The sequence below is a fragment of the Rhodococcus sp. 05-2255-3B1 genome (assembly GCF_002258545.1).
Taxonomy (GTDB): Bacteria; Actinomycetota; Actinomycetes; order Mycobacteriales; family Mycobacteriaceae; genus Rhodococcoides.
This window is the reverse complement of the sequence record NZ_NOZC01000004.1, coordinates 1-367,423: the sequence shown is the minus strand read 5'-3', so window position 1 is coordinate 367,423 and position 367,423 is coordinate 1. Positions and strand designations below refer to the sequence as shown.

Genomic DNA, 367,423 nt, shown 5'->3' with positions numbered 1-367,423 from the left:
GGAGGTGGGATGTCGGGGGGCGGCGACGATGTGGGCGTCGTGGTCCTGGTGGCAGCGGGCGTCGTGGTCTGTGGAACCGATTCGCCGACGCTGGCGGGGGTGCTCAGTTGTTGATTCTCGTCGCTGGATCCGAGTGCGGTGAACAGTCCGATTGCGGCGATGACGCCCGCGATCGGCAGCGCGATCATGCCCAGTCGAGTCAGGGCGGGACGGTGCGAGACGACGGGCGGCACGTGGGTCGCGTCGACGTGGGTGGCGTGTACCGCGGCACCGCCGGCGATGACCAGTTCGGGCCGGTCCGGGACGACGACCGGCAGTTGCAGGAATCGTTCGAGGGTGGCCCGGACCAACGGGACGTTGGACGTGCCGCCGATGGCGATGACGGCGTCGGGATAGAACTCGGCCTCCAGGCCGAGCCTGCGCACCGTCTCGGCGGCCTGTTCGGTGGAGCGTGCGATGGACAACTCGAAGATGTGCCGTTCGAGGAGAATGTGCTCGCCATCGGGTGTGCTGGTGGTCAGGTGCGAGGACAGAGCTTCCTTGATTCCGCGGCAGAAGGCCGTCAGCGCGCTGTCCTCGTCGGGAGAGTGGGGCGGACGCACTATGCCGAGTCCGAGTATGTGTTCACGGACCACTGAGTCGAAGGAGGCACCGCTCATGGCGGTGGTCCGCGCCGAACCGTAGGAGCGGCCGGTTTCGACGTCAACGATGTCGACGTCGACTCCGGACTCGCCTGCGTCGAACAGCGCGATCGTTCTATGGTGGGAGGGAAGCCCTGGGCGCAGGTACTCCATTGCCGCGCCGGTTCTGTCGATGAGATGGACGTCGGAGACGTACTCCTCGGCCAGCGCGTCGGCGATCCCGGTACGTTCCGCGGGGGTGCGATAGGCGACGCCCAGGGATTGGGGCGCGTCCGGGCTGTCGACGATGCCGCGCACGACGCGGGCGACGTCCGCGGCGGTGGGGGAGAGCTGCCAGTCGTCGAACGGGGTGCCGTCGGTCCATGCGCCGTCTTCGGTGGTCCGAGCCGTGCGAATGCCGCACGTGCCGAGGGACACACCCACTGACGAACGCATCGCTTCTCCGGCCTCTCCATTTCGGTGACGGTGTCCAGGTCTGACGTACTCGCCCTCGTGACAGGCGACGTGGACACTGTACCGTCTCACGGTTTGGTTAGAGGCTCGAAACAATCCGAACGTCAGGTCGAAGGGGTCGCGTCATCGGCCTACGATCTGGTGGCAGTGCCCATCGATATCGCGCATCCTCGGACGAAGGACCTCACGACCGACCTCCCGGTGGTGGGGATCCTCGGCGTCGTCGCGACCCGAATCGACAGCGAACTGGTTCCGGTACCGGGTGTGCGGGCGCAGGCCCTGTTGGTGGCCTTGGCGCTGTCACCGGGGCGGATACGGTCGGCACAGGCCCTCATCGACGAGGTGTGGCCGGGCGAGCCTCCCCGTTCGCCGAAGAACGCTCTGCAGACGCAGATCTCTCGGCTGCGGTCGGTGTTGCCCGCAGGTGTTCTCGAGAGCTACCGCGGTGGCTATCGGTTGGCGCTGGGCAGCGACGACACCGACCTCGGACGCGCCCGCGTCCTCACGCGGGCCGCGGAGGGTCGACTCGCAGCTTCGCAGTGGCAGGACGCCCTCGACGGTGTGCTCGACGCCTCTGGCCTGTGGCGAGGGGAGCCGGCGGAACCGGTCCGGGCGCAGGCCGAACTGCTCGAGGTCACGCTGAGGTCCGTCCAGATCTCGGCGTTGCTCGGGTTGCGCCGTTTCGACGACGCCATTCCGTTCGCGCGGGCGCGAGTCGCCGCGGACCCGACCGACGAGCTCGCCACCGCCGACCTGATGCGTGCACTGCACGGCGCGGGCAGATCCAACGATGCCCTCTCGGTGTTCGCGGCACTGCGATCCGAACTCGCCGACCGTCTGGGAACGGACCCCTCGCCGGCCGTGACCGCGTTGAACACCGAGATTCTGGGGCACACCGCGCCGAAGATGCTGCAGACCATCGGTCTGCGCGCCGCACCGAACGCACTGATCGGACGAGGCGAGGACCTCGACGCGATCGAGGTACTGCTCGGCAGTTCTCGCGTCACCACTGTCCTCGGACCCGGCGGCGCGGGTAAGACGCGGATCGCACACGAACTCGGTCGCCGCGCCGGTGCCCACATGTCGGTGGCTTTCGTCGAACTGGCATCGCTGCGCAGCGAAGAGGACGTCGCGTCGGCGATCGGAGCGACCCTGGGGCTCACCGAGGCCGACATCAAGGTCGGTGGCCTCCCGGTCACCCGGGTCCATTCGATTCGGGAACGACTGGTCGACGTCTTCTCGTCGCGGCGGGGATTGCTGATTCTCGACAATTGCGAGCACGTGATCGACGAGGTCGCGGTGGTGGTCGACGCCCTGGTGGCGTCGTCCGACGCGGTGACGGTGCTGGCGACGTCACGTTCCCCGATGGGGATCACGGCCGAGTCGGTCTTCCCGCTACCGTCGTTGGGTGTCGTCGGCTCGAATTCGCCTGCGACGGAACTGTTCTGCGTCAGGGCCCGGGCGGTCCGGCCGTCGGCGCGCCTCGAACCCGACGCGGTGAACCGATTGTGCCGCACCTTGGACGGACTGCCGTTGGCGATCGAACTGGCTGCGGCGCGGGTCAAGTCGATGAGCGTCGAGGAGATCGACGCGAGGCTCGATCATCGCTTCACGCTTCTGAAATCGGCGGATCGAACCAGGCCGGAACGGCATCGGACGTTGCACGCCGTCATCGACTGGAGTTGGAATCTGCTCGACGCCTCCGAACAAGCGGCCTTGCGTCGATTGTGCCGGTTCCCGGCGGGATTCGATCTCGACGCGGCGAGGCAGGTGGCGCAATGGGCTGCGGTGGAGGATATTTCGGCTGCGCTCGACGGTCTGGTCGATCAGTCCATGCTCAGCGTGGTCGAATCGCCGACCGGAATTCGGTACCACATGCTCGAGACCGTCCGCGAGTACGGCGAGGAGCAGCTCGACGCCAGTGGCGAGGCCGAAACCGTCGCAGCTCGACTGCGGGAGTGGTCTGCGTCCGTCGCCGTTCGGGTGTCCGCGGGCTACTCGGGTGGGCGTCCGGCCGAGATGGTCGCCCTGATGGAGGCCGAACACGACAACCTGCTGTCGGTGATGAGACATTCTTTTGCGCAACAGTTTTCGGACCACGTGTGTACCTTGTTCTCGGTACTGGGCTACTTCTGGGCCATGCGTGGGGCGCATTCGGAGGTGCTCAACTGGGCAGACAGAGTGATGAGCAGCATGCGTGGCGGGATGGGCGGCACGCCCGACGACAATGCCGTGATGGCTCTGCTGGTGCTGGCAGCCCACTTCGCCTACGGCGGGAATCTACGTCGGGTAGCGCGCATTCGCACAGATCTCCGGCACTTGCTGAACAGTCGGTCAGCGGTGTCGCCGGGGTTGCGCTTCGACTCGGAGGTTGTGGTCCACCACGCCGGGGGTCGAGGCCTGGCCCGAAAACTGGCCCGTGCCGTCCGATCCGAGCACGACGACGTTCGCTGCAACGCGTACGTCGTTCGCTCGATGATGGCGCAGAACTCGGGTCGCCTGTACGAGTCGATCCGAGACGCGGAGCAGGCGCTCGCCATCGCGCGCCGTCGAGGCGATCTGTGGGCCGTCGGCTCGACGTCGCAGACGCTGGCGAGCTCGTACGGGCTCTCGGGTGACTACTCCCGGGCTGTGGAGTACTACCGAACCTCGGCCGACGTCATGTGGGAGCTGCACGCGTTCGAGGAGAGTATGCAGACGCGCGCTTTTCTGGCGATGGCGTTGATCGGAGCCGGTCGCGTGGACGAGGGACGCGAACTGATCGACGAGTTGGAGGCCGCGGCGCAGGGACAGGAGTTCACCCTCGATCCACCCTCGGGCGACGACGTCGGTGCCCGCTGGGATCACGCTCAGCAGCGGTCGAATTCAGCGTCGCTGACGGCGGTGCGGGCGGCGGCGGATCTCGAGGACGGTGCCGTCGAGCAGGGTCTCGGGGGTCTTCGTGCGGCGTTGGCGTTGGGCGGGTGGCCGTCCGAGGATCCGAGCGATCCGTTCATGACGATTCTGGTGTGTGCGGCTGTCGGTGCGCACGTTCTGCACGGGCGCGCCGAGGACATGGACGACGCGGTGGCTGCGTTGACACGCAAGCCGTGGAATATGTTGGTACCGGGCGGTTTCTACGACGTTCCGATGCTCGGCGCAGTGGCGTGTGCGGTGGGTTCGTTCGAGATTCACCGCGGAAACCGGGCCGTGGGGGTGGAGTTGCTGGCGGTGTCGAGCAGGGCGGTGGGTCGGCAGGACTTTCCGTCGATGCGGATCGATCGACATGTGCGTGCGGCCCGAGCGGTTGCCGGTGACCGTGCGGTCGATGCCGGGCTCGCTCGGGCCGCTGTATTCACCAGAAACGGTGCGCTGCGCGAGATTCTGCGGTTGCTTCCACTCGTCTAGGCCTTGCGCATGTACATGCGGACGGTCAGTGGGGCGAAGATCGCGACGATGACGGCACCGCCGACGAGGGAGTACACGACGTGAATTCCGAAGTGCCCGTTGTTCGCCAGCTCACGAACGGCCGTCACCAGGTGCGAGACGGGGTTGACGTCGGCGAAGGCGCGCAACCAGCTCGGCATGGTGCTGGTGTCGACGAAGGCGTTGGACAGGAACGTCAGTGGGAACAACACCAGCATCGAGATGCCCTGAACCGATGAGGCTTTGCTCATCAGGGTGCCCAGCAGTGCGAAGATCCAACTGATCGCCCATGCACAGAACATCACCAGCAGCACGGCTCCGAGGAGACCGAGTGCTCCGCCCGCCGGGTGGTAGCCCATCGCGAAGCCGGTGGCGAAGCAGACCACGGCGGCGATCAGGTAGCGGATGACATCGGCCATCAATGCTCCTGCGAGCGGGGAGATTCGAGCGATCGGGAGTGATCGGAAGCGGTCGAAGACGCCCTTGTCCATGTCTTCTCGCAGCTGGGTGCCGGTGACGACGGACCCGGTGATGACCGTCTGGACCAGGATTCCCGGCACGATCATCGGCAGGTACGAGGTGACGTCGCCCGCAACCGCACCGCCGAAGATGTAGCTGAACATCAGGGTGAAGATGACCGGCAGCAGCACCACGTCGGTGAGCTGTTCCGGATTGTGGCGGAGTTTGAGCAGCCCGCGGTATCCCATGGTGATCGACTGGGTGACGGTGCGGGCCAGACCGATGTGGCGCACGACCGGTCGGTCGGCGGGGTCGATGTATGTCGAAGACCGTCGGGTGAGTGTGGTGGTCATGCTGCGTCCTCGTCTGCGCTCTTGCCGGTGAGAGTCAGGAAGACCTCGTCCAGGCTGGGTTTGGTGACGGTGATCTCGCCGACCTCGATGCCGAAGTCGCGCAAGCGAATCAAGATGTCCGGGGTCATCGACGTGTCCGTCATCGGTGCGGTCAGTCGAGCGGACTCGGGGCTGACCGACACATCTGTGCCCAGTTGCGTCGCGACGAGCGCTCGGGCGTCGTCGATCCGGTGTCGGTCCGTGAGGGTCAGAGACAGTGCGGAGGTGCCTACCGACGACTTGAGCCCGTCGGCGGTGTTCTCGGCGATGACACGACCGTGGTCGATCACCGCGATTCGATCGCACAGTTGGTCGGCCTCGTCGAGGTACTGGGTGGTGAGCAGGACGGTCGAGCCCTCGGCGACGAGTCGACGGATGGTGTCCCACATCTGCGCTCGGGTGCGGGGGTCGAGGCCGGTGGTCGGCTCGTCGAGGAACAGCAGCGGCGGAGCCGAGATCAGGCTCGCGGCCAGATCGAGGCGTCGACGCATCCCACCGGAGAACATCTTCAACGGTCGGTGTGCCGCTTCGGTCAGCCCGAATTCCTCGAGGAGTTCGACGGCTTTGGCTTTGCTCTCGCGGCGGCCGAGTCCGAGCAGCCGGGAGAAGACGACGAGATTCTCGGTTGCGGTGAGGTCCTCGTCGACCGAGGCGTACTGGCCGGTGACACCGACGAGAGACCGGACGGCGGTGGCGTCGGCGACGACATCGTGGCCGAAGATGCGGGCCGAGCCGCCGTCGGGTCGCAGGAGGGTGGCGAGCATGCGGACCGTCGTGGTCTTGCCCGCGCCGTTGGGGCCGAGGACGCCGTAGACCGCCCCGGTGGGAACGGTCAGGCCGACGCCGTCGACGGCGCGTTGCTTACCGAATGTCTTGACGAGGTTCTGGGCCTCGATTGCTGGTGTGGTCATGGGGCCAACCATCGCCCCGGGCGCTTGCACGACGCGTACGTCGCGCTTGCGTCCGCTGTCCGGCCGGGTCAGAGCGGGAGCGAGGTCTCCGTGAGCCCGACGCCGCCGGTGCCGCGGAGCTTTCTGAACCATTCGGTGCCGAACGTGGTGGCGAGGTCTTCCGGAGACATCTGCAGAAACGGTCCGAAGTCGCCGATCTGTGTTTCGTGGGCTTCCATCGCTGCCCGTTTGGCGTCCATTGCGCCGGACACGTCGACCACCGTCGTGATCTCGGTTTCCGGCAGACCGAAGGTTTCCAGGTCCGGCGGTGACGCTTCCTCGCCCCAGTGCGGATTGGCCTCCATCAGTCTGCGCATGTGATCGCGGTTGGTGGTGGTCTCGTACACGAAGCGAGTCTCGGCGATCTCGGTGGCGCGCTTGCCGACGACGTGAACCTGGATGTGGTCCGGGTGACCGTAGCCACCGTTCGGGTCGTAGATGGTGACGACGTCGGCCTTCTCTTCGAGCAGCACCTCGGCCAATCGCTGGGCCGCGGTGTCGACATCGACGTTGCAGAACGCGTCGGGGTTCGCGTTCTCTGCAGTGCCTGCCATACCGGAATCGGCATAGTGCAGCCGCACGATGCGGGCGACACCGAGAGCGGCCGCCGAACGATCGAGCTCGATGCGCCTGCGCTCGGCCAACGTCTCGCCCTCGGCGAGGATGCCGTCGGGATATTCGCCGAGGGCACCGTCGGTGGCGGTGACCAGGACGACGCGATGGCCGGCGTCGGCGGCGAGGCGCATCACCCCGCCGGTCCCGAACACCTCGTCGTCGGGATGTGCATGGAAGCAAACCAGGACACTCATGTCCTGAATGCTTGCACGTCGAAGCAGGTGCAGCCCAGTCGGCCGAGAAATACGATCAGGACGTGACCACACGGCGGTTGGCCCGGATCGGCTCCTTCTGGCAGGACTCGCGAGCGGATCGGTACTGCCGCGCGCTCCATCCCGTCGGCCTGTTGTTCGCCGTGGTGTTCTTCGCGCTGTCGATGACGCCGTCCCTGTTGCCCCGCGTCTGGTACCTGCAGGCGGTGGCCACCGGTATCAGTGTCGCGATCGGTTACGGCGTCGGCTGCCTGATCGCGTGGGTGGTTCGAACCTGCGGGGTGTCGCCGGACTGGTCCGAGCAGTGGCGTCGACGCGGGTGGTGGGCGTTGGCTGTTGCCGCGGCGGTGGCCGTTCCGTTGTTTCTGATCCTGGGATCGTGGTGGCAGCAGATCGTTCGCAAGCTCGTCGGTGTGGAGGACCCCGGCAGGCCGCTGTACGTCGCGGTACTGGTCGTCTCCCTGGTGGTGGCCGTTGCTGTCTTGGCGTTGGGTCGTCTGCTGCGGCGGGCTTCTCAGGCCTTGACGCGGTGGGGCAAGCAATACGTGCCGAAGCCGGTCGCACGGATCGCCAGCGTGATCGTCGTGGCCCTGTTGGTGGTGTTCGCGGTCAACGGCGCACTCGTTCGCGGCATCGTTGCGGTCGCGGAGCAGTCGGCCTCGACTGCGGACCGCGGCAACCACGACGGCGTCGAGAAGCCCACCGCGGCCGAACTGTCGGGTTCGGACGACTCGAACGAGGAGTGGGAATCCCTGGGGCAGGAGGGGCGACGCTTCGTCGTGTCCGGGGTATCACCGGACGAGATCAGTGAGTTCACCGGAAGGCCTGCGGTGCAACCGATCCGTGCCTACGCGGGCGTGGAGTCCGCGGACACCGTCGAAGGCGTCGCCGATCGGGTGGTGGCCGAGCTCGAACGCACCGGCGCATTCTCCCGCGCTGTACTGGGCGTCGCGACGACGACCGGACGCGGGTGGGTGAACGAAAACGTCGCTCGCCCTCTGGAATACCTGTACGACGGCAACTCGGCTATCGCGTCGATGCAGTACTCGTTTCTGCCGAGCCCGATGGCATTTCTGGCCGATCGGCAGTCTCCGCAGGACGCCGGACGAGCCCTCTTCGAGGCGGTGTACGAGGTGTGGAGCGAACTCCCCGAGGATGCGCGACCCAAGCTGGTGTTGTTCGGTGAAAGCCTCGGTGCCTACGGCGGACAGGACGCGTTCAGCGGCGCACAGGACATGATCGCGCGCATCGACGGTGCCCTGTGGGTCGGCAACCCGAACTTCACCCCGCAATGGGCACGCATCACGGCCGGACGCGACGCCGGTTCTCGCGAGATACTGCCCGTCGTCGACGGCGGCGAACACGTGCGCTTCGCCAGTTCGTCCGGTGACCTCGACATCGACGGACCGTGGGAAGAGCCGCGAATCGTGTACTGGCAGCATGCATCCGACCCGATCGTGTGGTGGTCACCGGACCTGATCCTGAACCGGCCCGACTGGTTACGCGAACCCCGCGGCACCGACGTCGACCCAGGAGTGCAGTGGTTTCCGTTCGTGACCTTCTGGCAGTTGACGTTCGATCAGGTCTTCTCCACCGACGTCGACGACGGACACGGCCACAGTTACGGAGCCGACGCCGTGAACATGTGGGCCGACATCCTCGAGCCGCCCGGCTGGTCCGACGCCGATGTGACGCGGTTGTACGAGAAAATGGCGGGCTGAGGCGTCGGGTGATCGGTTACCGCCCACCTCTGCCGCAAACGCGCGCGCGTTCGCCGAACGCGCGCAGGTTCGCCACCTGTTCGCTCACTGTTTCGCGCACCTGGCAATTGCGCGCGCATTCGTGCGTGAGACAGTGCATCCCATGCCGCCTGCCTCCGCCGGTCGACCCAGCGCTGACAACGACGTGTCGACGGTTCTCGACCTCGAACGAGAGCTGCAGACTGCCGAATGTCGACGCGACCGCGAGCGGCTTGCCCGTCTGCTCGCCGACGACTTCACCGAGGTCGGAGCGTCGGGCACGGTGTGGGACAAGTCGTCGATACTCGACATGCTCGGTACCGAAGTCTCCGTGGAGATCGAGATGATCGAACCCGTCGGACGGGCGATCGGTCCAGATTATGTTCTGCTGCAGTGGATTTCGCGAACGTCGAAGATGCACGCCCGTAGAACCTCGCTGTGGCGGCGTACGAACACCGGATGGGAACTGGTGCACCATCAAGGCACGCCGCTCGAATGACCACCCCGGCGCAAACGCGCGCGCGTTTGCCGAACGCGCGCAAGTTCGCCGCCTGTTCGCCCACTATTGCGCGCGCACCTGACAACTGCGCGCGCGTGTGCGGTCGACCCGACGCCCCAGCGGCCGATCGAAGACCACCGCGCACAACCACTGTGCTCGACGAGAGTGCGCCGCAACCTAGAGTTTCTGCAGCACGGTGCGCAGTTCGGCCCTGTTCAGTTTTCCCGGACCTCGTGTGGGTAGTGAGTCGAGTAGATACAACTCGCGTGGTGCGGCGGTGATGTCGAGCGAGGCAGCAACGTGGGTGCGTAGGTCCGCCAATGTCACCGGAGCAGAGGCGACGACTGCGACCACCACTTTCTGGCCGAGTCGCATGTCGGGCAATCCCACGACGGCGCATTCTCGTATTGCGGGGTGTGTTGCCAGTGCAGCCTCGACGACCTGCGGCACGACGGTCAGTCCGCCGGTCGAGATCGCTTCGTCGAGTCGTCCGGAGATGCCCAGGACCCCGTCGACGATGGTTCCGGCGTCGTCGGTGCGGAACCATCCGGGTTCGGCGAACGCCGGATGATCGGGTAGCCCGCGGTAGCCCGAGGCCACGGTCTTTCCACCCAGCACGACCCTGCCGTCGTCGATGCGTACGACGGTGCTGTGCAGTGGAACTCCGTCGTACACACAGCCGCCTGCCGTTTCGCTCATTCCGTAGGTCCGCACCAATCGGATGCCCGCGTCCTGTGCCTTCTCTCGCAGCGGTGCCGGTGTCGCGGCCCCGCCGAGGAGGACTGCGTCCAGTGAGGCGAGGGCCGCGATCGCTTCGGGGATCTCGAATGCCTTCAGCAATTGTCCGGGGACCAGTGAGGTGTAGCGCAGGGGTCCCGACATCAGGCCAACCGCGTCGATCAGAGCGGAGGGATCGAAACCTCTCGACACGTCCATCACGACGGGCGAGGTTCCGGCGAGCACACTGCGGAGCAGTACCTGCATTCCGGCGATGTGGTGTGCGGGCAATGCCAGCAGCCACGACCCCGGTCCGCCGAGTCGTTCCTCGGTGGCCGTCGCCGAGGCCACCAGTGCAGAAGCGGACAACATGGCTCCCTTGGGGACACCCGTCGTTCCCGAGGTCGCGACGACCAGGGCGACGCCGTCGTCGATGGGGGTTCCCGGTGCCAGCGCGTCGTGCAGGCGCTCGGTCTCACGCAGATCGTCGGTGGGCACGGGAAGCAGGGCCGGGCCGTCGCCTGCAAGCATGCGGCTCAGCCGCGGCATGATCTCCGCCGCCGCAGGCCCCGACGGAATGGATACGCTCTCGAGCACGGACTCGAGGCTAGTCGCACGGCTCGATCGCGGACGGGAGCACCTACGGGTCCGCGGTTGTCACCCGAGATCGAGTCGCTGTGGAACAGTGGAACATCGTGAAGGGATCGGGCATGGACGACGCGGTGTGGGCAGCTCTGTCGTACTTCGATTCCGTCGATCCCGCGCTCGCCGCCGACGCGCGACTGGGCTGGGACGGTCTGGTGGACGTGTCTCCGCCCGCGGGCCCGACGCAACATTCCGTCCAGACCTACCTGTGGGTGTATCTGCGTCACGCGGCCGAGGGGCCCGATCGCGCGGTCGACATCGCACATGCCCTCGGTGACCTGCTCGACCGGCTCGGACGCGTCGGATACGCGGAGATCGCCCGAAGCGCCGTCACCGAGGAGCTGGTGCGAACACCCGACGACGCCGCGTGGTTGCAGCACTATCGCGCCGCCACCGAACAGTCGGGCATCGGTGCCGTCGATACCGAGCTCGTCACCTGGCAGGACGCCCCGACCGGTGTCGAGCGGGCCATCGTGGAAAAGATCGGCGAGACGCTGGAAGTGGCGACCATCGCCGGCGAGTTCGAGCCGTCGAAGCCCGGTGGGCGACCGCTCGGCACCAACGCTCTGGCCATGCGTCGACGCGGCGTCACCGATGCCGTGCTGACCTCCGATCGAGGCAAGGACGACTCCGAGGCAGTTCTGCTCGAACAGCTCCTCGACCACCGCATCGAGTTGTGGAGCAACTACAGCGCTCCGCGGGCCGAGCTGTATCTGGGGCTGCGCGAGGCTCTGCACGACGCCGCCGAGCCGGTGTACGGGTGTGTGCGCAGGCTCGAGAGTTTCATCGGATGCATCGGGGACGGCGTCGCGTTGACCGACGCCGGGTACCTGCCGGACGAGGTGGTGGCCGGCATCGCGAACACCATGTTTCCTCCGGCCGAACGTCCGTTGTATGTCGGCCGCGAACTCGACACGGAGAAGGTACTGATCGTCCGACGCCTCCTGATGAGGGTGCGTCTGCTGCGTCGGTCCGCCGGGCGGTTGGTACCGACGGCCCGAACTCGGCAGCTCAGCTCCGACGGGCTGTGGCGCGTGCTCACCGCAGGCATCGTCGGCATCGAATATCACCCGGACACGATTGCCGCGGAGGTCGTTCTGGCTCGCATGATCGTCGGTCACGATGTCGCCGACGTGGAAGCGACGGCAGACGACCTGGCGCGTCTGCTGCGGGCCGAGGGGTGGACGCATTCCGGCGAGGAGCCTGCTGCCGAGCATGCCGAGCCGCTCGCTCGGACCCTGGTCGCCGAGTTGAGCGCCCTCGGGGCGTTCGAGTTGCCGGAACCGGCTCACGCGTCGGGGCCGCAGCCGTCCGGCTCGGTCGCGACTGACGAAGGCAAGCGACTCGCCGCGGCGGTGCTGCGGCATCGGCTGCTCCATACGCGCTATCCGTCGTTGTGACCGCTCTCGGATGGCCTATCGGTCGAAACTGCAGATGTGGCCCGGTTAAGCTCACCTGGATCCGGTTCCAGAACGGACCCGGCGGTTCGTTGCGAGGTGATGCCGGTGGACGGTGAGGTCGCGGACACCGCGCGCTCTCGGTCTCGCCGGCAGAGCGACTCGGCTCGTCGATACCTCGATGTCGAGGCGACGACGCCCGCTCTGCGGTCGACGGTCGAATTCGCCGCACGCAGCGTCGGATTCGCCATCGCGCAGCTCAACGTGCTCGACGAAGACACTCAGTACACGCTGGTCAACGTCGGCGGACCGCCGGTGTCGACGGTCGTACGAGCCGACACCCTCTGCGACGACGTGGTGCGCTCCGGCGAACCCGCCGTCGTGGCGCACGGTCGCGTCCATGCCACCACCCGGCAGCGCGCCATCCTCGACGACAACGGCATCGCGTCCTACGCGTCGGTTCCGCTGCGCGGGCGCGAGGGCCTGGTGATCGGCACCCTCTGCCTGCTCGATCGCACGACGCGCTCGCTCTCGGGTGAGCAGATGCGCGAACTCGAACAGTTCGCGTCGGTGCTGGAGGAACAACTCGACCTGCATCGCCGCGTCGGATCGGGCGTCAGCCGGCTCGGGAGCGACAACGACATCGCCGACTCCATCGCCGACGGCCACATCGTCCCCTGGTTCCAATCGATCGTGGATCTGCGGACCGAGAAGATCGTCGGCTTCGAGGCCTTGGCGCGTTGGCATCACCCCACTCGCGGGATGGTGGTGCCTGCGGACTTCGTGCCGTTCGCCGAAGCCAGTGAACTGATCATCGACGTCGACCTCAGTGTGCTCGCGCAGGCCGCGGTCGAAATGAAGAAGTGGCACGTCCATCGTCCGGACCTGCGGCTGACCGTCAACATCTCGGGACGCCACCTGGCCCATCCCGACGGGGTCAGTCAGTTGCAGCGCGCCATCGCGTCCTCCGGTGTGTCGCCGTCGTCGATCTCGCTCGAGCTCACCGAGACCACCGCCGTGACGCCGGGGCCGTTGCTGCGCAGGCACATCGACGACGTGCATCGGCTCGGCTTCAGGGTGCTGCTCGACGATTTCGGTTCGGGCTGGTCCTCACTCGAACGGCTGGTGACCCTTCAGCCCGACGGCATCAAGATCGACGGGCACCTGACGCGATTCGTCGACACCGTGGCCGGACGGGCGATGATCAGGTCGTTGGCCGGAGTGGCGAAGGATCTCGATCTGACGATGATCGTCGAGGGCATCGAGAGTCGCGAACAGGCCGACGCTGTGCTCGAACTCGGCTGCACTCTGGCTCAGGGGTATCTGTGGTCGAGGCCGCAGTCGGCAACGGCGGTGCTGCGCGCGATCGCCGACGACGCGTCGACGGGCTAGCGGTTGTCCTTTCGCAGCGGATGATCCTGCGGGATCTGCACCAGCACGATGGGAATCGCGTCCGGATCCTCGATCCACATCTCGATCAGGCCCCACGGCTCGGTGCGTGCCTCACGCACGATCTCGATCCCGGCGGCCGTCAATTCCTCTGTAGCAGAGGCGATATCGCGTACCTGCAACCACAGCGCGCCGGAGAACGAACCCGATTCGTCGCCGCGATGATGCGCAGCGATCTCGAGCAGACCCTGACCCGCGAAGAACACCGTTCCGCCGGGGTATTCGCGACACACTGCCAACGACAGACCGTCACGGTAGAACGCGAGAGTCCTCTCGTAGTCGACGGGTCGCAGAATTGTCCGAGAAGCGAGGATGTCCACCCCGCATGGATACCACGGTCACCCGAGGTGGTTCCGCAGGCTCCACTCTCACAGTTCGGTCGTCGCGATTCGGTTACCGCCGGCAGCCTTCGCCTCGTACATCATCGAATCCGCCATCCGCGTTGCCCGTGTCACGACGTCGATGTTCTGATCCCACACCGGTGAACCCGCGTGCACGATCGCAGCCCCCACGCTGACCGTCACCGCAATCGGATCCTCGGGATCGCGCAGTGCTCGGCGCACCCCGTGGACCAGCGCGTCGATGTGGAGGCGGGACGTCGAGACGACGGCGAGGTACTCCTCCCCGCCGGTGCGTGCGACCACACCGTATTCGCCCAGATGTGCGCGTAGACGTTGGGCGACGCGCAGGATGACCGCGTCGCCTTCCTCGTGCCCGTACAGATCGTTCACCGATTTGAACCGGTCGATGTCGATCATCACTGCCGCCGAGCACTGATCCTTCTCTCGGCCGCGTGGCCACACATCGTCGATGGCAGCGTCGAGACCGCGACGATTGGCCAGGCCGGTCAACGGATCGAGCAACGAACGACGCGCATCGTCGGTCAGGATGGTGATCAACAGATGCGAGACGAGCGGAACTGCGGCGATCGTGAGCAGCACGACGTTCGTCCGGAAGATCAGTGATGCGATGTCCACCTCCCCGCGGGAGTACGTCGCTGCGGCGGCAACGAGAGTGCATGTCACCGCGAACACCAGGTGCGCCAGCAGCCAGCGGGGGCTGAGGCAGAACGTGCAGAACGTTCCGATCACGGCGAACAGCGTGCACGTCAGCAGGGCGTCCGTGAGCGGGTTGATCCACAGCGTCGACGCCGTCCCCAGATCGGCGAAGACCGCGAAGGCCACCACCCCGAGCCGGCCGGGAAACGGTCTGGTGATCCAGGCCGCGCTGACGGCCACGACCATGACGATCAGAGCCGATTTCCAGGCGATGGCGAGCGGGCTGCGTGTGGTGTCCTGGGCGAACAACGACACCACCGCCAGCACACCGAAATTGAGCGTCAGGCATGCCAACACCCACCGGATGATTCTTCCGGCGGCCCGGGAGTTCTGGAAGTCCGCCATCCAGCGATAGTCGTAGGGCTGGGTGAACCAGTCTCGCAGAGCGCCCGCAGCACTGTGGTGGTTTCGGCGGTTCGACGTCGAAATCACCGGTAGGTCAGAAGTATCGGGGGAACGGCGACCAGTCGGGCTCGCGCTTGTCGAGGAATGCGTCGCGACCCTCCACGGCCTCGTCGGTCATGTAGGCCAGGCGGGTGGCTTCACCGGCGAACAGTTGCTGACCTACCAGGCCGTCGTCCTGCAGGTTGAAGGCGTACTTCAGCATTCGTTGTGCCTGAGGTGATTTCGCGTTGATCTTGGCAGCCCACTCGATCGCGGTGTTCTCGAGCTCGTCGTGATCGACCACCTTGTTCACTGCGCCCATCCGGTGCATCTCCTCGGCCGAGTACGTCTCGCCGAGAAAGAATATCTCGCGGGCGAACTTCTGACCGACCATCTTCGCCAGATACGCACTGCCGTAACCACCGTCGAAGCTGCCGACATCGGCATCGGTCTGCTTGAACCGGGCATGCTCGCGGCTCGCGAGAGTCAGATCGCACACCACGTGCAGGCTGTGCCCGCCTCCTGCCGCCCAGCCGTTGACCAAGCAGATGACCACCTTGGGCATGAAGCGAATGAGGCGCTGCACCTCGAGGATGTGCAGGCGTCCGGCGCGGGCCTTGTCGACGGTGTCGGCCGTCTCCCCGTCGGCGTACTGGTAACCACTGCGACCGCGAATGCGCTGATCGCCACCGGAGCAGAACGCCCAGCCGCCGTCCTTGCTGCTCGGACCGTTGCCGGTGAGCAGCACCGTTCCCACGTCGGAGCTCACCCGTGCATGCTCGAGGGCGCGGTAGAGCTCGTCGACGGTGTGCGGCCGGAAAGCGTTGCGAATGTCGGGCCGATCGAACGCAACTCGCACGGTCGCGTCGGACACGTGGCGGTGATACGTGATGTCGGTCAGGTTTTCGAAGCCGGGAACGGGACGCCACAGTGCGGGAGTGAAGGTCACGGGCGCCAGCTTAACGGTGGCCGGGGTTGACTCCGTGCCGAACGGTCGGTGCAGCTAGCGTGCAGTCATGACCGACCCGATCGAGCTCGACCGAGATTCCGACCCCGAATACGACCACCACGGCGGCTTCCCGCGTTTCGTGCCGGCGAAGGTGGGCCCGGAGTACGGGCAGTTGCTCGAGGCGCTGCGCACGGTGCAGGATCTCGCGGTGTCCACCTCGTTGCCGGCCGACGTGACCGCGGCGGCAGCGGACAAGGCCAGGGAACTGACCGAGCTGTTGAGTCCGCACGTGGTGGCCGAGGGGCGACAGACCGCCGGACGAGTTCCTCGGCTGCCCGGTCGCGGTTCGCTGCTGTTGCTGCCGTGGATCATCGAGAAGATCGACGCCGAGGGCGTGCGCAGCAGAGGCATGTTCCGTCGTTTCCACCTCGGTGGTAACTCCGCCGCGCACGGCGGCACTTTGCCGCTGCTGTTCGACGACCTCTTCGGCCTGATCCAGCACGCCTACGGCAGGCCCATCAGCCGGACGGCGTACCTGCACATCAACTACCGCAAGGTGACGCCGCTGAACACCGAGCTGGTCGTCGAGGGCGCGGTGGATCGGGTCGAGGGGCGCAAGACGTTCATCAACGCTCGGCTCACCGATCTCGACGGCACCCTGTTGGCCGACTGCGAGGCGTTGATGGTGCAGTTGCTCCCGGGGCAGCAATGATCCCCCCGATCGACGACATTCTGGACGGCGCGCACGTGCTCTCGATGCCCATGCGGACCAAGTTCCGCGGCATCACCACCCGCGAGGTGATGCTCGTTCGTGGGCCGGCCGGGTGGGGTGAATTCTCACCGTTCCCCGAATACGACGACGTCGAGTCGGCACCCTGGTTGGCGTCGGCGATCGAGGCAGCGTGGGACGGCCCGCCGAGCCCACTGCGTCGACGCATCCCGGTGAATGCGACCGTCCCCGCCGTGGCGGCCTCGGAGGTGGCATCGGTGCTGAGCCGATCTCCCGGGGCCGAGACCGCCAAGGTGAAGGTGGCCGAGAAAGGGCAGACGCTCGCCGACGACGTCGCCCGGGTGCGCGCGGTGCGCGAGCTGGTCCCGCGGGTTCGCGTCGACGCCAACGGAGGCTGGACCGTCGACGAGGCGGTAGCGGCGCTGACGGCCCTGACCGCCGACGGTCCGCTCGAGTACGCCGAGCAGCCGTGCGCCACCGTTGCCGAACTCGTCGAACTTCGTCGCCGGGCTCCGGGAGTTCGCGTGGCAGCGGACGAGAGCATTCGCCGAGCCGAGGATCCGATGAAGGTCGTCCGGGCAGGCGGAGCCGACATCGCGGTGCTCAAGGTCGCCCCGCTCGGTGGGATGCGCGCGGTGCTCGAGCTGGCCGGCGAGCTGGGGGAGTACGGCGTTCCGGTGGTGGTGTCGAGTGCTCTGGATTCGGCGGTGGGAATCTCGGCCGGTCTGGCCGCTGCCGCGGCGTTGCCGCACCTCGAATTCGCCTGCGGTCTGGGAACGGGCGCACTGTTCGTTCGAGACGTCGCACCTGCGCCGGAGGTGGTCGACGGAACGTACCCCGTCGGCAGCCTCGAACCCGACGCCCAGGCGCTGATCGACCTCGATGCCGATGCCGATCGCACGCAGTGGTGGATCGAGCGAGTTCGGCGTTGCCACGCCCTTCTGCGGTAGTGTTGCGGCCGGTCCGCGACGGGGCCGCTGACACATCTGGGAGGAAGTTCGAAGTGGTTGCTGCACTCAAGGATTCGCTGCTCGACGAGTCGAAGGCCGACGCTCTGCGCGTCGACGTTCTGGCTCTGATCGATGCCGAGGTCGCGGACAAGAAGGGCGCGAGTGGCCTCGCGGTCAAGGGGGGATACGGCGCAGTGAAGAAGGTCGGGCCGTCGTACATCGACAGCGCGGTCTCGGCTCTGTGGCCCGATTTCGTCGACAAGCTCGACCCGTTCTGGCAGTCGTACAACGCTGCCCCGCAGGGCACGTTCGGTGACTATCTCGTCGCCAACGGCGACGCCGCATCGGACGCGCTGCTCTCGGTCACCGATGCACGCATCGAGGAGACCGACAAGTCCGTCGTCAAGAAGTTCTACGGCAGCCTGCGTGGCTCGGCGAAGAAGAACGTCATCGAGGCACTGCCTCGCGTGGGTGACCTGGTCGCCAAGCACGCGTAGTGCGCTCCGCGCAGTGGCGTGGTTATGTGCCCCCCACGGCACTCAACCACGCCACTGCCGTAGGCACTCCCAGTCGGCTTCCGTCTGATCCGCGTACAGCTGCGCGAAGCGGCACAACGCCACCTCGAGGGCATCGGAATCGCCGGTGTACCCCGAGATCATCGACGCGCCACTGGTGCGCGCGTGACCCTTGGCCAGCAGACGGCCCACCACCCGTGCGTAGTCGACCAGCGCGGGTGCATCGATCGACGACAGGTCGATCGTTCCCTTCATGTTGCGGAACTGCCGCACGTAGTACTGCCGTCCGGCGATGGTCGTCCAGCCCAGTAGCGGATCGCTGACGGTCTGCAGATCCTGCTGATACTCGACGACGCGTTGCCCCTGATGGTCGTGCCAGGCCGATTCGCCGTGCACGTACGGTGCCAGCACCGAGCGTCTGGCCTGCTTGAGCTGGAGAAACACCACGTCGTCCTCGCTGGTGCCCTCGAGCAGAGCCACATACGCCCGCAGGCCGACGCTGCCGACGCCCACCACGCGGTGCGCCACGTCGATCAACGTGTATCCACCGAGCACTCGACGCCAGTGCGGGGTCAGGGTGAGCAGATACTCGTCCAGTCCGACGGCGAGAAGTTCCTCGTCCTTCGCCGAGATGCGCGTGGTGATCGGCGGCTCCTCGACGATTCTGCGCTTGCCCTCGTGCTTCTCGGTGAAACGCGGCAGAACGCGGTCACTGGTGCGCCGACGCGCCTTCTTGGTGGCGCGTTTGATCTCCTTGCGCAGCGACCCTTCGGTGGCGTCACGCTGCAGCTTCTCGGCGGTCAGACGCTGGAACGAACGCGACATCAGCGGCTCGTCGGCAAGTCTGGCCACCTCGATGCGGTACGCGGACACACAGGCGGTGACGGCGTCACGGCACTGATCCTCGGTGCGGCCGTTCTGCCGCCCGGCCACCCAGATGCTCGCGGCGAGGCGTCGTAGATCCCACTCCCAGGCTCCCGGGTGGGCCTCGTCGAAGTCGTTGAGGTCGATGACGAGGTCACGTTCCGGTGAGGCGTAGAAACCGAAGTTGCCGAGGTGGGCGTCGCCGCTGATGACCGGGTTGATGCCGGTCGACGGCAGCATCGCCACGTCTCGGGCCATGACGATGGCCGTGCCGCGCAGAAAGCCGTAGGGGGACTCGACCATCCGCTCGAGGCGCGTCGGTATCAGCCACTCGATGCGGCCCTGGTGCGAGTAGTCGATCTGCTTGACCGGGTCGGGTCGATCCGGCGGTGCCGCCCAGTCACCCAGGGAGGCGATCGGAACCTTCTCGCGTAGGCGTCGACCCAGTTCGTAGCGCTCGGCGCGGGGGAGAGGACGGGCTCGCAGCGAGGCGAACGACGCGCCGTCCACCTCGACCGAGTCGGTGACGACCGTGTGACCTTTTCCCAAGCCGGACATGTGAGATGACACTAATCCAGTGCTATCCGGCGGCTTTACCGAACTTCCAGTATCCGGTGAAGCAGATGCTGGATTTCGGTACTGCGCGGTCGTTCACCAGGTATCTGCGCAGGCCCGTCGCCAGGCCCTGCTCGCCTGCCACGTAGACGTACGGGGTGCCGCCGGGAAGTTCGGCCTGCTGCACAGCGGTCAGTGCGGCCTCGCCGGGTTTGGCATGCCGGTCGGGACGGACGATCCAGTTCAGCTCGACGTCCGGCGGCACGTCCTGATGCTGGATGTCTGCCTCGGTGGGGACTTCGACGAACACCACGGCCCGCAGGTCCGCGGGCGAGGATCGCAGTATGCCGAGAATTGCCGGAGCAGCACTTTCGTCGCCGACGAGCAACTGCCACGAGGGTTCGGTGTCCGGGTTGTAGATGCGCCCCTCGTCGAGAATCGCGACGCGGTCTCCGGGTACGGCCTGCGCAGCCCACGACGACGCCGGACCTGCCTCGCCGTGTTCGCCGCCGTGTGCGACGAAGTCGACGTCGAGCTCCGCACCCTCGCTGAATCGGCCCTGGCCTGCGGGCCGGAAGTCGCGGACGGTGTAGTTGCGAACCACCGGTCTGGTGTCCTTCGAGAAGGTCAGATACTGGGCGTACCAGAGCTTGGAGGTCGTGCTGGGTATGCGGGGTTCGCTCTGCCCCGGTTGCGGCAGGAACAGTCGAAACCACTGGTCGTAGCCCATGTACCGGTAGTCCGCGAGCGACTCGCCCCCGAGGGTGATTCTGACGAAACCGGAACTGATCTTCTCGGCGGCGAGGACGTGCAGACGGTAGAACGCCGGGTGATCGGGTTTGACGTACTTGGCCATGCCGGTGAGATTAGTGGACCCTAACTCCGAATGGGGTCGCGTCGATTCACTCGGGTCGATCTCGTCGGTAGTGCTGGACGACCTTCGCTCCCATCGGCACCGCGAACAGCATCATGAACACTCGGATCACCTGCGCTGCCACGACGAACGTGACGTTCGCTCCGGTCGATGCCGCGATCGCCAGTACCGCGTACACCCCACCCGGGGTGGTGGCGAGGTAGCCCTCGTATCCGCTGGTGCCCGTCGACGAGGCCAACCACAGCCCCAGCAACGCGCACCCGACGGTGACGGCGATGATGAGCAGCAACGCGGACGGCAGCACCCGCGAGATGGACTTCAGGCTCGCGACGGTGAATCGCAGACCCGCTTGCCACCCGATCACGATGTACGCCGCCCACAGCAGCAACGTGGGAACCGATGCGTCGAACGAGAACCCGAGGACATCGGCGCACGTGGCGATGATCAGTGGGCCCAGCAGTGCGGGGGCAGGAAAGCGCAGCGCACGCGCGAGCAGTACGCCGATCGCGCCGCAGACCAGCACGAAAACCAGGTCCACGTACAGCGGAGCTCCGGAATCGGCGATCGCGGTCGAGTGCCCTGGCTGCGCCCGGAACACCAGCGTCGCCACCAGCGGCAGGGTGGTGGTGACGAGAACGACCCGCAGGTACTGCACCACCGCAACGACGCGTTCGTCGCCGCCGAGTTCCTGGGCGATGGCCACCAGGCCCGACGCGCCGCCCGCGACCAGTGCCAGCGCACCGGTCAGTGAATCGATGTCCTTGCGCAGTCCCAGCAGCGCGCCCGCGGCGATGGACAACAGGAGCGTTCCGACGCATGCCAGCAGCACCGGCAACCACGCATCGCCCAGTGAGCCGAGTGTGTCTCGTTGCACCAGCGTCCCGATCTCGACGCCCAGCACCGCCTGAGCCGCCATGCCGAGCCGTCGCGGCAGCGGAGCGCGCTCGGTGCCCGTGGTCGGTGCCCAACCTGCGAGAGCGAAGATCACCCCCACCAGCAACGCGACGAACAGGGCTGCCGATGGAACCCCGAGGGCGTCCGCACCGACCGTCAGTCCGACGGTGACGAGAACCAGCAGCGACCAGCGAATCAAGAAGGGCGCTCGATTTCGCGAACCTCGGGCGGCAAGCCCCACTCGGTACGGCCGAGGCGGCTCAGCGGGGCGATGGCGTCGAACTCGGGGAGGCCGTCCTCGGCCAGATATTCGGGACGTACCGACAGAGCGACGACGGTGCCCATGACGACGAAGCAGTTACCGACTTCGACGACGCGATGCAGCGTCGCCTCGATGGCGATCGGAGCGGCGGCCACGCGCGGTGGTGTCACGACGGTGCTGGGCTCGCTCTCGATCCCGACGGCTTCGAATTCGCTGACGCCGTGGTCGAAGCTCGCCGAACTGCTGTTGACCTGATCCACCAACGGTGCCGTCGCCAGGTTCACGACGAACTCGCCCGTGGCCTCGATGTTGCGAAGACTGTCCTTGCGGGTCACCGAGGTGAACTGCACGACGGGCGGTACCACCGAGGACACCGTGAAGAAGCTGTAGGGGGCGAGGTTCGCCACACCGTCGGCGGAGACGGTGGAGATCCACGCGATGGGCCTGGGTACCACCGAAGCGGTCAGGAGCTGGTAGAAGCGACCGGGAGCGACCTCGTCGGGCCGAAAGACTGTACGCACACCTCAATACTGTCAAAGCCCGGTTGCGGCGGCTGACCGACGCATCTGACACTCTGGAAACTGTGAATCCGTCCACCGCACAGGCCACCGCAGTCGTCGACGAATTGGCGCGCAGCGGGATCCGAGACGTCGTGCTCTGTCCCGGCTCGCGGAACGCTCCGTTGGCGTTCGCGTTGCAGGAGGCGGACGTCGCCGGTCGTCTGCGGTTGCACATGCGGATCGACGAGCGAACCGCCGGCTTTCTGGCCATCGGGCTGAGCCTGGGCAGCGGTCAGCCCGTCCCTGTGGTGATGACGTCGGGAACCGCGGTCGCGAATCTGGGGCCTGCTGTTCTCGAAGCGAACTACGCACGCATTCCGCTGATCGTCATCAGCGCCAACCGCCCGTACGAGATGCTCGGGACCGGCGCGAACCAGACCATCGAGCAGCTCGGCCTGTTCGGATCTCAGGTCCGCGCGACGATCAGCCTCGGGCTCGCCGAGGAAGGGCCCAAGCAGAACAGTCAGTGGCGCAGTGCGGTCTCACGGGTCATCGCCGCAGCGCGCGGCGCACGCTCCGGCAACGCGGGCCCGGTGCACTTCGATATCCCGCTGCGTGAGCCGTTGGTGCCTGCGATCGGAGACCCGGGTGCCCGTCCGGAGGGTCGGCCCGACGGAATGCCGTGGACCTCGACCACCCAGGCGACACTGGACGTTCCCGTCGAACTGGATCTGACGATCGACACCGTGGTCGTCTCCGGTCACGGCGGTGCCGTGCGTCCGGAGCTCGCCGGGCTGCCGACCGTCGCCGAGCCGACGGCGCCCCTGCACGGAATCCCGTTGCATCCCTTGGCTCTCGCGCAGTTGAAGCCGCGCCAGGCAGTCATCACCGGGCGGCCTACGCTGCATCGCCAGGTCTCGGCTCTGTTGGCCGACCCTGCGGTCGACGTCATCGCGCTGACCACCGGACCGCGCTGGCCCGACGTCTCCGGCAACGTCCTGGCCACCGGCACTCGGGCAGTCACCACCGGCGCGCCCGACCCTGCCTGGATCGCGCGCTGCGCCGCTCTGTCCGAGAAGGCCGAACTGGCTGTGCACGAACAACTTCGAGAGCATCCCAAGCCGGCGGGGCTGCACGTTGCCGACGTGGTGATGTCCGCGCTGCAGCCCGGAGACCAGCTGGTGCTCGGAGCGTCCAACCCCGTGCGCGACGCGGCCCTGGTGGCGACCCCGACCCCGGACGTGAAGGTTCTCTCCAACCGCGGCGTGGCCGGCATCGACGGCACGGTCTCGACGGCCATCGGTGCCGCGATGGCCGGAAAGCGCCGCACCATAGCGCTTCTCGGCGATCTGACATTTCTGCACGACGCGGCGGGCCTGCTCATCGGCACCGGTGAACCGCGTCCCGACGACCTGACGATCGTGGTCGCCAACGACGACGGCGGCGGCATCTTCGAGCTCCTCGAACAGGGCGACCCGCAGTACGCGGGGGTGTTCGAGAGAGTGTTCGGCACACCCCACGGCATGGATCTCGGCGCGCTGTGCGGTGCCTATCGTGTGGAGCATCGACTGGTCGACTTGGCCGATCTGGCAACCGAACTCACCGGCCGTGCCACGGGAATCAGAGTGCTGGAAGTGACCACCGAGCGATCGGGACTGCGGGATCTACATGCAGCGATCAGGGCGCGGCTGTAACGCGTGGTAGGTCGTCAGCCCTGTTGCGCCGCAACCCATTCGAGGGTTTCGCCGGTTTCCTGATCGATCATGTCCTTGATCATCTTGTTGATCAAGTCCTCGATCTTGCCGCCGACGAGGGGAATCTTCACCGTCGATTCGCCCTTGACGATCAACTTCGCACCGGTTCCGTCGGGTCGAAGGGACAGCGTGCCGTTCACCTTGGCCGGTAGACCGGTGGTGCCGCCGATGAGGGTTCCCTCGGCATGGTCGCCCTCGAGCGGACCCCAGTGATCGGTGCGGGAGACGATCAGCTTGCCCTTGATGACCTTCGTGACGAAGCCGGGGAGTTCGGAGGTGCCGACCTCTTCGGTGATGTCGACCGTCAGACCGCCGTCCTCGTGCTTGGTCATTTCGTACCCGTCCGTCTTCTTCGCCTTGGCGAAACGGGCTGCCCACTGGGCCTCGCTGGTGAGTGCTGCGTGCACGTCGGCGGGGGGATTGGACGATTCGACGGTGAACTCGAAGCTGCGCGACATGAGTGCAGACGCTACCCGAGCGGCGTCGCGTCGGCTGCGAAGTAACCTGATCGCTGTGACCGCTACCGACAGAGCCAGCCGAACGCTGTACCGGACCCGGCTGGTCGTGCTCGTGGTCGCCGGCGCGATTTCGGTCCTCGCCGTGCTTCTGGTGGTCGGAGCCTGGCGCAACGACGTCACCATCGATTCCGACAAGGGCACCGCCACCGCCGAGGTGCTGTCCGCGGGCAAGTTGCGCTCGGCCGTCAGCTTCATCACCCCCGACGGCGTGACACACAACCCGGCGCTCGGCGTGCTGTACCCCACCAACCTCATCGCCGGTCAACGCATCGAGGTCGAGTACTACAAGGCAGACCCGGACGTCGAACTGGTGCGCGTCGCCGGCCGCGACGCTACCGTCGCTATCGTTCCGGCCGGGTCGGTCATCGTCGTCACCTGGCTGATCGCCGGGCCGGTGCTGTTCTGGTTACGACGCAAGGAGGCCCGGAATGCGTAATGCCAAGCAGTGGATCATCGCTGCCCTCGCCGCGGTGGCCGGGTTCGCGCTGGTGAACTTCGGCAACACTGCGTCCTCGATCGTGGTCTTGGTGCTCGCCGTTGGGTTCGTTCTCGCCCTGACGACGCCGGTGCTGTACCCCCGGTCCCTGTCCGACGACGCCTCGCGCACTCTGGCGACTCGGAATTCGGTGCCGTTGGTCTACTGGCGTCCTGGATGCATCTTCTGCCTGCGGTTGCGGGTAGCGCTGCTGCTGCGCGGAAAGAAAGCCGTGTGGGTGAACATCCGCAAGGATCCGGCAGGAGTGGAGCCTGCGGAACGACCATTCAACGCTGCGGCCGCGCGGGTTTGGTCGGTCAACGACGGCAACGAGACGGTCCCGACCGTGTTCGTGGGCTCCGAACACCGCACCAACCCCGATCCGTCGTGGGTGCTCGCGCAATTCGTGTGACGTTGGCCCACACGTAACGTTGTCCATACCTGGCCGACTGCGGGGCCGCCCACACTGAGGACCGTGCGAGTAGCCATCGTTGCGGAATCGTTCTTGCCCAACATGAACGGCGTCACCCACTCGGTGATCCGTGTCCTCGAACACCTCGACAAGACGGGGCACGACGCCATCGTCATCGCCCCGGACAATCCGTCCGGCCCCAGAGCCGCGACGTGGCACGACGACGTTCCGGTGCACCGGGTGCCGTCGATCATGGTCCCCAAGGTCAGTTCGCTGCCCGTCGGAGTGCCGGGCCTCGGCATGGTCTCGGCGATGCGCGCCTTCGCCCCCGACGTCGTCCATCTCGCGTCACCGTTCCTGCTCGGAGCAGGCGGTCTCGCCGCCGCCAACCGACTGGATGTGCCTGCTGTTGCCGTCTACCAGACCGATGTCGCCGGTTTCGCCGCCAGTTACGGCCTCGGCCTGACGTCCAAGGCCGCGTGGCGCTGGACGAGGAGACTGCACCGCGGCGCGGCCCGCACCCTGGCACCGTCCACCTCCGCCGTCGACGCACTGGAGCTGCACGGAATTCCGCGCGTGCACCGATGGGCCAGGGGAGTGGACGCCGTCCGCTTCGCACCCTCGGCCACGTCGCAGACGCTCAGAACCCAGTGGGGAGCGAACGAGAAGCTGATCGTCGGATTCGTCGGCAGGCTCGCCCCGGAGAAGCACGTCGAGCGGCTCGCCGTACTGGCCACCGACCCGTCGATCCAGTTGGTGATCGTCGGCGGCGGACCCGACACAGCGGCGTTGCAGACCCTGATGCCCGGCGCGATCTTCACCGGTCAACTCGGCGGCGACGAACTCGCTCGGGCCTACGCCAGCTTCGACATCTTCGTCCACCCCGGCGAACACGAAACCTTCTGCCAGGCAGTCCAAGAGGCCCTCTCCAGCGGCGTCCCCGTCATCGGACCCGACGCCGGGGGCCCGCGCGACCTGGTCTCGCACTGCCGCAACGGATACCTGCTGCCGGTCGACAAGTTCACCGAGCTGCTGCCCAGTGCCGTAGGTGCCCTCGCCGAACCCACCACCCGCGCACGATTCGGCGACGCGGCCCGCAAATCCGTTCTGCACCGAACCTGGCCCGCCATCTGCGACGAACTGATCTCGCACTACTACGACGTGCAAGGCATCACAGCGCCGCAGGCAGTGAACGTTGCTTGAGTAGTCTGGACCCTGTGGCCCAGACATCACGCGCAACCCTGGCAAAAGAGCCCCACGAGGTGGCGTCGATGTTCGACGGCGTCGCCCGTCGATACGACATCACCAACACCGTTCTCTCGTTCGGGCAGGACCGCAGTTGGCGCAAGCTCACTCGGCGAGCGTTGGATCTGAAACCCGGCGAGCGTGTTCTCGATCTTGCTGCAGGCACCGGTGTCTCCACCGTCGAACTCGGTCGCAGCGGAGCCTGGTGCGTGGCCACCGATTTCTCCAAGGGCATGTTGCAGGCCGGATTGCAGCGAGGTGTTCCGATGGTCGCAGGCGACGCGATGGCACTGCCCTACGCCGACGCCAGCTTCGATGCCGCCACCATCTCGTTCGGCCTCCGCAACGTCTCGGACTTCGATGCCGGACTGCGCGAGATCGCCCGCGTCACCAAGCCCGGCGGCAGGCTCGTCGTCTCGGAATTCTCCACGCCGGTGTTCGGTCCGTTCCGCACCGTGTACATGGAGTACCTGATGAAGGCGTTGCCGAAAGTCGCACGCGCGGTGAGCAGTAACCCCGACGCGTACGTCTACCTCGCCGAGTCCATCCGCGCTTGGCCGACGCAGGAACAGTTGGCGCAGCGCATCGCCGACGCCGGCTGGACCGACGTGCAGTGGCGCAACCTCACCGGCGGAATCGTCGCGCTGCACAAGGCAACTCGACCGTAGCGCGGTTCACGAGAACGGCGGCCGGGAATCGACTTTCAACGATCCGCTTCCCGATGCCCGCCACGTGCGCGCTACGAGGTCGCTGTCGGCCTCGGTGATGAGGTTGCCCATGCAGCGGACGGCAACTTTCATCAGCGCCCGCGAGCGCATGCCCACCGGTCCTGCAGCCGGTAGGAATCTCGGCACGGTCAACAGTCCGGCGAGGCGTCGGGCGATGGAGAAGGCCTGCCCGTAGTGCTCGCGCAGCAGGCTCGGCCACGCGTCGGTGAGGTCGGGGTGATCGAGCAGGTCGACGACCATGCGGCCGCCTTCGAGTCCGTAGTCGATGCCCTCGCCGTTGAGTGGGTTCACGCAGGCTGCGGCGTCACCGATGATGGCCCAGTTGGTGCCTGCGATGCCCGAGACCGCTCCGCCCATCGGCAGCAGCGCCGACGCCACCGAGCGCAGTTCCCCGCCGAGGTCCCATTCGCCGCGACGCTGGTGGGTGTAGAGGTCGAGAAGCGGGCGCAGCGCTCCGGGTGCAGGCCGCTTGGCGGTGGCCAAGGTGCCGACGCCGATGTTGATGGTCCCGTCGTTCAGCGGGAAGACCCAGCCGTAACCGGGCTGCAGAGTGCCTGCGGCGTCACGTAATTCGAGGTGTGAGCTGATCCATTCGTCGTCGCTGCGGCCCGAGTCGATGTAGGCGCGAGCCGCGACGCCGAATGCGGTGTCGCGATGCCACTGTCGCCCGAGTTGCTTGCCCAGAGTGGAACGGACACCGTCGGCGACGATCAGTGTGCGACAGGAGATCTCGTGGGCTCCGGTTGCGGTCTGGAGTGTGACAGAACGGACCGAATTGCCGTCGCGGGTGACGGCGACAGCCTTGGCTCCCTCGGCCATGACGGCCCCGGATTCGACCGCGACGACGCGAATCCTGTCGTCCAATTCGGTTCTGGGGACGGCACTTCCGATGGTCGGCAGCGATCTGCTCGGCCACTCGAGTTGTAGTTCCTGGCCGAATCCGCTCAGTCGCAGTCCCCGGTTGCGCGCCTTGCCGCGCACCCACTCGCCCAGACCCAACTGATCGAGCTCGGCGACGGCACGTGGCGTCAACCCGTCACCGCACGTCTTGTCGCGGGGAAAGACTGCCGCGTCGGCCAGGACGACGTCGCGGCCGGATCGCGCGGCCCATGCCGCAGCGGACGATCCTGCGGGGCCCGCGCCCACGACCAGAACGTCGGTCGCGGTGGGTGGGACGGGGTGGGGGGTGCTCACGAGTTCCAGTATCCCGACCGGAGCGACTCGGTGCCGTGAAGGGGCTCCGGTTAACGCCGTGTGAACGCTTGTTTCATAGATTCAGAATCTATGGACGGATCGTTCATGGCGGGTCTAGCGTCTCTCACGTGCACCAACCGATCCTCCTCCTCGACTTCGACGGCACCGTCTGCCTCGGTGACGACCCGGTCTGGGCCTACGCAGACGCGGTGGCCGAATCTCTCGACCGCATCTCCGCCGCAACTCTCCGTGCCGGGTTGACGGCTTTCCTGGACCGCGGCGCGGGGGAGTACCTCGACGGCTACTCCGCCGTCCAGCAGCTGTCGGTGGGAGTGGACGCTGCTGTTCTCGCCGCCGCATACGCGCAGTCCCGCGAGCGCCTCGCCGCAGGTGAGCTCGAGGTGTGGGCACCGGCCGGGCTCGCGGATTTTCTCGATCTCGTCCGCGCCGACGTGGTTGTGGCCACCAATGCCCCGCGGCGCGGCGTGATCGAAACCCTCGACCGGCTCGGTCTGACCGCGGCTGTCGATCATGTCGTCACCGATGCAGGCAAGCCCGAGAAGATGCCCGCGCTGGTGGACTCGCTACTGGGCGCGCGATCACCCCATCTGTTGGCCAGTGTCGGCGACATCTGGCGCAACGACCTCGACGCACCGCATCGGCGCGGTGCCGTCACCGCTTACATCGACCGCCACGGTCACCCCCGCCCTGAAGCGACGTTCTCCGCCTCGTCGTTTCCGGCGTTGTACGACGAACTTCTCGAATGGTCGACCGATCCAGCAGCATTCGCACTCACCCACGAAGGACAGTCATGAGAATCCGCACTCCCTTGCTCGCGGTGGTTGCCACCGGACTGCTCGCCGCCTCGCTCACCGGATGCGGAGCCCGCGACGAGTCCACCACCGAATCCTCGGCTGCGTCGCCCTGTACCGGGTCCAGCTCGGCAGATGCAGCCGACCCGTCGGAGCTGACGCTGGCACTCGTCCCCTCGGGCGACGCCAACAAGCTCGTCGAAACCGTCAAGCCGCTGCAGGACGCGCTCACCGAGCGCCTCGGCATCCCGGTCCGCGGCGTCATCACACAGGACTACCAGGCGGCGGTGGAGGCCATCGGTGCCAACCAAGCCCAGATCGGCATGCTGCCGCCGCTGCAGATGGTGCAGGCCTGCAACAAGTACGGGGCCGAGCCGGCTCTGCAGACCGTGCGCAAGGGCAAGACCACCTACGCCGCGCAGTTCTACACCAACAACCCCGACAAGTACTGCGACGACGCTCCCGTCACCGGAGCCAACGGCCTGCTGTACTGCAACGGAACCGAAAGCGGCACGGGTCCGGCCGGATTGGACTCGCTGAGCAAGATGAACGGTGCCAAGACCGTCATGCTGCAGTCCGCGTCCTCGGCCGGATTCGTCTTCCCCTCCGCCGCATTGAAAGAGGCCGGTATCGACTCCACCACCGATCTGGACCTGACCCAGGTCACCTCGCACCCGGCGGCAGTGCTGTCGGTGAACAACGGCGACGACGAAGTGGGCGTGTCGTTCTGGGACGCCCGCGAGACCGTCGTCGCCGACACCCCCGATGTGGCGAAGAACCTGGTGGTGTTCGCACTGACCAACGAGATCCCCAACGACGGCGTCTCGATCAGCAGTTCGCTGAGCCCTGATCTGCAGCAGCGCATCTCGGACGCGATGGAGGACTACGCGTCCACCCCCGAGGGCGTCGAGGCCCTCACGGCGATCTACCAGATCACCGGTCTCGACAAGGCGGACCCTGCAGCGCTGCAGCAGGCGCAGACCGAGGCGGACACTATCGGCCTGGGGAACTGATCGAATGAGCGGCGACGGCATCGCATTCGACAACGTCTCGGTTACCTACGCGGGCGGCCACACCGCGCTCGACGGAGTGACTCTCGATATTCCGGCGGGTCAGATGGTTGCCGTCGTCGGCTTGTCCGGGGCAGGAAAGTCCACGTTGATCCGCACCATCAACGGCCTCGTGCCGGTCACCTCCGGCACCGTGACCGTCGGTGATCGCGCCGTGAACAATCTGAGCAGCAAAGGGTTACGCGATCTGCGCGGAGACGTCGGAATGATCTTCCAGGGCTTCAACCTCGCCAAGCGCACCAGCGTGCTGAACAACGTGATGATGGGCCGGCTGCACAGCTCGCCGATGTGGCGAACCCTGCTCGGTGCCTGGTCCGCGGAAGACACCGAACTGGGCATGCAGGCGCTCGAGCGAGTCGAGATAGTCGGCAAGGCCTACGCGAAGGCGTCGTCCCTCTCCGGCGGTCAGCAGCAACGGGTCGCCATCGCCCGGGCACTGGCACAACAACCGCGAGTGATCCTCGCGGACGAACCGGTGGCCTCGCTCGATCCGCCGACGTCGCACGTCGTCATGCGAGACCTGCAGCGCATCAACGCAGAACTCGGCATCACCGTGGTGGTCAACCTGCACTTCCTCGATCTCGCCCGCCGCTACGGCGACCGGCTGATCGGGTTGCGCGACGGCAAGGTGGTGTTCGACGGCCATGGCCGCGACGCCGACGAATCGGTGTTCGAGAGCATCTACGGCCGCTCGCTGACCGCCGAGGACGTGCTGGAAGCCAAGGCAGAGCTGTGAGCGCTTCTGTTTCCACTCGGCCGGTGAAGCCGCGTTCGGCATGGAAAACCGTTGTGACACTTGCCGTCATCGGACTGATCACCGTCTGGGCGGGCGTCGGTGTCGGTGCCGACCTGGGTGACATCATCGACAACTGGGGCAACGCCACCGGCAAGCTGATCCAGTTGATGCAGCCGGACTACTGGTTCTTCCCCGAGACCGTCGACGCCATCCTCGAGACCCTGCAGATGGCCGTCATCGCGACCGCCATCGGTGCCGCGATCTCCTTTCCGCTCAGCTTCGCGGCCTCACGCGTGACCAACCCGAATCGGCCGCTCCTGACGGTCGTGCGCGGAATCATGAATGTCGTTCGCGCCGTACCTGATCTGTTGTACGCAGCGGTGTTGGTCGCGGTGGTCGGGACGGGAGCGCTGTCGGGAATTCTGGCGCTGATCGTGTTCAACGTCGGCATCATCGTCAAGCTCGTCTCCGAGGCACTCGACTCCGTCGATCGCGGTCCGCAGGAAGCGGCCCTCGCTGCCGGAGGCACCTGGATTGCGGCCGATCGCAGTGCTGTTGCGCCGCAGATCTTTCCGGCGTTCGTCTCGCAGAGTCTCTACACGTTGGAGCTGAACGTCCGAGCCTCGGCGGTCATCGGACTCGTCGGCGCAGGTGGCCTCGGCATGCTCATCGACAACGTCCGCACCTTCTACAAGTATCACCAGCTCAGCCTCATCATCCTCGAGATTCTCGTCATCGTCCTGGCGCTGGAACTGATCTCGTCCTGGGCCCGTCGAAAGTTGGTCGGATGAGCGTCATCGACCGCACCACCCGTGCCACTCCGGCCCGGCCGCGCAAACCACGCAACCCCCTGCGCACCGCCGTGTGGGTAGGCATCCTCGCCGTGTTCGCACTGTCGTTGTACGGCATCGAGATTCGCTGGGACAGATTGCTCGACCTGCCACAGAACCTGGTGCGCTACGCCGGCCTGATGTTCGCGCCACCGGACGTGTCCGCACTCGGCAAGGCCGTCTCGGCCACCATCGAATCGGTGCAGATGGCCTGGTTCGGAACGGTGCTCGGCATCGTCGTGTCGTTTCCGCTGAGCTTCCTCGCAGCCGCGAACATCGGGCCGCTCTGGCTGCGATGGCCGCTGCGCATCGTGTTCGCCGTCATTCGTGCAGTCCCCGAGGTCGTCATTGCCATCCTCATTCTGTCCGTCACCGGGCTGACCGCGTTCACCGGCGCACTCGCGATCGCCATCGGCTCGGTCGGCACTCTCGGCAAGTGGGGCTACGAGGCCATCGAAGGCGCGGAGAAAGGTCCGATCGAAGCGGCCCGAGCGGCAGGCGGCTCGACGGCCCAGATCGTGCGGTGGGGACTGTGGACCGACGTCGCACCCGAGGTGTTCGCCTTCTGGCTCTATCGCTTCGAGATCAACGTCCGCGCATCGGCCATCCTCGGTCTGATCGGTGCAGGCGGCATCGGCAGCATGTTGGTGGACAACGTGCAGTACCGCCAGTGGGGCGCGGTCGGCATGCTGCTGATCGTCGTCGTGGTCATCACCGTGCTCATCGACCAGGTCTCCGGTCAGGTGCGTCGACGCATCATCGACGGGAGCTGGGGATGGCAGAGAAAAGTATGAGCAAGATATGAGCATGGATCTCGCGCCCGGTGGAGTCGTGCCGCACATCCGATCGATCATTCCGTCGTTGCTGCCGGCCGAGCGGGCCGTCGCCGAGGTGTTTCTCCGACGTCCCGCCGACATCGTCGAGATGTCCTCGCAGCAGGTCGCCGACGCGGCCGGGGCGTCACGGGCGTCGGTGGTGCGTACCTGTCAGAGTCTCGGCTTCGGTGGTTATCAGCAGCTGCGAGTCTTGCTCGCGCGCGATGCGGCCCGGGCGTTGCCCGCGCAGGAGCGGTCGGCGGACGGTCCGTTCGCGATCGTGACGGAGACCTTCGCCCATGTCGGAGATTCCATCGCGGCGATGACGGCACTGTTGACCACCGAGGATGTCACTCGCGCGGTGGCTGCGCTCGCCGGTGCCGAGTCCGTCGTGGTCATCGGCAACGGACTCTCGGCCGCGTTGGCCGCCGATACCGATGCCAGGATGCGTTCGGTCGGCCTGCGCTCGCACGCACCGACCGACTCGATCGCGCAGCAGGTCGCCGTCCGGCTTCTCACCGATCGCGATGTGGCCCTGATCATCAGCGGATCGGGTGCCACGAGTGCATCGACCAAGGCCGCTCAGGCCGCTCGGGATCGGGGAGCCACCGTGGTCTCGGTGACGTCCTTTGCTCGCTCGACCCTGGCGGCCGCGTCGGACATCGCACTGGTGGTGGGCATGCGCGACCTCAGCTTCCAGCGCGAACTCGCCGTCACCAGCCGGATTCCGCACGTGATCCTGCTCGAAGGTCTGATGGCCGCTCTGACGGACGCCTTGGGTGACAGAGCGTCGGCAGCGATGGCCGCGACGCTGGAAGTCATCTCCGGCAACCTCGGTGAGTGAAGCGTCACCTGTGGTCGGTGACACCGTCGCACCGGTGTGCACGCTAGGTTCACTACGGTAGAAGGCGAGCAGCGGCGCTGAAGTCGCTGCTGCCGGCATGTCGACGACAGGACAGGGACCAACATCGTGAGTACAGACGACGCTGCCGTAGCAACGGTCGTTGCCGGAGTCGACCTGGGTGACCCGGAGCTCGCGCGATCCGTCGCCGACGGCCTCGCACGCGTCGAAGAGCTGATGATCAGTGAGCTCTCCGACGGTGAGGAGTTTCTCACCGAGGCTGCGTTGCACCTGGCCAAGGCCGGCGGAAAACGATTCCGGCCCCTGTTCACCGTGCTCACCGGCCAGCTGGGACCGTCGCCGACCGATCCGGCGATCGTCACCGCGGCCACGGTTGTCGAACTGGTCCACCTGGCGACGCTCTATCACGACGACGTCATGGACGAGGCGTCGATGCGTCGAGGTGCCGAGAGCGCGAACTCACGCTGGGGTAACAGTGTGGCGATCCTCGCGGGCGACTACCTGTTCGCGCACGCGTCTCGTCTGGTGTCCACCCTTGGACCCGACGCCGTGCGCATCATCGCCGAGACCTTCGCAGAACTCGTCACCGGTCAGATGCGCGAGACCATCGGAGCCAAGAGCACCGACGATCCCGTCGCGCACTATCTGAAGGTCGTGTGGGAGAAGACCGGTTCGCTCATCGCATCGTGTGGACGCTTCGGCGGAACCTTCAGCGGCGGCGATGCCGAGCACGTGGGACGACTCGAGCGCCTGGGCGACGCGGTCGGTACCGCCTTCCAGATCTCCGACGACATCATCGACATCTCCTCGGCCACCGAGCAGTCCGGCAAGACTCCCGGCACCGACCTGCGGGAGGGCGTACACACTCTGCCGGTGCTCTTCGCGCTGCGCGAGGACGGTGCCGACGGCGATCGACTGCGCGAGATCCTCGCCGGTCCGGTCACCGAGGACGCTCTGGTCACCGAGGCTCTCGAGCTGCTGCAGCGGTCACCGGGAATGATCTCGGCCAAGAGGACACTCGGCGAATACGCCGCTCGGGCACACGCAGAACTCGCACTGCTGCCGCAGGGACCGGCCAACGATGCGCTCGGCCGGTTGGTGGATTACACCGTCGAACGCGTGGGCTGACGACCGGGAACTGCCGGTCGGGGTGTTTTCGTTGATCGGGTAGTAGCACCCGGTACGAGGAGGCACTTCGGACATGAACGGTTACGCGAACGGCGCAAAGACATTCGGCCTGCTGGTCGGGATGTCGGCGCTCATCGTCTTCATCGGCTCGCTGTTCGGTAACGCGACCATTCTGATCGGCTCGATCGTCCTGGCGGTTGGCGTCAACGGTTACGCGTACTTCAACAGCGCGAAGATGGCCCTGCGATCGATGCACGCGGTGCCGGTGAGCGAACTCGAGCAACCGGCGATGTATCGGATCGTGCGGGAGTTGGCGACGACGGCTCATCAGCCGATGCCTGCGCTGTACGTCAGCCCCACCAACAACCCCAACGCGTTCGCCACCGGACGCAATCCGCGCAACGCCGCGGTGTGCTGCACCGAGGGCATCCTGCGCATTCTCGACGAGCGCGAACTACGAGCGGTGCTCGGTCACGAGCTCTCGCACGTCTACAACCGCGACATTCTGATCTCGTCGGTTGCCGGGGCGATGGCTGCCGTCATTTCGGGCCTGGCCAACCTGGCCTTCTTCGCCAACGTATTCGGCGGACGCGGCAACGGAGGCGCGAACCCGATCGCGCTGCTGCTGGTGTCGATGCTGGGGCCCATTGCGGCCACCCTGGTACGGCTGGCGGTCTCTCGTTCGCGTGAGTATCAGGCAGATCAGTCGGGGGCCGAGCTGACCGGAGATCCGCTGGCGCTGGCCTCGGCGCTCCGCAAACTCGAGCGGGGCGTGCAGTTGGCACCGTTGCCGCCCGAGCCACGATTGGCAGCCGAGTCGCATCTGATGATCGCCAATCCGTTCCGCATCGGCGACAAGGCGGGTCGACTGTTCGCCACCCACCCGCCGATGGCCGACCGCATCGAGCGACTCGAGCGGATGGCAGGCCACCGGCCGTACTGACGGAGCCTGCGGGAACGACCCATGTGAGCAGAAATTCGTAGCGTGCTACGAATTTCCGCTCACGTGCGGCGAAGCCGCTCTAGCGGTAGTTGACGAACTGCAGTGCGATTCCGAAGTCCTCGTTCTTGAGCAGCTGCTGGATGGCTTGCAGGTCGTCGCGCTTCTTGCTGCTCACGCGCAGTTCGTCGCCCTGGATCTGGGCCTTGACGCCCTTGGGGCCGTCGTCGCGGATCTTCTTGGTGATCTTCTTGGCGTTCTCGGTGGTGATGCCCTGCACGAGCTTGCCGGTGACCTTGTAGACCTTGCCGGACGCGGCCGGATCGTTGGCTTCGAACGCCTTGAGGGAGACATCGCGTCGGATGAGCTTCTCCTTGAACACGTCGAGGGCGGCCTTGACCTTCTCCTCGGATTCGGAGGTGATCACGATGGTCTCGGACTCGCCGCTGCCGGACCATTCGATGCTGGTGTCCGATCCTCGGAAGTCGAAGCGGGTCGCCAGCTCCTTCGCGGCCTGTCCGAGAGCGTTGTCCACTTCCTGTCGGTCGACCTTGCTCACTACGTCGAAGGACGAATCAGCCACTTCTCACACTCTCCAGTCGAATCGAAATGTTGTTTGGCGGTGGTGTCGGTCCACATCCCGCAGGGACTTTATCGGCCCGCTACCGACCGTATCCACCCGGTTTGCGTTCCGGGGGGACGTTCGTTGTATTCTTCTCACCGCGCCGAAGAGCAGTACGGGCTTCGATCGCATCACGGCAGATTGCCCGAGCGGCCAATGGGAGCGGACTGTAAATCCGTCGGCTTATGCCTACGTAGGTTCGAATCCTACATCTGCCACACCTGGAACCCCGGCGAGGATTTTCCTCGCTGGGGTTTCCATGTGAAGAGGGACATGTTGGGCTCGCTGACCACGCAATTTGGTACTGGGCGCTCCGAATGTGTAACCTCTTGAAGGCTTCAGCGCACGGCAACATGCGTAGTTGCTCGCCCCCTTAGCTCAGTCGGTAGAGCGTTTCCATGGTAAGGAAAAGGTCAACGGTTCGATTCCGTTAGGGGGCTCGCTGGATTGGATGGCTCGACGTCGCGTTCCCCGCGTGGGATGGTGGACGGTGAGCACCTGAGGCGGTGTAGCTCAGTTGGTAGAGCAAACGACTCATAATCGTTGCGTCGCCGGTTCAAGTCCGGTCACCGCTACACAGTAGGCAAGCACGACCCGTAGCACTCATGAACAGTCCTGATTGACCCTGATCAGATTTACCCGAAAGTAGGCGTCCAGTGGCCTCCTCCACCGATGTGCGGCCCAAGATCACCTTGGCCTGCGAGGTTTGCAAGCACCGCAACTACATCACGAAGAAGAACCGTCGGAACGATCCCGACCGCATCGAGCTGAAGAAGTTCTGCTCCAACTGCGGCACGCATCGGGCTCACCGCGAATCTCGCTAGTTCCGCTCGGCTCGCTGGTTCGCAGATCCGTTCACCAGTCGGCGCCCGGCGTTAGGACACACTTCTCCCCCTAACGGCTCTTGCGTCCAGGGTAGAAAAGGTTGTCTTTCCGTGTCACAAGCTCAGCACGACGTCCCGGCCATGGATGCGTCCGCTCACGCGGCGTCCATGGTCGGTTCTCATTTCCGCGTCGACGACTTCTACGAGGTCGGCCGCGAGAAGGTTCGTGAGTATGCGCGTGCCGTCCAGGATTTTCATCCCGCGCATCACGACGAGGACGCAGCGAAGGGCCTCGGCTACTACGGTCTCATCGCGCCCTTGACCTTCGTGTCGCTGCTCGGAATCATGTCGCAGACCCGGATGTTGCAAGAGGTCATCACGGGATACGACCCGAGTCAGATTCTGCAGACCGATCAGAGGCTGGAATTCCATCGCCCGCTCCAGGTGGGCGATCGAATCTTCTGCGACGTGTATCTCGAGTCGTTCCGGCAGATGAGCGGCAGCGACATCATGACCACCAAGAACATCATCACCGATCAGAACGGCGATCTCGTTCAGACGACCTGGACGACCATCGTGGCGCGTACCGGCGGTGAGATCGACGAGAACATCGCCCATGCGGTGAAGGAAGTGATCAGGCATGGCGCTTCGTAACTTCGACGACGTGTCGGTCGGCGACGAGCTTCCCGAGCGCGTCGTTTCGCTCACCCGCGGTGACCTGGTGAACTATGCGGGCGTGTCCGGCGATCCCAACCCGATCCACTGGAGCGACGAAGTCGTCGAATTGGCCGGATTGGACGACGTCATCGCTCACGGGATGTTGACGATGGGTCTCGGTGCCGGTTTCGTCACCTCGTGGCTCGGCGACCCGGGTGCGGTCACCGAGTACAACGTGCGCTTCACCAGTGCGGTGCTCGTCCCGGTCGATTCGCCTGCGTCGGTGGAGTTCACCGGCAAGATCAAGGCAACCGACGCCGAGACGCGAACCGCGACCGTCGCCATCGTCGCCAAGTCCGCCGGCAAGAAGATCTTCGGGCGAGCCACCGCAACGGTGCGCTTGGCCTGAGCACGGGTCGGTCCGGTCGAGCTCGTTCACGGCCGGGACGACGGGATTTATCTGTTCCGAAGGGTGTGCAGTACACTGAGATTTCTGGGTAATTCGGCGCTCTGCGCTGCCCGCGTCCTCTTCCAGAGGTAGTGCGGCAGCGACCGGCCGAATGGACACCAGAGCGGCCGAGAAGTTTCGGCCGAAGGGGCGTAGCTCAATTGGTAGAGCAACGGTCTCCAAAACCGTAGGTTGCAGGTTCAAGTCCTGTCGCCCCTGCCCAAGGTGTCAGCAACTGAGAGGAACGACGTGAGCGAGGAGCGCGGTAAGCGCGACGGTCGATCGGAGGAGTTCGAGAACTCTTCGGCTTCAGACGACGTCGCACCTGGCTCCGAGGGCCGTCCTTCCGATGCTGACACCACTGCCGGTGAATCCGCTGCAGACGCCGTGGTGCCCACCGGCAAGCGATCGACCAGCAGGTCCCGCGGCAGCGCTGCGGGCGTGTCGATGTCCAAGGCTCCGGCCGCGACCACCACGCCGGCGAAGGTCAAGACCGGTAGGACGCGATCGGGCAACGTCAAAGCCGACAAGCGGCCGAACGTGTTTCTGCGTCTGTTGCAGTTCTTCCGTGAGGTCGTCGCCGAGCTTCGCAAGGTCATCTGGCCGAACAAGAAGCAGATGGTCACCTACACCACCGTCGTGCTCGTCTTCCTGACGTTCATGGTCGCGTACATCAGTGGCCTCGACGTGCTCTTCATCCAGGGCGTCGGCTGGCTGTTCGGCTGACCGATCGCAGCTGCGTGACCCATCGACGATCGAACCGAGCAGGAAACTAGAGAAAGGGTGCTGACGTGAGCACGCCGCACAACGACGCCACCGAAGTGGCCGCATTCGACGCCGATGTCGAGGCGACCAAGCAGGGCCTCGAAGCGGAGCAGGCCGCTCAGGACCGCGAGACCGACGAAGCAATCAAGGCCGATGTCGCCGCTGCCGCCGGTGAGGATGTCCCCGCCGAAGACGGCGAGACTGCCGACGCAGATGTGACAGCCGAGCCCGAGGATCCCGTTGCCGAGATGAAGGCGGCTCTGCGCCGCGCTCCCGGTGACTGGTACGTCATCCACTCGTATGCCGGATACGAGAACAAGGTCAAGGCGAACCTCGAGACCCGCGTGCAGAACCTCGACGTCGGTGACTACATCTTCCAGGTGGAAGTTCCCACCGAAGAGGTCACCGAGATCAAGAACGGTCAGCGCAAGCAGGTCAACCGCAAGGTTCTGCCCGGCTACATCCTCGTTCGCATGGAGCTCAACGACGAGTCCTGGGGAGCGGTCCGCAACACCCCGGGCGTCACCGGCTTCGTCGGTGCCACTTCGCGGCCGTCACCGTTGACCATCAACGAGGTCGTCAAGTTCTTGATGCCGCAGGAAGGTGCCAAGAAGGACGCGAAAGCGACCGCAGGCGCAACCGATCAGGGCGGCGACACCACGTCGAAGCCGGCCATCGAGGTCGACTTCGAGGTCGGCGAGTCGGTCACCGTCATGGACGGCCCGTTCGCCACCCTCCCCGCCAGCATCAGCGAGGTCAACGCCGAGCAGCAGAAGCTCAAGGTGCTGGTATCGATCTTCGGCCGTGAGACACCGGTCGAGCTCGGCTTCACGCAGGTCTCCAAGATCTAGTAGCCGAGCACACAGACTTGCAGTAGCAACCGCAAGAAACCCGAGCGAATACAAGGAAAAAGAAATGCCCCCGAAGAAGAAGAAGCTAGCCGGGATCATCAAGCTTCAGATCCAGGCCGGTGCCGCCAACCCGGCACCGCCCGTCGGCCCCGCGCTGGGCCAGCACGGCGTCAACATCATGGAGTTCTGCAAGGCGTACAACGCCGCGACCGAGTCGCAGCGCGGCAACGTCGTGCCGGTCGAGATCTCGGTCTACGAAGACCGCACGTTCGACTTCAAGCTGAAGACTCCCCCCGCTGCCAAGCTGCTGCTCAAGGCCGCAGGCGTGGCGAAGGGTTCCGGCGAGCCGCACAAGACCAAGGTCGCCAAGGTGACCATGGACCAGGTGCGCGAGATCGCCAAGACCAAGCAGGAAGACCTCAACGCCAACGACATCGATCAGGCCGCGAAGATCATCGCCGGCACTGCTCGCTCGATGGGCATCACCGTCGAAGGCTGATTCTCAGCCGTCAAGCAAGACACGTGGGAGAGCCGGCCAGGCTCGTCAACCACACTGAACTCGAACGAAGGACAGTAAGACATGGCAAAGCGCAGCAAGGCCTACCTCGAGCAGGCCGCAAAGATCGACCAGGACAACCTCTACTCGCCTCTCGAAGCCGCGAAGCTGGCCAAGGAGACCGCGTCGAGCAAGTTCGACCCCACCGTCGAGGTCGCAGTGCGTCTCGGCGTCGACCCTCGCAAGGCCGACCAGATGGTGCGCGGCACCGTCAACCTTCCCCACGGCACCGGCAAGACCGCTCGGGTTATTGTTTTCGCCGCTGGTGAGAAGGCTGCAGAGGCCGAGGCAGCAGGAGCCGACGTGGTCGGCGCAGAAGATCTGATCGAGCGCATCCAGGGCGGATTCCTGGACTTCGACGCCGCGATCGCCACCCCGGATCAGATGGCCAAGGTCGGCCGTATCGCCCGTGTCCTCGGACCGCGTGGCCTGATGCCGAACCCGAAGACGGGCACGGTCACCAACGATGTGACCAAGGCCGTCAACGACATCAAGGGCGGCAAGATCAACTTCCGCGTCGACAAGCAGGCCAACCTGCACTTCGTCATCGGCAAGGCCTCGTTCGACGAGACCAAGCTGGTGGAGAACTACGGCGCTGCGCTGGACGAGATCCTGCGTGCGAAGCCGTCGTCGGCCAAGGGTCGTTACGTCAAGAAGGTCACCGTCTCGACCACCACCGGACCCGGCGTCCAGGTCGATCCGAACCGCACGCGCAACCTCCTCGAGGACGACGCGAACGCGTAAATCAGTTCAGCATCATCACGAAGGCCGGCACCGATTCATCGGGTGCCGGCCTTCGTTGCGTGATGAGGTCCGTGGTGCTACGCAGCTCGCGCGAAATTGGCCAGGATGATCCCGGCGATGCGGTCCAGCAGTGCTGCGGGCAGGTCGTGGGCCATGCCGTCGATCAGCGTCAACTCGGCCCCGGGGACGGCACGGGCGATGGCCTTGCCTCCCGACGGTCGCACCAGTTTGTCCGCGGTGCCGTGGATGACCGTGGTGGGTGCGGTGATTTTCTTCGTGTACGGCCGCAGACTGCCGGTGCCGGTGATGGCGGCCATCTGCCGGACTACACCGGACGGGTTGTAGTTCCGCTCGTACATCACCTGTGCGATCTCGAGCTGCTCTTCCGGCGGAGTGCGGTAGCCGGGGGAGCCGATCGCGGCGAGCGTCTTCGCCGAGTGCGCGATGATCTCGTCCTTGGTGGCGTCCTTCCCGACGCCGCCGATGAGCGGCAGCAGCGCGCGTGGGTCGGGTGGCGGTAGAAACGGCTCGTTGGTGCTCGAGAAGAGGATGCCCACAGACTTCGTTCGGTCGGGATAACTTCCGGCGAACACCTGGGTGATCATTCCGCCCATGGAGGCACCGACGACGTGCGCCGAGTCGATGTCGAGATGGTCCAGCACGCCGACGGCGTCGGCCGCCATGTCCGTGATCGTGTACGGCACGTCCGAGGACATCCCGAACTCGTGCCGGATCAGCCGAAGGATCTGGGAACCTCGTACCTTCTGCCCGGTCATCTTGGTGGACAACCCGATATCGCGGTTGTCGATGCGGATCACCCGGTAGCCGGCGTCGACGAGACGGGTGCAGAAGTCCATGGGCCACAACGTCAATTGCGCGGACAGGCCCATGATGAGCAGCACTGCGGGATCGTCGGTCGACCCCATGTCCTCGTATGCGATCTCGACGGAGTTCGTCGGCGCGACACCTTGTTCGATTCTCATGGTCTCGTTCCTACCAGCCTGGCTCACCGAGTACCGGCACCACCAGGTAGCTCGGATCGTCCGGGTCGATGTCGATGTCCTGTCGGCGCAGACGCGTACGCACCAGATCCGGCAGAATCGGGATGAACCGCGGTGTGTCGGTGGCGAATACGCTCACGCGGAGGCGGTGGCCGGATGCGATGACGGCTTCGGTGGTGAGGATGTCGATGTCGAGTTCGATGGGTCTGCCGACGGGCACCGGGAGCAGCGCTGCCTCGGTGAGCGGATGGTACGGGCGGGTGTAATCGCCGTTCGGAGCGAACAGTGAGCGTTCGTCGTCGACGGCACGGCGTGAGGCGAGCAGGGCACCGTTGCTCAGCACGATCGACCGGCCGCTCGGGGAGACGTCGCAGACCATGACGGCCCACATCGCTTCCGGCGCATGGCAGACGACGCGCACATGCAGATTCATGGGGCCGGACAGCACGGTGTCCGACTCGGCAGGCGCGGTGGTGAAGGTGACTGCGCCGCCCTCGGCGAATCGATTGTCGTAGGTGAAGCCGCCGCCCAGGACTGCCGTCACACCGGCGAGAACCTGTGTGGTGTCCCGAGATACGACGGCTCGCAGCGAGGGGCGCACCGTCAGGACATCGGACTCGGCGCTCGGCAGGCCGGTGAGGCTGCCGTCGGCGACGGCGTGGGGCGCGGTGCCCGATGCCGCTGCCGACAGGTAGAGCCGGCGCGGTTGCGCCTGGGGAGCCGGAAAGCGCCCGTGCGCAGTCCAATTGCCGCCCTGCTGACGCAGGGTGACGGGGCCGTAGTTCTCGATTCCGTTGTCGACGTCGCGCAGCCACTTGTCGAACCAAGCGCGTTCGAGTACGTCCAGGCGAGGTGGAAAGCCCGGCTCGCCGAACCCGATTCCCGGGTTGCCGTGGTATCCGTCGCCGACGAGCAGCTGCTTGTATCCGCGTTCGAGAGGGAGGCGGTTGTAGATGTCGGGTGCGGACCCGCCGAAGATGTCGTGCCAGCAGCCGTACAGAAATGTCGGTGCCGCGATGTCTTCGATGACGGCATCGATGGTGTCGTAGTACTCGTTGTCGTAGATTCGCGGGTCTCCGCCCGAGACAAAGCCTTTGGCCAGGTCGAGCAGATTCGTGGCCGGGGATCGAGCGCGATCGCGGAGCCAGGCGAGCGGGTCGATTCCGCCGATCGCAGGTGCCCATTTGAGCCCGTTGACGGCCGCGAGCCACAGCGGAATGAACGCCGAGGTGGCACCTCCGGTGGCGAAGATCTCGCGCACGATGTCCACCGACCCCTCGACCGCGAACACCGCGTCGAGGCCTGCAGGCTGCTTGGCTGCGGCCTGCAGGGCGTTGATGGCGGAGTACGAGATTCCGGCCATCCCGATCCTGCCGTTGCACCACTGCCTGCGTCGGGCCCATTCGATCACCTCGAGCGAGTCGAGCTGTTCCCGGCGGCCGAGCACGTCCCAGGTGCCCGAGGAACTTCCGGTGCCGCGGACGTCGACGATCATCTGCACGTACCCGCTGCGCACGAGATGACGGTTGACCGAGAGCAGGTCGGCCGCCCCGCCCGCTACCACCCGGGTGAGCTCGGTGATGCCGTCGAACCTGGTTCCGGTCAGGTCGAACGCGGACGAGAAAGCTCGGATCGCACGACCCAGAACCGGGGTCTCGAGGATGGTGTCGATGCCCTTGATCAGCAGCTTGTTGTAGGGCGTGAGGTTCAGGACGGTGGGAAACGCGCCCTCCACCGCTCGTCCCGACGCGTCCGCGGGGCGAAAGACGTATGCGCGCAGCACAGTTCCGTCGCTCATCGGAATGCGGACGTTCGCCGCGACCGACACTCTCGGGTAGCGCGGCTCCTCGCGCACGATCGCCGCCCATGCAGCCGCAGCGTCCCCGCCGCTCGGATCGCGTACGGGTTGCAGGAGGGGGTGTGGCTCTACGGCAGTCATGAAGACCGATTAGACCTTCGAACGACCCATCTTGTCCTGCATAACGCGTTTCGGTCGTAACGCGTACCAATCAGAACGCCGACTTTCTGTGTCTTGTTGGGAATCCTCTCAACGGCAGTTGAGCGTCACTGTGGGCTATACCAGACTTTCTCGGTCATCCGGTTGTCCGGCTCCGTCATTGCTAACGTCTGCCCGTCCGAGTGATGTGGGACACCGACCGTTGCAGGGGAGCACGAATGCACGTAGAAGCACTGTTCGGAGACGGATCGTTGCGTCCGATCTGGCCGCACGCAGACGCTTTGATCACCAACGAATGCCCGGGGCTACGGTTCGCCGGGAAGTACGCCGACGTCGTTGCTCTGAGCAACGGCGATCCGACGGCGCTGCGACCGTTCGTCGACGAGGACACTCGCAGACGGGTGGCAGACATGGCAGCGCCGCGCACCGATACCGCACTCGTGTTCGGAGCCAACGGCTTTCTCGGTGCTCACCTGATCGGCCGCCTCACTCGTGATTCCGCCGTCGAGGTCGTCTACGCGATGGTTCGTTCCACCGAGGAAGAGACGGCTCTCGAGCGTCTGCAGCGCACGTTCGATCAGTACGAGATCGTGGTGGACGCCGGCAAGATCCGCATCGTCGAGGGCACGCCGACGAAGTTCCGGTTCGGTCTGGACAAGGCCGCCTACTACGACCTGGCTGCCGGAGTGGGGCAGATCTTCAACTGCGCCAGTTCGACCGACTACACCGAGAGCTACGCCGAGCTGCGCGACGACTGGTTCGTCAGCGTGCTGCGGATCCTCGAATTCAGCATCACCTCCACCCGTAAGCACCTGACGTACGTGGGAAGCATCGGTGCCCACCTGTACCAGAAGCCCGAGGACTTCCGTCGTCCCGATTCGTGGTGGTACTCCGGATACGCGCAGATGAAGTGGGTCAACGCAACGCTGCTGGGCTGGCTGTCGATGTCGGACACCTACTCCGTCACCCTGTGCGAAGCCCCCTACATCCTGGGCAGCACCGAACTCGGGCGTGATCCTGGCCGGGTCTACAGTTTCTGGCGGATCATCGAACTGGCGATCGCTGCCGGTGCCATCTGGGACGGCCCTGGCATGAACTACGTCCCCGTCGACGTGATGTGTGACGTGATGGCGAGCAACTCGCTGCGCGGTCATCCTCTGACGAGACTGTTGCCGAGCAATCCCACCGGCTACGGTCACGATCTCTATGCCGAACTGTTGGGGCTCGATCTGGTGAGTTGGGACGAGTTCAAGGAGCGCGTCAGCGTACGCATCTCACCTCGGTTCGCCGAGACGATGCTGGCCGACAACATCGACAAGCTCATGCGCCTGGTGCACAAGCCCGAGGCCATCCTGCCGGTCGACCACGACATCTCGTGGTGCGATCACCGTCGCCTCTTCGAGCTCTACTTCGACAAAGCACAGCTCAAGACGCTCACGCCCGCCGCCGTCAACTGACGTGTCGGAGGGATTCGAACCCACCTCGGTGCGCCTACGGGACGTACCCATCGGCCGTGAGGTGACCAACGGCGTTCTCTCGCTCGGGTTCTACGTGGTGTGCGGGCTGATCGGGCTGCTGCCCGCCTCGGTGCGGATCCGGGCGGCCGATGCCTTCGTGACCTGGTCGGAGAGCGTCGACGAACAGCGGCACAGCTGATGTCGTGGATTCGGTGGACACTCGGCCTCGCCGTGGTGCCGGCAGCTCCGTTCGCGCTGTTCGTGTACTGGCGAACGCGGTTCTTCTTCCGTGACCCGCACCGCGAACCGCCCGCCGATCCGCGGGCGGTGGTCGCGCCGGCCGACGGGTTCGTCACGTACGTCAAACGCGTGGAGGCGGGCAGTACCGCGTTCGCCGTCAAGAAAGGGCGGACGATCGTTCTCGACGAGATCGCCGGAGTCAGCTCGACCGACAGCGGTTACCTGATCGGGATCTACATGTCCGAATATTCGGTGCACCGCAATCGAATTCCGGTTGCGGGCACCGTCGGCATGCGTCGCCACCGGTCGGCTGCACCGTTCAACAAGTCGATGGCCAGGGTCGGCGCGAACCTGTTGACCCGACGCACTCCGTACGACGAGGGCTGCGACTACCTGCTCACCAACGAGCGGCTCACCATCTCGATCGAGCACGAGTCCGGTGCCGTGGTGACGGTGACGCAGATTGCCGATCTCTGGGTCGACCGCATCGTCGCGCACGTCGCCGTCGGTGACACCGTCGAACGCGGCGAGCAGTACGGGATGATCCGCTTCGGTTCTCAGTGCGATGTGTTCGTGCCGGACGCACTCGTCGACGAGATCACCGTCCGGCCAGGCAATTACGTGTTCGCCGGGGAGACGACGGTGGCCCGTTCACCGATCCTCGTCGACGGCAGTCAACAGAACGAAGAGGAACGATGATCACGATCGAAGAGGTCGACGGCAAAGCAGGCTGGCGCGAGTTCGAGGCCGTCTCCGACCTGGTCTACCAAGGCGATCCGCACCGCCTTCCCGACGAGTCGATAGACCTGCGTCGAGTGCTCGTCGCACCGCCGTCCTCGGTCGCCGCCACTCGCATCACGAAAGCATTCCTGGCGCGCGAGAACGGAATCGCCGTCGGTCGCGTCGTGGCCATCCACGACCTGTCGTTCACCGAGTACACGGGGGAGTCGATCGGCTTCTTCGGCTTCTACGAGGCCGTCGACGATCACGACGTTGCGAGAGCATTGCTCGACGCTGCGGCGCAATGGCTTTCGGCTCGCGGGCTCGCGACCATCTCCGGCCCCTTCGGGCCGTCGATGTTCTACAGCGCAGGCATCGTCGTCGACGAGACCCCGGCACTGCCGCTGGTGGGGATGCCGCACAATCCGCACTACTACGCCGCCCACTTCGAGAAGTGGGGTCTGATGGCGGTCAAGGACTTCTACAGCTACCTCTTCGACGACCCGTGCATCATCTACAACGACCCCAAATACGCGCGGCACATGCAGATCTTCGAGAAGATCAAGGCGCGATCCGAGGTGACGTTCCGGTCGATGAAGTACCGGACGCTGCGGCGCGACGCGCGCATCGTGCGGGACCTCTACAACAAGACGTTCGTGAACTTCTGGGGCTTTTCGCCGCTGTCCTACACCGAGCTGTTCGAGTTGCTCAAGATGATGCTTCCGGTCATCGACCGCAGGCTGACCCTGCTGGCTGAACTCGACGGCAAGCCCGTCGGCTTCCTGATGGGAATCCCGGACGTCAATCAGGCCGCCGCGAAGGCGGCGCACCTGAAGTCTCGCTGGGCGCGAGACCTGGTGACGCTGTGGCACGTCAAGCGTCCGGGTCGAACCGAGGTCATCGACGGCGTGCGGGTGGACATGCTGTTCGTCGATCCCGATTGCCCCGATCGAGCCGTGTCCTCCCTGCTGATCATGGAGATGTCGGTGCGCATGCGCGACCTCGGGTTCACTCGCGTCGAAGCGGCTCCTGTGCTCGACGACAGTCCGTGGATGAGGGGCTCGGTCCTGACCCGAACGAAGCTCGCTCCGCATCGCACCTACCGCATCTTCAGCCGGGAGTTGACGTAGATGACCGACACGATCTCGCGATTCGACCCGCAGGTGACGAGGGGAAACATCGGCGACCGGTGGGGTCGGCTCGTGGCGCGTCGGCGTTGGGTGGTGCTGGCGATCTGGACGCTGCTGGCGGTGGGATCGGCGGTTGCGTATCCGGCGCTGCAGAATTCGCTGGTCGGAGCCAACTTCTCGGTGCCGGGCACCGAATCGAGCCGGGCCGACGATCTGATCGAGCGCCACTTCGAGTCGTTCGGCTCGGAACAACTCGTCGTCACGTTCACCTCCGAATCGGTGAACACATCCGACCCGGCGTTCCGTGAGCGAGTGGGGGAGGTCGTGGGTCGGCTCCGGCAGTCCCCGGGCGTGCTGCGGGTCGTCGACCCCTACGAGACCGCGGGCTTCGTCCCGACGATTTCGCAGGACGGCACGTCGGCGCTGGCGTTCGTCGGTATCGGCGGAGAGGCGAGCGATCGGATCGCGGTCGCAGAACGCGTGCAGGAGATGATCGACGCGGCATCCGGCGACGGCGTCGAGGTGGCGGTGACGGGGTATTCCCCGATGACGGTCGATCTCACCCGCGTCGAATCCGAGGATGCCGTACGGGCCGAGAGCATCGGTCTTCCCATCGCTTTCGTGGTTTTGATCCTGGCGGTGGGGTCGATGGTCGCAGGTATCGTGCCGTTGGTCTCCACCGGCATCGGCGTGCTGGCGGCATTCGGAATGTTCGCGCTGTTGTCCAACGTGATGACGTTCGACGTTCTCGTCACCACCGTCGCGGCGATGTTCGGTCTGGGTCTGGGAATCGACTATGCGCTGTTCATCGTCAGTCGATTCCGGGAGGAGATCGGGCGAGCCGGACCCTCGGACGATCCGGACCGGACGGAGCGCGCCGTCGGGGCGGCCATGGGCACCGCCGGGCACACCATCGTCATCTCCGGACTGGTCGTGTTGATCGCACTCGGAGCCCTGGCCATCGTCGATGTCCCCGCGGTACGCAGCATCTCGCTGGTCGTCGCACTCACCATCGCCACCGTGGTCGTGGTCGCCTGGACCCTGCTGCCGGCGATTCTCGCGGTACTGGGCACACGCATCGGAGCGTGGTCGCTGCCGCGCAGATTCCAACCCCCGTCGGTCGACGAGCACGACGCCGCGGTGCCCACGTGGTGGTCGAGATGGGCGCAGCACGTCATCGAGCGCCCGTGGCGTTACACGGCCGCGTCGGCCGCGGTCCTCCTCGTCTGCCTGATTCCCATCGGTTCCATCTCGTACGGTGTCGACCTCGGTGCCGAAGCGCTGAGCGCCGAACCGTCGGGACGGGCCAACACGGTCCTGACCGAGAAGTTCGCGCCCGGGACCATCTCACCCATCACCATCGTGTTCACGGGTGAGAACGACAGTCCGTTGGAACCGCAGCAGATGGCCACCGTCAACGCCTTCGCCGACTCCGTGCGCGGGGACGATCGCGTCGCCTACGCTTTGGCGCAGCCGGAGGCCGGGCGGTCGCTGCTGATCGTGGTTCCGTCGGTGCCGATCGACTCGACTCAGGCCTCCGATCTCGTCGGATCCCTGCGTGAGCAGGCGGTCGCTGCAGGCGAGACGGACGGCACGAGCGTCTCCGTGGGTGGCACCACCGCACTGGTGGTCGACGCCTCCGACGAGATCTCGGGCAAGTTCGCCTGGGTAGTCGCCGCCGTTCTCGCCTTCTCGCTCGTGTACTTGGCAGTCGTCTTCCGCAGCGTGGTGATTCCGCTCAAGGCGGTCGCCATGAACCTGCTCGTCACCGGAGCAGCGTTGGGTGCGACCGTCGCCGTCTTCCAATGGGGTTGGGGGTCGGGCCTTCTCGGCTTCGAAAGCCCGGGCTACATCCAGGTGTATCTACCGGTGACGGTGTTCGCAGTGGTCTTCGGCCTGTCGATGGACTACGAGGTGTTTCTCATCGGCCGCATGCGTGAGGTGTTCGTGCGGGGAGCGAGCAACGACGTGGCCGTCGTCGACGGTATCGAGCACACCGCCAGACCGATCACGGCCGCCGCCGCGATCATGATCGCCGTGTTCGCCAGCTTCCTCACCGCCGACGTTCTCGAGCTCAAACAGTTCGGCTTCGCTCTCGCCATTGCAGTGCTGTTCGACGCGGTGCTGGTGCGGATGATGATGGTGCCCGCGATGATGAAGCTCTTCGGTGAGCGGAACTGGTGGCCCGGGTCGAACCGCAGGAGAGTCGACTCCGGGTGCTACGAGGCCGTCGGCAGCTGAGCGCTCGCGAGGATTTCGCCGCCGGCCGAGCGGATCTCGATGTCGGTCACATCCTGGCGCAGTACCGCGGCGTTCATGCGGCACTCGATGGTGATGTCACTACCGAGAAACGTGCCGGACGGGCGCTCGACACCCGACCGGTCGACGAGAACCACCTCGTACGGTCCACGATCGGAGATGCCCTCCATCTCCAGAACGGTCTCGGTGCCCCAGGTGTGGGCGACCAGACCTCCTTCTACGTCGACGCTCGGCGCACTCGTCGTGAACGCGATTTCCTCGTACGCGCCGAGGGTTCCGGGTGGACCGGTGATCGCGGTGGGTGGATCCGCGGGCTGGCGGTAGGCGTCCACCCCGAGCACGGCCCCACCGCCGACCACCACCCCCACGATCGCGGCCGCAGCGGCCAGACCTGCCGATCTGCGCTGCATTCCGAATCGCTGCATACCGAATCGCGGCGATCCGGATCGCTCTCGCGGGGAGCGGCCCGTCGCGACGAGGATTCGCTCGCGCAGGTCGGGTGGCGTCGCGGATTCGAGCCAGGGCTGGGTCGGTCCACGGCGGCCCAGGATGTCCGTCATCTCGCGCAATTGGGCGATCTCGGTGTCGACCGTGGGATCCGCCGCAGCGAGTTCCCGCAGTTCGGCGGCTTCGGCGTCGTCGAGATCGTCGCCGACGGCAGCGGCGATCAACTCGGCTCGGCGATCGGGTGATGCGCTCATGATTCCTCCTGTCCGTCGAGGTGGTCTCGTAGGGCCCGCAGTGCATAGAAGGTGCGGGTGCGCAGTGTTCGTACGGCAACTCCGGTCGATTCCGAGAGTTCGGCGTAGGTGCTGCCGCCGAGGTGCACTGCGACGACGACCTCCCGATGCTCGGGGGACAGCAGGGCGAGTGCGGCGATGATTCGGAGCCGCTCGTCGACGTCGGGACTGGTGTCACGCGTGACCCCACCCGACCCCCGATCGATGTCCTCGATCCGGTCCGACGCCGGCATCGGCATCCTCGTCAGCGACCGTTGAACGTCGACGATCACATTGCGTTCGATGGCGAACAACCACGTTCGCAGCGACCCGCGACTCGGCTCGAATCGGGATCGCGCTCGCCATGCCCGAAAGAAGGTCTCCTGAACGCAATCCTCGGCCAGAGTTCTGTCGCGCAGAGCGTTGACGGCGAACCCGAGCATGGCCGACGCGTGCTCGTCGTACGCGGCAGCGACGTCGAAGTCCAGTTCGATCACGCTCCCGATGCTCATGACAGTGGATACGTCGGTGGACCCTCGGACGTTCACGACGAGGGCGGAGAATATTTCTTTACCGAGCTTTGAACATTCTGGCATCGGCACTCGTACACCTTGCACGGGCTCGCTTGCCCGATACTCCCACGGAAGGCACACGAGATGACCAGACGCTCGATTCCACGCCCGGCCACGTCGATCCGATCCACCGCCACAGCGCTCGTCGGTGGTACCGCGGCCCTGATGCTGTTCGCCGCTGCCCCGGCCGGTGCCGATACGCCTGTCGCCGAACCGGATTCGTTCACCAGCGCGTTCACGGCCATGGCCACTCCCGACCAGGTGCTCAACGGTGAGGGCGTCGCCACTCCGGGGCAGCCCGGCGCGATGGGTACCTTCACGCTGCGCATCAACTCGGACCTCGACATCGTCTGCTACGACATTGCGCTCGATGGTGTCACCGGCGACTACATGAGCCCGGCCAAGACCGCCACGCACATTCACCAGGCTGCGGCGGGCGCAGCAGGACCTCCGCGTCTGGCATTCCCGAACCCGACGCCCATCGGCGACGGCCCACGCACCAGCAGCGGCTGCATGCAGGGACCGTTCACCACCGGGCTCACTCCGGCCGGTGCCACCGCCGACAGCGGTACCGGATTCACGCTCGATCGGATCGAAGCCGATCCCGCGGCCTTCGCCGCCGACACTCACACCGTCGATTTCTCGGCGGGAGCGGTGCGCGGCCAGCTCACCCAGATTCCGGTCGGGTCCGTTGCGACCGGAGGCGGTGGATCGTCGCTCGCGGCGGCCGATACGGCGTCGAGCTCGGTGCTGCCCGTCGTCGGTGCAGTGGCTCTGGGTGCGATGGTCGTCGCGGGCGTGACGTTCGCGGCTCGACGTGAGGTGCGGAGCTGAGATATTCGGTTCTGATCGCGGCGGCGGTGATGGTGGTGGTGGGTTGTTCCTCACCGTCACCGCAGCCGTCGCAGCCGTCACCACCGGCCGTCCCCGTGTCCTCGCAGCCGTTGTCGGGCACTGCCCCGACTGCGCCCGCAGTGGACTCGGTGACACCGGCCCCGACGCGGGTGAGCGCCGTGGACATCGGTCTCGACGAGCCGTTGATCGGCCTGGGGCTCACCGAGTCGGGGGAGATGCAGGTGCCCACCGACTACGACGACGTCGGGTGGTTCACCGGAGGTGGCCGACCCGGTGCGATCGGCAGTCCGACGGTGATAGCCGGGCACGTCGACTCGACGACCGGTCCTGCGGTGTTCGATCGCCTCTCGGAACTCGGAACCGGAGATGTCGTCGAGGTCGAGGACGAGGCGGGTGGCCGAACCACGTACCGAATCGATCGGATCGGTGACTACGGCAAAACCGAGTTCCCGACCGCACTGGTCTTCGGAGCGGTGCCTGCCGACGAGATTCGGCTCATCACCTGTTCGGGTGACTTCGATGCAGCGGTGGGCAGCTACGAGCGCAACCTGGTTCTCTACGGGGTGCGCATCTGACGGTGCGAACGCCGAACGTTTTGGAGTTGGCACCGAACGTGTTGTAGCCTGGTCGACGGTCCGGAACACGAATGCTCGCACTCGTGCCCTGATCGCCCAATCAAGTTCTACCCAAGACCGTTGGTCACCGCCTTCTCGAAGGATTCACTTCCGGGAGTTGCGCGGTTGAAGGTCCGAGATCGCTTCGGACGGCCCACGCAGGAGAACGAGGTAGGGAACCTGTATGCAGCCCTCGTGGCTGCCCGCTCGTTCACGCCCCGTGTGCTTCTTGCGCCGGGGCGTTCGTCGTTTTCCGGCCCTCTCGCGATCGACACAACTTCCCACGAGAGGAGGCGAAGTATGGCAAAGCCCGAAAAGGTCTCAGCAGTATCGGAGATCACCGAACAGTTCAAGGGTTCGACGGCTGCCGTCGTCACGGAATACCGTGGTCTTTCGGTGTCCGGTCTGACTCAGCTCCGGCGTGCGCTCGGCGAAGGTGCCACGTACTCCGTCGCCAAGAACACCCTGGTCAAGCGCGCAGCAGCCGAGGCCGGCATCACCGGCCTCGACGACTTGTTCGTCGGACCGACCGCCATTGCATTCATCAAGGGCGAGCCGGTCGACGCAGCGAAGGCCATCAAGGCCTTCGCCAAGGACAACAAGGCCTTGATCGTCAAGGGCGGCTACATGGACGGCGCAACGCTGTCCGTGGACGAGATCAACAAGATCGCAGACCTCGAGTCGCGCGAAATCCTGTTGGCCAAGCTTGCCGGCGCCATGAAGGGCAACTTGTCGAAGGCTGCAGGCCTGTTCAACGCTCCCGCATCGCAGTTCGCGCGTCTGGCGTTCGCGTTGCAGGAGAAGAAGGCTGCCGGCGCACCCGCCGCGGCCGAGGCACCTGCAGAAGCAGAAGCACCGGCGGAAGCTCCCGCCGAAAGCTGATCCGCTGGTATCGGCGAACAGCTCAGCTCCACACCATCACCGAACACCAGTCGCGGATCAGCGACCAGGTACTTACAGGAAGGACCCGCCACCATGGCGAAGCTCAGCACCGAAGAATTGCTCGACCAGTTCAAGGAGCTCACCCTCCTCGAGCTCAGCGAGTTCGTGAAGGCATTCGAGGAGACCTTCGAGGTCACCGCAGCCGCTCCCGTCGCCGTCGCCGCTGCCGGTGCACCGGCAGCCGGTGGCGCTGACGCTGCCGAGGAGCAGGACGAGTTCGACGTCGTCCTCGAGTCGGCCGGCGACAAGAAGATCCAGGTCATCAAGGTCGTCCGTGAGGTCGTCTCCGGCCTCGGCCTGAAGGAAGCCAAGGACCTCGTCGAGAGCGCTCCGAAGGCAATCCTGGAGAAGGTCGCCAAGGACGCAGCCGATGCTGCCAAGGAGAAGCTGGAAGCTGCCGGCGCGAAGATCTCCGTCAAGTAAGACCGCTTCGTTGCAGTCGTACTTCACGCTCTGAATTCGAGAGCGAGTCGAGGGGCCGTTCCCACTCAGGTGGGGGCGGCCCCTTTTCTGTGTTTCCGGTAGCTCCGACCGACTCGTCGTTGTGATCGGTCACGGACTCCGCCGGATCGCGTGACACCCGCTCTGCGCCGCTGTTTACTCGACCTCGCCGAAGTCCGAAGCGTTCCGAAGGGTTTTGGCCGTCATTTTTTGTGGTGTGTCACAGCTTCCTCACGCAGGGACTTGTCACAGTTCTGGCGAGTCGGCGTCCGTGTCGCGTGAGATGAGCCACACTGATGCAAGCTCTACAGCCTGACTCGGGGAAGTTCTTACTGGGCGGTAAGCTCCTGTGTCGGAGCGGACACGTGCATGGGTTACAGTGACGCAACCCACATCTGGGTCGATGTGTACGAATTGTGGAGGTCAGCGTGGGAGTCGAGGTTTCGGTCGAGGGATTGACCAAGTCTTTCGGGGTACAGAAGATCTGGCAGGACGTGACGTTGACCCTGCCGAAGGGTGAAGTCAGTGCTCTGCTCGGTCCGTCCGGTACCGGCAAGTCGGTCTTCCTGAAATCGCTGATCGGTCTCCTGCGTCCCGAGCAGGGCAAGATCTTCATCGACGGAACCGACATCCTGCAGTGCTCCTCGCGAGAGCTCTACGAGATCCGCAAGCTGTTCGGGGTGCTGTTCCAGGACGGCGCACTGTTCGGCTCGATGAACCTCTACGACAATGTCGCGTTCCCGTTGCGTGAGCACACCAAGAAGTCCGAGTCCGACATCCGCAAGATCGTGATGGAGAAGCTCGAACTGACCGGTCTGCTCGGTGCCGAGGACAAGCTGCCCGGTGAGATCTCCGGCGGTATGCGCAAGCGCGCCGGACTGGCCCGCGCCCTGGTGCTCGATCCCGAGATCATCCTGGTCGACGAGCCGGACTCGGGCCTCGATCCCGTTCGCACCACCTACATTTCGCAGACCCTGATCGACATCAACGCCGAGATCGATGCCACGATCCTGATCGTCTCGCACAACATCAACCTCGCCCGGACGGTGCCCGACAACATCGGTATGCTCTTCCGTCGCCAGCTGGTCATGTTCGGTCCGCGCGAGGTGCTGCTGACGAGCGACGAGCCGGTGGTCAAGCAGTTCCTCAACGGAACGATGATCGGCCCGATCGGTATGTCGGAGGAGAAGGACGAGGCGCAGATGGCGCAGGAGCAGGCCATGGTCGACGCCGGGCACCACGCCGGTGGCGTCGACGACGTCGAAGGCATCGTGCCGCAGATGAAGGCCACTCCCGGTACTCCGGTTCGTCAGGCCGTCGGGCGTAGGCAGGAACGGGTGCGCCAGATCATGCACACCCTGCCGCACAACGCGCAGGTCGCCATCCAGGAAAGCCTCGACACCACCGATCCGGGTCAGCAGCCGGTGTACGCAGGCCGGCAGGGCTACGACGAGCAGGGCTACGACCAGCAGGGGTACGACCAGCAGGGATATGGCCAGCAGGGCTACAACCAGCAGGGGTACAACCAGCAAGGCTACGACCAGCAGGGTTACGACCAGCAGGGTTACGACCAGCAGGGCTACCAGGCTCCGACTCAAGGTCGGGGTCAATAGCAGACATGGCGGGATCGAAGAAGTCCGCGTTCGCTCCGGCGAACGCCGCTCTGACACAAGCCGGCAATATCGTCGAACTGTTCGTCGAGGTCGTCCGAAACACCTTTCGTAGGCCGTTCCAGTTTCGAGAGTTCATCGAACAGGCCTGGTTCATCGCCAGCGTCACCATCTTGCCGACGGCGCTCGTCGCAATTCCGTTCGGCGCGGTCGTCTCGCTGCAGACCGGATCGCTGATCAAGCAACTCGGTGCCGAGTCGTTCACCGGTGCGGCCAGTGTGCTGGCGGTCATTCAGCAGGGCAGTCCGATCGTGACCGCGCTGCTGGTGGCCGGTGCCGCCGGCTCTGCAGTCACGGCCGACCTCGGCTCGCGCACCATTCGCGAGGAGATCGACGCCATGCGGGTGTTGGGCATCGACCCCGTGCATCGTCTCGTCGTTCCGCGAGTGCTCGCGATGATCCTCGTCGCACTGTTGCTCAACGGGCTGGTCTCGGTCGTCGGTATCGCAGGCGGATACTTCTTCAACGTGATCCTCCAGGGTGGTACCCCCGGTGCGTATCTGGCGTCATTCGGTGCGCTGGCGCAGCTCCCGGATCTCTATGTCGCAGAAGCCAAAGCGGCGATCTTCGGACTGATCGCGGGCATCATCGCCTCCTACAAGGGGCTCAATCCCAATCCCGGACCCAAGGGCGTCGGCGAGGCAGTGAACCAGACGGTTGTCATCACGTTCCTGCTGCTCTTCTTCGCCAACCTGATCCTGACCCTGGTGTATCTCCAGGTCGTCCCAGCAAAGGGAGCGTAACCGCGATGACGATCGCACGAGGTCGCGGTGACCGCACGCTGATGCGCGTCAAGCGCGTCGGCAATGCCCCACTGAACGTGCTCGACCGCGCCGGCGAGCAGATGTCGTTCTACCTTCGGGCCATCGGGTGGATTCCCAAGACCGCTGTGCACTACAAGAAGGAGGTGCTCCGCCTGCTGGCCGAGGTCACCTTCGGCAGTGGCGCGCTCGCGGTCATCGGCGGAACCATCGGCGTGATCGTGATGATGTCCGGCTTCACCGGCATCGTCGTCGGTCTGCAGGGTTACGCCGCACTCGAGCAGCTCGGTAGCTCCGTGCTCACCGGCTTCCTGTCCGCATACGTCAACACCCGTGAGATCGCGCCTATCGTCGCCGGACTCGCGCTGTCGGCCACTGTCGGCTGTGGCTTCACGGCCCAGCTCGGTGCCATGCGGATCTCGGAGGAGATCGATGCCCTCGAGGTGATGGCGGTTCCCAGCGTGCCGTTCCTGGTGACCACCCGCATGATCGCCGGCTTCGTGGCCGTCATCCCGCTCTACATCGTCGGACTGCTGGCGTCGTACGTCGCGTCCCGAGGGATCAGCACCATCTTCAACGGGCAGTCCACCGGGTCCTACGACCACTACTTCAACCTCTTCCTACCTCCGGAAGACGTGTTGTATTCGTTCCTGAAGGTGTTGATCTTCGCCTTCGTCCTGATCATGATCCACTGCTATTACGGCTACCACGCCTCCGGCGGACCTGCCGGTGTCGGCGTCGCAGTGGGCCGTGCCGTTCGTACCGCGATCGTCACGATCGCGGTGCTGGACTTCTTCTTGAGCCTCGCCATCTGGGGCACGACCACCACAGTGAGGGTTGCGGGATGATCGACTCGCCGTCGCGACTGAAGCGAGTACTGCTCGGTTTGGCGTTCTTCCTGGTGCTCATCCTGTTCCTGGGATGGAGCATCACGTCCTACAACAAGACGTTCAAGTCGGTGGTGAACGTCAGTCTCGAAACCGACTCCGTCGGCAATGCACTGCCGATGAACGCGGACGTCAAGGTCCGCGGAATGATCGTCGGTGAGGTGCGCTCGGCATCGACCGTCGACGGCGTGGTCACCTCGCAGCTCGCGATCGACCCGGACAAGGCTCCACTGATTCCGTCCAACGCCACGGCGCGGTTGCTTCCCAAGACGCTGTTCGGTGAGCGATACGTCTCGCTGATCGTGCCCGAGAACGACTCGGCGTCGCCGATCACCGACGGTACGGTCCTGCGTCAGGACACCAGCGGAAACGCTATCGAGGTCGGGCAGTTGCTCGACGGACTGCTCCCGCTGCTGCAGGCGATTCCGCCGCAGGATCTGGCCAACACCCTCGGGTCGTTGGCGCAGGGCCTCAGCGGACGCGGCGAGCAGCTCGGACAGACCATCGACAACCTGACCAACGTCGTCTCCGGTCTGAACACCGAGCTGCCCAACATTCAGCAGACGCTCGTCGGGCTCGCCGACTTCTCCCAGACGTACGCGGACGCTGCGCCCGAGTTGATCTCGGCACTGGACAATCTGCGTACGACGGGCAACACCGTGGTGGAGCGGCAGTCCAGCCTGGAGACGCTGTACGGTTCGCTGACCTCTGCGTCCTACACCACCGCGGACTTCCTGCAGACCAACTCCGAGAATCTGATCGGATTGGCCGCGAACTCTCGGGAAGCCCTCGAGCTGCTGGCCGAGTTCTCCCCGACGTTCGGCTGCACGTTCACCCAGTTCGCCGAAGGTGCCAGGCGCGGCAAGGTCGTGCTCGGCGAGGGCGACGAGTACCCCGGCATCAACGTGTCCGCATCGTTCGTCAACCCGAAGGGCCGTTACTTGCCGAACCAGGACGAGCCGCGCTTGTTCGACGATCGCGGAGCCACCTGCTTCGAGCCTGCTGCACCGGGTGAGTTCTTCCCGCAGTATCCGGGAGGTTCGATCAACGACGGTTCCTACCAGGTGCCGACCCGTAACCCGGGCCCGCAGGTGATCGAAGGACAGGGACCCCCGAAGTCGGCTCAGAGCTCCATCGTTCCCGCCGTTTCCGCGTCTGCGCAGCCGGCGAGTTACGAGGGCTCGGACTTCGAGCGTGACACTCTCGCCGTGATCTACGGACAGGCGAGTGGTGTTGCACCGGACAGTATTCCGTCGTGGGCGGCCGCTATCGGCGCACCGGCATTGAGGGGAGTGGAGGTGACCGTGCCATGAGAGGCCTTCTCGCGCCGATCATCAAGTTGATCGTGTTCGCCGTGATCACGATCCTTGCCACGGCCACCCTCGCCTTCACCATCGCCAATTCCAGCGGTGGCGGCGGCACCAAGTTCTCGGCGATCTTCACCGACGTCACTTCGCTCAACGAGGGCGACGAGATTCGTATCGCCGGCGTTCGCGTCGGCCAGGTCGACTCGATCGAGATCGCCAACGAGCGCGAAGCCAAAGTGGACTTCACCTTGAGCAGTCGGGATTGGCTGCCCGCCAGCTCGACGGCGACCATCCGGTTCAGGAACCTGGTCGGTCAGCGCTACATCGCCATCGAGCAGGGCTCGGGGGACCAGGGGCAGAAGATCACCGAAGGTGCGACCATTCCGTTGGAGCGGACCAAGCCTGCGGTGAATCTGACCACGCTGTTCGACGGTTTCCGGCCGTTGTTCACCACGCTCAGCTCCGACGACGTCAACAAGCTGTCGTACCAGATCATCCAGGTGTTCCAGGGGGAGTCGGGCACCATCAACGAGTTGGTGACCAACACGGCGACGCTGACGAATACCGTCGCCGACAAGGATCAGGTCATCGGCCAGGTCATCACCAATCTCAACAACGTGCTGGCGACGGTCAACCAGAACGACGGCCAGCTCGACAGCCTGATCGTCAACACCCAGCAGCTCGTCTCGGGTCTGTCGGCCGATCGTGATGTGGTCGGCTCGGCCGTCACCTCGCTCGCCGGTCTGACCAACGCGACCGCCGACCTGCTCGAGCCGACCAGGCCGTCGATCCAGGGATCGGTGACTGCGTTGAACACACTGTCCGAGACGATCAACCGCCGCAGCGACGACGTCGACGCTGTCCTCGGAAATCTGCCCGTCAAACTCGACAAGCTCATTCGCACGGCCCAGCAGGGATCCTGGTTCACGTTCTACCTCTGCGGCATCGACATCGTCGCCGGACCGGGTAACTCGCCGAACCTGAATCTGCCGACCGGGCTTCCGACCGTCAACCAGCCGCTCTACACGAACTCGGCAGAGCGTTGCAAAGCTGGGGGGATCAAACAATGACATCTCGTCGTAGTCCGGCCACCATCGGTGCACTGGGCATCGCCATCATCCTGCTCGCCACGATGTCGGTCTTCTTTCTCGACCGGCTCCCGATCATCGGTGCCGGCTCGGTGTACACCGCCGAGTTCAGCGAGGCAGCGGGTCTCAAGCCGTCGAACGAAGTGCGCATCGCGGGCGTCAAGGTCGGCAAGGTGACCGACGTGCGTCTCGAAGGCGACCGAGTACTCGTGGACTTCACGGTGCAGGACGCCTGGGTCGGTAACGAGTCACGGGCCGCTATCGCGATCAAGACCCTGCTGGGACAGAAGTACCTCGCGCTGGACCCGAGTGGGCCGGACACACTGAGCCCCAAGGACCCGATCCCGCTCGAGCGCACCACGTCCCCGTACGACGTCATCGACGCGTTCTCCGATGCGGCGTCGACCATCAACGACATCGACACCGATCAGCTCGCGACGAGTATGCGGACTCTGTCCGAGGCGTTTTCCGAGACGCCTCCGAACATCCGTGCCTCGCTCGACGGCGTCACCCGGTTGTCGCAGACCGTGGCCAGCCGCGACGAGGAGCTCAAGAAGCTGTTCGAGGCCACCGGTGAGACGTCGAAGGTGTTGGCCGACCGCAACGAGCAGTTCAACAAGCTGATCACCGATGCCGGTCCGCTTCTCGAAGAGCTCAACAACCGCCAGCAGGCGATCTCGCAGCTGCTCACCGGCACGCAGCGCGTGTCGCAGGAGCTGACCGGTCTCGTTCGCGACAACGAGGCGACCATCAACCCGATGCTGCAGCAGCTCAACGGCGTCATCGAGATCCTGCAGCGCAACAACGACAACCTCGACCGCGCGCTCGAGCTGTACGAACCGTTCATTCGGCTCTACACGAACGTCACCGGCAACGGTCGATGGCTCGACATCACGCTGGCCAACCTCACACCTCCCGGAGTTCCGTTGATACCTGGCTACCGCCAGCCCTCGCTCGACAAGTTGCCGGGGGAATGATGACAGACACGCAGGCAGCACCGAGAAACAAGAACAAGCTCGCGCTCATCGCCGTCGTCGTGATCGTGGCGCTGGTGTTGGCCGTCGCCGGCTGGTGGCTGTTCACCAGGGCCGGTACGACCAAGATCACCGCGTACTTCGACAAATCGGTCGGCATCTACTCCGGCTCCGAGGTGCGGGTGCTGGGCGTCAAGGTCGGCACGGTCGACTCCGTCACGCCGCTCGGTGACGACGTCGAGGTCGTGCTTCGTGTCGACCGCGGGATCGACATTCCGGCCGACGCCAAGGCCGTACAGGTCAGCCCGTCGCTCGTCGCCGATCGCTACGTCCAGCTCTCGCCCGTCTATACCGGCGGCGACACCATGGCCGACGGCACGACGATCGGTCGCGATCGCACCGCCACCCCCGTCGAGGTCGACGAGTTGTACAAGTCCATCAACGACCTCTCGACCGCCCTCGGTCCCGACGGTGCCAACAAGGACGGCGCGCTCACCGACCTGGTCAACACCGGCGCGGCGAACCTCGACGGCAACGGTGAAGCGTTGGGCGACAGCATCACTCAGCTCTCGGCTGCCGGCCGCACGCTGAGCGACTCGCGCACCGACGTCTTCGACACGATCAAGAACCTGCAGACGTTCGTCAGTGCCCTGGCCGTCAACGACCAGCAGGTACGCAACTTCAACACCCAGTTGGCCGACCTGACCGGTTTCCTGTCGGGCCAGCGCGAGGACCTGGGAGCTGCACTTCAACAGCTGTCGGTCTCGCTCGGCGACGTGGCGACGTTCGTCGCGGACAACCGGACCGAACTGACCGATGCCGCAAACGGTCTCGTGGTTCCGACTCAGACGCTCGCCGACAAACGTGAGCAGCTGGTGCAGACGCTCACATTGCTGCCGCTGGCCATCAGCAACCTGGTGAACGCCTACGACGCGGAGTCAGGCACGCTCGCCTCGCGCGCCAACCTCCAGAACGAGACGCAGGATCCGCTCGGCACCGTGTGCCGGCTCATCGATCTCGGCAAGCTCGTTCCCGGCGATCCGCGCTTCGAGGCCCTCGGTGCGCAGATCCAGCCGATCATCGATCAGTGCGCCAACATCACCACGATGATCCAGGCCCCGATCGCCGACCAGAACCGGATCGTGCTGCCGTTCGGTGTTCTCACCAACGACATCGAGCAGAACGTGTCCGTTCCCGGCACCGTTCCCGGCGTCGTCTCGCCGAGGCTCGGAAACAGCACGATGCCCGGACTGGAGCAGTCGTACATCGGAGGTGGGGGACAGTGAGAACCTCTGTGAAACGGAATCGAGCTCGTGTGAAGCGTTCCTTGGTCGTCGGAGCGGGCGTCTGTGTGGTCGCTCTGTCGGCCGGAGCCTGCTCGTCGGCAGGCATCTATGCCATCCCGCTTCCCGGCGGTGCCGATGTCGGTGACAACCCGTTCAACCTGACGGTGCAGTTCGACGACGTGCTCGACCTCGTCCCGCAGTCGACCGTCAAGGTCGACGGTGTGGCCGTCGGCCGGGTCGACTCCATTTCCGTCCCGAACGAGGGGTGGACGGCCGACGTCGAGGTCATCCTCAACTCAGACGTGGATCTGCCCGCCAACGCGATCGCATCGGTGCAGCAGACCAACCTGCTCGGTGAGAAGTTCGTGCAGCTCTCGGCACCTCCCGGTGACGAGTCGGCAGCGCGGCTGCAGGACGGCGACACCATTCCGCTCGATCGCACCCGTCATGCCACCGACATCGAGCAGGTACTCGGCGCGCTGTCGCTGCTGCTCAACGGTGGCGGCGTCGGGCAGCTCTCGCCGATCATCAAGGAACTGAGCACGGCTTTCGACGGTCGCGAAGGTAGGACCAAAGAGCTTCTGCAGCAGGCGAACACGCTGATCGACGGCCTCAACCAGCAGCGGGACGACATCACCCGCGCCATCGATGGTCTCGACACTCTCAGCGGCCGCGTCAACACGCAGACCGACAAGATCGACGCAGTGCTGAAGGACTTGCCGATCGCCACCGAAGTTCTCGAGCAGCAGCGTCCGCAGCTGACCGAGATGCTCGGCGCGCTCGACCGACTCGGAGCCGTGGGCACCGACGTGATCGACCGTTCCAAGGACGATCTGATCGCAGACCTGCGGGCACTGCGCCCGACGCTGCAGGCCCTGGCCGATTCGGCGGACGACGTGGTCACCTCGCTCGCGGTCATCCCCACGCTGCCGTTCGCCGACGGCACCGAGAAGATCATCGAGGGCAACTCCGCGAACCTGTTCCTCTCACTGGACCTGTCGATCGGAACTGCGCTGCGCAACTTCGGCGTCGGTGAAGGCGATCCGGTCTACATCCAGCCCAAGTACGGCAACACGCTGCCGGTGGTCGACCCGTCGAATCCGTACTACAACGGAAACGGACCTCGGCCGGGTTGGCCGACGATCTCACTGCTGCCGTTGCCGCCGATCATCCCGTCACCGGTTCCCGGCCCGGGTGCACCTGCGAACGAGCAGGCCGCTGCAGCCGCTGCGCCCGCACCTGCCGATCCGTTGGCACCGTTGAACGATCTGCTCGAGCGATTCGGAGTTGGACAGTGAGATCGAGACTGGTTCGTATTCAGTTGGTCCTATTCGTCGTCGTAGCGGTTCTGGGTCTGGTTTTCGTCGGTGCCAAGTACGTGCGGCTGGACAACATGCTCGGGTTCGGGCAATACCAGGTCGATCTGAACCTGGCCGATTCCGGTGGCATCTTCTCCAACGCCGAGGTCACCTACCGAGGTGTTCCGGTGGGGACCGTCGGAGATCTGGAACTGACACAGGACGGCGTCCGAGTCGCGCTGATGCTCGACAACGGCGGGCCCGACATCCCGGCCGACACGAAGGCCGTGGTGGCCAACCGGTCCGCGATCGGTGAGCAGTACGTCGACCTCCAGCCCGACACCGATCAGGGCCCGTTCCTGGTCGACGGTTCGCAGATCGCTCAGGCCGACACCACCACGCCCGTGCCGGTGGAGGACGTCCTCGCCAACACGAACACGTTGGTCCGCTCGGTACCTCTGGACACGCTGACGCGCGTCGTCAACGAGCTCGGTGTGGCGTTCGACGGCAAGGGCACAGATCTCGCGTCCCTCGTCGATTCGCTCGGGAACATCTCCGAGGCAGGCAACGAGGCGCTGCCGCAGACGCTCGCACTGGTGCGTGACGCGGTGCCGGTGCTCAACACGCAGTCCGAGCAGTCGGATCTGATTCGAGAGTTCAGCACCAGCCTGGATCAGGTGACGGCTCAGCTGAAGTCCAGCGATCCCGACATCCGCCGCCTGATCGATACCGGTACCGCGGCGGGCGATCAGCTCGGTGGTCTCATCACCGATGCGGGTCCGGCCTTGACCACCGATATCAACAACCTTGCGCTGGTTGCCGCTCAAGCCGAACCGCGATACGTCGCGCTTCGTCCGTTCCTGACGTTCCTGCCTGCTCTCGGTGCCGGTATCTCGACGATCGTCCCCAACGACGGCACGATCCATCAGGGTCTGTTGCTCGAGGTCAACAATCCGCCGCCGTGCACGGTCGGCTACGAGGGAAGCCAGGCGATCCTCGACGAGGAGAAGCGGAAGAACCCGAACTTCGATCCGACTCGGGAGAACTACCCGCTGAACCTCGACGCGAACTGCGCTACACCGCAGGGCAGCGTGACGGGTGTCCGTAGCGCGAACCGCATCGTGTTCGCCGATCCGGACGTACCGCAGCCGTGGGATCTCAAGCCCAAGGTCGATCCGGAGAAGCTCAACCTCAACCCCATCGCCACTCAGTTGGCACCGCTGATCGGCGTCACGCCGAAGTAGTGGAATCGGCAAAACTGCTGCTCAGCACTATCGTCGGGCCGAGGGCGGTTCGGCCGGATATTACCGAGTAGTAGGGTGGAAAGTGTGAACTCGAGCACCGAAGCCCTGGAGTCCCCAGCGACTCCAGGGCGCAACAAGACCGCGAAAATTCTGTTTGCCGTCGTCACGGTGATCGCCGTGGCCGCTCTCGCAGCGGCAGTGTTCTTCGGGTACGGCTGGGGCAACGCGCTTCTGAGCCAGAAGCCCACCGCGGACACCAGGGACGCGGCGCTCACCGGAGCGCAGCAGGCGGCAGTCAACCTCAACACGGTCGACGCGGCTCAAATCGATCAGTCGTTCGACAACATGAAGTCGTCCATCACCGGCGACTTGATGCTCAACGACCTCGAGCAGACGCGCTCGGGCATCACCGATCAGGTTCGTCAGTCCGGTGCCAAGAGCGAGGCCGAGGTGTTGCACGGCACGCTGACGGAGCTGAGCACGGACGAGAACACCGCCACCGCTCTTGTGGTCATCGCGACAACGACCACCTGGCCCGATCGCGTCGAGCGAAGCAAGCTGACGATGCGCCTGGCCATGGAAGAGGTCGACGGGGTGTGGAAGACCAACAAGGTCGACCCCATCGGTTCACGGATCTCGCTCGACAACCCGAACACCAACCCCGTCGTCCCGACCGATCCGGGCGGCCCCGCCGACCCGAACGCGGCCGATCCGAATGCGGCCGACCCGAGTGCGGAAGCGACGCCGGCTCCCCAGCCGGACACCGGCGGCAACTGAGATACGTGGCAGTGGTGTTTTCCGTCTGTACCGAAGTGAGTTTCGAAGGAGTTCTGTAGTGCCTCCCCAGCGTCGCAAGATCGTTCCACCCACCACCACCAGCAAGGTTCGCCGCAAGGTGGCCGGTACCGGGAAGCCCACTGCTGCCAGCTCCGACACGGGCTCGACCACCGAGGGATCGACGGCCGACGATACGACGGCTGTCACGTCTCCATCGGCGAGCACGCCGGTTCTCGACAAGCCCGCGGCAGACAAGCCGGTTCTCGACAAGCCCGCGACGGACGAGCCCGTGGCAGCCAAGCCGGTTCTCGACAAGCCTGCACTCGACAAGTCCGCGACCGAGGAACCTGCACTCGACGAGTCCGCAACCGACAAGCCCGCTGCCGATTCCGCGTCGACCGACTCGCCCTCCGCCTCCGCGTCGGGTATCGGCTGGAAGCACGTGATCATCGTTGCGGTCATTGCCGTCGTGCTCGGCGCGTTCGCTGCGATTGCCGCGTTCAAGCCGTTCGCGACGATCGACAATTCGGCCTGGGTGGATTCCGCGGCCACGCAGGAAGTCACCTCGGCCGCGACCGATGCGTTGCAGACTCTGTACACGTACAAGGCCGCCACGATCGATGCCGATTTCGATGCAGCCCGTGCGGTGCTCAATCAGTCGATGCTCGACGAGTTCAACTCCACCGCCGAAACCACCAAGTCTGCTGTGGTGCAGACGGATACGGGAACCGAGGCGATGGTCACCGATATCGGAGTCTCGCGGCTAGAGGACGGCATGGCCGAGTTGATCGCCAACGTGAACATCAGTGCCACCCAGAACGGCGTTGCCTCGGGCAGTGCCGAGGGGCCGTTGACGGTGAACATGGAGAAGGTCGACGGCACCTGGAAGCTGTCTGCCATCGACGATCAGTAGTAGCCCGGCCGGCATTCGACGAGGCCCCGTTCGACGCAGAAGCCCTGCTCGGACGGGGCTTTTTCGTGTGCTTTTCGGCCATCTGTCACCGGCTTTCAATCGAGTTACCATCGCGTTTGCGTCCTGGCTTGGGACGAGCCCTGGTTGTTCGGGACAACCATTCGATGCTCGACAGCCAGGGGTGGATCCGATGAAAACGGAGCATGCTGGTCATGACTGACACAACTATCGATTATTCCGTGGTGGAATCCAGGTCCGGTCGATCGGGGTTTGCCGAGCACGTCAATCCCGAACTGTATCGGCTGTTGTCTGCGCTGAATCTGGATCGCGAGTACGTGCGCGGCGACGGGACGGTTCTCTTCGACGCCTCGGGTCGTCGCTATCTCGACTTCGCCGGGGCGTACGGTGCGCTCCCGTTCGGGCACGGTCCGACTCCGATCTGGCAGGCGGTCAACGACGTTCGTTGCAGCGGGGAGGCCATTTTCGTACAGCCTTCGGTGCTGACCGCGGCCGGTGAACTGGCACATCGGTTGGGGCGCATCGCACCCGACGGATTGACGCGGACGACGTTCGTCAACAGTGGTACCGAGGCGACGGAGGTGGCGCTCAAGATCGCGCGAGCGCACACCGGTCGGCTGGGTGTACTGACCACCGGGAACAGTTTTCACGGCAAGACTCTCGGTGCTCTTTCTGCGACGGGAAACATCAAGTACCAGAGCGGTTTCGGTGCACCGGTCGAGGGCTTCGATCACATCGAATTCGGAGACTCGGACGCGCTCGACGCGGCCTTGGCGGCGGCACCCGGGCACTACGCGGTGTTTCTGGTGGAGCCGATTCAGGGTGAGGGCGGAGTGGTGTGTCCGCCCGACGGTTACCTGGGCCGCGTGCGCGAGATCTGTGATCGGCACGGGGTGCTGATGGCTCTCGACGAGGTGCAGACCGGGCTCGGCCGGACCGGCAGGATGTTCGCGGCGGAGCACGAGGGTGTGGTGCCGGACATTCTGACCGTCGCCAAGGCGCTCGGTGGCGGCATCGTGCCGGTGGGTGCGGTGTTGTGTGCGCCGAGGCTGGTGAACGAGAGTTTCGCGCTGCGCCACACGTCGACCTTCGCGGGGAACGCGTTGGCTGCGCGGGTGGGTATCGCGGTTCTCGACGAGTTGACTCGGGACGACTGCGCGGTGGTGGAGAATGTGGCCGTTCTCGGGCGGCAGTTGAAGAACGATCTGAGCGCGTTGGCCGAGAAGTATCCGTCGGTGGTCACCGAGGTGCGCGGGCGTGGGTTGTTGCTCGGCATGGAATTCACCGCGGACGTCAACATGGTCGGGCGGCAGTCGTTGTTGGGATCGATTGCCGACCAACACAATCTGGCGGTGGTGATCTGCTCGTACCTGCTCAATGTCGAGGGGATCCGAGTGGCTCCGACTCTGTTCGGTAACAGGGTGATTCGGATCGAACCGCCGCTGACGGTGTCGGCGGTGCAGTGCTCGCGTCTGGTCGCAGCACTGGATCGTGCACTGGGTTATGCGGCGGTGGGGGACATGGACGGATTGTTCGGGCATCTGCTGGGCCGTCCGACCGTCACCACTCCGCCTGCACTCGAGGCGTTGCGTCCGGGTCGGACGCCCGATATCGCTGTGCGGCCGACGGATCGACGTTTCGCGTTCATTGCACATCCCCTCGATCTCGGGTTCTTCGCGGCGTTCGATTCGGCACTCGAGGTGTTCGACCACGGCGAGCGGCAGGATCTGCTCGAGCGGTTCGCAGCGTCGACGTCCGAGCTCGAACCCGCGTCGTTCGTCATCGGCAGTGGACGGGTCGTCGGGGGAGGGGAGGCGACGGCGCACGGAGATCTGATCGGGCTGCCGTACACCTCCGCGCAGTTGCTGCATCTGCCGCCCGAGCGTGCGCTGGCGGTGGTGGGCGGGGCTGTCGAGCTGGCGATCTCGCGCGGGGCGACGGTTGTCGGGTTGGGCGGCTATTCGTCGGTGATCACCGGGAACGGGTTGGGCCTCGGCGCGACGACGCGACCGATCACCACCGGCAACACGTTCACCGCTGCGGCTAGTCTGCGAGCTGTTCGACGCGTCTGCCGCGAACGCGGTATCGATGTCGCGCGGGCTCGGGTGACGATTCTCGGTGCCGCCGGGGCGATCGGGCGAACCATCGGCAAGCAGTTGGCCGGCGAGGTCGGCGCCGTCGTGTTGGTCGGTAGGCAGGGGGAGAGTTCGGTCATCGCGCCCAAGCTGTGGGCGGCCGCGCAGGAGATGGTGGCCAGCGCTCGGGTGGGTGCGGGAGATCTGGCCGAGGCCGCGCACGCGGTCGACGGCGATCTGGACGATCTGATCAGGTCGCGTCATGTCGAGTTCTTCACCGATCCTGTTGCTGCGGTGCAGGATTCGTTGATCGTCATCGCTGCCACGTCGGCACCGCATGCACTGATCGATCCGACGGACCTGATGGAGGGTGCCATCGTCTGTGACGTGGCGCAGCCGCCGAACATCGGCCGGGACGTGCGCAGTGAGCGGCCCGACGTGACCGTGTTCGACGGCGGCATCGTGCGGGTGCCGTCGGGTTCGGATTTCGGGTTGACCTACGGGTTGGCTCCGGGGCTGACGTATGCCTGCATGGCCGAGACGATGCTGATCGCGTTGTCGGGTGAGTTCGGTCTGCGCAGCATCGGCACCACCCTCGACGGCGAGAGCGTCGAACGGTTGGGTGAACTGGCAGATGTCCACGGGTTCACGCTCGCCGAGGCCACGCGGTGGCGCGAGGCCGACCGGTAGACGGCAGGGGGCGGGGCGCGTCGGCGTCCCCGCCTCCGGCTGCGTCAATGGACCATTGCATACGTCTCGGCGGTGCAGTGGTCCATCGACGCGACCGGTTCGAGTGCGGTCTCACGGAAAACGGATCGGGCCGAACCTCTTGACGAAGGGGGCGGCACGGGTCAGTCTTGTCGTCAGGAGCACCCCCAGTGGTTTTTCGAAGCGCAGTGGTTTCGGCATCGGGCGTCCGGCAGGCGACACGCTTTCGCCGAGTCAGCGCGTGAATGGACCCCGGGTGCTACTTTTGATGCCCCCGTTGCGCTGTGCGCACATTTGGGGTACCTTTGGACGTTGCGCTGGCTGCCTCCTGTCCACCTCTCGATCGCTGTTACCCGAAAGCACGTTTTCGGGCCGCTGTGATGGGGATTCGGTCTGGTTGCACCAGCCGAAATTCGCCCCACATATAGCAAACAGATACAGCGGCGGTCGCACTGCACGAGCGACCCGCGTGAGGTGCTGGAAGGACGCATCTTGGCAGTCTCTAGCCAGACCAAGGCAGTTGTCGGAACACCGGGAGCCCCGAGGAGGGTTTCGTTCGCGAACATTCGCGAGCCGTTGGAGGTACCCGGTCTCCTCGATGTACAGACGGATTCGTTCGAATGGCTGGTAGGTGCGCAGAGTTGGCGTGACCGTGCCGCCGCCCGGGGAGACAGCAGTGTCGCCGGTGGACTCGAGGACATCCTGACCGAGCTCTCTCCGATCGAGGATTTCTCGGGCTCGATGTCTCTGTCCTTCTCCGACCCACGGTTCGACGAGGTCAAGGCCTCGACGGATGAGTGCAAGGACAAGGACATGACGTACGCGGCTCCGCTGTTCGTCACGGCCGAGTTCATCAACAACAACACCGGTGAGATCAAGAGCCAGACGGTCTTCATGGGTGATTTCCCGATGATGACCGACAAGGGCACCTTCATCATCAACGGCACCGAGCGTGTCGTGGTATCGCAGCTGGTGCGTTCTCCGGGCGTCTACTTCGATCATTCGATCGACAAGACCACCGAGAAGGACCTGCACAGCGTCAAGGTGATCCCCGGCCGCGGCGCATGGCTCGAGTTCGACGTCGACAAGCGCGACACCGTCGGTGTCCGTATCGACCGCAAGCGTCGCCAGCCCGTCACGGTGCTGCTCAAGGCTCTCGGCTGGTCCACCGAGCAGATCACGGAGCGCTTCGGCTTCTCCGAGATCCTCATGGCCACCCTGGAGAAGGACAACACCGCCGGTACCGACGAGGCACTCCTCGACATCTACCGCAAGCTGCGTCCGGGCGAGCCGCCGACCAAGGAGTCGGCGCAGACCCTGCTGGAGAACCTGTTCTTCAAGGACAAGCGCTACGACCTCGCTCGCGTGGGTCGCTACAAGATCAACAAGAAGCTCGGCCTCAACTCGGGTCAGCCCATCGTGGCGTCGACCCTCACCGAGGAAGACATCGTCGCGACCATCGAGTACCTGGTGCGTCTGCACGCAGGTGAGACCTCGATGACCGCACCCGACGGCGTCGAGGTTCCGGTCGAGGTCGACGACATCGACCACTTCGGCAACCGTCGTCTGCGTACCGTCGGCGAGCTCATCCAGAACCAGATCCGCGTGGGCCTGTCCCGCATGGAGCGCGTCGTGCGCGAACGTATGACGACTCAGGACGTCGAGGCGATCACGCCGCAGACCCTGATCAACATCCGTCCCGTCGTCGCTGCGATCAAGGAGTTCTTCGGAACGTCCCAGCTCTCGCAGTTCATGGACCAGAACAACCCGCTGTCGGGTCTGACGCACAAGCGTCGTCTGTCGGCACTGGGACCCGGCGGTCTCTCTCGTGAGCGCGCCGGCCTCGAGGTCCGCGACGTTCACCCGTCGCACTACGGCCGCATGTGCCCCATCGAGACCCCGGAAGGCCCGAACATCGGCCTGATCGGATCGCTCTCGGTGTACGCACGCGTCAACCCGTTCGGGTTCATCGAGACCCCGTACCGCAAGGTCGTCGACGGCAAGGTCACCGACGAGGTCGATTACCTGACCGCCGACGAGGAGGATCGCCACACGCTCGCGCAGGCGAACTCTCCGGTCGACGATTCGGGCCACTTCATCGAGGACAAGATTCTCGTCCGTCGTAAGGGTGGAGAGGTCGAGTTCGTCTCGTCCGACGACATCGACTACATGGACGTCTCACCGCGACAGATGGTTTCCGTCGCGACCGCGATGATTCCGTTCCTCGAGCACGACGATGCCAACCGTGCCCTGATGGGTGCCAACATGCAGCGTCAGGCCGTCCCGCTGGTTCGCAGCGAGTCGCCGATCGTCGGAACCGGCATGGAGCTGCGTGCAGCCGTCGATGCCGGTGACGTCGTCATCACCGAGAAGACCGGTGTCGTCGAAGAGGTCTCCGCCGACTACGTCACGGTCATGGCCGACGACGGATCGCGCAAGACCTACCGGATGCGCAAGTTCGCGCGCTCCAACCAGGGCACGTGCGCCAACCAGCGTCCGATCGTGGACGAGGGTCAGCGCGTCGAGTCCGGCCAGGTCCTCGCCGACGGCCCCTGCACCGAGAACGGTGAGATGGCACTCGGCAAGAACCTGCTGCTGGCGATCATGCCGTGGGAGGGCCACAACTACGAGGACGCGATCATCCTGTCGCAGCGCCTCGTGGAAGAGGACGTTCTCACCTCGATCCACATCGAGGAGCACGAGATCGATGCTCGCGACACCAAGCTCGGTGCCGAGGAGATCACTCGCGACATCCCGAACGTCTCCGACGAGGTCCTCGCAGACCTCGACGAGCGTGGCATCATCCGGATCGGTGCCGAGGTTCGTGACGGCGACGTGCTGGTCGGAAAGGTCACGCCGAAGGGCGAGACCGAGCTGACCCCCGAAGAGCGCCTGCTGCGCGCCATCTTCGGTGAGAAGGCTCGCGAAGTTCGCGACACCTCGCTCAAGGTTCCGCACGGCGAGAACGGAAAGGTCATCGGCATCCGCGTCTTCTCGCGCGACGACGACGACGATCTGCCTCCCGGCGTCAACGAGCTGGTCCGCGTCTACGTGGCTCAGAAGCGCAAGATCCAGGACGGCGACAAGCTCGCCGGCCGTCACGGCAACAAGGGCGTCATCGGCAAGATCCTCCCGCAGGAGGACATGCCGTTCCTGCCCGACGGCACCCCGATCGACATCATCCTCAACACCCACGGTGTTCCGCGTCGTATGAACATCGGTCAGGTCCTCGAGACCCACCTGGGTTGGATCGGCAAGACCGGTTGGAACGTTCAGATCGCCGCGGACGGCACGAAGCCCGATTGGGCCGAGCGTCTGCCCGAGGAGATGTTGGCGGCTCCGGCCGACAGCAACATCGCCACCCCGGTGTTCGACGGTGCCAAGGAGAATCAGCTCGCCGGCCTGCTGGAGAGCACGATCCCCAACCGCGACGGCGAGCAGATGGTCGGACCCGACGGAAAGGCCACGTTGTTCGACGGCCGCTCCGGCGAGCCGTTCCCGTACCCGGTGTCGGTGGGCTACATGTACATCATCAAGCTGCACCACTTGGTCGACGACAAGATCCACGCTCGTTCGACCGGGCCGTACTCGATGATCACGCAGCAGCCCCTCGGTGGTAAGGCACAGTTCGGTGGTCAGCGCTTCGGTGAGATGGAGTGCTGGGCCATGCAGGCCTACGGTGCCGCGTACACGCTGCAGGAGCTTCTCACCATCAAGTCGGACGACGTTGTCGGCCGCGTGAAGGTGTACGAGGCGATCGTCAAGGGCGAGAACATCCCGGAGCCCGGTATCCCCGAGTCCTTCAAGGTGCTCCTCAAGGAGCTCCAGTCGCTGTGCCTCAACGTGGAGGTGCTGTCCTCGGACGGCGCAGCCATCACGATGGCCGACGGTGACGACGAAGACCTCGAGCGTGCCGCAGCCAACCTGGGAATCAACCTCTCCCGCAACGAAGCAGCCACGGTCGACGACCTCGCTCAGTAGTTCTGTGATCCCCGTGCCTGCGTCACTGCAGGCACGGGGGTGATCACGCTTTTTCTGATTCGGTATCACAACACCCATAACGGGGAAAGGAAGTTACGTGCTCGACGTCAACTTCTTCGATGAACTTCGCATTGGCCTTGCCACTGCGGACGACATCCGTCAGTGGTCCTACGGCGAGGTCAAGAAGCCGGAGACCATCAACTACCGCACGCTCAAGCCCGAGAAGGACGGCCTCTTCTGCGAGAAGATCTTCGGCCCCACTCGGGACTGGGAGTGCTACTGCGGCAAGTACAAGCGCGTCCGCTTCAAGGGCATCATCTGTGAGCGCTGTGGCGTCGAGGTCACTCGCGCCAAGGTGCGTCGTGAGCGCATGGGCCACATCGAACTGGCGGCTCCCGTCACGCACATCTGGTACTTCAAGGGTGTGCCGTCGCGTCTGGGCTACCTGCTCGACCTGGCTCCGAAGGATCTCGAGAAGATCATCTACTTCGCTGCCTACGTCATCACCACGGTCGACGACGAGCTCCGTCACAACGAGCTCTCGACGCTCGAGGCCGAGATGGAGGTCGAGAAGAAGGCCGTCGCAGATCAGCGCGACGCCGATCTCGAGGCTCGTGCGCAGAAGCTCGAAGCCGACATCGCCGAGCTCGAAGCCGAGGGTGCCAAGTCCGACGTGCGCCGCAAGGTCAAGGACGGTGGCGAGCGTGAGATGCGTCAGCTCCGTGACCGCGCGCAGCGTGAGCTCGATCGTCTCGAAGAGATCTGGACCACGTTCACCAAGCTCGCTCCCAAGCAGCTCATCGTCGACGAGCTCATCTACCGCGAGCTCATCGACCGGTACGGCGAGTACTTCACCGGTGCCATGGGTGCCGAGTCGATCCAGAAGCTCATGCAGACCTTCGACATCGATGCCGAGGCGGAGTCTCTTCGCGAGACCATCCGCAGTGGCAAGGGTCAGAAGAAGCTGCGTGCGCTCAAGCGTCTGAAGGTCGTCGCTGCCTTCCAGGCCGGCCGCAACTCGCCGATGGGCATGGTTCTCGACGCTGTCCCGGTCATCCCGCCGGAGCTTCGTCCGATGGTGCAGCTCGACGGTGGACGGTTCGCGACGTCCGACCTCAACGACCTGTACCGCCGCGTCATCAACCGCAACAACCGCCTCAAGCGTCTGATCGATCTCGGTGCCCCCGAGATCATCGTCAACAACGAGAAGCGGATGCTGCAGGAGTCGGTCGACGCCTTGTTCGACAACGGCCGTCGTGGACGTCCGGTCACCGGACCGGGTAACCGCCCGCTCAAGTCGCTGTCCGACTTGCTCAAGGGCAAGCAGGGTCGATTCCGTCAGAACCTCCTCGGCAAGCGCGTCGACTACTCGGGCCGTTCGGTCATCGTCGTCGGCCCGCAGCTCAAGCTGCACCAGTGTGGTCTGCCGAAGCTGATGGCACTCGAGCTGTTCAAGCCGTTCGTGATGAAGCGCCTGGTGGATCTGAACCACGCGCAGAACATCAAGTCGGCCAAGCGCATGGTCGAGCGTCAGCGTCCGCAGGTGTGGGACGTTCTCGAAGAGGTCATCGCCGAGCACCCCGTGCTGCTGAACCGTGCACCCACCCTGCACCGGTTGGGCATCCAGGCGTTCGAGCCTCAGCTCGTCGAGGGCAAGGCCATCCAGCTGCACCCGCTCGTGTGTGAGGCGTTCAACGCCGACTTCGACGGTGACCAGATGGCTGTCCACCTCCCGCTGTCCGCCGAGGCTCAGGCCGAGGCACGCGTGTTGATGCTGTCCTCGAACAACATCCTCTCGCCGGCATCGGGCCGTCCGCTCGCCATGCCGCGTCTGGACATGGTGACGGGTCTGTACCACCTGACGCGTCTCGACGCCGGTGCTGTCGGCGAGCGCGTCGACGCATCGACCGATCAGGCCGAGTTCGGGGCGTACTCCTCCCCGGCCGAGGCTCAGATGGCCGTCGACCGTGGAGCGCTCACGGTGCAGTCGCAGATTCGGGTTCGTCTCACCACGCAGCGCCCGCCGCGTGACATCGAGAACGAGTTGTTCCCCGAGGGCTGGAACCGCGGCGACGCGTGGACCGCGGAGACCACTCTGGGACGCGTGCTGTTCAACGAGCTGCTTCCGGCGGACTACCCGTTCGTCAACGAGCAGATGCCGAAGAAGCGTCAGTCGACCATCATCAACGATCTCGCCGAGCGTTACCCGATGATCGTGGTCGCGCAGACCGTCGACAAGCTCAAGGATGCAGGCTTCTACTGGGCCACGCGTTCGGGTGTCACCATCTCGATCTCCGACGTCCTCGTGCCGCCGGAGAAGCCGCAGATCATGGAGACCTTCGAGGCTCAGGCCGATCAGATCGAGAAGAAGTACCAGCGTGGTGCACTCGACAAGGTCGAGCGCAACTCCGCACTGGTCAAGATCTGGCAGGACGCGACCGAGCAGGTCGGTAAGGCCATGGAGGCCCACTTCCCCGACGACAACCCGATCCCGATGATCGTGAAGTCCGGCGCAGCCGGAAACATGACTCAGGTTCGCTCGCTCGCCGGCATGAAGGGCTTGGTGACCAACCCGAAGGGTGAGTTCATCCCGCGTCCGATCAAGTCCTCCTTCAAGGAAGGCCTGACGGTTCTCGAGTACTTCATCAACACGCACGGTGCTCGTAAGGGTCTGGCCGACACGGCGCTTCGTACCGCCGACTCGGGCTACCTGACGCGTCGTCTGGTCGACGTCTCGCAGGATGTCATCGTTCGGGAAACCGACTGTGGCACCGAGCGCGGCATCGTCACGACGATCGCCGAGAAGACCGCCGACGGCAAGATGATCCGCGACGCTCACGTCGAGACCAGCACGTACGCCCGCACGTTGGCGAACGACGCTGTCGACGAGAACGGCACGGTCATCGTCGCTCGCGGACATGATCTCGGTGACCCGGCCATCGACGCGCTGCTCGCTGCGGGCATCACGTCGGTCAAGGTTCGCTCGGTGCTCACCTGCACCACGGGAACCGGCGTCTGCGCCACCTGCTACGGCCGCTCGATGGCCACCGGCAAGCTGGTCGACATCGGTGAGGCCGTCGGTATCGTTGCCGCACAGTCCATCGGTGAGCCCGGAACCCAGCTGACCATGCGTACCTTCCACCAGGGTGGTGTCGCCGGAGATGACATCACCGGTGGTCTGCCTCGCGTGCAGGAGCTGTTCGAGGCACGTGTGCCGAAGGGCAAGGCTCCGATCGCGGACGTGTCGGGACGCATCCAGCTCGAGGACGGCGATCGTTTCTACAAGATCACCATCGTCCCGGACGACGGCGGCGAAGAGGTTGTCTACGACAAGCTCTCCAAGCGTCAGCGTCTGCGCGTCTTCAAGCACGACGACGGCACCGAGCGCCTGCTGGCGGACGGTGACCACGTCGAGGTCGGCCAGCAGCTCATGGAAGGTGCTGCCGATCCGCACGAGGTGCTGCGTGTGATGGGTCCCCGTCAGGTGCAGATCCACCTCGTCAACGAGGTCCAGGAGGTGTACCGGTCGCAGGGTGTGTCGATTCACGACAAGCACATCGAGACGATCGTGCGCCAGATGCTCCGTCGCGTGACGATCATCGACAGCGGCTCCACCGAGTTCCTGCCCGGTTCACTGACCGAGCGCAGCGAGTTCGAGTCGAGCAACCGTCGCGTCGTCTCCGAGGGTGGCGAGCCCGCAGCCGGACGTCCGGTCCTGATGGGTATCACCAAGGCATCGCTGGCCACCGACTCGTGGCTGTCGGCTGCGTCCTTCCAGGAGACCACTCGTGTGCTGACCGATGCGGCGATCAACTGCCGTAGCGACAAGCTCATAGGTCTCAAGGAGAACGTCATCATCGGTAAGCTCATCCCGGCTGGTACCGGCATCAACCGGTACCGGAACATCACGGTGCAGCCGACCGAGGAGGCGCGTGCCGCGGCATACGCGGTGCCGTCGTACGACGATCAGTACTACAGCCCGGATGGCTTCGGCCAGGGAACCGGCGCTGCAGTGCCGCTCGACGACTACGGTTTCTCCAACGAATACCGCTAGAGCGACTCCGTCGCACGTGAGCAGAACTTCGTAGCCCACTACGAATTTCCGCTCACGACGACAGAGCCTGCAGACAAAGCCCCGCATCGACTTCGGTCGATGCGGGGCTTTGTCGTCGGTTGTGACCGTGATGCGTCAGGACCGGAAGAACTCCAGCATGTCGGCGTTGATCGTCGCTGCTTCCGTCGTCGGCATGCCGTGCGGGAAGCCGGGGTAGGTCTTCAGCGTGCCGTTGGGCAGTAGCTTCGCCGAGAGCACACCCGCGTTCTCGTAGGGCACCACCTGGTCGTCCTCGCCGTGTAGCACCAGCGTCGGAATGTTCACCCCACGCAGGTCGTCGGTGAAGTCGGTCTGTGAGAAGGCGACCACGCCGTCGTAGTGGGCTTTCGCACCCCCGATCATTCCCTGACGCCACCAGTTGGCGATGACGCCTTCCGACGGGGTGGCCCCGGGCCGGTTGTAGCCGTAGAAGGGGCCCTCGGCGAAGGTGCGGAAGAAGTCGGCGCGGCGCGTGGCGACCTGAACCTGGACGTCGTCGAAGAACGACTTCTCGATACCGCCGGGGTGGTCGTCGGTCTTGACCATGATCGGCGGTACCGCACTGATCAGCACCGCCTTGGCTGCGCGTTCCTCTCCGTGGCGCGCCAGGTAGCGGACTACCTCGCCGCCGCCGGTGGAGTGGCCGACGTGGATCGCGTCGGTCAGATCGAGGGCTTCGACCACGGCGGCGAGGTCGTCGGCGTAGTGGTCCATGTCGTGCCCGTCACCGACCTGTTGGGACCGCCCGTGACCGCGTCGATCGTGGGCGACGACGCGATAGCCGTGCTCGAGGAAGAACATCATCTGGGCGTCCCAGTCGTCCGACGACAGTGGCCAGCCGTGGCTGAAGACGACAGGCTGACCCGACCCCCAGTCCTTGTAGAAGATCTCGACGTTGTCCGGTGTTGTGATGGTTGGCATGAAAGCAGTCTTGCCCGGACTGCTAGCTGCGCGGTACCACCGTGTGGGTCGAGAACCGCTCGTTTTGCGACATCGGCAGTTGGGGCGCGAACCGCTGCTGATAGCTGCGCGGGGAGGTCCCGATTCGGGCGACGAACGCTCGTCGCATCACTTCGCAGCTCGAATACCCGGCTCGACGGGAGGCCTCGCCGACGGTGTAACCGGTGTGCAGGGCCTCACGAGCCAACTCGAATCTTGTCGACGCGACGAATTCGGCCGGCGAGCTGCCGAGTTCGGACTGGAACAGGCGGGTGAGCTGACGGGTGCTGAGTGCCGCGAACCGAGCCAGCTCTGCCACGGTGTGGGGTAGCCGGGGGTTGTCCCGGATGTGGTCGGCCACTCGGCGGACTGTTCCGGTACGGGGGATCGGGCCCGACAGCGACGACGAGAACTGCGATTGTCCACCGCCTCGCTGCATGTACACCAGCAGTCCCTGCGCCGCAGCCCGCGCCACTTCGGGGCCGTGGTCGTCCTCGACGAGAGCCAGTGCGAGGTCGATGCCGGCCGCAACGCCCGCCGAGCTGTACAGGCGGCCGTCTCGGACGAAGATGGCGTCCGGATCGACCGTGAGGGCGGGGTAGAGGCGTTGCAGGTCGGACGTGAACTTCCAGTGCGTCGTCGCTCGCCGGCCGTCGAGTAGTCCGGCCGCGGCGAGTACGAACGCCCCTGTGCACACCGATGCCATCCGACGGGTCCGTGCAGCGAGATCGGCTGCGGCTCCGACGAGTTCGGCCGTGACCAGGCGAATCGGATCGAATTCACTACCGGCGATGATCACGGTGTCGAATCGTCCGGATTCCGCGACCGGACGAGTGGACACCGTCGTCCCGATCGAGGTGCTGACGTCTCCGCCGCCGGGTGAGAGGATCACCACCTCGTATTCGACGGCGGGCTGCTGATTCGATTCGACGAAGACCTCGGCGGGTCCGACGAAATCGAGCATCTTCACCCCGTCGAACACCAGGAAAGCGATCCGTCGTGAGCCGACGGATCGCGAGAGCGCATCGTCCATGTACAGAAGCTACCGCCGTGGGGCGCTTAGTTTTCGGCGTGGCTCGGGTCTGTATCGCTATGACCAACCAAGAACCCAGCACCATCGTGAACATCGGCGTGGCCATGTTCACCGTCGCAGATCAGGACGCAGCTCTCGACTTCTATTCGTGCGTGCTCGGCTTCGAGATTCGCGGCGATCTGCGGTTCGGCCCCGAAAACGAATACCGGTGGGTCGAGGTGGCTCCGCCCGGTTCGACGGCGCGGCTCGCCCTGAATCCGCCGATGGGAGGAACGCCCGGCGGCGGATCCATCGGTGTCGAGACAGCCGACGTCGCGGCCGAACACAAGCGTCTGAGTGCACTCGGCGGAGTCGATCTCGACGACTTCATGGAAGAAGTCGACGGTGTTCCGCCCATGTTCGCGCTGCGTGATCCCGACGGCAATTCGGTGTGGGTCGTGCAAGCCTGACGGTTCGACCGGCTATCTCCGGTCGATGAACGTGTACAGCTCGGCGATCGTGCCGTCCTTGATGACGGCGAAGTCCTGGCCGGTGACGACGGCTGGGGCGTCGGGTGGCGAGAGTGCCCAGGAGATGCGTGCGACGTCGCCGAGCACGGCGGGTTCGACTGTGACGGAGAAGGACAGGCCGGCAGCGTCGGTGAGGAGTGCGGTGATCACTCACCGAGCGGACGGTCTCGACCACCGACGGCCGCGCCACGGATGCCGTTCCGACCGAGGCGGGTCGGGCGGCGCTGGGCGCGTCGGCACCGGGTCACGTCGAGCTGGTGCATCGATTGTTCTTCGACGGGTTGGCAACCGAGGAGGTCGACGCTCTCGGATCGATTCTCACTCGTCTGCGCGACCACGTGCGAACCAACGGGACGCTGCCTCGGCCGCAGTGACACCTTCATCAGGTGGCTACGGGGCGAATCACTCGTGATGGCAGACGGCTTCGAGGTCGATGCCGTTGAGGTCGCGCACGAAGGATCCGTAGTACGTGGCGTGGTATTCCGGCTGCAGTCCCGGCGGCCGGAGCTCGACTGCTCCTGCCGAGACTGCTGCCGCGTGGAAGGCGTCGACGGTGGCGCGATCCGGGGCGCTGAACGCGAGATGGGTATGGGGTCCGATAGCCGATCCCGGTGCGTCGACGATCCAGAAGAAGGGCTTCACGTTCGCCCAGCCGAACGCGATCATGGCGAGCTGATTGGCCTCGGGGGTGTGCGGTACCCGCATGATTTCGCTGATCCCCAGCGGTGCGAGTGCAGCACCGTAGAACTCGGCGCTGGCGGCGAGATCGGTGACGCCGATGTTGAGGTGGTCGATTTGGGAGCCGGTGCGGTCGATGTTCGTCATGCGCTCGAGTGTGGCCGAGGTCGCGGACGACTTCGGTCCTGAATCGAATGACAACGTCGTGTTCACTTTCCCGTTCGACCGATGACGGGCACAGTTCGCTCGGGCGCGAGAGCCTCGAAGGATGGTGAGACGGGGTAACGAGATACGGTTCGGGCAGGACATCTCTCTGCGTGCCGGGGCCACGCGTCGACAGTTCCTGACATGGAGTGCGCTGGTGGGGGCGCTGGCGTTCACTCCCGAACTCGCGGGAACCACGGCGACGGCAGGTGCGCAGTCCGTGGTGACCCCGGACTACCCGTTCCGCCTCGGCGTGGCATCCGGCGACCCACTGCCCGATTCGGTGGTGCTGTGGACCAGACTCGCCACCGATCCCTTCGCGCCACGTGGTGGAATGACTCCCGGCGTGGTGCCGGTGCGGTGGCAGATCTCGGCGGACGAGCGATTCGCGAGCATCACCCGCGAAGGTATCGAGCTGGCCACCGAGTTCGACGGCTGGTCGATTCACGTCGACGTCCGAGGTCTCGAGCCAGCTCGCGAGTACTTCTATCGCTTCCTCGTCGGGCCGCATGCCAGCCCGGTGGGCCGCACCAAAACTGCACCGGCACTGGGTCAACCGTTGAGCAAGCTCGACTTCGCGTGGGCGTCGTGCCAGAAGTGGGAGGACGGCTACTTCGGCGCGTACCAGGACTTGGCCGCGTCGAATCTCGATGTGGTGTTCTTTCTGGGCGACTACATCTACGAGTACGCGATCAAGGACGAGGGTGCCAGGCAGGGCGAGCCGCGCACCGAATCCGCTGCCCGAGAAACCATGGGGCTCAGCGACTATCGCGACCGATATGCGCTGTACAAGGCGGACGAGAATCTTGCTGCGGCCCACGCGTCGGCACCGTTCGTCTTGACGTTCGACGATCACGAGGTGGACAACAACTGGGCCTCGCAGATCAGCCAGGACGACGACGATCCGCGAGAGTTCCTGTTGCGCAGAGCCGATGCGTTCAAGGCGTGGTGGGAGAACACTCCGGTTCGGGCGAATCTGAAGCCCGTCGGACCGGACATGACGGTCTATCGCCGGTTCTCGTTCGGAGATCTGGTGGACTTCTCGGTACTGGACACGCGGCAGTACCGCAGCGATCAGGCGCACGGCGACGGCGAGCATGCGCAGGACGCCGAGACGGCAGATCCGTCGCGCACGATCACCGGTGCAGCGCAGGAGAAGTGGATACTGGACGGTTTCGGATCACCGTCGAGGTGGAACTTCCTGGCGCACCAGACGGTCATCTCGGACCTGGCCCGTGGGCTCGGCAGCGATCGCAAGGTCGGGATGGACCCGTGGAGCGGATACGAGGCATCGCGGCACCGAATTCTGGACGGGGCCAGGGATCGCGGCACGAAGAACGTCGCGTCGATCGTCGGCGACATTCATCGCACGATCGTCTCCGAACTGCGCCGCGACTACCAGGATCAGGCGTCGCCGATCCAAGGTGTGGAGATCGCGACCACCTCGATCGCGTCGGGTAAGGACGGTGCCGATGTCGACTCGGCCGGTGCGGCCATCGCCGAAGGTTCTCCGCATGTCAAGTACGGAAATGCTCAGCGCGGCTATCTCCGTGGCACGCTGACGAACACCGAATGGCGTTCGGAGGTCAGGGTTCTCGATCGCGTCTCCACACCGGGGGCATCGGTACGAACCGCAGCGACGGTCACCGTCCCCGAAGGCCGCCCCGAGATTCAGCTGGGCTGACGCCGGTCATTGACGGATCGCGAACATCGGCATCGCCAGACCGAGCAGCATCACGGTGAACAGCAACCATGCGGCGCCCTGCCAGATCGGCCACGTGCCACCGGCACGGTAGGACCTGTATCCCAACGTCAGAGCTCCGATGCCGCCGAGGAAGCGCACTGCGGGCACCGACGCGGCCAACACGGGATTCGTGCGGTCGACGACCAGAAACAGCGCGGTCAGTGCCGCAGCCACCGCCACCACGACCGCACAGTATCCGGCCGCTCTGCGAAAGACGACGGGGTCGTTCCAGCGCTTTTCGACGTCGCGGTCGGCGATGGTGCGTTCGGTCGGATCGTTGGCGGGCATACCGGTGGGTTACCCGCTGAGCGCGGGTCTACCCACATGTCGGCCGGTCAGCGACCGTCGGCAATGATCTGTGCGACGTTGCGTTCGGCGAGTGCGGTGATGGTCAGCGACGGGTTCGCGGCTCCGGTGCTGCCCGGGATCAACGCACCGTCGACGACGTAGAGCCCGGGGTGACCCTTCACCCGGCCGTAGCCGTCGGTGACGTCGCCCAGTACCGCGCCGCCGAGGGGGTGGGCGGTGAAGGTGTCGTCGACGTCGCGGGTGAACGGTTCGGCCGCGACGATGGTTCCGCCGGCCTGGGCCATCCGATTCTGAACTGCGCGTAGGGCTTCGACGGTGTCCCGGCTGCCGCCCTTCGGCCAATTCAGCGTCAATCGGTCTGTGGCGGAATCGAATCCGAAGTTTCCGCGCAGTGGGTCGATGGTCATGCCGAGTGAGCCGATGAATCCGAGGTTCACGGGAACGCCTGGCACGTACCAGTTTTCGACGGTCAGTGGCAGTGAGGAGTCGTCGACGATGCGGGAGGCGCAGGGCGCACCTTGCGGTCCGGCGGACATCAGCCCCAGCGACCGTGTCATCGACGCGTCGCCGTTGGTGCCCCAGCCGGTGCCGACGAATTCGTTGAGGTTCGGCAGTGCGCCGGTGGTGCGGGCGCGCATCAGCAGTTCGGTGGTGCCGATGGATCCGGCTCCGAGGACGAGCGTGTCGCAGGTGACGGTGCGTGTCTCGACGATGTTGCCGAACGGGTCGAGGCGTTCGATCTCGACGCGGTAGCGGTCGCCGGATTCGGTGCCGATCGCTGCGACGCGGTGGCTGTGGCACACCGTCGCGCGGCCGGTGGCCTCGGCCTGGGGGATGTAGTTCTGCGTCAGGTCGTGCTTGGCGCCGTTGGAGTTGCCGAAGGTGCTCGCGCCGACGGTCGCGGACGGTCGCGAGCGTCCGGCGAGCTCGTCGCGGACGACGTTCCAGTTCCAGTTGCCGTCCACTGCCTGTGGGGTGAACCCGGCCCGCCGGGCGTGGTCGTCCCAGGTGCGCGAGTGCGAGAAGTTCGGGCTGTTGTAGACGTCCTCGGGCATCGGCGACGGCCGGAGCATCGAGCGCGCCTTCGGGTACCAGGTGGCCGCCATCTCGTCGTACTTCAGGCGTCCGCCGAAGGAGGCGTCGAAGAACTTCTTGTCGGGGGCGATGGTGACGCCGGTGTAGACGATCGAGCCACCGCCGACGGCAGCGCCGCGCCAGACCGAGAGGTTTTCGTACCGGGTGGTGTCGAGTACGCCGCCGAACAGGTCGACCGGTCCGACGGGCATTCCGGTGATGTTGGTGAACGAGGTCTGCTGCCACAGTCCGCGTCCGTCGGCGGTCATGTCGGCGGTGAAGATCTCGCGCCACGGGTCACGTGGCCAGCGCAGTCCACGTTCGAGGACGGTGACCTGGGTGCCGGCCTGTGCCATACGAAGGGCGGCAGCGCTGGCACCGAATCCGGAGCCGATGACGAGGACGGGAGAGTGGTCCGGTGGGCGCGGGGGATCGGCGAACAGCTCGGGGACCAGTGATCGGATTCGTTCGGCGCCGATGGGGAGTGCGCCTGCTGTGGAAGAACCCGGTGCCCCGGCGGAGCCCAGGACCGGAGCGGCGGCAGCGCCGAGCATTCCGGCAGCGGCCAAACGCAGCAGTTGCCTTCGATTCACGGAAAACTTCCCCCTAGTACGTGCGGACAGCGCTCTCGATTGTGTCGTGTTTGCTGTAAGAAAGCGAACACTTCGGTCGGATATAGGGACGGCTCCCAGCTCGGCCTCAGGTTTGCCTGTCACACTCCGCTCATGGTTTCGGCATCGGTGGCTCTGTTACTGCTCTTGGCAGCGGTGGTGGGCATCGCAGCGCACCTTGTCGACGCCCGTGGGCAGGCGATGCTCGTCTTCGGTGCTTTGGCACATGTCCTCATGCTCGCCGCGGTGCCGGGCACTGTTCTCGCGGCCGTGGCGTTCGGTTGGTGGGGGCTGGCGGCGGGCGTAGTTGTATCGGTGGGCGCCGCCGCCACACAGATTCCTCTGTACAGGCACCGCTCCCGGACGGCGGCGGAGTCGGAGCTGACGGTGTTGCATGCCAACATCTGGTTGGGTCAGGCCGATCCCGACGCGTTGGTCGCGCTGGTCGAGCGGCACCGACCCGACGTGCTCACTCTTGTCGAACTGACGCCGGAGGCCGACGCCCGCCTTCGCCCGGTGCTGTCCGGCTCGTTGCCGTACGCGCATGTCAGCGCTGCTCCCGGCGGCGAGGGCACCGGAATCTACAGTCGCTTCCCGCTCGTCGACGAGCAGCGTCACGACGGTTTCGTGACAGAACTGCTCTCCGCGCGGGTGGAGATGCCGGGCCGGCCGCTGGTGTTCGCAGTCCATCCGGTGCCGCCGTGGCCGCGGGAGCCGTCCGAATGGGTACGTGAGCTGGGGCTGTTGCGCCAGCTGCTGGCCAAGATCCCCGTCGACGACGGTCCGGTGGTGGTGGCGGGCGACTTCAACGCGACGCAGGACCATCGGCGGTACCGAGATCTACAGGACGGCCGGTTCGTCGATGCGGCGGTGGCCACCGGGGCGGGCATGCTCAGGACGTACCCGGCGCACACGTGGTATCCGCCGGTGATCGCCATCGACCACGTTCTGGTGGCAGATCTGGCCGTTGGATCGGTGGAAGCCGTGACGATTCCCGGCTCCGACCACCGCGGCATCCTGGCTCGGCTGGCCTTCGGTCCCGGTCAGCGCTGATCAGGACTGTGCGGGCAGTTGCTGCACCGACCACTTGTTGCCGTCGGGGTCGGCGAAGTACACGAACGTGCCCCAGCCTTCGTCCTTCGGCGGGTCGATGGTCAGGCCGGCTGAGGTGAGGTGCTCGTAGGCCTGCTGGACGTTGTCGACGACCATCAGGATTCCGGCGCCCTTGCCCGGCTCGGCGTCGGTGATGTTCTCGCCGATCGCGATGGAGCACGCCGAGCCCGGGGGAGTGAGCTGGACGTACCGGATGCCGTCCCAGGGGCGGGCATCGTGGTCGGCGTTGAAACCGATCGAGACGTAGAAGTCCTTGGCGCGGTCCACGTCGGTGACGGCCAGGGTGACGAGTTCGAGCTTCATGGTGAGGTTCATGAAGCAATAGTGACGACCATTGCGGACAACTTCGGTCCGCGTCGAACGAACAGTTCGAGAAATATGCCCGACGCCTCGTCGGTTGAGATATCCGTGTTCTTCTCATTGCTCGACAGGTCCCGCACGCGATCCGGTTTCGACGACGCCTCGGCTCTGCGTCATACCGTCGAACGAGCGGTACATGCGGAGAAGATCGGGCTGCATCGGTTCTGGGTGGCCGAGCATCACGGCGTTCCCGGGATCGCGTCGGGCGCGCCTGCGGTTCTCGCGGCGGCGGTGGCGTCGCGCACCTCGCGCATTCGCGTCGGATCCGGCGGGGTGATGCTGCCCAACCATCAGCCGCTGGTCGTGGCCGAGCAATTTCTGATGTTGGAGTCGCTGTTTCCCGGCCGGATCGACCTCGGTGTCGGTCGCTCCCTCGGTTTCACCGAGCCGGTTCGGGCAGCATTGCGCAGTGAGCGGACCGACACGTTCGAGGCCGACATCGCCGAATTGCGTTCCTATCTGGACGGTTCGGGTTCGGTGACGGCCCGGCCCGCTGTCCCGTCTCCGCCGGTGTTCGTACTCGCGACGGGAGCCGGTCTCGAGGTTGCCGCTCGCGCTGGGCTTCCGGTCGTCGTCGGCGGACCGATAGTGCATCAAGACGATCCATTGGCGCTCTACCGCAAGCATTTTCGTCCCTCGCCGTCGAATCCCTCACCGTACGTGATCGTTTCGTTGGACGTGACCATCGCAGCGGACACCGCCGATGCCCGCAGGCTCGCCGTCCCGGAGGCGTGGGCGATGGCCAGATCCAGACGTGAGGGTGAGTTCCCGGCTCTGCAACCGGCGTCGGGGATCGATGAATCACAGTGGACGCCGCAGACGCGGAACCGAATCGAGGCGTCGTTGGCGTCGAGCATCCTCGGCACGGCCGGGCAGGTCCGTCCGCGGCTGGAGGAGGTGGTCGAGCGCACCCGCGCGAACGAGATCATGGCGTCGACGTCGACGTACGATCGCGCCGAACTGTTCGACGCCGATGCCGCGTTCGCTCAGCTCGCAGGGGTGGCGGGTTGAACCGGTGCCGTCGCTGCCAGGGCGGCCACCAGGTCGCGTTGAATGTCGGTGATGGGCACGGTCGCGTCGACCACTGCCGATACCGGTAGTCGCAGCCTGCGGTCGGCCTCGGTGCGGAAGACCAGGCCGGTCTTGGGGGTGCTGTCGGCGGTGCTGGCGTACAGGATGGACCAGCATTGTGGGTTCTTGAGGAGTTCGGCGCTCGCGGTGTGATCGGACGCCACGGGCGGTCCGAAGCTCAGTGGCAGTCCGCTCCGTTTCATCTCACGCTCGATCACCCGGTGCAGCAGGATCTGCTCGCTCCGTTTGGGAAGTAGCAGGGGGTAGCCGGCGAGCTGACTCAGACTCGGGTTGCTCTCACCCGCCAGAGGATGCCCCTCGGGGAGGACGACGACGAGGTCTTCGGTCCACAGCTCGGTGACGTGCAGACCGGAGCGTTCGACGCTGCCGCGGATCAACGCCACCTGGCAGTCGCCGGACGTCACCGCTTCGATCTGTTCTGCGAATCGTTTCAGGACGAAGTCGATCTCGGCGTCGGGATGGCGCTCGCGTACCGCGACGATGGCGGAGATGGCGTTGGCTGCGAAGGTCATGTTTCCGGTCAGGCGCAGCTGATTACGTTTGCGCGTCGTCAGCGCCAGGGCGGCTTGCTCGAGCTCCACCATGTGCCGGGCGATGGACACCAATTGTGCTCCGACAACGGTCAATCGGACGGTACGAGAGGTTCGCTCGAACAGGGGCTCACCGATTTCTCGTTCCAGCTTGGAGATCTGCAGGCTGATCGCCGATTGCGAGACGTAGCAGCGTTCGGCAGCGCGGGAGAAGTTCAGTTCCTCCCCGACCGCGAGGAAGTATTTCAGCTGCCGCAGTTCCATGCGGCCATTCAATCATGAGTTCTGCTCATAGATGCTATTTCAACTTCCGCGTTGATAGAGCATCGCGGTCGGAGTTTCATGGAGGTAGTTCTTCGTAGAGGAAAAGACTCGAGCCGAAAAGGAAAGTGCTGTGCAAACGTACGACGTCGTCATCGTGGGATCGGGATTCGGAGCATTGGCCGCCGCCAAGTCTCTGGGCAAGGCCGGTGTGACGTTCTCGCTGATCTCCAGCACCACCGAACACCTCTTTCAGCCGCTGCTCTACCAGGCCGCAACCGGAATGCTCTCGACGGGCGAGATCGCCCCGCCGATCAGGCGCATTCTCGCGCAGTACGAGTCGGCCGACGTGCGTCTCGGACGCGTCGTCGATGTCGATCCCGAGGCGCACCAGGTCACCTACATCGGTGCCGGGCAGAGCCACACCATCGGCTTCGGTCGTCTCATCGTCGCCACGGGAGCCACGCAGGCGTACTTCGGTCGTGACGAGTTCAAGGACCGCACGTTCGCGCTCAAGACCGTCGACGACGCGATCGCTCTGCGTGAGCAGATTCTGAGCTGCTACGAATCCGCGCACCTGACAACCGATTCGGCTGCTCGTAAGGAGCTGTTGAGCTTCGTCGTCGTCGGTGCAGGCGCGACGGGTGTCGAGCTCGCAGGTCAGATCAGGGATCTCGCGCACCGCTACTTCGCCGGCTCGTTCCCGGACATCGATCCCGACGACGTCACGGTGACCCTCGTCGACGGTGTCAAGGAAGTGCTGCCGGCGTTCGGCGGCAAGCTCAGCGCGTACGCCCGTACGAAGCTCGAGAAGTCGGGCGTCGACGTCGTCACCGGTGCCATGGTCACCGATATCGCCGACGACGTGGTGACGGTGCAGGACGTGGACACCAAGACGTCGAGGACGTTCGCCGCCAAGACGGTCATCTGGTCGGCGGGCGTGCAGGCCAGTGACCTGGCGGCCACCGTTGCCGAGCGGACCGGGTGTGAGACCGACCGTGCCGGACGGCTTCTCGTGCACGACGACCTGACGGTCGGTTCGGCGAAGGACATCTACGCGATCGGCGACGTGACGTCGCTGAACAAGTTGCCCGGTCAGTCGCCGGTGGCGATGCAGCAGGGCAGGCACGTTGCGAAGATGATCATCGGAAAGGTCGACGCGGGAACGCCGTTCGAGTACACCGACAAGGGCAGCATGTCGATCGTCGGCCGCTTCAGCGCGGTGGCACGACTGTTTGGCAAGGTCGATATGTCGGGACCGATCGCGTGGATCATGTGGCTCGTGGTGCACCTGATGTACCTGGTCGGCTTCCGGAACCGCTACGTTGCGGTGGTGTCGTGGATGACCTCGTACATCGGCGACAAGCGACCGCACTTCCAGTACACCGACCATTCCGCTTCGCTGGAGGAGCACACCAGCGACACTGCCGACGAAGACGAGCGCAGAGCGGCCTAGTTGTGGAGACTTAGGTCGCGATGCCGTTGCGGTAGGCCCAGATCACCACGTGCACTCGGGTATTGACCTCGAGTTTGCGGCAGATGTTGCCGATGTGGGTCTTGACGGTGCTCTGTTCGACCTGCAGTGAACGGGCGATCTCGTTGTTGCCCAGTCCCTCCGCAAGTAGTCGAACCACTTCCATTTCGCGCAGACTCAGGTCGTGTTGCGGTGCAACGGGAGTGGTTCGAATCGGCCTGCCCCGGCGAGCGAACTCTGTCATCAAGCGCGGGGTCAGTCGTGGAGAGAGGACCGCTCCGCCGTCGGCGACGGTGACCACCGCGTCGGCGAGTTCCTCGGGGTCGGCGTCCTTGAGCAGGAAGCCGGACGCTCCGCTGTCGAGAGCCGCGAACACGTACTCGTCGAGGTCGAACGTGGTGACGACGATGACGCGAACGCTGTCGAACTGTGCCAGTATCTCGCGCGTTGCGGTCAGTCCGTCGCCGTTCGGCATCCTGATGTCCATCAGTACGACGTCCGGTCGCAGTGCCGACACCTGCTGCACGGCATGCCTTCCCGAGCTCGCGTGCCCGACGACCTCGATGTCGGGATGGCCGGCGAGGAACAGCTCGAATCCCTGCCGAACGACGGGCTGATCGTCCGCGATGAGTACGGTGATCATGCCGGCATCTCCTGTGGTCGAGAGATCTTTCCGCCGACAGGTAGTCGAGCACGCACGGTCCACGTCGTTCGGTCGTCGGACGATCCTGCATCGAGGGTGCCGCCGAGTAGTGCGGTGCGCTCACGCATTCCGGGGATGCCGAACCCCTGACCCGAGGACTCGCGCAGCTCGGAGCTGTCCGGCGTGAGCGTGTTGGTGACGGTCACCTCGATGGCCGAGTGTAGGTCGGATACCTCGACGTAGACATCGCAGTTCGGCGCATGGCGTCGGGCGTTGGACAGCGATTCCTGAACGACGCGATAGCACGTCAACTGCACCGCGCTGTCGGTGTCGTCGCTGTCTGCGAGGATGCTCGTGTCGATGCGCCCGAACGACATTCGTGACTGCTCGATCAGTTCGGGAAGGTCGGCGATCATCGGCTGCGGAGCGCTGTTGTTCGTCTCGCTTGGGCGCAGTATGCCGACGATCTGGCGTAGGCTGTCGAGGGTCCGTTGGCCGTGTTTGATTGCGCCGGTGAGTAGTTCGCGTGCCTGCTCGGGGTTGCTCGTGATGAGTGTCTTGGTTGCCTTGGCTTGGATGAGCATGCCGGTCAGGTGGTGGGCTGCGACGTCGTGTAGTTCGCGTGCCATGGCTCTTCGTTCGTTGTCCAGGGCTGCGTTCAGCTGTTGCCGGTGTTCGAGTTCGGCTCGGCCCAGGGCGGCCTCGCTCTCGAGTTCCTGCGCGCGGTTTCGTGCGATGTACTTGCCCAGTGTGATGAGCACCGTGTAGTTGATGGCGAGGTTCGCGATCTGTTCGGCGACCACGCCGATCGTGCCTCCGGGGCCGGTCGCGGCATCCGGGTAGGACAGGCGGGTGTCGACGCTGACTGCGATTTCGAGAATCAGCCCGACGGCGATGGGGGCGAACAGGCGTGGCCCGGTCACCCGAATTGCCAAGGCGACGATGGCGAACCAGTACAGCGGGGTGAACCCGAGAGTCCGGTCCGGCAGGACGAGAATGAGCGCGACGCTGATCGCCACCACCGACAGGTATGCCGTGACGGGAAAGGATCGGCGCACGCACGTCACCGCGGTCATCGCCAGCAGGGCAACGACACTCACCGCGATCAGGGGTGGGCTGCTGACCAGTTCGTCCCGGGTGTCACCGACCGTGCCGGTGGAGAGTTGGAATCCGGCGTAGAAGAGAGTGGCCATGAGCATCTCGATCGGCAGTACCACGGGATTGCGCGGCCGCCACGCGGGTCTGAACCTGCGCAGCATCCTGGAACCAGCCGGCACCCGAGCACCACCCAGCATCAGAGTCGACTCCGTTCTCCTGCCGCATCTTTCGAGCTCGAGCTCTTCGTACCTGCAGTTTTGGAACCCAGCACCCACAGCGGTCCGGTGACGAACCAGAAGAACGTGATGACGCCCAGTGGCTGGATCACGGTCTTCAGCGCTGCTGCCTGCTCCGAGTCTGCCACGGTGTAGGCCAATGCGTAGGTGATCACCAGCGCGATGGCGGCGGCGCACAGCCATTTCACGAATCCCCGAATCTCGTTGCGGTAGGCCTGCGGGCCGGTCTTCGGGGGCTTGACCGGTGCGGGTCCACCGGCGAATCGGTGCGCGAACCGCGCATCGAGCCACGCCACGGTGGAGTGTGCAAATACGACCGTCCAGCCGAGGTAGATCCCCGCGAGGCGGTGGGCGAATTCGACCTCCCCGCCGCGGTGTAGGTCGAGTGCCACCGCGGCGACGAGGACGACATCGAGGACCGGGAGCAGAGCCAGGGTGATCGTGCTGGCGCGTCGCATGCGTGCCAGGTAGCGCAGGCACAGCCCGCCGATCACCAGAACCCAGAAGCCGACCTCACAGATCGCGATGGTGAGCAGAATCGGATTGTTCATGGACCCGATCTCACCGCAGCGGACGCCGCTGCGATACCCCCGCGGAGGCGTCGTACCTGGTGGTTCGGCCGAAGGTACGACGCGGCTCTCCACCGAAAGTCGTAGCCGAACGCGCTACTGTGGAATTACGCATACAGGACACGCAGGCGACAGGGAGTCCGTCATGGCAGGCAAGAAGATCGACAGAGTGCACGCACAGTCCGCGTTGGAGACGGTGCGCGAGAACCCCGGCATCGCATTGATCGCCGCCGTGCCAGTACTGGCGGTAGCGGGACTGGTCTGGTGGCTGCTCGGGTTCCCCGCGTTCCTGCTGCTTCTCATCGCAGCAGGCGGAGTTCGGTACCTCTACGCCGGGCGTCGCTGACTACCGACAAGCACTGATCACTGATCGGCGCGCGGGATGCAGAACTCTGTGATGGTTGCCGAGCCTGCGGCCAACTCTGCCCAGGACGCCTCGGTGGTCAGCACTGCGATGGCCGATGTGGGAAAGCGGTGTCGCACCTCGCGGGCCAGGTCGGTGTCGTCGTCGGCCGCCAGTTCGAGTGCGGTCCAGGGGATTCCGGGTTCGTGCCCGACGACCAGCAAGGTCGATACCGTCACGTCGTCGAAGTAGGTGTCGGCCAACCGGATCTCGTCGATGATCTCGTCGGCGGATCCGCCGTAGATGTCTCGCTCGAAGCGGGTGGGTAACTCGCCGAGACCGGTAGCAGCCAGGGTCTCGCGGGTGCGCAGAGCCGTCGAGCACAGCACTGCGTCGACTGTGCCGACGTGCTCGCCGATCCAGGCTCCCGCGAGCGCCGCCTCGCGTTGGCCGCGGGCGGCCAGGGGGCGTTCGTGATCCGGTACTCCGTCGGGGTAGCCGGATTTGCCGTGCCTCATCAGCACGAGGGTCCTAGTGGTCGCCATGCCGTCCACCGTAAACGGTCAGGGCGGCGGGATCGGGAAGAACGTCCACCTGCTCCGGGAAGACGAACTTGCGCATCGCCCACCATCGGAAAGCGGTTGCCAGCAACGTGCCGATGATGGACCCGCTGACGAAGTCGGCGATGTTCTCGGTGAGGAAGGACACGTTCGGCGACCGCAGATCCAGCATGTAACTCGACACCCACAGCGGTAGCTGGTTGATTGCCAGGCCGGTTCCGGCGACGGCGAAGAACAGCGCTGCCTCGTGGTGGCGACGTCGTCCGCCGCGTGCTGTGAACGACCATTCCCGGTTGAGGATGTACGACACGATCGTCGCGATCAGCACGGCCAGAACGTTCGCTGTCACCGGCTTGTCCTGCAGGATCGTCCACTTCAGGCCGAAGAACAGTACGACGGTGACGACGAAGGTGATCGCTCCGACGATGAGGAACTTGAGGGCCTCGGCGTGCTTGACGAGGGGCTCGAGCCAGCGCTGGGGAACGTGGTCGGTGAGGCGGTCGGACACATGCATCCCATCGACGTTACCTCGAGTAACGGATCGGGCCGGATTCGTCGCGGCTACGAAGAGGGCCTAGAGCCGCGTCTTCAGGTGGTCCCGCAGCATTCGACGGACCTCTTCGGTCGCGAGTTGCTCGGGATATGTCACTGCCTGCAACGTCAGTCCGTCGACGAAGGCGTGCAGTTCGGCAGCCGCGCGTTCGTCCGTGGCGGTGTCGAAGGTGAAGGCGGGGGAGTTCGGTCGATCGAGGTCGTGCAGGTGTGCCCACGCGAGTCGGCACAGATACCGGCTGCCGAACCACCCGGCCGTCTTGAGGGTGGAGAGTCGTTCGTCGACTCTGGCGCGCACGATCGCTTCGAGCCACACCGACGCCTCGGCGCGGCGGTCCTCGTCGAGTGGCAGCATTTCTTCGAGGACGCGGATAGCTCGCGCCAGGCCGTCGCCCTCGGTGGAGTGGGCCTCCAGCCGCGTTACGACGCGTTGCGTCATGGCCTCGGCCGCGAACAGGACGAGTTCTCCTTGGTCGGAGAAGTAGTACCGCAGTGATCCGGGGGACACGCCGGCTTCGGCGGCGACGCTGCGTACCGTCGCCCCGTCCATTCCTGTTCGTTCGATGACGCGCCATACGGCGGCGACTATCTCCGCCCGGCGTGCGTCGTGGTCGACGATCTTCGGCATCGGTCTGTTCTAGCACGAAGAAATCTTTTTCATACAGCTGTGCCAAAATCCTGTTACGGTACAGCTGTGTCAATTCAGCTGATCGGGCTTGCGCTGGTGGACAGCATCGGCGTCGGGACCCTTGCGGTTCCGCTCTGGATGATGCTGCGGCCGTCATTTCGAGTTCGAGTGGTACTGGTGCACCTCGGCGTGCTGGGGCTGCTGTATCTCGGGGTCGGGCTCATGCTGCTGACGCTGCTCGAAGACGTGACCCTTACGTCCATGGCCCATGCCGTGCCCGGAAATGCGTGGGTGCGGATGACAGTGGGTGTGGTCGTTCTGGTTGCGGGCCTCGTCTGCGATCGGCGACGTCGACGCCCGAGCGCTACGTGGTGGATGCGGGCACCGGCGAGCGCTCGAGGGGTGGCCCTCCTCGCTGTTGCAGTGGGCACGGTCGAGGTGGCGACGATGCTGCCTTACGTCGCCGCGATCGACGCGGTGGCCGCGTCCGGCCGGGGACGGGCGTTCTCGGTCTCGATTCTCGCGGTCTACGTACTCATCACCCTGCTGCCTGCTCTGCTTCTGCTAACCGTCAGAGTGGCTGCATCGCAACAGTTTCCGTCGCTTCAGCGGCGTCTGATGCACCGCGTCCAACGCTGGAGCCAGGACATGGTGGGAACGGTGCTGCTCGTCGTGGGTGCGCTGCTGGTCGCAGATGCGGCCATCGAGATGAACCTGGTGTGACGTCGGCCCCGGTCGACTCGAGGAAAGGATGGGTCATGAGGGCAGGAAAATTTCGGGTAACCGATGCGCGCAGCATCGTCATGATGGTCGTCGGGGCAGTCTTGGCGCTGTTCTTCTGGGACCTGCGGGTGTTCTGGTTCCAGGGCGGACCACTCGGTTGTGTCCTGATGGTCCTCGCTGTGGTGGACGTATGGGACTCGCGGCGCGCCACCGGCAGGCGAGCAATTGTCGGGGAGTTGCGCGACGACATTTTCGGACGCGAGGATTCGACCGACACACCGGACCGCGATGGTCGACGGTGACTCACATCCCCGCGACGGTACTGAATTTTCGGTCCCCCCGTGATAAACAGGTCCGGGGGTCGACAGCTGTTCGATAACAGGCGATGCGGTGCTGAGTGGATGGTGGTGACCTGGTGGCGAGCAGTCTTGATGCGAATGCCATGGCTCACTCGCGCCGGCGAGGCCTGACTGCAGCCGGTACTACGGTGATGATTCTGTGCCTGGTGGCCGGTTGGGGCGTCGTCTACTTCATCGGCCTGGTGGGTGCGCTGTGGCGTTTCCGCGAGCCGAATGCACCTGCGCCCGTACTCACGTTGTCGGATCAATGGATGGACCTTGCGGTCGGTCTGGTGCAGGTGGCGGTAGGGGCGGCGGCAATCGCTGCGGTGTATTTCGTTCGTCGTCGCACGTTGCCCGCGGTGTGGCCGATGCGTCGCGGCACTGCGCTCGAGGCCGCGCTCACCTGGTGCGCGGCGATCGGTGCCGCGTCTGCTGCGCTGCTCGTCTTGTCTCGCATGGACATCGTCCGATTCAGCTTCTCGGTTCCGGCCTCGGTCGAATCCGATTGGCTCGCAGTAGTTTCGGCTCTCACCGTGGGCCTACGCGAGGAGCCGATTCTGGTGGCGCTACCGGTGTTGCTGCTCGTGGGCCGGCTCCCGATCTGGGCGATCATGGCGTTGTCGGCGACGATGCGAGGCCTCCTCTACATGTACTTCGGTGGCGGCGGATTTCTGTGGGCACTGTGCTGGGGTGCCGCGGCGGTCTGGGTGTTCTACCGCTACCGGCGGCTGTGGGTGTTGATCGCCGTCCACGGCCTGGTGATGAACATTCAGGTGTTCGATCGAGTGATTCCATCCGAGAATTCGGCGACCGTTCTGCAGTGGATCAACATTCTGATCCTGTTCGCGGCGCTGCTGTGGTGGCTCACCCCGCGTGCGCTGGAGGCGTTCCTGCCGAACACGGTGGCCGTTCGGTACGGCGATGCGACCGTCGAGACGACTCCGGTGGTGGCCGAGGTGGTCCTGAACCCCGAGAAACTCGACCCCGACGAGTCCAGACGAGAGCCGCCCGTCAAGCCCTGACCATGCGGGCTTCGCGGCACTCCCAGATCGGGTCGAATTTCTCGGTGCCGTCCAGCTCGAATCGATGTTTGCGGTAGAACGCCACCGCACGATCGTTGGCCGCTGCCACCCACAGGTATGTCGATGCCTCCCGGTCGACGACGGTGGCCATGAGTTCTGTTGCGACTCCGGTGCCGTGGTGCTCGGGCACGACGTTCAGTGACCACAGTTCGGTCGGTGCCGGCGGATCGTCGTCGCGTGGTGGTCCGCCGGTGGCGAAACCGACGATGCGTGAACTACTGGTGTCGACGGCGCAGCGGGTCCGCACGCCGCGGCTCGACTGCTCGTCGCGGCGGGCGATGATCTGCTCCCATCGTTCGATGCGGTCGCGAGGGCGGATTGCATCGAGCTTGGCTCTGTTCATCATTCCCGCGTACGTCGCTTTCCAGATCGCCACGTGCGCTGCACCGAGCTGTTCTTCGTCGCCTGGGCGGATCTCGCGAATCGTGTAGCCGGCCACGGTTGTAGTTGTACCGCTACGGCTCGTGTTGTTCGTCGGATTTTCTTGTCGGACCCCTCTCGTACTATCGAATGTATGTTCGATAACGGTGGGTGGGGGTGGCGCAGACGCCGCCGGTCGACGACTGCATCGCGGGCTTTCTCGACGTCATTGCACTCAACCGTGTCAACGAGAACCTTGCTAAGGCGGCGACCGTGCTCGCGTACTGCGACGTGCTCGAGATGCGCCTCGAAGCAGCCGAAGCCGACGGCGGAGATCCGGGCGAGACCGTCCGCGGTGCCCTGTGCGATCTCGCCGTGACGATGACCGGAACGCGTCGCGATGCGTCCGTTGTGCACGATGTCGCGGAGCGTCTGCATCGAATGCCGTTGACCGCCTTACGATTCGTGACCGGCAGCTTCGACTGGTCGACGGTGGTCACGATCACCTCGGTGCTGCACCGCGCCGGTGACGAGGCCATTGCAGCGATCGAGTACGAGGTCTGTGCGGCGGGTGGCCGAATGCGTCCGCAGGCGTTGCGCAACCGGATCTGGCGGCTGTGGATGAAAGCCGATCCGGTGGGAGCCGCAGCTGCCCGAGAGACCGCGAAGTCCGAGGAGGTCGGTGTGCGGATCGACCGCACCGGTCCGGGCGGCATCGCATCGCTCATTGCGAAGATCACCGATCTCGAAGCAGCCGAAGCGGACGCACTCATCGTCGAGATCGTCGGGACGGTCTGCAAGCGCGACCCACGATCGACGGGCACGCTGCGGGCCGCGGGTCTGATGGCGTTGCTGCACGGCGAGCATTCACTGGTGTGTCAGTGCGATCGCGGCGACGACTGCCCGGTGGCCGGCGCTGCCGACGATATCCCTCCTCGACGCGGGCATCTCCTCCAGATCGTGGTGGCGGTGGAGACGCTGCTGGGGCTGTCCTCGGAGCCCGCAACCCTCGCCGACGGCACACCTATCGACCCCGAAGTGGTGCGCCTCGTTGCCGCCGACGCGAAATGGCAGGCGCTGCTCACCGAGCTGGTCGAGATGCTGAAACCCGGACAGAGAAATTCGGGCGACGACGGATCGAACGATGACGGCCGGGACAGCGGTGGCCCCGATGACGGCGGTCCGGACGATGATGGCCCCGATGACGGTGGTCCAGACGATGGTGGCCCGGACGGTGGTGGCAGCACGTGCAGCCCCGACGTTGGTGGCCCTCTCGCCGGTGGTGGCAGCACGTGCAGCCCCGACGGACCGGCCCCGGAACGCCCCGATGGTGGTTCGGACTCCGGCCGCGGGCAGTCGAACAGTGATGCCGGCTTCGGCCCCGGCCGTGCCGACTCCCGCAGCGGCGATGTGTCTGGTTCTGTGTCGAGTCCGTTCGGGCCGTTCTCGACGGCTCCGCCGCTTTTGCGTCGGGTCGTCGGCATGGGCCGGGTGCGTGGTGCCGCCGAGCTTCCGTCCGTGCGCCTCGTGGACGCTCACTGCCTCCCATGTGCAGTCCCGCTATTGGGGGAGGAGTCTGTCCGCGATGGGCTCGTTGCACGGTGGCTTGCATGGATTGACGAACAGCCCGAGCGTGCTCGCGGCATCTTTCCCGACGGTCATGGCGGCGAGTCGGCTCCGTCGCAGTCGGCGGTGACGTATCGGCCCGGTGCCCGCGTCGTCGCGTTCGTTAGGGCTGCGTATCGCACCTGTACGTTTCCGAATTGCGACGTGCCGTCGGCTCGGTGCCAGATCGATCATCTGGTTCCGTTCGATCACGACGATCCCGAGCGCGGCGGCTGGACGATCGTGACCAATCTTCAGCCGGTGTGCGTGTTCCATCATCAGGCGAAGACCTCGGGGGCGTGGTCGGCGGTGATGCTCGCCGGAGGGGCGATTCTGTGGTCGAACTCTGTCGGTCTACGTGCGGTCTCGTTGCCGGACTTCTCGATCGCCTCGCCTCTCCGACGCCGCCGCCGCCGAAAAAGTACATCGGCCGGGACGTCGGTGTCCCCGGCCGAACCCACCCGTTGGGAGCTCGAGTACAGCGGGTGTGCACCGCCGACACTCGAGGACTTTCGTTGTGCAGCAACGGAAAACGAGAGGCAGAAGCTCGCAGGGAAGAGGCGGGCCTACCTCGAACACTGTCGTGTCGTCCATGCGCGTGTTCGGTACGACCGCACCCGATACGACCCTCCGCCCTTCTGAAGAACACCCGCGCCGGTGTGGCACGGGCCTCTGGCCTGCTACCTTGAACGCCGTTCAAGTCTCTGGGACAGGTCACCGTCCCACTCCTCGAGGAGCCACCCGTGTCAGATGTAGACCGCAGTACTCGCCGGCCGAGCCGTAAGGTCGGGCGAATGAACGTCTCGGCCCGCGACATGGCGCAGATCGCAGTGTTCGCAGCACTCATCGCCGCGCTCGGCCTGCCGGGATCCATCACGGTCGGATTCTCGGGTGTGCCCATCACCCTGCAGACCCTCGGCATCATCCTGTCCGGTGCCATCCTCGGACCCCGCAAGGGCACGGCCGCGGTCCTGGTGTTCCTCGCCCTGGCGATGATCGGTCTGCCGCTGCTGGCCGGCGGGCGTACCGGCCTCGCAGCGGTGGCCGGGCCCACCGTCGGGTACCTCATCGGCTGGATCCCGGCCGCATTCCTGATCGGCCTGCTCACTGCGCGAATCCTGCCCAAGTACTCGATCGTGCTCGGCCTGCTGATCAACGCGGTCGGCGGAATCCTGGTCGTCTACGCATTCGGCATCATCGGGCTCGTTCTGCGCACCGATGTCGGACTCTGGGCCGCCGTCACGTCCAACGGACCGTTCCTGCCCGGTGACATCGCCAAGGTCGTCGTCGCCACCGTCGTCGCCAAGAGCGTCCACCGTGCGTACCCGGGCCTGATCAAGGCGTGACCCTCGAGCTGGGAGGTCGAGGCAACGGCACCGCGATCGTCCGGGCGGGTCGCGTGCTCACGTACACGGACCTCGACGCAGCCGTCGAGCAGTGGCCTCACCTCCCGGTGCACGATGCATCGGCGCTCGATCTGCCCGAGGCGTTGATCTGTGTGTTCGCGGCGGCCAGGCAGGGCAGCGCGGTGCGGGTCGAGGATCCGGCCATCAGGCCGGAACGTGCCGACGAGCAGAGTCCCGACGCGTTCCTGCTGGTGGCGACCTCGGGCTCCACCGGGCACCCGAAACCGCTCGCTCGCACCGTCGCGTCGTGGGTCGACAGCTTCTCGGAGTTCACCGCCATCTCCGGTATCCGACGGACCGACACCGTGCTGATCACCGGACCGCTGCACGCCACGATGCACCTGTTCGCCGCGGTGCATGCACTGTGGCTGGGGGCGTGCATCACCGACGAGCCTGCGCAGGCCACTGCCGTTCATGCGGTGCCTGCGGTACTCCGTGACGTCCTCCGCCGGATGCCTCGTGCGAGGGTTGCCGTCGCTGCCGGGGCCGGCCTCGACGGTACTGCCGCGCAGACGATCTCGGCGCAGGACATCAGGCTGGTCGAGTACTACGGCTCGGCGGAGCTGTCGCTGGTGGCGGCACGAGTCGTGGGCGAGCACTCGTCACTGAGACTGCTCCGGGACGTCGAAGCACGCACCGAGGACGGGTACCTGTTCGTTCGATCGCCGTACGCTGCACTGGGTGCGCGCGATTGGTTCGGCGTCGGTGATCTGGCCGAACTGAACGGGTCCGAACTCCTCGTCCACGGCCGCGGGGATGCAGCGATCAACGTGGGCGGAACCACCGTGATCGCCGAGGACGTGGAGAACATCCTGACCGCACTCGACGGCGTCCGAGCTGCGGCAGCGATCGGCACACCGCATGCGGTTCTCGGCGAAACAGTCTCTGCCATAGTCGAACTCGACGGAACCCGCGACCTCGACCTCGTCCGCGCCGACGCCCGCGCCATCATGGCCAAGGAAGCACTGCCGCGACGGTGGACGGTGGTGGAGCAACTGCCCCGCACCTCGAGCGGCAAGATCGCTCGAGGGGCATTGCAGGGAACGGCCCTGCAATGATGATCCCTGCTGTGCATGCGCCCGTCATCGTTGCGGCGAAACGCACGGCAATCGGTATCGCCGGGCATGGCTTCGCCGATGTCACCGCCCCCGAGTTGGCCGCTCCTGTGCTGAAAGCTGTTGCGGCAGAGATTGTCTCACTCGACATCCCGATCGACGACGTGATCCTCGGCAACTGCCTCGGTCCCGGCGGCGACGTCGCACGTGTCTCGGCGCTGCTCGCGGGTCTCGGTCTCGACGTTCCAGGTGTCACCGTCGATCGGCAGTGCGGATCCGGACTCGACGCCGTCGTGCAGGCCGCGTCGCGCATCCGCAGCGGCGACGAGACACTGATTCTGGCCGGTGGCGTCGAATCTGCCAGCACCAGCCCGTGGCGATTCTGGCCACCGGTCGACGGTGAAGCACCCGTCCGCTACACGCGAGCGCCGTTCGCGCCACCCGGCTTCGCGGACCCGGACATGGGCGTGGCGGCGGACGACCTCGCGCGAATCCGCGGTATCGGACGCGAGCGCCAAGATGCCTACGCGGCACAGTCTTTCGCGCGCGCGGCGGTCTGCGACTTCTCGGCCGAGATCGTCACCGTGAACGACGTCGCAACCGACGAGCGTATCCGCCCCAACATGACCGCTCAGCGGCTCGGGAGGCTGCGCCCCACCTTCACCTCCGACGGCACCGTCACCGCGGGCAACTCCTGCGGAATATCCGACGGCGCAGCGATTCTGGCCGTCACCACGGCCGAGCGCGCAGCCGGGATGCCGGCGTTGCGCATCCTCGGTAGCGCGGTCGCAGGGTCCGACCCGGCTCTTCCGGGACTGGGTCCGGTGCCGGCGATCGAGAAACTGCTCGCCCGCACCGGGGTGCGCATCGCCGATATCGACACCGTCGAGATCACCGAGGCGTTCGCGTCGGTCGTGCTCGCGGTCTCGGACGAATTGGGCCTCGACGAGGGTCTTATCTGTCAGGAGGGTGGGGCCATCGCCATGGGGCACCCGTGGGGAGCATCGGGCGCAATTCTACTGGTACGGTTGGCATCTCGAATGCTGCAACCCGGAGGACCGGCATTGGGCCTGGCGGCCTGCGCCATCGGCGGCGGGCAAGGGATAGCGATGCTGGTGGAGCGAGCAACATGAGCGAGGTTGTATGAGTACGGTCAGGTTCGAGAACATTTCGCACTCGTTCGGGGAACGGCAGGTGCTCTGCGGCATCGACCTCGAGTTCGACGAGCGGCGCATCGGCATCATCGGATCCAACGGCTCGGGCAAGTCGACGCTCGCCCGGATGATCAACGGTCTGATCAAGCCCGATACCGGCCGCGTCACGGTCGACGGCGTCGATGCCGCGAAGAAGGGTGCGCAGGTTCGCAAGAAGGTCGGTTTCGTGTTCACCGATCCCGATTCGCAGATCGTGATGCCCACGGTCGCAGAGGATCTCGCGTTCTCGTTGCGCAGGTCCGGCCTGAGCAAGGCCGAGGTGGCCGAGCGGGTGGACGAAATTCTGGTCCGGTTCCGTCTGGATCGGCACCGCGACCATCCGGCGCACCTGCTCTCGGGTGGACAGAAGCAGCTGCTCGCCATCGGCGCGGTCCTCATCCGACGGCCGGAGGTGGTCGTTGCGGACGAACCGACAACGCTGCTCGATCTGCGCAATGGTCGCGTCGTCGCGCAGGCTCTGGATTCGATGGATCAGCAAGTCATCGTCGTGACCCACCAACTGGCACTGTTGGACAGCTTCGAGCGCGTCATCGTCATCGACGACGGGCGTGTCGCATTCGACGGGGCTCCCGCCGCTGCCGTTCCGGCCTACCGAGAGCTGATCGGATGATCGGTCTCTACCGGCCCGGGACCTCGCTGCTGCACCGGATGAGTCCGGGATCGAAGTTGCTGGCACTGATCGTCGCGATCCTGGCGACGGTGATCTTCGCGCGCACTCCGCTCGAAGTAGGTGTGGTGGCGCTGCTGGTCGCGGCGTTGTTCGCAGTGGCTCGCATTCCGGCGAAAGTGGCTCTGGTACAACTACGTCCGGTGCTGTGGATGCTGTTGATCATCGGTGTGTTCCAGGTGATCATCACTACCTGGCAGCGCGCTGTGGTGGTGTGTGGGGTGCTGGTGATCTCCGTCGCTCTGGCGGCTCTGGTCACCCTCACCACCCGGGTGACCGACATGCTCGATACCGTCACCAGGGCGCTCGGTCCCGTCCGACGCTTCGGCGTCGATCCGGATCGCATCGGACTGCTCCTGGCCCTCGCCATTCGGTGCATCCCGCTGCTCGCGTCCATCGTTCAGGAGGTGTCGCAGGCGCGTAAGGCACGCGGACTGCAGTGGTCGATGACGGCGCTGGCAACCCCGGTCCTGGTGCGTGCTCTCCGTACCGCCGACGCCATGGGAGACGCGCTCGTCGCGCGCGGTGTGGATGACGATGACGTGAGAAGAGACGATGACGAGTGAGTTGCTCGCCGCCCGAATAGCGCGGCATTCCGACAGTCCCGAGGCGGCGGTCGTCGATGCGACCGGGGAGATCTCCTATCGTGAATTCTGGGGTCGGGTAGAGCGCACCGCGGGCTCGTTGGCGGGCACGAGTCGCATCGCGGTGCTGCCGACGTCGGATATCGGGTCCTTGGTGATCGTCGTCGCGGCGATGCGTGCCGGGGTGAGTGTCGTTCTGCTGCATCGACATCTGTTGGCTCGTGAATTCGCCGACGCCATGGCGGTGTGCCGGCCCTCGCTGATTGTCGCGCATCCGCGTCAGCACGGGCGGTTGCATGGTTGGGGTGCAGGCAACGTGGTCGCACCGGGCGATCTTGCACTCGGGCCGACAGAAATCATCGCCATGCCCACACCGAAATCGGAGTTGCTCGTGGGCGTCACCTCCGGAACCACCGGTCCGCCCAAGTTGTTCGTGCGCAACCAGGCGTCATGGGCGGCGACGCTGGATCGCTCCGATGCCCTGTTCGATCTCGGTCCGGGGGATCGGGTGTCCGCGCCCGGTACTCTCGATCACACGCACTTCCTCTACGGTGCGTTGCACGGACTGACCCGGGGGGCGACGGTCGACCTGCGGGAGCCGACAGCGGCGCTCGAAGATGCTGCGACCCATCTGTATTCGGTCCCGACCATCGCCTGGGACATCGCTCGTTCGGGAGTGCGATCGGCGAGTGTCCGTGAGGTGCTCTCGTCTGCGGCGCGGTGGGCGGAATCGGGTAGGGCAGCGCTGGCGGCGGTACTGCCGAACGCTGGGCTGACACACTTCTACGGGGCGTCCGAGCTGAGTTTCGTGTCCTACGACCGAAGTGAACGCGATGGCGCAGAAATCAGTGGGCAGGTGTTCGACGGGGTCGAGATCGAGATCAGGGACGAGCTGCTGTACGTCCGCAGCGACATGCTGTTCGACGGCTATCTGAGCCGAGTGGGAGACCACACGACCCTGACGAACGGTCCGGACAACTACGGATGGATGACGGTCGGCGATCGCGGCAGAGTCGACGACGGTCGCCTGACCTTGCGCGGCCGCGGCAGCGAGACGATCGTCCGGGCCGGTCTCACGGTGGAGTTGACTCCGATCGAGGCAGCCCTGCTCGCAGTTCCCGGTGTGCTCGAGGCCGGGGTGGTCGGGTTGCCCCACGACCGAACCGGCGAGGAACCTGCGGCCGGAGTCGTTGTTGCGCAGAACGATCCGATATCGGTGGCTCGGATTCGCCGGCACCTACGCACCGTACTGCCGGGTCCCAGCCTGCCGGTGGTGCTTGCCGTCGTGGACAGCCTGCCGCGTACGCCGCGCGGCAAGCTCGATCGTCAGGCTCTGGCGGCAACCTTGGCCACGGTGCGCACCGTCGGCTCGCCCGACGCTCCTGTGACGACGAACCAGACGGTGAGCGCCCCTCCGTCGTAGCGGTGGCGCAGAGTGACACGCTCGTTCGCCAACACCGGGCTCAGGTATTCGATGACGGCTCGGTGCGGCGCGGCAGCCAGCTCGGGCACGTCCACCAGCAACTCCTCGATCGCATGCCAGTAGACAGCGTTGTTGAGGTGGTTGAACGGATCGATATCGGTTGCGCGCAAGGGAAATTCGAGGTCGGTCGGCGATTCGGCCTGCACCGGCTCGGTCAACCACGCCTTCCATCGCAACCGGTGCTGATCGGTGGTGCGTCCCAGCATTTCCAGTGCGCCGTCACTGATGCGGGTCGGCATTCCGGTGTCCTTGCTGATGTTGATCCAGAAGCCCTCGGTCTCGATGCGCCCACCCTTCGGTGTCGTCAGTGCCACCCGCATGTTGGACCATCGCGTGGACATCGAGGAACACCAGCGCCGCATGTGGACGCGGTCCGGGAAGTGGATCGGCTCGAAGACGTCGATGACGGTGCGTCGCACGATCCACATCGGATCGGTCTTGCCCAACGGTGTGGCATCGAGGTTGTCGGTGCCGATGTCCTGCAGGTAGCGGGCAACGCCGTCGAACCGCAGTCGGTTGTTCGGATCGATGTCGCCGGTCCGCACCGGCCAGCTGGCCTCGAAACCCTCACCGGGCGGCGGCTCCGGTGCCAGTTCGTCGTCGAAGCCTGCCGGTTCCACGCGTGCATTGGTCACGATGGCACTGTACGCGGACAGGCCGAATGTGCACTGTCAGACGATGTGCCGGGCCCGCATGCCGTCGAACACCGGTGCCACACGCACCACGTCTCCGGTGGTGGGAGCGTGCACCATCTGCCCGTTGCCCATGTAGATCGCCACGTGACCCGGCCCGGCCGGGCCGAAGTTTCCGAACAGCAGGTCGCCCGGTTGCGCGAGCTCCATCGGGACCTCGGTGCCCACGTTCCACTGAGTTTCCGAGGTGCGGGGCAGTGTCACTTTCCCGCCCGAGGCCTTGTACAGGGCATACGACGTCAGGCCTGAGCAGTCGAATCCACCGCCGGACGGCCCGTTGATGTTTCCGCCGCCCCATACGTACGGCAGTCCCAGGTAGTCCATCGCCAACTGCACCGATCGGCCGCCGATTCCGGTGAGGTCGAGTCCGGCGAAGGGCGTCAGGATCGCGGCGAACTGCGCTTCGGTCGCTCGGATGCGAGAGACGTACGGCTTGGTCTGCGTCTCGTAATCGAATGTGCCCGAGGGCATGCCGCCCGATCGCGATACAGCCCCTGCGCCTGCGTTGTATCCGGCCAGGGTCAGATCCAAGGTGTCACCGGACACCTTGCCCTCCCGCTTCCACCCGTCGACCTGTCCGTAGATATCGCACAGCAGTGTGCCCGACGCCATCACCGAATCACCGATGCTGTTGACGTCGGCGACGCCGTTGCCGTCGTAGTCCTTGCCGTACGTGGCCCATGTGCCGGGCATGAACTGCCCCGGTCCCTGCGCGCCGGTGCTCGAGACCGGAGCGGTTGGGCCGTGTCGAAAGCCGTTCTCGGCGGCATACAGTGCCGCGATGGTCGTCGCCTTGACGCCGCCGCAGATGTTGCCTGCCTTCTGCAGCCACGGCACGAAGGCCGTGATGGCTCCCACTGCACCCAAACCGATCGGGCCCACGTTGATGCCGGTGAACGTGGCGGGTTGACCGGGGAACAGCGCACGCCGAATGGCCTCGGCCGACGCCATGAACGCGGTCTGGGTGGCGATGTCGGCGGCGGTGTACGTCCGGCCGGCGAATTGAACGGCACCCGCCCCGAGGGCGGCTGCGGTGGTGGACACCGCATTCGACGAGAACACACTGAACGGCAGTGGCGCAGAGGGGGAACCGGCAGTCGACGTGGTCGACAGTGCGGCGGGCAGGGCGGCAACAGCCGTCGGGTCGGTCGGTACCGCAGAACCCTCGGCTGTATCCGTGCCTGCTGCTTCTGCGCCTGCCGCCTCCGCGTCGGCTGCTTCGATGTCTTCCACCGTCGGCAGATCGGGGAGCATCGGTTCGGCGGCGGTGTGTATGCCCTCGGCGGCGTCGGAGAGGGTGCGGTCGGCGATGTCGGCGGCAGGTTCGGGCAGGGTCCCCAGGAGTTCGGTCCACTGATCACTCATCGTGTTCGCCTGATCCTCGGCATCGGCGGCAATCGCGGCCGCCTGATCCTTCACCGCCTGATCGGGAATCGGAGCCGGGGCGTCGGTTCCGGCGACAACTCCGGCGGCGGACACGATGACGGCAACGATGACTGCGAATGGATCGCCTGCCATGTATCGACTCCTGCTACTCGAACGACCTTCCCCGAGCCAGTGGCTGTGATCAGGCTCACTCGGGTGCTGCTCCCATCATGCACGGTGCAGACGTTCGACTCATGAGTTTTGCGAAACTGTCAGAACAGGGATGCCCAGTAGTCCGAGAAGCGGATTCCGATGAGCGCGACGACGATTGCGTACCACACTGCGAGCAGCGTCCACCGCCATTCGAGGAAGAGGCGGCCGACGGTGCCGCCGTTGTTCGGTCCGGAGCCGATCAGTCGGCTCAGAGCCAGCACGAACAACGGCATCGTCACCGCCCAGACCACCATGCAGTACGGGCACAGGGCGTTGATCTCGTACAGGCTCTCGAAGATCAGCCAGTGCACGAACACTTCACCGAGCAGCAGGCCGCCGCTCATGCCGAGCCAGAACCAATGCGGCAGTTCGACGCGGCCGAGCCACAGCACCCCGGCGACGAGCGCGACGGAGAACGCGACGATACCGAGGATGGGGTTCGGAAAACCGAACAGCGCAGCCTGTTTCGTCACCATCACCGACCCGCACGAGAGCACGGGATTCAGGCTGCACGACGGGACGTACGACGCGTCCTCGAGCAGTTTGAATCGCTCGATCGTCAGCGTCAGCGCTGCGAGCAAGCCGAGAGCGCTGAACAGGGTGAAGACAGCGGCACCAGCGCGGGTTCTCATGTCGGTCGTCGGATGCTGCTCAGCTACCGGCGGCGGCGGTGAGAATGTTCTCCGGCGTCGGGTTGGCGATGTCGGTGCCGTTGACCCGCACGTTCGGTGTTCCGTTGATGCCTTCGCCGAGGACCGACTGTGTCTGGGTGGTGACCCAATCGGTGTAGCTGCCGTCGGTGATGCACGACGCGACGGCGGGGGAGTCGGCACCTGCAGCGGCGGCGATCGCGACGAGTTCGTCGTCGGTCAGTCCGGTACCGCCCTCGGACGGCTGCTGCTCGAACATGGCGGTGTGCCAGTTCATCCAGTTGTCGCGGTCGTTCTCGGCGACGCAGATCGACGCACTGGCCGCGCGGGTCGAGTACATGGTTCCGTTCGAGAACCGGTCGAGAATGGAGATGGGACGGTAGTCGACGGCGACATTGCCTGCGTCGGCCAGCTGCTGCAACGTCGATCCGCTGACGGACTCGAAGTTCTTGCACGCCGGGCACTGGAAGTCCTCGACGACGCTGATGACGGTAGTGGCGTCGGGATTGCCGAAGCGGATGGCACCGTCGTCCGTGAGCGACGTGGGGGTGAGCTGGGCGCCGGTCGACCCGCTGGAGCCGGCGGCCGATGCATCCCCCGACGTCGAATCTCGGTTGACGATGAAGAGGGCAATCGCTGCCACGAGCGCGATCAGAACGACTGCGACGACGACCTGAATCAGAGTCCGACGATTCTTGTCGCCGTTCTGCATGGCCTTGATGTCTTTGGAGACGTTCTTGCTCGTGTTCACGGCGACCAGTTTAGGCAGTCGATCCTGAGTGCCGGATGAGAGCCGGCGTCAGCCCAGATGCGTCAGACCAGGGATGCGAGTCGTTGGATGGCGAACCGGTATCCGTCGATCCCGAGCCCGGCAATGACGCCGCTGGCGATGGGGGAGACGAAGGAGTGATGCCGAAATTCCTCGCGGGCATGCACGTTGGAAATGTGCACCTCGATGATCGGCACCTCCGGGATCACGAGCGCGTCGCGCAGCGCCACGGACGTATGCGTCAACCCGCCCGGATTGATGACGATGCCCGACGCCACCCCGCGGGCCTCGTGGATCCAGTCGATGATCTGACCCTCGTGGTTGGACTGCTCGGCTCGGACGGTGAGACCGTGCTCGGCACCGGTCTTCTCGCACAGGGTGACGACGTCGGCGAGGGTGGCGTGGCCGTACACCTCGGGCTGCCTGGTTCCGAGCATGTTCAGATTCGGACCGTTGAGCACCAACACCTGCTTGGCCACGACGTCACTCCTTATTCCTGCTTCGGGTACTACCGAGTCCGATCATTTCACAGCGGGTTGACACAATCGTCCGGTGAAGGCAGTGACCGCGTGAGAACAGTGTGGGTGGTGTGGGGCATCGGTGTCTTCGCCTACATCGTCGGGGTGCTGCATCGGACGTCCTTCGGCGTCGCGGGCCTGAGTGCGGCCGATCGGTTCTCGGTCTCGCCGTCTCTGCTGTCGTCGTTCGTGGTGTTGCAGGTGGTCGTGTACGCGGGGATGCAGATCCCGGCCGGGGTGCTGCTGGATCGCATCGGTTCGCGGAAGATGATCGCCGCGGGCGCGCTGATCATGGCGACGGCTCAGATCACGCTGGCGCTCACCGAATCGCTCCCCGTCGCCGTGGCCGCGCGAGCGTTCGTCGGCGTGGGCGATGCGCTCACCTTCATCTCGGTGCTGCGATTGGTGCCGCGCTGGTTCACGCCCCGGCGAGTACCGATCGTCTCGCAGCTGACGGGTCTGCTGGGCCAGCTCGGCCAGGTGCTCTCGGCGGTCCCGTTCCTGATTCTGTTGAACGGACCCGGCTGGACGTTCGCGTTCGGCAGCGCAGCGGCGCTCGGGCTGCTTGCCCTGGTGCTGGTTCTCGCCCTCGTCAGGGATCGGCCCGACGACGGAGCTGCTCCCGTGTTCGAGCCGACGACGTTGCGACAGACCCTCGCCTCCATCGCCGAGGTGTGGCGACGGCCCGGCACGCGGCTCGGCTTCTTCTCGCACATGGGCACCCAGTTCTCGATCACGGTCTTCGCGTTGCTGTGGGGTGTGCCGTATCTGACGTCGGCGCAGGGCCTGTCGGCGTCGACGGCCGGAGCGTTGCTGACGGTGTCGGTGGCGGCCGCGGTGGTGTCGGGCATCGTGGTCGGGCTCCTCACCGGGCGGTACCCGATGCGGCGGTCGTGGCTGGTGCTGGCGATCATGATCAGCAACGCCGCGATGTGGGCCATCGTGCTGTCGCTTCCCGGGCCTGCGCCACTGTGGTTGCTGGTGCTGCTCGTGGTGGTGATCTCCGTGGGTGGTCCCGGTTCGGTGATCGGTTTCGACCTCGCCCGCACGTTCAATCCGAGCGCCAACCTGGGGACGGCTCAGGGGATGGTGAACATCGGCGGCTTCCTGGCGTCACTGTTGGTGATCGCGGGGATCGGATGGATTCTCGACGCGATGGGTGGCTACACGTTCGACAGCTTCCGGGTCGCATTGCTCGTGCAGTTCCCGGTGTGGATCATCGCGATCACCGGAGTTCTGCTCACGCGCCGCAAGACCAGACGAGTGCTCGCGGCCGAGGGAATTCATCCGCACACGATGCGTGAGGTGCGCGACCGGATCCGGCGCAAATAACTCTTTGCACTGACGGCGTTCTGCGCGCATGCTGGTGTCCCAATATCGTTGTAGGACACAAGCAAATGCTACGTAAAGGTGCGTCAAAGAGATGGTAACCGAGCCTGAAGTGACCCCCGCGTCCGGCGAGTATTCGCATCGCGAGATCATGACGATTCTGTCGGGCCTGATGATGGGTATGTTCCTCGCGGCGCTCGATCAGACCATCGTCTCGACGTCCGTCCGCACCATCGCCGACGACCTCAACGGGTTCTCGGTGCTGGCCTGGGTCACCACGGCCTACCTCATCACCTCGACGGTCTCGACCCCGTTGTACGGCAAACTCTCGGACCTCTACGGGCGCAAGCCGTTCTTCATGACGGCCATCTCGATCTTCGTCGTCGGATCGATGCTGTGCGGCATCGCGACGTCGATGTACGAGCTCGCCGCCTTCCGCGCCATCCAGGGCCTCGGTGCAGGCGGTCTGATGTCGATGGCGCTGGCGATCATCGGCGATATCGTGCCTCCGCGCGAACGCGCCAAGTACCAGGGCTACTTCCTGGCCGTGTTCGGCACGTCCAGCGTGCTCGGACCGGTCATCGGTGGCCTGCTCGCCGGGCAGTCGTCGATTCTCGGAATCACCGGCTGGCGTTGGGTTTTCTACATCAACGTCCCGCTGGGCATCATCGCGCTCGTGGTGGTGTGGCGAGTGCTCAATCTGCCGGTGTACCGCCGCGAGGCGCGCGTCGACTGGTGGGGCGCAGTGCTTCTCAGCGTCGGCCTGGTCCCGCTGCTCATCATCGCCGAGCAGGGTCGCGTGTGGGGATGGAGCTCGCCGCGGGCCCTGCTGTGTTTCGGAATCGGCATCGTCGGCGTCATCGCGTTCGTGCTCGCCGAGATCAAGATGGGCGACGACGCCCTGATTCCCATGCGATTCTTCCGAAATCCGTTGTTCTCGTTGTGTATTGCCGTCAGTGTGATCGCCGGTGCGGCCATGTTCGGTGGCATCTCGCTGCTGCCTCAGTATCTGCAGGTGGTCAAGGGATCGTCGCCGACGCTGGCCGGCTATCAGACCCTGCCCCTCGTCGGTGCCCTGATGGTCGCGTCGATCGTCTCGGGTCGGATGATCTCGAAGACGGGACGCTACAAGATCTTTCCGATCGTCGGTACGGCACTGATGGCGCTCGCGATGTTCGTCTTCCATTACGTGCACGCCGATACCCCGCTGTGGCAGACGATGGTCGTCATGGGCGTGTTCGGCCTCGGGCTCGGTTCGATGATGCAGCCGCTGACCCTGGCCATCCAGAATGCGATGCCGCCCAAGGACATGGGTGTATCCACCTCTGCCGCAACGTTCTTCCGGCAGATCGGTGCGACGGTCGGCGTTGCCGTCTTCCTGTCGATGCTGTTCACCCAGCTCACCCCGAAGACGGGAGACGCGTTGATCGCCGCCAGTTCGACCCCGGCATTCCAGCAGGCAGTACAGAGCGCCGCCACGAGTTCCGATCCGCTCGAATCGGGTTTCGCTCGTGCCATCGCCTCGGGTGACGCCTCCGTCGCAGGCAGTGCACTGCAGGACAGCTCGTTCATTCAGAAGCTCGAACCGGCTCTGGCCGAGCCGTTCCGCATCGGGTTCTCCGACGCCATGGATTACGTGTTCCTGGCCGTGTCGATCCTGATGGTCCTCGGATTCGTACTGGTGCTCTTCCTGAAGGAGGTTCCGCTGCGCACGATGTCCGGCCTGGCCGCTGCGCAGCAGGAACGAGACGAAGAACGAGCGAACGAGGCAGGCACCGGACTGCTCTGATGGCGTGAAGTCCGATGCCGTGAATCCTGGGACAAGGTACGGCTCGGTCCGGTGCGGGCCCCGGGAGCGTCGATCCGCTCAGGTCGAAGGTGCGGTGATGCCTCGGAACAGCACGTCGAGACCCAACTCGAGTTCGAGGGCACCGTCGTACTCGGTGATCAGAGGTGGCAGCGTCGACAGCAGGGGAAATGTGTCGATGGGGAGTCGGCGCAGAGCGAGGCTGAGGCGGTCGCCGGTCTCGTCCGGGTTGGCGGTCGTTTCCTGGGTCTCGCTCAGTAGATGGCCGCGTAGGAAAGAGATCATCAGTCGATAGCTCGTCAGGGCCTCGGGCAGCGTGAATCCTGCGGTGGTCAGCAGAATCAGAATGTTCTCGAGTGAGGCCAGTGACCGGGGCGTGCCCAATCCCAGTGGGGTCGCCTGAGGGCAGGTGGTCAGCAGCACCGCCGCGTGTGGGTGTTGGAGGGCGAGCTCACGGTAGTGCCGCGCAAAAATTCTGAGCTGACGCTGCCAATCGGGGTCTGCGCCGTCGACGCAGACGAGTGTGCCCAGTACCGAATCTGCGATGGCGTCGAGCAACGCCTGTTTGGTGGGCAGGTATCGGTAGACGGTCATCGGATCGCGATCGATCGATGCCGCGAGGCTCCGGATCGTCAGGCTGTCGAGGCCGGTTCGATCGACGATGCTCAGGGCGGCGGATACCACGTACTCGCGGTCGATCTTGATATTGGAGTGTGGGCCCGGTCGGTTCGTCGTGGACATCGGTAGGCAACCTCTCGAAAGCAGTGAACCGACCGGTAAGTAGGGGGCAAACAAACTTGTTGTTCGACAACACTTTTCGCTTGACTCATTATCCTACACATGGTGTGCTGTAGCTCTACACCGTAGAGATACGGGGAAACTCTTAGTTGCGGAGTGGGCACGAGCCTCCGCTGATCGCATAGTTGTGTCACCTTGCCGAACTCCGTCGGCCGGTGACGTCATCGAATACGGAACCGCGATACCTCCACGCACTCGGATCGGTCCGGGGCGGCCGTTGAGCGTCGCGACATCAATTGCTGCGCAATCGAACTCGTCGGGGGATCGATTGCGCGGTTCACGAAGTCCGGCAACAAGTCCGCTTCGCCCAACCAGCAGAACGGTATGCAATCCATGCCCGCTTCACAGCACACGTGCACGTCGACCCCCATCAAGCGCAGGGGAAGAACCCTCGTTCCGCTTGCCGGTTCGGTCGCTTTGGCCACCAGCGCACTCATGCTGATCAACGTCCCCGCAGCCGAGGCTCAACCCACCACCGTCGAACTCGGCACCGCGGAGAGTTACGCCGTTCTGGCCGGCTCCAAGATCACGAACACCGGCCCGTCGAGGATCGGCGGCAACGTCGGAGTGAGCCCAGGCGTCGGTGTCGAACCGTTCATCACCGGATTCCCACCGGGAGAGCTCACCAGTGGAGTTATCGACGACCGCAATTCGGTTGCAGCGCAGGCGAAAGCGGATCTGAGTGACGGATACGACGACGCCGCCGGTCGACCGGGAGCAACCTCGACCGGAGTCGAACTCGGCGGACAGACATTGTTGGCCGGGTTGTACGGTTCGGGCACGTTCGACCTGACCGGAACCCTCACACTCGACGCACAGGGCAACTCCAACGCCGTATTCATCTTTCAAGCAGCGTCGACCCTGGTCACGGCGTCGGCAAGCAGTGTTTCTCTGATCAACGGCGCCAACGCGTGCAACGTGTTCTGGCAGATCGGAAGCTCGGCCACTCTCGGTACCGATACCGATTTCGTGGGCACGATCATGGCACGGGCGTCGATCACCGCGACCACGAATGCCGATGTGCAGGGACGGCTACTGGCTCTGGACGGAGCTGTCACCCTCGACTCGAACACGATCACCAACCCGGGTTGCGGAACCACCGAGCCGCCCGTGACCACCACGCCTCCGATTACGACCACGCCTCCGGTGACCACGACATCTCCGGAGACCACCACGCCTCCGGTGACCACGACATCTCCGGAGACCACCACGCCGCCGGTGACCACGACATCTCCGGAGACCACCACGCCGCCCGTGACCACGACATCTCCGGGTGATGGTGGCGGTACGCCGGGTGACGGTGGAGGTACGCCGCCGATCGTCATCGAGGTGCCCCCGATTCCGGGTGTGCCGCCGGTGATCACCATCCCGCCGATCCCGGGTGTCCCGAACGTGCCGAACGTGCCGAATCAGCCGAACGTGCCGAATCAGCCGAACGTGCCGAATCAGCCGAACGTGCCGAATCAGCCGAACGTGCCGAATCAGCCGAACGTGCCGAACCAGCCCAACACGCCTGATCAGCCGATCACACCGGGTGGCCCGGATCAGCCGGGCACGTACAACCCCGGTGGCCAGATCACACAGATCCCGAACGGTGGTGTCGACACCGGTGACGGCAGTACCGTGAACCGTTCGACTGCAACGTCGTTCGCTCCGATGTGGACATTGCTGGCGGTACTTGCGGTCGGTGCTTTCTCTGCCTTGGCTCTGACTCGTCGTCGGAACTGATCGGTGAGACCTACCGTCGAGGTATCGGTACCTCCGGCCGAATCCGCCCGCACCACGACCCGTCATCGGGTCGTGGTGCGGGCGGTGGCAGCGGCGTTCCTGGTGCTGCTGTCGCTGGTTGCCGGCTGCGCAACGCCCTCGGATGCCGGCCCCGCGCAGAACGAGTCGATGCCCTCGGCTTCTGCTCCCGCCGTCGTCACGCCGTCGGGTGAGGTCGGCGCCGGATCGTCGTCGGCGCCCGGGTCCCCGCCTGCGCGCCTCGAGATCGGTGCGATCGGCGTCGACTCCGATGTGATGGGTCTGGGTCTGCGTCCGGACGGATCGATGGAGGTACCCGCGGGCGGTTTCCCCGCCGGTTGGTACACCGGGTCGCCGGTTCCGGGGCAGCTGGGACCGTCGATCGTTGCGGGGCATGTGGATTGGGGCGGCAGCCCCGGTGTCTTCTACCGGCTGCGCGATCTCGAACTGGGCGACGATGTGACCGTTGTCAGCCAGGACGGCGGCACGGTCCGGTTCGTCGTCAGCGCGGTGGAGCAGTATCCGAAGGATGCGTTTCCCACCGACAAGGTCTACGGAGACATCGACCACCCAGGCTTGCGCTTGATCACCTGTGGCGGCCAATTCGACTCGGATATCTCCAGTTACGACGACAACATCGTCGTGTACGCCGATCGCGTCTGAGCGAGCTCTCTCGCTCACAGCAAGTTCGCAGGCTGCTCCCAGCCCGGCCGACGGTCCATCGCACATTCTCGTAGTCGACAACTTCGACGAACAGGATCTGCGATGACTGCCCAACTCGACCGACCGGCCGCGATGCCTCCGTCGCACGCCCGCCAGCCGTCCTGGCAGGACAGGTGGTGGTATCGCCGCCGGCACCTGCTCGGGCTGCTGGTTCTGCTCGCGGCCACGGCAACGCTGTACCTGTGGAACCTGACGGCAAGTGGCTACGCGAACACCTTCTACGCCGCTGCGGTGCAGGCAGGAACCAAGGACTGGACGGCGTGGTTCTTCGGGTCGCTCGATTCCGAGAACTTCATCACCGTGGACAAGCCGCCGGCCGCACTGTGGGTGATGGGACTGTCGGCTCGGGTCTTCGGATTCTCGAGCTTCAGCCTGCTTCTTCCCCAGGCGCTGATGGGTGTTGCCTCGGTGGCGACGGTGTATGCCGCGGTCAAACGCGTCGCGAACCCCGCGGCCGGTTTGCTCGCCGGCTTCGCCTTGGCGTCTGTTCCTGCGGCGGCGTTGATGTTCGACTTCGACAATCCCGACGCGCTGCTCGTTCTTCTCATGACACTCGGCGGCTACTTCGTCGTGCGGTCTCTGCAGACTTCGGCCGGGCGTCGGGCTGCGATGTGGCTCGCGTTGGCCGGTGTGGCTCTCGGGTTCGCGTTCCTCACCAAGATGTTGCAGGGATTGTTGGTGCTGCCCGCGTTCGGATTCACGTATCTCGTTGCGGGACACGCGCAGTTGCGGGCCCGGTTGCTGCATCTCGTCGGCGCGTTCGCAGCGCTGATCGTCGCTGCGGGGTGGTGGGTGGTGACGGTTCAGTTGTGGCCGGAGAGTGCCCGACCGTACATCGGCGGATCCACCGACAACACCGTGATGGATCTGGTGCTCGGGTACAACGGGCTGGGCCGAATTTTCGGTAACACCGGCGGTGGCGGGATGGAGGCTCCGGCCGGAATGAGTGCCGGGGCAGCCGGGTCCAGCTTCGGCGGCTCGACCGGTCTGGACCGACTGTTCGGCAGCGAGATGGGAATCCAGATCTCCTGGCTCATCCCGGCGGCCCTGGTGGCGCTGGTCTTCGGGTTGACCGCTCGTGGCCGAGCGCCACGTACCGACCTTCTCCGTGCCTCGCTGATTCTGTGGGGCGGCTGGTTCCTTGTGACAGCGCTGATCTTCAGCTACATGTCCGGAACGATTCACCCGTACTACACCGTCGCGCTCGCCCCTGCACTCGCGGGCATGATCGGAACCGGCGGCTACGCGCTGTGGCTTCGACGCGAATCGATATGGGGCAGAGCCGGTATGGCCACCATGATGGTTGCGGCCGGTGCCTGGAGCTGGGTGTTGTTGCACCGCAACGCGGACTGGCTGCCGGCACTGAAATGGATCCTGTTGGTGGGAACAATCGTCGCTGCTGTGATGATTCTGTTCGCGGGGCGGTACCGAAAGCTCACCGCCGCTGCGTTGATCCTCGGAGCCGTGGCCGGTCTCGGTGGCGGCGCGTCGTATGCCATCGCTACGACGACGAACGCGCACAGTGGTTCCATCCCCACTGCAGGTCCGACCGGTGCAGTCAGCGACGGAGGCCTGGGTGGAATGCCAGGCGGCGGTATGCCTGGTGGTGGACTGCCGAGTGGTGGAATGCCGAGTGGTGGAATGCCGACGGGAGCGATGCCGGGTGATGCTGCTCCGAATGATGCTGTGCTGGGCGGTGATGCGGCCATGCCTGCCGATGCGGCCGATCTTCCGGCAGGCTTCGCCACCGGTGACGGCGGCACAGGCGGCATGCCCAGCATGGGTGGCATGGGCGGTGAGACCGACGAGGAGTTGACGGCTCTGCTCGAATCCACGACCACGAGGTGGTCCGCTGCGGTGAACGGTTCGATGTCCGCAGCCGGATACGAGTTGTCGTCCGATACGGCCGTCATGGCCATCGGCGGGTGGAGTGGTGATCCTGCGCCGTCGCTCGACGAGTTCATCGAGTACGTCTCCAACCACGAGGTGACGTACTACGTGTCCGGAGGAATGGGTGGCGGTATGGCTCGTGGAGGAATGGGCGGCGACTCGGAGAGTACGTCCTCACAGATCCAGGAGTGGGTCGAGGCGAACTTCACGGCGACCACGGTCGGCAGCGCGACGGTGTACGACCTGAGTACCTACGCACGCTGACACCCACGAACGACCACGCACAGGTGTTCCGCCGCAGACATACTCGACTGCGGCGGAACACCTGTGTGCACTCCCGGGCCCGGTCAGAAGGGCGGTGGCTCGTCCTCGGGTGCCCAGGCGGGCACCGGGGTCGGTTGTGGATCCGCTGGCTGTTGAGTCGACGAATCGCGCCGAGGTGCCGACCCTCTCGGCTTCGAGTGGATCCTCGGTAGGTGGCTGAAGTCCGCGAGTTGTGTCGTGCCGGGAACCGTGATCGCGGTGGTGCCGGCGTTCGAGAGCCAGAACTCGACACCGTCCGCGAGCATGACGGGAGTCCACACACCCATTGTCTTGAGGCTGTGGTGATAGCGGCACAGGCAGTGCAGGTTGGTATCGATGGTCCATCCTCCCGTCGAGGGGTCGCGATGGAGATACGGCACGATGTGGTCGATCTCGCATTGCTGGGCCGGGACATCGCAGCCCGGGTGTCGACAGGTGCGGTCGCGGTACCGAATACGTTCTGCGAGTGCAATAGTGGGCCGATAGTCGAGCGCTCCGGGTGGTGGCAGCACCAGGCCGCCGTGCCCGTCCGGGTGCAGCGCGACCCCGAGGGTGGGTTCTGCTGCGATTGCCGCTTCGAGTTCGGCAACGAACGTGTAGGTGCCGCGATACGGGGTTGCGACACAGCTGTTTCGCGGTGATTGTGCGGACTTCGGGGCTTGCGGGGGCCGAGGAACAGAACCGCCGACCCGACGACGACTGCGCCCCAGGGGATGGAACACCACATGCGACCTGCTGCCCTCGGGCCTGCTGCCCTCGGACCGGCTGTTCTTACGTGCCTTCGATCCTCGTGGCTTCGCACCTCTCGATCCGCCGTGGTTCTTTCCACCGCTGCCGCTGCCGCTGTCGGTCCTGTTGTCGACAGCCTTGTCTTCCTTACCTGCGTCATTCTCGGTGTCGGTGTCGGTGTCGGTCTCGAGATCGATGAGTGATTCCAGGTCGTCGCCGTAGCCGAGTTTGTCGGCGAGGTTGCGTGCCTCGGTGAGAAGAATCTGCCAGTGCGCGTTGTCGGCGAGTTCTCGGGCGTATTCGGCATCGATGGTGCCGTGCCCGGACAGGTGAGCCGGATTGGACAGCAGACCGGCGAGCGTGGCGAGGTCGACCGTGATCACGGTCAGCGGCGCACGCCGATTCGGGCGTGAGGTATCTGCCGTGCACGGATTGTCGTCGTCGGGCTCGCACAAGCATGCTATCGACGACTCCTGATGCAGCAGAGCAACATACGCGGCTGCGCGCTTCTGCCCTCTGTTTCGCGGATCGCGTCGGCAGACGGTAGCGGCCATCTCGTTGATGAGTTGCCAGGCCGCGGCGGCGTCCGCCGCGGTGAGGTCGGCCTTCAGCGTCGACAGCACATCTTTGTCGGTGTATGTGACGTTGGTGTGCCGTTCCAAGTCCTTGCGTAGAGCGGCAGCCTGTTCGGGTGCGATTCGAAACATGATCGACCAGATTTCCGTCGCCAGAGGACCGGGTGACAGGCGTCGGGCGGCGTACAGGACCTCGCTTTGGACGGCCGTCGCCGCGTCCTGAGTCAGGTTGTGGGTGCAGCGGTATATCGCGCGGACGCGGGGTAGGTCGAGTTCGCCGGCCTCGAATGCTGCGGCGACGGCGGGAAGCCGGAGTCGAAGGTCCATTCCGACCTCGGCGTATGTGTTCGCAACGGTCTTCGAGCAACCCAGGACGTGCGCAATTTCGGAAGCCGCGTAGTTGCCCGCGTCCTGAATGACATCACCGACGAGGACGTTCTGATGAATGCATGTGTCCCAGATGGCTGCGGCCAGAGCGACCTTGCGAGCGCACGCCTGATTTTCCAGAATCGCGACATCTCGAATCTCGGCCAACGAAGCAGGCTCGATGTACGGCTTCGATTGCGGCCCGAGATAGGCCGCGAACCGACTGCGCGTCGATGTGGTCACTGTGTCATCGCCCCCGGCAAGTGTTCTCAAACAGTGTAGAACGTGTGTTCGACTGTAATGGAACGTGGCTCGTCCGTCAATGCCAATATCGTTGCAGCGAAACGGAATCGACGTATGAGTGCCCATACACCAACCCACCGACACGATGTATTGACCCGGACGCTGCGTCGAGCACGCAACGATCACCACGATCCAGGACTGATCCGCATTCCGGACTCGATTACCGAACCGCTTCTCCGGCTCCGTGCTGCCGTCGAACAGTGCGTGCGGAAGCCGACAACGTCAGAGCCGAGACATCGACCAAGATTTTGAAAGAGATTCGAGCGATCTGCGACAACTGTCTGACCATGGGGCTGGCGGCCAAGTCCGTAAGCGCGACGGTGCACTCTGCTACCCGGACGAGGACGGTCCCATCCGCTGGCGGCAAAATGTTCGATCCTCGCCTGTATCTCACGGGTGCCTTAGGTCGTCTGGACCGCTCGACAGCAAGGGCAGGGCTCTTGGCGTCCATCCCGAGGCCGCCACCCGGCCTCATTCCGACACGAGTGCGAAGCGCTCCAGGACCACCTGGGTGTCGTCGTTCACGGTGAAGTGTGGATCGCCCAGTTCCTCGCGGACCTCCGCCGACTGCCAGAACTTCTCGTGCCCGGTTCGCCACTGCGCGACGTCGATGTATCCTTCGCCCTCGTCGAGCGCGTGTTGCAGTGAAACATCGCTCAGCGCAACGATTTCGACGCCTGTCGTCTCGATGAATCCGACCACGACACCGGCGGAATCCACCACCGCGCCGCGTTCGCCGACTCTCGGCAGCTCCTCGTCGGCGTACTGCACCAACAGGCTTGCTGTACTGGTCTTCTCGCCGGAGAGAACGGCCGCGACCAGGGCATCCCGCAGGGGGCCGGGATACGCGAATTCGACAATCGGTAGATCGATCACGCACCCATCATATTTCGAGGTCGGCCCACACCAGTCGATGGTCCGAGGGATGCTCGGGCTGATTCGGCCAGTACACCTGCGAATCGATGACCGTCAGGTCGTCCGAGGGCAACACGTAGTCCACCCGCAGGTCACCCGGCGTAGGGTCAGCGAAATCTGCTGTGTCCGTGCCATGTTCGGCCGACGTGGGTGCCGGATCCTGAACCCGCGGAAGGTCGAGAACCTGCGCGATGGCACCGGCAACCGAATCACCGTCGACCGGATCGCTGTTCTGATCGCCCAGCATGACGAACGACGCACCGTCCTCGAGCCCACCGCGCACACCGTTGTCGTCGTAGAGGTAGTCCGCACCCGAGATGTAGTCGGCACTGAGCCTGATCTCGTCGTGGTTGCGCTTGCCGTTGCGGTCCTCGGGTCCGTCGAAGGACGGGGGAGTGGGGTGCGACGCCAGCACGTGCAGCGTCTTCCCGTTCACGTCGATCGGCACGTCCCAGTGCGATTTGCTGGACAGTCGAAGCCGGTCGGACACGTCCCCGTAATAGTCGCGCGGCAACAGCGAATCCGGCATGTCCTTCCACAAGAAATTCTGGAACGTGCGTACCGAATCGGTCGCGATCGGATATTTCGAGTACACGACCATCCCGTACTGGCCCGGGAACTGACCGAACCCCCATGCGTCGCCCGGTCCGCCGAGTTCGCCGTCCCGGTCGAGGTCGAGCCCCGAATCGACGCCGGTGTTCACGGGCGCAGTGAAGGAGTGCGGGTACTGCCCGTCGAGGTAGTTGTCGTTGAACAAGGCCACTGCGTCGTTGCCCGAATAGTCGAACTCGTTGACCAGCAACACATCCGGTGAGTTCGCGGCGATCACATCGGCTGCCGCGCGAGCCTGAGCGTTCTCGCCCTGCAGGTCGGTCATCAGCTGCCCGGCTGCGGATCGATTGAGGCTGGCGTTGAACGTCGCCACCCGGATGCTCGACAGTTCGTCGGTGGCGGTGTCCGCAGAGGAGCAACCGGCAGCCATGAAGGTCAGGGTAACGGCGACGGCCGTGAGTCTCGACATTTTCACGTTCCGCACCGTAGAGACGGCAAGCGAACGTAAGGTTACGAATTAACAAGCAAGCGTGCTTGCTTTTTTCAGGACCTCCTGTGAAGCTGGGCTCATGGCAGACCTCGACCCTCTCGTCGACGACCTACGCGCCGAGGGCAACGACCTCGACGCACTCGTGGCCGAACTGACCCCGGAGCAATGGGCGGCACCGACACCGGCCGCGGGCTGGACCGTCGCGCATCAGATCGCACATCTTTCCTGGACCGATCACGTCGCGGAGCGAACTACGTCCGCAGCGTCCGGCGATATCGAGGCCAAGGAGGAGTTCGCTCTCACCCTGAAGAAGGCATGGGAGAACCCCACCGGCTTCGTCGACGAGGCCGCCGAGGAAGAATCTCGTAACCCGAACCTGCTGAGCGAATGGCGAACCCGACGCCAGGCGATGACCGATGCTCTCGTGCAAGTCCCGTCCGGGACCAAGATCGACTGGTTCGGCCCCCCGATGAGCGCCGCGTCGATGGCCACAGCACGGTTGATGGAGACCTGGGCGCACGGTCAGGATGTCGCCGACGCACTGGGCGTCACCCGCGTCGCCACCGACAGAATTCGCGGCGTCGCGCACATCGGCGTCCGGACAAGGGATTTCGCCTACGCCGTCAACGATCAGGCTCCGCCCACCACCCCGTTTCGCATCGAGCTCACCGCACCGTCGGGTGAGCTCTGGACGTGGGGGCCCGAGAACGCTGCCCAACGCGTGAGCGGACCGGCCCTCGACTTCTGCCTCCTCGTCACCCAGCGCGCCCACCGCGACGACCTCGACATCCGCGCCGAGGGAACCGACGCCGCGCACTGGATCACCATCGCCCAGGCCTTCGCAGGCCCTCCCGGGGCCGGACGGCCACAGTCAGGACGAGAGACAGCATGACCGTACGAATCGGCAACTGTTCGGGCTTCTACGGAGACCGGCTGTCCGCGATGCGCGAGATGCTCGAGGGCGGCGAACTCGATTACCTCACGGGCGACTACCTCGCCGAGCTGACGATGCTCATTCTCGGCCGCGATCGGATGAAGGACGCGACCCGGGGCTACGCCAAAACCTTTCTGCGCCAGGCAGAGGACTGCCTCGGATTGGCACTGGACAAGGGTGTCAAGATCGTTGCCAACGCAGGCGGACTCAACCCCCGCGGCCTGGCCGAGGCATTGGAGAAGCTGGACTCCGGCGCGAAGATCGCCTACGTCGACGGCGACGACCTCCTCGGCAGAGCGGCCGAACTCGGCCTCGGCAGCCCGCTGACCGCAAATGCCTACCTCGGCGCGTGGGGCATCGTGGAATGCCTGAACTCCGGGGCGGACGTCGTCGTCACCGGGCGCGTCACCGACGCCAGTGTCATCGTCGGACCTGCGGCGGCTCACTTCGGATGGACTGCAACCGATTACGACGCATTGGCCGGGGCCGTCGTCGCCGGGCACGTCATCGAATGCGGAACACAGGCGACGGGCGGCAACTACTCCTTCTTCACCGAGATCGCCGACATGTCCCGTCCCGGCTTTCCCATCGCCGAGATCGAGTCCGACGGATCGTCCGTCATCACCAAGCACGAGGGCACCGGCGGTGCTGTCAGCGTCGGCACCGTGACTGCCCAGTTGCTGTACGAAATCACCGGCGGCCGCTACGCGAACCCTGACGTCACCGCGCGGATCGACTCAGCGATCCTGACGCAGGAATCCAGCGATCGGGTGTCCATCACCGGTGTGACCGGTGAAGCGCCGCCGCCCACCTACAAGGTCTCGCTCAATGCGCTCGGCGGCTTCCGCAACGAATTCACCATGGTGCTCACCGGACTGGACATCGAAGCCAAAGCCGGACTGGCACAGCGTCAGTTCGAGTCCTGGCTCCCGGCGCGGCCGACCGAGCTGGACTGGACGCTCGTCCGCACCGACAAGCCCGATGCCGAGACGGAGGAGACGGCCAGTGCTCTGCTGCGCTGCGTCGCCCGCGACAGCAACCCCGACGCCGTCGGACGTCAGTTCTCAGCGGTGGCAGTCGAACTCGCACTGGCGAGCTATCCGGGGTTCTCGGTCACCGCGCCACCCGGGAACGGAGCCCCGTACGGAGTCTTCACCGCAGGCTTCGTCGACGCAGCCGAGGTACCGCACGTCGCGCACCTGGCCGACGGCACCGAGCGCGCCGTCGCACCGTCGACCGAGACGCGGGCACTCGAGCCCCTCGCAGAACCGGCGCTACAGGCACCGCGACCGGACGAGGCGACCATCCGGCTCCCACTCGGCACCATCGCCGCGGCCCGAAGCGGAGACAAGGGCGGCAACGCCAACGTCGGAGTCTGGGTGCGCACCGACGACGAATTCGTCTGGCTCGTCCATGCATTGACGGTCGAGACCCTGAAGCAGATGCTTCCAGAGGCAGAACCGCTCACCGTCACCCGGCACGTACTGCCGAATCTGCGGGCCGTCAACTTCGTCATCGAGGGCATCCTCGGTCAGGGCGTGGCATCGCAGGCCCGATTCGATCCACAGGCCAAGGGACTGGGCGAGTGGCTGCGATCGCGGTACATCGACATCCCCGAAACCCTGGCATTCAAAGGAGACTTCACATGAGTATCTGGACGACGCCGGAGCGTCAGCAGCTTCGAAAGACCGTCCGCAGTTTCGTCGAGCAGGACATCGCTCCGCACATGAACCAGTGGGAGGCCGATGGCGAGATACCGCGTGAGCTGCACAAGAAGGCGGCCGCTCTGGGGTTGATCGGCGCAGGTTTCCCCGAGGAGGTCGGCGGCGACGGTGGAGATCTGGCCGACGCAGTCGTGATCTGCGAGGAGATGCATCAGGCCGGAGCGTCGGGTGGCCTGTTCGCGTCGTTGTTCACCAGCGGAATCGCGTTGCCGCACTTGGTTGCAGCGGGTGACGCCGACCAGATCGAGAAGTGGGTGCGGCCCACGCTGGCGGGGGAGAAGATCGGCTCGCTCGCGATCACCGAGCCGGGTGGCGGCTCCGACGTCGGCCACCTCAGGACGAGGGCGGTCAAGGACGGCGAGCACTACGTCGTCAACGGATCCAAGACGTACATCACCTCGGGGTGCCGAGCAGACTTCGTCGTCACCGCGGTCCGCACCGGAGGCGAGGGCGCAGCCGGTGTCTCGTTGCTCGTCATCGAGAAGGGCACACCCGGGTTCGAGGTCACCGGCAAGCTCGACAAGATGGGGTGGCGCGCATCGGACACCGCTGAGCTGTCGTTCGTCGACGCCCGGGTTCCCGTCGCCAACCTCGTCGGTGCAGAGAACAGTGGTTTCGCGCAGATCGCGCAGGCGTTTCTCACCGAGCGCATTGCGCTCGCGGCCCAGGCCTACGCCAGCGCGCAGCGATGCCTCGATCTGACGCTGCAGTGGGTTCGTGATCGCGAGACCTTCGGAAAGCCGCTCATCGCACGGCAATCGGTGCAGAACACCGTCACCGAGATGGCGCGCAAGATCGACATCGCACGTGTCTACACCCGATCCCTCGTCGAGCGGTCCCTGCAGGAGAACCAGGACTTCATCGCCGAGGTGTGCTTCGCGAAGAACACCGCCGTCGAGTCGGGAGAGTGGGTCGCCAATCAGGCAGTGCAGCTTTTCGGAGGGTTGGGCTACATGCGCGAGAGCGAGGTCGAGCGGCAGTATCGCGACATGCGCATCCTCGGCATCGGCGGCGGCACCACCGAGATTCTCACCGGGCTGGCAGCAAAACGATTGGGGTATCAGGCATGAGCGTGCTGAAGTCCACGCTGGACACGGCCTCGGAGCAGTTCTCCGGAAATGTCGACGCGATGAACACCAAGCTCGACGAGATCGACGTCGAGCACTCGAAGGCTCTGCTCGGCGGCGGTGAGAAGTACATCGAGCGCCACAAGAAGCGTGGCAAGCTCCTCGCCCGCGAACGCATCGAGCTGCTGATCGACGAGGACTCGGCATTTCTCGAACTGTGCCCACTCGCGGCCTGGGGCAGCGACTTTCCCGTCGGAGCCAGCACCGTCATGGGCATCGGCGTCGTATGCGGAGTCGAGTGCCTCATCGTCGCCAACGACCCGACGGTCCGCGGCGGAGCCAGCAACCCCTGGACGCTGAAAAAGGGTTTCCGCGGCAACGACATCGCCACGCAGAACCGGCTCCCGGTGATCTCGTTGGTCGAATCCGGTGGAGCCGATCTACCGACGCAGAAGGAGGTGTTCATCCCCGGCGGTCGCATGTTCCGTGATCTGACGCAGCTCTCGGCGGCGGGCATCCCCACGATCGCGTTGGTGTTCGGTAACTCCACCGCAGGCGGGGCGTACATCCCCGGCATGTCCGATCACGTCGTCATGGTCAAGGAACGTTCCAAGGTCTTCCTCGCCGGACCGCCGCTGGTGAAGATGGCCACCGGCGAGGACTCGGACGACGAGTCGCTCGGCGGGGCCGAGATGCACGCCCGAAAGTCCGGTCTCGCAGACTACTTCGCCGTCGACGAGCAGGACGCCATCCGCATCGGACGCAGCATCGTCTCCCGATTGAACTGGAAGAAGAAGGGCCCGGAGCCTCGCGCCGAGGTCATCGAGCCGTTGGCCGACCCAGAAGATCTGCTCGGCATCGTTCCCACGGATCTGAAGATCCCGTTCGACCCGCGCGAGGTCATCGCCCGCATCGTCGACGGTTCCGATTTCGACGAGTTCAAGCCCATGTACGGCGGATCGCTGGTCACCGGATGGGCCGAGCTGCACGGATATCCGATCGGCATTCTGGCCAACGCCCGCGGTGTGCTCTTCAGTGAAGAATCGCAGAAGGCGACGCAGTTCATCCAGCTCGCCAATCGGTCGAACACCCCACTGCTGTTCCTGCACAACACCACCGGCTACATGGTCGGTAAGGAGTACGAGGAGGGCGGGATGATCAAGCACGGAGCGATGATGATCAACGCCGTGTCCAACTCCACGGTGCCGCACATCTCCATTCTGCTCGGTGCGTCGTACGGAGCCGGTCACTACGGCATGTGCGGACGGGCATTCGATCCGCGGTTCCTGTTCGCCTGGCCGTCGAGCAAATCCGCCGTCATGGGCGGCGCGCAACTCGCAGGTGTCATCTCGATCGTCGGACGCGCTGCCGCCGAGGCTCGCGGACAGGCCTTCGACGCCGAAGCCGATGCCGGAATGCGCGCGATGATCGAAGGCCAGATCGAGGCCGAGTCGATGCCGATGTTCCTCTCCGGACGCCTCTACGACGACGGCGTCATCGACCCCCGTGATACCCGCACGGTGGTGGGAATGTGCCTGTCGGCCATCGCCACCGCCCCGATCGAAGGCACCGCCAACTTCGGTGTCTTCCGGATGTGAAGCCATGACCATAACGTCCGTTCTAGTAGCCAACCGCGGCGAAATCGCCCGACGCGTCTTCACCACCTGCCGCGCCGAGGGCATCGACACGGTCGCGGTCTTCTCCGACGCCGACGCGAATGCCCCGCACGTGCGGGAGGCCGATGCGGCCGTTCGTCTGCCCGGCAACAGTTCGGCCGAGACCTACCTGCGCGGCGAGCTCGTCATCGCCGCTGCGGTACACGCCGGAGCCGACGCCGTGCACCCGGGTTACGGATTCCTCTCCGAGAACGCCGATTTCGCACAGCAGGTGCAGAACGCGGGCCTGACGTGGATCGGGCCGCCCGTCAAGGCGATCGAATTGATGGGTTCGAAGGTCGAGTCCAAGAAGATGATGGCCGACGCCGGAGTACCGGTGCTGACCCAGCTCGATCCCGAGTCGGTCACCGAGAACGAACTGCCCGTGCTGATCAAGGCCTCCGCAGGCGGAGGCGGGCGCGGCATGCGCATCGTGCGCGACCTCGAGAACCTGGACTCGGAGCTCGAAGCGGCCGGGCGCGAGGCACTCTCGGCATTCGGCGACGGAACGGTGTTCGTGGAGCGGTACATCGAGACCGGCCGACACATCGAAGTGCAGGTCATGGCGGACCGATTCGGCACGGTGTGGACGGTGGGCGAGCGTGAGTGCTCGATCCAACGCAGGCATCAGAAGGTCGTCGAGGAGGCACCGTCGCCGCTCGTCGAACGTATCGACGGCATGCGCGAGAAGCTGTTCCATGCGGCGACCTTGGCCACCGAGGCCATCGGCTACGAGGGGGCAGGCACCGTCGAATTCCTCGCCGACGAGAAGGGCAACTTCTTCTTCCTGGAGATGAACACGCGCCTGCAGGTGGAGCATCCGGTCACCGAGTGCACGACCGGACTCGACCTGGTGGCCTTGCAGATCGGGGTCGCCGCGGGGGAGCGGTTGCCCGCCGAGCAGCCGGAGACCCGCGGACACTCCATCGAAGTTCGCCTCTACGCGGAGGATCCGGCTCATGACTGGCAGCCGCAGAGCGGTGCCGTGCACCGATTCGAGATCCCCGGTGCGCAGTTCGAGGTGCTGGACAAGTCCGGCATCAGAGTGGACTCCGGCGTCGAAACCGGCAGTGTGGTGGGAACTCACTACGACCCGATGCTCGCGAAGGTCATTTCGTTCGCGCCGACGCGGGATCAGGCAGCGAACTTGCTGGCGAAAGCGTTGCAGAAGGCCACCGTTCACGGTCTGAAGACCAATCGCGATCTACTGGTCAACATCCTGCGACACCCGGCGTTCCTGGCCGGGGACACCGACACCGCGTTCTTCGACACGCACGGGCTCGATGTCCTGGCTCGGCCGATCGCACAGGCCCGCGCCCAGGAGTTGTCCGCACTCGCAGCGGCATTGGCCGATGCTGCGAGCAACGTCCGGAACGCCCGCGTGAATCGCGGATTGCCAGGCGGCTGGCGCAATCTCCGGTCCCAACCGCAGCGCAAAACGTACAACGACATCACCGTCGAATATTCGATCGGACGCAGCGGACTCACCTCCTCGGTGGGAGGCGTCGAACTCGATGGCGTCGAACTGGTCGAGTACACGCCGACCTCGGTGACGCTCTTCGACAACGGAATCCGTCGCATCTTTCAGGTGAGCAGCTACGGATCGGACGTGTTCGTCGATTCCGCACTGGGCCCGGTCGGGTTGATCAAGGCCCCGCGGTTCACCGATCCGACCGACGAGGTCGCGGCCGGTTCCTTGCTCGCACCGATGCCGGGCAGTGTCATCAGAATCGCTGCTGCGCAGGGCGATACAGTCACGGTCGGGCAGCCGATCCTGTGGCTCGAGGCGATGAAGATGGAACACACGGTGACCGCACCCGCGGACGGTGTGCTCACCGAACTGAACGTCACAGAAGGTCAACAGGTCGAAGTCGGCGCAGTGCTGGCCGTGGTAACCGAAGGAGCAGAACAATCATGAGTTTCATCGAGACCGAAGAGCAGAAGGGACTGCGTAACGCAGTCTCGTCACTGGGCAAGCGCTACAACTACATCGACTACGTTCTGCCCAAGGCGCGCAAGGGTGAGCCGCTGACCGAACTGTGGAACGAGGCGGGCAAGCTCGGTTTCCTCGGCGTCAATCTGCCCGAGGAGTACGGCGGCGGTGGCGCAGGCATCTACGAACTCGCGCTCGTGCAGGAAGAACTGGCCGCGCACGGTGCCGGTCTGCTGCTGGTCGTGGTCAGCCCGGCCATCTGCGGCACCATCATCGGCAAGTACGGCACGCCCGATCAGAAGCAGGAGTGGCTCACCGCCCTCGCCGACGGGTCCAAGATCATGGTCTTCGGCATCACCGAACCCGATGCCGGATCCAACTCTCACCAGATCACCACCACGGCGCGTCGCGACGGCGACGAGTGGTTGTTGAGGGGCAACAAGATCTACATCTCCGGCGTCGATCAGGCCGACGCGGTCCTCATCGTCGCGCGCACCGAAGATTCCAAGACCGGCAAGCTCAAGCCGGCCCTGTTCATCGTGCCCACCGACGCTCCGGGTCTGCAGAAGACGCAGATGGAGATGGACATCGTCGAGCCCGATCATCAGTTCGTGCTGTTCCTCGACGACGTTCGGCTTCCCGCCGAGGCGCTCGTCGGTGAGGCCGACGCCGCCCTGATGCAGTTGTTCGCGGGACTGAACCCCGAGCGCATTCTCGGTGCCGCGATGGCTGTCGGTATGGGTCGGTACGCAATCGACGCGGCAGTCAAGTACGCCAACGAGCGCACCGTCTGGAAGACGCCGATCGGAGCGCATCAGGGTCTCGCTCATCCGTTGGCGCAGTGCAAGATCGAACTCGAACTCGCCAAGCTGATGATGCAGAAGGCCGCGGTGCTCTACGACTCCGGCGACGACTTCGGCGCTGCCGAGGCGGCGAACATGGCGAAATACGCTGCGGCCGAGGCCAGTATCAAGGCGCTCGATCAGGCGATCCAGACCCACGGTGGCGCGGGCCTGAGCAGTGAGTACGGGTTGGCTGCGATGCTCGGGGCCGCCCGCATCGCCCGTGTCGCGCCGGTGAGTCGGGAGATGATCCTCAACTTCGTGAGCCAGCACTCGCTCGGACTGCCGAGAAGCTACTGATGGCCGTTCTCGTCGAATCGAGCAAGGACACGGCGTATTTGACGTTGGATTCGCCGCAGAATCGGAACGCACTGTCGTCGGTGTTGGTACAGGAGCTGACGGCGGGACTCATCGCTGCGGCGCACGACGACGACGTCAGAACGATCGTGCTCGGCCACACCGGCACCACGTTCTGCGCCGGAGCCGACCTCCGAGAGGCCGGCTCGTCGCCGGAACTGCGCACCAGGCAGATGCTGGACCTGATGCGGTTGATCATCGACACCCCGAAACCCGTCGTCGTGCAGATCGACGGACATGTGCGGGCCGGCGGGATGGGCCTGGTCGCGGCGTGCGATATCGCGGTGGCCGGACCCCAGAGTTCGTTCGCGCTGACGGAGGTTCGCCTCGGTCTGGCCGCGTCGGTCATCTCGGTGGCCGTGCTGCCGCGACTGAGCTCCCGGGCAGCGAGTCGCTACTTTCTCACCGGGGAGACGTTCGACGGTGCCACCGCCGAGGCTATCGGTCTGGTCACCGTGGCCGACGCCGTTCCCGCGGCAGCGGTGGCCGACTACATGATCATGTTTCGCAAGTGTTCGCCGCAGGGCCTGGCCGAGTCGAAGCTCCTCACCACGGCCGCGATCCGGCGCGAGATCGACGAACGCGGGTCGGCCGTCGCCGAGCAATCGGCCAGGTTGTTTGCGTCCGACGAGGCCCGAGAGGGGATGATGTCCTTTCTGGAGAAGAGGCCACCGTCCTGGGCGGCCGAAAAGTAGAGCGGTCGAGAAGTAGGTCGGCCGAGCGTCGGTAGGAGGGAGTACGGCGATGGTGATGGCGCGCGAACCCAAGCAGGACCGCAGCAGGGTCACGCGTCAGCGACTGCTCGAGGCGACGATCGATTCGCTCGCGGAGCAGGGCTGGGGTGCAACGACGGTCGGCGTGGTCGCCGAACGTGCCGGCGTGTCCCGCGGCGCGACCCAACACCACTTCCCGACGCGTGAGGACCTGATCACCGGAGCACTCGAGTACATGTTCGACACTCGGATGGACAGTGCTCGCCGCGAGGCGCAGGAGATTCCGGCGGGCCCCGGCCGGACGAAACTGGTGGTGGAGCGGCTCGTGGAGTACTACACCGGACCGATGTTCAAAGCGGCACTTCAGGTCTGGACGGCGGCATCGGCCGACCCCGAGTTGCGCGATCGGATCGTCCCTCTCGAAGAGCGGTTCGGTCGCCGTGCCCACCAGATGGCCGTCGAGAACCTCGGTGTCGACGACAACGATCCCGTCTCGCACCGTCTCGTCCAGGCGACCCTCGACCTCGCGCGTGGACTGGGTCTGGCCGATGTCCTGACCGACGACGCACGACGACGAGCCGAGGTCGTGCGCTCGTGGGCAGAGGTATTGGATGCGTCGTTGAACGCTCGGCTGTCCGCAGCTCCGGCGGGAGCGCTCTAGACCCACACGGTCTGCAGCACTGCGCAACCTGTGCTTGAGTCTGGCGGGTGACTTCCGAAATCGCACGCGTGTACCGCGGCCACATCTTCCACGTCGCAGGCTCGCCCACGGTGACGGACGCGGCAGCCGCGTTGGTGTCGATTCCCGACGGTGCGCTCGCGGTGTCGGATGAGGGAAATGTCGAGTTCTGTGGCGAGTTCGATTCTCTCCCAACCGGATTCGCGCAGGTCCCGGTGGTCGATCACCGTCCGGGGTTTCTGCTGCCCGGTTTCGTCGACACTCACATTCACTTTCCGCAGACCTACGCCGGAGATTCCTACGGCGGCGGGCAACTGCTCGAATGGTTGAACACCTGCATCTTCCCGTCGGAGTCCCGCTTCGCCGATCCGGAGTTCGCTGCCGCTGCGGCCCGAGACTTCTGCGCCGCGCGCATCCGAGCCGGAACGACGCAGGCGATGGTGTTCGGATCGGCGTTCCCGCACGCGCAGGATTCGCTGTTCGCCGAGACGCTCGAGCACGGACTGCGGATCGTCAGTGGACGCGGGGTCCAGACCACCGGACCGGCGTCGGCGCAGGCCTTGATCACCGGCGAGGACGAGGCCATCCGGCTGGTGTCCGAGGAGATCGAGAAATGGCACGCAGCCGACACCGGCGACGTCGACACGGCGATGCTGCACGTGGCCGTCGTACCGCGGTTCTCGCTGTCGGTGACGACGGAGACGCTGAAGAACCTCGGTGAGCTCTACGATTCCGTCCGCGCGCGCGGTGTCTACTTCCACACACATCTGAACGAGAACAACCGGCCGGGAACCGGAGAGATCGACGCCACCAAGAACGCCTACGGTGTGGCCACATACCTCGATACCTACGACGGCAAGTTTCTGCCGGGCTCGCAGGTCGGCGGAAAGAGCTTCCTGGGTCGGCGCACCATCCTGGCCCACGCGGTGCACTGTCAGGACGTCGAACTCGCGCGAATGGCGGAGACAGGCACCTCCGTCGCGCACTGTCCTACCTCGCAACAGTTTCTGGGCTCGGGCACGATGCCGTGGCAGCGAACCGTCGCCGCCGGGGTGAACATCGCCATCGGTTCGGACTTCGGCGGTGGTGACGAGTGGCTGCTGCCGCAGGTTCTCGCCGATGCGTTCAAGGTGCACATCTCCGAGCCGGGCGACGCGGGTCTGTCGCTGCATCCGGCCGAACTGCTGTTCACCGGAACACTCGCCGGAGCCCGAGCGCTGGACATGGAGAACCGGATCGGCAATTTCGACGCGGGCAAGGAGGCCGACTTCGTCGTGGTCGATCCGTCCGCATGGCCGCAGCTCGCGGTGGCCGTCGACCACGGTGTCCGCGCCGACGATCCCGAGCTCGCCCGCGATCAGACCCTGTTCGCGTTGCTGATGGCGATGCGCGAACCCGCCATCGTCGGCGTCTACGTCCGGGGCCGGAAGCTCGCCGCTTCGCGGTAACGTATGGCGACTCGCGTCCACAGGATCAGGAGACACACAGGTATGGCTCGTCTGACTCGATTCGGTCTACTCGCAGCTGCATTCGCGGCTGTGAGCACCATGGCCCTCGCGCCGGTCGCACAGGCCCAACCGCCTGCCGATGCGCCGTCCGCACCCATCGAGAACGCGCCCCCGCCCGGACCGGTTTCGGTCCCCGTCCTGCAGATCCCCAACCTCGGCGTCACCGTCGGCGGACTCGTCGTTCCGGATCAGTGGATCGGCACGATCGAGGTCGCGAGCACCGACACGCCGGGACAGACCCACATCTGGGGCCGCGCCGCCGAGCCGCGGATCTGCGCGTCCTACCAGAACTTCGCCAGCCTGCAGGTGGACTTCGTCAACATCGCCAACGGACGCACCGGGTCGGTGAACGCACCGATCTGCCAGCAGGGAAACGGCGTGTTCGTGCCTTCGGGCCCGGTCGTCGCAGACACCGGTAGCGGACCGATTCTGTTCACCGCTCATGTTCTGGCCTCCGGCATTCTGTTCGACATTCCGGGCGTCGGCGGATTCTCGGCCCCGTAGATGTGAGCCACTGGATGACGAGACGGTTCGCGATGGTCGTGGCGGCAACAGCGGTGCTGATCGCCGGGTGCGGCGGGGCGGAAGACGACGCTGCGCCGCCGGAGGACACTGCCCCGACCACCGCGGCATACGAGCCCGGTCCCTTCTTCGGCGAATGCGGATCGATCACCGACGCCGAGGTGCAGTCCGCGTTCGGCGCGGGCCCGTTCGCTCAGATCACCCGTAATTCCGTCGGTTGCCAGTGGGAGACGGTCGGGTTCGGCGGACCGGGTGTCAGCTTCTCCTGGTATCGAGGCAGCCCCATCGGACGCGAACGCGCCGGTTCCGAGCTGATCGGCCGTCCGGCGAAGGACATCGAGATCGACGGCAACCCCGGCTTCGAGGCCGAGCAGGGTGCGTTGTGCGAGATCGGCGTGCAGTTCGGCGACGACTTCTTCCATTGGTCCATCACGTACTCCGACCAACCTGCGGCGCGCCCGCCGTGCGAGGTCGGAAACGAGCTGGCGACACTGACAGTGGAGCGCAAGCAATGAGAATCCGACGCGTCCTCGCCGCCGCAGCGACCCTGCTGCTCGTCGCAGGCTGTTCCCAGACCGTGCAGGGCACGCCGCGGCCGGCGAGTTTCGGTGGGTCCGGTGGCCGAGAATTCACCGACTTGTTGACCGAGTGCGACGCCGTCTCCGACGACCAGATCCGCGATACCACCGGTGCCGACGCCATCGCTCGCGGCTTCTTCGGGGCCATCTGCCGGTGGGATCTCGTCGGTTCCGCAGGCACGGTGAAGGTCACCTTCAACTGGTTCGAGTCCGGAACTCTGGCGGCCGAACGAGCCGCCGACGAGAAGATGATGTACACCGTCACCGACACAACAGTGCAGGGCCGCAAGGCAATCCAGGCCCAGCGTCCCGACGACTCCGCGTCGTGTGGCGTCTCGGCCGGGGCGGATCGGGACGGCATCTTCGGATGGTGGGTGCAGTACCGGCCGGACGCCGCCCATCCCGATCCGTGCCAGGCCGCCGCGAAGCTCGCCGATCTCACGCTGAACCTCAGTCGTTGATCGCGTACCCACGCGAGGGGTGTTTTGACCCGAGGTCACGCCGCCGGGTATCGTTATGGGTCGTGTCCGGCCTGCCCGGACCGTTTGTGTGCCTATGCGAGGTACAGCCGTGCGCACGTTCGCTCCAAGAGCGCGCAACCGGCTGGACGTGTGGGGGTATGCGACACACCCGACCGCGGGGTGCAAGAGACCCGCGGTAGCAGTACTGGAGCAGCAGCAGTACCGGGTGAGGAGCAGTGTTCTCTTGCTCCAACTGCTAGATCCCTGTTTATCGACACGAAGAAAGCCGGTTCATGCCAACGATCAACCAGCTGGTCCGTAAGGGACGCACCGACAAGGTTGCGAAACTGAAGACCGCTGCCCTCAAGGGCAGTCCCCAGCGCCGTGGTGTGTGCACTCGCGTGTACACCACCACCCCCAAGAAGCCGAACTCCGCTCTCCGTAAGGTCGCGCGTGTTCGCCTGACCTCCTCGGTCGAGGTCACCGCATACATCCCCGGTGAGGGTCACAACCTGCAGGAGCACTCGATGGTGCTCGTTCGCGGTGGTCGTGTGAAGGACCTCCCGGGTGTGCGTTACAAGATCATCCGCGGTTCGCTCGACACCCAGGGTGTCAAGAACCGCAAGCAGGCTCGCAGCCGCTACGGAGCCAAGAAGGAGAAGAGCTGATATGCCACGCAAGGGCCCAGCACCCAAGCGGCCGCTGATCAACGACCCGGTCTACGGATCGCCGTTGGTCACGCAGCTCGTCAACAAGATCCTCCTCGACGGCAAGAAGTCGACCGCAGAGCGCATCGTCTACCAGGCGCTCGAGCAGGCTCGCGAGAAGACCGGCACCGACCCCGTCGTCACGCTCAAGCGTGCACTCGACAACGTCAAGCCGGCCCTCGAGGTTCGCAGCCGTCGCGTCGGTGGTGCCACCTACCAGGTGCCCGTCGAGGTTCGTCCCGGCCGCTCCACCACGCTGGCACTGCGCTGGCTGGTCACCTTCTCGCGCGCTCGTCGCGAGAAGACCATGGTCGAGCGTCTGGCGAACGAGTTGCTCGACGCCAGCAACGGCCTCGGTGCCGCTGTGAAGCGCCGCGAAGACACTCACAAGATGGCCGAAGCCAACAAGGCGTTCGCCCACTACCGCTGGTGATCTCCTCGCTCGGGCGGCATCCGGAACTATCCGATGCCGCCGGAGCGTTGATCAGCTCAGGCAATACCTCTTCCAACACCAAGGCGGGTTAACTCGTGGCACAGGACGTGCTGACCGACCTCAACAAGGTCCGCAACATCGGCATCATGGCCCACATCGATGCCGGCAAGACCACCACTACCGAACGCATCCTCTTCTACACCGGTATCTCGTACAAGATCGGTGAAGTTCACGATGGCGCAGCCACCATGGACTGGATGGAGCAGGAGCAGGAGCGTGGCATCACGATCACCTCTGCTGCCACGACGTGCTTCTGGAACGACAACCAGATCAACATCATCGACACCCCCGGTCACGTCGACTTCACCGTCGAGGTGGAGCGCTCGCTCCGCGTCCTCGACGGCGCAGTCGCAGTGTTCGACGGCAAAGAGGGCGTCGAGCCGCAGTCCGAGCAGGTCTGGCGTCAGGCCGACAAGTACGACGTACCGCGCATCTGCTTCGTCAACAAGATGGACAAGCTCGGCGCGGACTTCTACTACACCGTGCAGACCATCATCGATCGTCTCGGTGCCAAGCCGCTGGTCATCCAGCTGCCCATCGGCGCAGAGAACGACTTCGAGGGCGTCATCGACCTCGTGCAGATGAAGGCTCTCGTGTGGAGTGGCGAGACCAAGCTCGGCGAGAAGTACGAGATCCAGGAGATCCCGGAACACCTCAAGGAGCGCGCGGACGAGTACCGCACCCAGCTGCTCGAGACCGTCGCCGAGTCCGACGAAGCGCTTCTGGAGAAGCACTTCGGTGGCGAAGAGCTCACGGTCGACGAGATCAAGGCTGCCATCCGCAAGATGACGGTCAACAGCGAGCTGTACCCGATCCTGTGTGGATCTGCGTTCAAGAACAAGGGCGTTCAGCCCATGCTCGACGCGGTCATCGACTACCTCCCGTCTCCCCTCGACGTTGCCGAGACCATCGGACACGCCGTCGGCGACGAGGAGAAGGAGATCACTCGCAAGCCGTCCGCAGACGAGCCGTTCGCAGCTCTCGCGTTCAAGATCGCGACCCACCCCTTCTTCGGCAAGCTGACCTACGTCCGGGTGTACTCGGGCAAGGTCGACTCCGGCGCTCAGGTCATCAACTCGACCAAGGGCAAGAAGGAGCGTCTGGGCAAGCTCTTCCAGATGCACTCCAACAAGGAGAACGCGATCGCGACCGCATCTGCCGGTCACATCTACGCCGTCATCGGCCTCAAGGACACCACGACGGGTGACACGCTCTGCGATCCGCAGAACCAGATCATCCTCGAGTCCATGAGCTTCCCGGACCCGGTCATCCAGGTCTCGATCGAGCCGAAGACCAAGTCCGACCAGGAGAAGCTGGGAACAGCGATCCAGAAGCTCGCCGAAGAGGATCCCACCTTCTCGGTGAAGCTGGACGAGGACACCGGCCAGACCGTCATCGGCGGAATGGGCGAGCTGCACCTCGACATCCTCGTCGACCGTATGCGTCGCGAGTTCAAGGTCGAGGCCAACGTCGGTAAGCCGCAGGTCGCGTACCGCGAGACCATCCGCAAGACGGTCGACAAGCACGACTACACCCACAAGAAGCAGACCGGTGGCTCCGGCCAGTTCGCAAAGGTCATCATCAAGCTCGAGCCTTTCGAGGGCGAAGACGGTGCGACCTACGAGTTCGAGAACAAGGTCTCCGGTGGTCGTGTGCCCAGGGAGTACATCCCCTCGGTCGACGCAGGTGCTCAGGACGCCATGCAGTACGGTGTTCTCGCCGGATACCCCCTGGTCAACGTCAAGGTCACACTGCTCGACGGTGCGTACCACGACGTCGACTCGTCGGAAATGGCCTTCAAGGTCGCCGGCTCACAAGCGTTCAAGGAAGCTGCTCGCAAGGCCAGCCCCGTCATCCTCGAACCCGTCATGGCCGTCGAGGTCATCACTCCCGAGGATTACATGGGTGAGGTCATCGGCGACCTGAACTCCCGCCGTGGTCAGATCCAGGCCATGGAGGAACGCAGCGGTGCCCGTATCGTCAAGGCATTGGTTCCGCTGTCGGAGATGTTCGGCTACATCGGAGACCTTCGGTCGAAGACGCAGGGCCGCGCTAACTACTCCATGGTCTTCGATTCCTACGCAGAAGTTCCTGCGAACGTCTCGAAGGAAATCATCGCGAAGGCGACCGGAGAGTAACTCTCTTCAGCTGCTGGACCACGCTCGACCTGTAATAAGTAACAACACATACGCGTGCTTGCCCCGTCGGGGCCGGCACAGATCAGTCCAGGAGGACACACAGTGGCGAAGGCGAAGTTCGATCGGACGAAGCCGCACGTCAACATCGGCACCATCGGTCACGTTGACCACGGTAAGACGACGCTGACGGCTGCAATCACCAAGGTTCTGCACGACAAGTTCCCGGACCTGAACGAGGCCTCGGCTTTCGATCAGATCGACAAGGCTCCGGAGGAGAAGGCTCGTGGTATCACGATCAACATCTCCCACGTCGAGTACCAGACCGAGAAGCGCCACTACGCGCACGTCGATGCACCGGGTCACGCCGACTACATCAAGAACATGATCACCGGCGCGGCACAGATGGACGGCGCAATCCTGGTCGTTGCAGCAACCGACGGCCCGATGCCGCAGACCCGCGAGCACGTGCTGCTCGCCCGCCAGGTCGGTGTCCCGTACATCCTGGTCGCACTGAACAAGGCCGACATGGTCGACGACGACGAGATCATCGAGCTCGTCGAGATGGAGGTCCGCGAGCTCCTCGCTTCGCAGGAGTTCGACGAGGACGCACCGGTCATCAAGGTCTCCGCACTCAAGGCACTCGAGGGTGACGAGAAGTGGGGCGAGTCGGTTCTGGAGCTCATGCAGGCCGTCGACGATTCCGTGCCGGACCCCGTCCGTGAGACCGACAAGCCGTTCCTCATGCCCGTCGAGGACGTCTTCACCATCACCGGTCGTGGCACCGTGGTCACCGGACGTATCGAGCGCGGCTCGGTCAACGTCAACGAAGAGGTCGAGATCGTCGGCATCCGCCCCGGCTCGACCAAGACCACCGTCACCGGAATCGAAATGTTCCGCAAGCTGCTCGACTCGGGTCAGGCAGGCGACAACGTCGGCCTCCTCGTTCGTGGCATCAAGCGCGAAGACGTCGAGCGTGGACAGGTCATCATCAAGCCGGGCACCACGACTCCCCACACGGAGTTCGAGGGCAACGCTTACATCCTCTCGAAGGACGAGGGCGGCCGCCACACGCCGTTCTTCAACAACTACCGCCCGCAGTTCTACTTCCGTACCACGGACGTTACGGGCGTCGTGACCCTTCCCGAGGGCACCGAGATGGTCATGCCCGGTGACAACACCGAGATGTCCGTCACGCTGATCCAGCCGGTCGCCATGGATGTCGGCCTGCGTTTCGCAATCCGTGAGGGCGGTCGTACCGTCGGAGCCGGTCGCGTCACGAAGATCATCAAGTGATCTAGTTCCACCAGCTGTACCGAAGCGGCACTCACCCGAAAGGGTGGGTGCCGCTTTTGCGTGCGCCCGCCCGTTGGCGTCAATGGACCATTGCACCACTCAGACGTATGCAGTGGTTCATTCACGCGGCCCGAGGTGTGTCACCCTCCGTGCGTCAATGGACCATTGTCGCGGTCAGACGTATGCAGTGGTTCATTCACCGCCGTGGTCTGCCGAAGCGGAGGGCGCCTGATCAAGACCGAGTACGCCGCGGTGTCGTGAGCGAATATCAGGGCCGAGGCTGCGGCAAGTCATGGTCGTCGAACCGACAGTGAACACTCCACGCGGAAAGACGCAGCCCGGCATCGAGATTCATGGCCGAAGTTCCTGCGGCTGATCATTGCTGCCGATTACACCGATTAGGACCGACGGCACTGCGCAACCGAAACGTGGGACACGAGCAGTCGATGGCTCTGGGCGAACAGGCACTAGAAGGGACCGATACCTGCGCTGATCGGTGCCGCGATGGCTGCAACGATGGCTATGGACGCCCAGAACGTCGGTGAGTCCAGCATCAGACCGCCTGCGAGACCACACGCGGCGACGACGACGCCGCATCCCACCAGCAGACCCGACCCGACGGCAACGTGTGTTGCGTCGACACGATGGGGATCACGGCGCGATCTGAGCCACACCATCGTTCCCGAGGTGACGAAGGCGAGGGGCGCGAAGAAGAAGACCGAACTGCCACCGAGCTTCGATGACACTGTGGCGATCAGCAGTACGGTTCCGAATGCCACGGGCACGGCGAGTGGCATTCCGCCGGACCATCGCTCGAACCTACTGCGCGTCGTTGCAACCATGACGCAACCATACCGATCGGACCGTTACCCTCGCTTGTCGACGTGCAGTTGAATGCGGGTGGCGACGTGTGTATCGGCGAGTGATTCGGCCACGAAGGCGGCTCGTGATTCGGCTCGGGCGGTGAATGCGACGACATCGAAATCTGCTGCAGCATAGACGGATACAGCAACAGTAGGCATCCCGCGATCGTCGATCGCCGTACCGCGGGCGCGTCGAACACCGGGGAACTCGGCCAACTCCGCGGCGACGCCCGAGGCAATGGCGCTCAGATCCACGTGCGCCGAGAAATGAGGCTCCTCGATGACGCTTGCTGTTCCGGTCGTGCGTGGAGAGAAGTTGCCGATCAGTAGAAGCAGCGCCACGACCACTGCGATGCAGACAACCACAGCCAGCGTCGGCTCCCACCAGCCCTGTTCCGGTAGTTCCGAAATCCGTGCGCGGTCGAAGCGAGACAGCGTTTCTCGCGCCCACGGAACGTCGTAGTGCCAGGCAAGCGCGAATCCGCCACCCGCGATCAACCCCACTCCGGCCACGATCGCGAGCAGTCGATCGACACCGGCGACGAACGTCTTCATCACGACACCCTCGTCGGAGCTGCCACCGACTGCTTCACCGTCAGGCGTCGCCCGCCCGCAGCAACCGACAGTGTCGGAGCCAGTGCCTCGCGCACGTCGACGTCGACACGGTCGGCATCGTAAGCAGCATCCCGCTCGACTCGCACCTCGATCTTCCTGCGCGTGACGACGGTGTGTGCGTCCACCACTCCGCGCGTGGACTGCGCTGCAGCACTGCACAATCGGGCGATGTCCGTGGCTGTGGCCCAGACCGTGGACGCGCCCAGGCCCGAATGCGTCTTCGTCCGCGGCTTGACCCCGATGAACACGAGGATCAGCCCGGCGAAGACGGCGGCGATTGCGGCGGCGACCATCCAACTCTGCCAGTGCAATCCGGCTGTCCAGGACACAGCGTCGGCGATCCATCGACGTCCGCCGAGGTGGCCGTGCGCGATCAGGAATTCCCTACCGGCGACGAAGGCGAGACCGAGAAGCGCGAATCCCAACAACAGTGCCACCGGCATCGCGGCGGGCCCGGCCGTGGGTGGACGAGGTGGAATCGCTTGCGATTCTTCGGTATCCGAGATCGACGAGGAACCGGTGTCCAGTGTGGCGTCCGATACCAGGACGTTCACTCGATGCACGTGCAGCCCCGTCATCGTCGCCAACGCGGCCTCGACGGCGGCGTGCACGGACGCGGTCACCTCGGTGATCTGCGACGGCCAGGTCACACCGATGTAGAGGTTGACTGCGATCGTGTCCTCGCCGAGGGTGACGTCGGCGCGGGGGAGTTCTCGACCCGTCAGTCGCGAGAAGCCGCCGGTGGTGCGCGTGACCCGAGGATCCTTCAGTGCCGCCGCGATGGCGGTCCGAGAAATGGCCCGATCCTTGATCTCGACGCTGCCACGCATCTCGAGGCCGTCGTCGACCTCGTCGGATCCAGCCTGCGTCATCACCGAGAATCCTTTGCGCCGGTCGCGGGTCGCTGTGGTGCGGCACGCGCTCCACAACTGTAGTGACGACCGTCTGCGGATGATGTCACGAGAGTAATTGTTCCTGGCATACTGCCACCGTGTCGGAAATTGTGCGGGTCACCGCGTCGGATATTGCGTCGGCCGAGGAGCTGCTGGAGCCGGTCATGCGCCGGACCCCCGTGGTGGCCTCGCGAATTCTGTCGGACCTCACCGGCCACGAGGTGCGCCTCAAGTGCGAGAACCTGCAGCGCACCGGATCGTTCAAGCCGCGCGGGGCGTACAACCGCATCGCCCGGCTCGACGCCGAGCAGCGTGCACGCGGGGTCGTCGCGGCCAGTGCCGGCAATCATGCGCAGGGCGTCGCCTGGGCGGCGTCGCAGGTGGGGATCGACTCGACCGTGTTCATGCCGGTCGGAGTGTCGCTACCCAAGCTCGTCGCCACCAAGGCCTACGGCGCAACGGTTCATCTGGTGGGCAACACGGTGGACGAGGCACTGAAGTCGGCGCGGGAGTTCGCCGAACGCACCGGTGCCACTCTCATTCATCCGTTCGACCATCTCGACATCGTCGCGGGGCAGGCGACGCTCGGTACCGAACTGCTCCAACAGATGCCGGACGTCGGCACCATCGTGATTCCCACCGGCGGTGGGGGACTGCTGGCCGGCGTCGCCGCGGCGGTCAAGCTGACCAAACCCGATATCAGGATCGTCGGGGTACAGGCCGAGGGTGCTGCCGCATGGCCGGCGTCGCTGAAGGCGGGCCATCCCATCGCGTTGACATCGATGTCGACGATGGCCGACGGCATCGCGATCGGCCTGCCCGGATCGGTGCCGTTCGATCACGTGCAGGGCTGGGTCGACGACGTGGTGACCGTGAGCGAGGATGCGCTCTCTCGCGCGTTGGTGCTGTGCATCGAGCGAGCGAAACTCATCGTGGAGCCGGCGGGTGCCGCGGCGGTGGCAGCGCTGATGACGCATTCCGCGGACGAACTCGGATTGACCGGCTCCGTGTGTGCCGTCCTCTCCGGCGGGAACATCGACCCGCTTCTGCTCACCCACGTGATCACCCACGGTCTCCGGGCGGGTGGACGTTATCTCGCTGTACGCGTGACCATTTCGGACAAGCCGGGCGGTCTCACCGGCGTACTCGGAGTGGTGCGTGATGCCGGGGCCAGCGTCGTCGACGTCGTCCACTCCCGTACCGGCGGACGCCTGGGGCTCGAGGAGGTCGACGTGATGTTGACCGTCGAGACCCGCGGACCCGACCATCGAGGTTCGGTGCTCGATGCCTTGGGTGCGGCGGGCTACGCGGTGCATGTCGAGAACTGACCCGGTTATCGAGACGACCGATTCAACGACGCAGGCTTCGACGGATCACCTGGCCGACACGTGAACCTGCGCTACGCATGAAGAACAGGGCCGGTGTCCAGTAGCTTCGTCGAATCGCTGTGTGCACGGCCCGCTGCAGGTCGACGTCGGTGACACCGGACTCGTCCATCGCGGCGAGTGAGGTTTTCAGGTAGCCGCGATCGGCGCTCGTCAGATCCATTCGACGAACAGCGCGTATGTCGATGATCTCGGGGAACGTCGTGCACTGTGCACCTGCGGCCGCCAACCCGATCCGGGTGCGAACGCACTTGGCGCACCTGCCGCAGTTGAAGGCCCCGTCGGGGTTCTCCCAGCAGACCCGCAAATGGTTCATCGCGGTCCGGTTCTCGCCGATCCGACGAATCTTGCCCAGACGGTGCAGTTCGAGTTCGTGGTGCTCGAACTCGACTGTGCCACTCGACCACAAGGGGTCGAGGTCGGGATGAGAGCCCCACGGTGTGAGTTCCTCGCGGCAGTTCGACGACGGGATGATGACAGTGCTCAGGTGTTGCGACAACGCCAGACCGACGTGCGCCAATGCGGCACCGTGAAAGTCGTATCCCCAGTCGAGCGGTAGTCGGTCGCCGAAGGCCGACCTCATCGTGGTCTTGACCTCGATCAACGGTTTGTTCAACTCCGCCGCCGACTCCCTGGCTGCGGCCGAGGCTCGGGCCGCCAGGTTCTCGTCGTCGACATCGATGTCGAAACCGTGCACGAAGATCAGGTGAGTGATGCGATCCGATTCCGTGATCGCCGAGTAGAAGCTGTCGACGCCGCCGCTGAAGAAGCAACCCACTCCTGTCGCGCCGGTGGCGACTCGGCCGGGTTCGGCGGAGATCGACACTTCTCGAAAACGCTTGGGATACCAGTCGAGGAAGACCTTCTGAGCCCCGGATGCACCTCGAAGCGCGGTCGAATCCACGGGGCCGTCGAACGTGATGTCCCAACCCTTGCGCATTCCGGCCGTCAGGAGCGGCGGAAGCCAGGGGGTGGCGGAATGGTCGAGCGAATAATTGGACTCCGTCGTCACTCGAGTCTCGACACCCGACGGAGTCGTTATTCGCGCGGTGATGCGGTCGGCGTCGGTGCCTTCGACATGCACCGCCATCGGGCTGATCACGGTGGAGAGTGTGCCACAGGGAGAGTTGTCCAGACCGGATTCGTCTCGACGGGCCCCTTCAGGACCGGCTGGTAGCTTGAGCAGCGACTTGAACCAGGACATCGGTGGGAGATATTTGCATGGCTCGGCTCGTCGCGATCGTCTCCGCTGTCCTGGGAATCCTGTTGACGATCGCGATACCGCTGCTGCCGATCGAGCAACAGCAGTCCTCCCTGACCTGGCCGCAGAGTGAGACGATCGGCAGCGTCGAAGCTCCGCTCGTCGGCTACACCCCCATCGGCGTCGACGCGACGATTCCGTGTGCTGCCGTCGAACAGTTGCCCGGCGGCGGTCTGTTGTTGTCGACCTCGCCCAAGGGATCGCCCGACGCCTATCGCTACGGTCTCGTTGCCGAGGTGACGGGTGGTGAGGCATCTCAACTGAAGGTGACGTTGCGTGATTCGGTCCTCCTCGAGAAGCCGGTCTCCGAACTGACCGACTGCGCGTTGACGATCACCTCGAACGGTACGGCGACCACGGTCGAGCTGACCGACGCCGAGACCACCACTCGCGAGGGCGACGTCCGGCCGCAGCTGGTCGGAGTCTTCAGCGATCTTCGAGGCACCGTCGACGGCCTCGCGCTGACAGCCCAGCTCGACAGTCGATTCTCGTCGACCCCGAGCGCGCTGAAGTGGTTCGCGATGATCGTCGGTGTGCTCGCCACGGGCATCTCGCTGGTGGCGCTGCACCGCCTCGACCTGTCCGACGGCAGGCGCGCCCGACGCTTCCTCCCTCGTCGATGGTGGACGTTCGGCGTGGCCGACGGCGTGGTGATCGGGACCCTGCTGGTGTGGCACCTCATCGGTGCGAACACCTCCGACGACGGTTACCAGCTGGGCATGGCGCGCACGGCCGATCACGCCGGGTACATGGCCAACTACTTCCGCTACTTCGGGGTTCCCGAGACACCTTTCGGCACACCGCTGTACGACATGTTCACCCTCCTCTCGCACGTCTCGACGGCCAGCGTGTGGATGCGGTTGCCGACGCTGATCTGCGCTGTCGTGGCATGGCTAGTCATCAGCCGCGAGGTGATCCCGCGGTTCGGTGCGGCCGCTCGCGCGTCGAAGACGGCGTTGTGGACCGGCGGTCTGGTGATGCTCGCGTTCTGGCTGCCGTACAACAACGGCTTGCGCCCGGAGCCGTTCGTGGCGCTCGGAGTGTTGCTGACGTGGTGCTCGGTGGAGCGCTCGATCGCCACCCGCAGGTTGCTGCCCGCAGCCGCGGCGATTCTGATCGCGGCGTTGACGGTCACGTGCGGACCCTCCGGATTCATCTGCTTCGCGCCGTTGATCGCCGGGGCTCGACCGGTGTTGCAGATCGTCGTCGCCCGCGCGCGTGACTTGGGTTATCGAACACCGGGCAGCACGACACTGGGAGCGGTGACGCTGCTCGCCCCGCTGGTCGCGTCGGGCACGGTTGTATTGGTGTTCGCGTTCGGCAACCAGACCGTGGCGGGCATGCTCGAGATGCAGCGTGTGCACAATGCGGCCGGTCCGAGCCAGGCCTGGTTCGACGAGTACCTGCGCTACCAGTGGCTGATGAACCTGGACATCGACGGCTCGCTCGCGCGTCGCTTCGGGGTGTTCGTCATGATCGTCTCGCTGATCGCAGTGGTCGTGGCGATGCTGCGCAAGGGCGGCAAGATCCCCGGTACCGCAACGGGTCCGGCACGGCGGATCGTCGGCATCACCGTCGGCGCGATGGCCCTGATGATGATCACCCCAACCAAGTGGACCCACCACTTCGGTGTCTTCGCCGGACTCGCTGCATCGGTTGCAGTACTGGCAGCGGTGGCGACCGGTGCCGCGGTGCTGCGTTCGCGACGCAACCGACTCCTGTTCGCTGCTGCGGTCTCGTTTCTGCTGGCCGTCGCGTTCACCGGAACCAACGGCTACTGGTACGTATCGGCGTGGGGAGTTCCGTTCTGGGACAAGCCGATCCTCGTTGCCGGCCTTGGCATCTCGACCATGTTCCTCGGCCTGACCCTGCTGCTGTTGCTCGCAGCGGTTTGGTTCCATCTTCGTGCGCCCTATGTGCGCACCGACACTCCGATGGCACGTTGGTGGTCGGTGCCGCCGATCGCGGTGGCGGCCGCTCTGATGGTGCTGCTGGCCGTGGCATCGATGGCCAAAGGCGCGGTGGCGCAATGGCCGTCGTACTCGATCGCGAAGTCGAACCTCTCCGCGCTGGCCGGTAACACGTGCGGTCTCGCCAACGACGTACTGCTCGAAACCGACCCCAATGCCGATGTGCTGCAACCGGTGAGCGGCGACGCATTCGCCGCGCTGGGTGCCGAGAACGACGGATTCACCCCGAACGGCGTTGCGGGTGATCTGACGGCCGACAAGGAGGCGTCGGCATCGGGTACCTCGAACACCGTCGACACCGAGGAGCAACAGCAGCCGGCGTCGACCACCGGTGCCGGAACCGGTGGCAGCGCACTGCCGTACGGCCTCGATCCGGAGTCCGTGCCGGTGCTCGGCTCGTTCGGGTCCGACACCCCCGCCACGCTGACGACCGGCTGGTACGCGTTGCCTGCCGATCCGGGCGACCTGATCTCCATCGCCGCTGCCGGACGCATCCGCTCGGTGGACTCCGACGGCATCGTCACCTACGGGCAGAGCCTCGAACTCGAGTACGGAGTGGACGGGCAGGCGCAGGGGCGGGTGACGCCCATCGACATCGGTCCGACGCCGTCCTGGCGCAACCTGCGTGTACCCATGGATCGGATTCCGGCCGGCACCAACATGATTCGCCTGGTGCTCTCCGACACCGATCGCGATCCCGACCAGTGGTTGGCGATCACGCCGCCCCGAGTTCCGCGTACTCAGACGCTGAACGAGGTCGTCGGCCGTGACGCTCCGGTGATGCTCGACTGGGAGGTCGGGTTCAACTTCCCGTGCCAGCATCCGTTCGACCATCGTCTCGGGGTTGCCGAAATTCCGCAGTACCGGGTACTGCCGGACCGCAGCGGTGCCGTCATCACCAACGCGTGGCAGGACCACTTCGGCGGCGGGCCGCTCGGGTGGATCGACATCGTTGCCTCCGCCCGCACCATCCCGTCGTACCTGTCCGGCGACTGGGACCGCGACTGGGGGTCGATCGAGCAGTACACCCCGTACGACGAGTCGGCGCAGGCGGCGCAGATCACAGCAGAAGAGGTGCAGCGTTCGGGTCTGTGGACGCCCGGTCCGATCAAGACCGGTTAATCTCTACGCGTTCGGAAGTCCTTACACCGACCAGGAGAGAAACGGGGATAGGGCAATGGCGAACGCTATAGAAGTAGAGGACCTCGTACTTCGGTACGGCAAGAACGTCGCGCTCGACGGGATCGATTTCACCGTTCCGGAGGGCACGGTGCTCGGTGTGCTCGGCCCCAACGGTGCCGGAAAGACCACGGCGGTCCGTATTCTCGCCACCCTGCTGCAGGCGACATCGGGCTCGGCCAGAATCTTCGGACTCGACGTGCATTCGCAGGCGAACGAGGTGCGGAGCACGATCGGACTGACCGGCCAGTTCGCGGCCGTGGACGAGTACCTGACCGGGTACGAGAACCTCGAGATGGTCGGCCGACTGTTCGGCCTGCGCAAGGCCGAAGCCAGGAAGCGCGCCGACGAGTTGCTCGTGCGCTTCGACCTCGAGTACGCCCGTGACCGCACCGCCAAGCAGTACTCGGGAGGTATGCGTCGGCGACTCGATATCGCGGCCAGCCTGATCGGGCGACCACGAGTGGTGTTCCTCGACGAACCCACCACCGGACTCGATCCGCGCAGCCGGATCACCATGTGGGAGTTCATCGCAGATCTCGTCCGTGACGGAACCACCATTCTGTTGACCACCCAGTACCTCGAAGAGGCCGACCGGCTGGCCGATTCGATCATCGTGTTGAACAAGGGCAAGATCATCGCCCGCGGCACAGCGGACGAGCTCAAGGCGCAAACGGGCGGCGAGCGAGTCGAATTCGTGCTCACCGATCGATCTCAGGCCGATCGCGCGATGCAGATCCTGGCTCCGATCGGCGTCGAGCCGCCCACCCTCGACGATCAGGTCGGCCGGATCGTCATGCCCGTCAACGGGGGATCGAAGGACCTGTCGACCGCACTGGTCGAGCTCGAAACGAACGGAATCGAGGTCGTCGACGTCGGTCTGCGGCGGCCGAATCTCGACGATGTGTTCCTGAGTCTGACCGGTCAGACCACCGGCGAGCCCGAGACGGCGGAGGAAGAGAAATGAGCAACGTCCTTCTGGATTCCGCGATCATCACCAAGCGAAATCTGATCAAGCTCAAGCGAGTTCCCGATCTGCTGTTCTTCGCCACGCTCTCCCCGATCATGTTCGTCCTGCTGTTCGCCTATGTCTTCGGCAGCGCGATCGAGGTTCCCGGCATCGACTACAAGAGTTTCCTGATGGGCGGCATCTTCGTGCAGACGATGATCTTCGGTGCCTCCATCACCGGGTCCTCGCTGGCCGAGGATCTGCAGAAGGGCGTGATGGATCGGTCCCGGTCGTTGCCGATGGCACGTTCGGCCGTCGTCATCGGGCGCACCGCCGCCGATGTCGGAAACAACATCGTGACCATCACGATCATGTCGATCACCGGCCTGATCGTGGGCTGGCGAATCACGTCGTCGTTCTTCGACGCTCTGCTCGGGTACGTCCTGCTGCTGCTGTTCGCCTATTCGATCTCGTGGGTGATGGCGCTGGTGGGCTTGATCGTGCGCTCGCCGGAGATCTTCAACAACGCGTCGTTCATCGTGATCTTTCCGCTGACGTTCATCGCCAACACCTTCGTCCCGATCGACAACTTCCCCAGCGTGCTCAAGACGATCGCCGAGTGGAATCCGATCTCGTCGGTGACGCTGGCGGTGCGAGAGCAGTTCGGCAACACCAACCCGATGGCACCGCCGCCGGAGGTCTGGCCACTGCAGAACCCCGTGCTCTACACCCTGATCTGGGTGGTGTTGATGCTCGTGGTGTTCGTGCCGCTGTCGGTACGCAAGTACCAGAAGACGATGACCGCCTGATATCGACGCAGAAAAGCACCCCCGGTCGCTCGGCGACCGGGGGTGCTTCGATGTCTTCTGGGGAAAGGCTTACGTGTGGTACGGCTCCGCGCTGACGAGCGTGACCTTCATGGTCTTGCCGTTGGGCAGCGTGTACTCGCGGGTGTCGCCGACCTTGGCGTCGATGAGCGATCCGCCCAGCGGTGACGCGGGGGAGTACACCTCGAGCTTGTTGTCGCGGGCACCCTCTTCGCGAGTGGCGATCAGGAACGTCTCCGTGTCGGACTCGTCGCCGTCGTAGTAGACCTTGACGACGGACCCGGGCAGTGCGACACCGGACTGAGTGGGTGCCTCGCCGACCTTCGCGTTGTTGAGCAGCTCCTGCAGCTGGCGGATACGTGCTTCCTGCTGGCCCTGCTCCTCACGCGCAGCGTGGTAGCCGCCGTTCTCCTTCAGATCGCCCTCTTCGCGACGCTCGTTGATCTCGGCGGCGATGACGGGGCGATTGGAAATGAGCTGGTCGAGTTCGCTCTTGAGCCTGTCGTGTGATTCCTGGGTAAGCCAGGTCACCTGGGTCTCGGTCATCTCGATCACTCCCTCGTAGTCGGAATCTCGAGTTCGGATTCCGGTTTCTGAGCAGGTAGGGCACGCAACGAACAGGGGACTCCAATGGTTGGATCCCCTTGGTCGGCCCACATCCTGGAGCCGTCGTCGTCGTTCGCAGGTGAACCCTGCCCGCAATGCAGCAATACACGGCACCTACTGCGGTGGCCGTGTATGGGCCGAGCTTACCACGAACAGGCAGTTCGCCTATCGGGCTCGTAAATATTCGGGAACATCGAGGCTGCAGCCGTAGACGTCGCCGACGGCGGGTGCGGCCGACGTCGTCACCTCGGTGGTCATCTCCACGGTGGTCGACGCCGACTCCGGCGGGATGTACACCTCACGTCTACCGGTCTCGGAGCCGTCGCGCGATCGGGCGCGGACGATGCACACGGCCGGTTGCTCGGGATCCTGCCGGGTGACGCTGAACCTGATCGACATCGTCTGCTCGTCGACGATGTCGAACGAGAGCTGACTGCCCTCGATGGGTTTGACCGAGAACTTGCTGTACGCGTAGTAGGCCACACCCGTTCCGACCAGCAGGACCAACGCCACGAGTGCGATCTTCGTCGCACGTTTCGGGGCCTGCCGAACGCCGCTCGGACCGGAACCCGACGGGTATCTACCTGCGGGAAGTGCGTTGGTCATGTCAGCTCTCGGGGTCGATTCGGGGGTGCCGCTGGGTGCCTGTCGGCATCAGGTGGAACTATAGGTCAGGCAAGAACCAGGCGAATCCGAGGTGAGGAAGAACGTGTCCGGACTGCGGCTCATGGCAGTGCATGCCCATCCCGACGACGAGTCCAGCAAAGGTGCTGCGACAACGGCTCGCTACGCGGCCGAAGGGCACGAGGTTCTGGTCGTCACGCTCACCGGCGGCGAGCGGGGCGACATCCTCAATCCGGCGATGGACATTCCGGGTGTGCACGAGCGCATCCGGGACGTTCGACGCGAGGAGATGGCGGAGGCCGCCCGCATCCTGGGCGTCCGGCAGACGTGGCTCGGCTTCGAGGATTCCGGGTTGCCCGAGGGCGATCCTCTACCGCCTCTCCCCGAGGGCTGTTTCGCGCTGGTCCCGTTGGAGGTCTCCACCGAGGCGTTGGTGAAGGTGGTGCGCGAGTTCAAGCCGCACGTCATCACCACCTACGACGAGCGCGGCGGTTACCCGCATCCCGACCACATCCGCTGCCACGAGGTCTCGATGGCTGCATGGGAGGCCTCGGGCGATCCCGAACGCTTCCCCGACGCCGGTGAGCCCTGGACTCCGCTCAAGCTCTACTACTCGCACGGGTTCATCCGTAAGCGCATGCAGCTCTTCCACGATTGGTTCATCGATCGCGGCGAGGAGAGCCCGTTCGTCGACTGGCTCAAGCGGTGGGACGGCCAGCGGGACGAGATCATGGGTCGCATCACCACGCAGGTCACCGTCGGTGACTGGTTCGAGCAACGCGACGACGCACTGCGCGCACACGCGACGCAGATCGACCCCAACGGGTCGTTCTTCGCCGTGCCGCTGGACGTGCAGCGCAAGCTGTGGCCCACCGAGGAGTTCGAGTTGGCTCGCACTCGGGTCACGACGTCGCTGCCCGAGACGGACCTGTTCGCCGGAATAGAAGAGACCACCGAATGATCGTGTCGATCCTCGCCCAGCAGCCCACCGGTCCCGAGTTCGGTAAGTCATCGCCGATCGGCCTGGTGATCCTGGTTGCGCTGTTGGTCGGAACGGCACTGTTGATCTGGTCCATGAACAAGAAGATCAAGCGTCTGCCCGCCACGTTCGAGAAGGAGGATCCGACGTTGGATCAAGCCCTCGACGAAGGCACCGACCGTGGCGGGATCGCAGATCCGTCTCCGCCGGAACGGACTCGAACCGAACCCGCCGCCACCGACGAGCCCTGATGCTCGACGCCAATGCCCTCGGTGAGTCCACCAGCCCGTATCTGAGGCAGCACGCGGACAACCCGGTGCACTGGCAGCAATGGGGACCGCAGGCTCTGCAGTCCGCCCGTGATCGCGATGTTCCCATCCTGCTGTCGATCGGATACTCGGCGTGCCACTGGTGCCACGTCATGGCTCACGAGTCGTTCGAGGACGAGGCGACCGCGGCATCGATGAACGAGCATTTCGTGTGCATCAAGGTCGATCGCGAAGAACGACCCGACCTCGACTCGGTGTACATGAACGCCACCGTCGCGATGACCGGCCAAGGGGGGTGGCCGATGACGTGTTTCCTGACCCCCGACACCGAGCCGTTCTACTGCGGAACGTACTTCCCGCCGGCCCCGCGTCAGGGAATGCCGTCGTTCCAGCAGTTGCTCACCGCGATCGCCGACACCTGGTCGACGCGGCGACAGGAAGTGTTCGACGCCTCCGCCGACATCGTCACCGAACTGCGCAAACACAGCGCAGGCGTGCCCGCGGGCGGACGCCCGATCGACGCCGATGCTCTGGCGGCCTCGGTCTCGGCGATCTGCGCGGACGAGGACACCACCTACGGTGGCTTCGGCCGGGCACCGAAGTTCCCACCCGGCGCGCTGCTCGAGGGTCTGCTCCGGCACTACGAGCGCACCGGCGACACCGAGGTCCTCGGCGTCGTTCGCCGTACCGCGTCGGCCATGGCACGCGGTGGCATCTACGACCAGCTGGGCGGGGGATTCGCGCGCTACTCCGTCGATGCCGAGTGGGTCGTCCCGCACTTCGAGAAGATGCTCTACGACAACGCGCTTCTGTTGCGGTTCTACGCGCACGCGGCCAGGGCCGACGACGATGCGCTCGCCCGACGGGTGGCGTCGGACACTGCGGAGTTCATGCTCCGTGAACTCCGCACGGACAACGGTTGTTTCGCGTCGGCCCTCGATGCCGACACCGAAGGCATAGAGGGTCTGACCTACGCGTGGACCCCGGAGCAACTGATCGAGACTCTCGGTTTCGAGGACGGCGTCTGGGCAGCGGGGTTGTTCGCGGTGAATTCGGCAGGCACGTTCGAGGCAGGTATGTCGGTACTGCAGCTGCCCGCCGAACCCGAGGACTACGACCGGTTCGCCCGGGTGCGCGGAGCACTGTCGGCCGCTCGCGCGACTCGGCCCCAACCCGGCCGCGACGACAAGGTCGTCACCGCGTGGAACGGGTTGGCGATCACCGCGCTGGTCGAGGCCGGAACCGGGCTGGGGCAGCCGCGTTGGGTCGACGCGGCAGTCGAGTGCGGCGAGCAGCTGTTCGCCGGCCATGTCGAGTCCGGGCGGGTCCGCCGTGCCTCTCTCGGCGGAGCGGTGGGTGAGGCCACCGGTGTGCTCGAGGACTACGCGTGTCTCGCGGTCGCCGCGGCGGCGCTGTTCCAGGCCACCGGAGATTCGGTCTGGTCCGAGCGCATGACGTCGATCATCGACGCCGCGGTCGAGCACTTCGCCGACCCCGACGACGTCGGCGGCTGGTTCGACACCGCCGACGACGCCGAGACTCTCGTGACCCGCCCTCGTGACCCGATCGACGGGGCCACCCCGTCGGGAGCATCCACGATGGCCGAGGCACTGCTCACCGCAGCTGCATTGGTCGATCACAGCTCCTCTGCGCGTTACGCCGAACTGGCGGCTGCGTCGCTGGCACGATCGGCGTCGATTCTCGAACGAGCGCCCAGGTCCGGCGGGCACTGGCTGGCGGTCGCAGAAGCGTCCGTTCGTGGCCCGATCCAGATTGCGGTGTCGACGGCACCCGGCGGTGATCTGCTCTCGGTCGTGCGGGCGCTGGCTCCTGGCGGTTCGGTCGTGGTGGCAGGCGTGACGGATTCGTCGGCGCTGCTGACCGACCGTCCACCCGTCGACGGCCTCGAAACGGCGTACGTGTGTCGTGGCTTCGTGTGCGACCGTCCTGTGACGTCTGCCGAAGATTTGCCGTTCGTACTGCAGAGGTGACGACGCTCGTCGATGCTTCGACGGGAGAACAGTACTGTTGCCGGGAGTTTCCTCGGCCTGGGGTGGTCGAACGTCTGTCAAGGGATCGACGGTGTCATGAGTGAAGGTGTCATGAATGAGGGTGTGATGCGTGCGGGCACCGTGTACGAGGCAGTGACCGACGAACAACGCGCTGCTGTCGCCGAGTTCGTGGCCGCGGTTCCGATGGCGGCCATGGTGCATTCGATGCAGTACGAGGTCGTCGGTGCAAACATCCTGTGCGAGGGTGTGCTCGGGTGCGCGGTGGACGACATGGTCGGTCGACCCGTTGCGGATTTCGTGCCGCTCGGCGATCGCGCGTCCGCGACGCGCATCGCGGTCGAACTCGAGCACCGGTTTCCCGATGCGGGCTCCGCCGATCAGGGTCGACCGATCGGAGCGCTGCGTCGAGTGCGCCGCGGCGACGGGGAGGTCGTCTCCTGCTGGATGCATGTCGGAATCGCGAAGATCGCCGGGCGTCGGTTCATCGTCGCGCTGCTGGATCTGGTCAATCCCGTCGCGGACGACACCGTTCGTTGGCGCGATCGCGCCGAGCGCGACGAGTTGACCGGATTGCTGCGACGTGGGCCCTTGCTCGCCCACGTCGACGAATGGATCGTCGAGGATCTGCCGGTCGCTCTGGCATTCGTCGACGTCGACAGGCTGAAATCGATCAACGACGTGCACGGTCACGCTGCGGGCGACGCCATTCTGGAGGCAGCAGGACGTCGCCTGCACCAGTGGTCGCCGCGCGGGAGCGTCGTCGGTCGGTACGCGGGAGACGAGTTCGTGTTCGCCGTGTCGTTCGACGGGGCGAAGGGGACCGACAGCGCCCATATCGCGGATTCGGTGAGGTCGGCGATCTGCGGAGAGCCGGTGCCGTTCGGATCGAATCTGCTCGGGGTGTCGGTGAGTGTCGGCGTTGCCGTGCGTGAGCCGGGGGAGTCGAGAGATCGACTGATTCAGCGCGCCGACGCACTGATGTATCGAGACAAGGCAGCTCGAAGCACCTGAGGGTGGATCAGAACAGTACGAGCCACACGGCGACCAGGTGGCAGGTTGCCGCCAGGACCGTCGCGGCGTGGAAGAACTCGTGATGGCCGAAGGTGGTGGGCCAAGGATTCGGCCACTTGGTGGCGTACAGCACGGCCCCGACGCTGTAGAACACCCCGCCCACGAGAAGCAACAGAAACGGTGCAAAGCCGACGTGCTCGATCAGCGCGGGTGCGACCGGGACGATCGCCCAGCCGAGGAGTAGGTACAGCGGTACCCCGACCCATCGGGGAGCTGTGGGCCACAACATCTTCAGTGCCACCCCGGCAAGGGCCCCGACCCACACGACGACGAGCAGCACGCGTCCGGTCGAGGCGGGTAGACCCAGCACGGCGAACGGGGTGTAGCTACCTGCGATGAACAGGAAGATCATCGAATGATCGGCGCGCTTCATCCAGATCTGCGACGCCGCGGTCTTCCAGTGCACGCGATGGTAGGTGGCACTGACCCCGAACACGCCGCAGACGGTGACGGAATACACGCTCACGGCCACACCCGCACTGACCGAGACCATGCTGAACGCCAGGGTGACGAGGGTGATCGCGCACACCACCGCCACGCCGAACGCGTACAGGTGAATCCAGCCGCGCATACGTGGTTTGACGGGAATCTCGTCCAGTCCGAACATCGTCATGAAAGATGACCTCTCCGTACCGCCGGCGAAACCTACGCCACCGTAGGTTCTGACGCTACTGTACCGGCGACCGGCTCGCAGACGTCGGCGTAAGGTGATCCTTCGTGGTGATGAGAGCAGCGGTGACGAAGCAGTGGTGATCATTCCGCAGAAGGTCCGCGGCGTTCTCTACAACGTGTACGAGCGGCGTCTGCTGAGCCAGCTCGAAGGGGTTCAGCACCCTCGGCACGTGGCGGTGATGTGCGACGGCAATCGCCGCTGGGCGCGCGAGAACGGATTCACCGACGTCGCGCACGGGCACCGGATGGGAGCCCTGAAGATCGCCGAGATGCTCGGCTGGTGTGACGCGGCCGGAATCGAGATGGCCACCATCTACCTGCTCTCCACCGAGAACCTGCGCCGAGATGCGGACGAATTGGATTCACTGCTCGACATCATCACCGACGTCGTCGAGGAGATCTGCGGACCCGAGATGAACTGGGGCGTCAAACTCGTCGGCACCCTCGATCTGCTCCCCGCGTCGACCGCGCGTCGGCTCAAGGAAGCAGCAGCGCTGACCGAGGGACGATCCGGAACGCACGTCAATGTCGCCGTCGGATACGGCGGGCGGCAGGAAATCGCCGACGCCGTGCAGTCCCTGGTCAGCGAGAAGATCGCCGAGGGCGTCAGCGGCGACGACCTGGTGGCGTCGATCAACGTCGACGAGATCGGCAGTCACCTCTACACCTCCGGCCAACCCGATCCGGATCTCGTCATCCGCACCTCGGGCGAACAGCGACTGTCCGGCTTCCTGCTGTGGCAGAGCGCGTATTCGGAAATCTGGTTCACCGAGGCCTACTGGCCCGAATTCCGTCGCGTCGACTTCCTGCGTGCGCTGCGCGACTTCGCGGCCAGACACCGCCGTTTCGGTATCTGATCGAGTTCGGCTCTACAGCTTACGAAGCCGCAGCCGGTTGATCGCGTGGTCGTTGTCCTTGCGCAGCACCATCGTCGCTCGCGGTCGCGTCGGCAGGATGTTCTCCACCAGATTGGGCAGGTTGATCGAATGCCACAGATCCTCGGCCGCGATCTGCGCGTGGTCGTCGGACAGGCCTGCGTAGTGGTGGAAGTGCGAGGACGGATCGGTGAACGACGTCTTGCGCAATGCGAGAAAGCGTTTGACGTACCAACTCTCGATGTCCTCGATCCGCGCGTCGACGTAGATCGAGAAGTCGAACAGATCCGAGACCATCAACCGTGGTCCGGTCTGTAAAACGTTGAGCCCCTCCACGATCAGGATGTCCGGCTGCCGGACCATGTGGTACTGGCCCTTGACGATGTCGTAGGAGACGTGCGAATAGACCGGTGCGCCGACCTCTTCGGTACCGGACTTGACCTCGGTGACGAATCTGAGCAGTTTGCGCCTGTCGTAACTCTCGGGAAATCCCTTGCGGTGCAGTATGCCTCGGCGCATGAGTTCGGCCGTCGGATACAGGAATCCGTCGGTGGTGACCAGATCGACCCGCGGATGGTGGTCCCATCGAGCCAGGAGTGCCTGCAGCACACGGGCCGTCGTCGACTTGCCGACGGCGACACTGCCCGCGACACCGATGACGAACGGGACCTGACGGTCGGGGTGCTTCTCGCCGAGGAACGTCGCGGTCGCGGCGAAGAGTCGTTGCCGAGCCGCGACCTGGAGGTGAATCAGTCGTGCCAGCGGCAGATAGACCTCCGCCACCTCGTCGAGATCGATCTGTTCACCCAGACCACGCAGACCGACGAGCTCTTCCTCGGTCAGCACCAACGGCGTGGATTGGCGCAGCGTGCGCCACTGCACACGGTCGAACTCGACGTACGGACTGGACTCGCTCACGCACCGCTCCAACAGGTCGGAGCTGCGGAGGGTTCGGCTGAGCTCCTGTCGAGCGCGAGTCGCATGGTTCCAGATTGTGCTCGGTGCCGGTCGATCGCGCACGGGCGGGGTCGTTCGCCGTACTAGGGTTCGGTTATGGATGCTGCTTCCCTCGTTCGTGAATACCTGCTGCTGGGCCTGAGTTTCGACCGGCTCGAAGACGGATTCGTCGACGCGTACACCGGCGATCCCGAGTTGCGTCGTATCACCGAGAACGCCCCCGCGCCCGAGCCGCGTGAGCTGATCCGTCGGGCACAGACACTGCGCGCCGAGCTCGGCAACGTCGATCTGACGCCCGAGCGCACGACGTTCCTGGACGTCCACCTGCGCGCACTCGAATGCTCGGCACGCAAGTTCGCAGGCGAGGACATCGGCTTCGTCGACGAGGTCTACGCCTACTTCGACGTCCGAATCTCCGCGGGCGATCAGGACCAGTACCTGCAGGCACACCGCATGATGGACGAGGTCCTCGCCGGTCCCGGGTCACTCGGCGAACGGTTGATCGCGCATCGCCGAGCCGACGTGATTCCGGCCGACCGACTGCAGGACTGTGTCGAGGCGTTCTCGTCCGCACTGCGCGACCGCGTCCGCGCCGAGTACACACTGCCCGACACCGAGAAAGTGACCTACGAGGTCGTCGGCGACAAGCCGTGGTCGGGGTTCAACTACTACCTCGGTGACTACCGGTCGACCGTCGCGATCAACTCCGACATCGAGCAGCAGATGGCCAACCTGCCGCACCTGATCGCGCACGAGTCCTATCCCGGCCACCACACCGAGCACTGCCGCAAGGAGAGCGGCCTGGTCGGTGCAGGCCAGCTGGAGCAGACGCTGTTCCTGGTCAACACCCCGCAGTGCCTGATGGCCGAGGGCCTGGCCGATCACGCCCTCGGGGCCATCGTGGGCGAGGGCTGGGGCCTGTGGGCGCAGGAGATCTACGCCGATCTGGGTCTGCGGTTCGACGGCGAGAAGGCCGAGCGTCTCGCGGCCGCGTCGAGCCGGCTGCTGGGGGTGCGCCAGGACGCCGCGCTGCTCCTGCACGATCAGCACAAGCGCGAGGACGACGTAGCCGCCTACCTGGAGCGATGGTCGTTGGCATCGCCGCAGCGCGCCCGGCACAGCCTGCGGTTTCTGTCCTCCCCGCTGTGGCGGGCGTACATCAGCACCTACGTCGAGGGCTACAAGCTGCTTGCCGGCTGGCTCGACCGCGGCGAGACGGCGAGTGAGCGCGCACAGCTGTTCGGCAGGCTGCTCGACGAGCCACTGACACCCGGTGCAGTGCGCGTCTCGTAAACTGGCCGAGCCCCCTTCATTCTGCTGTCCCTTTGGAGACTCCTGTTATGACTGACGTCAACAACCTGTCACTGGCCGAACTCGATCCCGAGGTCGCCGAGGCGATGGCCGGTGAGCTGGGGCGTCAGCGCGACACTCTCGAGATGATCGCCTCGGAGAACTTCGTCCCCCGCGCGGTGTTGCAGGCCCAGGGCAGCGTCCTGACCAACAAGTACGCCGAGGGCTACCCCGGCCGCCGCTACTACGGCGGTTGCGAGCACGTCGACATCGTCGAGGATCTCGCGCGCAACCGCGCGAAGGAACTCTTCGGTGCCGAGTTCGCCAACGTGCAGCCGCATGCAGGTGCACAGGCCAATGCCGCCGTGCTGATGGCCCTGATCAACCCGGGCGACAAGATCATGGGCCTCGACCTGGCGCACGGCGGCCACCTCACGCACGGCATGAAGCTCAACTTCTCGGGCAAGCTCTACGAGGTCGAGTCGTACGGGGTGTCGAAGGAAGACCACCGGATCGACATGGACGAGGTGCGCAAGCAGGCCATCGCCGCCAAGCCGCAGGTGCTCATCGCCGGCTGGTCTGCCTACCCGCGCCACCAGGACTTCGCTGCGTTCCGCTCCATCGCCGACGAAGTGGGCGCACTGCTCTGGGTGGACATGGCGCACTTCGCCGGACTCGTCGCCGCAGGCGTGCACCCCTCGCCCGTGCCGTACGCGGACGTCGTCTCCTCGACCGTGCACAAGACCCTCGGTGGACCCCGCTCCGGCATCATCCTGGCCAAGAAGGAATGGGCCAAGAAGCTCAACTCCGCAGTGTTCCCCGGCCAGCAGGGCGGTCCGCTGATGCACGCCATCGCCGCCAAGGCCGTCGCCTTCAAGATCGCTGCGACACCCGAGTTCAAGGAACGCCAGGAACGCACCCTCCTCGGTGCATCGCTGCTCGCCGATCGCCTCACCGGTGCCGACGTCGCCGACAAGGGCATCTCCGTCCTCACCGGCGGCACCGACGTGCACCTCGCGCTCGTCGACCTGCGCAACTCCGAGCTCGACGGCCAACAGGCCGAGGACCTCCTGCACGAGGTCGGCATCACCGTCAACCGCAACGCAGTGCCCTTCGACCCGCGCCCGCCGATGGTCACCTCCGGCCTGCGCATCGGCACCGGCGCACTGGCAACCCGCGGATTCGGCGAGGCCGAGTTCACCGAGGTGGCCGACATCATCGGCACCGCCCTGGCCACCGGCGAGGCCAGCGATTCCCTCAAGGACCGCGTCGTGAAGTTGGCACAGAGCAAGCCACTGTACGAGGGCCTCGAAGACTGGAGACTGCTGGGCTGACCCAGCACTCGCGCCCACCCCGGTCCGCGTCAATGGACCATTGCAGCGCCCAGACGTATGCAGTGGTCCATTCACGCAGAACCCTGGTCTGGGTCAATGGACCATTGCAGCGCCCAGACGTGTGCAGTGGTCCATTGACGCATCCGGGGAGGGCACTCTCGGCACCGCTCGATTGCCGACCTGGGTCGATTCGGCCGTAACGCGTTGTTCACCGACACGCCAGACTTCCAACGAGCCGAACCTCGATTTCGGCGGTACCGTCGGCAGTAACAGGCAGCGGGGAAGCTACCTGTGCGGGAGGTTCTGATACGTGACTGAGCTAGTGAGCGCGAGAGGGCCGGTACCCGGTCCTCGTGTCACCTGACACATCGGACCCGACCGGCCGAGCGACAGAGTTTGCGCGGTACCGCGCAGACGTAGGAGCCTCACGTGACCACTTCACGCTCCGTTTCCGCCCCTCTTCGGACATTCGTGCTCGATACCTCGGTCCTGCTTTCGGATCCGTGGGCAGTCATCCGGTTCGCCGAGCACAATGTGGTACTTCCGCTGATCGTCATCAGCGAGTTGGAGGGCAAACGCCACCATCACGAATTGGGATGGTTCGCGCGGGAATCCTTGCGCATGCTCGACGACCTGCGCGTCGAGTTCGGTCGACTCGACCAGCCGGTTCCCATCGGAACATCGGGCGGCACACTGCAAGTCGAGCTCAATCACACCGATCCCTCGGTACTTCCCGTCGGATTCCGCACCGACTCCAACGATTCTCGAATCCTCGCCTGTGCCCTCAATCTGAAGGCAGAGGGCAAGGACGTCGTGCTCGTCAGCAAGGACATTCCGTTGCGCGTCAAGGCCGGTGCCGTCGGTCTCCCCGCCGACGAATACCACGCACACGACGTGGTGCCGTCCGGTTGGACCGGAATGACCGAACTCGAAGTACCGTCCGACGCAGTCGACACGCTGTTCAACGACGGCGTCATCGACCTCGTGGAAGCGCGAGACCTGCCGTGTCACACGGGAGTTCGACTGCTTGCCGGACGGCAGAGTGCACTGGGTCGCGTCACGCCGGACAAGCAGATCCAACTCGTGCGCGGCGAACGTGAGGCGTTCGGCCTGCACGGCCGTTCGGCGGAACAGCGAGTGGCGCTGGATCTTCTGCTCGACGAGAGCATCGGCATCGTCTCGCTCGGCGGAAAAGCAGGCACCGGTAAGTCCGCTCTGGCGCTGACCGCCGGACTGGAGGCCGTTCTCGAACGTCGCTCGCACCGCAAAGTCGTTGTCTTCCGGCCTCTCTACGCCGTCGGTGGCCAGGAGCTCGGCTACCTCCCCGGTAGCGAGAGCGAAAAGATGGGTCCCTGGGGTCAGGCGGTCTTCGACACCCTCGAAGGGCTCGCGAGCCCGGAGGTGATGGAGGAGGTCATCGCCCGCGGAATGCTGGAAGTGTTGCCACTGACACACATTCGCGGCCGATCGCTGCACGATTCCTTCGTGATCGTCGACGAGGCGCAGTCACTCGAACGCAACGTGCTGCTGACGGTTCTGTCCCGGCTCGGTTCGGGCTCACGCGTCGTACTCACCCACGACGTCGCTCAGCGAGACAACCTGCGCGTCGGACGACACGACGGCGTCGCTGCAGTGATCGAAAAGCTCAAGGGTCACCCACTTTTCGCGCACATCACCCTCACCCGCAGCGAGCGTTCACCGATCGCGGCACTGGTGACGGAAATGCTCGAAGAGTTCGGGCCTTCGGGAGCCTGATCCCCCTGGGAGCGTGGAGCCTGCGGGTCGTTCCGCAGGCTCCACTCCTGCCTTCAGGGTCGTTCCGCAGGCTCCACTCCTGCCTTCAGGGTCGTTTCGCAGGCTCCACTCCTGCCTTCAGGGTCGTTTCGCAGGCTCCACTCCTGCCTCGTACCCCACTACGAAGTTCCGCTCACAGGGGTCACCGGCCGAGCACGGCCCGGAATGCTCCTCGCACAAACCCTTTCAGGAAGTCGACGTTGTCGAAGTAGTCCCGCCACACGGCTACTCTGCCGTCGCGCAGCTCGAAGGTTCCGCACACCCAGAACTCGATTCGGAGTCGTCGCCAGATCAGCACATCGGTGCGCTCGGTGAGCACGACGTCTCCGTCTGCAGCGATGTTGTGCACGATCACGTCGAAGCCGAACGCAGGCTTGGCGAGCGTCGCCATGAACCTGCCCACGTTCGAGTGGCCGCGAACCTTCGGTAAGCCGACGTTGTGCCACACGACGCGTTCGTCGAGGAGCGACATGGCGCGCTCGGTGTCTCGACTTCTCAAAGCGTCGAACAGATCTACTACGGTTTCGGTTGCCTGCTGTGTGTCGGTCACTTGGTGAATCGTCCCAATCCATCGCCGTCGAAGAACTCCAGGGTCAGCGTGTTCCCGTCGAACGTCGCCTCGGAAACGGTTCCGTCGGGTGCATTCTCACCGGTCGGCTCGAACGTGAACGTATCACCGTCCCAGGGCGACAACTCGTAGGAGGTTCCGTTCGGCCCGATGGCCAACACCAGTTTCCCGTTGACCTCCGTTATCGTCGCAGGCCCCCAATAGCTGTTCTGGTACACCCCTGTGTACGACGTGAGAGGTTGTGGTGCAGCAGCATTCGTGGGCGGGGTCTTGCCTGCGAGCTCGCCCTCCGGTTCGCTCATGCCGGCAAAGGCGTTCTTGTACAGCGTTCGCCAGTCCTCCCGCACCTCGCCGAACTGGACGAGGTCAGCGAACTCGGCGGTCACCGTTTCGGCGATGCCGATGGGTGCGGCATTGGTCAGTACGACGATGGCCACGTCGAGGGATGGAATCCAGACGAAGTTGGTGCCCGCTCCGAGCGCGAATGCTCCCGAATGGCTCACCGTCGTGCGACCGGCGGCACTGGTGGAGACGTTGAATCCGTAGCCGTAGTAGCCGGCGCGTGAATCCGGTGTCTCCGACGGGCTCGAGACGATCTGCGCGCTGATCGCGGGCAGGAGGGCTTCGGGGTCCACGAGCTGTCGTCCGTCGTGGTTTCCGTCGGCGATCAGCATCGTCAGCCACTTCGCGAGGTCGTTCACCGAGGAACTGACGCCGCCGGCCGGGGTCTGTGGATCGGGTTCCCGCTGGTACTTCGCCTGGTATTCGCCGTCGACGAGTACGTGGGGTACGGCCCGGTCGGCCCGCGCGATGTAGTCCGCGAACGACGAGCTGGTCGAGGTCATGCCGAGCGGGCCGTAGATCGTGTCCTGGCTGAGGGTGTCCCAGTCCTTGCCCGACGCCGCAGCGACGGCCTCGGCCGCAGCCGTGATGCCGAAGTTGGTGTAGTGGTACGTGGAGCGGAACGGGTCGAGGGGGACCTCGCGCAGGCGTTCGAGAATCTGCCTGCGGTCGTAACCGAGGTCCTCGAGCAGATCGCCTTCGTGCTCGGGCAGCCCGCTTCGATGCGCATAGAAGTCGCCGACCGTGACGTTCTGGGTCACCCACGGGTCGTCGAGCGCGAACCACGGCAATTCCGAGACCACCGGCGTCGACCAGTCGACCACGCCCGCTCCCACCTGGGACGCGATGACCGTCGCACCCACCGATTTGGACAGCGACGCCAACTGGAACACCGAGTCACCGTCGACGGGTTCGTCCGAGCCCACTTCGCGGACGCCGAACCCCTTCGAGTAGACGACGTCGGATCCGTGCACGACGGCTATGGCCATCCCGGGGATGTTCGACGATGCCATCAGCTCCTCGGCGATGCCGTCGAGCTTGCCGACGGCATCGTCGACGCGGCCGGCCGGAACATCGACGCCCGCGACCTGACCTGGGGACAGGTCACTGGTCGGCGCGGGCTCGGATGTCGGGGGACCGTCTGCGGTCGGTGCGTCGTTCGAGCATCCGACCAGCACGATCAGAGAGCACACAGCAACAAGACACAGAGAATTTCGACCCGACCGCATCACGAGGAGTCCTCACTTCGATGATTGGATGCACATGAGAATAGACCCGCAACGACCTGGCGTTAGGAGAATTCACAATGGTCAGGGGCGCGACGTCGGGCACTCGGGCGCAGGCGCTACGGTTACCGCATGTCTACGAACCTGTCCGACGGTGATCTGCTGGTCCGTTTGGAGCCCGCGGTCGAAGAGAATCTACGACGCCACATCGAGGCAGCGAGCGATTGGCACCCCCATGACCTCGCGCCGTTCGACGACGGCAAGAACTTCGCGTTCCTCGGTGGCGAGGACTGGTCGCCCGAGCAGTCGCATCTCAGCGATGTCGAAATCCTGTCCGCCACGGTCGGCGTGCTGGTGGCCGACAACCTGCCTGCGTACCACCGCGAACTGGCCCACGCGCTCACCGGCCTCGGTGCCTGGTGGAAGTGGACCGGCCGATGGACGTCGGAGGAGAACCGGCAGTCGATAGTGTTGCGCAACTTCCTGGTGCTCACCCGTGCAGTCGATCCGGTCGCCCTGGAGCGGGTACGGATGGAGCACATGACGCTCGGATACGATGCGCCCAGCCAGCATCTGCTCGACATCCTCGCGCATTTCGCCATCGAGGAGGCCGCTGCCGCCCTGCGTAACCGCAACACCATCGCTCTCGGCAAGGATCCGGTGTTGGCCACCATCCTCGGCAAGATCGCCGACGACGACGCCCTGCAGTCGACGTTCTACGCCAATATTCTGAACGAGGCCTTCGCCGTGGTTCCCGATCAGGCCGCCCGCGCCATCGCAGACCGGATCAACGGATTCAAGATTCCCGAGGTCGACCTGCCGGACCGCGGCAGCAGCACCGCCGCTCTCGCCGAAGCCGGAATCTACGACGCCGATCAGGAACGCGAGAAGGTGTTCAAGCCGCTGCTCGCGGGCTGGAAGATCTTCGATCGCACCGATCTGGGCGAGGACGGCCTGAAGGCACGCGAGGAACTCGCTCACCTCGCCTGATTGTTCGGCCCCTTTCGAAAGCGTGAATGGTCCATTGCACACGTCTCGGCGGTGCAATGGACCATTCACGCGTTCAGGGGTTCGGCGGGCGAACGGGAAAGCTAGTCCTTGACCTTCGCCATGGCGAGGACGTCGAGGCGCTTGTCGAGTTCGGCTTCGCTGAGCTTGTCGCCGATCAGTCCGCGGTCGATGACCGTCTGACGGATCGTCTTCTTCTCCTTCAGTGCCTGCTTGGCGACTGCGGCGGCTTCCTCGTAGCCGATCGCGGAGTTCAGCGGCGTCACGATGGACGGCGAGGACTCGGCGAGGGTCTTGAGGTGCTCGACGTTGGCTTCGAGGCCGACGACGCACTTGTCGGCGAACAGTACCGAGACGTTGGCGAGCAGCTTGAACGACTCGAGGACGTTGCGCGCCATCATCGGGATGTAGACGTTGAGCTCGAATGCGCCCGACGCGCCACCGAATGCGACTGCGGCGTCGTTGCCGATGACCTGAGCCGCGACCTGCGTAACAGCTTCGGGCAGAACGGGATTGACCTTGCCGGGCATGATGGAGCTGCCGGGCTGCAGGTCGGGGAGGGCGATCTCGCCGAGTCCGGTGAGCGGTCCCGATCCCATCCAGCGAATGTCGTTGGCAATCTTGGTCAGTGAGACCGCGATGGTGCGCAGTGCGCCCGAGGCCTCGACGAGTCCGTCACGTGCGGCCTGCGCCTCGAACGAATCCTTGGCGGCGGTCAGTGCGTCGATGCCGGTCGACTCGACCAGTGCTGCAACGACTTTCGGGCCGAAGCCGTCGGGTGCGTTGAGTCCGGTGCCGACGGCGGTGCCGCCGATGGGGAGTTCACCGAGCCGCGGCAGGGTGGCCTCGACGCGTTCGATGCCGGCTTCGATCTGACGGGCGTAACCGCCGAATTCCTGACCGAGGGTGACCGGAACGGCGTCCATGAGGTGGGTGCGGCCGGATTTGACGACGTGCTTCCACTCCGTTGCCTTGGTCACGAGAGCCTCGTGGAGGTGACGCAGTGCGGGCACGAGCGACGTCACGGCTGCCTCGGTGGCGGCGACGTGAGTGGCCGTCGGGAACGTGTCGTTGGAGGACTGCGACATGTTCACGTGGTCGTTGGGGTGCACCTCGACGCCTGCCGCCTTGGCGATCGACGCGATGACCTCGTTGGCGTTCATGTTCGAGCTGGTGCCCGAGCCGGTCTGGAAGACGTCGATCGGGAACTGGTCGTCGTGCTTGCCGTCGGCGATCTCGGTGGCGGCGGCGATGATCGCGTCGGCCAGCGTGCCGTCGAGCAGACCGAGGTCTTTGTTGACCTGCGCGCAGGCTGCTTTGAGCAGGCCCATCGCGCGAATCTGAGTGCGCTCGAGCGGACGGCCCGAGATGGGGAAGTTCTCCACGGCACGCTGCGTCTGGGCACGCCAGAGCGCATCGATGGGAACGCGAACCTCTCCCATCGTGTCGTGCTCGATCCGGAACTGCTGTTCGTTCTCTGTCATTGACCTCTTGCCTCGGTAGGGGAGCGGAAACTTCGTCGAGCGGACGGTCAGAAGGACGGGATGGCGCCGGAGGTGTCGCCGTCGAAGTCGATGGTCGAGTACTCCTTGAGCTTGTTGAGCTGGTGGTACGCGTCGATCATGCGGACGGTGCCGGACTTCGAGCGCATCACGATGGACTGCGTGTGTGCACCGCCGCCCGAGTATCGGACGCCCTGGAGCAGGTCGCCGTCGGTGACGCCGGTCGCGGTGAAGAAGACGTTCTCGCCCGAGACCAGATCTTCGGTGGACAGGACGCGATCGAGATCGTGTCCGGCGTCGATCGCCTTCTGGCGTTCGTCGTCGTCGGTCGGAGCCAGCATGCCCTGGTGGACGCCGCCCATGCAGCGCATCGCGGCTGCCGCGATGATGCCTTCGGGAGTTCCGCCGGTGCCCATGAGGATGTCGATGGGGGAGGTGGGTCGGGCGGCGGCGATGGCACCGGCGACGTCGCCGTCGGAGATCAGACGAATGCGAGCGCCGGTGTCGCGCACCTGCTGGATCAGTTCGGCGTGCCGGGGTCGGTCGAGGATGCACACCGTGACGTCGGAGGAGGATCCCTTCTTGATCTTGGCGACGCGCGCGATGTTCTCTGCGACCGGTGCGGTGATGTCGATGACGTCGGCGAAGTCGGGTCCGACGGCGATCTTCTTCATGTAGAAGACGGCGGACGGATCGAACATGGCACCGCGCTCGGCGACCGCGAGAACGGAGATGGCGTTGGGCATGCCCTTGGCCATCAGCGTTGTGCCGTCGACGGGATCGACGGCGAAGTCGACCTCGGGGCCGTTGCCGTTGCCGACCTGTTCGCCGTTGTAGAGCATCGGCGCTTCGTCCTTCTCGCCCTCGCCGATGACGACGACGCCGCGCATCGAGACCGAGCTGACCAACTGACGCATGGCGTCGACTGCTGCTCCGTCGCCACCTTCCTTGTCGCCGCGACCGACCCAGCGACCCGAGGCGAGCGCACCGGCCTCGGTGACGCGTACGAGTTCGAGTGCGAGGTTGCGATCTGGCGCCATGGCGCGAGTGGACTCGGTGCTGGCCGTCATCGGTTTGTAGCCTCCTGGTTGGTGGGGTGTTACCCAGGCGCGATTATCTCACTTCTGTGATGCCCGCGGTGGGGTCGGGTCGTCTGTGAGGCACGCGCCGACCGAGCACTGCTGCGCAGAGGGGATACTGGTGAGGTGGCGAACAGCAAACCCCGGATTCTCAACAACAGCCGCGACATGGTGTGGTCGCTCATACCGCTGGTCATCGCATGTTTGCTGATCGCCGGTATCGCCAGTCAGTGCTCGCTGAGCCCCGGTGGGCCCAAGCAGGGCCCCATCCCCAACTTCGACATCGACACCGCGCTGCAGTACGACGCGTCCGAAATCGGCTTTCCGGTGCGCAATCCGGCTGTTCCCGAGGATTGGACCCCCAACTCGGGCAGTCGTCCGACGATCGCAGGCGACAACGGCGGACCGGTGTCGACTGTCGGATACATCACCGGATCGGGTGCGTATCTGCAGCTGACCCAGACCAGCGCCGTCGAGGAAGTGTTGGTTCCCTTCGTCGCCGGCGAGGAGACGGTGTACGCGTCGGGCACACAGAACGTGTCGGGTCGGGACTGGGTCGTCTACGGCGAGGAGGGCTCGCGAAAGTACTGGGTCTCGGACTTCGGTGACGTGCGAATCCTGCTGGGCGGTACTGCAGGCACCGAGGACTTCACCACGCTGGCCGAGTCCCTCGAGGTGACCGAACCGCTCACGCCCTAGCTGTGCTTCTCGGTACTCGCGAGCGCGGTCTCGATCCGCTTGCGGGCACCGGCGAGCTGCTCCTCGCAGCGAGTGGCCAGCTGCTCTCCCCGCTCCCACAGAGCCACGGAGGCGTCGAGATCGAGCCCGCCCTGTTCGAGGATCTTCACCACGCCCACCAATTCGTCGCGGGCCTCCTCGTAGCCGAGTTCCGATACCGGCTTGTCGTTCTCGCTCATGCGTACTCCTTCTGTCATTTGACTCGCCCCATGACTGCGGCGGTGACGGCACCGTCGGCCACGCGCACTCTGATCTGTGTACCCGGTGGCGCGTCCTCGACCGAACGCAGAACCTCGGGATCCGAACCCGCGACCACCCGCTGTACGACGGCATAGCCCCGAGCAAGTGTGGCAGCAGGCCCCAGCGTCGACAGCCTGGCCCGCAGATGTTCGACGAGCGTGTCCTGTGTGGTGAGTTCGCGCTGTACGTCGCGTCGGGCCGCATCGAGCAGCCGCCGAATCTCCTCGCGACGCTGCTCGAGTGCGGCCAGTGGGTCCGCCAGCACCGGTCGGTGTCGAAGCATGTCCAGGCCGCGTGCCTCGCGCTCGACCCAATTGCGCAGCGCTGCAGCACTTCTCGACTTCAATTCCGAGACGAGAGCTTGTTCGGCGACGGCGTCGGGCACCACGAGTTTGGCGGCATCGGTAGGGGTTGCGGCCCGCAGGTCGGCCACGTGATCGCTGAGCGGGCTGTCGGGCTCGTGGCCGATGGCACTGACGATCGGCGTGGTGGCGCGAGAGATGGCGCGGCACAGGGCCTCGTCGGAGAACGGCAGCAGATCCTCGACGCTACCGCCGCCTCGGGCGAGGATGATGACGTCGACGGCGGGGTCGTCGTTCAGCTCCTTCAGGGCGTCCAGAATCGCCGGCACCGATTGCGGACCCTGAACAGGTGTGTTGCGAACCTCGAATCGGACCGCGGGCCAACGCCTCTGCGCGACGGTGAGCACGTCCTTCTCGGCTGCGCTGGCGCGTGCGGTGATCAGGCCGATGGTGCCCGGCAGGAACGGCAGCGGACGTTTGAGGCGCGGGTCGAACAATCCTTCCGCGGCGAGCAGGGCTCTGAGTCGTTCGATGCGAGCCAGCAGTTCGCCGACGCCCACCGCGCGAATGTCCGTGGCGCGCAGCGAGATCGTTCCCCTGCCGGTGAAGAACGACAGCTTGCCGTAGAGGATGACGCGGGCACCCTCGGTCAGCGGAACGGGTGAACGATCGAGCAACTGCGGCGAACACGTCACCGACAGCGACATGTCGGCCGACGGATCGCGCAGTGTCAGAAAGGCCGTTCTGGTGCCGGGGCGAGCGTTGATCTGGGTGAGCTGCCCCTCCACCCAGATGGAGCCGAGCTTGTCGATCCAGCCGGCGACCTTCATGGCGACGGTACGCACCGGCCATGGCTGTTCGGCGGTGCTCGCGCCTGGTTGGGTGGGACCGGACTGAGTAGGGGGAGTGCTCACTTGGCCTTGGCGGTGGTGATGCGGTTGGCGAGCATCGTCTGGAACGGTGCGCGGGAGAGCGTGTCGTTCTCGTACTCGAGCAGGGTTTCGAGGTCCTCGATCGAGAGTGTGCGCAGGCGCGCGCGCAGCTGCGCCAGGGCGAGGGTGTCGAAGTCGATCATCTCGACGATCTCGGGCTTGTCGGCGGAGGGAGCGCGCTTGGCCGAGGTGTCCTGGACCGGCTCGTCCAGCGGAGGCGTCGAGTACAGAGCGAAGCGGCCGTTCGCAGCGACGGGCTCGGTCACGGGGGCGTCGGGCACATCGACGTCGTCGGTGATGACAGCGGCGTCGAATCTCGACTCGGTGTCGAAGGTCTCGTCTCCGTCGTCGTCGAAGCTGGCCCAGGCGGGCTGCTCCTCGGTCGGGGTCCCGATGACCGGCAGGGTCGCGATGATCAGATCGCCCTTGATGGCCAGCGCCGTCACCTGCTGCTGGAATCGCATGCCCCGCGCCAGTGCCTCGCTGACGACCGTCATCGGCAGCATCAGGGCGGAACCGGGAAGCTTGCGAGCCTCTTCCACGACGGTCACGGCGACGCCTGCAGCCACGCGCGCTGCAAAGGGGACTCGAGTCATGTGCACCAGACTGCCCGAAACCGTGAACTTTGGGTAGCCGACAGGCGGTACGACCCACTCCAGCCGGGGCTCGAGGTCACGGAAACGAGGTAGCCGCGCTCGGTGCACGTATCCTGGTAGGTATGTCTTCGGCTGTTCCACTGAATCTTGGTATTGCACAGTCCGCCGGTACGGGTGCGTCCTCGTACGCCGGGGGTAAGCGAGTGCTGCTCGCGGAGCCGCGGGGCTACTGCGCGGGTGTCGATCGTGCGGTCGAGACCGTCGAGAAAGCGCTCGAACAGCACGGTGCGCCGGTGTACGTGCGCAAGGAGATCGTGCACAACCGGCATGTGGTCGAGACGCTGTCCGATCGCGGCGCGGTGTTCGTGGAGGAAACCGACGAGGTTCCCGAGGGATCGCTGCTGGTGTTCTCCGCGCACGGTGTCTCACCTGCCGTACACACCTCTGCGGCCGAGCGAAACCTGCGCACGATCGACGCCACCTGCCCCTTGGTGACCAAGGTGCACCAGGAAGCCAAGCGCTTCGCCCGAGACGACTACGACATCCTGCTCATCGGCCACGAAGGTCACGAGGAGGTCGAGGGCACCGCAGGTGAGGCTCCCGAGCACATTCAGCTGGTCGACGGGCCCGAATCGGTCGACAACGTCACCGTTCGAGACGAGAACAAAGTCATCTGGCTGTCCCAGACCACGCTGAGTGTCGACGAGACGATGCTGACGGTCGCGAAACTGCGTGAGCGCTTCCCGACGCTGCAGGACCCGCCCAGCGACGACATCTGCTACGCCACACAGAACCGTCAGGTCGCCGTGAAAGCGATGGCACCGGAATGCGATCTGGTGATCGTCGTCGGCTCCAAGAACTCCTCCAACTCGGTGCGGTTGGTCGAGGTCGCGCTCGGTGCGGGTGCGCGAGCGAGCTACCTCGTCGACTACGCCAAGGAAATCGACCTGGCCTGGCTCGACGGGGTCGAGACGATCGGTATCACCTCGGGTGCGTCCGTACCGGAGATCCTGGTGCAGGGCGTCATCGAACTGTTCGCCGAGCACGGCTACGCAGACGTTCAGCCGGTCACCACCGCAAACGAAACTCTGGTGTTCTCTCTGCCCCGAGAGTTGCGTCCCGCTCGCTAGAAGCGACGTCAGCGAAAAGTCGACGCCTCGTATCGGAAACCTGCGCAGGAGCAGGAACCGATACGGGGCGTTCGTTCGTGTTCGGGCTAGTCGCTGTGGCGGTCGCGGTAGCGAACCCGCGGCACCGGATGCGGGGGAATGTCGTCCCGGTGCGGGGTGGGTAGAGCGTGATTGCCCTGGCCGTCCTCTGCGGGCGAACCGGGTGCCGAGGAAGCGTTCGGCCGAGGAGTCACGACGGGCCTGGCTCCGGTGCTGTACGGATCGGCGACCTCGCGAGGAGCGTGCACCCGGGCCGAGCGCTCGCGACGAGGTTCGGTCGAATACCGTGACTCTGCCGAGAAACGAGGCTCGGACGGTTGCGGTCGCTGTGCCTCACGGGACTGTCCCTGCGGATACTGCGTTCGCGGGTACTCGGGCTTCTGGTATTCGGGCTTGTAGTCCTGCCGAGGTGAGTCGGTGGCGGCGTATCGAGTCTGTGGTGCCGACGCGGCCGATCGTCGTGGGCTCGAACTCGAGCGAGGTTCGGCGTCGGGTCGCGGGCGAGAATCGGTGTTTCTGCGACCGACGTACGGCCCGGGCACGATGTCGGTGGCCTCGGCCGCGGAGTCGGTGCTGCGATCGGCTGCAGCTGCGCGCCTGCGGGACCGTTCCGGGCGCTCGTCCTGTGCCCGGCGCTGGGCTCTGGTCGCCTTGTCGTCACCGGGCTTGCGGCTGCGTCGAACAGTGCCCTCGGTCTTCTGGCTTCGTCGAAGGGTGGGGGCATGCGTGTTCTGGCGTTTGAGCACGATGCGCAGGACTCCGAGTCCGACGGCGACCACGGTGCCGAGCAGCATCAGCGGAAACCGGTTGACCAGCGGAATGGCAACGTTGAGGATGATGTCCTTGAGGCTGGTGCCTGCGTTGTCGGTGAAGTACTGGTACGACAGCGGCACGGCCACGAACAGGATCAGTGGGGCTTGCACCATCGCCGTGAACAGTCCGCGGAAGCGGACCAGAAGGACGCCGGCGATGCAGCCGAGGATGTACATGAACGCGAACGCACCGGTCAGCTCGGTACCGCGTGCGGCATCGATCAGAAATCCGAGAAAAGTCAGTCCCGCGGCGATCGCGACGGCACCCCATGCGGGAACGCCGGGCAGGGTCGCGAGGATGGATCGGTGATCCAGCGGTACCCCGGAGCGGGCACGTTGGGAGGTAGACACCCCCCGAGGTTAGCCGTTGTTCAGCCGACTGCATCGCTGACATGACCGAAGTCGTGCCGGTAGCGGGACGAATCGGACAGTTTGGGACGCTCGTCCACTCGGGCGATGTCCACCGGCTCGGCGTCGAACAGTTCGAGCTCGTGCAGCTTTCTCGCCGTCACGCTCACCCGGGTGTCGACCGACCCGACGGTGGAATTGAAGGACTCGACGGCCTTGCCGAGGTGGGCACCGAGCTTGTCCAGGTGCGTCGAGACGACACCGATCCGCGTGTACAGCTCACGTCCCAACTGCTGGATGCGCGCGGCGTCCTCGGCCAGTGACTCCTGCTTCCACGTGTAGGCGACGGTGCGCAGCAGAGCGACCAGGGTGGTCGGGGTGGCCAGGATCACGTTCCGGCCGAAGGCGTACTCGAGCAGACCGGTGTCCGATGTCAGGGCCGCGTCGAGAAACGGGTCGCCGGGAACGAACAGCACGACGAACTCCGGCGTCGGCTCGAACGCCTGCCAGTACGCCTTGTCGGCCAACTGGTCGATGTGGGTTCGCAGTTGCTTGGCGTGGCGTCGCAGATTCTTCTCCCGCGCGCCGGGATCCTCGTCCTGGGCGGCGTCGAGATACGCCGCGAACGGCACCTTGGCGTCGACGACGATCTGGCGTCCGCCGGCGAGACGAACGATCATGTCGGGTCTGATGCCGTCCTTGCTGACCTGAGTGTCGAAATCGCAGTGCTTGAGCATGCCTGCCAGCTCGACGACTCGCTCGAGTTGGATCTCGCCCCACCGGCCCCGGATCTGCGGTGCGCGCAGGGCGGTGACCAGCTGACCGGTCTGGGTGGACAGATGCATCGATGCACGGTGCATACCGGTGACCTGCTCCGACAGTCCCGCGTACGCCCGGATGCGATTGTGCTCGACCTGCCGGACGTGCTCGGAGAGCGCATCGACGGCGTCGTGCAACGGCTCGACCAGGTGCGAGACCTGTTGGCCGATCACGGTCGAATTGCGTCGAGCCGAGTCCTCGTTGACCGCACTCAGCGACTGCCGAAGCATGCCCTCGTGCTCGCGCAGCGCGGCCAGTTGGGCCTCGGCTCGTACGGCGCGATCGCCCATCCGCGAAGCGTGCAACAACCAGCCGACGACCGCGCCGATACCGAGTGCGACGAGCAGTCCGAACGCGGTGAGAATGTTCATGGGGCAGATGATGCAGGACGGTACCGACAACTTCGGTTCTCGATGGCTGTGGACCGCAGCTCACGTCCGACAGGCCGACGAGCCTCGAATAGTTTGTCGGTGCTTGCCGATAGCGTCGAACGCATGAGAATTCTGCACACCTCGGACTGGCACATCGGTCGCACCTTTCACGGTGTCGACCTGTTGGCCGATCAGGGCGCTGTGCTGAGGTCCATCGCGGAACTGGTTGCGGCACAATCGATCGATGTGGTGGTGGTGCCGGGCGACATCTACGACCGCGCTGTTCCCAGTGCCGATGCCGTCCTGGTCTGCAACCGCGGACTGGAGGCCATCCGCGCGGCCGGTGCCGTGATCGTCGCGACGTCGGGAAATCACGATTCACCCGCTCGACTGGGCGCAGGCGCGGCCTTCGCGTCGGCAGGAGGGCTGCATCTGATGACGCGGGTGGGCGATGTCGCGACCCCGGTCGTCATCGACGACGAGCACGGGTGCGTTGCGTTCTACGGCATTCCGTATCTCGAGCCCGAAACCACTCGCCTCGAACTCGACGTTCCCACTGCGCGTACTCATGCCGACGTTCTCGGTGCCGCGATGGATCGGGTGCGCGGCGACCTCGCGACGAGAAGCGAGGCAGGGCAACGTGTTCGCTCGGTCGTGCTCGCCCACGCTTTCATCGTCGGCGGTGAAGCGACCGGATCGGAGCGGTCGATCTCCTCCGGCGGTATCGAGACCGCGCCTGCGTCGGCGTTCGACGGGGTCGATTACGTGGCGCTCGGACATCTGCATTCGCCCCAGACCCTCACCGACCGGGTGCGGTACTCCGGTTCGCCGCTGCCCTATTCGTTCGGCGAGCGGTCGCACCACAAGGCGGTATGGATCATCGATCTCGATGCCGACGGGCTCGGTACTGTCGAGCGAGTGGATCTGCCGGTGGTCCGCGGCCTCGCCCGCATCGAAGGAACGCTCGAGGAATTGACCACGGACGCAGCGTATTGCGAGTTCGAGGATCACTACGTCTCCGCCGTGCTCACCGACGAGGTGCGACCGGTCGACGCAATGCGCTTGTTGCAGCAGCGTTTCCCGCACGCGATCCACCTGGAATGGCGTCGGCCGGAGGGATCCGGCGAGCTTCGCTACCGCGACCGTGTGCGCGGCCGCAGCGATCTCGACATCGCCACCTCCTTCGTGACGGACATGCGCAGCGTGCCGACGGCCGCGGAATCCGAGCTCCTGTCCCGCGCTCTGGCCTCCGTGCAACGGGAGACCGAGGCCACCCGCGGGTCGGCCACCACGGCCGACCGCGGTGCTGCATGAGGCTGCATTCACTCGAGATCACCGCCTTCGGCCCCTTCGCGGGCACGGAGACGGTGGACTTCGATGCGCTGGGGGCCGACGGGCTGTTTCTGTTGCACGGTCACACCGGAGCCGGCAAGACGACGGTTCTCGACGCCGTGGCGTTCGCGCTGTACGGAACGGTGCCCGGAGCTCGTCGCGAGGGCAAGCGGCTGCTGTCCGATCACGCGGCCAAGGGTGCGGTGCCACAGGTCACGTTGGAAGCGACACTCGGTGGGCGTCGGATCAGAATTGTGCGCAGTCCGGAATTCCTGCGGCCCAAGCTGCGAAGTACGGGTACCACCAAGCAACACGCCAAGGCCAGTCTCACCTGGCTCGACGGCCGCGGGCAGAACCTCACCCGGCTCAGCGAGATCGGTGACGCCGTCAACGCGCTGCTCGGGATGAGTGCCGACCAGTTCTTTCAGGTGGTGCTGCTGCCGCAGGGTGAGTTCGCGCGGTTCCTCCGAGCCGACAGCGACGAACGCGGGAACCTGCTCGAAAGACTCTTCGACACAGGCAGATTCGGTGATGTCGAGGAGTGGTTCGCGCAGCGCCGCCGGGAGCTCGCCGCCGAACTCGCCGAAGCTCACCACGCCATCGACATCATGCTCGGCCGGGTGTCGCAGGCATCGGGTGTGCCCGAGCCCGCAGGCGAGGACGGCGAACAGCCGGACCCCCTCGAATGGGCGGCCGACGTCCTCTACGAAGCCCGGCAGAATCGGACCCTCGCGCAAGGTCGAGCGGTGCTGATCGATGCGGCTGCTCGGCGTGCGTCGGCAGCGCTGACGAAGGCCACCGCCGTTGTAGATCTGCAGCGTCGACGCGCTCTCGCCGAGGGGCAACTCGTGCAGTATCGGGAGGGCGAGACGGTGCGAGCAGCGCGCAGAATCGAGCTCGCCGATTCCGCGGCCGCCGGGCCGATCGCGGACACTGCTGCAGACCTCCGTCTCGCACGACTGGCGACCGACGCCGCAACGTCCGCACTCGCGGCGGCGGAGCATGCCCTCCCGTCGACGGCGGAGGGCCGACGCTTCCACGCTGCACTGCACTGGCCACCGGCACCGGCGGATCCGTCGGCCGAGCGCACGGTCGTCGCACAGTTCGTGCGTGACTGGACCACCGATGTCGCGCGGTTGCAGTCGCTGCTCGGTCTGGCCCGAGAAGCCGACCGACTCGACGGCACCCTCGCCGACTGTCGTGCGCAGCAACGCACCACCGCAGCGGCGATCGAACGCACCGTGCAGTCGCAGGCGTCGATGCCAGAGAAGATCGGAGCGGTCGAATCTCGGGTGGCACGAGCATCCTCGGCGGAGGCAGAGTTGCCGGGTCTCGAGGAGCGATGCGATCGTGCCCGCGCGGCGGCCGAGTCCGCCCTCGCCCTGGTGCGCACACGCGCGACTCTGGCCGAGGCGGAGCGGGCGCGCGACAGCGCCAGAGCAGCGCACAACACGGCCTGGGCGCACCTGCTCGATCTCCGTGAGCGACGCATCGACGGGATGGCGGCCGAGCTGGCGGCTCGTCTGGAGGCGGGGGAGCCGTGCGTCGTGTGCGGATCGGAGGTGCACCCGCATCCCGCTGCCGCGTCGACGTCGACGGTGACCAAGGCGCAGGAAGACAAGGCCGCCGCCGCGGAACGCAAGGCTGCTGCTGCGCTCGAACAAGCGGTCGCGGTCGTCGCAGAAGCGCAACGCGGCGTGGACCTGCTGCACGATCGCACCGGAGGGGAGTCCGCTGCGGAACTGACCCGGATTCTCGATGCCGCGACCACCGCAGTGCAGGACGCTCGTGCACGTGCGGCCGATGTCGAACCCGCAACCGCGGAACTGCATCGGCTGCGGAGCGAGTCGGACGCGCTGACGGTCAGGCTCCACGACCTCGTCGCCTCGCGCAGTGCCGTCGACGAACGCATCTCGGCCACCGAGAAATCGCTGACGCAGATGCGAGCGTCGGTCGCCGAGGAAGTGAACGAGGGCGCGTCGCTGGTGGACCGAATCGCTGAGCGGGAAGCCTTGATCGACGGTGCCCGGCGAATTCAGGAGGCGCGTATCGCCTGGCTCGACGCCACTGCGCGGGCCGATGAGCTGGCAGCCGAACTCGACCGGCGAGTGCAGGCGTCGAGCTTCGAGTCCGTCGACGCGGCAGCCGGGGCAGTGCTGGCCGCCGACCGCGTCGAGCAGATCGAGACCGAACTGCGCACCGCCGAGGAGGCGCGCGCACATGCCGAGCACGTGTTGCGCGAGCCCGCCATCGTGGACGTGGCCGGCCGGCCGCCGGTGGATCTGGAACCGCTGGCACATGCGTGTTCCGAGCTGGACGAGAAGGTCAGGGCCGCTGCTGCCGAAGTGGCCGAATGCCGAAGGCGCGCAGACGATCTGGAACGACTGATCACCGAACTGTTCACCGCCGCCCAGGCCATCGCGCCACAACGCGCCGAGTTCGACGAACTGGCGAACCTGGCGGACGTCGTGGCAGGCCGGGGGCAGAATGCTCGCAAGATGTCGTTGCGCTCATACGTCCTCGCGTCCCGACTCGAGGACGTAGCCGAGTCCGCATCCGCGAGGCTGCGTCGAATGTCTTCGGGGCGTTACGAATTCGTGCACTCCGACGAGGCAGGCGTCCGTGGCAAACGGGGCGGTCTCGGACTGGACATCAGGGACGACTACACCGGCGTCGTGCGCTCGGCGAAAACACTGTCGGGCGGTGAGGCGTTCCTCGCGTCGCTCTCGCTCGCCTTGGGCCTGGCCGATGTGGTGGCCGCCGAATCCGGAGGTGTCGTCCTCGACACGATGTTCATCGACGAAGGATTCGGCACGCTCGACGCCGACACCCTCGAATCGGTGATGTCGGTTCTCGACGAACTACGTGCGGGCGGACGCGTCGTCGGCGTGGTCAGCCACGTCGACGAGATGCGTCAACGCATTCCCAGCCGCCTCTACGTCAAGCGGGAGCGCACCGGATCGACACTTCAGGTCGTCGCGTCCTGACCTGACGAAGGTTTGTCGGACTTCGACTCGTCCTCGTCGTCCAGACCGGCCTGCTCGTCGGTCAGCCCCTCGGGCGGCGGGATCTCGTCCTCGAGTTCGTCCTGGTCCGGTTCGTTCGAGCGGGCGTCGATCTGCTCGGACAGGTACCTGATCAGCACGGCAGCCACCGCGGCAGCCGGGACGGCGAGGAACGCGCCGATGATGCCGAACAGTGAGCTACCGCCGGTCACGGCCAGCAGCACTATCGCCGGGTGCAGGTTCATGCTGCGACTCTGCAGGATCGGTTGCAGCACATTGCCTTCCAGCTGCTGTACCGCGACGATGATGGCGAGCACGATCAGTGCAGTGGTCAGCCCGTTCGCAACCAGGGCCACCAGAACGGCGAGAGCGCCCGCCACGAACGCACCGACGATCGGGATGAAGCCACCGATGAACGTCAGGGTCGCCAGCACCAGCGCCAGCGGAACACCGAGAATGACCAGTCCCAGACCGATGAAGAAGGCGTCGATGAAACTGACGATGGCCTGAGTTCGGATGAACCCGCCGAGAGTCGCCCACATCCGTGAGAGCACCTCGCCCAGATGGCGGCCGGCGCGGCCACCGGAGAATCCGTGCAACCACGGCAGGAACTTCGGCCCGTCCTTGACGAAGAAGAACGTCAGTACCAACACCAGCGCCAGGGTCACCAACAGTGAGCCCGCAGCGGATACGCCGGTGAACACACCGGTGGCGATGACCTCGCCGCTGTCCTGCAGCCGCGCAACGATGGCCGATACGGCCGAGTCGATCTGGTCGTCGCCGATGTTCAGCGGTGGACCCTTCAACCAGTCCTGAACCTGTGCGATACCGCCCGATGCCTGGTCGACCAACTCCGGTGCCTGCTCGGCGACCGACGGAACGATCAGAGTGATGATGCCGCCGATGACGACGAAGAACACCACGAGCGACACCGATGCGGCCAGAGCGGGAGGAAATCCCAGACGCATCATCAGCTTGGCCGGCGGCCACAGCACCGTCGCGACGATCACGGCGAGCAGGACCGGCAGCAGAATCACCCAGAGGTGCCCGATCAGCCAGCCCAACACCCACGCCCCGGCTGCGATGGAAATGAGGATCAGCGACCATTTGGCCAACCACACACCGCCGACCCCGATGAGGTCACCGCGATCATTGCCGGACGTCTCGGACTTCGACGTCTTACCGGGAACTGCCGATTCGGTCACTGTGGGGTCCTCACATTCGGCGGGTGGCGGTTCGTGAAGAACCATAACGTCCGGCGTACTCAGCCTGTATGTCACCGCCATCGGACGACCCGTCGACGAGACGTGCTCAAGCAGCCTCGTGTGCCAACAACCACTTCTTCACCGGCAGCCCCCAACGGAAACCGCCGAGCGCCCCGCCGATTCGAACCACCCGGTGGCACGGCACGAACAGCGCGGCGGCATTGCGCGCGCACGCCGACGCAGCACCGCGAATCGCTGCCGGTCTTCCGGACAGTTCGGCGAACTCGGAGTAGGTCACCGGTGCACCGGGCTCGACGGTGCGCAGTACTCCCCAGGCGTGCATGAGAAATTCGCCGGATCGTTGCGCGACGGCAACGGAGTCGATGACGGTCAGCTCACCGCGGTGATAGTTCTCCACGGCGCGCGTCACGTCACCGAGATCGGCCACCCTGCGCACGGTGTCGGGTCGCATCGTCGGGTGGATCAGGACGCGGAGTTCTTCGACATCGGCGGTCCACCCGGAGGCGAGGACGCGCTGATCGTCGTCGACGATGGTGCTGAACGGCCCGATCGGAGTGTCCTGGGTGGCGGCGGTGGCAGTCATGGCTGTCTTCTTTCCAGTGCGGTGATCCACAGGTGCATCGAGACGTACGAACGCCACGGAGCCCAGCGGGCAGAGTTGTCCAACGAGATGTCGAGTGCCTGAGCACCTTGGCGGACGACGAGATCGGTATCGAGCAGAACATCGGGATCGCCGAGTAGTCGCATCACGACGTACCGGGCGGTCCAGGGTCCGATTCCTTTGAGCGCGAGCAGCTCTCGCTCCAGTTCGGGCCCTTCTCGCGCGGGATGCAGCACGACGGTTCCCGACGCGATGGCGTCGGCGACGCGGATGACGGTCTGGACCCGGGCGGCAGGTCCGGTGAGAACTTCGTGGCCACGTTCGGCGATGACGGCTGGCTCGGGAAACAACCTGGTGACGGTTCCGTTGCCGAGATCGAGTGGCGCACCGAGAGCATCGACGAGCCGGGCGGTGTGGGTGGCCGCAGCCTTGAGCGAGATCTGTTGTCCGATCACGGTGCGCAGCAACATCTCTGCGCCGTCGACCACTCCGAGGGCGCGGATGCCCGGGTGGGCGTCGACGCTCGGTGCCAGCTGCGGATCCGTGCGCAGGGCGTCGTCGACGGCGAGTGGATCGGCGTCGAGATCGAGCAGGTGGCGAATCCGAGCGACGGCGGGGGCAAGATCGCGCATGTCCTGCAATGTCACTGCGGCGCTGACGAATCCGTCCATCACCAGCAACGCCACGAGCCCGGCGGCATGCGGCAGGCGCAGCGATCGCACGTATTCGCCGTCCTCGGAGAAGGATTCGATGCCCTCGACCACGTGGCCCCGCAGGAACCACTCGATCCAGCCGCGATCCAGCGGTGGGCGGTACGGCAAGCGCAGGGTGACCGTTCCACCCGCGGTCGCAACGGCCGTGCGGTGTGCTTCTCTGCGCAGTGTCGACGGATCGACGGCGAAGACTTCCTTGATGGTGTCGTTGAATTGCCGAACGCTGGAGAAGCCGGCCGCGAAGGCGACGTCGGCCATGGACATGTCGGTGGTCTGAATCAGTGTGCGGGCGGTGTGGGCGCGGTGCGCGCGCGCCAACGCCAGCGGACCTGCACCGACTTCGGCCGTCAGCACGCGCGTCAACTGACGGGTCGAGTAACCGAGGGTGCTGGCAAGGCCATCGACGCCACCACGTTCGACGGCTCCGTCGGAGATCAGTCGCATGGCACGAGAACTGAGGTCCGAGTGGATGTTCCAGCGTGGGGAACCGGGGGTGGCGTCGGGCTGGCAGCGGCGGCAGGCTCGGTAGCCGGATTGTTGCGCCGCCGCTGCGGTGGCCATGAACGAGACGTTGCCGGGCTTGGGTGTGCGGGCCGGGCAGGAGGGTCGGCAGTAGATGCCGGTGGTGGAGACGGCGGTGAAGAACTGGCCGTCGAACCGTGCATCACGCGAGGAGACCGCGCGATAACACCGATCGAAGTCCAGTTCTTGCACCTGCCGTTCGCTGCTCATGCACCTACTGTGTCAGCGTGGACGCGTCGGTGCTAGCGGAAATCGGACATCACCGTGTCAGCAGCAGCGTGCCCCCGGGTTTCGGTCCGCCTCCGCGTGCCGATCCTTCCAGTACTGCCGCACGGTCGGCGGTTCCTGACCGGGGTGGTGGCGGGCCAGATGGGCGACGTATCGGTCGTAATCGTGGTCGCCCATCACCGAGGTGATCCACCACCACAGCCCGCGCATCTAGTGCGCCGATCCGGGGCGACGGACGGTGCCCGCGTCGATCAGCTCGTCCCATTCGGCCTGGATCTGCTTCTCGGCCGGGGTGAGGACGAACCCGGTGGGACCGAAGATCTTCGACGGCACCTCGGGCTCCTCGTTGTCGGGCAGGTTGTCTCCCCGCACTGCCTTGATGCAGACCCACACTCCGGCGAACACGACCACCAGGACGAGTGCCGCGAAGATGATCGACAGCGTGCCCTGAATGAAGGTGTTGCGGATGACGGCGTCGATGGCCTCGGGTGTCTTGGCGCTACCGAACTCGCTCAGGCCCTGCGCCTTGGCGTCGCGGAACTGCGAGTGCTGCGTCCAGTAGCCGATGGCCGGGATGGAGGAGAAGATCTTCTGGTACGACGCCGTCATGGTGACGATGAGGTCCCAGGCGAGTGGAACTCCGGGGATCCAGGCCCACTTGTAGAGGCCACGCTTGACCACGATGACGAGTACCACCGTCAGTGCGATGGCGGCCAGCAGTTGGTTCGCGATACCGAACAGCGGGAACAGAGTGTTGATTCCGCCCAGTGGATCGGTGACGCCCATGAGAAGGATTGCGCCCCAGGCTGCGACGACGATCAGCGAGCAGATCCAGGCACCGGGACGCCACGACGGATCCTTGAACTTCTTGGCCGATGCGCCGGGCAGGTTGCCGATGCTGTCGGAGAGCATGAAGCGCGCGACGCGGGTGCCGGCATCGACCGTGGTGAGGATGAACAGTGCCTCGAACATGATCGCGAAGTGGTACCAGAACGACTTGAGCCCCGGCCCGCCGAACACCTGGTGCAGTACCTCGGACATGCCGAACGCGAGTGTCGGTGCGCCGCCGGTGCGGGAGATGATCGTCTCCTCGCCCACATCGGCTGCGGCCTGGCTCAATTCGGCAGGCGTGATGTCTCCGCCGCTCAGTCCCAATCCGTTGACGTAGGGAGCTGCAGCCTCGGGAGTGCCACCGGTCAATGTCGCCGGGGCATTGAGCGCGAAGTAGATGTGCTGATCGAGGACGCACGCCGTGATCAGAGCCATGATGGCGACGAACGACTCGGTGAGCATGCCGCCGTAGCCGATCATGCGCATCTGCTTTTCCTTCTCCAGCAGCTTCGGCGTGGTGCCGGAGGAGATCAGAGCGTGGAAGCCGGACAGTGCGCCGCAGGCGATGGTGATGAACAGGAACGGGAACAGGGACCCTGCGAATGCCGGCCCGTTGCCCTCGGTGGCGAAGCTGGTCATCGCGGGCATCTGGATCTCGGGACGCGCGATGAGGATGCCGACGGCCAGTAGGGCAATGGTGCCGACCTTCATGAACGTCGACAGGTAGTCGCGCGGGGCGAGCAGCAGCCATACCGGCAGGATGCAGGCGAGCAGACCGTAGCCGATCAGCAGCCAGGCGACGGTCACCTTGGAGAGGGTGAACCAGTCGGTGCCCCAATCGGTTTCGGCAACCCAACCGCCGGCCACGATGGCGAGCAGCAACAGGACGACGCCGATGAGCGAGACCTCGGTGACGTTGCCCGGCCGCAGGAAGCGTAGGTAGACACCCATGAACAGTGCGATCGGAATGGTCAGCGCGATGGAGAAGACACCCCACGGGCTCTCGGCGAGTGCGTTGACGACGACCAGGGCGAGCACCGCGATGAGAATGATCATGATGACGAACACCGCGACCAGGGCGGCGGTGCCGCCCACAACTCCGAGTTCGTCGCGGGCCATCTGGCCGAGGCTGCGGCCGTGGCGTCGCGTCGAGATCCACAGCACCAGGAAATCCTGTACGGCACCGGCGAACACGACGCCGATGATGATCCACATGGTGCCCGGGAGGTAACCCATCTGAGCGGCGAGGACGGGTCCGACGAGCGGGCCTGCTCCGGCGATCGCGGCGAAGTGGTGGCCGAACAGCACCCGACGGTCCGTCGGCATGTAGTCCTTGCCGTTCTCCAGAATCTCGGCGGGGGTGGCGCGGTCGTCGCGTGGGAAGACGATCTTGCGTTCGATCAGCCTGGCGTAGAAGCGAAACGCGAAGATGTAGGTACACACCGCGGCGATGACGAACCAGACGGCGTTGGGATTCTCTCCGCGGACGATCGCGATGATCGTCCACGCAACACCGCCGAGAAGGCCGATGGCGACGAGCATGAGGCGCTTGATCGGGGTCATCGGATGTGACTCGACGACGCCGACGGGCGGCAGATCGGGATCTGTCTTCAGCAATTCGACGTGTGGTTCGTCGGCCGCTTTCAGTGACATGTGTGGGGTCTCCAGGCTCGCAGGTGTGACTGCGATCACCCTATGTCCGGCGCGGGCGCACGTCCTCGAATCGACGCATCGCCGTGCGCCCGGCGGTCGCTGGAGTGCGACGAGCGGCAACCGTGCCGACGGCGCGTGCCGATCAGCCGCCGAGGGCGTCGTCCACGGCTCTGGCGCTGAGCACCTGATCCAACACCAGCGCGGCGCTACCGATGACTCCGGAGAGGTCGCCATGGGTGGTGGCCTGGATGGTGAGGGCCTTGGTGGCCAGTGCGGTGGCGTTGCCGTAGACGGTTTCACGCAGCCCGGCGACGAAGATGTCGTACGCGTTCGCCATGTCGCCGCCGATGATGAGTACCTCGGGGTTGAGCAGGTTCACGGCCCCGGCCAGAGTTTCGCCTATGTGGCGACCGCTGTCGCGGATGAGTCTGCGTGCCTCGGGGTCGCCGCTCACCGCGAGGTCGACGACGCCGCGGACGTGGCCGACTTCGCGGCCCTGTTCGTTGAGTGCGCGCACCAGTGCCCAGCCGCCTGCGATGGCTTCGAGGCAGCCGCTGTCGCCGCATCGGCAGGCGACACCTGCTGCAGCTGCGGTCTTGGTGTGGCCGAATTCTCCTGCAGCCCCGAGTGATCCGCGTTGCAGTGCGCCGCCTGCCACGATCCCTGCGCCGAGGCCCGTCGAGGCCTTGACCAACAGGGCGTTCTGGAAGCGATCTCTGTTGTCGCGACGTTCGGCGAGGACCATCGCGTTGGCGTCGTTGTCGAGAAACACCGGAGCCGACGTCGTATCGGCGAAGAACGGGGCCAGCGGCACCCCGTCCCAGCCGTGCATGATCGGCGAGTCCAGGCTGCACCCTCGGTCGGTGTCGGCGGTGCCGGGGATGGACAGCCCGACCCCGAGGATGCGGTGGCCGGTTCGGTGCGATTCGTCTAGCAGTGCCTGCAGTCGCTTGGTGATCTGCGGCATCAGTTCGTCCGGGCCGACGCCGATCTCCTGGTCGACGGTGTCGCTCGCGAGCAACTCGCCGCCGAGGGTGAAGACGCCCAGCTGGGAGCGGCTGCGTCCGATCGCGGCGGCGAGCACGACTCCGGCGTCGATGTCGAACGACAGTCTCGCCGGAGGCCTGCCGCCGGTCGAGTGCGTGTCCTCGGTTTCGATGACCAGGCCGAGGCCGGTGAGCGCGGCGACGCGGGACGCGACGGCAGACCGTGACAGTCCGGTGATCCGGCCGAGCTCGGCCCGGGTATCAGCTTCTCCATCGCGGACCAGAGCGAAAACCTCGCCTGCCGTCGCAGGTGGAGCGCTCAGGCGCGGCATCGACATATACGCCATTCAACCAACTGGCAACTTCTACGGCAACAACCCAAGAAGTGCCACTTATAACTTCGAAAAGCATAAGTTGGGTTGTCGATCGACCTAAGCGGCCTTAGGGTGAGTGATGAGAGACCGAACATCGGAGATACTCATGGACACACTTCATCCGGTCCTGCGGCAGGTCACCGACCGCATCGCAGACCGTAGCCAGTCCGCTCGCGCCGCCTACCTCGCTCGAATCGACGCCGCAGGAGATCGAGGCCCCGCCCGTGGCCGCCTCGCCTGCGCCAACATCGCCCACGGTTTCGCCGCCTCCGGCAAGGCCGACAAACTAGCACTGCGCGGCATGGTCAAGCCCAACATCGCCATCGTCTCGGCGTACAACGACATGCTCTCGGCGCACAAGCCGTTCGAGAACTACCCCGCCGTGCTGAAGAAGTCCGTCATCGATGCCGGCGGCATCGCGCAGTTCGCCGGGGGAGTCCCCGCCATGTGCGACGGAATCACCCAGGGCCGCGACGGCATGCAGCTCTCGCTCTTCAGCCGAGACATCATCGCAATGTCGACGGCAATTGCGTTGTCCCACGACATGTTCGACGCCACCCTGATGCTCGGGGTGTGCGACAAGATCGTCCCCGGAATGCTCATCGGTGCACTGAGTTTCGGCCATCTTCCCGCGGTGTTCGTGCCCGCAGGTCCGATGACGTCCGGACTTCCCAACGGGGAGAAGGCAAAAGCGCGCCAGCTCTACGCCGAGGGCAAGGTTGGCCGTGAGGCTCTGCTCGACGCCGAGGCCGCGTCGTATCACGGCAGCGGTACCTGCACCTTCTTCGGAACGGCCAATTCCAATCAGCTGCTGATGGAGGTCATGGGCCTGCATCTGCCGGGATCGTCGTTCGTCAACCCCGGAACTGCGATGCGCGACGCATTGACCCGCGAGGCCGCGCACGTCGTCACCGGCCTGACGTCGCTCGGTGACAACTACACGCCGGTGGGTGAGGTCGTGGACGTCAAGTCGATCGTCAACGGCTGCGTCGCGTTGCTCGCCACCGGTGGTTCGACCAATCACACGATGCACCTCGTCGCCATCGCCAAGGCTGCCGGCATCACGCTGACCTGGCAGGACCTGTCCGATCTGTCGGCCGTCGTGCCGCTGATGGCCAGGATCTACCCGAACGGCAAGGCCGACGTCAATCACTTCCACGCCGCAGGCGGCCTCGGATTCGTCATCGGATCTCTGCTCGACGCCGGGTTGATGCACGAGGACGTGAAAACCGTTGCTGGGCAGGGCCTGCGACGCTACACCCAAGAGCCGAAGCTCGACGGCGACGGAGTGATGTGGCAGGACGGAACTCGAATCAGTCATGACGCCACCGTGTTACGCGGTGCAACCGAGCCGTTCAGTGCCGACGGAGGGCTGAAGATGTTGACCGGTCCGATCGGCAAAAGCGTCATCAAGACCTCTGCGGTGGCACCGGAACATCGTGTGGTCACCGGTCCGGCGCGGGTGTTCGACGACCAAGCCGACTTCCTGGCAGCATTCGATGCAGGACTGCTCGACACCGATTTCGTTGCGGTGCTGCGGTACCAGGGACCGCAGGCCAACGGCATGCCAGAACTCCACAAGCTCACCCCCGCGTTGGGTATCCTGCAGGACCGCGGCCGGTCCGTCGCGCTGATCACCGACGGCCGGATGTCCGGAGCTTCCGGAAAAGTGCCTGCGGCAATTCATCTCACACCCGAGGCGGCGAGCGGTGGACCGATAGCGAAGATCCTCGACGGTGACGTGATCACCGTGGACTCTCTCGGTGGCACATTGTCGATCGACGTTCCGCTCGACGAGTTCGAAGCCCGACCGGTCACCGGTCGAGTGTTGGACGCAGACGAGTGGTCGAGCACCGGCCGTGACCTGTTCTCCGGGATGCGTGCTCTCGTCGGTCCGGCAGACGAGGGTGCGATGTTCGTGATGCGTTGACCCGAGAACCCGATTCGAGAGAAAGTAAGACCGTGACTGCATCCTTGCTCGACCGTGTACCCGTCATTCCCGTCGTCGTCATCGACGATCTCGACCATGCCGTTCCGATCGCTCGCGCTCTGGTGGCGGGCGGAGTGCCCGTCATCGAGTTGACTCTGCGGACACCGGTGGCGCTCGATGCCATCGAGCGCATCGCCGCCGAGGTTCCCGACATCCTCATCGGTGCCGGCACGATCATCACTCCCGGCCAGGCCAAGCAGGCCGCCGACGCGGGCGCACAGTTCCTGGTCTCGCCCGGCTGTACGCCGTCACTGACCAAGGCGATGCGAGACACCGGACTACCCCACTTGCCCGGTGCCGCAACGGTGTCCGAGGTGCTCACTCTGCTCGAGGCCGGTCACACCGAGCTCAAGTTCTTCCCGGCCGAAGCATCCGGTGGCGCGAATTTCTTGAAGTCGATCCACTCGCCGATCCCGGCCGCACGCTTCTGCCCGACGGGTGGCATCTCGACCTCCAATGCATCGAGCTACCTGGCGCTGCCGAACGTCGGCTGTGTGGGCGGATCGTGGCTCACTCCGGCTTCGGCCGTCGCGCAGGAGGATTGGGACGCCGTCACTCGGTTGGCCGAGGCCACCTCGACGCTGAAGGCAACAGCCCAGTAGCGGTCAGCACCACGAGTGTTCATCCGCGGGTGACCGAGATACCGCCGTCGACGTACAGCGTTGTGCCGTGGATCATCGCGGCGTTGTCCGATACCAGAAACAGAACGCCGTCGGCGATGTCCTGCGGAGAGAGCACTATGCCTGCAGGCGTTCCGGCCGTCATAGCGTCCAACACCTGCCGCGCATCCTCGTTGCCCGGCGTGAGCGTCGCGCCGGGTGCGAGGGCGTTGACCCGCACGCCGCGTGGGCCGAACTCGGCAGCCCAACTGCGAGTGAGTTGCTCGTCGGCGGCCTTGGTAGCGGAGTACATCGCGGCGAACGGGCTCCCCATCATGGCCATCCACGACCCGATGTTCACGATGACGCCACTGCCGCGCTCGGCCATGGCGGGAGCCAGTTCGCCGACGAGCACATGCGGAGCTCGAACGTTGACGGCGAGCATCGCGTCGAGCTGGTCGTCGGGCAGGTCTGCGGTGGCGGTGGCCGGATAGATGCCGGCGTTGTTGACGAGAATGTCGACACGGCCGCCGAGAGCGTCGGTGGCGCGGGCCGCGAATTCGCGGAGCTCCTGGTAGCTGCCCGAGAGATCGACGTCGACGAAGGCCGCAGTGCCGCCTGTCTCGGAAATGCTGTGCGCCAGGGCCTTGCCGCGCTCGGCGTCGCGGCCGCTGACGACCACCGATGCCCCCTGGGCGGCGAGGGTCAGCGCGATGGCAGCACCGATCCCACTGGTCGATCCGGTGACGACGGCTGTGCGTCCGAGGAGCTGCGGAGAAGTGGAAGAAGTCATGACGCCATGTCTACGGTCGGTCGAGGCAGGCAACCAGGCGTCGTTCTGCCTAGGTCTGTCATGACCAGGTTGCCGATCGCCCATGTCGCTACTGTGGGATTCGTGAACAAAGACAGGTCCGCCCTCAGCGCATTTCTGCGTGATCGGCGCGACCGCATGACCCCGATCGAGGCCGGGATTCGTACGTATCCCGGTGCCCGACGGGTGCCGGGGCTGCGGCGCGAAGAGCTGGCGGCTCTGGCCGGAGTGAGTCCGGATTACTACAGCAAACTCGAACAGGGTCGGCAGGCCAACGTGTCGAACGAGGTGCTGCTGGCAATCGCCGGTGCGTTGAAGCTCGATGATGTCGAGTCCGCGCATCTACTCGATCTCGCGTCCCCGGCGACGCCCACCGAGGATGCTGCGCAGGTACCGAATCCAGGTCTGCTCCAGGTCATGAAAGCGCTCGACCATGTGCCGGTGATCCTGCTCGGGCGCAGCGGGGCCGTCCTGGCCAGCAACTCGCTGGTCCGATCGGTACTGAGTCTGCAACCGTCCGCCGACCAGTCGTTGTTCCACTATCTGTTTCGCAACCCCATCGCCCGCGAGCGAATCGTCAATTGGTCGCAGTTCGCGGCAGCATCGGTCGCGGGGTTGCGCCGCGACCTCGCTCGTCGACCGGGGGATCGCGCGCTCACCGCCTTGATCGACGAATTACGTTCCGCAGAGCCTTGTTTCGAGCAGTGGTGGAGCGACCACGAGGTTCGCGAATTCGAGCGCGCAACCAAGATCATCCAGCATCCGGCGGCGGGAACCCTCGAATTCGGTATCGAGTTTCTGACCTCGCCCAGCGAGCCGGATCAGAGTCTCATCGTCTACACGGTCGAGGACGGGTCGAGCACTGCCGAGATTCTGCCGATCTTGGCGAGTTGGGACCCGAGTTCGGCGATCCGCACTTGACCTCGATATAACTCGAGGTTTTAGCGTCGCCTGCATGGACACACTCGGTCTCGGCAGACTCGGCATTTCCACCGACGTATCGCCGTCGTACCTCGACGACGCACGCGAGTTGGAATCACTCGGATTCACCTCGGTCTGGTTGCCGGGCGGGCAGCTCGATCGGCTCGGCAGGTTGGCCGATCTGGTCCACGCGACCGAGAAGGCGACCATCGTTCCGGGGATCGTGCCGGTCGATGTGTACTCACCTGCACAGACCGGTGAGCTGTTCGACGAGCTCTCGGGCACCGGTCGATTCGTTGTCGGCCTCGGTGGGCCGCAGAGTGCTCGGCCTTTGGCCGGGTTGAGGAAGTACCTCGACGAGCTCGAGGTGCCCGCCGATCACCTTCTGCTCGCGGCGCTCGGTCCGAGGAAGTTGGAGATGGCGCGGGACCGCGCTGCCGGCGCAATCGCGTTGCTGGTGACGCCGGAGTGGACGGCGCAGGCGCGCGGTGCACTCGGTGGGTCGACGTTGGTGGTCGACCAGTTCGTCGTGGTCGAGTCCGACCCGGATCGGGCGCGTGCTGCAGCTCGGCAGCCGCTGAGCTTTCTCGCCACTGTTCCCGGCTATCGGCAGAACTTTCTGCGGATGGGCTTCGCCGAGGCCGACGTCGACCAGCTCAGCGACCGATTGATCGACGGCGTGGTGATGTGGGGGAGTATCGAGACGATTGCTTCGCGGGTGGCGGAGCACCACGAGGCGGGAGCGGATCACGTCGTTCTTGCACCCCTCGGCGCTTCCAGTATCGACGCTGGCCGGGCACTGTCCGAGCTGGTGGTGTCGTCAAAGTAGACTCCATAGACCGTGAGCCTCACCCTCGGAATCGTCGGACTGCCCAACGTCGGCAAGTCCACCCTCTTCAATGCACTGACCAACAACGATGTGCTGGCCGCGAACTATCCGTTCGCCACCATCGAGCCCAACGTCGGTGTGGTCGCGCTGCCGGATCCTCGGCTCGAGAAGCTGGCCGAGGTGTTCGGTTCGGAGAAGCTCGTGCCCGCGCTGGTGTCGTTCGTCGACATCGCCGGCATCGTCAAGGGTGCGTCCGAGGGCGCAGGCCTGGGCAACAAGTTCCTCGCCAACATCCGTGAGGCCGACGCCATCTGCCAGGTCGTTCGTGTCTTCGCCGACGACGACGTGGTGCACGTCGACGGTCGCGTCGACCCGACCGCCGATATCGAGGTCATCGAAACCGAACTCGCGATCGCCGATCTGCAGACCCTGGAGAAGGCCATCCCGCGCCTCGAGAAGGAAGTGCGGATCAAGAAGGATCGCAAGCCCGCACTCGATGCGGCGCTGGCCGCGCAGGCTGTGCTGAACGACGGCAAGACGCTGTTCTCGGCCAAGGCGAAGTTGGACTTCGAGCTGCTCGGTGAGTTTCAGTTGCTCACCACCAAGCCCTTCCTGTACGTCTTCAACGCCGACGAGTCGGTGCTGACCGACGACGCGAAGATCGGCGAACTGGCTCGCCTCGTCGCGCCCGCCGATGCGGTGTTCCTCGACGCGAAGATCGAATCCGAGTTGCTCGAACTCGACAAGGAATCGGCAGCCGAACTGCTCGAATCCGTCGGACAGACCGAGCCCGGTCTCGATGCGTTGGCACGTGCAGGCTTCCACACCCTCGGCCTGCAGACCTACCTGACCGCTGGCCCGAAAGAGGCTCGCGCGTGGACGATTCATCGGGGTGACACCGCACCCCAGGCTGCGGGCGTCATTCACACCGACTTCGAGCGCGGCTTCATCAAGGCCGAAATCGTCTCCTACGAAGACCTCATCGCCGCGGGTTCCATGGCCTCGGCCAAGGCCGCAGGCAAGGTACGCATCGAAGGCAAGGACTACGTCATGGCCGACGGCGATGTAGTGGAGTTCCGCTTCAACGTCTAGTCGCCGAATTGCAGAATCGGCGGCGCTTTACCGCCGAGTGTCAGATATCGTTACCACGGTGGTACGCGCCACCGACTGCGCTTCCACGTGGCAACCACGTGAATCATCGAGGAGAGGCCTGACCAGCTCAGGACATGTCCGGATGGGGTGCGGCGCAGAAATGCGCCTCCTTCATTGTGCCGATGCCCGACATCGGTTGGCGAAAGGACATGACATGTCGTCGAAGGACGAAAAGAACCTCGCTCAGGTGATCGAGAAGATCTCGAAGATGGACGAACCGCGGCGTTCGGTCATGCAGCGTGTGCACGACATCATCGTGTCCGCGGCACCCACTTTGAAGCCGCGGATCTGGTACGGAATGCCCGCCTATGCGAAGTCGGCGAGCACACCGGCGCTGGTGACGCTGCGCAACGACGATCGACTGAATCTGGCCATCACCGAGAAGGCGGTGTTCCGCGCTGCCGGTGGCGCGGACGGAGAGTTGATGCCTGCGGCGTGGTTCTTCGAGACCGTGGACGAGGGCACGGCGCAGCGCATCGCCGAGATCGTCCGTTCGGTCGTCGACTGAGCACGTTCGGTCGACCGCGGGTCCGGTCGTTGCCCGACGTGAGTTCATCCGTGACCCCTCGTCCACCAAATCTACGACACCCGAGTTGTGGTGCGAGTGATAGCAATTGCTCATCGCAGGGACGCCTATCGGTGATCATTGCGGCACGTTCTGCGAGTGGGCGTCGTCGTCTGCGCCGCCCAATGATGTTGACTACGCTTCGAATCGGACGATAGGAGAACGTGAATGGGTCTGCAGGAACTCGAAGCCTTGGTGCACCGAACGGCCACTGCTGGGGAACCTTTCGAGCGTGGAGCCGATGAGGCGGAGCAGACATACTTGTCTTCGCTTGCGGCACGGGAGAGTACGAAGCTGATCTGTGAGGTCGGGTTCAATGCCGGCTTCTCGAGTTGGGCGTTCCTCGACGCATCGCCCGATACGACCGTCGTGTCCTTCGACCTGGCCGCCTATGCCTACAGCGACGCCGCGAAAGCCCATATCGACGAAAACTTTCCGGGCCGGCACACCCTGATCCCGGGCGACTCGCACATCACCATCGCGGCCTATGCGAAGGAACATCCGGACGTACGGTTCGACGTCATCTTCATCGACGGCGACCATTCGGTGGAAGGTGCTCGCGCAGACCTCGACGACCTCCGTCCACTCGCCACCGCGGACTCGATCGTGATCATGGACGACATCACCCCGTGGCTCTGGTTCGGCGAAGGTCCCACTCAGGCATGGCAGGAAGCCGTCGATGCGGGCCGGATTCTGCACACGCAGTACTTCCGCGACGGCGAACCTGTCGATGCGGTGACACCTCCGGCTGCCCGTGCCTGGGCCGAGGGTCGCTACCCATTCTGAACGTCCGCGCGGGGTCGAGCAGCGTTTCTCACCGACAGTCGGACACGGCCTGCCGTACCAATTCGGCGGCCTCGTCGGTGGTCGGCGCGAAGTGGACGTTGTCGAAACGGTGCAGGTAGGCGTCATAGATACCGGACACCTTCCTGTTCGCGTTGTCCATCGCCACGACACGCTTGCCCATCATCGCCGCCAGTACCGCGGCGTGCAGTCGATCGGTGAGGACGACGGGTGCGAGGTTCAGAATGCGTTGGGCCACACGAAGGTTGAGCTTCGCCGTTTGCTCGTACGAGCGGAGAAGGGCGGGGTAGAGCAGACGATTTGTTCTGGGGAAACGTTGCGCAATCAGAGTCGGCAGCATCACCGCCGTCGAGATCGCCAGATCCGTTCCGTGCAGGCCCCAATCGTATTGGACGGATGAAGCGTCGATGTTCACCGATGCATGACCGAGGCTTTCCGAATCGGCGCGCAGGAGCTTCACGACCTCCACTGCAGAGCCTTCGGCGCTGCGCGCGATCTCGGCACCGAAAGCCATGTCCGGACAGTACTCGACGCGATTGCTCGGGAAATGCTCGAGCGCCAATTCGTACGAACGTTGTTCACGGAGCATGAGGGTGAGATCCGGGTGCTGCGCGTACAGTGCTGCGGTCCTCGTAAGGGCTCCGGCATCGGCAAAGTCGATGCTCTGGGGGAGGCACACTATTTTGTTGCGAGGAAACCGCGCAACGATTGCTTCACGAAACCTCTGGTCGATCGGCCACCGGTCGCCGAAATTTCCCCCGCCTTGCAAGAACAGGGTCCCGTCGCCGATTCGTTCTTCGAGTAGAGCATCGTTGTGGGTGAACGGATCGGACACGTAGTCGACGTGCACGTTCAACCGCTTCAGGTACTCGACCTCACCGGCGTGGATGAGCGAGTCACCGGCATTGTAGTGATTCGGAAAGTCCAGGTGCGCCACACGATCTCCCGGTTCCGCGTGAGGCCGCAGGACGCCGAGAGTCTCTTCGCGTAGCGCATCGACGGTCTCGTGCGTCATCGGACGCTCGGTCTCTGTCGTCGGCCGAGCGAGGTCACTCGTGTTCGCAGAGCGCCGTAGTGAATCCCGATGTAGTGCGCCCACAAACCACTCGGTAGCGGTCTCAATATCTTCGGCAGCCACGGATTACGAACTGTCGCAAGATAAAGTATCGACACCGCGTGTACGGGAATCCTGACCAAGGACGAGGGGTGTGGGCAGCCCGATGCGCGGTGCTTCGTCGACAGTTGATAAGACGTCCGGCCGTACGCCCGACCTTGCTCGAACGATCGACGGACAGTCGTTCTGACGCGGTAGGCGACCACTGCATCCGCGGCATGTCCGAGTGTCGATCCCGCCTGCTGAATTCTCCACGAGTAGTCGACGTCCTCGGCACCGCCGACGAAGTCTTCGTCGAAGTCTCCGACCTTCTCGAACACCCTCCGCCACATGGCGAAATTGCTCCCCGGTGCGTACGGCAGATAGGCGGAGCGGAACAGAGCGCCGGGCGGCGGGACGGTTCGCCACGCCGCCACCTCCGGGGAATTGAGGGATTCGACTTCGAGTGCGCCGCCCACCGCGTCGAAACTGTCGAGTGCATGTACCAGAGCAGTCAGCCAAGTCTTATGAGCGACGTCGTCGTGGTCGACGAAGGCAACTATGTCGCCGTGCGCAGCTTTCACGCCGACGTTTCTGGCGTACGAGACTCCACGCTTGGCGGAGGCGTCGACCATGCGGATCGTCATAGGCAGAGAGAGATTCTCGAGGTGTGCGCGCAGGCCGTCGGTCGAGCCGTTGTCGCTGACTATCAGCTCGACGTCGCCCGTGTAGTCCTGTGCGGCGACGGCCTCGAGCTGCTCATCCAGATCGGGCAACCCGTTGTACACGGGGAGGACGATGGAAACGAGACTGATCGGCACGGTCCGACCCTATCGCGAATTCGGGCACCGTTCGGCCGCGTGCCCCGCTGCCCAGGCAGATATCGGCTACTTCTTTCCCCGCAACTTCTTCTCCAGCGGCGTCGGGAAGGACGGGACCACCGGGGTGCCGTCGAGCAGGGTGGTTATTCTTTCTGCGTCGGCTGCAACGGCTTTCGACACCGGAGACCCGACGTCCTCCAGGAATTCCGTCACCACTGCTCCGGAACCGGTGACCGCCCAACCGCCGACGATACGACCACCGGACCAGATGGTCGGGCCGATGTTGCCGAAGGTGTCGAACAGCGGGGCCTTGTGCTCACCCAGATACCAGGCTCGGTGCTTCCACCCCATCGGCGTGGGATCGAGCGCAGGTAGCAGCATGACGCTCGTGCCGGAAGGCTTATCGAAAACAGTGCTGGACAACATGATTCCGTCGCCCTCGGTCAGTTCGACCGCAACGGCGTTCAGTCCGGACACCGCCTGACGAGTCTGTGTCTTGTTCCAGCCCGTCCACCACTGCAGATCGTCGAGGGTCGCAGGGCCGAACACCTCGAGCCAACGTCGGGCAAGGTCGGCACGTGCCTCGGTCTCGTCGAGATCGGGAATCCCGTCCGGCCACCAGTGATCGATCGGTGCCCACGCGTGGCGTCGCGATGTCCACGCGCCCCGCGGTTCGACGCGCACCAGCCTTCCCTCGGCGGCCATCATCACCAGTACCTCCGAGGTGACGTACCGCTTGACGTCGTACACCTTGTCGGTGGTCGGCAGCAGCGCGGTCTTGAGGCCGGGCACGACGGCAGACAGCTCGGCCCCGGTCGCGGTCCCCATCGATCGCAACGCCGACTCGGTCTCTTCTTCTGTTGCTGCAAGCCAGGATTCGACATCGGCGATTACCGGTTCGGTGGGCAACGTGGAGACCTGCTTGATCAGGCGTGCCCGCATGGTGCGCGCAACTCCCAGGCTCGCCGCAGCGTGAATCATCGGAACGTCGTCGTGAGCGACGACGAACATCGTGCGCCGCATCGCCATCAACCGCACCAGGCTCCGGCGCTCGTACATCGCATCACGAACATCCGAGAGTTCCAGTGTTCGAGCGCGGGCGAGCACCGACAGATACACCGTCGCCGGATCGGTGGCATGCAACGCGAGGAGTGACGACACCACAGCTTCGGTGGTCGATGCACGGGCGAAGTGCTGCGCGACGAGCCGGTGTCGGCGCTGAGCGTCGGTGATCTTCACGCGATCAGTGTGACGGCATTTGCGGCGCAGGGCCGACGAATCCGGTGAGAAGTGCGTCGGCGATGTCGCTCATCCCGTGTGCGCGGGCATCGGCGGCGGCACCGACGTGGTCGTACTCGACCAGCTCGAACGAGACTGTCCAGCTGCCACGGTCGTGGTCGTCGAGTACCGCGTAGCGCGCATGCGGAGAGCCGGATTCCATGACGTGCGGGTAGGGCTGATCGTCGTCGTAGGCGGGCACGCCGACGCTCCCTGGATTGACCACGAGTGTGCCGCTGGGGAGAGTCCATTGTCGCTGCAGGTGGGTGTGGCCGCAGGCGATGACGGAGTGGTTCGTAAAACCTGCTGCCCTGTCCAGTATCTCGGCCTCGGTTGCCTCGCGAGAGCCGTTGTCGTCCACCGAGTGCAGGAAATATTGCTCATCATCGGTGGGTGTTCCGTGCACTGCGAGGATTCCGCCATCGAACTCCAATGAGAACGGCAGCGAGGCCAGCCACTGTCGATGCTCGTCGTCGAGTCGATCATGGGCGTGCCGATCCCAACTGCCCATGGACTCCCGGTCCTGCTCGAGCAGATAGCGGTCGTGATTTCCCGCGACAGTGGGAAAACCGAGTGCCATCAGCCGGTCCGCAGTTCGACGCGGATGCAGGCCGCCGGACAACAGATCGCCGAGATTGATCACCGAGTCGACGCGATGGCGTTCGATGTCGTCGACGACGGCGTCGAGCGCCGCGATGTTGCCGTGAATATCGGCAATGAGAGCTACCCGCACAACCACAGGATCGCAGCGTGGGCAGTCGACTGCAACACGGCAGCCCGGAGGCGAGTGCTGGAGACTTCACCCTCACACACCCGCCGTCGATGGGTGGTTTCTCCATAGACCTTCGCTCGAGTCGCCCATAACGTGGTCCAGGTCACTTTCGATCTAGGGAAGGCCGAGCCCATGCCTGCAGTCACGTCGAAGCCCGAGATCGAATCAAGGGTGGTCAAGAAGGTCGCTCGACGCATCATCCCGTTCCTCGGATTGGCTTACTTCGTCAACTATCTCGATCGCACCAACATCGGTCTCGCCAAGCTGACCATGAGCGACGAATTGGGCCTCACCGAGACGATGTTCGGCCTCGCGTCGGGACTGTTCTTCATCGGGTATCTGCTGTTCGAGGTGCCCAGTAATCTGGCGCTGCACAAATTCGGTGCCCGACGGTGGATCGCCCGCATCATGGTGTCGTGGGGAATCGTGGCCGCCGCCATGGCTTTCGTGCCGACGGCAGGGTGGCTGTACGGTCTACGCATCCTTCTCGGCATCGCCGAGGCCGGCTTCTTTCCCGGCGTACTGCTGTACATGACGATGTGGTTTCCGCGCGCCTACCGCGTGCGGTTGATGGGCCTGTTCTTGCTGGCTCTGCCTGTGTCATCGGCGCTCGGTGCGCCCCTGTCGAGTGCGATCATTCAGTACCTGGACGGTCTGTTCGGACTGTCGGGTTGGCGGGTTATGTTCCTCCTCGAAGGCATTCCGGCGATTCTGCTCGGCGTGATCACCTGGTTCTATCTCACGGATCGACCGTCTCAGGCGAAGTGGCTCACCGTTGACGAGAAGGAATGGCTCACTGCGGAATTGGAGTCCGAGGACGCAGTGAAAGGCGGGCACGTCAGCGGCTCGGTCAAGCGTGCGCTCGGTGATGTACGAGTATGGATGCTCGGCCTGATCTACTTCGGCATCACCTACGGCCTCTACTCCCTGAGTTTCTTTCTGCCCAGCATCGTCGCGGGATTCAAGCAGACGTTCGATACCGACTTCTCGCTCGTGACCACGGGACTCATCGTGGCGGTGCCGTTCGCAGTGGGCGCGGTGGCGATGGTGCTCTGGAGTCGGCATTCGGACCGGACCGGCGAGCGAACGTGGCATGTAGCGATACCGACTCTGATCGGTGCGATCTCCATTCCATTTGCGCTGTACATGGATTCACCGTTCACCACCATGATTGCGGTGACCGTCAACGCCGTCGGCGTGTTCTGCGCTCTACCCGTCTTCTGGTACCTGCCCAGCACCTTCCTCACCGGAGCCGGCGCAGCGGCTGGAATCGCGATCATCAACTCGGTCGGCAACACCTCGGGCTTCGGTGCCCCATACGTGACGGGGTGGCTGCTCGACGCCACTGGCAACGCCAAGGCGGGCCTGTGGGTGGTCGGCGGTGTCATGCTCATGGCGGTGGTGTTGGTGATCGCTCTGCGCAGCCGAATGGGAGTCCGCTCCGAGAACAATACGGATGTGCCGGTGGCGCACTGACGAACGGCTGCGTAGTTACGGAGCCGAGCATCTTCTACACAGCCGGATCCAGTCCCCGCACCGTACAGCGGACATACTCGACGAATGACGAGTCGCGGGCGGGTCCGGAGCTGGGAGATTCTCGGCATGGAGGGCGTCATCGATTCCGAGGACACTCCGGGCGGAAGCTGGACGCCGTCTGGTGCCGTTGCTGTTCACGGATTGCCGGTGCTGACTCCAGGCGAAGAGGTGGAGTTCGAGTGGCAGCCACAGGAAGAACCTCGGTACGGGTACAGCTTCTTCACAGTTCGCGCCTGGCCGCTGGGCACCGAACCGGTTCCACAGTCGAGTCGTCCGACATTCGGTGCTTGGGATATTGCCCCTGACGGCACCGTCACCGAAGTCATCGATCTGGATCGAGACGAACCGATTCGGGCTGGAACGTGGTCAGTCGGAGTGGTGTCCGTGTGGAACGGCGAAGAGAGTTGGGGCGTCATCGATTCCGAGGACACTCCGGGTGGATGCTGGTCATTCTTCAGCGCGCTGCATCCCGATGAGGTCATCGACTCTCGATCGGGAACAGGGTTCGACATCGGTGGAGGTGTCTCCGAGCTCGCAGTAGGCGAGCAGGTCGACTTCGAGTGGGAGCCTGCTGTCGATCAGGACGGTTATCGGTTTCGCGCGATCAGGGTCCGACCGCGTCGCGAGACTCCGCCCTGGCGGGTCCGGCGATTCGATGGCTGACGCATTCGAATCGAAATCCACGATGCTCTGACCTCCCGGCGGCCTCCGACGGTTATCGAGCCGCCGCTCGCTGGCCGTCGACGCGGATCGTGGGATGCAGTGGATCAGGGTGTGAACACTTTGCCCGGGTTCAGGATTCCGCGCGGATCCAGTGCCTTCTTCACAGCTCGGTGCATCTCCAACACCACCGGATCGAGTTCCTGCACCAGGCCGTCCATCTTGAGCAGTCCGACTCCGTGTTCGCCGGTCACGGTGCCGCCGAGTTCCAGTGCAGCGTCGATGATCTCGGCGAAGGCGGCCTGAGCGCGTTCGCGAGCCGGAAGGTCGTCGTGCGGAGTGATGAGCAGCGGGTGCAGGTTTCCGTCACCGGCGTGTGCGATGTTGGCGATGGTCGTCTCGTAGCGAAGGCCGATCTGCTCGATGCGCGAAAGCATCTCGGGTACATGCTTCTTCGGCACACACACGTCCTCGGTCAACACCGGACCCAGACGCTCCATCGCGGGATACGCCAACCGTCGGGCCGCGAACAGGGCGTCGGCCTCTTCCTGATCGGTCGAGACCGCAGACCAGGTCGCTCCGGCCTCGTCGAAGCACGAGAGCATCTTCTCGGCTTCCTGGTCTCCGATGAGACCCGGATCGTCGATACGTCCGAGCAACACCACATTCGCCTCGACCGACAGGCCCATGTTCTTCCACGCGTCGACGGCGATGAGGCACTGCCTGTCGATCAACTCCAGTGCGGACGGCGTCAAGCCGGCGGCGGCCACCGCGGCGACGGCACGCCCGGCGTCGACGATCGAATCGAAGTAGCCGGCGACGGTCCGCTGCGGATCCTGCAGCGGGCGTAGTTTCAGGGTCACCTCGGTGATGATGCCGAGGGTGCCCTCCGATCCGACCATCAAGCCTGCAAGGTCGTAGCCGGCAACGCCTTTGGCGGTCTTGCGGCCGAGTCGAACCAGTTCTCCGGTTCCGGTGACGACCTGCATGCCCATCACGTAGTCACGTGTGACGCCGTACTTGACGCAGCACAATCCGCCGGCATTGGTGGCGACGTTGCCGCCGATGGTCGACCACGGCGCACTGGCCGGATCCGGGGGATACCACAGACCCTGCTCGGCAACGGTTGCGCGCAGGTGATCGTTGACGACTCCAGGCTCGACGACGGCGTAGCGCTCGAGTGGGTCGATCTCCTTGATCGTGTCCATGCCGTCGAGCGCGAGAACGACGCATCCCTCGGTGGCGTTCGCGCCGCCGGACAGTCCGGTGCCCGCCCCACGGGTGACGATGGGTGCGCCATGGGCCAGGCATGCACGAACGACAGCTTGGACTTCTTCGGCGCTGCGGGGTCGCACGACGGCGACCGGCGTCGAATACGGTGCCCATTCGGCCTCGTCGTGCTGGTAGGAGGCGACGACGTCCGGGTCAACCACGATCCGATCCGCGGGCAGGACCTCGGACAACTGTTCCACGAGCGACATGTGTTCGACTTTAGCTGTGACGCGGGTCTCGGCCAATGTAGGTTTTCTCCATGTCGCCCGCGAAGTCATGGATGGAAATGCTGCTAGACGACGCGTCCGTCGATGAATTGGAAGCCCACCGACTAGATCTTCCCGGTGCCGAGGCGCATGCGGCACTCCGGCTGCGCACTCTGCTCGATCAACGCAAACAACGCAGCACCGAGCTGTCGGCGCTCAACGACATCGCGGTGCGCCTGACGACTGTGCGTGACAATCGCATTCTGCTGCAGGAAGTGGTGGACCAGGCGCGCAGGCTGCTCGGCGTGGACCTGGCCTACATGGGTTCGGTGTACGGCGACGAGTTCGTCATCGAGGTCACCAGTGGTGCCCTTACCCCGCAACTGGTGGGCATCAGGCTCACACTGGACGAGGGGCTCGTCGGGCTGATCGTGCGCGGTGCCTCGCCGTCGTGGACACCCGACTATCAGAGCGAACCTGCATTTCGGCACATCACGGGAGCCGACAGTGCTGCGCGGTCGGAGAACATGCGCGGTCTGCTGGGCGTACCGCTTCGGGTCGGCGACCGCGTGATCGGCGCACTGTTCGCGTGCAAGCGGCAGGAGCGGGATTTCGCAGACAGTGAGATTGCTCTGCTGTCCGCACTGGCCGCGCACGCGGCCATCGCCATCGAGAACGTGCGAGCGATCGACACGCTCGAAACCCTCAACGCCGAATTGTCGCTCCGCACCACGGAATTGGAGCAGACTCTGCAATGGGACCGCACGTTGACACAGGTCGTGCTCCGAGGAGGCGGTGTGCGGAGTCTGGTTCGGGAGGTGGCGTCGGCCACCGAACGTCCGGCGTATTTCGTGGGCGATGCCGCGTCCGTACCGGTTGCCCTGGAGGACAGAGCGGTCCAGGTCGAAGCCCTGGTCGAACGTTGCAGGGCGGGTGCCGATACTGCCGTCGGCGACGAGATCACTGCGCGCCGGGTGGTGGCTGCCGGTCGCTTCTTGGGGGTGTTGATCTCCGTCGGATCGGACGACGACCAGACCCGCCTACTTCTCGATCGAGCTGTGCCGGCCATCGCGCTGTCGCTGGCCGAGGAGCGCGCGGCCGCGGAATCCGCCCGCCGGGCGCAGGACGCATTCCTGCTCGATCTACTCCTCCATCCGACGTCGACGCCCGAGGACGAACGCAGGCAGTTCCACCGTGCCGGACTGACTCCGGACGTGACGTATTGTGTGGCGGTCGCGCAGGGCAACGCGTCGAGAGCCGAGTTGGAAGCTCTCGCACTGCCCCCGGGATCGGTTGTAGCGGAGCAGGGTTCGAGAATCCTGTTGGTCGTTCCCGCTCGCGAGTCCGCTGCCGTTCGTCGCATGATCGTCACCCGGGCCACCGTGGGAATCTCCGAACCCGCGCGAGGAGCCGACGCGCTGGCGACGGCGTTCCGAGAAGCGCAACAGACTGCTGACGTGCTGACGACTCTCGGCAGAGACGGAGAAGTGTCCTCGGCGCGCGGCCTGGGAATCTATCGAATCCTGCTGAGCCACATGGCCCGTGAGCACCTGGACGAGCTCACCGAGGACAAGCTCGGGCCGTTGCTCGCCGAGCAGGACAAGCGCGGGGTCCCGCTGATGGAGACCTTGTCGACGTATCTGGCTCACGGTCGCCACCATTCGGCCACCGCGTCGAGCTTGGGAGTGCACGTCAACACGCTCTACCAACGGCTCGAAGCCATCGACCGGCTGATCGGTACGCAGTGGCGTGACCCCGACGATGCTCTCGACCTTCAGGTGTTGATGCGCCTGCGCAGATCGGCCGATCTACTCGGTCTGTGAGCCACCGGCCGAGGGTTCGGTCTCGATCCCCGTCGCCTCGACCACGCTCGCCCACAGTGCATCTCGCACGCGAGGTGAATCTCCGCGCCAGGAAGGGTAATGAGTCGGACGCGGGGCCCGGTCGTGCCAGAACGTGCCGGTGCTGGTCAAGGCCTGGTCGGACCCGACGAGCCAGACGATGGTGTCGGCCCCGTCGTGTGCGTTGCGCAGAATCGGCTTCATCACCGAACCGAACATCGGCATCGATCCGGTGACGCCGGGAGTGGCCGCCCAGCCCGGGTGCATGCTGTGCACCACCGGGTCGTCTTCGAGCGAAAAGCGTTCGGCCAGTTGCTCGGCCACCACCACCTGCATTCGCTTCGTGCGAGCGTAGGCGGTCATGCCGGAGTACTTGCCGTTCTCGTACTCGAAGTCCGAGTTCTGCAGCGGCACCGCATACATGCCGCCGCTCGAGACGAACACGACCCGCGATCCGGCGTCGAACAGCTCTCGCAGTCCCACGGTCAATGCGACCGGCCCGAGAACGTGGGTGGCGAAAGCGGATTCGTGCCCCTGCGCCGAGAGTTGCCGCTCGTCCGGCATGACCCCGGCGCAGTGCACCAATGCGTGCACCGATGTGAGCTCGGATGCGAGAGCCGCGCTCAAGGCCGCCACGGAATCGAGATCGCTGATGTCACACTCGCGGACCACGAGGGAGGCGTCGGGCACCTCGGCTCGAATGGCCGCGGCCGCGGACTCCAGCCGATCGGCCGACCTGCCGACCAGGTGCACCCGTGCCCCCAACCTGGCCAGTTCCTTCGCGGTGGCTGCGCCCAATCCGGACGACGCGCCGGTCACCACCATGTCGATGGGGGCGGGGAACGGCGTCGGATCCGCGGCCCAGAATCGTCGACGCACCGTGGCACCGATGCGGGAGTATCCGGGAACGACTGCTCTGTCGAGGAACGTGTCCAATGTGCGGGTCAGCAATGACATGGCGCTGTGATACCCCGCGGTAACCGGATGTATGCGCGTCCCCACGCCGGGGTCGATGCCAGAATGAGCCCATGGTTCACCCCGCCGTCTCCGACGTCACCCGAGAGATCCTCGCCGAGCTTCCCGCCCACCGACGTGAGACCTTCGAGTTGCGTCTCGAGCAGTGGTTTCCCGATCTGCACGACGCGGTCACGGCCGTCTATCCCGATCCCGACGCGGTGGCGGCCACCCTGGTGGAGATCGCTGCCAGCGCCTACGCGTCCCGCCCCGAGGATCTGCACCGGCTCGATCAGCGTCGGCTGCTCGAACCGGATTGGTTCCAGCAGCCGGACATGTTCGGCTACGCCTGCTACGTCGACCGGTACGGACAGACGCTGCGCGGGGTGGGCGAGCGACTGGACCATCTGACCGATCTCGGTGTCACCTACCTGCATCTGATGCCGCTGCTGCAGCCGCGTCCCGGCGACAACGACGGCGGATACGCGGTGATGGACTACCGCGCGGTGCGAGAAGACCTCGGCACCAACGAGGACCTGCGGGCGCTCGCGGAAACGCTGCGCGGACGCGGCATCAGTCTCGTTGTCGATCTGGTGCTCAATCACGTTGCCCGCGAGCATGAATGGGCCGAGAGGGCGCGCTCGGGCGATCCGAAGTATCGAGACTACTTTCTGATCTATCCCGATCGCACCACCCCGGACTCGTACGAGCGCACACTCCCCGAGGTGTTCCCGGACTTCGCGCCGGGCAGCTTCACCTTCGACGACACACTCGGCGAGTGGGTGTGGACGACGTTCAACGAATGGCAGTGGGATCTGAACTGGGCCAATCCCGCTGTGCTGCAGGAGTTCGCAAGCATCGTGCTGCACCTGGCCAATCTCGGGGTCGAAGTGCTGCGCCTCGACGCGATCGCATTTCTGTGGAAGCGACTCGGCACCAACTGCCAGAACCAGCCCGAGGTGCATGCGGTCACTCAGGCCCTGCGAGCCACCGCCCGACTGGCGGCTCCGGCCACGCTGTTCAAGGCCGAGGCCATTGTCGGGCCCCGCGATCTGCTGCCGTACCTGGGTCAGGGCCGGCACACCGGACGGGTCTCGGACATCGCGTACCACAACTCGCTGATGGTCCAGGTGTGGTCGATGTTGGCAACGGGCAGTACATCATTGGCGCGGCATGCCCTTGCATCGTTGCCGCCCACGCCACCCAGCGGCACCTGGGTGACGTACGTTCGCTGCCACGACGACATCGGTTGGGCCGTCGACGACGGCGACGCGGCGTCCCTGGGACTCTCGGGCGCAGGGCATCGCCAGTTTCTGGCCGACTGGTACTCGGGCGAATTCGACGGCTCCTGGGCCGAAGGCCTGGTGTTCCAGTACAACCCGGACACCGGTGACCGTCGGATCAGCGGCACCGCAGCCGCGCTGACCGGACTGGGGGAGTCCCGCCTGGATCCCGACGGCGCGTTCGGTCGAATCTTTCTCGCACACGCCATCATTGCCGGATGGGGCGGAATCCCGGTCGTGTGGAGCGGCGACGAGCTCGGCTCCCCGGGAGATCCGAACTGGGCCGACGAACCGGCCCATGCCGAGGACAACAGGTGGGTGCATCGGCCGCGCGTGACCGATGCCGATCGGGCCGGCCGATTCGATCGGGGGAGTGACGCACAACGGGTGTTCGACGGAATCGCTCGCATCGCGAAGGTGCGCGCCGGCCTGCCGATGTTGCACGCCGAAGCGCCGGTGGACGTGCAGAGCGAGTCGGACGACGGTCTGCTCGTGGTGCGCAGGCGGCATCCGAGCGGCACCCTCGTCGCCCTCTACAACGTCACCGCCGAACACCGCTCGTTTCCGCACGCGCAGCTGATCGAACTCGGGATTCCGGCCCCGGTCGAGGTTCTCTCGCAGCACGATCTGCAGGTCGACGACACCGGCTCGGTGTGGTTGCCGCCCTATGCGGCGTGGTGGATCGTCGACAACCCGCTGCGTTAGAGGAGGCGGTGCCGTGACCGGCCTGTTACCCTGCCCCGGGACGGTCGGTAGATACGAACAAGGGGACAATGTCGATGCTGCATGCTCGGATACGAAGTCTGGTGCTCGCTGTGGTGGCCGTGTTGGTGGCCACGATGGCAACGGTGCTGATGGGGACCGGTGTGGCGAAGGCCGATTCCGAGCTCGTCTACGTCTATTCGCCGTCGATGGACAAGAACATTCCGATCAAGGTGCTCAAAGCCGCCGGTGGGGGACCCGCGCCGACGCTCTATCTGCTCGACGGGCTGCGCGCACCCGAGGACAACAGCGGCTGGCTCATCGAGACCGACGTCGAGAGCTTCTTCGCCGACAAGCACGTCAATGTGGTCATCCCGTTCGGCGGCGGCGGCACCTTCTACTCCGACTGGCAGCGCGACGATCCCAAGCTCGGGCGGGTGAAGTGGGAAACCTTCCTCACCCAGGAGCTGCCGCCGTTCATGGCGGATCGGTTCGGTAGCGACAACGTGAACAACGCCGTGGCCGGACTGTCGATGAGCGGAACCTCGGCGCTGAACCTGGCCGCGCACCACCCCGACTTCTACAAGGCGGTCGCGTCGTTCAGCGGCTACCCGACCGCCAGCAGTCCCGGATTCGCCCAGGGCATCGCCGTCGCCGTCGGCGAGATGGGCGGCAACGCGCGCAACATGTGGGGCACCTGGCCGTCCGCGGAGTGGATCCGCAACGACCCGTCCCTCAACGTCGGTGCTCTGCGCAACACGGCGGTCTTCGTCTCCTCGGGTAGTGGTTCGCCGGCCACGGACCCGGTCTTCAACCCGGCCAGCAGCAGCTTCGACCCCGTCAGGTTCGCGCAGATGGTGCCGCTCGAGACGGCTGCAGGGATGAGCAGCCGGGCATTCGTTCCGTTGTTGCAGGCCGCGGGCGGGCGACCCAACGTCAAGATCACCGGTACCGGTGTGCACTGGTGGAACCACTGGGAGCAGCATCTGCACGAGGCGTGGTTCGAGACGATCGCCCCTGCCGTCGGCGGCTGAGCGTTAGTCTGTTCGCCATGACACCACCGAGGATCACCGTCGACTACACGGTGCTCGACTGCCCGGACCCGGCTGCGCTCGGCCGGTTCTACAGCACCATCCTCGGCTGGGAACAGTCTCGCGACGACGGCGATTGGGTGGTGATCGACGGTCCGGGTGATCTGCGGTTGGCATTTCAGAAGGCACCGGACTTCGTCCCCATCGACTGGCCCAGCGAGGGCATCAAGATTCACCTCGATCTGGTGGTGGACGACATGGAGCAGGCCAGGGACTTCGTCGTCGACGCCGGGGCCGAACTCATCGACCACGCGCAACCCTCGTTCTGGGTGTTCCGCGATCCGGCCGGGCACATCTTCTGCCTGTGCAAGAGGGACTGACCCGCAATGACCGGTGAAGCCGTACCCGTCCTGGTCGAACGCTCCGCCGTGGTTCGGGCCGACGCCGCAACCGTGCACGCACTGATCGACGACTTTCATCAGTGGGTGAAATGGTCGCCCTACGAGGGAGTCGATCCGGACCTGAAGCGCACCTACAGCGGTCCCGACGCCGGAGTGGGTGCTTCGTACTCGTGGTCGGGTAACCGCAAGGCCGGCGCGGGGACGATGACCATCACCGAGTCGATTCCCGAAGAACGAATCGTGCTCGACCTCGCGTTCACCAAGCCGTTCAAAAATCGGAACGTCACGGCATTCCTGCTCGAGCCCGTCGCCGACGGGACCCGAGTGACCTGGCGAATGTCAGGGAAGCAGAGCAAGCTGTTCGCTCTGATCGGAAAAGTGTTCTCGATGGACAAGCTCGTCGGGCCGGACTTCGAGAAGGGTCTCAGGCAGCTCGCTGCTGTGGCAGAGAAGTCCTGAGCAGCTCCTCGCGCCGATCCGCTTGCCCGCCCAACCAGCGCGCGAGAACCTGACATCCTGTCGAGTCGCCCTCGTACGGCTCGCGTGCGTACGCAATGTGTCGCCCGCCGCCGGGATTGGCCCATTCGAATCGGTGCCAGCGCAACGACTGCGGTAGATAACCGGACACCTCGACGGCCGCGGTGCGGAGGCGTCGAACATCCTTCGCCCACTGCGAGGGTCGAAGGCGGGTTCGGGTCGCGTTCTGAAAGCTGTTGCTGCGCAACAGACTCCACAGCTCGCGAAGCCAGATTTTCGGGGTCCGGAACGACATCCATCGGGTGAGGTCCGCTATGTCACGGATCAGGCTGTCGTCGCTGGCGTTGCAGATCATGTCGGACCTCAGACCGATCCACTCGACCGGAATCGACTCGGGCAGAGCCGGACCCGCACCGGCGACGCCACGTCCGGTGCATCCGTCGACGGCACCTACCGGCTGCTGAGGATCCGATATCAGACCAGCGGCAACGATGCGGCTGCCGTCGATCGTTCCGGCGTGCACCAGACCGAGCACCTCGCGTACGACGGTCGCGCCCTGGGAGTACCCGATCAGGGCGATCGGTCCGCTGGTGCCCTCGATGGCGCGGCGCAGGCGTCTGACGCCGATGTCTGCGCTGTGTCGAAAACACAGTCCGCCGAATGCGACCGGACCGTACGACGCCGGATAGCCGACCCACCGGCCGACGAACCGGTCGTCGAGCTCACCGACGACGCAGGCCAGCAGGCCCGTCACCCGCGTTCGGTGGTCGGACGGATGTGATTCTCCGGTACCTCCGACGGCGAGTACGGTGACCTTCTGCTGGCTCATGACTGTCAGTCTGGTGGGAGAACCTGAGCTCGACGCCCGACAAATGCTGAGAACTGTCTGGCAGTTCGGTCCCGGTCAGGCCAGAGCCGTGCGTACGTCCGCGAGAGCGTCGCGAAGGAGTGCCTCGTAGAGATCCGGGTCGGGTACGGCCGCGCTGTTGGAGGTGATGCCGACGGTGACGGTATCGCCGATGCCGTGCACTCCGTGGGTCAGGCTCATGGCCGGGGACAGGGCCGGGAAACCGGCGGTGAATCGGACGGAGCCGCCGCCGAACGTGAGGTCTGCGGCACCGCGCGAGACGCTGGAGACGACGGTGTTCCCGGTGACGGACGGAGGGACTGCGGTCGGATCGAACTGCGCGACGCCCCATTCGGCAAGAAATGCAGGCACGTGTGCTTCGACGGCGTCCTGTGACGCGCGGGCGGCCTCCGACAATGGATGGTTCGCGCGAGCCCGACGCGCGGCCAGATCGGCCGATACGAGTCGACTGCGAGTGCGGATGTCGGGCTCGTCGGTGAACAGTCCGACACCGACGTTGCCGAAATTGTTTCGCGCGTCGGCTCGTGTGTCCCTCGCCAGCGTGACCTCGGCGGCCAGGTCCGGACCATCGCCGAGAAGCCGTTGCAGTGCAACCGACACTGCGGTCAGTACGAAAGTGGTGACGGTGGTGACGGTGGTGCCGGCGGACTGCAGGTCGGATTTCGGAAGCACGATGGTGCGCACCGCCGTCCGGCCGGCGGGCGGCACGTCCAAGGCGGTCGGAGCGCGCGAGTGTGCGGGCGGAGGGATCTCACCGGAGTCGGTGCCTCGTCCGAGGCTCAGCGCGTCGCGTCGGGCACGGACGCCGCCGTGAACCATCTGTGCCAGTCGAAGCGGGACGGTCGCAGCGGCAACGATGGTGGATGCCTGCACGAACACCGCGGGAGGCTCCGCCCGCGCGGAGGCCGGTGGAAGTGGGTGCGTACCGAACAGGTCGCGGGCAGTGCGAGCGGCCAGTGTTCCGTCGGCTGCCGCGTGCGAAAGCTGGAGCACGGCAACGACGGCCGCGCCGCCGGGAGCGTCGGCGATGTTCGGATACAGGTGCAGGTGCCACACGGACACTCGGGGATCGACCTGACGGGCGAACGATGCCGCGATCGCGTCGAGGCACTCCGGCCAGGTGCGCGGCGTTCGGTGGACAGAGATCGTGTCGGGGCGCGGGCACGCCTCGGTCCAGCGGGGATAGTCGAGACCGAATGCGACGTCGGTGATGCGTCGACGCAGAACCTCGATGCGCTCGCTGCGCTCGTGCAGTCGTGGCACTTCGGCGTCGAGGCCCTCGGATCCGCTGTCGAAGCAGTACAGCAGAAACTGGTCGCTCGGAATTTTCGACGCCATCCAGTACGCGCGCGCATCGGCCGGATGCAGGCGCGTCGATCGGGGGCGGCGGTTGTCGGCTCGAGCGCGGGGCACACGATGAGCCTATGCGGCACACTGCGAACCGAGATTTTACGTACTGATCGGTCCCGTTCTGTGATCTGTCACCAGGACGGGCCGAGGACTTCTTCGGTTGCCTGGAGGTCTACCGGTGCCATCGGCGCTAGCCTGGTCCAATGCATCGACCAGCACTGTGGCCGCGACGCCGTGGCACCCCATGGCGGGTGTCGTGACGCCCAGAGTTGCTTCGGGTTATCGGGCAGGACTGCGTTCCTCGACCAACGCCGCCGCATCGGCCGACTTCGTCACCGACATCTCCTACACCGAGTACGGCTCTGCGGCCTGCACCCTGGGGGTGGCGGCGGACAACACAGTCTTCGTCGCGCCCGCATTCACCGTCGACGGTGTCGGTGTACTGCGCTCGTCTGACTTCGGAAAGTCCTGGCGCGCATCGGTTCCCGACGGGGTGCAGCAGAGTCGGAACCGACCCTATCTGTACTTCGACGACGTCGACGAGCGGCTGTTTCTGCACGCCGGCCGTTTCGACGCGGTGCCGCCCCACCCGCTGCGAACGGGCTTCACCCTCGGAGTCAGCGACGACCGGGGCGAAACCTGGCGCACCCGGAAAGTGGCATCGAAAGCGAGGATGGACGCCAAAGTATTTGCCGGACCGAGTAATTCACGGTCGGGGAGAGTTACGTATCTCTCCGCGCCCACGCCGTTCGCAGTACGGGTGCGGCCACTGATCAACGTCACCCGGCAGGTCATCTGGCGGTCCTTCGACGGCGGGGTGAAGTGGGAGGTGGCCGGTGGTTTCGACATCGATTCGAAGAACATCCCCGGGTTGCCGAGTCGGGAGTACGTCGCGTTCGGCAAGGGCGTCGTCGCCCCGGACGGCACGGTCTACATCGGTGGCCGTTACGGACGACGGTTCGCGGTGGCGGTCAGTCGCGACGAGGGCCTGACGTGGGACGTTCGGATGGTCCCCGGTTCGGCGCTGGCGAAGTACCACAATGCAGTGCATTTTCTGCTGCTCGGATCGCGTTATCTGCTGCCGGAGTCGATGGCCGTCGACGACGACGGGAACGTGTACGCGGTGTGGCCGGACCGCGACGGGTTGCTGCATGCGGCCTGGTCCTCGGACGGTGCGGTGACGTGGTCGAGGCCGGTGGTGGTGTCGGCACCAGGGGTGCGCGACGCTCGCTTCGGCGCGATCACCGCCACCGGGTCCGGGCGAGTGGGCATCGCCTACTACGGACGTGAGAGGGGTCGTGCGTTCCACGGCTTCATCGCGCAGTGCCGTGACTTCCGTACCAGCGGCCCGGTGTTCGTCGGTGGAAAGTACAACGAACCCGACGCGCCACTCTTTCCCTACGGGTTCTGCAGTGTCGTACCGGGTTTCGGGTCGAGGCGCTCACTCAACGAGATCGTTCGTGTGCATTTCGCCCCCAACGGTGACCTCGTGACCGGGGCGGCGATGCAGATGCGGGGAAGGAACAGACAACGGCCGTGGGCGGCGCGATCGGAACACACCGAGATGCAGGCCGTCCTGGGCCGGCTGGGCCGAATCGTCAGCGCGTAGCAGTCGAAAGGCCCTGCAGCAGTGCGCTGCAGGGCCTTTCGTGATCGTGCGGAACCTCTAGGCGACGTTGATCATGCCGACGGTGGGGAAGAAGAAGCAGCTCTTGTCCGAACCGTCGAGGGCCTTGTGGTTCACGGTGCCGAACACCGCGGCGAGAACGGTTCCCGATCCGGTTTCGACGGGTACGGCGCGGGCACCGGCGGCAGGCAGCGAGTCGATCGCGCCGATGACGAACGGCCGAACGATGTCCTTCGCGGCGTCGGGCACGCCGGAGTTGGCGAGGATCGAGTCGGCGAGAGTGGTTGCCAAGCCGCCGAAGTCGGCGAATCCGCCCTTCAGGGTGTTGACGTTGAACCAGGCGACCTGCATCCCGGTCTTGTCTGCGGAATCGTTCACGATTCCGGCCGGAACGAACGCGAACATCGTCTCGCCCTTGTCGACGGCATTGAGCTCGGGAATCTCGATGGACGGCAGGAACGGCAAGGTGGGGATGGCCGGCGCGGTCAGCTGAGGCCACGGTCCGGCCGCTCCGCCTGCGACACCCGGAACGATGCCGAGGGGCGAGCCCGCCGTAGCGGCGCAGTTGATCGCTGCCGTGGGGTAGAAGAACGGCGTGATGCCGAAGTCGGTGAGGGCATTGTTGGCCGCGTTCAGTGCGGCGAACGGATCGACGCTCGCGTCCTCGGCGACCGGGGTACGTGAGTCGGCGATCGCGGTCGCGGCGTCGAGTGAGGCACCACCCTGTCCCTGCAGTGCGGCGATCGCCTGCGCCAGCGGATCGGCCGGTGCCGGATCCGCTGCAGCAGTGGCGGGGACAGCGAGCAATGCCGCGCAGGAGAGCGCGAGCGCGCCGGCCAGACGGCTGAGGCGACGAGACATGTGTGACTCCTGTGACTGATGAGGCTTATGTTGCGTGTGCGCTGATACCACCACACATCATCTGGACGTCACAAGCTCAGCCGGAATCCGTTGTTCAATCGAGACGGTCCGAGCGACACTGTGCGCGGACAGCTAGCCCACGTCGATGCCGAAGTCGCGCACGATCCCCTCGAGGCCCGAGGCGTAGCCCTGGCCGATGGCACGGAACTTCCATTCGGCGCCGCGGCGGTACAGCTCGCCGAACACCATTGCCGTCTCGGTCGAGGCGTCTTCGGTGAGGTCGAAGCGGGCGAGTTCGCGCCCGTCGGACTTGTCCACCACGCGGATGAACGCGTTGACGACCTGGCCGAAGTTCTGGCCAAGGGCATCGGCATTGTGAATGGACACCGGGAAGACGATGGAGTCGACGTCCGGGGTCAGGGCCGCCAGGTCGACATCGATGCTCTCGTCGTCGCCCTCACCTTCGCCGGTCCGGTTGTCTCCGGTGTGCTCGATGGCACCGTCGGGGGAGCGGAGGTTGTTGTAGAAGACGAAGTAGCTGTCGCTCAGCGCCTTCTTCGTCGTGCCGAGTCCGATAGCACTGGCGTCGAGGTCGAAGTCGCCGCCGGTGGTGGCACGGACATCCCAGCCGAGACCCACGCTGACGGCGGTCAGGTTCGGTGCTTCTTTGGTCAGCGAGACATTTCCACCCTTGGCAAGCGTTACGCCCATGTCCATCCACTCCTCAGCGCGTTCGTCCGTGCATCGTCCACTCCACCATATTCATGTTCGAGATCTCGGTGCTCGAGGTGCACGTGTGAAGCCGGAGGGGAACGTGGTGGGTGTGAGCAGTGGGGCTGGCGGTACCGATGGGATTGTGGTGGGATACGACAAACGGTAAAAGATAGCAGTGGTTGTGCGATTTCTCGGGTAGGCGCGCCGCAGCGATCGAACGACGATGGGAATTTCTGTGCAGGTTTCGCGACGTGAGTTGTTCAAGTACGCCGCCGCGGGGTCCGCGGCCGCCGTCGGATTGGTTGCGTTGGGAACGGCGACCGCGCACGCCGACGCCGGGCTCGGCACCCTCGTCGACTACTCGGGTGGGGTGCCGTCGGCAGCGGCCATCAAGGCGGCCGGTCACCTCGGGGCCGTTCGGTACGTCTCCGATCGGCGACCGGATGCGAACTGGATGATCGGTAAGCCGATGCGCAAGTCCGAGGCCGACTCGCTGACGTCCGCAGGGCTGGAAGTGGTCTCGAACTATCAGTTCGGCAAGGGGGCCACGTCCGATTGGCGTGGCGGGTATGCGGCGGGTGTCAAGCATGCAGAGCGGGGACTCGAACTCCACCTCGCCGCCGGTGGTCCGACGGACCGCCCGATCTACGCGTCGATCGACGACAACCCCACCGCCGTGGAGTTCGCAACTCTGATCGCGCCGTACATCCTGGGCTGGCAATCGGTGATCGGAGCCGAGAACACGGGGATCTACGCCAACTCACCGACCATCGAATTGGCCTCGGTCGCCGGACTCGGCCAGTGGTATTGGCAGCACAATTGGGGAACACCCAAGGGCTTCGTTCACCCCGACGCACACATTCATCAGATTCGAATCGACAAGGATTTCGTGGGCGGCGTCAAGGTCGACATCAACAACATTCTGAAAGCCGACTACGGGCAGTGGTCGAAATCCGAGGCGAACATTCTTTGAAAGAACATCGATGTAATTCACTGCGACCATTCTCGAATGCAACGCATCGTTGTTTTCGGAATTCGCCTGAATCGACAATTTCGCCCCCGGCTTCCGATGAAGCCGGGGGCGAAATTGTCGGTGGAGCAGATACGAGCTACGGAACGTAGACCGTACCGATGGTGGGCAGGAAGGTGCAGCTGCGCGGAGCTGCGGCCGGATCTTCCTTCGACTGCGTGGTGATCGAACCGGAGATCACCGAGAGGACGCGTCCGGGGCCGGTGTCGGCGATCGCGGACAGCGTTGCCGGACCGTCGGTGTTGATCATGGCCGCGCCGGTCAGGTCCTGCGTTCCCGAGCGACGGTTGTCGATGTTGAGCCACGTCACCGTCAGCGGAGCTGCCTGCTGCGCAGCGACGGGCGCAGTGCCGAGGGCGGTGAAGACGAAGCCGGCCTGTCCTGCACCGGGTCCGGGAGGCGGCAGGGTGGCCGGTCCCGGTACGGCGAGGGCGGTTCCGACGGAATCGGCGGTGTCGGAAATGCATCCCTTGCCGAGCGTCGGGTAGAGGAACTGGGCGATGACGGGTCCGTCCGACGGCAGTTCGGGTCCGCCGCCGCCGGAGCCGTCCAGGAAGGTGATGACCCGTTCGAGCAGTGCCTTGACCTGGTCCGGGAGCTGTGCGGTTTCCAGCAGGGTGCGGGCCTGACCGAGCAGGTCCGCCGCCGGAGCAGCTCCCACGTCGGCAGGTCCGGCTGCGGCACCGAGAATGGCCGGTGCGAACGAGGCGAGTGCTTCGACGTCGGCCAGGTTCGGCATCGGCTCACCGGGGGCGGGGAGGAACTGAGCGATCAGAGCAGCGGGATCGGCCGGTGCTGCGGGCAGATCTGCCGGTGCCATCGGCACCAACGGCTGTGCGGATGCGCTGGTCGGCACGACGAGTGCGGCGGCTGCGGCTACGGCCAAGGCTGTAACTACGCGACGCGTTCCGCGGGTACGAAGCACGGTGATATTCCCCATTCTGATCATGACGCGGGCCCACGGCGACAGCCGGTGCTCGAGGGGTCACTCTATGTAGCGCAATCCCCGATGTACAGCTGTTGTCGGTGGAGCCCTCCCCCGTCGCATCTTTGCCAGGGCAGTCTATTGGTCACACGCTGCGAATTCTCCGCAGACGCACACGATAACCTGTTACTGAAGTTATCAGTGTGAAAGGTGATGCAAATGTTACTCCGGTGCGCAGGCGGTTGGGGCGCATGAGCGGAGCCCTATAAGCTCGACGACCGATACACCGCATCGATACCGAACGGAACCGCACGCACAGTGAACCGACTTGTTCGGCTGGCCCCCGTTCTGCTCGCGGTCTCGGTGCTGAGCCGCTTCGTCTGGGCCTTCGCGACGCCCAACGGAATGAACCTCGTGGACCTGCACGTCTACGTCGACGGCTCCGCGGCACTGCTCGGCGGCAATCTGTACGACTACACGTATTCGGTACAGACCCCGGACTTCCCGCTCCCGTTCACGTACCCGCCGTTCGCCGCGCTGGTGTTCTTCCCGCTGCACTATCTGCCGTTCACGGTGATCGGCGTCCTGTGGCAAGCCGCGACCATGATCGCGCTGTTCGCCGTGGCGAGGCTGACGCTGTCGATGGTCCTCGGCGACGAGCGCGCCGCCGAGGCGCGCTGGGTGCGTATCGCCATGCTGTGGACCGCGCTGGGGCTGTGGTCCGAACCCGTACGGACGACACTCGACTACGGCCAGGTCAACGTATTCCTGGTGCTGCTGGCGATTCTCGCGGTACGCAGCAGCAGGTGGTGGGTGGCAGGCGGACTGGTCGGCTTCGCAGCCGGAATCAAGCTGACCCCGGCAATCACCGGTCTGTACTTCCTGGCCACCCGGCGATGGAAGGCCGCAGCGTTCTCGGCTGTGGCCTTCGCCCTTTCCGTCGCGGTCAGTTACGCGGCACTCGGACATCAGGCGGCCACGTACTTCACCACGCTTCTCGGCGATGCCGACCGCATCGGCCCCGTCGGCTCGGTCTGGAATCAGTCTCTGCGTGGTGCGCTCAGTCGGATCGCGGGGGAGGACGTCGGGCAGGGACCACTGTGGATCGTTGCCGCCGTCGTCGCGACGGGGCTCGCGATCGCGGCATGGCGTGCGATCGGACGCGAAGACCATCTGGGCACGCTGGTGATCGTGCAACTGTTCGGCCTGCTGATCTCACCGATCTCGTGGTCGCATCACTGGATATGGGTGATCCCGATGGTCATCTGGTTGGTGCACGGCCCCCTGCGTGACGTCGCCGGGGCGAAGATCGTCGCGGGCTACTGGTTGGTGACGGTGACCGTTGGGGTGCCGTGGCTGCTCAGCTTCTTCCAGGAATCGATCTGGACCATCCCTCGTCCCGCACTGGAGGCGTGGGCAGGCGCCGTGGACGTCGTCGGAGCAGCGCTGTTCCTCGGCTGGGTGGTCTACGCCGGGCGAGTCAGGAAGGCGCGGTCAGTGCATCGATCCGACGCGCCAGATCCACATCCTTCTGTGTGAGCCCGCCGGCACTGTGCGTCGAGAGGGTGAACGTGAGCGTCCGCCATCTGATGTCGATGTCGGGGTGATGGTCCGCTTCCTCCGCGGCCTCGGCCACGCGGTTCACCGCCTCGATGGCAGCCGGAAACGACGCCAGTTCGACGGTGCGCGTCAGGGATTTCCCGACCACGGTCCATTCGTCGAGCCGGGCGTCCTCGATGTCGCGATCGGTCAGCAGTTCGGTCATAGAAGGATGGTGGCATGTCCGGTACCCCCACCGCTGTGGTTGTCGCAGCCGCGTTGACGCACGACGGCAGGCTGCTGCTCGCGCAACGAACCCGTCCGCCCGAGCTGGCGGGTCTGTGGGAGCTGCCCGGCGGCAAGGTCGAGTCCGGCGAGTCCGAGGACGCGGCCCTGGTGCGCGAGTTGCGGGAGGAACTGGGAGTCGAGTGCTCGGTCGGAGCGGCGCTGAGCGGCGACGTCGATCTTGCGGGCGGGCTGGTGCTGCGCGCCTACCGGGCCTCGCTCGTCTCGGGAATGCCTGCAGCGCTGGAACACTCGGCCCTGCGGTGGGTGGATGCGCAGACGCTGCCGACCATGGATCTCGTCGATGCGGACCGGCTCTGGCTGCCCGAACTGCTGGAGATCCTGCTCACTTCGCCCGGGCGGTCTTGAGGCCCTTCTTCAGGTCCTTCTTGGTTGCCCCCGCCGATTCGAGTTTCTTCATTCGCATGATGACCACGGGGCATTTGATGCACCGAACCTTCTTGCGACAGCATTTTTTCTTGGGCTTCATCCCCGAGACATCTGCTGCCTTTATCTTGCCCATGAGCACCAAGACTAATGGGTGGCGCAGGTCACAGACCTGAGGGTGGCGCGGGGTACCGTCGGACTACGGGTAAACTCGATCAGTCGCGAGAACCTCGCGGTGCAGCGCGCTTCTCTAGCGACATAAGCCCGCTAGCGAACAAGAGCCCGCATTCGACTCCAGGAGAATTTTTCGCGTGAGCGCCCCAAGCAGTGCAGACAACATCGACAGCACCACCACTTTTCGCAACGTAGCCATCGTTGCACACGTCGACCACGGCAAGACCACCCTGGTCGACGCCATGCTCCGGCAGTCAGGCGCGTTCGAGGAACGTGCCGAAGCGATCGACCGCGTCATGGACTCGGGTGACCTCGAAAAAGAAAAAGGCATCACGATCCTGGCCAAGAACACGGCCGTTCACAAGCGCAACGCCGACGGCACGATCACCGTCATCAACGTGATCGACACCCCCGGCCACGCCGACTTCGGCGGCGAGGTCGAACGAGGCCTGTCCATGGTCGACGGCGTCGTCCTTCTCGTCGACGCTTCCGAGGGCCCGCTCCCGCAGACCCGCTTCGTCCTGCGCAAGGCGCTCGCCGCCTCGCTCCCGGTGATCCTGGTCGTGAACAAGACCGACCGTCCCGACGCGCGCATCGAAGAGGTCGTCTCGGAGAGCCACGATCTGCTCCTCGACCTCGCGTCCGACCTCGACGACGAAGCGTCCGAGGCCGCCGAGCTCGCACTCGATCTCCCCGTTCTGTACGCCTCCGGCCGTGAGGGCAAGGCGTCGCGTGTTCAGCCCGAGAACGGCCACGCGCCCGACGCCGAGAACCTCGACGAGCTGTTCGAGGTACTCCTCAACTACGTCCCCGCGCCCAAGGGCAACGTCGACGCACCGCTGCAGGCCCACGTCACCAACCTCGACGCGTCGGCCTTCCTCGGCCGCCTCGCCCTGGTGCGTATCCACAACGGCCAGCTCTCCAAGGGCCAGACCGTGAGCTGGATGCGCGAGGTCGACGGCGAACCCGTCGTCCAGAAGGCCAAGATCACCGAGCTGCTCAACACCATCGGCGTCGAGCGCGTCCCCGGTGAGCGCGGCGTCGCAGGCGACATCGTCGCCGTCGCGGGCTTCCCGGACATCATGATCGGCGACACCCTCGCAGATCTGGAGGATCCGGTCGCGCTGCCTCGCATCACCGTCGACCAGCCGGCCATCTCCGTCACCATCGGCACCAACACGAGCCCGCTCGTCGGTCGCGTCAGCGGCCACAAGCTCACCTCGCGCATGGTCAAGAGCCGTCTGGACCAGGAGCTCATCGGTAACGTCTCGCTCAAGGTTCTCGACATCGGTCGCCCCGATGCCTGGGAGGTCCAGGGTCGTGGCGAGCTGGCGCTGGCCATCCTCGTCGAGCAGATGCGTCGCGAAGGCTTCGAGCTCACCGTCGGCAAGCCCCAGGTGGTCACCAAGCAGGTCGACGGCAAGCTGCACGAGCCCTTCGAAGAGCTCACCGTCGACACACCGGAGGAGTACCTCGGCGCGGTCACTCAGTTGCTCGCAGCTCGCAAGGGCAAGATGGTGCAGATGACGAACCACGGCGCAGGCTGGGTTCGCATGGAGTTCATCGTTCCCTCGCGCGGCCTGATCGGTTTCCGCACCGATTTCCTCACCGAGACGCGCGGCACCGGTATCGCCAACGCCGTCTTCCACGGATACGCACCGTGGGCAGGCGAGATCCGCGCCCGCCACACCGGCTCGCTCGTCTCGGACCGTAACGGCACCGTCACCCCGTTCGCGATGATCCAGCTGGCCGACCGCGGCACGTTCTTCGTCGAGCCGGGTGCGGACACCTACGAGGGCATGGTCGTCGGCATCAATCCGCGTCAGGAAGACCTCGACATCAACGTCACCCGCGAGAAGAAGCTGACCAACATGCGTCAGTCCTCCGCAGACGTCATGGAAACCCTGGCCAAGCCCAAGAAGCTCGACCTGGAAATGGCGATGGAGTTCTGTGCAGGCGACGAGTGCGTCGAGGTGACCCCCGAGGTCGTCCGCGTCCGCAAGGTGCACCTCGATTCCAACGAGCGCGCCCGCGAGCGTTCACGTAGCAAGACTCGCGACAAGGCTGCTCTGTAAGACTCACTTCGTGCGGCAGAAGCGACGTGTCACCCTCGTGGGGCGCGTCGCTTCTGTCGCAGAAGTAGCCGACTACCAAGGAGATCCTCGTTGCGCAAGGTGCTGATGCCGACGGTTCTGGTTTCTGCCATCGCTCTGGCTCTCACCGCGTGCACTGCGGATCCGCCGCCCCCCATCGAGAGTGTCGAGACTCCGGTCAGCACGACGATGGTTCCGGCCGAGACCGGTGATCCGGTCGTCGTCGCCATCGACGACGTCGGTATCGGGTTCAATCCACACCTTCTGGCGGATCAGTCGCCCGCGACGGCCGCGGTGAGTTCACTGGTTCTGCCCAGCCCGTTCCGCCCGGTCAGGAACCCCGACACCGGGGTGACCACCTGGGAGCCGGACCTGTCCTTGCTGCTCTCGGCCGAGGTGACGTCGCAATCGCCGTTCACCATCCGCTACCAGCTGCGCAACGAGGCCCAGTGGTCAGACAGCGCGCCGATCGCCGCCGAGGATTTCCGCTATCTGTGGCAGCAGATGATCACCCAGCCCGGTGTCGTCGATCCGGCGGGGTACGCCCTGATCAGCGACGTTGCGTCCTCGGGCGGTGGCAAAACGGTCGACGTGACGCTCTCGTCGCCGTATCCGGCCTGGCAGCGACTGTTCGCCGATCTGGTGCCCTCGCACCTGCTCAAGGACTCACCGGGCGGTTTCCAGGGGGGCCTGACGGACAACGTGCCGGTCTCGGGTTCGCGGTTCAACATCAAGACCGTCGACCGGGGGCGCGACGAGATCCTGCTCGAACGCAACGATCGATTCTGGGACCGACCCGCATCGCCGGACCAGATCCTCATCCGCCGCGGAGGAACCTCTGCGCAACTGGCCGATTCGCTGCGGTCCAGTGACGCTCAGATCGCTCAGGTTCGCGGGGGCTCGGCTCTGCGGGCTCAGCTCTCCGCAATTCCCGGAGTGCGAACCGACACCGTCAGGCAGTCACGTGTGCTGTCGATGACGATCAACGGTCGAGCTCCGAACATGTCCGATTCTGCTGTGCGGCAAGGGATATTCGGTCTGCTCGATCCGAACCTGCTGGCCACGGTCGGAGCAGGCGGCGGCGCGACCGATCGCCGGGCGGCTGCGCAGCTGTCCGCGCCATCCGACCCCGGCTACTCCGCGACCGCGCCCGCCCCCATCGGCAAGACCGCTGCCCTCGATCTACTCGGTCGGGCCGGGTTCGTGCCGACACCCGATGCCGTGGTGACCTCGACACCGAATCCGAGCGCACCGACCACCGCAGCTCCGACGACGAGTCCCGCCCCGAGTGCGACGGGCGCTCCTCGGTCGCCCGTCACCCGCCTTGCCGACGCGACCGGCACCGCGTTGCGGTTCGTGATCGGTGCGGTCGAGAACGACGACATCGCGCTCGCGGTCGCCGGCACCGCCGCCGACGAACTCGTCGGCGCGGGCATCGACGCCACCGTCACCCCACTGCCTGCCGACGAGTTGTATTCGACGGCGTTGACCGACGGAACCGTCGACGCGGTCGTGGGATGGACCAGCGCCGGGGTCGACCCCGCCACGGCCCTCGCCTCACGATTCGGCTGCGTCGACGCAGCGGCCGACGGCAGTGGCGACGGCGTCGAGGTGCTACGCAACCTGTCCGGCCTGTGCGTTCCGGAACTGCAACCGACGATCGACAGGGCACTGGTGAGCGGTCTCGACCCCACCGTGGCCAGGAACGAGGTCGAGCCCGAACTGTGGTCGCTGGCGTCGACCCTGCCGATCATGCAGGACTCGTCCGTGGTGGCCGCCGTTCCCGGCATCACCGGCGTCTCGTTGACCGGCCCGGTGGAGGTCGGGATCTTCGCCGATGCGTCGCAGTGGATACGGACACCCCGATGACCGAACCCGGCGAGACCGACGACAACGACACAGCGAGCGACACAGCGATGACGAACGATTCGACGAGCGAGCAGACGATGCCGGAGCCTTCCATACCGGAGCCTTCCATACCGGAGCCTTCAATGACGGAGCCGCAGCGGTTGCTCCTGGTGCATGCACACCCGGACGACGAGACGATCACCACCGGCGGCACCATCGCTCACTACGTCCGTGCCGGAGCGGACGTCACGGTGCTCACCTGCTCGCTCGGCGAGGAGGGGGAAGTGATCGGCGAGACGTGGGCAGATCTGGTCGTCGACCGTGCGGATCAGCTCGGCGGCTACCGAATTCTGGAACTGCACCGCGCTCTCGCGGCGCTGGGGTGCAACCCACCTCGATTTCTCGGCGGTGCCGGACGGTGGCGAGATTCGGGAATGGCCGGGACGTCGGCGGCCCGCAAACCGCGCGCGTTCGTCAACGCCGATCGCACCGAGGCTCTCGGAGCGCTCGTCGCGGTGATGCGCGAGCTCCGACCGCAGGTGGTCGTCGGGTACGACCCCGAGGGCGGATACGGCCACCCCGACCATCAGCAGGTGCACTCGCTGGTGACCGAGGCCGTCGAGGTCTGCGGTACGGAGTCGTTCCCCGGCGTCGGATCGCCCTGGGAGGTGGCGAAGTTCTACTGGACGGTCACCGGACACGATCAGTTGCAGGCGGGACTGGCCGCCATCGAGGAGATTCCCGCGCACTGGCGAATGCCGGAGGTCGGCGAGCTGCCGAGTGTTCCCGAGAGCGTCATCACCACGAGTGTCGACATTCGCGGCGTGCTCGATGCCAAGAGGAATGCGCTCCGGGCCCACGCGACTCAGGTGACCGTCGCACCGTCCGGCAGCGAGTACGCACTGTCCAACGACATCGCCCAACCGATTCTGCTCGACGAGCAGTACGTGCTCGTCCGCGGTGAACTCGACCCCGATGAGACGGGCAGGGAGAACGACCTGTTCGCCGGCGTACTAGGCTGTGGCTCGAATCACTGATCTCGATACAGCAGGGGCGGAACACACATGTACAACTGGGTAGTGCAGGACGCGATCGTCGCGTTCGTCGATTCTCTCAAGCCGCAGTTCGGCGCGCAGGCAGATCTGTACCAGTACGTATTGGGACAGATCGCCATGGGTGCGAGCAACTTGCTGACCTCACTGGGATACCCGCCGGTTTCCTGAGTGCCGGTGCACTGAATCGACCCGGGTCAAGGCAGTATTGGGCGCATGATCTCGAAGGCCGCATCCAATACTGTCGCCCTGGTGTCCTGGGCGACTGTCGCAGTACTGGTGTTCGACGGCTTCCTGTCCGGAATTCTGTCGGTCTTCTTCCTACCGACCTACCTCGGTTCGGTGCAGTTCCCCATCAGCGCTGTGCTCGGCGGGATCGCGAACGTCGCGCTGATTCTGGCCGCACGCAAAGTCGCAGATCGACCGATCTGGGTGGCGTCGCCCCTGTTCGGTTGGTTTGCCGCGGTGGTGCTGTGCATGCTCGGCGGTCCGGGAGGCGACGTTCTCCTACTTGCCGATTGGCGCACCATGCTGCTCATCGTGGCCGGTGCGGGCCCCGCCGGAGTGCTGCTGTTCATGTTCCGGATGAAGGCGATCACAGCAAGCGTGCATGCCGACCCGCATTCCGCAGCACGTCCTCGATCATCGTCGGAGTCAACAGTCCGGTGAAGGTGTTTCGCTGGCTCACGTGATAGCTGGCGAACACGGTGATCGAGCCCAGGTCGATCCGAGCTCCATGGCCGAATTTCGGTGCGGGCCTCGGCACATCCCACCCGTTCGCGGCCAGTGTCGGCAGCAGAGACTGCCAGCCGAACGCTCCGAGAACGAGGACGGACCTCAGGGTCGGACGCAGCAACCGCAATTCGTCGTCGAGCCAGGGTCTGCACCGGTCACGTTCGGCGGGAGTCGGTTTGTTCTGCGGCGGAGCGCAGTGCACCGGAGCAGCGATGCGAACCCCGTTGAGCGTCAATCCGTCTCCGATATGGGTGGCGGTGGGTTGGCTGGCCAGGCCGACCGCATGCATCGCTCGATAGAGAACGTCACCGCTTCGATCGCCGGTGAACATCCGACCGGTGCGGTTCGCGCCGTGTGCCGCGGGTGCCAGACCCACGATCAGCATCGATGCATCGGCCGGGCCGAAACTGGGAACGGCTTTGCCCCAATACGTTTCGTTCGCGAACGCGGCCCGCTTCTCGGTAGCGACCTGCTCACGCCACTGCACCAAGCGTGGACAGGCGCGGCATTCGGCCACCGCGAAGTCGAGCTCGTCGATGCTCTGCGGCCGCGTCATGTCAGGTCCGGTGCAGCCAGACGTCCCCGGCTCCAGGGGTGACGGCGTCGATCATCGCCCACGCATTCTCGATGGGGATGTCGACCACCTCGTAGTGTCCGACGCCTGCGGGAGTTGCGGCGACGACGGTCGCGACCCCGGTGCGACGCTGAAAGAACGTCTGCCGCACGGTCCAACCGATGATGCCTGCAGCTTCGAGGCTGTGTCGAGTCCTGTCGAGCGAACCGTGCTGGGTGATGAGCCAACCGGGCAGCACCGTGTGGCCGAGGCCGCGGAAGCGATCGTGAGCGAGTCCGAATGCAGCAACGAACAACACCCCGACCGCGATCCACGCCAGCACCGGGATCGGTGCGCCGACGTACTGTGCGATGCCCAGAGCTGCACCGAGAACCAGCACGGGCAGCACAGCGCGGGTGTAGCGGCGTCGACGCGCTGCGGGTCCGTGCTGCAGCAGAGGCCGGTCCGGACTTCCGTGCAGACCGGCCTCGCCGAGCACCGTGGTCATCATCCGCAGCGCCTCGGCCCGTGGGGCCTGGGGTAGCAGCAGAGACGATTCCTTCTTCTCGGCGCTGACGCCCGTCATGATGGCGTCCAGCCTTGCTCCGCCGGCCGCACGAAGCAGCAGCGGTTCGGACAACGAGGTGCCACGAAGTCGCTTGCGATCGAGCGTCGACTGACGGGTGCGCAGCAGTCCGTGGCTGACGTGCATGGTGCGTCCCTGGTCGGTCACGGTCAGGTTGGCGTAGGCCAGCAGATAGCGGACGCATGCGAAGATGCTCGACACGACGAGCAGCGCCATCAGCGCCACGACGACGAACACCGCGATGCCCAATCGCTCGGCGGAGTCGATGCTGTTGGAGACCACCGACGATTCGGCCAGTGTCTGTCCGAGCCCGTATTGGAACAACACGCCGACGGCCGCAGCGATGGTGACGATGCCGGTGATGGAGAACGGCGCGAACCGCACCCACGAGAACTGCCAGTGCGCAATATCCACACCGGAATCCTCTGCTGCGGTGGGTGTTCCGTCGGTCGCCGGGACCTGCCCCGAGACTCGCTGCAACAGATCTCCGCGGAGTGCCGGTACCAGCGAGGTGTCGAGGGCGTTGAGCTCGAAGGCCTCACCCTTGCCTGCCTGTTGCCCGGTGCCGATGCGCAGGATGGACAGGCCGAGTACGCGGTGCAGCACGTTCGCTTCCACGTCGACCGACCGAATCCTGTTGCGCGGGATGGACAGGACCTTCTTCTGCAACACTCCGGTGCGCAGTTGCACGTGTACCGGACCGATTCGGTAGCTGGTGGTGAACCACCGCAGAATTGCGAACACCACCACGACGGCGAGAATGCCGAGACTCCAATAGTGGTTACCGCTCTGACTGCCGACGAAGAACGAGATCAACAGCACCGGCAGGATCTTGATGCCCTCGTTCACCGGATGTACCAACAGCATTCGCTTGTCCAGGCGCAGCCAGGGCTGTTCCTCCTCGACGGCGAGGAGTTCCGCCTGATCCTGCGGGCTGCCGGCGGTCACGTGGCATCTCCGACGGTACGGCCGGCGATGTCGGTCAGGCGCGCGACCGTCTTGTCCGCGACGTCCTGATCGAGCGCTGTGATCTTCACCGCGCCCGCGGACGACGCCGTCGTGACGGTGACGGTGGCCAACCCCAACAGACGGTCGAGCGGTCCGCGCTCGGTGTCGACGGTCTGTACTCGCGAGATCGGTGCGATCCGCCGCTCCTGGCTCAACCAGCCGGTGCGGGTGTAGACCGCGGTGTCGCTGATCTCCCAACGATGCACGCGGTATCGCCACTGTGGCACGACCGCGACGTGCAGGGCCGCGAGGACGATCGAGGCGACGAGGACGGTGACGTGTGGCCAGGTGGTCCAGTTCGAGTCGACGACGGTCCAGACGATCTGGGCGACGAAGATCGGTACCCACAGCAGACCGGCACTCAGCGCCCAGAGCAGACGCGCACGCGGAGAGGGTTGCCACTGCGGATCGGTCATCGTTGTCACGGCTACAAACCTAGGGGTGTCGTTCGGTAACCACCACCCCCGGAGCCTGCGGAACGACCCGAATGGGGGAGGGGTGGGTGGCACGTGCGTACCAGGAAGCGCATGATCGACTGGTGACTTCGCTGCCTGATACCGCTCCAGCCGCTTCTGCCATGCGCCGCGTTCTGCGTCGCGCCCGGGACGGAGTCTCGTTGAACGTCGACGAGGCGACGGTTCTGCTGCATGCGCGCGGGGACGATCTGGTGGATCTGATGGCGTCGGCCGCGCGAGTTCGTGATGCGGGTCTGGAGTCGGCCGGGCGTCCGAAGACGGTCTCGTATTCGCGAAAGGTCTTCGTACCCATCACGCGGTTGTGCCGCGACAAGTGCCATTACTGCACGTTCGTCACGGTGCCCGGCAAGCTCAATGCGGCCGGGCACGGGATGTTCATGGATCCCGACGAGATCATCGACGTCGCTCGCAAGGGTGCCGCGCTCGGGTGCAAGGAAGCGCTGTTCACCCTCGGTGACCGACCGGAGGAGCGGTGGCCCGAGGCCAAGGCGTGGCTCGATTCCCGCGGCTACGATTCGACGCTGGATTACGTGCGCGCCATGTCGATCCGGGTGCTCGAGGAGACCGGCCTGCTGCCGCACCTCAATCCGGGAGTGATGTCGTGGCAGGAGCTGTCGCGACTCAAGCCGGTCGCCCCGTCGATGGGGATGATGCTCGAGACCACCTCGCGTCGGTTGTTCGAGGAGAAGGGGCAGGCGCACTACGGCAGCCCCGACAAGGATCCCGAGGTTCGGCTGCGGACGTTGACCGACGCGGGTCGCCTGAACATCCCGTTCACGACCGGCATTCTGGTGGGAATCGGCGAGACACTGCGCGATCGCGCCGAGTCGATCATGGCAATTCGTAAGGTGCACAAGTCTTTCGGGCATGTTCAGGAAATCATCGTGCAGAACTTCCTGGCCAAGTCCGACACCGCGATGCGGTCCGTTCCCGATGCGGGGCTCGAAGAATTCCTGGCGACCATCGCGGTGACGCGCATCGTGGTCGGCCCGTCGATGCGGATTCAGGCTCCGCCGAATCTGGTCGAGCCGGAGGAGACCGCAGCGCTGCTCGGTGCAGGCGTCGACGATTGGGGCGGGGTCTCGCCGCTGACTCCCGATCACGTCAACCCGGAGCGGCCGTGGCCGAACCTCGACACCCTCGCCGAGTTGTCCGACAAGGCGGGCTACCGCTTGGTGGAACGTGTTGCAGCGCAACCGCAGTACGTTCTGGCCGGCGCTCCGTGGATCGATCCGCGGATCTCGGCGCACGTGCGGGCGCTCGCCGATCCCGAGACCGGCATGGCGCGTGAGAACGTCAACCCGACGGGTCTGCCGTGGCAGGAGCCGGACGAGGAGTGGGAGTCCTCGGGACGCGTCGACCTGAACACCGAGATCGACACTCAGGGACGCAATACCGAGACGCGCTCGGATCTGGCGAATGCGTTCGGCGACTGGGACTCCATTCGCGAGCAGGTGCGCGATCTCGCCGGGCTCGAGCGGGTCGACCGCGACTTGGTGTCGGCATTGACGGCGGCGGAGAAGGATCCGGCCGGGCTGACCGACGAGCAGTACCTCGCACTCGCCACGGCCGAGGGTCCGGGCATGGACGCCGTCGCGGCCCTGGCGGACGATCTGCGCAAGCAGGTCAACGGAGACACCGTCACCTACGTGGTGAACCGGAACATCAACTTCACCAACATCTGCTACACCGGGTGCCGCTTCTGTGCGTTCGCGCAGCGCAAGGGTGACGCCGATGCGTTCACCCTGTCCACCGCCGAGGTCGCCGATCGTGCGTGGGAAGCGCACGTCGTCGGTGCCACCGAGGTCTGCATGCAGGGTGGAATCGACCCCGAACTACCGGTGACGGGCTACGCCGACCTGGTGCGTGCGGTCAAGGCTCGGGTTCCGTCCATGCACGTGCACGCGTTCTCACCGATGGAGATCGTCAACGGGGCCTCCCGCGGCGGTCAGTCGATTCGCGAGTGGCTCACCGAACTCCGGGCCGCCGGGCTGGACTCGATACCGGGTACGGCCGCGGAGATCCTCGACGACGAGGTCCGCTGGGTGCTCACCAAGGGCAAGCTGCCCGCTGCCGAGTGGATCGAAGTGATCACCACCGCGCACGAGGTGGGCCTGCGGTCGAGCTCGACGATGATGTACGGGCACGTCGACAATCCGTCGCACTGGGTCGGTCACCTGAACGTGCTCAAGAAGATCCAGGACGAGACCGGTGGGTTCACCGAATTCGTGCCGCTGCCGTTCGTGCACCAGTCCTCGCCGCTGTATCTGGCCGGAGCGTCCCGACCCGGGCCGACCAACCGCGACAACCGTGCGGTGCACGCCCTGGCTCGCATCATGCTGCACGGCCGAATCGACAACATCCAGACATCGTGGGTGAAATTGGGAATCACGGGTACACAGGCGATGCTGAACGGAGGCGCGAACGATCTGGGAGGGACCCTGATGGAGGAGACGATCTCGCGTATGGCGGGTTCGCAGAACGGTTCGGAGAAGACCGTCGCGGAACTGCACGAGATCGCCGACGGCATCGGACGACCGGTTCGTCAGCGCACCACCACGTACGGCCCGGCTCCGGCGGTATCGGTTGCCGGCTTGATCTGACCCTCGGGTCCCCTTTTTCGAAATGGAGCTTGTCTGACATGGACGACCGTCGAGTCGCCGCGGTTCTGAGCAGTGCCGTCGCCATCATTCATCCCGTGCTCGACATCCTGGCGACACGGGATCCGATCGGGCTCAAGGGGCGCACGTTCCGTGAGTCCTCCGCGGATGACTCGACGCTCGACAACGTGATCGATTTTCTCGCGAAGGCCTTCGACACCACCGACTTCCCCGGTACCGCGGGCTGGGAGAAGCTCGACAGCGACGCTCGTTCGCAGTGGTGGGTCAATCGGATCGGCGCACTCAACACCGTGGCCGTGGCGTTCCCCGGTGTGTTCGGCATTCTGGTCAACCGCCTGCCGATCCAGGATCTGCTCGGGTTCGCCAACCAGGCGATGGTGCTCGTGGCCGTGGCGCGCGAGTCGGGGGTCACCGACCGCGAGACGCACGTCGCGCTGCTCGGATCGGTGCTGTGCAAGCGCGATCTGACGTCCCTGGCCGACAGTGCTCCGGCGCAGAAGGAACAGTCACCCAAGTCGGGTCCGTTCGCACTGCTGCGCGGAATGTGGCAGATCGCGAACGTACTGCGGGACGTGGCAGGCGAACTGGAGAAGCGTCCGCACCCCCGCGGGTTCTACCGCGTGCTCGGCGCCATCCCCCTCGTCGGTGGCGTCGCCGGATATCTCGGTGAGCGCGGCGCTCTCTCGCGTGCCGCCAAGCAGGGGCGCAAGTGGCTCGCGGCCCACAAGAAGGCATCGGCCCTCGGTGCCGACTCGCCCGCGAAGCAGTTGCGTCGATAGCCGAGCGGGGCAGGTGAGGCGACCCTGAGTCGGTCGCCCTCGAGTTCGGACGGCGATACTAGGATGCTCAGGGCGCGCGAGCGCCCACGATCGATACAGGAGGGGAGAGCAGCAGTGACCTACTCGATTGCAGAACCGTGCGTAGATGTACTGGACAAAGCGTGCATCGAAGAGTGCCCGGTGGATTGCATCTACGAGGGTAACCGAATGCTGTACATCCACCCCGACGAATGCGTCGACTGCGGAGCCTGCGAGCCCGTGTGCCCCGTCGAGGCCATTTTCTACGAGGACGACGTGCCCGAGCAGTGGAGCGCATACGTCGGTGCCAACGTCGACTTCTTCGACGACCTGGGATCTCCCGGTGGCGCAGCCAAGCTCGGCAAGACGGACTACGATCCGCCGTTCATCAAGGCTCTGCCTCCCATGGGCGAGAACTGACGCCTTGGCACGCAGAGCGGTGGCAGCGACGCTGCCCGATTTCCCATGGGACTCGTTGACCGCTGCCAAGGAGAAGGCGTCGGCGCACCCGGACGGCATCGTCAATCTGTCGGTCGGGACACCGGTGGATCCGGTTGCCGAGGTCATCCGCACCGCACTGAATTCGGTTGCGGACGAACCCGGATACCCGACGACCGTCGGTACCGTTGCGCTGCGGGAGGCCGCGGTCGCCGCGCTCGAGCGCCGCTACTCGATCACCGGCATCGGGGTCGACGCGGTGCTGCCTGCCATCGGCACCAAGGAAATGATCGCGTGGTTGCCGATGTTGCTGGGCCTCGGAGCCGAGGACCTGGTCGTCATCCCCGAATTGGCCTATCCCACTTACGAAGTGGGTGCTCTGCTTGCCGGCGCTCGTATTCTGCGGGCAGATGGTCTCGCGCGGCTCGGACCGGAGCGGGCGTCATTGATATTCGTCAATTCGCCGTCCAACCCGACGGGCAAGGTGCTCGGTGTCGACCACCTGCGCAAGGTCGTCGACTGGGCCCGCGAACGTGACGCGATCGTCGTCTCCGACGAGTGCTACCTGGGTCTGACCTGGGATGCCGAAGCGGTCTCCGTGTTGGATCCGCGCGTGTGCGACGGCGATCACACCAATCTGCTTGCGGTGCACTCGCTTTCGAAGACCTCGAATCTGGCCAGCTACCGCGCCGGCTTCGTCACCGGCGACGCATCCCTGGTTGCCGAGTTGCTCGAGGTACGCAAGCACGCGGGCATGATGGTGCCGTTGCCGATCCAGGCCGCCATGACCGCCGCACTGGCCGACGACGAACACGAGAGCATTCAGCGCGAGCGGTACCGATCACGCAGGACTGTATTGAAGGAAGCGGTCGAAGCAGCCGGATTCACCGTCGACCACTCCGAGGCCGGGCTGTACCTGTGGGCGACGCGGGGCGAAGCGTGCCGCGACACCGTCGACTGGCTCGCCGAACGCGGCATCCTCGCTGCACCGGGAGAGTTCTACGGTCCCGACGGTGCCCACCACGTGCGGATCGCGTTGACGGCCACGGACGAACGCATCGAGGCTGCGGCGACTCGCCTGCGCGGATAGTGCGTGGTGCACTGACTGTCCACAATTCGGCCCGGCGAACGGAATTCCGTTTCTCGATGCGAATTGTGGGCAGAAAAGTCGGTTGGCTTCGGCTCGGCCCGGGTGTTCTCATGTACCCATGACTCTCAGCCTGCTGCTCAGCTTCGCCGGTGTGTGCTTTCTGCTGGCGATTCTGCCCGGGCCCGATTCGTTTCTGGTGCTGCGTTACAGCATCGGCGGTCTCAAGCCCGGGATCGCGGCGGCGATGGGCGTCGCGATCGGTGGACTGTTCTGGGCGGTGCTGGTAGCCGTCGGGCTGGCGGCGATCGTCGAGCAATCCGCGACCGCGTATCGCGTCGTCAAGATTCTCGGCGGACTGTATCTGCTGTACCTGGGCGTGAAGGCTTTCCGCGCCCGACGGAAGAACAAGGTGGCCGGTGAGCCGCTGGTGCCTGTCGCCGCGTCCGCGTGGTCGGCGTTCGGTGCCGGAGTTCTCTCGTGCGCGCTCAATCCCAAGGTCGGACTGTTCTATCTCGCGGTGGTGCCGCAGTTCCTCACCGTGGTCACGTTCGCCGGTGCCATGACGCTCGGGCTGGTCGAGGTGGTGGTCGCGGCGCTGGTGATGGGGGTGTTCTCCGTTCTCGCCTCACGTGCGGTCGCGCTGCTGCGCAGGCCTGCGGTCACCGACTGGATCGACCGCATCAGCGCCGGAATCCTGGTCGCGCTCGGCGTCGGCACCGTCGCATCCTCGGCCTGAGTCAGGGAATCGGCAGCATCACGTTTCACGACTGACGGGCACTGGTGCGCGGCCTAGGTCTCGCACGCGCGCGCGCACTTGCCATAGGCGCGCAGATTCGTGACGCGAAACCACTCGCGTTCAGCGAACGCGCGCGCGTGTGCGAGGACCAGAGGGGCCCAGTCGATCACGGCTCGAGGTCCGGCTCGCCCACATCCCAGCCGCCGCGTCGGATGCGCAGGATGTAGACCAGTTCGTTGCTGCCGAACGCTTCGACGGTGGTGAACCGTTTCGGCTCGGTGTTGACCTCGGGATTGCGTGCGTGAGCTTCCTCGTAGAGTTGAGTGGCTCGTAGATCGGCCAATTCGACGCGAGTCCAGAAGTCGTCGGACTGCACCGAGTAGACCAGCCTCGGCGCGCCGTCGGTGACGTGTGCGACGTCGATGTCGTCATCGTCGGAATCGGAGTCCTCGAGGTCCAGATCGAGGTCGTCCTCGGAATCGGTGTCCTGCTCTGCGTCGGTTCCGATCAGATAGACACCCGCCTGCAGGTCACCAGCGGCGACCGTCATGTACTCGGCGTAGTCGCCGGTGTCGATTCCGTCCACGTCCATGTATGTACGGTAGCCATGTGCTGCTTCGTTCACTGAACCCACTCGCCGTTGCGCGGGGAGACGATATTCCCGACGCCATCACGATCGACGGAGTCTCCCTCTCTCGTGCCGATATCCTGGGCGCGGCGACGTCCGTGGCCGAGCGCATCTCACGAGCCGACCGCCTCGCGATCTACGCGACGCCGTCGGTGAAGACGGTGCTCGCCGTCGTGGGTGCACTGATCGCCGGTGTCACCGTGGTACCCGTTCCGCCCGATGCCGGGGTGGCCGAACGTGAGCACATCCTCCGCGACTCGGGCGCGCAGGCGTGGCTCGGTGAAGCACCGCCCGATACCTCCGGCCTCGATGTTCTGCCGGTGCGTCAGCATGCACGGTCGTGGCACAGCTACCCCGAACCTCTGCCGTCCTCGGTTGCGTTCGTGCTCTACACCTCCGGTACCACCGGCCCGCCGAAAGGCGTCCTGATCTCTCGCAGCGCCATCGCGGCCGGGCTCGACGCGTTGGCGCAGGCCTGGGCATGGACGTCGAAAGACACTGTGGTGCAGGGGCTTCCGTTGTTCCACGTGCACGGCCTCATTCTCGGTGTCCTCGGCCCGCTTCGGGTGGGCAGCCCGCTGATCCACACCGGTAAGCCGACGCCGGAGCTGTACGCGGCCGCACGCGGATCCCTGTACTTCGGGGTGCCGACCGTATGGTCGCGCATCGCCGCGGACGAGGACTCGGCCCGCGCTCTTGCCGGTGCCCGTCTGCTGGTTTCCGGCAGTGCCCCGCTTCCGGTCCCGGTGTTCGAGAAGCTGCGTGAACTCACCGGCCAGGCTCCGATCGAGCGATACGGCATGAGCGAAACCCTCATCACCATCAGCACCCGCGCCGACGGGGAGCGTCGCGCAGGCTCGGTCGGACTGCCGGTCGCGGGCGTCGAGACACGGTTGCGCGGTGAGAAGGGCGAAATCCTGCCGCACGACGGCGAATCCATCGGAGCGTTGCAGATTCGCTGCCCGATGCTGTTCGACGGCTACCTGAACAACCCCGAGGCGACGGCGAAGACCTTCACCGAGGACGGGTGGTTCGACACCGGGGACGTCGCTCTCATCGAGCCCGACGGCTTCCACCGAATCGTGGGACGAGCCTCGACCGATCTGATCAAGTCCGGCGGATATCGCGTCGGCGCAGGGGAGATCGAGACGGTGTTGCTGGGGCATCCGAGCGTCGACGAGGTGGCCGTGGTCGGTGTGCCCGACGACGATCTGGGTCAGCGCATCGTCGCGTTCGTCGTCGGAACCGATGTGGAGGATCGGGTGCTGATCGATCTGGTGGCCACCGAGCTGTCGATTCACAAGCGGCCCCGTGAGATTCGCGTCGTCGACTCCCTCCCACGCAACGCGATGGGCAAGGTCCAGAAGAAGTTGCTCGGCTGACGCTGTTGACGTTATAGGTTAGGCATGCCTATTGTTCTGGGCCATGACCGCACCTGCGCCCGCAATCGCCATCGGGGCAACCCAGCTCGAGACCGGCACGATCGAGGCCGCGACGCGTCGTGAGTTCCTCATCGGCAGCGTCGCGATCGCGGCCCTGCTCGCCGGATGCGGTACCGGTGAGGAGCAGGCCCCGGGCGACGGGACGGCGGCGGACGGCTATCCGCGCACGATCGTCGACGATGCCGGTGAGTCCGTCGTGATCGACCGTCGGCCACAGCGGGTGGCGTGTGTGGCCAACCTGTGGGATCTGGACACGGTGCTCGCGCTCGGTGTCGTCCCCGTGCAGTTCGGGGTGCGTGAGGGCTTCGCCGAGATGACCGGCGCACCGAACCGGTCGTGGGAATGGCACGAGAACGCTCTCACCGAACTCGGCGGGTCGAGTGAGCGGATCTCCCTCGGCGAGTCGATCGACACCGAGCGCATCGCCGCGGCGGAACCGGACCTCATCATCGGAGACGACGGGGTGGCCGAGTCTCGTTCCCAGCTCGAATCGCTCGCCCCGGTGCTTCAGATCGCGTACTTCGATTGGCGACGCAACCTGCAGATCATCGGAGACGCACTCGATCGGCGAGATCGCGCGGACGAGCTCATCTCGGACACCGAGGCGAGAATGTCCGCCGCGCTCGAAGGCCTCGACGTCGCGGGTGCGACGGTCGGTCTGATTGCCGCCTACGACACGGCGACGTTCTACGGACTCGGTCACGAGTCGATCCCTGCCGTGGATCTGTTCCGGCGGGCCGGGTTCACGACGGTCGCCGCCCTGTCCGACGGAGCGACCGCCGACGCCCCGCGCCCCGAGTTCTCCGCAGAGAACGCCGACATCCTCGCCGATGCCGACGTGCTCGTCGTGTTCGACTTCGGCTCGACCGGGATCGTCGATACCGGACTGTTCACCTCGTTGCCGAGCGTCGCAGCGGGCCGGGTGGTGGTGCTCGAACAAGGTGAAGTGGCTCAGGGCTTCTCGACGTTGAGCCCGCTCAATCTCGACATCTGCATCGATGTGGTCCGCCGCGCAGCCGAACTGCTCTGATGAACGCCGTCGTCAGCGAGAGTGCGAGGCGGCGGTTAAATTCGAGAGATGACCACTATCGATGGTGCGCGCATTCTCGTATTCGGTGCCAGTGGCGGTCTCGGCGGTCCGATCGTCGAGCAGCTCGCGAAGGCCGGTGCTCGGCTGACCGTGAGCGGCCGGAGCATCGAGTCTGACCACCACACGGTGAATGCCGATCTGACGCTGCCTGATTCGGCTCGCTCGGTGGTCGCGGAGGCCGTCGAACACCACGGCGGACTGGACGGGATCGTCATCGCCGCAGGTGTCGTGGCGTTCGGGCCGGTCACCGACGTGGACGACGACACCGTCGACGAACTGTTGCTGCTCAACTATCTCGCACCACTGCGGGTACTTCGAGAAGCGCTGACCACCCTGGATCAGGGCGGGTTCGTGCTCAACATCAGTGCCGTCGTGGCCGACAAGCCGATGCCGAACATGGGTGCCTACTCGGCGAGCAAGGCCGCGGTGACGGCACTGCTGAAAAGCGTTCGTACAGAGGCACGTAAGTCGAAGATCAGGATCGTGGACGTGCGTCCGCCGCACACCGAGACGGGTCTTGCGACGCGGCCGATCGCCGGGCAGGCACCGAAACTGCCCCAGGGTCTGACGCCGGAGGCGGTGGCGGAACGTATCGTCGCGGCGATCACCGACGACGAAACCGACGTCGGCGCAGACCAGTTCTCTTAGGCTATTGTCGGCACCGTGACCGAGACACATGTGACCGACGCGGGCAGAAGGCTCGTGCGTCGTCGCACCATCGATCTGTGCCTGGTCTGCACTTCTTCCTGTTCGTAACTGTCGATCGAACCCAGCCCCGACGAGCTCTACGTGCTCCTCGGGTTCTTCCGGCAACCTTTTTCGACGAACAGGATCACTCATGACCACATCTGTGTCCCACCTCGGCGGCATCATCGCCGCCACCGACGAGGCCGTGCAGGCCGACGCCAAGAACGCCCAGGCGGTCTTCCGGGCCTCGGTCACCGCGCACGATGCCGTCGCCAGCACCGTCACCCTGGGCAAGTACAGCGTCGAGGTCGACGAGCCGCCCGCCCTCGGTGGTGAGAACAAGGCGGCCAACCCGGTCGAGTACTACCTGGCGTCACTGCTGTCCTGCCAAGTGGTCACGTACCGCGTCTGGGCGGAGAAGCTCGGTATCGTCGTCGACGACATCAAGGCCAAGGCCGAGGGTGACCTCGACGTTCGCGGATTCTTCGGTTTCGACGACGACGTTCGTCCCGGTTTCGGTGAGGTGCGGGTCGTGGTGACCGTCACCGGTCCCGAGTCGCGGGAGCGGTACGAGGAGCTGCAGCAGGCCGTCGACGATCACTGCCCCGTGCTGGATCTCACGCGCAATCCCACCCCGATCCACACCGTTCTCGAAACGGCCTGACGTCATGAGCGAACGGACATTCGGTCTGCGTACCAGAGCAATTCACGCCGGAGCGAGACCTGACCCTTCCACCGGTTCGCGTGCGGTGCCGATCTATCAGACGGCGAGCTACGTGTTCGAGAATTCGGCGGACGCGGGCGATCTGTTCGCTCTGCAGAAGTACGGCAACGTCTACAGCCGCATCGGGAATCCCACCGTCGCCGCCTTCGAGGAGCGCATCGCGAGCCTCGAAGGCGGTATCGGGGCGGTCGCGTTCGCCAGTGGGTTGTCGGCCGAGTTCGCGGTGTTCGCTGCGCTTGCCGGTAGCGGAGACCACATCGTTGCCGCGGCCGGGCTCTACGGCGGCACGGTGACCCAGCTCGATGTGACCCTGCGCCGCTTCGGCGTCGAGACCACCTTCGTTCCCGGCACCGATCCGGCGGATTACGCAGCGGCGGTGACGGATTCGACCAAACTGATCTACGCCGAGATCATCGGCAACCCGTCGGGCGAGATCGCCGACCTCGAGGGTCTCGCCGCTGTCGCGCACGATCACGGAATTCCGTTGGTGATCGACGCGACGATGGCGACTCCCTGGCTCAGTCGGCCCATCGAATTCGGTGCCGACATCGTGATCCACTCGGCCACCAAGTTCCTCGGCGGACATGGTTCCACCCTCGGGGGAGTGGTGATCGAATCCGGTCGATTCGATTGGGGCTCGGGAAAATTCCCGCAGATGACCGAACCGGTTGCGTCGTACGGCGGGCTGTCGTGGTGGGGGAACTTCGGCGAGTACGGCTTTCTGACGAAGCTGCGCAGCGAGCAGTTGCGCGACATCGGGGGCGCATTGGCACCGCAATCGGCATTCACGTTGATCCAGGGAGTGGAAACGCTGCCGCAACGGATGGATGCGCACGTCGGTAATGCCCGAGTGGTCGCCGAGTGGCTCGAGGCAGATCCCCGGATCGAGTACGTGAGATGGGCCGGGCTGCACAGTCACCCACACCACGACCGAGCAGCGAAGTACCTCCCCACCGGTCCCGGTGCGGTGTTCGCTTTCGGAATCGACGGTGGCCGCGAGGCCGGGCAGGCGTTCGTCGAGAGCGTCCAGGTCGCCAGCCACGTCGCCAACATCGGTGACGTGCGCACGCTGGTTATCCACCCGGGCAGCACCACGCACCGACAACTGACCGACGAGCAACTGCGCGGAGCAGGTGTCGGTCCCGAGCTGATTCGTATCAGCGTCGGCCTCGAAGACGCCGAGGACATTCTGTGGGACCTGGATCAGGCCCTGACGCTGGCAACAGGAAAGGCTCGGTCATGAGCGAACGCACCTGGCAGAGCCCGTCCGCGCCGCAGCGGCAACGCATCCTGCGAGAGACGAAGACCGTCGCGATCGTCGGTGCGTCGAAGAACCCCTCGCGGGCAAGCTACTTCGTCAACCGATACCTCTCGTCGACGAGCAACTACGAGATCTTTCTGGTGAACCCGACGGTCACCGACATCGAAGGAACGACGGTATACCCCACACTCGCCGAACTACCGAAGCCGCCGGATCTGGTCGACGTGTTCCGCAAGTACGACGACCTTCCTGAAGTGCTTTCGGAAACCATTGCAGCGCAGGCGAAGACGATCTGGCTTCAGCTGGGGCTGTGGCACGAGCAGGTGGCCAACGACGGCGAGGCAGCGGGATTGAACGTCGTCATGGATCGGTGCCTCAAGATCGAACACGCCCGATTCCACGGGGGATTGCACCTGGCCGGATTCGATACGGGAGTGATCGATTCGCGTCGGACACGGGGGTAGGCGCGCGTACGCCTCACCACGTGAGGACGGTGTTGTCCTCGAAAACCAGTCCGGTGGGTCCGTCGGCGTCGAGGGTGGCGAGTCGAATCGCCACGGCCGCACCCTCGTCCGGCGATCGCGTTCCGCGGAATCCATTGAAGTCGGTGGCGACGTGCCCAGGAGCTGCTCCGTTGACCTTGATCGGGGTATCGGCAAGGTCTCGGGCGTAGTGGACGGTGAGGGCGTTCAGAGCGGTCTTCGAGCTCGAATACGCCATCGATGGCGTGCCCACCCATGCGCCGTCCTCGCCGATGGAACCGCGCTTGCTGGTGACGTTGACGATCCGACCGGCCGGGGACTCTCTCAGTAGCGGCAGGAATGCGTTGGTCACATCGACGACGGCGAAGACGTTGACGTCGTACACCTTTCGCAGATCCGACGAATTCTCCTCGATAGGGCGGTGATAGCCGACGTTGATGCCTGCGTTGTTGATCAGAGCGTCGAGGTGGCCCACTTCGGTGTCGATGTGTCGGACGGCCTCGTCGATGTCGTCGGCCGAGGTGACATCGAGCCGAATCGGGCGTACGTCTCCGTCGATCCCGGTGGCCGCGGTGACGCCCCCGGCGAGATCTCGCGAGCCCAGATAGACGACAAACCCCTGGGCGGCGAGGCCGCGGACGATGGCAAGGCCGATGCCTCGGTTGGCACCCGTGACCAAAGCAGTGTGTGTTGTCATATCAACACCATGCACCCGGTTGTGTTGTCATGTCAACAGGTCGGTGGATAGGGTGGCGCAATGACGCTGTTGAACGAATCCGAGATGGCCCTGTGGCACGCGTGGAAGCGGGCGCAGGACGCCGTATGGACTCGCGTCACCGCGGAGATCGCGGACAGAACTGGCTTGTCGGATCAGGACTTCGCGGTTCTGACCCGAGTGCACGAAATAGGGCATGGGGTGCTGCGGCAGAGCGCATTGGCGGCGTTGCTCGAGTGGCATCGCAGTCGGCTGTCGCATCATCTGACCCGAATGGCCGACCGCGGACTGATCACTCGTCGTCCGGTCGACGGGGGAGTGGAGGTAGTTCTCACCGAGGTGGGGCGCGACGCCGTCGTGCGCGCGCGGCCCGTTCACGCGGAGGCGGTCAGACGGTATCTGCTCGACGCGATTCCGGCTTCCGAGCGAGTGGTGTTCGAGCGCATCCTTGCCGGCCTCATGCTTTCAGCAGGCGACCACTGATCACGGTGGCCAGTGCACGTGGAGCAAAACGGACACTGCCGGCGCTGATCTTGTTGGACAGGCCGGACACGATGCTGGCGGGGGTGCGGCGAGAGTCCAACGCGCGCAGAGCCGTCGCGACCACTTGCTCGGAGGTCTGGAAGTTGCCCACCGCGGCGTCCTCGGATCCGACGACGTCGAAGAACTCGGTGCGGGTAGGGCCGGGGGAGAGCGCGAGAATCTTCAGCGGCGAGCTGCGGTGCTCGAAGGCCAAGGCCTCGGTGAAGTTGAGGACGAAGGCCTTCGTGGCACCGTAGACAGCCATGTTGGGGGTGGGTTGGTACGCAGCGGTACTCGCGATGTTGATCAGCGCGCAGGTGAGGTTGGGCAGAAACGCATGCGTCAGGTCGACCAGCGCGCTCACGTTCAGCGCGATCTCTGCGGCGATGCGCTCGGGATCCTCGTCGGCGAATTTCCCGTGAGTTCCGAAACCTGCGTTGTTGACGAGTGTGGTGGGGATGATTCCTTTGTCGGCCAATGTGGTTCGGAGGGTCTCGCCGACGCCGGGAACTCCCAGATCCATCGCGACAACGGTTGCGGTGACGCCGTGGTCGGCTTCGATACGTCGTGCCAGGGTGTCCAGTCGGTCGGCACGCCGTGCCACCAGGACGACGTTCTCGCCCCGTGCCGCGAATCGAGTGGCGAACTCCTCGCCGAGGCCCGAACTTGCTCCGGTGATCAGTGCTGTGGAAGTCATGTCCGCCAATGTAGGCAGTGTCAGCATTGTTGTCAACGCCAACATCGCCTAGGGTGGAACCCATGGCAACGCAGCGGTACCACCACGGTGACCTGCGCGCGGTACTGCTCGACGAGGCCGAACGGAGCATCGCGCACCGCGGAGTCGACGCGTTGTCACTTCGACAGCTGGCCAGAGATGTCGGGGTCAGTCACGGTGCTCCCGCGCGCCACTTCCGCGACAAGCAAGCGCTGTTGGATGCGCTGGCCCTGCACGGTTTCGAGGAGCTGAACCGCCGGATGGTCGCCGCGGCAACTGGACCCGGTGAGCTGATGGCTCGGTTTCGTGCAGTCGCTCGCGCCTACCTCGGATTCGCCGTCGAACATCCGGAGTTGCTGGACGTCATGTACAGCACCAAGCATCATCCCGACGCCAGCGAGAAGCTGAAAACTGTTGCGCACGAGAGCATGACCGCCACCGAGGCATTGCTCGGCGAAGCCATCGCCGCGGGTGTGATCACCGATGCCCCGCCCGCGATCCTCGCGCGGGTTGCTTTCGCGAGCGTGCACGGACTTGCGATGCTGGCCACCGGGGACCTGCTCGACGGCGTCGCGATCGAGGATCTTCTCGACGCGACCGTCGACACGCTGCTGCGTGGGTTCACCTAGGTTGAACGGCATGACCGAATACGACCTGCAACGCTTCGTCGATGCCCAGGACCCCGTCTGGACCGCGGTGACGAAGGAACTGAAGGCGGGATGCAAGCAGACACACTGGATGTGGTTCGTGTTCCCGCAGTTGGCGGGACTGGGGCGTAGCGCGACCGCTCAACACTTCGGCATCGCCGATCTGACCGAGGCGGAGTTCTATCTCTCGCACGAAGTGCTGGGCCCTCGCCTGAAGAAGGCGGCAAGGCTTGTTGCAGCTGTCGAGGGGCGGACGGTCGACGATATCTTCGGTTATCCCGACAACCTGAAGTTGCATTCGTCCATGACGCTTTTCGCCGAAGCTACCAAGGGCCCGTCCGTATTCGGCGAAGTGTTGCAGAAGTATTTCGCCGGTGAATTCGATAGCCCGACACTCGACTTGCTCGACGAGCGATACCGCTAGCATCGCATCCATGACGACTCCACTCGCCGGATCCATTGCCTTCGTCCACGCCAGCTGGCACTTGGACATCGTCGATCGTGCGCGAGTGGGATTCGCTGCCGAGCTGAAGAATCTCGGAGAAACCGAGACGACTGTCGACGTGTTCGAGGTACCCGGGGCCTTCGAGATCCCACTGCACGCACAGCGGCTCGCCAAGACGGGCAAGTACTCCGCGATCGTCGCCGCTGCACTGGTGGTGGACGGCGGAATCTACCGACACGACTTCGTCGAAACGGCGGTCATCGACGGCCTGATGCGAGTGCAGCTGGACACCGACGTGCCGGTGTTCTCCGTGGTGCTGACGCCACACCACTTCCACGAACACGCCGACCACAACGCCTTCTTCACCGCTCACCTCGAAACCAAAGGCGCAGAAGCCGCACGGGCTGTGGTGAAAACCCTGGCGTCACTGGGGACCATCGGCTGACGCTCGGCGGGCAATCCTGTGTTCGACGAGTATGCGGTGCTCGAGGAGCTCGAACGACGAGAGCCGATTTTCCATCGCCGTGAGTTCGGCATCACGCGTGAGGATTTCGATCGCTTGACGGACGTGGGTTTCTGGGAGGTCGGTGCGTCGGGCAGGCGATACGACCGCGAGCACGTCTGGGCCGTTCTCGAAAAGCGATACGCATCCGACCCCACCGGGCAACTCGATGTCGACTGGACAGCCAGTGAATTCGAGCTCCGAGAAATTGCCTCGAATACGTATTTGCTGACCTACATTCTCGAGCAGGGCGGCCGATCCACCCGCAGGATGACGTTGTGGCAACGCCGCGCGGGTGATTGGAAAATCCTTTATCACCAAGGCACGCACGTATCCGATACCACACCCCACCGACAGGTTTGGAAGCGCGAATAGTCAAGCAGCACAATAGTTTCCGATTGAACTAAGGTTGCCAGTCGAACGCGCGTTCGATACACTTGCTTCTATGACCACGGAGATTTGGCAACTGAGCGAGAGCGAACTCCTCGCCGACGCCGCCGCGGTCTCCCACCAGATCCAGCTGCTCGAAGCCCGGCGGATCGCTCTCGTCGCCGAGATCGACACCCGCGTCTCCCGGGAGAAACTCGGCTTCCCCGGACCCGCAGGCTGGCTCACCTCCACCACCCTGCTCACCCCCAGCAAAGCCAACAAGATCGTCGCCCTCGCCCGCGGACTGAAGAACTTCCCCGACATCGCCGACGCCGTGAACACCGGAGTCATGTCCGTCGACCACGCCGCCCTGATCCTCACCTTCGCCGAAACCCCACCCAAGAACCTCCCGCAGAAAGGGCAAGACATCGCCCGGAAGGCGATGATCACCGCCGCGACCGGGCCCGGAGCCCGCACCGGCCGCATCCGCGAAGCGATCACCAAACTCCACGACACCTACGGCGGCAAGACACCACCCGCCGACGACACCGACCGCAACGAACTCTTCGCCTCCAAGACCCTCAACGGCCGGCTCGTACTCAAAGGAGACTTCGATGCGATCACCGGCGAGAAACTCCTCACCGCACTCTCACCGCTGACCGAACCCCGCCCCGACCCCGACGGCACCGAGACACCCAAAACCGGAGACGATCGCAGCCCCGCCAAGCGACGAGCCGACGCCTTCGGACACATCCTCGACCGATACCTCGCCTCGAGTGATCGACCCATCGAAGGCGGTGAACGCCCGCACCTGAACCTGCACATCACCCTGCGTGACCTCACCGACCTCCGTGACAACGCCGACAGTGCCGACGCAGACGACATCGCCGACGACGAAACCACCCGCGCGGCAGCAGAATCCGACACAGACCGAGTCGATCCGGTCGACATCGACACCGGACACCCCATCCACCCCGATGCGGAAGACGGAACGAATCCACCTTGTGGCGCAGATCGTGGCGCGTACCGGGACCTGTTCGGCGACGGCACTTCGGTCGGGTGGCTACCCTGGATGGGACCACTCTCCCGCAACACCTCCCGCCAACTCGCCTGCGACTGCCTGCTCACCGCCATCGTCATGGACGAGAACGGCTCACCGATCAACCTCGCCCGCACCGCCCGCACCGTCACCGCCAAACAACGCAAAGCCCTCATCGCGAGAGACCACACCTGCGCTTTCCCCGGCTGCGGCAAACCCGCCGCCTGGACAGAGGCGCATCACATCTGGCACTGGGCCGACGGTGGCCCCACCGACATGAACAACCTCGTCCTCCTGTGCGGATTCCACCACCGACTCCTGCACCACAGTGATTGGGAAGTATTCATCGGCGTCGACAACCACCCGTGGTTCGTGCCACCGGCCACCGTCGACCCGTACCGACAACCCCGACCATCCCACGCCCGAGCAGGCCCCCACATCGCCTGAACCCGCCCAAAGACCACTCCAGCCCCGCACCGAGAACACGGTGCGGGGCTGGAAGAGGTTGGCAGTAAGCCTGATTCGGGAATTCAGCTCTCAGTCGTTGGCGTGCAGTGCCGCGTTCAGTTCGACGCCGGTGCCCTTCCACGGCACCACCTCGACAGCGCCCGACAGCGAGTTGCGACGGAACAGCAGGTTGGACTTGCCGGACAGTGTCGCCGCCTTCACCACTGTTCCATCCGGGCCACTCACCTTGGTTCCTGCGGTGATGTAGAGCCCGGCCTCGACGACGCAGTCGTCACCGAGTGAAATGCCGAGCCCGGAGTTCGCGCCCAGCAGGCAGCTCTTTCCGACGGAAATGACATTCTTGCCGCCGCCGGAGAGCGTGCCCATGATCGACGCGCCGCCGCCCACATCGGAACCGTCGCCCACGACGACGCCCGCGGAGATGCGACCCTCGACCATCGAGTTGCCGAGCGTGCCGGCGTTGAAGTTGACGAAGCCCTCGTGCATGACCGTCGTTCCGCTGGCCAGGTGCGCGCCGAGACGAACGCGGTCGGCGTCGGCGATCCGAACACCGGTGGGAACGACGTAGTCGACCAGGCGTGGGAACTTGTCGACTCCGAACACGGTCACCGGACCGCGGGCACGAAGTTTCGCGCGCACCGTCTCGAAACCGTCCACCGCTGCGGGCCCGAAGTTGGTCCACACCACATTGGACAGCAGACCGAACACGCCGTCGAGGTTCTGCCCGTGCGGCTGGATCAACCGGTGCGAAAGCAGGTGCAGTCGCAGATACGCGTCGTGGGCGTCGATCGGAGCGTCCTCGAGAGAGGCGATGCTGGTGCGCACTGCGACTACCTCGACGCCGCGCGCCTCGTCCGGTCCGACGAGAGCGGCCAGCTCCTCGGGGACGTCCGAACCCTCGAGCCGGACGGTGCCGGTCTCGAAGCCCGACCCGAGCTCCGGGTTCGGAAACCAGGTGTCGAGAACGACGCCCGACGTCGTGATGTTGGCAATACCTACTGCTGATGCTCCCTGTGCGCTCACGGCTCGAAGAATACGCGGTGGACCCGGAGGGCGGGTTGGCCCGTCATTGCGGGAACGTCGACTGTTCCTGGACGCCGTTCCCGACGCGGCGTCGGTTCGTTATCGGTTCGACCGTGGAGCGTGATCGCATCGGAATACCGGCGGACGCATCGACGGCGGGGAAGCTGTCAGAGTTTCCCGGTGACCACACGTCCCGACTCCCGCATCCGTGGAGTGACCTCGGTGATGGCGGACGGTGTGTCCTTCACCGGGTTGGTGACGACCCTGGCGACGACGATCGTGCTCGGGGTCGCCCTGGGTTTGCATGTCGCAGGCGCGTGGTAGACATCGTCATCGGCTGACAGGGGGTCGCCGAGGTTGGGAGTGTCATGGGTTCGAGCAAGTCCGCGCGTGTGCGTTCGGTCGTCACGGCGATCGCTGCTGCGACGGTGGTGGTGGCCGGGAGCGTCGTCGTCGGGTCCGGCACTGCAGTCGCCGATCCCTCCTGCGCCGGCGCAGGAGGTCCGTCGGCAGTGGTCGCACGGATCCCGGGTGCAGCTCTGGAAGGCCTGGCGGTCGACGCGTCGGGCCGGGCCTACGTCACCGACATCGTCTCCGGCCGGGTGTTTCGCATCGACGCGCCGGGGCAGGCCGCCTACCCCATCGCGACGGTTCCCAGCGGCGGCGGTGGTGCCCTGGCCTGGATGCCCGACGGCACCCTGCTGGTCGGCTACGGGGCCGACCCTCGCGTCTTCGTCGGAGACATCGTCAAGGCCGCCGGGATCGTGCGGCTCGACGTGAACACCCTGACCGTGACCCCGTTCGCAACCGGTCTGAGCGCAGCCAACGGACTCGCCGTCGCTGCTGACGGAACGGTGTACGCCACCAACGACTTCGGCTCGCTCATCGGCCGGATCGGCCCCGATGGTTCGGTCGACCCGGCGTGGGCGAGCTTCCCCAGTGCCAACGGCGCAGTGCTCGACGCCGCCGATCGGTACCTCTACGTCTCGCGCACCTTCGTGAACCCGGGCGTCAGCCGTATTCCGCTCGCCGACCCCTCGGCACCGGAAAGCGTGCTCGACCTGACGGGACTCGACTCGTTCGCAGCTCCGGACGGGCTCACCCTCGACGACGCCGGACGTCCGGTGGTACCGCTGAATGCAGGCGGCTCCGTCGTCCGCATCGATGCGCCGGGGACGACGTGCGTCATCGGCACCGGAACTCGGTTGACCAGCGTCGTCGCCTACGGTCGTTCCGACCAGGGGTTCTCGAACGGAAGATTGTTCGGGGCAGGCTTCGACGGCGTGGTCCGCGAGATTCCGGGATCCACGGCCTAGAGTTTTCACCCGTGACGCTCGAACTGAATGCAGACCCGATCGACCTCACCGCGGCGCTGGTGGACATCCCCAGTGTCAGTGAGGACGAATCGCGCATTGCGGACGAGGTGGAACAGGCGCTCCGCGACCAGACCACCGGCTTCGAGATCATCCGCAGTGGCAACGCCGTGCTGGCCCGGACCAACCGCGGGCTCGGGTCGCGCGTGATGCTGGCCGGGCACCTCGACACGGTTCCCATCGCAGACAACGTGCCGTCGAGGCGGGAACACGACAGCGCCGAAGGTGACATCCTGCACGGCTGCGGAACCGTCGACATGAAGTCGGGCGACGCAGTGTTCCTGCATCTCGCCGCGACGATCGACAATCCTGCGCACGATCTCACTCTGGTGTTCTACGACTGCGAGGAGATCGCGGCTGCCCGCAACGGGCTGGGCCGCATCGAACGCGAACTTCCCGAATGGCTGGTCGCCGACGTCGCGATCCTCGGCGAACCGTCCGGCGGGTTCATCGAGGCCGGTTGCCAAGGAACACTCCGTGTTCGGTTGACGGCGTCGGGAACACGGGCTCACAGTGCCCGGTCCTGGTTGGGCGACAATGCAATTCACAAATTCGGCGCGGTTCTGAACCGGCTCGCGGCGTATCGGGCACGCACCGTCGACATCGACGGCTGCGTGTATCGGGAAGGGCTGCAAGCGGTCCGGATCTCCGGTGGGGTCGCGGGCAACGTCGTTCCCGACGCGGCCGAGCTCGATGTCAACTTTCGCTTCGCACCCGATCGCAGCGTCGACGACGCCGTCGAACACGTTCGTGAGGTGGTCGAGGGACTGGATCTCGGCTTCGAGGTCACCGACTCGTCGCCGGGTGCCCTTCCCGGACTGAACCAGCCTGCGGCGGCTGCGCTCATCGAAGCCGCGGGCGGACAGTTCCGCGCCAAGTACGGCTGGACGGACGTCTCCCGGTTCTCGGCGCTCGGTATTCCGGCGGTCAACTACGGACCCGGCGACCCCAACCTCGCCCACAAGCGCGACGAACGCGTCCCCGTCGAGCAGATCACCCACGTCACGCAGGTTCTCCGGAGCTACCTCACTGCCGGATAGCCTGAACGCCATGAACAGCGACCAGGACCCAGGTAGTTCCGAGGAACACGGCAGTTCCGAAGAACACAGCAGTTTCGAGTGGCACAGCAGCGAGAAGCCGGCCAAGCACAAGGGTTCCGTCGTACTTAGGCGTGGCCGGAACACCGAGACCTCCACCTCGGATCAGCGCCTGCTCGACGAGCGAGGACCGGGGAACTGGATTCACTCCGACACCTGGCGAGTCTTGCGAATCCAGAGCGAATTCGTCGAGGGATTCGGTGCACTCGCCGAGGTCCCCAAGGCCGTGACGGTGTTCGGTTCGGCGCGCACCCCCGTCGACCATCCCGAGTACGCCCGAGCCCGACAGCTCGGAGCCGCTCTCGCGAAGGAGGGCTTCGCCGTCATCACCGGTGGTGGGCCGGGCGCGATGGAGGGGGCGAACCGAGGTGCGAGCGAGGCCGACGGGTACTCGATCGGGCTCGGGATCGAGCTGCCGTTCGAGCAGGGCCTCAACGAATGGGTCGATCTGGGCGTCAATTTTCGCTACTTCTTCGTTCGCAAGACCATGTTCGTGAAGTACTCGCAGGCGTTCGTGTGCCTTCCCGGCGGCTTCGGTACTCTCGACGAACTCTTCGAGGCGCTGACCCTGGTGCAGACGGCCAAGGTCACCAGGTTCCCGATCGTGTTGCTGGGCAAGGACTTCTGGTCGGGACTGCTCGATTGGATCAAGACGACTCTCGTGAAAGAAGGCAAGGTGTCCGAGAAGGACCTCGAACTGATCCACTGCACCGACAGCGTCGACGAGGCTGTCCGGATCGTCCGCGAGGCCCAGCAGTGAGCGATCGTGGCACGACCGAACGCGCGATCAGTGTCTGCGTCTACTGCGCGTCCGGTCCCGTCGACTCCTCCTTCATCGACCTCGCCGCCGAGGTCGGCACCGAGATCGGCCGACGAGGCTGGCAGCTCGTCTCGGGCGGCGGCAACGTGTCGATGATGGGCGCCGTTGCTGCGGCGACGCGAGCTGCGGGCGGCAACACGGTCGGCGTGATCCCCAAAGCACTCGTGCATCGCGAGCTCGCCGATGTCGATGCCGACGAGTTGATCGTCACCGACACCATGCGCGAGCGGAAGAAGATCATGGAGGACCGCGCCGACGCGTTCATCACCTTGCCGGGTGGCATCGGGACGTTGGAGGAGCTGTTCGAGACGTGGACCGCGGGCTATCTCGGGATGCACAGCAAGCCGATGGTGATGCTCGACCCATTCGGACATTTCGACGGCATGATGCAGTGGATCGACGGGCTGCTGGCCACGGGCTTCGTCCAGCAGCGCGCTGTGGATGCCCTGATCAGAACCGCGTCGGTCGAGGCTGCCCTGGACGCCTGTGCAACGTTGTGACAGGTCACCAACCGTGGCCGACGAGTGCGCTCCTCAAAGTTGTTACTCTCAAGTAGGGTAAGAAATCTCACATCGTCTTCAAAGGGGAGTACATGGCTGTCGATGCCCGTCAGAAAATTGGAGTGACCGACCTCGCGGTCGCGTTGCCGAAAATGGTGACGGAGGTGCCCAGTCTCCTCAAGGGCCTGGCAGGATTCACCCGCAAACCCGACCACAAGGCGTCGATCGGTCAGGTCTTCCAGGATGCTGCCGCGAAGAACAGCGACCGTCCGTTCGTGCGGTTCGAGGGTGAGTCGATCACCTACCGGGACGCGAACGAGCTCGTCAACCAGTACGCCGCGGTGTTCGCAGACCACGGAGTGACGCGCGGCGACGTCGTCGGCATCCTCAGCAAGAACCGTCCGGAGGCGCTGTTCGCCGCACTTGCCGCCGTCAAACTCGGCGCCACCGCGGGAATGCTGAACTACAACCAGCGCGGCGATGTACTCGAACACAGCCTGGGCATTCTCGAGGCGAAGGTCCTCGTACTGGACGAGAACGCGCAGGAGGCGCTCGATTCGCTCGACGGGGAGCCGAAGGTCGGTGCCGTACTGCCGCTGAAGAAACTCGCCGAACTCGCCGCGACGGCGTCGACAGCCAACCCGAAGGTGACCGCCGAGATCCAGGCCAAGGAGAAGGCGTTCTACATCTTCACCTCGGGCACCACCGGCATGCCGAAGGCGAGCCTGATGAGCCACTTCCGCTGGCTCAAGTCCATGTCCGGTCTCGGCAACATGGGTGTCCGGCTGCGCAGCAACGACGTCATCTACTGCTGCCTGCCGCTCTACCACAACAACGCGCTGACGGTGACGCTGTCCTCGGTGCTCGCGGGCGGCGCGACGATGGCCATCGGCAAGCAGTTCTCGGTGAGCAATTTCTGGGACGACATCCGGGTCAACAAGGCCACCGCGTTCACCTACATCGGCGAGCTGTGCCGCTACCTGCTGACACAGCCGAAGAAGAGCTCCGACCGCGACAACTCGGTGAAACTGATCGTCGGCAACGGACTGCGCCCGGAGATCTGGGAGGAGTTCACCGAACGATTCGGCATCTCCCGCGTCGCCGAGTTCTACGGTGCAAGCGAGTGCAACATCGCGTTCATCAACGCCCTCAACATGAAGAAGACCGCCGGGATCTGCCCGCTCCCGTACGCCGTCGTCCAGTACGACGAGGAGTCCGGCAAGGCCAAGCGCGGTCAGGACGGCAAGCTCCGCAAGGTCGGAAACGGCGAGGTCGGACTGCTGTTGTCCAAGGTGACCGACCGGGCACCGTTCGACGGCTACTCCGACGACAAGGCCACCGAGAAGAAGTTGGTGCGCGACGGCTTCAAGGACGGCGACGCGTGGTTCGACACCGGCGATCTGGTTCGTAAGCAGGGCTGGATGCACGTCGCATTCGTCGACCGTCTCGGCGACACCTTCCGTTGGAAGGGTGAGAACGTAGCCACCACTCAGGTCGAAGGTGCGCTCGGTGGGCATCCGTCGATCGACGGTGCCGTCGTGTACGGCGTCGACATCGAGGGAACCGACGGCAAGGCAGGCATGGCTGCGGTGACGCTGCGCGAGGGCGAGACCTTCGACGGCAAGTCCACGGCCGCGCACCTCTACGACAAGCTCCCCACGTACGCGGTGCCCCTCTTCGTCAGGGTCGTCGACAGCCTCGAGCAGACGTCGACGTTCAAGAGTCAGAAGGTGGCCCTGCGCAAGCTCGGCTACGAGGAAGACGGCGACAGCGACCTGTACGTGCTGCGCGGCAAGTCCGGTGGCTACGAGAAGGCGTACGACGGCTACGTCGCCGAGGTCGCCGCAGGCAAGGCTCCCAAGGGCTGAGCACCCGAAAGATGCGCTCGTGCCACTATTGATTTCATGAGCACCCTCTGCGGCAAACCGGTCGCCGACGATCGCGCATTGGTCATGGCCATCGTCAATCGCACCCCCGATTCGTTCTACGACGGGGGTGCGAATTTCAGCGACGACGCTGCGATGGCGTCGGTGCACCGGGCTGTCGCGGAGGGTGCCGACATGATCGACATCGGTGGTGTGAAAGCAGGTCCCGGCGACATCGTCGACGCCGAGGAGGAGATCCGCCGTGTCGTTCCGTTCGTCGAGGCCATCCGGGACGCGTATCCGGAGCTGCTGATCAGTGTGGACACCTGGCGCAGCGAGGTAGCTCGACTGGCCTGCGGTGTCGGAGCGGATCTGATCAACGACACGTGGGCCGGGGCCGACCCCGAGCTGGTGCGCGTCGCTGCCGCCGAAGGAGTCGGCATCGTCTGCTCGCACACCGGCGGTGCGGTGCCCCGTACTCGCCCGCATCGGGTTCGGTACGCCGATGTGGTGGCCGACGTGATCACCGAAGTCACCGCCGCCGCGGAGAACGCCGTTGCGGAGGGGGTGAAAAAAGATTCGATTCTGATCGATCCGACGCACGATTTCGGGAAAAACACCTATCACGGGCTCGAGTTGTTGCGTCGCGTGGACGATCTTGTAAACACCGGGTGGCCTGTGCTCATGGCGCTGAGCAACAAGGACTTCGTAGGCGAGACTCTAGGGGTAGAGCTCGCCGACCGGTTGGAGGGAACATTGGCAGCGACAGCATTGGCCGCAGCAGGCGGAGCCCGAATGTTCCGGGTGCACGAAGTTGCGTCGACCAGAAGAGTCGTCGACATGGTGGCAGCGATCCAGGGACTGAGAACCCCGGCGCGGACGGTCAGGGGTCTGGCATGACGCTTGCAGATCGAACGGACGTCACCAGGGCGTGGTCCGAGACCAACAGCTGGGACACCCCGGAGTGGACCATTGCCGAGCTCGAGGCCGCCAAAGCGGGCCGAACGGTGTCGGTGGTACTGCCGGCACTGAACGAGGAACAGACGGTCGCCGCTGTCATCGACACGATCCACCCGTTGCTCGGTGGCCTCGTCGACGAGCTGATCGTGTTGGATTCCGGTTCCACCGACGAGACGGCCGTGCGCGCGACAGCGGCCGGCGCACGCGTCATCAGCCGAGAAGAAGCGGTACCCGGCGTGGACCCGGTACCGGGCAAGGGCGAGGTGCTGTGGCGATCGGTCGCCGCGTCGACCGGTGATCTCATCGCGTTCGTCGACTCCGACCTGATCAACCCCGATCCGGCGTTCGTGCCCAAGTTGCTCGGCCCCCTGCTGATGGGCGACGGCATCCACCTCGTCAAGGGCTACTACCGCCGTCCGTTACGGACCAGTGGAACCGAGGACGCCAACGGCGGTGGACGCGTCACCGAGCTCGTGGCAAGGCCGCTGCTCGCTGCCCTTCGGCCCGAGCTGACCGGGGTCATTCAGCCCCTCGGCGGTGAGTATGCCGGTACGCGTGAGCTTCTGTCCGCGGTGCCGTTCGCACCCGGCTACGGAGTGGAGATCGGGCTGCTGCTCGATACCTACGACAGGCTCGGACTGCGGGCGATCGGCCAGGTGAATCTGGGTGTGCGCAAGCACCGCAACCGCCCGCTGGTCGAACTCGGGGCCATGAGCAGACAGATCGTCGGGACGATGCTCAATCGGTGCGGGATGGTCGATTCCGGTGCCGGTCTGATGCAGTTCCGAGTCGACGGCGACTCGTTCGAGCCGTTCTCCACCGAGGTGTCGTTGCTGGACCGACCGGCGATGAACTCGCTGAAGTAGCGTGTCGGGCGGTCGTGACAAGATCGTGGCATGTTGACGCTGCTGATCTACGTCGTCGTCATTGCCGTCGTCGCCGCTGCATTGTTCTTCGTGGCGTCAGCGGTGTTCGGTCGCGGTGAGGAACTGGGCCCGCTGCCCGAGGGAACCACCGCGACCGTTCTGCCGGCGGAAGGCGTCACCGGTGCCGACGTGCACGCGCTGAAATTTCAGCAGAGCCTGCGCGGCTACAAGCCCAGCGAGGTCGACTGGGCGTTGGAGCGACTGGGCGGCGAGATCGACATGCTCCGTTCGCGACTGTCGGCTGCGCAGCAGGCACAGGAGACGGTCGCCCCGTCCCCGGATGAGCCGGACGAGCGATGAGCGCTGTCGCCGGACCGGACGGCCGACTGCGCTGTCCCTGGGGTGCCACCGACGACGACCTGTACCGGAACTACCACGATCTCGAATGGGGACAGCCGCTCCACGGCCGCAACGAGCTCTACGAGCGGCTCTGTCTCGAAGCGTTCCAATCGGGCCTGTCGTGGATCACGATCCTGCGCAAACGCGACAGCTTCCGCACGGCATTCGCCGGATTCGATCCGGAGCTGGTGGCCCGGTTCGGCGACGCCGATGTCGAACGGTTGATGAACGACGCGTCCATCGTGCGCAACAGGCTCAAGATCGACGCTGCGGTGAGCAACGCGCGCGCCATCGTCGATTTCGACGACACCGACCTCGACACCCTGCTCTGGTCGTTCGCTCCGAAACCCAGGCCGGCGCGCCTGACCGAGTTCTCCGATGTGCCCGCCTCGACTCCGGAGTCCACCGCTCTGGCCAAGGAGCTCAAGCGGCGGGGCCTACGGTTCGTCGGTCCGACAACTGCCTACGCCTTGATGCAGGCCACCGGAATGGTCGACGATCACCTGTCGGGGTGTTGGGTGCAGGTCGTCAATACCGACTCCGGTTCCCGGTATCGACGACGATAGGGAAGAATAGGGGACAACACCCGTCGCCCCGCGACGAAATTGTCTTTTTGGCCTAGGCGCCGAGCTGGTGGGCGCAGATCTGGAGGGAGCAGAGGATGGCGGCGATGAAGCCCCGGACCGGGGACGGTCCCCTCGAAGCAACCAAAGAGGGACGAGGAATCGTCATGCGCGTCCCGCTCGAGGGGGGCGGCCGATTGGTCGTCGAATTGACCCCCGACGAGGCCGCGGCGCTCGGTGACGAATTGAAGGGTGTCACCGGCTGACCGTTCTGTCGATCGATCATCGCTCAGCCCCGCTCGCCGTGACGGCAAGCGGGGCTTTGTGTTGTGTTCACGACTGTGCCGTCCGGCAGAGTCGTGACGGAGGAGGTGTCCGATGCTGACCGACGTCGTGGACGTGCTGCTGTGTCCGCATTGCCGAGCACGCGAGGTCGACTCCGGGCTCGGTGTCGGCGACACGGATCGGGCGCTGTGGTGCGATCGAGGGCACTCGTTCGATGTCGCTCGGCAGGGGTACGTCAGTCTGCTGACCGGTGACGGCGGCAAGTTCACCGGCGATTCGGCCGAGATGATCGCCGCGCGCGATGCGTTCCTGGGGGAGGGGCACTTCGACCCGATCGCCCGAGCAGTGTCTGCGGGGGTCCCGGTGGACAGCGAGGTGGTGCTCGACGTCGGGGTGGGAACCGGTCACTATCTCGCGGCTGTTCTCGACGACCACCCCGAGGCTCGGGGGATGGGCGTCGACGTGTCGAAGTTCGCGGCCAGGCGCGCTGCCCGGTCCCATCCCCGCCTGGGGTCCGTGGTCGCCGACATCTGGAGCGGACTTCCGGTGCGGTCGGGTGCCCTGTCCGCGGTGACGTGCGTCTTCGCTCCGCGCAACGCCGGAGAACTGAATCGGGTACTCGTCGACGACGGCGTGTTGGTGGTCGTCACGCCCACGACGCGGCATCAGCGCGAGCTGCGGGGGCCGCTGGGACTCATCGGTGTCGACGAGGACAAGCCCCGCCGCCTGAGCGAATCGTTGTCCGGTCTGTTCGAACCGGTCACGGAATCTCCGCTGGAGTATCCGATGATGCTCTCGCACAACGACATCGAGGCTTTGATCGGCATGGGCCCGTCGGCGCGTCACGGTGACCCCGAGGCGCGGGCTGCGGCGCTGACGCAGCTACCGGACACCACCGAGGTCACCGCGTCGGTGACGGTGTCGACCTATCGCAAGACGAATCGCTGAGTCGTCCTGATCAGCGGCGGCGCGCCAGAGCGTCGTTGTAGACGGCGAGAGTCTGCTTCGCGATCGACGCCCAGGAGAACTCGGCGACGGCCCGCTCTCGACCCGCCTTGCCCATCGCTGCCGCGAGCGCGGGATCGAGGGCGACCTCGTTGACGGTCTCGGCCAGGTTCCGCTCGAAGGCATCGGGTTCGTAGGAGTTGTAGTGCACCAGGCGTCCGGTGCGGCCCTCGTCGACGACCTCGGGAATGCCGCCGACATCCGATGCCACCACAGCAGTTTCGCAGGCCATCGCCTCGAGGTTGACGATGCCCAGTGGCTCGTACACCGAGGGGCAGACGAAGACGGCTGCTGCAGTGAGGATCTCGCGAATCTTGTCGGTGGGCAGCATGTCCTTGACCCAGAACACACCGCCGCGCTGCTCGGCGAGCAGGGCCACGGCCCGCTCGGTTTCCGCGGCGATCTCCGGAGTGTCGGGGGCACCAGCGCACAGGACGAGCTGGATCGACGGGTCGAAGTGGTGGGCGGCAGCGATCAGGTGGCCCACACCCTTCTGCCTGGTGATGCGGCCGACGAACGCGACGATCGGCTTGCTTCGATCGACGCCGATCTCGTCCAGAGTTGCGGTGCCCTGGTCGGCGAACCACCGCTGCGTGTCGATTCCGTTGCGCACCACATGAACCCGGCTCGGATCGAGCCGCGGGTACGCGTCGAGCACGTCTTTGGCCATGCCCTCGCTGACGGCGATGACCGCGTCTGCGTATTCCACGGCATTGCGCTCGGACCACGACGAGATGCGGTAGCCGCCGCCGAGCTGCTCGGCCTTCCACGGCCGCCGTGGTTCGAGTGAGTGTGCGGTGAGGATGTGCGGAACGTCGTACAACTCGGCGGCGAGATGGCCCGCGAGGCCGGTGTACCAGGTGTGTGAGTGCACCACGTCGGCGTCGGCGGCGGCGTTGGCCATCCGCAGCTCGGCCGACAGCGTCGTCAACGCGGCGTTCGCTCCGGCGAGTGCGGGATCGGGGTCGTGTACCTGCGCGGTGTCGCGCGGCGCGCCCATGCAGTGGATGTCCACGTCGCACAGCGATTTCAGCTGCGCGGTCAACTCCGTGACATGGACTCCTGCGCCACCGTAGATCTCCGGGGGATATTCCTTGGTCATCATTGCTACGCGCACGTGAACGAACCTACATTCCCCAGCAGTTGTGCGTGTACTGCTAGCAAGGTTCTCTCGGTGCGGATAGGTTGAGTGGGTGAGGACACAACCGCACGTACTAGGGATTGTGCTTGCCGGCGGTGAGGGTAAGCGCCTTTACCCGATGACCGCGGACCGAGCCAAGCCAGCCGTGCCCTTCGGGGGCGCCTACCGACTCATCGACTTCGTACTGAGCAATCTCGTCAACGCCGGCTACCTCCGGCTCTGCGTGCTCACCCAGTACAAGTCCCATTCACTGGACCGCCACATCTCGCAGACATGGCGACTGTCCGGTTTCGCCGGGGAGTACATCACTCCGGTCCCGGCACAGCAGCGTCTCGGGCCCCGGTGGTACACCGGCAGCGCCGACGCCATCTTCCAGTCGCTGAACCTGGTGTACGACGAGGACCCGGAGTACATCGTGGTCTTCGGAGCCGACCACGTGTACCGGATGGACCCGGAGCAGATGGTGCAGCAGCACATCGACTCCGGTGCCGGCGTCACCGTCGCGGGCATCCGGGTTCCGCGTAGCGAGGCATTCGCGTTCGGATGCATCGACTCGGACGAGAACGGCAAGATCACCCAGTTCCTCGAGAAGCCGGCGCAGCCGCCCGGGACCCCCGACGATCCCGACGTCACCTACGCCTCGATGGGCAACTACGTGTTCACCACCAAGGTGCTCGTCGACGCCATCAAGGCCGACTCCGAGAACGTCGACTCCGACCACGACATGGGTGGCGACATCATTCCGGCACTCGTCGAAGCGGGCGTCGCCTCGGTCTACGACTTCAACGACAACGTCGTTCCCGGTGCCACCGAACGCGACCGCGGATACTGGCGAGACGTCGGCACCATCGACGCGTTCTACGACGCCCACATGGACCTCGTGTCGGTGCATCCCATCTTCAACCTCTACAACCGTCGCTGGCCCATCCGCGGATCGGCCGAGAACCTGCCGCCCGCCAAGTTCGTCCAGGGCGGCTTGGCTCAGGAGTCGGTCGTCGGTGCCGGCTGCATCCTGTCCGCGGCCACCGTCCGCAACTCGGTGCTCAGCTCCAACGTGATGATCGACAGTGGTGCGACCGTCGAGGGCAGCGTCCTGATGCCCGGCGTCCGAATCGGCAAGGGTGCGGTGGTGCGGCACGCGATCCTGGACAAGAACGTCGTCGTCGGTGACGGCGAGATCATCGGTGTCGATCACGAACGCGACCGCGAACGCTTCAACGTCAGCGCCGGGGGAGTCGTCTCCGTCGGCAAGGGCGTCTGGATCTAGAGCCTGCGGCATGTGAGTGGTTCTTCGTAGTCTGCTACGAAGAACCACTCACATGCTTACGCTCGCGACGCGCAGATCAACCCGTCGCCCAGAGGCAGCAGCACCGTCGTCAGACGCTCGTCCTCGGCGATGGCCCGGGCGGCGGATCGAACGGCAACCGCGGTGGCGTCGCGCTGAGTCGGGTCGGCGACTCGCCCACCCAATAACGCGTTGTGCAGCACCAGAACTCCACCGGGTCGCAGGAGTCGAACACTCTCGGCGACGAAGTGCGGATGGTCGGCCGGACTGGCATCGATGAAGACCAGATCGTAGGTGTCGTCGGCCAACCGGGGGAGCACATCGAGCGCCCAGCCGTTGATCAGCCGGGTGCGCGAGGGCGCAATTCCGCCCGCGCGGAACGCTTCTCGGGCTGCACGCTGGTGCTCCGGCTCGGTGTCGATGGTGGTGAGCACACCGTCCACGCGCATCCCGTCGAGCAACCACAGACCGCTGATTCCAGCGCCGGTACCGATTTCGACGACAGTCTTCGCACCGAGCATCTGGGTGAAGATGGACAGAATCGCTCCGACCGACGGCGGTACCGGTGCGGCACCCAGGTCGACGGCTCGCTCTCTGGCTGCGATCAGAACCTCGTCCTCCTGAGCGGAGTCTTCGGCGTAGGCGAGCATCTTCTCGGCGTTGGTCGGCACGCCCCGAGGCTATCGTGCCAAGGGCACATTCTCACGCACACATTCTCAGGTGCGCCTCAGCTGTTTCATACCGGACCCACACGCGGGTCCGTCAGGCTGTGCAGGAGTCGAAGGTCCATCTCGATTGCGAAGTGTGAGCTGGAACATCCGAGGGTAGTCGTCGGTTGAATCAGAAGGACGTACGCAGTCCTGAGCAGGAGGATCCAACTATTTACAAGATCAACGGCGATCGCGACAGCGCGCGTCTACCCGAGTCCGTACCCGCACCCGACGATCTCAGCGGCACCGCAGTGTTCGATGCGACCGGCGAGAACTCCACCATGCCGTCCTGGGACGAACTGGTTCGCGAACACGGCGACCGTGTCTACCGACTGGCCTACCGCCTGTCCGGCAACGCCCAGGACGCCGAGGACCTGACGCAGGACACCTTCATTCGCGTGTTCCGCTCCCTGTCGAATTACCAGCCGGGCACCTTCGAGGGGTGGCTGCACCGCATCACCACCAACCTGTTCCTGGACATGGTTCGTCGTCGCAGCCGCATCCGTATGGAGGCGCTCCCCGAGGACTACGACCGCGTTCCCTCGGACCGACCCAACCCCGAGCAGATCTACCACGACGCACGCCTGGACCCCGATCTGCAGTCCGCGCTCGACTCGCTGGCACCGGAGTTCCGTGCCGCAATCGTGCTGTGCGACATCGAAGGACTGTCGTACGAGGAGATCGGTGCGACACTGGGCGTCAAGCTCGGAACTGTTCGCAGTCGCATTCACCGTGGACGCCAGGCGCTACGCGAGTACCTTCGAGTGCACGGGAAGGTCGACTCCGGTCACGCAAGTGTCCACTAGCTACGAGGAGGGTTGGATGACGCAGGCGCGCAAGCCGAAGCGATTCAGCTCCACCGAACATCTGGCCAGTGAGGCCATCGCGGCGTACGTCGATGGCGAATTGCGAATGCCCGCATATCTCCGCGCAGCAGACCACCTGTCCGAATGCCCCGAGTGCGCCGCCGAGGTCGAGGCCCAGCAGCAGGCGCGCAAGGCACTGCGTGGAGCAGGGGAGATGTCGATGCCACACTCCTTGCTCGGCCTGCTCAGTCAGATACCGTCCTGCGCGGGCGAGGATCGGCCGACCCACACCAAGAGAACGTTCATGTCCGCTGTCGCCGACGTCCGCCGTCGCCGACGCTGATCGCATCGACATCTGCCCCACGACTTCTCACCTGCATCGAGCCGCGCCGACCGCTCGAGTGATACTGAACTCTCACACCGACGTATGCGAGGGGTAACCGGACGCGTGACATCGAATTCGACCAGCACCGAGGCCGCAGGCACCGACCCATCGGAGATCGAGCCCGACGGCATCGGCTCGGCGGGACCGGAAGGTCCGCGGTTGCCACCTCGTCCGGTGTATCGACCTTCCGTCGATCCGGTGTCTGCTTCGGTGTTCGGACGTCCCGACGACGTGGACGGTTCGTTCTCTCCTCGTAGGCCCGGTGAGGAACTTCCCTCACGTGTGTCGGTGCGTCCACCCGATCCCATCCTCGCCGAGGCGTTCGGACGCCCGGACGATGCCACAGAATCGCTGCAGCGCGACCCGAACGCCGAGGACGACAACGACGCCGCTCCGTCGGCTCCGGCAGATCCGTGGCGCGACCCCACCGCTCGGGTGTCCCTCGGCAGCGCGGCGCTCGACACCCCGCCCCCTCCTGTGCTGCCGCCGGGAACCAAACTCGGTGTGCGCGACGTGCTGTTCGGGCGGTCGGTATCGGCCCGAGCTCTGGTGGTGCTCGGTGTTCTGGCACTCGTCATCGGATTGGTCGGCGGGTTGTTCGGTCGCCTCACCGCCGAGGTGACCGGCGCGTTGACCAGCCAGAAAGTGACTCTGACCCAATCCAGCGGCGACGACATCCCGCGCGGACAGATCAGCAAGGTCGCCGACGCGGTCCTGCCCTCCGTGGTGTCGATCCAGGTGACGCTCGGCGACACCGGCGGTACCGGCTCGGGCGTCGTCATCGCAGGTGAGGGCTACATCGTGACGAACAATCACGTGATCTCACTGGCCGCATCCGACCCGGAGAACTCGACCCTCGAAGTGACCTTCTCCGACGGCACCAAGGTGCCCGCGGACATCGTCGGACGAGACATCAAGACCGACCTCGCCGTCCTCAAGACCGACGTCGGCAACCTCACCGTGGCCGAGCTCGGTCGTTCCGCCGACGTTCGCGTCGGGCAGGACGTGATCGCCGTCGGCTCACCGCTGGGATTGAACAAGACCGTCACCTCCGGCATCGTCAGCGCGCTCGACCGACCCGTCGCCCTGTCGGGTGAAGGCACCGACACCAATGCCGTCATCGATGCCGTGCAGACCGACGCCGCCATCAACCCCGGCAACTCCGGTGGCCCGCTCATCGACTTCGAAGGCCGCGTGATCGGCATCAACTCCGCCATCCGCAGCGAGAGCGGCGGATCGGTCGGCCTCGGCTTCGCGATTCCGGTCGACGAGGTGTTCGAGGTGACACAGGCGCTGATCCGGGACGGCGTGATGCGGCACCCCGACATCGGAATCAATGCCCGCTCGGTCATCAACGACACCTCGGCCGGCGCGGAAGTGGCGAACGTCCGCTCGGGCGGTCCTGCCCAGCAGGCCGGAATCGTCGAAGGAGATGTCATCACCAAGGTCGGTGACCGAGCAGTGGGCGACGCCGACGAACTGGTCGTCGCCGTGCAGGCCACGACGATCGGGGAGCCCGTTCCCGTGCAACTCGTTCGGTCCGGGCGGCTGGTGGACCTGTCCGTCACGCCGGTTTCGGACTGACGACGTAGGCTGGCAGACGTGTTCGGCAACATCGGTTGGGGAGAGCTCGTCATTCTCCTCGTAGCAGCTCTCGTCATCCTCGGCCCCGATCGCCTCCCCGGCGCGATCAGCTGGGTGTCCAAGTCGATCCGCCAGGTCAAGGACTACGCCAACGGCGCGAGCCAGCAGCTCAAGGACGAACTCGGCACCGACTTCGAGGACCTCCGCAAGCCGCTGGCGGATCTCAACCAACTTCGCGGCATGACCCCTCGGGCAGTGATCACCAAACATCTGCTCGACGGAGACGACTCGGTCTTCAAGAACCCACTCGAGGACACCTTCAAGGGCAAGCCCTTCGACGCCAAGCCGAAAAGCTCGGGCGGCCCGACGCCCCAGATCAACACATCACAGGGTGGGGTGTCGATGAGCAAGAACGAGCCGAAGCTGTCCGCAGGCGACACCCCACCCATCGACGCCGACGCCACCTGACGCTGCTTCGCGTATGCCGACCCCGCTGCTGCGTGAATGGACCATTGCACACGTCTGAGCGCGGGAATGGTCCATTCATGCCGACCCCGCTGCTGCGTGAATGGACCATTGCACACGTCTGAGCGCGGCAGTGGTCCATTGACGCAACCGGGGAGCGGGGCTAGAGGACCTTGTTCAGGAAGTCTTGGGTGCGAGGGTTCTGCGGGTTACCGAACAATTCGTCGGGGGTTCCCTCCTCGACGATGACGCCCTCGGCCATGAAGATCACGCGATCCGCGACCTCGCGTGCGAATCCCATTTCGTGGGTCACGACCACCATCGTCATGCCGCCCTGCGCGAGGTCTCGCAACACCTGCAGGACTTCGCCGACCATTTCTGGGTCGAGAGCACTGGTGGCCTCGTCGAACAGCATGATCGACGGGCTCATGGCCAACGCTCGGGCGATGGCGACGCGCTGCTTCTGCCCGCCGGAGAGGTTGGCGGGTTTGTAGTCCGCACGCTCGGACAGGCCCACCTGTTCGAGCAGCTTCCGGGCCGCGTCCTTGGCCTGCGACTTCGACATCTTCTTCGTCTCGACGGGCGCGAGCATGACGTTCTCGAGCGCGGTCATGTGGGGGAAGAGGTTGAAGTGCTGGAACACCATGCCGATGTTCTGGCGCACCTTGTCCAGGTCGACGTTCTTCGCGGTCAGGTCGGTGCCGTCGACGACGACCGATCCGGCAGTGATGTCTTCGAGCTTGTTGAGGCAACGCAGGAACGTGCTCTTGCCCGAGCCGGATGGCCCGATCACGCACACCACTTCACCGTTGGCGATCTCGGCGTCGATGCCCTTGAGGACCGTGTTGTCGCCGAACGCCTTCTGCAGACCCTTGATGGAGATCTTGGTTCCGGAACCGCTGTCGACCGGCAGGTCTTTGGTCAGGTCGGTGCTCATTTGTTGATCCTCTTCTCGAGCCGGTTCGACAGCTTGGTGAGAGCCATGATGATGATGAAGTACAGAACGCCGACGATGAGCCACATGTTGAACGACTCGAAGTTGCGGGCGATGATCAGACGACCGGTCTGTGTCAGTTCGGCGAGGCCGATGACCGAGAGCAGTGACGTGTCCTTGAGCGTGATGACGAACTGATTGATGTACGACGGGATCATCGTGCGAATTGCCTGTGGCATCACCACTTTTCGCATCGACTTGAGGTAACTGATGCCGAGGCTCCGGGACGCTTCCATCTGGCCCTTGTCGACGGCGAGAATGCCACCGCGGACGATCTCGGCCATGTAGGCACCGGCGTTGAGCGAGAGCGTGATGATGCCCGCGGTGAACGCCGACATCTGGAAGTTCAGCGCCGCGGGGACACCGAAGTAGATGAAGAATGCCTGCACCAGAAGCGGTGTGCCACGGAAGATGTCGACGTAGGTGGTGCCGATGCCGCGGAGCACGATGTTGGTCGAGACGCGGAACAGGCCGAAGATCGCGCCGAGTACCAGCGCGATGGCGATGGAGATGACGGTCAGCACGATGGTCAGCCACAGGCCCTTGAGCAGCAACTGCCAGCTGCTGGCGATCAGACCGGGGATGGACGTGTCGGCGGTGGAGGCATCGGCGTTGAGGTAGGTGTCGAGAATCTGGTCGTACTGGCCGTTGGCGCGCAGGTTCTCGAGGCCGGTGTTGAACTGTTCGAGCAACTGGGCGTTGGTGCCCTTGGCGACGGCGAATCCGTAACTGGCACCGGCTTCTTTCTCGGTGACGGTCTTGAATCCGTTGCCCTGGGTGATGCCGTAGGCGAGCACCGGGTAGTCCTCGAAGGCGGCCGCGGAGTTACCGGTGCGCACTTCCTCGAACATCGTTGCCGAGTCGTCGAAGCTCCGGATGGTGAAGCCGTACTGATCTGCGATCGACGCTGCGAAGGTCGCGCCCTCGGTGCCGTTCTTGACTGCGACGGACTTGCCGCGCAGATCCTCGTAGCCCTTGATCTCGTCGTTGGAATCCAGAATCGCCATCTGGACACCGGAATCGAAGTACGGCTCGGAGAAGTCGAAAGTGGCCTTGCGTTCGTCGGTGATCGACATGCCGGCGATCATTCCGTTGAACTGGCCGCTGGTGACGCCCTGGAGTGCGGTATCGAAACCGACCTGCTCGACGGTGTAGTCGAAGCCCTGATCCACCGAGATCGCGGCGAGTAGGTCCATGTCGATTCCGACGAGTTTGCCGCTCTCGTCCTGGAATTCGAACGGTGCGAACGTGGTGTCGGTCGCGATCGAATAGTTCTGTGCAGGCGGGGCGGGTTGTGCGGATGCCATAGCGGGACCGAGCAGCGATCCCAGCAGGGTGATCAGCAGTGCGATCAGAACCGGAACGACGACCGGCCTGACCCGATGCGGCTTCTTCATGAAGGCCACTCTCTATCGACAATAGGATTGAAGGCAAATCCTAAGGCCCCAACCCTGTTTCCCGCGTCGTTTGTCGGGTATAAGCGCGACTTACAGTTTGCGCGCCGAATCGATGCCGAGTGACATTCCCACCAGACCGCGCTCGCGTACGGCGAGTTTCGCTGCGACGGCCTCGAGTGCCTGTGCCGCAGGCGATTCCGGGTTACTCAGCACGATCGGCGTGCCTGCGTCACCGCCCTCTCGGACGGCGGTGTCGAGCGGAATCTGGCCGAGAAGTGGAACGCTGGCACCCACTGCCTTGGTGAGTCTGTCCGATACGTCCTGTCCGCCACCGGATCCGAAGATGTCCATCCGGGTGCCGTCGGGGAGCTCGAGCCACGACATGTTCTCCACGACGCCTGCCACGCGCTGCCGAGTCTGTAGTGCAATTGCACCCGCGCGCTCGGCGACCTCGGCCGCGGCCTGCTGCGGGGTGGTGACCACGAGGATTTCCGCGCTCGGGATGAGCTGAGCGACAGAGATTGCCACGTCTCCGGTACCGGGAGGAAGGTCGAGCAGCAGTACGTCCAGGTCGCCCCAGAAGACGTCGGCGAGGAACTGCTGCAGCGCACGGTGCAGCATCGGTCCGCGCCAGACGACCGGGGTGTTGCCCTGGGTGAATTGCGCGATCGAGATGAACTTCACGCCGTGCGCCTGCGGCGGCATGATCATCTTCTCGACCTGGGTCGGTCGTGCGTCGTTCCCGAGCATCCGGGGCACGGAGTGGCCGTAGATGTCGGCGTCGAGCACACCCACCGACAGCCCACGAGCGGTCAGCGATGCAGCGAGGTTGACCGTCACACTGGATTTGCCGACGCCACCCTTGCCCGACGCCACCGCGTACACGCGCGTCAGGGATCCGGGTTGCGCGAAGGGAATGATCGGCTCTGCGGAATCGCCGCGCAGTGACTTGCGGAGTTCGGTGCGCTGCTCGTCGTTCATCACGTCGAGTTCGACCGAGACGGTGCCGACGCCTGCGACGTCGGCGACTGCGTTCTTGACGCGGTCGCTGATCTCGGTCTTCATCGGGCACCCGGAGGTGGTGAGGTAGATGCCGACGCCGACGGCTCCGTCGTCGGAGATGTCGATGCTCTTGACCATCCCCAGATCGGTGATGGGTTTGCGGATCTCGGGGTCGATCACCTTCGAGAGCGCGGTCCGAACGTCGGATTCGGTCAGTACAGCCATTGCCTCATGCTAGGCGGTGGGCTGTGCGCCGATGGACAGCAGGGCAGGCGCGGACGGCCGATCAGTGGATGCGCGGGAGCTGGTCCGAGGTCGGGACGATGCCGGTGGCGTATCCGGCCGACCACGCGAGCACGTTCGCCACGTAGGCCATCGAGTTGTTGTAACGCAGGATCGCTTTGGTGGTCGATCCCAGGTCACGCATGTTGGTGCCGTCGTCGCACAGGTACATGCCGGTGGCCAGGGCCGCGTCGAACAGATTCTGTGGGTCGGAGACTCCGTCGCCGTTGCCGTCGGCGTGATAGAGGTTCCACGTCGAGGGTAGGAACTGCATGGGTCCGACGGCACGGTCGTATTCGGTGTCGCCGTCGAGCGCGCCGCCGTCGGTGTCACGAATCACCTGATTGCCCGCGAGGGTGCCGTTCAGTCGTGGCCCGAGGATGGGCTCGTGCAGCTCGCCCGAGTCGTCGACCTTGCCGTTGTTGGCATGGGTGGATTCGACACGGCCGATGCCGGCGATCACGGTCCAGCTGATGCCGCAGCCGGGTTGCTGCTGGGCGAGGATGCGCTCGGCATTCTTGTACGCCGAGACGTTGACGACCGGAATCGCGATGGGACTGACCGCGAGGTTGGTGGGCAGCTCCGGTGTGGGCGGGATCTCGGGAACCGGCGCGGGTGCGGGGACCGCAGCGGGCACGGGAAGCTCGGCCTGGGCGACCGGCTGCGCCTGTCCGTCCTGGGCGATCGGCTGCGGAGTTTCGACGACGGAGTTCGATTCCTGCGCGGCAGGGGACGTCTTCGCGCTGACGAACGGGATGTATTCCGTGGCTCCGGCGCTGGTGGCGGCGGTGACGAGTCCTGCGGGGACGAGACCTGCCAGAGCAATCACCGAATTCCGTCTGACCTTGGAATTCGATGCTTTTCTGTGACGACCCACGCGTGCTGTACCTCCTGATTTCCCCGGATGACAACCGGGGCCCGACCTGATGACCGGGATCGAGGGTACCTGATTCGAGACTGTTCCGTTATCGGGCTGTTACAGAGCGGACCTAGTGCGTATCGGGGTCCGACGCGTCCGGCATGCCCATGTCGTCGTGCACCCGCGCGGCCGCCTTCTTTCGTGCCTTCTTGGGAGAGACCGTGGGTTGACCCGTCGCCTGCTCGAGGAGTGCCTTGATCTCGTCCAGTTCGCGGCGCAGGTAGTCGCGGGTGGCGACCTCGCCGACGGCGATGCGCAGCGCGGCGAGTTCACGAGCGAGGAACTCGGTGTCGGCCTTGGTCTGTTGGGCGCGAGAACGGTCCTCCTCGAGGGAGACGCGGTCGCGGTCGTCCTGCCGATTCTGGGCCAGAAGAATCAACGGAGCTGCGTACGCGGCCTGGGTCGAGAACGCGAGGTTGAGCAGGATGAAGGGGTAGGGGTCCCACTGGAGGTTGACCGCCACGACGTTGAGGAAGATCCAGACGATCACGATTCCCGTCTGGATGGCCAGGTAGCGGCCGGTGCCGAGGAATCGTGCGGCCTTCTCGCCCGACTTGCCGAGGTCGAAGTCGAGGTTCACATTGAACATCCGCGACCCGCGCGGCGTGTCCATTCTCTGGCGTGCTGTTTCTTTCACTGTCCCGCCACTTCCTGATCTCGCCAGTCCTCGGGCAGCAGGTGATCGAGGACGTCGTCCACGGTCACGGCCCCGACCAGGTGGTCCTCGTCGTCGACCACCGGGCCGCAGACGAGGTTGTACGTCGCGAAGTACCGCGTCACGGCGGTGAGACTGTCCTCGGGGGACAATCTCGGCAGAGCGCTGTCCACAACTCCGCCGACCAGGCTCGCCGGGGGTTCTCGAAGCAATTGCTGCAGATGCACGCAGCCGAGATACGGGCCGGTCGGTGTCGCGGTCGGGGGCCGCACGACGAACACCAGGGAGGCCAGCGCAGGCGTCAGATCGGGATTACGTACCCGGGCGAGCGCCTCGGCCACCGTCGTCGACGCGGTGAGAACCACCGGCTCGGGGGTCATCAGACCACCGGCGGTATCGGGGGAGTGTTCGAGCAGACGACGGACAGGCGCGGAGTCCTCCGGATCCATCAGGCGCAGAAGCGATTCCGCCTCGGTCTCGGGCAGCTCGCCCAGCAGGTCGGCGGCGTCGTCCGGGTCCATGGCCTCGAGCACGTCGGCGCCACGGTCGACACCGAGGTAGTGCATCAACTCCACCTGATCGTCGTCGGGCAGTTCCTGGACGACGTCCGCGAGCCGCTCGTCGTCGAGAGCGCGCGCCACCTCCATCCGGCGCTTGACGGGCAGCTCGCGCATCGCGTTCGCCACGTCGGCCGCGCGAAGATCCTCGAACTGCATCAGCAGCTGCGCCACACCCTGATCGGGCATGGACAGCTCGTTCTGTGTCAGCCCCTGCACGTGCTGCCAATCGACGACGTGGATGGCACCACGCCGCGCGAGCCGTTGCCGTTGCTTGCGGACCGCCACCCGCGCGACCACCCAGTCGCGAGTTCGGGTGAGTTCGATGCCGAGGTCGACGACGATGGAATCGACGTCGTGCAGCTCGTCGAGCTCGGGGTCGTCGACGCGCACCTTGGAGTCGAGGATCTGCGCGAAGACCAGGATCTCGTTGGCGCGCTGGGTGAATCGACGAAGACTGACGTTTCCGGTCGTGAGTTGAACGGAATTGGGCTCGATGCTCGTCACTCGTAGCATCGGCACGAAAATTCTTCGGCGAGTTGCCAATTCGACCACAAGGCCGAGGACTCTCGGCTGCGCTCTGCCGACACGCATCGAGACGACCACGTCACGAACCCGGCCGATCGATTCGCCGTCGGGGCCCAGGACACCCAGGCCGGCGAGCCTGGCCGCGAATACCTTGCTCAGTGCTGCCATGATGGCAAGGTTAGAGGCTCGGCAGTACAGAGGGTGAATCAGACAGGGGTTGTGCTTTCGTGAGAGCTTCGGGCACGCGGCGGTCGGTACTGGCCGTTCCGGGCAGTTCGGACAAGATGATCGACAAGGCCAAGGGACTGCCCGCCGACGCGGTCTTTCTCGATCTCGAGGACGCCGTCGCGCCGCTGGCGAAAGTGGCGGCCCGAGCGCGCATCGTCGACGCACTCAACTCCGACGGTTGGGGCGATCAGATCAAGGTCGTGCGCGTCAACGACTGGACGACGCAGTGGACGTACGGCGACGTCATCGACGTCGTGTCGGGTGCCGGACGCAATCTCGACGCCATCCTGCTGCCGAAGGTGGAATGCGCCGCGCACGTGCAGGCGCTGGATCTGCTGCTCACTCAGCTCGAGAAGGAGCACGGTCTCGAGGTCGGTGCCATCGGGATCGAGCCGCAGATCGAGAGCGCACGCAGTCTGCGCAACATCGACGAGATCGCGACGGCGAGCCCGCGCGTGCAGACCCTGGTGTTCGGCCCTGCGGATCTGATGGCGAGCGTCAACATGCGCACTCTGGTCGTCGGCGAGCAACCGGTCGGATACGACACGGGCGACGCCTATCACCACATTCTGATGACCATTCTGCTCGCTGCCCGGACCCACGGTCTGCAGGCGATCGATGGCCCCTACCTGCAGATTCGAGATCTCGACGCCTTTCGTCGGGCGGCCGGCCGCACGGCTGGCCTCGGTTTCGACGGCAAGTGGGTGCTGCATCCGACGCAGATCGAGGCCGCCAACGAGATCTTCGCGCCGCGTCAGGCCGATTACGACAAGGCCGAGATGATTCTCGACGCCTACGAGTTCCACACGTCCGCGGCGGGTGGCGGTCGCGGTGCGGTGATGTTGGGCGACGAGATGATCGACGAGGCGAGCCGCAAGATGGCGCTCGTCGTCTCGGCGAAGGGCCGCGCCGCAGGAATGACGCGCACGACCGCTTTCGTGCCGCCCACAACCTGACCGACCACGTCCTGACCGACCGTCAACCTGCTGTGAACCGCTACAACGGGTGTGCCGGGTGTCCGTTTCGGGGCACAATGGAGTCATGACTAATCCCCTCTCGCAGTCGGGCCGCCCAGGGCAGGGACTGCCGACGCCGCCTTCCGGTTGGCCGATCGGTTCCTACCCCACCTACGCCGAGGCGCAGCGCGCCGTCGACTACCTGTCCGACGAGGAGTTCTCGGTACAGGACGTGACGATCGTCGGCGTCGACCTGATGCAGGTCGAGCGCGTCCTGGGCCGGCTCACGTGGCCCAAAGTGATTGGTGGAGGCATTGTTTCGGGTGCATGGCTTGGCGTTTTCCTCGGCTTGGTCCTCGGTATCTTCAGCGAGAACATCCTCGGAGCTCTGCTCATCGGCGTCGGCGGCGGCATCATCTTCGGCCTGATCTCGGCGTCCATTCCGTACGCGGCCACCAAGGGGCAGCGAGATTTCGCGTCGAGCATGCAATTGGTCGCCGGTCGTTACGACGTCCTCTGCGAACCCCGTACCGCGGAGAAAGCGCGCGACCTGCTCGCGAAACTGTCGATCTGATCACACCTGGTGGACGACCAGGCAACCGACAGGTAACGGAATAGCCCCAATCTCCCCTCAATGCCAGTGAGTTCGGTTACGTTTCTTTCGTGCACGGCAGTCCCACACAGTGTGCTGCGCGAGTAACTGAACGTACGGAGGCGGAAAGTGCCGAGACATCGTGGTCGTAGGCGTGGAAAAGCAACGAGGATAGGGGTGTTGGCGGCAGCGGCTCTGGTGACGAGTCCGTTGCTCGCAGCGTGTGGTTCGTCCGACAGTTCGGTTCCGGTTCTGAGTTTCTACACTGCCGCAGACGGCGCAGAGCAGTACGCCGCTGCGGCACAGGTGTGTTCGGACGCCTCGAACGGTCGCTACCGCGTGGAGCAGCGAACGCTGCCCAAGAGCGCAAATGATCAGCGTCTCCAGCTCGCGCGGCGCCTCGCGGGCAACGACCGGACGCTCGATCTGATGACACTCGACGTGGTGTGGACGGCCGAATTCGCCGAAGCCGGATGGGCATTGCCCGTGCCCGACGACCTGTCCGAAAAGCTGCGCGACGGCTCCACCCTCGAAGGTCCGCTCGCCACGGCCGAATGGCAGGACCAGCTCTACGCGGTTCCGCTCAACTCCAACACCCAGTTGCTCTGGTACCGGCCCGACGAGGTGCCGGACGGGGTGCCGCCGCAGACGTGGGATCAGCTGATCGACGTGGCCGAGGCCAATGCGGCCGCCGGTAGGCCCTCGGAGATCGGCGTCCAGGCCAAGCAGTACGAGGGCTTCATGGTCTGGTTCAACTCGCTGCTCGAGAGCGCAGGAGGATCGGTCGTCGGCGAAGACGGAACGACGGTGACACTGAACGACACTCCCGAGCACCGCGCCGCCACCGAGAAGGCCCTCGAGATCATCAAGCGGGTCGCCACCGCCGATGGCCGCGACCCGTCGGTCTCGCAGAGCGACGAGGGAACCTCCCGGCTCGGGATGGAAGCAGGACGGATGGCCTTCCAGGTCAACTACCCGTTCGTGCTGCCCGGTCTGAAGGAGAACGCCGTCGCCGGTGCCGTCTCGTTCCTCGACCTGTCGAACGTGCCTGCCGACCAGCAGGACGCGCGGATCGCCGAGGTCTTCCGCAGCGCCCCGTATCCGGAGGTCGATGCGGGCGAGCCCGCCAAGGTCACCATCGGTGGGTTCAACATCGGCGTCGCCAAGACCACCCAGCACGAGGACCTCGCGTGGGAGGCCGTCGAGTGCCTCACCAACGAGGAGAACCAGCGCAACAACGCCGTCAACGGTGGTGTGCCGCCGGTGCTTGCACGCCTGTACGACGATCCGGAGTTCCAGGCCGTCTATCCCGCGTGGGAAGGGGTGCTCGGTTCCATCGAGTCGGCGGCCGTCCGGCCCGTTTCGCCTGCGTACCAGAGCATCTCGATTCTGTTGACCGATGCGCTCAACCCGCCGCAGAACATCGATCCGGTGGCCGACGTGGACAAGCTCGCTGATCTGGTCACCAAGGCCGTCAATTCCGAAGGGTTGATTCCATGAGCGCCACCACCGAGTCACAGCCCGCATCGCAGCCTGTCGACAAGCAGGCGGCTCTGAAGAACGTCTCCGACGGCAAGAAGGCCGAACGACGGTTGGGTCTGCTGCTCATCGCACCCGCAGCCCTGCTGATGATCGCGGTCACCGGGTACCCGATCATCTACGCGTTCTGGCTCAGCCTGCAGAAGTACAACCTCGCATTCCCCGAGGATCGTGAATTCGTCGGCATCTCCAACTACGTGACCGTGCTCTCCGACGGCTACTGGTGGACGGCGTTCGGCGTGACAGCGGGCATCACGATCATCTCGGTGATCATCGAGTTCATCCTCGGCCTGGCGGTGGCTCTGGTCATGCACCGCACCATCTTCGGCCGTGGACTGGTGCGCACCGTGGTGCTCATTCCCTACGGCATCGTGACCGTCGCCGCCGCGTACAGCTGGTACTACGCGTGGACCCCGGGCACGGGCTACCTCGCCAATCTGCTGCCCGACGGCAGTGCCCCGCTCACCGAGCAGTTCCCGTCACTGGCGATCGTCGTGTTGGCCGAAGTGTGGAAGACGACGCCGTTCATGGCGCTGCTGCTGCTCGCAGGCCTGGCGCTGGTGCCCGACGACCTGCTCAAGGCCGCCGAGGTCGACGGGGCGGGTGGCTGGACCAGGCTGATGCGGATCACCATCCCGTTGATGAAGCCGGCGATCCTCGTCGCGGTGCTCTTCCGCACCCTCGACGCGTTCCGCATCTTCGACAACATCTACGTCCTGACCCGAGGCAGCAACGAAACCGGATCGGTCTCGATTCTGGGTTACAACAACCTCTTCGGTGCGTTCAACCTCGGACTCGGGTCGGCGATCAGCATCCTGATCTTCTTCTGCGTCGCGATCATCGCGTTCGTGTTCATCAAGTTGTTCGGTGCATCGGCACCGGGATCCGACGACGGAGGCCGCAAGTAATGACCACTGTTACGCCTCGCAAGAAGGTCGGTTGGACGGTCGTCAACGTCCTCGTCCTGCTCTACGCACTCGTTCCGCTGCTGTGGATCATCAGCCTGTCGTTCAAGTCGACGGCGACCATCGCGGACGGCAGGTTCATTCCGCAGTCGTTCACCCTGGAGAACTACAAGGGCATCTTCCAGACGAACCAGTTCACCTCGGCGTTGGTGAACTCGATCGGCATCGGATTGATCACCACGGTGATCGCCGTGGTGATCGGCACGATGGCCGCGTATGCCGTTGCTCGCCTGGACTTTCCGGGCAAGAAGGCGCTCGTGGGTGCGGCGCTGCTGATCGCGATGTTCCCCCAGATCTCGCTGGTGACACCGCTGTTCGACATCTCCCGCTCGCTGGGACTGTTCGACACCTGGCCGGGACTGATCATCCCGTACATCACCTTCGCGTTGCCGTTGGCGATCTACACCCTGTCGGCGTTCTTCCGCGAGATTCCGTGGGAGCTCGAAAAGGCAGCGAAGATGGACGGCGCGACGCCCGCACAGGCATTCCGCAAGGTCATCGCTCCGCTGGCCGCCCCCGGCATCGTCACCGCCGCAATTCTGGTGTTCATCTTCGCCTGGAACGACCTTCTGCTCGCCATCTCGTTGACGGCGACGGAACGTTCGGTCACCGTCCCGGCGGCCATCTCGCAGTTCACCGGTAGCTCTCAGTTCGAGGAGCCCACGGGTTCGATCGCGGCGGCAGCAGTCGTTATCACGATCCCGATCATCATTTTCGTGCTCTTCTTCCAACGACGTATCGTGGCGGGCTTGACGTCCGGCGCAGTGAAGGGATAACCGTCATGGCCGAAATCGTTCTCGACAAAGTCACCAAGCTCTACCCCGACGGCGCCGCCGCGGTCAGCGACGTCGACATCACCATCGCCGACGGCGAATTCATCATTCTCGTCGGGCCGTCCGGGTGCGGAAAGTCCACGACGCTCAACATGATCGCCGGTCTCGAGGACATCTCGTCCGGCGAACTGCGCATCGCGGGGGAGCGCGTCAACGAGAAGGCACCGAAGGATCGCGACATCGCGATGGTGTTCCAGTCCTACGCGCTGTACCCGCACATGACGGTGCGTCAGAACATCGCCTTCCCGCTGACGCTCGCGAAGCTCTCGAAGTCGGAGATCAACACCAAGGTCGAGGAGGCAGCCAAGATCCTCGACCTCAGTCAGCACCTCGACCGCAAGCCGGCGAACCTCTCCGGTGGTCAGCGTCAGCGAGTTGCCATGGGCCGCGCCATCGTTCGTACCCCCAAGGCCTTCCTGATGGACGAGCCGCTGTCCAACCTCGACGCGAAGTTGCGCGTGCAGACTCGCGCCGAGATCTCGCGCCTGCAGAAGCGGCTCGGCACCACCACGGTGTACGTCACGCACGACCAGACCGAGGCCATGACCCTCGGCGATCGCGTCGTGGTGCTGCGCGGCGGGTTGGTGCAGCAGATCGGTTCTCCGCAGGAGCTCTACGACAAGCCGCGAAACCTGTTCGTGGGCGGCTTCATCGGATCGCCCTCGATGAACTTCGTTCCCGGACAGCTCACCTCGAACGGAGTGTCCACCGCGCTCGGTGAGATCGACATCCCACTCGAGCGGATGGATGCGATCAAGGCCAAGAACCCGGGCCGCGAGGTGGTCGTCGGCATCCGTCCCGAGCACTTCGAGGACGCAGCCCTGATCGACGGCTACCAGAAGATGAGCGGCGCGACGTTCACCGCCACCGTCGACGTGCTCGAGTCCATGGGCAGCGACAAGTACGTCTACTTCACGCTCAAGGGTGCCAAGGTCGAGTCCAGCGAGCTGCAGGAGCTCGCAGCCGATGCCGGCATCGCCGATCTCGGTGGCGCACAGGTGGTTGCGCGTCTGGCCGCCGAATCCAAGGCCGCCGAGGGTGGTCAGGTGGAACTGTGGTTCGACCCGGCGAAGATCTCGGTGTTCGACCAGGCATCGGGTGCCAACCTGACGCTGTAGAGCGCTGCGCGCATGTGCACGGAACTTCGTAGTGGGCTACGAAGTTCCGCGCACATGGGTCAGAAGGCAGAGCCCGTGCTCGGCAGCTGGTAGCCCTGGAAGAAGTCGAACGGCACCACATTCGGTGCCGGGTTCTGCAGCTGCGGTGCCGGTGCCTGTGGGAACAGTTCGGGCAGGCGGAACTGATCGGGCTGCTGGTTCTGCTGATACTGCGGCGCGCTGTGGTCACGATCGTCGCTGCCGGACCACAGCGGATCGGCCGACGCGGTGCCGGTGACCGCCACCAGAGGGATGGCCACCAATGCTCCGGTGACTGCTGCGCGGGTGAGGATCTTTCGGGTGTTCATGTGTTCCCTTTCGTCGTGGTTCGTACCTCCACGACAGTAGGTATTCGTGAGTACGCCCGAAAGGCAGATTCGTTGACTCCCAGTAGATTACGAGTTTCCTGCCAGGGGCCCCGACCAGCGGATGGACGGTCTTCGTCCTGGTCGGACGAGGGTGTCGGCTGTCAGGTCGCTGTGTAGCGGTCGGCAGGGCGTCACGCCGCCATGTTCGACGTGCTGGTCGGTTCGGACCCCGCCACTCGCACCGATTCCCGCGCGGCGGGGGTACTCCTGATGGCCAGGGCCGCGAGTACGACGACGAGGCAGGCCACCGCACCTGCGACGAACGCTGCGGTGTACACGCTCTCGCGGGCGACGGCTGTCCCGTCGATGGTGAACATGGCGAGGACGGTGGACAGCGTGGCACTGGCGATCGAGGTGCCGACTGTCCGGACGATCGAATTGACGCTGTTCGCCACCCCGGTGTCCGCTGCGCTGACCTCGGCCATGAGCAGGTTCGGCAGGGCAGCGAACGCAAGACTGACGAACATGTTGATGACGATGCCTGCGGTGATCAGCTGCCAGGTGTGATCGTGGGCGAGTGCGACGAAGACGAATCCGACCATCCCGATCACGGCTCCTGCGATCAGTACTCGGCGCGGCCCGAACGACCGGATGAGGCGGCCACTGACGACGGCCGCGACCACTCCGACCGCTGCGCCGGGCAGCAGATAGACGACACTCGCCTCGAGAACGTTCGCGGTGAAACCGTAGCCGGCCACAGCTCGTGGTGTCTGCACGAAGTACGAGCAGGCGAGGAAATAGACGAACATCCCGATACCGACGAAGAGGGTGGCGACGTTGGTGGCGAGCAACGGTCCGTGGGTGAGCATTCGGGGTGCGACCAATGGCTCGTCGGCGCGCTTCTCGAAGGTCCACCAGATGGCCCCCGCGACCACACCGCCGACCGCGCAGCCGATGGTGGCAAGCGAACCCCACCCCCAGGTGCGGCCCTGGGTCAGGGCGAGGAACAGCAGCAGCAGAGTCACCGCGAGCAGTGCAGCTCCCCACCAGTCGACGGTGCCGCGGCTGGATCTCGGGCGCGCCGGTACGCCGAACCAGGCGATTGCGAGCGCGAGCACCACGAACGCAACAGTGAGCCAGAACACGCGGTGGTAGTCGGCACCGTTGGCCGTCAGTAGCCCGGTCAACACCAGTCCGAAGCCGCCGCCCACGCCGAGTGTGCCGGACAGGACGGCCATCGAGCCGACGAGCTTACGAGGAGGCATCTCGTCACGGAGGACGGCAAGGGCGATGGGGAACAGTGCGTAGGACACTCCCTGCAGGACGCGGCCGACGATCAGCCACAGCAACGAGTGGGTCAGGGCAGCGAGGAGAGATCCGGCGAGGACGACGGTGAGCACACCGATCAGCACCGGACGCTTGCCGTGCAGGTCGGCGAGCCTACCGATGACCGGGGTGGCGATCACCGCCGCGAGGAGGTTGGCCGTCAGTACCCATCCGGCGGCGGTGGTGCCGACCCCGAGTTGGGTGCCGATGGTCAAGACGATGGGGACCACCATCGTTTGCAGAACGGCGAGAGTCATGACGATGAAACAGAGTCCGGGCAGCAGTATGCGGCGGGAGGACATGAAGGAACTACCTCGTTACGTATCGACCAAGCGATGGAACCGAAAAAATTAGAATGATGAACGCATCTAAGTAACTATCAGAGATCGGTGCACCAGGGAAGTGAGCCGGGGCCGTTACCACGGCCGAGCATCGACGCAGGCCTACTGATGCTTCCCCAGAGCTTTCTGACGCAGTTCGCTGACGATCTCGTCGTTCCAGACGTGTTCGCGCACCAGGCGGTAGCGCTCCCGGCTCATCCAGAGGTACGCCTCGGCGTCGGTGCGGTCCTCGAGGATCTCCGCTGCGCGCACCATGCGCACCACCGGTAGGTACTCCTCACCGAACCAACGCCGCGCGACGGTACCGCGGTCGACGAATTCACCGACCTCCTGCATCAACCGGAATCCCCACGCTTCCACCGATTCGCTCAGCTGCGCGTAGTCGAAGGGATCGGTGACCTGGACGGCCTCGCGGGCCCGGCCCACCAACGGAACTCGACTGAGGAAGATGCGTCGGTGATCCTTGATCAGCAGGTCGCCGCGTCGGGTGATGCCCTCGGGGGAGATGCGCGTGATGATCTCGGTGACCACGGCGTCGATCGTCGTTCGGTGCATGGCGAAGGCGATCGACACTCGATGATGGCCGTCGACGACGAAGTGCATGCCACCGATGCGGTACACCTGGATCGGGGGCATCGCCTCGCCGCGGCGTTGGGCGGCTGCAAGTCGCTGCCAGCGTTCGCGGATGCGCGCCGACGTCGGGCGGAAGAAGCGGTCGAAATCGCGAGTGCGGTCGACGCTTCCGACGATGGTCTCGACGCGGATGACCTGCAGACCCAGGTGTCGCTCGCCCACCTTGCCGAGGGCGGCGACCACCTCGTCGAACGGCAGGATGGTGTTGACGTCGTCGGGTTGGCGACGCAGCCACCCGACCAGACGTGCGACGTCGGCGCGTCGGCGCTGGCGGGTGAAGTCGTTCTCCGCGTCGGCGGCCGGGAATCCGGTGTCACGTGCCATGTCTGCGCCTCACGATCTTCGGTGTCTCGAAATCCGTTCTCTCGCTGCCCGGTTCGATCTCGAGAAGGGTGAATCCGACGGTGTTGATCACCGTCGCGCCGTGCAGGGTCAGGTCATCCGGGGTGTGACCGTGTGGATGAATATGCCCGTGCAACAACAACTGTGGCGACAGTCGACGCGTCACCTCGTCCAGGCAGTCGAAGCCGATGTGCGCGGGGTCGGTGTCGTCACCGACGCCGAGCGGGGGACTGTGGGTGAGCAGAATGTCGACGGGGCGAGGATCCTTGCGCACGTTGCGATGCCACGCGAACGTTCGAGTCAGGGTGCGCGATCGCCGTCGTTGCTGCCGTTGGGTCCACTGATTGGGGCCACCGTTGTAGCGGATGGACCCACCGAGGCCGGCTATCCGTAGGCCTGCGGCGGAGACTATTCGACGGTCGACGTTGACGGCACCGACCGGTCCGGGCCAGGTGGCGGGCAACCCGGCGCGCATCCACCCTGCGCGTCCGGCCGAGTATCCGGTGAGGTCCGCGTCGTGATTGCCTGGAACGAACACACACGGAGCGTTCAACGCGTCGGTGAGGTACTCGAGGTAGTCGAACGGGAGGTCGCCCGCGCCGAGAATCAGGTCGACTCCGAGCGACTTCACCTGCGGACTCCACAGGGATTCGATCGTTTCGTCGGCAACTGCGAGAACGGAGACCACGGGTACGACGGTACCCACCTCCGGTGCGGTGATACCTCCGAACGGACTTCTCGGGCATCGGTGGTGTTGGATGGGTCAGGTGAGCGACAGTGTCATTGCAGCGGTACGCGCACATCTGGTGACCGAGATCGGCGACGAGAATCCGTCGTCGGCGTCGGTGACGTTCCTCGGCCTCGAGTCGCTGGACGTGCTGAGATTCGGCGCGGACTCCGACGTGGTCCGGTACGTCAGTCTCGGCTGTTCTCGTCACCCCATGGCCGATCCCAACGAACTCGTCGCCGATCCCTCGCGCGGCCCCCGAGCAGAACTGGTGCTGACTCTTCGCGGTGGGGCAGGCGTGGCGTCGGGCGTGCACAAGTCACTGGCCGTGCTCGCTGCCTCGCCCGCGGTGGAGGGGGTCGTGCTCGTCGAGGACGCGCTGCTCGATCTGGGCGAGCCGCTCTGGACCAACGCGCCGTTCACCGCGGTGCTGCTCGGCGACAGCGACATCGCCGATCTGACGCTGCCCGAGCCCTACGATCCGGTTCGCTTTCTCGCTGCCGTGCCGTTGACCGGTACCGAGGCCGCCTGGGTGCGTCTGCGCGGTGCCGCGGCCCTGCGTGAGGCCTGGGCCGAGGCCGGGATCGACGTGCGCGATCCGAATCGGTCCGCGGCCAGTCTCTGACCCGGAGTCACCGAGCGTAGGACGCCAATTCCGGTTCTGCGGTGACGGAGTCGTCGATCAGGTGCCGAGGTACCTGGGCCAGGTACTTCAGGCCGGTGATCGCGGCATGCGCGTCGTAGCGCAGGTTCGGCATGCTGGTGGTGAAACACAGATGGTCCGGAATCCGCTCGCGGACAGCAGGTCCGTCGTGTTCGAGTGCATCGAGGACGATACGGAAGGCGACGTTGTCGCCGATGATGTTGAAGTGTTCGACGGGCCGCAGCGGGCAGACGTCCTGAACGGCGATGTTCGCGGCTCCGGCAAGAGTGCTGGCGTGCGGTTGCGGATAGATCAGCTCGTCGAAATTGGTGTAGATCGAGGTGTAACCGGGTCCCTCCGGCAACGGACGCGCCGCCAGCGCGGTGAGGAACTTCGATCCGGTGGCGATCTGCCAGTTCGCAGGCGGGCACTCCTGCGAGTCGTCGCATCCCGAACGCGCCGAGTCGGTGCCGTTGTACGGGGTGGCGAGCGAGATGAGATCCGACACCAGAGCAGGCAGATCCGGCCAGAACGTCAACGCCCACAGCTCGTCGAGCGGGCCGTGCTGGTGGCCCATCATGACGACCTGGCGACCGCTGTCGGCGGCCATCGTCCGAACCGCGTGCACCACGTACTGGGCGGCGATCTGCAGGTCGCCGTACCCCTCGTCCGGCAGGGAGAGGCTGCACACCGGTATTCCGGCGGCGGGCAGCGACTGCAGATAGTTCCACCCGAACGACTGCTGGTCGGTGGCGAAAGCCGGGGTGAGCAGGACCGGATCGCGGGTGGCGTCGTGCAGATCGGGCGTGCACGTCAGAGCGTGGTCGAGGGCGGCCGGATCGACGGTCAGTGCGGGACCCGGATCGAGGTTCGACCCTGCCGTTGCGGTTCCCGGTACCACCGTGGACAGCAACGCGACGGTCGACGCCAGTACGAGTGAGCGGATTCTCATCGATCCCTTCCGGACGACAATGCAGGGCTTCTGCAGTCTCATCCGGCCCGAACCGGTGGGCTCGTCACCGGTCGGCAGTCGGGGCAATCACCAACGATCGGACGATTCGGTTGGGCATCGTCCAATCGAATCGTCGGCCCCTAGAGCCAGTTGTTCTTGTGGAACGTCCTCCACAGTCCGATGCACACGCACAACACCACTGCGACCATCAGGTGGTAGCCGTACGTCCAGTGCAACTCGGGCATGTTGTCGAAATTCATCCCGTAGATCCCCGCGACCATCGTCGGCACGGCGGCGATCGCCACCCACGACGAGATCTTGCGCATGTCCAGGTTCTGCTGCATCGTCACTCGCGCCAGCGCAGCGTCGACGAGTGAGCTGAGCACCTCGTCGTACTCGGAGATGCGTTCGGCGACCGTCGTGTGATGGTCCTGCACGTCGCGCAGGTAGCGTCGCACCGCTTTGGGGACGCTCGGCTCCTGCACCAGACGCGCCAACGGCGTCGACAGTGGTGTCACCGACCGCCGAAGTTCGACGACCTCCCGCTTGAGGAGATAGATGTTCTCGATGGGTACGTGGTGGTGCGGCGAGAACACTTCCTCCTCCATACCGTCGACGTCCCGCTCGATCGAGTCGGTCACCGCGAGATACTCGTCGACCACGTGGTCGGCCACCGCATGGAGAACTGCCGACGGGCCGAGCGCGAGCTGTTCGGGGTTGCCCTCGAGGCGTTGACGCACGCCGGCCAGTCCCGAATGCTCCCCGTGCCGGACGGTGATGACGAAGTCACGGCCGACCATCACCATGATCTCGCCGCTCTCGACGATCTCGTTGGCGGTCGTCACCGACTCGTGCTCGACGTACTTCACCGTGCGCAGTACCAGGAACGCGACGTCGTCGTAGCGCTCGAGTTTGGGTCTCTGGTGGGCGTGCACGGTGTCCTCGACCATCAGCTCGTGCAGGCCGTAACACTGGGCGATGGCGTTCATCTGTTGGTCGTCGGGTGCGTGCAGACCCACCCACACGAATCCTTCGCCGCGTGCACGCACCTCCGCGATGGCCGAGGTGTGAGTGAATCTGCCGGGCAGTCGAGCGCCCTCGACGTAGACCGCGCAGTCGACGATTGCGCGAGCCGTGGGCACCGGAATTCGCGGTGCGTGCACGGGACCGGCCTTGGCCGATCGTCGGTGCAGGGACGGCAGCGACGGGCGTGGTGGAAGGGACGGCATGGCGGGCAATCGTACGCCAGCAAAACGACGAGAGAGTGGGCCTGGAACACTGTGCAGGTGCTCATCGACCTCCACACCCACTCGACGGCGTCCGACGGCACCGACAGCCCGGCCGAGCTGGTCCGGGCCGCAGCCGAGGCGGGACTGTCGGTGGTGGCTCTGACCGACCACGACACCACCTCGGGATGGGACGAGGCGGCCTCCGCACTGCCGTCCGGTCTCACGCTCGTGCGCGGCATGGAACTTTCCTGCACCGGGCGAGGCGAGGACGGCCGGCCGGTTCCCGTGCACCTACTGGCGTACCTGTTCGACCCCGCGAACGAGGTATTCGCAACCGAGCGCGCGCGGTTGCGCAGCGAGCGGGTCACGAGATTGCGTGCCATCGCCGAGAAGATGGCGGCGGACGGTCTGCCCATCGACCCCGACGCGGTGCTGGCCTCGGCCGGTGCGGCGGCCGGGCGACCCCATCTGGGTCGCGCCCTGATCGACGCCGGGTACGTCCCGGACATGAACGCCGCGTTCGCCGGTCCGTTGGCGACCGACGGCAAGTACTACGTCGAGAAGGTCGACACTCCCCTCGAAGTAGCGGTGGACATGATCGCTGCGGCAGGCGGTGTCAGTGTGCTCGCGCACGCCAGAGCTCGTACCCGCGGCCGCATCCTCGACCTCGATCACATTCGCGAACTCGCAGCGCGCGGTCTCGGTGGTGTGGAGGTTGATCACATGGATCACTCGCCGGCGGACACCGCGGTGATGGCCGACCTCGCCGCGGAACTGGACCTGATCGTCACGGGATCCTCGGATTACCACGGCACCAACAAGACGGTGAAGCTGGGCGAATACTCCACTGCCCCAGAGCAGTACGACCGTCTGGTTGCGGCGGCGCGGCCATGACATTCGATGTGACGCTCTACTTGACGGTGTTGATCACCCTGTTCGTCATCATGGACCCGCCGGGCGCGATCCCGGTGTTCCTGTCTCTGGTCGGGCGCAAGAGCAAAGAAGCCCGCAACAAGGCCGCATGGCAGGCCCCCGCGGTTTCGCTGACCGTCATCTCGGTGTTCGCGATCGGCGGCCAGGCGATCCTGAGTTACCTGCACATCGGCATTCCGGCATTGCAGGGTGCGGGCGGGTTGCTGTTGCTGCTCATCGCGTTGTCGCTGCTCACCGGAAAGGGTGCGGGCGGGGACACCGCCGCGGAGGACGTCAACGTGGCACTCGTGCCGCTCGGGACTCCGCTTATGGCGGGCCCCGGTGCCATTGCCGCGGTGATCGTCTACGTCAGCCAGGCCGACGGTGACGCCGGTTCGTTCTTGGCAATTGCGTTGGGCATCATCACCATTCACATTCTGTTCTTCCTGGTGCTTCGATTCTCGACCGCGCTGATCCGGCTCCTCGGGGAGGGTGGTATCTCGCTGTTGGCACGCATCGCCGGTCTGTTGCTGGCCGCTATCGCGGTGCAGTTGATCGCGGACTCGGTACGCGGATTCGTGGCAGGCGGATGACCGGGGCAGGTGCCGGGCTCCGATTCCTGCGCGGGCTCAGCGGTATCGTCACCGGGGGACTGGTGGTGCTGGCCCTCGGCGTCGCCGTCACGCAGTATCTGGGCCACTCCCGCGGCTTTCCCGGTCCTGGCGCTCTCTCGGTTGCCGCCCATATCGTCGCCGCGATCGTTGCCGTGATCGCGCAGCGCATCGCCGATCACCGTCGCGGATTCTCGGCCGTTCTCGGCGCTCTCGTGGTCTTCGTCGCCGCAGGCCTCGTCCTGTGGACACAATGGTGGCAGTGAGAACCGGTCCCGGTGGTTCCTGACGCTGTGGTCAGGTGGGGCGGCGATGTGGCACACTGGGGCACCGACAGGGCTACAGCCCATCGCTGATCGTGCAGGCGTACCCGCCTCACATGCGAGACACGCTCTCGGCAGTTTGCAGCCAGCACTGGCGCACTCCGACGGGCCCTCATTTCCACCACTCACTTCGTTGACACTTCGTCGCCTTGCTGGTCGAGGTCGACAGTGCGAGGAGCTTTCACCGTGACGGCAGTCGAAGACACCGCAGCAACACACACCGCACCGGCAGGACCGGCGGCGATCACCGACGAGGAGATCTTCGCCGGGCATCTCGGCGGCAAGCTGTCGGTCGAGTTGGCAGCGCCGCTCGACACGCAGCGCGATCTCTCGATCGCCTACACCCCCGGAGTGGCGCAGGTCAGCCGCGCCATCGCCGCCGACGCCTCGCTGGCCAAGCGATACACCTGGACCGATCGCCTCGTGGCCGTCATCTCCGACGGTTCCGCAGTGCTCGGCTTGGGCGACATCGGTCCGCGCGCGTCGTTGCCGGTGATGGAGGGCAAGGCCGCGCTGTTCAAGAAGTTCGCAGGCCTCGACTCCATTCCGATCGTGCTCGACACCAACGACGTTGACGAGATCGTCGAGACCATCGTGCGGATGCGGCACAGCTTCGGTGCCGTCAACCTCGAAGACATCTCGGCACCGCGCTGTTTCGAGATCGAGAAGCGCGTCATCGAGGCGCTCGAATGCCCCGTCATGCACGACGACCAACACGGCACCGCCATCGTCGTACTCGCTGCTCTCAACGGGGCTGCGAAGGTTCAGGGCCGCAGTACGTCCGAGCTGAAGGTCGTCGTCTCCGGAGCCGGGGCAGCGGGAGTCGCGTGCGCGAACATGCTCCTCCTGGCCGGCATCGGGGACGTGGTGGTGCTGGACTCGAAGGGCATCGTGTCCGCCGACCGCTCGGACCTCAACGGCGTCAAGACCGATCTCGCCGCGCGTACCAACCCCCGTGCACTGTCGGGCGGTGCGGTCGACGCCCTCGCCGGAGCCGACGTGTTCCTCGGTCTGTCCGCAGGCAAGGTCGACGAGAGCTACATCGCGTCGATGGCCCCGGACTCCATCGTGTTCGCACTGTCCAACCCGGATCCGGAGATCCATCCGGAGGTGGCGAGGAAGTACGCCGCCATCGTCGCGACCGGACGAAGCGACTTCCCGAACCAGATCAACAACGTTCTCGCCTTTCCCGGTGTGTTCAAGGGCGCACTCGACGCCGGTGCCCGCCGTATCACCGAAGGCATGAAGCTCGCCGCTGCCGAGGCAATCCTCTCGGTTCTCGGCGACGAGTTGGCTGCGGACAAGATCGTGCCCAGCCCACTCGATCCTCGTGTCGCCCCGGCCGTTGCGGACGCAGTTGCGGCAGCAGCGCGAGCCGAGGGCGTCGCGTAGGAAAACGGAAGAAACACCGGCGAACCCGGCCCTACCCGGGCCTGCGGTTCGCCGGTGTCTTTCGTCTGTGTCTTTCGTGGTGGGACGAGTCAGACTTTCGCGAGTCCGGTCGGCATCCGCCGCAGGCGACCGGTTCCCGGAACGGACGTCCACACCGCGAGGGCGAGAAGGCCGTCGACGATCAAGGTCAGCACAGCCACCAGGATCGCACCGACGAGAACGCGGCCGTAGTCGTAGAGCGCGAGCCCGTCGAAGATGTAGCGGCCGAGCCCACCCAGGTTGACGTAGGCCGCGATGGTCGCGGTGGCGATGATCTGCAGTGTGGTGTTGCGCAATCCACCGAGGATCAGCGGCAGCGCGTTGGGAATCTCGACCCGAAACAGCACTTGCGTTTCGGTCATCCCCATCGCGCGGGCGGCGTCGACGACGTTGGCGTCCACGTTGGCGATGCCGGAGTACGTGCCCGCCAACAGCGGAGGAATACCGAGCAGCACCAACGCGATGATCGGCGGAACCAGTCCGAGTCCGATCACCAGAACCAGAAACACGAGAATGCCGAGGGTCGGCAGCGACCGCAGCGCGTTGACGAGGCCGACGACGACGGCCTCACCGCGGCGCAGGTGACCGATGAGCAGACCGACCGGAACCGCGACGGCGGCCGAGAGCAACACTGCCAGCAGGCTGTACCACATGTGCTCGATCAGTCGTGCGCCGATTCCCGTCGGCCCGGCCCAGTTTCCGCCGTCGAGAATGTACGAGAACGCCTCGGAGAAGAGATTCATGCGCGTGCCTTCTTCTTCGACGAGCCCGTGTTCAGTCGCGTCCACGGAGTGAGTCGACGCCCCAGCAGGAACAGGGCCGCGTCGAAGATCAACGCCAGGAACACGATCGAGATGATGCCTGCGAAGATCTGATCGGGATAGTCACGCTGGTAGCCCTGGGTGAAGAGCTGGCCGAGACCGCCGATGCCGATCACCGAGCCCACCGAGACCAGTGAGATGTTGGTGACCGCAACGACTCTGATGTTCGCGATCAGCACCGGAAGCGCCAGGGGCAGTTCGACGGTCACCGCTCGCCGCAGCGACGAGTAGCCCATCGCCTCGGCAGAATCGACCACGGCGAACGGCACCGAGTCGAGGGCCTCGGGCACCGCGCGCACCAGCAGTGCGGTCGAGTACACCGACAGGGCGATCACCACGTTCAGTGGATCGAGTACCGGTAGGCCGACCACCGCGGGGATGGTGACGAACAGGGCGAGCGAGGGCAGGGTGAACGCGATACTGGCCACCGTCAACGTGATTCGACGAACCCAGCGAGTGTTGCGAATGACGGTGCCCACCGGGATGGCGATGAGCAACCCGACGAACAGCGGGACGAGCGAGAGGTACAGGTGCGTCTTCGTGTAACCGAGGACCACACCGAAGTTGTCCAGCAGCCAGGTCACTGTTCGGCGTCCCCGCTGGCGAGGAAGTGATGCCGGTTGCGTTCCGAGTCCTCCGACTTACGTTGCGCAGCAAGGTGTTCGAGGATCTCCGCACCGTCGACGCTGCCCACGGCAGCCCCGGCACCATCGACCGCGACGCCGATTCCCGACGGCGAGGAGATCGCGGCGTCGAGTGCCTGACGCAGATCGCCGCCCTCGAGGAACAGCGAGCCGCCCGCTGCCGTGCTCTCGTCGATGCTGCGGCCGCCCCGCACCTTCTCGACTCCGGTCGCGTCGATCCACCCCAACGGTCGGCGCTGTTCGTCGACGACGAGCACCCACTGCCCCTGGTCCAGTCGGAGGCCGTCGATCTCGTCCTGCGTCGCCGTGTGGATCGGGTGCATGGTCACAGCCTGCGCCGACCTGAACGACAGCCCGCGGTAGCCGCGATCGCGGCCTACGAACGACGCCACGAAAGACGTTGCCGGTGCAGCGAGTACGGTGTCGGGCTTGTCGTACTGCTGCAGTCGGCCCTGCGGTCCGAAGACCGCGATGCGATCGCCGAGCCGGACGGCCTCGTCGATGTCGTGGGTGACGAAGACGATCGTCTTCTTCAGGTCGGCCTGCAGGCGCAGCATCTCGATCTGCAGTTCTTCACGAACCACGGGATCCACCGCGCTGAAGGGCTCGTCCATCAGCAGGATCGGTGGGTCGGCGGCCAGCGCCCGGGCCACGCCCACCCGCTGTTGCTGCCCGCCGGACAGTTGCGCCGGGTAGCGCGAGGCGAACGCCGGGTCCAGGCCGACGCGCTCGAGGACGTCGAGTGCAGCCTTGCGTGCGGCGCGACGCGATTCGCCGTTCAGTACCGGCACCGTGGCGACGTTGTCGACGACGGTACGGTGCGGCAACAAGCCGGCACTCTGAATCACGTAACCGATGCCGCGGCGCAGCTTCACCGCGTCGATGTCGGCGATGTTGCGACCGTCGACCGTGATCACACCCGAGGTGGGAGTGATCATGCGATTGATCATTCGCATCGAGGTGGTCTTGCCGCAGCCGGACGGCCCCACGAACACGGTGAACGAGTGTGGCTCGATCACCAGGTCCAAGGAGTCGACCGCTGTGGTGCCATCCGGATAGGTCTTGTTGACGTGCTCGAAGGTGATCATCAGCTGACCGGCTGGTCCAGGCCCTTGTCCTTGACCCACGCCGCTGCTGCTGCCGCCGGCTCGACCTTCTCGTCACCCGAGACCGAGGTGTTCAGTGCGATCAGCTCTTCGGTGGTGATCTGCGCCGACACGGCGTCGAGCACCTGAGTGAGCTTGTCGGACTGCTTGGCCGTACGCAGCACCGGAATGATGTTCTGGGCCGCGAAATTGTTCTCCGGGTCTTCGAGGACCACGAGATCGTTCTGTGCGATCGAGGGCGCGGTGGTGAAGATGTCCGCCGCGACGACCTGCCCGGAGACGAGTGCCTCGACCGTGGCCGGGCCGCCGCCGTCGGAGATCGGGATGTAGTTGCCGGGCGAGATGTCCAGGCCGTACTTGTCTCGCAGACCGGGCAGGCCGCCGACGCGCTCCTGGAACTCCGGGGTACCGGCGAAGGTCACCTCGGAGGAGAACGGTGCGAGGTCGCCGATGGTGGTGAGGTTGCGTTCGGTGGCGGTCTGGCGAGTGACGACGACGGCGTCCTTGTCCTCGCCCGGTGCCTGCGCCGTCACGGTGAGATCGTCGCCCAGGGCGGCAGGAAGTGCGGCCAGGACGTCCTCGGACGAGGTGGCGGTCGCGGATTCGTCCAAGTACTGCAGCAGGTTTCCGGTGTAGTCCGGGATCAGGTCGATCGACCCGTCTCGCACTGCGGGAATGTAGGCCTCACGGCTGCCGATGTTGAGCTTGGTGCTCACCTCGAAACCATTGGCGCGCAACGCCTCGGCGTAGATGTTCGCCACGGTCTCGGACTCGGGGAAGTTGGCGGAGCCGATGATGATGGAGTTCGTGTCGCTGTTGGTCTCGCCGCCACCGCTCGAGAGTGGATCCGAATTGCCGCCGCAGGCGGTCAGGGCGGTGACCGAGAGAGCGAGTGCGGCAACAGCTGCCACTGCCCTCGGAGCGGAGAACGCACGCGTGATGCGGGAGGTGGTCATGGTGTCCTTCCATCGGTTCGGGCACAGTCCTACCCATTTCCGCCGATCTGCCCCCCGGGGGGGCAACGGAAGAACCAGGACTCGGGCTGCTCGGGATGGTAGTCGAATTCGGCGTGCCCATAAGGTTGGTTCGACTACCGTCTCGTTCGCACTAGTGCCCCGCGGTCGGGATCGGTAAACCACATGGGCAGTGAACAGGAGAAAATGACAGTGCGATCGTCGGTTCTGGCAGCAGCCCTGGTGATGTCGATCGCCGGTCTGGTCGGCGGTTGCAGTGCGAGTGCATCGACCGACCCTGCTGCGGTGCCCGTCGTCGTCGGAGCGGGCAATTCGGATCTGTCGCGTCTGCTCGCGCAGATCTACGCCGGGGGACTGCGGTCGACAGGAGCGGAGGTCGAGGTGAAGGAGGACCTGGGCGATCGGGCCGACTACCTCGCGGCGCTGGACCGCGGTGAGGTGACTATGGTTCCCGACCTCACGGGCGAGCTGCTGCGGACCTTCGACGGTCTTTCCGAGGCAACCGAGGCCGAGGACGTGTACACGGAACTGAACCGATCACTGCCGGCCGGATTGTCGGTGGGGGATTACGCCACCGCCGAGGATCGACTGGCCATCGCGGTGGCGTCGGGCAGTGAATCGGGCGACGAGACGGTGACGGATTTCGTGGGTCGTGAGGAAAGAACGGTGGGAATCGTCGACGGCCAGGTCGATCCGATGGACGTCCTTGCGCAGGGTACGAGGAGTCCCACGTTCACGGGGGCGTCGTTCACCGATGTCACCCCGTATGCCGATGCGCAGTCCGCCGTCGACGGCTTGAACGCCGGAGAGGTCGACGTGCTGGCGATTCGCACCGCGTCGTTCGGCCCGCTGGCGAAAGACCTGACAACGCTGCCCGACGACGACCACGTGTATCCGGCGCAGAACGTGGTGCCGCTCTATTCCGACGGAGTGCTCGACGAGAGTGCTGTGAGGTCGTTCTCGGTGGTGGCGGGTGAGCTGACGACTGCGGACCTCGCCGAGATGATCGGCGAGGTCCGCAACGGAGTTCCGTCAGGCGATGTCGCCGGCCGTTGGCTCGGCGAGCGCAACCTCTGACGGTCCGGTCGGCTGCGCGGCTCGGAGCTTGCGGCCGAGGTACGAGCCCATGTGCTGGACGGCCTGGGCCGCCTCACGCAGAATCGACGCCTGCAGATGGGCCACGTGCCAGAGCTTCTTGTACTCCACGTGTTCGAGCTCGACACCCGACAGGCGCAGCTTGTCCGCGAACGCAGTGATCTGCGCGTACAGCACCTCGTCGGTTCCGACGTGCATGACGATCGGCGGCAAACCGTCCAGGTTGCCCAGCAGTGGGGCGAAACCCTGGTCCAGCGGATCGCCCGCACCCAGATACGCATCGGCCGAGCTGTAGGACCACCCGGTGTTGACCACCATGTCGCGGTCCTTGGCGGCGTCGCGCGCTCCGGGATCGACCCAGGGCGAGATCAGGCCGAGGGCAGCCGGGCTGGTGCCGTCGTCCACCAGACGCCGGGCAGCGGCGACCGAGAGACCGCCACCGGCCGAATCGCCGGCAATCGCGATGCGGTCCGCGGTGAATCCGTGGACACGAACCAGCTCGCGGAACGCCGCCACGGCGTCGTCCAGACCTGCCGGGTACGGGTTCTCCGGTGCCAACCGGTAATCGAGCACGTAGACAGCACTGGCCGATTCCCGGGCCAGATGTGCGGCCAGTGACCGGTGCGTATTGATGGATCCGATCGTGTACGCGCCGCCGTGCAGGTACAGGATCGCGGTGTCGCGTTCGGTTGCCCCGACGGTGACGCGCTCGGCTCGACGGCCCGCGAGTGTCATCTTCTGCGAGACCGTTCCGTGCGGAAGCGTTTGCACGGGAGCTGCGGCCTCGAGGATCAGCCGCTGCGTCCGAAACGAGAATCGCGCATTCAGCGCGAGGCGATAGAACGGCTTCAGCGCAGCCGCGACGATCGGCAGGGGAACGTAGAAGGACTTCACGACGCGACCCGCCTACTTCTTCGTGCGCGGCAGCGCGCGCTTGGACACTGCGGCGATCAGGCCCTGGTAACGCGATCCGGTGATGCGCTGGAGCAGGTCGAGTGCAATGGCGTCGGAACCGATGAGGACGCGTCCCTTGCCCTTCTCGACACCCTTCAGGATGGTCTTGGCCGCGTCGATCGGGGTGGTCTTGGCGAGCTTGGTGTCGAAGAACTCCGCGAAGTCGGCCTGGTCGTAGTTCTCGGCCACGGTGGCGTTGCGAGCGATGGCGGTCTTGATGCCACCGGGGTGAACCACGGTCACCTTCACCGGAGCCTTCGAGATCAACATCTCGATGCGGAGCGATTCGCTGAACCCGCGTACGGCGAACTTGGCCGCGTTGTACGCGGACTGCGACGGAATCGCCAACAGTCCGAAGAGGCTGGAGATGTTGATGATGTGGCCGTCACCGGAGGCCTGGATGTGCGGCAGAAAAGCCTTGGTGCCGTTGACGACTCCCCAGAAATCAACGTCGACGATGCGCTCGATGTCCTTGAACGAGGACTTGTCGACGTCACCGTGGTAGGCGATGCCTGCGTTGTTGTAGATCTGGTTGACCTTGCCGAAATGCGCGACGACGGCCTCGGCGTAATCCAGGACGGTCTCGCGCTGGGAGACGTCGAGGAAATCCGACTTCACCTCCGCGCCGAGTGCTTCGACTCGTCGGACCGTCTCGTCGAGTCCGGCGGTGTCGACGTCGGACAACGCCAGTTTCGCTCCACGGCCGGCCAGCTCGAGGGCCAGTGCGCGGCCGATTCCCGAACCCGCGCCGGTGACGACGGCCACCTTGCCTGTGAATGTGCTCATCGTGCGGACACCTTGTCTGTGTTGTTGCCGGCGGAGTTGTTCGCCGACGATCCGGAGGGCAGGTCTGCGGTAGCGACGCTACGGTACGCATCGAGATCGAACTGCTTGGTGATTCTGCGGAACTCGAACGTGAAGCCCGGCCACAGCGTGGTGTTGTTGCCGTGCTTGTCGAGGTACCAGCTGGCGCATCCGCCGTTCATCCACACGCTCTTGGCGAGCTGATCCTGCAACGTCACGTTGTACTCGTCCTGCACGTCCTTGCGCACCTCGATGGTGCCGATGTCGTGCTTGTCGATGGTGTCCAACGCGTCGACGAGGTAGTTGATCTGCGATTCGATCATGAAGACCATCGAGGTGTGGCCGAGGCCCGTATTCGGTCCCACCAGGAAGAACATGTTGGGGAAGTTCGCGACCGCTGCCCCCTTGTAGCCCTGCTGGCCGCCGTCGTCGAAGGTTTCGGCCAACGTGCGGCCGTCCTTGCCGATGATGCCCTGGTAGGCGGGGGAGTCGGTGACGTGGAAGCCGGTGGCGACGACGAGCGCATCGATCGGGCGCTCGGTGCCGTCCTTGGTGACGATCGATCCTTTGCGGATCTCGGCGATGCCGTCGGTCACGAGGTCGACGTTGCTCTGCGCGAGAGCCGGATAGTACGCGTTGGAGATCAACATGCGCTTGCAGCCGATGCGGAAGTTCGGCGTCACCTTGGCGCGCAGTGCCTTGTCCTTGATCTGGGTGCGCAGGTGGTTCTCCGACGCCCACTGCAGCGGCTTCATGAAGGCCGGAGCCTTGGCCAGACCGACGACCTGGGTCTCGCGCATCGCGTAGATACCGGCCCGCGACAGGCGCTGGAACCCGGGAACGTGCTTGAAGGCGAAGCGCTCGAGCTTGGTGTACGGGCGATCGGCGCGGGGAAGGATCCACGGCGCGGTGCGCTGGTACACGTCCAGATGTTCCACCTGGCCTGCGATGGCGGGCACGATCTGGATGGCGGAGGCACCGGTGCCGATGACGGCGACGCGCTTGCCCGCCAACGAGACGTCGTGGTTCCACTGAGCGGAGTGGAAGACGTCGCCCTCGAAGTCGTGAATGCCCTTGATGTCGGGCAGATTAGGCTCACACAGTGCGCCGACGGCCGAGACGACGATCTTCGCGGTGTAGTTGCCGGAGGTGGTCTGAACATCCCAGCGGTTGGTCTCGGCGTTCCAGCGGGCCGAGGTCACATCCGTGCCGAACACGTGCTTGTCCATGACGCCGTACTTGCGCGCCACCCCGGCGATGTACTTCTGGATCTCCGGCTGTGTGGAGAACGACCGAGTCCAGTTCGGGTTCAGGGCGAACGAGTACGAGTACAGGTGCGACGGCACGTCGCAGGCAGCACCGGGGTAGGTGTTGTCGCGCCAGGTGCCGCCGACGTCGTGGCCACGTTCGATGACGACGAAGTCCTTCTTGCCTGCCTTCGTCAGCTTGATCGCGGCACCGAGGCCGGCGAACCCGCTGCCGATGATCAGCGTATCGACGTGACGCGGCGTCGTTGCACGGTCCGAAGTATCTGTTACGGGAAGACTCATGTAGGGGAGCGTAGAAGCTTATTGAGTGTGAGTCAATAGTTATTGACTAACATTCAGTAGGGTGGTTGCATGGCGTTCGTGAACAGTCCCGGCGCACCGACCACGAAGAGGACGAGACTCAGTCCGCAACAACGACGAGCCCAATTGATCGAGCTCGGCACCGAAATGCTCGCCGACCGCCCCCTCGAGCAGATCTCCGTCGAGGACATCGCCGATCAAGCCGGCGTCTCCCGAGGTCTGCTGTTCCACTACTTCGCCTCCAAGCAGGACTTCCACCTCGAAATCGTGCGTGAATCCTCGCGCGTCATGCTCGAGCGCACCGCACCCGATCCTTCGCTGCCACCGTACGAGATTCTGCGCGACTCCATCGCCAACTACGTCGATTACGTCACCGACAAGCGACAGATGTACGTCTCACTCCTGCGCGGCACCCCCAGTGGCGATCCGCAGATGCGCGCGGTGTTCGAGGAGACTCGCTCCGCCATGGCCGAGCGAACCCTCGCGCAACTCGGGGGACTCGACATCGAGGTGACCCCCACCATCGTGCTGGCCGTTCGCGGCTGGATCGCATTCGTCGAGGAAACGACCATCAACTGGCTCACCGCACCGGAGCTCGGCCGAGACGAACTGATCGACCTCAACGTCAATGCTCTGCCTGCCGTCGCGCTGGCACCGGACATGATCTCCGCACTCCTGGGTGCCGACCGAGACGCCGCCGCAGACGCCTGATCCCGCCGCGCCGCCCGCCCCCGCACGCGTCAATGGACCCTTGCACTCCTCAGACGTATGCAGGGGTCCATTCACTCGTGTCCGGGGGTCGCGTGAATGGACCGTCGTACTGCGCAGACGTATGTAGTGGTCCATTGACGCCGAACGGGGGAGCCCAGAAACGACGACAGCGGCCCACCCCCGAAGGAGTGGGCCGCTGTCGCGAGTGTTTCTAGTCTTCGCCGACTGCCTTGAAGGCCTCGTCGATGATTTCGAGTTGCTCGACGGCGTGCACCTTGCTCGATCCCGACGACGGAGCGGACATGGCGCGACGGGAGATGCGCTTGATGCCGACCAGCTTCTCGGGCATGAGCTCGGGCAGTGCGAGACCGAAGAAAGGCCACGCACCCTGGTTCGCAGGCTCTTCCTGAACCCAACGGAATTCCGTTGCATTCGGGTAGCTTTCGAGAGCTTCCCTGATGCGGCGAACCGGCACGGGGTAGAGCTGCTCGACGCGAACGATCGCGACGTCGTCGCGGTTGTCCTTCTGCTTACGGGCGAGGAGCTCGTAGTAGAGCTTGCCGCTGACCATCAGCACTCGCTTGACCGCGCTGCGGTCGCCGGTGCCGGTGTCGTAGGTGGGCTCATCGAACACCGAGTGGAACTTGCCGTCGGTGAAGTCCTCGATGTTGCTCACCGCTGCCTTGTTGCGCAGCATCGACTTCGGGGTGAAGACGATCAGCGGGCGACGAATGCCGTCCCGCGCGTGCCTGCGCAGCAGATGGAAGTAGTTCGCGGGGGTCGAGGGGAGTGCGACGGTCATCGAGCCCTCGGCGCACAGTGTCAGGAAGCGCTCGATGCGTCCGGACGTGTGGTCGGGTCCCTGACCTTCGTGGCCGTGCGGCAGCAGCAGCACGACGTCGGAGAGCTGACCCCACTTTGCTTCACCGGACGAGATGAACTCGTCGATGATGGACTGTGCGCCGTTGACGAAGTCGCCGAACTGCGCTTCCCACATCACCAGTGCGTCCGGGTTGCCCACGGAGTAGCCGTACTCGAAGCCTACGGCTGCGAACTCGCTCAAAGCGGAGTCGTAGACCATGAACTTGCCAGGGTTGTCGCTGCCGATGTTCTGCAGCGGCGTGTACTCGGCACCGGTCTTGCGGTCGATGATCACCGAGTGGCGCTGGGTGAACGTGCCGCGGCGGGTGTCCTGGCCGGAGAAGCGGATGTTGCGTCCCTCGTCCACCAGCGATCCGAGTGCCAGCAGCTCGCCGAAGGCCCAGTCGACCTTGCCCTCGTACGCCATTTCCCGGCGCTTCTCGAGAACCGGCTTGACGCGCGGGTGCACGTTGAAGCCGTCGGGAACGGCGAGGTGCGCGTCACCGATACGGTGCAGCACGGCCTTGTCGACCGCGGTGGTCAGCTTGGCGGGCAGCTGCTGATCGAGCTCGACCGACTCACTGGGCTCAGGGGTGTACTTCTCGAGTTCGCGTACCTCGTTGAAGACGCGTTCGAGCTGGCCCTGGTAGTCGCGGAGTGCGTCCTCGGCTTCCTTGAGCGAGATGTCTCCACGACCGATGAGCGATTCGGTGTAGCTCTTGCGGACGCTGCGCTTGGTGTCGATCACGTCGTACATCGCCGGCTGCGTCATCGAGGGGTCGTCGCCCTCGTTGTGACCGCGACGGCGGTAGCAGATCATGTCGATGACGACGTCCTTGTGGAACTTCTGACGGAAGTCCACTGCCAGCTGAGCGACCCAGGCACAGGCCTCGGGATCGTCGCCGTTGACGTGGAAGATCGGCGCGGCGATCATCTTCGCCACATCGGTGCAGTACTCGGACGAACGCGAGAACTCCGGCGAGGTGGTGAAGCCGACCTGGTTGTTGACGACGATGTGCACGGTGCCGCCGGTGCGGTAGCCCCGCAGATCGGACAGGTTCAACGTCTCGGCGACGACGCCCTGGCCTGCGAATGCCGCGTCTCCGTGCAGCATCAGCGGCAGAACGGAGTAACCGCCCTGGCCGGTGCCCTTGTCCAGCAGGTCCTGCTTGGCGCGAACGAGGCCTTCGAGAACCGGGTCGACGGCTTCGAGGTGCGACGGGTTCGCGGTGAGCGAGACCTTGATGTCGTTGTCACCGAACATCTGGATGTACGTGCCCTCGGCACCGAGGTGGTACTTCACGTCGCCGGAGCCGTGCGCAGCGGCCGGGTTCATGTTGCCCTCGAACTCGGTGAAGATCTTCGAGTAGGGCTTGCCGACGATGTTGGCGAGCACGTTCAGGCGGCCGCGGTGCGGCATACCGATGACGACCTCGTCGAGGGCGTACTCGGCGCTCTGGTCGATGACGGAGTCCATCATCGGGATGACCGACTCGGCACCTTCGAGCGAGAACCGCTTCTGCCCGACGTACTTGGTCTGCAGGAACGTCTCGAACGCCTCGGCGGCGTTGAGCTTGCTCAGGATGTACTTCTGTTGCGCCACAGTCGGTTTGACGTGCTTGGCCTCGACGCGTTCCTGCAGCCAGGAGACCTGCTCGGTCTCGAGGATGTGGGTGTACTCGACGCCGACGTGGCGGCAGTACGAGTCGCGCAGAACGCTGAGCACGTCCCGCAGCTTCATCTTGTCCTTGCCGTGGAATCCGCCGACCTTGAACTCGCGGTCGAGGTCCCACAGCGTGAGGTCGTGGCTGATCACGTCGAGGTCCGGGTGCATCCGGAACTTGTCCTTGGTGAACTGCAACGGATCGGTGTCGGCCATCAGGTGACCGCGGTTGCGGTACGCAGCGATGAGCTCGAGCACGCGGGTGTTCTTGTCGACCGTGCCCTCGGGCAGATCCTTGCGCCAGCGAATGGGCTCGTAGGGGATCTTCAGCGAGTGGAACAGCTCGTCGTAGAACTCGTCGCTGATCAGCAGGTTGTGGATCGTCTTGAGGAAATCGCCCGACTCCGCACCCTGAATGATGCGGTGGTCGTACGTCGAGGTCAGCGTCATGAGCTTGCCGACGCCGAACTCGGCGAGACGCTCGTCGCTGGCTCCCTGGAACTCTGCCGGGTACTCCATCGCACCTGCGCCGATGATCGCTCCCTGGCCGTTCATCAGACGCGGCACCGAGTGCACGGTTCCGATTCCGCCGGGGTTGGTCAGCGAGATGGTGACGCCTTGGAAGTCCTCACCGGTGAGCTTGCCGTCGCGCGCACGACGCACGATGTCCTCGTACGCGTTGTAGAACTGCGTGAACGTGAAGTCCTGCGTGTTCTTGATGGCGGCGACGACGAGGGAACGGTTGCCGTCCTTGCCGGGCAGGTCGATCGCGAGACCGAGGTTGATCGCTGCCGGAGTCACTGCGTTCGGCTTGCCGTCGACCTCGGCGAAGTGGCGGTTCATGTTCGGGAACGCCTTGACGGCCTGCACGATGGCGTAGCCGAGCAGGTGCGTGAACGAGATCTTGCCGCCGCGGGTGCGAGCGAGATGGTTGTTGATCACGAGACGGTTGTCGACCATGAGCTTGGCCGGGATCGCACGGACGCTGGTCGCGGTCGGAATCTGCAACGAGGCGGACATGTTCTTCGCCACCGCTGCAGCAGCGCCGCGCAGAACCTTGCTCGACTCCTCGCCGAACTCGGCTGCGGCGGGCTTTGCGGGAGCGGACTTCGCCGGTGCTGCCTTCTTCTCGGCAGGCTTGGCGGCGGCAGGCTTCGAGGCTTCGGCCTTGGGAGCGGCGGTTTTCGGAGCTGCCTTGGGTGCTGCGGCCTTCGGCGCGTCGGTCTTGTCGGAAGCAGAAGCGGCCGTCTGGGCTGGTGGCGCGGGCGCTGCGGGAGGCGCGGACTTGGTCGAGCTGCCGTTCGAGGATGCGCCGTTACCGGCAGCACCGTTGGATCCGGCGGTCTCGTCGGTCGCTGCATCGGGGTCGTAACCGGTCAGAAACTCGTGCCAGCTCGCGTCGACGGATGAAGGGTCCTTCTTGAATCGCTGGTACATCTCGTCGACCAGCCATTGATTTTGTCCGAATTGGGTAGTAGAGCTGCTGCTCACGGCAGTAGTTCGCCTCGTTTCTGTCTTCGTTCCCGTTCAGCGCGCGTACGTGTCCAGGCTAGACCTTTGGTCCAGCTCACGTGCGTCCGGGACGTAGCTGTGATATGTACTCACCGGTAACCATCGGCCTCGTTGTCGATGACACCTTGGACTATCGAATTATTCCCTCGGTTCGTTTCGGCTGCAGTCCACAACTGCGCGTAGAACCCGCCCTGCGTGCGCAGCTCCGAATGTCGACCCACTTCCACGATACGGCCGCCGTCGACGACCACGATCAGATCCGCTCGTGCGGCGGTCGCCAAGCGGTGCGCGACGACCACCGCGGTGCGGGTGCGTGCGACGGCACTGCTGGCTGCGAGCACGGTGCGCTCGGTCGCGGGATCGAGCGTGGCGGTGGCCTCGTCGAGCAGGAGAAGGTCGGGGTCGACCAGCTCGGCCCTGGCCAGTGCGATCAGCTGTCGTTGACCCGCGGACAGCCCTTGACCGCGCTCGCCGACAGGTTGGTGCATACCGCCGCGAAGTGCGGCGATGGTGCTCAGAGCTCCCACGGATCGGGCCGCGTTCTCGATGTCGGCACGGGTGGCGTCGGGCCTGCCGTAGGCGATGTTCGACGCGACGGTCCCGGTGAACAGGTGCGCTTCCTGCGGTACTACGCCGAGTCGGTGCCGGTAGTCCGAGAGGCGATAGTCGCGTAGATCGTGGCCGCCGACGCGCACCGATCCGGAGGTGGGATCGTAGAAGCGGGCCAGCAGTTTCACGACCGTGGATTTGCCCGCGCCGGTGCGCCCGACCAACGCGACGGTGGTGCCGGCGGGGATGGTGAGATTTACCTCACTCAGGGCGTCGGACTGTGCTCCGGCATACCGAAAACCGACGTCGACGAGTTGTATGTCGGCGTGCAGGCGTCCGCCGGGGAGTGCGGTGGTGTCTGATTTGGTGGACGTTTCAATCGAACTCGTGGTGCGGAGGAGATCACCGATGCGGCCGACACCGACACGTGCTTGCTGGTAACCGTCGAACACCTGCGATAGCTGCTGGATCGGACCGAAGAGCAGCCCGAGATATAGCACGAACGCCACGAGAGTGCCCGCAGTGGTGGTGCCGGTGGCGATCTGATGCGCGCCGACGAAAACGACGACGGCGAGGGCGATGTCGGAGAGCAACGTGATGAGGGGGAAGAACACCGAGATCGCGGTCTGCGACCGCATCCGACTCACCCGGTAGCGGTCGGAGCGTTCGGCGAACCGGGATGCGGCGTACTCCTCGCGTCGGTACGCCTGCGCGGCGCGCAGTCCCGTGACGTTCTCCTGGAAGTCGGCGTTGACGATCGAGATGCGCTCGCGAGATGTCGAGTACGCCGCCGACGAGATGCGCCGGAAGATCACGGTGGCCACGGCGAGGGGCGGCACCACCGCCAGCGCCACCAGTCCCAGTGCCGGGTCGGTGACGAGCAGTGCGGCGGCGATGCCGACGACGGTCAGCACGCTGACCACTGCGGTTGAGGCTCCGGTCTGGATGAAGGAAGACAGCGCATCGACGTCGGTGGTCATTCGCGTCATGATGCGACCCGACAGTTCGCGTTCGTAGTAGTCCAGGCCGAGCCGTTGGATGTGCGCGTAGCTGCGCACCCGGAGTCCGAAGAGCACTCGCTCGCCTGCTCGCGCCGTGATGACCGTCGTCCAGCAGACGACGAACCAACTCGCCGCAGCCAACACGACACCGATCGAGGTGGCGATCCACAGGGTGTTCGAGTCTCCGCCGGCCACTCCGCTGTCCACCGCGTAGCGAACGAGCGAAGGGAACGCGATCGAGGCCAGTGAGTCCAGCGCGAGGAGCACCACCACCGCTGCCAGCAACAACCGCACCGGGCTCAGCAGTCTCGACAGCCGGAACTCCGGGTCGGGTCGACGAAGTTCGACTCCCGATGCAGCCGGATCCTCCGTCGCGGGCGGCAGCGCCGCGACCGCCCGGGAGATCGCCGGAGTCGGCGCGAGTGAGCCGAAGGCCCCCGCCATCGCAGTTCCGTGACCACCTCCGCCTCCGGGCGCGGGCGTTGACACCGCGCCGGGCTCGACGGTCGCTTCCGGTGCGGACTCGGGCCAGAGCGTGTCGGCGGACGGTTCCGCTGTCGGTTCCCGGTCGGTGTCGTCGTTCGCGTCGCCGTCCCCGCCTGCGAGGAGGGCCCGGAACAACGGACAGCGCCGATCCAGTTCGTCGACCGTTCCGGTGTCGATGATGCGGCCGTTGTCGAGGACGGCGACGCGATCGGCCAGCGTCAGGGTCGAACGGCGATGTGCGAGAACGAGAGTCGCGCGAGTACGGACGCCGCGCAACGCGTCGAAGATGGCGGCCTCGGTCTCGGCGTCCACGGCGGAGGTGGCGTCGTCGAGGATCAGAATTCGCGGTTCGACCAGAAGAGCGCGGGCCAGTGCGATGCGTTGGCGCTGACCGCCCGAGAGAGTGAGGCCGCGTTCGCCGACGAGGCTGTCGTATCCCTCGGGGAGCGCCTCGACGAACGTCGAGGCCTGCGCGAGCCGCGCCGCATGCCTGATCGCCTCCGCGGTGGCGTCGGGCCTGCCGAGGGCGATGTTGGCGGCGATGGTGTCGGAGAAGAGGAACGGCTCGTCGAACACCAGCGAGACCGCCTCGCGGAGCGACGTCGAGTCGAGGTCGTCGATGTCGATCGACGTTCCGTCGGACGTCAGCGCAATCTGCCCCCGAGTCGGGCGGTAGAAGCGGGGGAGCAGGAGTGCGAGTGCGGTCTTTCCCGAGCCCGCGTGACCGACGACGGCCACCGTCTCACCGGGCGAGATGGTCAGGTCCAGGCCGGTGAGCACGTCGCGTTCGGGTTCGAATCCGAAGGTCACCTCGGAGATATGGACTCCGAGCGGGCCGTCGGGCAACGCGACGGGTTCGGCCGGTTCCGGGTCGGACGGCTCGGTGTCGACCACCTCGTAGACGCGCTCGACGGCCGCGCGGGAGAGTTGGGCCATGATCACCACCGACGAGACGGTGCGGGTCACGGCGGACAGAGTCGCGACATAGGTGGCGAAGGCCAGGAAGGTGCCGATCGTGATGTGGCCTTCCAGGGCCAGATAGCCGCCGAGGGCGATGACTCCGACCAGTCCGAGTTGAGGAATGGTGGCCATCGACGGTGCGAACCGTGAGTTGATCTTCGCCGACCGCATGCGCTCGGCGAACAACCTGCGACCCAGTGTCTCGATGCGATCGACCGCGCGGGCTTCCTGCCCGAAGCCCTTGACCACCCGAACGCCGGTGACCGTCTCCTCGACGTGCTGTGCCAGATCGGCGGCGCGTTGCTGCGCCGACCAGGTGGCCGCGAAGAGAGTGGGCCGAATTCGGTAGACCACGATGCCGACCGCAGGAACGATGAGTACCGCGACAACGGTGAGCAGCGGCGACAGATACGCCATCACAGCCAGCGCCAGCACGAACTGCAGGACGGCTCCCGCCGACAACGGCACCATGGCCAGCAGCCCCTGCACCAGTTGGAGGTCGGTGATCGATCTCGAGACGACCTGCCCGGTACGGATCTCGTCCTGCTTGCGCCCGTCGAGCCGCTGCAGTGACGCGAGCAGGTCGAGGCGTAGATCGTGCTGGACGTCGATCGAGAGCCGGCCGGCGAGCATGCGTCGACCGAATTGGCACGCGAAACGCACCAGGCCCAACAGTGCGATGGCGGCGGCGACGGCGGCGATCTTCTCGCCTCTGCCGGCCGTCGCGTCGTCGATGGCGACCCTGGTGAGGAGCGGGAACGAGATGTCGATGACCGCGGCGATCATCGTCACGCCCAGTGCTCCGAGTGCGGTGCGTCGATGCAGCATGCACTGCGCGATCAGACGTCTGATCCACCCACGCCGGGGCCTCGACGCGGGTTCTGCGCTGTCGAGTGTCGACGAGCTGCGTCCGGGTGCCGCTGCACGGTCTTTCACCGCATTACTGTGTGCCATCGCCTCACCACGGTAGACCCGAGTACCGACAGGGTCGGCCCGCGAACGAAGCGACGTCAGTCGATGTCGCGGGTGCGGGCCAGGAACCAGCCGACGCCGGTGAGGACCGCGGCCCACAGCGCGAGTCCGAGCGGTGCCCACGGCCACGACGCCAGGTCGCCGGCGTCGTCGAGTTGAGTCGCCGCCATGGTCGGCAGAGTCAGGTTCGACGGCAGCGCTACGGCGACCGATCCGAGCCCGAGTCCGAACAGGATCAGCGAGAGCAGACCCTCGCCGAACGGCAGCCAGGCGACGAGCACGATCGCGGCCCACGTCGGAGATTTGAGCAGCAGACCCAGGCCGGCACCGATCATCGACCACAGCACGACTGCGAGGAGGCACGACAACACCACGCCGACGAACGCGCCGTCCAGCAGCACGGTCCGCTCGTTGAATATCAGCAGGCAGATCAAGCTGGCCAGCAGCACCACCAGGCCGTATCCGAGGCCGAACAGCGCAGTGACGACGAGTTTGGCGGCAATCACCCCGTCGCGGCCGCGAGCGGTCAGGAAGCTGGTGGTGATGGTCTTGTGGCGAAATTCGGTTCCGGCGTTGACGGCACCGAATATCCCGGCGAACAGAATCGCGGCACCGGCGGCGACGTACAGGCCGATCGAGGCGACGCCACCCGAGATGTCCAGGTCCTCCTCGAATTCACCCAGCTGATTCGCGATCACCGACGTGATGACGGACGCGAACACTCCGACGACGATCGGGGCGATCGCCAGCGCCCACCAGAATTTCAGTGTGGTGACCTTACGGATCTCCGACGTCAGCAGTGCGTTCATCGCTGACCCCCGTTCCAGTTCTGTGGCGGACCGTAGTTCTGCGGCGGAGCGCCGTACCCCGGCGGTGGGCCGTAACCCTGCGCAGGACCCGGCGGGCCGTAACCGTGGGGACTCTGCTGAACGGGTGCGGCGTTGTACTGACCCGTGGTCATCGACAGGAACACCTGCTCGAGGTCGACGTGTTCGCCGGTGGTCCCGAAGATCGTCACCTGGGCGGCGGCCGCGATGCGGGCGATCGTCGCCGCGTCGGGACCGGCGACACCGATGCGTCCGTCGGGAAGCAGTTGGCTGTCGTTGAACCCATTCGAGGCCAACGCCAAGGCCAAAGCTGCGGGGTCCGATGCGGCCACCAGTACGCGGCTCGGACGTGTCGATCGCAAATGCGCGATGGAACCCTGGTACACGAGTGCGCCGGCGCTGACGATCACCAGATTGTCGACGGTCTGCTCGATCTCGCGCAGGATGTGGCTCGATACGAGCACGGTGCGACCCGACGCGGCGAATGCCTTGAGGAAGTCGCGCAGCCAGGCGATTCCTTCGGGGTCGAGACCGTTCGCGGGTTCGTCGAGCACGAGGATTTCCGGATCCCCCAGCAGGGCTGTCGCCAACGTCAGGCGCTGACGCATGCCGAGCGAGAAACCGCCTGCGGCGCGGTCGGCGACGTCACCGAGCCCCACGAGGTGCAGGACGTCGAGCGCGCGGCTGTCGGGTATGCCGATCGCAGCGGTGTAGATCTTCAGGTGGTGTGCGGCGCTGCGCTTGGGGTGCAGGCTCAGCGAGTCGAGGACGGCACCCACCGTGCGGGCGGGGTGGGCCGCCGCGCGGAACGGCATGCCGTTGACGAGGCCGACACCCGAGGTGGGAGCGACGAGTCCGAGGAGCATGCGCAGCGTCGTCGTCTTGCCCGATCCGTTGGGGCCGAGGAATCCGGTGACCGTTCCGCGCGGAACGACGAAGCTCAGGTCCGAGACCGCGCGAACTGTGCCGAATTGCTTGGTCAGTGCTTGCGCTTCGAGCGCCGCTCCCGGATAGCTGGACATCTGTGCGCAATCCCCCTGGCCGTAGGTCACCTCGAGTACCGGCTGCGCGCGGCAACCGGTACTCGAGGCTACGGGGTGCGACCGACATCCGGTGCGGCCCCACGTGCGCGAGCCGTCCCGCTTCAGTGATGCAGCGCGGCGGCGATCTCTCGGTAGGTCTCGAGCGGATCGGCCATGTCGGGCAGCGAGTGCAGTGTCACGTGCGAAGCACCTGCATCGATGTGCTCGTTCAACCGTGCTGCGATCGCGTCGGCGGTACCGTGCGCCACCAACGCGTCGATCAGTCGGTCGCTGCCGCCGTCGCCGATCTCATCGTCGGAGTAGCCGAGTCGGTTCAGATTGTTGGTGTAGTTGCGCAGGTGCAGGTAAGGGTTGTTGACCGGTGGTCGGCCGATCGAGCGTGCCTGCTCCGGATCCGACTCGAGGACCACCTTGTGTTCGGGTGCCAGAATCTTGTTCGGTCCGAGCGCCTGGCGTGCTTCACGGGTGTGCTCGGGGGTGGTCAGGTACGGATGCGCACCTGCGGTGCGGTCGGCCGCAAGCGCGAGCACCTTCGGTCCGAGCGCAGCGAGAACGCGTCGCTCCACCGGGACTCCGGCCTCGTCGAGAGCGTCGAGGTAGGCGACAAGAGCGTCGTACGGCTTGGTGTATTCCTGCGTCGCCTCCGGATGGCCTGCGCCGATTCCGAGGACGAATCGGCCCGGGTGCTTGCTCTCCAACCGGTGATACGACGCGGCGACGTCGGCCGCTGCGTCCGACCAGATGTTGACGATGCCGGTGGCGACGACGACCGTCTCGGTGGCGTCGAGGATCTCCTCGCTGGTGGTCAGGTCCGCGGGCGGCGAGCCGCCGAGCCAGATCGTCCCGTAGCCGAAGGATTCGATCGCCCGGGACAGTTCGGGTGTGAACGCCGAGTGCAGTCGCCAGACGCCGTACTTGCCGAGTTCAGGTGTGGAAGTCATGTTCGAAGTCAACGCGGCAGAGTCACGAAGATTCCGCTGCCGGTCACTCGTCCGGTTCGATGATCCTATTCTCCGGGAACCGAGCAGGCGGCGGGCCGAAGGCATCGCGGGCATTCTTGATGACACCTTTGCCGACTGCGCGGTTGCCTGCGCCGCCGATCGCCGCACCGATGCCTGCGGGAAGCATCTTGCCGACCAGAAGCGCGCTGCGCTTGGCCAGGTATTTGGTGATGAACTTCTTCACCAGCGACTTGTTCATGCTGGTCATCGAGCCGCCCGGGATGCGGGAGGTGATCAGCGGCCCCCAGTTCTTCGCCGTCTTGCCGACCGTCCGTTGCACGATCTGCATACCCGACTCGCCCAGCGCAACCGAGAGCACCAGGGCGCGTCGTTGCTGGTGGTTCTCGACGGGGATGCCGTGTACGGCGGCCACCGACAGTGTCAGCAGTGCGGAGGACTCGATGAAGAAGGCAGTTTCGGCACCCACCGCTGCGAGCGAGGCGACGGTCCCGACGCCGGGGATCGCCGCGGCACCGCCCACCGCGGAACCGCTGCCGGTGACCGCGAGCAGAAACCGCTTCTCCAGCCGTTCGATGATCTGCGCGGGGGTGTCGTACGGGTGTGCTCGACGCACGTGCGCGACGTACTTGTCGACGGCGGGTCCCTGGAGGCGGCTGGCGTTGTCGAGGATGTTGACCAGCGCGCGTTCGAGCTTGCCTCCACCCCCGACCTCGACCTGTGCGTCGTCCTTCTTACCTGCCATGGGTCCTCTTCTCGCCGTCCGCGGTGGTGCCCACCCGGAGACCACTGTAGATATCGACTTCTGTTACCCCGCTTCGCGCTGTTCTACGCTGAGCCGTATGACGGTGGGCGCAGTCTCCGAGGGTTTGCGCTGGTTGCCTTCTGCGCGGCTGCGTTCGTCGGTGCGTCCGTACGACGGGTATTGCCTGCGGGGACACGCCCCCGGGGAGCACGTCGGGATGCCCAGTCCGTATCTGACTCTGATCGTGGCAATCGAGCCCGAGGTGGTAGTTCGCGGTGTGCCGCATCGCGGTGACGGCTCGTTCGAAACCCTCGTCGGTGGGATCTCCTCGACGCCGGTGACGATCGTGCACGACGGCAATCAGTACGGGATTCAGCTTTCGCTCACCCCGCAGGGATCTCGGACGTTGCTCGGTGTTCCGTCCGCCGACTTGGGTGACTGGATCGTACGGCTGGACGACCTGCTGGGGTCCGACGCTGTCGAGATGCGTGAGCGGGTCTGCGCCGCGGCGACGTGGTCCGCACGCTTCGATGTCGTCGATGAGATCCTGGTGCGTAGGTTGATCGGCCAAGAGATCGATCCGCGGTTGGGCTGGGCGTGGGATACGCTCACGGGCGAACCCGCCTCGCGGGTTGCCGACGTCGCACGCGAAATCGGCTGGAGCACAAGACACTTGATCTCGAAATTCACTGCGGAGTATGGCGTGTCGCCGAAAGTGGCCGCCAGAATCGCCAGGTTTCATCGCTCCCATCAGCTACTACGCCGGCCGATCGTGCAGAGTATGGCCATCGTCGCCGCCGACTGCGGGTACTACGACCAATCGCACATGAACCGCGACTGGCGCGCGATGGCAGGTATGGCACCTTCGGTGTGGCGCGAGAGAGAAGTGTTCGCATTCGTACAAGACCACGTCATCGAGCGCGGGCACGATGACAGTCATGACTGAAACGCGAACTACCGTGTGGCCGTGCCTGCGTTACGACGATGCTCGTACCGCCATTCGCTTCCTCGTCGATGTTGTCGGGTTCACCGAAGCCGCCGTCCACGGCGAAGGTGACCGTGTCGATCATGCAGAACTGCGCTGGCCGGAAGGCGGGGGCGTCATGCTCGGCAGTGTCCGTGCCGACGGTGCGCTCACCGGTCTGCCGGCCGGCGTCGGTTGTGCCTACGTCGTCACCGATCGCCCCGACGAGATCCATGCACGTGTCGTGGCGGCCGGCGTCACGATTACGCAGCCCTTGCGGGACGAGGACTACGGGAGTCGCGGCTTCACGTGTCGCGACGCCGAAGGCGTCCACTGGTCGTTCGGAACCTACGCGGGGACCCAGTGATCGGCCGGAACGAGCTCGTCAGGCTTGGGCGGCGGGGGAGCGGTTCCGTCGCCGAACGGTGATCCTCCCAGGGATTCGCGGCCGTGGGGTTCGAGCCACCCTGCCAGGTCCGGGCCCTTGGGCACGATCCCCGTCGGGTTGATGTCGGTGTGCACCTCGTAGTAGTGCCGCTTGATGTGGTCGAAGTCGACCGTGTCGCCGAATCCGGGCGTCTGGAACAGATCGCGTGCGTAGTTCCACAGCACCGGCATTTCGCTGAGCTTGCTGCGATTGCACTTGAAGTGGCCGTGGTAGACGGGATCGAAGCGTACGAGGGTGGTGAACAGGCGCACGTCGGCTTCGGTGATGTGCTCGCCGACGAGGTAGCGCTGGGTGGACAGGCGTTCGACGAGCCAGTCGAGGCGCGTGAACAAGCGGTCGTAGGCCTTTTCGTACGCCTCCTGCGAGCCGGCGAATCCACAGCGGTAGACGCCGTTGTTGACGTCTCGGAACACCAGATCGGCGACCTCGTCGATCTCGGCGCGCAGCGCTTCCGGGTACAGATCGGGGGCACCGTCGCGGTGGTACTGCGTCCATTCGGTCGACAGGTCCAGGGTGATCTGCGGGTAGTCGTTGGTGACGACCTCGCCGGTGGGAACGTCGACGATGGCGGGGACGGTGATGCCGCGCTCGTAGTCCGGGAAGCGAGCGAAGTAGGCGTCCTGCAACCTCGGGATCTGCAGAACGGAGTCGACGCCGCCTGGCTCTTCCTGGAAGTTCCAGCTGCGCGGGTCGTGGGTCGGCCCCGGAATGCCAAGGGACAGCACGTCTTCCAGCCCGAGGAGGCGACGCACGATGATGGACCGATGCGCCCACGGGCAGGCGCGTGCGGCGATCAGTCGATACCGACCGGGTTCCACCGGATAGCCGTCTCGGCCGTCCGCGGTGATTCGCGTCGGAATGTAATTGGTGTCGCGCGTGAATTCCTTGCCCGGTTCCACGTAGGCGGCATCGTCTGCCATTGTGTTCACTCCTCGCATCGATCGGTCCCCGACGACGCTACCCAGTCCGGAGGTACCTCAACCGTGATCGCCGCGAAGCACCGCGGTGTGACGGACGCCGATCTCCACGTAGCCCAGCCGCGCGGCGAGGCGTCGAGCACTGGCGTTCTCCGGTCGCGATCGCCATTGCGGAATCAGGCCGTCGTCGATGGCGTCGTTGGTCGCCAGCCTGCCGACCACCTGGGCGTGGCCTCGTCGGCGATGGTTCGCGTCCGTCAGGACACGCATGTCGGCCAGGATCAGCTGCTGCTCCGAGTAGCCGGCCGACGCGAGGGAGTGCGCCGAGTCCGCAGGCCTGTCGTCGCCGAGCAGAGTGAACCAGTGCCGTGAGACCGGCTCGTCGAACGCCTCGGCGACGTCGGCTTCACTGCAGTGCGCAGCCAGGTTGCGCGCATGCTCCGCTTCGTGGGAGATCAGCGGGTCGTGTACGTCGATGGTGTGGCCGATGTCCGACCCGTAGGCCACGGTGTGTGTGCCGATGTCATAGCGCTCGGATCGGTCACCCAACAGCGCCGAGATCCAGGTGCGGTCGGTACCGGCATGGCCGGTGAGTGTGCGCGAGGCGTCCACCGCCCAGGACGGACCGGAGATCAGGGTGGTCTCGGCCAGTCGCAGGACGGTGATGTCCTCGGTGGCACCGACATGTTCGACGCGGTCGGAGTCGGTGTCGAGGGCTCGATCGTCCATCTGCAGCTGTCGACACCACGCCAACCGGACGATGTCGAGTCGGTGGCGATCGAACGGACCCGCGTCGGGCAGAGGGGAATTCACGCTCGAAACATTAGCCACAGGGCCGCAGGGCTCCATTTCGGTTTCACCGTCCCAAAGCAATCTTTCGAACTTTTTCGCCCCCGGTGTTTCGCTCAGCGCCGATAGATGGCAGACTCGGATTTGAGATTAGAGCTTCGACGTGAAGATCTAGCTCGCTTACAGAAGGTTTACAGAATGACGCAGGGCAGTGTGAAGTGGTTCAACGGCGAAAAGGGCTTCGGCTTCATCGAGCAGGATGGTGGCGGACCGGACGTTTTCGTTCATTACTCGGAGATTCAGGGTAGCGGCTTCAAGTCGCTCGACGAGGGCCAGCGCGTGGAGTTCGAGGTGGGCCAGGGTCAGAAGGGCCCCCAGGCTACCGGCGTCCGCGCCATCTGATTCAAGCTTCGTAACCCGACTTCTCCTGGTGGAGTGAGCTTCTCGAAGTAAATCCCACCAGAAATTCGGTGAAAAGGCCGGATACACGGAAGAGATTCCGAGTATCCGGCCTTCGTCTGTCGAAAGGGACATCGACCTCGGTCGATGTCCCTTCTGCATTTCCAGGACATCATGTGCCGTATGTCCGATTGATCCCCAGGTCGGAGCATTGTCCTGGTTGCAGTCGGCCTTCCCGCGAGCTTATATTCCAGTTGGAATAATTCGACTGGGGTATCGGGAGGGAGTGCGATGCGAGGGGCGGCAGTGAACCCGCTGGGCGTATCGGTCCTGGCACTGCTCTCGGAAGGTGCCATGCATCCCTACGAGATGTACCAACTGCTGCTGGAGCGTAAGGAAGATCGAATCGTCAAGGTTCGACCGGGGTCGCTGTACCACGCCGTTGCGCGACTCCACGGGCAGGAACTGGTCGCCGAGGTCGGAACGGACCGCGGCGGCAACCGACCCGAGCGCACCACCTACGAGATCACGCCCGCCGGCCGACGCGTTCTCCTGGACAGGCTCACCGAGATCCTCCGCACCCCGGTGCGTGAGTATCCGCAGTTCACCCTCGGTCTGTCCGAGATGCACAACCTACCGGCGTCCCAGGCGATCGCCCTGCTCCGTGCACGAATCGAAGACCTGTCGCTCGAGATCGAGGAACTGTCCGGTTACCAGCGCCTGGCAGCAGAACGCAAGGTGTCCGAAATCTACTGGGCCGGAATCGATTACACGTACCACATGTTGTCCGCCGAAGTGAATTGGTTGACGAGCTACATCGATCGCGTCGACAGCGGCGCGTTGCCGTGGCCGCACGAGATTTCCGCACACCACACGACCCTGACGGATCGGGACTAGGAGAACAGTATGAACGCCGTCGAGACCGCTCCGCCGCAGAAGGCGATCGAACCCTGGCCCGCCCTGTGGGCACTGTGCCTCGGCTTCTTCATGATTCTGGTCGACACCACCATCGTGGCAGTCGCTCAGCCGGCCATCCTCGCGGGCCTGAACACCGACATCAACAACGTCATCTGGGTCACCAGCGCGTATCTGCTGGCCTACGCCGTGCCGTTGCTCGTCACCGGACGACTCGGTGACAAGTTCGGTCCCAGAAACCTCTACATCGCCGGTCTGGTCGTGTTCACCCTCGCGTCGGCGTGGTGCGGGCTGTCCGGATCCATCGAGATGCTCATCGCTGCGCGTGCCGTGCAGGGTCTCGGCGCTGCGATGATCACCCCGCAGACGATGGCCGTGATCACCCGGGTGTTCCCCGCCGAGAAGCGCGGAACGGCCATGGGAGCGTGGGGTGCCGTCGCGGGGGTGGCGACACTCGTCGGTCCGATCCTCGGCGGCGTCCTGGTCGACTCACTCGGCTGGGAGTGGATCTTCTTCATCAATCTGCCGGTCGGTGTAGTTGCAATTGCGTTGGCGCTCAAGTTCGTTCCGGTGTTGCCCACCAACGACCACAAGTTCGATCTGCTCGGTGTCGCACTCAGTGCCGTCGGACTGTTCTGCATCGTCTTCGGTATTCAGGAAGGGCAGAAGTACGACTGGGGGACAGGTATCTGGATCCTGATCGGTGTCGGATTACTCGTCTTCGCCGGGTTCGTCTACTGGCAGTCGGTGAACAAGAGCGAACCGCTGGTCCCGTTGGCGCTCTTCCGTGATCGTAACTTCTCGCTCTCCAATATCGGCATCGCCGCAATGGGTTTCGCGATGTCCGGCATGATGTTGCCGATCATGTTCTACGCACAGAGCGTCACCGGGCTCACCCCGACCCGATCGGCACTACTGTTCGTGCCGATGGCACTGCTGACCGGCATTCTGGCACCCAACGTCGGCAAGCTCGTCGACAGGACACATCCGCGCTACATCGCCGGTTCGGGATTGTTCATCCTGGCCGCATCACTGCTGTGGTTCGCGTACGAGATGACACCCACCACGGCGATCTGGAAGCTGCTGCTCCCCGTCGCCGCAATGGGCGTGGCCAACGCGTTGATCTGGTCTCCGCTGGCGGCCACGGCAACTCGTAATCTTCCGATGAGTCAGGCCGGCGCAGGCTCGGGCATCTACAACACCACCCGCATGATCGGCTCCGTGCTCGGTAGTGCGGGCATCGGCGCGCTCATCCAGTCTCGCCTGGCCGCCGAACTGCCCACCGGTGGATCTGCCTCGGGGGCAAACGAATTCGCCGGCCGAGTGCCCGAGATGCTGCGTGACGGTTTCACGACCGCCATGGCCCAGTCTCTGATCCTGCCCGCCGCGGTGTTGATCGTCGGCATGATCGCGGTCTGCTTCTACGCTCGGCCGGCGTTCAAGTAAGTGCTTGCGGCAGTGGTGCGTTTGGGTCCCCCATGCGGCACTTATCCGCACCGCTGCGCGAAGCGCACTACAGGCCCAGATCGCGGCCGATCAGTTCCTTCATGATTTCGTTCGATCCGGCCCAGATCTTCGTCACGCGAGCGTCTTTCCATGCGCGGGCGGCGCGGTACTCGTTCATGAAGCCGTAGCCACCGTGCAACTGGACGCAGTGGTCGAGAATCTCGTTCTGTACCTGCGAGCTCCACCACTTCGCCTTGGCGGCGTCGATCGCCGTCAGCTCACCGATGCCGTGCGCGGCGATGCAGTTGTCGATATAGGCCTGTGCCACATCCAGTTTGGTGACGAGCTCGGCGAGCAGGAACTTGTTCCACTGGAGCGAACCTATCTGCTGGCCGAAGGCCTTGCGGTCCTTGGCGTACTGCAGCGTCTCCTCGAGGATCGGGCGCACGTGTCCGAGGTTGGCGACCGAGCAGCTGATGCGTTCCTGGGGGAGCAGCTGCATCATGTGGATGAAGCCGCCGTCGAACTCGCCGATCATGTTCGAGCTCGGGACCCGAACGTTCTCGAAGAACAGCTCGGCCGTATCGGACTCGGGCTGACCGACCTTGTCGAGCTTGCGGCCACGGGAGAATCCTTCGGTGCCGTTCTCGACGGCGAAGAGCGTGATGCCCTTGGCCTTCTTCTCCGGCGTGGTGCGGGTGGCGACGATGACGAGGTCCGCGGAGTTGCCGTTGGTGATGAAGGTCTTCGAACCGTTGATGATGAAGTCGTCGCCGTCCTTGACGGCGGTGGTCTTGAGCGCAGCGAGATCCGAGCCGCCGGACGGCTCGGTCATCGCGATCGCGGTGAGGATCTCGCCGCTGCAGAAGCCGGGCAGCCAGCGCTTCTTCTGCTCCTCGGTGGTGAGCTTGACCAGGTAGGGAGCGACGATGTCCACGTGAATTCCGAAGCACGACGCCACCGCGGCACTCGAGCGGGCGAGTTCCTCGGCGAGGACGGCGTTGAATCGGTAGTCCTCGGCTCCGCTGCCGCCGTATTCCTCGGGCACTTCGAGGCCCAGGAATCCGTTGCGACCTGCTTCGAGCCAGATCTCGCGGTCGATGTATCGCTGTTCGACGAGCTTTTCCTCGACCGGTGTGATGGTGCGGGTGACGAACTCGCGCACCGACGCACGGAAGTCCTCGTGATCGGCCTCGAACAGGCTGCGCTTCATCTATCTGTTCCTCTCGGTAACGGTGAGTTACCTGCGCACAATACTCGTTGGTAACAACCGTCCGAGACCGGTGTGGCACTATGCGAACCATGGCTGACGCACCCACTTCGCTCGTTCGATCCACCACCGCGGCAGGCGCCGAGGTCGCCGTCCTCACCTTCGACCACGGCCCGCTCAATCTGTTCGATCAGGCCATGTTCGACGCGGTGGCAGCGAACGTTGCCGACCTCGTCGCGCGGCCCCCTCGTGCGGTGCTGCTTCGCGCCGAGGGCAAGGTCAACTCCGCAGGTGTCGACGTCCATGTGTTCGAGGGCCTGTCCGCCGCACAGGGTGCCGATCTGTGGCGGGGTCTGTTCGCACAGATTGCTCATCCGCTCGAGGCGCTGCCCTGCCCGGTGATCTACGCCGCGCACGGTTTGACGCTCACCGCCGCGTTCGAGATCTCGCTGGCCTGCGACATCATTCTCGCCGGTCCCAAGGCCAAGTTCGGTCTGGTCGAGACCGTCGTCGGGTTGACGCCGTCGATGGGTGGCCCGCAGCGCCTCGCCGAGCGGGCCGGTTCGGGTCGGGCTCGTGAGCTCGTCATGACCGGTGACCTGTACGACGCGCAGACGCTGAAGGAGTGGGGCGTGGTCAATCAGGTTCACGACGACGTCGATGCCGCGGCGCTCGCGCTGACGCATCGACTGGCGGACGGCCCCACGGTCGCCCATGCGGCGACGAAACAGATTGTGGCAGCGTGGCGTTCGGGCGGTGTGGCCCATGCGGACGAGGTCACCTCGGAGGTCTCCGGTGCCCTGTTCGAAACAGAGGATCTGCGGGGTGCGGTGAAGAGCTTCCTCGAGGTCGGTCCGGGTAAGGCGACGTACACGGGCAAGTAGCATCGGGTGAGTGAGTACTGATCAGCTGGCCGAACTGCACCTGCACATCGAGGGGTCACTCGAACCTCCGTTGATATTCGAGCTGGCGGAGCGTAACGGATTGTCGTTGCCGTACAGCGACATCGACGAACTGCGGGCGAAGTACGAGTTCACCGACCTGCAGTCGTTCCTGGATCTGTACTACGCCAACATGGCCGTGTTGCGCACTGCCGAGGATTTTGCCGATCTGGCTCGGGCCTACTTTCGCCGCACGGCGCAGGCCGGGGTGACACACGCGGAGATCTTCTTCGATCCGCAGGCGCACACCGAGCGCGGCGTCCCCCTCGAGGCCGTCGTCGACGGATTGGCGGACGCGTGCGCCTCCAGCGAGCGCGAGTTCGGCGTCACCAGTGGGCTGATTGCGTCGATCCTGCGGGACAAGCCGGTGCTGCACGCCAACCAGCTACTCGACGATCTGTTGGCGATGCAGGCCCCCATCATCGGGCTCGGTCTCGATTCCGCCGAGGTGGGCTATCCGCCGTCACTGTTCGTCGACGTGTTCGCCAAGGCGCGCGCCGAGGGACTGCACGTCGTCGCGCATGCGGGCGAAGAAGGGCCGCCGGATTACATCTGGCAGGCACTGGATCTGCTGAAGGTCGAGCGCATCGACCACGGAGTGCGATGCCTCGAAGACGAAGCACTGGTCGATCGTCTTGTCGAGGAACAGATTCCGCTCACCGTCTGCCCGCTCTCCAACGTTCGGCTCAAGGTGATCGACACCGTCGACCAGCTGCCGTTGCGGCAGATGCTCGAGCGCGGCCTGTCGGTGTCGATCAACTCCGACGACCCCGCCTACTTCGGCGGCTACGTCGACGACAACTTCGCAGCCCTCGAAGCGGGAATGGGTCTCACCACGGCCGAGCGAAAGCAGCTGGCCGAGAACTCGATTCGCGCGAGCTTCGCGACTGTCTAGATCAGCGCGACTGTCCGGATCAGGTCGCCGTCACCGAGATCCGCGGGTAGCCGGTGGCACCATCGGGAACGGTGTCGGCGGTCTGGTTGGTCTGCAGCTCGCCCGCGGAGTTGGTGGCGCGGGCTCGGATCGCGTGTTGGCCCGAGGGCAGGTCCAGCTCGACGGTCCATTGCCGCCAGGTGTCCTTGGAGTACTCCTCGGACAACGTGGCCGGCACCCAGTTGCCCTCGTCCACTTGCACTTCGACGGCGTCGATACCGGTGTGCTGATCCCAGGCGACGCCGGCGATGACCGTCTTCCCCGTGGGCACGGAACTGCCCGATCGCGGGGTGTCGATCCGGGAGGCGGTCTTGATCGGCCCGAGCGCGCCCCAACCGCGGTCGGTCCAGTATGCCGTCGCGCGGTCGAAGCGGGTGATCTCGATGTCGGTGACCCACTTGGTCGCCGAGACGTAGCCGTACAGACCGGGTACGACGAGCCTCGCCGGGTAGCCGTGTTCGACGGGCAGCGGTGCGCCGTTCATTCCGACGGCCAGCAGCGCGTCGCGGCCGTCGAGCAGCACTTCGAGGGGAGTGCCCGCGGTGAAGGCGTCACTGCTCGACGACAGTGCCATGTCGGCGTCGGGGGAGATGCCTGCTTCTTCGAGAATGTCCTTGAGCGGGTAGCCGATCCACGTCGCGTTGCCCACGAGGTCGCCGCCGACGATGTTGGAGACACAGGTCAGGGTGACCGTCTTCTCCACGGCCTGACGCTGCGCCAGGTCGGCGAACGTCAGCTCGATCTCGCGGTCCACCATGCCGTGGATCCGCAACGACCACGTATCCGACGCCACCCGCGGCACGACCAGCGCGGTGTCGATGCGGTAGAAGTCGTCGTTCGGGGTGATGTACGACGCGAGGCCGTCGATCTTCAGGTCCGCCCCGGCCGGGATCGGTGGTTGCGGAGTGGGCGTGGGCAGCATGAAGCCGAGTCGATCCGCGGTGACGGCGCGGGCGGAGGTCAGCATCCGGCCGGCTGTCCCGGCAACGACGCCGAGTACCGCGGCACCGGCGGCGAGGGTCAGGAAACTACGTCGGTTCATGCCTTCGGTCGCAGGGGCGGCGGCACCGATGAGGGCGTGCAGCACGACGATGCCCACGATGACGCCGCCGATGGTCGGGACTGCGTAGAGCGCGGTGGCGTCGGGTCGAGTCACTGCCGCGAGTACGCCCACAACGCCCAGTGCGGCGAACACCACGGCACCGATCGGCTTGCGGGCGATTCCCGCCGCCGCGGCGATCGCGCCGATCACCACGGCCATGCCGACGAACAGGGCGAGCTTGTCGGAGGTGCCGAACGTGTCGATGGCCCATTCACGGATCGCGGCCGGACTGTTGTCGACGGCCGAGGACCCGACGGCGGTCAGTGGTGACGAGTTGGGTCCGATGGGCACGGCGATCAATTCGCCGACACCGAGGACGACTCCGGCGGCGACGATGCCGGACAGCGCGCGTTTTCCTGTACTCACTCGCTCCAATGTAAGCGAATTCGTGGTGAGCGGTACTTCGTAGCCTGCTACGAATTACCGCTCACGACAGCAGACGCTCGAGGTACTCGCTGCCGAACAACTTCTTCGGGTCCATCGAGTCCCGAACACGCAGGAAGTCGTCGAAGTGTTCGTAGGTATCGCGCAGCTCGTCGCCGCCGAGGGAGTGCAGTTTGCCCCAGTGCGGCCTGCCACCGACGCTGCGGCAGATTGCCTCGACGGCGTCGAAGTACTCGCGGTGATCGCGGCGGTGGTACTGGTGGACGGCGATGTAGGCCGTCGGGCGTCCGGATGCGGTGGAGAGCCAGATGTCGTCGCCCGCGGCGAAGCGCACTTCGACCGGGAACGCGATGGACATCGACGACCGTTCGAGCCATCGATCCACCTCGCGCAGCACCCAACCGATCTCGGATGCGGGTACCGCATATTCCATCTCGACGAACTTGACGGTCCGCGACGACGCGAACACCCGGTACGAGCGGTCGATGTACTCGCGAGCCGACAGTGCCCGAGCCGAGACCGCATTGACCCGAGGAATCAGTGCCGGTACGCGGGTCACCACCCGGTTGAGGCCCTCGAAGACCGTGTTGGACAGCAATTCGTCGTCGATGTAGGAGCGCACCTTTCCCAACGGCTTCAGCACCACGTCGCCGGGCAGGCGGGTGTTGCGTTTGGTCAGCACGCGGTCGGTGTGCGGAAACCAGTAGAACTCGAAGTGGTCGACGGCGGCGACGGTCGCGTCGAGTTCGGCGAGCGTTGCCCGCAACGTCGACGGCTCCTCGACGGCCCGCAGGGCGAAGGCCGGAACGCACTCGAGCGTGACTCGGGTGATGACGCCGAGCGCACCGAGCCCGACGCGGGCCGCGTCGAACAGTTCCGCGTTCTCCTCACGAGAGCACTGCACGAGTTCGCCGTCCGCGGTCATCAGTTCCACCGCGCACACCTGGGTGGCGATGCCGCCGAAGCGTCCTCCCGTTCCGTGGGTACCCGTGGAGATGGCGCCCGCGATGGATTGTTCGTCGATGTCGCCGAGGTTGGTCATGGCCAGCCCGAGATCCCACAACCGCGCGGTCAGCTCGCGCAGCCGGGTGCCTGCGAGCACTGTCACCCGGGCCGACCCGTCGTCGTCGTGCACCACGGATTCGATGCCGCGCAGCGAATCGAGGCCGATCTGGACGCCGTCGGTCACCGCGATCGGAGTGAAGGAATGGCCGGCCCCGACGCATCGCACCGTGCGAGATCGTTCGACGGCACCGGCCAGCACGATGCGCAACTCGTCCACCGACGTGGGCTCGGCGCGGTCCGACGGGAACGCGTGTTGATTGCCTGCCCAGTTCTGCCACGACCCCGCGTTCATTCGATCACTATTGCATTGCTCGTACCGCGCGGAGGCGCGCCTGGATCAATCCGAGGCACAGAACTCGGCCGCGCCCTAGGATCGGGTCATGCAATCGAGGCTGCCCGCTGATGTGCGACGCGCGCAACTGGTGCAGTCTGCGATCGAGGTCGCCGAGCGCGTGGGAATCGAGTCCCTGACCGTACGTGCTCTGTCGGAGCATGCCGAGGTCACCAAGGGCATCGTGCAGTACCACTTCGAGACCAAGCAGGATCTGGTGATCGCGATGGGCGAGCACCTCATCGTCGACGTCACCGAGATTCTGCACGCCGCGTTGGACAGTGCCGTGGGTACGCGCGAACTCCCGGGCGTCCGCGGTCTGCGAGAGCTGGTGCACGGCGGTCTGAGCGCGGTGTGGTTGCTGATCGAGAAGTCCCCGGATCGGCAGTTGCTCGCCTACGAGATCAAGACCTATCTGTTGCGTCATCGCGCGCTCGGGTCCGCAACGGCCGCCGAGATCGCCACTGGGCAGTACCGAATCCGAGACTCCGAGGCCCGGTTGTTCTTCGAGAAGTGTTCCGCTCACACCGGTACGCGATGGCTCGAGCCGGTGGCGTCGATCGCGCGTTTCGGAATGGCCACCCTCGACGGGCTGGTGCTGCGGTGGTTGGTCGACGGCGACGATCTCGAGGTGCTGGCGCAGATCGACGACCTGTCGGGGCTGATCGCGGGCAAGGCCGTGGACTGCTGAGACTCGGCGTGGTCGATGCTCGCTGGGACTTCTGGGCTGCGGAGTGTTTGACTGTGTAGGCCTGGCAACGACGACGAAGGAATACGCCGCATGAGCTCGATCGCCGGTGTCGCAACCACCGACACGACACCACTGTCCCGTATCGCCGCTGCCACCGAGGGGATCGAATCACCTTTGGCTGCAGTCGATTCGGCTGCCCTCGATGCCAATGCTGCGGCCCTGCGAGCGCGGGCGAATTCGGTGCCGATCAGGATCGCGAGCAAGTCGGTCAGGTGCCGGGCGGTACTGGATCGGGTGCTCGCGGCCGACGGTGTGAACGGGGTCATGGCCTACTCCCTGCGTGAGGCGATCTGGTTGGCACGCCACGGCGTGGAGGACATCCTGATGGGGTACCCGTCGGTCGATCGCACCGCCCTCGCCGAGGTCGTCAACGATCGTGTGCTGTCGGGACGCATCACGCTGATGGTCGACGACGTCGCACAGCTCGACATCGTGCGCGACGCCACCGACAGCGATCTTCTCAAGCCGCGGATCTGTATCGACGTCGATGCCTCGCTGCGCATCGGGCCGCTGCACATCGGTGTCCGACGTTCGCCGCTGCGCGAACCCGAGCAGGTCGCCGCCTTCGCGCGGGCGGCGCAGGCGCGTGGGTTCCGGGTGGTCGGTCTGATGTTCTACGAGGCGCAGATCGCCGGTGTGCCCGATGCCAATCGTGCGGTGGAATGGATGAAGTCGCTCTCGTCCCGTGAGATCTCCACGCGCAGAACGGCGGTCGTCGAGGCCGTGACTGCGGCAGTCGGTCGGATCGAGATCGTCAACAGTGGCGGTACCGGGTCGATCGACTTCTCGGCGGCCGATCCGGTCGTCACCGAGGTGACCGCCGGGTCGGGCTTGTTCGCGCCGACGCTCTTCGATCGGTATCGCGCGTTCTCGGCCGAGCCCTCGCTGTTCTTCGCACTGCCCGCGGTGCGCAAGCCGACTCCGCAGATCGCGACGCTGTTCGGTGGTGGCTACATCGCGTCGGGTCCGGCGTCGGCGTCGAGGTCGCCGCGGCCGGTCGCGTGGTCGAGAAGGGCGAGAGGAGTGGTGACGTCCGGTCTGAGGTTGCTGCGCAACGAGGGTGCCGGCGAGGTGCAGACTCCCGTGAGCGGAGCAGGGGAGATCCGGATCGGTGATCGCGTCTGGTTCCGCCATGCCAAGGCGGGCGAGCTGTGCGAGCGGTTCGACACCCTGCATCTGGTGCACGCCGACGGGTCCGTCGAGGTAGTCCCCACTTATCGTGGTGAGGGTATGGCGTTCGGCTGAATCCCGTTCTCGCACAGGCCCATGAACGTTCCGAGAGTGACCAGTCCGGCCGGGGTCGACGGCAGGTACCGGGTCAGTGCCCGCGATCGGATCAGTATCGCGGCCCATTGGCCCCGCGAGACCGCGACGTTGAGTCTGTTGCGCGACAACAGGAATCCCATGCCTCGCGGAACGTCCTCGATCGCCGACGCGGCCATCGAGATCAGCACCACCGGTGCCTGGCGTCCCTGGAACTTGTCGACGGTGCCCACCGCGACCTCGTCGAGTCCGGCGGCCGCGAGTCTCTCGATGATGACGGCTACCTGCGCGTTGTAGGCCGCGACGACCAGGAAGTCGCCCTGGTGCATGGGCCGCGCACCCTCGAAGGACTGCGGGTCGCGCCATTGCCGGCCGAGCAGAGTCTGCACACGGGTGACGATCTCGTCGGCTTCCTCCACCGAATCGGTGGAATTGCCGTGGTGGTCGAGGTACACGGTGTGCAGTCCAGGTTCCAGCCCTGACAGTGAACGAGCCTGTGTCACAGCACTGTTGGACTCCAGTTTGCCCTCGTAGGACAGCGCCGACACCGGGGCGCACAGATCGGGATGCATCCGCCATGTCGTGGCCAGGAAGTAACCGCGGTCGACGGGCAGCGTCGGGTGACCGCTGGTGATCCAACCCAGAGCCGACTCGTCGACGGGTTCGGGGTGGGTGCCCTGGCTGACCTGTGGCAGTTGCGCCGGGTCGCCGAGCAGCAGCAGATTACGTGCAGACACCGAGACGGCGATGGTGTTGGCCAGCGAGAACTGCCCGGCCTCGTCGATGACCAGGAGGTCGAGCGATTCGGGCGGGATGCGGCCGGGGTTGGAGAAGTCCCAGGCGGTACCGCCGATCACGCAGCCGTCCTCGGCGTCGGTGACGAATCGGGAGTACTCCGCCGGGTCGACGACGGTGTGGGCTGTCGGTGCCTTCTTGCCCACCCGGCCCGGGTCGACTCCGGCCGCCACGATGGTGTCCAGCACATTGTTGACCACGTGATGCGACTGGCCCACCACGCCGATGCGCCAGCGATGGACGTCGACCAATTCGGCGATCACCCGGGCAGCGGTGTACGTCTTCCCGGTCCCGGGTGGCCCCTGCACGGCAACGTAGGAGTGATCGAGATCGAGCAGGGCCGCCGTGACCGCCGTCACGTAATCCCCGGCGCGGACCTCGGGAAGGCCTGTGCCGGAGCGGGTTCGGGGTGGGGACAGGGTCAGCAGATCGGCGACGGCCGTGCGCGGAAGGTGCGGCAGTGCCGCACCGACCTCGGCGGCGGCGGCAACGATCGCCTGCTCCAGATACTTGGTCGCCGGAGGCGGCTCGGGTGCGGTGGCGATGGGGAAGTCGGGGTACTCGTCCACTCCCTTGCGGAGGTTCTCCTGCACCACCACCATGTCGAGGGTGCCCTCGTAGCCTGCCTGCACGATCTCGACCGTCGTGGTCGCGCGATGGGTCGGCTGCTGCTTCGGCAGCCCCTCCGGCGCCGGGTCGTCGTAGAGCAGCTTGACCTTCGAGCTCGACAGGACTCCGTTGCTCAGGTGCCCCAGTAGCTTGAGCTGCCGTCGCAGGACGCGTTGATTCGGTGCGGTTTTCATCCAGTCGTGCACCAGTTCGGCGCGCTCGACCTTCAGCACGTCGGCGGCGTCGGCCCACTCGTCCAACGGGTGCGTCAGGCGGTCGAAGTGCGCCCACCAGAACGGCTTTCGTTCGCGTCGGTGATACCCGATGGAACCGGCGAACAGTGCGACGGCCTGTTGCGTCGAGGTGCGCTCCCACGGCAGACCGGCGTACTCGGCGAGTTCGAGCTCGAGCGGGCTGGCGGTGTCCACGGCAGCGTCTTCGAGCTCGAGGTGTTGCGTCGTCCGCGGGTGCACCCCGGCATCCGACGCGCGCGCCAGCAACCAATCCCGCAGTCGCTGTGTCGATTCGCAGTCGGTGCGGTTGTACTCGGCGATCTCGGAGAGCAGTGCCGCGGCCTCGGCGTCCTTGCCCTGATCTCGCAGATCGCACCAGTTCGCGTATTCGACGATCGACGCGGCCGCGTCGGTGACGTCTCCGTCGCGGGCGGCGGGCATGTACAGGGGTTCGAGCTTCTTGATGCTGTAGGACCTGGCTCCGATGCGTACCGCAGATCGCACGATCGGATAGAGGTCGACCAGAACATCGTCCCGCAATAGGTCGTCGACCGCGTCCTCACCGACGCCGTAGCGTCCGGCGAGGCGCAGCAGCGCGGTCTTCTCGTACGGCGCGTAGTGGTAGACGTGCATGTTCGGGAAGGCCGCGCGACGGGTGGTCACGTAGTCGAGGAAGTCGATCAGGGCGCGTCGTTCCTGCGCGCGATCGTGCGCCCAGAACGGCAGGAAGTCGCCGTCGGCGGTGTGGACACCGAACAGGTACTCGAGTCCCCACTCGGAACTGCCTGCCTCTGCCCACAGGGGATCGCCCTCGAAGTCGAAGAAGATGTCGCCCGGATCGGGCTCGGGAATCACACCGAGGGCGTCGGCGTCGAAGATCTCGAACTCGGCGTCGCCGCTGTGCTCCTGGCGCACCTGGAGCTCGGCTTGAGCTCGCAGGTTGGTCAGTGTGCGCGACGACATGCCCTGCACGGTCCCGGTCGACGCAGCCAGCTCGTCCACCGTGGCGATTCCCGCGTCGAGCAGTCTCTCCCGGGTACTCGCGCGCATCCCGGCGACGAGAACCAGGTCGCGGTGCTCTTCCACCTCGATCGTGCAGGCCTCGCACTGCCCGCAGCCGGAGTAGCGCGGGTCGAACCAGTCGACGACGGTGCCCTCGGCGTGGTGCTCGTCGAGGATCTGTTGCAGGTGTTCCCTGGACTGCCGGTAGACCGGAAGGATCTCGGCGAGCGAGTGGACGGAGTCGCTGCCGTCGCCGAGCATCAGGTGCACCTCGTCGCTCGGAGTGATCCCGCCGGACCGCAGCGCGTCCGCGTAGGCCGCCAACTGCAGCAGTGCCGGAACCTTGGCGTGCCGCGAGAGCTTCGTGTCGTACACCGCGTACCGATCGCCCTCGGCCACCAGAAAGTCGCAGAAACCGAGGAATCGTCCGTCGAAGAAGGTCGCCTGGTACACCACCGGTGTGCGCGCAGTCAGAGCGGTGAAGGTTGCCCACGCGGCGTCGGCAAGTTCCTGATCGGTACGCCCCGGTCGATCCATCGTCAGGACGCCGCCGGGGAACCGCCGCTGGAATGTCTCGAGCTGTCGGCGCTCGTGCTCGAATCCCAGTGCGGAGGTGCGGTCGAGCATCGGATCGGGGGTGGCCGTTGCCCGCGGGATCAGTCCGCTCAGCCCGTCGAGTCGGCGCAGCAGTCCGAATTCGCACGACGCTGCCGCGGCGAGGTCGCTGGCGCTGTAGATGACGCGATCGCCGATGAGGAACACGCGCCCACCCTAGTCACCGCCGGGAGCGGCACCGGTCACGTTGCGCGCGGATGCCGTCGCGAGGAGGCAAAATGATCGAATGCCTTTTTTCGACGGAGCCACCGGTGCTGTCCATTACCGAAACTGGACTGTTCCCGATGCTCGTTTCGGTCTCGTTTTTCTGCACGGTCTCGGCCAGAACAGCGGCCACTATCACCGCTTCGCTCGGGTCCTCAACGGACGCGGGGTCGACGTGTGGGCGGTCGATCACGTGGGCCACGGCCTCACCGAAGGTGAGTTGACCGACGCCGCTCAGATTCCCGGCCTCGCGCAGAATGCGCTGCAGTTGCTCGACATCGCCGAAGCCGAGCACCCCGAGTTGTCGTTCGCCCTGATGGGTCATTCCCTCGGCGCGGCCACGGCCATCGCGGCCCTCGGAGCGCATCCCGAGGCGGTTCGGTGCGCGGTGCTGTGCGGCACCCCCAAGTCCGTGACCGGCTCGGCCAACGATCTCGCCGACAACGTGATTCCGATCCTCGCGGTACACGGAGTCGACGATCGCCTGGCTCCGATCGATGCGGTGCGCGAGTGGATCGGCAGTGTTCCCGACTCGTCACTGCGTGAATTCGAGGACGGGGGCCACGACCTGCTGCACGAGAAGATACATCTGCAGGTGACCTCGGTGGTGGCGGAGTTCCTCGACGATCACATGTCCTGATCCGACGACGAGGGCCCGGTGCGCATCGCACCGGGCCCTCGTCGTCGGATGGTCGATCTACGAGTAGATCGCCTCGATGTCGCTGCCGCGCTCGGCGTGGATGATGTTGCGCTTGAGCTTCATCGTGGGGGTGAGCTCACCGGTTTCGACGGTGAAATCGTTCTCGAGGATCGTGTACTTCTTGATCTGCTCGGGGTTGGAGACCTTCTTGTTGGCCTCGGCGACGGCCTTGTCGATCTCGGCGACGAGGTCGGCGTTCTTCGACAGCTCCGAGAACGGGATGTCGGCCGAGAGACCGTGTCGCTCGAGCCAGCCCGGCAATGCCTCGGGGTCGAGGGTGATGAGCGCACCGATGAACGGCTTCGCGTCGCCGACGACGAGGCACTGGCTGATGATCGCGTTCGCGCGGAGGGCGTCCTCGAGCACTGCGGGAGCGACGTTCTTGCCGCCCGCGGTCACGATGATCTCCTTCTTGCGGCCGGTGATCGAGACGTAGCCTTCCTGGTCGATGGTGCCGAGGTCGCCGGTGTGGAACCAGCCGTCGACGATGGCCTCTGCCGTCGCCTTCTCGTTGTGCCAGTAGCCGCTGAACACGACCGGTCCCTTGAGCAGCAGTTCGCCGTCCTCGGCGACCTTCACCGAGTGGCCGTCGATGGGCTTGCCGACGGTGCCGACGCGCTGGTCCTTGGTGGTGTTGACGGTGATGGCCGCGCTGGTCTCGGTCAGTCCGTAGCCCTCGTAGACCGGAACGCCTGCACCGCGGAAGAAGTGGCCGAGGCGGGCACCGAGAGGTCCGCCGCCGGACACCGCGCGAGTGCAGTTGCCGCCGAGTGCGGCGCGCAGCTTGGAGTACACGAGCTTGTCGAACACCGTGTGCTTGAGGTTCAGGACGAGCCCGGCTCCGCCCTTCTCCTGGGCCTCGCTCCACTCGATGGCCGTCGCGGCGGCCTTGTCGAAGATGGAACCCTTGCCGCCGTCGTGCGCCTTCTGCTTGGCGGAGTTGTAGACCTTCTCGAACACGCGCGGCACCGACAGGATGAAGTCCGGCTTGAACACCGCGAACTGATCCACCAGCGTCGTCACGTCCGAGGTGTGTCCGACGGTCACCTTGGACTCGAACGAGCCGAACGACACGGCGCGGGCGAACACGTGCGCCATCGGGAGGAACATCAGTGTGCGATTGCCCTCCTTCATCGAGTCGTGCAGCGCGATCTGGGTGGCCTGAACCTCGGCGTAGAAGTTGGCGTGTGTGAGCTGAACGCCCTTGGGGCGACCGGTGGTGCCCGAGGTGTAGATCAGGGTGGCGGGCGATGCCGCGCTGACCTGATGGCGTCGCGCGTGCAGATCCTCGTCGCTGACCCCGGCACCACGGGTGGTCAGTTCTTCGATGGCTCCGGCGTCGATCTGGAGAACCTCACGCAGATCCTTGGCGCCCTCGGTGACCTCTTTGAGGTTCGAGGCGTGCGCTGCGGTCTCGACGACGAGCAGCTTGGTGGCGGAGTCCTCGAGGATCCATTGCGCCTGATCGGCGGAGGATGTCTCGTAGATCGCGACGGTGCAGCCGCCTGCAGACCAGATGGCGTAGTCGAGGACGACCCACTCGTAACGCGTCGCGCTGAGGATGGCGACTCGGTCGCCGAGTTCGATTCCGGACGCGATCAGTCCCTTGGCCGCTGCGGCGACCTCTTTCGCGAACCGAGCTGCGGTGACGTCGGTCCAGTTGCCGTTCTCCAGTCGCTGGAAGGGTACGAAGTTCGGCGATTCCTTCTCGTATCTGTAGACGGTGTCGGCCATGGATGCGTCGTCAGGAATGGTGAACGACGCCGGCACAGAATATTCGCGCACTGCTGGACCCCTTACGGAAAAATAGCGTGGTAGTTGTGCATTTCATCACATTCGAGGCCGTGGCGCACCATCCGGGGTGTCCGGTTTGTCGACTTTGCCGCGAGTCCGAGGGAGTTGAGTGTGACTCGGGGTACAACTTAACTGTCTGCAGTCGGGTTCGGGCGTCGGGTTGCCGGTGTGAGGCCGCTCGCACCGCATGCCGTCGTGACCGGTTTCGTCACCTGATCAGCGTAGAAGGGGTCGCGGTGCCCGAGCAGGTACTAAACTCATGCAACATATGAGCACTTCAGAAACTGAACAGGATGCCGCCGTGACGTCGGACGAGACGAATTCGCCCCCTCAGGAGTCCGCCTCCGATCCGGTCCGCGCGAGCGAGTCGTCCTCGGCGACGGGTGACGACATCACTTTTGCCGATCTCGGCATAGACGAGCGGGTCCTGAAGGCCCTGCGTGACGTGGGATACGAGACGCCGTCGCCCATCCAGGCGGCCACCATTCCGCCGCTGATGGCCGGCAACGATGTCGTCGGCCTCGCGCAGACCGGAACCGGCAAGACCGCAGCGTTCGCAGTGCCGATCCTGTCGCGGCTCGACGTCTCGCGTCGAGTACCGCAGGCCCTGGTGCTGGCCCCGACCCGGGAGCTCGCGCTTCAGGTCGCCGAGGCGTTCGGCAAGTACGCCACGCACATTCCGGGTCTGCACATCCTGCCGATCTACGGCGGTCAGGCGTACGGCATACAGCTCTCGGGCCTGCGTAAGGGCGCGCAGATCATCGTCGGTACCCCCGGTCGCGTCATCGACCACCTCGAGAAGGGCACACTCGACCTGTCCGGCCTCGAGTACCTGGTGCTCGACGAGGCCGACGAGATGCTCAAGATGGGCTTCCAGGAGGACGTCGAGCGCATCCTCTCCGATACCCCGGAGTACAAGCAGGTCGCGTTGTTCTCGGCCACCATGCCTGCCGCGATTCGCAAGATCTCCAAGCAGTATCTGCACGACCCGGTGGAGATCACCGTCAAGACCAAGACGTCGACGGCACCGAACATCACCCAGCGCTACGTGCAGGTGGCGCATCAGCGCAAGCTCGAAGCGCTCACTCGAATCTTCGAGGTCGAAGAGTTCGAGGCCATGATCATGTTCGTCCGCACCAAGCAGGCCACCGAGGAGCTCGCCGAGAAGCTGCGGGCACGGGGCTTCTCGGCCGCCGCGATCAACGGCGACATCGTGCAGGCCCAGCGTGAGCGCACCATCGGCCAGCTCAAGAACGGTCAGATCGATATTCTGGTGGCCACCGACGTCGCGGCCCGTGGTCTCGACGTCGACCGCATCTCGCACGTCATCAACTACGACATCCCGCACGACACCGAGTCCTACGTGCACCGCATCGGTCGTACCGGACGCGCGGGCCGAGCCGGTCAGGCTCTGCTGTTCGTCGCCCCACGCGAGCGGCATCTGCTCAAGGCCATCGAGCGCGCGACGCGTCAGCCGATCACCGAGATGCAGCTCCCCAGCGTCGACGACGTCAATGCGCAGCGCGTGACGAAGTTCAAGGACTCCATCACCGACAGCCTCGGCAACGAGAATCTGGCCTTGTTCCGCCGGCTCATCGAGGACTACGAGCGCGAGCACGATGTGCCGTTGGTCGACATCGCCGCCGCGCTGGCGATCCAGTCGCGCGACGGCGAAGCGTTCCTGTTGAAGCCGGAGCCGCCTGCCCCGCCGCGGGCACCCCGTGAGCCGCGTGAGCCGCGGCCGCCGCGCACGTTCGACGAGGATGCCGCCGGCTCGCATCACCGCAAGACGGGCCAGGAGATGGCGACGTACCGCATCAGCGTCGGCAAGCGTCATCATGTCGCTCCCGGTGCCATCGTCGGTGCCATCGCCAACGAGGGCGGGCTGCGTCGAAGCGACTTCGGGCACATCAGTATTCGGCCCGACCACTCGTTGGTGGAGCTTCCGGCCGACCTCGCCGACGAGACGGTCGAGGCGTTGCGCCGCACCCGTATCAGTGGCGTGCTGATTCAGCTGCAACCCGATTCCGGCCCTCCCGGACGCAGCGGCGGTCCGCGCGGTGGCGGAAAGTTCAAGGGGAAGCGCTAGCGCGCACGCACGACCCCAGCGCCAGCGTTTGGTGGATCCGGCCTCGGGTATCCGCCCGTGCATGACCAACGTCACCCTCCGTGTCAACGGCATCGATCGCGAGATCGACTGCGACACCCGATCCACCCTGCTCGACGCTCTTCGGGAGAACCTCGATCTGATCGGTGCCAAGAAGGGGTGTGACCACGGGCAGTGCGGTGCCTGCACGGTGTTGGTCGACGGACGGCGGATCAACAGCTGCCTGACGTTCGCGGTTGCACAACAGAATCGCGACATCACCACGATCGAGGGATTGTCCGACGGCGACACGCTGCACCCCGTGCAGCAGGCGTTCGTCGATCGCGACGCGTTCCAGTGCGGGTACTGCACTTCCGGGCAGATCTGTTCGGCTGTCGCGGTGATCGAAGAGGCGAAGCAGGGTTGGCCGAGCGCGGTCACCGAGGACATCGAGGCCGCCGATATCGAACTCGACTCCGATGAAGTGCGAGAACGTATGAGCGGCAACCTCTGTCGTTGTGGTGCCTACTGCAATATCGTCTCGGCCGTACGGGACGCATCGTGAAGACCTTCGAGTACGACGCAGCCACCGCGGTCGACGACGCGGTGGCCCGCCTCGCCGAGAACGCGAACGCGATGGTGCTCGGCGGGGGAACCAACCTCGTCGACCTGATGAAGCTCGGTGTCGTGGGTCCGACGACGCTGATCGACGTCACGCGACTTCCGTTGCACGACATAGACGTATCCGACGACGGATCGCTTCGTGTCGGTTCGGGTGTGACCAACAGTGATCTCGCGGTGCATCCGGTGGTGCGTCAGCGCTATCCGGTGCTCTCACGGGCCGTGCTCTCCGGTGCGTCGGGCCAGTTGCGCAACATGGCGACCACGGGCGGAAACCTGTTCCAGCGCACCCGGTGTGTGTACTTCATGGATGCATCGAAGCCGTGCAACAAACGCGAACCCGGTTCGGGCTGCCCGGCCCGTAATGGTGAACACCGAAACCTGGCCATTCTCGGAGCTTCGCAGGCCTGCGTGGCGACGCATCCCTCCGACATGGCGGTCGCGCTGACCGCCCTCGACGCACGCATCGTCGTCCAGGGGGTCGACGGTGAGCGTGTGGTCGACATCGACGACTTCTACCGGTTGCCCGGTGACGCGCCCGAGCGCGACAACACCGTGGCCCGAGACGAAATCGTCACGGCCGTCGAGATTCCGGCACCGGCGGCCGGTACCGTCTCGACCTACCGCAAGGTGCGCGACCGGCAGTCCTATGCCTTCGCGATCGCCTCGGTCGCCGCCACTCTCGACGTCGAGGACGGGATCGTGCGCGGGGTGTCGATCGCGCTGGGCGGTGTCGCGCACAAACCGTGGCGGGCCCGCACGGCCGAGCACGCGCTGCTCGGCGCGGCCGCCGACGAGGCGTCGTTCCGGCGCGCGATCGCGCTGGAACTCGACGCAGCAGAGCCGTTGCGTGACAACGCATTCAAGGTCCCGCTCGTGACCAACCTGGTCGCTCGCACGTTGGTCGAACTCACGGAGTCGGGAGATCGGTCATGACCGCATCGATCGGACAACCGATCCAGCGCACCGAATCGATCGCGAAGGTCACCGGTCGAGCCCGTTATGCCGCCGAGCAGCCGCCGGCCGTCGGGCAGTTGTACGCCTGGTACGTGCCCGCGACTGTTCCTGCCGGCACGGTCGAACGTGTCGAACTGGACGCCGACGCTACGGTTCACGCAGTTCTGTGGCACGACAACGCCGAGCAACTGGGTGATGTCGAGGACGGCGAACTGCATGTGCTGCAGTCGAACACCGTTGCCTATCGAGGTCAGATCGTGGCCGTCGTCGTGGCCGACACCCTCCAGGATGCCCGCGCCGCCGCAGCCCGAGTGCTGGTGCGCTACGCCGAGGTGCGTTCTCCCGACAACACTCTGACCGCAGACCACGGTTCGCTGTATGCGCCGGAATCGGTCAACGCGGGGTTTCCCACCGACGTCACCGTCGGCGATCCCGATGCGGCGCTCGCATCGGCCGAGCATCTGATCGACAACTGGTACTCCACCGCGCCGATGCACAACAGTCCGATGGAGCCGCACGCCACCACGGCGCGCTGGTCCGACGGCGTGCTGACGGTCTGGGATTCGACGCAGGCACCGTCGGGTGTTCAGGGCGACCTCGCCACGGCCTTCGACCTCGAGCCCGAGAACGTTCGAGTGATCGCGGAGAACGTCGGCGGTGGTTTCGGAGCCAAGGGCAGTACGCGGCCCAACGTGATCCTCGCGGCGATGGCCGCGCGAGCCACCGGGCGCACCGTCAAGTTGGTGTTGCCGAGGCAAGCTCTTTTCGACGTCGTCGGCTATCGCACCCCGACGCTCAATCGCGTCCGGCTGGGCGCTGATTCGACAGGAACCCTGCAGGCCATCACGCACGACTCGTTTCAGCAGACCAGCACGATCTTCGAGTTCTGCGAGCAGACGTCGGAATCCACTCGCCACATCTACGCGTCCCCGAACCGTCGCACCACTCACCGACTCGCGCAGCTGGACGTCGGAACTCCGCGCTGGATGCGGGCTCCCGGTGAAGCGCCCGGCATGTTCGCCGTCGAGACGGCCATCGACGAACTGGCTGTGGCCACCGGCATCGATCCGATCGACCTGCGGATCCGCAACGAGCCGGACGTCGATCCCGCGAGCGGCAACCCGTTCAGCTCACGCAGCGTGGTCCAGTGCCTGCGCGAGGGTGCCGAGAAGTTCGGCTGGGACCGCCGCGAGTCCGCGCCCGGTCGCCGTCGAGAAGGCAACACCCTGATCGGCATGGGAGTCGCGACGGCCAGCTACCCGGTGTTGATCTCACCGAGTACCGCGTCGGCGCGCGTGGAGCAGGACGGCACGATCACGGTGTCCGTCGCTGCGTCGGACATCGGGACCGGAGCGCGCACCGTGCTGCGCCAGATCGCCGCCGATGCCCTCGAGGTGGACGCAGATGCCGTCGTACTCGAACTCGGCGACAGCGCTCTGCCGAAAGCTCCCGGAGCCGGTGGGTCCTCGGGTACGTCGTCCTGGGGGTGGGCCGTCACCAAGGTCTGCCACTCGCTGAAGGCACAGGGTTCGTACGAGCCGGGCAACTCTGCCGATGCCGACACCACCGACGACGTCGAGGGCCAGAAGGAGTTGGCGCGCATGGCGTTCGGCGCTCAGTTCGCGGAGGTCGCGGTCGACATCGACACCGGCGAGGTGCGGGTGCGACGGATGCTCGGGGTGTTCGGCATCGGCGCGGTGATGAATCCGCGGCTGGCCAGGTCTCAGCTCATCGGCGGCATGACGTTCGGACTCGGAATGGCACTGATGGAGAACGGCATCACCGATCACGAGTTCGGCGGGTTCGCCAATCACGATCTCGCCGAGTATCACATCCCGGCGTGTGCGGACGTCACCGACCTCGAGGCGGTGTGGATCGAGGAGGTCGATACCGAACTCGCGCCGATGGGCGGCAAGGGAATCGGCGAGATCGGCGCAGTCGGATCCTCGGCGGCCATCGGCAACGCGGTCTACAACGCCACCGGCGTTCGCGTCCGCGACCTGCCAATCACCCTGGACAAGGTGCTGACGCAGTGGAGTGGTCAAGTGCCCCAGGCGGCACTTGACCACTCCACTGGCCGCTAGGCCAATATCCGCTGCAGGAACTGGCGGGTGCGGGGCTCGGTGGGGTTCACCAGCACCTGCTCCGGGGTGCCGCGTTCGAGGACGACGCCGTTCTCGATGAACAGCACCTGATCGGCGACTTGCTGCGCGAAGCGAATCTCGTGGGTGACGATCACCATGGTCCAGCCCTGCGCGGCAAGGCCTTTGATGACGGCCAGAACCTCGCCGACGAGCTCGGGATCGAGGGCCGAGGTGGGCTCGTCGAACAGCATCAGCTTGGGTCGAAGGGCGAGAGCTCGCGCAATTCCGACGCGTTGTTGCTGGCCTCCGGAGAGCTGGAACGGGTACTGGTCGGACTTGGCGTCGAGACCGATCTGATCGAGGATGGCGTGCGCGTCGCGGATGGCGTCGTCCTTGGCGCGCTTCTGCACGATCACCGGTCCCTCGATGATGTTCTGCAGCACCGTCTTGTGCGGAAACAGGTTGTGGCTCTGGAACACCATGCCGCTCTGGGCGCGGAAATGTCGGAGCTGCGGCGCTCCGACGGGCTCGGAGAAATCCACCGACACGTCCCCGATACGAATGATGCCTGCGTCGGCCTGATCGAGTGCGTTCAGTGTGCGCAGCACCGTGGTCTTGCCGGATCCGGACGGTCCGATGATGACGGTGACGGTGCCGGACGGCACGCCGAACGAGATGTCCTTCAACACCTCGAGTGGCCCGAACGATTTCTTCAGTGCGGATACTTCCAGCAGGTCTGTCATTTGGCCACGTACCTGTCGAGTCGGACTTCGAGTTTGCCTTGGAAGAACGAGAGAACGATGCAGATCGCCCAGTAGTACAGCGCCGCAACGGAGTACAGGGTGAAGAAGTCGAAGGTCGGTGCCGCCGCGAGCTGCGCGACGCGCAGCAGCTCCGTCACCAGGATGGTCGAGGCGAGCGAGGTGTCCTTGACGAGCGAGATCAGCGTGTTCGACAACGGTGGCACCGCGGTACGCAGTGCCTGCGGAAGCACGATGCGCTGCAGCGTCGTTCGGTAGCCCATCCCGATGGTCTGCGCCGCCTCCCACTGGCCCTTGGGCACGCTCAGTATCGCGGCACGGATGACCTCGGCCGCGTAGCCACCGACATTCAACGAGAATGCGACCACCGCGGCCGGGAACGGCGAGATCACGATGCCGAACTGCGGCAGCCCGTAGAAGATGATGAACAGCTGCAGCAGCAGGGGAGTGCCGCGGATGATCGAGACGTAGAACCGGGCGACGGCGGCGAGCGGCTTGTTCGACGAGATGCGTGCCAGCGCCACGGCGAGGGCGATGACGAGTCCGACGACGAAGCTGATGGCGGTCAGCGGAATCGTCATGGTCACAGTGGCTTCGAGCATCGGCCACAGGTTGTCGAGCACCAACTGCATCTTCGACGGTGCAGTGGTTCCGGCGTCCTCGCTCTCCGGAACCACGGTGTCCGCGGTCGGTGCGGCGACGTCGCTGCCGAAGTACTTGTTCGAGATCTCGGCGATGGTGCCGTTCTCGCGCAGTGTGTCGATGGCCGTGTCGACCTCGTCCATCAGCCCACTGTCCTTGCGGGCCACGAACGATTGCAGGGTCGTGTCTCCGGTCTCGCCTGCGATCTTCACGCCGGTGTCGCCGGTCTGCTGCAGGTACTCGGCGATGGCGAGGGAGTCGTTGACGGTGGCGTCGACGCGGCCGTCCTTGACGAGCGTGACCGCCTGGACGAATCCCTCGACGGCCTCGACGTTCGCGCCTGCGTTCGCCGCGACCTCCGCCCAATTGCTCGTCGAGGATTGGGCGGTGGTCTTGCCGGCCAGGTCGGCGAGAGAGGTGATGGTGGAGTCGTCTGCGGCGGTGAGGATCTGGCCTTCCGACACCGTGTAGGGCGTGGACAGGTCGTAGGCCGACTGGCGCGCAGGAGTGATCGAGACCTGGTTGGCGATGAGGTCGAACCGTTGGGACTGCAGGCCGGCGAAAATCGAGTCGAACGGGGTCTGCACGAAGTCGACGCGTACGCCCAGTTCTGCACCGACCGCGTTGATGACGTCGATGTCGTAACCGGTGAGTTGTCCGTCGTCGCCCTGATAGCTGAAGGGACTGTAGGTTCCCTCGGTACCGACGACCAGTACGCCCTCGTCCTTCACCCGGTCCAGTAGCGACTGTGAGGACGAGCTGCAGCCGGACAACCCCAGGATGGCGATCAGAATCGCGACCAGAGCAAGAATCGATCTGCGCACCATCTGCGCCCGCTTTCGCCGTATGTACGAGTGGAGCAAACCTACCCGTCGATCTCCAGTTCCGCTGACACCACGACGGTGTTGTTCATCGGCAGTGCGGCCACCCCGAGTGCGGTGCGGGCATGGGCACCGATCTCGGGACCGAAGATGGCGAGAACCAGATCGGAGAAGCCGTTGACGACCGTGGTGGTCTGAGTGAAACCGTGGTCGGCGTTGACCGATCCGGTGACGGTCAGCCACGCGCTGATTCGATCGAGGTCGCCGATCGCACGGGCGAGGCTGCCCAGCACGGCGAGAGCCGCATCGCGCGCGGCGTCGGTGGCGGCGTCGAGACTCACCTGTGATGGCACTGCGCCGAACGGTCCTGCCAGGGCACCGTCCTGCTCCAGCGGCGAATGGCCCGACGCGAAGACTCGGTTGCCGCGCACGCGAACCCACTCGAACGAGTACTCGAAACCGGGTGGGGCGGTCGGTTCGCCGGGCAAGGTGAAGCCCAGTTCGGTGATGCGACGTTCGATCTCCATGAAGGAAAACTCTGTCAGACCGGGATGCCGTTGATGGTGCGAACGGTCCAGTGAGAACCGTCGTGTTCGAGGGTGGAGACGCCCGCGTTGAGGATGCGTGGGGAGTGGCGTCGCCGGATCGCGTCGAAGATCGCCCGGATGACGCCGCCGTGCGCCACGGCGATCACCGCGGAGTCCGGATAGCGCGAGGCGATCTCGTCCACGCCGCGCACGCCACGCACGATCAGGTTCGAGCGTGGCTCCAGGCCCGGATACCGGCCGTCCGGCCAGTGCGAGTACGCGTCCCAGTCGGTGAATCCTTCGGCGTCACCGAAATACCGTTCGGCCAGGTCGGGGAACTCGGCGGTGCGGGTAAGGCCCAGGTGCGCGCCGATGATGTCCGCGGTTTCCGCTGCTCTGATCAGCGGGGAGCTGACCAGGTGGTCCCACGTTCGGTACTCGAGTTCGTGGCCGGCCTCGCGGGCCTGGGCACGGCCGGTGTCGTTGAGAGGAATGTCCGATGAGCCCTGCAGACGCCCGTGCAGATTCCAGTTCGTTTCACCGTGCCGAACCAGTGCCAGAAGAGTCATAGTGAGCGGAGAATATCCCAGAGTTACCAGGGAGTACGGTCGATACGAAGATACGCGAACGAGCTTGGAGGATTGTCGATGAATCTTGCCCTCACAGAAGAAGAGGCCGCGTTCCGTGACGAGATGCGGACGTTCTTCACCACGAAGGTCCCGGCCGAGATTCGCGAGAAGAGCGCGACGGGTCAGGAGTTGAGCAAGGACGAGGTGGTCACGACCATGCGAATCCTCAACGAGAACGGCTTGGCCGTGCCGCATTGGCCGGCCGAGTTCGGTGGCCGCGACTGGACCGCTGTGCAGCGCCACATCTGGCTCGACGAGATGCAGTTGGCGTCGGTGCCCGAGCCGCTGGCGTTCAACGCCTCGATGGTCGGCCCGGTCATCGCGACGTTCGGCTCTCAGGAGCTCAAGGAGAAGTTCCTGCCCAAGACGGCGAACCTCGACATCTGGTGGTGCCAGGGCTTCTCCGAGCCCGAGGCCGGATCGGACCTGGCGTCGTTGCGCACCACCGCGATCCGCGACGGTGACGACTACATCGTCAACGGACAGAAGACGTGGACCACGCTCGGCCAGTACGCCGACTGGATCTTCGCGCTCGTGCGCACCAACCCGGACGCGCCGAAGAAGCAGGCAGGAATCTCGTTCCTGCTCATCGATCTGAACACTCCCGGCATCGAGATGCGCCCTATCAAGCTGATCGACGGCAGCGTCGAGGTCAACGAGGTCTTCTTCGACAACGTCCGCGTTCCGGCGGAGAATCTCGTCGGCGAGGAGAACCAGGGCTGGAGCTACGCCAAGTTCCTGCTCGGCAACGAGCGCACCGGCGTCGCCCGGGCCGGACACACCAAAGTGCATCTGGGACAGGCGAAGAAGCACGCAGCGCAGACGAAGGTCGGCAGCGGCACATTGCTCGACGACCCCTTGTTCGCGGCCAAGATGGCCGAGGTCGAGAACGAACTGCTCGCCCTGGAGCTGACTCAGCTGCGCCTGGTGTCGAGCTCGGACGACGGTAAGCCGAATCCGGCGTCGTCCATCCTCAAGCTGCGGGGATCGGAATTGCAGCAAGCGACGACCGAACTGCTGATGGACGTCGCCGGGCCGGACTCACTGCCCTACGAGGCGGGCGAGGACATCGAGAGCGAGGGCTGGGCGCAGCGCTCGGTACCGGGGTACCTCAACTACCGCAAGGTGTCCATCTACGGCGGCTCGAACGAGGTTCAGCGCACCATCATCGCCTCTGCGATTCTCGGACTGTAAGGGAGCATCTGAAAGACATGGATTTCGAACTCAACGAAGAGCAGAAGCTGCTGCGCGACACCACTCGTGAGGTGCTCACGCGGGCCTACGACACCGAGAAGCGCAACAAGATCGTTGCCGGTGAACTGGGCTGGAGCACCGACGTCTGGAAGCAGCTGGCCGAGGTCGGGCTGCTGGGTCTGACGTTCGGCGAGGAAGACGGCGGCATGGACGCCGGTCCCGTGGAGATCATGGCCGTGATGACCGAGGTCGGTCGACGCCTCGCGCCGGAGCCGATTCTCGACGCCGTCCTCGTCCCCGGCGGGTTGATCTCCGAGCTCGGCAGCGCCGAGCAGCGCGCGCGGCTCCTGCCGCCGGTGGCCGAGGGGTCGTCGATGTTGGCGTTCGCGCACAACGAGTCCGGCAGCCGCTGGCCCGACATCGAGGTCGCCACCACCGCCACCGAGGACGGTGGATCGTGGGCGATCAACGGCGTCAAGAACCCGGTTCCGCACGGCGGTAGCGCAGACGTCATCGTTGTCAGTGCCGCGCTGCCCACCGGTGGCACGGGACTGTTCGTCGTCGATGCCGATGCGACCGGCCTCACGCGCAAGTCCTACGCCACCCACGACGGTCAGCGCGCCGCGCAGATCGAATTCGTCGATGTCGCAGCAGAACCGCTCGGTACCGCCGAGAACGCGGCAGCAGCCATCACCGGCGCCGAGGTGCGGGCTCAGGCTGCGCTGTGCGCCGAGGCTATCGGTGCCATGGAGGAGGCGCTGCGTCTGACCACCGATTACTTGAAGGCGCGCAAGCAGTTCGGGGTTCCGCTGGCCAAGTTCCAGGCACTCACCTTCCGTGCGGCGGACATGTACGTGCTGCTCGAGCTCGCCCGCAGCATGAGTCTGTACGCCACGATGTCGTTGGCGGACGGCAACGTCGACCCGACCATCGCCTCGCGCGCCAAGCTGCAGATCTCCCGCTCCGGTCGCAAGATCGGCCAGGAGGCCATTCAGTTGCATGGCGGAATCGGCGTCACCGCCGAATATCCGGTCGGGCACTACACCAGTCGGCTCGTGGCCATCGAGCACACTCTCGGTGGTGCCGACGAGCACCTGCGCATCCTGGCGTCGAAGGTAGCCGATCACGATCTCATCGGGATCTGACTCTCGTCGTAAGACGCCTCGGGCCCGGCCACCTGTCGAAGGTGGCCGGGCCCGAGGTCGTTTCGGGAGGTGTCAGCTGCCCGCATCCGCCGCGGCGACGAGGTCGGCCACGGCCGTGGGGTTCGAGACCAGGATCGCGTGCGAACCCGGCACCTCGGTCACCTGAGCGCCCGCCCGCTGCGCCATGAACCGCTCGGCGGAGGTCGGGATGATCTGATCCTGCTGGGGGATCAGAGCCCACGACGGCGTGTGCGCCCAGGACGGTGGGCCGCTCGGCTCGAGCAGGGCGCCTGCGGCGATCGTCTTCTGGTGTGCGGCCATGCGAGCGGCCTGCTCCTCGCTGACATCCGGGGCGAAGAACGGACGGAACAGGGCGGGAGTGATGTACGAGTCGACGTTGCGGCCGATGATGTTCGACGCGTCGTCGACGACCGTCAGCCCGATCACCGGCGGTACCAGCGCGGTCACCGGAAATCGGATGGGATCGAGTTCGAGGGCGACGGGTTCGCCTTCGACGGGCATGAACGCGGCGACGTAGACCAGAGCCTCCACGTTGTCGGCGTGCACGTTGCTGATCACCGTGCCGCCGTACGAATGGCCCACCAGGATCACCGGCCCGTCGATGCTCTCGACCACGTCGGTGACCGAGGCCGCGTCGATCGCGGGCCCGCGCAGCGAGTTGTCCGCCGTCACCACGGGGTAGCCGCGGCCGCGTAGATCCTCGGCGACGCCGTCCCAGCTGGTGTTGTCTGCGAAGGCTCCGTGCACCAGCACCACGGTCGGCAGCTCCTGCGCGGCAGCGGGAGCGACGCCGATGCCGACCATCGCTCCCACCGTCAGTCCTGCAGTTGCCAGAAGAGTCGTCAGCGTCGGTTTCGTCATGCCCACAACCTGTCACACGCCGGAAGTTCGTGCGGTGTTCACCGCCGAGATCCGACCAGCTTCCTCTCAGCGAACGCTCGTATGCTTGGCTTGCAGCAGTGGCGTTCGTCCGACCCGGGCGATCGCAAAACCGTAGGTGATGATCGTGAGCGAGAGTTCGATGAAGTCTCGGATGGCCGAGTACCCACGTCCCCATCACTGCTTGTTGCACATCAGCGACACGCATCTCGTCGACGGTGGCGGTCGGTTGTACGGCGGCGTGGACAGTGAGTTGCGGCTCGAACAGGTGATGGCCGACGTACGCAACTCGGGTGTGCGCCCCGACGCGTTGGTGTTCACCGGAGACCTGACGGACAAGGGCGAGGCCGGTGCCTACGAGAAGCTGCGGGCGTTGGTCGAGCCCGTGGCCGAGGAACTCGGTGCGCAGATCGTCTGGGCGATGGGCAATCACGACGACCGTGCGATGTTCCGCCAGAAGCTTCTCGACGCCGAACCGACCGTGCAGTCCATCGATCGCGTCCACGACGTCGACGGTCTGCGTGTCGTCACGCTCGACACGACGGTTCCCGGTCGCCATCACGGCGAGCTCGGCGACGAGCAATTGGCTTGGCTGACAGATACTCTCGCCACGCCCGCCGAGTTCGGCACGATCCTGGCGATGCATCATCCGCCGGTGCCGACCGTGCTCGATCTCGCGGTTCTGGTCGAGCTGATCGATCAGCCGCGCCTGGCCGATGTGTTGCGCGGAACCGACGTGCGATCCATTCTCGCTGGGCACCTGCACTATTCGACGACGGCCACGTTCGCGGGTATTCCCGTCTCGGTGGCGTCGGCCACGTGTTACACCCAGGATCTGAACGTGCCCGCCGGTGGATTGCGCGGTCGCGACGGTGCTCAGGGCTACAACCTGGTCCACGTCTACGAGGACACCGTTGTGCATTCGGTGGTGCCGACGGGCTCGTACGACACTGTGGGAGAACCGGTCTCGGCTCAGGAGACCGCACGCAGGCTGAGCGCAGCGGGAGTCACCATCGCGGACAGTGCGAGGCGGAAGACGTTCAGCGACGCCTAGCGCTGCTCTCGTTCCCACGGCGCGACGATGGGGAAGTACTTGTCCAGGAACTGCGTCACCGTCCGGGTGCGCAGGTCGAGGTCGACCTCCGGGAAGCTGCCGTCGTTGAGGCAGAAGAAGTCCACCGACCGTTTGGGGAGCAACTTCTCCATGGCGTCGAGGCCCGCGACCGTCGTGGTATCGATGTACCGAACCTTGGCGTCCTTCTGGACCACGGCGCGTCCACTCATCAGCGCGTAGTAGTGGTACAGCGAGTTCGTCACCGAGATGTTGGTGCTGGCGCGGAACGCGCTCGCGGCGGTGGACGCGAACTCGTCCGGAAACTCGTTCTCCATTTCCTGCATCACACTGCGCCGCAACGGTGTTGCCGCGTGTTCGAGATGCCGGGTAGTGGTCATACCGAATCTGTCCTGCAGGATTCGACGGTTCACCCGTGCCGCATTCTCGAACCCGCTGCGGTCGGCGTCGCTGTAACCCAACCCGATTCGCGTCGTCGCCTCGATGAACATGCTGATCCCGCCGGGGGAGAAGAACATCGACGGGCTGACCGGTCGGCCGAAGAACATGTCGTCGTTCGAGTACAGGAAGTGCTCGGACAAGCCGGGTATGTGGTGCAGCTGGCTTTCGACGGCCTGCGAATTGTGGGTCGGCAGCACGGAGGTGTCGACGAAGAACGCCTCGCTCGGCACGAACGTCACCTTGGGATGATCGGCGAGCCACGCCGGCCTCGGGGAGTCGGTGGCCACGAAGATCCGCCTGATCCACGGCGCGTACATGTGCACCGACCGCAGGGCGTACTTCAATTCGTCGATCTGCCGGTAACGGGCCGCCGAGTCGTCGCCCTCACCGACGACGTAATTCGCCATCCGCCGCGCCCGCTGGGCCTGGAATTCGGCCGAGGAGCCGTCGACCCAGGAGAAGACGATGTCGATCTCGAAATTGATGTCCGACGCATGGTCGGCGAACATGTTCTCGATGGTCGGCCAGGTTCTGCCGAAGCGTTCGACGGTACCGCGGACGGCCTCGTCGGGCCGGATGTTGCGCCTGGTCAGCGAATTCTCGATCGGCAGCACGATCTCGGACGGGGAGAACGACCACAGTTCGATCTGCACGGCCGTCGACGCGCCGTAGTACAACCCACTGAACGGCTCGACGCGCGGCCGGTACAGGCGGACGATGCGTGCGTTCGCGGACGGTGACAGCGACCCGTCGGCCACCAGCACTGCTTTCCCGCGGGCATCGACGGTCTTGGAGTAGAACGGCTCGGCGCGGCAGGCGTGCACCAGTGCCGTGGTCAACGCTTCGCGTGCGGCCAGCTCGATGGCGATGACGGGCCGTTCGTCGTTGCCGCGAACGAGCAGGTACTTGATGTGTGCGGCGTCGAGTACGGCGCGCACGAACAGCAGATCTTCGACCATCGCCTGGTGCGGGGTGGTGGAGGTGATGGTCAGTGCGTAGCGGCCGTCGTGGCTGACGACGTCGGATCGTTCGCTCAGTCGCGCTGCGGATGCGGCAGATTCTCGGGTGACGGCATCGTTGGTCTCGTGCTCCGGTGGAACGAGGTAGATATCGTGCGGGGCAGAAGACGAGGTGATGACGTTCCTTCCGGAGTCGCGCGCTGGCCGAGGGACCCCGGTGCAGGGTCAGTCTAGTGCAGGTCCGGGGCGCGTTCGACGCGCTGCGGTAGAACCCGACTCGCTGCGAGCAGGCCCACAGCAACTCCGGCGGCGTCGGCAAGGGCGTCGGCGAGCGATCCGGAGCGTCCCAGAGGCAGGATCGCCTGCAGGACCTCCGAGATCGCCGCGAACGTCAGTACCCACAGTGCGGTTCGGATCCAGTCGATTCCGGCCAGGCGTGAGGTGTACGCCAGCGCAGCGAACAGCACGAAGTGGATGATCTTGTCGCTGTGCTGAAATCCCGAGGGAACCCCGGATGCGGGGGTGAAGAGCACGATCAGCGCGACGACGAAGGTGACGACCAGGGGAATTCGTAACGTCGACTGCGTGAACACCGCCCGAGCCTACCGACGTTGCAGGACCACGACCGTGTCGATTCGCTCGTCGCCGTCCGGCGTCGTGCGGGTGCGGTGTTCGGCGTGGATCACCTCGAACCCGTCGCCTGCCGCAGCGACGACCGGTTCCGGTGCGAAGAGTCTGTGCTTGGCCGGATGCTGCGAGGCGTGGCTGTCGCTGGGACTGTGGCCGACGATCAGCAGACGTCCCTTCGGCGAGACCGCTGCGGCGAACCTGCGGGTGGTCAATTCGAGCTCGTCCGGTGGCACCTGGAGGAAGTGCACCGACACGAGATCGAATGCCTCTGTCGGAGGAGTCCAGTCCAGGACGTCGTGCTGCTGCCAGTTCACCGCGAGTGTGTGCGGCTCGAGTGCCTGTTGTGGCGCGCGGGCGCGGCCGAGGGCGACATCTGAGATGTCGACGCCGGTCACGTGCCAGCCTTCACCGGCCAACCACAGGGAGTCGGCACCTTCCCCGCAGCCGATGTCCAGGGCGCGGCCCGGAGTCAGCTCGGACGCTTCCTGTACCAACACGGCATTGGGATGTCCGCTCCAGATGGTGGTGCGCTGGTTGTAGAGGTCGTCCCAGAATGCTTCGTCGAAGGCACCGTTCTCGAAGTCCGGCTCTGCGGGGGTCCGGTCGGCGGCATGAGTGTGAGCGTGCGTGTGGTCGGCCATGGTTCGAGAATGCCCGCTCACGACCGTGGACGCAAACAAATTTGCTCGATTGGCAAAACGCGGTCTGGGTAGAGTAATCGTTCATGACCGAACAGGAACGTGAAGTACTGACGTGGGCGACGTTCGGGGACGCCTCGCGTGAACTCACCGTGCAGATCGTCGACGACGGGTTCGTCCCGGACATCGTCATCGCGATCGCTCGCGGCGGTCTCATTCCTGCGGGTGCGATTGCCTACGCCATGGGCGTCAAGGCAGCGGGCACCCTCAACGTCGAGTTCTACTCCGACATCGAGGAGACCCTGCCCGATCCGGTTGTCCTCGAGCCCCTTCTGGACACCGACGCGATCGTCGGTAAGAAGTTGCTCGTCGTCGACGACGTCGCCGATTCCGGCCGCACGCTGGCGCTGGTGATCGACCTGTTGAAGGCGCGCACGCCCGAGGTGCGGTCGGCCGTGATCTACACCAAGCCGAGAACCATTGTGCAGCCGGACTATTCGTGGCGTGAAACCGACAAGTGGATCAATTTTCCATGGTCAACGTTGCCGGTCATCACCTGAATCAGTCGCTGGAGACGTCGATCAGCACCTTGCCGACGGTTCCGTTCTCGACGGCGTCGTGAGCCGCAGCGGTTTCGCTCAGCGGGAAGCGGTGCAGTGGTAGGCCGGTGGCTTCGCCCACCTCGAGAACACCGGCTGCCGCCGCCGCGCTGACGTCCGCCTCGGCGTTCCGCAAAGCCTCGTCGCCCACGGTGTAGAGGAGTACGAACTGGTAGCGGGTGTTGAGCACCATGTTCGGCCGGACGTCGAGGGTCACGGTGTCGCCGCCGTTGTTGGCGTAGACGGCAACCGATGCGCGGTTGGCTCCCACGGCAGCGTTGAGCGCGGCATTCTGGGCGGGAGCCACCTCGACGACGAGATCGATTCCGGCGGGGATCAATTCGCGGATCTCGGCGGCGGCGTCGCCGGTCTTGTAGTTCACCACGTGGTGCGCGCCCGCGGCGGTCGCCAGTGCGCCCTTCTCCGGTCCGCTGACCGTCGTCACCACGGTCGCGCCCGCCCAGCGGGCCAATTGGATAGCGGCATGGCCGACGGCACCGGCACCACCGGCGACGAGTACCGACTTACCGTCCAGTGCGCCCGGGTGCAGCCGGGTGGGTCCGTCCTCGGAGACGGTCAGTGCGCGGTGTGCCGTCATCGCAGGCACCCCGAGGCTCGCGCCCACGTCGAATCCGACGCCGTCGGGTAGAGGAACCACCCGGGAGGCGGGTAGGACTGCGAAAGACTGCGCTGTTCCGGTCGGACGCTGATGCTGGGCGAGGTAGACCCAGACGCGATCGCCGACGGCCACGCCGTCGACCTCGGGTCCGACGGCGTCGATCACTCCGGCACCGTCCTGGTTGGGAACCACCTCGTCGAACGCGAGTTCCTCGCCCGGTCCGGAGCCGGTTCGGTTCTTCCAGTCCGTCGGGTTGACGCCCGAGACCACGATGCGGACACGCACTTCGCCTGCGGCGGGCTCGGACACCTCGCGATCCTTCAGCTCGAGGACGGACGAATCGCCGGTGCGGGTGTACACAATTGCTGGAGCAGTCATATTCGGTCCAACGCGCTCGGACCGCACCGATGTTCCCTGCGAGCACATCGGGGTATGCACGAGTGGTCAGCAGTCCCGTCAGAGGAGAAACGAATTTTCATGAATCACAACGAAGTGCTCACCGACGCGTTCGGTCGAATCAAGGAGCTCGTCCACTCCGTCCTGGACGACATCCCCGCGGCTGCGTTGACGTATCGTCCGGACGCCGATGCCAACAGCATCGCCTGGTTGTTGTGGCACCTGACGCGGGTGCAGGACGACCACATTGCGGACGTGGCCGGGAGCGAACAGGTCTGGACGTCGGACTCGTGGTTCGAGCGTTTCGGGCTGCCGTTCGACAAGTCCGACATCGGGTACGGCCAGTCATCCGCCGACGTCGCTCAGGTCACCTCGAGCGCCGAGTTGCTGCGTGAATACCACGATGCCGTGCACTCGAAAACCGTTGCCTACGTAAGCAGCGTTTCGACCGACGATCTCGATCGGATCGTCGACGAGAACTGGGATCCGCCGGTCACCCTGGGTGCGCGGCTGGTGTCGGTGGTCTCCGACGACCTGCAGCATGCCGGGCAGGCCTCGTACGTTCTCGGCCTCTACACCCGGCAGGCATAGCAATCAGGCGTAGAGCTTCTGCAGGTTCTCCAGCGTCTTACGGATGTTGCGACGCTGGAACTGCGGGAACGTCTTGCCGCTGGTGACGATCTTGTCGAACACGAGGGCCAGCGCGTCGGGCCACTTCGTCCGGTCGTCGGTCCAGGTCTCGGTGACTTTCGTGCCGCCCTCGACCGGCTCGAAGTCGTAACGCCAGGTTGCGTTCGCGCCCTTGATCTTCGGAGCGCTCTTGCCGATGGCATGGACGCGGAACTCGAAGGTCTTCCCCGGGTCGGCCGCCGTGACGGTGCAGCGAGTGACCCATTTCGCTCGGCCGCGCTTGTTGGTTCCGTCGAACACCATTCCCACGTAGGCACTCTCGCGGGGTTCGTGGACGGTGGCACCGGTGTTCTCGGGGCTCCACCGACCCATCTCGGTGGGGTCGCTGATCGCGGCGTAGAGCGTATCGGCGTCGGCATTAACGACGATGCTGTCGGAAACGGTGAGTTCGCGCTTCACGACGATGCACCCTTCTTCAGGCCGGGATGGACACGAGTGAGCATCGGGACCAACAGTGTTCGCGGGGTGATCTGCGCGAATATCGATCCGATGCGGTTGGCGGGCCCGGGGATCGACACCATGCGTCCCTTGGTCATGTCGTCGACGGCAGTCCTGGCCACTGTCTCGGCAGAGACCCACATGATCGACGGAAGTGCCTTCTCTGCATCGTCTTTGGCGAAGCCTGCGGCTTCGCCGAACCCGGTCTGGACCGGTCCGGGGCACAGTGCGGTTGCGGTCACGCCGGTTCCGCGCAGTTCGCCGGTCAGAGACTGGGTGTAGGAGAGTACGAACGCCTTGCACGCACCGTATCCGGCCTGTCCGGGCAGAGGCTGGAACGCAGCGGTCGAGGCCACGTTGAGCAGCGCGCCGCGTCCTCGTTCGATCATGCCGGGGAGGAACCGGGTGCACAGGTCTGCGACAGCGACGACATCCACCTCGATCATGTGCATCTCGGCGTCGGGATCGGATTCTGCGACCGGTCCGAGTGTGGAAAGGCCGGCGTTGTTGATCAAGATGTCGGGGATCAGGCCGAGTTCGGTGATGCGGCCGATCAATTCGGCTCGCGCCGTGCGGTCGGAGAGGTCCGCTGCGAGCACTTCGGCTCGGACTCCCCGTGCCCGAATCTCCTGTGCCAACTCTTCGAGCTTGTCGGCGCGCCGGGCGACGAGGGTGACGCCATGGCCACGGGATGCGAGCACGCGGGCGATCGCGGCTCCGATTCCCGAGGACGCTCCGGTCACGACGGCTGTCCGATCAGGGGCGGGACGAGGAAGACTCATGGCTCCCACCGTAGCGAATATGCGCTGCGCAGCGCATTTGAATCCTGATTGAAGGTTAGCCTACTCTTACTTCAATGCTTCTTTGCTTGTCGAAAGGGTAACCATGTTTCTCTGCTTCGTCGGCCGGTCGTCGGACTGCCCGCCGTGTGTCCCTGCTGTCTGCACTCGCTGTGTCGGCCCTGGTGGTCGGTGCGTGCTCGTCTTCCGACACTGCCGGGCCCGAGCAGTCGGGAGGCGGTGATTTCGCGGCCGTCACCATCGATTCGGCACTGGGGCAGGCGGTCATCACCGAGAAGCCGGAGCGCATCGTGACTCTCGGTCAGGGTTCGGCGGAGACGGCGATCGCGCTGGGTACCGTCCCGGTCGGCGTCGAGGAGTATTCGTGGGGTGCCGACGACACCGGTTACCTGCCGTGGGTACACGACGCGGTCACCGAATTGGGGGCCGAGCTTCCCGAACAATTCACCGGCGGAACCGAACTGAACATCGAGGCCATTGCCGCCCTCGAGCCGGATCTCGTTCTGGCTCCGTGGTCCGGCATCACCCAGGACCAGTTCGACAAGCTCAGTGCCTTCGCTCCGGTGGTCGCCTACGAGGAGCAGCCGTGGACGATCACCTGGGAAGATCAGATCACCGTGATCGGCAAGGCCATGGGTGAGGAACAGAAGGCAGCCGAGGAGATCGACAAGATCAAGGCGCGCTTCGCCGACGCCGCCGCCCAGCACCCCGAGTACTCGGGCGTGAGCTTTTCGTACATCTACAACACAGGCCCCGGGACGCTCGGAGTGTTCCTCGCCGACGAGCAGCGCGTCGCGATGGTGCGCGGTCTCGGGTTGCAGGTCGACCCGGTGGTGAACACGCTCGACGAGACCGAGGGCACCGACTCGTCGGTCATCGGCTTGGAGAATGCGAATCTGCTGAACGACTCCGACCTGATCTTCACGTTCTACTCGGATCCGCAGAACCGTACCGACACCGAGAATCAGCCTGCGTACCAGCAGATTCCGGCCGTGTCCCGCGGGTCGGTCGTTGCGCCGACGGATCAGTCCTTCGTCACCGGGTCGTCCATCATCAATCCGTTGACGGTGCCGTGGGCACTCGAGCGCTATGTGCCGATGATCGACGAGGCTGTCGCGAAGCTCGACGCGAACTAGCCAGTAGACCGCGCGCTGTCGTTCCTGTTCCAACACCTGCTCGAGGTGATGTGACACGACCGCGGTGTCTGATCCATGATTCGACCGAATCAGCCTGTCGAGCAGTCTCTTCCAGCCCCGCGCCGTGTTCTCGGTGCGGGGCTGGATTGGTATGTGGAGGGGTGTGGGCAGGGTCAGGCGATGTGGGGGCCTGCTCGGGCGTGGGATGGTCTGGGTTGTCGGTAGGGGTCGACGGTTGCCGGTGGCACGAACCACGGGTGGTTGTCGACGCCGATGAACACTTCCCAATCGGAGTAGTGAAGGAGTCGGTGGTGGAATCCGCACAGGAGGACGAGGTTGTTCATGTCGGTGGGGCCACCGTCGGCCCAGTGCCGGATGTGGTGCGCTTCTGTCCAGGCGGCGGGTTTGCCGCAGCCGGGGAAGGCGCAGGTGTGGTCTCGGGCGATGAGCGCCTTCTTCTGTTTGGCGGTGACGGTGCGTGCGGTGCGGGCGAGGTTGATCGGTGAGCCGTTCTCGTCCATGACGATGGCGGTGAGCACGCAGTCGCAGGCGAGTTGGCGGGAGGTGTTGCGGGACAGTGGTCCCATCCAGGGGAGCCACCCGACGGTGGTGCCGTCGCCGAACAGGTCCCGGTACGCGCCGCGATCCGTGGCAGGGTGGCCGTCGTCATCGGATTCGTCTGCAGCGCGGGTGTTCTCGTCGTCGGCTATGTCATCGACGTCAGCACTGTCGCGGAGGTCGGTGAGATCGCGCAGGCTGATGTGCAGGTTCAGGTGCGGGCGTTCACCGCCTTCGATGGGGCGATCACTCGAGGCGAGGTATTGGTCGAGGATGTGTCCGAAGGCGTCGGCGCGACGCCGGGCGGGGCTGCGATCGTCTCCGGTTTTGGGTGTCTCGGCGCCGTCGGCGGCGGGGCGGGGTTCGGTCAACGGGGAGAGTGCGGTGAGCAGCTTCTCGCCGGTGATCGCATCGAAGTCTCCTTTGAGTACCAGCCGCCCGTTCAAGGTCTTGGAGGCGAAGAGTTCGTTGCGGTCGGTGTCCTCGGGAGGTGGCTTTTTGCCGCCGAATCTGTCGTTGAGGTTGGTGATGGCTTCGCGGATCCGGTCGGTGCGTGCTTCGGGTCCGGTGGCGGCGGTGATCATCGCCTTCCTGGCCATGTCCTGCCCGGCTGGGGGGAGGTTCTTGGGTGGGGTTTCGGCGAAGGTAAGGATCAAGGCGGCGTGGTCGACGGTGATGCTGCCGGTGTCGATGGCCTCGGCGATGTCGGGGAAGTTCTTCAGTCCGCGGGCGAGGGCGACGATCTTGTTTGCTTTACCCGCCGAGAGCAGGGTGGTGGAGGTGAGCCAGCCGGCGGGGCCGGGGAAGCCGAGTTTCTCCCGGCTCACGCGGGTGTCGATCTCGGCGACGAGAGCGATGCGCCGGGCTTCGAGCAGTTGGATCTGGTGGGAGACCGCAGCAGACTCGGCGAGGAGTTCTGCCTCGCTCAGTTGCCAGATCGCTGTGGTCATGCCATGAAGTGTATCGAACGTGCGTTCGACTGGCAACCATCATTGAATCGAAAACTGTTGCCCAGCATAAGGATTCGTTGTCCAAAACCTGTCGGTGCATCGTGGTAGACGTCCGGAGGCACTCGGCAATCGCATGAGACGGCCATGGTGCGGCGGTGTGCGTCCGCAGAGACGTGTGGGATCGACTTCCGTGCCGTGCGCGATGCGCGCGATATGCAGGTCAGTCTTTCGTCCATGGCCACGCCCATTTTGCGTGTCGTCGATCCTTCGATTCGTCTGCCCGATATGCGGATCCAGCGCGTCCTAAACGCGCGACGACCTGGGTGAGGGAACGGCTGCGACAGGAGCCTCGAACTGGGCCCGGCTCCCATGGCAGCGGCTCAGCAAAAGTGGTGCACGTTGCGCAGTCGATATCAACGGAGACCTCGACAGGGTCCAGCTGTGCACAACTTACCGAGGCGTGTCAGTACACCTCGCGCTGTCGTTCTTGTTCCAATACCTGCTCCAGGTCGCTCAGTCGGTTCATCGACGACACCTGTCGCGCGGTGCGGTGATTGAGTGCCAACATCTCGCGGTGCCGGTGCACGAAGGCCCAGTAGCCGGCGGTGAATGGGCACGCATCGTCGCCCAGTCGCTTCTTCGGGTTGAATTCGCAGGGCTTGCAGTAGTCGGTCATGCGGTTCAGGTATGCCCCGCCCGAGGCGTAGGGCTTGGTGGCGATCACGCCGCCGTCCGCGTGTTGACTCATGCCGATCACGTTCACCGGCATCACCCAGGCGAACCCGTCGACGAAAGCCGTTGCGAACCAGTCGGTCAACGCTCGCGGATCCCAAGCATGTTGCAGCGCAAAGTTTCCCAGGATCATCAGTCGGGGGATGTGGTGCACCCAGCCGCGGTCGCGCACGCCGTCCACCGTCGACGACAGGCATTTCGCGACCACAGCGTCGCCGTCCAACTCGAGCAGCCAATCCGGCAGTGGCTCATGCGCTTCGAGCTTGTTGCGCTCGAGGTACTCCGGCCCCAGATGCCAGTACAGGTGCCACACGTATTCGCGCCAGCCGAGGATCTGTCGAACGAAGCCCTCCACGCTCGCCAGTGGGGTGCCGTCGCGGTGGGCGTCCTCGGCGGCATGCGCCACGTCCAGCGGTTGCAGCAGGCCGAGGTTCAGTGGGACCGAGAGCAGTGAGTGCGACATCGTCCAGTCGTCGGCCATCACCGCGTCCTCGTACTTGCCGAAGTCGTCCAAGCGGTAGTTCACGAAGTGCGCCAACGCGTCCGACGCCTCGGCCGCGGTCACCGCGAACACACGAGGTCCGTCCACTCCGACGGTGTCGAGGTCCCACTCGTCGAGGTCGGCGCGCACCTGCTCGTCGATGGCGTCCTCGGTCGGCCACCACGGTTCCTCCACGCCCAGGGTCAGGCGTCCCTTCGGCGGTGGCGACTGATTCTCGGCGTCGAGGTTCCACTTGCCCGAGACCGGGTCGGCACCGTCCATCAGGACATCGAATCTTTTGCGCTGCTCCCGGTAGAACGTCTCCATCCGGAATGTCCCACGCTCGGCCGCCCAGTCGGCGAACTCTGCGCGGGGGAGCGCGAACATCGGTGTCGGGAGAATCTCCGAGACCAGGCCTTCCTCGTGCAACGCGGCGACGAACTTTTCCGCCGCGTGCGAGGTGGGCTCGAACACCACCACGGGCTTGCCGTACTCGGCCAACCCTTCGCGATACGTCTCGGTCTGTAGGTAGGTGACCCGGTCGCCCAACTCGTCGGCCAGATGACGCATACCCGACAACACGAGATGCAGCTTCTGCCGGTGGTATCGCCGACGCCGGAACACGCGCAGGGACTCGATCATCAGCACATCCCGATCGGCATGCTCGTCCACCGAGTGAAAGTGGGGGCCGAGCTGATCACCGAACAACCACAGAGCGTCCATGACCCCAGTGTTCTCCCACCGTCTGTGCGGCAAACCCGCGTCCGACACATGGCCGGAGGATGAACACTGTCGCCGACCCAGGCGCGCCTTACTTGACCACCGACCATCCATCGCATGGACTGACCCGATGCACGCTGAGTCTGCGCTTTCCAGAAGGACGTTTCTTCGCTCGTCGTCGGTGGCCGTCGCGGTGGCCGGAGTCGCCACGACACTGCCTGCGACCGCACACGCACAGGGCAGCGACCGCGGCTTCCTGCACGGGGTCGCATCGGGAGATCCGTTGCCCGACGCGATCGTCCTCTGGACCCGCGTCACTCCCACGCCCGACGCCACCCCTGGCTCCGGCGTCGGACCGCAGGTATCGGTGACGTGGCGGATCGCCCGCAGTGCGGACATGAGCGACGTCGTCTCATCTGGGACCGTCTCGACCGGCCCCGAGACCGACCACACCGTCAAGGTCGACGTCGACGGGCTCAGTGCAGACACCACGTACTTCTACGACTTCCGGACGAGCGACGCGGCATCGGCCGTCGGGACCACGCACACCGCTCCGGCCAACGACGCCGACATAGATGCAATGCGCTTCGGCGTCGTCTCGTGCTCCAACTGGGAGTCGGGCTACTTCGGTGCCTACCGGCATCTGGCCGCCAGGACGGACTTGGACGCCATCGTGCACCTCGGCGACTACATCTACGAGTACGAGACGGGCGGCTTCCCGGGGCGCGACGGTGTCGTTCGGCAGCATTCGCCCACCCACGAGATCGTCACGCTCGCCGATTACCGTCAGCGACACGGCCAGTACAAGTCCGATCCCGATCTGCAGGCCGCGCACGTCGACGTCCCGTGGATCTGCACGTGGGACGACCACGAGTCGGCCAACGACGCGTACGACGGCGGCGCCGAGAACCACACGCCGGCCACCGAGGGCGATTGGTACACGCGCAAGGCCAATTCGGAGCAGGCCTACTACGAGTGGATGCCGGTGCGCGCGGCAGGCACCGCGACCAACCGTCACCTGTACCGCAGGCTCCGGTTCGGCAACTTGCTCGAACTCTCGATGCTGGACCTGCGGACCTACCGTTCGCAGCAGGTGTTGCCGTTCAACGGTCCCGAGGTCGATTCGCCGAACCGGACCATCACCGGTGCCGAGCAGATGCAGTGGCTCACCGACGGGATCGTCTCGTCGCCGACGCAGTGGAAGATCGTCGGCAATCCGGTGATGATCACGCCCACCCTCATCCCGCCGCTCGATCGAGATGCGGCCAGGGCCGTCACCTCGCTTCTCGGAATCCCGGAGGGCGGCCTGCCGTACAACGCCGATCCGTGGGACGGGTACACCGCCGACCGGCGCAAGCTGCTCGGTGCCATCGTCGACGCAGGCGTCGACAACACCGTCTTCATCACCGGCGACATCCATTCGGCGTGGGCCTGCGAGGTGCCGCTCGATGCGGCGCGCTACGCAACGACGGAACCCGCTGCGACCGAACTCGTCGTCACCTCGGTGAGCTCGGCCAACATCGACGACCTGACGCGTACTCCGCCGCACACGCTGGGCCGGGTCGCCGAGGAAGCATTCAAGGCACTCAACCACCACGTGAAGTTCGTGGACCTCGACAGCCACGGGTTCGGCGTCTTCGAGGTCACCAAGACTGCGGCTCGGATGGACCACTGGTTCCTCACCGCCAAGGAGGATCCGCAGACCGGCGTGTACTGGGGGGCGGGCTTCACCGTGGACTCGGGCACCCAGCGCGTCCGGGCGGCGGCACCGCCTGCCTGACGACGCGCCATACTGGACGGCGTGGCTGTACCGAAAATCGTCCTGTTCTACGTCTTCACTCCGCTGCCCGATCCCGAGGCGATCCGGCTGTGGCAGCAGACGCTGGCCGCGTCCAACAACCTGACTGGACGCATCCTGATCTCAGAACACGGCATCAACGCGACGGTCGGCGGCGACGTCGACGACGTCAAACGGTACGTCCGTGGCACCCGCAGCTATCCGGCATTCAAGGCGGCCGACATCAAGTGGTCCGATGGGCTCGGAAATGATTTCCCGAGACTGAGCGTGCGGGTGCGGGACGAGATCGTCACCTTCGGAGCCCCCGGGGAACTGAAGGTCGACGCCGACGGCGTGGTCGGCGGCGGCACCCATCTGAGCCCTGAGCAGGTGCACGAGCTCGTCGATTCTCGCGGCGACGACGTCGTCTTCTTCGACGGCCGCAACGCCTTCGAAGCCGAGATCGGAAAGTTCAAGAACGCGGTGGTGCCCGACGTCGATACGACCCGGGATTTCGTCTCCCAGCTCGATTCCGGTGCCTACGACCATCTGAAGAAGTCCCCGGTGGTCACGTACTGCACGGGGGGAGTGCGGTGCGAGGTGCTCTCGTCGTTGATGGTCGCGCGCGGGTTCGAGGAGGTCTATCAGCTCGACGGCGGAATCGTCCGCTACGCAGAGACTTTCGGTGACGACGCGCTCTGGGAGGGTTCGCTGTTCGTCTTCGACAAGCGGATGGCGCAGAACTTCTCCGACCACACCGCCGTCATCGGTCGGTGCAGTGCCTGCGGCAATCCGACGTCCCGCTACCAGGATTTCGACGGCGACGCCGGCCGTGGTCTGCGGTTGATCTGTCTCGACTGCGCGTAGAGAGATGCTGCCCTTCCGGGACGGTCTCGCTCCGCTGAGACTGCTGTTGCCGCATGGTGATTCGGCTGTCACCATCGTGGAGTATCTCGAACGGGAGATGCCCGAGGACGACTGGCGACGGGCCATGCTCGACGCCGAAGTGGTGGACGAGAAGAGCAGGCCCATCTCCGTCGACACGCGGTACCGCGCAGGCAGTCAGGTGTACTTCTATCGCATTCCGGCGCAGGAGGTTCCGGTTCCGTTCGAGATCGGCATCCTGCACGAGGACGGCGATCTATTGGTTGTCGACAAACCTCACTTCCTCGCCACCATCCCGCGTGGCCGACACGTCACCGAAACGGCGACGGTACGACTGCGCAGGCAGTTCGACTGCCCCGACCTGACGCCTGCGCACCGACTCGATCGCGCCACCGCCGGGGTGTTGCTCTTCACCAAGACCAAGCATGCCCGACGGCCGTATCAAGAACTCTTCTCCTCCCGCAATGTCACCAAGGAATACGAGGCGGTTGCGGGATTCGATGCAGCGCTGGAGTTTCCACGCGTCGTCCGGAGTCGAATCCTCAAAGAACACGGGGTCATGACGGCATACGAGGAGTCGGGAGAGCCGAACAGTGAGACCCTGATCGACCTGGTCGACACGTTCGGTACAGCCGCCCGCTATCGACTCTTCCCGAAGACGGGTAAGACCCATCAGTTGCGAATCCACCTGTCGTCGTTGGGAATTCCCATCGTGAACGACCCGTACTATCCGGTGTTCTCTTCTATCCCGGCCGATGACTTCACCCGGCCGTTGCAACTTCTGGCCCGGGCTCTGAATTTCACGGACCCGCTCACCGGCGAGCCCAGGCGCTTCGTCAGTGCCCGAACCCTCGAGCCCTGACGGCCGGCCATCGTTCGTTCGGACGATTGTGACAATTGGGACGCGAGGTTAGCGTGTCGAGCGAAACATGTCCGACGAAATCGAAGAGGAGAACAGCGTGAAGCGTCGTCTTGCTGTTGTGCTGGGAGCCGCAGTCATCGCCATCGCGTCGCCGGCAGTCGCGGTGGCCGATACCGGAAGTGCGAGCACCGGTAGCGCGAGCGGAGTCTTGGGTGGTTTCGAGATGCTGTCGCGGCTCTGGGAGGCCTGCGCGGTAACCATCTTCACCGGACAGTGCACCGGTGTCGTCGCCACAGACGTGACCTACTGGTAACGCGTGCCCTGAGCCAAACCCTCCGCCGAACCCCCCCGAACCGACAAACGCGCGCGCATTCGCCAGACGCTCGCGGAACAGGTAACCGTTCCGCGAGCATCCAGCAAACGCGCGCGCGTTTGCGTGGAGCTCGAGCCCTACTTCGCCAACGACCGCGCCATTCCGCGTTCGATGGCGGCGACCAGCTGCGGGCGCAGTTCGGCGGCGGGGACGATGTGGTGCACCGATCCGACGTTCTGTGCACGCTGGATGTTGTGGATGGCCTCGAATTCGGCTGCCACTTCACCCAGTTTGGCGTTGCGGGCGTTCGCTCGCACGGTGGCCAACTCGACGCGCAGGGCCGAGCGGGTGGCGTCGTCCTCGGCGGTGTTCAGTCGTGTCTCGAGTTCCTTGACGGTCGGATCCGCTGCGGTGCGGGCGTTGACGTCGCGGGTGAACACCACTGCTGCGGCGGGGGCACCACCGAGCACGGAGGCGAAGGAGCCCTCCACCGCGAGGACCTCCATGTTGTCGTTGAGCGCTCCGGAGAACACCACGAACGCGCCGCCGTGGTAGCGCGAGACGACACAGAACACGACCGGTCCATCGAAGTTGACGATGGCGCGGCCGATCTCGGCACCGTATTCGAGCTGGATGTTGCGTAGCGATTCCGGTGATCCGTCGAAGCCGGAGAGGTTGGCCAGCACCACGATAGGCCGGCTTCCGCTGGCGGCGTTGATGGCGCGAGCGGTCTTCTTCGACGAGTTCGGGAACAAGGTACCCGAGGTCCACTGATCGGGGCCGTCGGATGGGAACCAGCCCTTGCGGGGGATGGCCCGCGATTCGATACCGATGACGGACACCGGGATTCCGGCGAGGTGGGCGTCGAACACCACGGAAGTGTCGGCGTCGGCCATGTCGGCCCAACGCTCGAGTACCGAGTGGTCCTGGTCCACCACGGCGCGCATCACGGTGCGAATGTCGAACGGCTTCTTGCGGTCGGGGTTGGTGACCGAGGAGAAGATGTCGCCGACGGTGGTGAAGTCGCTCGACGGGTGCACGTGCGGGTAGGTGCGCACGTCGCGCTCGGTCGGGTCCGCGGTGGCTGCCCGGCGCGGGAAGCGTTCTCCCGGAGCGGCGTACGCGTGATCGTAGTGCGCAAACAGGATGTCGCACGCGGCCCGCAGGTTCGGTGCCCAGTACTGCGCCTGGCCGTTGGGGCCCATGACGCGGTCGTAACCGCCGATACCGAAGTTGTCCTCGGCCGAGACGCCGCCGGAGTAGTCCAGGGACTGCTTTCCGGTGAGCACCATCGCACTGTCGGGGGTCATCACCAGGATGCCCTTGGTGTGGGTGAGCATGGTGGCTTCGGCGTTCCAGTACGGCTGCGCGCCGACGTTGATGCCTGCGACCACGATGTTGATCTCACCGCCGGCCTGGGTGAAGGTGATGATGCGACGCAGTCCGCGCGAGACCCAGTCCATGTTCTCGGTGCCCGATTCCATGGAAATCGTTGCACCGGAGGACAATGCGAACCATTCGACGGGCGCGCCGAGTTGTTCGGCGAGGTCGATGGCCGCGACGATTCGCGAGCACTCGGCCTCGGCAACGGTGCCCAGGGCCTTGGTCGGGTCACCGAACAGCGCGACGCGGGTGATGCCCTCGGGGTACTTGGCGGTCGGGGTGGTCGCGACACCGACGATGACGCCTGCGGAGTTGCGACCGTAGGGGCGATCGACGGGAGCGAGCACGCCGTCGGCGTCGAAGTCGTACTCGGTGAACGTGCCGCCGTTGCTGCTGAGCAACGGAATCAGCTCGTACGGGTACACGGTGCCGCGGGCCTGCGACCGCTGAACCTTCTGGGTGTACTCGTCGAGGGGACGCATCGGCTCGGTCGGCGGCGGAGTTATCTTCGCGACGATTCCCGCGCCGGAACGGTACGACAGGCGCAAGGCGACCTCGCGTGGCGTCGCTCCCGGTGTTTCGGCCAGACGAGCGATGAGGGTGATCTCCTCGAGGCCCGCGCCGATCGTCAGCGGCGCGATGTGCCTGGCGATGGTGGCGATGCGGTCGGCGGGAACGTTGAGTACCGGCCAGACGTAGAGCACGACGCGGTTGGCGTCGAGGCGCTTCTTGCCGCGTCCGGCCTGAGCGCGGCGGATGCCGTCGAGGCAGGCCGCCACGGTCCGCTCGATCTCAGGTACCGCGACGATGTTGCCTGCATCGTCCAACTGTGTTGTGACGCCGCGGATCTCGGCCAGGGCGACCAGTCGCTCGTCGGAGGGGTTGGCCTTCGACGTCAGGTGGAACAGGTAAGTTCCTGCGCTGGCGGGCAGGCGAACTCCGTCGAAGTTCTTCAGTCGCCACAGGTCCAGTCGCTGACCGGTCAGCGGGTGCATGTCCCGGATGATCGTGTCTTCCACGAGCGGCTCGGACCCCTCGGCCGCCGTTCGGCGGTAGGTCATCTTTCGAGCTGTGGAACCGAAGGCGGTCACCGTCACGCGGCGCCAGTGGCCGGTGCCGGGGTGCGCGGCCAGCACGGCTTGGAGCTGAGCCGAGAGCTCGTCACCGTCGGTCGGCGCGTCCGGCCACGACAGGTAGAGGTCAACGGCCAGGTTCTCCGGGGACGGTCCGGCGATATCGTCCACCGAGTCCAGAGTTGCTGCGAGCGAATCGAAATCGGTGGCCGTGGACACCAGGTGCAGCCGTTCGCCCGAGAGCTCGAAGTTGCCGGTGACGAAGTGCTTGCCGTCGCGGTCGAAGGCCTTGACGTCTTCGAGTGTGCGGATTTCGTAGTACTGGCGAGTGATCACTTCGAGCAGGGCACCGGGATCGGTGATCCGTTGTGCCAGAAGCTCGATCAGCGGTTCCGGGGTGGCGACGAGAGCTGCGATGCGGGCGGAGTAGTCGGCCGCGTCGGGGTTCTCGGCCAGGTACTGCAGGCTGCCACGGACGCCGTCGTAGATCTTCTCGCGTGCACTGCGGATCTGTGGCTCGTCGAACAGCCGGAAGCGCAGGTTGCGGGCGACGTCGCCGATGACGGGGTAGCGGGCCTGGGTGGCACCGATGAGGCGCTCGAGTACCTCGGCCATGGCCGGGGTGGCCTCGGGCTGCGTCGAGCAGTCGCTGAGCCAGTGGCCGAGCAGGGCCGCGATGACCGGAACCTGGTTCTCCATGCGCTGCAGGGCCAGGAAGACGCGGTAGACGGCCTCTTCGAGTTCGGGGGTGCGTCCCTCGTCGATGGCGGCGTCGTAGTGCGCGAGGGCGCGAGTGAGCTTGGCGCGGAACGAATCCGGAAGCCCCTGAACGTCCGCGTCCAGCGAGTGCAGGAACGAGTGGAAGTGCTCACGGGGGGAGTGGACGCGTTCGTCGGTGCTCTCCTCGTCCATCGTCGGCCGGTTACGGGAGAGCTCGCAGATATCGGCGAACGTGCCCAGCAGAGCCAGCTCGGCGGAGACCAGCCCTGCGTCGTTGCGCGGCACATCCGCACGCAGAGTCTCATAGGTGGACAACAGGTTTCGAGCGCGTGCTCCGCTGACGTCGAAGCCGGTGATGAGGGCGGCCAGTTCGTCGAGTCGGTCCAGAGCGCGACGCTGCGGCGAGCGCTGCTCGGCGTCGTCGACACCGCGGAACTGCACGCGCGGTGCCTGCTCGGAGACCTTCTGCTCACCGGCCTGATCCACGCGAAGCAGTGCCGCTCCGGCGTCGACCTGTCCGTTGACCGAGGCCAGTACCTCACGCACGGTGCCCGCGTAGGGAGACCGGACGGCGGTTTCCATTTTCATGGATTCGAGGACGACCAGGGTCTGTCCTGCTTCGACCTCGTCGCCGACGGCGACCGGGACGGCAACGACGACGGCGGGAGCCGGTGCGCGGACCAACCCGGCCTCGTCCTGAGAGATCTGGTGGCTGATGCCGTCGACCTCGACGAGGAAGTGTGCGGCTCCGGCGACGGTGACCACCTGGTAGCGGCGGTCGCCGATGACCAGACGGCTCTCGTACTTGCCGAGGCGTTCGACGTCGACCTGAAGCTCGCCGATGCCGTCACCGTCGATGCTGTAGCGGTGCGTCCCGGTCTGGCCTACCTCGAGCTTGTAGGCCTGCCCCTGGTAGTTCAATTCGACGGTGCGGCCGATGGCGTGGGTGGCGCGCGGGCGACCGCCACGTGCGGAGTTCAGGAACGCGGTGCGTTCGCGGCCTTCCTCGGCGTCGTAGGCGTCGATGGCGGCGGCGACGATGGCGATGTCGGCAACGGCCGTCGGGCCCACCTGGGAGCCGGCTTCGGTGCGGTCGAGCCAGCCGGTGTCGGCGGAGGCGGAGATGACTTCCTCGCGGTCGAGCAGGCTCAGCAGGAAGGACTTGGTGGTGGTGCCGCCGTCGATGACGACGGTGGTCTCACGCAGTGCATTGCGCAACCTCGCCAAGGCTTCGCTGCGGTCGCGGCCCCAGGCGATGACCTTGGCGACCATCGAGTCGTAGTCGGGCGGGATGACGTCGCCCTGGGCGATGCCGGTGTCGACGCGGATGCCGGTGCCGAGGGGGAACTTGAGCAGCTCGACCGTGCCGGGAGCCGGTGCGAAGCCGTTGTCGGCGTCCTCGGCGTTCAGGCGAGCCTCGACGGCGTGGCCGAATTCGGGCGGGCATTCGCCGGGCAGTGCCTGGCCGTCGGCGACGAGGATCTGCAGCTTCACCAGGTCGATGCCGGTGGTGTATTCGGTGATGGGGTGCTCGACCTGCAGGCGGGTGTTGACCTCGAGGAAGGTGAAGATCTTCTGCTCGGGCTGGTACAGGTATTCGACGGTGCCTGCGCCCTGGTAGCCGGCGGCCTTGACGAGCTCGGCCGAGGCGGTGCGCAGCTGGTCGGCCTGCTCCTTGGTGAGCAGCGGTGAGCTCGATTCCTCGATGACTTTCTGGTTGCGGCGCTGGATGGAGCAGTCGCGCACGCCCGGGGCCCAGACGTTGCCGTGGCTGTCGGCGATGACCTGAACCTCGACGTGCCGGGCGTCGGTGACGAGCCGTTCGAGGAAGACGACGGGGTCGCCGAACGAGCGCTCGGCCTCACCCTGGGTACGTTCGAGAGAGAGTTCGAGTTCGTCCTCGTGGAAGACCTTGCGGATACCGCGGCCACCGCCGCCCGAGCGGGCCTTGATGATCAGCGGGTAGCCGATCGCCGCTGCGTGACGCCTGGCGTCGGCGCGGGTCTCGACGGGGCCGCCGGACCACGGTGCGACGGGGACGCCGACCTTCTCGGCGAGGATCTTCGCCTCGACCTTGTCGCCGAGCAGACGCATCGCGTCGGCCGACGGGCCGATGAAGGTGATGTTCAGGCGGGCGACGAGGTCCGCGAACGTCGGGTCCTCGGCGACGAAGCCCCAGCCGACCCACACCGCGTCGGCACCGGACTCGACCAGCGCGGCCTCGAGGACGCCGTAGTCGAGGTACGCCGATCCTGTCGCGGGCTTGCGCAGCGTGACCGCTTCGTCGGCCTGGCGGACGAACATCGCGCGCTTCTCCGCCTCGGTGTGCAGCGCTACGGTGCGGATGCCGTAATCGTGTTCGGCGTTGAGCTCTCGGACGGCTCGGATCAGGCGTACTGCTGCCTCGCCTCGGTTGACTACTGCAATCCGCTTGAACAACGTATCTCTCTTCGCTCGGTGTGGGCGCACCGCGTCGGTGCACTCGATGGAACGTGGATTGGTGCCGGGCATGCCATTTTCTCGTTCGTCATGCGGCACTCCGATCGGCTCATTCTAACGGTAACGAGGCCTTGTGCACCGCCAACAGCGTTCGGCGTGAGTGTGATTGATCACCAACAAGTGAAACATATTCTGTGGCAACCACTTTGGTCACGAACTCGCTGTCGAGTTTTGTTCACCTCGCAAACGTACTCGCGAGTAGCGTTGGCGCGTGGCGTAATTCGCCATTCGATCACTCTCGTTGCTACCGGCGAGTACATTACCGGTGGGTACAACTCGAGCCGATCGGCTCGAGTTGGTTCGCACGTCGCCGAGTGCGGTCTCCCTCACCTGTCGCCCTCGCTCACCCGCGGCAGGCGCAGCGCGTTGACCCACAGCCTCGTGGCCGTTGCGAGCAGAGCCTCGGAGTCCTCGGGCGGACGGCCGTCGGCGGCGTCGACCACGAAGTGGTTGAAGGCCAGCCGACTGATCATCGAGGACAGTGCGCGGGAGGCCAGCAGAGGATCGAGTTCCGCGTCGGCCAGGCCGCGGCTCTGCAGACTCTCGATGCTTCGGGCGTTGCGCCTGACGAAGGCATCGGCGCGTTCGCGGCGGAGGCGGCGGAACTCGGGATCGATGTTCGATACCTGCTCGAGCAGCGCCATCAGCTTCGCGTTGCGCTGGTAGGCCTCGAAATAGGCGCGGTTGCTCGCAGCGATCACTGCCACCGGATCGTCGTGCGGATCCACTCGCTCGGTACCGGGATGCAACATGTCGTCCCGTGCCTGCTCGAGCACGGCGGCCAGGATCTCTTCCTTGCTGGTGAAGTAGGTGTAGAAGGTGCCGGCCGAGCACCGAGCGGCGCGGGTGATGTCGATGAGCCGGGAGTCCAGGTACCCACTGTCCTCGAAGACTCGGCGCGCAGCCGCCACGAGCGAGGATCGAGTTCGCAGCCCGCGCGGGGTGATCGGCAGCTCCCGATTCGGCAGCTCGCGGTCGGACTCCGGCGCGGCAGGCATTCAGTCTTTATACGTCATTCCTCGCGAGCTTCCGGTCGGATGAACCGGGTGAATCTCACTCCGCTGGAGAACTGGCGCGATTCGAGGTGCTCGAACCGCTGAGCGGCGAACGGATCGGCACCCGTCCCGGGCGAGAACAGGCCGATTCCCCGGCCGAGTACGACGGGATTGACCTTGAGGAACAGCTCGTCGATCTCGGGCAGCAGTTGACCGGCGAGGTTTCCCCCGCCGCAGATCCAGACGTCGAACTCCGACTCCTCGGCTTTGAGGCTCCTGACGAGTCCGATCGGATCGTCGTTCACCACGGTGAGGGTCGGGTCGTCCGACCGGGCGAGGGTGCGAGAGAGAACGTACTGGCGCAGGTGGGGATAGGGGCTGGCGATCCCGGCGTCCAGCGCCGGTTGCAGCGTCTCGCGGCCCATGACCAGGGTGTCGAACCGAGTGGGCGGACCGTCCAGGCCGAACAGGGCCCGCACGTGCACGGGTAACGTCTCGGGCAGCTCGGCCACGATGGCATCGAGGTGATCGCCTTCGGCCACGAAACTGTCGTAGCCGCCGTCCGGTGCGGCGATGAACCCATCGAGGGTGACCGCGATGTAGTAGACCAGCTTGCGCATTCGGCTCCTGTCGTGGTCGACGGGGTGAGAACCCGTGGTCAGGGCGGGCGGGTCGGTTCGCTGTGGGGGATCCAGCGACCGAAGTGGGTCTTTGTGACCCAGCACTAGAACATATTTTGTGTTCTCGGGACGCGATGAACAACTTGTTTTCAACGGCTAGTCTGGCCCGGGTGTGCAAACACCGTCCCTGAAACGGACGACCATTCGAATATTTGTGGGGAAACTGTGACGGCTGCAGCTGCTACCGGTCGTGAACACGACGACGAGCTCAAGAGCAGGGTGCAACGCCTGCTGCGCTTCCTTCGCGAAATCGTCGAGGCGCGCTCGAACCCGGTGCTGCGTTTCGACGACCACATGCAGATCGAGTGGGTTCACGCCGGGGACGTTCCCATGCAGCTCGACCCCCGAGCCAAGCAGGGTGGTGTGGTGCTCCGTGCACCTCGCATCGCGGTCGACGAGCCGCCCGAGCCGCCTGCGCTGCTGTCGGGCTGGCTCGATCCTCAGGTCGTCGCAGACAGCCGCTACCGCGAGCTCGAGCTGGCCGACGCATCCTCGGTGACGTCACGCCGTCGAGAGGAAGCGCAGGAGTCCGACGCCGACTTCGACATCCGCAAGGCCTACGAGATCAAGCAGGCCTTCGAGGAGTACTCCGAAGCGTGGAAGGAATGGGCGCAGGAGGATCGGGATCGGCGACCGCAGGCCGCTCTGTACCAGGCACTGCAGCTGATGATGCAGGAGCTAGCGTCGCGACCGGAGTCGATCGAGCTCGTGGTGGCATCCGGCCTGTTGACGTCGAGCAACACCGATCCGCAGCGCAGCGTGCGCACTCACCTGATCACACAATCGGCCAGCATAGAACGGGACGTACGCACCGGTGACCTGCTGGTTCGCCTCGCCGCGAGTACCACCCCGCGGCTCGAGGACGGCCAGCTGCTGACCGGTTCGGACGATTTCGACACCTCCGGCTCCGTCGCGCTGGCGCGAGAACTGCGCGACACCGTCAGCTCGCCCATCGGGGACGGTGTCGCACAGTTCTTGCGGAACTGGGCGACGCGGGTGCCACGCCACGAAATCGAGGTGCTCGATCGTCTCGGGCCGCCCGGGGCTCTCGCCTACATCGACGACGACCGCACGCTGACCGTCTCACCTGCCCTCGTTCTCCGCGTTCGAGACTCGTTCGCGCTGGTCGAGTACTACGAGCAGATGATCGCGGACCTCGAGTTCGCCGACTCGCCGGTACCGCTGGGGCTCGCGCAACTGGTCGATGCCATCGAGCCGGCAGATCGGCTGGCGTGGCTCGAACGCACGGGGGCGGGGGAGTCGGCGACACTGGCGGAGGACCCGCTGTTTCCGCTGCCGGCCAACGCCGAGCAGTCGCAGATCATCGAACGGCTGGGGCGCGACAGCGGCGTCGTGGTCGAGGGGCCGCCAGGAACGGGCAAGACCCACACGATCGCCAACCTCATGTCCGGGCTGTTGGCGCGCGGACAGCGGGTTCTGGTCACTAGTGAAAAGTCACAAGCTTTGCGTGTGCTGCGGGACAAGCTCCCGCCGGAGCTGCAGGAGCTCTGTGTGTCCATCACCGACCTCTCCCGCGGTGGTTCGGACGAGCTCAATCGCAGCGTCGCGAAGATCGCCGAGCGCAAGACCTCGTTCGACGAAGCCAGCGAGGTGCAGAAGATCGAGGCGCTGACGACGCAGCGCGCAGCGGCCCTGGCCCGCCGGGCCGAGCTGCTCGATCGGGTCAGCGCGCTCCGTGAATCCGAAACCGTTGTGCACGAGTATGTTTCCGATGGTTACGACGGCACCGTGTCGTCCATCGTGCGCAAGGTCAAAGCGGCCGAAGGTGCCCACGAGTGGCTACCCGGCCCGCTGCTGGCCGATCGGCCACCCCTCGACGGTGCCCAGGTCGATCAGCTTCGCAAACTCATTGCCGGCTCCGACGGCTCTCGCGAACTTCGCTCGCGACAGGTACTGCCGCGTCCGGAGACGATGCTGCCGAATTCGGCCGAACTCGCCTCGCTCTGCCAGCGTGCAGGTGCGCAGATCGACACTCTCTCGCCCCAGGCCGCGGATCTCGTGGCGTTGCTCGACGGCGTCGAACCCGCCGTGTCCGCGGAGATCAGGCAACTGTGCGAGGAGCTCGCCGCCCGAGTGCGAGCGGTCGTCGAACTCGACGGCTCCTACCCACGGTTGACCGATTCCGTTCTGTCCGGCGAGGCCGCTCACCTGTGGTCTCGGGTCAGCGGAATCGACGCGATGGTCGAGACGGCAGCTGCGTCCGATCGCTACGTCGGTGCCCACGATGTGCAGTGCTCGTCGAGCTCGCCTGCGGCACTGTCGGCGATGGATGCGTTCGCCAGCGCGCTGGAGTCCGGTATCGAGTGGAAGCCCCGGTTCCGTCGCAGCGAGGAGCAGAAGGCCGTCGAGGCTCTCGACATCGTCGCCACCGTCGACGGCCAACCCGCGACGACGGCCATGGCCGCGCGACTGGTTGCCGAACACATTCGTGCACTCGAGACCGTGCAGACCGCAGCGGTGCTGCTGGCCGACCTCGCGATCATCGTTCCGCTCGACGGCACACGTTCGATTCGCGTCAACAACGTGGCGCGGATCGCCGACCGGCTCGGCATGGTGTCTGCCGTCGTCGCTGCCCGTGACGCCCTGGTGCAACGGCTGTACACCATTTCGCCTGCGGCACCGTGGATTCGGAGCCTGGCCGAAGCTCAGGAAATCGCCGGGGCCGCCGACGCGATCGCCACGCGCATCGATATCGATGCCGCGCGCGCCGAGCTCGACGCCCTGCAGTTCGCGGTCGCGACGCGCATCGATGCCGGGCCCTCGCCCGAGGGGTCGAATCTGGTGAGCGCGTTGAGCACTGCGGACCCGTTGGAATTGGCTGCCGCCGTTGCGGCCTATTCGCAGGCGTGTTCCGAGCAGGAGGATCAGCTTCTGCTCGAATCGATGTCGGCGTCGTTGTCCGAGGTCGCACCCGCATTGTTCGACTTGGTCGAGGACACCGCGGGCGATGTCGAATGGGACGAGCTGAGCTGGCAGATGTCGAAGGCCTGGGCGTGGCGTCGGGCACGCGAGTGGGTCGGTGAGCAGCACCACGGTGGCCTCGAGCAGCAGCTGGAAGCGGAGCTCGCGGCCGCCGATACGGACATCGCCTATCTCACAACACGTCTCGCAGCTGCCAGTGCCTGGCGTAACAGCCTCCAGCGAATGACCGCCGTCGAGGTGCGTGCGCTGCAGACCTATCGAGAGCACATCTCCAGCATCGGCTCCGGAGCCGGTAAGTACGCCGAAACCTACCGCAGTGCAGCACGATCGGCGATGCGCGAGGCGCAGAGTGCGGTCCCCGCCTGGGTCATGCCGCTGTCCCAGGTGCTGGCCTCGATTCCGCCGGTGCCGGGCAGTTTCGACGTCGTCATCGTCGACGAGGCGTCTCAGGCCGACATCACCAGTCTCTTCCTGCTGTACCTCGCACCCCGTGTGATCGTGGTGGGCGACGACCGGCAGTGCGCGCCGGCGGACGTCCCGCAGGCCGGCACGCTCGAGGACGTGTTCGATCGCTTGGACGTCTATCTGCCCGATCTACCCGAACACGTGCGCGCGACGCTGACTCCGAGGTCGAGCCTGTTCTCCATGCTCCGTACCAGGTTCGGTCAGGTGGTGCGGTTGCGTGAGCACTTCCGCTCCATGCCCGAGATCATCAACTGGTCGAGTCAGCAGTTCTACGGAGACTCCCCGCTCGTTCCCGTGCGCCAGTTCGGTGCCGATCGGCTACCGCCGTTGCGGCACACGTACGTTCGCGGAGCTACGGTGACGGGAAAGAATGCCTCACTGGTCAACCGTACCGAGGCCATCGCGATCGCCGACCAGATCGCCGAGTGCCTCGAGGACTCCGCTTACGACAACTTGACCTTCGGAGTGGTTGTGCTGCAAGGCCAGTCGCAGGTCGACGAGATCCGCAACGAGTTGATCAAGCGGATCGGTATCGAACAGTGGGAGCAGCGTCGGCTTCGTGTCGGTACGCCGCCGGACTTTCAGGGCGACGAACGCAACGTCGTGTTCCTGTCGATGGTGGTGGCACCCGATCAGAATTTCGCCACCCTCACCGCCAATCAGTACAAGCGGCGGTTCAACGTGGCGGCGTCGCGGGCACAAGATCAGCTGTGGCTCTTCCATTCGGTGACCGTCGACCGTCTCAAGCGAGCGGACCTGCGCAACTCGTTGCTGAGTTACGTCACCTCCGTCTCGCCCGCTCCTGCCGATCCCATGCCGGTCGATGTTTCGCGCGAGGTCCGGAAGGCACCGTTCGAGACGCTGCTCGAGCAGCAGTTGTGGAACGACCTCGTCGAGCGAGGTTTTCACGTCAATCCTGGTGTCGAGGTCAACAACAGACGCCTGGCCCTGGTCGTGACCGGCGACTCCTCGCGTCTCGCCGTCGAATGCGACGGTGACACGTTCCTGTCCACCCCCGCGCAGCGGTTGGCAGATCTGCAGCGTGAACAGGAACTCAAGCGATGCGGTTGGACGTTCTGGCGGGTGCGTGAATCCGAGTACTATCTGGACCGCGACGCGGCGTTGGAAAGCCTCTGGACCACGCTGGCCCGATTGGGAATCAAGCCCAACAGCGTTGTGGTGGAAGGTCTGGAGAGCTCGGACGGAGCTTGGACTCCGGTCCCACTCGAGTCCTCGCAGTTCGACGATTCCGGTGTGTTCGAGACGTCCACATACGCCGACTCACCCGCACGCCACGAGTCGGTGCTGTCCTTGTGGACCATGCCCCGGATCGACATCCCCGCCGAGGACCCGGCCGCATCGGATGCGCGGCGAGCCGACCGCGAAGGATCCGCACCGACGACCACCAACGGTTCGGGAGCCGCCAACGAGGCGGGAGTCGAGAACGGCTCGGGCCCCACTAACGGGTCGGGATCGACCAACGGCTCGGGTATGACCAACGGCTCGGGTATGACCAACGGGCCGGGAACGACGAACGGCTCCGGTATGACCAACGGGTCGGGAACGACGAATGGGTCGGGAATGACGAACGGCGCGTCCGCCGCCAACGGTGGCGGTCGTTCCAACGGCTCCACTCGCTCGGCTCGGCCGATCGAGTCCTCGGCACCGAGTCGTTCGGCCATGACCAACGGATCCACACCCGCAAAGGATGCGGAGATCGATGCGTCCGCGCGGGTGCGCGATGCCGAGGTGAGCAGCGGCTCGACCACCGAGCCCGACGAAACCGCGAACAGCACGACAGCGGCAACGGACCGGATCGTGGAAGCCGACGAGGCGATCGCACAGGACGAGGCGGTCGCAGAGGACGAGGCCGTGGCGAGGGGCGAGGCTCCCGACCTCGACGGATCCGATCCTGCCGAGGCAGAGGTTGATTCAGCGGGAGCACCGGATGCCGACGGCGAGCCGAGCGGGGGCCTCGAGGCACCCGAGGACGAGGGCATCGCAGAACACGAGTTGCCGCTCAACGGACTTCGCGGATACACCACCCGTCGTCGGCCGTAGTTCGGCGTTCCTGCCGACAGGCTCAGCGCCCGCACCGAAGCCGTGAGGGCGACGTAGTCTTGGTCCTCGGGCTGCGCGCACGTACGAGTGAAAAGGGTTCGACGCCGATGACAGATCGACAGATGCAGCAACCGGAGCAGTCGGTGTCGCCGGATCGGTCGCCGCGCACTCGGCGGATCGTTGTGCCTACTGTCGTCTTCGTCGTCTGCGCTGCGCTTGTCGCGCTGCCGACCTGGACCGTCGTATTCGCCGGCGCGCAGTGGCCGCTGGCCGCGCAGTCGGCCGGCTCTGCGGTTGCACTTGCGGTATTCGTGGCGTTGCCTTCGGCGATGTACATGGGCCACCGGCCGAGCGCAGAAGGTTCCTCCAAGGACGCGTGGGCGCGTATCGGAGACGTGTTGTTGGGCTCGGTCTGGATCGCGTTCGTGTGGGCGGCACTCTCGCTGCTGCTGCGGCTCGCGCTGTGGACGGGTGGGGTCGACGACCCACTTCGCTCGCGGATCGTGTCGGTGACAACCGTGGTGGTCGTGGTCGCCCTCGCGCTGTGGGGTCATTACGAGGCGATGCGAACTCCCCGCGTGCGACACACGACCGTCAGGATCGATCGGCTCGGGGCGCGATTCCACGGTCTGCGAGTGGTTCTCGTGACCGACACTCATTTCGGCCCGCTCGATCGCACGACGTGGTCGCATCGATTGACCGACGCCGTCAATGCGCTCGAGCCGGACGTATTGGCCCACGTCGGCGATATCGCCGACGGCTCGGTCGATCGGCGTCGAACGCAGGCCGCGCCGTTGGAGTCGATGCTCGCGAGTGCGGCGCGCGTCTACGTCACCGGCAATCACGAGTACTTCGGTGAGGCGCAGGAGTGGCTCGATCACATGGAGGACCTCGGATGGAACTCGTTGCACAATCGCCATGTGGTGCTCCATCGCGGTGAAGACGCGCTGATCATCGCGGGCGTCGACGACGCCACCGCCGCAGGGTCGGGTGCGCCCGGCCACGGCGCCGATCTTGCTCGCGCACTTGCCGGAACCGATCCTTCGATGCCCGTGCTGTTGCTGGCTCACCAGCCGAAGCAGATCGGTGACGCAGTCGACGCCGGCGTCGACCTGCAGGTCTCCGGTCATACACACGGCGGTCAGATCTGGCCGTTCTCGGCGCTGGTTCGGCTCGACCAGCCGGTGGTGCACGGTCTGAGCAGACACGGTGCGCGAACTCAGCTCTACACCAGCCGCGGATCGGGATTCTGGGGTCCGCCTTTCCGGGTGTTCGCGCCCAGTGAGATCTCCGTTCTGACATTGGTCGCCGGCTGAGCGATCGACACCTGGCAGGATCGGTGGGGTGAAGAGAACCGAAGAGGTCGTCGTTGTCGCCACCGATCTCGACGGCACCCTGTTGCGTTCGGACCGGACCGTGTCTGCGCGAACGGCCGCTGCGATGGCTGCCGCAGACGCAGCCGGAATCAGGGTGGTGTGGGCCACGGCTCGGGCACGCCACTCCATCGACGAACTCGCGGCGTCCTGCGGATTTCGCGGGACCGCGATCGGTGCCAACGGTGCTGTCGTCCTCGACCTGGCCGACGGTTTCCCGGCCATCGTCGGCACCAGATCGGTACCGCCCGAGACAGTGTCCTCTGCCAAGTCGGTCGTGCGCTCGCTCGTTCCCGGCGTGGCCTTTGCGACCGTGGGTGCCACGCGATTCGTGGCCGAGGCTCGGTACGCCGAGCTGTGCGTGTTCGCCGATCACCACCGGCAGCCGCACGAGATGGAGCTGTCGGAGCACGGTTTGTCGGCCGACGTCGAGCCGACGGTCAAAATCGTTGCTCGGCACAGTGATACGACGAGCGAGGAGTTGTACGAGCTCGTCGCCGCTGCGGGAGTGGACGGGGTGGAGTTGACTCATTCCGGTGCTCCGTACATCGAGATGTCCGCAGCGGGAGTCTCGAAGGCCAGTGCGCTGCAGGAGTTGTGCGAGCGGTGGGGGATATCTTCGGGTTCGGTTGCGGCGGTGGGGGATGCGCGCAACGATCTGCCGATGCTGACCTGGGCGGGCACGGCGTTGTGCCCGTCGAATGCTGCTGAGCCCGTGCGATCCGTTGTCGATCGAGTCCTCGAATCCAACGACGACGACGCGGTTGCGCGCTATCTCGAGGAACTCACCGCACGCAGGGCGAAACTGTGACGCGCGGTCTGCTCCCTGGGTTGCCGTATGAGAAGCCGGCCCCCATCGTCGGCGGAAACACACCGGTGAGCTCTCCGGGTTCGGGTGACGTAGCGATTGCGGCGCAACCGAATTCGGCTTCGTTCACCGACGGAACAGTCGGCTCGACGTGGCCGGCGGACGGTTGGAGTCGCGCAGCGCTCAGCTCCCCGCCGGTCACTGCCTCTAGGATCTACGGACGAGCGGACCGGCGCGGGTAGCCTCTGGCGTGTCGGTGAATCGTCCACCACGAAAGGCCCTGCTGTGAACGACGCCCTGTCGACGGAATCCTCCGAGCCCACCACGATCGCCGAGTACCTGAACGCACATGCGTTGCGCGTCTCGCCGCTCGACGGTGCCGCGGCGGCCGAGATCGGCATCACCGTGCCGATTCCTGCGGGATGGCAGACGCTCGATCCCGCACAATTTCCCGGGGCGACTCAGGTGATCGTGGAACCGAACCTGGTGGAGAACGGATTCGCGCCCAACGCGGTGCTTCTGGTCGGTGCGTTGTCGCGCACGATCGACCCGGAAGCGTTGATGGCATTGGGTTTCGGCGACGGACGTGCAATGCCCGGCTGGGTGGAGCGCGAGGCGAGCGCGGCGTCGTGGCTCGGCTGGCCGTCGCGATTCATTCGGGGTACGTACGTCGCGCAGCAACTCGAAGCGGCCGTGACGACGCGATATGTGGTGGTGGGCGTCGAAACTCAGTACTTGGTGCAGTTGACGGTGACGACGTTGGCATCGCAGCTCGATGCGTTGGCGTTCGACGTCTCCGCGATCAACGATGGTTTGACCACTGGTACGTAGAAGAACGCGAGCCCCTGTGTCCGACGCGCGGGTCCGACTAGGGTCGATTCCATGTCGATGAGAACCGGTCGCGTCCGGCATCTGTCGGTGGTGCCGAACTTGTCCGACGCCGACGAACCGGCCGATGGCGAGGCGACAGAGGCCACGCGGCGGGGCCTGGTGAACTTGGTGCTTCGGGTGACCGTGGATCACACCCGTCCGCAGATCTGGCGCCGGGTGCGGGTGCGCTCGGACCTGCTGTTGTCCGAGCTGCACTCGGTGCTGCAGAGGGCTCTCGGTTGGGAGGACCGGCATCTGCATGCGTTCAGCGTCAGGACCGCCGGTGCCACGCGTCGCTTCGAGATGGAGGAGTCGCTCGACGACGAACCGGACGACGAGTCGTCGAGCGAGGAGCGAGTGCGGATCGACGACGTGCTCACTGCACCGGGTTCCACCATGACGTACGAGTACGACTTGGGTGACGGATGGACGCACACGATAGTTCTGGAGCAGATCGATTCCGATATCGACGACCTCCGATCCGTCTGCCTCGACGGGGCGCGTGCATGCCCACCCGAGGAATCAGGCGGGCCAGCGCGCTATGCACAGGCTTTGGAGATCGCCGCCGACCCGTCCGATCCCGAACACGCAGGCGTGCTGGCGCGGTGGGGCGCGGCCTTCGACCCGGCTCTGTTCGACGCCGATGCAGTCAACACTGTTCTGCACTCGTTCGACGTGGGGCGTTCGGTCCTTGCCGAAGCGGTGGCCGCGGCTCCGGCCATCGGAAAACTGTTCGATCGAGTGCGTCCTACGGAGGTGCCGTCACTGATGGCGTTGCTTCCGCGGTGCGAACTCACCATCGAGAGCTCGATCGATCTACCCGTCGCCGAAATTGCGATGGCCAAGTTGACGTGGTTTCTGGGCAGAATCGGCGACGCCGGAGCCGACCTGACCGGTGCCGGCTACCTCAAGCCTGCATTCGTCGTGGCGATTCGCGAGGAACTCGACTGGGGCTTGGGCTGGGTAGGGCCGAGCAATCGCGAGATCGATCATCATCAGGTGACCGATCTGCGCGAGGCGGCGCGACACCTCGGGTTGACCCGCACATCGAAGGGCAGGTTGCTGCGCACCAAGCTCGGTGCAGCGTTGGCTCACGACCCGGTAGGGATGTGGCGACACGCGGCGTCTCGACTTCCGCTGGGCAGGGAGACCTACGAGACCGACGCAGCGACTCTGTTCCTGATCTCCCTCGCCGCATCGGCATCTGCGACGCATCGAAACAAGATGCTGATCGAGACTGTTGCCGAATTAGGTTGGGCCAGTGAGGATTCCGGTGTCTTCGATGCCCAGTTCGCGGCGCAGGCCACGGTGAGCTTTCTCGATCTCATCGGTGCCCACGGTCCGCAGTTCTACTTCCGTCAAGGGGTGTCGGACTCACCGAGCTGGTCGCGCAGGTTCGCACGTGATGCACTGCTGAGCTGAGTCGACGAGAAGTGGTCCCGGTAATGCCGAAATGGGGCTCGAGTCGCGCGAGACTGCCGCTGAGCAGGCGATTTGCGTTGGTGTGGTTGGTGGCGTAACTTTTGTCGAGTCAGAGCGACGGACACCGACCCGGTCTTCACGGACTGGGTGAACGAGGTTGGACGTGTGGCTCGGCAGGTTGTGTCCCCCAAGAGTCGGGCCTTGTGTCCGAGACCAAGCTGGGATACGCTGGAACAGTTGCCCTCGAGGCCGACGGACTGTGTGTTCGTGGGGTGAGAGTGTGTGCGTGTTCTTTGAGAACTCAACAGTGTGTCGATGAATGTCAGTGCCGAAATTATTTTGGTGAATGCATTCGATGTATCAGCCATCCGCTTGTGGTGGTTGTTGTCGGGTGTTGTTTGAAATGCTAGTTGAGTTTTTTTTGCTAGTGATTTGACTCTTTATGTTTATGACTGATTTGCAGTTTCGGCTGTTGATCGAGAGTCTTTTACGGAGAGTTTGATCCTGGCTCAGGA

The 367,423-nt window shown here is 65.3% G+C and carries 341 protein-coding genes and 4 tRNA genes; 207 read left to right on the top strand and 138 right to left on the bottom strand.

What is annotated here, in order from left to right; all coding sequences use genetic code 11:
- Positions 1-1,076, bottom strand: a 1,076-nt coding sequence (locus CH249_RS03920; RefSeq protein ID WP_094698886.1) for an Hsp70 family protein, incomplete at its 3' end; no start/stop codon positions are given.
- Between the two features lie 93 nt (positions 1,077-1,169).
- On the opposite strand from CH249_RS03920, the gene CH249_RS03915 reads away from it, so the two are divergent.
- Positions 1,170-4,481 carry a BTAD domain-containing putative transcriptional regulator gene (locus CH249_RS03915; RefSeq protein WP_143545166.1) on the top strand — a complete coding sequence of 1,104 codons (3,312 nt, stop codon included), beginning with the start codon at positions 1,170-1,172 and terminating at the stop codon, positions 4,479-4,481.
- Here the strand turns inward: CH249_RS03915 and CH249_RS03910 are convergent.
- The 3 genes from CH249_RS03910 to CH249_RS03900 all read right to left on the bottom strand — a co-directional run bounded on the left by CH249_RS03910 (position 4,478) and on the right by CH249_RS03900 (position 7,109).
- The gene (locus CH249_RS03910; RefSeq protein ID WP_032393914.1) at positions 4,478-5,311 is read right to left on the bottom strand and encodes an ABC transporter permease; all 834 of its coding nucleotides are present in this window, start codon (positions 5,309-5,311) and stop codon (positions 4,478-4,480) included. The genes CH249_RS03915 and CH249_RS03910 overlap by 4 nt on opposite strands.
- A complete protein-coding gene (locus tag CH249_RS03905; protein WP_235387000.1) occupies positions 5,308-6,261 on the bottom strand; it encodes an ATP-binding cassette domain-containing protein in 954 nt (317 codons plus the stop codon). The genes CH249_RS03910 and CH249_RS03905 overlap by 4 nt, the downstream gene beginning before the upstream one ends.
- Before the next feature lie 68 nt (positions 6,262-6,329).
- Positions 6,330-7,109 (bottom strand): PIG-L family deacetylase, encoded by a 780-nt coding sequence (locus tag CH249_RS03900; protein ID WP_045198964.1) that lies wholly within the window; start codon positions 7,107-7,109, stop codon positions 6,330-6,332.
- Positions 7,110-7,195: 86 nt separating this feature from the next.
- Here CH249_RS03900 and CH249_RS03895 point away from each other — a divergent pair, with 86 nt between their 5' ends.
- Positions 7,196-8,848 carry an alpha/beta hydrolase gene (locus CH249_RS03895; RefSeq protein WP_373453490.1) on the top strand — a complete coding sequence of 551 codons (1,653 nt, stop codon included), beginning with the start codon at positions 7,196-7,198 and terminating at the stop codon, positions 8,846-8,848.
- A gap of 142 nt (positions 8,849-8,990) precedes the next feature.
- Positions 8,991-9,365, top strand: coding sequence for a DUF4440 domain-containing protein (locus CH249_RS03890; protein ID WP_094682208.1), 375 nt, complete (start codon positions 8,991-8,993; stop codon positions 9,363-9,365).
- Between the two features lie 177 nt (positions 9,366-9,542).
- On the opposite strand, the gene menE is transcribed toward CH249_RS03890, so the two are convergent.
- Positions 9,543-10,631 (bottom strand): o-succinylbenzoate--CoA ligase, encoded by a 1,089-nt coding sequence (gene menE, locus CH249_RS03885; RefSeq protein WP_094682237.1) that lies wholly within the window; start codon positions 10,629-10,631, stop codon positions 9,543-9,545.
- Positions 10,632-10,759: 128 nt separating this feature from the next.
- Here menE and CH249_RS03880 point away from each other — a divergent pair, with 128 nt between their 5' ends.
- Both CH249_RS03880 and CH249_RS03875 read left to right on the top strand, forming a co-directional pair.
- On the top strand, positions 10,760-12,127 hold the full coding sequence (locus CH249_RS03880) for a hypothetical protein (RefSeq protein WP_256988084.1): 1,368 nt from the start codon (positions 10,760-10,762) through the stop codon (positions 12,125-12,127).
- A 105-nt stretch (positions 12,128-12,232) separates the two neighbouring features.
- Positions 12,233-13,516: an EAL domain-containing protein gene (locus CH249_RS03875; RefSeq protein WP_256981160.1), complete on the top strand. Its 1,284-nt coding sequence runs from the start codon at positions 12,233-12,235 to the stop codon at positions 13,514-13,516.
- Here the strand turns inward: CH249_RS03875 and CH249_RS03870 are convergent.
- From CH249_RS03870 to CH249_RS03860, 3 genes are read right to left on the bottom strand one after another with little or no spacing between them, the layout of a single operon-like run.
- Positions 13,513-13,893, bottom strand: coding sequence for a VOC family protein (locus CH249_RS03870; RefSeq protein ID WP_032393920.1), 381 nt, complete (start codon positions 13,891-13,893; stop codon positions 13,513-13,515). The two genes, CH249_RS03875 and CH249_RS03870, sit on opposite strands and share 4 nt — an antisense overlap.
- Positions 13,894-13,941: 48 nt before the next feature.
- Complete coding sequence (locus CH249_RS03865; protein WP_256988083.1) at positions 13,942-15,063, bottom strand: diguanylate cyclase; 1,122 nt, start codon at positions 15,061-15,063, stop codon at positions 13,942-13,944.
- Between the two features lie 7 nt (positions 15,064-15,070).
- Positions 15,071-15,964 carry a 1,4-dihydroxy-2-naphthoyl-CoA synthase gene (locus tag CH249_RS03860; RefSeq protein ID WP_094659408.1) on the bottom strand — a complete coding sequence of 298 codons (894 nt, stop codon included), beginning with the start codon at positions 15,962-15,964 and terminating at the stop codon, positions 15,071-15,073.
- A 67-nt stretch (positions 15,965-16,031) separates the two neighbouring features.
- Here CH249_RS03860 and CH249_RS03855 point away from each other — a divergent pair, with 67 nt between their 5' ends.
- The 3 genes from CH249_RS03855 to CH249_RS03845 are packed head-to-tail and all read left to right on the top strand — an operon-like array spanning position 16,032 to position 18,141.
- A complete protein-coding gene (locus tag CH249_RS03855) occupies positions 16,032-16,676 on the top strand; it encodes a PaaI family thioesterase (protein WP_094682207.1) in 645 nt (214 codons plus the stop codon).
- Positions 16,673-17,644, top strand: coding sequence for an o-succinylbenzoate synthase (locus CH249_RS03850; RefSeq protein WP_094629476.1), 972 nt, complete (start codon positions 16,673-16,675; stop codon positions 17,642-17,644). The genes CH249_RS03855 and CH249_RS03850 overlap by 4 nt, the downstream gene beginning before the upstream one ends.
- 53 nt (positions 17,645-17,697) lie before the next feature.
- Positions 17,698-18,141, top strand: a complete 444-nt coding sequence (locus tag CH249_RS03845) for a hypothetical protein (RefSeq protein WP_032393924.1) — start codon at positions 17,698-17,700, stop codon at positions 18,139-18,141.
- Positions 18,142-18,183: 42 nt separating this feature from the next.
- Here CH249_RS03845 and CH249_RS03840 read toward each other — a convergent pair whose 3' ends face one another.
- The 4 genes from CH249_RS03840 to CH249_RS03825 are packed head-to-tail and all read right to left on the bottom strand — an operon-like array spanning position 18,184 to position 22,129.
- On the bottom strand, positions 18,184-19,581 hold the full coding sequence (locus CH249_RS03840) for a DUF2252 domain-containing protein (protein ID WP_045198973.1): 1,398 nt from the start codon (positions 19,579-19,581) through the stop codon (positions 18,184-18,186).
- 22 nt (positions 19,582-19,603) lie between these two features.
- Positions 19,604-20,434, bottom strand: a complete 831-nt coding sequence (locus CH249_RS03835; RefSeq protein ID WP_045198975.1) for a siderophore-interacting protein — start codon at positions 20,432-20,434, stop codon at positions 19,604-19,606.
- Positions 20,435-20,480: 46 nt separating this feature from the next.
- Positions 20,481-21,545 (bottom strand): AbrB family transcriptional regulator, encoded by a 1,065-nt coding sequence (locus tag CH249_RS03830; RefSeq protein WP_045198978.1) that lies wholly within the window; start codon positions 21,543-21,545, stop codon positions 20,481-20,483.
- Positions 21,542-22,129, bottom strand: coding sequence for a flavin reductase family protein (locus tag CH249_RS03825; RefSeq protein ID WP_032393928.1), 588 nt, complete (start codon positions 22,127-22,129; stop codon positions 21,542-21,544). The genes CH249_RS03830 and CH249_RS03825 overlap by 4 nt, the downstream gene beginning before the upstream one ends.
- 62 nt (positions 22,130-22,191) lie before the next feature.
- Between CH249_RS03825 and menD the strand changes: the two genes are divergently transcribed.
- Positions 22,192-23,802, top strand: a complete 1,611-nt coding sequence (gene menD, locus CH249_RS03820; protein WP_045198981.1) for a 2-succinyl-5-enolpyruvyl-6-hydroxy-3-cyclohexene-1-carboxylic-acid synthase — start codon at positions 22,192-22,194, stop codon at positions 23,800-23,802.
- A gap of 14 nt (positions 23,803-23,816) precedes the next feature.
- Here the strand turns inward: menD and CH249_RS03815 are convergent, their stop codons facing one another.
- Entirely contained in the window at positions 23,817-24,320 is a 504-nt protein-coding gene (locus CH249_RS03815) for a DUF2505 domain-containing protein (protein ID WP_094629483.1), read from the bottom strand.
- A gap of 55 nt (positions 24,321-24,375) precedes the next feature.
- On the opposite strand from CH249_RS03815, the gene CH249_RS03810 reads away from it, so the two are divergent.
- From CH249_RS03810 to CH249_RS03795, 4 genes are all read left to right on the top strand, one after another.
- Complete coding sequence (locus CH249_RS03810; RefSeq protein ID WP_045201015.1) at positions 24,376-24,816, top strand: hypothetical protein; 441 nt, start codon at positions 24,376-24,378, stop codon at positions 24,814-24,816.
- Positions 24,809-25,267 carry a glutaredoxin domain-containing protein gene (locus CH249_RS03805; RefSeq protein WP_094682205.1) on the top strand — a complete coding sequence of 153 codons (459 nt, stop codon included), beginning with the start codon at positions 24,809-24,811 and terminating at the stop codon, positions 25,265-25,267. Before CH249_RS03810 ends, CH249_RS03805 begins: the two co-directional genes overlap by 8 nt.
- 63 nt (positions 25,268-25,330) lie before the next feature.
- Positions 25,331-26,470 (top strand): glycosyltransferase family 1 protein, encoded by a 1,140-nt coding sequence (locus CH249_RS03800; protein ID WP_179272897.1) that lies wholly within the window; start codon positions 25,331-25,333, stop codon positions 26,468-26,470.
- A 14-nt stretch (positions 26,471-26,484) separates the two neighbouring features.
- A complete protein-coding gene (locus CH249_RS03795) occupies positions 26,485-27,180 on the top strand; it encodes a demethylmenaquinone methyltransferase (RefSeq protein WP_082073920.1) in 696 nt (231 codons plus the stop codon).
- A gap of 6 nt (positions 27,181-27,186) precedes the next feature.
- Here CH249_RS03795 and CH249_RS03790 read toward each other — a convergent pair whose 3' ends face one another.
- The gene (locus tag CH249_RS03790; RefSeq protein WP_082073921.1) at positions 27,187-28,434 is read right to left on the bottom strand and encodes a geranylgeranyl reductase family protein; all 1,248 of its coding nucleotides are present in this window, start codon (positions 28,432-28,434) and stop codon (positions 27,187-27,189) included.
- 128 nt (positions 28,435-28,562) lie between these two features.
- On the opposite strand from CH249_RS03790, the gene CH249_RS03785 reads away from it, so the two are divergent.
- The 8 genes from CH249_RS03785 (at position 28,563) to htpX (ending at position 35,630) form a co-directional block, all read left to right on the top strand.
- Entirely contained in the window at positions 28,563-29,249 is a 687-nt protein-coding gene (locus CH249_RS03785) for an HAD family hydrolase (RefSeq protein ID WP_045198988.1), read from the top strand.
- Positions 29,246-30,259 carry a phosphate/phosphite/phosphonate ABC transporter substrate-binding protein gene (phnD, locus tag CH249_RS03780; RefSeq protein ID WP_094682204.1) on the top strand — a complete coding sequence of 338 codons (1,014 nt, stop codon included), beginning with the start codon at positions 29,246-29,248 and terminating at the stop codon, positions 30,257-30,259. Before CH249_RS03785 ends, phnD begins: the two co-directional genes overlap by 4 nt.
- Before the next feature lie 4 nt (positions 30,260-30,263).
- Positions 30,264-31,052 (top strand): phosphonate ABC transporter ATP-binding protein, encoded by a 789-nt coding sequence (phnC, locus tag CH249_RS03775; protein WP_045198993.1) that lies wholly within the window; start codon positions 30,264-30,266, stop codon positions 31,050-31,052.
- Positions 31,049-31,843 carry a phosphonate ABC transporter, permease protein PhnE gene (gene phnE, locus CH249_RS03770; RefSeq protein WP_045198995.1) on the top strand — a complete coding sequence of 265 codons (795 nt, stop codon included), beginning with the start codon at positions 31,049-31,051 and terminating at the stop codon, positions 31,841-31,843. Before phnC ends, phnE (CH249_RS03770) begins: the two co-directional genes overlap by 4 nt.
- Complete coding sequence (phnE, locus tag CH249_RS03765; protein ID WP_045198997.1) at positions 31,840-32,676, top strand: phosphonate ABC transporter, permease protein PhnE; 837 nt, start codon at positions 31,840-31,842, stop codon at positions 32,674-32,676. The genes phnE (CH249_RS03770) and phnE (CH249_RS03765) overlap by 4 nt, the downstream gene beginning before the upstream one ends.
- Before the next feature lie 7 nt (positions 32,677-32,683).
- The gene (locus tag CH249_RS03760; protein WP_045198998.1) at positions 32,684-33,541 is read left to right on the top strand and encodes a MurR/RpiR family transcriptional regulator; all 858 of its coding nucleotides are present in this window, start codon (positions 32,684-32,686) and stop codon (positions 33,539-33,541) included.
- A 126-nt stretch (positions 33,542-33,667) separates the two neighbouring features.
- Positions 33,668-34,687: a polyprenyl synthetase family protein gene (locus tag CH249_RS03755; protein ID WP_032393941.1), complete on the top strand. Its 1,020-nt coding sequence runs from the start codon at positions 33,668-33,670 to the stop codon at positions 34,685-34,687.
- A 73-nt stretch (positions 34,688-34,760) separates the two neighbouring features.
- Complete coding sequence (gene htpX, locus CH249_RS03750) at positions 34,761-35,630, top strand: zinc metalloprotease HtpX (protein WP_045199000.1); 870 nt, start codon at positions 34,761-34,763, stop codon at positions 35,628-35,630.
- A gap of 79 nt (positions 35,631-35,709) precedes the next feature.
- Here htpX and CH249_RS03745 read toward each other — a convergent pair whose 3' ends face one another.
- On the bottom strand, positions 35,710-36,210 hold the full coding sequence (locus CH249_RS03745; RefSeq protein ID WP_045199002.1) for a YajQ family cyclic di-GMP-binding protein: 501 nt from the start codon (positions 36,208-36,210) through the stop codon (positions 35,710-35,712).
- Between the two features lie 174 nt (positions 36,211-36,384).
- Here CH249_RS03745 and CH249_RS03740 point away from each other — a divergent pair.
- The 11 genes from CH249_RS03740 to rplA all read left to right on the top strand — a co-directional run bounded on the left by CH249_RS03740 (position 36,385) and on the right by rplA (position 41,094).
- Positions 36,385-36,467: transfer RNA gene (locus tag CH249_RS03740), tRNA-Tyr, on the top strand.
- Between the two features lie 149 nt (positions 36,468-36,616).
- A tRNA-Thr gene (locus CH249_RS03735) sits at positions 36,617-36,689 on the top strand.
- A 62-nt stretch (positions 36,690-36,751) separates the two neighbouring features.
- A tRNA-Met gene (locus tag CH249_RS03730) sits at positions 36,752-36,824 on the top strand.
- 81 nt (positions 36,825-36,905) lie between these two features.
- Positions 36,906-37,073: a 50S ribosomal protein L33 gene (gene rpmG, locus CH249_RS03725; protein ID WP_027498281.1), complete on the top strand. Its 168-nt coding sequence runs from the start codon at positions 36,906-36,908 to the stop codon at positions 37,071-37,073.
- Positions 37,074-37,214: 141 nt separating this feature from the next.
- On the top strand, positions 37,215-37,727 hold the full coding sequence (gene hadA / locus CH249_RS03720; protein WP_094682203.1) for a (3R)-hydroxyacyl-ACP dehydratase subunit HadA: 513 nt from the start codon (positions 37,215-37,217) through the stop codon (positions 37,725-37,727).
- Positions 37,714-38,139: a (3R)-hydroxyacyl-ACP dehydratase subunit HadB gene (hadB, locus tag CH249_RS03715; RefSeq protein WP_032393945.1), complete on the top strand. Its 426-nt coding sequence runs from the start codon at positions 37,714-37,716 to the stop codon at positions 38,137-38,139. The genes hadA and hadB overlap by 14 nt, the downstream gene beginning before the upstream one ends.
- Before the next feature lie 185 nt (positions 38,140-38,324).
- Positions 38,325-38,397, top strand: a tRNA-Trp gene (locus CH249_RS03710).
- Positions 38,398-38,427: 30 nt separating this feature from the next.
- The gene (gene secE / locus CH249_RS03705) at positions 38,428-38,904 is read left to right on the top strand and encodes a preprotein translocase subunit SecE (protein WP_045201020.1); all 477 of its coding nucleotides are present in this window, start codon (positions 38,428-38,430) and stop codon (positions 38,902-38,904) included.
- Positions 38,905-38,969: 65 nt separating this feature from the next.
- Entirely contained in the window at positions 38,970-39,794 is an 825-nt protein-coding gene (gene nusG / locus CH249_RS03700; RefSeq protein WP_045199006.1) for a transcription termination/antitermination protein NusG, read from the top strand.
- A 64-nt stretch (positions 39,795-39,858) separates the two neighbouring features.
- Positions 39,859-40,293 carry a 50S ribosomal protein L11 gene (rplK, locus tag CH249_RS03695; protein ID WP_008713829.1) on the top strand — a complete coding sequence of 145 codons (435 nt, stop codon included), beginning with the start codon at positions 39,859-39,861 and terminating at the stop codon, positions 40,291-40,293.
- An 81-nt stretch (positions 40,294-40,374) separates the two neighbouring features.
- Positions 40,375-41,094, top strand: coding sequence for a 50S ribosomal protein L1 (gene rplA / locus CH249_RS03690; protein WP_027498276.1), 720 nt, complete (start codon positions 40,375-40,377; stop codon positions 41,092-41,094).
- Between the two features lie 77 nt (positions 41,095-41,171).
- On the opposite strand, the gene CH249_RS03685 is transcribed toward rplA, so the two are convergent.
- Together CH249_RS03685 and CH249_RS03680 are read right to left on the bottom strand one after the other, a co-directional pair.
- A complete protein-coding gene (locus tag CH249_RS03685) occupies positions 41,172-42,077 on the bottom strand; it encodes an alpha/beta fold hydrolase (RefSeq protein WP_045199008.1) in 906 nt (301 codons plus the stop codon).
- 10 nt (positions 42,078-42,087) lie between these two features.
- Complete coding sequence (locus CH249_RS03680) at positions 42,088-44,034, bottom strand: CocE/NonD family hydrolase (RefSeq protein WP_045199010.1); 1,947 nt, start codon at positions 44,032-44,034, stop codon at positions 42,088-42,090.
- A gap of 236 nt (positions 44,035-44,270) precedes the next feature.
- Here CH249_RS03680 and CH249_RS03675 point away from each other — a divergent pair, with 236 nt between their 5' ends.
- From CH249_RS03675 to CH249_RS03655, 5 genes are read left to right on the top strand one after another with little or no spacing between them, the layout of a single operon-like run.
- Positions 44,271-45,509 (top strand): SDR family oxidoreductase, encoded by a 1,239-nt coding sequence (locus CH249_RS03675; protein ID WP_045199011.1) that lies wholly within the window; start codon positions 44,271-44,273, stop codon positions 45,507-45,509.
- Position 45,510: 1 nt separating this feature from the next.
- Complete coding sequence (locus CH249_RS03670; protein ID WP_032393950.1) at positions 45,511-45,708, top strand: hypothetical protein; 198 nt, start codon at positions 45,511-45,513, stop codon at positions 45,706-45,708.
- Positions 45,708-46,448, top strand: a complete 741-nt coding sequence (locus CH249_RS03665; protein ID WP_045199012.1) for a phosphatidylserine decarboxylase — start codon at positions 45,708-45,710, stop codon at positions 46,446-46,448. The genes CH249_RS03670 and CH249_RS03665 overlap by 1 nt, the downstream gene beginning before the upstream one ends.
- The gene (locus tag CH249_RS03660; protein WP_045199013.1) at positions 46,445-47,599 is read left to right on the top strand and encodes a hypothetical protein; all 1,155 of its coding nucleotides are present in this window, start codon (positions 46,445-46,447) and stop codon (positions 47,597-47,599) included. The genes CH249_RS03665 and CH249_RS03660 overlap by 4 nt, the downstream gene beginning before the upstream one ends.
- The gene (locus CH249_RS03655) at positions 47,600-49,840 is read left to right on the top strand and encodes an MMPL family transporter (RefSeq protein WP_094682202.1); all 2,241 of its coding nucleotides are present in this window, start codon (positions 47,600-47,602) and stop codon (positions 49,838-49,840) included.
- Here CH249_RS03655 and CH249_RS03650 read toward each other — a convergent pair.
- Both CH249_RS03650 and CH249_RS03645 read right to left on the bottom strand, forming a co-directional pair.
- Positions 49,819-50,559, bottom strand: a complete 741-nt coding sequence (locus tag CH249_RS03650; protein WP_094646918.1) for a hypothetical protein — start codon at positions 50,557-50,559, stop codon at positions 49,819-49,821. The genes CH249_RS03655 and CH249_RS03650 overlap by 22 nt on opposite strands.
- The gene (locus CH249_RS03645) at positions 50,556-51,089 is read right to left on the bottom strand and encodes an RNA polymerase sigma factor (protein ID WP_256988081.1); all 534 of its coding nucleotides are present in this window, start codon (positions 51,087-51,089) and stop codon (positions 50,556-50,558) included. The genes CH249_RS03650 and CH249_RS03645 overlap by 4 nt, the downstream gene beginning before the upstream one ends.
- A gap of 144 nt (positions 51,090-51,233) precedes the next feature.
- Between CH249_RS03645 and CH249_RS03640 the strand changes: the two genes are divergently transcribed.
- The 18 genes from CH249_RS03640 (at position 51,234) to CH249_RS03555 (ending at position 77,042) form a co-directional block, all read left to right on the top strand.
- Complete coding sequence (locus CH249_RS03640) at positions 51,234-51,983, top strand: CHRD domain-containing protein (protein ID WP_094646920.1); 750 nt, start codon at positions 51,234-51,236, stop codon at positions 51,981-51,983.
- 95 nt (positions 51,984-52,078) lie between these two features.
- The gene (locus CH249_RS03635; protein ID WP_235387007.1) at positions 52,079-52,579 is read left to right on the top strand and encodes a class F sortase; all 501 of its coding nucleotides are present in this window, start codon (positions 52,079-52,081) and stop codon (positions 52,577-52,579) included.
- Between the two features lie 339 nt (positions 52,580-52,918).
- Entirely contained in the window at positions 52,919-53,500 is a 582-nt protein-coding gene (gene rplJ, locus CH249_RS03630; RefSeq protein ID WP_032380459.1) for a 50S ribosomal protein L10, read from the top strand.
- Positions 53,501-53,593: 93 nt separating this feature from the next.
- Positions 53,594-53,983: a 50S ribosomal protein L7/L12 gene (gene rplL, locus CH249_RS03625; protein ID WP_032393957.1), complete on the top strand. Its 390-nt coding sequence runs from the start codon at positions 53,594-53,596 to the stop codon at positions 53,981-53,983.
- Positions 53,984-54,429: 446 nt separating this feature from the next.
- Entirely contained in the window at positions 54,430-55,614 is a 1,185-nt protein-coding gene (locus tag CH249_RS03620; protein WP_176459366.1) for an ABC transporter ATP-binding protein, read from the top strand.
- A 5-nt stretch (positions 55,615-55,619) separates the two neighbouring features.
- Complete coding sequence (locus CH249_RS03615) at positions 55,620-56,414, top strand: ABC transporter permease (protein ID WP_032393959.1); 795 nt, start codon at positions 55,620-55,622, stop codon at positions 56,412-56,414.
- A gap of 5 nt (positions 56,415-56,419) precedes the next feature.
- Complete coding sequence (locus tag CH249_RS03610) at positions 56,420-57,280, top strand: ABC transporter permease (protein ID WP_027498223.1); 861 nt, start codon at positions 56,420-56,422, stop codon at positions 57,278-57,280.
- Complete coding sequence (locus CH249_RS03605; protein ID WP_032393960.1) at positions 57,277-58,632, top strand: MCE family protein; 1,356 nt, start codon at positions 57,277-57,279, stop codon at positions 58,630-58,632. Before CH249_RS03610 ends, CH249_RS03605 begins: the two co-directional genes overlap by 4 nt.
- Positions 58,629-59,696 carry an MCE family protein gene (locus CH249_RS03600; protein ID WP_032393961.1) on the top strand — a complete coding sequence of 356 codons (1,068 nt, stop codon included), beginning with the start codon at positions 58,629-58,631 and terminating at the stop codon, positions 59,694-59,696. The genes CH249_RS03605 and CH249_RS03600 overlap by 4 nt, the downstream gene beginning before the upstream one ends.
- Positions 59,693-60,691 carry an MCE family protein gene (locus tag CH249_RS03595; protein ID WP_032393962.1) on the top strand — a complete coding sequence of 333 codons (999 nt, stop codon included), beginning with the start codon at positions 59,693-59,695 and terminating at the stop codon, positions 60,689-60,691. Before CH249_RS03600 ends, CH249_RS03595 begins: the two co-directional genes overlap by 4 nt.
- Positions 60,691-61,974 carry an MCE family protein gene (locus CH249_RS03590; protein ID WP_032393963.1) on the top strand — a complete coding sequence of 428 codons (1,284 nt, stop codon included), beginning with the start codon at positions 60,691-60,693 and terminating at the stop codon, positions 61,972-61,974. The genes CH249_RS03595 and CH249_RS03590 overlap by 1 nt, the downstream gene beginning before the upstream one ends.
- 29 nt (positions 61,975-62,003) lie before the next feature.
- A complete protein-coding gene (locus tag CH249_RS03585) occupies positions 62,004-63,272 on the top strand; it encodes an MCE family protein (protein ID WP_032393964.1) in 1,269 nt (422 codons plus the stop codon).
- Positions 63,269-64,516 carry an MCE family protein gene (locus tag CH249_RS03580; protein ID WP_094612478.1) on the top strand — a complete coding sequence of 416 codons (1,248 nt, stop codon included), beginning with the start codon at positions 63,269-63,271 and terminating at the stop codon, positions 64,514-64,516. The genes CH249_RS03585 and CH249_RS03580 overlap by 4 nt, the downstream gene beginning before the upstream one ends.
- 84 nt (positions 64,517-64,600) lie before the next feature.
- Complete coding sequence (locus tag CH249_RS03575) at positions 64,601-65,293, top strand: alanine and proline-rich secreted protein Apa (protein WP_256988080.1); 693 nt, start codon at positions 64,601-64,603, stop codon at positions 65,291-65,293.
- 58 nt (positions 65,294-65,351) lie between these two features.
- Positions 65,352-66,206 (top strand): hypothetical protein, encoded by an 855-nt coding sequence (locus CH249_RS27780; protein ID WP_094682200.1) that lies wholly within the window; start codon positions 65,352-65,354, stop codon positions 66,204-66,206.
- A gap of 212 nt (positions 66,207-66,418) precedes the next feature.
- Positions 66,419-68,989: an aminotransferase class III-fold pyridoxal phosphate-dependent enzyme gene (locus tag CH249_RS03565; RefSeq protein WP_094682233.1), complete on the top strand. Its 2,571-nt coding sequence runs from the start codon at positions 66,419-66,421 to the stop codon at positions 68,987-68,989.
- A 492-nt stretch (positions 68,990-69,481) separates the two neighbouring features.
- On the top strand, positions 69,482-72,988 hold the full coding sequence (gene rpoB / locus CH249_RS03560; protein ID WP_032393968.1) for a DNA-directed RNA polymerase subunit beta: 3,507 nt from the start codon (positions 69,482-69,484) through the stop codon (positions 72,986-72,988).
- A 97-nt stretch (positions 72,989-73,085) separates the two neighbouring features.
- Positions 73,086-77,042: a DNA-directed RNA polymerase subunit beta' gene (locus CH249_RS03555; protein ID WP_032393969.1), complete on the top strand. Its 3,957-nt coding sequence runs from the start codon at positions 73,086-73,088 to the stop codon at positions 77,040-77,042.
- Positions 77,043-77,177: 135 nt separating this feature from the next.
- Here the strand turns inward: CH249_RS03555 and CH249_RS03550 are convergent, their stop codons facing one another.
- Together CH249_RS03550 and CH249_RS03545 are read right to left on the bottom strand one after the other, a co-directional pair.
- A complete protein-coding gene (locus CH249_RS03550; protein WP_045199036.1) occupies positions 77,178-78,002 on the bottom strand; it encodes an alpha/beta fold hydrolase in 825 nt (274 codons plus the stop codon).
- A gap of 22 nt (positions 78,003-78,024) precedes the next feature.
- Positions 78,025-79,053, bottom strand: a complete 1,029-nt coding sequence (locus CH249_RS03545; protein ID WP_082073923.1) for a GlxA family transcriptional regulator — start codon at positions 79,051-79,053, stop codon at positions 78,025-78,027.
- A gap of 59 nt (positions 79,054-79,112) precedes the next feature.
- Here CH249_RS03545 and CH249_RS03540 point away from each other — a divergent pair, with 59 nt between their 5' ends.
- A complete protein-coding gene (locus tag CH249_RS03540) occupies positions 79,113-79,502 on the top strand; it encodes a VOC family protein (RefSeq protein ID WP_045199038.1) in 390 nt (129 codons plus the stop codon).
- Positions 79,503-79,514: 12 nt separating this feature from the next.
- Here the strand turns inward: CH249_RS03540 and CH249_RS03535 are convergent, their stop codons facing one another.
- Both CH249_RS03535 and CH249_RS03530 read right to left on the bottom strand, forming a co-directional pair.
- Positions 79,515-79,712: a hypothetical protein gene (locus CH249_RS03535; RefSeq protein WP_094629506.1), complete on the bottom strand. Its 198-nt coding sequence runs from the start codon at positions 79,710-79,712 to the stop codon at positions 79,515-79,517.
- A gap of 252 nt (positions 79,713-79,964) precedes the next feature.
- A complete protein-coding gene (locus tag CH249_RS03530) occupies positions 79,965-80,387 on the bottom strand; it encodes a VOC family protein (protein ID WP_045199043.1) in 423 nt (140 codons plus the stop codon).
- A gap of 121 nt (positions 80,388-80,508) precedes the next feature.
- Between CH249_RS03530 and CH249_RS03525 the strand changes: the two genes are divergently transcribed.
- Positions 80,509-82,128 (top strand): alkaline phosphatase, encoded by a 1,620-nt coding sequence (locus CH249_RS03525; protein WP_094682199.1) that lies wholly within the window; start codon positions 80,509-80,511, stop codon positions 82,126-82,128.
- Between the two features lie 6 nt (positions 82,129-82,134).
- Here the strand turns inward: CH249_RS03525 and CH249_RS03520 are convergent, their stop codons facing one another.
- Together CH249_RS03520 and CH249_RS03515 are read right to left on the bottom strand one after the other, a co-directional pair.
- Positions 82,135-82,476 (bottom strand): hypothetical protein, encoded by a 342-nt coding sequence (locus CH249_RS03520; RefSeq protein WP_094646924.1) that lies wholly within the window; start codon positions 82,474-82,476, stop codon positions 82,135-82,137.
- Positions 82,477-82,523: 47 nt separating this feature from the next.
- The gene (locus tag CH249_RS03515; RefSeq protein WP_094646925.1) at positions 82,524-84,164 is read right to left on the bottom strand and encodes a GMC oxidoreductase; all 1,641 of its coding nucleotides are present in this window, start codon (positions 84,162-84,164) and stop codon (positions 82,524-82,526) included.
- Positions 84,165-84,296: 132 nt separating this feature from the next.
- Here CH249_RS03515 and CH249_RS03510 point away from each other — a divergent pair, with 132 nt between their 5' ends.
- Positions 84,297-85,235 carry an endonuclease/exonuclease/phosphatase family protein gene (locus CH249_RS03510; protein ID WP_094646926.1) on the top strand — a complete coding sequence of 313 codons (939 nt, stop codon included), beginning with the start codon at positions 84,297-84,299 and terminating at the stop codon, positions 85,233-85,235.
- Here CH249_RS03510 and CH249_RS03505 read toward each other — a convergent pair whose 3' ends face one another.
- The gene (locus CH249_RS03505; RefSeq protein ID WP_032393975.1) at positions 85,236-85,610 is read right to left on the bottom strand and encodes a VOC family protein; all 375 of its coding nucleotides are present in this window, start codon (positions 85,608-85,610) and stop codon (positions 85,236-85,238) included.
- Positions 85,611-85,703: 93 nt separating this feature from the next.
- Between CH249_RS03505 and CH249_RS03500 the strand changes: the two genes are divergently transcribed.
- Entirely contained in the window at positions 85,704-86,666 is a 963-nt protein-coding gene (locus CH249_RS03500; RefSeq protein ID WP_179272893.1) for an MsnO8 family LLM class oxidoreductase, read from the top strand.
- On the opposite strand, the gene CH249_RS03495 is transcribed toward CH249_RS03500, so the two are convergent.
- Positions 86,642-87,541, bottom strand: coding sequence for a LysR substrate-binding domain-containing protein (locus CH249_RS03495; protein WP_032393977.1), 900 nt, complete (start codon positions 87,539-87,541; stop codon positions 86,642-86,644). The two genes, CH249_RS03500 and CH249_RS03495, sit on opposite strands and share 25 nt — an antisense overlap.
- A 130-nt stretch (positions 87,542-87,671) precedes the next feature.
- Here CH249_RS03495 and CH249_RS03490 point away from each other — a divergent pair, with 130 nt between their 5' ends.
- Complete coding sequence (locus CH249_RS03490; protein WP_094682198.1) at positions 87,672-88,994, top strand: NAD(P)/FAD-dependent oxidoreductase; 1,323 nt, start codon at positions 87,672-87,674, stop codon at positions 88,992-88,994.
- A gap of 10 nt (positions 88,995-89,004) precedes the next feature.
- On the opposite strand, the gene CH249_RS03485 is transcribed toward CH249_RS03490, so the two are convergent.
- The 3 genes from CH249_RS03485 to CH249_RS03475 form a co-directional block, all read right to left on the bottom strand.
- The gene (locus CH249_RS03485) at positions 89,005-89,655 is read right to left on the bottom strand and encodes a response regulator transcription factor (RefSeq protein WP_094682197.1); all 651 of its coding nucleotides are present in this window, start codon (positions 89,653-89,655) and stop codon (positions 89,005-89,007) included.
- Positions 89,652-90,848 (bottom strand): sensor histidine kinase, encoded by a 1,197-nt coding sequence (locus tag CH249_RS03480; protein ID WP_179273053.1) that lies wholly within the window; start codon positions 90,846-90,848, stop codon positions 89,652-89,654. Before CH249_RS03480 ends, CH249_RS03485 begins: the two co-directional genes overlap by 4 nt.
- A gap of 101 nt (positions 90,849-90,949) precedes the next feature.
- Positions 90,950-91,540: a hypothetical protein gene (locus tag CH249_RS03475; RefSeq protein WP_256988074.1), complete on the bottom strand. Its 591-nt coding sequence runs from the start codon at positions 91,538-91,540 to the stop codon at positions 90,950-90,952.
- A gap of 163 nt (positions 91,541-91,703) precedes the next feature.
- Between CH249_RS03475 and CH249_RS03470 the strand changes: the two genes are divergently transcribed.
- Complete coding sequence (locus CH249_RS03470) at positions 91,704-91,904, top strand: hypothetical protein (RefSeq protein ID WP_032393980.1); 201 nt, start codon at positions 91,704-91,706, stop codon at positions 91,902-91,904.
- A gap of 17 nt (positions 91,905-91,921) precedes the next feature.
- Here the strand turns inward: CH249_RS03470 and CH249_RS03465 are convergent, their stop codons facing one another.
- Genes CH249_RS03465 through CH249_RS03455 form a run of 3 tightly spaced genes read right to left on the bottom strand, consistent with a single transcriptional unit; the run spans position 91,922 to position 93,641 of the window.
- Positions 91,922-92,446, bottom strand: coding sequence for a histidine phosphatase family protein (locus CH249_RS03465; protein WP_094682231.1), 525 nt, complete (start codon positions 92,444-92,446; stop codon positions 91,922-91,924).
- Positions 92,433-92,975, bottom strand: coding sequence for a GtrA family protein (locus CH249_RS03460; protein ID WP_032393981.1), 543 nt, complete (start codon positions 92,973-92,975; stop codon positions 92,433-92,435). The genes CH249_RS03465 and CH249_RS03460 overlap by 14 nt, the downstream gene beginning before the upstream one ends.
- Positions 92,976-93,035: 60 nt before the next feature.
- On the bottom strand, positions 93,036-93,641 hold the full coding sequence (locus tag CH249_RS03455) for a TetR/AcrR family transcriptional regulator (protein ID WP_094682195.1): 606 nt from the start codon (positions 93,639-93,641) through the stop codon (positions 93,036-93,038).
- A 66-nt stretch (positions 93,642-93,707) separates the two neighbouring features.
- On the opposite strand from CH249_RS03455, the gene CH249_RS03450 reads away from it, so the two are divergent.
- The 3 genes from CH249_RS03450 to CH249_RS03440 all read left to right on the top strand — a co-directional run bounded on the left by CH249_RS03450 (position 93,708) and on the right by CH249_RS03440 (position 95,727).
- On the top strand, positions 93,708-94,364 hold the full coding sequence (locus CH249_RS03450; protein WP_179273054.1) for a GAP family protein: 657 nt from the start codon (positions 93,708-93,710) through the stop codon (positions 94,362-94,364).
- Positions 94,365-94,399: 35 nt separating this feature from the next.
- Positions 94,400-94,666 carry a hypothetical protein gene (locus CH249_RS03445; protein ID WP_045201033.1) on the top strand — a complete coding sequence of 89 codons (267 nt, stop codon included), beginning with the start codon at positions 94,400-94,402 and terminating at the stop codon, positions 94,664-94,666.
- 140 nt (positions 94,667-94,806) lie between these two features.
- Positions 94,807-95,727 (top strand): CPBP family intramembrane glutamic endopeptidase, encoded by a 921-nt coding sequence (locus tag CH249_RS03440; protein WP_094682230.1) that lies wholly within the window; start codon positions 94,807-94,809, stop codon positions 95,725-95,727.
- On the opposite strand, the gene CH249_RS03435 is transcribed toward CH249_RS03440, so the two are convergent.
- Entirely contained in the window at positions 95,717-96,226 is a 510-nt protein-coding gene (locus CH249_RS03435) for a GNAT family N-acetyltransferase (protein WP_094682193.1), read from the bottom strand. The two genes, CH249_RS03440 and CH249_RS03435, sit on opposite strands and share 11 nt — an antisense overlap.
- Positions 96,227-96,324: 98 nt before the next feature.
- On the opposite strand from CH249_RS03435, the gene CH249_RS03430 reads away from it, so the two are divergent.
- From CH249_RS03430 to CH249_RS03400, 7 genes are all read left to right on the top strand, one after another.
- Positions 96,325-98,394 (top strand): HNH endonuclease signature motif containing protein, encoded by a 2,070-nt coding sequence (locus CH249_RS03430; protein WP_094682192.1) that lies wholly within the window; start codon positions 96,325-96,327, stop codon positions 98,392-98,394.
- A 152-nt stretch (positions 98,395-98,546) separates the two neighbouring features.
- Complete coding sequence (locus CH249_RS03425; RefSeq protein ID WP_179273056.1) at positions 98,547-99,098, top strand: biotin transporter BioY; 552 nt, start codon at positions 98,547-98,549, stop codon at positions 99,096-99,098.
- Positions 99,095-100,216: an AMP-binding protein gene (locus CH249_RS03420; RefSeq protein ID WP_094682191.1), complete on the top strand. Its 1,122-nt coding sequence runs from the start codon at positions 99,095-99,097 to the stop codon at positions 100,214-100,216. The genes CH249_RS03425 and CH249_RS03420 overlap by 4 nt, the downstream gene beginning before the upstream one ends.
- Positions 100,213-101,346, top strand: coding sequence for a thiolase family protein (locus tag CH249_RS03415; protein WP_094682190.1), 1,134 nt, complete (start codon positions 100,213-100,215; stop codon positions 101,344-101,346). The genes CH249_RS03420 and CH249_RS03415 overlap by 4 nt, the downstream gene beginning before the upstream one ends.
- A gap of 10 nt (positions 101,347-101,356) precedes the next feature.
- Positions 101,357-102,037: an energy-coupling factor ABC transporter ATP-binding protein gene (locus CH249_RS03410; RefSeq protein WP_032393986.1), complete on the top strand. Its 681-nt coding sequence runs from the start codon at positions 101,357-101,359 to the stop codon at positions 102,035-102,037.
- The gene (locus tag CH249_RS03405; RefSeq protein WP_094682189.1) at positions 102,034-102,660 is read left to right on the top strand and encodes an energy-coupling factor transporter transmembrane protein EcfT; all 627 of its coding nucleotides are present in this window, start codon (positions 102,034-102,036) and stop codon (positions 102,658-102,660) included. Before CH249_RS03410 ends, CH249_RS03405 begins: the two co-directional genes overlap by 4 nt.
- Entirely contained in the window at positions 102,650-104,101 is a 1,452-nt protein-coding gene (locus CH249_RS03400; protein WP_094682188.1) for an AMP-binding protein, read from the top strand. Before CH249_RS03405 ends, CH249_RS03400 begins: the two co-directional genes overlap by 11 nt.
- On the opposite strand, the gene CH249_RS03395 is transcribed toward CH249_RS03400, so the two are convergent.
- The 5 genes from CH249_RS03395 to aroQ all read right to left on the bottom strand — a co-directional run bounded on the left by CH249_RS03395 (position 104,005) and on the right by aroQ (position 108,329).
- Complete coding sequence (locus CH249_RS03395; protein WP_371828352.1) at positions 104,005-104,796, bottom strand: acyl-[acyl-carrier-protein] thioesterase; 792 nt, start codon at positions 104,794-104,796, stop codon at positions 104,005-104,007. The two genes, CH249_RS03400 and CH249_RS03395, sit on opposite strands and share 97 nt — an antisense overlap.
- A gap of 36 nt (positions 104,797-104,832) precedes the next feature.
- Entirely contained in the window at positions 104,833-106,371 is a 1,539-nt protein-coding gene (locus CH249_RS03390; RefSeq protein WP_094682187.1) for an NlpC/P60 family protein, read from the bottom strand.
- Positions 106,372-106,490: 119 nt separating this feature from the next.
- Positions 106,491-107,063, bottom strand: coding sequence for a vitamin K epoxide reductase family protein (locus CH249_RS03385; RefSeq protein ID WP_032393990.1), 573 nt, complete (start codon positions 107,061-107,063; stop codon positions 106,491-106,493).
- Between the two features lie 19 nt (positions 107,064-107,082).
- Positions 107,083-107,832, bottom strand: a complete 750-nt coding sequence (locus tag CH249_RS03380; RefSeq protein WP_254923996.1) for a thioredoxin domain-containing protein — start codon at positions 107,830-107,832, stop codon at positions 107,083-107,085.
- Between the two features lie 62 nt (positions 107,833-107,894).
- On the bottom strand, positions 107,895-108,329 hold the full coding sequence (gene aroQ / locus CH249_RS03375; protein ID WP_032393992.1) for a type II 3-dehydroquinate dehydratase: 435 nt from the start codon (positions 108,327-108,329) through the stop codon (positions 107,895-107,897).
- Between the two features lie 90 nt (positions 108,330-108,419).
- Here aroQ and CH249_RS03370 point away from each other — a divergent pair, with 90 nt between their 5' ends.
- Positions 108,420-109,700: a nitrate/nitrite transporter gene (locus CH249_RS03370; protein ID WP_032393993.1), complete on the top strand. Its 1,281-nt coding sequence runs from the start codon at positions 108,420-108,422 to the stop codon at positions 109,698-109,700.
- A 91-nt stretch (positions 109,701-109,791) separates the two neighbouring features.
- Complete coding sequence (locus CH249_RS03365; RefSeq protein ID WP_032393994.1) at positions 109,792-111,486, top strand: MDR family MFS transporter; 1,695 nt, start codon at positions 109,792-109,794, stop codon at positions 111,484-111,486.
- Positions 111,487-111,564: 78 nt separating this feature from the next.
- Here the strand turns inward: CH249_RS03365 and CH249_RS03360 are convergent, their stop codons facing one another.
- On the bottom strand, positions 111,565-112,245 hold the full coding sequence (locus tag CH249_RS03360; RefSeq protein ID WP_032393995.1) for a TetR/AcrR family transcriptional regulator C-terminal domain-containing protein: 681 nt from the start codon (positions 112,243-112,245) through the stop codon (positions 111,565-111,567).
- Positions 112,246-112,635: 390 nt separating this feature from the next.
- On the opposite strand from CH249_RS03360, the gene CH249_RS27775 reads away from it, so the two are divergent.
- The 3 genes from CH249_RS27775 (at position 112,636) to CH249_RS03340 (ending at position 116,925) form a co-directional block, all read left to right on the top strand.
- Positions 112,636-114,030 carry an ice-binding family protein gene (locus CH249_RS27775; protein ID WP_256988070.1) on the top strand — a complete coding sequence of 465 codons (1,395 nt, stop codon included), beginning with the start codon at positions 112,636-112,638 and terminating at the stop codon, positions 114,028-114,030.
- A gap of 3 nt (positions 114,031-114,033) precedes the next feature.
- The gene (locus tag CH249_RS03345; protein ID WP_217901366.1) at positions 114,034-114,711 is read left to right on the top strand and encodes a class F sortase; all 678 of its coding nucleotides are present in this window, start codon (positions 114,034-114,036) and stop codon (positions 114,709-114,711) included.
- Positions 114,712-114,813: 102 nt separating this feature from the next.
- Positions 114,814-116,925 (top strand): glycosyltransferase family 39 protein, encoded by a 2,112-nt coding sequence (locus tag CH249_RS03340; protein ID WP_179273057.1) that lies wholly within the window; start codon positions 114,814-114,816, stop codon positions 116,923-116,925.
- A gap of 83 nt (positions 116,926-117,008) precedes the next feature.
- Here CH249_RS03340 and CH249_RS03335 read toward each other — a convergent pair whose 3' ends face one another.
- From CH249_RS03335 to CH249_RS03325, 3 genes are all read right to left on the bottom strand, one after another.
- Positions 117,009-118,877: an HNH endonuclease signature motif containing protein gene (locus CH249_RS03335; RefSeq protein WP_256988069.1), complete on the bottom strand. Its 1,869-nt coding sequence runs from the start codon at positions 118,875-118,877 to the stop codon at positions 117,009-117,011.
- A gap of 531 nt (positions 118,878-119,408) precedes the next feature.
- A complete protein-coding gene (locus CH249_RS03330) occupies positions 119,409-119,813 on the bottom strand; it encodes an ASCH domain-containing protein (RefSeq protein WP_094682186.1) in 405 nt (134 codons plus the stop codon).
- A 7-nt stretch (positions 119,814-119,820) separates the two neighbouring features.
- Entirely contained in the window at positions 119,821-120,873 is a 1,053-nt protein-coding gene (locus CH249_RS03325; RefSeq protein WP_256988087.1) for an endonuclease/exonuclease/phosphatase family protein, read from the bottom strand.
- A 100-nt stretch (positions 120,874-120,973) separates the two neighbouring features.
- Between CH249_RS03325 and CH249_RS03320 the strand changes: the two genes are divergently transcribed.
- From CH249_RS03320 to tuf, 16 genes are all read left to right on the top strand, one after another.
- Positions 120,974-121,786, top strand: coding sequence for a TIGR03084 family metal-binding protein (locus CH249_RS03320; RefSeq protein WP_094682185.1), 813 nt, complete (start codon positions 120,974-120,976; stop codon positions 121,784-121,786).
- Positions 121,783-123,477 (top strand): acyclic terpene utilization AtuA family protein, encoded by a 1,695-nt coding sequence (locus CH249_RS03315; protein WP_094682184.1) that lies wholly within the window; start codon positions 121,783-121,785, stop codon positions 123,475-123,477. The genes CH249_RS03320 and CH249_RS03315 overlap by 4 nt, the downstream gene beginning before the upstream one ends.
- Entirely contained in the window at positions 123,474-124,622 is a 1,149-nt protein-coding gene (locus tag CH249_RS03310) for an acyl-CoA dehydrogenase family protein (protein ID WP_094646945.1), read from the top strand. Before CH249_RS03315 ends, CH249_RS03310 begins: the two co-directional genes overlap by 4 nt.
- The gene (locus CH249_RS03305) at positions 124,619-126,217 is read left to right on the top strand and encodes an acyl-CoA carboxylase subunit beta (RefSeq protein WP_094682183.1); all 1,599 of its coding nucleotides are present in this window, start codon (positions 124,619-124,621) and stop codon (positions 126,215-126,217) included. The genes CH249_RS03310 and CH249_RS03305 overlap by 4 nt, the downstream gene beginning before the upstream one ends.
- Before the next feature lie 4 nt (positions 126,218-126,221).
- Positions 126,222-128,192, top strand: a complete 1,971-nt coding sequence (locus CH249_RS03300) for a biotin carboxylase N-terminal domain-containing protein (RefSeq protein WP_094682182.1) — start codon at positions 126,222-126,224, stop codon at positions 128,190-128,192.
- Positions 128,189-129,349 (top strand): acyl-CoA dehydrogenase family protein, encoded by a 1,161-nt coding sequence (locus CH249_RS03295; RefSeq protein ID WP_094659355.1) that lies wholly within the window; start codon positions 128,189-128,191, stop codon positions 129,347-129,349. Before CH249_RS03300 ends, CH249_RS03295 begins: the two co-directional genes overlap by 4 nt.
- Positions 129,349-130,101 (top strand): enoyl-CoA hydratase family protein, encoded by a 753-nt coding sequence (locus CH249_RS03290; protein ID WP_094682181.1) that lies wholly within the window; start codon positions 129,349-129,351, stop codon positions 130,099-130,101. The genes CH249_RS03295 and CH249_RS03290 overlap by 1 nt, the downstream gene beginning before the upstream one ends.
- 55 nt (positions 130,102-130,156) lie before the next feature.
- Entirely contained in the window at positions 130,157-130,780 is a 624-nt protein-coding gene (locus CH249_RS03285; RefSeq protein ID WP_032394207.1) for a TetR/AcrR family transcriptional regulator, read from the top strand.
- A 47-nt stretch (positions 130,781-130,827) separates the two neighbouring features.
- On the top strand, positions 130,828-132,246 hold the full coding sequence (locus CH249_RS03280) for a guanine deaminase (RefSeq protein ID WP_256981167.1): 1,419 nt from the start codon (positions 130,828-130,830) through the stop codon (positions 132,244-132,246).
- A gap of 42 nt (positions 132,247-132,288) precedes the next feature.
- Positions 132,289-132,810, top strand: coding sequence for a hypothetical protein (locus CH249_RS03275; RefSeq protein ID WP_094646949.1), 522 nt, complete (start codon positions 132,289-132,291; stop codon positions 132,808-132,810).
- A gap of 14 nt (positions 132,811-132,824) precedes the next feature.
- A complete protein-coding gene (locus CH249_RS03270; protein WP_094629689.1) occupies positions 132,825-133,343 on the top strand; it encodes a DUF3558 domain-containing protein in 519 nt (172 codons plus the stop codon).
- The gene (locus CH249_RS03265; RefSeq protein ID WP_032394009.1) at positions 133,340-133,867 is read left to right on the top strand and encodes a DUF3558 domain-containing protein; all 528 of its coding nucleotides are present in this window, start codon (positions 133,340-133,342) and stop codon (positions 133,865-133,867) included. Before CH249_RS03270 ends, CH249_RS03265 begins: the two co-directional genes overlap by 4 nt.
- Positions 133,868-134,160: 293 nt before the next feature.
- On the top strand, positions 134,161-134,535 hold the full coding sequence (gene rpsL, locus CH249_RS03260; RefSeq protein ID WP_008714048.1) for a 30S ribosomal protein S12: 375 nt from the start codon (positions 134,161-134,163) through the stop codon (positions 134,533-134,535).
- Between the two features lies 1 nt (position 134,536).
- Positions 134,537-135,007: a 30S ribosomal protein S7 gene (gene rpsG, locus CH249_RS03255; protein WP_003941856.1), complete on the top strand. Its 471-nt coding sequence runs from the start codon at positions 134,537-134,539 to the stop codon at positions 135,005-135,007.
- Positions 135,008-135,102: 95 nt separating this feature from the next.
- A complete protein-coding gene (gene fusA / locus CH249_RS03250; protein ID WP_045199098.1) occupies positions 135,103-137,205 on the top strand; it encodes an elongation factor G in 2,103 nt (700 codons plus the stop codon).
- 102 nt (positions 137,206-137,307) lie between these two features.
- Positions 137,308-138,498, top strand: coding sequence for an elongation factor Tu (tuf, locus tag CH249_RS03245; RefSeq protein ID WP_008714056.1), 1,191 nt, complete (start codon positions 137,308-137,310; stop codon positions 138,496-138,498).
- A 467-nt stretch (positions 138,499-138,965) separates the two neighbouring features.
- Here the strand turns inward: tuf and CH249_RS03240 are convergent, their stop codons facing one another.
- Genes CH249_RS03240 through CH249_RS03230 form a run of 3 tightly spaced genes read right to left on the bottom strand, consistent with a single transcriptional unit; the run spans position 138,966 to position 140,848 of the window.
- Positions 138,966-139,340, bottom strand: coding sequence for a hypothetical protein (locus CH249_RS03240; RefSeq protein ID WP_143544357.1), 375 nt, complete (start codon positions 139,338-139,340; stop codon positions 138,966-138,968).
- A 24-nt stretch (positions 139,341-139,364) separates the two neighbouring features.
- Positions 139,365-139,916 (bottom strand): hypothetical protein, encoded by a 552-nt coding sequence (locus CH249_RS03235; RefSeq protein WP_094682179.1) that lies wholly within the window; start codon positions 139,914-139,916, stop codon positions 139,365-139,367.
- Entirely contained in the window at positions 139,916-140,848 is a 933-nt protein-coding gene (locus CH249_RS03230) for a DUF6286 domain-containing Asp23/Gls24 family envelope stress response protein (RefSeq protein WP_094682178.1), read from the bottom strand. The genes CH249_RS03235 and CH249_RS03230 overlap by 1 nt, the downstream gene beginning before the upstream one ends.
- A 185-nt stretch (positions 140,849-141,033) precedes the next feature.
- Here CH249_RS03230 and ilvA point away from each other — a divergent pair, with 185 nt between their 5' ends.
- Positions 141,034-142,197, top strand: a complete 1,164-nt coding sequence (gene ilvA, locus CH249_RS03225; RefSeq protein ID WP_217901372.1) for a threonine ammonia-lyase — start codon at positions 141,034-141,036, stop codon at positions 142,195-142,197.
- Positions 142,198-142,219: 22 nt separating this feature from the next.
- Here the strand turns inward: ilvA and CH249_RS03220 are convergent, their stop codons facing one another.
- The gene (locus CH249_RS03220; RefSeq protein WP_256988067.1) at positions 142,220-143,356 is read right to left on the bottom strand and encodes a hypothetical protein; all 1,137 of its coding nucleotides are present in this window, start codon (positions 143,354-143,356) and stop codon (positions 142,220-142,222) included.
- A 119-nt stretch (positions 143,357-143,475) separates the two neighbouring features.
- Between CH249_RS03220 and CH249_RS03215 the strand changes: the two genes are divergently transcribed.
- From CH249_RS03215 to CH249_RS03205, 3 genes are read left to right on the top strand one after another with little or no spacing between them, the layout of a single operon-like run.
- Entirely contained in the window at positions 143,476-146,607 is a 3,132-nt protein-coding gene (locus tag CH249_RS03215) for an arabinosyltransferase domain-containing protein (protein WP_094682177.1), read from the top strand.
- Positions 146,608-146,662: 55 nt separating this feature from the next.
- Positions 146,663-147,631 (top strand): daunorubicin resistance protein DrrA family ABC transporter ATP-binding protein, encoded by a 969-nt coding sequence (locus CH249_RS03210; protein ID WP_032394016.1) that lies wholly within the window; start codon positions 146,663-146,665, stop codon positions 147,629-147,631.
- Positions 147,628-148,422, top strand: a complete 795-nt coding sequence (locus CH249_RS03205; RefSeq protein WP_094682176.1) for an ABC transporter permease — start codon at positions 147,628-147,630, stop codon at positions 148,420-148,422. The genes CH249_RS03210 and CH249_RS03205 overlap by 4 nt, the downstream gene beginning before the upstream one ends.
- Positions 148,423-148,491: 69 nt before the next feature.
- Here CH249_RS03205 and greA read toward each other — a convergent pair whose 3' ends face one another.
- Positions 148,492-148,986: a transcription elongation factor GreA gene (greA, locus tag CH249_RS03200; protein ID WP_032394210.1), complete on the bottom strand. Its 495-nt coding sequence runs from the start codon at positions 148,984-148,986 to the stop codon at positions 148,492-148,494.
- A 225-nt stretch (positions 148,987-149,211) separates the two neighbouring features.
- Positions 149,212-149,652 (bottom strand): DUF4307 domain-containing protein, encoded by a 441-nt coding sequence (locus CH249_RS03195; protein WP_045199113.1) that lies wholly within the window; start codon positions 149,650-149,652, stop codon positions 149,212-149,214.
- A gap of 103 nt (positions 149,653-149,755) precedes the next feature.
- On the opposite strand from CH249_RS03195, the gene mca reads away from it, so the two are divergent.
- The 4 genes from mca (at position 149,756) to CH249_RS03175 (ending at position 153,941) form a co-directional block, all read left to right on the top strand.
- Entirely contained in the window at positions 149,756-150,631 is an 876-nt protein-coding gene (mca, locus tag CH249_RS03190) for a mycothiol conjugate amidase Mca (protein WP_176459393.1), read from the top strand.
- Positions 150,628-150,900: a hypothetical protein gene (locus tag CH249_RS03185; protein WP_032394020.1), complete on the top strand. Its 273-nt coding sequence runs from the start codon at positions 150,628-150,630 to the stop codon at positions 150,898-150,900. The genes mca and CH249_RS03185 overlap by 4 nt, the downstream gene beginning before the upstream one ends.
- Positions 150,900-152,909 (top strand): thioredoxin domain-containing protein, encoded by a 2,010-nt coding sequence (locus tag CH249_RS03180; RefSeq protein WP_094682175.1) that lies wholly within the window; start codon positions 150,900-150,902, stop codon positions 152,907-152,909. Before CH249_RS03185 ends, CH249_RS03180 begins: the two co-directional genes overlap by 1 nt.
- 111 nt (positions 152,910-153,020) lie before the next feature.
- Complete coding sequence (locus tag CH249_RS03175; RefSeq protein WP_179273058.1) at positions 153,021-153,941, top strand: GGDEF domain-containing protein; 921 nt, start codon at positions 153,021-153,023, stop codon at positions 153,939-153,941.
- 7 nt (positions 153,942-153,948) lie between these two features.
- Here the strand turns inward: CH249_RS03175 and CH249_RS03170 are convergent, their stop codons facing one another.
- Positions 153,949-154,614, bottom strand: coding sequence for a hemolysin III family protein (locus tag CH249_RS03170; protein WP_032394022.1), 666 nt, complete (start codon positions 154,612-154,614; stop codon positions 153,949-153,951).
- A gap of 133 nt (positions 154,615-154,747) precedes the next feature.
- Between CH249_RS03170 and CH249_RS03165 the strand changes: the two genes are divergently transcribed.
- Complete coding sequence (locus CH249_RS03165) at positions 154,748-155,530, top strand: isoprenyl transferase (protein ID WP_032394023.1); 783 nt, start codon at positions 154,748-154,750, stop codon at positions 155,528-155,530.
- A gap of 12 nt (positions 155,531-155,542) precedes the next feature.
- Here CH249_RS03165 and coaA read toward each other — a convergent pair whose 3' ends face one another.
- Positions 155,543-156,466 (bottom strand): type I pantothenate kinase, encoded by a 924-nt coding sequence (gene coaA, locus CH249_RS03160; RefSeq protein WP_037191653.1) that lies wholly within the window; start codon positions 156,464-156,466, stop codon positions 155,543-155,545.
- A 135-nt stretch (positions 156,467-156,601) separates the two neighbouring features.
- Here coaA and CH249_RS03155 point away from each other — a divergent pair, with 135 nt between their 5' ends.
- The 3 genes from CH249_RS03155 to CH249_RS03145 all read left to right on the top strand — a co-directional run bounded on the left by CH249_RS03155 (position 156,602) and on the right by CH249_RS03145 (position 160,884).
- Positions 156,602-157,798, top strand: coding sequence for a DUF885 domain-containing protein (locus CH249_RS03155; protein ID WP_094682173.1), 1,197 nt, complete (start codon positions 156,602-156,604; stop codon positions 157,796-157,798).
- Between the two features lie 47 nt (positions 157,799-157,845).
- A complete protein-coding gene (glyA, locus tag CH249_RS03150; protein WP_094682172.1) occupies positions 157,846-159,129 on the top strand; it encodes a serine hydroxymethyltransferase in 1,284 nt (427 codons plus the stop codon).
- A 429-nt stretch (positions 159,130-159,558) separates the two neighbouring features.
- Positions 159,559-160,884 (top strand): PhoH family protein, encoded by a 1,326-nt coding sequence (locus tag CH249_RS03145; protein WP_176459373.1) that lies wholly within the window; start codon positions 159,559-159,561, stop codon positions 160,882-160,884.
- A gap of 181 nt (positions 160,885-161,065) precedes the next feature.
- Here CH249_RS03145 and CH249_RS03140 read toward each other — a convergent pair whose 3' ends face one another.
- Both CH249_RS03140 and CH249_RS03135 read right to left on the bottom strand, forming a co-directional pair.
- The gene (locus CH249_RS03140; RefSeq protein WP_094646961.1) at positions 161,066-161,473 is read right to left on the bottom strand and encodes a limonene-1,2-epoxide hydrolase family protein; all 408 of its coding nucleotides are present in this window, start codon (positions 161,471-161,473) and stop codon (positions 161,066-161,068) included.
- A complete protein-coding gene (locus tag CH249_RS03135; RefSeq protein ID WP_094682171.1) occupies positions 161,470-163,062 on the bottom strand; it encodes a serine hydrolase in 1,593 nt (530 codons plus the stop codon). The genes CH249_RS03140 and CH249_RS03135 overlap by 4 nt, the downstream gene beginning before the upstream one ends.
- Before the next feature lie 129 nt (positions 163,063-163,191).
- Between CH249_RS03135 and CH249_RS03130 the strand changes: the two genes are divergently transcribed.
- Positions 163,192-164,049, top strand: coding sequence for an acyl-ACP desaturase (locus tag CH249_RS03130; protein WP_032394029.1), 858 nt, complete (start codon positions 163,192-163,194; stop codon positions 164,047-164,049).
- A 101-nt stretch (positions 164,050-164,150) separates the two neighbouring features.
- Here CH249_RS03130 and CH249_RS03125 read toward each other — a convergent pair whose 3' ends face one another.
- Together CH249_RS03125 and glpX are read right to left on the bottom strand one after the other, a co-directional pair.
- Positions 164,151-165,551, bottom strand: a complete 1,401-nt coding sequence (locus CH249_RS03125; protein WP_032394030.1) for a class II fumarate hydratase — start codon at positions 165,549-165,551, stop codon at positions 164,151-164,153.
- Positions 165,552-165,598: 47 nt separating this feature from the next.
- A complete protein-coding gene (gene glpX, locus CH249_RS03120) occupies positions 165,599-166,639 on the bottom strand; it encodes a class II fructose-bisphosphatase (RefSeq protein ID WP_032394031.1) in 1,041 nt (346 codons plus the stop codon).
- Positions 166,640-166,774: 135 nt separating this feature from the next.
- Between glpX and CH249_RS03115 the strand changes: the two genes are divergently transcribed.
- Entirely contained in the window at positions 166,775-167,347 is a 573-nt protein-coding gene (locus CH249_RS03115) for a DUF4245 domain-containing protein (RefSeq protein ID WP_094646963.1), read from the top strand.
- Here CH249_RS03115 and CH249_RS03110 read toward each other — a convergent pair.
- From CH249_RS03110 to CH249_RS03100, 3 genes are read right to left on the bottom strand one after another with little or no spacing between them, the layout of a single operon-like run.
- Entirely contained in the window at positions 167,344-167,565 is a 222-nt protein-coding gene (locus tag CH249_RS03110; RefSeq protein WP_094682170.1) for an exodeoxyribonuclease VII small subunit, read from the bottom strand. The two genes, CH249_RS03115 and CH249_RS03110, sit on opposite strands and share 4 nt — an antisense overlap.
- A gap of 14 nt (positions 167,566-167,579) precedes the next feature.
- A complete protein-coding gene (xseA, locus tag CH249_RS03105; protein WP_045199124.1) occupies positions 167,580-168,842 on the bottom strand; it encodes an exodeoxyribonuclease VII large subunit in 1,263 nt (420 codons plus the stop codon).
- The gene (locus tag CH249_RS03100; RefSeq protein ID WP_094646965.1) at positions 168,839-169,456 is read right to left on the bottom strand and encodes a lipid droplet-associated protein; all 618 of its coding nucleotides are present in this window, start codon (positions 169,454-169,456) and stop codon (positions 168,839-168,841) included. The genes xseA and CH249_RS03100 overlap by 4 nt, the downstream gene beginning before the upstream one ends.
- Positions 169,457-169,578: 122 nt before the next feature.
- Between CH249_RS03100 and CH249_RS03095 the strand changes: the two genes are divergently transcribed.
- Positions 169,579-170,586 (top strand): 4-hydroxy-3-methylbut-2-enyl diphosphate reductase, encoded by a 1,008-nt coding sequence (locus tag CH249_RS03095; protein ID WP_045199125.1) that lies wholly within the window; start codon positions 169,579-169,581, stop codon positions 170,584-170,586.
- Between the two features lie 86 nt (positions 170,587-170,672).
- On the opposite strand, the gene CH249_RS03090 is transcribed toward CH249_RS03095, so the two are convergent.
- A complete protein-coding gene (locus tag CH249_RS03090) occupies positions 170,673-171,788 on the bottom strand; it encodes a DUF6542 domain-containing protein (RefSeq protein WP_179273059.1) in 1,116 nt (371 codons plus the stop codon).
- A 20-nt stretch (positions 171,789-171,808) separates the two neighbouring features.
- Positions 171,809-172,975: a DNA recombination protein RmuC gene (locus tag CH249_RS03085; protein ID WP_032394037.1), complete on the bottom strand. Its 1,167-nt coding sequence runs from the start codon at positions 172,973-172,975 to the stop codon at positions 171,809-171,811.
- Between the two features lie 123 nt (positions 172,976-173,098).
- Between CH249_RS03085 and CH249_RS03080 the strand changes: the two genes are divergently transcribed.
- Both CH249_RS03080 and CH249_RS03075 read left to right on the top strand, forming a co-directional pair.
- A complete protein-coding gene (locus tag CH249_RS03080; protein WP_094682169.1) occupies positions 173,099-174,289 on the top strand; it encodes an exonuclease SbcCD subunit D in 1,191 nt (396 codons plus the stop codon).
- Positions 174,286-177,294, top strand: a complete 3,009-nt coding sequence (locus CH249_RS03075) for an AAA family ATPase (protein ID WP_094682168.1) — start codon at positions 174,286-174,288, stop codon at positions 177,292-177,294. Before CH249_RS03080 ends, CH249_RS03075 begins: the two co-directional genes overlap by 4 nt.
- On the opposite strand, the gene CH249_RS03070 is transcribed toward CH249_RS03075, so the two are convergent.
- From CH249_RS03070 to CH249_RS03045, 6 genes are all read right to left on the bottom strand, one after another.
- Entirely contained in the window at positions 177,276-178,517 is a 1,242-nt protein-coding gene (locus tag CH249_RS03070) for an AI-2E family transporter (RefSeq protein WP_306436620.1), read from the bottom strand. The genes CH249_RS03075 and CH249_RS03070 overlap by 19 nt on opposite strands.
- Positions 178,518-178,623: 106 nt before the next feature.
- A complete protein-coding gene (locus CH249_RS03065; RefSeq protein WP_045199133.1) occupies positions 178,624-179,121 on the bottom strand; it encodes a methylated-DNA--[protein]-cysteine S-methyltransferase in 498 nt (165 codons plus the stop codon).
- Positions 179,118-180,584 carry an AlkA N-terminal domain-containing protein gene (locus CH249_RS03060; protein ID WP_094682166.1) on the bottom strand — a complete coding sequence of 489 codons (1,467 nt, stop codon included), beginning with the start codon at positions 180,582-180,584 and terminating at the stop codon, positions 179,118-179,120. Before CH249_RS03060 ends, CH249_RS03065 begins: the two co-directional genes overlap by 4 nt.
- A gap of 57 nt (positions 180,585-180,641) precedes the next feature.
- Complete coding sequence (locus tag CH249_RS03055) at positions 180,642-180,812, bottom strand: YbdD/YjiX family protein (RefSeq protein WP_072692145.1); 171 nt, start codon at positions 180,810-180,812, stop codon at positions 180,642-180,644.
- Positions 180,813-183,086 carry a carbon starvation CstA family protein gene (locus tag CH249_RS03050; protein WP_094682223.1) on the bottom strand — a complete coding sequence of 758 codons (2,274 nt, stop codon included), beginning with the start codon at positions 183,084-183,086 and terminating at the stop codon, positions 180,813-180,815.
- Positions 183,087-183,228: 142 nt separating this feature from the next.
- Positions 183,229-184,410: an ROK family transcriptional regulator gene (locus CH249_RS03045; protein WP_094629557.1), complete on the bottom strand. Its 1,182-nt coding sequence runs from the start codon at positions 184,408-184,410 to the stop codon at positions 183,229-183,231.
- A gap of 142 nt (positions 184,411-184,552) precedes the next feature.
- On the opposite strand from CH249_RS03045, the gene edd reads away from it, so the two are divergent.
- Together edd and eda are read left to right on the top strand one after the other, a co-directional pair.
- Positions 184,553-186,376, top strand: coding sequence for a phosphogluconate dehydratase (gene edd, locus CH249_RS03040; RefSeq protein WP_094682222.1), 1,824 nt, complete (start codon positions 184,553-184,555; stop codon positions 186,374-186,376).
- Between the two features lie 32 nt (positions 186,377-186,408).
- Positions 186,409-187,038 (top strand): bifunctional 4-hydroxy-2-oxoglutarate aldolase/2-dehydro-3-deoxy-phosphogluconate aldolase, encoded by a 630-nt coding sequence (gene eda, locus CH249_RS03035; RefSeq protein ID WP_094659337.1) that lies wholly within the window; start codon positions 186,409-186,411, stop codon positions 187,036-187,038.
- A gap of 19 nt (positions 187,039-187,057) precedes the next feature.
- On the opposite strand, the gene CH249_RS03030 is transcribed toward eda, so the two are convergent.
- Positions 187,058-187,828, bottom strand: coding sequence for an SDR family NAD(P)-dependent oxidoreductase (locus CH249_RS03030; RefSeq protein ID WP_094682165.1), 771 nt, complete (start codon positions 187,826-187,828; stop codon positions 187,058-187,060).
- Between the two features lie 102 nt (positions 187,829-187,930).
- Between CH249_RS03030 and CH249_RS03025 the strand changes: the two genes are divergently transcribed.
- The 5 genes from CH249_RS03025 to CH249_RS03005 all read left to right on the top strand — a co-directional run bounded on the left by CH249_RS03025 (position 187,931) and on the right by CH249_RS03005 (position 192,099).
- Positions 187,931-188,767, top strand: coding sequence for a helix-turn-helix domain-containing protein (locus CH249_RS03025; protein WP_094682221.1), 837 nt, complete (start codon positions 187,931-187,933; stop codon positions 188,765-188,767).
- A gap of 34 nt (positions 188,768-188,801) precedes the next feature.
- Positions 188,802-189,596 (top strand): TIGR03620 family F420-dependent LLM class oxidoreductase, encoded by a 795-nt coding sequence (locus CH249_RS03020; RefSeq protein WP_094682164.1) that lies wholly within the window; start codon positions 188,802-188,804, stop codon positions 189,594-189,596.
- Between the two features lie 12 nt (positions 189,597-189,608).
- Complete coding sequence (gene ychF / locus CH249_RS03015; RefSeq protein ID WP_032394046.1) at positions 189,609-190,688, top strand: redox-regulated ATPase YchF; 1,080 nt, start codon at positions 189,609-189,611, stop codon at positions 190,686-190,688.
- 214 nt (positions 190,689-190,902) lie between these two features.
- Positions 190,903-191,256, top strand: coding sequence for a DUF1801 domain-containing protein (locus CH249_RS03010; RefSeq protein ID WP_032394047.1), 354 nt, complete (start codon positions 190,903-190,905; stop codon positions 191,254-191,256).
- Positions 191,257-191,481: 225 nt separating this feature from the next.
- Positions 191,482-192,099 carry a class I SAM-dependent methyltransferase gene (locus CH249_RS03005; RefSeq protein ID WP_094682163.1) on the top strand — a complete coding sequence of 206 codons (618 nt, stop codon included), beginning with the start codon at positions 191,482-191,484 and terminating at the stop codon, positions 192,097-192,099.
- Positions 192,100-192,127: 28 nt separating this feature from the next.
- Here the strand turns inward: CH249_RS03005 and CH249_RS03000 are convergent, their stop codons facing one another.
- The 4 genes from CH249_RS03000 to CH249_RS02985 form a co-directional block, all read right to left on the bottom strand.
- Positions 192,128-193,132, bottom strand: coding sequence for a polysaccharide pyruvyl transferase family protein (locus CH249_RS03000; protein WP_094682162.1), 1,005 nt, complete (start codon positions 193,130-193,132; stop codon positions 192,128-192,130).
- Positions 193,129-194,031 carry a glycosyltransferase family 2 protein gene (locus CH249_RS02995; protein ID WP_094682161.1) on the bottom strand — a complete coding sequence of 301 codons (903 nt, stop codon included), beginning with the start codon at positions 194,029-194,031 and terminating at the stop codon, positions 193,129-193,131. Before CH249_RS02995 ends, CH249_RS03000 begins: the two co-directional genes overlap by 4 nt.
- Positions 194,032-194,097: 66 nt before the next feature.
- Entirely contained in the window at positions 194,098-195,270 is a 1,173-nt protein-coding gene (locus tag CH249_RS02990; protein ID WP_094682160.1) for a winged helix DNA-binding domain-containing protein, read from the bottom strand.
- 4 nt (positions 195,271-195,274) lie between these two features.
- Positions 195,275-196,042, bottom strand: coding sequence for a metallophosphoesterase (locus CH249_RS02985; protein ID WP_094629565.1), 768 nt, complete (start codon positions 196,040-196,042; stop codon positions 195,275-195,277).
- Between the two features lie 171 nt (positions 196,043-196,213).
- Between CH249_RS02985 and CH249_RS02980 the strand changes: the two genes are divergently transcribed.
- Positions 196,214-197,557 carry an MFS transporter gene (locus tag CH249_RS02980; protein WP_094682159.1) on the top strand — a complete coding sequence of 448 codons (1,344 nt, stop codon included), beginning with the start codon at positions 196,214-196,216 and terminating at the stop codon, positions 197,555-197,557.
- Between the two features lie 84 nt (positions 197,558-197,641).
- Positions 197,642-198,280, top strand: a complete 639-nt coding sequence (locus CH249_RS28280; protein WP_256988061.1) for a hypothetical protein — start codon at positions 197,642-197,644, stop codon at positions 198,278-198,280.
- 104 nt (positions 198,281-198,384) lie between these two features.
- Here CH249_RS28280 and CH249_RS02970 read toward each other — a convergent pair whose 3' ends face one another.
- Positions 198,385-199,758: an FAD-binding oxidoreductase gene (locus CH249_RS02970; RefSeq protein WP_032394054.1), complete on the bottom strand. Its 1,374-nt coding sequence runs from the start codon at positions 199,756-199,758 to the stop codon at positions 198,385-198,387.
- Positions 199,759-199,829: 71 nt separating this feature from the next.
- Between CH249_RS02970 and CH249_RS02965 the strand changes: the two genes are divergently transcribed.
- A complete protein-coding gene (locus CH249_RS02965) occupies positions 199,830-201,578 on the top strand; it encodes a GAF domain-containing protein (protein WP_094682219.1) in 1,749 nt (582 codons plus the stop codon).
- Here the strand turns inward: CH249_RS02965 and CH249_RS02960 are convergent.
- Complete coding sequence (locus tag CH249_RS02960) at positions 201,564-202,553, bottom strand: SDR family NAD(P)-dependent oxidoreductase (protein WP_094682158.1); 990 nt, start codon at positions 202,551-202,553, stop codon at positions 201,564-201,566. The two genes, CH249_RS02965 and CH249_RS02960, sit on opposite strands and share 15 nt — an antisense overlap.
- A gap of 71 nt (positions 202,554-202,624) precedes the next feature.
- Between CH249_RS02960 and CH249_RS02955 the strand changes: the two genes are divergently transcribed.
- From CH249_RS02955 to CH249_RS02940, 4 genes are all read left to right on the top strand, one after another.
- Positions 202,625-204,538 (top strand): alpha-amylase family protein, encoded by a 1,914-nt coding sequence (locus CH249_RS02955; RefSeq protein WP_094682157.1) that lies wholly within the window; start codon positions 202,625-202,627, stop codon positions 204,536-204,538.
- A gap of 74 nt (positions 204,539-204,612) precedes the next feature.
- Complete coding sequence (locus CH249_RS02950) at positions 204,613-205,569, top strand: alpha/beta hydrolase family protein (RefSeq protein ID WP_032394221.1); 957 nt, start codon at positions 204,613-204,615, stop codon at positions 205,567-205,569.
- A 17-nt stretch (positions 205,570-205,586) separates the two neighbouring features.
- Positions 205,587-205,946 (top strand): VOC family protein, encoded by a 360-nt coding sequence (locus tag CH249_RS02945; protein WP_032394056.1) that lies wholly within the window; start codon positions 205,587-205,589, stop codon positions 205,944-205,946.
- A 6-nt stretch (positions 205,947-205,952) separates the two neighbouring features.
- A complete protein-coding gene (locus CH249_RS02940) occupies positions 205,953-206,426 on the top strand; it encodes an SRPBCC family protein (RefSeq protein ID WP_094682156.1) in 474 nt (157 codons plus the stop codon).
- On the opposite strand, the gene CH249_RS02935 is transcribed toward CH249_RS02940, so the two are convergent.
- Both CH249_RS02935 and CH249_RS02930 read right to left on the bottom strand, forming a co-directional pair.
- Positions 206,392-207,273: a PE-PPE domain-containing protein gene (locus CH249_RS02935; RefSeq protein ID WP_094682155.1), complete on the bottom strand. Its 882-nt coding sequence runs from the start codon at positions 207,271-207,273 to the stop codon at positions 206,392-206,394. The two genes, CH249_RS02940 and CH249_RS02935, sit on opposite strands and share 35 nt — an antisense overlap.
- Before the next feature lie 75 nt (positions 207,274-207,348).
- Positions 207,349-208,725, bottom strand: coding sequence for a WS/DGAT domain-containing protein (locus CH249_RS02930; protein ID WP_256988060.1), 1,377 nt, complete (start codon positions 208,723-208,725; stop codon positions 207,349-207,351).
- A 115-nt stretch (positions 208,726-208,840) separates the two neighbouring features.
- Here CH249_RS02930 and CH249_RS02925 point away from each other — a divergent pair, with 115 nt between their 5' ends.
- Positions 208,841-210,271, top strand: coding sequence for a sialidase family protein (locus CH249_RS02925; protein WP_143544356.1), 1,431 nt, complete (start codon positions 208,841-208,843; stop codon positions 210,269-210,271).
- A gap of 57 nt (positions 210,272-210,328) precedes the next feature.
- Here CH249_RS02925 and CH249_RS02920 read toward each other — a convergent pair whose 3' ends face one another.
- A complete protein-coding gene (locus tag CH249_RS02920; protein ID WP_094682152.1) occupies positions 210,329-211,150 on the bottom strand; it encodes a hypothetical protein in 822 nt (273 codons plus the stop codon).
- Positions 211,151-211,282: 132 nt separating this feature from the next.
- Positions 211,283-211,861, bottom strand: coding sequence for a TerD family protein (locus CH249_RS02915; RefSeq protein WP_032394223.1), 579 nt, complete (start codon positions 211,859-211,861; stop codon positions 211,283-211,285).
- Between the two features lie 226 nt (positions 211,862-212,087).
- Between CH249_RS02915 and CH249_RS02910 the strand changes: the two genes are divergently transcribed.
- The gene (locus CH249_RS02910) at positions 212,088-212,837 is read left to right on the top strand and encodes a DUF1906 domain-containing protein (RefSeq protein ID WP_094682151.1); all 750 of its coding nucleotides are present in this window, start codon (positions 212,088-212,090) and stop codon (positions 212,835-212,837) included.
- A 136-nt stretch (positions 212,838-212,973) separates the two neighbouring features.
- On the opposite strand, the gene CH249_RS02905 is transcribed toward CH249_RS02910, so the two are convergent.
- Entirely contained in the window at positions 212,974-213,834 is an 861-nt protein-coding gene (locus tag CH249_RS02905; protein ID WP_052049291.1) for a hypothetical protein, read from the bottom strand.
- A gap of 303 nt (positions 213,835-214,137) precedes the next feature.
- Here CH249_RS02905 and CH249_RS02900 point away from each other — a divergent pair, with 303 nt between their 5' ends.
- Complete coding sequence (locus tag CH249_RS02900; protein WP_052049269.1) at positions 214,138-215,358, top strand: mannosyltransferase; 1,221 nt, start codon at positions 214,138-214,140, stop codon at positions 215,356-215,358.
- On the opposite strand, the gene CH249_RS02895 is transcribed toward CH249_RS02900, so the two are convergent.
- Positions 215,300-215,584, bottom strand: a complete 285-nt coding sequence (locus CH249_RS02895; RefSeq protein ID WP_032394064.1) for a 4a-hydroxytetrahydrobiopterin dehydratase — start codon at positions 215,582-215,584, stop codon at positions 215,300-215,302. The two genes, CH249_RS02900 and CH249_RS02895, sit on opposite strands and share 59 nt — an antisense overlap.
- A gap of 14 nt (positions 215,585-215,598) precedes the next feature.
- Here CH249_RS02895 and CH249_RS02890 point away from each other — a divergent pair, with 14 nt between their 5' ends.
- A complete protein-coding gene (locus CH249_RS02890) occupies positions 215,599-216,012 on the top strand; it encodes a (deoxy)nucleoside triphosphate pyrophosphohydrolase (protein WP_094682150.1) in 414 nt (137 codons plus the stop codon).
- Here the strand turns inward: CH249_RS02890 and CH249_RS27770 are convergent.
- On the bottom strand, positions 215,990-216,166 hold the full coding sequence (locus tag CH249_RS27770; RefSeq protein WP_094609726.1) for a hypothetical protein: 177 nt from the start codon (positions 216,164-216,166) through the stop codon (positions 215,990-215,992). The genes CH249_RS02890 and CH249_RS27770 overlap by 23 nt on opposite strands.
- A gap of 175 nt (positions 216,167-216,341) precedes the next feature.
- Here CH249_RS27770 and typA point away from each other — a divergent pair, with 175 nt between their 5' ends.
- The 5 genes from typA (at position 216,342) to CH249_RS02865 (ending at position 221,866) form a co-directional block, all read left to right on the top strand.
- Positions 216,342-218,279 carry a translational GTPase TypA gene (gene typA, locus CH249_RS02880; protein WP_032394066.1) on the top strand — a complete coding sequence of 646 codons (1,938 nt, stop codon included), beginning with the start codon at positions 216,342-216,344 and terminating at the stop codon, positions 218,277-218,279.
- A 105-nt stretch (positions 218,280-218,384) separates the two neighbouring features.
- The gene (locus CH249_RS02875) at positions 218,385-220,166 is read left to right on the top strand and encodes an ABC transporter family substrate-binding protein (protein WP_094682218.1); all 1,782 of its coding nucleotides are present in this window, start codon (positions 218,385-218,387) and stop codon (positions 220,164-220,166) included.
- A gap of 122 nt (positions 220,167-220,288) precedes the next feature.
- Positions 220,289-221,182, top strand: a complete 894-nt coding sequence (gene mshB / locus CH249_RS02870) for an N-acetyl-1-D-myo-inositol-2-amino-2-deoxy-alpha-D-glucopyranoside deacetylase (RefSeq protein ID WP_094682217.1) — start codon at positions 220,289-220,291, stop codon at positions 221,180-221,182.
- 27 nt (positions 221,183-221,209) lie between these two features.
- Positions 221,210-221,368, top strand: a complete 159-nt coding sequence (locus CH249_RS27765; protein WP_008714214.1) for a hypothetical protein — start codon at positions 221,210-221,212, stop codon at positions 221,366-221,368.
- Positions 221,369-221,413: 45 nt separating this feature from the next.
- Positions 221,414-221,866: a hypothetical protein gene (locus tag CH249_RS02865; RefSeq protein WP_032394067.1), complete on the top strand. Its 453-nt coding sequence runs from the start codon at positions 221,414-221,416 to the stop codon at positions 221,864-221,866.
- Here the strand turns inward: CH249_RS02865 and CH249_RS02860 are convergent.
- From CH249_RS02860 to CH249_RS02850, 3 genes are all read right to left on the bottom strand, one after another.
- Positions 221,793-222,488, bottom strand: a complete 696-nt coding sequence (locus CH249_RS02860) for a uracil-DNA glycosylase (protein ID WP_094682149.1) — start codon at positions 222,486-222,488, stop codon at positions 221,793-221,795. The genes CH249_RS02865 and CH249_RS02860 overlap by 74 nt on opposite strands.
- Position 222,489: 1 nt before the next feature.
- Positions 222,490-223,938 (bottom strand): PH domain-containing protein, encoded by a 1,449-nt coding sequence (locus tag CH249_RS02855; RefSeq protein ID WP_094682216.1) that lies wholly within the window; start codon positions 223,936-223,938, stop codon positions 222,490-222,492.
- Between the two features lie 77 nt (positions 223,939-224,015).
- Positions 224,016-224,495, bottom strand: coding sequence for a PH domain-containing protein (locus tag CH249_RS02850; protein WP_094682148.1), 480 nt, complete (start codon positions 224,493-224,495; stop codon positions 224,016-224,018).
- A 71-nt stretch (positions 224,496-224,566) separates the two neighbouring features.
- Here CH249_RS02850 and CH249_RS02845 point away from each other — a divergent pair, with 71 nt between their 5' ends.
- The 5 genes from CH249_RS02845 (at position 224,567) to CH249_RS02825 (ending at position 230,237) form a co-directional block, all read left to right on the top strand.
- Positions 224,567-227,158: a bifunctional FO biosynthesis protein CofGH gene (locus CH249_RS02845; protein ID WP_373453487.1), complete on the top strand. Its 2,592-nt coding sequence runs from the start codon at positions 224,567-224,569 to the stop codon at positions 227,156-227,158.
- A gap of 38 nt (positions 227,159-227,196) precedes the next feature.
- Complete coding sequence (locus CH249_RS02840; protein ID WP_032394071.1) at positions 227,197-227,955, top strand: hypothetical protein; 759 nt, start codon at positions 227,197-227,199, stop codon at positions 227,953-227,955.
- A gap of 114 nt (positions 227,956-228,069) precedes the next feature.
- Positions 228,070-228,393, top strand: coding sequence for a ferredoxin (fdxA, locus tag CH249_RS02835; protein ID WP_008714223.1), 324 nt, complete (start codon positions 228,070-228,072; stop codon positions 228,391-228,393).
- A 4-nt stretch (positions 228,394-228,397) separates the two neighbouring features.
- Positions 228,398-229,501: a succinyldiaminopimelate transaminase gene (gene dapC, locus CH249_RS02830; protein ID WP_094682147.1), complete on the top strand. Its 1,104-nt coding sequence runs from the start codon at positions 228,398-228,400 to the stop codon at positions 229,499-229,501.
- A gap of 118 nt (positions 229,502-229,619) precedes the next feature.
- Positions 229,620-230,237 carry a LysE family translocator gene (locus CH249_RS02825; RefSeq protein WP_032394073.1) on the top strand — a complete coding sequence of 206 codons (618 nt, stop codon included), beginning with the start codon at positions 229,620-229,622 and terminating at the stop codon, positions 230,235-230,237.
- A 166-nt stretch (positions 230,238-230,403) separates the two neighbouring features.
- Here the strand turns inward: CH249_RS02825 and CH249_RS02820 are convergent, their stop codons facing one another.
- Positions 230,404-230,829 carry a hypothetical protein gene (locus CH249_RS02820; RefSeq protein WP_045199197.1) on the bottom strand — a complete coding sequence of 142 codons (426 nt, stop codon included), beginning with the start codon at positions 230,827-230,829 and terminating at the stop codon, positions 230,404-230,406.
- 2 nt (positions 230,830-230,831) lie between these two features.
- Between CH249_RS02820 and CH249_RS02815 the strand changes: the two genes are divergently transcribed.
- From CH249_RS02815 to CH249_RS02790, 6 genes are all read left to right on the top strand, one after another.
- On the top strand, positions 230,832-232,247 hold the full coding sequence (locus CH249_RS02815) for an acyl-CoA synthetase (RefSeq protein WP_094659315.1): 1,416 nt from the start codon (positions 230,832-230,834) through the stop codon (positions 232,245-232,247).
- 43 nt (positions 232,248-232,290) lie between these two features.
- Positions 232,291-233,337: an ABC transporter substrate-binding protein gene (locus tag CH249_RS02810; protein ID WP_094659314.1), complete on the top strand. Its 1,047-nt coding sequence runs from the start codon at positions 232,291-232,293 to the stop codon at positions 233,335-233,337.
- A 48-nt stretch (positions 233,338-233,385) separates the two neighbouring features.
- Positions 233,386-234,045 (top strand): SDR family oxidoreductase, encoded by a 660-nt coding sequence (locus CH249_RS02805; protein ID WP_032394076.1) that lies wholly within the window; start codon positions 233,386-233,388, stop codon positions 234,043-234,045.
- A gap of 190 nt (positions 234,046-234,235) precedes the next feature.
- The gene (locus CH249_RS02800; RefSeq protein WP_094659312.1) at positions 234,236-234,748 is read left to right on the top strand and encodes an OsmC family protein; all 513 of its coding nucleotides are present in this window, start codon (positions 234,236-234,238) and stop codon (positions 234,746-234,748) included.
- A 4-nt stretch (positions 234,749-234,752) separates the two neighbouring features.
- Complete coding sequence (locus CH249_RS02795; RefSeq protein WP_094682146.1) at positions 234,753-236,051, top strand: O-acetylhomoserine aminocarboxypropyltransferase/cysteine synthase family protein; 1,299 nt, start codon at positions 234,753-234,755, stop codon at positions 236,049-236,051.
- Positions 236,048-236,533, top strand: a complete 486-nt coding sequence (locus tag CH249_RS02790; protein WP_094682145.1) for a CoA-binding protein — start codon at positions 236,048-236,050, stop codon at positions 236,531-236,533. The genes CH249_RS02795 and CH249_RS02790 overlap by 4 nt, the downstream gene beginning before the upstream one ends.
- A 13-nt stretch (positions 236,534-236,546) precedes the next feature.
- Here the strand turns inward: CH249_RS02790 and CH249_RS02785 are convergent, their stop codons facing one another.
- The gene (locus CH249_RS02785) at positions 236,547-237,248 is read right to left on the bottom strand and encodes an SDR family oxidoreductase (RefSeq protein ID WP_068053041.1); all 702 of its coding nucleotides are present in this window, start codon (positions 237,246-237,248) and stop codon (positions 236,547-236,549) included.
- Positions 237,249-237,308: 60 nt separating this feature from the next.
- Between CH249_RS02785 and CH249_RS02780 the strand changes: the two genes are divergently transcribed.
- Positions 237,309-237,749, top strand: a complete 441-nt coding sequence (locus CH249_RS02780) for a MarR family winged helix-turn-helix transcriptional regulator (RefSeq protein WP_094629587.1) — start codon at positions 237,309-237,311, stop codon at positions 237,747-237,749.
- Here CH249_RS02780 and CH249_RS02775 read toward each other — a convergent pair.
- The gene (locus tag CH249_RS02775) at positions 237,724-238,485 is read right to left on the bottom strand and encodes an SDR family oxidoreductase (RefSeq protein ID WP_256988059.1); all 762 of its coding nucleotides are present in this window, start codon (positions 238,483-238,485) and stop codon (positions 237,724-237,726) included. The genes CH249_RS02780 and CH249_RS02775 overlap by 26 nt on opposite strands.
- 62 nt (positions 238,486-238,547) lie before the next feature.
- Between CH249_RS02775 and CH249_RS02770 the strand changes: the two genes are divergently transcribed.
- The 3 genes from CH249_RS02770 to CH249_RS02760 are packed head-to-tail and all read left to right on the top strand — an operon-like array spanning position 238,548 to position 240,040.
- A complete protein-coding gene (locus tag CH249_RS02770; RefSeq protein ID WP_094659309.1) occupies positions 238,548-239,132 on the top strand; it encodes a TetR/AcrR family transcriptional regulator in 585 nt (194 codons plus the stop codon).
- Between the two features lie 10 nt (positions 239,133-239,142).
- On the top strand, positions 239,143-239,574 hold the full coding sequence (locus CH249_RS02765; protein ID WP_094682215.1) for a DUF1810 domain-containing protein: 432 nt from the start codon (positions 239,143-239,145) through the stop codon (positions 239,572-239,574).
- Between the two features lie 10 nt (positions 239,575-239,584).
- Positions 239,585-240,040 carry a 6,7-dimethyl-8-ribityllumazine synthase gene (locus CH249_RS02760; protein WP_094646999.1) on the top strand — a complete coding sequence of 152 codons (456 nt, stop codon included), beginning with the start codon at positions 239,585-239,587 and terminating at the stop codon, positions 240,038-240,040.
- On the opposite strand, the gene CH249_RS27760 is transcribed toward CH249_RS02760, so the two are convergent.
- The gene (locus CH249_RS27760) at positions 240,020-240,427 is read right to left on the bottom strand and encodes a hypothetical protein (protein ID WP_179273060.1); all 408 of its coding nucleotides are present in this window, start codon (positions 240,425-240,427) and stop codon (positions 240,020-240,022) included. The two genes, CH249_RS02760 and CH249_RS27760, sit on opposite strands and share 21 nt — an antisense overlap.
- Positions 240,428-240,542: 115 nt before the next feature.
- On the opposite strand from CH249_RS27760, the gene CH249_RS02750 reads away from it, so the two are divergent.
- Complete coding sequence (locus CH249_RS02750; RefSeq protein ID WP_094682142.1) at positions 240,543-241,952, top strand: HNH endonuclease signature motif containing protein; 1,410 nt, start codon at positions 240,543-240,545, stop codon at positions 241,950-241,952.
- 90 nt (positions 241,953-242,042) lie between these two features.
- On the opposite strand, the gene dapD is transcribed toward CH249_RS02750, so the two are convergent.
- Positions 242,043-242,996: a 2,3,4,5-tetrahydropyridine-2,6-dicarboxylate N-succinyltransferase gene (dapD, locus tag CH249_RS02745; protein WP_094682141.1), complete on the bottom strand. Its 954-nt coding sequence runs from the start codon at positions 242,994-242,996 to the stop codon at positions 242,043-242,045.
- A 180-nt stretch (positions 242,997-243,176) separates the two neighbouring features.
- Between dapD and CH249_RS27755 the strand changes: the two genes are divergently transcribed.
- From CH249_RS27755 to CH249_RS02690, 12 genes are all read left to right on the top strand, one after another.
- A complete protein-coding gene (locus CH249_RS27755; RefSeq protein ID WP_158462611.1) occupies positions 243,177-243,320 on the top strand; it encodes a hypothetical protein in 144 nt (47 codons plus the stop codon).
- A gap of 44 nt (positions 243,321-243,364) precedes the next feature.
- Positions 243,365-244,312 carry an SMP-30/gluconolactonase/LRE family protein gene (locus tag CH249_RS02740; RefSeq protein WP_094682140.1) on the top strand — a complete coding sequence of 316 codons (948 nt, stop codon included), beginning with the start codon at positions 243,365-243,367 and terminating at the stop codon, positions 244,310-244,312.
- A gap of 11 nt (positions 244,313-244,323) precedes the next feature.
- The gene (dapE, locus tag CH249_RS02735; RefSeq protein WP_094682139.1) at positions 244,324-245,409 is read left to right on the top strand and encodes a succinyl-diaminopimelate desuccinylase; all 1,086 of its coding nucleotides are present in this window, start codon (positions 244,324-244,326) and stop codon (positions 245,407-245,409) included.
- Between the two features lie 10 nt (positions 245,410-245,419).
- A complete protein-coding gene (locus tag CH249_RS02730; protein ID WP_032394086.1) occupies positions 245,420-246,226 on the top strand; it encodes a TIGR00730 family Rossman fold protein in 807 nt (268 codons plus the stop codon).
- Positions 246,223-246,786 (top strand): TIGR00730 family Rossman fold protein, encoded by a 564-nt coding sequence (locus tag CH249_RS02725; RefSeq protein WP_179273061.1) that lies wholly within the window; start codon positions 246,223-246,225, stop codon positions 246,784-246,786. Before CH249_RS02730 ends, CH249_RS02725 begins: the two co-directional genes overlap by 4 nt.
- Positions 246,787-246,878: 92 nt before the next feature.
- Positions 246,879-248,654: a long-chain-acyl-CoA synthetase gene (locus CH249_RS02720; protein WP_094682138.1), complete on the top strand. Its 1,776-nt coding sequence runs from the start codon at positions 246,879-246,881 to the stop codon at positions 248,652-248,654.
- A 36-nt stretch (positions 248,655-248,690) separates the two neighbouring features.
- On the top strand, positions 248,691-249,551 hold the full coding sequence (folP, locus tag CH249_RS02715) for a dihydropteroate synthase (RefSeq protein ID WP_032394089.1): 861 nt from the start codon (positions 248,691-248,693) through the stop codon (positions 249,549-249,551).
- Positions 249,548-250,477: a glucosyl-3-phosphoglycerate synthase gene (locus CH249_RS02710; protein WP_032394090.1), complete on the top strand. Its 930-nt coding sequence runs from the start codon at positions 249,548-249,550 to the stop codon at positions 250,475-250,477. Before folP ends, CH249_RS02710 begins: the two co-directional genes overlap by 4 nt.
- A gap of 30 nt (positions 250,478-250,507) precedes the next feature.
- Positions 250,508-250,837 carry a DivIVA domain-containing protein gene (locus tag CH249_RS02705; RefSeq protein ID WP_032394091.1) on the top strand — a complete coding sequence of 110 codons (330 nt, stop codon included), beginning with the start codon at positions 250,508-250,510 and terminating at the stop codon, positions 250,835-250,837.
- The gene (locus tag CH249_RS02700; RefSeq protein WP_032394092.1) at positions 250,834-251,442 is read left to right on the top strand and encodes a DNA-3-methyladenine glycosylase I; all 609 of its coding nucleotides are present in this window, start codon (positions 250,834-250,836) and stop codon (positions 251,440-251,442) included. Before CH249_RS02705 ends, CH249_RS02700 begins: the two co-directional genes overlap by 4 nt.
- Positions 251,443-251,537: 95 nt before the next feature.
- Positions 251,538-251,705, top strand: a complete 168-nt coding sequence (locus CH249_RS02695) for a DUF3117 domain-containing protein (RefSeq protein ID WP_008714277.1) — start codon at positions 251,538-251,540, stop codon at positions 251,703-251,705.
- 112 nt (positions 251,706-251,817) lie between these two features.
- On the top strand, positions 251,818-252,672 hold the full coding sequence (locus CH249_RS02690; RefSeq protein ID WP_094682137.1) for a methyltransferase domain-containing protein: 855 nt from the start codon (positions 251,818-251,820) through the stop codon (positions 252,670-252,672).
- A 10-nt stretch (positions 252,673-252,682) separates the two neighbouring features.
- Here the strand turns inward: CH249_RS02690 and glgA are convergent, their stop codons facing one another.
- Positions 252,683-253,846, bottom strand: a complete 1,164-nt coding sequence (gene glgA, locus CH249_RS02685; protein ID WP_032394094.1) for a glycogen synthase — start codon at positions 253,844-253,846, stop codon at positions 252,683-252,685.
- 76 nt (positions 253,847-253,922) lie between these two features.
- Between glgA and glgC the strand changes: the two genes are divergently transcribed.
- Positions 253,923-255,137, top strand: a complete 1,215-nt coding sequence (glgC, locus tag CH249_RS02680; RefSeq protein WP_032394095.1) for a glucose-1-phosphate adenylyltransferase — start codon at positions 253,923-253,925, stop codon at positions 255,135-255,137.
- A 56-nt stretch (positions 255,138-255,193) separates the two neighbouring features.
- On the opposite strand, the gene CH249_RS02675 is transcribed toward glgC, so the two are convergent.
- Positions 255,194-255,805: an O-methyltransferase gene (locus CH249_RS02675; protein WP_032394230.1), complete on the bottom strand. Its 612-nt coding sequence runs from the start codon at positions 255,803-255,805 to the stop codon at positions 255,194-255,196.
- Positions 255,806-256,044: 239 nt separating this feature from the next.
- Here CH249_RS02675 and sigE point away from each other — a divergent pair, with 239 nt between their 5' ends.
- From sigE to tatB, 4 genes are all read left to right on the top strand, one after another.
- Complete coding sequence (sigE, locus tag CH249_RS02670; RefSeq protein WP_045201066.1) at positions 256,045-256,671, top strand: RNA polymerase sigma factor SigE; 627 nt, start codon at positions 256,045-256,047, stop codon at positions 256,669-256,671.
- Positions 256,672-256,687: 16 nt separating this feature from the next.
- Complete coding sequence (locus CH249_RS02665; protein ID WP_032394231.1) at positions 256,688-257,014, top strand: anti-sigma factor; 327 nt, start codon at positions 256,688-256,690, stop codon at positions 257,012-257,014.
- An 84-nt stretch (positions 257,015-257,098) separates the two neighbouring features.
- Entirely contained in the window at positions 257,099-258,640 is a 1,542-nt protein-coding gene (locus tag CH249_RS02660; protein WP_373453488.1) for a trypsin-like peptidase domain-containing protein, read from the top strand.
- 18 nt (positions 258,641-258,658) lie between these two features.
- Entirely contained in the window at positions 258,659-259,108 is a 450-nt protein-coding gene (gene tatB / locus CH249_RS02655; protein ID WP_032394097.1) for a Sec-independent protein translocase protein TatB, read from the top strand.
- A gap of 160 nt (positions 259,109-259,268) precedes the next feature.
- Here the strand turns inward: tatB and CH249_RS02650 are convergent, their stop codons facing one another.
- The 6 genes from CH249_RS02650 to CH249_RS02625 all read right to left on the bottom strand — a co-directional run bounded on the left by CH249_RS02650 (position 259,269) and on the right by CH249_RS02625 (position 265,607).
- Complete coding sequence (locus CH249_RS02650; RefSeq protein ID WP_094682136.1) at positions 259,269-260,042, bottom strand: amino acid ABC transporter ATP-binding protein; 774 nt, start codon at positions 260,040-260,042, stop codon at positions 259,269-259,271.
- Positions 260,039-261,496 carry an amino acid ABC transporter substrate-binding protein/permease gene (locus tag CH249_RS02645; RefSeq protein WP_032394098.1) on the bottom strand — a complete coding sequence of 486 codons (1,458 nt, stop codon included), beginning with the start codon at positions 261,494-261,496 and terminating at the stop codon, positions 260,039-260,041. Before CH249_RS02645 ends, CH249_RS02650 begins: the two co-directional genes overlap by 4 nt.
- Positions 261,497-261,586: 90 nt before the next feature.
- On the bottom strand, positions 261,587-262,723 hold the full coding sequence (locus CH249_RS02640) for an Mrp/NBP35 family ATP-binding protein (protein WP_032394099.1): 1,137 nt from the start codon (positions 262,721-262,723) through the stop codon (positions 261,587-261,589).
- Positions 262,724-262,784: 61 nt separating this feature from the next.
- Positions 262,785-263,657, bottom strand: coding sequence for a lytic transglycosylase domain-containing protein (locus CH249_RS02635; RefSeq protein ID WP_032394100.1), 873 nt, complete (start codon positions 263,655-263,657; stop codon positions 262,785-262,787).
- Between the two features lie 112 nt (positions 263,658-263,769).
- On the bottom strand, positions 263,770-264,312 hold the full coding sequence (locus CH249_RS02630; protein WP_045199222.1) for a DUF1003 domain-containing protein: 543 nt from the start codon (positions 264,310-264,312) through the stop codon (positions 263,770-263,772).
- A gap of 20 nt (positions 264,313-264,332) precedes the next feature.
- Complete coding sequence (locus CH249_RS02625) at positions 264,333-265,607, bottom strand: magnesium transporter MgtE N-terminal domain-containing protein (RefSeq protein ID WP_032394102.1); 1,275 nt, start codon at positions 265,605-265,607, stop codon at positions 264,333-264,335.
- Positions 265,608-265,666: 59 nt separating this feature from the next.
- Between CH249_RS02625 and CH249_RS02620 the strand changes: the two genes are divergently transcribed.
- The 6 genes from CH249_RS02620 (at position 265,667) to CH249_RS02595 (ending at position 271,670) form a co-directional block, all read left to right on the top strand.
- Complete coding sequence (locus tag CH249_RS02620; RefSeq protein ID WP_094682135.1) at positions 265,667-266,623, top strand: CoA ester lyase; 957 nt, start codon at positions 265,667-265,669, stop codon at positions 266,621-266,623.
- A gap of 85 nt (positions 266,624-266,708) precedes the next feature.
- Positions 266,709-267,197, top strand: a complete 489-nt coding sequence (locus CH249_RS02615) for a general stress protein (RefSeq protein ID WP_032394104.1) — start codon at positions 266,709-266,711, stop codon at positions 267,195-267,197.
- A 195-nt stretch (positions 267,198-267,392) separates the two neighbouring features.
- Positions 267,393-268,715, top strand: coding sequence for an ABC transporter substrate-binding protein (locus tag CH249_RS02610; RefSeq protein WP_032394105.1), 1,323 nt, complete (start codon positions 267,393-267,395; stop codon positions 268,713-268,715).
- A complete protein-coding gene (locus CH249_RS02605) occupies positions 268,712-269,662 on the top strand; it encodes a carbohydrate ABC transporter permease (RefSeq protein ID WP_032394106.1) in 951 nt (316 codons plus the stop codon). Before CH249_RS02610 ends, CH249_RS02605 begins: the two co-directional genes overlap by 4 nt.
- A complete protein-coding gene (locus CH249_RS02600) occupies positions 269,662-270,495 on the top strand; it encodes a carbohydrate ABC transporter permease (RefSeq protein ID WP_032394107.1) in 834 nt (277 codons plus the stop codon). Before CH249_RS02605 ends, CH249_RS02600 begins: the two co-directional genes overlap by 1 nt.
- Positions 270,496-270,500: 5 nt before the next feature.
- A complete protein-coding gene (locus CH249_RS02595; protein ID WP_032394108.1) occupies positions 270,501-271,670 on the top strand; it encodes an ABC transporter ATP-binding protein in 1,170 nt (389 codons plus the stop codon).
- A 59-nt stretch (positions 271,671-271,729) separates the two neighbouring features.
- Here CH249_RS02595 and CH249_RS02590 read toward each other — a convergent pair whose 3' ends face one another.
- From CH249_RS02590 to CH249_RS02575, 4 genes are all read right to left on the bottom strand, one after another.
- Positions 271,730-272,017: a hypothetical protein gene (locus CH249_RS02590; RefSeq protein ID WP_094659299.1), complete on the bottom strand. Its 288-nt coding sequence runs from the start codon at positions 272,015-272,017 to the stop codon at positions 271,730-271,732.
- Positions 272,018-272,208: 191 nt separating this feature from the next.
- Positions 272,209-273,645, bottom strand: a complete 1,437-nt coding sequence (locus CH249_RS02585) for an MFS transporter (protein ID WP_094682134.1) — start codon at positions 273,643-273,645, stop codon at positions 272,209-272,211.
- A gap of 141 nt (positions 273,646-273,786) precedes the next feature.
- Positions 273,787-274,641 (bottom strand): chromosome partitioning protein ParB, encoded by an 855-nt coding sequence (locus CH249_RS02580; RefSeq protein WP_094647009.1) that lies wholly within the window; start codon positions 274,639-274,641, stop codon positions 273,787-273,789.
- Positions 274,631-275,347, bottom strand: a complete 717-nt coding sequence (locus CH249_RS02575) for a metallophosphoesterase (protein ID WP_094682212.1) — start codon at positions 275,345-275,347, stop codon at positions 274,631-274,633. The genes CH249_RS02580 and CH249_RS02575 overlap by 11 nt, the downstream gene beginning before the upstream one ends.
- Before the next feature lie 70 nt (positions 275,348-275,417).
- On the opposite strand from CH249_RS02575, the gene CH249_RS02570 reads away from it, so the two are divergent.
- Positions 275,418-276,011: a suppressor of fused domain protein gene (locus CH249_RS02570; RefSeq protein WP_082073932.1), complete on the top strand. Its 594-nt coding sequence runs from the start codon at positions 275,418-275,420 to the stop codon at positions 276,009-276,011.
- A gap of 7 nt (positions 276,012-276,018) precedes the next feature.
- Here CH249_RS02570 and CH249_RS02565 read toward each other — a convergent pair whose 3' ends face one another.
- Both CH249_RS02565 and CH249_RS02560 read right to left on the bottom strand, forming a co-directional pair.
- Positions 276,019-276,981 (bottom strand): lipase, encoded by a 963-nt coding sequence (locus CH249_RS02565; protein ID WP_094647057.1) that lies wholly within the window; start codon positions 276,979-276,981, stop codon positions 276,019-276,021.
- A gap of 140 nt (positions 276,982-277,121) precedes the next feature.
- On the bottom strand, positions 277,122-278,210 hold the full coding sequence (locus CH249_RS02560) for a magnesium and cobalt transport protein CorA (protein WP_032394111.1): 1,089 nt from the start codon (positions 278,208-278,210) through the stop codon (positions 277,122-277,124).
- Between the two features lie 57 nt (positions 278,211-278,267).
- Here CH249_RS02560 and CH249_RS02555 point away from each other — a divergent pair, with 57 nt between their 5' ends.
- The 4 genes from CH249_RS02555 (at position 278,268) to CH249_RS02540 (ending at position 281,448) form a co-directional block, all read left to right on the top strand.
- Positions 278,268-279,104 (top strand): PHP domain-containing protein, encoded by an 837-nt coding sequence (locus CH249_RS02555; protein ID WP_094647058.1) that lies wholly within the window; start codon positions 278,268-278,270, stop codon positions 279,102-279,104.
- A complete protein-coding gene (locus CH249_RS02550; RefSeq protein ID WP_032394112.1) occupies positions 279,101-279,715 on the top strand; it encodes a MarC family protein in 615 nt (204 codons plus the stop codon). Before CH249_RS02555 ends, CH249_RS02550 begins: the two co-directional genes overlap by 4 nt.
- Positions 279,712-279,999 carry a hypothetical protein gene (locus tag CH249_RS02545; protein WP_094682133.1) on the top strand — a complete coding sequence of 96 codons (288 nt, stop codon included), beginning with the start codon at positions 279,712-279,714 and terminating at the stop codon, positions 279,997-279,999. Before CH249_RS02550 ends, CH249_RS02545 begins: the two co-directional genes overlap by 4 nt.
- Before the next feature lie 243 nt (positions 280,000-280,242).
- Positions 280,243-281,448 carry an NADP-dependent malic enzyme gene (locus CH249_RS02540; RefSeq protein ID WP_094682132.1) on the top strand — a complete coding sequence of 402 codons (1,206 nt, stop codon included), beginning with the start codon at positions 280,243-280,245 and terminating at the stop codon, positions 281,446-281,448.
- 89 nt (positions 281,449-281,537) lie between these two features.
- On the opposite strand, the gene CH249_RS02535 is transcribed toward CH249_RS02540, so the two are convergent.
- From CH249_RS02535 to CH249_RS02520, 4 genes are read right to left on the bottom strand one after another with little or no spacing between them, the layout of a single operon-like run.
- The gene (locus CH249_RS02535; protein WP_094682131.1) at positions 281,538-282,230 is read right to left on the bottom strand and encodes an ABC transporter permease; all 693 of its coding nucleotides are present in this window, start codon (positions 282,228-282,230) and stop codon (positions 281,538-281,540) included.
- Entirely contained in the window at positions 282,227-282,892 is a 666-nt protein-coding gene (locus CH249_RS02530) for an ABC transporter permease (protein ID WP_094682130.1), read from the bottom strand. The genes CH249_RS02535 and CH249_RS02530 overlap by 4 nt, the downstream gene beginning before the upstream one ends.
- Positions 282,889-284,040 (bottom strand): ABC transporter ATP-binding protein, encoded by a 1,152-nt coding sequence (locus tag CH249_RS02525; protein WP_094682129.1) that lies wholly within the window; start codon positions 284,038-284,040, stop codon positions 282,889-282,891. Before CH249_RS02525 ends, CH249_RS02530 begins: the two co-directional genes overlap by 4 nt.
- On the bottom strand, positions 284,040-285,014 hold the full coding sequence (locus tag CH249_RS02520; RefSeq protein WP_045199238.1) for an ABC transporter substrate-binding protein: 975 nt from the start codon (positions 285,012-285,014) through the stop codon (positions 284,040-284,042). The genes CH249_RS02525 and CH249_RS02520 overlap by 1 nt, the downstream gene beginning before the upstream one ends.
- Before the next feature lie 204 nt (positions 285,015-285,218).
- Here CH249_RS02520 and CH249_RS02515 point away from each other — a divergent pair, with 204 nt between their 5' ends.
- Positions 285,219-286,109: a glycine betaine ABC transporter substrate-binding protein gene (locus CH249_RS02515; RefSeq protein ID WP_094682128.1), complete on the top strand. Its 891-nt coding sequence runs from the start codon at positions 285,219-285,221 to the stop codon at positions 286,107-286,109.
- Here CH249_RS02515 and CH249_RS02510 read toward each other — a convergent pair.
- From CH249_RS02510 to CH249_RS02500, 3 genes are read right to left on the bottom strand one after another with little or no spacing between them, the layout of a single operon-like run.
- On the bottom strand, positions 286,065-287,021 hold the full coding sequence (locus CH249_RS02510; protein ID WP_032394118.1) for an alpha/beta hydrolase: 957 nt from the start codon (positions 287,019-287,021) through the stop codon (positions 286,065-286,067). The two genes, CH249_RS02515 and CH249_RS02510, sit on opposite strands and share 45 nt — an antisense overlap.
- A gap of 12 nt (positions 287,022-287,033) precedes the next feature.
- A complete protein-coding gene (locus CH249_RS02505; RefSeq protein ID WP_094682127.1) occupies positions 287,034-287,867 on the bottom strand; it encodes an SDR family oxidoreductase in 834 nt (277 codons plus the stop codon).
- Positions 287,864-289,435, bottom strand: coding sequence for an NAD(P)/FAD-dependent oxidoreductase (locus tag CH249_RS02500; protein WP_045199242.1), 1,572 nt, complete (start codon positions 289,433-289,435; stop codon positions 287,864-287,866). The genes CH249_RS02505 and CH249_RS02500 overlap by 4 nt, the downstream gene beginning before the upstream one ends.
- A 69-nt stretch (positions 289,436-289,504) precedes the next feature.
- Here CH249_RS02500 and CH249_RS02495 point away from each other — a divergent pair, with 69 nt between their 5' ends.
- On the top strand, positions 289,505-290,164 hold the full coding sequence (locus CH249_RS02495) for a TetR/AcrR family transcriptional regulator (protein ID WP_094629608.1): 660 nt from the start codon (positions 289,505-289,507) through the stop codon (positions 290,162-290,164).
- 211 nt (positions 290,165-290,375) lie between these two features.
- Here CH249_RS02495 and CH249_RS02490 read toward each other — a convergent pair whose 3' ends face one another.
- The 6 genes from CH249_RS02490 to CH249_RS02465 all read right to left on the bottom strand — a co-directional run bounded on the left by CH249_RS02490 (position 290,376) and on the right by CH249_RS02465 (position 301,742).
- Positions 290,376-294,179 (bottom strand): multifunctional oxoglutarate decarboxylase/oxoglutarate dehydrogenase thiamine pyrophosphate-binding subunit/dihydrolipoyllysine-residue succinyltransferase subunit, encoded by a 3,804-nt coding sequence (locus CH249_RS02490; RefSeq protein WP_094629609.1) that lies wholly within the window; start codon positions 294,177-294,179, stop codon positions 290,376-290,378.
- A gap of 110 nt (positions 294,180-294,289) precedes the next feature.
- Positions 294,290-298,024, bottom strand: coding sequence for an ABC transporter ATP-binding protein (locus CH249_RS02485; RefSeq protein ID WP_094682211.1), 3,735 nt, complete (start codon positions 298,022-298,024; stop codon positions 294,290-294,292).
- A gap of 182 nt (positions 298,025-298,206) precedes the next feature.
- A complete protein-coding gene (locus CH249_RS02480) occupies positions 298,207-298,977 on the bottom strand; it encodes an ABC transporter permease (protein ID WP_094629610.1) in 771 nt (256 codons plus the stop codon).
- Positions 298,974-300,017 carry an ABC transporter ATP-binding protein gene (locus CH249_RS02475; RefSeq protein WP_094629611.1) on the bottom strand — a complete coding sequence of 348 codons (1,044 nt, stop codon included), beginning with the start codon at positions 300,015-300,017 and terminating at the stop codon, positions 298,974-298,976. Before CH249_RS02475 ends, CH249_RS02480 begins: the two co-directional genes overlap by 4 nt.
- A 122-nt stretch (positions 300,018-300,139) precedes the next feature.
- Positions 300,140-300,979: an LLM class F420-dependent oxidoreductase gene (locus CH249_RS02470; protein WP_094629612.1), complete on the bottom strand. Its 840-nt coding sequence runs from the start codon at positions 300,977-300,979 to the stop codon at positions 300,140-300,142.
- Positions 300,980-301,022: 43 nt separating this feature from the next.
- Positions 301,023-301,742 (bottom strand): hypothetical protein, encoded by a 720-nt coding sequence (locus tag CH249_RS02465; RefSeq protein WP_094629613.1) that lies wholly within the window; start codon positions 301,740-301,742, stop codon positions 301,023-301,025.
- Between the two features lie 97 nt (positions 301,743-301,839).
- Here CH249_RS02465 and CH249_RS02460 point away from each other — a divergent pair, with 97 nt between their 5' ends.
- Positions 301,840-302,688 carry an AraC family transcriptional regulator gene (locus CH249_RS02460; protein WP_179273062.1) on the top strand — a complete coding sequence of 283 codons (849 nt, stop codon included), beginning with the start codon at positions 301,840-301,842 and terminating at the stop codon, positions 302,686-302,688.
- Positions 302,672-303,073 carry a VOC family protein gene (locus CH249_RS02455; protein WP_176459377.1) on the top strand — a complete coding sequence of 134 codons (402 nt, stop codon included), beginning with the start codon at positions 302,672-302,674 and terminating at the stop codon, positions 303,071-303,073. The genes CH249_RS02460 and CH249_RS02455 overlap by 17 nt, the downstream gene beginning before the upstream one ends.
- Here the strand turns inward: CH249_RS02455 and CH249_RS02450 are convergent.
- Together CH249_RS02450 and CH249_RS02445 are read right to left on the bottom strand one after the other, a co-directional pair.
- Positions 303,055-304,074, bottom strand: coding sequence for a glutathione S-transferase family protein (locus tag CH249_RS02450; protein ID WP_094629616.1), 1,020 nt, complete (start codon positions 304,072-304,074; stop codon positions 303,055-303,057). The two genes, CH249_RS02455 and CH249_RS02450, sit on opposite strands and share 19 nt — an antisense overlap.
- A gap of 57 nt (positions 304,075-304,131) precedes the next feature.
- Complete coding sequence (locus CH249_RS02445; protein ID WP_094629617.1) at positions 304,132-304,884, bottom strand: GNAT family N-acetyltransferase; 753 nt, start codon at positions 304,882-304,884, stop codon at positions 304,132-304,134.
- A gap of 174 nt (positions 304,885-305,058) precedes the next feature.
- Here CH249_RS02445 and CH249_RS02440 point away from each other — a divergent pair, with 174 nt between their 5' ends.
- From CH249_RS02440 to CH249_RS02430, 3 genes are all read left to right on the top strand, one after another.
- Positions 305,059-305,262 (top strand): cold-shock protein, encoded by a 204-nt coding sequence (locus CH249_RS02440; protein ID WP_008714360.1) that lies wholly within the window; start codon positions 305,059-305,061, stop codon positions 305,260-305,262.
- A 288-nt stretch (positions 305,263-305,550) separates the two neighbouring features.
- Positions 305,551-306,156 carry a PadR family transcriptional regulator gene (locus tag CH249_RS02435; RefSeq protein ID WP_032396495.1) on the top strand — a complete coding sequence of 202 codons (606 nt, stop codon included), beginning with the start codon at positions 305,551-305,553 and terminating at the stop codon, positions 306,154-306,156.
- A gap of 9 nt (positions 306,157-306,165) precedes the next feature.
- Positions 306,166-307,620 carry a DHA2 family efflux MFS transporter permease subunit gene (locus CH249_RS02430; protein WP_094629618.1) on the top strand — a complete coding sequence of 485 codons (1,455 nt, stop codon included), beginning with the start codon at positions 306,166-306,168 and terminating at the stop codon, positions 307,618-307,620.
- Between the two features lie 67 nt (positions 307,621-307,687).
- Here CH249_RS02430 and CH249_RS02425 read toward each other — a convergent pair whose 3' ends face one another.
- Positions 307,688-308,833 (bottom strand): acyl-CoA dehydrogenase family protein, encoded by a 1,146-nt coding sequence (locus CH249_RS02425; protein WP_032396497.1) that lies wholly within the window; start codon positions 308,831-308,833, stop codon positions 307,688-307,690.
- Positions 308,834-308,922: 89 nt separating this feature from the next.
- Here CH249_RS02425 and CH249_RS02420 point away from each other — a divergent pair, with 89 nt between their 5' ends.
- Both CH249_RS02420 and CH249_RS02415 read left to right on the top strand, forming a co-directional pair.
- Entirely contained in the window at positions 308,923-309,714 is a 792-nt protein-coding gene (locus CH249_RS02420; protein WP_045201077.1) for an enoyl-CoA hydratase/isomerase family protein, read from the top strand.
- 10 nt (positions 309,715-309,724) lie between these two features.
- Positions 309,725-310,666 carry an adenosine deaminase gene (locus tag CH249_RS02415; RefSeq protein WP_094629619.1) on the top strand — a complete coding sequence of 314 codons (942 nt, stop codon included), beginning with the start codon at positions 309,725-309,727 and terminating at the stop codon, positions 310,664-310,666.
- Between the two features lie 19 nt (positions 310,667-310,685).
- Here the strand turns inward: CH249_RS02415 and CH249_RS02410 are convergent, their stop codons facing one another.
- On the bottom strand, positions 310,686-312,173 hold the full coding sequence (locus tag CH249_RS02410) for a molybdopterin-dependent oxidoreductase (protein ID WP_094682125.1): 1,488 nt from the start codon (positions 312,171-312,173) through the stop codon (positions 310,686-310,688).
- 61 nt (positions 312,174-312,234) lie between these two features.
- Positions 312,235-313,548, bottom strand: coding sequence for a D-arabinono-1,4-lactone oxidase (locus CH249_RS02405; RefSeq protein WP_094682124.1), 1,314 nt, complete (start codon positions 313,546-313,548; stop codon positions 312,235-312,237).
- A gap of 88 nt (positions 313,549-313,636) precedes the next feature.
- On the opposite strand from CH249_RS02405, the gene CH249_RS02400 reads away from it, so the two are divergent.
- Positions 313,637-314,278 (top strand): TetR/AcrR family transcriptional regulator, encoded by a 642-nt coding sequence (locus CH249_RS02400; RefSeq protein ID WP_032396501.1) that lies wholly within the window; start codon positions 313,637-313,639, stop codon positions 314,276-314,278.
- Positions 314,279-314,368: 90 nt separating this feature from the next.
- Positions 314,369-315,583, top strand: a complete 1,215-nt coding sequence (locus CH249_RS02395; protein ID WP_094647015.1) for an alanine racemase — start codon at positions 314,369-314,371, stop codon at positions 315,581-315,583.
- Here the strand turns inward: CH249_RS02395 and CH249_RS02390 are convergent.
- On the bottom strand, positions 315,553-319,002 hold the full coding sequence (locus CH249_RS02390; protein ID WP_094682122.1) for a bifunctional RecB family nuclease/DEAD/DEAH box helicase: 3,450 nt from the start codon (positions 319,000-319,002) through the stop codon (positions 315,553-315,555). The two genes, CH249_RS02395 and CH249_RS02390, sit on opposite strands and share 31 nt — an antisense overlap.
- Before the next feature lie 79 nt (positions 319,003-319,081).
- Between CH249_RS02390 and CH249_RS02385 the strand changes: the two genes are divergently transcribed.
- Entirely contained in the window at positions 319,082-319,699 is a 618-nt protein-coding gene (locus CH249_RS02385) for an alpha/beta hydrolase (RefSeq protein ID WP_045199264.1), read from the top strand.
- A gap of 57 nt (positions 319,700-319,756) precedes the next feature.
- Here the strand turns inward: CH249_RS02385 and CH249_RS02380 are convergent, their stop codons facing one another.
- Positions 319,757-321,544, bottom strand: a complete 1,788-nt coding sequence (locus tag CH249_RS02380) for a long-chain fatty acid--CoA ligase (protein ID WP_032396505.1) — start codon at positions 321,542-321,544, stop codon at positions 319,757-319,759.
- A 277-nt stretch (positions 321,545-321,821) separates the two neighbouring features.
- On the opposite strand from CH249_RS02380, the gene CH249_RS02375 reads away from it, so the two are divergent.
- The 4 genes from CH249_RS02375 to CH249_RS02360 all read left to right on the top strand — a co-directional run bounded on the left by CH249_RS02375 (position 321,822) and on the right by CH249_RS02360 (position 327,301).
- Positions 321,822-323,642 (top strand): DEAD/DEAH box helicase, encoded by a 1,821-nt coding sequence (locus CH249_RS02375; protein ID WP_373453489.1) that lies wholly within the window; start codon positions 321,822-321,824, stop codon positions 323,640-323,642.
- A 61-nt stretch (positions 323,643-323,703) separates the two neighbouring features.
- The gene (locus CH249_RS02370; protein ID WP_045201081.1) at positions 323,704-324,204 is read left to right on the top strand and encodes a 2Fe-2S iron-sulfur cluster-binding protein; all 501 of its coding nucleotides are present in this window, start codon (positions 323,704-323,706) and stop codon (positions 324,202-324,204) included.
- Complete coding sequence (locus CH249_RS02365) at positions 324,201-325,196, top strand: xanthine dehydrogenase family protein subunit M (RefSeq protein ID WP_094682121.1); 996 nt, start codon at positions 324,201-324,203, stop codon at positions 325,194-325,196. The genes CH249_RS02370 and CH249_RS02365 overlap by 4 nt, the downstream gene beginning before the upstream one ends.
- Entirely contained in the window at positions 325,193-327,301 is a 2,109-nt protein-coding gene (locus CH249_RS02360; RefSeq protein ID WP_094682120.1) for a xanthine dehydrogenase family protein molybdopterin-binding subunit, read from the top strand. The genes CH249_RS02365 and CH249_RS02360 overlap by 4 nt, the downstream gene beginning before the upstream one ends.
- On the opposite strand, the gene CH249_RS02355 is transcribed toward CH249_RS02360, so the two are convergent.
- The 4 genes from CH249_RS02355 to CH249_RS02340 are packed head-to-tail and all read right to left on the bottom strand — an operon-like array spanning position 327,298 to position 330,621.
- Complete coding sequence (locus CH249_RS02355; RefSeq protein WP_094629627.1) at positions 327,298-328,044, bottom strand: amino acid ABC transporter ATP-binding protein; 747 nt, start codon at positions 328,042-328,044, stop codon at positions 327,298-327,300. The genes CH249_RS02360 and CH249_RS02355 overlap by 4 nt on opposite strands.
- A complete protein-coding gene (locus CH249_RS02350) occupies positions 328,041-329,531 on the bottom strand; it encodes an ABC transporter permease subunit (protein ID WP_094629707.1) in 1,491 nt (496 codons plus the stop codon). The genes CH249_RS02355 and CH249_RS02350 overlap by 4 nt, the downstream gene beginning before the upstream one ends.
- A gap of 38 nt (positions 329,532-329,569) precedes the next feature.
- On the bottom strand, positions 329,570-330,052 hold the full coding sequence (locus tag CH249_RS02345; RefSeq protein ID WP_032396509.1) for a RidA family protein: 483 nt from the start codon (positions 330,050-330,052) through the stop codon (positions 329,570-329,572).
- 14 nt (positions 330,053-330,066) lie between these two features.
- Entirely contained in the window at positions 330,067-330,621 is a 555-nt protein-coding gene (locus CH249_RS02340) for a histidine phosphatase family protein (RefSeq protein ID WP_094629628.1), read from the bottom strand.
- Between the two features lie 78 nt (positions 330,622-330,699).
- Between CH249_RS02340 and CH249_RS02335 the strand changes: the two genes are divergently transcribed.
- Both CH249_RS02335 and CH249_RS02330 read left to right on the top strand, forming a co-directional pair.
- On the top strand, positions 330,700-331,875 hold the full coding sequence (locus CH249_RS02335) for an acyl-CoA dehydrogenase family protein (protein ID WP_032396511.1): 1,176 nt from the start codon (positions 330,700-330,702) through the stop codon (positions 331,873-331,875).
- A gap of 17 nt (positions 331,876-331,892) precedes the next feature.
- Entirely contained in the window at positions 331,893-333,020 is a 1,128-nt protein-coding gene (locus tag CH249_RS02330) for an acyl-CoA dehydrogenase family protein (protein ID WP_094629629.1), read from the top strand.
- Between the two features lie 72 nt (positions 333,021-333,092).
- Here CH249_RS02330 and CH249_RS02325 read toward each other — a convergent pair whose 3' ends face one another.
- Positions 333,093-333,902, bottom strand: a complete 810-nt coding sequence (locus CH249_RS02325) for an alpha/beta hydrolase (RefSeq protein WP_094682119.1) — start codon at positions 333,900-333,902, stop codon at positions 333,093-333,095.
- A 160-nt stretch (positions 333,903-334,062) separates the two neighbouring features.
- Between CH249_RS02325 and CH249_RS02320 the strand changes: the two genes are divergently transcribed.
- Positions 334,063-334,974, top strand: a complete 912-nt coding sequence (locus tag CH249_RS02320; protein ID WP_032396538.1) for a phosphodiesterase — start codon at positions 334,063-334,065, stop codon at positions 334,972-334,974.
- On the opposite strand, the gene CH249_RS02315 is transcribed toward CH249_RS02320, so the two are convergent.
- From CH249_RS02315 to CH249_RS02305, 3 genes are all read right to left on the bottom strand, one after another.
- On the bottom strand, positions 334,971-336,392 hold the full coding sequence (locus CH249_RS02315; RefSeq protein WP_032396539.1) for a stealth family protein: 1,422 nt from the start codon (positions 336,390-336,392) through the stop codon (positions 334,971-334,973). The two genes, CH249_RS02320 and CH249_RS02315, sit on opposite strands and share 4 nt — an antisense overlap.
- A 230-nt stretch (positions 336,393-336,622) precedes the next feature.
- On the bottom strand, positions 336,623-336,985 hold the full coding sequence (locus CH249_RS02310) for a VanZ family protein (RefSeq protein WP_032396514.1): 363 nt from the start codon (positions 336,983-336,985) through the stop codon (positions 336,623-336,625).
- Positions 336,986-336,994: 9 nt separating this feature from the next.
- Entirely contained in the window at positions 336,995-337,663 is a 669-nt protein-coding gene (locus tag CH249_RS02305) for a bifunctional 2-polyprenyl-6-hydroxyphenol methylase/3-demethylubiquinol 3-O-methyltransferase UbiG (protein ID WP_094682118.1), read from the bottom strand.
- 83 nt (positions 337,664-337,746) lie between these two features.
- Here CH249_RS02305 and CH249_RS02300 point away from each other — a divergent pair, with 83 nt between their 5' ends.
- Complete coding sequence (locus CH249_RS02300) at positions 337,747-338,220, top strand: phosphoribosyltransferase (RefSeq protein ID WP_094682117.1); 474 nt, start codon at positions 337,747-337,749, stop codon at positions 338,218-338,220.
- A 1-nt stretch (position 338,221) separates the two neighbouring features.
- Here the strand turns inward: CH249_RS02300 and CH249_RS02295 are convergent, their stop codons facing one another.
- Positions 338,222-339,256 carry an NADPH:quinone reductase gene (locus CH249_RS02295; protein WP_179272883.1) on the bottom strand — a complete coding sequence of 345 codons (1,035 nt, stop codon included), beginning with the start codon at positions 339,254-339,256 and terminating at the stop codon, positions 338,222-338,224.
- A gap of 99 nt (positions 339,257-339,355) precedes the next feature.
- Here CH249_RS02295 and CH249_RS02290 point away from each other — a divergent pair, with 99 nt between their 5' ends.
- A complete protein-coding gene (locus CH249_RS02290; RefSeq protein WP_094631622.1) occupies positions 339,356-339,865 on the top strand; it encodes a DinB family protein in 510 nt (169 codons plus the stop codon).
- A gap of 3 nt (positions 339,866-339,868) precedes the next feature.
- On the opposite strand, the gene CH249_RS02285 is transcribed toward CH249_RS02290, so the two are convergent.
- Together CH249_RS02285 and CH249_RS02280 are read right to left on the bottom strand one after the other, a co-directional pair.
- On the bottom strand, positions 339,869-340,363 hold the full coding sequence (locus CH249_RS02285; RefSeq protein WP_094682116.1) for an SRPBCC family protein: 495 nt from the start codon (positions 340,361-340,363) through the stop codon (positions 339,869-339,871).
- Positions 340,360-341,184 carry an SDR family oxidoreductase gene (locus CH249_RS02280; protein WP_094647023.1) on the bottom strand — a complete coding sequence of 275 codons (825 nt, stop codon included), beginning with the start codon at positions 341,182-341,184 and terminating at the stop codon, positions 340,360-340,362. Before CH249_RS02280 ends, CH249_RS02285 begins: the two co-directional genes overlap by 4 nt.
- 146 nt (positions 341,185-341,330) lie before the next feature.
- Between CH249_RS02280 and CH249_RS02275 the strand changes: the two genes are divergently transcribed.
- Complete coding sequence (locus tag CH249_RS02275; RefSeq protein WP_094682115.1) at positions 341,331-342,338, top strand: iron-siderophore ABC transporter substrate-binding protein; 1,008 nt, start codon at positions 341,331-341,333, stop codon at positions 342,336-342,338.
- A gap of 173 nt (positions 342,339-342,511) precedes the next feature.
- Here CH249_RS02275 and CH249_RS02270 read toward each other — a convergent pair whose 3' ends face one another.
- Both CH249_RS02270 and CH249_RS02265 read right to left on the bottom strand, forming a co-directional pair.
- Positions 342,512-343,846, bottom strand: coding sequence for an HNH endonuclease signature motif containing protein (locus tag CH249_RS02270; protein ID WP_094682114.1), 1,335 nt, complete (start codon positions 343,844-343,846; stop codon positions 342,512-342,514).
- Positions 343,847-344,309: 463 nt separating this feature from the next.
- On the bottom strand, positions 344,310-345,782 hold the full coding sequence (locus tag CH249_RS02265; RefSeq protein WP_094631610.1) for a cryptochrome/photolyase family protein: 1,473 nt from the start codon (positions 345,780-345,782) through the stop codon (positions 344,310-344,312).
- A 127-nt stretch (positions 345,783-345,909) separates the two neighbouring features.
- Between CH249_RS02265 and CH249_RS02260 the strand changes: the two genes are divergently transcribed.
- The 4 genes from CH249_RS02260 (at position 345,910) to CH249_RS02245 (ending at position 349,616) form a co-directional block, all read left to right on the top strand.
- Complete coding sequence (locus CH249_RS02260; protein ID WP_094682113.1) at positions 345,910-347,559, top strand: alkaline phosphatase; 1,650 nt, start codon at positions 345,910-345,912, stop codon at positions 347,557-347,559.
- 21 nt (positions 347,560-347,580) lie between these two features.
- The gene (locus CH249_RS02255; protein ID WP_094682112.1) at positions 347,581-348,423 is read left to right on the top strand and encodes a rhodanese-related sulfurtransferase; all 843 of its coding nucleotides are present in this window, start codon (positions 347,581-347,583) and stop codon (positions 348,421-348,423) included.
- Positions 348,424-348,427: 4 nt separating this feature from the next.
- Complete coding sequence (locus CH249_RS02250) at positions 348,428-349,303, top strand: pseudouridine synthase (RefSeq protein ID WP_094682111.1); 876 nt, start codon at positions 348,428-348,430, stop codon at positions 349,301-349,303.
- A gap of 67 nt (positions 349,304-349,370) precedes the next feature.
- A complete protein-coding gene (locus CH249_RS02245) occupies positions 349,371-349,616 on the top strand; it encodes a hypothetical protein (RefSeq protein WP_032396524.1) in 246 nt (81 codons plus the stop codon).
- Between the two features lie 137 nt (positions 349,617-349,753).
- Here CH249_RS02245 and CH249_RS02240 read toward each other — a convergent pair whose 3' ends face one another.
- The 3 genes from CH249_RS02240 to CH249_RS02230 form a co-directional block, all read right to left on the bottom strand.
- Positions 349,754-355,231, bottom strand: coding sequence for a carboxyl transferase domain-containing protein (locus CH249_RS02240; RefSeq protein WP_094682209.1), 5,478 nt, complete (start codon positions 355,229-355,231; stop codon positions 349,754-349,756).
- Positions 355,232-355,617: 386 nt separating this feature from the next.
- A complete protein-coding gene (locus tag CH249_RS02235) occupies positions 355,618-356,289 on the bottom strand; it encodes a TetR/AcrR family transcriptional regulator (protein WP_094647030.1) in 672 nt (223 codons plus the stop codon).
- 14 nt (positions 356,290-356,303) lie between these two features.
- Positions 356,304-356,906, bottom strand: a complete 603-nt coding sequence (locus CH249_RS02230) for a dihydrofolate reductase family protein (RefSeq protein WP_094682110.1) — start codon at positions 356,904-356,906, stop codon at positions 356,304-356,306.
- 225 nt (positions 356,907-357,131) lie between these two features.
- Between CH249_RS02230 and CH249_RS02225 the strand changes: the two genes are divergently transcribed.
- The 5 genes from CH249_RS02225 to CH249_RS02205 all read left to right on the top strand — a co-directional run bounded on the left by CH249_RS02225 (position 357,132) and on the right by CH249_RS02205 (position 366,908).
- Positions 357,132-362,435 (top strand): AAA domain-containing protein, encoded by a 5,304-nt coding sequence (locus tag CH249_RS02225; protein WP_094682109.1) that lies wholly within the window; start codon positions 357,132-357,134, stop codon positions 362,433-362,435.
- 107 nt (positions 362,436-362,542) lie between these two features.
- Positions 362,543-363,751 (top strand): metallophosphoesterase, encoded by a 1,209-nt coding sequence (locus tag CH249_RS02220; protein ID WP_094682108.1) that lies wholly within the window; start codon positions 362,543-362,545, stop codon positions 363,749-363,751.
- Between the two features lie 28 nt (positions 363,752-363,779).
- Positions 363,780-364,619, top strand: coding sequence for an HAD family hydrolase (locus tag CH249_RS02215; RefSeq protein ID WP_094682107.1), 840 nt, complete (start codon positions 363,780-363,782; stop codon positions 364,617-364,619).
- Positions 364,620-364,901: 282 nt separating this feature from the next.
- The gene (locus CH249_RS02210) at positions 364,902-365,447 is read left to right on the top strand and encodes an LpqN/LpqT family lipoprotein (RefSeq protein ID WP_094682106.1); all 546 of its coding nucleotides are present in this window, start codon (positions 364,902-364,904) and stop codon (positions 365,445-365,447) included.
- Between the two features lie 51 nt (positions 365,448-365,498).
- Positions 365,499-366,908, top strand: a complete 1,410-nt coding sequence (locus CH249_RS02205) for a plasmid pRiA4b ORF-3 family protein (protein WP_094682105.1) — start codon at positions 365,499-365,501, stop codon at positions 366,906-366,908.
- Positions 366,909-367,423 lie beyond the last annotated feature (515 nt).

Bases quoted from the DNA above. Each gene is read 5' to 3' on its own strand.
- CH249_RS03910 (WP_032393914.1), bottom strand. From the start codon at position 5,311: ATGACCACCACACTCACCCGACGGTCTTCGACATACATCGACCCCGCC.
- CH249_RS03905 (WP_235387000.1), bottom strand. From the start codon at position 6,261: ATGACCACACCAGCAATCGAGGCCCAGAACCTCGTCAAGACATTCGGT.
- CH249_RS03900 (WP_045198964.1), bottom strand. From the start codon at position 7,109: ATGAGTGTCCTGGTTTGCTTCCATGCACATCCCGACGACGAGGTGTTC.
- CH249_RS03890 (WP_094682208.1), top strand. From the start codon at position 8,991: ATGCCGCCTGCCTCCGCCGGTCGACCCAGCGCTGACAACGACGTGTCG.
- menE (WP_094682237.1), bottom strand. From the start codon at position 10,631: ATGCCGCGGCTGAGCCGCATGCTTGCAGGCGACGGCCCGGCCCTGCTT.
- CH249_RS03855 (WP_094682207.1), top strand. From the start codon at position 16,032: ATGACCGACCCGATCGAGCTCGACCGAGATTCCGACCCCGAATACGAC.
- CH249_RS03850 (WP_094629476.1), top strand. From the start codon at position 16,673: ATGATCCCCCCGATCGACGACATTCTGGACGGCGCGCACGTGCTCTCG.
- CH249_RS03840 (WP_045198973.1), bottom strand. From the start codon at position 19,581: ATGTCCGGCTTGGGAAAAGGTCACACGGTCGTCACCGACTCGGTCGAG.
- CH249_RS03835 (WP_045198975.1), bottom strand. From the start codon at position 20,434: ATGGCCAAGTACGTCAAACCCGATCACCCGGCGTTCTACCGTCTGCAC.
- CH249_RS03815 (WP_094629483.1), bottom strand. From the start codon at position 24,320: ATGTCGCGCAGCTTCGAGTTCACCGTCGAATCGTCCAATCCCCCCGCC.
- CH249_RS03805 (WP_094682205.1), top strand. From the start codon at position 24,809: ATGCGTAATGCCAAGCAGTGGATCATCGCTGCCCTCGCCGCGGTGGCC.
- phnD (WP_094682204.1), top strand. From the start codon at position 29,246: ATGAGAATCCGCACTCCCTTGCTCGCGGTGGTTGCCACCGGACTGCTC.
- phnC (WP_045198993.1), top strand. From the start codon at position 30,264: ATGAGCGGCGACGGCATCGCATTCGACAACGTCTCGGTTACCTACGCG.
- phnE (WP_045198997.1), top strand. From the start codon at position 31,840: ATGAGCGTCATCGACCGCACCACCCGTGCCACTCCGGCCCGGCCGCGC.
- CH249_RS03760 (WP_045198998.1), top strand. From the start codon at position 32,684: ATGAGCATGGATCTCGCGCCCGGTGGAGTCGTGCCGCACATCCGATCG.
- htpX (WP_045199000.1), top strand. From the start codon at position 34,761: ATGAACGGTTACGCGAACGGCGCAAAGACATTCGGCCTGCTGGTCGGG.
- hadA (WP_094682203.1), top strand. From the start codon at position 37,215: ATGGATGCGTCCGCTCACGCGGCGTCCATGGTCGGTTCTCATTTCCGC.
- hadB (WP_032393945.1), top strand. From the start codon at position 37,714: ATGGCGCTTCGTAACTTCGACGACGTGTCGGTCGGCGACGAGCTTCCC.
- rplK (WP_008713829.1), top strand. From the start codon at position 39,859: ATGCCCCCGAAGAAGAAGAAGCTAGCCGGGATCATCAAGCTTCAGATC.
- rplA (WP_027498276.1), top strand. From the start codon at position 40,375: ATGGCAAAGCGCAGCAAGGCCTACCTCGAGCAGGCCGCAAAGATCGAC.
- CH249_RS03685 (WP_045199008.1), bottom strand. From the start codon at position 42,077: ATGAGAATCGAACAAGGTGTCGCGCCGACGAACTCCGTCGAGATCGCA.
- CH249_RS03680 (WP_045199010.1), bottom strand. From the start codon at position 44,034: ATGACTGCCGTAGAGCCACACCCCCTCCTGCAACCCGTACGCGATCCG.
- CH249_RS03675 (WP_045199011.1), top strand. From the start codon at position 44,271: ATGCACGTAGAAGCACTGTTCGGAGACGGATCGTTGCGTCCGATCTGG.
- CH249_RS03665 (WP_045199012.1), top strand. From the start codon at position 45,708: ATGTCGTGGATTCGGTGGACACTCGGCCTCGCCGTGGTGCCGGCAGCT.
- CH249_RS03660 (WP_045199013.1), top strand. From the start codon at position 46,445: ATGATCACGATCGAAGAGGTCGACGGCAAAGCAGGCTGGCGCGAGTTC.
- CH249_RS03655 (WP_094682202.1), top strand. From the start codon at position 47,600: ATGACCGACACGATCTCGCGATTCGACCCGCAGGTGACGAGGGGAAAC.
- CH249_RS03650 (WP_094646918.1), bottom strand. From the start codon at position 50,559: ATGAGCGCATCACCCGATCGCCGAGCCGAGTTGATCGCCGCTGCCGTC.
- CH249_RS03645 (WP_256988081.1), bottom strand. From the start codon at position 51,089: ATGAGCATCGGGAGCGTGATCGAACTGGACTTCGACGTCGCTGCCGCG.
- CH249_RS03640 (WP_094646920.1), top strand. From the start codon at position 51,234: ATGACCAGACGCTCGATTCCACGCCCGGCCACGTCGATCCGATCCACC.
- rplJ (WP_032380459.1), top strand. From the start codon at position 52,919: ATGGCAAAGCCCGAAAAGGTCTCAGCAGTATCGGAGATCACCGAACAG.
- rplL (WP_032393957.1), top strand. From the start codon at position 53,594: ATGGCGAAGCTCAGCACCGAAGAATTGCTCGACCAGTTCAAGGAGCTC.
- CH249_RS03615 (WP_032393959.1), top strand. From the start codon at position 55,620: ATGGCGGGATCGAAGAAGTCCGCGTTCGCTCCGGCGAACGCCGCTCTG.
- CH249_RS03610 (WP_027498223.1), top strand. From the start codon at position 56,420: ATGACGATCGCACGAGGTCGCGGTGACCGCACGCTGATGCGCGTCAAG.
- CH249_RS03605 (WP_032393960.1), top strand. From the start codon at position 57,277: ATGATCGACTCGCCGTCGCGACTGAAGCGAGTACTGCTCGGTTTGGCG.
- CH249_RS03600 (WP_032393961.1), top strand. From the start codon at position 58,629: ATGAGAGGCCTTCTCGCGCCGATCATCAAGTTGATCGTGTTCGCCGTG.
- CH249_RS03595 (WP_032393962.1), top strand. From the start codon at position 59,693: ATGACATCTCGTCGTAGTCCGGCCACCATCGGTGCACTGGGCATCGCC.
- CH249_RS03590 (WP_032393963.1), top strand. From the start codon at position 60,691: ATGACAGACACGCAGGCAGCACCGAGAAACAAGAACAAGCTCGCGCTC.
- CH249_RS03565 (WP_094682233.1), top strand. From the start codon at position 66,419: ATGACTGACACAACTATCGATTATTCCGTGGTGGAATCCAGGTCCGGT.
- CH249_RS03550 (WP_045199036.1), bottom strand. From the start codon at position 78,002: ATGCCAACCATCACAACACCGGACAACGTCGAGATCTTCTACAAGGAC.
- CH249_RS03545 (WP_082073923.1), bottom strand. From the start codon at position 79,053: ATGGACGATGCGCTCTCGCGATCCGTCGGCTCACGACGGATCGCTTTC.
- CH249_RS03540 (WP_045199038.1), top strand. From the start codon at position 79,113: ATGACCAACCAAGAACCCAGCACCATCGTGAACATCGGCGTGGCCATG.
- CH249_RS03530 (WP_045199043.1), bottom strand. From the start codon at position 80,387: ATGACGAACATCGACCGCACCGGCTCCCAAATCGACCACCTCAACATC.
- CH249_RS03525 (WP_094682199.1), top strand. From the start codon at position 80,509: ATGGTGAGACGGGGTAACGAGATACGGTTCGGGCAGGACATCTCTCTG.
- CH249_RS03520 (WP_094646924.1), bottom strand. From the start codon at position 82,476: ATGCCCGCCAACGATCCGACCGAACGCACCATCGCCGACCGCGACGTC.
- CH249_RS03510 (WP_094646926.1), top strand. From the start codon at position 84,297: ATGGTTTCGGCATCGGTGGCTCTGTTACTGCTCTTGGCAGCGGTGGTG.
- CH249_RS03505 (WP_032393975.1), bottom strand. From the start codon at position 85,610: ATGAACCTCACCATGAAGCTCGAACTCGTCACCCTGGCCGTCACCGAC.
- CH249_RS03495 (WP_032393977.1), bottom strand. From the start codon at position 87,541: ATGGAACTGCGGCAGCTGAAATACTTCCTCGCGGTCGGGGAGGAACTG.
- CH249_RS03485 (WP_094682197.1), bottom strand. From the start codon at position 89,655: ATGATCACCGTACTCATCGCGGACGATCAGCCCGTCGTTCGGCAGGGA.
- CH249_RS03480 (WP_179273053.1), bottom strand. From the start codon at position 90,848: ATGGCCACTCTCTTCTACGCCGGATTCCAACTCTCCACCGGCACGGTC.
- CH249_RS03475 (WP_256988074.1), bottom strand. From the start codon at position 91,540: ATGAACAATCCGATTCTGCTCACCATCGCGATCTGTGAGGTCGGCTTC.
- CH249_RS03470 (WP_032393980.1), top strand. From the start codon at position 91,704: ATGGCAGGCAAGAAGATCGACAGAGTGCACGCACAGTCCGCGTTGGAG.
- CH249_RS03465 (WP_094682231.1), bottom strand. From the start codon at position 92,446: ATGGCGACCACTAGGACCCTCGTGCTGATGAGGCACGGCAAATCCGGC.
- CH249_RS03460 (WP_032393981.1), bottom strand. From the start codon at position 92,975: ATGCATGTGTCCGACCGCCTCACCGACCACGTTCCCCAGCGCTGGCTC.
- CH249_RS03455 (WP_094682195.1), bottom strand. From the start codon at position 93,641: ATGCCGAAGATCGTCGACCACGACGCACGCCGGGCGGAGATAGTCGCC.
- CH249_RS03445 (WP_045201033.1), top strand. From the start codon at position 94,400: ATGAGGGCAGGAAAATTTCGGGTAACCGATGCGCGCAGCATCGTCATG.
- CH249_RS03440 (WP_094682230.1), top strand. From the start codon at position 94,807: ATGGCTCACTCGCGCCGGCGAGGCCTGACTGCAGCCGGTACTACGGTG.
- CH249_RS03425 (WP_179273056.1), top strand. From the start codon at position 98,547: ATGAACGTCTCGGCCCGCGACATGGCGCAGATCGCAGTGTTCGCAGCA.
- CH249_RS03415 (WP_094682190.1), top strand. From the start codon at position 100,213: ATGATGATCCCTGCTGTGCATGCGCCCGTCATCGTTGCGGCGAAACGC.
- CH249_RS03410 (WP_032393986.1), top strand. From the start codon at position 101,357: ATGAGTACGGTCAGGTTCGAGAACATTTCGCACTCGTTCGGGGAACGG.
- CH249_RS03405 (WP_094682189.1), top strand. From the start codon at position 102,034: ATGATCGGTCTCTACCGGCCCGGGACCTCGCTGCTGCACCGGATGAGT.
- CH249_RS03400 (WP_094682188.1), top strand. From the start codon at position 102,650: ATGACGAGTGAGTTGCTCGCCGCCCGAATAGCGCGGCATTCCGACAGT.
- CH249_RS03390 (WP_094682187.1), bottom strand. From the start codon at position 106,371: ATGGCAGGCGATCCATTCGCAGTCATCGTTGCCGTCATCGTGTCCGCC.
- CH249_RS03385 (WP_032393990.1), bottom strand. From the start codon at position 107,063: ATGAGAACCCGCGCTGGTGCCGCTGTCTTCACCCTGTTCAGCGCTCTC.
- CH249_RS03365 (WP_032393994.1), top strand. From the start codon at position 109,792: ATGGTAACCGAGCCTGAAGTGACCCCCGCGTCCGGCGAGTATTCGCAT.
- CH249_RS03360 (WP_032393995.1), bottom strand. From the start codon at position 112,245: ATGTCCACGACGAACCGACCGGGCCCACACTCCAATATCAAGATCGAC.
- CH249_RS27775 (WP_256988070.1), top strand. From the start codon at position 112,636: ATGCCCGCTTCACAGCACACGTGCACGTCGACCCCCATCAAGCGCAGG.
- CH249_RS03340 (WP_179273057.1), top strand. From the start codon at position 114,814: ATGACTGCCCAACTCGACCGACCGGCCGCGATGCCTCCGTCGCACGCC.
- CH249_RS03325 (WP_256988087.1), bottom strand. From the start codon at position 120,873: ATGTCGAGACTCACGGCCGTCGCCGTTACCCTGACCTTCATGGCTGCC.
- CH249_RS03320 (WP_094682185.1), top strand. From the start codon at position 120,974: ATGGCAGACCTCGACCCTCTCGTCGACGACCTACGCGCCGAGGGCAAC.
- CH249_RS03315 (WP_094682184.1), top strand. From the start codon at position 121,783: ATGACCGTACGAATCGGCAACTGTTCGGGCTTCTACGGAGACCGGCTG.
- CH249_RS03310 (WP_094646945.1), top strand. From the start codon at position 123,474: ATGAGTATCTGGACGACGCCGGAGCGTCAGCAGCTTCGAAAGACCGTC.
- CH249_RS03305 (WP_094682183.1), top strand. From the start codon at position 124,619: ATGAGCGTGCTGAAGTCCACGCTGGACACGGCCTCGGAGCAGTTCTCC.
- CH249_RS03300 (WP_094682182.1), top strand. From the start codon at position 126,222: ATGACCATAACGTCCGTTCTAGTAGCCAACCGCGGCGAAATCGCCCGA.
- CH249_RS03295 (WP_094659355.1), top strand. From the start codon at position 128,189: ATGAGTTTCATCGAGACCGAAGAGCAGAAGGGACTGCGTAACGCAGTC.
- CH249_RS03290 (WP_094682181.1), top strand. From the start codon at position 129,349: ATGGCCGTTCTCGTCGAATCGAGCAAGGACACGGCGTATTTGACGTTG.
- CH249_RS03285 (WP_032394207.1), top strand. From the start codon at position 130,157: ATGGCGCGCGAACCCAAGCAGGACCGCAGCAGGGTCACGCGTCAGCGA.
- CH249_RS03275 (WP_094646949.1), top strand. From the start codon at position 132,289: ATGGCTCGTCTGACTCGATTCGGTCTACTCGCAGCTGCATTCGCGGCT.
- CH249_RS03270 (WP_094629689.1), top strand. From the start codon at position 132,825: ATGACGAGACGGTTCGCGATGGTCGTGGCGGCAACAGCGGTGCTGATC.
- CH249_RS03265 (WP_032394009.1), top strand. From the start codon at position 133,340: ATGAGAATCCGACGCGTCCTCGCCGCCGCAGCGACCCTGCTGCTCGTC.
- rpsL (WP_008714048.1), top strand. From the start codon at position 134,161: ATGCCAACGATCAACCAGCTGGTCCGTAAGGGACGCACCGACAAGGTT.
- rpsG (WP_003941856.1), top strand. From the start codon at position 134,537: ATGCCACGCAAGGGCCCAGCACCCAAGCGGCCGCTGATCAACGACCCG.
- CH249_RS03240 (WP_143544357.1), bottom strand. From the start codon at position 139,340: ATGGTTGCAACGACGCGCAGTAGGTTCGAGCGATGGTCCGGCGGAATG.
- CH249_RS03235 (WP_094682179.1), bottom strand. From the start codon at position 139,916: ATGAAGACGTTCGTCGCCGGTGTCGATCGACTGCTCGCGATCGTGGCC.
- CH249_RS03230 (WP_094682178.1), bottom strand. From the start codon at position 140,848: ATGACGCAGGCTGGATCCGACGAGGTCGACGACGGCCTCGAGATGCGT.
- ilvA (WP_217901372.1), top strand. From the start codon at position 141,034: ATGCGCCGGACCCCCGTGGTGGCCTCGCGAATTCTGTCGGACCTCACC.
- CH249_RS03215 (WP_094682177.1), top strand. From the start codon at position 143,476: ATGGCTCGGCTCGTCGCGATCGTCTCCGCTGTCCTGGGAATCCTGTTG.
- CH249_RS03210 (WP_032394016.1), top strand. From the start codon at position 146,663: ATGGCGAACGCTATAGAAGTAGAGGACCTCGTACTTCGGTACGGCAAG.
- CH249_RS03205 (WP_094682176.1), top strand. From the start codon at position 147,628: ATGAGCAACGTCCTTCTGGATTCCGCGATCATCACCAAGCGAAATCTG.
- greA (WP_032394210.1), bottom strand. From the start codon at position 148,986: ATGACCGAGACCCAGGTGACCTGGCTTACCCAGGAATCACACGACAGG.
- CH249_RS03195 (WP_045199113.1), bottom strand. From the start codon at position 149,652: ATGACCAACGCACTTCCCGCAGGTAGATACCCGTCGGGTTCCGGTCCG.
- CH249_RS03185 (WP_032394020.1), top strand. From the start codon at position 150,628: ATGATCGTGTCGATCCTCGCCCAGCAGCCCACCGGTCCCGAGTTCGGT.
- CH249_RS03180 (WP_094682175.1), top strand. From the start codon at position 150,900: ATGCTCGACGCCAATGCCCTCGGTGAGTCCACCAGCCCGTATCTGAGG.
- CH249_RS03175 (WP_179273058.1), top strand. From the start codon at position 153,021: ATGAATGAGGGTGTGATGCGTGCGGGCACCGTGTACGAGGCAGTGACC.
- CH249_RS03170 (WP_032394022.1), bottom strand. From the start codon at position 154,614: ATGACGATGTTCGGACTGGACGAGATTCCCGTCAAACCACGTATGCGC.
- CH249_RS03155 (WP_094682173.1), top strand. From the start codon at position 156,602: ATGGATGCTGCTTCCCTCGTTCGTGAATACCTGCTGCTGGGCCTGAGT.
- glyA (WP_094682172.1), top strand. From the start codon at position 157,846: ATGACTGACGTCAACAACCTGTCACTGGCCGAACTCGATCCCGAGGTC.
- CH249_RS03135 (WP_094682171.1), bottom strand. From the start codon at position 163,062: ATGCGGTCGGGTCGAAATTCTCTGTGTCTTGTTGCTGTGTGCTCTCTG.
- CH249_RS03130 (WP_032394029.1), top strand. From the start codon at position 163,192: ATGTCTACGAACCTGTCCGACGGTGATCTGCTGGTCCGTTTGGAGCCC.
- CH249_RS03125 (WP_032394030.1), bottom strand. From the start codon at position 165,551: ATGACAGAGAACGAACAGCAGTTCCGGATCGAGCACGACACGATGGGA.
- glpX (WP_032394031.1), bottom strand. From the start codon at position 166,639: ATGACGGCCAGCACCGAGTCCACTCGCGCCATGGCGCCAGATCGCAAC.
- CH249_RS03110 (WP_094682170.1), bottom strand. From the start codon at position 167,565: ATGAGCGAGAACGACAAGCCGGTATCGGAACTCGGCTACGAGGAGGCC.
- CH249_RS03100 (WP_094646965.1), bottom strand. From the start codon at position 169,456: ATGACTCGAGTCCCCTTTGCAGCGCGCGTGGCTGCAGGCGTCGCCGTG.
- CH249_RS03095 (WP_045199125.1), top strand. From the start codon at position 169,579: ATGTCTTCGGCTGTTCCACTGAATCTTGGTATTGCACAGTCCGCCGGT.
- CH249_RS03085 (WP_032394037.1), bottom strand. From the start codon at position 172,975: ATGAACATTCTCACCGCGTTCGGACTGCTCGTCGCACTCGGTATCGGC.
- CH249_RS03080 (WP_094682169.1), top strand. From the start codon at position 173,099: ATGAGAATTCTGCACACCTCGGACTGGCACATCGGTCGCACCTTTCAC.
- CH249_RS03075 (WP_094682168.1), top strand. From the start codon at position 174,286: ATGAGGCTGCATTCACTCGAGATCACCGCCTTCGGCCCCTTCGCGGGC.
- CH249_RS03065 (WP_045199133.1), bottom strand. From the start codon at position 179,121: ATGACTGCCACCGCCGCCACCCAGGACACTCCGATCGGGCCGTTCAGC.
- CH249_RS03060 (WP_094682166.1), bottom strand. From the start codon at position 180,584: ATGAGCAGCGAACGGCAGGTGCAAGAACTGGACTTCGATCGGTGTTAT.
- CH249_RS03055 (WP_072692145.1), bottom strand. From the start codon at position 180,812: ATGCGCGGGCTGTGGTGGTGGATCACCTCGGTGATGGGCGACCACGAT.
- CH249_RS03050 (WP_094682223.1), bottom strand. From the start codon at position 183,086: ATGTCACTGAAAGCGGCCGACGAACCACACGTCGAATTGCTGAAGACA.
- CH249_RS03045 (WP_094629557.1), bottom strand. From the start codon at position 184,410: ATGTCGATGCCGCGCCTGAGCGCTCCACCTGCGACGGCAGGCGAGGTT.
- edd (WP_094682222.1), top strand. From the start codon at position 184,553: ATGGACACACTTCATCCGGTCCTGCGGCAGGTCACCGACCGCATCGCA.
- CH249_RS03030 (WP_094682165.1), bottom strand. From the start codon at position 187,828: ATGACTTCTTCCACTTCTCCGCAGCTCCTCGGACGCACAGCCGTCGTC.
- CH249_RS03020 (WP_094682164.1), top strand. From the start codon at position 188,802: ATGGACACACTCGGTCTCGGCAGACTCGGCATTTCCACCGACGTATCG.
- CH249_RS03010 (WP_032394047.1), top strand. From the start codon at position 190,903: ATGTCGTCGAAGGACGAAAAGAACCTCGCTCAGGTGATCGAGAAGATC.
- CH249_RS03005 (WP_094682163.1), top strand. From the start codon at position 191,482: ATGGGTCTGCAGGAACTCGAAGCCTTGGTGCACCGAACGGCCACTGCT.
- CH249_RS03000 (WP_094682162.1), bottom strand. From the start codon at position 193,132: ATGACGCACGAGACCGTCGATGCGCTACGCGAAGAGACTCTCGGCGTC.
- CH249_RS02980 (WP_094682159.1), top strand. From the start codon at position 196,214: ATGCCTGCAGTCACGTCGAAGCCCGAGATCGAATCAAGGGTGGTCAAG.
- CH249_RS28280 (WP_256988061.1), top strand. From the start codon at position 197,642: ATGACGAGTCGCGGGCGGGTCCGGAGCTGGGAGATTCTCGGCATGGAG.
- CH249_RS02970 (WP_032394054.1), bottom strand. From the start codon at position 199,758: ATGTCGCTCGTGGAACAGTTGTCCGAGGTCCTGCCCGCGGATCGGATC.
- CH249_RS02965 (WP_094682219.1), top strand. From the start codon at position 199,830: ATGGAAATGCTGCTAGACGACGCGTCCGTCGATGAATTGGAAGCCCAC.
- CH249_RS02960 (WP_094682158.1), bottom strand. From the start codon at position 202,553: ATGTCATTGCTGACCCGCACATTGGACACGTTCCTCGACAGAGCAGTC.
- CH249_RS02955 (WP_094682157.1), top strand. From the start codon at position 202,625: ATGGTTCACCCCGCCGTCTCCGACGTCACCCGAGAGATCCTCGCCGAG.
- CH249_RS02950 (WP_032394221.1), top strand. From the start codon at position 204,613: ATGCTGCATGCTCGGATACGAAGTCTGGTGCTCGCTGTGGTGGCCGTG.
- CH249_RS02945 (WP_032394056.1), top strand. From the start codon at position 205,587: ATGACACCACCGAGGATCACCGTCGACTACACGGTGCTCGACTGCCCG.
- CH249_RS02940 (WP_094682156.1), top strand. From the start codon at position 205,953: ATGACCGGTGAAGCCGTACCCGTCCTGGTCGAACGCTCCGCCGTGGTT.
- CH249_RS02935 (WP_094682155.1), bottom strand. From the start codon at position 207,273: ATGAGCCAGCAGAAGGTCACCGTACTCGCCGTCGGAGGTACCGGAGAA.
- CH249_RS02920 (WP_094682152.1), bottom strand. From the start codon at position 211,150: ATGTCTCGTCGCCTCAGCCGTCTGGCCGGCGCGCTCGCGCTCTCCTGC.
- CH249_RS02915 (WP_032394223.1), bottom strand. From the start codon at position 211,861: ATGGGCGTAACGCTTGCCAAGGGTGGAAATGTCTCGCTGACCAAAGAA.
- CH249_RS02910 (WP_094682151.1), top strand. From the start codon at position 212,088: ATGGGAATTTCTGTGCAGGTTTCGCGACGTGAGTTGTTCAAGTACGCC.
- CH249_RS02905 (WP_052049291.1), bottom strand. From the start codon at position 213,834: ATGGGGAATATCACCGTGCTTCGTACCCGCGGAACGCGTCGCGTAGTT.
- CH249_RS02895 (WP_032394064.1), bottom strand. From the start codon at position 215,584: ATGACCGAACTGCTGACCGATCGCGACATCGAGGACGCCCGGCTCGAC.
- CH249_RS02890 (WP_094682150.1), top strand. From the start codon at position 215,599: ATGTCCGGTACCCCCACCGCTGTGGTTGTCGCAGCCGCGTTGACGCAC.
- CH249_RS27770 (WP_094609726.1), bottom strand. From the start codon at position 216,166: ATGGGCAAGATAAAGGCAGCAGATGTCTCGGGGATGAAGCCCAAGAAA.
- CH249_RS02875 (WP_094682218.1), top strand. From the start codon at position 218,385: ATGCCGACGGTTCTGGTTTCTGCCATCGCTCTGGCTCTCACCGCGTGC.
- mshB (WP_094682217.1), top strand. From the start codon at position 220,289: ATGACGGAGCCGCAGCGGTTGCTCCTGGTGCATGCACACCCGGACGAC.
- CH249_RS27765 (WP_008714214.1), top strand. From the start codon at position 221,210: ATGTACAACTGGGTAGTGCAGGACGCGATCGTCGCGTTCGTCGATTCT.
- CH249_RS02865 (WP_032394067.1), top strand. From the start codon at position 221,414: ATGATCTCGAAGGCCGCATCCAATACTGTCGCCCTGGTGTCCTGGGCG.
- CH249_RS02860 (WP_094682149.1), bottom strand. From the start codon at position 222,488: ATGACGCGGCCGCAGAGCATCGACGAGCTCGACTTCGCGGTGGCCGAA.
- CH249_RS02855 (WP_094682216.1), bottom strand. From the start codon at position 223,938: ATGCTGTTGGTACATCCGGTGAACGAGGGCATCAAGATCCTGCCGGTG.
- CH249_RS02850 (WP_094682148.1), bottom strand. From the start codon at position 224,495: ATGACCGATCCGCAGTGGCAACCCTCTCCGCGTGCGCGTCTGCTCTGG.
- CH249_RS02845 (WP_373453487.1), top strand. From the start codon at position 224,567: ATGGGGGAGGGGTGGGTGGCACGTGCGTACCAGGAAGCGCATGATCGA.
- CH249_RS02840 (WP_032394071.1), top strand. From the start codon at position 227,197: ATGGACGACCGTCGAGTCGCCGCGGTTCTGAGCAGTGCCGTCGCCATC.
- CH249_RS02825 (WP_032394073.1), top strand. From the start codon at position 229,620: ATGACTCTCAGCCTGCTGCTCAGCTTCGCCGGTGTGTGCTTTCTGCTG.
- CH249_RS02820 (WP_045199197.1), bottom strand. From the start codon at position 230,829: ATGGACGTGGACGGAATCGACACCGGCGACTACGCCGAGTACATGACG.
- CH249_RS02815 (WP_094659315.1), top strand. From the start codon at position 230,832: ATGTACGGTAGCCATGTGCTGCTTCGTTCACTGAACCCACTCGCCGTT.
- CH249_RS02810 (WP_094659314.1), top strand. From the start codon at position 232,291: ATGACCGCACCTGCGCCCGCAATCGCCATCGGGGCAACCCAGCTCGAG.
- CH249_RS02805 (WP_032394076.1), top strand. From the start codon at position 233,386: ATGACCACTATCGATGGTGCGCGCATTCTCGTATTCGGTGCCAGTGGC.
- CH249_RS02800 (WP_094659312.1), top strand. From the start codon at position 234,236: ATGACCACATCTGTGTCCCACCTCGGCGGCATCATCGCCGCCACCGAC.
- CH249_RS02795 (WP_094682146.1), top strand. From the start codon at position 234,753: ATGAGCGAACGGACATTCGGTCTGCGTACCAGAGCAATTCACGCCGGA.
- CH249_RS02790 (WP_094682145.1), top strand. From the start codon at position 236,048: ATGAGCGAACGCACCTGGCAGAGCCCGTCCGCGCCGCAGCGGCAACGC.
- CH249_RS02785 (WP_068053041.1), bottom strand. From the start codon at position 237,248: ATGACAACACACACTGCTTTGGTCACGGGTGCCAACCGAGGCATCGGC.
- CH249_RS02780 (WP_094629587.1), top strand. From the start codon at position 237,309: ATGACGCTGTTGAACGAATCCGAGATGGCCCTGTGGCACGCGTGGAAG.
- CH249_RS02775 (WP_256988059.1), bottom strand. From the start codon at position 238,485: ATGACTTCCACAGCACTGATCACCGGAGCAAGTTCGGGCCTCGGCGAG.
- CH249_RS02770 (WP_094659309.1), top strand. From the start codon at position 238,548: ATGGCAACGCAGCGGTACCACCACGGTGACCTGCGCGCGGTACTGCTC.
- CH249_RS02765 (WP_094682215.1), top strand. From the start codon at position 239,143: ATGACCGAATACGACCTGCAACGCTTCGTCGATGCCCAGGACCCCGTC.
- CH249_RS02760 (WP_094646999.1), top strand. From the start codon at position 239,585: ATGACGACTCCACTCGCCGGATCCATTGCCTTCGTCCACGCCAGCTGG.
- CH249_RS02750 (WP_094682142.1), top strand. From the start codon at position 240,543: ATGACCACGGAGATTTGGCAACTGAGCGAGAGCGAACTCCTCGCCGAC.
- CH249_RS02740 (WP_094682140.1), top strand. From the start codon at position 243,365: ATGGGTTCGAGCAAGTCCGCGCGTGTGCGTTCGGTCGTCACGGCGATC.
- CH249_RS02730 (WP_032394086.1), top strand. From the start codon at position 245,420: ATGAACAGCGACCAGGACCCAGGTAGTTCCGAGGAACACGGCAGTTCC.
- CH249_RS02720 (WP_094682138.1), top strand. From the start codon at position 246,879: ATGGCTGTCGATGCCCGTCAGAAAATTGGAGTGACCGACCTCGCGGTC.
- folP (WP_032394089.1), top strand. From the start codon at position 248,691: ATGAGCACCCTCTGCGGCAAACCGGTCGCCGACGATCGCGCATTGGTC.
- CH249_RS02710 (WP_032394090.1), top strand. From the start codon at position 249,548: ATGACGCTTGCAGATCGAACGGACGTCACCAGGGCGTGGTCCGAGACC.
- CH249_RS02705 (WP_032394091.1), top strand. From the start codon at position 250,508: ATGTTGACGCTGCTGATCTACGTCGTCGTCATTGCCGTCGTCGCCGCT.
- CH249_RS02700 (WP_032394092.1), top strand. From the start codon at position 250,834: ATGAGCGCTGTCGCCGGACCGGACGGCCGACTGCGCTGTCCCTGGGGT.
- CH249_RS02695 (WP_008714277.1), top strand. From the start codon at position 251,538: ATGGCGGCGATGAAGCCCCGGACCGGGGACGGTCCCCTCGAAGCAACC.
- CH249_RS02690 (WP_094682137.1), top strand. From the start codon at position 251,818: ATGCTGACCGACGTCGTGGACGTGCTGCTGTGTCCGCATTGCCGAGCA.
- CH249_RS02675 (WP_032394230.1), bottom strand. From the start codon at position 255,805: ATGCTCGCCTACGCCGAAGACTCCGCTCAGGAGGACGAGGTTCTGATC.
- CH249_RS02665 (WP_032394231.1), top strand. From the start codon at position 256,688: ATGACGCAGGCGCGCAAGCCGAAGCGATTCAGCTCCACCGAACATCTG.
- CH249_RS02660 (WP_373453488.1), top strand. From the start codon at position 257,099: ATGCGAGGGGTAACCGGACGCGTGACATCGAATTCGACCAGCACCGAG.
- CH249_RS02650 (WP_094682136.1), bottom strand. From the start codon at position 260,042: ATGAGCACCGACCTGACCAAAGACCTGCCGGTCGACAGCGGTTCCGGA.
- CH249_RS02645 (WP_032394098.1), bottom strand. From the start codon at position 261,496: ATGAAGAAGCCGCATCGGGTCAGGCCGGTCGTCGTTCCGGTTCTGATC.
- CH249_RS02640 (WP_032394099.1), bottom strand. From the start codon at position 262,723: ATGGCTGTACTGACCGAATCCGACGTTCGGACCGCGCTCTCGAAGGTG.
- CH249_RS02630 (WP_045199222.1), bottom strand. From the start codon at position 264,312: ATGGACACGCCGCGCGGGTCGCGGATGTTCAATGTGAACCTCGACTTC.
- CH249_RS02625 (WP_032394102.1), bottom strand. From the start codon at position 265,607: ATGGCAGCACTGAGCAAGGTATTCGCGGCCAGGCTCGCCGGCCTGGGT.
- CH249_RS02615 (WP_032394104.1), top strand. From the start codon at position 266,709: ATGACTAATCCCCTCTCGCAGTCGGGCCGCCCAGGGCAGGGACTGCCG.
- CH249_RS02605 (WP_032394106.1), top strand. From the start codon at position 268,712: ATGAGCGCCACCACCGAGTCACAGCCCGCATCGCAGCCTGTCGACAAG.
- CH249_RS02600 (WP_032394107.1), top strand. From the start codon at position 269,662: ATGACCACTGTTACGCCTCGCAAGAAGGTCGGTTGGACGGTCGTCAAC.
- CH249_RS02595 (WP_032394108.1), top strand. From the start codon at position 270,501: ATGGCCGAAATCGTTCTCGACAAAGTCACCAAGCTCTACCCCGACGGC.
- CH249_RS02590 (WP_094659299.1), bottom strand. From the start codon at position 272,017: ATGAACACCCGAAAGATCCTCACCCGCGCAGCAGTCACCGGAGCATTG.
- CH249_RS02585 (WP_094682134.1), bottom strand. From the start codon at position 273,645: ATGTCCTCCCGCCGCATACTGCTGCCCGGACTCTGTTTCATCGTCATG.
- CH249_RS02580 (WP_094647009.1), bottom strand. From the start codon at position 274,641: ATGGCACGTGACACCGGATTCCCGGCCGCCGACGCGGAGAACGACTTC.
- CH249_RS02570 (WP_082073932.1), top strand. From the start codon at position 275,418: ATGGGTCAGGTGAGCGACAGTGTCATTGCAGCGGTACGCGCACATCTG.
- CH249_RS02565 (WP_094647057.1), bottom strand. From the start codon at position 276,981: ATGAGAATCCGCTCACTCGTACTGGCGTCGACCGTCGCGTTGCTGTCC.
- CH249_RS02560 (WP_032394111.1), bottom strand. From the start codon at position 278,210: ATGCCGTCCCTTCCACCACGCCCGTCGCTGCCGTCCCTGCACCGACGA.
- CH249_RS02550 (WP_032394112.1), top strand. From the start codon at position 279,101: ATGACATTCGATGTGACGCTCTACTTGACGGTGTTGATCACCCTGTTC.
- CH249_RS02545 (WP_094682133.1), top strand. From the start codon at position 279,712: ATGACCGGGGCAGGTGCCGGGCTCCGATTCCTGCGCGGGCTCAGCGGT.
- CH249_RS02535 (WP_094682131.1), bottom strand. From the start codon at position 282,230: ATGAATCTCTTCTCCGAGGCGTTCTCGTACATTCTCGACGGCGGAAAC.
- CH249_RS02525 (WP_094682129.1), bottom strand. From the start codon at position 284,040: ATGATCACCTTCGAGCACGTCAACAAGACCTATCCGGATGGCACCACA.
- CH249_RS02520 (WP_045199238.1), bottom strand. From the start codon at position 285,014: ATGACCACCTCCCGCATCACGCGTGCGTTCTCCGCTCCGAGGGCAGTG.
- CH249_RS02515 (WP_094682128.1), top strand. From the start codon at position 285,219: ATGACAGTGCGATCGTCGGTTCTGGCAGCAGCCCTGGTGATGTCGATC.
- CH249_RS02505 (WP_094682127.1), bottom strand. From the start codon at position 287,867: ATGAGCACATTCACAGGCAAGGTGGCCGTCGTCACCGGCGCGGGTTCG.
- CH249_RS02500 (WP_045199242.1), bottom strand. From the start codon at position 289,435: ATGAGTCTTCCCGTAACAGATACTTCGGACCGTGCAACGACGCCGCGT.
- CH249_RS02495 (WP_094629608.1), top strand. From the start codon at position 289,505: ATGGCGTTCGTGAACAGTCCCGGCGCACCGACCACGAAGAGGACGAGA.
- CH249_RS02485 (WP_094682211.1), bottom strand. From the start codon at position 298,024: ATGCTGCATCGACGCACCGCACTCGGAGCACTGGGCGTGACGATGATC.
- CH249_RS02480 (WP_094629610.1), bottom strand. From the start codon at position 298,977: ATGAACGCACTGCTGACGTCGGAGATCCGTAAGGTCACCACACTGAAA.
- CH249_RS02475 (WP_094629611.1), bottom strand. From the start codon at position 300,017: ATGTCCAGCTATCCGGGAGCGGCGCTCGAAGCGCAAGCACTGACCAAG.
- CH249_RS02470 (WP_094629612.1), bottom strand. From the start codon at position 300,979: ATGACTTCCACACCTGAACTCGGCAAGTACGGCGTCTGGCGACTGCAC.
- CH249_RS02465 (WP_094629613.1), bottom strand. From the start codon at position 301,742: ATGGCAGGTAAGAAGGACGACGCACAGGTCGAGGTCGGGGGTGGAGGC.
- CH249_RS02460 (WP_179273062.1), top strand. From the start codon at position 301,840: ATGACGGTGGGCGCAGTCTCCGAGGGTTTGCGCTGGTTGCCTTCTGCG.
- CH249_RS02455 (WP_176459377.1), top strand. From the start codon at position 302,672: ATGACAGTCATGACTGAAACGCGAACTACCGTGTGGCCGTGCCTGCGT.
- CH249_RS02450 (WP_094629616.1), bottom strand. From the start codon at position 304,074: ATGGCAGACGATGCCGCCTACGTGGAACCGGGCAAGGAATTCACGCGC.
- CH249_RS02440 (WP_008714360.1), top strand. From the start codon at position 305,059: ATGACGCAGGGCAGTGTGAAGTGGTTCAACGGCGAAAAGGGCTTCGGC.
- CH249_RS02435 (WP_032396495.1), top strand. From the start codon at position 305,551: ATGCGAGGGGCGGCAGTGAACCCGCTGGGCGTATCGGTCCTGGCACTG.
- CH249_RS02430 (WP_094629618.1), top strand. From the start codon at position 306,166: ATGAACGCCGTCGAGACCGCTCCGCCGCAGAAGGCGATCGAACCCTGG.
- CH249_RS02425 (WP_032396497.1), bottom strand. From the start codon at position 308,833: ATGAAGCGCAGCCTGTTCGAGGCCGATCACGAGGACTTCCGTGCGTCG.
- CH249_RS02420 (WP_045201077.1), top strand. From the start codon at position 308,923: ATGGCTGACGCACCCACTTCGCTCGTTCGATCCACCACCGCGGCAGGC.
- CH249_RS02405 (WP_094682124.1), bottom strand. From the start codon at position 313,548: ATGAACGCGGGGTCGTGGCAGAACTGGGCAGGCAATCAACACGCGTTC.
- CH249_RS02400 (WP_032396501.1), top strand. From the start codon at position 313,637: ATGCAATCGAGGCTGCCCGCTGATGTGCGACGCGCGCAACTGGTGCAG.
- CH249_RS02395 (WP_094647015.1), top strand. From the start codon at position 314,369: ATGAGCTCGATCGCCGGTGTCGCAACCACCGACACGACACCACTGTCC.
- CH249_RS02385 (WP_045199264.1), top strand. From the start codon at position 319,082: ATGCCTTTTTTCGACGGAGCCACCGGTGCTGTCCATTACCGAAACTGG.
- CH249_RS02375 (WP_373453489.1), top strand. From the start codon at position 321,822: ATGAGCACTTCAGAAACTGAACAGGATGCCGCCGTGACGTCGGACGAG.
- CH249_RS02370 (WP_045201081.1), top strand. From the start codon at position 323,704: ATGACCAACGTCACCCTCCGTGTCAACGGCATCGATCGCGAGATCGAC.
- CH249_RS02360 (WP_094682120.1), top strand. From the start codon at position 325,193: ATGACCGCATCGATCGGACAACCGATCCAGCGCACCGAATCGATCGCG.
- CH249_RS02355 (WP_094629627.1), bottom strand. From the start codon at position 328,044: ATGACAGACCTGCTGGAAGTATCCGCACTGAAGAAATCGTTCGGGCCA.
- CH249_RS02350 (WP_094629707.1), bottom strand. From the start codon at position 329,531: ATGGTGCGCAGATCGATTCTTGCTCTGGTCGCGATTCTGATCGCCATC.
- CH249_RS02345 (WP_032396509.1), bottom strand. From the start codon at position 330,052: ATGGAGATCGAACGTCGCATCACCGAACTGGGCTTCACCTTGCCCGGC.
- CH249_RS02340 (WP_094629628.1), bottom strand. From the start codon at position 330,621: ATGACTCTTCTGGCACTGGTTCGGCACGGTGAAACGAACTGGAATCTG.
- CH249_RS02335 (WP_032396511.1), top strand. From the start codon at position 330,700: ATGAATCTTGCCCTCACAGAAGAAGAGGCCGCGTTCCGTGACGAGATG.
- CH249_RS02330 (WP_094629629.1), top strand. From the start codon at position 331,893: ATGGATTTCGAACTCAACGAAGAGCAGAAGCTGCTGCGCGACACCACT.
- CH249_RS02325 (WP_094682119.1), bottom strand. From the start codon at position 333,902: ATGACGAAACCGACGCTGACGACTCTTCTGGCAACTGCAGGACTGACG.
- CH249_RS02320 (WP_032396538.1), top strand. From the start codon at position 334,063: ATGAAGTCTCGGATGGCCGAGTACCCACGTCCCCATCACTGCTTGTTG.
- CH249_RS02315 (WP_032396539.1), bottom strand. From the start codon at position 336,392: ATGGTCGAAGATCTGCTGTTCGTGCGCGCCGTACTCGACGCCGCACAC.
- CH249_RS02305 (WP_094682118.1), bottom strand. From the start codon at position 337,663: ATGGCCGACCACACGCACGCTCACACTCATGCCGCCGACCGGACCCCC.
- CH249_RS02300 (WP_094682117.1), top strand. From the start codon at position 337,747: ATGACCGAACAGGAACGTGAAGTACTGACGTGGGCGACGTTCGGGGAC.
- CH249_RS02295 (WP_179272883.1), bottom strand. From the start codon at position 339,256: ATGACTGCTCCAGCAATTGTGTACACCCGCACCGGCGATTCGTCCGTC.
- CH249_RS02290 (WP_094631622.1), top strand. From the start codon at position 339,356: ATGAATCACAACGAAGTGCTCACCGACGCGTTCGGTCGAATCAAGGAG.
- CH249_RS02280 (WP_094647023.1), bottom strand. From the start codon at position 341,184: ATGAGTCTTCCTCGTCCCGCCCCTGATCGGACAGCCGTCGTGACCGGA.
- CH249_RS02270 (WP_094682114.1), bottom strand. From the start codon at position 343,846: ATGACCACAGCGATCTGGCAACTGAGCGAGGCAGAACTCCTCGCCGAG.
- CH249_RS02265 (WP_094631610.1), bottom strand. From the start codon at position 345,782: ATGGACGCTCTGTGGTTGTTCGGTGATCAGCTCGGCCCCCACTTTCAC.
- CH249_RS02260 (WP_094682113.1), top strand. From the start codon at position 345,910: ATGCACGCTGAGTCTGCGCTTTCCAGAAGGACGTTTCTTCGCTCGTCG.
- CH249_RS02250 (WP_094682111.1), top strand. From the start codon at position 348,428: ATGCTGCCCTTCCGGGACGGTCTCGCTCCGCTGAGACTGCTGTTGCCG.
- CH249_RS02245 (WP_032396524.1), top strand. From the start codon at position 349,371: ATGTCCGACGAAATCGAAGAGGAGAACAGCGTGAAGCGTCGTCTTGCT.
- CH249_RS02235 (WP_094647030.1), bottom strand. From the start codon at position 356,289: ATGCCTGCCGCGCCGGAGTCCGACCGCGAGCTGCCGAATCGGGAGCTG.
- CH249_RS02230 (WP_094682110.1), bottom strand. From the start codon at position 356,906: ATGCGCAAGCTGGTCTACTACATCGCGGTCACCCTCGATGGGTTCATC.
- CH249_RS02220 (WP_094682108.1), top strand. From the start codon at position 362,543: ATGACAGATCGACAGATGCAGCAACCGGAGCAGTCGGTGTCGCCGGAT.
- CH249_RS02205 (WP_094682105.1), top strand. From the start codon at position 365,499: ATGTCGATGAGAACCGGTCGCGTCCGGCATCTGTCGGTGGTGCCGAAC.